Raw genomic sequence first — 441,854 nt, 5'->3', positions numbered from 1 at the left:
AAGCCAAGGCACGTAGGCGGGGGCAATTGTCAACACGCCCTAGTAGTTTAAAAAATTAACTAGTCATGATTGATAATCACTGGAGATCCCGGTTATAGAGATCTTCCTTGGGATAGACAGACTGCTTAAAATTTAAGTATGGACACTTCTGTCTCTTGCTTGCAAACACAGCAAAACATCATAAAAACTTAATTCACAAGCTTTTAAAAGCACTAATAAATGATAAATTAAATCAGCTGTTTCGTTGATAAGTTCTTCTTTATTGTTACTAACAGCAGCGATCACTGTTTCTACAGCCTCTTCTCCTAATTTTTGAGCGCATCTATCGGCTCCAGAATCCAAGAGTTGGGCTGTATAACTGTTTGGATTTTTTTCCTCAACACGTTCATTAATTAATTCAATCAAACCATCAAGAAAACCAAGAGTATAATTATTATGTGGTTGATAACAGGTTGAGTACCCTAAATGACAAGCAGGTCCTTTAGGAATGACCTGGATCAAAAGGCTGTCATTGTCGCAATCGGCACTAATATGTTGCAGAGCCATACTATTGCCAGAAGATTCCCCCTTACGCCATAATCTTTTTCGACTTCTGCTGTATAAGGTCAGTTGTCCTGTAGTTAATGTGGCAATTAATGCTTCCTGATTCATATAACCCAGCATCAATACCTTGCCATTTTCTGCATTTTGGATTATTGCTGGTAATAGTCCATTCATCTTTTGCCAATCAAGAGAGTTAATGTCCAAGTCACTCATAGTCTTACCTCAATATTCTCTGTTCGTAATGCTAATTTTATGTCACTGATTGCCAGTATTTTGTCATGAAAAACGCTTGCTGCCAAAGCCCCACTGACATGAGATTTCTTAAATACTTCAATAAAATCATCAATTTTTCCAGCACCGCCCGATGCGATGAGGGGAACCTGGCACAGGTTTATCATTTCAGACAGCTGCGAAATATCATATCCCATTCGTACGCCATCAGATTGCATGCAATTAAGGACTATCTCGCCAGCACCGCGGTCTTGAATTTCACGTATCCATTCTCGAGTTTTACGTTTTGAATTGATACTTTTATTTTCATTACCTGTATACTGATAGACAAAATAATCATCAACTATCCACTGACTATCAACCCCTACGACCACACATTGCTTTCCAAACTCTTTGCTCAATTCATTAATCAATGAAGGGTTTTCCAATGCAGGGCTGTTGATTGAGATTTTATCTGCTCCGGCATTTAATATTAATCTTGCTTGATGCAAGGTTCGGATGCCTCCAGCTACTGTAAATGGAATATTGATAGTAGCAGCTACTTTATTGACCCAATCAGGACAAACAGATCGGTCATCGCTACTTGCAGTAATATCATAAAATACTAATTCATCAGCCCCTGATGCTGAGTAGTGAGCAGCCAAAGGGAGTATCTCTCCAATTATTCTATGGTTGCGAAATTTTACTCCCTTGACAACCTGATTATCACGAACGTCAAGGCAGGGAATGATTCGCTTGGTTAACATAATAATTCCTCTAAATTCACATGATCTTGATAAAGCATTAAACCAAGGATTACGGCGGATATTCCTAATGAATCCAGGGTTGTAATGTCCTGCAAGTGGCGAATTCCCCCTGAGGCTTGCCAGGCAATCTGAGGAAAATATTCGACTGCTTGTTGGTACAAATCGAAATTAGGTCCATTCATCATGCCATCGCATGCGATATCAGTACAAAGTATGTGCTTAATCCCATAGTTTTCATAATAAGACACTACTTCCCAAAGATTGTTTGTACTATTATTTTGCCAGCCATTAATTGCAAGAAGCGGAACTTTTGTATCAACACGAACATCCAGAGCAAGAACAATATTTTCGGGTTTAATCTTTTCAATGATTTGTATTGTCAAATCAGGATTTGTAATAGCAATACTGCCAATGACCAATTGTGAAATTCCTGCGTTGCTGCATTCCAAAGCTTGTTCTATACTCCTGATTCCACCTCCGGCTTGAATTGCTATCCCTGTCTTTTGCATGGAACAAATGAGCTCCAACTGTTGCATTTTTCCGCTGCGAGCGCCATCCAAATCGACTACGTGAAGGCGTTTTGCGCCTAACCTTGCAAAATACAATGCCCTTTCTATAGGCAAAATATCAAATTGCGTAACTTGATCAAATCGCCCTTGTTTTAAGCGAACACACCGTCCAGATTGCAAATCAATAGCTGGAATAACTAACATGTAGACTCCAAAGATAAAAAATTATTTAGTAATACCATACCAACATCAGCTGATTTTTCTGGATGAAATTGCATGCCATAAAAATTGTCTTTTTTTACGACTGCAGTGAACTCTTCATGATACTGACATCGAGCCAATGCATAATCATCTGCTTTTAGAGCATAGCTATGCACAAAATAAACATAATCATTATTATTTAATCCTTGTTGTAATGAGGATGTTTTTTGCCAATGAAGATTGTTCCATCCCATATGAGGAACAGGATGATTTCTTTCAGCTTTTAATAACTCCGCAACCCCGGGAATCAAACCCAGGCAAGGTACGTCGTCTTCTTCACTGAATTCAAGCAATAATTGCATTCCAAGACAGATTCCAAGAAGCGGTTGGGTTAAAGTTCTTAAAACGTCTATTAGCCCATTTTGCTGCAAAGCCTTCATACCAGAACGAGCTGTTCCAACCCCAGGCAAAATGACATGACTTGCTTTTTGTATTTCTTCAGCATCATGGGTCAGCGCAAAATGACCTCCCAATCGAATCAAGGCATTCGTTAGAGAAGTTAAATTATTCCCACTGACATCGATCACAGCAATCATAATACACCTTTGGTTGAAGGTAGATAATCATTTGTTCTTGAGCATGCCTGTCGTAAGGCTCTGCCTAAAACTTTGAAGCAAGCTTCAATCATGTGGTGATGGTTGGTGCCTGTTACCTGGATGTGGATAGTTGCCCCCAACGCACTGGATAACGATTGGAAAAAGTGAGGAACCATTTCTGTTGCCATACCGCCAACAAATTCACGAGTAAACTGACCTTTGAAATCACAAAAACTTCTGCCACTGATATCGATTGCAATGGTAGCTAATGATTCATCCATAGGAAGGGTATAACCATAACGATTAATCCCCCATTTGTCACCAAGTGCTATTCTAATTGCTTCCCCCAACGCAATGGCTGTATCCTCAACCAAGTGGTGCTCATCCACCTCCAAATCCCCAGAAGCTTGCAATCGCAAATCAAAGCCCCCGTGTTTTGCTACTTGCTCCAACATGTGAGTAAAGAAGGGGATAGGGGTGTCTATAACACTGATTTGATCGCTATCCAGTTGAACTGACAAATCTATTGCTGTCTCTTTTGTTTTTCTCTGCACAGACGCTTTGCGAGCATTGTTGAGAATCGCAGAAACCACCATTTCCCAAGTATTTGTTTTTGAAACAGGCAAGAAATTAACGCCCAGATTATCAGCAAACTCTTTATCAGTATCTCGGTCGCCAATTACCCATGAATAATGTTTGGCAAATGCAGTGTTTTTTAAGTAAGGTTCGAGCAAGCCAGTTTTAGGTTTTCTACAAATACAATTGTCTTCTGGGGTGTGAGGGCATATAAAAATCTCATCAAACAGAATGCCTTGAGAGGAAAACAGATCCAGGATAAATTCATGGCAAACAGCAAAATCTTCCTCTGGAAAAGCTGCAGTTCCTATGCCGTTTTGATTGGATACCATAATGAAAGTAAAGCCTGCTTTTTGTAATTGCAATAGTGCTGGTATTACGCCAGAACTTAATTTAATTTTATCCAGAGAGTCGACTTGAAAATCAAAAGGTTCTTCAACTAAAGTGCCATCGCGGTCAATAAATAAAATCTTTTTCATAATTTAATCCTGCTACATCAGCGTTAAATGAGGATAAGGCATCAATCAATAATTGATTTTGTTCATCATGACCCACCGTAATGCGAAGGTGATCATGCAATAGAGAGGTCGAAGGAAAATCTCTTACTGCTATGCCATGATGGGCAAGCCAAGTGGTCAACTGTTTTGAAAATCGCGTTTGAATAAGAATGAAATTAGTTTCTGTAGGATAAATTTTTTCAATAATTGGATTCTCGGCGAATTTTTTTATAACCCAGGCACGAGATGATTTGATTTGCTCAATAGTTTTTGTGAACCAATCGCTATTATTCAAAGCTCTTTTAGCCAGCTCCATACTAGGAGTAGCAATGGAATAGGGGGCAATGATTTTATTAAAAGCTTGAATCATATGACTCTGGGCTATAATGCAGCCTAAACGTAATCCCGCCAGCCCACAGGCTTTTGACAGGGTTCTTAAGACAATCAGATTTTCAAATTGTCCAAGTAAGGTCGTAGCGCTTGGGGCGTTTGCAAACTCTATATACGCTTCGTCCACAACAATGATCGACTGATTCGTATACAGTTCGCATGTTTTGGCAATTAGATTTAAATCCACTAAATTACTAGTTGGGTTATTGGGGCTACAAAACATGATAACTTTGCAGTTCGGCTTCCAGCTATTTTCAATTTGATCCAGGCTGAGGCGAAAATTAGTCTTTATATCCAAAGGACATTCGATCAACTCAGCTTGTTGTAACCGAACATAAAAAGCATACATCGGAAAAGTAGGGGGAAATTGCATGAAAGCGTCCTTTCCGGCAGTTAGAAAAAGTCTGGTTGTCAAATCAATGCCATCATCACTTCCTCTGGTCAGTATTATTTGATCGGAGTTAATTTGGTAACGTTTTGCCAATTGCTTTTGCAGATCTATTTGTAAACCGATGTTTGGATAATAATTTAAATTATGTCCATCTATAGTAACTGGAGCCCAAGGCAGTTCATTGGCATGTGATCGATAGCGAGCATTCTCTCCACCTGGTATATAATTTTGGCCATTTAATAAATCTGGACGAACTAGATTAAGTATGGACATTTAAACCTCCAGAGTATTGAGTCTTATTTGAACGGCATTGGCATGAGCATCCAAACCCTCTATTTCCGCTAAAGTCATTGCCGCTGGACCTAAATTGCGGATACCCTCCTGATTTATGGCTTGCACGGTAAATCGTGTCATAAAATCAAGAGTAGAAAGCCCGCTATGGTTTCTGGCAAAACCACTGGTAGGTAAGACGTGATTGCTTCCTGTTACATAGTCCCCCATTGTTTCTGCGGCCCAAGAGCCAAGAAATACTGTTCCGGCAGCCATAATTTTCTCAACCCAAGTTTCGGGTGTTTTTCTGTTAATAATCAGGTGTTCCGGAGCGTAGGAGTTAATAATATCCAGCTGTTCCGATGGATTAGAACAGATAATAATCATGCTATTGACGAGTGATTGCTTAATAAATTCTGTTCTTGACAAATAACTCATCTGAATTTCCAGCTGTTGGTTAACCTGGTTTGCCAATTCACAATCATCGCAAATTAAAATAACTTGCGAATCCGGGCCATGTTCAGCCTGGGCTAATAAATCTGCAGCAATAAACTCGGGGTTTGCTTGATTGTCTGCGAGAATCATCACTTCAGATGGTCCAGCAGGAATGTCAACCGCAGCTCCGTCGGGGTCGATTGCAACTAAAGTTTTTGCCTGAGTGACATAGCTATTACCCGGTCCGAATATTTTATCCACTTTGATGATACTTTCAGTGCCATAGGCCATAGCTGCTATGGCTTGAACTCCACCTATAGCATAAATCGTGTCGATACCACATAATCTTGCAGCAACGAGTATATGTTCGTTAATTTTTCCTTCCGCATCAGGGGGAGTACAAAGTACTTTTATTGGGCAGCCCGCTACCTTTGCCGGTATTGCCTGCATGAGAAGTGAAGAAACTAAAGGTGTTTTATTTCCTCCAGGCACATACAAGCCAATTTTTTGGATTGGTCTGTAGACATTGCGGATTGTAATTCCTGATGCAGTAGAAATCTCGGTATTTTCAGGTAACAAAGACTGGTGATATGACGAGATTGTTCCAATGGCTTGTGTTATAGCAGTGAGGGCATTTTGCGGTATGTTTGCCTGTTCAATTTTTTCCTGAGGAACCTCTAAATATTGTAAATTGACTCTATCAAACTGTTTGGTTAAATCATAAAGTGCTTTATCTCCTGATAATTGAACCTGATTTATAATTTCCAGCACATTTTCTTTTATTGCAGAACTCTGTCGCGGTCTTGAAAGGCATAGCTTTTTATCGTTTTCAGAAAGTAATTGCCAGTTTTTAATTGTTAGCATATGAATTACTCCAGCATTTTTTCAATGGGTAATACCAGGATGGAGCTGGCACCTAAATATTGAATTGTCTCTAACGTATTCCAAAACACACCTTCACTGGAGACTACGTGCACGGCAACCTTTTCATTATTTCCGGGTAATGGGAGAATGGTTGGGGACTCAGCGCCTGGTAATTTCTGTGCAATTCGCTCAAGGGCAGATTTGGGCGCATGAAAAACTATGTATTTTCTTTCCTGAGCTTGCTGGACAGCCTGGATTCTTCTGGCAAGCATGGCAAACAACTCTTGCATATCAGGATCCAATTGTCTCTGAGTTTGAATAAAGACGGCCTGACTGTTGAGAACAGTATCGACTTCTTTGAGTTTGTTATCTTCGAGTGTTTGGCCAGTGGATACCAAATCGCATATGACGTCAGCCATTCCCATTCGTGGCGCTACCTCAACTGAGCCGGATAATGTCAGAATTTCCGCACTAATTTTTCGTTCAGCAAGATAATTGTTGAGTAAATTTGGATAGCTGGTTGCAATTCGCCTCCCATCCAAACTACCGGCGCCTTGATAGTCGAATGCTTCTGGTACTGCTATCGATAAACGACAAGTACAACTGCCTAATGCCAATATTTTTCTATAGGCTTTGTTTGGTCTGTTAAAAGAAGCTTCCAGCAGCACATTTTCTCCCACGATGCCACCATCACATAAACTGTCGAATACGAGAGTAGGGATGTCATCATCGCGAACAAATAGTAAATCGATTGGAAAATTATCAACATGAGTTAATAATGCGTTTGGTTTAATACGAAACTTTAAACCACAGCGTTGCAGGAGATTTAAAGATTCATCTGATAATCGGCCTTTTTTTTGTAAGGCCAGACGTAAACGATTTTTCACAACTTCTCCAATCTTTCAGCTATTAAACGATAACCGCCTGTACCAAAACTTAAACAACGCGCAACTCGCGTGATGGTTGTTACACTGACCCCTGTTTCTTCATGAATCGTTCTGTATGGGATGCCCTGGCGTAGCAAAGGAACTACTTGCCATCGATCAGCCATAGACTCTAGTTCGGCAGGAGTACATAAATCTGTAAAAAACCGCATGGCCTCGTCTTCGTTTTTAAGCAAACTGATGGCTTGCATTAAGTTCGGGAGTGCAGAATTCTTAAAAGAGCCATGTATTTTCATATTAATGTATTAATGTGTTGTAACATTTTATTGATGATAATGATTATCTTTAGCATTGTCAATAATTTAGTGAAAAAAAATTCTGGATGGGGTAGAGTATACAGGTCTCTTTCCGGGAAACTGGATTGACCGAAAATCAAAAGGCAGAAGTAAATATTTTTATCAGAGACTGTCGATATGATAAATCCTGAGGAAATGTCATGAAACCACTTACCAGAGATATTGTATTTACCCTTTCATTTAAAATGATATTGCTCGTTTTATTATGGTATTTCTGTGTCAGAGGAATGCATCCTGAGCTGTCTAGTAATAAAGAATGGTTGTTAGGAAAAGAAGAACAAACAGTACTTACCCCAAATAACAAGAGGTAGTTTTATGATTCCAGCTGCTGAAGTTGTTGATTTATCAAGGTTACAATTTGCATTAACTGCACTATATCATTTTCTATTTGTACCCCTTACGTTGGGGTTATCGGTTATGTTAGCTATCATGGAGACAGTTTATGTAATGACTGGCCGTGATCTCTGGAAGAAAATGGTCAAATACTGGGGTGTTTTGTTTGGGATTAATTTTGTTTTGGGAGTTGCAACCGGTCTGACTATGGAATTCCAGTTTGGTACTAACTGGGCTTACTATTCACATTATGTTGGAGATGTATTTGGTGCTCCATTGGCGATCGAAGGGCTAATGGCTTTTTTTCTGGAAGCTACCTTTGTGGGTTTATTTTTCTTTGGCTGGAACAGATTGTCAAAGTTGCAGCATCTGACCTCAACATGGTTATTAGCTTTAGGCACTAATCTTTCAGCATTGTGGATTTTAATCGCTAATGGTTGGATGCAACATCCTGTAGGCGCCTATTTTGATTACCAAACGATGAGAATGGAGGTCAGCAGTTTCTACGAAATGCTGTTTAATCCTGTTGCTCAGGCCAAGTTTGTGCATACCATCAGTGCGGGATATGTGACAGGAGCCATGTTTGTCTTATCCATAAGCGCCTATTTTCTTTTGCGGGGACGAAATAAAGCGTTTGCCAAACGCTCAATGACGGTCGCAGTTTCTTTTGGTTTGGCTTCGGCATTGTCTGTTGTGGTGCTGGGCGATGAGAGCGGTTATGTTGCCAATGAAAACCAAAAGATGAAGTTGGCTGCGATGGAAGCGATGTGGCATACCGAAAAAGCTCCCGCCAATTTGACTGTTTTCGGGTTACCAGATGAGAAAACTTTTTCAACAAAATATGCAATAGATATTCCTTATGCTCTGGGTATCATTGCTACTCGTTCGTTTAATACCCCTTTACAAGGCATTATTGAATTAATTGAGGAAGGAAAATTAAAAATCAAAGATGGAATGATCGCATACGATGCATTGAAGGTTTTACAGAAAGATCCAAAGAATGAACAAGCTAAGGCTGTTTTTACAAAACATAGCGAAAATCTTGGTTATGCTTTATTGCTCAAGAAGTATACTGAGAATGTGACGGATGCTACTGAGGAGCAAATAAATCAAGCAGCGCACGATCTCAAGCCTAAAGTCCTGCCGATGTTCTTTTCTTTCAGAATTATGGTCGCGTGTGGAATATATTTTATACTTCTTTTCGCAACCGGATTTTATTTATCGGTAAGGCATAGGTTGGAAAAGACAACCTGGTATCACAGAATTGCATTTTATTCTTTGCCTTTACCATGGGTAGCGGCTGAATTAGGTTGGATAGTAGCGGAATATGGTCGTCAACCCTGGGTTGTTGAGGGTATTCTGCCTACTTTTATGGGAGCCTCCTCTTTAACATCAGGACAAGTAATGACTTCAATCGCAGGTTTTGTATTATTTTATACTGTTCTTGCAATTGTTGAGATTTACTTGATGGTCAAATACATACGTCTTGGCCCAGATGGCATGAATCATCATTGATGAAAGGAGAATCAAATGCCTTTGGATTATGAAACACTCAGAATAATTTGGTGGTTGTTAATAGGTATTTTGCTTATTGGCTTTGCCATTATGGATGGATTTGACCTTGGTGTGGCAATGTGGCTTCCCTGGTTAGGCAGAACAGATATTGAGAGACGGATTTTAATTAACAGCATTGGCCCGACCTGGGAGGGTAACCAGGTTTGGTTTATATTAGGCGGAGGCGCTATTTTTGCAGCTTGGCCCACTCTCTATGCCTTATCTTTCTCGGGCTTTTACATGGCGATGCTGGTTGTTCTTTTAGCCTTGATTTTAAGACCCGTTGGTTTTAAATACAGGTCAAAGCTGGATAATCCCACATGGAGAGCATTTTGGGATTGGGCTTTATTTATCGGGGGATTTGTTCCGGCTTTAATCTTTGGGGTAGCGGTTGGAAATGTCATACAAGGTGTTCCATTTTATTTTGATGAGAGCTTAAGAGTATTCTATACGGGAAGTTTTTTTGAATTACTCAATCCGTTTGCTTTAGGATGTGGATTATTATCTGTGCTCATGCTTGCCATGCATGGCGCTTTTTTTATTCAAGTAAAAACGGTTGGGGCTTTGCAAAATAAAGCAAAAGATAGAGCTCGATGGAGTGCTATTTTAGTTATTCTGCTATTTATTGGATTAGGGATTTGGGCTTATTATGGTATTGATGGTTATGTTTTAAAAGGAATGGTTCCTCATGATGGGCCATCAAATCCTTCCTATAAGGATGTTAGTATTCAAGCTGGGGCATGGTTTAACAATTATAAAGAGTATCCTGTGTCACTGTTAGTACCTGTTTTATGTGTAGTATCTGCTTTTTTAGCGATTATCTTTGCGAATAAAAGTGTGTTTGCTTTTGTGCTGAGTGGATTGAGTGTTGGAACTTTGATTGCAACGGTAGGGGTTAGTATGTTTCCTTTCATATTGCCTTCTTCCTCAAATCCTAAATACAGTTTAATCGTTTGGGATAGCTCCTCCAGTCAGGTTACTTTGTTTATTATGCTGGTAGCAACGGTATTATTATTGCCTGTTGTGCTTGCGTACACAGCTTGGGTTTATCGAGTGTTACGAGGTAAGGTAACGGAAAGTTCTATTAAAGCAGAACAAGATTCTGCGTATTAGGAGGTTTTGCTATGTGGTATTTCTCCTGGATTTTAGGCACAGGGCTGGCTTGTGTATTTGCGGTGCTTAATGCAGTATGGTTGGAACTTAGAGAAGAAGATGTGAAGCAGTAGACGAAGACAATCTAAGTGTTAAGTTGCTGAGTTTCATGGATAGCTCAGCAACTTAACACACAATGAATATGGCTTTTTTTACTATTTTTTGAGGAAAATCAGTAATCCTCAGGACTTATGAAAAACTCCAAGGTCGAGGAAAAAAATGTTTTTAATGAGAGAGTTTAGATACACTAAATGACCGAATTAAAAACATTTTTTAACAAAGAGATTGGGGTTTTTCGTAAGTCCTGATCCTAATATGCGCCATAACGCTCGTGATAAGACTCCAGTTTTTGTACCTGTTCGTATTGATTGTCATTTTTCAGAAATTCTATTAGATCAAACAAATTGATAATTGAATAGACTTCAATTCCTTGCTCCCTGATTTCTGACAGGGTTGATTTCTCAGTTAATCCTCGTTCGCATCTGTCCAGAGCGATAATGACACCACGAAGAATTCCTCCATTCTCTTTAATCAGGGTTTGTGATTCTCTGAATGCTGTGCCCGCTGTAATCACATCGTCAATGATCACTGTCCTTCCTGTTAGCGGTGAACCAATTAATTGTCCGCCTTCTCCATGAGTTTTTACTTCTTTACGATTAAAAGTCACTGTGATGTCCCTCCCTAACTCAGCCAAGGCCACTGCAGTTGCAGTAGCGAGTGGGATACCTTTGTACGCTGGTCCAAACAAGTGCTCAAAAGAAATTTCTTGTTCTAAAAGTGTTTTTGCATAAAATTGACCTAACTGACGTATGGAATTACCATGATAAAATAAACCAGCGTTAAAGAAATAGGGACTTATTCGTCCTGATTTTAAAGTAAATTCACCAAATTTAAGTACTTGACACTCCAGAGCTAATTTTATAAAAGATGATTTGGTATGATTCATTCTGGTTTCCTAATACAAAATTTTATTGAAAACAATCACATATTTTAAAAAAATCCTTAACAATCAACAAAAAACTGATATGCTAATCATAGTGCAGGATTTATCCTTGCATGGAAAAGGGTTTATTATAGCGTAAATTACTAATTAGGGAGTGATTTATTTTTTCACTTTAAGTTGCGCTAAAGTGAACTTTTATTTATTTAAATAACAATTTTGATGTATCTGTGTAAGTCAAAGGGGAAATGCGAATGTCGCAAAGAGAAACAGGCCATGTTAAATGGTTTAATGAAAAAAAAGGATTTGGTTTTATTGTTAATCAAAAAGGCGAAGATATTTTCGTGCACTACAAAGACATTCAGGGAGTTGGTTTTAAAACGCTGCATGAAAATGATCCAGTTACCTTTGAACTTGATCGAGGACCTAAGGGCTTGAAAGCACAAAATGTAGTAGTGGCCAGCGAATCAGTACACACAGAAGAATAAGCCAGATGATTTTATCTGGTGAGGCTATGCTTTATTTTTTAAAGCCTCGTTAAAGTACTTAAGAGCATGTTTATAGTAAACCTGAGAGTTTGACATAAAATCTGGTAATTTTATAGTCTACTGCCGAGTCAAAAAGTACAGCTGCTCCAAATCTAAAAATGAATAGGGGAGGAGGCTGACTTGAGGACGAGTGTAAGTTAAAGAGAATGGTCTGGAGCGATCTTGCTTCGGAGTGCAGCGTCGAACTCTTAGGCTTATCAACGTATACAATCACCACCAAAAAAGTATCAGTAACCTGTTGTTATATGCTCATTAAATTTCAGACATTTTGTCAACTCATTTCATTTTTCATACCATTTTTAGTCCCAGTTTTAATAATTTTATTTTTATTGTTAATTCAAGTGCTTATCATTTTTCTATTGAAAGCAACATTTTTTTTGTCTATAGATTAGTAAATAAGATCTAAAATTATTCATAATCAAAACATAAGGGAGGTCAAAAATGTTGCTTCCTATTCAGGTGACATTCCGAAATATGGATCCATCAAAAGCTGTTGAAAGCAGAGCTATAAAACTCGCTAAAAAGCTTGATTGTCTTTATGACAAGATAATGGGTTGTCGAGTGGTTATTGAGTCCCCTCATCGCCATCATAACAAAGGAAAGCTTTATCATGTACGTATTGATCTTACAGTTCCGGATGCTGAGTTAGTTGTGAGTCGTGAATCATCAGACAAGCATGCGCATGAAGATGTTTATGTTTCTCTGAGAGATGCTTTTAATGCGATTGAGCGCCAGCTTAAGAGTTATGCAAATCAACGGCGAGGTCATATCAAGCGTCATGAGGATTCCATTCGTGGTGGGAGAGTTCTTGAAGTATGCCCGATAGCTGATTATGGCTACATAGAAACAATAGATGGGCGCTTGATACGATTTACAGGTCAAAGTGTCGTTGATTATGACATTAATAAATTAGAAGTTGGTGACCGAGTCCGATTTGTTGAAACGGTTAAAAACACACAGGAAGCTGCTGCAAGTACAGTTTACGTTGAGGGTAAACGTCATATTATGAATTAATAGGGATATCAGAGTCCTATTGATAATTTGCAGTTTACCTGGGGTAATTGTTTAAGTGAAGTGACTGCTTCCAAACAAATGATTCAAAATTTTAAATGAAAGTAATTGATAGAGATCATTTTGAAAGAATCAATTAGCATCGAAAAGGAGTTTGTTATGCCAGTTACAAAGCTTAAACAATTTCTAGACAGACATAAGATAAAATATTTGTCCATAGCTCATTTCCCGGCGTATACCGCACAAGAAATCGCTGCCTCTGCCCATGTTTCAGGAAAACAGCTGGCAAAAACGGTTATTATAAAAATGGATGGACGTTTAGCCATGGTAGTATTGCCTGCAAGTGACCATATTAAATTTATAAAACTTAAAGAAGCTATTGGTACTTCAGATCTTGAGCTTGCAACGGAATCAGAGTTTGAGGGGCAATTTGCGGAATGTGATGTTGGCGCCATGCCCCCATTCGGTAATTTGTATGGTTTACCCGTATTGGTATCTACTAAACTAAGTGCACAGGACAATATCTTATTCAATGCTGGTTCTCATTCCGAATTGATACAGATCTCTTTTCGTGATTTTGAAAAACTGGTAAAGCCCACATTGGTGACGCTATAGGCTATAGAATGAATTGATTTGAAGCATCATTATAAATTATTCAGTCGGATTTCTTAAATTATCAAGAACGCGATGGGTTAGTTCTTGTAATGTTGCTTTTTCATCTTCTGAAAAACCAGCCAAAATCTCATGATTAAGTATACTGGAACATTCATCTAGTTTTTTTTGCAGAAGTCTGGCTTTTTCTGTAAGAAAAATATGAACGACTCTTCTATCTATTGAGCTTGGTTTTCGTGTAATAAATCCATCTCTTTCCATTCGATCCAAAGTTCTTACAAGGGTAGGTTGTTCCACTTCAATCAATTGAACTAATTCTGATTGGGTCAACCCATTTTCATTATACAGTTCCATCAATATATAAGTGTAGGCATGATTTATAGCATAAGGTTTAATTAATTCATTGGCTCGCTTGATTAACAAACGATGTGTTTTTTTGAGTAGAGAGGAAAGATGCATAAATTTCTCATAATTAAATAGCTTGCTATATAATAACAAGCTATGTTAATATCTGCAAGTTGTTTTAGGAGAACTCTATGAAAAGTTTACCAATCTATCAAGTAGATGCATTTGCTTCAAATTTATTCAAAGGCAATCCTGCTGCTGTTTGTGCTTTAGATAAATGGTTAAGCGATGAGACTATGCAAGCCATTGCCGCTGAAAATAATTTATCTGAAACAGCTTTTTTTGTTCCAGAAGACGAGGGATACAGGATCCGGTGGTTTACCCCTAATGAAGAAGTAGCATTGTGCGGCCATGCTACTCTTGCCAGCGCTTATGTACTTTTTAATCAATTGGGATTTTCTGGAAAAGAAATTTTATTTAATAGCTTGAGCGGTAAACTATGGGTTAAAAACACAGAGCAAGGCTTGGTTATGGATTTTCCAGCTCTACCTTATGAAGAAATTGATTTCCGATCAGAACTACAGCATTTGAATTTAAAAAAGCCATTTAAGACACTGCAAAGCCAATTTGATTTGATGTTTGTGTACGAAAATGCAGAAGAAGTGAGTGAAGCAAAGCCTGATTTGAATGCAGTAGCTCATCTTGACTACAGGGGGTTGATTTTAACCGCCCCAGGAATATCAACAGATGTTTATTCCCGTTGTTTTTATCCTGGTTGTAATGTACCCGAGGATCCAGTAACAGGGTCAGCTCATTGCGTTATTGCACCTTATTGGTGTGAATGGTTAAGTAAGAACCATATAACTGCTTTACAAGGAGGTCTCAGACAAGGTGATCTTTGTTGTGAAGTGAAGGAAAACAGAGTGTTGCTCTATGGAAATTGCCATCTTTATTTAGAAGGAAGAATATATTTGCCATGAAATATTTGACAACCTCAAGGCTTTTGTTAAGGGCCTGGGATGAAGAAGATACTATGCCTTTCTACAGAATGTGTCAGGATCCTCAGGTCATGGAGTATTTTCCTGAATTGTGGTCTATGGATATGGTCAAAGATTTTATTATGAGAATGAATGAACAATTATCTCAAAAGGATTTTACTCTGTGGGCAGCGGAAGTGAAGGGCAGTAAGCGATTTATTGGTTTCATAGGATTAAATTCTCCGACGTGGAATGCTCACTTTACTCCTTGTGTAGAGATAGGGTGGCGTTTGGCAACTGAGTTTTGGGGGCAAGGCTATGCTACAGAAGGGGCAAAAGCAGCACTTGAATATGCTTTTCAGAATATGCGTATTCCCGAAATTGTTTCTTTTACTGTGCCTGATAATTTCCGTTCAAGGTGCGTTATGGAGCGGATTGGTATGACCAGAGACTGCACGGGAGATTTTTTACATCCTAAATTAGTCTCTGATCACAGGTTAGCGAAGCATGTTTTATACCGTATACAGAATCCTTTGCAAAAGGTTGATGGATTTTAAATACATTTCTGTCCGAATATTAGCTAAGTTGGCTCAACAACAATTTTAATGCCAATGCAATTAAAATGGCACCTGTAATACGCTCAATCCAATAGCTAATTCTTTGAAATTTCGCACGCGTATTTTTTCCAGAAAGGCTGTATGCAACAAAAGAAAACCATAATAATGTTTGCAGAAAGAGGATATTTGCCAGGAATAATTTGGTGGAGATTGAAATTTCTTTGGGCATAAGCACTGAAAACAAACTGATAAAAAAGAGCATGGCTTTGGGATTCAATAAATTCGTTATAAACCCATTGAAAAAAGCCTTGCTTGGTTTTAAATCATTATACGCTGAATAATCTCCCATTTTGTCTGCATTTGGCTGAGACCTTAAATTTTTAAGGCCGATATAAAAGAGATATCCAGCGCCTAGATATTGGATGATATGGAGTAATATAGGGGTTTTGGTAATAAGCAGGCCTAATCCAAGAAGAGTGTAACTGATATGAACCAAACTGCCTAAAGCTATTCCTAAAGCGGTTAATAATCCGCTCCTTCTGGAATAAACCAGACTGTTTTTAACTGTAATCGCAAAATCGGGCCCAGGACTGATCAATGAAATAAAAACTAAAATAATTAAGGGTAGGAGTAAAGTAAATTGATGCCATTGTTCCATAGAGACTCCGAATTTTTTGTTAAGTTTTTTCAGCTAATATCCTAACTAATTTTTATTTAAATGCACTTTTTAATTTTATATTTGGTTAATGTAACACCGCCTATATCACTTAAACTTTCTATATTTATTCCTCCACCGGTTTAGAATGAGGGTTATGCGAATTAAACGGATTTGCTCACTTTTCAATTAAAAGATTTAATAAAAATATATAAAATATGGAATTATTTTAATATTAATTTATAATTAATGCAATTATTAATGTAATTTATATAGTGAGAGAGCCAAGATGATTGATGATCCAATTGATTTGCTTAGACAATATTCAAGAAAATTGGTACGGGAATTAGGTATGTTGCAATTAAATAAGTTAGATGCAAAGGAGCAGCCTTCTTATTGGCATACTTTAATTGAAATAAATAAAGAACCAGATATTACGATTTCCAAATTAAGTCAATCGTTATTAATTTCATTACCTACTCTGTCGCGAATAGTAGCCTCTTTAATTAAAGATGAATTGATAACAGTAAACGAAGGGCTGGATAAGCGAGAGCGCTTTTTAAGAACTACTGACAAGGGTAAGGAAAAGGTAAATTATATTGATGAATATTCTAATACTAAAATTAAAAGAGCATTTCATTTTTTAACTGACGAAGAGAGGGAGCAAATAATTGCTGCAATAGGGAGATATGCTCAAGCTTTAGAGCAAAGTCGTTTAATTCGTGATCAGATTAAGATTTTACGCTTGTCGACCTCCAGAACTTTGCGTAAACAAATTGTTAATATGATTGAAAATATTCAAGTGAATGAATTTTACCTTTCGATTACTCCTGAAATCAATGCGTCAATTTTAAAAGCCGAAGAGGAGTATTGCTATGATAACAGTTGTAATTTTTGGTATGCGGTGGATGAACAAGGGAATATTATCGGTTGTATCGGCTTAAAGAAGTTAAATAATACTGAAGGGGAAGTAAAAAAATTTTTTATTGCGTCGAAATACCGAGGGTTAGGCTTGGCTCAAAAATTAATGCTGACTTTAGTTAAAAATGCGATGAAACATGGATTTAAAAAGCTGTTTCTGGGAACAGTGGCTCAGCTAAACGCAGCAAGACGTTTTTACGAAAAAAATGGGTTTGCTCTCGTTAATAAGGAATCTTTACCTAAAGAGTTTAAACTATGTCCTTTGGATACTCATTTTTATTATTGCGAAACGGATAAGCTGGATAAAAGCTTAAGAGAATTGATATGAATACACGACAAGATTTGTAATTTAATATACGAACAATTTTTAAAGGTATGATATGGAGTCAAAGTTATGCACTAATTTTTTTATATTTACAGGAGGTCCTGGCTCTGGCAAAACTGTGGTATTAAATGAATTAAATACCCGGGGCTATTTAACTGTCGCTGAAGCAGCACGCTCTATTATTCAAAAACAGCAGGCTGACGGTGGTGATGCAATACATACCAGGAATAGAAAAGCATTTCGTGACTTGATGCTCGAGCAATCGATTGCTGGTTATTGCAGGATGCAATCAGAGGAAAAAATTGTATTTTTCGACCGGGGAATCGCTGATTTGTATGGTTACACCAAAGCATTTTGTGGTGAGGCGAGTAAGGAAATAAATGATGCCGTTTTACGATTTCGCTATAATAAAACAGTCTTTATTTTTCCTCCCTGGCCTGAAATTTATGAAAATGACGTTGAACGTCAACAAGATTTTCACGAAGCATTGCAAACTTATTATGCTGTAAAAGAGGGATATGTTGATTGTGGGTATGCGTTAATAGAGGTGCCAAAACACCCTGTTAAAGATAGAGCTGATTTTATTTTTCAAACAATAAGTAAAATGAATTGGTTTTTACCTGATTGAATTATCATCAGATTATTTCCAAGTATTATCTGATAGCACTTTAATCTGATAAGGAGTAACAAATGTTTTAAATTCCATATAGCAGTTTGGAGTGTTCACAAACAATTTTTTCGTAAATTAAGAATATAATGAAAAATTTTCTATATAAAACAAAAAATCTAAGCTTACTTTTAGTTATCTGCGCCTTACCAAAGATAGCAATTGGAGATGCCTCGTCTACAGAGCTACAAAATGAACCTCCAGATATTGGTAATTTTGCTTTACCTGCATCCCAGCAGCCTGGTCCTTTTCTTTCGTTTGGCCAATCTCTGATTGATAAAAATCAGATACAATTTTACGTTTCACCGAACTATTTGCATTATAAAAATGAATACTATCTGACTATATCGCCTTCCGTCGTGTATGGTATATCTAATCAAGCCTCTTTTTTGGTTACAGAGCCAGTTGCAGCAAACTATGTTAATGAAACATCGCGTTCAAATGGCTTGGGGGATACCTACTTTCAGGGAGAATATGCTTTTTATGAAAATTCGAATTTCAAGTACGTTGATCAAATGACTTTTGTGGGAGGTTTGACAGCTCCAACCGGTTCAGCTAAGAAAGAGCCATCGACCGGCTTTGGTTCGGTCAGCTATTTTTTAGGAGGTACTTATAATCGAATGTTTGTCGATTGGTTTGGTCTTGTTTCTTCTGGATTAAATGTCATAACAAAGCATGATGGTATGAAATTAGGAAATCAATATTTGTATCAAGTCGGTTTGGGGCGAAATATTAAAAGTGAAACTGGAAAATATATTTTTTTTGGTTTAGTTGAAATGCATAGAGTCTATACTGAAAAAGATAAATTCATAGGAGAAGTTGACTTAAACTCTGGGGGGAACCTTGTAAATATTATTCCATCTTTATGGTTTTCGACTAAAAAATTATTTTTTCAGGTGGGTGTGTCTATTCCCATTTCTCAAACCCCCAATGGTGAGCAGAATAAAATTAAATATAATCCTGTTGCGGTTGCAGGAATAACATTTAATTAAATGCTCAGCTATTTTTAATGTTAAGCATTTAACAATTCAATGATAGAAGTATCAAACTCAGGGAATACTCCAATCACAACGGCAGCAAGCAGCATCATGACACCTAAATAACGAAATATAGATTTATTTAAATGTGAAATAAGGAGTCCCAGACCTACTCCAATGCTTAGTAAAACTAATGAAGAAATTAAGCAGCCTACTATAAAAAATGGTATATTAGATAAATTATGTTCGGTCACCATCGCATTTCCCTGGAAAATAGTGAAAAGGCCAATAAGTCCTACTGTCAACAATAAAGATACGCCAGGACGCCATGATAATAAGGCTGCGCAAATTATAAGAGAAGCTAAAATACCATATTGTAGTAGTGGGATTGCGATGCCAGAAACGTTTAATATACCACCTAACACCATAGCTACAGCAAAAACCAAAGGAACGCTCCATAAGGCGCGACCTCCTATTTGTGCGGCGATGAGTCCTACTGCCAAGGAGAACAGCATGTGATCTATCCCATGTATAGGCATGCTCAAACCTTGCAAAAAGGGATCATTTCTCATAAATTCAGCATGATGCGCAAATACAATAGACGGCATTAGAACAGTTGTTACTGCAACAAAAATTGTACGCAAGCACATTTTAAACATGAGCTTTCTCCCTTTAAGTGCCTGGTATTGAATCAACTGTCCAGTCAATTCTTGGAATGGCAACTCCTATCATTGTATCTCTGGTTACAATGGTTGCAAGTTTTTCTTCACTCCAATCTTCTGTCCCTTCAGGGCGCATAGGTAAAATCATAAACCGTGTGCGTTGATTGGAGTCGTGAACTCGCACTTCCACATCAGGAGGGATAATAGTTCCAAATTCAGCTAATACTTGGCGTGGCCACCTTACTAAACGACGTCTGTAATTAGGCCTTTCATACCAGGCTGGAGCTATGCCTAATAAAGGTCTTGGGTAGCATGAGCATAAAGTACATACCATAGTATTGTGTAGTTTGGGTGTATTTTCACAAACAATCAAATGCGTATAATCGCTGGGAGTACCTTCGCCTGTTGGTTTTAGCCAATCGATTCCAAGTTCTTTACAAGCTGCTACCCCATCAGCGAGCAAACGCTTCTTGAATTCAGGATCTACCCAGGCACGAGCGACAACTCGTGAACCGGAATAATATCCAAGGTTATCATACCATTCAGTAAAGCGACGGTGATCTTCCCGTGAAAATAAACCTTTTTCAATTGCGAGTTCACGAATAGCAGTTTCAAGAATAGTAAATTCTATCGCTTCATCATGTTCTTCTATAGGTTCGTGTAAATGATCCTCCTTCATTACTTTTTCTCCTTTTTCTCATTCTCTTTTGCTGGTTCAAGCCAGCGCTCTGAGAATTCTGTCTCTAAAGTATCAATTGGGCTGCCGCCATAATCCTCCCATAATTCGTTTAACTTAAAACGAACCAGGTAGAATCGCTCACGACGTCCTTCATATCGCCCCCATGCTTCATCTTCCGGAATAACCCATTCTGGTCGTAAAAGAACAATCTCTCCTGTATGTCCTCGTGTGTAACCTTGGGTTCTAGTATGAAATAAAGAAGGCAAATTATTGACCGTTACACGATCGCCTATTTTGTATTTATCCATCTAGATCTCCTCTCGCTTTCTAACTTCCGCCATTTTGTTCATTAATTCATCAGGAGTGATGTATCCTTTATCAAGCAACATTTTAGCCATTGCGAGTAACCATCTTGCATAGTAAGGTGTGCCAAAATAAATGGTTTCACCCAAATCGTTTTCTCGTCTTCGCCGCTCTTCTGCAACCCAATGACCGCGCCAAGCCAAGCATTCCGCTGTGCAATGAGTATTCTTTTCCCATAGAGTAGGCTTATGTGTTGATTTATCGAGAGGACCGTCTGGTTGGCCGCCAATGTCATGGACTACGTGTAATACAGCTTCCGCATGTTTTTGCGTAATAGTAAGCGGTATATTCAGTTCATTATATCTAACTGGTGTATGAGATCTGATTATGTCTAATAGAGCTGAGTAATCATTTGCGGAGTTCTTGGTCATGATTGTTCCTAAAGATGCATTGATTTGTATATACACAAAAAGTATCCATATCTATAAATATAGATTAATTGAATGAATTTTTCCGAATTAGATAACAAGACCCTTGGGGGTATTTACCTATAAGGCACTGGAATTAAGGGGCTGAGCAATCTCTTCACAAGTCAGTTTCTATTTACATTGAGTGATTACAATTGATTGTTGTATGGATAATATTTTCTGAATTTTCTCACGTTATTGTCATTTACTTTCAATCAATACAGCAATATCCTTGTTTACATTATTTTTAAAGCACAAATGGAACTTTAATGGCAGCAGGTTTTATAGGTCTTCTCAAACAAAGAAAATTTTTTCCCCTTTTCCTGACCCAATTTTTTGGTGCTTTTAACGATAATGCTTATAAGTTGGCGATGTTGACTATGATTAGCTATCATTTAAGCCATACACAAGAGCAGTCGGAATATTATCAGGCTATTGCAGGCGCTTTATTCATAATGCCCTTCTTTATCTTTTCCGCTACCTCTGGACAATTGGCAGATAAATATGACAAGGCTCTGTTGACCCGTCTGGTTAAGGTGCTCGAAGTATTATTAATGATTATTGGAGGTATTGGGTTATACAGTGGAAGTATTTTCTTGATGATGTGTACTTTGACCGGTATGGGGGCACATTCTGCCTTCTTTGGACCTATCAAATATGCAATTTTACCAGACCACTTACCCAGGAAAAATTTATTGGCTGCTACGGGGTTGATAGAGGCCAGTACTTTTATGGCTATTTTATTAGGCACTACATTGGGTACTTTAACTGTTGGAGGGAAGGGGGCTACTCCTTATATCGCGATTATTATGACCTTAAGTGCCGCTTTTTCTGGCTTGGTTTCCAGTTTATTTATACCTCCAGCCCCATCAGCACTTCCTGAGTTAAAAGTGGATTTTAATTTATGGCGCTCTACAGTGAAGATGCTAAAGGAAGCGAAAAAAGAATATGGAATTTTTCTATCCATATTAACGATTTCCTGGTTTTGGTTGATTGGCGCTGTCATGCTAACCAAATTGCCTGATTATACCCATTACGTTTTGGGAGCCAGTGCTCATGTTTTTGCTCTATTTCTTGCCTTATTTTCAATAGGTATTGCTCTGGGGTCGATTACAATAAATTGGTTATTGAAGGGACAAGTTAATCTTTCTGCAGTCCCAATGGCCATGCTCGCTTTTACTCTTTTTGCTTTTGATTTGTATTGGTCATCTCCTGCGGATCATGATTTAAAGACCCCATTATTCAACTTACTTAATTTTTTTACTTCTTTTACTCATTGGCGAATTGCTTTTGATTTATTTATGTTAGCATTTTGTGCGGGATTATTTGTAGTTCCCTTGTATACTTATTTACAAATTATAAGTGCGGTTGAGAACAGGGCTAGAACGATTGCGGCGAACAATATTTACAATGCCTTGTTTATGGTGATGGGAACTTTGTTAGTAATGCTGTTGTTGTTTTTTAATTTTTCAATCCCCCAGGTTTTTTTGGTACTTTGTCTTTTAAATTTGGTTGCCGCTTTGTTCTTGTTTCTTGGGTTAAGAACCTTGAGAAGAAGCTCAGAGGAGATGGCTTAATAATAGATCTCTTACATATTATTGCTATGCTGTAAACTTTTCATTGCGCTTATCCTGCCAAACAGAGGGGATAAGCATACCCTATATTCCTAAGTTTGGCGTTTTATTCCTGTTTCAACCAATTTTTTGCAGGTAAAAAATCCGTATATAATTTTTCTTCATCACTGCCTTTCTCAGGATGCCAATTGTATTCCCAATGGACAATGGGAGGTAGAGACATCAATATAGACTCTGTCCTTCCGCCGGATTGCAGGCCAAATAAAGTGCCGCGATCATAGACTAAATTGAACTCTGCATAACGGCCTCTTCGGTAATTCTGAAACGCTTTTTCTCTATTACCAAAAGGGATATCTTTACGACGAGTCACTATGGGTTCATAGGCAAGAATAAAATGATCACCTATGCTACGCATGAGATCAAAGCTGTGATCAAAGCTGATTTCATTATAATCATCAAAAAATAAGCCGCCAATACCACGTGCTTCATTCCTATGTTTAATAAAAAAATAATCATCACACCAACGCTTGAATTTTGGGTAAATAGTTTCTCCAAAGGGTAAACAGGCATTTAATGCCGTTTGATGCCAATGCTCACAGTCTTCAACAAACCCGTAATAAGGTGTTAAATCAAATCCTCCACCAAACCACCATACTGGTTCGGAATTCTCTTTTTCAGCAACAAAAAATCGAACATTGGCATGTGTTGTTGGCACATAGGGGTTCTCTGGATGAATGACCAGAGATACCCCTAATGCGCTGAAATGCCTTCCTGCCAATTCCGGTCTTTGTGCGCTGGCTGATGCAGGTAATTGCTCACCTGACACATGTGAAAAATTGACTCCAGCTTTTTCAAATACATTCCCATTAGCCATGACTCTGGTTTTTCCTCCACCTCCAGCAACTCGCTGCCATGAATCCTCATGAAATCTGGTTTTGCCATCCAGTGACTCCAGTGAGACACAAATTGTATTTTGGAGTTGAAGCAGATAAGATTTAATTTGTTCAATCGCATGAGAAGGAAGTGTCTTCGAGATCGACATGATGAGACTCCACATAGGTAATTACCACTTGGAGCCCTCATTTTCTCATTTTTTAGATATTGGCACAATGTTTGCTTTGTTTAAATAGGGTTTTTTATCATTTTTTATGTTTCTGCGAAGTTTGGAAACAAGTATGAAGCCATACATGGCTTTGGAAAATTGGCATAATGTCAAATGATGATTAGGACTTAAATAACAATAAGACAGGAGTAAATATGGCCATTAATCTTGATTCTTATTTTGGGATTCATGCCAAGGCTTTGATTGCAAGAGATCAGAGGGCATCCGTTCTTGCTAATAACATAGCCAATGTTAATACACCGAATTTTAAAGCCAGGGATGTTGATTTTAATGAAGTACTGACTGCGACTATGGCCGGTAACAGCCAGCAGTTAAGGGTAACTTCGGACCATCATATTAATACCAATGCCGATTTTATGACTCATTTGAAATACCGAATGACACATCATGACTCTTTGGATGGTAATACTGTTGATAAAGATATGGAAACTACCGAGTTTGCTCGAAATGCATTGAACTATCAGGCCAGCTTGAGTTTCTTAAATGGCAAAATCAAGTCCATGCTGACTGCATTGAAAGGGGAATAATCATGTCATTAAATGCAATTTTTGACATTGCAGCTTCTGCAATGACCGCAGAAACAGTGCGTTTGACTGCTAGTGCTGGCAATATGGGCAATGCGAATGTTGAAGCAAGCAGTCCAGAGGAAGTCTATCAAGCCAAATATCCTGTTTTCAAGTCAGTTCAGGAGGGTGAAAATCAATGGATGGGGGAGCAAATTAAGGCTGGCGTGAAACTGGATGGGATTTATGAGAGTGAAGCAGAACCGCACAGAAGATACGATCCAAATAATCCTATAGCCGATAAGGACGGGTTTGTCTATACATCAAATATCAATTATGTTGAGGAAATGGCAAATATTATTTCCGCTTCTCGTTCTTATCAAATGAATATTGAATTACTCAATACAACCAAACAACTTATGCAAAGGACGCTGCAATTAGGCGAATAAGGGGAAGGGAATGACTACCAATTCAGTAAATGGTTCCAATTCAGCAGGTGGTTTAGGTTTGAATCAAATTGATTCAGGAAAAAAACAAAATTTGGGGCAACAGGATTTTTTGCGTTTGATGGTGGCTCAAGTTCAAAATCAAGATCCTCTACAACCACAGGCAAACGGGGAATTTCTATCTCAACTGGCTCAATTTAGCACCAATGATGGAATCACAAAAATGCAAGAATCACTACAACAGCTGGCTTCTTCTCTACAATCTAATCAAGCGCTTCAAGCATCCGCTTTGGTTGGCCGTAAGGTGTTAGTAAACAGCAATACGCTGAGCCTGGGTCCAGAAGGAGATTTAAAGGCTGCCATTGATATGGCACCTGGTGTATCCAATCTTCGTGCTGCAATCTACACGGAATCTGGCGAGTTGATAAAAACGATTCCTTTGGGGCAACCAGAACCGGGGTTTTTCCAATTTAGTTGGGATGGTACTGACCAAAGTAACCAACGCGTGGCTGCAGGGAAATATACAATAAAGGTCAGCGGTACTTATGGCGGGCAAGAAGTGGCATTGAAAACTATGACGTCAGCTAATGTCGATAGTGTCAGCCTTGGTCAATATGGTGAGGATCTGAAGCTTAATTTAGCAGGCGTAGGATCAGTCTATTTAAATGAGGTAAGGCAAATATCAGTATAAATCAAGATTTCAGTCAGCGTGGTCTTATTGTAGCGATGACTTAAGTCATAAGTGCATTGCTTATAAAGCAGTCAAGAGCAAATGCTAAAAAATTATAAAGCAGGAGGCTATTATGGTTTTTAATACAGCATTAAGTGGAATCCAGGCATCAACCAAAGATTTGGAAGTAATAGGTAATAACATAGCGAACTCTGCCACAATAGGATTTAAAGGCTCAAGAGCTGAGTTTGCAGACATTTATTCATCCAGCGCTTATGGCTCTGGCGGCAACGCAGTAGGTGGAGGTGTTAAACTGTCGCGTGTACACCAATCATTTGCTACAGGAACATTGAGTACCTCAAACAATACTCTTGATCTGGCTGTGAATGGTTCAGGTTTTTTTATATTAAGTGATCAAGGAGCCAGGATTTATACTCGAGCCGGGCAATTTAAGTTGAATAATGAAAACTATATCGTCAATGCAAATAATCAACGTTTGACTGGTTTACTAACTGATTCTAACGGCGCCATTACAGGGGCATCGGGTGATTTAAGAATAAACACCGCGAATATTACTCCCAGAGCCAGTTCAAATGTCTCTGTAGGTGTTAATATGAACTCTCAAAGCAAAGCGCCGAATGTGGATTGGGTCGGAGGAGGTAGTCCGGCAACCGATACTTATAACAATGTCACCTCGTCAACTATCTATGACAGTTTAGGAAATTCACATGTATTGAGTATGTATTTTATTCATGCTGATTCTACAGCTTTAGCTGGTACACCTAATGCCGCATCACCTGCTGGAACAGAAAATCAATGGTATGTAGCATTCCAGATAGACAATCAAAACGTTCCTCCTAATGTGGGGGCTCAAAATACAAATAATTTATTCCGAGCTAATTTTAACTCTGATGGCTCGTTTGCGGGAGTATTCGATACCTCAAATGCCGCGTTACCCAATAATTTAATTCCTTTGTCATTCAACTTAAACAATGGTTCCAGTCCTTTAAATCTAAATATTGATTTATCGGATAGTACCCAATTTGGCAGCCCCTTTGCGGTTCAATCGACTTATAATAATGGCTATACAACAGGAAGTCTTGCTGGACTGGATATTGATGACTCAGGAATGATCTATGGCCGTTATACTAATGGTCAATCTTTGGCAATGGGCCAGATTCAGCTGGCCAATTTTGCAGATCCGGAAAGTTTACAAAATATAGGCAATACCAGCTGGGCTGAAACTACTTCTTCAGGACAGCCATTGGTTAGTGCTCCTGGGAGTGGTGGTTTGGGATTAATTAATTCAGGAAGACTTGAAGAATCCAATGTGGATTTGACTGGTGAATTGGTCAAGTTAATTAGCGCCCAGCGCAATTTTCAGGCGAATGCGCAAACCATTCGTACTGGCGATGCGATTACTCAAACGATCATCAATATTCGCTAGGAGGTAAGTCATGGAACCGATCCTGTATAATGCCATTTCTGGTGGGCGTTCAGATTTTAAAAGGCAGGAAATAATTGCCAATAATTTGGCGAATATTAATACCCCTGGATTTAAGGCCGATTTATATCAAGCACAAACCATGTACATGAATAATGCGAATGGAAATAACCAATTCAGTGTGCATTCATTTATCACTCAAAATGCTAATGGAGTCGACACTTCTCCTGGAGAGATTATTACGACAGGCAGAGATTTGGATGTAGCTATTGATGGAGATGGGTGGATGGCTGTTCAGGATAGCCAAGGTCGTGAAGCTTATACCAGAGGAGGCAGTTTGCGTTTGAATCCTAATGGGCAGTTAATTACTGCCTCGGGTAAGGTGGTGTTAGGCGATGGAGGACCAATTTCTATCCCGCCTGCTCAATCCATAGAGATAGGTTCGGATGGAACCATATCGATTGTGCCTTTAGAAGGTGATGCCAAATCCCTGGCGATATTAGACAGGATTAAATTGGTTACTCTGGATAGAAATAATATCTATAAAAATGATGAGGGTTTGATCCAGCTGAAATCAGGTGCTGCTATTGCTAATAGTAACATTAAATTGCAAAGTGGTGCCTTGGAGGGAAGTAACGTCAAAGCAATTGATCAAATGGTAGCTATGATCAGTGCTGGTCGGGAATTTGATGCCCATATGAAACTATTATCAACAGTTGATGATAATGGACAAAAATTGGCACAACTATTGCAAGAATAAACGTAATTAATTTAGTTATTGTTTCAGTCACTGTAAGCCGCTTTTCAGTTGTTAGGAGTCATAGATGATTGTAAAGCGGAAGATGTTTTTTATGCATTTGCAAATCTGAAATGATAATTAGGGCCGAAATAATAATTAGAAGAATAATAGCAGGAGGCCGTTATGGAACCAGCATTATGGGTCAGTAAATCAGGTTTGGAAGCCCAGGATAAGAATATTGCTACTATTGCCAATAATCTTGCTAACGTCAACACAACTGCTTTTAAAAAGGGGAGAGCTTTATTCGAGGATTTAATTTATCAAAATCTTCGTCAGGCTGGCGCTCAATCTTCACAAAATTCGCAAATTCCCACCGGTATAAACATGGGAACAGGAGTGCATCTGGTTGCTACAGAAAAAATCTTTAGCCAAGGCAGTCTTCAGAATACGCAAAATGCTTTGGATGTCGCAATCGAAGGCCGTGGTTTTTTTACTGTGTTAATGCCAGATGGCACACAAGCCTATACACGTGATGGAAGTTTTAAAACTGATAGTACCGGCCAGATCGTTAATAGTAATGGGTATCCTCTTCAGCCCAACATTACGATACCACCACAAACGACAAAAATTACTATTGGAACAGACGGCACAGTTAGTGCTTTAGTCGCGGGAAATAATGCGCCATCTGTTATAGGAAATATCCAATTAACCGATTTTATAAACCCTGCTGGATTGCAACCGATTGGACAGAATTTGTATACGGAAACCGTAGCAAGTGGTACACCAATTACAGATAATCCTGGTAATTCTGGATTGGGTACTTTATTGCAAGGTTCATTAGAAGCTTCTAATGTGAATGTGGTTGAAGAATTGGTTAATATGATTCAGGCTCAAAGAAGCTATGAAATAACAGCAAAAAGCATTCAGACCGTTGACAGTATGTTGCAATATTTAACCCAAACTCTGTAAGTGAGATAGGTTATGAATCGATTTAATATAGCTACCACTTGCTTGGCTACAGTCTTGTTGTTTGGGTGTGAAGCCTTACATCCACCTGCACCAGGCGATAATCCTGATTATGCTCCAACCTATCCTGTAACACCGGATCCCAAGGAGTTAAGAAAGGTAAGTGGTGCTATTTATAGTAGTGAAACGGCTCTCCCTTTATTTGAAACGCCGAGGGCAAGGCATCCAGGTGATATATTAACAGTATATTTGATAGAAAAAACGGATGCCCAGAAAAATGCGACTACCACTCAGAGAAAAAATGATACGGAAAAAATCACAAATAAACTCTTTTTAGGTAGGCCAATTTCTTTGGGAAGTGGTTACAGCATGGATTTTGATTTGGATAATCAAAGACAGTTTAACGGGGAAGGCAGATCAATACAAAACAATAAATTAGCCGGCAGTATTTCAGTAACGGTAGCTAAAGTGTTGGCGAATGGCAATATGGTTGTTCAAGGCGAGAAGTGGGTCAGAATTAATCAGGGCAATGAATTCGTTCGTCTTTCAGGGATAGTTCGTCCCCAGGATATAAAAGCAGATAATACCATTACCTCTGATAGAATTGCCAATGCAAGAATTTCTTATGGTGGAACTGGCCAAATTAATAATACGAACGCTCAAGGATGGTTATCAAGAATCTTATGGGGGCCTTTATTCCCGACGTAATTGATAATTATCGAGATTACAACTGACAAGGAATTAAGATGCGGCGAGTGCTGGTTATTGGGTGGTTATTGGCATTTCATTTAATTGCAACTCAAGTTTTTGCTGAACGAATCAAAGATATTGCTACTTTAGCTGGTGTTCGTGTTAACCAATTGGTTGGTTATGGGTTAGTAGTTGGCTTAAGTGGTACTGGGGATAAAACCGGCACTAAATTTACTGAAGACAGCTTTGCTAACATGCTGACTCAATTAGGAATTAACGTTCCTCCGGGAGTTAGACTCAATTCCAAAAATATTGCAGCAGTGATGGTCACTGCCAATTTGTCCAGTTTTATGAAAAAAGGACAGACAATGGATGTCAACATTTCATCCATAGGTGATTCTAAAAGTTTGTTAGGTGGAACTTTATTACTTACCCCTTTGAAAGGTGCGGATGGTCGTGTCTATGCCATGTCGCAAGGAAACGTTGTAGTATCTGGCATCAGTGCTTCCGGGAGCGATGGTTCAAGCGTCACTGTTAACGTACCCAGCGGGGGCAGGATTCCCAATGGCGCTACGATTGAAGCGGATATTCCTAATCCATTTTATTACTCAAACTCACTGACTTACAACCTGCATACCCCGGATTTCACTACTGCAAAACGAATGAGCGATGCTATCAATGAGTTAATGGGACCAGGCACAGCAAAAGCTATCGATGCTGGATCTGTTGTAGTAACAGCTCCTAAAAAATTATCCCAACGTGTAGATTATGTTTCAGTACTTGAGAATATTGAATTTAAACCAGGTGAAGCCATGGCAAAAATTATTATCAATGCCAGGACTGGAACAGTGGTTATTTCAAGCAATGTGATTGTTAAATCTGCTGCCGTTTCCCATGGTAATTTGGTCGTTAGCATTACAGAGACTCCAGTTATCAGTCAACCTAATGCCTTTGCTTCAGGGCGCACTGTGGCTACGCAACAATCGCAAGTCAATATTCAGCAAAAAAATAACCGAGCCTTTATCCTGCCCAAGGGTACCACTTTGAAAGATATAGTAAGAGGAATCAATGCTGTTGGTGCAACACCTGCTGATGTGATCTCCATACTGGAAGCGTTACAACAGGCAGGCGCGTTGAGTGCTACATTAATAGTCATATAAAGGTGATAGGTATGAGCATACAAAGTATTGCTACGAGTGATTTTCAAGGGTTAAATGAATTAAAAACTCAGGCAAAAAACAATGCAAAAGAGGCGTTGCCTGAAGTAGCTAAACAGTTTGAAGGGATATTCTTGCAATCCATGTTAAAAAGCATGAGGATGGGACAGCATTTCCTTGATGAATCCAGTCCTTTTAGTGGTAAAAATGAAGCGACTTTTCAAGAGATGCTGGATGCACAATATGCTAGTACTATTGCCGAGTCTAAAGGGATAGGATTGGCAGCTCTACTGGCTAAACAACTGGAAAATTCAGTTGGGGATAAAGCAAATAATCCGGTTAATTCCTCTAATGAGGTTAACAATACCAAAGGTATTAATTCAGAAAAATCGCTATCCGTTGATGATTTCGTAAAATCAATATGGCCCACAGCAAAACAAGCCGCGTCTTTAATTGGATTGGATCCCAAACTGTTAGTAGCCCAGGCCGCATTAGAAACGGGCTGGGGTAAATTTGTTACAAGAGATGCGGATGGCTCGAGCAGCAATAATTTATTTAATATAAAGACCGGGTCGAATAGCAAGGCAGACTCAATTCAAGTTAAAACAACAGAATACATTGCCGATACACCCATTAAGATAAATGCATCCTTTAGAAAATATCCGTCCATAGAGCATGGTTTTCATGATTATGTTTCGTTAATTAGAGGAAGTGAGCGTTACCAGATGGCCTTAGCCAATGCAGCAAATCCTGAGCTTTATGTCAGTGAGCTAAATAAAGCAGGGTATGCTACTGACCCAAATTATAGCAATAAGATTTTATCTATCTATCATGGTGATGAATTGAATCAGGCAATACAACGATGTGAGTTATCCGAACAAACTTGATAGTTATGCACGAGCCAAAGAATAAATTAGTTCAGGGAGTGAGCAAAACATGTCTATACTTAATATTGCCTATTCAGGATTGAATGCTTTTCAGCGTGCCTTGGACGTTACTGGCAATAATATTGCTAATTTTAAAACGAGAGGGTATAGCAGACAATCTATCCAATTTACTCCTATACCCTCGAATCGCTATGCTGGGTCATACATAGGAGCAGGAGTATCTGTTTCATCGATTTATCGAAATGTTGATCAATTCGCTAATGCTCAGGTTCGAAGTACCTTGAGTTATAGAACTCAGTATGATGCGTTTTATAATCAGGCAATTCAGATCGATAAACTGCTTTCACAAGATGGATCAAGTATTTCGGTTCCCTTGCAAACTTTTTTTGATTCAATAGGACAATTGAATAATACACCTGATAGTATAGCGACAAGAGGTGTTGTATTGAAACAGAGTCAGTTATTGGCTCAGCAATTTAATTCACTACAAATAAAACTCGAAGAGTATGAGCGTAATTCAACATTGCAAGTAACAGAGTCAGTAAAAATAATTAATCGAATAACAAAAGAGTTGGCGGAGGTTAATGGAAAATTATTAGGGAATAACAATATACCTGAATTACTTGATCATAGAGACGAGTTACTTAAACAATTATCAGGTTATACCGATCTGAGTATTTTTGATCAGGGTGATGGCACGATTAGTGTTGGGATTGCCAGTGGAGATATGTTAGTAGCTGGAACCCAGCAACGCGATTTGCTAGTGGGTTCAGGTAATGATTCTATTTTTGGAATAAAGATTTTTTTAAGTAACGGGGGAAATAATCAAGTCGATATCACAGACAGGCTGACCACCGGTATGTTAGGCGGCCTCATAGATTATGAGAAAAATGTTCTGGGACAGGCCAGTCAATTAATAGGTCAAATGGCTATTGGTTTGGCTCAGACATTTAATGCCCAACATAAGCTGGGTATGGATATGAATAGCCAAATTGGTAAGGATTTTTTCACTGACTTTAATTCCCCCGGGCAAATGCTCAAACGATCTACCGCTTCAGCTGATAATAGTGGAACTGCTGTCTTATCTGTCAATATCTCAGATATATCCCAAGTGAAATTAAGCGATTACGATCTAATAATTAGCGATACTGGAGCTAATGAATTACGATTGATACGGAAATCAGACGGTACTTCTACAACTTTAACCTGGTCAAGCTCGCCACCAACTCCACCAGCAGGGCAAGTAGTTATAGATGGAATGACAATTACAGTAAATGATTTATCGCAATTGGCAAATAATGACCGTTATACTCTGACCCCTACCAGGGGAGCCGCCAGAGATTTTGCTATACAAATTAAAGATGCCTATGAAATTGCACTGGCTTCTCCGGTGAAAACAACGGCTTCATTAAATAATACCGGACAAGGTCAAATTATTTTAGGTTCCGTATTGAATACGGCTGTTGTTAACAAACAATTCAGAATTGATTTTATTTCGGATACTCAATACAACCTGGTTAATGTAACGGACAGTACAACAACCGGTCCGTTTGCTTTTGTACCAAATACGAACAATATCATTCAAATTCCCGATGGAATAACTCCTTCTTATTCCGTTGTTTTATCAGGAATTCCTAAATCCGGAGACCAATTTACAACTGATTACAATTCGGGTGGATTCGGTGATAATCGCAATGGTTTAATCCTTAGCAACATACAACAAAACAAGATTTTTTCAAATGGCAGCGAAACCTTATTTGACAGATATGGTAATTTGCTTGCTGAAGTAGGAGGTAGAACTAATCAAGCTAAAACTAGTTTTGAATCTGCCGATATACTTCATAAGCAGGCATTGGATTTTCAGGATAGCAAAAGCGGAGTCAATCTGGATGAGGAGGGAGCCAATTTGCTTATCTTTCAACAGGCCTACCAGGCAGCGGGAAAATTGATGGAAATATCCAATCAAATTATGAACTTGTTGTTCGATATCATGAGGTGATGAATGCGTATTTCAACCAATCAGATATATCAGCGAGGTTTGGACAATTTGTTGACCCAACAAGAGAGATTGGCAAGGCTTCAAGATCAACAAGCTAGCGGTATAAGAGTACGGACTCCATCTGATGATCCAGTGGCATCAGCACAAATTGAGCTGATTAAACAGCGAATTAACAACATAGAGCTGTTCCAAAATAATCGTCAAGCAGCCGAGAGTGCGTTAAGTTTAGAGGAAGGGATATTATCCAATGCAGTTAATTCACTTCATCGCTTACGTGAAATACAAATTCAGGCTGGTAATCCCAGTCTTTCTGAAGAGGATAGAAAAACCCTCGCTGTTGAAGCCCAGGCTTTATTAAATCAATTACTTGATTATGCCAACACCAAGGACAATAATGGAAGTTATATGTTCAGTGGTAGCAAGTCATTAACACAGCCAGTTTCATTGAATTTATCAGGGGATTATGTTTATAACGGGGATAATACACAACGTTTTCAAGCGGTTACAACGAGTTTACTCGTGGCCGTTAATGACACAGGCGATAATGTGTTTATGCGTATCCCAAATGGAAATGGGAGTTTTACTATAAGAGAAACAGTAACTCCTAATACAGGAACAGCTTCAGTCAGTTCTGGTTCCGTGACTAATGAAGCAGCTTTTGTACCTGATAATTACACAATGACTTTTGCTTTAAATTCTCAGGGTAACTTGGTTGTTATGGTGAGTGGCACTCTCAGTGGTAATGTGATACCACCAAGCGGTTTACCGGATGATGCCCCATTATATCAGGAGGGTAGTGCCATTGGTTTTAATGGTATGGAAATGGTGGTATCTGGCTTGCCCAAAGCAGGGGATTCATTTTCAATTAGTCCCGCAAAAAATGAATCTATTTTCTCTACTGTGCAACGTATGATAAATAACTTGAATAAACCCTATACCTCCGCTGTAGAAAAAGCAGCTACTCAAACTGAAAATAATCAATTATTAGCTCAGATTGACAGTGCTTTGGTTCATATTTTGAGCGTACAATCTGATTTGGGGGCAAGGCTCAATCAATTGGAAACTGCTGAAAAAGCGAATAATGATTATCTGGACATCAGTACCGCGACATTAAAAAAACTTAGAGAAATTGATCCTGTCGCTGTTGCAACAGAATTGAATTTACAACTAGTCAATCTGCAGGCAGCCCAGTTAAGTTTTACAAGAATTCAAGGATTATCCTTATTTAATTTTTTGTAAAAGTATATCAAAAATAGAGTTTCTCATTATGCCCAGTAGTGTTGAATAATCTTATGCAGACTTAACCATTGCTGTAAATCAACCAATATAACTATAAGTTATAACTTATAGAAAGAACTCATAAGCATGTCACATCCTGTTCATATTCACTTGTTATGATGTATTTAAACCCAATGAGCAGGTGAAATTATGAAAACGTCAAATAGTCAAAATGGTACATCAAATGAGACGTCTGTAAACCTAGGAAAATTGAGTACTGCAAAAAATCTCGTATTTCGTGGAGGTGGCTCCAAAGGGGTGGCTTATGTTGGAGCGCTGCAATCCTTGTCTGAACAAGGAGTATTGGAAAACATTGAAAATGTTGCAGGAAGCTCTGCGGGTGCAATGACCGCAGCGATAGTCGCTTGCGGTGGTTCAGCCGAGTTAATGGAATATTTTTGTAGTGCGAATAGTTTAGCGGATTTTGTTGATAACCGATTGACTAAAAAATTGCTTCCTAAAAGCGATAAAAGTCCACAAGCTGACTCTTCTGCGGATTATTCTTCAATAAGTCATGAGCAAACGAGTGAACAGCGAAATACTGAATCCAGTCTTGCAGAAGCAAAACTGGTCACGAAACCCTCCAAGTTAACTGGTCTCATTGCTTCTAAAGGAACCAAGTTAGTTGAAGCGATGGAACATGTGATGAGGATGGCTATTTTCACGCATTTTCCTGAATCTCTGGATAATGAATTGAAAAGTCTTGATGAGAAACTGAATGCAATTGAGGATAAAGAGAGCGCTGAATATAGCAATCTTGCAAACAGAAAACAGATTGTGGAAGACACCCAAAAAATCATAAACGGATTGCATGATCCGAATTTTGATTTAACTTTTGGTCATTTACACACGCTACATCAATATGATCCTCAGCAATTCAAGGAATTGTACATTACCGGAACAGATGAAAATGGCAAGTTACGGATTTTTTCTCATGAGAAAGACGCTGATATGCCTGTTTCCATAGCAGTTCGTATCTCTGCATCATTACCTGGAGTGTTTGATCCGGTAATCTACCAAGGAAGAAAATACATTGATGGAGGTGCTGCCAATAATTTACCAGTCAATATCTTCTTTAATAAGGAAGAAGCTTATACTCCAGGTGTTATAACTACAATTGGAGTTTCTTGTGAGAATCAATTGGACATTACAGAAAAGGAATTTAAAAATCCATCCTTCATGGAAAGGATTATGGGGTATTTAGGAGATTTTGTTAAAAAAATATTATGTAAACTTGATGTTGAGGGTGCTGTAAAAGAACAGAAAAGAGAAATACTGAAATACATAGATAATGGAAATCTCTTTGTTATGGTGGCACCTCCCATTTCCATAACGACTGCTCAAATGCATATTGAGAAGGAAGAAAAAGAGGGAGTTATCAAGGTAGGTAAAGCATTTTGTGACATGCAACTGAAAAGTATGATTGATGCAGATTATAAACCACAGCCATTTGATGAAAAAACAGCAAGAGTATTAGCAAACAGTGGTGAGCAACAAGAGCAATCAATAAAAAAAACCATTGATTTTAAATCAAGATTGCAAAATTTTAAACAGCCAGACAGAACTTGGTCTCAGCACGTAGAAAAAACTATTGATAGACTAATGTTGATCAAAGGAGCAGCTACTCAAGATCAAATAGATCTGTGTTTGCAATGGCATGAAATAAAATCAGTACATACTAACCCTGCAGATAGATTGAGAGAATTTGCCTATGCTTTCCTTGCTTCTCCATTGGCAGAGCCAATCAGCAATCAGCAGGAGATTAATTTCAGTAAAGAAACAAGAAAAGAAATTAATCTGTTAAAAAGTCTGCCAGGATTATATGACACCACTCCTGATTTTACAGAAGAGTTTAATAACCAGAGAACGTCATCCCTACAAAGAGCGTAAAAACACTAATTCAATTAATTTGAGTTCGTTTCATTTTTTAGAAAGTGTCCAACAACTTGTTATGGTGGCAAATGAAACAATTTCTATTGATCAATGTACAAAAGCCTTTATGATTGATGCTGCTTCGATGTATGGATTCGACAAACAAATAGATATTATTGTAGATGGCAAAAAAGCAAACGTTGTCTTTCTACCTGAATGATCCATTAAATATGGAAAATAATCCTGATAATTTCATGCTAACTCTCATTCATTGAAAGTGCTTATATGGCCAAAAATAGAGAGAAAGTACTTACTATAATTGGCTCTAGCCAACAAACTTAATTTTCTCTACATAACTTGTTTATTCGAAATAAAAATGATCAAATTGAGATATGTATCGATTTAGTACTTGAAGGATCTACAGCATGGTCGAAAGCTATTTTTCGTTCAGTTAGTTTAGGGGGTAACTTACCACAAATATAATGACTATTATTTGGACAATTATGTCGAATCCTCATTAATCAGCACAATTATAGCATTCAAGGCTGACAACTAGGCAAAGTCCCTTAAGTTTTTTTACACACCCTTAATCTTAGATCATACCCAGAACTTTAGGCATGCATCGATCTGCCCCCTCTCCCGCGCAAGGAATTTGAATAGTATGATGATCTTCGCAGGAGAGGGTTTGAGAGGGGAATGTCACGAATGGTCATAGATGATGTGCTTTGGGATGGTTTTCAAAAACTATCACCCAAACCGAAAGGGCGACATGGGAACGATGCTCGCTTATTTATGGAAGCAATATGCTCGATGCTACGAACTGGAGCCACTTGGCGTGATTTATCCCGGTATATGGCAATTGGAAAAGCGTTTATAATCGATATAATTATTGGTCTAAAAAAGGCTATATTGCTGCCATACTGGCAGAATTGAAAAAAAGATTGCGATCACAAATGGCACATCCTTGATGGGTCAATCATAAAAGTACATTAAGATGCCATGAGAAGCAGCTATGATGAGGCTTTAGAAGCAATAGGCAGTAGCGTCAGCGGGTTAAGCACTTAAGACTCATGCAAAAGTTCATTCTTTTGGTCAATTGGTAAATATTCTCTTAACTCCAGGCCAAGTCCATGAGAGTCAGGTAGCTCAAAGGGTGTTTGCTCATGAGAATTGTGAATTTTTCTTGGCAGACAAAGCGTACGATATTGATGCTTTTCGACATAGTTTAAACAAAAAAGGTACAACAACTGTTATTCCCAGCAAGCGAAATCGTTTAAGTCCAACCACACATGATCATCATATTTATAAAGAACGAAACATTGTTGAGCGTTTTTCAAAAAATTAAGCGCTTTAGAAGGATTGCAACAAGATATGATAAAACGGCCAGGACGTATCCGGCCGGTGTGATGTTTCTAAGCATATTATTTGAATTAAAGTAGAATAATCCCTTTTGTGTCCAATCTATGTCTCACCTAAGGCTTGCATGATTATTTCGATAAGCGATGCGGTTTGTTGCAGTATATCATTATTCCAAAAGTGTAACACTTTAAACCCACATTCTTTTAACCAAACTGTACTTTCCATATCGTATTTTTGATTATCCAGATGCCGACCACCATTTAGTTCAACGATTAAGCGCTTTTCCAAGCATACGAAATCAATGATGTATGTTATCCGGACTTGTCACTTGAATTTAAATTTGCACGAAGGTAATACTAAAGATGCCTCTCAGCATTGGTGCTTTGTTTTCATAAATTTTTAGCACGCTGCTTCAAAATAGATTTATCCATTTCCCGCTCCCCAAACCCTCTCCCGCAAGGAGCATCATCATGCTATTCAAATTCCTTACGCGGGAGAGAGGCAGATCGGTGTATGTCTACAGTAAGGGTGTGTAAAAAAACTTCAGGCACGTTGCTTATTTGAATTCAAGTTTTTTAGTTATTTCTTCTTTATCACTAACAGATAGTACAAGGTCCGTTTCTTTACCTATTGGTTTTTGTATTCGAAACAGGGTGTTCTGATTTTTAACAGTAACCACGGTTTTATGCGGCTTACTCTCAAGGTAACCAAATTCACTATTTTGGGTGTGTTTTTTAATATGTGCATCCGCATCAGTTTCGTTTGTAAATAATGTCACCCTTTTTTCAAACGATTTGTTAATTTCTTTCGAGCCAGGTTCTTTCGGTTTACCGTAGAAATCAGAAATTCCATATTTTCTATGCATGACATTTTTACCTACAGCAATCAAATTCTGCAACCCTAAGTTTACTAACCCAGTTTTTTTTGCTACCTCGAGATCGCTTAAAAAATAATGAATTTTTTCTAGATGGTCTTTTGAAAGGGTTCGAACGTTAAGCACTGATTTTGAATCCAAATAGCTTACTATGATTTGCAATACTTCAGGAGGTAAAGTTGATAAGTCTCCATTGTTTTCAATTTTTGTAACATCATCAGATTCTTTAAATATATTAAACAGGTTTTTCAGTTTCATTTTTACTCACAATGGCTAGATGTAGATAATTATTTTAACATGTTTACATTAATTGAATATTAAGTGATGAAATTTTAATCAATTTGCCGAATTGCCTCAAATTACCTGTTGCCGAAAGGAGGAAAGCAAAAATGGGGGAAGTACGTACGGATTTATATTTAAAAACAGAGCGTTGACTTTACCACCGAGGTAATCGAGAGGTGAAGAAACGCATATTGGATGAGTTTTGCGAAACACATGGCTATTATTGTAAGGTGGCAGCAAGGTTGATCTAAGCGTATTATTGGAACCGCTGTTGTCAATCGAGTGCCGCAACATTTTTGGCTGGTTTAAAAAATTGTTGGATTTTCTCGCCGTTTTGCCATTAAGGAAACGTGGATTTAATTTTATTTCATTAGTCGATGCTATAGATTATGTATTGAGAGGATCAATTATATCAGTGCTGCCGTTAATATAGATAATGCACCACAAGATGCGGGGAGTTCAACTTTTTAAATATAGATTTTTTTACCTGTTTCTTTTAGATAGTAAGCTACCTATAATTGTGAGTTAGCAAGACAAATCACTAACAAATCCCCGCCAAAAGCGGGGATTTCAACACTTAACCTAACAAAGTCCAGGCTTGCGACCAGGCAAGACCTACACCGGGCTCATAGTAGGTTGGGGATTGCGAGCACCAACCAGAAAAAGGCCAGGGTTTGCATTGATAGCGTTTGTGGTCCAGGCGACCGAGGACAATCGTACCAGCTTTATAATTATTAATCCCATCAGGATAAATCAAATCTGTGGTATTGGAAGGCTCCGTGAAATCAATCATCACATGGTAATTGCTAATATCAGTATCGCTTAGGTAGATTTTATTGGCCTGATTGGCTGCCAGAATGACTTGGCCGCTTTCCGGATCAAGTTGACCAATACGCACTAGTGAGGAGGACATGTTAACCTTAGTCCCTAAAGCCAAAGGCCATTGCTCAGCCATTCGGTTGCTGTTGTTGACCGTAATGCTGTTGTTTTCCACTTCCACTTCGTGCTTGAAAACTCGCAAAGTGACTTTGGTATCGGCGGCGATATCGCCCGTGCCATAAAGATCCTGGAGTTCATACCAGGTTGGTGCTTGTGCAGTGCCGTCAATAAATACATCGCTGCATCCATAGAAAGCTTCAGGACTGTCTTCGCGCTGCCAGATCATGTAAAAAATGCGTTTACCTGTCATATTTGTAGGCATTGGGCAATCCATCTGATAACGCCCATTGGCTAAGGTAACACTGGTAATGGTACAAAATGGGCTTGCGTCCAGATCAGACCATTTTAAAGGGTTATTGAAATCATAGCTGTCTTTGGTGGCATAAAATTTGAAATATTTGGTTTTATGAGGCGCGGTAGCATGGAAAATAAATTGGAAATGACCATTAGCATCGGGATGTATAATCGTTGTTGTCCAATCTGTTCGAGCTAAGTTAAATCCTTTAAAAAAGTCTCTGCCGCCAGAACACAATTGACCATCGGCTATTAATTCACGATGCTGATCGTTGGCTGCACCCTGGTTCACTTCATGCCAATTGTACAAGGGTTGTGTGCCTCCTACCTGCACCGCCGCCTTACACGCGGCGGATTTTGGGGTTTCTGGCCCTTCTTTGTAGCATTGATACGTTCTGGAAATAGGAATTTCCAAAGCTCCATGGGCGAACAGAGAGAAACTGGCCATTGCAAGACCAATACTTCCTATTAATTTTTTCATTATTCATCCTGTTATGATATTAAAAAAAGAACAATGCGCCTCGGACGAGGCGCATACTTACATCAACTACATACACCGTTGATAACACAGTTTCTCAGGTCAGTAGCAAACCTGAAGTTGTTACTCTGATCAAAGGTAACTTCCCAGTTAAATACCCCCCCAATATTTCCATAGGCGCGAGGAGGAACATACGATCCGCAACTGTTACTACTAACCGTTGCTGTTTTCAGGCACTGGATGGCACGTTTAATGGTGCTTGTTGGAATTACAGGCGAGCCGTCACCGTTGCCACTGGCATTAGCTGCGAGATACCCGATGACTACCTGGGATGGGTTTAAGTGGCTGATATAGGGTTGGAAGCCTGTATTACTGCCATTGGGTAATTGAGCTGGCCAGTTTTCCAGCAGATCAGTGGCCATGGCGACACTGAAATCAGGATTGCTGGTTGGCGTTGGGCCGTAACACACCATATCAATGCCGAACATGCAGCCTGTATTGTAAAGTTGTATACCGACCCAGGCTAAGGCATCATGAGTTTGCATAATCAAAGAAGCATAGTTACCCCAGACCCCGTCAAAACCATTGGTTGCTGCCACATTAGCTGTCTGTGGTGCCATGGTAATCAGCAAATTAGTATTCTGGCTGTACATCGTGTTGATAATACTGGCTAAAACCGCGATGTCGCCTTGTGGGTTGACAAAGGTACCGCTGCCATTCAAACCATGCTCAATGTCGATGTCAAACCCATCAAACTCGTATTCATCCATTAAACTACGTAAGGAATTTATAAAGGTTTGCTTAAAGGCATCGGGTGATGTGGCAGCTGTCAATGCCTGATGAAAATCAACCGTGGTGTTCGGTAAGCTGGTCAATGCACCGCCTAATGATAAGATGACCTTAATGCCTTTCTGATGCAAGGACTGAATGTAGGGCTTGGTTATAGTATCAAACGCCGGTGTAATCTGTCCTGGTTTGCTGGTGCTAAATACGCCGAAAGCAACCATCATGTGGGTATAACCCGCATCAGCCAGTGCTTGTGGAGTCGGTGGTGTTTTCCAGCCAGGCAGGTAACCAATGATGCGACCATTACTGGCTGGATTAGCTGATAAAGTCACTGTTTCAATGGCATTAGCCGTTGCAGTCAGCGGTTGGGGTGAAAAATTTAAGGTGTAACCTGAAACAGCTTGGCCTGACACCGTGTAAATAACTCCATCAATCAAAGAAATAATCGCAGAGCCACTTCCATTCGCTAAATCGACAGTTTGCACAATCGGTGCTGTGTTATCATTAGGAGTGAAGGTAATATTAATTGTTGCTAATGAAGCAGGTGCCCCTTGCACTTTTACAGTGACTGAATCCTGGACGACCTGAACGCATTGGTAAGTGAGATTAGTGGTTGGCACATTGGTTTTATTGGCAATAACTGTAGTTGGTGTAAACAAAGGCTTGCACTGGTAGTTATTGAAATGGATAGGTGATGTTGAAAACTGATAAGACGCACCGTCTTTTAATTGGGTCACTGTGGTCGAATTGCCCCAGCTCACAGTTTGCAATTGGGAGGTGCCAGTTTGAGGAAGAGTTAACAATACCGAGGGGTTATCCGTATAGCCAGTTAATTCACTAGGCAGTGCTTGCAGATTGATACTAATCTTTCCAGTTTGGGGAACTGATGCATAGTTAATAGTCGCATTGCTTGTCTGGTTAGCATTCACAGTGACGGTACTAGGAACTGCGGTACCCTGATAAGTATTGCCGTCGGTGCTTGTAACCGTTTCGGCAGCAAGCCCATAAGTTCCTGCAGCAAGGCCGGTTATTAGTTGTGTACTATTCCAAGGCAATTGGACATCACTGACAGCTTGGCCATTTAATGTGATATGAACCAAGGCATAATTCTGAAGCACATTGGTGGGTTTTACTGTATTATTAGTCAGCTGGATGTTTCCGATATTAACGGGTGTTCCTAAATAAACATTAACTGTATTTTCAATATAGCTGTCAGTAAAATCACCGTATTTAAGAGTAATTGAACTTCCAGCTGGTAATTTGCTGTTGGCACCTGGGAAAGTGGGGAAATGCAAGGTCAATGTGGCCAGGTAATTTCCACCCGGTTGCGGTTGGGAACTAATGTTTAATGTATTATCAGGATAAGACAAAGGCCAGAAATCACCCCAAAACGACGTATTAAGCGACGCCTTTGTCTGAAACGTCACGGTCGAATTCTGAAAATCAACTGCTTGGCCACAACTGTTGGTTAATTTTAGATTGATGGATCTCCAATGTTGATTGCCGGTGGAAGTGAATTGAGAGGTAATGCAGGATACTGGCTGTATAATTGCCGAAGGAGGAGAGGAATAAACTGTTGTCGAAATGGTGGTAAGCGCTCCCAAACCTAATAATAAGTATTTCATTCTCAACTCCCTGTAATAATAAGATTTTTAATCTAACATAAATTTTCCCTATTTAACAAATAGTTAAATTTAAAAATATTTTCATAGAAATAGTTAGCTCTTGATTGTTGCAGAAGTTCTGGTTTAGTGGATATCTTTTGAATAATCGCACTAAGTATCAAAGCGTTAGCCCAATGATGGGGCTCTACCCCAAAAAAGCACATCATTACCCATAAGTATTAATTACGGTTATTCAAATTAGAAAGAGTAAATAGCAGGATGATTAAAAATTAGCCTAGACCCTGATTATCCTTATTGAGACATAGGTAAGAGCTGGCGTCCCGGGCAGGATTCGAACCTGCGACCTGCCCCTTAGGAGGGGGCTGCGCTATCCATCTGTGCCACCGGGACTTTGACTTTATTTATCAAACGCAAGTCTACCCTTATAGCCGGAAAATGACAACGGGAAAGCAAACTTCTTATATGAAAATGTAAAGATTATTGATAGAGCTGGTTGGATTGGAATGTGTTCAACTATCCTATCATTTCTCAATTCTGGATATTGATAAGTCAATTTTTATTAAACTTACTGAATGTTTTTTGGTTGGCCGTAAAGATGCTATAAGCTGATAGCAGCATGTTATGAAAGAATATCTATTGACCAAATATTAGTAATTAAGCTAACTTGCGCTAGTTGATATTGGATTGCAAAATTTGAGTCATTAAAGGAGATGTTACACAATGAGAATTTTTAAAGGATTAATGAAAAGTACTGGTCTTAAGAAGTATCCAAGTGATCAAATAATAAACAATCCATCTCTTCAATCATCCTCCGCTTCTTTATCTAGAGATGTCAGACAAGCTCGGTTTGATTTTTTTCCGATAAACAATACAGGCGAATCTATATTAAAAGACTCCTCGAGCAATCGTGTGAATTCAGAATTTCAGCCAATGATGCTCAAGAGAGATATAAACTCCGTTCTGATTAGATTACCGATTAAGCATAGTGTTTATCGAAATCATGGCAATAGTAATTTGTCGAGTGACTCAGCATTAATAATGGACTCGTCTAATCTACAAGATCATATTTCCTATTTACAGCTTTGCTTTACTCATAAAGAAGGGAAGTGGTATTTGTTTTTAAAATGTTTCACTGCTTTGGATGTTTTTAATTATGATTTTGCACCATTATTGAAAATATTGAATAAACCAGACATAAGAACTTATCCCATGAGTTTTGGTTACCCAGGTGTTATTGATAGGACAGAGCTCATTGACATGGATAGAAAAACTTATGCCAGGCAGTTTATTATACATGGCCCTGATGATGAGGCTAAAATCTTGCAAGATGTTCATGATTTCAATTTGAATTGTTTGAGGCGGTTTGAAGAGCTAACCTACGGTAGAGACCATAGTGCTTATAGAAACTCTCAAGCGTTAGGAAGAATTTTGCATAAAATTGTCACTGCTTATCAGGAGGTAACTGTAAATGAATATGATATAGCATTGAACAGGCTTAAGATTGTGTTTCAAGATCATGTATTTCAAAATGATCCACAAATTTGTTTGTCTTTGACTCACATAGTCAATGCATTGGTTGTTTTAAGTCAAAAAAAGGAACTTAATAACAAGGGAATGGAAATTGATGAACACCAATTACATCTCATTTTAAAAGAACTGGCAAAACATGAAGGTAAAAAATTTAAAAATAATCTATGGTTTCCAATAGGGACTGTTGAGGCAATTAGCCAAGAAGTAGAAGAACTGTTTGTTTTAAAGCAAACTACGCCTGCAGCATCTATAATGAATTAATAGTGATTTAAGCACTAACAGTTACAATTTAATTAAGGACGATAAAAATGAAACAAATTAGGGGAAGGGTATTATCAATAATCTCTTTATTATTCTTGCCGTTTCTAGTGTTTGCTTCTGATGCAGCGATTAGTCTGGTTGGCGTTCAAGGTTATGATTTGGTTTCTTATCATCAAAAAAATGGTCCTGTCCGTGGTAGTGGTAACCACACTGCCTATCATAATGGAGTAGCTTACCTATTTGCTACTGATGAAAACAAGAAGGTTTTTCAGGCTAATCCTGAAAAATATTTGCCAGCTTATGGTGGTTATTGTGCTTTTGCAGTTTCGGTAGGGCGGAAAGTAGTGAGTGATCCATTGGCGTGGAAAATTGTTGATGGCATTTTATATCTCAATCTTAATAAACAGGTACAAGAATTTTGGTCAAAAGATATTCCTGGGAACATAAAAAAGGGCAATATTCAATGGGAAAAAATTAAGGATATTGACCCGCAAAAAATTTAATGTGATTGGAATACAGAGTTTCTATCTATTCAAGATCCCTAGCCTGTACCATTTTGTTTTATTTGTTATGGTGCAGGCTTCTCCAAATTCGTTTCTATTTATATAAAGGCCACGTCCATAAAATGGTTGGGATAGAAACCACTATAACAATAAGTTCTAATGGTAATCCCAAACGAAAATAATCAGAAAATCGGTATCTGCCTGGCCCCATAACCATAGTATTGTTTTGATGGGCGATTGGAGTTAGGAATGAACACGAAGCACCAATAGCAACTGCCATTAAGAAAGAATCCACATTAACATGGGCTGACTGAGCAATCTTGATTGCAATGGGGGCCATAATTAATGCCGTTGCCGCATTGTTTAATAGATCAGACAAGGTCATAGTGATAACTAAAACCGCAAGCAAGGCAAAGACAGGGGAATATTGGCCGGCAATTTTCATAAATCCATTTGCAATCAAATCTGCTGCGCCGGTCGTTTGCAATGCTTCTCCAACAGGGATAAGAGCAGCGAGTAACAATAGCACTGACCAGTCAATAGTACGATAAAGATTGTGTGTTGGTATTGCTTTTAACACAACAAGCGCGAGTACTGCTATCATAAAAGAAAAATCGAGTGGCAGTATTTGCAGAGATGCCAAAATGATGGATAGTGTAAAACAAATAATTGGTAAAAATTTTTTTTGAGTCAAATGGACATTAATATCTCTTTCTGCAAGAGGCAAGAATCCCAGGTCGACAATTGTTTCGCGAAGTGTTGCAGCGTTTCCCTGAATTAGTACCACATCACCTGCTGCAAAACGAATATCAATTAATTTTTTTCTGAAAGATAATTCTTCTCTTGAAATGGCCAGCAAATTAATCTTATAACGTGAACGAAATCTCATCATGGACGCGGATTGTCCTTCAATACTGGAATCTGGTAATACAACGGCTTCCATTGTGATGATGTCACTGTCATAGAGCTCTTTTGAGGTTAATGGTTTGTTTCCAGCAAGGATAAGGCCATTTGAATCCAAAATGTTTTTCAAATCTTCGGGAGACGCTTCAATAATTAAAATATCGTTACAATGTATGATGGTATCATCGGTGTATGCAAATTTCTTTTTACCCTCATGAACCACTGCAATCAGTTCAAAATTAGCTTTAGTCATCTCAAGAAATTCTTTAACACTCTTCTCACATAAAGAGGAGGTTTCTGGAACTTTTACTTCCGTCATGTAATCAGAAATCTGGAATGAATCTCCTGATTTACTATACTTGGCTCGTACTGGAATTAATTTCCATCCAATCAATGAAATAAAGAGAACCCCCATTACTGCTACTGGAAGACCTACAGGGGTGAAATCAAACATATTGTACGGAGCACCCAGGACTTGAATGCGAAAGTTGGAAATTAACAAATTGGGGGGGGTACCTATAGCCGTAATGACTCCCCCCAGTACTGAGCAAAAGGCAATAGGCATCAAGATAATAGATGGTGATTTTTTAAGTTCTGTAAAAGAATGAATGGCGATAGGCATCATTACCCCTAACGCGCCTACATTATTCATAAAAGCGGACAGGAATGCGCTGATCCCGCTAAAAAGACCGACTTGAAATGCGGTTTTTTTTGAAAATTTTTTTAATTTTACAAAGGGGTTATTTAATATACCTGATTGGGTGATGGCATAAGTTAGGATCATGACACAGCCAACTGTGATTACTGCAGGGTTGCTGAATCCTGAAAATGCTTTGTCAAATGGAACAAGGCCTGTCAACACTGAGATGACTAGTGCAAACAGAGCAACGAAATCGTACCGCCAATAATTCCAAATAAATAAAACGAGAGAAAGAATTAAAATGCCAAATAAAAGATAAGGTTGGTACATGCAATAATCCTTATTTTCATGTTCAAGATATCATAATTCCTGCCAATAACTACAGGATTTTACCCAAAAATATTATTTGAGTTTGATTAGTTACATTCCTGAGTAATTTGGTCCACCCCCTCCTTCTGGTGCCTGCCAAATTATATTCTGACGAGGATCTTTAATATCGCAAGTTTTACAATGGATACAATTCTGGGCATTAATTTGTAATCGAGGTCCTTTTTCAACGTCTTCAATGATTTCATAAACAGCTGCCGGACAATATCGACTTTCTGGAGAAGCATATTGGTTGAAATTAACTTCAATGGCCAGCTTGGGTTGTTTTAATTTGAGATGGCAGGGTTGATTTTCTTCATGAAATGTATTTGATAAAAATACAGATGAGAGTTTGTCAAACGTGAGCAGGCCATCTGGCTTTGGGTAGTTAATTTTTTTAGCTTTTTCTACTGGAATTAAAGACTTATGGTCAGCATGATTTTTTAAGGTCCATGGAGAATATCCTCGAGTTACATAAGTTTCTAAAGCAGCATTAATTAGACCTGGAAATAAACCGTATTTGAATCCTGGTCGAATATTTCGCACTGCATAGAGTTCTTGCTTTAGCCAGGATTGATTGATTTTCTCAGGGTATGCACTTAGTTCAAATTGACCGCTCTTTTCTTCACTTAATGTTTCAAAGCAAGCTTGTGCAGCAAGCATTCCAGATTGCATTGCCGTGTGAATTCCTTTGATTTTAGGCACATTCAGAAAACCGGCAGCATCTCCAATCAAGGCGCCGCCAGGAAAGGTAAGTTTAGGGAGAGATTGCCATCCTCCCTCATTAAGTGCTCTGGCTCCATAACCAATGCGCTCTCCACCTGTTAGAACAGATTTAATAAGGGGATGCGTTTTAAATCTTTGAAACTCGCCAAAAGGATTGAGCCATGGGTTCTTGTAGTCAAGTCCAACAACAAAACCTATTGCAACACGTTGTTCTGAGAGATGATACAAAAAAGAGCCTCCATAAGTTGCGTGATCAAGAGGCCAACCAACAGTATGGATGACTTTGCCTGGTTCATGGCGCGATGCATCAATTTGCCAGATTTCTTTAATCCCTATACCGTAAGTTTGTGGCTGCGAATGGTCTCTTAAATGATAGCGACTCATTAATATTTGACTTAATTGCCCACGGCATCCCTCAGCAAATAAAGTTTGCCTAGCTAATAAATGCATGCCAGGTTGATAATTATCGGTTTTTTTCCCTTGTCTATCAATTCCTACATCCCCAGTGGCAACACCTATGACTTGATTTTTATCATTATAGAGAATTTCTGCTGCAGCAAAGCCAGGGTATATTTCACAGCCTAAAGCTTCAGCTTGTTCTGCAAGAAACTTACATAGTTCTCCTAAACTGATAATAAAATTTCCTTCATTATGCATAGGTTTTGGAGTAGGAAGCTTAAATGATTTATTTTGAGTCAAAAAATAAAACAGATCCTTGTTAACAGGAGTATCTAGTGGAGCCTGCTGCCAATTTTCAGGCAGTAATTCTTTTAAGCTTCTGGGCTCTAAAACTGCACCAGAAAGAATATGAGCCCCAACCTGAGCTCCTTTTTCCAGTATACAAATAGTAATTTCTTTTTGAGACGACAAAGCCAGTTGCTTTAATTTGATTGCAGCGGATAATCCAGAAGGCCCTGCACCGACTATGATAACATCAAATTCCATCGTTTCGTGTTCCACACGCACTCCTCTAACTTACAAATTAAAAAATGATCGCTTTTATAAGGTTTAAGATCAAGATTAAATTTTATATTTTCAATTTTTGAAAGACTATTTTTATTTCATGGCAAGGCAAATCTGAGAGAATGCCTGAATTGATAGAACATATAATTGTTTTTTAACAATAAATTCTCCAATTGACAAATATTAGGTTAGAATAATCAAACCTTGTCAAAATTCATTGAAGGTATGATTTATGAATAGCGATAATAAAAAATCTGAAGAATTACCAAAAACATTGGGTCGATTTTTCTGGCATTTTATAAAGAAACAGCCGTTGGCTTTCACGGTGTTTTTTGTAGCACCGATTGCAATGGTGCTTGAAAATAATGCTATTCCCTATTCTTTGAAAATGATCATTGATGCTCTTGGGATGCACTCCAGTGAAGAAAATATTTTTTCAGTGGTTGCTCCGGCTTTATGGTTAGGTGGAGGGGCCTGGTTTGCTTTAATTGTGATTTTACGTCTGCAAAATTGGTGGCAAGGTTATGTGATACCAAGATTTCAGGCTGATGTCAGAATGTCCGTCATAGAGCATTTGAGTCGCCAGTCTTATCATTATTTTTCCAATCAAATGGCAGGTGGTTTAGCTAACAAGGTCAACGATTTGCCCCGTGCTCTGGATTCCATATTCAACATCATAACCTGGTATGCAATCGCCGCATTCGCTTCCATTGTTGTGGCATTAATTTTGATGTGTACCATTAACTATTGGTTTGCAGTCATTTTGTTAAGCTGGATTATTTTTCAACTTTTTATCAGTTATAGATTGTCTAGAAAAGTTGATCAATATGCAAAAGAAAACGCAGAAGATAAAAGTCAATTAAGCGGTAAAATAGTTGACAGTTTGAGTAATTCCAGTGTTGTCAAGCTTTTCGCCCGTTCTCGGGATGAGCTGGCTTATATTTCTGCAAGTCAGAATATAGAAGTGCAAAGTAATAAAAAACTGACGATTTATATGAACATATTTCGTTTGTATCTGGATATTCCAGTTACAGTCATGCTGGTAGCCATGGTGTACTTCTTGTTGACCTTTTGGAATAAAAAACTCATCACAACAGGTGACTTGGTTTTTATATTCAATGTATCGTTTTCTATCATGACTCAGATTTGGTATTTGTGCCATGCTATTGCTGAATTCTTTCGAGAGATAGGTATAGCAAGACAAGCTATTGCTTTGCTTAGTGCACCAATCGAGGTTCAAGATATTCCTGATGCCAAGCCATTGATTGTTAAAGAAGGAAAAATAGAGTTTGATAACGTCACTTTTCATTATAATCAAGGTAAGAAAGTATTTGAAAATAAATCAGTGATCATTAAACCTAAACAACGTGTTGGCTTGGTAGGTTTTTCGGGAAGTGGTAAAACGACGTTTATCCATTTAATTTTACGTTTATTCAATGTGGAATCTGGAAAAATTTTGATTGATGGTCAGGATATCAGTCTGGTAACTCAAGATTCCTTGCGCTCAGCTATCAGCCTTATCCCTCAAGATACCACTTTGTTTCATAGGACTTTGATGGAAAACATTCGTTATGGTAATCCTGATGCTACTGATGATGAGGTTGTGATGGCATCAAAACAGGCATGCTGTGATGATTTTATTTCACTTTTACCCGATGGTTATAATACTTTGGTGGGTGAAAGAGGAATTAAATTATCAGGGGGACAAAGACAACGCGTTGCAATTGCTCGCGCTATTTTAAAAAATACGAAGATTTTGATATTAGATGAAGCCACTTCACAACTGGACTCCCTAACGGAAGAAGCCATACAAAATTCATTATGGCAACTCATGGAATCGAAGACTACAATTGTTATTGCCCATCGTTTATCAACTCTATTGCATATGGATAGAATTTTAGTTTTTGAAGCAGGAAAAATAATTGAAGATGGATCTCATGAAGAATTGTTAGCCAAGGATGGTTTATATAAATCCATGTGGGATGCTCAAGTAGGTGGATTCTTGCCTGAATCCGATCGAGACAGAGATAATTGGGATGAATAATCAGATACCAAGTGCTATGCTATAAAAATAGACTTTTTGAAAATTTTATTGCAAAGAGCAATGAGTTCTCAAGGGGCGAGGAATGATCGTACGGAATTATTTATTGGCTGTTATCTTTTTAATGATTGTATATCCCAATGCCTATGCAATGCGGTGTGGAGATAAATTGGTCTATGAAGGAGATAGTAAATACACTGTTCTATCCAAATGTGGTGAACCACTTGATAAATTGGTGTATGAGGAGAATGTGCCATTATATAATGCGGCTGGTTATCAGATAGGTTATGGTACTAATACAGTTGAAACTTGGATTTATCAAAAATCTCCTGTTGATTTTCAATATGAATTAATTTTTGATTATGGGAAATTAAAACAGATTAACGTAAATCGTAACCCATAATAGTAATAGCGTAAGAAGCTTCGTGAGGAAAAAATATGAAAAAATTATTAAGCGGATTACTTATGGGTTTCTCCATTTTGGCCTGCGCAAATAACGATGTTGTCATCAATGTCAGCTCAAAAGACCCCAGCTTTGTTGTGAGTCTTGCAGCTAACCCAACTACTGGGTATCAATGGTCTGTAGTAAAGTTTGACAAAAATTTGCTTACCTTAAGTAATAGTATTTATGAAAAGCCTAAAACTAATTTGATAGGTGCTGGCGGTAAAATGCTATTCATTTTTAACTTGAATAAAGGTAAAACCTATCCCGCACAAACCAAAATGGTCTTTAAGTACGCTCGTTCCTGGGAGCCGGAGAGTGGAACTATAAAAAATGTAACGATTAATTTTGCTAACCCCTCAGACTAAGAGTTAAGAAAATTTATTTTTCAATAATATAGTCATAGTGCTTTATTCTATTCACTACGTCCTTTTTTTTCTAAAAGGCAGATATCTAGGCTCCCAAAAGAGCTCATCAATTAATCGGGGTAGTTCCTTGTCTTGATTTTTTTGGGCATAACCTGAGTCGATTGCACACTGAGCTACTGCAATAGCTATTTCTTTAGCCACAATTTGTGCATTGTCTAATGAGGGTAAGAGGGGCAAAAAACTGTCTTTTTTACTTGGCGCAAATTTACTTAAAGTCTGGGCGGCAGCTAATATCATATCTTTGGTTAAACGAGAGGCACTTACCGCCAAAACACCTAATCCAATTCCAGGGAATACCAAGGCATTGTTGCATTGAGCTATTTGCACCATTCGGTTCTGATATTCAATGGGGGCAAAAGCAGTTCCAGTAGCAATTAATGCCCGTCCTTTACTCCATGCCAATATATCTGAAGGCTGTGCTTCACATTTTTCATCAGGATTTGATAAAGGGAAAATAATTGGTCGCTCACAGGCTGTCGACATAGTTTCCACAATGTCTTGTGAGAATGCGCCCGTTTGAGCTGAACAGCCAATTAAAATGGTAGGTTTGACATGCCTGATAGTGTCAGTAAAAGAAGGATGTTGTTTATTATTGATTTCCCAGGATTGAATATCTACAGGATTACGTGCATAGGGTTTTTGAGCATCAGTCAGTTCCTGGTCAGTTGCAAGTAATAAACCTTGTTTGTCTATTAACCAGAATCGGTCATAAGCATCAGTATAGCTCAATCCATTTTTTACCATCGCATCAACAATTTGATCGCTAATACCAGTACCTGCTGAGCCAGCTCCAAATACAACGATTCTGTGTTCATGTAAAGGCAATCCGGTCACATCACATGCTGCCAAAATTGCCGCTAGAGTTACAGCACCAGTTCCCTGGATATCATCATTAAAGGTACATAACTCATCTTGAAATTGATCCAGGATTCGTCGAGCATTGCCTCGGCCAAAATCTTCCCAATGTAAAAAAGCATTTGGAAATTGCTTATGAATTTCATTGACAAAAGTTTTGATAAAATCGTCATATTCAGAGCTTTTAATTCTCGTGTGACGGCAACCAAGATACATAGGGTCATTTAATAATTCTTGGTTGTTGGTTCCTACATCAAGAAATATGGGTAATGTGCGAGTTGGATCAATCCCACCACATAAGCTGTAAACCATTAGTTTGGCAACAGGTATATCCATTCCTCCTATCCCTTGATCGCCAATGCCTAGGACTCCTTCGCCATCGGTCACTACAACAAGGTCTATGTCTGGATTCGAACGGTTATTAATTATTTCCTCAAGCTGGTTTTTATCCGAATGAGCAATATACAATCCTCGTGGCTGTCTGTATTCATGACTAAACCTCTTGGCTGCAGCACCAACGATTGGTGTATAGATGATGGGAAGCATTTCCCCCAAATGACGACTTAGCAGTTTGTAAAATACTATTTGGTTTTTATCATGTAAATTATTTAAATAAATATGTTGCTGCAAACGTGTCGTGTAACTTGAATATTGAAGATAGGCACGTTTTACTTGTTCATCAAGAGTTTCTACGCGGTGTGGTAACTTGCCTAAAAGACCGAAATCTTTTCTTTCTTCCTGAGTAAATGCTGTTCCTTTGTTTAATTGCGGCGTAGTCAGTAAAGGCTTCCCACATAATGAGGTTTCTATGTATAACTCGCCCGTTTGGGGATCACGATTCAAACTAAAATCAAGCATATGGTATTCTCATAAGATAGCGTTACTTGCTGACTGGTGATAATATCGACTTTTTGTAGTTTACATCAAGAGGGTGAGTATGAATAAGTACTTAGTGATAATATTAATAACTTTGGGATTGGTTTCATGTCAGTTTAAAAAAGATGAATCCTATTATCGTTCCCACCCTTCTGAACTGCAAAATGCTTTAAAATTGTGCCCTAATACAAAACCCGATGGATTAAGCTGTCAGCAACTTGAGGTAATTGGCAGGAGGATGAATAGCCTTGCTTATCAACTACAATACAATCCACAAGAGTTTGGTAACAAAATTTTGGCTTTGCAGCAGGTTATTGCCAATCAACAAAGGGAAATGCAGAGTAAAAAGGATAACGCTGAATTACAAGATTCATTGAAAAGAAATCAAGATGATCTTGCTTACTATTTAGCAGTCGTAAAATGGTTAGAATCCCCTGAGAGTTAAATATGAAAATATTAGTAAGCAATGATGACGGAGTTTTGGCGCCCGGGATCAAAATTTTAGCTAATGAGCTGGCGACTTTAGGAGAAGTTAAAGTGGTTGCGCCTGATAGAAATAGAAGTGGCGCCAGTAATTCTTTGACTTTAACACAACCTTTAAGAGTTAAACAATTGGACAATGGTTATTATAGTGTGGATGGAACACCCACTGACTGCGTCCATCTGGCGTTAACTGGATTTTTAGAGCCTATAGCAGACATAGTCGTATCAGGGATTAATGAGGGGGCTAATTTAGGGGACGATGTACTTTACTCGGGTACGGTGGCAGCAGCTATGGAAGGTCGTTACTTGGGGTTGCCTGCTATTGCAGTCTCAATGGTAGGAGATAACATACAACATTATGAAACAGCCGCAATTATCGCCAAAGAATTGGTTATGAAATTAAGTGTTAACAAATTACCTTCTCAAACCATATTAAATGTAAATGTCCCTGATTTACCTTTGAATCAAATAAAGGGATTGCAGGTCACCCGATTAGGAACTCGCCATAGTGCTGAGCCTATTATTAAAGAATATGATCCCAGAGGAAGGCCAATTTATTGGGTTGGGCCACCGGGCATAGAAGCAGATGCTGGAGCTGGCACGGATTTCTTTGCAATTAAAACAGGCCATGTTTCCATAACACCGCTTCATTTAGACATGACTCATTATAAACTATTTGATCATTTATCTAACTTGCTTAACGAAATTTGCATGGAAAATTAATAAATTATAAATGAGATAATAATGCGCCTATTTCGCAAACAATTAATTTGTATTTTTTTTATCTTAAGTGTTGCTGGTTGTGGGACAAGAAGTGATTTGGCTCCTGTGACTGAGTTAAAGTGGCAGCCTTATTCGAAATATCAGAAATTCCATATGGTGCGATCAGGTGAGACTCTTTATGCTATAGCATTTCGCTATGATACTGATTATAGAAGGCTTGCGACTATCAATCATTTAAGACCACCTTATTCCTTGCGAGTAGGGCAAGTTTTAAGTTTAAAAGGCATTGCGCCAAAATCAAATCACTTTAATTCAGTCCCTAGGGCTAATTTTCATATTCCTCATAAGCCAAAACAAAAAATTATTTATTCTCCTGCTTATAATGTACGCTCTTCCTCTGGTTGGTTGTGGCCAGTTACTGGTCGAGTCGTTACAACATTTATACCTTCTCAGGGGAAAAAAGGCATAAACATTGCATGTAATAGAGGAGATAAAGTAAGAGCTTCAGCGAGTGGAGTTGTAGCTTATGCTGGCAGCGGTTTGGCTGGGTATGGTAATTTAATTATCATTAAACACAGTAATGAATATTTAACTGCATACGGTAACAATGCCAGAAATCTTGTAACAGAAGGACAGCGCGTTAATGCAGGACAGGTAATAGCAGAAGCTGGTTTAATAGATAGATCATATTGGGGCGTACATTTTGAAATTAGAAGGGCAGGAGTGCCAGTTAATCCATTGAATTATCTACAAAAAGGTTGACATATAACTTATAGTTATAGCAACAATAAGCTTGTTAAGAAGTAAAAAACTATTTCAAGGCATCGCTAAACATATAGGTGATACAATGCAAGATGAAGAAGAGCCAATTAAGGACAAAGAATTTAAAGAAGAGGAATGGTCTGAGCCAGATGATGATTCTTTGCTGTCAGAAGAAGATGTTGAACCAGATATCGAAAAAATGGAAGAAGAGCTTGATGAGTTTCCAGAGTTTATTGATGAGGAAGCTTTTCCTTCATTCCAACGCGGGAAAAATATTGCCAAGGCTTTAGATGCGACTCAACTTTACCTGGGTGAAATTGGTTTTTCTCCTTTGCTAACAGCTGAAGAAGAAATCCATTATGCGACTCTTGCTTTGAAAGGTGATATGGAAGCACGCAAGAAAATGATTGAGTCGAACTTGCGCCTGGTGGTTAAAATAGCCAGACGTTATCTTAATAGAGGATTACCTCTTCTTGATCTAATCGAAGAGGGAAATCTGGGTTTAATGAAATCTGTTGAGAAATTTGATCCCAAGCGAGGGTTCCGTTTTTCAACTTATGCGACCTGGTGGATTAGGCAAACCATAGAACGTGCCATTATGAATCAAACGAGAACTATCCGCTTGCCTATTCATGTGGTGAAAGAACTCAATGTTTATCTTAGAGCAGCAAGACAATTAACGCAAAAACTGGATCATGAACCATCTCCTGAAGAAATAGCAGAAATGGTTGATAAGCCTTTGGAGGATGTTCAAAAACTATTGGGCTTGAATGATAAAGTCGCTTCAGTTGATACCCCAATTGGATTTGATGAAACCAAATCTTTATTGGATACGATTGCTGATGAAAACAGTTTAAATCCTGCAGAACTATTAACCAATGAGAATTTAAGGCAACATATAGAATCTCTTTTGGATAAATTAACTGAGAATCAACAACAGGTTATCGCAAGACGCTTTGGGTTAAGAGGTTTTGAAAAAGCAACACTTGAGGATGTTGGTAAGGAAATTGATTTGACTCGTGAACGCGTTCGCCAGATTCAGGTTGAAGCTTTGAAGACGCTAAGAACCTTGTTGGAGCGGGTTGGATTAACGCAAGAGGATTTGTTTTAATTTATTATCAGGTCAAGTGTAGGTGAGCGACCAGGATTGTTTGCTTTACCAGGTTAATTAATCCTATGTAAGTTGGGTCAAAATTGACCCAACAAAAAATAAATTAATCATCGTCAATTTTACATCTTAAAAAGCAGTCAATTTATTGACTAAACTCTATTTTAAAGCCTTGCCAACAATTAAGATAATCCATTTGCCTACTGGGATGCCGATAGGCTTGCTCAGTTACTTGCCAGTAGTCTTTGGTTTCAAACATAAAGGCCAGAGAGTTGATGTAATTTGGTTTTAACTCCTGCGATGCAGCAATTTCGTAAGATTCATAATCAGGGCCGTGTGGAGTCATGCAGTTATGGATGCTGATACCACCCGGTGTGAATCCTTCCTTTTTGGCGTCATATTCACCGTAGACAAGCCCCATCAGTTCGTTCATGTAATTTCTGTGAAAATAAGGTGGCCTAAAAGTATGTTCGGCAACCATCCAGCGAGGCGGGAAAATGACAAAGTCCAGGTTAGATACTCCGGGTATTTCGCTTTCTGAAGTTAATACAGTGAATATGGAAGGATCGGGGTGATCAAAACTTACCGTGTTAATTGTATTGAACAAACCAAGATCATAACAATAAGGTGCATAATTGCCATGCCAAGCCACGACATTTAAAGGAGAGTGATTGCAAACTGCAAACCATAATTTTTTCTGGTTTTTACAAATTATCGTATGCTCGCCTTTTGATTCTTCAAATGCGGCCACTGGGTATTGAAAATGTCGGGGGTTTGCCAAACCATTGGCTCCAATGGGGCCTAATTGTGGTAAGGTTAGGGGATTTCCACTATTTTCACAAAGATAACCTTTTGCTTCCTTACTGATCACTTCCACTTTAAATTTAACGCCGCGCGGTATCACTGCAATTGAGCCGGAAGAGAGCATTAATTTGCCAAATTCAGTATGCAACTGGATCTCACCTGCATAGGGAACAAATAACAACTCGCCATCATTATCGGCAAAATATTTATCGCTCATGGAATGGTTGCAATAATAAGTATAGGCATTAACTAACGGGCTACCGGCAATATGAAACAGGCCTTCAACAAAATCACATTTGATTTGAGAACTATTATAAAGAGGTGACCAACGCATGGCATTGGGTGACAACTCATCAACAAAAGGTTGCGTTATATTAATCTCATAAGGGTAATAGGTTCCCTGAGTAACAGTAGGAAGTATTCTATATAGCCAGCTTCGAAGATTATTATGTCGGGGACGGGTGAATGAGGTTCCACTTAATTGTTCTGCGTAAAGTCCCAAGTTGCAGCGTTGGGGGGAATTTTGATTTGGAGGTAATGCTCCTTTAACAGCTTCGCTGTGGTGATAGTTACCAAATCCTTGCAAATACACTGTTCAATCTCCTTCAAGATTTTTTGATGGTGCTAGGATAGTCCAAAAAAGTTCAGATTGTCGAGAGCATCGATTACTTTAGTCATTCTTTTTGGTGATAGAGCGTTGTATAATCTCCAAATAAAATTCATTTAGAGGTGATGTAATGGCTGGTCATAGTAAATGGGCTAATATCAAGTTCCGTAAAGGTGTTCAGGATGCCAAAAGAGGAAAAATATTTACTAAGTTAATTCGTGAAATTACTGTAGCTGCGCGTATGGGTGGGGGAGACGAGTCAAGTAATCCACGCTTGAGAGATGCTGTTAAAAAAGCTCTGAACGCCAACATGAAGCGTGATACCATCGATAATGCTGTGAAGCGAGGGGTGGGAGGAGTTGATGGTGATGCTATGATCGCCATGCGTTATGAGGGTTACGGACCAGGAGGTGTTGCTATACTGGTAGATTGTTTGTCTGACAATAAAAATCGAACAGTTTCGGAGGTTCGACATGCTTTTTCAAAACATGGAGGTAATTTAGGTACCGATGGTTCAGTATCCTACCTTTTCACTAACCAAGGTGAAATTCTGATGGCTTCTAATCAGCCGGAAGATAAGGTGATGGAGATTGCAATTGATGCTGGTGCTTCTGATGTTGCTGCAGAGGATGGTCAGATAGAGATCATCACCCCAGTGGAAGCTTACCATGCTGTCTTAAATGCTTTGCAAGATGCTGGTTTAGAGGTTGAGCAGTCTCATTTAACTATGCGCGCACAAACTTTGGTCCCAATCAGTGATGAAACGGCTGAAAGTTTAATTAAACTGATTGATATGCTTGAAGACCTGGATGACGTGCAAGAAATTTACAGCAACGCTGAATTCTCTGAAAAAATAATAGAATCAATGAATTAATGACGATTATATTAGGGATAGATCCAGGCTCACGAGTTACAGGATATGGGTTAATTAAAGAATCTGGCCGTAAAATCGAGTACATCGATAGTGGCTGTATTCGCACATCAAATGATGCGGAATTAAGTCATAAATTATTGCAAATATATGATGGAATATGCGAGCTAATGGATCACTATTTGCCAACTGAGGTTGCTATTGAGCAGATATTTATGCATAACAACCCTAATTCAGCTTTGAAATTGGGGCATGCGCGTGGTGTTGCCATGGTAGCAGCGGCTTCACACCGTGTGAAAATCTGTGAGTATTCAGCGAGAGAAATAAAGCAAAGTGTGGTTGGTTATGGGGCAGCTGAAAAAGATCAGGTGAGTCATATGGTTGTAGAGCTTCTTCAGCTCAATCGAGCCCCTCAAAAAGACGCCGCCGATGCTTTGGCAATAGCAATATGTCATAGCCATATGAGAAATGGCTTGTCAAAATTAATCGGCTCAAGAGGAATGAAACGCAGGAGAATGAGACTATGATAGGTTGGCTCCATGGTCAAATTGTAGATAGGCATCAGCCAGGAAAATTGGTTCTTGATGTCAATGGAGTGGGGTATGATGTAGAAACCTCTTTGAATACTTTTTTTCAGATAGAAAATGATAATCAATCGGTTGGATTACATATTCACACGATAGTTCGAGAAGATGCCTTGTTATTGTATGGCTTCCTGGATAAAGAGGAGCGTTCTTTATTCAGAGCATTAATTAAAGTGAATGGGGTAGGCCCCAAACTGGCTATGGCTATTTTATCCAGTATTTCTCCTAAGGAATTTATTCAGTGCATTCACCAGGAAAACGCTGCTTTGTTAACCAAGCTACCTGGTATAGGTAAGAAAACTGCAGAACGATTAGTAATCGAGATGAGAGACAGTATAAAGCAATTTGATGGTTCGGTTTCTGATACTCTCCAAAAACAGGCAGGTAGTGCTCATAGTCAAGAAGAAGCGATTAGCGCGTTGGAAGCATTAGGTTATAAGCCACAAGAGGCTTGGAAAGTTGTGAATAAAATTGATAATGGTAATAAGAGTTGTGAGCAGTTGATTCGTGAGGCTTTGCAAATTCTTTCTTCGCGATGATATTGTAACTGCGAGCGATAAAAAGATATCAAATTCTCGATAATCAACAGGAGCATTTATGAAAAAAATGATCGGTTTTGTGGTAAGTGCTATACTAAGCTTTGTTGTCAATGCTGCTGATTCTCAAGTCAATACTCATAAATATCAAACGGATAAAGGTAAAGTGACTCCCGGTATGTCAATTCAGAGAAATGCAGAACAGTCTAAGGCTATTACAGCTGATACAGCCTCTTCAAATACCACACAAAAGGTTACTTCTCAACAGATGAAAGAGAATAAAAACAGTGTAAAGGAAGCGAAATATCATGCTCAAAAGAAGGAAGAAGAAGCAAAGACCTCTACCGACACCCAGAAGCATGAAGCAGACTCTCCAAGCTAAAGGCGGTATTAATTGAATTAGTTGAATTAGTCAGATTAAGTTGAAACTAATTCAGATGAACACTCTATAAGTGTTTTTTAAATAGGAAATCTTCTGCCATCTTTGCTTTGCTCTTCCTCAATTTTCTCATTTTTTTCAGTTTTCTCGCTAATTTGTGTCTTTATTTGAGGAGGATTTTTTTCTATTTCTGATGACAAACTTTGTGCTCTTTGTCTCTGAGGAGTAGGTTGTGGTGCTTTTTCACAGAGTTCATCCAAGATATGGGTGTAGGAACATGGATAACACTTGGTTTCATAAGCAATGCTCTTAAGTTTCTCTTTTACATGTCTATCATTTAAGTAATAGGTTAAAAACTCTTTAAAACTCTTATCGTCTTTAAACTGCATCCAACCTGCATTAGCATCAAAATAGTCGATGAGGAAACCCTGAGGTGTCGGTTTAGTTCGTTTGTGGATAGCAACAACATGTCCGGAATTACTATTAGTATAACTAACAAAGGTAACAGATTTACCATACTTGTTTAATTCAGACATTATTCGATCTGTGAATTTTTCAAACTGTTTTTCTGGTTCAGACTCCACTGTATCCTCATAATTCAGAGAGATATGTTCTTTTTGAGACTGTTGAGTTTCATAGATTTTAGGATTAAGACGGACAAAATCATTAAAACTTGGTATTGCCTGTAGTATTTTATCCGTTGCTTTGGTTGGCTGAATAGATACCTCTTGATTACCTCGAAAGCCCATAAATCTGTCTTTCTTTATCACGTCTTTTGCCCAATGCCTGGATAAGCCGTAACACATCCCACTTTTTAAACCCATGCCTGGAAGCATTGCCTGACTACAATGGAGAACAATCCGACCACCTAGTTCACGACATTTATCTTGATGCCGATAGGCCTGCAAATTTGTACCATGCTGAACTATGATTTTCTGTAACTCCTTCGTTTTCGCAGCCGTTGTAGTGCATCCAATCGATAAATATTTTAACGCGTGAGCTAAGGGCTCCTGTCCATCAATAATGGCTATCATTCGTTGCTTTTCAATTTCTCCTTCCAATTGAAGCAAGGATACGTCTTGTGACAAGTTTGGAGTAACCACTGGATTTGAAATATGTTCGACTTTTAATTTCATCAACAAAATCAATTGACTAAGTTTTTGATAATATTTATCTTTACAATACGAGTATTCCAATTCATATTCAATTAGATACAGGATTGATGGATTATCTTGTTCTAAAAGACTGCGAATTTTTTTAAGAAAGGAGTCTTCGCTACTAGCCTCGTCTAAAAATTGTAAAAAACCCTTCTTTAGATTTTGATAATTCTTTTCAAAATCCCCGTTTATACAACTCTCTATGAGTTTTAAATCACTCTCAATTTTTTGAATCATTTCATGCCGACGTTTATCTTTGTCTGGTGCCATCTCTAAATTTATTTTTTTCAATGAAGCAGATAATTGTTCGAGTTGCTCTTTCATGGTTTTTACCGCTAACTCAAATGTGCGTGGTTGATGAGCTTTATATTGAACATTTAAGAGTTTTTCAGAGTATTTATCAATAATCTTTTTCTGCTCTGGATTTAGCTTTACCAAGTCAGCTTCAATGACAGCCGCTATTGCATTTGGGATTTGAGGCATTTTGATTAAAAATTAGACTACATATTTATATTATGGACTATATGTATTAATTTGTATAGATAAAGGCTTACAGCAAGTTACCTCAAAAGAAATATTACCAAAAATAGGAAATTTTAGATTCATTGCCTCATAATTAGTATTACCGAAAAAGAAAAATAAGAAGGGACAATTTTTATGGGGAAGTTATCAATCTGAGTTATAGTAAAAATTGTGTATGTTATTAATTGAAAAAAAGAAAGGACGGTGTAGTTATTATTAACTGATGAGGGTTATGTTTGGTTATTGAGTTTATTTTGGTTTTGTTTTGATGGGCAAGTAAACTCTTACAATCAGGCCTGTGCCAATTTTAGGTGAATCAAGCACGACTCTTCCGCCGTGAAGTTCGCAAATTTGCTGTACGATAGCCAAACCCAGACCACTGCCCGGGCTTTTGTTTCCTAATACCCTAAAGAATCTTTCAAAAACTCGTTTTTGTAATTCAGGCGGGATCCCGGGGCCATTGTCACATACTTCGAGTATGATTTCGTTATTATGTTTTAATAATCGAACAATGACTCTTCCGTTTTCCATCGAATATCGAATGGAATTATCAACCAGATTGCGTATTAATATTCCTAAGGCGGTTGGATTTCCATAAATTTTAGGCATTTTCTCATCGGTTTCAAATTCCAGTTCAATTTGTTTTTCAACTGCAGACGGAGCTAACATGGCTAATATTTCACGAGTTAATTTACTTAGATTGACTTCATCTTGCTCATGTAGTTCTGTAGCCTCTGGTACAAGTTTACTCATGGTTAGTAACTGCTGCACTATATGTGTGCTTCGATTAACGCTGGCAATTAATTTTTGTAAAGCCTGATTTTTCTCTTCTATATCATTGGAGTTCAAAGCCACTTGAGCTTGGGCTTTAAGTGCTGCAAGGGGTGTCCTCAACTCATGCGCCGCATCGGCAGCAAATCGTTTTTCACGCTCAAAACCTTCCTTGAGCCGAAAAAATAATTTATTCAACTCATCAATTACAGGTTTAATTTCCTCAGGAACTTCTTGTAAATCAACGGGTTCCAGGTGACTGGGGGCACGGTTAGCAACCTCTTCTGCTACCCTGTCCAGGCTGTCCAATCCTCTTCCAATAATGATCCATATCAACAGTCCTGATAATGGAAAAGTGAGCAACATAATATAGAGATCATCTTGGGCAATTCTGTGCCCCAGTTCATTTCTGGTATCATAACGTTCAGCCAGTACAGTACGAATTCCTGCTTTGTCATTATAAGTTGTGAATACCCTCCAATCCTGGTGAGCGATTCTTTTATCGCTGAAGCCATCTGTCTCTGCTGTTAATGGTATTTTAGGAGCAGTAGGTGAATGTAATAGCAATTTGCCTCCATTCGTCCATACTTGAAAATTAAATTTATCCAAATAATTCTCTTGAGGCTCATCATTTAAATATCTTTTTTGGTAATAAGTATTAATTTTTTGGGGAATAGATTCCAGGGCGTTTTGAATTTTTGCAAGTGGTCTTTGATGAAGATCATCTCCTAATAAGGCTTGATAAGACAGTGCAGAAATAGCCATCAATGTATCAAGGTGGTCTTGAATATCTTTTTGGTCAAGATAATAGTTACCAATAGCAGTCAATGTTGTCGTAATAGTAATTGCAAGAAGCAGATTAATTAATAAAAATTTTCGAATAGACGATTTCACGATAGAAGTACACTGTCATTTTTTTCAGCCATATATCCTACACCACGAATAGTGCGGATAAAGTTTGCATTAAGTTTTTTACGTAAATTATGGATATGAACCTCAAGAGCATTGCTGTCCACGTCTTCTTCCCAACCATAAATACTCTGCATTAATTGTTCTCGAGATAAGACTTGACCACTGTTTTCAAGTAATTTCTGCAATAGAGCGAATTCTCTTCTTGGAACATTGACGAGAACATCATCCACGAATACAGAATGAGCGGCTGGATCAAGGGTAATATTTTTATATTGCAACACTGAATCAGCTCTACCCTGAGAGCGCCTTACCAAGGCTCTAATCCTTGCACTTAATTCGTTTAAATCAAAAGGTTTAATAAGATAATCGTCAGCGCCACTATCTAAACCTTTTACTCGATCTTCTATTGATTCTCGAGCTGTAAGAATAATGACAGGTGTGGAATTTCCATCATGTCTGATGTTTTGTAATAATGATAAACCGGATAATTTAGGTAATCCCAAGTCAAGAATAATTAATTCAAAAGACTCTGATTTGAGAGCTGCTCGCGCAGCTTCGCCATCTTTTAGCCAGTCAACAACATACCCAAATTGTGTCAATCCGGCTTTTACTGCATCACCAAGCAGTTCATCGTCTTCAACAAGTAATAATCTCATCGGTGCTCCTACTTTTTCTCTTACTACAGTTTATATTTTTCTGCAGATAAAAAGATATTACTATTGTTTTTCAAAGCCTTTTTCATCGGTGTGTTTTGTTAAATAAAAAGCTTGAATCAAAACAAAAAGTAAAGTAAACCCAACACCACCAAATAATTTAAAATTAACCCATACATCGGTATCATAATGATAGGCGACATATAGATTTAATGCTCCCATCACTATAAAAAATAATGTCCAAGCCAAATTAAGTCGATACCAGATTTTTGTTGTTAAATTGATGTTTGTTTCCATCATTTTTTGGATTAGTGGCTTAGATCCTATATAACTGGAACTAAAAAAGACAAGTGCGGATAACCAGTAGATACCTGTAGGCTTCCATTTGATAAACCAAGGGTTTTGAAAGAATAGCGTTGCTCCTCCCAAGATCATAATGATAGCCAGACTAAACAAATGCATTTTTTCATAATGCTGAAATTTTAACCTATAGAGCGCAACTTGACTTAATGAGGCTATCATAGCAACAGCAGTAGCTGTATAAATGCCAAAAAATTTATAGACTATAAAAAATAAAACGATAGGAAAAAAATCAAATAGTAATTTCATATATTGTTTAATTTATCAATTAATTATTTTCATTATAACACAAGTTTTTTAACTCACCTGCAAGCTTCATACCGTATTAACAAAATAATTTGCACAATTTACATACTTATCACAGATTTCTTATTAAATAATCTTTAAGCGTTTAGTGACATACCGGTAGCTCGGACATTTCCTCAAAAACACGTTTCTGTTTTAAACAGATACATTAGTATATGCAGTTTATATTATGATAATGCACAGAATCTAGCCAATTAATATCTTTTGTCCCAAGCGAAGGAACGTTGATTTTTTAAGCCGTGGATTTAAGCTGATAATAGTATTAACTTTTGTTTGGTGTTTTTTGGCAATAACGCTCAAGCTATCTCCTGATTTTACTGTATATTCAATAGGTTGTTTGACTCTTTTCCATATTACCAACCTCTGGCCTTTACGTAATGGCGCATTGATTGCCAATTTATTCCAGTTTTGTATATCTTTAGCTGCAACCCCATAAGTTTTTTGAATTTTCTGATAGCTATCATTATTTTGTACGATGTGAATAATACGGATATTTTTCATTGGTACTGGTTGTTTGACAGCAGGTTTTTTTTCTTGTGGGGGTATTTTAGCTACGGCCTGGGAATTTTTGCTGCTAGGAATAAGTAAAGATTGATTAGGTTTCACTTTATTGCTTGTTAGTTGATTGAGTTGTTTTATCAGGTTGGCTGTTGTGTGATATCTCTTAGCAATAGCATCCAAACTATCACCTCTTTTTACTTGATGTTTAGTCCAGTTTACGCGCTTATCTTCGGGTATATTCGATAGATTCAAGTTAAATCTTTCGACTTTTTCAGCAGGTATTAGTAATTTGAATGGCTTGTAAGGTGCAGTTGTCCATCGATTATAACCGGGATTTAGTTTAATCAATTCCTTATAACTGATGCCAGCAAGTTTAGCGGCATGATTTAAGTCAATTTGACTGCCAATATTAACTTCTTCGAAATAGGGAAGATAGGGAATATTTGGAAGTGTTATTTTATACCGTTTTGGATTGTTGATAATTTCTGCCAAGGCTAATAAACGCGGTACATAGACTTTGGTTTCTCTGGGAACCGGCAGATTCCAGAATTGAACATAACGCCCGTTACGTGCAGTTGATTTGATCGCTCGTGAAATTGTTCCTTCCCCTGAGTCATAAGCAGCGATGGCTAAAATCCAGTTACCGCTAAAATATTTATTTAGATAGATGAGGTAATTCAAAGCCGCATCGGTTGAAGGGCCAATGCTACGTCTTCCGTCAAACCACCAGTCTTGCTTTAATCCCAGATCGCTTCCGGTACGAGGCATGAGTTGCCATATACCAGCAGCTCCTGCTCCTGAATAGGCGAAGGGATCGTACGCGCTTTCTATCATGGGGAGTAGTGCCAACTCTCCAGGTAGTTTTCTTTTCTTTATTTCACCTAACACGTGGTAAATGTAAGGTTCGGATTGGCTACTTACTTTGTTAATATAGCTGGGGTGAGAAATTAGCCATCTGATTTGCTCTTGTACCTCTGGGCGGGTTACTTCATGGCTTAAGGTAAATTCACTACGTAATACATCCCATACATCTGGGGTTGTGCCAGAAATTGCACTGCTGGAAATACCAATAAAAATAAGGATGCAGAATAAAAATTTCTTTATAATCAATAAATTACAATTCAATGGTCTTACCTGTTATTATAATTGGCTAATCAGTTTACTAAAAATTAAAGAAGGATTAAACCCTTTTTGACTCAATTTAATACATATGGTAATTAATTTAATCTTTTTGTTTGTTATTTAAATAGATTTTTTTGATTTCTCAGTACCTTAAAAACATCCAGAGAGTCTGAAGAACGCGCACCATGTGAGAGGGCATATTGTTTCACTTGCTCTTCATCAGTGCGTAAAAAAGGATTGATTGATAATTCCAAATCTATAGTAGACGGGAGGGTACAAGGCGATGATTGTTTCATAATTTGTTGCATGTAATCGATGACTGATGAATTGCATGGTTCAACAGTATGAGCAAATCTTAAATTTTGTAAGGTGTATTCGTGCGCACAAAAAACTTTAGTATCTCGCGGGAGTTTTTTAAATAGGAGCAGGGATTCATGCAATTCCTCTATGGTTCCATCAAACACTCTACCACAACCAGCAGAAAATAAAGTATCTCCACAAAATAACCATCCTTGCTCTGGTTCATAATAGCTTATATGGGTAGAAGTATGTCCCGGATTAAATAAAACATGAAAGTTAAGACATCCTATTTGAACGGATTGACCTTGTTTAACCGGCTTGGTTATATGATTAATACGTTCATCCATGGGGCCATAGACTTTGCAAGATGGCCATTGTTTAACTAGCGAATCAACGCCGCCTGTATGATCATAGTGGTGGTGAGTTAATAATATCGTTCGTAGAGTCAGTTGGTTGGATTGGGCAAAACGTATTATTTGTGCCGCTTCTCCTGGATCGACACAATCGAATGCACCAGCTATTTTATCAATAAAGACCCAAATATAATTGTCTGAAAAAGCTGAAATTGGCAAGACTGTCATGATTTATAACTCGTGGCATAGTTTTGAACCTGATTCAATGATATAGGAAGATGAGCCAGGGTTAAAATAGGTTTTTAAAGTCTCTAAAACGGCTTTGATTTCTGACGGGAAAGTATAGGGAGGATTAATTATCCAAAGACCACAACCAGTCATCCCTTCCTTTATGAGTGGATTTAAGTGAAACTCAATCCTTACTGAATTAGTGCTAATCTCTTTCATTTTTCTTAGGAATTGTTCAGTCCATGTTGTTTTTACAACGGGATACCAAACGCAATATACACCGGTAGAAAATTTTGAGTAAGCGTTTTTTATAGCAGTTGGAATTTCTTTGTATTCTTCTTTTCTTTCATACGAGGGATCAACAAAAATTACCCCGCGCTTTTCTGGCGGCGGTAAAAGGGCTTTCAACATTGAAACGCCATCTGTGTGGCTAACATGAGCTTTCTTATTAAGATGAGGGAGCTTTAATAAGGCGTTATGTTCTGTTGGGTGTAATTCACATAAATATAATCGGTCTTGGGAGCGCAATTGACTGATTGCGAAATAGGGCGAACCCGGATAATAGCGCAATGTCGCACTAAGATTTATTTGCTTGATTACACTAATATATTCGAGAAATAGGGAGGGTAGATTCTCTCTATTGAGCCACACTGGATTAATTCCTTCCTTGTATTCCTCTGTTTTTAAAGACTGTTTGTCTTTTAAATCATATATCCCTCGTCCAGAGTGGGTTTCAAGATAGAATAAGGGCTTATCCTTGTGAGTCAGATAAACCAAAAGTCGAGTCAGGGTAATGTGCTTGATTACATCAGCAAAATTTCCGGCATGATAACCATGTTGATAACTAAGCATGAAATAAGGCTTCGAAAGGTATTTTCCAAATTATATCAAAATAATGGTTTATACAAGAGGTCTATTTTGCCTTTAGTTACTTTATTCCTTAATTTATGCACTATACTTTTTTTGAGGGGAGTAAATTGGGAGACTGAGATGGGTTTACATGAAGAATTTGAGGATCAATCATTTTCAGATTATAACTATGACGAGGAAATTGATGATCATATTGATGATTTAAATCAAAAAAAGAAAATCAGGCGTATGCTTGAAGATAGACTTGAACGCAAGCGTCTAAAAGAGGAATTTAAAGACGACTTTGATGAACTAAGTGGTGAATTTGACTGGGACGAACTGGATAAATAACTTTCATTCCCTTAATTTTGCTGCTGACATCATAGTATTTTCAAGCAAAGTGACTATAGTCATTGGTCCAACCCCTCCGGGAACTGGTGTGATCCAGGCCACCTTTTCGACTGCCTTCTTAAAATCAACATCGCCTCTGATGCTGCCATCGGGCAAACGATGCATTCCTACATCAATCACTACCTGGTGCTCTTTGAGCCAGTCTGTGGCTATAACATCCATTTTGCCAGTGGCAACTATTAGAAAATCAGCAATCTCAACAAATTTCTGCAATTGTTGGGTAAATTTGTGGCATATTGTTACAGTAGCGCCAGCTAATAATAATTCAAGGCTCATTGGCCTTCCAACAATATTGGATGCCCCAATCACAACAGCATGTTTTCTTTTTACATTGAGGTCATAGTGATGTAATAAATTCATAATCCCCAAAGGAGTACATGGCCTTAAAAAGGGATTTCGCTGAGCAAGTCGACCCAAGTTATAAGGATGAAATCCATCTACGTCTTTCTCAGGTTTTATGTGTTCTATTATGGTTCTTTCGTTAATATGTTTGGGCAAAGGTAATTGAATTAAAATACCGTCAATTTTATCTGATTGATTTAATTCATTGATCAGCTGAATTAATTCTTCTTGAGTTGTTTCAGCAGGTAAATCGTAAGAATGAGAGGTAATCCCTACATCTTCGCAGGCTTTTCGTTTATTACTGACATAAATCAATGAAGCGGGGTCATTGCCAATTAAAACAACTGCAAGCCCTGGTGCCCTTTGCCCTTGCTCCACATGATATTGTACTCTTTGTTTTAGTTCATTTCTGCGGAGGGCAGATATTTCTCTTCCATCAATTAGTGACGCAGACATTTTCTTCTCACAATTTTTATGGAGTACATTATGAATTACAGGTTGTTCTAATGCAATATGGTTCATGTGCAACAAGGAAAATACACTTATTCTTCCAGTTTTCTTAAGTAATTTTGAGCCAGTTGATAAGCTTGAGATAGATTGTGATGCACTTCAGGATGCATGTTCTGATCTTGAGCTTCCATTTCATTTTTACAATCCAGAAGAAAATCCTGTAACAATTTGCATTTTTCCTTTTTGCTGATATCCATTAGAAATATTTCGATAACTTCATTTTCTCTATTCATCGCTATGCCAAATTTAATTTTACTAATCCTCAATATAATTATAGTTGAAGGTCTATTGGAATTATGAATTTTGCCAGGTTGGGTTTTAAAAGGTCACAATTGATTTGCTTGTTAAATTTAGATGAAATATGTGATGCAATTTTATACATCATCTTATGATTTTTAGTGAATAATTTCGTGTTTTCTTGAATAGACTAACGGATAATGATACTTTTTACTTAGGCAATTAAATCATCAACATCTTGTATCACAGGTGCATGGAGCTCTGATTGAAAAAAACTGTTCTGCATGCGGCTATATTCTCATTGACTATGCCAATATCTCTTTATGCGCTTGGCTTAGGGGAAATGAAGGTACAGTCCTCATTGGATCAGCCTTTTTCAGCTGAAATCGAATTAATAGATGTAGGGGCAGATCCTCTTGCCAGTATCAAGGTGAATTTAGCTGATCCGGAGCAATTTGAACAAATTGGACTTGAGCGAGCTGCGGTCTTGTCTTTGCTACGGTTTCAGGTTGAGAGAAATCCAAAAGGTATTCCTGTTGTAAAAGTATCGTCTACAGAACGAATGACAGAACCTTATATGGAAATTGTAGTCGATCTAACCTGGCCAAAAGGTCAATTATACAAGGCTTATACCGTATTATTAGACCCGCCGGGATATCAATTGGGAATTACCACCGCTCAAAGCAGGCCAGTTTATTACAAGAAGAAATCTGCAAGTTACAGTAATGAGCCTGGCGTTATTGAAAAGACTGTGATTACTACAGTGGAGCATAGCCCTGTATCGAGAAATGATAGCAAAAAGAAAACAACTTATGGACCGACCGTAACTAGTGAAAACGTATGGCAAATTGCTCAAAGATATAAAACCTCAAAATTGATTTTGCCTCAGGTTGTATTAGCTATAGTTGGTGCGAATCCCGAAGCATTTAAAGATGGAAACCTGAATGGCTTAAAAGTTGGCGTTCGGCTAGTTATTCCATCAACAGAAAAAATTGCACAAGTGCCTTCTGATCTGGCTATTGAAGAGGTCATGGCTCATGACAAAGCCTGGAATGAACATACCTCTATTAATCATGTACTAGCTCCGCCTTACATTAATAGTCCAATAGTGGATGTAACTCCGCAACAGAATAAAGTTTCCTCAATCCCGGTAATTCCAAAATTTACTATTGGGGTGAATCCTAACATTCCGACACTTCAGCAATTAATCCCCGACAGCACCTCGGTTTCAATGGATACGTCTAGCCAACAGCAACCTGTACAAAACAACAATAAAATACAGATAATGGAGCAAAATGAAAAAATTAAGGCGGAGATTTCAATTACCACAGCAGCAGTTGAATCAGTTCGGGAATCAAATGCATTATTGATGGAACAATTACGTATTCTACAAGAGCAAAATAAAAAATTGCAGGAAAAGTTGGATAAGCGTGAGAAAGAAATAGAGTTAATGCGTACGCAGGTACAAACTATGCTGAAAGAGCGGCAAGCTGTTGCGTCACAGGCCAGCTCACTTCCCTCTAATGCACAAGCAATGAGCCTTTGGCCGTATATCATTTTATTGATACTTACTGCAGGGGGAGCGGGATTTGCTTATTGGTACTTCAGACAATGCCAACACAGAGAGGATATTTCTCCTTACAAAACAGATTCTGATTCAAGTCCGAAGCCATTTATGCCTTTAGTTGAGCCAGCGAAATACGAACCAGATACCCAGGCTGATGATAAGGAAACTTCCGTCCAGGAAAAAGTATCTGACAGTGAAAAAGAAACTGGAGTTGGTGTTTCTAAAGTGAATTGGACTGAGTATCAACCTAAAGAAATGGATAAAATCGAAAAAACTGATGCGGTAGAATCTGAAGCAGTTGAGGATGTGACATATCTTGGAGGTACAGAACAGTTAAGAGCAAAAGAATATACAGAATTAGAACCAGAAGTTCAGACTAAACCAGAAGTTCAGATTAAACCAGAAGTTCAGGCTGAGCCAGAAGTTCAGGCTAAATCAGAAGTTCAGACTAAACCAGAAGTTCAGGCTGAGCCAGAAGTTCAGGCTGAGCCAGAAGTTCAGGCTAAACCAGAAGTTCAGGCTAAACCAGAGGCCCAGGCTGAGCCAGAAGTTCAGGCTGGAGAAAATCAAATTATGTTTGAGCCCGTTATGGAACCTGAGCAATTAGATGTTAACAGGGATGATGAGGTTGATAATTCTCAGTTAAGTGCAGATGAAACTCAGCAAACTGAAGACCATCAAAGTTCTGAGATGATAGAGTTTGAGTCGGGTTTACATGAATTAATCAAAGATAAGTCCAAAACTAAAATAACAGAATCAACAGATGAAGGAGATGGTAATGGAATAGATTTCATTCCTTTAACTATAAATGATGCTGACAAAACATTAAAGCATGAACAAGAAATCGAGAAGTCAGACAAAAAGGAAGATAAAAAATCAGAAGAGTTTTCTACAAAGGAAAATAAGTTAGATTTAGATAATTCAGACTTTGATATGAAAAACCTCGAATCCGAACCTAAAACAAGCCAGAAGGAAAAAGAAGCCCACATTTCAGAAATAACTGAATCTGACCAGAAATCTACTCAGGAAGAAAAAACAGAAAAGGGTATTTCTATATCTCAAGCTGTTGATGAAGCCACAACAACCAAGTCATCCAGTGAAAGTAATGAAACCTCCAATCCATTGAAGAGTAAGAAGGCATTAGATACTTTGTTAGATTTGGCAAAAACCTATATTAGTATGGGCGATATAGAAACAGCAAGAAGTTCTCTTGAGGAAGTGATCGAGCATGGAAGTGCCAAACAAAAAGAACAAGCCAGGCAGTTACTGGATCAATTAAAGTGACACTTAACATTCATCTTTGTTATTTAAAAGGCAGGCTTATTAGTCATTAAATAAAATACTCCAATAAGACTTAAGAATGCTGGCCAACCCAGAATAAACCAATAGAGGAAATATTGGTGATATTCATTTGGTAGGGCTGTATTATTTTTTACCGACTCTATGGCTAAATCCCTTATTCTGATTTGCAGGTAGACCACGGGGAACCAACAACACGCTGCAATGACATATCCAAAAATTGATCCCAGTATCCAGAAAGAAGTCCAGGAAAATCCAGCGAGGTAAACCATGGCAAATCCTGTGAGCGGTTGCACTATTCCAGATGTACCAGTGAATATCCAATCAGCAAAAACCACATATTTTGAAATGGCAGCAATAACTATCGGATTTTTTGTTCTATGGCCATAAACCATCACACTGGCCGTTCCTATACCTGTACCAAAAAGTATTGTTGAACTGAGTATATGAATAAATTTTAAATAAAAATAGAGCATTATTTATCAGACTCCAAAACCAGACCTATTAAAATAGCTATTAATAAAGGAATATTCTTGGCTATGGGAGCAAATGGATCTAACCAAAGGTAAGGCAGTTTCATGGTAATAATAACCATATATACCGAAATCGTAATCAGTTGCAATATACTGGTCAATTTAAATCGATAATTAAACAACATGGTTATACCTAAAAGGCCGTCCCATAAAGCCGAAGTATAAAATAAGAATGATTGCCATAAGGATGAAAAGCCTATTTGAGCAAACAAAGACAATGAATTGCTTTTAGGATAAAAAAACAAACAACATAAGGCTGTCCAAATCCAGACAAAGGATATTCCAAGTCTTAGGGGGAGTTTAAGAAAATACAATTGCGCATGCCAATGGTCTTGTACTGAACTCGGTTGACTATAGAGGCCTTCTTCATAGTCTCTGGGGGTAAATTTCACATAATCAGCAAATCGCTGTGTTTCTTCCTGATTCGTAATATTGTCACTGGCAAGCATTTTATAAGAAACAGTATTAATAGTGGAATAGGGGAGCAAATCACCAAATCGGGTCAGTAAGCGAATAAATGACAAGGGAATAGGTATTATTCTGGTTTTGGTCAATCCAAGCCATGAACGCAGTTTTATTATTATTTCTTTTAATGTGATTATTTTTTTGCTTACCGCGTGCAAAATAATAGTTTCGGTTACTGGCATACTCACTAATCGCACTATTGCTTGGGATAAGTCATTTAGAGAGATAGGTTGAAATTTTTGAGTCCCCATCCCAGGTATGGCGGTAAAAAATGGTGTTCCGGCAATCCCTCTAAACAGAGAGGATCCTCCATAAGAGCCTTTTCCATACACATAAGAAGGTCTTACTATAACTGATGGAATAGAGAGAGTCAGTAGATAATCATCTATTGCTTTTTTACTGGCAGCATAACTCACATCCACTTTATCAATTCCCAAAGCAGATATTTGAATAATCTTTTTTACCCCAGAACTGAGACACGCATCAAAAAGTGCTTTTGGAGTTTCATAATGAACTTTCCATACGATTTTATCATTCGGGTGGTATAAAATCCCTACACAATTGATAACCACATCAATTTCCTGCAATCTTTTTGCCCAGATTTCAGGTTTGGTATCATTTATAAAATCACAAAAGATAACTTTTGCTCCAGGAAAAATCCTTTGCGTGTATTTGATATTACGTACACAGCAAATAACTTCATGTCCATCAATCATTAGATCGGTAACAAACTGTGAAGCGATAAAGCCAGATGCGCCTGTTACCAAAATTTTCATAAGGATCTCTAATTTTTGATTACATATTACAATAGAGATACTATAACGAATTTAACTCCTACTATTCAAATTTCCTCATCAGGGTTAATTTTCATCAATACCAGTTTGCCATATTTAGGTTGAATAAAATAATATCAGTTAAGAAATAGGATAAAACCCATACAGGCAAGGAGTTAATACTCTAAAAATTATAGACAAAACAAAGAGGGTGTTATAAATTGACCCTTTTATCAGGAAAATTGAATGCGTATTGCCTTAGTGGTTGAATACGATGGTAGCCAATATCACGGCTGGCAGGCTCAAACGGGTTTGCATACTATACAACAAGCTGTTGAATTTGCATTATCAAAAGTTGCAGACAGTTCTATTTCTGTTATCTGTGCAGGTAGAACGGATACTGGGGTCCATGCGACCAATCAGGTGATTCATTTTGATTGTGAGAAAGAGCGAAGTATACGAGCTTGGATACATGGCGCTAATACTTTTTTACCTAAAGACATCTGCGTCAAATGGGGTAAGGAAATGCCAGAAAATTTTCATGCCCGCTATTCTGCTATTAGTCGACGGTATCGCTATGTGATTTATAATGGAGCTATACGTCCAGGGTTATTACGCAGCAATGTGACATGGCAATATCGACAATTGGATCATCGTTTGATGCACCAGGGGGGGCAATGTCTTCTTGGGGAAAATGATTTTACTTCATTCCGTTCTGTCGAATGCCAATCTAATACACCAATGCGTAATATTCATCAATTGCAAGTTACAAGACACGGTGATTTGGTTGTTCTTGACATTACAGCAAATGCCTTTTTACATCATATGGTAAGAAATATAGTCGGTGTATTGATTGCTGTTGGCTCGGGAAAACATCCTGTGAGTTGGGTTAAAGACGTCTTGAATGCAAAGGACAGAAAGTTAGGTGCAGAAACCGCACCATCATATGGTCTATATTTGGTTCAGGTTAGTTATCCTAAGGAATTTGGATTGTTGCAAAATAGTCCCGGCCCTTTGTTTCTTTGGGAGAAATAATTGAATTCATCTCGTATAAGAATCAAAATGTGTGGAATGACGCGTTCAGAAGATATTGAATATGCCATTGATTTGGGAGTTGACGCCATTGGCTTGATATTCTATCCCAAAAGTGCGCGTAATATCTCACTGGAAAAAGCCAGGATAATAGTCAATAATATACCTCCATTTGTTGATATTGTTGCAGTTTTGGTAAATCCAGAACAATCTTTTGTTCAACAGATAATTAATGAAATTCCTGTACAGTTTTTGCAATTTCATGGTGAGGAATCTTCAGAATTTTGCAGACAATTTAACAAACCGTATATCAAAGCTATTCATCCTAAGACAACAATGCAAATCCACAATGCTGTTGATGAGTTTTTTGATGCAAGCGCTGTATTATTGGATACGCCATCAGACAAAGAGCGAGGGGGAACAGGAGTAACTTTTAACTGGAATATAATTCCTGAAAATTTATCCAAGCCTTATATTTTGGCAGGTGGTTTGAATGAATCTAACATTTTAGAGGCAATAACCACATGTCATCCTTATGCAGTGGATTTATGCAGTAGTATAGAAGCTTTACCTGGAGTAAAAGATCATTTGAAAATGAGCCGATTTATAAAGGCAATATGGGGATAGTATGAGTAAAAAAGAGCTTCCAGATGAGTTTGGCCATTTTGGCCCCTATGGCGGTATGTTTGTTGCCGATACATTAGTTCATGCTTTAAAGCAATTAGAGCATGCCTATACCAAATATCGTAACGATCCGGATTTTCTGGCTGAGTTACAGACGGAATTAAAAGATTATGTGGGGCGGCCTAATCCTCTGTACCATGCGGTACATTTAAGTAAAAAGATAGGTGGCGCTCAAATTTATCTCAAGCGTGAAGATTTAAATCATACGGGTGCTCATAAAATAAACAATACTGTTGGTCAAGCTTTACTCGCCAAACGCATGGGGAAAACTCGAGTGATCGCGGAAACGGGTGCAGGTCAACATGGTGTTGCCACTGCTACAGTTGCCGCTAAATTTGGGTTTCAATGCGTTGTGTACATGGGGTCTGAGGACATCAAGCGGCAATCCAGCAATGTGTATAGAATGAAATTGTTAGGCGCTGAAGTAGTGCCCGTCACCTCAGGATCAAAGACTTTGAAAGACGCTTTAAATGAGGCATTGAGAGATTGGGTGAGTCATGTCGATGACACATTCTATATCATTGGTACTGTTGCAGGCCCCCATCCTTATCCTCAAATGGTAAGAGATTTTCAAGCAATTATTGGTGTTGAAGCTCGAGCTCAACATCTCGAAAAAACAGGTCGTTTGCCAGATGCCCTGGTAGCTTGTGTCGGAGGTGGATCCAATGCGATAGGTTTATTTTATCCCTTTTTGAATGATCAATCTGTCATGATTTATGGTATTGAAGCTGGGGGTAAGGGTATAGAAACCGGGGAGCATTCTGCTTCTCTGATCGCTGGAAAACCTGGTGTATTGCACGGCAATAGAACCTACTTACTATGCGATGAGTATGGACAGGTGAAAGATACGCATTCAGTATCGGCCGGTCTGGATTATCCTGGGGTTGGGCCAGAACATGCTTATTTAAAAGATACTGGACGGGTCATTTATAAAGCAATAAACGATTTGGAGGCGCTGGATGCGTTTCGTCTCTTAACTCATACGGAGGGAATTATTCCAGCATTAGAATCTAGCCACGCAGTAGCCTATGCCATACAATTGGCTAAAACCATGTCAAGGGAACAGAGTATCATAGTCAATCTATCCGGGCGTGGTGACAAAGATATGCATACAGTAGCTGCTATTGACGGTATAACAATTTAATTTTGATAAATTATTCAGGTACAACATGAACCGAATTGATAAGACTCTGGAAAATTTAAAAGCCAATAGAAAAAAAATGTTAAGCCCTTATATTACTGCAGGCGATCCACATCCTGAGTTAACAGTAAGTTTGATGCATCAATTGGTTAAAGCAGGAGCAGATATATTGGAGCTGGGAATACCATTTTCTGACCCTATGGCAGAAGGCCCTGTGATACAAAGAGCAATGGAGCGAGCTTTAGCACATTCTATTCACTGTGATGATGTATTAAATATGGTTAGGCAATTTCGTAAAAATGATACCGACACGCCTGTGATTGTTATGGGATATTTGAATCCTATAGAACAGTATGGCTATGATCTTTTTGCCCAACAAGCAGTCGAGGCTGGGGTTGATGGAACAATATTAGTTGATTTGCCTCCTGAGGAAGCTGATGGAGTATCGCGAGTTTGGCAAAAACATGGTTTGTATAGTATTTATTTATGTTCACCAACCACCTCAGCTGAAAGAATGAACTTTATAAATCAACATGCCAATGGTTATCTATATTATGTTTCATTGAAGGGGGTGACTGGTTCTGATGCACTTAAGTTGCCTGAATTAAAAGCCCAATATCTACAACGAAAGGCACAATCAAAATTACCGCTCATGGTTGGGTTTGGAATAAAAACGCCGGAAATGGCTGCACAAGTTGCTGAATTTGCCGATGGAGTCATTGTTGGGGCGGCACTAATAAATGAAATCATTGAAGCTTATGAGGCGAAGAAAGATCCGCTGGACGCAAGCGCGGCTCTATTAGGCTCCATGAGACAGGCAATGGATAATATTGGAAGTAAGGTATGACAGAACAAACTGAAAAAAGAGCTCATTTTATCAGACAACTCATTATAGATGATTTGGCAAGTGGAAAACATCAAGACATCGTTACCCGTTTCCCTCCTGAACCCAATGGCTATCTCCATGTTGGACATGCCAAGTCTATTTGCCTTAATTTTGGTTTGGCAGAAGAGTTTAAGGGGAAGTGTTTTTTACGTTTTGATGACACCAATCCAATTAAAGAAGAGGAAGAATATGTAAACGCGATCATTGATGATGTTCGCTGGCTGGGATTTGAGTGGTGTGACATGACACATTCATCCGACTACTACCATGAGTTGTATGAGTTAGCCATTTATCTTATCAAGAAAGATATGGCTTATGTCGATAGCTTGAGCATGGATGAAATTCGTGCTTTTCGCGGTACTTTACAAGAACCAGGGCGTGAAAGTCCATATAGAAACAGAACAATCGAAGAGAATCTGGATTTATTTGCACGGATGAAAGCAGGTGAGTTTCCTGATGGCACTCATGTTTTAAGAGCAAAGATAGATATGAAATCAGGTAATCTGAATATGCGTGATCCGGTTTTATATCGTATACGGCATGCCCGGCATCAACGTACCGGAGATGAATGGTGCATTTATCCTATGTATGATTATGCTCATCCTATTTCTGATGCCTTGGAAAAAATTACGCATTCATTATGTACTTTGGAGTTTCAGGATCATAGACCTTTATATGATTGGCTGGTTGATAATTTACCTTTGCCTGCAAAACCGGTTCAAACTGAATTTGCCAGATTAAATTTATCCCATACTGTTACGAGCAAGCGAAAGTTACGTGAATTGGTTGAAAAAAAGATAGTTTCAGGATGGGATGACCCGCGATTGCCCACCTTACGAGGTATGCGCAAAAGAGGGTACCCGCCTGCTGCAATTCGACAATTTTGTGAAATGATTGGCATATCAAGAAGTGATTCAGTCATTGACATGACATTACTTGAGGAATGTGTTCGCTCTGAATTTAATAAAACTGCGAAACGGGCACTCTGTGTTATGGATCCCTTAAAAATAGTTATTGTAAATTATCCTGAAAATAGAGTAGAACAGCTTCAAGCGGCTTTCTACCCTCAAAATCCTGAATCAGCAAGCAGGAATTTGCCTTTTTCCCGTGAAATTTATATTGAAAAGTCTGATTTTATGGAAAATCCACCTAATAAATATTTCCGATTATCTCCAGGAGCAGAAGTACGTTTACGTCATGCCTATGTTATAAAGTGCCAGGACGTTATCCGTAATGACCAGGGTGAAATAACAGAATTGCATTGTACTTATGATGAAAATACTCTGGGTAAAAATCCGGAAGATCGTAAAGTGAAAGGGGTTATTCATTGGGTGTCCTGTGCACAGGCTTATCCCGTGACTATTTATCAATATGACAGGTTATTTACAGACCCCAATCCTGCCCGGGAAGAAGATTATTTTCAGTTTCTGAATCATGACTCTTTACAAACGATCCAGGGATTCTGTGAACCAGCCATGGCGGAACAGGCAGAGGGAGATGTCTTTCAATTTGAACGTTTGGGTTATTACTGTGTCAATTCGGTGGCTGAGGGGCGTGTTCAAGCCTTTCATCGGGTAGTGGATTTGAAGGACACTTGGGGTAAAGTGAGTTGAGAGGCAGATATGTTGCATTTATATAATTCTTTGACCAGAAAAAAAGAACCATTTGTTTCCTTAAGGCCCGGAAAGATAGGTATGTATGTATGCGGGATTACTGTATATGACCACTGTCATTTAGGACATGCCCGTTCAATGGTTGCTTTTGATGTCATGGTTCGCTACCTGCGCTCACAAGGTTTTGATGTAACTTATGTCAGAAATATTACGGATATAGATGATAAAATCATTGCCAGAGCCTCAGAGAGAGGTGTATCCATCAATGAGTTGACTGCACAATATATCGAGGCAATGAATAATGATACTCATGCATTAAATATTTTGCCCCCTGATCATGAGCCAAGGGCAACCGGACACATTGAAACGATCATTCGCTTGATTCAACGCTTACTTGATAATGGCAACGCGTATATCAGTGATAATGGTGATGTTTGCTATGAAGTAGATACCTTCCCTGAATATGGGAAATTATCGCATAAGGATATTGAAGGTTTGGTTTCGGGTTCTCGCGTAGAGATTGTAAAAGAGAAACGCTCACCACTTGATTTTGTGTTATGGAAAAAAGCAAAGCCAGGTGAACCCAGTTGGCCTTCACCTTGGGGGGAAGGGCGGCCTGGATGGCATATTGAGTGTTCAGCCATGGCTATGCATGAATTAGGTGAGCAATTTGATATTCATGGAGGTGGATTGGATTTGCAATTTCCACATCATGAAAATGAAATTGCTCAAAGTGAAGCGGCTACGGGTAAACCTTTTGCTAATTATTGGCTACATGTTGGCATGTTGCAGGTCAATGGCGAAAAAATGGCAAAATCAATAGGGAATTTTTACACTATTGCCGATGTTTTAAAAGAACATCACCCGGAAGTCATCCGCTATTTTCTATTAAGCAGTCATTATCGCAGTCCTTTGAATTATTCAGAAGATAATTTATTAAATGCCAAGAAAGCTCTTATCAGACTTTATCAGGCGGTTAAAGATGTTCCGCCACAAACTGCAGATAGCAAACTGGATGATTATTGGCAAGAACAATTTAATCAGGCTATGAATGATGATTTCAATACCCCTGTTGCTTTATCTGTTCTTTTCCAATTGGCTCATGAGGTCAATAAAAGTAATTCACCTGTATTGGCGAATACTCTAAAAAATCTTGCCGGTGTTCTTGGAGTTTTACAACAAGCTCCCGAATCATTTCTGCAATCTGGTTTGGCAGAGGAGGAAAAATTGGCTATAGAGCAACTCATTGCAGAGCGCCTTCAGGCGCGAGCAGAACGCAACTGGTCAAAGGCAGATCAGATTAGGGCTGATTTATTGAGCAAAGGTATAGAGTTAGAAGATGGTGCAACTGGAACAACCTGGCGCAGGATTGCCGAATAGTTGCTCTTTACTATGCAGTCTGTTGAATCAGGATTGAGCGGGATTGAATTGTACCGAATGCTAAAAAAATTGTGCTTATCCTGTTCAAAAATTTTCGAAAAGATCTATTAGTTAAATGAGCTGCTAATTATTGATTAGATCGATAATTAAGATCAATTCGGAATTAAATATGAATTCGCAATGAATATAAAAAATTTTCTAAAAAAAAATGATTTAATATTTCGATTTGTTGGATGGTTCTTTTTAATAAACGCATTCATATTCTGGCTTGTTGGTCTGGGGTATTTAAGATCCATTTTATTCAATGCTTCCCTATTTAAAAATTATATCGCTGATTATTCAAGTTTATCAGGAAAAATTCTCATTCTGATTTTCTCCTTTTTAAATTATCTGACTTACATGATGTTTTTAGCTTTTATTCCCGCAATACCAATTATAATAATGATATTTTTTTTACCCTATAAGCGAATAATTTGGATTATCAGTGTTATTGCAGCTACCACAAGTCTTATTTTTTTATTGGTTGATAGTCAAGTTTTTTCGATTTTTAAGTTTCATCTTAATAAAACAATATTATCGTTTGTTTTTAACTCAGAATGGAGCGTCATTTTCACTTTTTCCAGATATGAGCTGACTCTGTCTTTTTTTATAATTGTCTTTATACTCGTTCTTGAATCCGTTATTGCCTGGTTGGTATGGAAAAAAATTGTTTTAAAAGAATGTTTGAAAATTGGTAAAACTATATCACTATTTTGGCTTGGTGGGGCTTTAATAAGTTATTTTACATTGCTCTTATCGATAGCACAAAATAATAATCTGTTTGCCCAGCAAACACCTAATTTGCCACTATATAATCAACTCATCGCTTTCACTATCCCTGATAAAAACGCTGATGATATTTTACGCCGCTATAGTGAGCACTATTTTACACAGCCTCTTTTTCCCAATTATCCATTGCATTATCCCTTACATCCCTTGCAGTGCAAAATGCCTGAAAAACCGTATAACATTATTCTCATCATGGTGGATTCGCTTCGCTTTGATTCCCTAAAAGAAAAATATATGCCGAGCACCTCACAATTTGCAAAAAAAAATTGGCAATTTTTGCAGCATATGAGTGCTGGAAATGCTACACATCCGGGATTATTTTCTTTATTTTATTCAATACCCAGTAATTACTCGACAGCAGTGCTGAAGCAACAAAAATCACCGGTTTTAATCGATTTGTTATTACAATATGGTTATCAGACAAAGATTATTTGGTCTGGTTCTATGGCTCCTTTGCCATTAGATCAGACTATTTATAAAAAAATTGCCAACCTCAATGTCAATGGGGCACCAATAGATGATACTGGGGACAAAGACAGGTATTCCACTACAGAGGCTATTCAATTTTTAACGGATCCTAAAGCAAATAACCCTTTTTTTCTTCATATTTTTTACAATGCGCCCCATGACTATTGCAGATATCAAAGTTTTCCACAGTTATATAAACCCTCAATAGAAGAATGCGTACGAATCGGTATGACAAATCATATTGATCCAGTGCCTTATCATAATCGTTATTTGAATGCGGTCACGTTTATTGATCACGAAATTTCGAAAATATTAGAGGTTATCGAAAAAAAAGGGTATTTAAAAAACAGTATCATTATAATTACCTCTGATCATGGTCAAGAATTTAATGATAATCGTCAAAATTATTGGGGACATACCAGTAATTTTACCCCAATTCAGCTTCACGTTCCTTTAATTATTCATTGGCCCGAGGAGGTAGCTCGTCGTTTTGATTATCTCACTAGTAGCTATGATATTGTTCCTACACTATTACAACTTGTATTTACTTGTAAAAATCCAATTTCTGATTACAGCATCGGGTATAACTTGCTAATTGAAGGCAATCGAACCTCATTTCTATTGGTAGGAAGTTATATTAATATGGGAATTTTTGAATCAGATCGCGCCACAGCATTAGAAACTTCTGGAAGAATTACAATTACTGGTATGAAGGCAGAGCCTCTTGAGGATGCGGTACCCAGAATGGATGTTATTACTCAGGCATTGGATTTGATGCGCAAGTATTATAGGAAATAAAAGGTTGTCTTTAAAAATAAATTGGCAATTAACCTTTTTATTCTCAATTTAGGTCATACAGCGGATATCTCTAAATTTGTAGGCAAAAATATGGCTATAATTATATATAATTTGCTTGGGAATTAAGTAATGGCAAACCAAACACGTGAAAATTTAATTAATAAGGCAAAGAACGGATCCGAATCTATCGCTTTAATTTATTCTCCAATAGAACTTCATGAATATATTGTTGAAATTATTTCTAAAGATTCAGAGCACTTTATCCATAAAGGAAAGGAAATATGCCATTTTAATTCGATTGATGAAGCGGTGTCTCGTGCTACCGAATTAGGGGCAAAAGAGTTTTTTCTTTGTGCAGATAATACATATGATGAATGTGGTTCCGCAAATTCTGTGCAACACTTTGATTATATACCTATTTATTCGAAATTTAAGCGCACTTGAGAACATTATGATTTTTTGGAATTTTAAAGCCAGTATAGAATTTTGAATTTAAATAACGTGTGTAATAGCACTTAACATTGGCCTTTAGTACTGGGAAAGGATTAATTTTGGGATGTTACCCTTAAAATTTCTGCAAGTGAGGTGTCTCCACATAATACTCTTTTAAAACCATCTTCTCGTATACTTGGTGTAGATGGCCGTAAATAATTTTCCATGGTTTGAAGATTTTCATTACGATGGATCATTCCACGGAGAGTTTCATCTACGATAATTAATTCATAAATTCCGGTTCTGCCTTTATAACCCAAGTGGTTGCAATAGTCACATCCCTTAGGTTCAAAGACTTGTGAGACATCAGTATCCGGATTAAGACCCATTAGCTCTTTTTCTTCCTCTCTTAATTGATGAGGTGTTTTACAATGAGAACATAATTTTCTTACCAAGCGTTGCGCGATGAGGCCTACTATACTGGATGACAATAAAAAGGACTCAACCCCCATATCATGTAATCGGGTTAGCGCACCCAATGCAGTATTGGTATGAAGGGTTGATAGTACCAGATGTCCGGTTAGGCTGGCTTGAACTGCGATTTCAGCTGTTTCCAAATCACGGATCTCTCCTATCATTACAACATCCGGATCTTGACGTAATATAGCTCTTAATCCTTTGGCGAAAGTCATTTGAACTTTAGTATTAACTTGCGTCTGTCCTATACCAGGTAAGTCATATTCAATGGGATCTTCAATGGTTAAAATATTACGAGTCACCTGATTTAATTCAGTAAGCATGGCATAGAGAGAGGTTGTTTTGCCTGAACCTGTGGGGCCTGTGACTAAAATGATGCCATGAGGTTCTGCAATCATTTGTCGTACTGTTTTTAGTGTATGTTTAGGCATACCCAAAAGATTTAAATCCAATTGAGCGGCTTGCTTATCCAATATCCTTAAAACCACTCGTTCTCCATGATTTGATGGTAAAGTTGAGACCCTGACATCAATATTGTGCCCTCCTATGCGCAATGAAATTCGCCCATCTTGGGGAATTCGCTTTTCTGCTATATCCAACTTGGCCATCACCTTGACTCTGGAAATGACCAAAGGTGCGATAGCTCGTTGAATTTCAAGGACTTCTTGTAGAACTCCGTCAATTCGGTTACGCACTAATACTCTGTCTTCATAAGTTTCAATGTGTATATCAGATGCTTTTTGTTTAATGGCTTGAGTGAATAGAGCATTGAGTAATCGGATAATTGGGGCATCATCCTGATTTTCCAATAAATCCTCACTGACAGGTAGTTGACTGGCCAACAAGGACAAATCCATGTCTTCTTCCATGCCTTCTGCAGCATCTAGTATAGAGGATTTGGATTGGTAAATATTAGCCAAATGCTGCTGAAAAGTAGATTCATCGACTTTTCTTAAGTCAAGTTCACATTGCAATAATCGTTTTATCTCAGCGAAAGCTTGTAGAGATGTGTTAGGTAAATGATAGACAACAGCCAGATTTTCTTTGATTTCTCCCACAACAATTCCATTGCTTTTGGCAAAGCCGTAAGGAATTTTAAGTGATTTTTCTTCATTTTCCATGATTTATTTAGTCATTTTTGATGAGTATTGGGGAGGGTTACTAAAAGGTACTGGCAAATTACCTTGAGTTAATGGGGGTAACACCGTTTCATCATCTGTTTGTTCAAAAGCTTCCTGGGATCGAAGCCAATCCAGCTGATATTGACGGACATAATTGTATTTTTCACCAGTGACATGCAAGTTGTCTCTTTCATTGCGTAATATGATAGGTTTAATAAATACCATGAGCACTCGCTTGTCTCTGTTCCGGATGTTGCGTTGGAACAATCTGCCTATTCCAGGTATATCCCCTAAAATGGGTAATTTATTATTATCATTTCCAATACTGTCCTGAATTAATCCTCCAAGCACTACAATATCACCACTTTCAACATGAACTGATGTCACTATGCTGCTGATATTAAAAGTAGGGGTCGTTGTATTGTCTGTTGCGGCAGTCGCGGGATCCAAAGTATCATTCCCCTGATCAATTTGTAATTGAATTCCTTGTCCGCGAGTGATTTGCGGTCTTACATAGAGATGCAAGGCAACGTTAACCCTGTCAAAGGTTGTAAAAGGACTTGCTGTTGTAGTGCCGCCTGCATTATTGGGGTAGCTGGTTGTTGCTACTGAAACCTGTTTACCTATGAGTATTTTTGCCTGACGATTATCAAGGACTACTACGGAGGGGGTTGATAAAATATTTGCTCTTTGTTCTCTTGCCAAAGCATAAATTTGAGCCTGAAAGTCATCTATCCTGGTTTTGCTGTTGATAATGGCAAAGCCTGGTCTGAAATCCTTGGGATTGCCTGTTTGTTGATTGGAACCCCACTCTATTCCCAGATTGTTAACGTCTTTTTCATCCACTTCAGCAACGAGTGCCTCAATTAATAGTTGAGCTGGTTTTATATCTAATTGAGAAATGACTGTTTTTAGAATACGGATGATTGAAGCAGGTGCATTAAGAATAATAGAGTTGGTATTCGGTTCTCCTATTATCTGTACCGTAGGCTTGGTAGATCCTTCATTTTGAGTGCTTGCTGATGTCGTATTTGCTGTTGCTCCTGACGCATTCATAGGGGCAGAACTGGTCGAAGTTGAGCTTAATGAAGAGCTTTGTCCATCGGCAGATGTATTGGCAAGACTGGAAGCAGGGTTGGTGCTGTCTAATGCTGGTCTTGTAATGGTTCCAATGGTTGTTCCTACATTGCCACTGAAATTGGCTTGGGCTATACCTGCCAGTATGGGGACCAAATCTTCAGCCCTTAAGTAATTCAGGTAAACAACTTGTGTATTTGAATTGACTCCTGCTGAGCTTTCTTTATCCAGTTTCAAGATGAGCATTCGCAAACGAATTCTATCAGTCTTGCTCCCACTGACTAAAATTGAGTTGGAACGGTCATCTGCAGCAATAGTAATTTGTGTTCTGCTGCCAATACCAGGTTGAGTTTTAACTAAATCCTTTAAAGTATTTGCTACATCCATAGCCAAAGCATGATGTAAACGAACCATGTCTATGCCGTTCGCACTTGAGCTATCTACTTGTTTGATAATTTCTGCAAGACTTTTAATATTATTTGCTCTGCCAGAAAGGATCAGCATATTAGAAGGAGCATAAGCGGAAACGCTGCTCCACTGAGGCATTAATGGCCTTAGAACTGGTACCAGTTGTTCAGAGGGAACATAATGAACAGGTACTACTGCGACCATCATATCGTCACCTCGCGGAGGACTCTTCATCCCGCTGAGTAAATCAGGTGACTGTGTTTTTGCATCAATGTTGGGAATAATTTTGATAATTTCTCCATTTGGTATTGCGGCATAACCTGATACCTGCAGTACTGAGAGAAAGACTTGATAGAGTTCGCGGTTGGATAATGGCGTTGATGAAACAATCGATACTTTTCCCTGTACTCTGGGGTCAATAACAAAATTTTTACCTGTAATTCGAGAGACCTCTGCGATTACGGCTCTAATATCTGCATTGCGTAAGTTCCATAGTTTACTGCCTGGAGGGGACGTTTGCGATTGTTCCATATTTTTAGGCAGTTGGCTTACCCCAAGTGTAGATGTTTGATTTTTGTTAATTTGATTAAACTGTTTTTCTGTCTTTTGAGATAATTTCTCTTTGAGCTCTCTTGCTGTCTGATAATCATCAATTGGACCAATTTGCACAAGATAAAGATGTTTGTCAGCCAGGTTTTTAATTTCAACTGTTTGATCGACTAATTGGGCAAGTTCATTTTGACGTATTTTAGCGTCTTTTTCGAGATTATAGGCACCTGCTTGAAGATAAAAAATTGTATTGCCATCTTTAGTTACGGTTGAAATATTGACATCATTAGCACGTACTAATGTACAACAAACGAAGGCTAAAAGTATAATTACTATCGAGCGCATTTAAAAACCGTAAAATAATGGATAATGACATAATAACCAAATTTGACTGCTTACCATAGCTTTTTTGATAACTTAGAGCAGGAAATTTAAGAAGTTTTTATTGGTATGGATTTACTCATATCATGTATGCGGTTTAACATGCAGTAAACAATTTTTTTCTGGAAGAAATTTATGGATAATGCGTTGATAAAATGGGGAATTTTAGGAACAAGTTTTATCTCCGAAGTGATGGTTGATGCAATTCAGGAATCCAAAACAGGTGAGCTTATTGCTATTGGGAGCCGATCAATTGAGGTGGCCAAACGATTTTCTGAAAAATTCACTATCCCAAAATTTTATGACGATTATCAATCACTAATTCACGATAATGATATAGATGCTGTTTATATAGGATTGCCGAATCATCTGCATAAAGAATGGGTGATTCGTTGCGCCCGGGCTGGAAAAAATATTCTGTGTGAAAAACCTTTTGTTATTGGTATAGATGAAATCCATGAGGTGACTTCAGTTATTGAGAAAACAAATATTTTCTGTATGGAAGCTTTAATGTACCGATATCATCCCTTTATAAAAAAATTACAAGAGATCATTCAAAGCGACATAATAGGAAAGATAAAGTTGTATAATGCGACCTACACAGCAAATATTGCAGAAATAGCAAACCCTGTTGCAGGAGGAAGTATTCGTAATCTCGGATGTTACCCAATATCCTTGGTCAGGTTGCTTGCTAACGCAGAACCTGTTGAAATCCGTGGTATAGGAAGAATGAACTGCAAGAACAATACTGATAGCCAAGCCAGTGTTCTTTTAAAATTTGCAGATGATTCAATTGCCGCAGTTTCTACTGCCGATGATATTGAAATGCATTGGCAATTCGAGGTTTATGGAACAAAAGGCTATCTGAAAACAGGAACGAATCCTTGGTTGCCTGACAGTGAGGGTAACAAAATTTTTATCTACCTCAATAATGAATTAACACCCAAAGAGATAAATGTGAATGCAGAAAAGTCACTTTATACTTACCAAATAGATTTTATCAATGAGCAAATATTGAATGGAGACTCCAAACAATTTAACAAGACGTCCTTATTAGATAGTACGGGAAATGCAATCGTTCTGGAAACCTGGCTAAAACAAATAAACCTTTTAAACACGCGGCAGGAATTATCCGGATTAAAAGATAGGGTGTCTCATATATAAACAGCATTATCCTGGTGATACTAGTTAAGTTTTCCCAAAAGCAAGTAGTCTGTATTTCCTTCGCGCCAGATACCATCCCAATTGACAGGTGGATTAGATGCTAATACTTTACAGCGTTCGATGTAAACGGAAGCTAATTGATCACCAGGATAGGCGGGAGTAAGCCTCGCAAAAGCCTTTATACTTTCTTTCCAGAAACCTTTTTGATACAGAGAAAATGCCTTTTGAAATTCTTTTTTATGTTGCTCAAGATTTTCAAAATTTTGAGCTGTAATCAGTTCATAAATCTCGATACTTTCACGTTTACCCCGGACAGCCACTTCATCTAACAAACGGAAAGGAAATTTTTCAGATACTTGGGTGAAAGTAGCGTGACTGACAATGATTTGAGTATGATAATTTTTATTAATTGATTCCAGGCGACTTGCCAGATTGACTGAGTCGCCCAAGGCTGTGTAACTTAGTCTGTCTTCTGAGCCAACATTACCTACAATAGCATCTCCGGTGTGAATGCCAATTCTGATTTTAAATTTGGGAAATCCAAGATACTTATTCTTTCGATTTAACAGGCTAAGACGCTCAATCATGACTTTGGCAGTCAGGCATGAATGCAATGCATGATTGGTATCTTTTGAAGGGGCATTCCATAACGCCATAATCGCATCGCCAATGTATTTATCTAAAGTTCCTTCATGCTGTATTACAATCTCAGTCATGGACTGGAAATAATCGGATAAATAAGTCATTAATTTTTGTGGTGAGGTCGATTCTGAAATACTTGTAAAATCTTTTATATCTGAAAATAAAATAGTAATCGTTTGGCTTTGCCCCCCAACTTGAGCAATTTTTCCACTGTGCATTAATTTTTTGACTAGAGAGCCGGGAACATAACGTTGAAATGAGGCTAAACTTGAGCGCAGCGTTGATAGTGTTTTATCCATATAGCTGACTTCTTTAATCCTGGTCTTAAGAAGTGGTCTTGGTTTAAGGTTAAGCATAGTAATTTCTTTTGCTTCTTCTGTTAGTTGAATAATAGGATTTGATATTCTTTGTGAAACGATACGAACTAACAATGTTCCAATCAGCAAGACTAATATAGTTAACAAAATATAGCGCATGCTTAAATCTTTCAGGGGTTCTGTCACATCCGTTTCAGGAACAATAATAATAATATGCCACAGTGCTTTTTCATTCGTACTGGATATAGGTTGGTATGCTAAAAAATATTTTTGATTATTATGAGTATAAGATTTAATAATGGGGTTAAAACCATTAAAATCCAGTTTTTTAAGTGGAATGTTCAGCTTTTTTATCCATTCTGGAGTTAGTTTTTTTCCACGGATGTCCTCTTTATTTTGAGGGGTTCTGAAAGCAATGATATTAGATTCATTGTTGATCACGTAAACCATAGTATTTTTAGTTAATTCCAGTTCCCGGATAAAATGTTGTAAGCCATCAATAGTCAGGTCAAGCGCAATAACCCCCTTTAGTTGCTTATTTTTATTATAGATTGGTGCAGCACCAGTAATGCCAGGGATCAGAAAGTCACTTTTATCAAATACGTAAAATGTATATACGTTCGTCCATATCGGTTTTCCTGCTTTTATAGCTTGTTGATACCACGGCCGAACTCTGGGATCATAATGGCGGGTCAGCAATTTTTTTTGGATTATTTCTCCTTGTTCGTTTAATTGATAACGAACATTGACAGGAGGTGAGGCTGAATTAATCACATGAGTTAATCCTATTATTCCTTTTTGTTCTCTGTCTACTCCTATGAAATCACCATCTGTTGAACCATAGTAAACCATAAATATTTCTGGGTTGTATCGGATTGATTCAAAAAGGAATTTATCAAATTGTTTAGAATCATCAGGCTTAATAATGCCATTATTTATGGCATTTTTCATTTTAACTAAATCTTGATTTAAAGGATTTAAATAGATCTCAAATCTTTCCTTGACGAGCAAGGAGGTTTGTTGAATTGAATCTTTAGCGCTACTGTTCAGAACACTATTGAAAGCAATATAATTAATACCAATAATAGTGAACCCTACCAGGCTTAACAAAAGCACAAATAAGGTAATGATGCTGACACGTATACTGATTTTAAAATTACTATCCATATTTTTTCCTTCTGATTGAAGGAAGTACACAGGTTCTAAGCGAAATACAATTAAGAACTTATTTTAAATAAGCATAGTCTTCTTTAAGCAGAAATACACGCAAACTGTATGTTTTTCTTGCCAATACCGAAAATACTGAAAATCCTGTTTTTTCAGCAGGATTCCATTCGTTGGAGTTTGAGAAGGGCAAGAAAGCTCAAAATACTTACCAAACTTAATAAGAACATAAACGTTTCTACTTGCTGAATCCCTATCATACTGGTAATAAAACTAAAGAAAGCTGAACAGTTAAATTGACAAAATAAAGTGATAGATAATGCAAGAGCCATTTGCTGAGGAAAAGGGCGAACGGCTGATGATGTTGCTGATGCAACAATAAAGCCTGTTCCAAAATAATAAATCATCATGGGCACTATAAAAGTCAAATATATATTTTCAGCAGAAAAGACAAATAACCACATCAAGGAGGCTGCGAAAATAAAGAAACGAACTCCTAATTTTGTTAATTGGGTGTTGTGATAATATTTTGCTATTAAGCCACAACAAGCGGTACCTAATAAATGCATAATTGCCATAGTGGTTTTGATTGTACCATACTGAGCGCTGGTAAAATTTTCTCCTTTGATAAGAATAAAAGAAGCGCTGGTATTGAACGCAGATTCTCCAGCCATCATCAAGGCAGAAATAAGGAGGTATGAAACAAAAAGAGGGTGGTTGAAAACCAGCATAATACTATGACCTAGTCGTGGGAAACTGACATCATGAGGTTTGGTTTCTTTTAAACCTCGACATAAAGGTAATAAAAGTAGGCCATAGGCAGCAATGATAAGAGAGGCAATTTGCCAATTCCAATAACTGTTTATCAAACCTCCAAAAAATGGAAGGAAGCAAATAAACAGCCCAGCGAGGGTGAATAACCAGGCAAAGTATTTTGTAGCATTTTGTTCATTATGAGTATCGTTAATCATTGCTCTACCCATTAGAAGGGTGGCACCTACGCTAATTCCCTGGAGAAATCGGCACACTAAGAAGATAAGGATAGAGTGGTTTAGAACAATCAGAAAATTGCTCAGAATAAATAACAACAATCCTCCAATGAAGATTGGTTTTCTCCCATAACGCTCGGAAAGAAGACCCCATAAAATCATGCTGAGTGCTTTCCCCAAAAGAAAAAGACTGATAGTTAGCTGAGCTGTATTGGGAGTTACTGAGAAGCAATCAACTAATGATGGTAAGGCTGGTGCAAGGAAATGTATATCCATATTTCCAAGAAACCAGGTTAATAACACCATAAGCAGAGCATTTTTTTTCATGATTTCACGTTAAAATAAGGTTTAGAAAAATCTGTCATTTGTCTAACATTCACCCGATCACACCCGTAAACAAAAATTACAAAAAGGCCATAAATTCCGGCAATTATCATAAAAATTGCAGGGTATGGTAGATAAAATGCAAAAATACCACCTAATAATAATCCAATTAGATTTCCCAGTTTTGCAAATGAATTGGCTAATCCCAAGGCATAACCGGGTAACAAATTACGATCACTACACAAAGCAAATAATGCAGGCAATAGTGCTGCTAGTACGATTCCCCACAAAATGCGTATAAGACCAAACAAATAGAAATTGTCCACATTGGCTTGAATTACCATGAGGGCGATACCCAATACACTATAGCGTATTAAATATTGATTAACCAAAGAAGGTTGACTTCGACAGTGGTCGAATTGCTTGCCACACCAGACCGAACTACATAGCATCCCAATTGATGGTAAAGAATAAAGAAAGCCAATTAATATCAGATTATTGGAACAATACTTATTGACATACAGGGTAAAACCAGGATCGGGTAAAAATTTGGCAATTTGGGTTAACATGATTAATACGCAAAGGAAGAAGAAAATGCTTTTTGAGGTGGGGGGATGATTTGATGTTTGTGATCGGTTCTTTATCTGGCGTTTTGTTGAAGAGGGTAATTTGTAGTGCATCGCTACAGTAGTGCCCAGGCATATCAATGTTGCCAAACCAAATAATCCTTGATAGTTAGTGAAGCTTAAAGCTAATCCTCCGAGAAACCCGGCTGTAGAAGTGGCAATTGCCTTGGAGGATTGCAAGCGAGATAACTGTGTGCTTTTGTTTTGCCATTCAGTAATGCTTAGGGCATAGGTTTGCATTGCAACAAGAAAACCTGCAAAAGCTCCTTGCAGTAATCGGATGATTAAAATCCAGAATACAGAATTTACAACAATCATACTGGCCTGGGTCAACACCAAGGCCCAGGATGCCCTCATTAACATGGGTTTGTAGCCATATCGATCAGCTGCCAAGCCCCAGATTGGGGTTAATAGAATGTTAGCCAGCATCGGTAGAATTAGACTCAGCATGTTATAAATCACGACCGATGGTACTGGTGTGTTGCTTTGGTGCGCGATCAATAGTGGTAGAAAGGGATTCGTCATTTCTAAGGCCAATATCATCAAAAACTGACCTGAGAGCATCATTTTTTGAACTGGTTTATTCATTATCTTGGCTCAATGGGTTGTCAAGACTAAAAAATACCAGGTTATCCTGATTTTGATTGAGTCTCATGCTCAGCAAACTTTTATGTTGCCAGGGAAGAGAGAATAAATGTTGTTGGAATTTTTGGTATATCAATGGATTAATTTCCTTTTTGAAATTTTGTAATAATTGATTTGCAATTTGTTTTAGCAGGATCCAAAGGTTTTTTTTATTCAAGTTATAGTTATCATGTAAACAATTAATGCAAAAAGTTAAGTTACTCAGTAAATTTCCATAAATGAAGGTATTAAAGAGATCACTCAATTCGTGGCATGAAATGGTAGAGTCTGAATGAAGATTAGGTTTGGGTGTTGTCTCATATAGCGAATTAAAACAGACCCTGATGCCGCCAAGATCTCGAATAACTAATCCAACAGGCCGATGAGACTGAAAAATGACTAAAGTGTTTTGTTGTTGGGCTTCCAACGCAACGCCATAGCTTAGTAATAAATGAAGCTGGCATTCGAGAATACATCGGCTGTATTCAATAAAATATAATTCAGGCTCCATGCCACTTGCTTCAATAATTTCAATGAATAAAGCACGTTGACTGACTGGAGAAAGAGCATAGAGAGCAGCTACAGGTACTAATGTTTGTGACGCATCGATCAATTCCAGTGGATTTTCACGTACTATCATAGCCAAATGCTTTTTATTTTGTGGAGAAATGGATGTGTGTGTGGTGTTAATCCCTGCTAAATCCCTGGCTAGAAATAGTGGCTTTTCAAAACTTTGATACTGAGTCAGTAATTGCCTAAGCCAACTGGAAAGAGGAGACGAATTGCTTACTGATGCAGGAGATACAGTGCGTAAAGCAGAAGTAGTATGGATTGCTGTAGCTAATTTTAAGTGTGGGCCTTTGTTATCTAAAGGCATCATCGTTCGGAACGACATGGAGGGTTTGGTTTTTTGAAAAGCCTCTGTTATTAATAATTGCTTTGAATTGATTAATACTGAGGCCAGTGTTTGTAATTTGTTATTCCATTGCCAGGGATGAACTGGAAGAGGCAAATACTGTTCGGGATCTAATTGTTGTTTTTGGACAGAATAATTCCACAATTGATATTCTTTAGCAAAATGTTGGGCAAACAATAAAGAATAGCTAGTCGCATCAATTGAAGTAAATGCCACGGAACGATGAATTGCCAGCCAGGGAATATCGACCTGCGCGTTAAATTCAGGAGAATATCGAATCACTTCTTCAGGAATAAACCCCATTTTTGCGCGGAAATTAGGATGATACGGGTGCCCTATGCAACCCCATTGCTCTAAAAAAGTCAGAATTTGTTGTTTATTATGCTGTTCTGATAACCATGACCATAAGCTGGAATAGTTTTTCGCTTGTTGTTTTAGTGATTGTTGCCAGCAATGATAGTAAGCAAGAGCTAAGGCCTGATTGTTAATACTTTCATCAAGTTCTTCTTTTAGAAGAAGCCAGCGATCAAATGTTTTTTCCAGTTTTTGCTTTTTCTGTTGATGATAAAGTAAATCAAGATAATCATGTATATGAAGGCTATTTATTTCCTTGTCTATTAATCCTTCACAAAGTGCCGCATGTCGCAATCGATCTAAACATTGCTGATGTGCAATGGATATGAAATGTTCCATTTCTGATTGTGAAATAAGAAGATCTTTTTCAAGTAATAAACTATGCAATGAATTATTTATTTTATAAGAATTATTTAAAACTGCTGCCATGATTATTTCCATGAATAAGTAAGAAACGACAACACTATAACTATAAATGATAATGATTATCATTTGCAATAATATATTGTGATTTATTTGCTTAAATAATAGAAAGATAGTTTTTATTTTTGATTGAGAGCCTGAATTTAAAAATTCAGTATGGTTTGTAATGCCAAATTATTCGTTTTTATATTACGGCCATTTACAAAATGGTTGATTCCTGAGGCTATGGCACTATTTCCATAACTATAGTCTCTGGAATACTGAAATTGAATACCAATATAAGGAAAAGGGGTCGCTGACAATCCCAGTCCCAGTCTTTGTTCCGGTATTCCAAGTGCCAGAGCTTGAAAAGTGTAGTCATAAAAACCAATGATTTTAAAAGAAAATTTTTTAATATTCACATCATAACTATTTTGTATACTTAATGCTTTTGGTATAGCTCTTCTATTGTTATAACTCATGTCTTCTAATGCAAAGGGGTTGATTGCAGTAACATAGGTAAGATAAGTGCTTATTTTTTGGTATTTTAAATTAAAATAGGTTGCAAATCCCGGAACCCTTGCTTTTAATGAGTATGATAAAAATCCGCCAAAACCTTTGTTGTATTGAAATAATTGACTTTCTGCTAATGAGTATAAATAACTGACTCCTGCATCAATTGTTTGATTATGTACTCCTGTATTCAGATTATAATAAAGCGGAAGTGATGATGTACTTATGCGAGAATAGGGTTTAAAAAAAGAAGCGTTAGCATAATACAAGGAATCGTATCCAATAATAGCGGTCACTTCGTTGGTTTGTCCCAAGGCTTTTGTAAGTGGTTTATAAATTAAATCACTTTTATAATTTCCAAATGTGAGCCATTTTTTTCCAAATGCAAGGAAAATATTTGAAGACTCTATTTGGAGTTCGTCATAAAATTGCTCAAAATAAAATTGAGGAGCCACTGGGGTAGGCAAGGTGTTATAAATTAGCAAGCCTTTCATTTTGTTCCAATCAGTCACCTGTAATTCAGACCCCATTTTGATATTGGATAGCTGCTGATTCAGCAAATATTTTTCACCTTGTATTGTTGAGTTGGCGGCATTAAAAAACAGATGTCCATCGTAGGTCAATTTTTCATTTTTAAATAAAGAGTCTCCAGCGTCTGCAAAAGCTAACCCGGTAACATTCAACATTAATATTCCTAAAATAATTCTTGTCCTAATGTAATTTCTTATATACAGCATTTGGTTTTATTTTAAATAAAAATGATAATCATTATCATTTAAAATAAAATAATATGGAACTTTTTTTAATAAAGATTTGCTGGGAATATTGCGTTATTAATATTGTTATCTGATTTTTGAATGTCTTGCCAAATAGTCTACATTTTTTGATTTGTTCAAGGTATGCTGAGTATGCTTTATGGATACTATTGTAAATCAGCGGCAAACAGATAATCGGTCATTTAAAATTCAAGTAACTATGGTAGATCGTATCCAATCATGGCATGACTCATTATTCTAAAAATAAATCCAGTTGTTGTGTGCAATTGGTGAATTCAAATCATGGGAATTTGGGAAGATAAATTATGGTGATTTATGAAGTAAACCTAACGATTGATCCGGAGATATTTTTACAATTTCAAGCATGGCTCAAAAAACATGTTGCGGAAATAATCCAATTTCCAGGATTTATGCAAGCCTACATTCTAAAGCAGGAAAAAGAAACAAAATCGGGTAAGGAAAAATTGACTGTTCAATACCAGCTGGACAATAGAGATAACCTGGCAAGGTATCTGGCTGAATTGGCGCCTAAGATGCGTGAGGAAGGTATTCATTTGTTTCAAGATAAGTTTTCTGCTGACAGACGAATCTTTGAGGTTCAGGATGTTATATTAAAGTAATTGTTGTTAAATTGTGCCAGTATTAACGCTTCACTTCCTGTAACTATAAAGTACCAAGCGTTAATACTAGCTATGTATTTTATGTACGCCCCTCTTGTACTCCTGCTGGAAGCCCTGTGATGCCTCCTGGACAGAACCTGATGGTATAGCTTGTGGAGTTAGGTTGCCCTGAAAGGTTATTAGTACAAGTAAATCCACTGGTTTTATCATCAAAAGGATAAATATAGGCAGAAGGGCATGCTTGTTTCATCCATTGTATCATTGGTTGTACAAAGGAATTCCACTGGGCATTGGTTTGTGGTTGCAACGCGCCAGGCTGAGTACAACTTTCTGTATTTGGGTTAGCTTGAATCGCTACATTGTTGGTTTGAGCAGGATTCCACCAGTCTGCGCACCCACAACATTGAGCAATGTCTGTAGAGGAATATGATGGGTAAGAATTATAACAGGTATTGTATCTTGGACCAGTAAATCCTGTGGGAACAGAGCAAAGCATCAAATTCGATAAGACAGCGCCGGAAGGATAAAAAGGCGTTGTAGAAGTAGGGAGGGGTTGATTGCATTTAAAATAACTTTGTACTGCAGCTGGGACATTACTTGAACCGCAAACTTGATCGGCTGACCAATATCCTAAGAAATTTCCACAAACCTGATTAAAATTGTTGTCTAATCCGCATAATGTCATCGCAGGGCAACCCGGATTCGCAGAGGTGATGGAACAGCTTTGACCAGCACCACCAGTTACCCAGTAAAATCCATTCCCTGGCACTTGATTAATGACTGGTACTGTGGCTGTATTCCAATTGCAAGCTCCAAAGCCATTGCCAGCAGTGTGCTGACCGGGTACTCCGCAATTATAATTATTTGGAGTAGCAACAATAGTCGTGACTCCTGATTGATAATAAATCGGTTGCATGGAAATCGGTATGTGAAAACCATTGATGACTTCTACATCATAACTGTCAGAGGTGGTTAAATTCATCGTAATTTCAGCCTGGGTGGCTGGCTGTGTGAAGCCAATACCTGGTGCGCAAGAGGTAGTACCACCATTATTACCGCAAGCTGCTTGTTGGCAGGTTACACCATTGCACAGAGTACTTGCTGAAATATTGCCACTCCATTGAATACTTGGATCAGCAGTGGTAACAGGAATAGTTACACTATTAGTATTAGCGCCAGGAGGGGCTGCTAATAAATATATACCATTAATTGGCGTTGGATTGGTCCAAAAGCATTTGTTCGTACTGGTGTTACAGCTTGTGCCAATTGGGCATGGTGTGCTTGGGCAGTTGGGTGAGCTACCTAATTGGCTTCCATTCAACGAAAACCACACATCAAAATCGCACTCATTGATTAAAGTCACAGTTCTTTCTGTCGGTAATGCAGCAAGTACTGTCCCGGAAGTGATGGCAGTCGCTGGTGCTTGAGGATTTCCTCCAAAAGAGTAGGGAACTGTTGCGGTTAGAACGTAAGTAAGTGGGGCAGCGGGGGGGATTGTTGCAGGGGGTGCCGTGAACGTAGCAGTCATTTGGCAGGCTGCATTGGTCAATGTTTGGGGGGTACAGCTATTGCTGACAGGAGTTACATTTGCCGAGCAATCATTACCACCCTCATCACAGGCTATTGAGCCAGGAGCTGTAATATCCACACTTCCACTGGCGGTGAATAAAAACTGGACTGTATACTGGTTGCCAGCAATCATCAATGGGGGAAGATAATTCGGAGGTACTAAAGTGCCCACGAGCGGAGCCGCTGGATTGACTATATTTGTGCTCGTTCTAGCTGTCACCGGGCTTCCCGATGGGCCTGCATAGGACAGACTTGCTATAACTTGTTGAACCGATGGACTTCCAGAGGTTACCGTGTATGTACCATCGACTTCACAAACTCCTCCGTTAGGAGGAAGTGTGTTATTGCACGTCGTAGTAAAATTCAGTGTACCTAATGATTGCGAGACATTAACTGATAAATTGGTAGCTGAAATAGCCCCGTTATTAGTAAATGTAAATTTATAACTGGAAGTGGAGCCTGGCGTTAATTGAGAGGGAAAGCCATCCATGACGAAGCTAACGATTGGACTCAAGGACTGTCCTGTACTTAAGGTGCTCGTTTGAGGTAAAGGAACTCTATCCTTGCTATATCCTGCAATAGTCAATTGAAGTGTTTTAAGACCGATTACAAGTGGGTTTAACGCCACAACGACAGTACAGGATTCTCCGGAATTTAATAACCGACCGGTACACTGATCATTAAAATTGAATTCCATGTTGGGGCTTGCCGATCGTTCTATAATCAAGGCCTTGGCTAATCGAAAAGGCAGCTGATTGGTAAAGGTATAAGTCACAGTATAAGTCTGACCAACGCTGCTTTGAGCAGGAAACACCCCGCTGACTCGCCAGCTTATGGGATCTTTTCCTGCGTAAGCCAACAAGGCAGATAACATAAGAATTGTGGTGATTATGATGCGAGTTGAGTATTTCATGATGGTCCTTTCACCCATTATTTTTATGAAGATTAAATCAGTCATCTTGGATAAATTACCGCTGGAAAGCCAAAGGTAATTTCTGGTTTCTCAATATTTGGAGTTTTAGCTTGTGCCTCATATTTGATTAACCATGAAACAAATAGGTAAAGCCTAATGTTCCTGCATTGCTTGTCAAATTTTTCGAGGACAATGTCTCTCTACTCCAGCTATCAGTACCATAACCAGAACGTATTTTTCCTAAATCGGAATATTCGTATCCCAAGGAAAGCAGCCATTGAGGCTTTATTTCCCAATCCAGACCAGCTCCCAGTTGGTAAGCAATCACAGTAGTCGTATGATTGGCAAAATTGGGGCTGATGCGCGGTGTGACATCGGGCAAGGCGCTTTCATAATATTGACTTCCTTTATTGGAGCTCACTCCAACGCCTCCTTGCACAAACGGCATTATGTTTTTCCAACTAATGACATTGGCTTTTGCGGAAGCTAAAACCAAATCAGATTTTACTTTCCATTGATAATTATAATTGCTGAATTCGGGTAAACTGTACTGAATTACCTGTCCATTAATGTCCATATTAAAGAAATGGGAATAGTATATTCCAACCGAAATCGCAGGGAGAATCATATTTGTAAATCGATAGCCTCCGCCAATACCTAAGACTAAGGAGGAATCGGAACTGTTTGTATAAATATCTTTATCAAAAGGGCTGGCAAAACCACTGTCATTATTTACGGTAAACTGATCATCCGGTGTTGTTTCTTGTCCTCCAATTTTAGCAGCTACATACCAACTTCCTTTCTTATCCACCATTTCTTTAGCTACTGAATGAGTTGAAAGAGGGCGAGAAGTTTCCTTAACAAGGATTTGCGGTTTTGACTTAATATTAAGTGCCTGCTTTGGTGATGAGTGATGGTTTATCAGAGCAAGATTTGAATTTTGTGAAAGTTTTATGCTGAGTAGATGCAGTTCTTGTGCATTGAGAGGTCCCACACGAACTGAGAAGGCATTACCTGAATGACTAATTATTACAGGGTATTGTGTTTTCGTTTGAGTTTTTTTTGCCAACTGCTGAGCATTGTTTTTATTGCTAAAAGCGCCTAACTGAAGAAAATAAATTCTTTTCGTACTTTTTCCGGTAATATATGCAGCGTTTTGTGTTCCATAAATTATCTGAGATGAAAAAGCATCGCTAATACAATGTAAATTCCATGTGATTATAAACAGAGGTGCCACATATCGTTTTATGTTAATCCTGAACAAAATAAAATCCGTATTATGAAATGTGATGGGTAACGATGCTACTATAATTTCTTTTTATGATGCAAGATGATTATCAAATATTATTTCTGAGTAGAGCCTGATTCGATTACAGTGCTTATTAAATTGTTTGAAGTGATAAAGGAAAAGCAGAATGGGAATTAGGATGGATTGTGGACTGCAAGTGTTTGCCCAATCAGAATGAAAATGGTGGCTATGGGTGGACTCGAACCACCGACCTCAGCATTATGAGTGCCGCGCTCTAACCGGCTGAGCTACATAGCCACAAGAGGTCGTGATTTTGTCTTTTTCATGTGTTTATGTCAAGACTGTTTCCTGAGTTTTTTATAATTAATTTATATTAAATTGAATTTTGATTATTTTTCAAAGTAGAGCAAGGTGTTTGGAGTGCAGTTGATTGCCATATCAAGAAAAAGGTGCTCCCAAGCAAAGGATAGTTTTGGAGAATAGTTGATAATCCGCACTAGCAAAATCAGGGGTTAAGCCCATCTCTGAGAGATGGGCTTAAAGAAAGAAGATTCGTTATTTCGTTATTAGGATAAGAGATTTAAATGATCAGCAGGTAGAGTGCTCCAGCTCCTCTCAATACCTGGACTAATAACTGTTTCTTTTTCTCGTGTGCAACGGTTTGTAACGATTTAATGTCTTTAATCGGTGTTTTATTAGCAGAAATGATAATATCCCCCGGTCTTAAGCCAGCTCGCCATCCTGCGCTGGTTTCCGAAGCTCCTACAACTTGAACGCCAACAACATTACCATGAGGCGGTGATTCTTGTTCAAAATTACGTAAGGCTAATCCGTAGAGAAATGGATTATTGGATTGTAATTTTTGTTCATGTTTTTTGATGTCAGTGACTTCTACATCTAATGTAAGCGGTTTATTATCCCGTAAGATTTTAATTTTAGCAGTAGAGCCGGCTCGCAGTAGGCTAATTGTTGTTTTTACCTGCGTTGCCTGGGTTATTTTTGTATCATTAATTTGTACAATGATGTCGCCTGACTTTAGACCAGCCAATTGGGCAGGTGAATTTTCATTGACCTGCGATACTAAAGCTCCTTGAAAATCTTCGGCGTATCCCATTGATTGGGCAAGTTCTGGTGTTAAATGCTGAACAAATATACCCATTAAACCGCGGTGAATAGAACCAAATTTAATGATTTGTTGCGCTACATCTTTTGCCATATTAATTGGGATAGCAAAACCAATACCTACATTCCCCCCATAGGGTGAAATAATGGCTGTATTAATGCCAATTAATTCGCCTTTTGCATTAACCAAGGCACCTCCTGAATTACCAGGGTTAATTGCTGCATCAGTTTGGATAAAGTTTTCAACGCCTTCAATATTTAAATCACTGCGTTTTAAGGCGCTAACTATTCCAAACGTAGCAGATTGACTATTTCCAAAGCTGTTTAATCCAAAGGGGTTTCCAATAGCAACAACATAATCTCCGACTTCCAGTTTATCAGAATCGCCAATTACCAAGGATTTCAAATTTTTAGCATCAATTTTTAAAACAGCTAAGTCCGTTTCGCTATCACCCCCAATCAGACGAGCTTTCAATCTCCTGCCATCTTGAAGGGTTACAGTAATTAAATTGGCGTTACGTATAACATGGTCATTCGTTATAATGATACCATTTTTAGGATCAATGATAACACCCGACCCAATGCTTTCAAATTTTCTGCCTTTTTCAGGTATTCTCGAAGGTTGTTTGTTGTTTTCCCCGTCATCATCGTCTGAGTTTCCAGATGATGCCACATTATTAGGCAAGTACCCTTGAACGGCCACATTAACAATCGCTGGCATCGCATTTTTTAGAACAGGGGCCAAACTTGGCATATTTGCAACATCCTGTGCCGCATCGGCTATAGGGATGAAAAATACAAGCAGACTTGCTATGAATAATCTTATACGTGTAATCATATTATTAATCCTGATTTTACTCATTAATCCAGATGAAAGTGCCTATTCTACCTGTTTGTGATTCTCTGCGATAGGAATAGAACTCATTTTTTAACTCAAAAGTACACAAATTTGACTGAAACACCGATTTTACCCCTTCCAAATTAAGAATTATTTCAGCAATTTGGGGTAAATCAGCTAACCATTTGCTATGAACAGGCTCAAACGCATTCCTGGTTAAGGAGTATTTATTGGTAAAAGACAGGTAAACTTCTTCACCCACTTCATAACATTTTTTACAGATAGCAGGGCCTATCCAGGCAATTATATCTGTCCTACTGCTATTCAGCTTCTTTAGCGTATTTTCAATAATACCATTATACAGTCCTTTCCATCCAGCATGAATGGCGGCAATTTCAGTTCCATGTCGATTGCATAGCAATATGGGTAGACAATCTGCTGTCATAATGACTAAAGGGAGCTTAGGTAAACGAGTAATTGCAGCATCAGCATCTCTGGTTTTTTCAATCTCTGCCGTGATGCATTTTGTGCTATGCGTTTGTTCCAGCCATACAGGTTCTGCAGGCAGATCAATAAGTTCAATGAGTTGTTGTCTGTTTTTAAGTACATGCTGTTCATTATCACCAACATGCAACCCAAGATTATTGCTTGCATAGGGATCTTCACTGAAGCCATACATGCGTGTAGTGCTCAAAGCGGTAATATTTTTAGGGGCTGGCCAATTGGCAAATCTATTTTTCATCATGTTGATCCAGAGTGTTTAACAAGAGTTTGAAGTCATCGGGTAATAATGCATTCAGTGTTATCTCTGTATTTTTTACAGGATGACAAAATGAAATGGAACAGGCATGAAGCGCTTGTCTTTTAAATTGTTTTAATACCGAGAGCATTGCCTCATCAGCATTAGGAGGAAACTTCATTCTTCCTCCATACAGTTGATCGCCTACAACCGGGTGGTTAATATGGTTCATATGCACTCTGATCTGATGAGTGCGCCCTGTCATTAAGCTGACATTCAGTAAAGTAAAGCCATTGTAACGTTTATTGATATGATAATGGGTAATAGCTTGACGCCCGAAGTCAGTTACAGCCATTTTTAATCTATTTTTGGGATGCCTGCCAAATCCCGTATCTATTGTTCCACCGGAAATGACATAACCATGAACTAATGTCAGATAGTGACGTTTAATTTCGCGATTTTGCATTTGCCTGATGAGAGAAGTATGGCTAATCAGGTTTTTAGCTACAATCAGCAGGCCAGTAGTATCTTTATCCAATCTATGAATAATTCCCGCACGAGGAAGTAGTTGCAGTTCGGGACAATGATGAAGCAGCGCATTAACCAGTGTATGTGCCTTATTTCCAGCACCCGGGTGTACTACTAGACCGGCTGGTTTGTTAACAACAATGACTTCACTGTCTTCATAGATTATCTGAATTGGAATGTTCTCAGGTTTACAAAAGTTAAAATCTGTATTAACTATGGTATGGTTAACATTAATCGTAATTAAATCACCGCCCAGCGCTTTATCTTTGGGTTTGCAAGGCAGATTATTAAGGGTAACAGCACCTGTTTTAATCCAGTTACTGATAAGAGAGCGCGAATACTCAGGAAGTAGCCTAGCAATCACACTATCTACTCGTTGGTTATGTAATTCGCGAGGTACTGATAATTGTTGTTGGATATGCTCAATCATTAGGCTGGCTGCATCTCCTTTTCAAGCAGTCTTCCTCGCAATGAATTAGGTAGTGCATCACTAATTTGGACATCTATAAATTGTCCAATTAAATGAGATGGGCCGTCAAAGTTAACCACACGGTTGCATTCAGTACGGCCGGATAATTGCTGTGAACTTTTCTTGGAAAATCCTGTAACCAGAATTTTTTGTGTACTACCTATCATTGATTCACTATAACGAGCGGCATTCATTAATAATCTGTTTTGCAAAATCTGTAAACGTTGCTTTTTTACCTCCATAGGCGTGTCATCAGGCAAATTTGCTGCAGGAGTTCCTGGCCTTGGGCTGTATATAAAACTGAAAGAGGTATCAAACCCTATTTCGTGTACCAGATCCATGGTGTCTTGGAAGTCTTTATCTGTTTCTCCAGGGAAACCCACAATAATGTCAGTAGATAAGCGAATGTCTGGTCGAATTTTCCTTAGTTTACGAATTTTGGATTTAAATTCCAAGGCAGTATAACCACGCTTCATTAAAGATAAAATGCGATCAGAGCCACTTTGCACCGGAAGATGTAGATGATTGGCAAGCTCAGGAACCTCGGCATAGGCATTGATGAGATTTTCTGAAAATGCCAAAGGATGTGAGGTTGTGAAACGTATTCTGCCTATTCCATCGATAGCAGCAATATAATGAATTAACAAGGCGAGATCGGCTATATCCCCGTTATCCATAGTGCCTCTATAATCGTTCACATTTTGACCTAGTAAATTAATCTCTCTGACGCCTTGAGTAGCCAATTGATAGCATTCTGCCAATACATCATCAAATGGTCTGCTGATTTCTTCGCCGCGCGTGTAAGGCACTACACAGAAGCTGCAATATTTACTACAGCCTTCCATTATAGATACAAAAGCTGTAGGGCCTTCTGCTCTTGGTGCGGGTAAATGATCAAATTTCTCTATTTCAGGGAAGCTGATATCAACAACGGACTTATTTTTTTCAAGTCTTTCATCGAGCAGGGCAGGGAGTCTGTGCAATGTTTGTGGTCCAAATACGATATCAACAAACGGTGCTCTTTTTATGATATCTGAACCTTCCTGACTTGCTACACATCCTCCCACTCCAATGAGTACATGAGGATTTTTAGCTTTATATTCCCGCCATTGACCCAGTTGAGAAAAAACTTTTTCTTGAGCTTTTTCTCGAATTGAGCATGTGTTTAATAAAATAACATCGGCATCTTCGACTTGATCAGTTTTGACCAAACCGTGGGAAGCATAAAGTACTTCTGCCATTTTAGAAGAATCGTATTCATTCATTTGGCAGCCATTTGTTTTAATGTATAATTTCTTAACCATTTTCGTTCTACAAGTTGAAATTGCGGTATTATTTCATTAATTGACGCTTTGGCAATAGGTTTCTTTGATTTTTGGCAATATCAGCAGCGCAACTAACATACCTATTGGAAGAATTGACAAAGCTGTGTAGTAAGCCTCTAAAGGATAAACTCTTACAGTCCCCATCATTTGGCCTTGCCACATTTTATCGAGAATATAGCCAATCAGGGGTTGCGCCAATGCTATTCCAACCATATTCATCATATTCATGAAACTAAGTCCTGTGGCCACATATTTTTTATTACATAATTCTTTGGCTACTGAGAAAGCTGGCAAAAAGCCCGCAGAAAAGATACCAAAGGCAAACAGCAGAAGTTCCATAGTAATTGAAGAAGTGATGGGGGCAAAAATAAAGAGTAAAGAACAAATCATTGCCCCTACACATCCAATATACATAGGCGGCTTACGTAATCCAATACGGTTTGAAAATAGACCCCATAAAGGACTGGCTATTGCCCAACCCACAAATACCAATGAGATAAAATTAGCTGCTGTAGATTTTGCTATTAGCATTTTATTCATCAGGAAAGGAACCCCCCAAAGCCCGCAAAATACGGGTGTTGCCATGTACATTAGCCCACCATAGGTAGCAACCAGCCAAAGTTGTTTATTCTTTATCAGTGTGAGTAGACTGGGGATTAAACGTTCTTCCTCGACAGGATGTTGATGGATAGCGGGAGAAAAATTCTTGGGAGTATCTCTGGCAATTAGGATGAGCAAAGTTGCTAAAAGAAGCCCTACACTGCCCATGATAATCATGCTTTCACGCCAGCCAAAATTATCAATTAGAAGAGCCAAAGGTGTTTCTCCGCCTATTGCACCCATCATCCCTATGGTGACCATTAAACCTGTCAATAATGCGAATTTTTGGGCTGGAAACCAGTTGGCTGCCAATTTCATGGTGCCAACCGCAGCAAATGCAGAACCAAATCCAATCATCAGCCTTGCGACACAGGCCATGAAGAAATTATCAGTCATGCCAAAGGCAATAGTACTCACGGCACAAACTACTGTGGCAAGAGTTAATAAACGTTGTGGGCCAAAATAATCCATTAGAACGCCACCAGGAAGCTGCATGGCAGCATAAGAGTAGAAATAAATGCCCGACAGAATACCTAAAGTATGACTGGTTACCGAGAAATCTCTCATGAGTTCATTACTCATTACGCTTGGGGATACCTGCAATAAACATTCATAAAAATAGAATAAGCAACCCAAGCCCCACACCATCCAGGGCATAATTAAGCTGACACTTGCTTTATTGAGCGATTCGGATTGTACATTGTAATGAGCCATTATTTAAAAGTTCTCCAAATTTATCCAATCATTAGATTCTATGAAAGTTATTAGTCAAAAAAGAGGATATAGATGGTATTTCCATATATTCTAATCTTTGATTAAAAATGTACTTATTTTATTCACAAAGTGAATTTATACGTTAACACACCTCATGGCAAAATTCACTAAATAAAATATTATAAAATATTATCAGGTTGGCCACTATTTGTCTATCAGGATGGAGTTTTTTGATTGTGTTTTCAATATATTATTGCAGATTATCTGGATTGTCTTGAGTATCTGGCGCATCAAGGATTACTCGTGTTCCTCTCATTCCCCCACCTGGGAGGTCGATGAATTCTTCATTTAACCAACGTGCGTCTTCAATAAACATGCGAACACAACCGTGGCTAGCCCTATATCCTGGAACTTCATAACTTCCATGCAAGGCATAACCTCTGAAAAAATGCATACAATAAGGCATCAGAGCACCACCATGTTCACCATTTGCTCTTCTTGGGAAAACAGTAGAAACACAATCAATATCTTGCTTGCGAATAATGCGAAATGAGCCTGTAGGTGTAGAACAGCCTCCTATTACTTTGCATTTGCCAACGCCTGATGATATTGGTCCCCACCAAAGCAATTCACCATCTTCATCATAGGCACCCCATGCCAATTTTTTTTGACTGACATAGATTGTTTTTTCACCACTTGGTTCAATATATCTTGGAAAGGGTGAGACGTCATAGATAGTTAAGCGCTCTATATTTTTGGGAACAGCAATAATCATACCGGGTTTGAGCCGAATATTCATACGATTAATTCGTCTCACAATATCTTGCTCTTCGATGTTAGGGAAAAGTCTATCCCAAGTATCACCGTTTTTTATTTTCATGCAAAAATATTCAGGCAAATTGCAAAGAGTCTCTCCATATCGTTTTTGTGCCTGTACTGATTGCATGCTAAACAAGAGACAAATTATAAATGCCAGTGATGATTTAAATGTATTCATAATGAAATTAATTTATTCATCCTAACCTGTTTGGCGGCATTTAATGGAAAAACTTTATATTCCAACTCGATAAATCTTTACAAATTTGCCAAGATTATAATCCTGTTTTTTGTTCCTAAAGTGTACAAAATTTCATACAGGAATTCTAAATAGCTCCTCATATCTTATTGATATTTAGAAGTCTAAAACTATTTAAATTGGGAGGATGAGAATAGATGTCACAGGGGCAATCATTTTCTTATTATCAGCCAAGTCAAGAAAGCTCTTATTTTTGTTGCTATCAAGTTGTAAAAAGCAAACGCTAAATTATGAAGGCGCATTTCAAATATTAAAGTTCTTTATCAGTATTGGAATTAATTGATTGCCAGGCTTGATGCACTTCAGCTAATAACATATTAGACTGAGCTAATAAATCTTCATCATTTTTTAAATTGGCTTTTAAAAGGATTTGTTGAATATAATCATATAACTGAAGTAAATTTTCGGCAATCTCACCACCTTTATCATGATTGAGACTCATTTTTAAACCTTCAATGATACTAATGGCCTTGCCAATGTGTTCTCCTTTTTCTTTAATTTGGTTACGCTGTATATTACCCTGAGCAGTGGCAATGTGTGATCTGGCTCCTTGAAGTAACAAATCTATAAGCTCATGTGGGGAGGCCGTTTCTATTCGAGTTTGTAGCTCTATGGCTTTGTATTGGCTGGAAATTTGTGAATATAGGTTTTTCATTCTCATTACCTCCTATTATTTCAATTTTAATTGGGGTAAATTGGCTAATTGTTGGGATAGAAAAACACTAGTGTTTTGTAGCTGGCTTAGCAAAGTGTCCAGAGCAGTGAATTGTTTTAAGTAGCGAGTTTCAATTGATTTACGTCTGATATCGATTTCATTCTGTATTTTAGTCAGCTGTTTAATCTGATTGTTGAGTTGGTCTTTTCTTTGGTTCAAGTCGCCTTTCGTTTCAATATAAGTATCTAGCAAAGAACTCAACTGGACTGCAATACCATCTGTAACAGTTATTTGTCCACGGGCTCCGGCAGATCCTGAAAATACGTTAATAGACAGGCCACTCAAATAGCCACTTCCTGTCAATGTAATACCATCAGATGATGTGGCCGGTAAACCTCCTATTGTTCCAGACATACTGACTCCAGGAGTGAATTCAGTTAATATCACATCATAGGTACCTGATTTTACAGTTGAATTAATCGATTTGATGTTTATGCCAGTATCATTAACTTTCGCAGTTTTTGCGAATAATGCGCCTATTTCTTTATAGTGATTATCGAGTACAGATTTAAACTTGTCTTGCTTGATTTCAAGTAACCCTTGCTTATTGGTGATTATTCCCAAATCGGCCAATGAGCGGATTGGGCCGTCTTGTTTAGCTAAAGGGGTAGTTGCCCACTTGTTTAAATTGAGTTTTAAATTGCGGAACTGCGGGTCGCCCTGAAATACTCCTCCTTGTTTGGTTTCACTGTTATAACCAGTTAAGTTAGTTAAAAACGTCATGGTATCATTGTATTGCTTTATGAATTCGTTGATTAAGCCTGTGAGTTGATCTTTGTTATCATCAATAGTTAAGGTAACAACTTTCCCAATCTCTGCTTTTTTTAAATCAATGGTGACTCCCGTTATTGCCTCATTCAATTGATTGGAACTTTGAACCAAAGTTAATCCATTAATTTTAACAGTACTGTTTTGTGCCGCTACTGTTTCAGTTAATGAATTCACTCCCATGGTAGGATCATAATTTAATGAGGCAACTCCGCCACTAATTCTCATGGCATAGTTTTCACCAGTTTGTGAAGAAGTAATGGTTAGTCTGGAACCAAGGCTATCTTGAACTATGCTGGCTGTTATTCCTGAGTTAGTATTATTAATGGCATCTCGTACCGCAACAAGGCTATCATTTCCAGGAGCAATGGTTATGTTGACTGAAGTAGCTGAAGGGTTAGGTGTAAAAGTGGTTTTGTCGCTGTTATAGGTTCCAAAATCTATTGTTATTGTTCCGCTTCCGGTATTCGTCATGTAAGAACTTGCCAGGCTGTGTTGCTGTGCCAGTTTTTGTGTTTCAATTTGATAAGTACTTTTAGTTGCGCCAGCCCCCAGAGTAACGGAAAAATAATTCGGATCACTAATGGTCGATTTCATAGTGTAAAGTTGACTGAGATTAGAAAGCTTGGTTAACGAAGCTTGTAAGTTAGTTAAATAATTTTTTAATTGACCGAGTGCTGACAACTCTGTATTGACACTATTTAACTGTTTATCATGACGCACTTGCGATGGAGTTATTTCTGCGGTAACTATCGCATCGACCAGGGTTTTTACATCAAGCCCTGACCCTACGCCTGGTGAAGAGAGTTCCATAGAGTATCCCTTTTCTATGTTGTTATTATTCTAGTGAAATTTTAATAAATATTTCAAATTATTAAACGTGCTTATCTATAGAACCACTAATAATATCATCAAGCAAGCTTAGTAATTGCAAATACTCATCAGAAGGCATTTTACGCAATACTTTATCTGATATTTTCTCCGTTATTATAGTTTGAAGCAAACCCGTTGCCTTATCCAGTGCCTGTTTTGTTTCGGCATCCAAAGCGGAATCATAAACCATACTTTTGATTTCTGGCTTAGAGGCTTCCTCAACTATCTTTATCTGATCTGTTTGAGCCGCCTTATTGACTGATGGTACAGGTTCAATACTCATTTTTCATACTCCTTCTTATACCCATCAACCGGGGTATAAAGAAATCGAAGTGCAGTTGTTGCTGCACTTCGATTGCGACATCCTATCGACCTAACAACGATAATACAGATTGTGGTAAGCTATTAGCTTGTGCCAACATTGCTGTACCTGCTTGTTGCAGGATTTGGTTTTTGGTTAAACTAGCCATTTCAGCAGCGTAATCAGCATCTTGAATACGGCTTCTTGCAGCTGATAAGTTGTCTGAAACGTTTTGCAGGTTGGCTATAGTAGATTCAAAACGGTTTTGCAAAGCACCCATATTAGCCCGATTAGAGTTTACGCTATTGAGTGCTGCATCAATTCTCTTAATCGCTGTTTGAGCGCCAGCCACTGTACTTACATCCAGTGAATCTACACCTACTGTATCTTTAGAGATATTGGCACTTAAGCCAACGTTGGCGACAGTACCACCGATCGCGATAGTATCAACGGCACTGATTGATAAAGTACCGCGCAGCGCGCCATCAAATGCACCGCCAGTTACGGTTAAACCGTCAGTACCAGCGGTAAAACCTGTACCGCTTTCTGTGACTGTAATGTTTCTACCGTCGGCAGCAGTGAGTGTCATATTACCACCGTTAAGTGACGCAATGACCCCAGTTTGGTTACTGACGCCATTGATGGCATCTCGAAGATCGGAGTTAGTCAATGCTGTTGCTACGTTAAGGTTAGTGTATATAGCAACACCGTTAATGGTTAAGTTATAAGTATCACCCGCAGTTCCGCCGATTGCGCCAACTGCTTGTGTGCCACTGGTAGATGCCGTAACTGATAGTCCTCCGATTCCAGCATCGTTGATAGCGGCTGCTTTGGCATAGGCAGATGTAGCATCTTGCCCGTTTAGCGCCCCGGTAAAATTGGCAGAAGAGTTAATACTGGTGGCTGCACCTCCTCCAATTGCAATAGTAATATCTGTTGCTGCTGCACCAGCAACTTCTGTTCCTGTAGCTGTGGCAATACCTCCAATAGAAGAAGCTTTTATGCTGCCGATACTGAAGTTGATTGTTTGGTTTGAATTTGCTCCAACCTGGAAGCTTGCGCCAGAGAAAGAACCGTCAAGAATTCTTTGGCCATTGAATTCAGTATTTTGGGCAATACGTTCTAACTCACTTTTTAATTGTGAAATTTCGCTTTGGATTGAAGTGCGATCAGACGAGTTATTGGTTGAGTTGGCAGCTTGAACGGAAAGCTCACGCATACGTTGTAAAATATTGGTTGTTTCCTGCATCGCTCCTTCAGCAACCTGAGCCAGAGAGATACCATCGTTGGCATTTCTAACTGCTTGATTCATCCCGCGAATTTGTGCAGTCATTCGTTGAGAAATGGCGAGTCCCGCAGCATCATCTTTGGCACTGTTAATTCTTAATCCCGATGACAAACGTTGGATTGATGTTTGCATCATGTTGCCCGAAACACCCAAATTGCGTTGGGCTGTAAGCGAAGCCACATTCGTATTGATTACTTGAGCCATAATTTTAGTCTCCTCAGACCTGAATCCCTGGTATGGGACATTTGTAATTCAGTAAATTCGATTTATTATTGTGAATTTACTGTACCCGATTTAGTTATCGGAAATAGTAAGAAAAACTTTAGAGCCGAATGTGTTTTTTTGAAAAATTGCAAAAAATTATTGAATAAAATGATGGTGTTAAATAAATAGAAAGATCGATAGCACTATAAACAATGTCTCTAAAATCATTCAGATAAACCGGAGTATTTTTAAAGAGTAATAAGGGTTTTCAGTGAGATTGCGTTCTAATTGTCGGGCCAATTTAGTAAAATATATTATTTTCTTATGTGGAACTCACGTCTAACATAGGCATTTCAGATTATTTTTTTCTGTGTATAATAATCCGATTTGATAATATCTAGGTTCTAATTTATGAGCTGGCTTAAAAAACTGTTACCATCAAGAATAAGGACAGAGACCTCTCAAAAGAAGGGGGTTCCAGAAGGTTTATGGGTTAAATGTTCTGGTTGTAATGAGGTACTTTACAGTACCGAGTTGGCAAAAAATTTTATGGTTTGCCCATCTTGTAATTTTCATCATCGCATTTCCGCGCGTTTGAGAATTGCCCAATTTCTAGATGAGTCAGGGCAGGAGGAAGTGGCTGCTGGGCTGGAGCCCCAGGACAGATTAAAATTCAGGGATTCCAAAAAATATAAGGATAGAATTTCTCAGGCGCAAAAAGCGACAGGAGAGAAAGAAGCATTAATTGTTGTTAAAGGGTTTTTAATGCAACAACCGGTGGTTGTCAGTGCCTTTGAGTTTAATTTTATGGGCGGCTCCATGGGCGCGACGGTTGGAGAAAAATTTGTAAGGGCAGTGAATGTTGCTGCAACAGAAAAGCGGCCATACATTTGTTTTACTGCCAGCGGTGGTGCTCGTATGCAGGAGGGATTATTTTCTTTAATGCAGATGGCCAAAACATCAGCAGCATTAGCAAAATTTGCTGAAACTGGCTTGCCTTTTATTGTCGTATTAACTGATCCAACGATGGGTGGCGTATCAGCAAGTTTTGGCAGTCTTGGTGATATAATCATTGCTGAACCCAATGCGTTAATTGGTTTTGCTGGGCCAAGAGTCATTGAGCAAACGGTTAGACAAACCTTACCAGAAGGCTTTCAGCGAAGTGAGTTTTTGCTGGAACATGGGCATATTGATATGATAGTTGAGCGTAAACATCTCAGAGCAACTATATCCGAATTGGTTTCCAAATTGACTCATAATGGAGCGGAGAGTTTTTTTGCACACACCATGGAGTGAATGGGACTTAAATCACTGGTTAACTCATCTGGAAACCAGAAATACCCAGGAAATACAGCTTGGTTTGAGCAGGGTTTTGACTGTAGCACAGAAATTAAATTTGCAGCGACCAAATTGCAAGGTAATAACAGTCGCAGGAACAAATGGTAAAGGTTCTACAGTCACGGCACTTGAAACCATCTATCACCAATCAGGTTTTAAAGTTGGCTCCTACACGTCGCCCCATCTTCTGGTGTTTAATGAGCGAATTCGAATTAATCTAACACCAATTCAAGATAAGGATTTATGTAAGGCTTTTTCTGTTATTGAAGAAGCACGTCATCCTACCAATTTAACCTATTTTGAAATGGCAACACTTGCCGCCTTATGGTATTTCAAACAACATGATCTGGATATCATAATTCTTGAAGTAGGCCTTGGCGGGCGACTGGATGCTACAAACATTGTTGATACTGATTTAGCGATTATCACTACTATTGATTTTGATCATCAGAACTTTCTGGGTGACACACTTGAGTTGATAGGGTATCAGAAAGCCGGGATACTAAGGAAAAATAAACCTTTTATCTACGCAGATCTCTCTCCACCAAAAAGTATCGTTGAGGTTGCGACTCAACTGGGAGCATTATCCTATTTATATGGTAAAGACTATTTTTATCAGGAAGAAGCCAACCATTGGGGGGTTACTTGTCTGGGCGAACAATTTGATCAATTGGCCAAGCCAAAAATTCAACTTCGGTCTGCAGCAGCAGCTATAATGGCTTGTCATTTATTGCGAAATGATTTGCCTGTATCCTATGATAGCCTGGAGAAGGCGATGGCGCTCATTTATATCCCAGGGCGATTGCAATTACAAAAAGGAAAGACTAATATTTTGTACGATGTATCTCATAATCCGCAGTCAGTTCGATTACTTGCAGATACGGTAAAAAAAATCAATGCCAAAGGGCAAGTTCATGCGGTTTTCTCTGCTTTAAAGGACAAAGATCTTTATGGATTGCTTATGCCTTTAAAGGATTGTGTTAATCGATGGTATCCTGCACAATTACATAATAAGCGTGCGGTAAGTCAAGAGAAATTGCTTTCTGTATTCAGGGAAGCGGAAATTTTTGCAGAAGTTTGTTATAATGACCCACTTACAGCATTTGAAATGGCATTAAAGCAGGCATCAGAGGAAGATTTAATTATTGTTTATGGTTCATTTTTTACGGTTAGTCATGTAATGGCTGCCCAACATAATCTTTTGGAGCAGAAGGAGAATCAATGAAACTGATAATGGATGAGAAAGTTAAACATCGTTTGGTAGGCTTAGCCGTTATTATTTCATTGGGGGCGATTTTTGCTCCTGCATTAATAAAAAAATCTAACCAAAGCCCTGAAAGTAATTTTAGTGTCAATGTGAAATTACCACCAAAGCCATTGCCTCCTGATGTAGTGATTACCGATGAAAAAGAGGTATTTAAAACTATAAAAGTAGCGAAGGCAGAAATACCACCAATTCCTGTTGAAAAACAATCAAACAGCCTGGTAAAAGCCGAATCCATCACCACTGAAGAAGATAACCTCAGCAGAACATCTAAAATCGCGAAACTGGAAGCGGGAAGAGAAAATCCGATTAAATCAGAGCCAATTAAATTAGCAGTAAATAAAGCGGCGAATGCTACGGCAAAGAAAGTGATAACGCTAGCCGCAGCAAAACCACCTGTAAAAGTATCCCCAGTTGTTACGGCAAAGGTTAATACTAACAAAAAGGGCGGCCAAGTTGTTGCTGCCAGAAAACCGGTACTTAAACGAGATATTTATGCTGTTCAGTTAGCTTCATTTACACAAATAGCCAATGCTCAGGCTTTAGTTAATCGATTACGCAGCAAAGGCTATAAGGCCAACTATCTTAAGTCTAATAGCAGGAATGGGGTGGTTTATAAAGTAGTTGTTGGTCATTCACCTGTCAAGAAAGATATAATTAAATTAAAAACTCAATTAGCTAGCGCCATGCAATTAAATGGCTTTGTTGTGAATACCGGAGTTAGTTAGTTATGCAACTACAATGGGTTGATATAGCAATTGTCGCAATTATCGCTTTATCAGTATTGACTGGCTTGTTTCGTGGTTTTGTAAAGGAACTTGTTGCATTATGCGTATGGGTATTAGCTATTTGGTTAGGTTTTAATTATTCACAAAGCCTCGATCCTTGGTTAAGTTCTTATATACAGGAACAATCAGTACGAACAGTTATTGGATTTATTATTATTCTTTTTGCTACCCTCTTTGTTGGGGGAGTGGTGAATGCAATACTTAGCTTTATCTTAAAACGAGCTGGGTTAAGTGGAACTGATCGAACTTTAGGAATGGGTTTTGGCTTTTTACGTGGAGTTTTTATCGTTGCCCTGATTATGGTTGCAGTCAAAATGACTTCTTTGCCTTATCAGGAGTACTCACAAAAATCTAAACTTTACGCACGATTTGATCCTGTTGTAGCTTTATTATATAGCCATTTGCCTGAATTTATAAAGCAGGTTAAATCTGTTGATAAAACGGAAAACATCATTGATACAGTTCCTGCTTCTTAATGTAATTGTACACCGATTCTGGTAAGTCATTCTTCACATCTTTATGCTGCTTTAATTGTTCTCTGATTCTGGTTGAAGCTATATCATAGCGCCCTGCATTATATAAGCAAATAACACCGGAATGATGATTTAGCAATATATTTTTATCATCATTTCTATACTGGTTAAGAAGAGCTTGCACTGATTCTGCTAAAGGTTGCTGTGAGAACTCTTCTCTGTTAATAACCAGCAAATTGGCCAGAGATATTATTTTTTCCCATTGGTACCACTGCGGTAAATTTAAAAATGCATCGTATCCAATAATCAGAGTTAAGGATGAGTCGGGATATTCCAGTCTGAAACTTTGCAAAGTGTATATCATATAGGAGGGGGTATCTCGCTCTAGTTCTCGGGTATCTATTTTAAAATCCGGGTAAGGTTTGAGCGCCAGTTTTAGCATTTCAACTCTTTGTTCACTGTTGGCACAGGAAGGAGCTTTGATTGTTGGGTTTTTACAAGGTAGAAAATAATAGTAATTAAAGCCAAAATTAGCTTGAATTGCCAAGCTGGTCTTGATATGACCATTATGTACAGGGTCAAATGTTCCACCAAATATTGCTATACTAAGCATGCATCACCCAATAATTGCCCTAAACATAAGGAAAGAGAAACGTTCTCTAAAGCATTCCATACTTGATTATTTGAATTGGATTTGATTCTATCATCAATAGATTGGCAATAGTGATGTAGTTGTTGTAAAAGCAGGATATTTAATCGTTTAATGGCGGATTGATAATAATGAACTCTTTGATTCCAAATTTTTAATTGGCTGGATGCTGTCTTGATATCTATCTTTTGTTGCATTAGAAATAATAATTGTAATAGCGTTCTTATTTCTTGAGTAAGCATCCACAATACTAATGTAATTTCTGTTTTATTATTGGCTGCTTGCCTTAAAATATGAATTGCTTTATCACTATGACCAAGAAGACATGAATCAATCAGTTCAAAAAGAGAGAAATCACATTGATCTGATAAATGTTCAAGAGCCAGGTAAGGGGTAATCAGGCTGCCAGGTGTATTGCTCAAAGCAATTTTTTCAATTACCTGAGCAGTAGCTAGCATATTTCCTTTAGTGTATTGATAAATTAATTCAGGAACATATGGATCAAAAGAGATAGTATTTAATTTTAATTGTTCATGAATCCATCTCTTTATTGCGTCAGAGGTTAGTGGTTGTGCAATGACAACAAGTGTTTGTTCATCATTTGTTAGCCATTGAAGTTGCTTGGCAGTGAGATTAGGGGCTCTGATGATAATATAATTATGAGAATTTGCTGATTTGAGATATTCACCAAGAATTTTTTTCCCCATTGCATCTATCGTTTTTTTATCATAGAAAATGGTTAAAATAACTGTTGGATAAAACAGAGAGTAATTATTTGCCTCCTCCAGAACGACATGCCATTCTTCTGGTGATTGAATAGATAGAATTTTCTCATCACACTCAGATGATTTTTTAAGCATTGATTTTATGTTATTGAGTGCTTCATCAATAAGATAATGATCTTGCCCAATCAGTATGTTAAGATGATGTATTTTTTTTTGTAAAAGCTGAGTAAGAGCTTGTTGATTTATTTGCATATTATGGTCGGTTTAAACGATTAATGATTTGAATAGCGGCATCTCGCCTCATTTCGCTGACTAAAAGAGCTTGTTCTTCATTTGACCCTAATATCCTGTCATTATTGACGGTGAGTTGACGACTCACATTGACTTTTCTGGGGGTTTTAATAATTTGCCCCTTGGGGGTCTGCAACATAAACTCAATGGTTAAGATTAATTGATATTGTCTAGGGTTGGTACTTGCTCCAATGCTGACAATTTGCTGTTGTAAACTAGAGCTATTAATAATTAACCAGTATTTTGCGAGGGATGGATCAGAATTGACATCAATTTTATAGCCTTCCAGCTGAGATTTGAGTATAGAAACCAGTTCTTTATTTCCATCCCTGGAAATGATAGCTACATTGTCAAGCCATTCAGGGACATCAATTGCCCCACGCAAATGAAAACCGCAACCAGTTAGTAGCCAAATCAGTATAAGAGATGTTAAATATTTGTAGATCTGAGTCATTCTTCTTTTAACCTCTCATATTCGCAATTATAGGTAAGGCCACCTATGATTTGAGAAATTTTGTAAAATATTTAGAGATTGCTGGAACGATCCATACATTTTTAACCAATAACCAAGTTGATTAGTTGTCTATGTGGGACAATAATTGCTTTTTTAATGGTATGGTTTACTATAAAGTTGTGAGCATGTTCCTTAGCCGCAGCAATTAACTCTTCTTCGGTAGCATCAGTACTTGCAGTAAATTGAGCTCTGAGCTTTCCATTAACCTGTACAACATAATCTACTTCATCAGTTTTTAGAGCACTTTTATCTACTTTTGGCCAAGGTGCATCGATTATTGCTTTATCAAACCCTAATTGCTGCCAAAGACAATGACAAATATGTGGGGTGATTGGAGCGAGTAGCCTCAGCAATATACTAATGCTTGAGTGTATAAAAAATTTATCATTTTCAGTTTCAATGGAATAATCAGATATTTCATTAAATAACTTCATACAGCCAGAAACAACCGTGTTAAATTGATTCCGGTCATAGTCATGAGTTGCCTGAGCAAGTATTTGATGCACAATATGGCGTGATTTTTTTAAGCGAGATTCTGCTTCCTTCCAATCGACATGGCCATTTCCACTTAAAATACTATCATTGATGTCAATGAGCATGTCTCTATGCTGATGGGAAAAAGCCCAAACTCGTTTTAGAAAACGATGTGCACCTTCGACGCCAGAATCTGACCATTCCAGTGATTGCTCGGGAGGGGATGCAAACATGACAAATAAGCGAGCAGTATCGGCTCCGTAGGTATTGATAAGGTGGTTTGGATCAACCACATTACCTAATGATTTTGACATTTTATGCCCATCTTTTAAAACCATACCCTGAGTTAATAAAGCTTTAAAAGGTTCATCGGAATTGACTAATCCTTCATCGCGCATCAATTTATGAAAAAAGCGAGCATATAGCAGATGCATCACAGCATGTTCAATTCCACCTATGTATTGGTCCACTGGTGTCCAATATTTAGCTCGGTCATCAAGCATGGCATTTTCTTGACCTTTGCAAGCAAAGCGAGCATAGTACCATGAGGATTCAATAAAGGTGTCAAACGTATCCGTTTCTCGGGCTGCATCCTGGCCACATTTTGGACATGTTACGTTAACAAATTCTTTGCATTGTGCAAGTGGTGAGCCGGTACCGGTAAAATCAACATTTTCTGGTAGAACAACAGGTAATTCTTCATCAGGGACTGGAACAATACCGCATTGTTCACAGATTATCATGGGGATAGGAGTTCCCCAGTATCTTTGTCTGGAAACGCCCCAATCTCTTAGGCGATAATTAATAGTAGCTTTGCCAGCATCATTTTCTTCCAGAAAATTTGTGATAATTTGAACAGCTTTATTAGAGGGTAGATCATCAAACTGATTCGAGTTAATCAGGATTCCCTCTTCAGTATAAGCTGATTGATTAAAGTCATGCTCAATATCTACAGGTTTGATTACTTGTTTAACGGGTAATTGGTATTTTTGTGCAAATTCCCAATCGCGCTGATCATGCGCAGGAACTGCCATGACTGCACCAGAACCATATTGCATTAAAACAAAATTAGCTACCCATATGGGTAATTCTTTACCTGTTACAGGATGGATTGCAGTCATTCCAGTGTCAATCCCTCTTTTTTCCATAGTTGCTAGCTCTGCTTCAGCTATCTTAATTCCTTGACAACTATCGAGGAATTCTTGAACTCTTTTATTGTTAGAAGCTGCTTCTTTTGCTAATGGATGATCCGTTGCTACAGCAAGATAGGTTGCTCCCATCAGCGTATCTGGGCGAGTAGTGTAAATTTTCAATCGTTTAGGATAATTATTTACATTGAAATAAATTTCTGTGCCTATGGATTTCCCAATCCAATTGCGTTGCATTTGTTTTACTTGCGCAGGCCATTCATCCAAATCGTCTAAAGAGCTTAAAAGCTCATCAGCATAGGAGGTAATTTTAATAAACCATTGAGAAATTTCCTTGCGCTCAACCAACGCACCTGAACGCCACCCACGACCGTCAACTACCTGTTCATTAGCCAGTACTGTTTGATCAACAGGATCCCAGTTTACAACGGCGTTCTTCTTATAAACCAACCCTTTTTCAAATAAACGAATAAAAAACCATTGCTCCCAGCGATAATATTCGGGGTCGCAGGTAGTAATTTCTCTTTTCCAGTCATAAGCATTTCCCAGACGTAGAAATTGTTCTTTCATGGCGGCAATGTTTTTCCTGGTCCATTCTGCCGGAGGAATTTTATTCTTGATGGCGGCATTTTCGGCAGGCAATCCAAAAGCATCCCAGCCTATAGGTTGCAAGACATTTTTCCCCAATGCCCTCTGATATCGGGCTATGACGTCACCGAGAGTATAGTTTCTCACATGCCCCATATGCAAGGTGCCACTGGGATAGGGAAACATGGATAAGCAATAAAACTTTTCTTTGTTTAAATCTTCAGTAACATTAAATGATTGCTTCTTATGCCAATATTGTTGTGCTTGTTCTTCAACTTCTTGGGGGTTATAGGTATTATCCATAGGCCAATAAATTTAATAACACGGAACTGCTAAGGATAACCCCTCTTGCCTTTGCCAGCAATAGATTATTTTTCTGTAAATCGCTTAATATTTAAAAATGCAACAAAAAGAGCAAATATTGAGCAAAAAATAAAGGCAGGATAGTCACTCCAAATTATCCAGGGGGTGATACCATTTGCAGGAAAAATATCCGTTTGTAGTATTCCTGAATTAAAAGCGGGCAGCCCTTCAACGATGGCTCCATGATCGTTAATTACTGACGAGAGTCCATCATTATTCACAAGGATTTGGTATCGTCCTGTAAGTAATGACAGCATTTGAGCCATTTGTAATTGCTGGTAGCTTGCCAGAGAATGGCCAAACCAGCCATTGTCACTTATAGAGACTATCCATTGAGCTGCAGGCATTTGTGACCTCAAGATATTGGGGTAAGCTATTTCATAGCAAATTAGGCTGGCAATGGGATGATTGGCAATATTAATTAATGGCTGATTTGATCTGCCGGGAATAACATTAGGCTCTGGAAGATTGAGCCAACGATTAATGGGGATAAAAGGTTTCGGTATATATTCTCCAAATGGCACCAATTGGCGTTTTATATAGGCACCGGTTGCTTCTCCCAAACTAATGATGGAATTGTAAAAATTGGTTTCATCATGATTTGTAGGTTGCAAGATTCCCAGAATTAAACTGCTTTTGGCTTTCAATGCTTTTTCATGCAGTTTCTGTAGGTAATCTTCAACATAACTTGCTGGCAATGGTATAGCAGATTCAGGTAGAACAATTAAATTTTTTCCTAGCAGCTTATCCGTTTTATTTTCATAGTATTTTAATAAATTCCAAAAGAGAGTTTCGTCCCACTTGTCTCTCATTGAAAGATTGGGCTGGATTGCGCCAACGGAAATAGGTTCTTTCTTAATTTCTGTCCAATGTACACTTTTCCCGAGGGATGGTGTAATAAGTATCAATATAAAAATGCTAAGGTAGTAATAGCGTTTAATTGTATTATCTTTGATTATCAGAACCAGTAGAGTGCTCAAAAAAGAACATAGTAATCCAAGTCCATAAACACCAACTACTGGTGCGATATATCTCAATGGTGTATCGATTTGGGTTACACCAATTAATAACCAGGGGAATCCTGTAAAAAGCTTGGAACGTATGAATTCACTCAGGCACCAAAGGGTACTAAACAAAAGCATCCGTGTTAATAAATTGCACTTGGGTGAAAGTAATTTAAATAAATAACCGACTATTCCAGGAAATAGAGAAAGATACATGATAAACAATAAAGTGATAATGCCAGCAAGAAGGTAATCAAGCTGCCCATAGTCGTGGATACTGATAATTACCCATGATACTCCAAAGCCAAAATATCCTAGCCCATAAAAGAAACCAAGAGTGAATCCTTGCTTAACAGTGCATTGAAGAACTTCAGAAAATAAAATGGCCAGACTCACAATCGTTAATCCTGGCAGATGGAAAGGTGCAAACCCCAAAGGGGCTAATAAACCCGCTAAAAATACAGCAACGAACTTTGAATATTGGTTTAATGTTGATGTGTGTATTATTGTGGAATGTGTCAAAGCAGCTTGCTTCATATTGCAACTAAACTGATTAAAGTGGTCAAGATAAATGAGTAAGGCAAATAGGTCAAGTGATATCAAGAATTGCTGCATTGATCATGCTATGGGTCTATCTAATCGCTGATAATTTGTGTAGGATTATCAAGTTTTACAAAGGAGAAGGATTGTATGTACAACGTAATGATTACTGGTGCTGGAAAAATAGGCAGCCTAATTGCTTGTCTACTGGCCGATAGTGGGTCTTATCAGGTTCATTTGGCCGATCTGGAATTTAATGGTTCTGATGTGACAAGATTATTAACCGCACTGCCTGAGATTAAAACGGTTGCATTGGATGTTAAAGATGAACAATCGACTCAAGCCTATTTGCAAAAGCATAATATTATCGCAGTGATTTCGAGTCTTCCTTATTTTTTAAATACTCATGTTGCCAGAGCCGCAAAGGCTGCCAAAGCTCATTATTTTGACTTGACGGAAGATACCTCTGTAACAGAGGCTGTGAAAGCTATTGCTGAAAATGCCGAGACCGCTTTTGTTCCTCAATGTGGATTGGCCCCGGGTTTTATCAGTATTGCGGCCAATAGTTTAATGCAGGAATTTGAGCAGTGCCATCATGCCAGATTAAGGGTTGGAGCATTGCCTCAGCGTGCTAATAATGCGCTTCATTATTCATTAACCTGGTCCACCGATGGGGTTATTAATGAATATGGCAATCCTTGTTATGGCATAGAAGGCGGAAAAGATGTGGTTATGGCTCCACTGGAAGGGTTGGAATCAATTCAAATTGATGGTTGTGAATATGAAGCGTTCAACACTTCTGGCGGTTTGGGAAGTTTGGCTGAACTTTATGCTGGAAAAGTGCAGTCCATGAATTACAAAACCATGCGTTATCCAGGCCATTGTAAAAAAATGCGTTTTTTAATGAATGACTTACGATTAAATGAAGATCGAGGGACATTAAAAAGAATACTGGAAAATGCAATTCCAAAAACATACCAGGATATCGTGATAGTTTATGTTACGGTTGAGGGTATTAAGCAAGGCGAATTAACTGAAAAAAGTTATGTTAAGAAAATTTACCCTGAAGTAATTCGAGATTTGGAGTGGTCAGCTATTCAGGTCAGTACAGCCTCAGGTGTATGCGCTGTTGTTGATTTGGTATTGGGACAGGGGAATGAATATAAAGGGCTTATTTTGCAAGAAAAATTTAAATTGTCTCATGTGCTGGAAAATCGCTTCGGCAAATATTATGCCTAGGAGAATCTTATGGATTTATTGCAACGTTTAAATATTAAATCAGTAAACCCCGGAGCTTTTAGTGGACATGGCTGGCACAGTGACAACCATGCCCATACTCTGGAGTCCTTCAATCCCAGTACTGGAAATAAACTTGCTGAAATAGCTACTTGTACTATGGATGATTATGAGCAGGTTATGCGACGAGCGGAGCAAGCAGCACAAGCCTGGAAAAAAGTGCCAGCTCCAAAGCGGGGTGAAATCATCAGGCAAATAGGACAGGCGCTAAGAGAAAAAAAAGACAGTCTGGGAAGTCTTGTATCATTGGAAATGGGTAAGTCTAAACAGGAAGGTGATGGTGAAGTTCAGGAAATGATTGATATCGCTGATTTTGCAGTGGGGCAATCTCGTATGTTGTATGGCAATTCCATGCATTCGGAACGACCTAATCACCGGATGTATGAGCAATGGCATCCATACGGAATTGTAGGGGTGATTTCAGCATTTAATTTTCCTGTTGCTGTATGGTCCTGGAATGCTTTTTTATCAGCTATTTGTGGCAATGTTACCATATGGAAGCCGTCAGCAAAAACCCCACTCTGTGCTGTGGCAGTGCAACATATTTGTAACCAGGTGTTGAAAGAAAATAATTGTCCTGAAATATTTGGCTTGGTAATCCCCAAAACTCATGATGTGGTTGAAGCCATGGTAGATGATAAGCGAATACAGCTTATATCTTTTACAGGCTCCACCGCGGTTGGAAAGCAAGTAGCAGCAAAAGTTGCTGCCAGACTTGGCAAAAGTATTCTGGAGTTGGGAGGTAATAACGGCATCATCCTCGATGAGTCTGCTGATTTGAACTTGGCTATTCCTGCCATAGTATTCGGTGCTGTCGGTACTGCGGGTCAACGTTGCACTACTACGAGACGCCTGTTTGTCCATGAATCAAAATACCAGGATGTTATCAAAAGGTTAAGGCATGCTTATGAGCAGATAACTATTGGAGACCCACTTGATACACGAAATTTAATGGGGCCTTTGATTGACCAGCAAGCTGTTGAACAGTTTAAAAAAGCAATAAATAGAATTAAAGCAGCAGGAGGTCAAATTGTTTATGGTGGAGAAGTATTAAAACAAGCCGGCTCCTTTGTTCAGCCTACTTTAGTTTGTGATGTAAAAAACGATTGGGATATTGTGCAGGAAGAAACTTTTGCTCCTATTCTATATGTTATGTCTTATAGGACACTGGATGAGGCTATTGCTTTACACAATGGTGTTCCCCAGGGGCTTTCGTCGGCCTTATTCACCCAAAATTTAAAAAATGCAGAGCTTTTTCTCAGTGCCTGTGGAAGTGATTGCGGTATTGCCAATATTAATATTGGTACGTCAGGGGCTGAAATTGGAGGTGCTTTCGGAGGCGAAAAAGAAACTGGTGGTGGACGTGAATCAGGTTCAGATAGCTGGAAAGCGTATATGAGGCGACAAACCAATACAATTAATTGGGGAGATGAATTGCCCTTGGCTCAGGGTATTCGTTTTAATTTAAGTTAAGATGTAGAAAGGAGCAAGAGCATTAGGTTATTGCTCCTTTTAGCCAATGGTAAATGCCTGTTACCTATAAATCTCACTCATAGAGGCATCAATCGATTATTAACAAGAGGATAATAACAATGCAGGAGCCTTTTTTCATTAAAAAAGTTGCGGTTTTAGGGGCTGGCGTTATGGGTGCTCAAATTGCAGCACACTGCGTTAATGCCGGAATAGAGACTTTACTTTTTGATTTAGCTGGCAAAGAAGAGCCTAAAAATAGTTTGGTCGACAAAGCCATTGCCAACTTAGGTAAACTAAAACCAACTCCTCTTGCAACCCCGCAAACCAGTGAGTTATTACAAGCAAAAAATTATGCAGAAAATCTGGAGGAGTTATCTTCTTGTGATTTAGTCATAGAGGCAATAGCGGAGCGTTTGGATTGGAAAGAGGACTTATACAAGCAAATTTCACCTCATTTGTCTGATAAAACAATTTTAGTTAGTAATACATCAGGGCTAAGTATCAATAAGTTATGTGACGTATTGCCCGCTCAGCATAGATCCAATTTTTGTGGGGTCCATTTTTTTAATCCACCGCGTTACATGCATTTGGCAGAACTAATACCTGCCAATAGCACAGCATCTAATTTGCTCGATTATTTGGAAACATGGTTAACCGAGTACTTGGGCAAAGGGGTTGTAAGGGCAAAAGACACTCCCAATTTTATCGCAAATCGAATAGGAGTCTTTTCATTATTAACCACCTTGCATCACACTTTGGCCATGAATATGGGTATTGATGAAGTGGATGCCTTGACTGGGCCTTTATTAGGAAGACCCAAATCCGCAACTTTTCGTACTATGGATGTGGTTGGTTTGGATACTATGCAACACGTTATCAACACCATGCAGTCTCAATTAACTGACGATCCATGGCATAAAATGTTTAGTCTTCCAGACTGGTTGAGTGGTTTAATTAAAGAAGGTCATTTAGGACAAAAATCCGGCCAAGGAATTTATCGAAAAATTGGTAAAGTAATAGAAGTTTATGATATCCAAACGGGTCAATACAGACCTTCTCGAGCAGAAGTGAGTGATGAACTGCAAGCTATAATGCGTATTATGGATCCTGAAGCTCGAATGAAGAGTTTAATGACATCAAGTAATAAACAAGCCCAATTTTTGGCAGCCTGCTTTAGAGATTTATTCCATTACTGTGCGTATCATTTAGAAGAGATTGCTGACAACGTAAGAGATGTCGATCTGGCAATTCGTTGGGGCTTCGGATGGTCACAAGGGCCATTTGAAACCTGGCAGCTTTCTGAGTTACACAGTGTGACTCGACAAATTGATCAATCAATACTGGATAATACGGCACTATCAAGTGCAAAACTACCTGAGTGGTTATATGAAATAAAGGAATTTTACACACGAGAAGGTGCTTTTTCGCCCAGTAAAAACAATTACCAGGCCAGAAGTCAGCTGCCTGTTTACCATAAACAATTTTTTCATGACAGGGTATTAAAGGAATCACATCATCCTGTCCATGTTATTTATGAAAATGAGGGTGTTTGTTTATGGTACTTAAAAGATGATGTGGCTGTGATTAGTTTTAAAAGCAAAGCCAATACCATTGGTCAATCTGTTCTCGATGGCATAGAGGCTGCTTTGGATATCGCAGAAAGGGATTACAAGGGATTAATTATTTATCAACAAGATGCGTCTAATTTTAGTTCAGGAGCCGATTTACGTGGCGTTTCCAAATTATTAGCAGATGGAACAATTCAAGCTCTTGAGCATATGGTAGAGCAATTTCAACGGGTAGCAATGCGCTTGAAATATTGCTTAATTCCAACAGTAGCTGCTTTAAGAGGTCGTGCATTAGGAGGTGGTTGTGAATTAATGATGCATTGTGATTCTATTGTTGCTGCTTTTGAATCTTATCCTGGTTTAGTTGAGGCTGGAGTAGGTGTTATACCTGCTGGTGGTGGTTGTAAAGAGCTGGCTATGCGTTCAGCGCAGCAAGCCCAACAAGCTGATCTATTGACTTTTATATTGCCAGTTTTTCAACAAATAGCAACTGGAAAAGTAGCCGCAAGTGCGGTGGAAGCCAGAAATATGGGGTATCTGCGTCCGTCTGATACTATCGTGATGCATGCCGATGAGGTTTTGTACGCATCTTTAGAGAAAATCAAAGCACTGCGAGCAGCTAATTATCTTCCTCCTATGAAAATACAACGACTTAAAGTGGCAGGTATTGAGGTGCATGCCCGATTGCAATCCGGTTTAGTGAATTGGTTAGAAGGTGGATTTATATCACAACATGATTATTTTATAGCCAATGAGTTGGCGAAAGTGTTGTGTGGTGGAGATGTCAATCATGGAACCTTGGTTGATGAACAATGGATGCTAAAGTTGGAAAGAGAAGCATTCATAAAACTTGCCAATACTCCATTAACCCAAGCCAGAATCAGCCATCTGTTAGAGACTGGTAAACCACTGCGCAATTAAGCAAGGAGAAATAGGATGACTGACGTATATATAGTTGACGTATTACGTACACCAGTAGGCAAAGCGCCAAGGGGTGTTTTTAAAAACACATTACCTGATGATTTATTGGCTCATACTATAAAATGTTTAATTCATAGGCATCAAACCCTCGATTGGCAAGAGATAGCCGATGTAGTAATAGGTTGTGCAATGCCAGAAGCGGAACAAGGTATGAATGTTGCTAGAATTGCTTCTTTATTGGCTGATCTTCCGAAGTCTGTTCCAGCAATGACTATTAATCGTTTTTGCTCATCTGGTGTACAAAGTATAGTTACTGCAGCAGATACTATCCGTAATCAAGAGGCTCATTTAGCATTAGGTGGCGGTGTTGAAAGTATGTCCATGGTACCTATGGGTGGAAACAAGTACACCGCAAATCCATCCATTTTTAATGATGAGCACGTTGCTATAGCTTATGGTATGGGCATTACAGCAGAAAACGTTGCCAAACGTTGGGAAATTACTCGAGAGCAACAGGATGAATTCGCCATAGAAAGCCATAAAAAAGCAATTGCAGCGCAGGAGAGGCTGGATTTCAACGCTGAAATAAGTCCTATCGAAATATCAGTTAGATGTCCTGATCTGAATACTTCAAAGGTTGAAATAAAGAAAAAATTGATCAACAAGGACGAAGGGCCTAGAGCAGATACCTCTTATGAAGCTATTTCTAAATTAAAACCCGTATTTTCTTTAAAAGGGACAGTGACCGCAGGAAATAGTTCTCAGATGAGTGACGGAGCCGGAATTGCATTATTAGCCAGTGAGAAGGCTTTAAAACAGTATAATTTAAAACCTTTGGGACGTTTAATGAGCTATGCTGTTGCGGGAGTGCCGCCTGAAATTATGGGCATTGGACCTGTGATGGCAATTCCTATCGCATTAAAGCGCGCTGGTATTACTTTGGATCAATTGGATTGGATTGAATTGAATGAAGCTTTTGCTGCACAAGCTTTAGCTGTTATTAAAGACCTTGATTTGCCCAGAGACAAAGTTAACCCGCTAGGTGGAGCTATTGCCCTGGGACATCCTTTGGGAGCAACAGGAACAATAAGAACAGCTACTTTACTTCATGGATTAAGGAGAACAAAAGGACGCTACGGTATGGTAACCATGTGTATTGGAACCGGAATGGGGGCTGCTGCGATATTTGAAGCGCTATAATTTAATTCAATCTATAATGTTAGCGGGCACCAAGTTTTGCTTGGCGCCCCGAACTGGTTAGTATCATCGGATTTGAACTACTATACATAATTCAATTTTTTAATAGCCTTACTATCCCACTTTCTTCTTTTATATTTCCTTGTTCCGTCAGCCAGCCTAGATCTTGCATAACTTTCAATGTGCGATACCCTGTTTTTTTAGTTGAATGGTTTTGCGCATATTCTATGAGTTTTTCTAAAGTTGCGTGTTCAAAATCTACATTACTGCGAGAAAAAAAACCATATAGACCTAAATAAGATTGTCTATCTTTGTTCAGCTGTAACAAATAAGCTTGTTTGAAAGCACTTATTGCTTGTTCTTGAGTTACATATATTTGTCGAGGAAACCAATCTTTTTTTAGTTTGCTTAAAGGGACTGCCAGTATTTTCGGATTAGGCTGTAAAGGTGGTTTGGCATAGAGCATGGATTCGTTTTGAAAGTCGTGATGTGTAATCGTATGTGTAATTAAAGAGGCAATCAATTCACCTCCTTCATCACTAGGTTCAATTTGAGCTTTATATAATTTGCTATTTCGATAATCAAAACTACTAGCAAGATCAATAATGGCCAAAGAGTTGTCACCAAGTTCATTGAAAATGTTTCGATATACTTTTGCCATTAGTTTATGGAGAAGGTTTAACGCCTGTTATTCATATTTAGAATTTAAACCAAATACAGAATAGTACATTATTTGTAAATAGGATAAAAAACCATGAGAAACCGTTCCGTGATGAAAAAGTTTATCCATTAAAAAATAAATTAGATAAAGGTCGTTTTCTACATAGGGTGTGTATTGCAATACTATACTTAATTTTGCATTAGGTTGAACTTTTCTGATTTCTTTCACAACTTGAATATAGTTCTTTATTATGTGATTTATCAATTGCTCAATAGCTTTTGGTCTCTCTTCTGGAGCCATAAAAATTAGCTTACTTAACTGAATGCGAAAATCATTACCCAAAACACTCAAAACTATATGTTCAACATCCTGTTCATTTTCTAATGCCTTAAGCGGTTCAAAATATTTGTGGATATGCTGGGATGAAGTCACGGCACAGTCTTTATATTCTCCATATAAGATTGAGTCAGTTGTAAATCCGTCAACAGCGAAATTAAGAATTTCCATTTTTGGTAATTGACGTCTTAAGTGATCAGTTACAGTGGCTTTATTTGGCACCCAATTAAAATTATCAAGAGTGGAGTCTCCTAATAAAATTAATTTTGGCATAACTTATTACCTCCCACTATTATTAAATAGATGTGTTTTTCTTTGAGAAGCTATGGATTCCACTTGTTTTAACAAAATAATTTTTTCTAGAACACTCTCAAACATGAAACCCCCGAGTAGTTAAATCACATGAAAAGAATAATTAGATAATTATTTTGCTTTATATACGTACCACACGTTCATTTTCTCCTTCTATTTCATGTGTTGAGTCCATGTTTTCTTCATCTTCAATAGAGGAACTCATGGATGGTTCTTGCATGGGGGCAGTAGTTAATTCTGTTTTATCAGTAGATGTAACTTCTTCTACCAACTCATCAATTTCGCCCCTTGTCTTAGGCGCGAATTTCTGACTACGTGCTACCGATTGGTTACAGCAATCATAAAATTTCTGTTTTAGTGCTTCATCATCACTTTGTGATACAAATTTCAGGACGGCATTATGTGCTTTTTCACTCAATACAACAATTTTCCCAGGATTTTCCTTTAATTGTGATTCAAATTCTTCTATCATTTTTTGAGGTGATTTTTGAAATTCCACTGTAATCGTATTTTCATCAATTTTTGATTTTATTTTACTATTAACCAATCCAGCTAATGCGGTATTAGAATAACTACCTTCCTTTTCAGCTACTTTTTTACTACCTACGGAAACAGTAATCTCATCAGTGCTTTCAGGCTTTTGTTTAAATAAATTTGCTATAAATTTAAATGGCTTGGCTATCGTTTCAGCAATGACTTCCACGCCTTTTTGTATTGCTGCTAAAGGAGCTAATACTATCATTGCAGGCAGGGCCATGAGAGTTAATCCGACTTTTAATCCAGTAGAATTGAGACTATAGACGAGATTTAAAGTATTTAAAATATCATTAAAACCTTGTTTGGGATTCAGCAAAGAGCCAATAATAATGCCTGGTGTTTTGGCTAAACCAACCAGTACACCAAGAGCTAGGCCGGCATTTTGCTTTTGAGGCTTCAGGATCCATGTATATTGACATGGCATATCCTAATGCTCTGTCTAATGGACTTGCAGTAACTAATGGTGTAAAAATGTTACTTTTTTTCCCTTCATTAATGGTTTTACTTGTTAGTTTGGCATTTTCTAATACCTGCTGTGGTGTTCCAAAAAAACCTAAGGCACGTGTTCCCATTATTGAATGCAATAATGGATCATGTTGTGCTCCTGCAGATAATACTTCTATTGAAGTAAGTGAGCAGTTATTAGTGTGTAAATTGAATTCCTTTTTTTCTGGACCGGCTACAAGCTCATGCATTTTTTTTAACATGGCTTCTGGATGTAACCCTCTCTTACCATTTACGGCTAAAGGTAAAGATACTTGATGATGAGGTGGTAAACCAACTACCATATAAGCACTGGAATTTTCACTGTAAAATTGAGAAAATTCCTGTATTTTTATTAACTCTTCTTGTGCCTTTTTTGCTTCTTTACTTAGAGATTCTTCTTGTTCTGGCAACTGTTCCTTTTCTTTTACAAGCTCGGGACGAGTTGAATTTATTTTACTTACGAGTGCTTTTACTGAGGATTCTGATATAACTTGACATGGAGAGTCAAGTTTGGTTTTCCACATTTTTACAGAAGAATTGAGAGTTTCTTCAAGTTCAGATGATAATTTTACTCCTGATTCTTTATGACTTCTCAATTGTTCTTGAAGATCGGTTAACTTTTGGATTTCTGGATCAGGTTTGGATATATCTTTCTTGGCAGAATTAACCTCTTCAACATCAATGCCTTCTTCCCATAGAGCTTCTTCCAGTCCTTCTTCATCATCTTTATATTGCTCACATAATTCTTCGTATTTTTTAATTAAATTAAGATTTCTCTCATTTTTTTCTCTTGTTTGCTAGCAAGCTCATTTTTTAATTCATCAATATGATCGATCAAATTTTCAATGGACTTAGGTGACAATGTACCATTTTCTAGTTCTAAGTCCTCTTTTAAAAAAGGTAAGGCAGACATCAGTTCGTCAATTTCAGCTGTATAAGGCATGGGTTCAGATGTATTTCCCTCCAGCTTATGAAGTAAATTATCCATTTTTTCAAGTTGAGTGTTTACTTCTTCCATTTTTTTACGTACTTGATTTAACTTATATTCAAAATCGTAATAAACATCTTCAACTTTACTTTTAACTTGTGTTGAATCTATCTCTTTTTTAGCTTCAGAGAGTTCAGTTTCTAATTCCAATTTCCGTTCTGTCAGGCGGTTTGTTAAATATTCTCGCATTGCTTCTAAGTTTGTTGGATCTACTCCATTGTCTTTGGTTTCATCAAGCAATTTTTCTACATTAATGCCTAAGTTTTTAAACATTAGCTCCATTGAAGGGCTCATTTTTGTATGAGGCATATCATCAATTTTGCTTTGTAATAGTTTTACTACATTTAGTTTTTCTTCAATTGCATGAATTTTATGATCACGTGTAATCCTTTCCAGTTCACTGGTAGGGATATCCCTTTGATGTATAATTAACGTAGGAGCATAGTCCATTTTTCTGGATCCTAATTTACCCCTATGCACCCTTTGCTCAGGTTGCAAATATTCTTTCCATTCCTTGTTGTATTCAACATGTTTTCCCTCTCTTTCCCAAACCATATCATCATCTCTATTCTGTAATCTTCCTGGCCACCAACTCCAATCTATGTCAAAATAAACTTGTTCATAAGCCTTCTCGTTGGTAGTTACAAGGTTCCCATTTGAATCGTATTGGGCTTTCCTCGTAACTTGTGTTTTTATTTGGGGTGCTATGTTTTAATTTAAATTAATAACTTCGAGTCTAATTAAGTTTGATATTTATAAGATGTGCTTAAAAATTTATCAGGAAGATCCAGGTAAAGAATTATGTCAGAAATAGTGTTTATTCGATGACTGGGGGATTGTTAGTTTTTTCTATAGTTTTAAGAAAATCTCCATCTTATATATTTCATTGCCATAAAATATGTTTAACTTTAATCGATGGAATATAGTATTTATTAAGATTAAGATATTTTGTTTTCGATTATGTGTCTGGCTTGTTTTATATCTTAAATTGATGGATTACTTGCTTTGTTGTTTCTTTATTCTACGCTTAAATTAAAAGGAAATAAAATGGAGCAAGTATGCGCGGTTTTTTGTTAGCTCTATTACTGGTGATTAATACTGTTCTTTGGGCTGATGAGTTAGTTGGTTTTGCAGCATTTGAAAATGGCGACTATACCACAGCCTACCCACATTTAATGCAGGCTGCCAAAGAGGGCAATGAGGAAGCTATGTATTTATTGGGACGCATGTATCAATATGGATATGGGGTGACAACTAACTATGAAGAAGCCAGAAATTGGTATCAAAAAGCAGCTGATAAAAATAATGCATTGGCTCAATTAAGCTTGGGATTTATGTACGATACAGGTAAGGGTGTATCACAGGATTTTGCAGAAGCTTTCAAATGGTACATGAAGGCAGCAGAGCAAGGGAATCCCATTGCACAAAGAAATATAGGATTAATGTATGCTACAGGAGATGGTGTAGCTGCCAGCGATGACAAAGCATTTATCTGGTTTAAAAAGGCGGCAGAACAGGGCTATAGCAAGGCACAAGTGAATTTGGGCTATCAGTACATGATGGGTAAAGGAACTCCAAAAGATGTAAAAAAGGCATTTGAATGGTACCAAAAAGCCGCAGAGCAGGGAGATGAAAAGGGTGAGTACAGTCTGGGTTTACTGTATACAGGACAGGAGGGTGGAATTAGTGCGGATGATAAAGCTGCCTTTTACTGGTTTTCTCAAGCAGCCAATCATGGGCATGTCAATGCACAAACTTATTTGGCTTACTACTACCTTAAAGGGTATGGCGTAGATGCTGATCCTGTGAAAGCAGCTTATTGGTATCAATCCGCAGCAGAAAAAGGACAACCAGAAGCACAAGCCCAATTAGGACAATTGTTATTGACGGGTACAGGTGTTGATAAAGATTATCAACAGGCAGCTTATTGGTTTGGAAAGTCAGCACATCAGGGAAATCCTGTAGGTCAAGCCAAGCTGGGGTATATGTATTTAGCAGGATTAGGAGTCAACAAGAGTTTGGTTAAAGCTTATGCCTGGTTAAAAATTGCTGCTGAAAATAAAAATGAGGAAGCTGCAAAGCAACTTAAATCTTTGGAAGCCAAGTTGACTGAACAAGAAAAATTGGAAGCAGAGAAAATGATCAAGGATTTGGGACCGTTGGAAAGTAAAGAGAACTATGAGGATTAGTCCCTAGTGTTTCTCTTTATAGTTAATAAAATAAGTAACAATTTTATGTTTTATTAATAAATTTTGAATGGTGGATTTTAGTTTTTTGCATTAGTTTCACAAATTTATCAGCTTTAACAGGTAAGCCATAGAGAAAACCTTGTACTTCATCACAACCATGTTGATGCATAAAAAATGCTTTATCAATCGTGTCAACTCCTTCTGCCAATACTTTGAGTTCGAGGCTATGGGCCATGGCAATAATTGCTTCAACTATAGACGCATCATTTGGATTAGTGGTGCAGTTTTGGATAAAGGAACGATCAATTTTAAGTTTATTGACAGGGAAAGTCTTTAAATAACTTAAGTTAGAGTAGCCTGTACCAAAATCGTCAATGGCCATTTTAATGCCTAATTTGGAAATTTTTATTAAAGTCGAATCAATGGGTGTTGATTTTTGCATCATAGTGCTTTCTGTGAATTCAATTTCTAAATACTGAGGATCTAATCTGGATTCTTTTAATACAGATTCTGCAATCTCGATAAAATTGCCATTTTTTAACTGTCTCCATGAGACATTAACAGAAATACTAATATGCGGTAAGCCCATAAGTTGCCAGGTTTTATTTTGAATGCAGGCATGTCTTAACACCCACTCCCCAACCTGGCTAATTACCCCGGTTTCTTCAGCAATAGGAATAAATTCATCCGGAGTGAGGAGTCCTATCGCAGGATGTCCCCAGCGTATCAGAGCTTCAGCACCCACTAATTCACCGCTGCGTAAATTATAGATGGGTTGATATAGAATAAAAAATTCATTATTTTTAAGTGCATTGTGTATCTGTGTTTGTAATTCCAGGCGTTTGAGCGATTGTTGATTGATCGAATTATTATAAAATTGGAAATTATTGCGTCCTTCCTTTTTAGCCAAGTACATTGCAGTGTCGGAATTTTTGAGTAAGGTGTTTGCATCAAGTCCATCTTTCGGGAAAAGGCTAATCCCGATACTTGTCGTAACTATGACTTCCTGGGTAGGCAATTTGATAGGTTGCGCAACAGATTTTAAAATGTTTTGCGCTACTAAAACAACGTCTTTAGGTTCGGTGGTCATCAATAACAAGACAAACTCATCACCACCAAATCGAGCGACTGTATCGCTATGACGTATACATCCTTTAAGACGCATGGAAAATTCATACAATAATATATCACCGGCATCATGGCCTAAACTGTCATTAATTAACTTAAAATTATCAATATCCAAAAATAATACCGATAATGTGGTATTTAATCGTTTACAGTAATTAATCGCATGATCCAGACGATCGTAAAGGGCTGTACGATTAGGTAAACCAGTTAGAAAATCATGATTGGCTTGATAGGCTAATCTGGTTCTTAAGGTCACATCTCTAAAACTCCAAACACGCCCTATAATTTTATTATCTAACCAATGGGGTTGTGAGTACCTTTCAAAAATTTTACCGTCTTTGAAGTGTAACTCATCAAAGCTTTCTTGATTTAGATTATTATATAGTTCTTTGATTTGATTTATAAAATTTTCCGGATTTTTAAGCTGATTCAATACATATTGAATTGTTTCTGAATCATTATGGCTGTCAACAAAACCTGGGGGAATGCCCCACATCTTGAGAAATTGCTGATTACAGTATTCTATATTACCTTTGAGATCAACAACCAAAATGCCATCAGCAGTTGACTCTAAAGTAGATTTGGTTAAAGCCAGTATCTTTTCTAATTCTTTGGTTCTATCTGTTACTTTTTTTTCTAAAATATTTTTAGTTGAATTTAAGTTAGAGATTTTAAAGCGCATTTTTAAGGTATTAACCAAAACCTTGTTTGAATAATATGAAATAAACAGCATAATCCCCATATAAATAATAGCGCAAAAACCCAGTAATAAATAAACTTGACCTTGTGCAAACAACCATAAAGTGAAAGGAGCAAAAGAGGTAATCAGAAATAAGAAATAGGATAATCTCACTGGTGAATAAAGTGAGTTGGCTGCTGCTGTAACTCCTGTAATAAGAAAAACAACAAAAATTTGATGTAATGTACTTGAGGTGGGAATCATTATTGAACTGGCAAACCCCCAGGCTAACCCAGAACTTACAACACCTAAGTTAAAAAGGAATAACCATTTTTTGGTTGAAAACAATATTGGTTGTTTATTGTAATAGAAGAGAAGCATACCCTTATAAAGATCTGAAAAAACATAAGTGAAAATCATCCAAAAAATAAGTAATCCATGATTTGTAACAGACCATAATGCAATAGGTAATATAGTTACTGCTAAAGCCTCACCTGATATAGCCATAGTAACTTGCTCAAAAAGCAGTTTAACCTGCTCCTTCTCAATTTCTGATTTTAATTTATAAGAAGTAGTATGGTTTTTCTTATTTCTACTTTGAATAATATTAATCATAAAAAGACAAGTAGTTAGCAAAATATTTACACATTGGTATATTAAAAGGTGATACGGCTATTAATGCAGATTCTTTTCCTCTTAGACAGATAGAAAATAAAATTAAGTTCATTGTGAAAACCTAATGAATTTGATGATATCTATTAGTATAGTAAATAATCTTATTGTATCAAAATATATCTATATAATAGAAGATGAAATCTTAGCAAGAGCTACATTTCCCAGAAACTAAAGGCGTATATTCCTGATAAAAATCAAAATTTGATGCCAATCCATTAATTAAAATGGAGATTATCATGTATTCATATGGTTTGGAGGTATTTGAGCTAAAGTCAAAAATTATTAATACTCTCCCTGATGACGCTTGTAATTAACTTACCTTTTCGGTCTCGGCTGCGTTTTAACAAAGAATAAACAACCAAACTAAACTCATCATTCTTTGCATAGGCAACGCTGAGATAATATTGACTTTGAATGGTTATTTGATCACTGGGAATATTGAATTTTTTTAATAGCTCATTGATCTCTTTCAGATCAGTGATGCCATGTTCCCCTCGGGCGGTTATTAATTCATTTGCTTGAGAGTCACTTAATCCATCGCCTAATGACATCAATATTTGTTTTGGGGCAGTATTAATATTGATGCTCGTTGATTCGGGCAAAGCGGTGATAAAAGGATCAAGGGCCAGATAGACAGGCGCACTCACATCTTGTATCAATCGAAATTCAGATTTACTTTTTATAAGTTGATGGCTGGGATAATAGGGAGGTTTCTGCGAGAGATAATAAGAGGTATAAAGATCTTCTCCACGGCCCAGATCATAAGCAAGCAACCAATGCTTTACCCCCAGAGCTATATTAGCACGTTCCCGGCTTGTTGCTTTTGAGTAGACGTGGCTTATTAGATGCATTAATGTTGGAATAGATTTTTTTTCAACCAGGTTATTGAGATTGAATCGCGCTTGTAAATCAAAAAGACCGCCACTTAATTGGACTTGATTATATATGGATTCCATGTTCTTAGGATATTGGGCTACCATCCCTAACTGATTGGTTTTTGAAAAGCGGTTGTTTTTATCAAGTAATTCGTTGAGAGCCCAGAAAGTGACTGCCTGAGAGGCGAGATATAGTTTATCCTGAGTAATCACTAGTCTTGTTCTATAAATATCCTGTTGTAATCGCGTACTCATGGCAGTAGCGACTATAGCGACCAATGTCATAATAAATAGGGCTGTTAAAAGGGCGCTTCCTTGTATTTTTAGAGTGGCGACAGATTTTGGGCGAGAGCTACTCATAGACATAGAGTGCTCCTGGTATGACAAAAAGCATGTTCATATCTCCCCAGTCCTTTAAGGTGAGATTCATTTGGATTGCTTTAGGGAGAGGTTCTCTTTGCTGATTTTGATTGACTGCCTGTTCTCGCCACTCGGAGAGAAGCTGTAAATTTTGATTTAAATAGTTGAAATGACATTCAGACAAATTATCCAGAAGTACTTTATCCTGATAAATATTTCTGTCAACAGGATCTAAAGTATTCCATGTGCGACGCAATAATTTGCTATCCTGGCAAACAAGTGCAATTCGTGCCAGGGTACTGCGTTTTTCAATGCTGTTTGGGTTTACTACGCCATCTCTGGTTAGTTCAAGATATTGAGACTGACCAACAAATATTGGAAACAGGCGCATTTCATTACCTCTTATAGCACGCTCCACTGTTTGGGAAGTATCTTGCTGAATGATACTTATTGCCAGTTGGAGTGCGTTTAAACGTTCAGCCTGCTCGCTAACTCGAGCTCGAGTATTGAATGCATAGTATAGGATTGAAGAGGTAATAGTAGCCAATATGGCAAAAACAGTAAGAGCAATTAATATCTCAATCAGTGTAAATCCTCTCTTTTTAATCATGGTAAATACCTGAATGCAATGAGTTCTTCTCGAAAGGGACCTATTTGTTTGGAACTGACTGAAATGGTTATCTGTTGCATTCGTTTTATAGGAGTCGCGCTAATTTTAGCTCTCCAGTACCACTTTTGACCTAGCATGGTGGTTACTTGCGTTGATTCCTGGCTTTGAGAAGTGCGGAGCAGATTTAACTGGATCATTGCAATACCTTGCATTGCTATCCAATGGCTGATCGTTTTTTCTTTGATTCTATGAGTGTTATCTGTATTTTGAGCAGTTGCTTTTAAAAGCGCTGTTAAAGCAATTGCAATAACGGTAAGAGCCAATAGGACTTCTATCAAAGTAAATCCGTAGCTTAATTTAGTTTTTGGTATCATTGAGATTTTGCCATGGTAAAATCCAAATCACCATTATGGTTGCCTGTGAGTTTGGCTATCCATTTTTCCTTATCTGTACCAAATTCTATCGTAAAAGGCGTCATGTCACCAGATGGTGCTATAATGATTGCAGGGTTCCCCCGGATACGTTTTTGATTCGTTTTAAGGTTAATCACAACGTTTTTGGGAAAATAACAGGGTTTAAAAATTCCTTTATTGGATATAGGATTCCATCCTGTCTTATCCTGAAACTTTAGAATTTGGTAACTGGTATTATCGATTTTTAACCCAAGGGTACTGGTTTCTAAAATGGCCTGTTGTTGAGCCAGACTTAAAGTATTTGCTAATTGTTCAGCTGAAAATTGTATACGTCTGCTTTCCCCGAAATCACCAAAAGCGATTAAGGCAAACCCCAAGGTTATACCTATAATCACTAGGACAATAAGAATTTCTATCAGGGTAAAACCCTTATGAGTGGTCATCCCAGTTACCAATCTCCGCATTAATCCCTGTTCCACCAGGTTGTCCTGCTGCTCCATAAGTAAATACATCGACGTCAGTATGTTGTCCTGGGTTTAAATAAAGATATTCTCTGCCCCATGGGTCTTTTGGCAATGATTTCAGATATTGTTTCCAATTATTTGGAACAGGATTGCTTGTTGGCTTTTCTACGAGGGCCATTAGACCTTGATCGGTTGACGGGTAAGAACCATTATCAAGTTTGTATAAATCGAGTGCATTTTGAATGGCTAAAACATCTTGTTTTGCTTTGACTTTGCGGGCTTCATCTGGTCTCCCCATGATTTTGGGAACAACGATAGATGCCAATATGCCTAAAATCACGACAACAACCATAATTTCGATCAAAGAAAAGCCTTTTTGTCGATTCACTTTGTGTACCTCTTAAAACTAAATGTTAAATTATAACACAAATAATGAGGCCTATGAATAGATTTAAACTGTAAATACACGCTGATAATCCTTAACTTTTTTAATCAAGCAACTAATTGTTCCATTGAAAAAATAGGCAATAAGGTCGCAAGTACAATAAATAAAACAACGGCACCCATTAAAAGAATAACCATGGGTTCTAATAAAGTTAAGGATGTTTCAATCAGTCGATTTACCTCATTATCTAAATGAGAGGCAGAACGTTCCATCATGTCTGAAAGTTGGCCACTCTTTTCACCGCTGGCTATCAGATGGATGGCCATAGGGCTAATAAATTTTGTTTCTTTGAGCGCCTCACTGATTCCACTTCCTTCTCGGACTCGCAGAGTAGCTAAATCGAAAGCTTGTCTCATGACGACATTGGTTACCAGACTTGAAGAAACACGCATGGTTTCAAGTACACTGACTCCTGCCGCAAATAGAATTCCAAAGGTGTGAATATATCGGGCAACATTAATTGTTTTAACCAGATAAGAAACGATAGGTAGTTTGAGCATGACTTGATGCCATGCTGTTTTAATTTTTATATTACTGAGGCTTTTTTTAAATCCAATCAGAGCCAGAATTATGGCCGCCAGAGTATATAAACCATAAGATTTGATAAATTGGCTTAAGTTAATAAGCAATTGCGTCATTGGTGGTAGTGTTTGCCCACTTTCGGTGAACACATCAATAATTTTAGGAACGACAAAAGTAAGTAAAAAACTGATAATGGCAGTAGAAACGATGATCATGAGTAATGGGTAAATCAAGGCTTGCTGGACTTTTTGTCGAGTTTTCTGTTGCTTTTCAGTATAATCGGCTAATTTTTCTAAAACGACATCAAGACGCCCTGTCTGCTCGCCTGAGCCTACTGTTGCCCGGTATAGTTCTGGGAAGGCATTGGGATATTGAGCCATTGCCTGAGCTAAACCATATCCTTCCAATACCTTAGATCGAACCCCGATGATAAGCTCTCTGACTTTGTCTTTTTCTGTTTGTTCACTGACTCCACGTAATGATTCTTCAACGGGGATACCTGCAGCTAAAAGTGTTGCCAGTTGTCTGGTCAGTAGAGCCAAATCAGCGGCAGAAACTTTACTTTTGCTGCTGGCGGCACGTTGCTGAGTTAAGGTTTGGACTTGAGTGGGAATTAGTCCTTGCTCTCGCAATAATTGACGCGCATGGCGTTCAGAATCAGCTTCTATCACGCCTTTACTGACATTGCCATTGACTTTTAGCGCTTGATATTGGTAGGCGCCCATATTATTTTTGTTAAAATTAAAACTATAGAGTGTAATCTATTGGGATTAATAAGTCACTTAAGGTAAACTATACGCGGACTATCCTGGAGACAAAAGATGACAAAAAATGTAGTGCTTGATGCAATCAAAGAACATGACGCCAAATTTGTGGATTTAAGATTTACAGATATCCGTGGAAAAGAGCAACACATTACCATACCTGTTTCAGCAGTTGATGATGATTTCCTTGAGAATGGAAAAATGATCGATGGCTCATCTTTTAAAGGTTGGCAGAAAATTCATCAATCAGATTTGGCTTTAGTGCCAGATTTATCTTCAATTCAGCTGGATCCATTTTTTCAAGATAATACTTTGTTTATACGATGTAATGTAGTTGATCCACAGACTATGATGGGTTACGACAGATGTCCGCGCTCAATTGCTCAACGTGCAGAAAATTATTTACAATCTACAGGGATTGCAGATGGTGTAAATTTTGGCCCGGAACCCGAGTTTTTTCTCTTTGATAACGTGCAATGGGAAACTACTATCAGCGGTTCATTTTATAAAATAGATTCGGATGAAGCACATTGGAACTCCGGTAAAGAAATGGAAGGCGGAAATATTGGACATAGACCACCATTGAAAGGCGGTTATTTCCCTGTTCCTCCGGTTGATTCATCTCATGATATTCGTTCAGCGATTTGTATTACATTGGAATCTTTAGGGATGGTCGTGGAAGCGCATCATCATGAAGTGGCTACAGCTAACCAGTGTGAAGTGGCTACCCGGTTTAATACCCTCACCAAAAAGGCGGACGAACTGCAAATTCTAAAATACGTGATACACAATGTTGCTCATAACTATGGAAAAACCGCTACCTTTATGCCAAAACCTTTGGTAGGAGATAATGGAAGCGGGATGCACTGTCATCAATCACTTTATAAAGATGGGTACAATCTGTTTTCTGGTGATCAATATTCTGGACTTTCTGAAACAGCTTTATACTACATAGGTGGGATAATTAAGCATGCCAGGGCTTTGAATGCTTTTACCAATCCATCGACTAACAGTTATAAAAGATTAGTTCCCGGATTTGAAGCGCCAGTATTGTTGGCTTATTCAGCAAGGAACCGTTCTGCTGCAATTCGCATTCCACATGTTAGTAATCCCAAGGCACGTCGAATCGAAGTACGTTTCCCTGATCCAACAGCTAACCCTTATCTTGCATTCTCTGCAATGATGATGGCGGGTATAGACGGCATTCAGAAGAAAATCTATCCTGGCCAGCCAATGGATAAAGACCTTTACGATTTACCACCTGAAGAGCTTGTTGATGTGCCTACTGTGTGTTCTTCATTAGAGATGGCAATGGATCATTTGCGGGCTGATCATGAGTTTTTGTTACAGGGAGATGTATTCAGTAGAGACTTTATTAATAACTATATTCAAATGAAAGAAGAGGAAATTACTAAAATCAGGAGCTTGACCCATCCTTATGAATTTGAGTTATATTATAGTCTCTAAGGAACTATATTCATGAATAAACTGGTACTATTCGTCTTTTTGATAATGACAGTTTGCCTTTCCAGTGCGCAAATTTACAAATGGACGGATAGCCAGGGTGTTGTGCATTTTAGTGACAAACCTCATGAAGGTGCTGAAAAAATAAAAATTCCTGAAGCTCAAAGCTATACACCACCTGCAAATGAAACAGGTGGTTCTTCTGACCAAGAACAAGAAAATGTGAAACAGGAAGATCAGGAAAAATATACCAGGTTAGAAATTATTCAGCCACAAAATGAAGCAACAATTCGTAATAATCAGGGTTATGTTGTTGTTGCAGTTCAAATAGAACCTGATTTGTCTCCAGGGGATAATTTGCAGCTTGTTTTTGATGGAGCACCTTTAGGGGATCCACAGCCCAATTTGGTTTTTCAATTGAATGGTATTTATCGAGGATCTCATACTATTGCTGTTCAAGTTCTTAACGAAAAAGGGGATGTGCTTAAAGTCAGCGACAGTATTACAATCTTCATGCACAATCCTCGTGTAGGTATGGGCAAGGGTAGAAAGAAAAACATCAATTCTAATTAATAGAGCAGGTTATGTATGCTAACTTTGTTATCGCCAGCCAAGAAATTATTATCCATATCAAAACCTTATCCTAAAGAAACGAGTAATCCTTTATTACTCGATAAAGCGCTGCAATTGGTTAAAATAATGAAGTCAAAATCTGTAGAGCAAATTGCAGATTTAATGGATTTATCAAGACAACTTGCTGAATTAAACTATGAAAGATATCAAGATTTTAATCTTAAAAATAACCCAATGAACCACTCTTATCCCGCTTTATTTTTATTTCAGGGTGATGTGTATCAGGGACTGAATGCTAGTTCATGGAAAGACGAAGAAATCGAATACGCTCAACCCCATTTGGGAATTTTGTCAGGGTTGTACGGATTTTTAAGGCCTTTGGACAGGATCCAACCTTACAGGCTGGAGATGGGCGTTAATTTAGAAAATCCGGCAGGCAGGACTCTCTATGCTTTTTGGAGCGAAACTGTTACTAATACTTTAAATCAAATACTGGCAAAGCAAAATAATCCTGTCCTTATTAACCTGGCTTCAACTGAGTATTTCAAGGTGGTGGATGAGAAAAAATTGAGTTATCCCATTGTAACCATCAATTTTTATGAACAAAAAAATAGTGAATTAAAAATGATTGGTATCCTTGCTAAAAAAGCAAGAGGAATGATGGCAAAGTATATAATGCAGAATAGAATAGACTCCCTGGAACAAATTAAAGAGTTTTCTGAGTCAGGTTATTTATTTGATAAAGAAACTTCCAATCCAAATTGTTTGAATTTTATTCGAGTCCATTAAATTATTAAAAAGGTATTTGATGTGGAATTTGTCCAGTCGGGTGCATACTCTTAATCATTTTCCCACGCAAGGTGTAGAGTGCTATGTTAAGCGAGATGATGAATTAGGTTGTGGCATAAGTGGAACAAAGATAAGAAAATACAGCAGCTTAATCCCATTTCTAAAAATTAAGGGAATTCGACATCTCATTATTATTGCGGGTGCTCAATCCAATAATTTATTAGCTGCTCTTCAGGTGGCAAGAGAATGTCAATTGAAAGTGACTGCCTTTCTAATAAAACCCAAACATTTAAAAATCCAAGGTAATTTTAAATTAAGCCTTCTTTTTCTTCATGAGAATGAAATTATCTGGGTAAATCGGGAAGAATGGCATCGAGTCAATGAATTCGCTGAGCAGTATCTTAAGGGACTCAGGGAAACCGCTTATATTTTATATGAAGGTGCCAATGTTCCCGAATCCATGAAGGGGGCAATGTCGCTTGCCAACGATATCAAGGAAAATGAAAGGGTTTTGGGATTTGCTTTTGATCATATCTTTGTTGATGCAGGTACAGGTTTTTCAGCAATTGCTCTCATTAAAGGTTTTAATGAATTACAGCATAAAGGGATTATTCATGTGCTATTGTTGGCGGATAGTGAGGGGGTTTTTAAGAAAAAACTCGTGCATTGGTCAGAGGTAAATCCTGATAACTATACTTGTTTTTACCCAACCACAGCGAAATCGTTTGGATCTGTAAATCAAACAATTAAAAAGGAAATCAAACGATTGGCTTACGAAGAAGGTATTTTGACTGATCCAATTTACTCTGCAAAATTATTCTATGAAGCCAGAAAATACATAGAAAAATACCAATTAAAAGGAAAGATATTAATTGTACATTCTGGTGGAGTTTTAACTGTGCCTGGTTTTGATTTTTAGAAATAATCCTGTTTCTTGGCAAAGATGTAATTTCTGAACGATCACTTTTTCCTGACTGTAAAATAAAGTTAATCAAGAGTTTTCAGAATATTTAGAGACAGAGTGTTTATAAATATTCCTATATCGATTATCTACTATACTTATTCAATACGAAAATATAAATCATTATTTTTAAGAACGGTCAACTTGCATGGGAGACAGATATTATGAAAGCAAGAAGGAGTGACGAACTTTCCAAATTGCGAATGAGATTTTTTTCAGCGCTTAATCATACATCTGAAATTGACTTGCATACACTCTTTGATAACCTGAAATCAAATCTTACACTTGGAAGCATCGAGCATCTCCAGGAAGGCTCTGTTACGTATGCAATCATTCAAGAACTCTTGAAAGGGGAGGATGCTCAAAAAAAGATTGAATCTTTTTTAAAAGGGGCAATCAAGAATGTTATTCACCCAGGTGTTATTAAAGGGCTTACCCCTGATGAAATCAATTGGAATGTTGCCAAAAAGCATACCCCCGGAATATTACGAGCATGAGAAACTGCCTGATGTGACTTTTGGTGGCTTTAAAGTACGTGATAGTAATGAATTTAAATTTAAGACGAACGTACAAACCTCAATATGGTTCAGCATCAAACCTGAACTTTTTATGCCTTCTAAACAACAGGAAGCGTTAAAAAGAAGGAGGGAACAATACCCCGTTTGTGAAATTAGATTAATTTATTCCAGTTCATTACTAAATCCAGAAGCAAGCCGACAAATGAAGGTATTTGCCAAGAAACAAAATATTTCATTAATTGATATCGATAGTGTTAAAACCGATTCACCACTCTATCCATTGATAAAAGCTGAACTTGCTAACCTGGGAATGGGAGGAAATCCCGCTGCCGCCTCCGATTTGTGTCGCTAGATCCCTGAGTTATTCAATGAAGGATTTTATGTAGATATTGATCTCCCTGTTGATAGTTCAAAAATAGTAGAAGGACATCAAATTACAGGAGGAGTTCCAATCATGCTCAATATGGGCTCCATTATCAGTGAACACATAGCACCACATCATCGAAGGCAAGAAGCAGTTTGTATGAATACGGACATTATTGCTTATTCCAATGATAAAAGAACTCAAAAAATGATGGATACGGTTGCCCTCCATTTAAAAAATATATACGATGAGCCTTATACTGCATTAAAAGACACACCACTCGCACAAACGGCTTTTTTTAATAGATGCAAAGAGGAAGGGAAAAATATATTTGAATTAAGAAAAGGATTACAAGATGCTTTTCGATCCGATTCTTTATTGGAGTTATATGATTTTTTAGGGGCTACAAAATTTAAAGAAGTATTTAAATTAAAAGAAACTCAAATCAAATATATTGACGATCACATTAGTGAATTTAATGAGCATGATCTCTTGTTACACTTAATATCTGATAATCCTTCTGAAATTAATCAACATACTCTTGATTTTGGCCGAGCTAAAGTGATGTATATGGATATTGCTAAAGAGCACTATTCTGCATTCTACAAACCATTGGTTGAAGAGATTTCAGGTTCAGGTGCCATTTATAATGCTTTAGGCGGAGTGAGCAACTTCACTACCACTCATAGGCGGTCAACGGGACCTATGTTGCCAACAACCCCACCACGTGTTTTATAGGTATTTTGTGATGCGCATGACAAGGGTCCTTTTGTTTCAGATAATATTGCGCGTTGGCAAACCAATGTCCGAGAGCTGGGCGTGTTGAATCGAGAGGGTTTGAGTTGGTTGCCTTCAGTAGGGTAGCTTAATTTCAACACACAAATTTTGAATATTGTCTCAAGCATTAGCAATATGGATAATCACCAATAGATAAAAGACTTTATTGGTGATTGGTGTTTTTTTGCTGGTTTTCTCCTTTTTTAGCACTATCCCCTTGAAATTCAATAGATCAACCCTATATGAGAAGGTAATTATTACGAACACAACTATTAACGGGGAGATTGTTTAATGGTTAGCAAGCAGCAAACTATGGGATTTCAAACAGAAGTAAAGCAAATGCTTCATTTGGTTGTGCATTCTCTATATAGTAACAAAGAGATTTTTCTTAGAGAATTAATTTCTAATGCTTCTGATGCCTTGGACAAGTTACGATTTTTAGCTTTATCAAACGGTTCATTGTTTGAAAATGATTCTGATTTGAAAATTAGCATCCAGATTAATGAAAAGCTTCAAACCATTACCATCAGCGATAATGGGATTGGTCTGAGTTGGGAAGAGGCAGTAGAAAATTTGGGGACAATTGCAAAATCCGGAACAAAAGAATTTATTAGCCAATTAACTGGTGAACAGGCAAAAGATTCTCAACTAATAGGACAATTTGGAGTGGGTTTTTATTCCGCGTTTATCGTTGCTGATAAAGTAACAGTTAAAAGTCGCCGCGCCGGATTACAACCTGAGGATGGAATTATATGGGAGTCTAAGGGTGATGGTGAATTTACTATAGGATATGAAAAAAAATCGACCCGTGGTACAGAAATTACTTTGCACTTAAAACCTGAAAACGACGAGTTTTTAAGTGATTGGCGTATTCGCGGTATTATTAGTAAATACTCTGATCATATCTGTTGGCCCATTGTGATGAAAAAACCTTCAGAGGAAGGCAAGGAATCCAAAGAGTTTGAAACAGTAAATAAAGCGACAGCACTTTGGACACTACAGAAATCTGAAATTAGCGAAGAAGATTATAAGCAATTATATAAACATATTTCTCATGATTACATGGATCCCTTAACCTGGTCTCACAACCATGTTGAAGGAAAGCATGAGTACATTACTTTGCTTTACATACCAGCCCATGCCCCATTTGATTTATGGCAGCATGAAGTCAAACATGGACTTAAGCTTTATGTAAAGCGTGTATTTATTATGGATGAAGCGACACAATTTTTACCCCGATATTTACGATTTGTAAAAGGGATTGTGGATGCCAGCGACTTGCCACTTAATATTTCTCGCGAAATTTTACAGGATAACAAGCAAGTCGAATCTATCCGTTCGGCATGCACCAAGCGCGTTTTATCAATGCTTGAAAAAATGGCTTCCAATGATAAAGAAACCTACCAGAAGTTTTGGAATGAATTCGGACTTGTGTTGAAAGAGGGACCTATTGAGGATTTCGCTAATAAGGACGCGATAGCCAAGTTGCTTCGTTTTTCTACTACAGCAAGCGGTAGTGAGAAACAAGAAGTATCGCTTGAGGAATATATTAGTCGTATGAAAGAAGGGCAGGATAAAATTTATTATATTACCGCATCGAGCTACAATGCTGCTAAAAATAGCCCTCATTTGGAAATATTCAGGAAAAAAGGAATAGAGGTATTATTGCTCAGTGATAAAGTCGATGAATGGCTTGTTGGTTATATGAATGAATTCGCAGGCAAAAAACTGCAATCTATTTCAAAAGGCAAGATTGAATTGGGGGATGATGAAACTTCCGAACAAATTAAAGAACAGGAAAAAACCTTGGAGCCATTGATTAAGCACATTAAATCAGTTCTCAATGATCGGGTTAAAGATGTATTGCTGACTAATCGTCTTACTGATTCTCCTGCTTGTGTCGTTGCTGATGAGCAAGACATGGGATTGGAAATGCAAAGAATTTTGCAAGCTGCGGGTCAACAGATTCCAGTGAGCAAACCTATTTTTGAAATTAATCCAGATCATGCCTTGATTAAGCGTTTACACGATATTCAGGATGACAACCAATTTGAATTATGGGTCACTATGTTGTTTGAACAAGCTGTGTTGGCAGAAGGAGGCCAATTGGATAATCCCGCTGATTTTGTGAATCGGGTTAACAGACTCCTGGTTTCATCCTAGATTTCTATAGGGCTTGCAAGCAATCCCGGATTAGGTAAAGTCATTATCCGGGATGAGTTGAACATAAAATAAAAAGGCTCAAAATGAGCCTTTTTATTTTTAAATTTCCCTTACTCTTCAGTTAAGCGAAAATATTTGGTACCGAAATATCTTTGTAATTTCTTTCTGATTGTACCACGACTAATACCCAACATCTTGGCTGCTTGTAATTGATTTCCACGACGTTTTTCCATTACAGCTTGTAATAGAGGTGGCTCAACTTCTGACAGGATCATATCATAGAGATCATTAATTGATTTGGATTTATTTTCAGCAAGAAAGCGGGTAACCAAACTGTAAACTAAATCCTGTAAACCTTGTTCTTGTTTAGTGGATTGAGTTGTAGCTTGTGTATCAATGACATTCATCTTAACTTCCTTATTATTTAATTAAATCATACAGTCCAATTGCTTACACATGTAAATGAAAGCAAAATTAATTGTACATGAAGGCTAAATGATAATCTAGATTTTCATATCAAAACTATGCATTTTTTTCAGGCAATTCTGCCACTACAAGATCAAAGACAGAGCAGTCAGCCTGGCTGGAAGACAGAGATTCCTTTAACTTTGCCAGTTGATTAATCATCAACTTGGGTTGGTTAGGATCATTATGAAAATTGGAAATATATCTTGATAATTCAATTGCATTACAATCATATTGCAAAAATTCAGGTACCATCATTTTATTGGCTAATAGATTACATAAGCCCAAAAATTTAACTTTAATAAAATACATGGCAGCAACATAAGTCAGAAAGGACGATTTGTAAATAATGCACATTGGTTTTTCCAATAAGGCACATTCTAATGAGGCAGTTCCAGAAGCTACTATGACAAAGTCAGCAGCAGACATGCATTCTATTGCCTGTCCCTGAATAAAAGTAACAGTAAGATTCTGATTGCTGAAATAAGCTTTTACTTTATCAGGACTGATAGTTCCAGCGATAGGGACTACAAATCGAAGTTTGGGGCTGTCTAGGGTCAGCAATTTTGCTGTATTCACCAATATCGGTATATGGCGTTCAATTTCAGAATGGCGACTCCCTGGAAGCAATGCAATAATTGGCTCGTTTAAAGGTAACCCCAGCGAAGTTCTACTCGAATGTTTATTCTTGGCAGATGCTATTTTTTTTACTAAAGGATGCCCTACAAAACTGACGGGAACACCTGCATTTTCGTAGATGGTTTTTTCAAACGGGAAGATGACAGCCATTCTGTCGATGCACTCTTTAATAAGATGGATACGTTTACCTTTCCATGCCCATATTTGAGGGCTGATATAATAGATAATTTTGAGCCCCAGCTTTTTTTTTGCATATTTCGCCAATCTCAAATTGAAAGCAGGGTAATCAACCAAAATCAGCAAATCAGGTTTTTGTGTGCTTAGATGCTGTTTGATATCCTGAAAGGCTTTTCGGAATATTTTCAGAAAAGGAATTATTTCAGTCAAACCAGTTACAGCATAACGCGTTAAATCTGAAATTAAATGAACTCCGGCGGCCCTTAAGTGTTTTCCGCCAATGCCACTGATTTCCAGATTCGGATAAACTGCTTTTAATTGTTTTACCAGTTCGGCAGCATGGTGGTCGCCAGATTCTTCACCTGCCACTATGACAACACGACTAGCATTCGGCATAGCGTTCTACAAGGTTATTATTAATTAAAGCGGTGATTTGTTCGGCTGTTTTCAAAGCATCCCTTCCTTCTTCACCTGTAACAAGCGGCGCGCTATCATTTTCTATGCAATTTAAGAAAGCTGTGATTTCCTCCAGTAACGCATCTCCTTTTTCAAACTCCCTTTGATCCCTGGTGATATCAGGTATTCCAGGGAACATTTCTCCCGTGCCTTTTTTAAATACAGCAAGCTGTTTGTTTTGGTAATCAATTGAAATATAAGAATTCTCCTGAAAGATTCTTGTTTTTCGTTCTGTTTTAAAACTGATTCTACTGGCTGTTACGTTCGCCACGCAGTGATTAGCAAAGCTTATGCGTGCATTAGCTATATCAATTGCTTTTGTTAATACCGGTGCCCCTTGAGCCGTAATGGATTTAATAGGGCTCTGAACGATATTTTGAATGATGTCTATGTCGTGAATCATCAAATCAAGTATCACGTTTACATCAGTTCCGCGGGGGTTAAAAGGTGCGAGTCTCTGCGACTCTATAAATAATGGTAATTCCAGATATTCATCCAGGGCAAGGCGAGCAGAATTGAAGCGTTCTAAATGGCCTACTTGTAACTTCACCTGATGTTGTTTTGCCAGTCGAATCAGTTCCTCAGCCTGGGACACTGTTTCAGTAATCGGTTTTTCAATCAGAACATGTATCCCATGTTGTAAACAGAATTTTGCAATTTCAAAATGCTTGTTGGTAGTCGCTGCGATACTGACAGCGTCTACTTTGCCAAACAGGTCATGGTAATTGATGTATGCCGGAACATTTAACTCACTGGAAACCGCTTCGCAGACTGTAGAGTTTACATCACAAACTGCAACTAACTCTGCATTAGGAATTAGTTGGTATTTTTGGGCATGAAACCTGCCAAGATAACCAACACCAATAACTGCACAACGAATTTTATTCATCTGATCATCAATTGATAATTATTTGTACTTATGATCGCATTTCCTTAGTGATAAATCAATTGTATTTCCTATGGTTATCATGCCAGGCAAGTAGTAATTGAGACATTTTAAACTCTAATCAAACTCTATCAGATTGGTTTAAATCCAAGAAATCGATTCTTGTCTTGCACTTGCATTCAATAGCTATTATCTTACGCCTAATTTTTCGCAGGGAGGAGTTAAATGAATACTGAGCTAAAAATATTGATGGCTGGGGTCGATGAAGTGGGGAGAGGACCACTTGCAGGTGCCGTTGTAACCGCAGCCGTTATTTTAAAAAAACCAATAGATGGGCTTACCGACTCAAAAAAATTAAGTCCAAAACAAAGAAATTTATTAGCAATTAGAATAAAGGAAGAAGCGTTGGCTTTTGCCTATGGGCGAGCAGAGGTTGAGGAAATAGATCAATTAAATATTCATCATGCTACTTTATTAGCTATGCGAAGGGCAGTTGAGGCTTTACCCATTCAGCCAGATAATGTCGTTGTCGATGGAGCTTTTACTCCTCAATTGAACATACCATGCAAGGCTATTGTCCAAGGAGATAGCTTGATACCTGAAATTAGTGCGGCATCCATCCTCGCCAAGGTATTGCGTGATGAAGAAATGGTAGCTCTTGATAAAATATATCCAGGATATGGTTTTGCAGAACATAAAGGTTATGCAACCCCTGTTCATAAAGAAGCGCTAATGCGTTTGGGTCCTTGTAAAATACATAGAAGAAGTTACTCGCCTGTTGTGGATTTGATTTCAAAGTGAAATTCTGGTCGGTATTAATTTGTAAAAATACCGCTCAAATAAATAGTCTTATAAACAGAAAAATTTGCATACCCTGCGAACAGTTATAATATGATTTGTGCAAGTCAGGGCATAAAAAAATTAAATCAATTCAAGCTATTAAATAATATTCTGTGTGAGCTTATCGACATTAAAATTCCAAAACTTGCCAGGAAAGTTACCATAGCTGTTCCACCGTAACTGACGAGAGGAAGAGGTATACCTACAACTGGAATAATGCCCATCACCATACCAATATTGACAAATGCAGACAGAAAAAAGGTCATGGCAAGACTGGCTGAAAGCAGGCGAGTGTAAGTGGTTTGTGCATTATTGGCGATATTTAAACTGCGTAAGGAAATTAAGACTATCAGTGCAATAATAGCAAAGCCGCCTGCAAATCCAAATTCTTCCCCACTTACTGCAAAAATGAAATCAGTAGCATGTTCTGGTAAGAAATTAAGGTGTGATTGACTACCCTTTAACCACCCTTTGCCCATTAGTCCTCCCGAGCCAATGGCAATTTTAGATTGAATAATATGATAGCCGGCTCCTAGTGGATCCTGTTCAGGATCAATTAAGGTATATACCCTTTGTTTTTGATAGTCATGCATCAAATTCCAGACTACAGGAATTGCTGAGCACATCAGCAATGCAATTAATAATATGATTTTAAAACGTATTCCTGCCAAAAATACGACACATAAACCGGCAACAGTAACCATAATTGCAGTACCTAAATCAGGTTGTTTTGCAATAAGAAGAGCCGGAATAAAAATAATCAGGGAAGCAATACCAATTGAGCGTAGACTGCTTGGATGGGATTGTCGGTCGAAAAACCAGGCGGCCATCATAGGTACAGCCAGCTTCATAATCTCGGAAGGTTGAAAACGAAATAATCCTAGTTCTAACCAACGTTGAGCTCCTTTACCAATTTTACCCATTAGCATGACTGCAATTAACAGGCTTAACCCAACCCCATAAATCCATGGGGTCCAGATTTTATATTTATGGGGCGGGATAAATCCCAGTACAAACATGATTAGAAAAGCAAAGAGCAGCCTCATGGATTGGCGCATGATCATGCCCATATTGGCATTTGAAGCGCTGTATAGTATCAAGAGTCCGAAGGCAATAAGAGTAAGTATTAATCCCAGTAATGGAAAATCCAGGTGAAGGGACTTTGCTGTAAAACGATATACGGGCTTAGTCGTTTGTCTACTCATGGTGTTTTCTTAATAGGATAAAGTTGATAATAAGTGTCAAGCACCTTACGTGCTACAGTGGAAGCGATGGTATCATTTTCAACTACCACGGCAATGGCAATTTCCGGTTTTTCTACTGGAGTAAATGCAATAAATAAAGAATTATCTCTCAAATGCTCAGGTATGTCTTCGTACTTTGCTTTTTCATATTGTCTTCCACTGTATACTTGTGCTGTACCTGTTTTTCCTGCTACCGGGTAGGGAGGATTTCTGCCAAAACGATATCCTGTTCCTTCATTGCTGGTGAGTACGCTATGCATCGCATCAATAACAATATCCCAGTTCGCTTCATCCCTCAGGGAAACTGGATATTCTTCAAATGGTTTGTATTCTTCTGTTTCATTTGTGTCACTGTTAACTGTTTTTATCAGCAGGTGAGGCCTAAATCGTTGTCCATGCTGACTTAAGGAAGCTGTGGCATTAGCCATTTGCAAAGGCGTTGCCAGCATAAATCCTTGTCCTATTGCAGAAATGAGAGTATCTCCTGGATACCAGGATACACCTTTAGCTTGTCTTTTCCAGCGAGCGCTAGGTATGACTCCATTGGCTTCTTCATGAAGGTCAACATGTGTTAGTTGCCCTAAGCCAAATTTTACAAGCATGTCTTCAATGTTGGAAATTCCCATTTTATTACCTAACTGGTAAAAGAAAGTGTCACAAGAGACGGTAATAGCTCGTTTGAAATTAATGACTCCGTGACCTGTTTTTTTCCAGTCCCGGTAAATATGGCTGGAAGTAGGGAGCTTATATTTGCCAGGGTCATATATTTCAGTGGTCGTGGTAATGAAACCTTTATCCAAACCAGCCAGTCCAACAAACGGTTTGATTGTTGATGCAGGGGGGTAAACACCTCGAACTGCTCGATTAAAAAGAGGGCGCTGGAGAGCATTGGATAACACTTTATAATCTGTTTTACTGACGCCGCTGACAAAAATATTGGGATCAAAACTTGGAGAACTCACCATCGTGAGTATTTCACCATTCCGGGAGTTTATGACTACTACTGCACCGCGTTTATCTTTCAATGCATTATAAGCTGCCTCTTGAAGTCTGGCGTCAATGCTTAAATACAGTTTTGCTCCTGAATGAGGATTAACTTTATTTATTATTCTTAAAGTGCGGCCACTAACATCAGTTTCTACCATTTGATAACCCACTTTACCATGGAGAATATCTTCATAGTATTTTTCAACACCAGCCTTGCCAATAAAATTGGTAGCGCGATAATTAGTGGGGTTCACCTGCTTTAGTTCCTGAATATTAATGCGGCCAACATACCCCAAGGCGTGGGCAGTAATCTCTCCAAGAGGGTAATGACGCATCAATCTCGCTTTAATGCTTACTCCCGGGAAATGATACTGATTGCTGGCAAAGGTAGCTACTTCTTCCTGGCTTAATTTTAATTTGATAGGAATGGGAACAAAAGAACGATTTTGTAATCTGGTTTTATTGAAGCTATCAATATCTTCGTCTGTAATCGAAGGAATTAACTCTCGAAGTTTAGTCAAAGTCTGTTTCATGTCTTTAACACGTTCCGGAGTGATTTCAAGTACATACACAGGTATGTTTTCAGCGAGTAATACTCCATTTCTATCCAAAATAACTCCTCTTGGAGGAGCAATGGGTATCACACTCATTTGATTTTTTAAAGACAAGGTCTGATATCGTTTAAACTCCGATATTTGGAGGAAGGCCAATCTTAAAATCAGTATTAAAGATAAAATAATCAGAATGGCAATTAATAGATTCAGTCTAAATCGTTGATGTTGGGATTCAGCACGATAGTTTTTAAATGATTGATTCCGATACATCGCAGAAAATGTTGTCTGACAAAACAAAAGTAGAGATAGTAACTGAAATTACAGATTTTTACCAATTATAAAATGCTTATTAAACATGTCATTTGGGCGATATCTTGAATTAATGTACCATTGTCTCGCCCACCCGCCATGTAATTTGCTCTATATTGTCTCAAATGGTTCTTGATATGATTAATCAGTTATAGTATAATTTATTATCAATTTGATTTAAATTAATGTAAAAAGATGCCATATACTCAAGATAAATTTGAGACGTTTGACCAATTAACCAAAGATCTCCAAATCGAAATAGCACAAAATTTATTAAATGGTGGTTTATTAAACTTGGCTCAGACATCTAAATATCATTTAGCTTTGTTTAAACCTGTGGTTGATGTTCGTAAGCTACTGTACTGTGTAGTGCGCGGTGAACATACTAAAGTGCAATCAATGTTACAGACAGACTGGAGTTTAATTTTCAAAAGAGGCAAAGTCACGGATTGCTCTGGACGAGAATTTGACAACATTAGTGCTTTTGAATATGCACTCTGGGCACTGGATAAACACATGTGGTCGGCAATGATTGCGTGTATTCCGCAAAGTGAAGAAAGCCGGAAGTTATTCGTACAATTGCTTGCTCAATATAATAAAATCAACACAGAAGGAGTTATTTATAAACTTAATGAGAACACCATAACTGAACAGCATTTTGATTTCGAAAATACCATCATTAAAGAGCTTACAACTCAAGTGAAAGAGATGAAAACGCAAGTGGATTCGATAAACGCCCCCAATCTGACTGGGGATAACATTGATAATTGGGATGCCATTGATAATCAGTGGCGAGAAGGTGTTGGTGGTTCGCAAAAACTCCTACCTATGCATATTGTTGATGAATACTGCTCTAATGAACCTTTTTATCCTGTGCCTCAATTTACCTCACAGCCAAAATCATCGAAACAATTCTACAATTGGACTACTAAAAAGTATGAAGATTGGTTTAACCTGAATTCTAAGGTAGGAACTGATTTAGCTATATATAAAGGTCGCGGTAGTAGTAGCCTTGGGTGCGGGCATGCAGGCATTGCGGCGTCGCGTGATGATTTGGGAGCTATAACAGCATTATGTCAAGTAAGATCAATGGACTTTATTAATCTCAAATCGCTACTTGAAGAACGTGCTACCTTGGATAATCATCACCTAGCTGCTCCAATTTTATCGGGTTGATCGCATGTTGGCGGTGTAAGCTGACACACTTTATATCTTTGGATTAGTAAACAAAGTCTTATCAGGCCGTTGTTGCTTTTCATTTTTAAAGAAATTACTTATTCCGCCAATGATCGTATTACTGACAGAAACGAGTTTATCAAGAAAATTAACATCTAATTCCATTTGATGACAACTTATGTCGTTGATGTCTTTAAAATCATTAAAAATCATTTGAGAAAAACATAAGAGCATGTAATTTAACACGGCTTCATCTTGTTCTTTTTGGCTCATTTTTTTAAACTCAGTATCATTTTGTAGTGTTTTCCATTCATAAAAATTGATGCTACGCCCATGATTCGGATCGTAGAAATAAGCGGTTTTTTTCTTTGGATCATATCGAAAATAGACGGCATGGCCCCACATTGAACTTTTTGAGTCTAGAGTTCCATCTTTTTTCATTACATTATGTCCAATCGATATTTTAACCATGCCACCATGTTTTAATTTAGATTTTTGTTGTTGTTGGACCGCCTCAGTAAATACTTTATAGATCGAATCTGAATTAAACGCAGTCTCATCGGCAAAACGCAAATCCTCATTCAGTGTTTGAATTTTCTTAATCTGAAGACGCTTTAATACGGCTTGAGATAGGCCATCATTAACTGTTCCCTTTTCCACTGCTTTATATACACCTACTTTATATAAAGCGTGATTGTATCGATCTTGTGATGATATTTTTACTTCGTCTTTCCATTGTGAATCAGAAATTACTTGATTTCTACTTAAGCTAGTCATTTCTCGCGTAATTAATCGATAAGTGTTTGCTTGACAAACTCCTGTTCCTAATACTTCCCCATCACCACCAACAAATCCTTGAATATTTTCATACTGAATTGGATTTCCCCATTTATTAAAAAAATCAATTTCATCATGAGCATCATGCAACATTTTTGCTCGCATTTGATCAGGAGGCAGACCATCCAGGGGGTTAAGCATAGCTCTTATTTTTTCATCGGTTAAATTTAACAGATATTCTTTGTTATCCTTAATTTTTTTATTCAAAGAAATACGAATAGAGCGTAATAATTTGCTTTTTGCTGCTTCTAGAGCGCTCTCTATGTGCTGTGCAATATTTTCTTGAGATTGGGTCAATTCTTTTTTACATTTATTATATTCTTCTTCTATCAAGTTAGTTGCTGTTGAGAGGATTTCTTGTCTTACTTTAGTTATGTTGTGAATCAAAGGTGCTAAAGAAGGATCACCATCAGCAGTAATAATTTTTTCTTTTAAAGCCATAAGTTCAATCTGATATTGCAGCTCTTTTAATGTAGGGAATTGATCTTCTGATTGACCATTAAGAACAGCATTTTGTATCACATGTTTGATTTTTTGCTGAACGAGTTCTTTATTTACTTTAATTTTGCTAGGATCTATACCAAATGCACTGAAAACGGCTGCCTCATGAGGGTTTTGGAGGAATTTTTCAGGATGAGTAAGTTGCTGATGCACAAAGGCACGCTTTAACACGAGGGAAAAATCCTTTAAATATTCTTTAGGCAACCGTGTTAAGGCCAGTTTCAGTTTAGGAAACATTTTAACTACAACTTCTTCTTGAGCAATGACCTCTCCTCGCTCAAGCTTTACTCGTAGCTTTGACATTTCATCTTCATACTGTTGTTTTGTCATATTCCCTTGAGCGTAAGCAATAATTCGGAGTTTATCCGACTCTGACATCATACGTTCACTATCGCGAATATCCGTTCCAATCACATCCCAATCACCGATGATTTTTTCTGCTATTTGTTTATTTGTACTATGTTCTAAACGATCATATAGATCGATAAGCGCTGCACGATTGCAAGCTGAACGAATACTTACTACAAACTGGTCAAGAGCCTGAAGGTTTTTAGCGTGGTCATCTGATTTAGGTTTATCTTCCATACGTTCGATAACATGCTGAATATCACGAACAATTACCGGAGCTAATTTGGCTGCATTATCAATCCGCTCGTCACGAAGCACCTTTGTAACTAACTGAATTACGTTTGTATTAGCCATTGAGAGTGAATCTATAACGTTGTTTTCAGATTCAATCTTTTGCAACTGATCAGACAGCAGTTGTATGAATTGTTCATCACTTACATTCTTGGCTCCTAATAGAGACTGAGTTCTCTCAACTGCGACATCAAAGCTTGTTGGTGAACCCTTCCATTTTTTCTTTTTATCTTCAATAATTCGGTTTCGTTGTTCCACTTCGGATACAATTTTTTCCATAAACATATTAATTTCAGATATTGAGCGTATGGGAGGAGTATTGTCATCAATGCTTTTGGATGTAGGCCAGTACATTTTATACAGTTGTTCAAATGGCATATTAGGGTAATGTTCTGCACATTTTATTTTCAGTTCTTCAAGAATAAAGTGATTCATTATTACTATTAATTCATTAGCTAATCCTCGATGTATTTGCTGCCAAAAGATAAAACTGTCAGGATAAATACGAAATATAATATTATCCGGAAATAAGCCTCTTTTCTCAACCATCTTTTTAACAGTAGAACTATTAAAAAGATGGAATTTGTCGGTTTGATTTGAGTTAAAGCTATCCCAAAGGCTAACAAGGTATATATCAAGGTTTGATTTCATCAAATTAATAGCATCTAAAGCTAAAACTTCTTGTTTTAATTTGTCAAGATTAGTATGTAATTGTTTCTTATATTCATTCGGACTCGGAAGCACTTCTGGGTTTTTATCATAAAAATCTCGAGAAGTTTTCTGAAAAAGCCAAGTTCTAATAACTTCGATATTAAACGCTCTTAATTCCTCCTCATTTAAATCTTTGGGCCATTTATCATCCTTTTTCCAAAAATCACTGGTATTAAAATAGTCACATAATTGTAGTAAAGAAATCACATCTTCTAATGACTCAAGTGTGGAAGGCAATGCACTCATCAACCAAGCCATTTTATCGTCACATTGGACTTTAATTTTTTTTTGATATTCTGAGAACCTATTCAATTCAATAGTATAACTGTCATCTTCTGAAGTAACTATAGGAAACTTATTTTCAGGTGGACTGAAATCGATATTAGCTTCTGATGGGAAATCATAATGAAAAAGTAACGAACCTCCGGTAATATAAGGCATAATCAGATCGTCAATAAATATACACTAAGTTAATTATATGCACTAATCAAGGATCGCACAAGGACGATCTCTATTCTCGAGTTGCCTTATAACTAATGTTATCGAAAGAAACAAATGATAAGAGACTATCCGAAAAATGGGTGGTATAGCCCGATCCATCGCGAGACTGGATTATATTTGAGCACTCATGTCGTTCGCACAAGACTTAAAATTACCAGATTTAGAATATTTCATGAAAAAATGAAGACAAATTCCGTAGCGAGACATACCTATCCATTGGATGACTGAATTTTCTCCACTAATCTCTCTTTATTTCTAACAGGACTTACGCAAAACTCTAAGAATTGAGAAATAGAACAAATAATAATAAGAGAAAGATCAAAGTTGTTTTGAGTATGATGTGATAAGGTTTTGTCAATTTGTTCGATATGTTATAGTTATGTCTCGCCCGAAAACAATAAAAGTGACGAGTTTGGATTATTGCCAATACTTAATTTAGGAGTCAGATAAATTACACGTTAACAAATTTTACTGACCAAGTAGCTGATTTGTCCTATGATATGATCAATAGGTACTTACGAGACGAGCATCTGACTCCGGGGAGCATACAAAGCTTATTATACATCAAAGTGAGAATGGCTTTCTTGTTTTTGATGACAGCATTTTAACTCCAGAAAAATTGAATCAGTACGATGGCAATACAGCGGCAATGCGCATCGTATTGTCCGTGGAATAGGCTTGGTAAGTTGTATCTATATTAATCCAGAGAGCGAACAGTTTTGGTTGGTTGATTGATTATCGAGTTTTTTATCCTGAACGAGATGGAAAAAGTAAAGTGGACCATGTACAGGATATGTTAAAGAATGCTTTATATTCAAAGTAATTAAATTTTAAAACTGTATTGGTTGATACCTCTGGGGTATGCTAGTAATAAATTCATGTTATAGGTTCATGATTTAGGTAAGTATTTTTATTGCCCAATCAAGCGAAATCGCCTTGTAAGGTATGCAGGTACTTCAGAACATTACCAACCAGTGACAGAACTAACTTGGAGCGAAGAAGAGCTCAAATGGGGAAAACAGATTCGTCTTAGGGGTGCCAAGTGATTTTTATATGAAATTGTTTCGCGTGTCTTTTTCTACAAACAGAACCGATTATGTGGCCACTAATGACCCATCTCATCATTGTCGTAATGATACACAATAAGTGTGTGCCTTTCGATGGTTTATTGAGCAGTTTCATCATGAAATAAAGCAACTCACTGGAATTGATAAGTGTGAGTGTCGTAAACAACGTATTCAGAGAAATCATATCACTTGTGCTTTATTAGTCTGGGTAAAAATCAAGGATTTAGCCTGTAATTCTCAACAGACTGTATATTAGCTTAAGAAAAATCTATTGAAAAATTATTTGACACAAGAGCTTAAAAATCCATCAACTACTATGGCTTTTGCGTAAGTCCTCGTTGTCTTTTGAGATTCGGGGATGGAAGTAAATATGGACACATTTCTTTAAACCAGCTCTTGCAAAAATCATCAATATCACAGAATATTTCAACTATCGATGTTAACATCTTGTTTCCTTATACAATTCAGGCGTGAATTTTAAAGAAACAAAATCTATATGGCACCGATATTTTTTTGAATAATTCAATGACATAACCTTATTCTTATATCGAGCTGAGGTTTATTTATGATAGGGATGGTTGTTAATGATAGACCATGCTCTATAGAGAGCTTCCAGTAAAATAATGCGAACAAGGGGATGAGGAAGGGTTAGTTTGGATAATGACCAGCGTTCATCGCAAAGAGTCAGTATTTCATTGGATAATCCTTCCGGACCACCTATTATAAAACAAAGATGACTTGAAATTTGTTGTAATTGAGTCAATTTAAGTGCTAAATCCTCACTACTAAAGGATTTTCCCAGCATATCCATGGCGATAAGGCGAGCATTAGCAGGAAGGGCGTCTTTAATTAAAGCACTTTCCTTTTCCAGTATTCTTGCTAAATCCGAGGATTTGTTACGACGCAGTAAAGGGATTTCAGTGAGCTTTATCTGAATTCCATCATGAAATCTCTTTGCGTATTCATTAACTCCTGAACTAACCCAGTCGGGCATTTTATTGCCGAGAGTGACAATGGTAATTTTTAGCATAGTCAATATCAGGGATTACTTGGGTGTTCTTCCCATAATCCTTCAAGGTTATAAAAATGTCTGTATTCTGGTTGCATGACATGCAATATGATGTCTCCAAAATCAATTAAGGCCCAATCACCATTTTCTATTCCAGTAGAACTCAAGCAAGGCAGGCCAGCAACCTTCATATCTTCCAGAACTTTTTGAGCTATGGATTTGACATGTCTGGATGAGCGGCCTGAGGTGATGACCATAAAATCAGTGATTGTTGTTTGTTTATGCACATCAATGATTTTGATGTCTATCGCCTGGATGTCTTCAAGAGATTTCAACAGTTTTTCTAGCGTAGGATTCTTTTCAAGCATAACTAAGATATATTCCGTCAAAAGGGTTGAATGATATCAACAATTGATTTGTATAAAAAGAGTTTTAGTTTCCCGAACCTGGAAAATTAAAACGTAAAAATCTAATTATTGTTTTCACATATCTGAATGTGAGTTAGTAAAAATTTAATCACAGCAAACAATACCAGGCAGCCTAATGTAGCGATGAACAATATACTGAGTTGTTGAGTAAATGCTGTAGCGTAGAGTGTTTTTAGGACAGTTATATTGGTCTCTCCAGTAGGAATGGCGGTTAGGTCGGCTAATTTTCCCGAAAGGAATCCTCCTATTCCTAATGAAACGAAAAAGATACCCATCATGGTGCTTACCTTATTTTTGTCAGCGAGTACAGTTATTGCTGACAACCCTACCGGGGAAAGCAGTAATTCAGCCAAAGAGATCATCAGATAAGCTGGGATGATAAGAAGAGGTGAAATCAAAATGGATTTATCAACCGCACTACTTACAAATGCAATAATTGAGTAGGCGAGGGTCATGAATACCATGGCAAGCACAAATTTTTTCCCGGTACTTAAACCTCTTTCAATCATTGTAAGATTATTATGTCTTTTAGCAAGAAAATAACCGATAATCAACATGCCAATACTTTGTACAGTGATGTAATAGGGGGGTGGGAAATCGATACCTAAAAAGCTTGGCTCAACCACTCGCGCGATGAATAATGTTAAAGACATGAACATCTGAAAATAAAATGCCCAGAAAATAACGGAGATGATGCACAATAAACCGATAACTAATGTTTGTCTGGATTGATTTGCACTTTCACGATTTACTGAATATAAAATGTAACTGGCTGAAAAAAGTACCACAAGTCCAAACATAATATTCGCCAGCTGAGGTGAACTTAAAATATAAAATGATAAAGCCCATAGCAGAACCAATAACACAAAAGCTGAAATGATTTTACCTGGTTGGAAAATAAATGGGTTATAATCCTTAATTTTGTACTGATGTATCCCGAATAAAAATACTATAAACGCGATAATTAGTCCGATTGATGCACTGGTGAAGGAAGCAGACCAGCCAAAATACTCATTAAATTTGCTTGGCAGTGTTGTTCCAAGGATTATTCCTGTTGTAATCCCCATATAAAAAATAGTAAAACCGCTTTCTCTTTTTGTTGAGCCTACTGGATATTCATTACCGAGTAATGAAGAAATGTTAGGTTTTAATAAACCTGTTCCTACAGCTACTCCTGCAAGTGAAGATGTTAATGCCAGAGAATTATCTATCAACGACAACAAGCAGTAACTTAAAAACAGGACAATAGCACCCAGTAATATAGCGCGTTTTTGACCTATTAACTTATCAGCAATCCAGCCACCTACTAATGGTGAGAGATAGGTGAGCGCTGTGAATGATCCTACTAAAGAATAGATTTCTTTGTCAGGCCATTTAAAATGTAAAGCCAAATAAAGTGCTAATAAGGATTGAACTGCGTAAAAACCATAACGTTCCCACATTTCAGTTGTAAAGTAGATGCGCAGAGATTTTGGATGTTTTTCCATATTTTTAAGTGACTACGATCAAATTAATTCATTAAATAAAAATTATATCATATAAAAAACACTGTGAATATTAATTGGTCATTTTATCGGGTTTTTCTCAACTCATTAGATTATCTCATTCCAGCAAGTAGTTGACTGGTGTATGATGCTAAAAATTTTTTAATCGCTATTTGAAGAGAAATAATAACTGAGGTTTTCATAGCAATAAGGAGTATTCTTGATGAACAAGGACAAGAATAAACGTGTTATTTCTGCCCCTAAAGGTACCGAAATTCAAGCTAAAAGTTGGTTAACTGAAGCGGCATTAAGGATGATTTGCAATAATTTGGATCCTCATGTTGCAGAAGATCCAGATTCTTTGATTGTTTATGGTGGTTTGGGCAAGGCTGCCAGAAACTGGGAATGTTTTGATGAAATTGTTCATGTATTGAAATTACTAAATAATGATCAGACTTTGCTCATTCAGTCTGGAAAACCTGTTGGTGTATTTACTACCCATGAAGAGGCCCCCAGAATACTAATTGCCAATTCTAATTTGGTACCACGCTGGGCTACCTGGGAGCATTTTAATGAACTGGATAAGAAAGGCTTGATGATGTATGGTCAGATGACCGCCGGCAGCTGGATTTACATCGGTTCTCAAGGCATTGTACAAGGGACTTATGAGACATTCGTTGCGGCAGCTAAAAAACATTATCAGGGCGATTTGTCCGGGCGTTGGATTTTAACAGCGGGTTTAGGGGGAATGGGCGGAGCTCAACCCTTGGCTGGAACTATGGCTGGTGCCAGTGTTCTGGCTGTAGAATGTGACAGGCAAAGGATTGAGAAACGTTTACAGACAAAGTATCTGGATCGGTACACTGATAATTTAAGTGAGGCATTAGACTGGATTAACGAATCCTGTCGCCGTAAAAAGCCAGTTTCAGTAGCTGTATTGGGAAATGCTGCTGAAATATTTCCTCAACTGGTTAAGTTGGGAGCTCAGCCTTCCCTGGTTACCGATCAAACCAGCGCTCATGATCCACTCAATGGCTATTTGCCATTAGGATGGACATTGGAACAAGCTATTGAAATGAGAAAAAAATCACCAGAAGAGGTTGTTGATGCGGCCAAGAAATCGATGGCTGTTCAGGTGCATGCAATGCTTGAGTTTCATAATAGAGGTATTCCTGTCTTTGATTATGGCAATAACATTAGACAAATGGCATTTGAAGCAGGAGAAAAAGAGGCTTTTTCCTTTGAGGGATTTGTACCTGCTTATATCAGGCCATTATTTTGCGAAGGGATTGGACCGTTTCGATGGGTTGCATTGTCAGGTGATCCAGAAGATATTTATGCAACAGATGAGAGAGTAAAGCAGTTAATTCCTGATAATCCTCATTTGCATCATTGGCTGGATATGGCTAAGGAAAAAATTTCATTTCAAGGATTACCAGCAAGAATATGTTGGGTGGGGTTAAAAGACAGAGCACGGCTTGCCCTGGCCTTCAATGAGATGGTTAAAAATAAACAAGTTAAAGCACCTATTGTCATTGGGCGTGACCATTTGGATTCTGGTTCTGTGGCCAGTCCCAATCGCGAAACAGAAGGTATGTTGGATGGCAGTGATGCTGTTTCCGATTGGCCTTTGCTTAATGCACTGTTAAATTGTGCCAGTGGAGCTACCTGGGTCAGCATTCATCATGGAGGAGGGGTAGGTATGGGCTTTTCACAACATGCCGGCGTTGTGATTGTTGCTGATGGGACAGAAAAGGCGGCTAAACGATTGGCTCGTGTGCTACACAATGATCCTGCGACAGGGGTAATGAGACATGCGGATGCAGGTTATCAACTTGCCAAGCAATGTGCCAAAGAGAATTCGCTTTGGTTACCCATGGAATCTTAAAAGGAGCCTGTTTATGTCAGAACATTTTATATTGCAGCCCGGGCAATTATCGCTACTTTCTATTAAGCAAATTTTAGATGAGGGTCAATCGTGCGTTCTCGCTAAGAGCGCTTTTGAATTAATAAATGCTTCTCATCAAACTGTTAAAAAAGTAATTGATGAAAAGAAAACAGTATATGGAATCAATACAGGTTTTGGTTCTCTGGCGAATCAGACCATTTCTGCAGATTGTTTGAAGGAGCTGCAGCGTAATATTGTACTTTCTCATGCTTGTGGAACAGGTAAATTGTTGCCGGATGAAGTGGTTGCTTTGATTTTGCTTTTGAAAATTAATAACTTGGCTCAGGGGTATTCCGGGGTTAGGTTGGAATTAATCAATGCCTTGATTGCTTTGTTTAATCATAAAGTATATCCATGCATCCCTTCTAAGGGTTCGGTAGGCGCGTCTGGAGATTTAGTTCCGCTTGCACATTTGTCTTTACCTTTGTTAGGGGAGGGTGAAGTAAGGCACCAAGGACAAGTTATCAGTGCTGAGGAAGGATTAAAACGGGCTAGATTGAAGCCGCTTGAATTGGAAGCAAAAGAAGGATTAGCACTTCTTAATGGGTTGCAGGTATCTACCGCTTTAGCATTGTCTGCCCTGTTTATTAGTGAGACATTGTTTGAAACAGCTATTATTTCCGGTAGCTTATCAGTAGATGCTGCCAGTGGAAGCGATGTGCCCTTTGATGACAGAATACATCAAATTCGTGGACATCAAACTCAAATTTCTACTGCTGGTATGTACAGAAATTTATTAGCTGGCAGTCAAATTAGAGAGTCACACAGGCATTGTCATCGAGTCCAGGATCCTTATTCTTTAAGATGTCAACCCCAAATTATGGGTGCAGTTCTTCATCAGATGGAGTTTGTTGGACAAACTCTTCAAGTAGAGGCCAATGCAATTTCTGATAATCCTCTCGTTTTTGCAGAGCAGGGGGATATTTTATCTGGGGGAAATTTTCATGGTGAAATCATTGCTATGGCTGCTGACAATTTGGCATTGGCATTGTCCGAGATAGGTGGTAGCGCAGAACGCCGAATTGCTTTATTAATTGATAAAAATTTTAGTGGATTACCCGCTTTCCTGGTTAGAGAAAGCGGCTTAAATTCAGGTTTTATGATTGCCCATGTAACTGCCGCTTCTTGTGCCAGCGATAACAAAGCGCTTGCTCATCCACACTCGGTTGATAGTTTGCCTACCTCGGCAAATCAGGAAGATCATGTTTCTATGGCAACTAGCGCCGCACGTCGATTACATGAGATGATTGATAATACTTCAACTATTCTTGCTATTGAATTATTGGCAGCTTGCCAAGGGTTAGAGTTCCACAAGCCTTTAAAGACATCGCCGCAATTGGATAAAATTTATCAAGGCGTAAGAAGTGTGGTTAAAGAATATGATAAAGATCGCTATTTTGCGCCTGATATAGAAAAAATAAAACAGAAGATTTTAAATAAGGAATTTTCGTTACTCACGTTAACGAGCGAATAGCAGGAAAATACAATGGAATTGATGGCAGAATATCAATCTTTGCATCAACAACTTAAAAGTAATCCTTATCCTTCTTTGTCTGAAAGAAAAGCACAGTTGATTACAATAAAAAAAATTTTGCAGACAGAAGCTTACGCTTTGGCAGAAGCAATCAATAAGGATTTTACTCACCGTCCTGTTGAGGAAACCTTATTCTTGGAAATTTTTCCAACGATAAAAGCCATTAATTTTTGTTTAAAAAAAATGAAAAAATGGATGAAGAAAAGGCGCAGAAATGTGTCTTGGTTGTTTATTCCTGCAAAAGCCTATGTTATTCCGCAACCACTTGGGGTGGTTGGTATCATGGTTCCCTGGAATTATCCTGTTTATCTGGCTTTAGTCCCTGCTATTTATGCCTTGGCAGCTGGAAACAGGGTGATGATAAAAATGTCTGAGTTATCTCCGCATATTGGCGATACTTTACTAAAATTGATGCACGCGGCTGGATTAAACCATTCTGTTAGAGTCATTAACGGTGATATTGAGCTATCAAAGCAGTTTGCTTCGCTTCCTTTTGGCCATCTTATGTTCACTGGCTCGACTAATGTAGGAAAACTGGTGATGAAGGCTGCCAGTGATAACCTGACTCCAGTGACACTGGAGCTAGGTGGCAAATCTCCGGCAATATTATCTCCTACCATGAACCCAGCTTATTTTAAGCGCTTGTTTATGGGCAAATTATTCAATGCTGCTCAAACTTGTATCGCGCCTGATTATTTATTGATTCCTAAAGGATGGGAAGACAGAGTCGAAAGAGAGTTTAGGAGGTTTATTAATACCTTTTACCCGGATTTAATGAGTAATAAGCAGTATTCCAATATTATTTCAGAGAGACATAAAAAGCGATTACTCGATCTGGTCGAAGATGCGCGAAGCAAAGGGGCTCGTATAGTTAAGTTTGGTCATTCAATTCCGAATAGCTCAAAGTTACCTGTATTTCTATTATTTGATATAACAAATGATATGCTTGTTATGAAGGAAGAAATTTTTGGTCCTATACTGCCTGTATTGACTTATAACTCAATAAATGATGCAGTCGATTATATTAATTCATCTCCCAACCCACTTGCCTTGTATTATTTTGGAGAAGATAAGAGTGAAATAAAAATCATACAAACAAAAACATTATCTGGTGCTTTGACTATCAATGAAACCTTAATGCATATTGCAATTGATGATTTACCATTTGGTGGTGTTGGTCATAGTGGCATGGGGCATTATCATGGAAAGGAAGGATTTGATACCTTTTCAAAATTAAAACCGGTGTTAGTGCAACGATTTATATCTACAGTTAGCTGGCTATATCCACCCTATGGTGCTTTAATGCGTATGTTTTTAGCTTGGGTTGGTGGTATCAAGTTGAAGGAGAAATCATGAGTAAAGTCATTTTTATTACAGGTGGCAGTAGAGGAATCGGTAGAGAAATCGCTTTAAAATTTGCTGCAAAGGACAAAGCAAATATCGTTATTGCAGCCAAAACAGCAGAACCTCACCCTAAACTGGAAGGAACTATTTATTCTGTTGCAAACGAAATTGAAGAACTGGGAGGAAAGGCCCTGCCTTTAATGGTTGATGTCAGAGATGAGCAACAGATCCAAAATGCGATAACTAAAACCATAGAAACTTTTGGTCGATTGGATGTATTAGTCAATAACGCGAGCGCAATTAATTTGACTGATACGTTAAATACTCCAATGAAGCGTTATGATCTGATGCAGAGTGTTAATGCCAGAGCAACATTTGCATGTTCTCAAGCAGCTATTCCCTATCTTTTAAATAGTGAGAACCCGCATATTCTGACTTTATCTCCACCATTAAATATGGATAAAACCTGGTTTGCGCCACATCTGGCCTATACCATCAGTAAATACGGTATGAGTATGTGTACATTAGGCCTTGCTGAAGAATTCAAAGAAGCAGGAATTGCTGTAAATTCTTTATGGCCGAAAACTACCATAGCTACTGATGCCATACGAGTCCATTTTCCCAGTGCAATGTATATGGCAAGCCGCAAGCCACAAATTATGGCTGATGCCGCTTATTGGATTATCAACCAATCACCAAAATCAACTACTGGAAATTTTTTTATTGATGAAGACGTATTAAGAAATAGTGGTGTCACTGATTTTTCTTGTTATGCTATGAATCCTAAAGCCCAACTTTGTCCTGATTTATTTTTATGAAGGTAGAAATCTATACTGACGGTGCATGTAAGGGAAACCCCGGACCTGGTGGCTGGGGCGTATTACTTCGATATAATGGCAGAGAAAAAACACTTCATGGAGGAGAAGCTCATACGACCAATAACCGCATGGAATTAATGGCTGCAATTAAGGGGCTGGAAGCATTAAAGCGTCCCTGTGAGGTGGATTTGTATACCGATTCCCAATACTTACAGCAAGGAATGAAAGAATGGATCAAGACATGGAAAAAGAACGGTTGGCGTAACTCCAAGAAAGAATTGGTTAAAAATGCTGAATTATGGCAATCACTGGATAATCTTGCTTCTATTCATAATATTCATTGGCACTGGGTGAAAGGACACTCAGGCCATTTGGAAAATGATTTGGTTGATGCTTTGGCAAATTTAGGTATTGAGGAGTTATCATAGAGCTATGAGGCAAATTATATTAGATACCGAAACGACTGGTATAGGGCCTGAACAAGGCCATAGAGTAATAGAAATAGGTTGTATCGAGCTCATCGATAGAAAATTAACTGGGAACCACTTCCATGTCTATCTTAATCCCCAGCGTGAAGTGGATGAGGGCGCATTTAGAGTTCACGGCATTAGCACTGAATTTTTACAAGATAAACCTTTGTTCCAGGATATCGTGACTGAATTTTTACAATTTGTAGAAGGTTCAGAATTAATTATTCACAATGCGCCATTTGATGTTGGATTTCTAAATTCTGAATTAAACCATCTGAAATGGAATAAGACATTAGAAGATTATTGCCAAATTCTTGATACCTTGGTTTTAGCCAGAGAAAAACATCCTGGACAACGTAACAGTTTGGATGCTTTATGTAAACGTTATGAAATAGATCATTTTAATCGTGAACTGCACGGTGCATTGCTAGACGCCGAAATATTGGCTTATGTGTATTTGGCGATGACAGGTGGCCAAAGCAGTTTATTTACTGAAGTTGAATCCAGTTTGAACCATTCAAAAATAAAAACCCAAGAAATTAAGCCATTAAGTTTAAAAAATCCTGTAATAATGAACGCAAATGAAGCGGAGTTAATTCAGCACCAAAGTTTCATTGAATTTATATCTAAAAAATCCGGTATCAATCATTGGGAAGAAGTGTAGTTATCATAATTATAAATAATTATTCGGTTTCGCGTCTGCCAATTCTTAACTTTATAAAATAACAAGATTTCTCAGGTAGCTTATTCCTGTCAGTAGCTGTTCTCAAGATACAATCCAGTTTGATTGGCTATGGCAGAGGCGAAGCCTAATAATCATATCAACCAGGTAATTTTTTTATTATCTATTTTGGAATTAGATGCTTTTCAGCAAAATCTTTTCCGATACACTCTCCTAATGATCTTCCCCATGTACCAGCTGTTTCACTATTGATTTTATCTGGCATGCTGGCATACAGTTGATCTTGGCATTTTTTAGTACTTTCAGGAATTAAAGTCACACATTGCTCATATGTCATTTTTATTTCATCAAATCGTTTTTTAAGATCAGGATCTTGAATAAATCCTTTGCAGATAAGATCTGGTAATAAGGGAGTCATAGAATTTAACCAGGCATCCTTAGTCATCTCATTAGGATTTGCTGTGTCTTCAGCATTGGATATTAATGGAAATAATGAAGTGCTTAGCACGAGTGTGGTAGCAATAAGTAATTTCCTTGACATGATTTATTGTCCTTATTTTAGAGTCTCATATATATAGTAGGACAAAAAATATAATTTTTCCTTCATTAAGCAATTTAAAGCACTTTAGTTCTCAATGACAGATTCATGGAGTTACGACAATCATCTGATTAACATTTGAATTGTTCAAAAATTAAACTAAAATAATAAAGTGACGGGAAAAAATAGGTTAAATCATGGAAAAGTCCAATTTTCGCTTAAATTTTTTGTCTCAAATTGTATTCTTCACTTTAGGAGCATTTCTATTCTGTAATGGGTACGCGGCTGGTAATACCTTTATTTTTAATCCTAATACATTAACCTGGAAAGCTATCAGCTCTAATGGCAAGGTGATACGGACAGGGCGCGGATCAGGTGGAAAACACTATTGTTCTGATGTTCGCCGATCATGCAAAACACCGTCTGGTGTTTTTAGAGTGATTAGCAAAGGCGGTCCAGGATGCCGTTCCAGTCGTTATCCGTTGGGTAAAGGTGGGGCACCAATGCCGTATTGCATGTTTTTTAGCAAATTGTATGCAATACATGGTTCTCCGGATGTACCAAATTATAACGCGAGTCATGGCTGTGTCAGAGTGAATCCTCATGATGCAAGATGGTTAAGCCAAAATTTTATTAAAATTGGAACGAAAGTAATTATTAAGTCTTATTAATAATAAAGTAAATGTATTTTAATTAATCTAAATGTGATAAAATTAGTTAAAGTGAAAAATAGTAAGCATATTGTAATTTTATTTAATTAACTAGAGAAGTAGTATTGCTATGATTGAAGTAAATGTTTGGGTATCAACAGCCTCCTTATTCAAAAAACGTGTTAAGCACAAATTTTTTGGACCGCTTTTAGCATCTCACGAAAAAGGAGAAAATGTGGGGCATGTCAATTTCACCATAGAAATTGATGAGCGTGTTCAGGAAAGTTTTGATTTTATTGAGCAGCATGCATCAGAGCTGAAAGCTAAAAAAACGTTGCGTGCTATTCCGACTCAAGTAACTACTCCTTCTTCTGCCAACATAGAATCATCTCGTTTAAAGCCAACCTTTGTTAAGAGTGATGTGGTTTCTCATAGTTTCTGGCCAGAAAATAGACCAACTAAATCAGAGACAATAATAGGCAAAAGAGTGAAACCTGAATTTAATACCCATGAAGATGATATGATTGCTGAAGATTCGCTGACTGCAATGTCAATTACCCATCGCAAATCAGCTTTAGAGCAAGTTAATTCTGAAAAGAAAAAGAATCTTGACTTACTTGTTGAAATTTCAGATTTGGAAGTCAACTTGGAGCAAAGAGTACTTTTTGTGGATGATCTTAAAAAATTGCAGTTGGAAAAAGATGAGTTGATTAAGCAACAGAAGCAATTAACCAATTCTCATCAAACCCAATTAAAAGATTTTAAGGGGCAATTAGCCAAGCTGGAGCTTCATTTGAATAAAACAAACGGCCAAATCACAGCTACAGAGAGAACTTTAAGCTACTTGAATAAATTGGAAAAGCCTGACCCTAAAACTAAAGCACAATTGATTGAGCTTAGTGAAAAATTAATTAAATTAAAAAAAGAGCGTGAGACTACAATAAGTTCTCAACACGAGATAAACGAATTAATATCAAAATCTGAACTGAAATATCGTGATGATATGCAACAAGTTGAAAAGAAACTGCAACAGGTTGAACTTGCAATGAACCATCGTGTAGAAGATTTAAAAAAATTGGATATTACAATCAATGGCAGGGATGAGAATGATTTAAAAGAGTTGCAAGAAGAGGCGCATCGTCGCAAAGAATATACTTCTCGCAAAGAACAATTCATCAAAAGCCGAGACTTTACTGAAGGAAGGCATCCTGATTACAGCGTGACATTACCAACTGCGGAAAGTGGTCTAACTTATTATGTCGACGAAGTCAAAATACTAAAAGCTATGCAAGAAGAGCGTGGGCAAAACTATTCGATTGTTTTTAATAATTGTGCTACCAGTGCTAAACGTTGTTTATTAGCGGGAATAGACGAAAAATTGCGTGCCAAACTAAAAGAAACCGGATTGGATAGCAAGTTTTTTGAAATTAGCAAAGTGGAAACATGCCAATCATTACGCAACTGGGCAAGAACTCTTGATAGTAAATTAACGGAACTTAATTTTCCATCACCGGCTCCTACCCGCGGTGCTTAAGAATAATAAGCAGTTCGTCCGTAAAAAAGCTAAGATCACTGCCTTGAGTTTCAGGCAGTGTTTTTTTATAAATCATCCTCATCACCAATACTAAACGAAGAGCCACAACCACAAGTCGTTTTTGCATTAGGATTGCGTATGACAAATTGCTCTCCTTGAATTCCTTTAATGTAATCAATTTCTGCATCATGTAAATATTGATAACTCATTGAATCAACTAGCAATTTAACAGAGGATTTTCCATCAGAACATTGTTGTATCACAATAGTGTCGTCATCATTGATTTGTTCATCAAAGCTAAATCCGTATTGAAATCCAGAACAACCACCGCCTGTAATTGAAACTCGTAAATTCAAATTGGAATTATCTTCTTCTTTGATTAGTTCTGCGACTTTATCTGCTGCACTGACAGAAAAATATATATCTGAAGTATTTTGGGATACGTCAACACTGGCCATACTAAGCTCCAAAATAATTACTACCATTATTATTCATTATATCAATAATGCGAGTTATTTCGTAGCCTTAATCCATAAATTGGCATGAGGAACCAGATAAAACATACAATATCCATAAAAAGTTTAATTTCCTGCCTCCTAGCGGATAATCTGTTCTATGGTAGCTCCACCCAGGCATTGATTTTTTTCATAAAAGACGATGAATTGCCCCGGAGTAATCGCACGTTGGGGGCTTGAAAACATCACATAGTGCTGATTATTATCGGAAGGAGAAATCATGCAGGCTTGATCGGTTTGCCTATATCTGGTTTTGGCAAAGCAGGTTAGTGGTAAATGATTCTGATAGTCTGCCAGCCAATGAATAGGACCACATATTAAACCTTGAGAATAGAGCATTGGATGCTGACTGCCCTGTGCCACATAAAGGGTGTTACTGGTTATGTCTTTATCTACGACATACCATGGCTCATCTGTCGAATTTTGTAATCCTCCAATCCCCAAACCCTGGCGCTGTCCTAATGTATAAAACATTAAACCATCATGTTGACCAAGTGTTTTTCCTCCAGTGCTTTTTATTTCTCCCGGCTTGGCAAGGATGAATTCATTAAGGAAGGTTTTGAATCTTTTTTCACCTATAAAGCAAATTCCTGTAGAATCCTTTTTGGCATGAGTGACAAGGCCAAGTTCTTTAGCGAATTCTCTGATTTGTGGTTTGGTAAAATCTCCTATTGGAAAAATGGTTTTGGCCAATGCTTCTGGTTCAACAGCGTGAAGGAAATACGTTTGATCCTTTTCCCTGTCTTTGGCCTTAAATAAATAGCCAATGGATCCTTCTATTGTATTTTTGGCATAGTGACCAGTGGCTATATAATCTGCGCCCAGGGTTAAAGCATGATTTAGAAAGGCATTGAATTTGATTTCTTTATTACATAACACGTCAGGGTTTGGCGTTCTGCCTTTTTCATATTCATTCAGAAAATAAGCAAATACTCTATCCCAGTATTCTTTTGAAAAATTTACAGTGTGCAGTGGTATACGCAATTGATTACAGACGGCTTGAGCATCGGCCAAATCTTTTGCGGCAGGGCAATAATCATTGTGATCGTCCTGTTCCCAGTTTTTCATGAATAGACCTTCCACCTGGTATCCTTGTTCTTTCAATAGCCAGGCGGCTACAGAAGAGTCTACCCCTCCGGACATACCAACAATAACTTTAGCTTTCATAAATGGTTTATACCGCTCTCTTTTGAATCACAATCAAATTGGAATGTGCGATTTTAACAAATTAACTGCACTGTAGAAAAGTATAATTTAGACACAAGCAAGATTTGAATCAGAATAAAAATAATAGTTGACCATGCAATAGAGACGATATAAGGCCCTAGGTTCTGTGAGCTATCGGATTATATTAAAGAAAAAAATTGTTTATTTATTTTCATCCTGAAATTCCAGAATATCGCCTGGTTCACATCTCAAGTGCTTGCATATAGCACTTAAAGTAGAAAAACGAATGGCTTTTGCTTTACCTGTTTTTAGTAAAGACAGGTTTTGCTCAGTAATACCAATAGCCTCCGCAAGATCCTTAGAACGAATTTTTCTCTTAGCTAGCATGACATCTAAGTTTACAATAATGGACATTATTTTATCTCATACAGTGAGTTGATGTTCCTCTTCAATTTACTCCTGATAGTATCTAAAGTATATCAGAGTAATTGAAGTATAATATAATAAAAATTACTGTTTAATAATAATTTTTATTATTTATTTTTAATTAATCATAATTTTTATTGAAAAAGTTAGAAGTATTAACTATGAGTTATGTGATTTCATTATCATACTTGATAGAATTGTTTTTAAAACTTCGCTGATAAACACGAAGCATATGTTGTCCATAGAGAACAGCAGTGTCTGGTGCAATCTGCGGCCTGTTCATTTGAGTATACCATTGTGAATTAATAGGTAGTGGTTGAACAAGAGTATCAAGGTTGGGCTCAAGAAAAAAGGGAATCGAATGTCTGATTTTTGATGAGCGATTAATAACGCGATGCGGTGTAGCTTGAAAATAGTTATTCGACCAGATTTGTAACATCTCTCCAATATTAACTACCAGAGTATCTTCGATTGGCGGTACATCCAGCCAATTACCATCGCTAGTCTGTACTTGTAACCCACCAATATCATCCTGTAATAATAATACCAGACAACCCACATCAATATGAGGGCCGACACCAAGCTCAGGCTCTCCATTTTGATTAATTAACCGACCTGGAGGATAACGAAGAAGTCTTAGCATCACAAAAGCGTCTTCCGTGTTCGATGAGAATTGGCGGCCAAAATAATTTTCAGGCAAATCAAGGGTAAGAGAAATGGCCGCAAGTAGACACTCCCCTGTCTTTTGCATCCTATCCATATACTCAAGCATCGTTTCTTTCCATTGCATTTGAGTAAGTGTATCGGCAGAAGGCCACTGATTTTTCCCATGCAAAATAAGGTAAGGTTGTTCTGCTGTTACCTGCCGTTCTACCTGTTCCAATCCTAAGTCATAGCTTTCTTTATAATCAGGGATGCCCAGAGTTGTTTCTGCCCGCAGCCTGCCATAACCACGATACCGAGGAGAATAATCAATACTGATTTTGTCTTTTTCAGCTTGCGGCAGATCAAAAAACGCCCTAGTCAATGCCAACATTTTTTTCAACATGGAGGAGGGAAGGCCATGATTTTTTAGATAGAAAAAACCTAGTCGATGGCAAATATTACGGAGATAATAAACAAACTCATCTCTCTCCTTGGCTGAGCCATCAATAAATTGCTGTAAGTCAATGACAGGAATTGAATCAAAATTGGGGCTTCTATCGGCAGGCATTATTTTCCTTCAATCATTAGTGCCAATTTCTAATAGTTCCTCACGATAATCATAGAGTCAAGAGAGATTTTTCTGACGTGGTTATTTTGAATGGTCGAGAGGGAATTGAATGCTGCAACCAATATAAAACCACAGATCGATAGTTAAAAAGCAAAAACTTATCTTTTTAGTTATGGAGAAAAATTTTTATTATTTCATTGTTAACAAAGCAAGTCGTACATTCAACTGTCTTGTAATAGTTGATAAAATTAGACATCCTATTTGAATACAATGTCTTATATTTTATCCAATAAGTTGATATTTTTTACATATAATTGGATAATGCCAGGTTTTTAGGAGTTCGTTATCATTTTAGATTGATTATGTTAGTAATTCATAGATCGTCTGTAAGTGCTTATCAATAACTCGAAAGACTCAAAGAGCTAACTCATTCTATATTTTGGACAATTATTTATGATTCATTTACAAGAATTGGCAAAGCATGGCCAGCAAGAAAAGGAAGTGATTTTAAACGAGCGTTTGCCCGCATTTGTTAGTCCTGGATGCCATTTGCATGCGTCTTATCATATAGAGGCAAAAGATGATTTTTATCTTATTCATCTTAGAGTGCAAGGCAACTTAAACAATGTATGTCAACGATGTATGGAAAACTTCACTGTATGTTATAATAATTCGACCGTTATTGCTGTTTGCCGAAATGATGAGAGGGCTGAGCAACTTTTGAGTCAATATGAATGCTTGGTTTCTTCAAACTGGCAAGTTGATTTAAATGATTTAATTATTGATGAACTGCATTTGTATGCACCACAAGTTCATCCTGATATTAATGAATGTGCTAACGAAATCAATGAAATTTTAACTGGGAAAAAAGAAACTTCTTGATATTTTGATAATTAATACTTGGATTGAAGTTAAAATATCGGTAATATTCCCGCTTTATGAATGCAATTTGTTTAGGAGTAATACAATGGCCGTACAACAAAATAAAAAGTCACGCTCACGACGTGATATGAGGCGTTCTCATGATGCATTAACCAAGCCTACTCTATCAGTAGATCCAACAACTGGTGAAACCCATCTTCGTCATCACATGACTCCGGATGGATATTACAGAGGCAAAAAAATTATTGACGCTGAAACCGCTTACGAACAAGAGTAACTTTCTTGAAGAATATCACCATTGCAATTGACGCGATGGGTGGGGATCACGGCTTGGATATTGTGATTCCTGCCTGTATTCGTGCTATTAAAAACAACTCTGATTTGAAATTATTGCTTGTAGGAGTTCAAGACAAGATCAGTGCTTCTTTGAAAAAATATGGCATGTTGTCCTGTCAGCAATTTACTATCGTCCATGCATCAGAAGTGGTTACGATGGATGAATTGCCATCTCATGCATTACGAAATAAAAAAGATTCCTCCATGCGAATAGCAATTAACCTGGTTAAGGAAGGCAGAGCGCAGGCTTGTGTCAGTGCAGGCAATACAGGTGCTTTAATGGCTACCGCTCGATATGTCTTAAAGACTTTACCGGGGATTGATCGCCCAGCAATAGTGTCTGAGTTGCCTACCATGGGTGGAAAAACAAGAGTTATTGATTTGGGAGCTAATGTTGATTCTTGTGCGGAGCATTTGTTTCAGTTCGCTGTGATGGGTTCTGCATTAATACAGGCAATAGAAAATAAACCCAAACCTAAAATTGGTTTACTTAATATTGGCGTTGAAGAAATTAAGGGTAATGATCAGGTTAAGCGTACCGCACATATGTTAGCAGAATGTTCTGTTATGAATTATGTAGGATACGTTGAGGGTGATTATTTTTACAGTGGTGATGTTGATTTAGTGGTCTGTGACGGATTTGTTGGAAATGTGGCATTAAAAGCTAGTGAAGGCCTGGCAAAACTTTTATTAACTGTCCTTAAAGAATCATTTAGCAGAAACTGGTTAACAAAAATTGCTGGTTTTATTGCTTTACCGGCTTTAAAACATTTAAAAAATCGTCTGGATCCATCGCGATATAATGGTGCTAGTCTGCTTGGATTGAATGGTATTGTTGTTAAAAGTCATGGTGGGGCCAATGAAGTAGGTTTTCAACATGCTATCGAACAGGCTGTTCTCGAAGTAAAAAATAATGTTGTTGATTTAGTGCGTGATCAAATAAATGATTTTATAAATCAAGGATTGTTGTTATGAAGAATGCTGTTATTAATGGCACTGGAAGTTACTCTCCAGCGCGACAAATGACTAATGCCGAGCTGGAAACCATGCTCGATACGAGCGATGAATGGATAGTTACCAGGACTGGTATTAGTAGTCGTAGTGTTGCTCAAGAACACGAAACAACATCTTATATGGCCTCCAAAGCAGCAGAACAAGCTCTGGCGGCATCAGGCCTTGATGCTGAAGAAATTGATTTGATATTAGTAGCAACATGTACCCCAGATTATTTTTTCCCAAGTGTTGCCTGTCATGTACAACATGCTTTAGGAATCAAAAGACCTATTCCAGCTTTTGACATTGGTGCTGCGTGCAGTGGTTTTGTGTATGCGATGGATGTAGCAAAACAATATATTGCTACAGGGGCTGCCAAACATGTTCTTGTCGTAGGCAGCGAAAGTATGTCAAGAGCGGTAGATTGGACTGATCGTTCGATTTGTGTCTTATTCGGAGATGGGGCAGGTGCTGTCGTTTTAAGTGCTAGTGATCGCCAGGGGATTATGGGGAGTGTTTTACATTCTGCCTATGACTCTGATAAGTTATTAGTTCTTCGTAATTCAACTTTTGAACAAGATCGCGCAACGATTGGAATGCGAGGTAACGAGGTATTTAAAATTGCTGTTAATATTATGGGTAATATTGTTGATGAAGTGTTAGAAGCAAGTCATTTAAAAAAATCTGATATTGATTGGCTGATACCCCATCAAGCCAATATACGCATCATACAAGCCATAGCTAAGAAATTATCTCTTCCAATGTCACATGTTATTGTTACAATTGGCAACCAAGGTAACACGTCAGCTGCTTCTATTCCTTTAGCACTTGATTATTCTATTAAAAATAATCAAATTAAAAGGGATGAAATATTATTAATTGAATCCTTTGGTGGTGGAATGACCTGGGGCGCTATGGTTATTCGTTACTAAATTAATTAATAAGGATTAATTCTATTATGGTAAAAACAGCATTTGTATTCCCTGGACAGGGATCACAGTCTATAGGGATGTTGTCTGACTTTATGCCACAGTATACTGTCATCACCGATGTTTTTGCAGAGGCTTCAGATGCCTTGGGTTATGATTTGTGGGGTTTGGTTCAAAATGGTCCTGAAACAAAACTAAACCAGACTGAATACACGCAGGCAGCCATGTTAACTGCTGATGTTGCAATTTATCGTCTATTAATGCAATTAGGTGTACCCCAGCCTCAAGTAATGGCTGGTCATAGTTTGGGAGAATACGCTGCTTTGGTTTGCGCTAATTCTTTATCTTTAAAGGATGCCGCACAATTAGTTGCTCGCAGAGGGCAGGTGATGCAAAATGCCATCCCTCTGGGAGAGGGGGCTATGGCTGCGATAGTAGGCTTATCTGATGAGCAGGTTCGTTCGTTGTGTGAGCAGGCCAGCACAGCCAATCATCTTGTTACCCCAGCGAATTATAATGCTCTGGGTCAAATTGTTGTTGCCGGACATCGAACAGCCGTTGATAAACTAATCCAATTGGCTGAAGATGCAGGTGCCAGATTAGCGATGATAATTCCTGTCAGTGTGCCTTGTCATTGCCCTTTATTAAAAGATGCTGCAGAACTGTTTGCTGAAAATTTGGCTCAAATAGAATTCCAAGTTCCTTCAGTCGATGTAGTAAGCAATGTTGATTTAAGTATTTATTATTCCACTCAACATATAAGAGATAAACTTAAAGAGCAGTTATACAGCCCTGTACGTTGGGTTGAAACGGTTCAGTTAATTCAACAGCGTGGAATTGAACTCGTTGTGGAATGTGGGCCAGGAAAGGTTCTCAATGGTTTGATAAAAAGAATTGAAAGAAATTTAACTACGATTAGCGTTTATGACACCATTAGTCTTGATCAAGTCATAGAGCGTTTACATATCCCAGTTTGAGAGGAAACTAAATGATCAATTTAGAAGGTAAAATTGCATTAGTTACTGGTGCCAGCCGTGGTATCGGTCGTGCTGTTGCCGAGAAATTGGCAAGAAATGGTGCCTTTGTTTTTGGAACAGCTACCACTGAACAGGGTGCTGCTTCTATTAATTCTTTTTTTGAGAAAGAAAAATTGGCTGGTAAAGGAATCGTTTTGGATGTAACCAGCACTGAGCAAGTAGAAAATTTGATGTCTACCTTGTCCGATAATGATCAGTGTCCTTCCATTCTTGTTAATAATGCCGGCATTACCGCGGATAACCTGTTATTACGTATGGATGATGAGGAATGGTACAAAGTAATAGAAACAAATTTAAATTCTATATATAGGATGACTAAAGCTTGCTTAAAACCTATGTTCAGAGCACGTTGGGGAAGAATAATTTCTATAGGTTCTGTTGTAGGCGCTAGTGGCAATTCTGGACAGGTAAACTATACTGCGGCCAAGGCTGGAGTTATTGGTTTTTCCAAGTCTTTGGCACAGGAAATTGGCAGTAGAGGAATAACTGTAAATGTGGTGGCTCCCGGGTTTATCGACACAGATATGACTACTGCATTGCCTGATATGGTGAAAGAAGAAATGTTAAAAAGAATTCCCATGCGTAAGCTGGGCCAGCCAGAAGATGTTGCTGATGCTGTAGCTTTTCTTGCATCAGACAGCGCAAAATATATCACAGGTGAAACAATTCATGTCAATGGCGGTATGTATATGAGTTAAATGCACTTGCGTTATCTGTATAATTGAATAAACTAGCCGTCAGTATTTAATAATTTCTATCAACCGAAAGAGGAAAATTACGTTATGAGTACAGTTGAAGAGCGTGTTCGCAAAATTGTTGTTGAACAATTGGGTGTTAAAGAAGAAGAATTAAAGAATGATGCATCCTTTGTTGATGATTTAGGTGCTGATTCCCTGGATACAGTGGAATTGGTTATGGCTCTTGAAGAAGAATTTGAAACAGAAATTCCTGATGAAAAAGCTGAGAAAATTACTACAATTCAAGAAGCAATTGATTATATTGAATCTAACTTAAATAAAGAAGAAGCTTAATTTTTTTAAGGAGCTCTCATTGAATAGTCGGCGTGTGGTTGTAACCGGCATGGGTATGCTTACTCCTGTCGGACTTAATGTAGAAGAAACTTGGCGAAATATTTTAGCTGGGGTTAGCGGGGTAGGTTTGGTAGAAGATTTTGATACTACTGAATACCCAACTAAGATTTGGGCTAAAGTCAAGAATTTTAATGTTGAGAATCACATGCCAATTAAAGATGCCCGTAAAATGGATGTCTTCACACAATATGGTATGGCTGCAGCTGATGAAGCGATGCTTGACTCTGGTTTAAAAATAGATGAGGCCTTATCTCGTCGAATTGGAGTCGCAGTGGGGGCAGGCATTGGTGGTATTCAAACAATTACAAATAACCAGGATAAACTGGTTGCAGGTGGACCGCGTAAGGTGTCACCATTTTTTATTCCGGCAGGTATTATTAATATGGTTGCCGGTCAGATTTCTATTAAACATAATTTAAAAGGACCTAATATTTCAGTTGTGACCGCCTGTACTACTGGAACGCATAATATCGGGCTAGCCGGGCGTATCATTGCTTATGGCGATGCCGATGTCATGATTTGTGGTGGAGCGGAAATGACCACAACACCATTATGTCTCGCCGGGTTTTCAGCAGTAAGATCTTTATCTAAGCGGAATGATGAGCCTGAGAAAGCCTCAAGGCCTTGGGATAAGGATAGAGACGGCTTTGTTATGGGTGAAGGTGCTGGTATCTTGGTGTTAGAAGAATATGAACATGCTAAAGCCCGTGGAGCTAAAATTTATGCTGAACTGGTAGGTTTTGGTATGTCAGGAGATGCTTATCATATTACAGCACCCGATGAAGATGCCGATGGAGCTTCACGAGCTATGGAAGCAGCTATCCAGGATGCTGGTATCGATCCTAGGCAGGTTGATTATATTAATGCTCATGGTACATCGACTTATTTAAACGATTTAAATGAAACAAAAGCTATTAAGCGAGTTTTCCAGAATCATGCTTACGATTTGGCAGTTAGCTCAACCAAATCCATGACAGGCCATTTGCTTGGAGCCGCAGGTGCAGTAGAGGCAATTATCAGTATTTTAGCTATAAGAGATCAGGTTGCTCCACCTACAATTAATTTAGATAATCCTGATGAAGGTTGTGATTTGAATTATGTAGCACATGTACCACAAAGCAGAACAATTAATTATGTTCTAAGTAATTCACTTGGTTTTGGTGGGACAAACGGTAGCTTATTGTTCAAGCGAATCTAAATGCAATTTTCTAGACATAAAAAACTGGTTATTTTTGCTTTATCTTTGTTTTTTATGTCTTTTTTATTTTTATTTTGGAATGTATATCGTTTATTGTATACGCCAATAATTCCGAAAAATGCTGCTCCAATGATCATAACCTTCGATAGGGCAGCGTCTGCTTATCAATTTGCCCATATCTTGCAAGATAAAAAATTAATAAATTCTGCAAAATTTTTTCTATTGATTATTCGTTTTGAAGGATTATCACATCAATTAAAGGCAGGTGTGTACCAAATTGCTCCTGGTGAAACCGCAATGAAACTGCTACAGCGAGTAGTTGCAGGTGATGTAATCACACAAAATTTCACAATTATCGAGGGGTCTACTCAACAGAAAGTAGATTATGACTTAAGACAAGCTAATTATTTGAAATACAATCCAAACGATTGGTCAATAGTAAAAGAAAATTATCCAAGTGCAGAAGGGTTACTGCTTGCAGACACTTATCAATATCAGGGTGGGAGTAGTAGTAAGGCATTATTAGAACAAGCTCATCGTAATTTATTAAATTATCTGAATACCAGCTGGATAAACCGAGCACCAAATTTGCCTTATAAGACTCCTTATGAGCTGTTGATTGCTGCGTCAATTATTGAAAAAGAAACTGCAATTGCCCAAGAAAGAAAGTTGATCTCTGGTGTAATGGTAAACAGGTTAAAGAAAAAAATGCCATTACAAATGGATCCTACTGTTATTTATGGCCTTGGAAGTCAATATACAGGAAAATTAACACATAATGATTTGCTAATTGAATCACCATATAATTCTTATTTGAACAGGGGATTGCCTCCTACCCCAATAGCAATGGTTGGTAAAGAAGCAATAGATGCTGCTGCACATCCGCAATTATCCAATTATTTGTATTTTGTTGCAAAAGGGGATGGTACTCATCAATTCTCCGAAACTTATGAGCAACAAAGACAAGCAATTAACCAATACAGACGCAAGGATTATTAATGTCATCGTTAACCGGGAAGTTGATAGTTATTGAAGGTTTGGAAGGAGCAGGGAAATCTACAGCTGTCAATTTAGTTGTTGAACTGTTATCCCAAAAAAAAATCAGTACTATAACAACCAGAGAACCCGGAGGAACAACAATAGGTGAAATGTTAAGAAGTATTATCAAAAATCCAGAGTACAATAATGTTCTGGACGATAGAAGTGAATTATTACTCCTGTACGCTGCAAGAATACAATTGATTGAGCAAGTGATAAAACCCGCTTTAAGTCGGGGACAGTGGGTTATTGCTGATCGATTTGAGCTTTCTACTTTAGCTTATCAGGGTGGTGGTCGCAAAATGGATATGCGGATTATTAATGAGCTATCGAATTTCTGTTTAAAGGGATTCAAACCTGATCTCACTTTATACTTAGACATTAATCCTGAGCTTGGTATGGAAAGAGCCAAATCAAGGGGAAAATTTGACAGGATTGAGCAGGAATCTATTGAATTTTTTCATAGAATACATAATACATATCATATTCTTGTCAAACAAAATCCTGAAATTATCATGATTGATGCTAACAGGCCTTTAGAGGAGGTTCAATACTCCATTCAATCAGTAATCGAGGAGTTTATAGAGCATAACATATGATTACTTATGAAGAACAATGGCAGAAAATGCAAATGGCATTGGCGATAGGGCGAATTCCTCAAGCCATGCTCTTTCTCGGTTCTTTACATGGTGACCTTATAGAATTTACTACTCAAGCAATCAAATTACTCTTGTGTAAAATAAAGCAGAATGAACCTTGTTTGACTTGCATGGATTGCCAAATGATAGGGCGTTTTGAGCATCCGGATGTAGAATGGATTAAGCCTGAAAGAAGTGGTGGAATTATTAAAATTGATCAAATTAGGGGATTGCAGAACACGGCGTTTCTAACACCACAAAGGACTAATCATAAACTAATCATTATCGAATCTGCTGAATCAATGAATATTGCCTCATCAAATGCCCTATTGAAAATTCTGGAAGAGCCAGCGAAACATACAATCTTTATTTTGTTAGCACAGCAAATTGGCAATATACCCCCTACTGTATTAAGCCGATGTCAAATGACACAATTTTCTGTTTTTGATGAGTTGTCTTATAATAATTTATTGGCTTTAGGAGAGTACTATACACAGGAATCCAATAGTTCAATGCTCCTGAAGCATTCAGAATCCATTTTAGAAGGCTTGATTGCAATCATTGAATTAAGAGAACATCCATGTGCTTTGGCTGCGCAATGGATTCAATATGAATTAAGTGCTTTTTTGTGGTTTTTATATTTGGTCTATTCTCAAATACAATATATGCATTTGTTTCAAGTAGCTTATTCTGGTACGTTAACAAAACAATTACATAAGCTATCCTCATTACTGAATCCGGTTATGATTTTTGCTCAAATAGATAAAATCAACACTTTGTTAAGAAAATTAAGCCATAATATGAATATAAATCATACATTGGTCTTAGAAGATTTATTATTTTCTTTGGTTGTTGATTATTAATTGAGTTTAAAGGAATTAAACCATTGCTTGTAAACTGAGTTTTTTATTAAGTAGACTGAAGTAAGCAAGATGATGAGTTAAAATAGGACCATTCAAGGAGGATGCCTGTTGATTAAACGGAGGAGTTATGACCGAAAAACCACAGCTTATAAACTGCTCATTTCCCAATGAAGCATCTTTGTATATAGCTTATATGCCTTTTGTGAAAGGTGGCGGTCTTTTTATAAGAACTCAACACGTTTATCCTTTAGGACAATCACTTGAATTATCGGTTAAGTTACTCAATGAAAATGAACCTTATTTGGTCGCTGGTAAAGTAGTCTGGATTACTCCTAAAGGCGCGCAAGGTAATAAGCCTCCGGGAGTTGGTATTCAATTTACTGGTGAAAATAGTCGTTATTTATGTAACAAGATAGAAACCTACTTGGCGGGAATGTTAAAATCATGTCAAGTTACAGATACTATCTAGAATTATAATTTATTAATTAACAACCTGTTTATTGATATTCTTTTGGGGTATAAATGTGCTAGTAGACTCTCATTGTCATTTAAATTTTATTGATTTAACCCATTTTAATCATGATCTTGCTCAAGTAATCAATCAGGCTCGCGAGAATGGGGTAGAGCATTTCTTATCTGTTTGTGTTGAGTTGAGCGATTATCCTCAATTAGAGCGTTTGGCTAAAGATCATCCTGATATTAGCATTTCTGTTGGAGTACATCCGAATAGTGAAATGAATGATCCTCTTACTGCGCAGATCTTATGTGAATTGGCTCAAAATCCTGCCTGTATTGCCATAGGAGAAACAGGACTTGATTATTATCGTAATCCAAGTGAAGAAGCACAATCTTTACAACGGGATCGCTTCAGAGAACATATTAAGGCCGCACTTATAACCGCCAAGCCGTTAATTATTCATACCCGACAGGCAGCTGAAGATACTTTGCTGATGATGGCTGATGAGGAGGCCAATCAGATTGGTGGCGTCATGCATTGTTTTGCTGAAAACCTGGATATTGCACAAAGAGCAATTGATTTGAATTTTTATATATCATTCTCCGGAATAGTTACTTTTAAAAATGCTGTTTCCTTGCAAGAAGTAGCCAGACAGATACCCTTGGAGAGAATATTGATAGAGACAGACTCACCTTATTTGGCTCCAGTTCCATACAGGGGAAAACAAAATCATCCCGCTTTAGTGAAGCATGTTGCAGAAACTATCGCACAACTCAGAGGAATGGACTTCCAAGAGATAGCAGAAATCACTACAAACAATTTTTATAATTGTTTTAATATCAAACGACAAGCATAAATAGCTGGCAAAGGGTGGTTCTCAGCTTAACTTATCATTTTTTAAACTAGAAATAGAGAACGTTCCTAAAGTTTATTTGCAGTTTTCTTAGCCTTAATTAATACACAAATTTTTCAGTTTACTTCGATCTGCCCCCTCTCCCGCACTAGGAATTTGAATAGTATCGGGGGACTAAGGTTGGGGAGAGGGAATGACAATGATGGTCATTGACGAAGAAGTGCATCTGTGATTGCATACTGCAAACTTGAATTGTTTACAGTAAAAACCTCAATGAATCACTTTGGTATTAAACAAGAATTACTGCTGAAGGCTAATCAAATCATGTTCAATGAACTGCAGTTTCTTAAAGCTGCTGCATAAGGTGAGTTTTTATTCAAAAAGGTATGATCTGCGCTGTCCGTTACTAAAGTTATTGGTTAAATAATAAATAAATTATATTATTTTAATTTATTTTGTATTATAATTGACACTATTTTATTTTTATAGGTTAGCATAGACTATGCCAAAATTTAAACCGACTATTAAAGAATTAAGACTGATTGCTTTGGCTTCCAGAGGGCTTGTCCAAACTATAAATAAGGAATTCATAAAATCAGCATCAGCGAGCAATGATATTCGACTTGAAGCAATTAACGAAGCTATAAAGATAGCAATTAGCTCAGCATCTGATGTGTCAAATGAAGGGGCTGATAAGCGATTGAAAATTGTTGTGATGTTATGCAACTTAAAATGGGAAGATCATCATCGAAATCAACATATTGTAAACAATGCATTTAAGCAAGCAGTAGAAACTAATAACAGGGAGCTTGTTATAGCTCTTTGCAACTTGGTTGCTCCAGCAAGTCAACCAAGTCAAAAAATGGTAAACGAGGCCTTATTACGAGAAGCAGAAAAAGCAATTAAAACCAATAATTGGAAATTTGTTATAGCTTTTTGCAACTTAACTGCTCCAGCACGTCAACCAAGTCAAAAAATAATTAATACAATCCTAGACGCAGCATTATCAAATGCGGAGAGCTATGAAAATAAAGGTGCCATACAATCATCTTCTAAAGCATGGGAGGCTGTAAAAGCCATTGCGAGCTTACAACCGCCTGCTATTGTACCTGATAAAAATCTATCAGATAATGCATTAAGGCAATTAGCAAAAGTTCCACAGGTACGAGCTGATAAGAAGTTAATTAACTTCGCCAAAAACGGGGAGTGGGTAAAGGTATTAAATTATTTTATTCAACAACAAGGGGATAAACCTTCTCATACCGCAATGAATAATGTATTAACATCGGCAGTATCAGACCCCGACAATCAATGGGAGGTTTTTAAGGCACTTTGTTCTCTGCACCAACCTGACTCAAAGACAGCTGGTAATTTGCTACAAATTGTAGCAGGAAAAGGGAGACTTGAGGTTGTCCAAATGCTTTGTAATTTAGATGACAAAAATGTACCTAATATATATTACGTTAAAAATGCGTTACAAGTTGCAAAAAATGCAGGATACCCAGAAATAACCAGATATCTTTCTTTTGAAATGATTCGTCAATCTCTCGCAACAAAAGATAATTTAGCTCTTACACAGGCCATATTTCAAGACTATGTTAATCATGCTTTCGTTGGAAGTAGTTTGTTTAGTAGCCAAGTTAGATCGGTAAAAACTCTTCTTTCACAGTTAAAACGTACTGCAGCACAAGAAAATGGAGAAGATGCTAGAAATCAAGTGTTTATTGAAACCATAGAAAGGTTAAAAGCCATTATGGGGGACAATCAGGACTTGATCAGTCGTGTTGATTACATTGATAGCCATTGCAGCAAAAAGGCCCACGGTCTTGATTCATCACTTGTGGCTAAACTTTGATAACATACAAATAAACTTTAGGAAGGTTGCCTAGTAATTTTTTGCTTGTGAATAAAGGTTTTAGTAGTATTTATCAATTCTATTTTAAATTTAGAGTAATTAATGAGTTTATATATAGGTTTGATGTCAGGTACCAGTATGGATGGCATTGATGCTGCTTTGCTGGATCTTCCGTCCAATCAATTGATTCACGGAATTACTAAACAATATAGTAATGACGTCAGGAAAAACCTTGATGATTTAATTGTGGGTAAGCATTTAACTCTGGGTTCGATTTGCCAACTGAACACTTTAATTGGCAGGGAGTTCGCAGAAGCAGTTCGTCAACTCTTGATTGAAATACAAGTACACCCAAAAGAAATTCAGGCTATTGGTAGTCATGGTCAAACAGTCTGTCATGACACAAGTGGAAATATTCCATATACTTTGCAGCTGGGTTGTGGACATACTATTTCTTCTTTAACTGGTATTACCGTTGTAGCCGACTTTAGAACAAGGGATTTGGTTAATGGTGGTCAAGGTGCGCCTTTCGCACCTCTTTATCATCAACAGATATTTTCCAGAGTAAATGAGCCTGTTGCAATTGTTAATATTGGTGGTATTGCTAATGTTACTTTCATTGCAAAGAACCAATTGACTACAGGTTGGGATATAGGACCAGGCAATTGCCTCATGGATGCCTGGATTTATAAGAACAAAGGAGCTCTCTTTGATAAAAGTGGTGCTTGGGCCAGCCAGGGTGAAGTGATTCGTCCTCTACTTGAACATTTGTTACAAGATCCATTTTTCCATTTGGATTCGCCTAAAAGTATAGGAAAAGAATATTTTTCTTTATCCTGGCTACAAAAACATTTAAAACCGGATTATACACCAGCAAATATTCAGGCTACCTTATTGGCGCTTACAGCCCATACTATAGCTGAAACGATATTGAATACATCAAATGAAGTGAAACAATTATATCTCTGCGGAGGAGGGGCCCATAATACGCATTTGAAAGAGACTTTAGCCAGTCTATTGCCTGGGATGACAGTGAAAAGTATAGCAGAGTTAGGGTTTAGTCCTGATTATCTCGAAGCAATGATGTTTGCATGGTTAGCAGCACAGACTATTAACCAAATCCCTGTCGACTTAACATCAATAACAGGAGCTAAAGGTATTGCAATTTTGGGTGCAGTGTACCCTATAATAAAATCATATTGACAAACTAAAGAAGCATAAGGTTTAATTTGATAAAAATTAACAGAGTGATTTTAAATTGACCGCACATTACAACGTCGCTTCAGCTAGTGGAGCAAGAAATACACTTGCAACGTCTTATTTTATTTTTTTTCTGGCCGCTTCATTCTATTTGTATGAATTCATATTACAAGTAGCACCAAGCGTTATGGCAGAGTCGATGATGAAAACTTTTGGGGTGACTGGTCAAGGCTTTGGTGTCATTTCAGCTTTTTATTTTTATGCTTATGCCCCTACACAATTGCCAGCAGGAGTATTATATGATCGTTATGGTCCTCGCAAGCTAATGACTTTTGCAATCGTATTGTGCGCATTCGGTTCTGCCTTTTTTGCTTCCACAGACAGTGTATTTACGGCTTGCATAGGCAGGTTTTTGATAGGAATAGGCTCTGCATTTTCTTTTATTGGTGTTTTGGTACTTATTTCACGATGGTTCCCCCCTTATTATTTTGCAATTCTCGCAGGAGTAGCGCAGTTGATGAGTTCAGTAGGGGCTATGTTCGGGGAAATGCCTTTGGCAGCTTTGATTGATTTGGTTGGATGGAGAAGTGCGAGTTTTATTTTAGCAGGTGTTGGATTTCTCTTGGCTATTTTATTTTGGATATTTATTCGTGATTATCCTCATCAGCAAAATCAGACAATACCCGATCATTATTTAAGGGATGAATGGAAGCGCTTAGTTGCTGTATGTAAACATGCTTATACCTGGATCATTGGCGGTTATGCTTTTGCAATTTGGACTCCTATTGCTGTATTTGCCGCACTTTGGGGGGTTCCTTTTTTGCAGGAAAAATTTCAAGTGAGTGTGGTAGCTGCTTCAGGCTTATGCAGTATGATTTGGTTAGGCATTGGTATTGGTAGTCCATTATTAGGTTGGTTGAGTGATAAATTGGAAAGTCGTCGTATTGCATTGATTATCAGTGCGATTTTGGGGTTGATTGCAACTCTGATTATCCTTTATTGGTCTGAATTATCTTATAACTGGGCTTATGTTGTCTTGTTCGTTTTAGGATTAGGTGCTGGAGGACAGACGGTAAGTTTTGCAGTAGTTAAAGAAAATAATACACCTGAATTGGTTGGCACAGCATCTGGTTTTAATAATTTATCTGTATTAATTGGAGGAGCCATTTTCCAGCCTCTCGTTGGTTATAGCTTGCAACAGACGGGATCCTGGCGAATTGTCAATGGTGCTCATGTATACAGCATATCGAGTTATCAGACTGCGTTGTTAGTTATGCCTGTATGTTTCCTTGCCAGTTTACTTATTGCCATTTTTTTTCTTAAGGAATCGCATCCTGCGCGCAGAATTTAATAGTAGTATTAATCAATACCTTACTCACGTTATCTCCTGCTAAGGCTTTAATAGTATAACGTGAGTTATGAATAAGATCAGTCGTTATCTCAAGCCGCGCGGGGTGAGGAGGCATTTATGCCATCACGAAGTCTTGTGTGGGACTTCAGCTTTCTTTCCAAGGCTTCGAGACGATGCTTACGCATCTTCTCAGTCTGAACGGATGCTGGATATCGGTGGGTTTCTATATAATCTTTCTCTATAACCCACGTTAATAAAAATGAAGTCGATATCGTAGCGATCAGATAAAGTGAGTTGAGAAAATGTCCAACTAAAACCTACTGTAATTTGTTGGTAATTCAGAGACGTAAATTCTTATATTAGATTTTTTGCAAGAGCGGCCTCTTTAGTTTTGGTGTAGCATTGTAAATGTTTTAGTATTGTTCAATTTAATGCGCATTAACTCTATCCCCTTGTCAATGTTTGCGTCATTTCCCTAAAATAAAGTAATCGGGTTATGCAAATGAGGGCTGCTCTTAAGGGTTAGATATATTACTACTTGCTTCATCATGAATGTCAGACTTTTTTGGAGTACCTGTAAAAAAGGTTAGACCTATAAAAATTAAAAATAATAATCCAACAACATTACAATAGAGGGCGAAATGCAGATTATTGTGATGTTGATAAAACAGGTTAGCTATTTCTATTCCAATAGCCCCGATGATCATAATGCTTAGGCTGATTAATGCAGATGCTGTTCCCTTGCTTACTGAAGTCACAAATAAACAATACCTGTTCAAGGGGGCATTAATCACACTTAATGAGAAAAAGTAAACTATGATTCCAGGTATCAAATACAAATAATTATTGCCATAAAAATAAGGGAGGAGAGCCGTTAGAACAAGCCCCACAACCATTATGATACAACCCATAAAAATAATTCTTTCGATTTTATATTTGTAAGTTAGATGATGTAAGCACCAGTTTCCCAAAATTGTTGCTCCAAAGATGGGTAGTTGCCAAAGACCATATTGGATTACAGTCAATTTTGCTTCAGCAATTAATATGATTGGCGCTAGAGCAATCCAGGCGATACAGGGGATCCCTACAAGGCCTTCTGCTATTGCACTAAAACAAAAGGCAGGATTAGATAATAATGCTTTATAATTTTGAGTTATGGAGTTCAGTGAGAACGGTGTTTTCGGTATAATCTGACCGTCTTTTTTTATCTCTCCTATCGGTTCTGGCATAAATCGCCATAATCCCCAGTAGGCCAAAAGTGCCCCCAAAGCGATAATAACAAAAATTAAACGCCAGGATGCATAATGAATGATTATGGCTCCCAATAGTGGCCCCAACAATGGAGCTAATATTGCGGCATTAGCCATGATTGCAATTAATCGAATAGCGTCCATTTCCTCAAATATTTCTTGAATGGTTGCATAACCTATTACACCGATGAAGCACAACCCCATCCCTTGGAAAAATCGGGCGATTAAAAATTGATTCATGGAGTGCGAGCTTGCGATTAAAAGAGTGAACAGAAAAAACAAGCATGATCCTATTAACATCATAGGTCTTCTGCCATAAGCATCTGATAGTGGGCCAAGTATGAGTTGCAGACTGGCTCCTCCCAAGACATAGACAGTTAGAGAAGTGGCAACAATACTTTCGGGCGCGTTGAAAGACTTTACAACATTAATCATGCCGGGCATGATCATGTCATTGGCAATATAAGTCAGAAACTCATATAAGACTAAAAAGCAAGCAAAGATAATGGCTTGTCTGTGTGAAATTCTAATTAGTGGTTCAGACATAGCATTAACCCTGAGTCAACTGTTTTAAAAAGGCGGTCTAACAGTATATATGTTTATTTCATAATTTGGTAGAAAATCTGATAAATGTTTCGGTAAGTGACATAAAACGTGCCATGTATAGAGAATAAATCTTTACAATAGTAACTGCCACTTAAAGTTTGTTTACGGCAAGTCTACCATTTGATAAGATTTGCTTACTTCTATAATCTGCTTCTTATGATCTGATCAGTATGCCCAACAAAGAAAAAGTCGTTATTATTATTCCTACCTACAATGAAGAAGATAATATTTCTAATACGATTGATTTGATTCTTAAGGAGACTTGTTCATTAGCAGATTATCAGGTTGATATTCTTGTATTTGATAGTCACTCCACAGATTCAACAGCCCATATAGTTCAAGAGCTAGCCTATACTTCTCAACGTGTGCATTTTGTACAAGAACCACAGAAAACTGGTCTTGGTTCCGCTTACCTGCAAGCCATGCGAATTGCAATAGACAAGTTAAATGCAGATGTTGTATTTGAGTTTGATGCAGACGGTTCTCATCAACCTTGTTATATTGCTCCGATGTTAGAGTTACTTAAACAACATGATGTAGTAGTGGGGAGCCGATATATTTCAGGAGGAAATATTCCTTCAAACTGGGCATTCCATCGTAAATTATTATCTGTGGGAGGTAATTGGATTGCTCGTATGTTATTAACTGGAAAATATAAAGATCTTACTTCTGGTTTAAGGGCAACGCGTACTAATCTGTTAAAGAAACTATTGCCTTCAAACTTTCTATCCAATAATTATGCGTATAAACTTGAGTTATACTGGCTTTTACATAAGGCAAAAGCCAGGATCATTGAGTTTCCTATTCAATTTATTGATAGAGAAAAAGGGAAAAGCAAATTACCTAAGAACAGTATGATTGATACCTTGCATGTTCTTTTTACCCTTCGCTTGAGAGAATTGCGCCAGTACCTTACCATGTGCTGTGTGGGATCCCTTGGAGCATTGATTCAATTTAGCCTATACAATTGGTTGCGGAGTTCGAACCATTCCGCTCTGGTGTCTAGTCAAGTAGCTATCAGTGCTGCTATTGTATCTAATTTTATATTTCACCATTCCATTACTTTCAAACAAAAAACAGATTTTCGTATAGCTAGAACAACGATTCTTAGCCGTTTTACACAATTTATTATTTATTCCACCTTTATGGTTTATTTTCAAAGCCTATGGGTTCATATTTTTGTCCATTACTTTGGGCAAGGTGTTTTGAAAGAAAATATCATTGTAGCCTCGGGCTTGGGCATTGGATCTATTATCAATTACCTGTTTTATTCAAATATTATTTGGTCATCAAAAGGCACTCACACTCTCAATTCAAACTCGTCTAAAGAAACTCAAATTTGAAAGAAAAAGTGTAAAAAATTTGAATACCCTAAAGACTAATTTCACAGGACGTAATCCGTCCGGTGAGTTAATTATGGAGATGTGTTAATATTAGATGTGCTGGGCTCACTGTCTTCGATATATTGAATGCTGCATTTACCTATCTGTTCGAACGGTATTGCTTCCGTAGTATATCCAATTGTGTCTTTATCTAGCTTCGCAAATAATACATCTTCTAGTAAATCCACTTTAGCTAAATAGGGTTTAGAATAAACTTTCTGATTTTCACCAAAAAAAGTTTGGCTTTTGATTTTTTCTTTTGCAGCTTTTTCAGATTTGAATAGAGTTACTTTTGATGAGAATGAATTACTTATATGAAGAGGAGTGATATTAATATCTTGAAAGCCATCATTAAAGATAGCATCCCATATGCTATCGGATATAACCCTATGCGCCACACTTTCGCCAATCGCATAAAATTTACTGCCTTTAGATAAAGCGATTAATCCAATTCTTTTTGCATAGACTTCGTTTTTTAAGAATAAATTAACTAAATCATATAGTTCTTTAGATGCAGATCGTAACTTCATCAGCGCTTTTAAATCAAGAAATGGCAATAATTCATGAACAAGAATATCTTTTGGAATTACGCATAAAGAACCATTTTCATCGCAACGAGTAATAATCTTTTTACTACCACTGATTTGATTTTTAATCATACTAAACATTTTTTTCAGCATAACAGTTCCTATTTTTAAATGGCTTCATAAGTTTTCAGCGCGAGTTTGGGGTTGTAAATTCTGCCAAAAATGAAAACCAACTATTTTCACCGATTACAAATGAATTAATTTTAAACCATTTGATTTTTATTTGTCAATATTGGGCGTTTCTACATGGATATCCCTTTTAAATTTAATCGAAGCATTATGAACAAGCACATCCCGAATAACGTAAGCTCGACAATTAAAATTAAATTAAGTAATTGAAAAAAAGTTTTTTATAAAACTTATCTTAATGTATCAAATTTATTCATAAGTGATTTAAAAAGATTATGAAGGATAATTTAGTAGAGTTATTTTACGTTCTCGATAATTTTGTCAAAAAATTTTTTTCCTGAGTGTGAAAAGGTTTAACTTAAATTTAGCTCAAAGGGCCAGCGAGAGAACTATGCTTTAGAAACAAAACAACGTTACCTAAATCGCTCACTATGCCATTAATAGAGAATTAAAATAATGTCGAAATCAGGCTAATTTGCGAATAGGGAATTAAGCGTCAGTCAATGCATAGAATATAGCACCGATATTTTTTTAATAATTCAATAGCATAACCTTATTCTTATATCGAGCTGAGGTTATATTTAGATAAAATAAATTACCAAATTAAAGGCATTTTTAACGAAGAGATTGGTATTTTTCATAAATCCTGTTTCATTTAAGTATCTAGCTTATTACTGCACCAATAGGCGTAAATGATTGGCTTCCTTTTTTCATCAAAAGTTGCTGGTAAATTCAATGATTGACACCTGGTAAAGTATTTTTTAATGCATGATAATCTATCAAATGTATCAATATATAGTACTTCGCCAAGGGTATTCAAATTAGGTGACCAATACTTGTATTGATTTTGCATTGAACCGCAGTCGAAGGTAAAAATTGTCGGTTTATTTTTAAGAAAGAACAGCATGCGTGCCTCGAACCATCCTGGGGTTATGACTATGCTCGGGAGCTTATCGTTAGACTGATTAATTTGTTGTATCGATTGATAATAAGCCAGTTTTTTTGAATACCCAAAACTGAAAAGCGTGGTATTGTTCATCAAAATGATTCCACTGGTAAGAACGTAGAATACAATTAATAAATAAGTAGAATTACGATAAGCCCACTCTTGATAGCAATAACCAGCTAATAAGCTGGCAGTAATTAGGTATTGGCTCAGCCAATATCCTCTTATCGTGGCTTTGCCGGCAACAAATAAATAGAAAAGAACAAATGTTATGCAAATAATCAGGCACAAATAAAATATAGGGGATTTTCTAGGGGCGCCTTTAGATAGATATAACGTAGGGGGAATGAATAAAAAGTTAATTGCAGGGAGGAATATATTAAAAAAGGTATGCAAGATACTCCCTATCGTATTATGGGCATTTTGCGTTTGGTGTGTACTTAACTGGTAGCGAATGGATACCCAATCATGCTGAGCATTCCATAGAATAACCGGGCTGAAGACAATGATTGCCAGGGTTAATGCCAAATAAAAATGCCTGGATTTAAAAAGTCGTCTATAAGGTGTTGCAACCAAAAAAATAAGTAAGGCCAGAACGAGAACAATACCAGAGTATTTGGATAACAGCATAAGGCCTATACTCAAACCAGTGTAATACAAATCCTGATTACGATTAAACTGGATATACCTTATTGTAAAATAAAGAGTTAAAGCCCAAAAAAGAGTTAACGGTGTGTCATAGGTAGTTTGATTGATTAAATCCAAAGTGACTAATGGTGAAAATAGCCAAACCAGAACCGCAACATAACTGGCTTCCTTGTTAAGGCATAGTCTCGCTGTTTTATAAATTATAAAACTGGTCAAGGCAGTGGAAACTATAGTAACCAGGTTTAAAGCAAAGAGAGTATCTCCTAATAAAAGTGTGGCTATTCGGATAAAGTAGGCAATCATGGGAGAACCATCATAGTAGGATAGAGCCAGATGCCTGCTCCAATCCCAGTAATAATAACTATCTAATCCCAGGAGATGAATTGGTGCAATTAATAGAATGATTAGAAAATAGAGGCTAATGTAGCGATGCATGTGCAAAAACATTCAGTATTCCCAGGAAAGTAATGATGAATTATATGTTATTTTATTATCAGTTTTTATATAATGCATTCAGTTTTATCATTAATTAATAAATGACGTTTATGAAATTATATTTTTTTGGCGATGATAATAATAAACCCAAATTAAGCGAACATTTAATCATTTACATACTCAGTTTGCTAGATCCCAAGTCTCAGTCTGTTGCTTCTTTAGTGAATAAAGACTGGTCTAGGCTGGTTCAATTGACACAGCAATACCTATCTATGCTACCAGTGATTCATCGAATACCACTATTTGCGAATCTGGGTCTTGACGTTTTGAAATTAAAATTAATGACAGGTGGTATGACGAATTCCACATTTAGGCTAAGAATTAAAAATGCCCCTGAGAAATGGGTTATGCGGATTCCTGGAAAAGGTTCTTCAACATTTATAACCAGAAGAGATGAAGCTCATAATGCTAAACAAGCCGAAAAACTTGGACTGAATGTTCCGATAGCTTTCTTTGATCCAGAAGATGGGTTGCAGGTAACTCGCTTTATAGAAGGAGTGCATTCACTGGATGATAAAGCCTTGGCCCGGAAGGAAATTCTGCATGAGGTAGCCACTATGATGAGAAAACTGCATAAGTCTACTTCTTTTGATAATGACACTCATTTTTTTGAACGAAATGAAGAGCTGTTGGATTTATTAAAACGAAAGCCCTTTAATTTCCCTGGAGAAATAGATTTTATTGAACAACGGATGAAGAAGCTGCAGGAGATTTTTTCTTCTTATCATATTCAGCAATTTCCTTGTCATAATGATACAACGCCACTTAATTTTATCTTATCAGAAAATCCAGAAATCAAGGGTTCAGAAAAGATTCATCAGATTGATTGGGAATATTCCAGTAATAATGATTTTATTTGGGATTTAGTTTATTTTATGGTTGAAGCTAAGTTAAACCGAGAACAACAACTTATTCTGTTGAAAGCTTACTTTAATACAGAGGAACTGAGTGACTCTCTTTTGGCATGGATAGAGGTTTATAAACCCATCATTGAATGGTGGATAACGATTTGGTCATGGACTCAATTGGCAAATGGAGCCAATGCAGTTGATTTGAGCTCTTACGAGCAGCTAGGGCTTGAACGGTATCATAGCACCTTAAGTCACTTGAAAAGTGATGACTTCGTCAAAGCCTTGGAGGTTATTGAAGCAGATAGTCATAGCCTGGCTTTTACGGAGAAGAGACCTTTTTAGAGGCAGGTAGTGTGAGGATAAGGCAGTTGGTTTACAGAGATCATTTAGATATTCAGGTCATTTTTTTGAGAAATTCCTGTAGATGCATCTTATCTTGCTCAGTATTTAAATAGTTTTTGAGTTGTTGCATGCTTCTGTCATAACCTTCCTGGCTAATTGTGCCGCGCATCAGCTCAAATCTTAAATACACACAATAGGTGTTGAGTACGTCTGTTTCACAATAATCTCGTATTTCTTTTAATTGGCCTGCCTTGTATTGTTCCCAAACTTTTGAGCCACTCATTCCCATTTTTCCAGGGAAACCTAACATGGTTGAAATATCATCAAGGGGGGCAAATGCTTTGTTCTGATATCCTGCAAGAACATCCATTAGATCAATGTGTCGATAGTGAAAGCGACTTAGATAATTGTTCCATTTAAAGGTTTGTTGATTTTCCCCTGTCTCCCAATAAGTGGGGGCGCTAATACTATAGTATAACGATCGGTAATGCAGTACGGGAAGATCAAATCCACTGCCATTCCAGCTCACCAAGGTGGGGGTGTGTTTGTCAATTCCAGCAAAAAAACGGGTTATTAATTCTTTTTCATCAGAATGTTCATCGCCAAGAGACCATACTTTTATTTGAGTTCCATGACTGATTACCACAGATATAGCGCAGATCTTTTGTAAGTAATGAGGCAAAAAATCATTGCCAGTTTTCTCGCGCCTTAAGGCAAACATAGCGCATGCCGTATCTTCATCGGATAAGCCATCAAGTGCAAAAAGCCTTCGCCCTGACTCAATATCTGGAATTGTTTCAATATCAAAAACAAGTATTGTCATAATTTATTAATCCAGTTCGGCCTTAATTCTTATTTTCCAAATTTGTTTGAAACTATCGACAAATCTCTAGATTTATAAAATATTCCAGAGCTGTCAATCTCATAATTTAGATACTGGATTGATTCTATCATGTGAGAGAATAGAAGTAACTGTAAATGACATAGATTGTATGCAGTATATTTGATACAATATTTTTTAAATTGATACCTTATATCGTAGCATTGATATTCAATACTGCAGGATGGATTTTTTTATCATTAAATCATGAAGATTAGATTTACTTTACTTTGTTTTAGCGTTTTTCTTACGGGCTGTGTCAGCAAACCTCCAGCAGACATTAATAATATTTGTAATATATTTAAACAATACCCGAAGTGGTATGTGGATTCGAAAGATGTTGAGCGGCGCTGGAAGGTTCCGGTTCCGGTTCAAATGGCCATTATTCATCAAGAATCAAAATTTAATGCCAGAGCCAGGCCACCAAGAACCAAACTGTTATGGATAATTCCATGGACAAGACCCTCAACTGCTTACGGATATACACAAGCGTTGCGTTCGACTTGGGACAATTATAAACGCACTAATGGATGGTTTTGGTCATCACGCGACGATTTTGGAGATGGTGTTGATTTTATAGGATGGTATGCTAACCAGGCGAATATTAAGGCAGGTATTCCCCGAACAGATGCTTACTCACTTTATTTGGCTTATCATGAAGGGATAGGCGGTTATCAAAGGAAAACCTATTTGAAAAAACCATGGTTGATTTCTGTAGCGCGCAAAGTGAAGGCTAAATCACAACTTTATGCAATGCAGCTCAATTCTTGTCAAGGTTCGTTGAAGTCACGTTCCTGGTGGTAATTAAGATGGCCTAATTATGTTCTTGCCAGTGGAAATAAAGTCAGATTTGGAACATATATGATTTTGTGTGTTTATAATAATCGCCATAACACGAAGTCAATCTTAAGTAAGGTATACATTTCTATTTTTAAATAGAAAATCGGGTAAAATCCTGTTTATTTAACAGAATAAAGCTTGAAAAGAAAAGGTGAATGATGGTCTGCTTAGGGTGTGCTAACTCAATCCTTATAGTCTTAAAAAACCTGTTTTTTGAGCTGCTCATTTAGTTTTTTAAGACTATGCATGATCAAAATTATTTGTCAATGTGCACTAAATAATTATAAAATTTTATAGTGCTACTATGTTACTATATTTGAAAGTATATAATGATTACGAATTATTTAAGGAGTTTTGGATGCGATTAATGCTTTTAGGTGGACCGGGAGCCGGCAAAGGAACCCAAGCTTCACTTTTAATTAACCGTTATAAAATTCCTCAAATTTCTACCGGTGATATGCTGCGTGCTGCCATAGCAAAAGGTACGCCCTTAGGATTAAGTGCCCAAAAAATCATGGAATCAGGTGGCTTGGTGTCTGATGATATTATTATCGGGCTAGTGAAAGAAAGACTAAAAAATTCTGATTGTGACAGAGGGTTCCTGTTCGATGGTTTTCCAAGAACTTTAGTTCAAGCTGAAGCTTTAAAAGATGCAGGAATCCACTTGGATCATGTGATAGAAATAGCCGTCGATGATGAAGAAATAATTGAACGCATCAGTGGACGCCGTATTCACCAGCCGTCCGGGAGAGTTTATCATGTTGTGAATCAACCGCCGAAAAACCCGGGCGTAGATGACATCACAGGCGAACCCCTGATTCAACGTGATGATGATAAAGAAGAAACAATACGTAAGCGTTTACAGGTTTACCATAGCCAAACAGCACCATTGGTGCAATATTATAAGGAGTGGGCTGAATCTGGTTCTAAAGAAGCTCCAAAATTTCATACTATTAGTGGTGCAGGTACAGTAGATCAAATATTTGATAACATCGTAACGATACTCGAAACTTAGGAGTTAACATGCCGACCCAGACTATTAACAGCGCTGAATTTGAATCATTAATTAATGACAATGAGATAGTTTTTATTGATTTCTGGGCTGAGTGGTGTGCTCCCTGTAAGCAATTTTCAAAAGTATATGAGCAAGTTTCAGATCAGTTTCCAGCTATTAAATTTGTAAAAGTTAATATTGAAGAGCAACAAGAGTTGGCAGATTTTTTTGAGATTCGTTCCATACCTCATCTTATGGTTTTCAAAGACAGTATTGTGATTTATTCTGATGCTGGAAGCATACCCGAGTCCACTTTAAAAGAGTTGGCGCAACAAGCGCTTGATGCGGATGTTAGTGAAATACGAGCTCAGCTTGAGCAGAAGGATAATTAGAAATGCTGGCTAGATAATCAGCAAGTTCTTTTTTACTGGCATTATCCATAGTAAGGCCAAGCTTAGTGCGACGGTTTAGTATGTCATCACAATAATTCGCCCATTCTTCTAAAATAAGATAATCTACTTCCACCTGATAGAGTGAAGGGCCATATTTTTTCCCCATTGCTTCCATATTGCTACATTGAGAAAGAAAAATTTCAGTATAACAACCATACGTATTGAGATAACGATTTAACAATGCGTCATCCAGCCAATGATATTTTGTCCTGGCGTAATTAACATATTGTGCAAAACTCATATCTGCTAAAGTAGCTCCCGGCAAAGGAGTATGCTTTGTTTTCGATGGCTTCATTCGTGGGAATATAGAGGTCAGTTGATTTATGACTTCTTCGGCCAACTGCCTGTATGTTGTTATTTTCCCACCAAAAATTGTAATAATGGGTGCAGGGGAGTTATAGAATTCATAGGAATAATCGCGACTTAATGACTTTGTTTCCTTACTATCATCAGCTAATAGAGGTCTTATACCACTCCATGAATGGACTATGTCTCCTTTTGTTATTTTAAATTTAAAGTAAGCATTCACTAGTTCAATTAAATAATCTATTTCTTCTTCACCAATCTCTATGTGGTTAAGATCCCCAGTATAGTGGATATCGGTGGTTCCAATCATGCTAAAGCCATGATAGGGGATAACAAAAATAACCCGCTGGTCATTATGTTGTAAGAAATAGGCATGATTTCCCTCAAAAAGTTTAGGCACGATAATGTGACTGCCTTTAACAAGGGTAATATCTTTCTGGATAGGTGTTTGAGTTAATTGAGCAATTGATTGAACCCATGGCCCAGCAGCATTAATGATAGTTTTAGCATATGCTTTGTAACATTGTCCTTTGGTAGGCTGAATAGTTAAATGCCATATGTTATTGATTACCTCAGCGTGGGTTACTTTGGCATGAGGTCTTATGCTTGCGCCATGATTTTTGGCTTGTATGGCATTGAGAATGGTTAATCGAGCATCATCTGTGGTGGCATCGTAGAAAAGAAAACCACGATTTAACTCCTCTTTTAAGGGAGTAAAATAATTATTCTTATTATTTCTGTGAATCGATTTGGATTTGGGTAAATGATTTTTTCGGCTGAGATGATCATAAAAAAATAAACCTAATCTCAGTAACCATGAAGGGCGCATATGCTTTAAGTAGGGTAATACAAAAGATTGGGAGTGGACTAAATGGGGAGCCAAATTGAGAAGTGTTTGACGTTCCTGGAGTGCTTTTTTAACCAAACCAAATTCATAATGTTCTAAATATCTTAAACCACCATGAATTAATTTGGTGCTGCTTGATGAAGTTTTGGAAGCCAGATCGTCTTGCTCGAAGAGTACCACAGACAGTCCTCTTAATGCTGCATCCGCAGCGCAGCCGCAGCCATTGATGCCTCCACCAATAATTGCAACATCAAAAACCTGATCCATGTTTTTATCTCCGAAAAAAGATTACACTCAATATAATAAATAGAGAGGGACTTTATAATAATGAACTATATACTAGCCATTGACCAGGGAACAAGTAGTACTCGTGCCATGATCTACACCCTTAAGGGTGACTTAATTGCAAACAGCCAGTATCCTCTTACTCAATATTACCCCAATTTGGGTTGGGTAGAACACGATCCCGAGGAAATATGGCAAAAAACTCTGAATGCGATGAGGGATGTCGTATCTCAAGTTCAGGGAAAAACAATTTTATGCTGTGGTCTTACCAATCAACGAGAAACCACTCTTATTTGGAACAAAAAAACAGGAGAATGTCTCTCACCAGCTATTGTATGGCAGGATAGACGGACAGAAGAATTTTGTTTTTCCCTGTCTGAATGCTCCTCAATGATACAAGAGAAAACCGGACTACTTCCTGATCCCTATTTTTCAGCAAGCAAATTAAACTGGTTACTAAAGAATAATTCTCAAGCACAATCACTAGTTCAACAGGGAGATTTGGCATTTGGGACAATAGACAGTTTTTTAATATGGCGAATGACTAAAGGTGCCAGGCATGTGACCGATATCACCAACGCATCCAGGACTATGCTATTTAATATTCATCATGAAAAATGGGATAAGCAGTTACTCGAACTGTTTTCCATTCCTGAATCAACATTGCCAGAGGTTCACTCCAGTGATAGTCATTTTGGAGTGATAGATAAAGAATGGCTGGGAGTAGAAATTCCAATTACAGGTACGGCTGGTGATCAACAAGCTGCCTTAATTGGTCAAGGCTGTTTCGATAGAGGAATGGTTAAGGCTACTTTTGGTACTGGAGGATTTTTATTGCTCAACACAGGGGATAAACCTGTTTTCTCAAAGCATAAATTATTAACTACTATTGCTTATAAAATTAAAGAAAAAACAATATATGGTTTGGAGGGCAGTATTTATCATGCCGGAACAACTGTTAAATGGTTACGGGATGAAATGAAATTGATATCCCATTCTGGTGAAACCGAAACATTGGCACAAAGTCTCGATAGCAATAACGGTGTATATCTTGTTTCATCTTTTACTGGTCTTGGAGCACCTCATTGGTTATCAATATCAGGCTCGGCTATTGTAGGGGTATCTCGTTCAACGAATAGGGCGCATTTTGCCAGAGCAGCTTTGGAAGGGGTTTGTTATCAAACACGTGATGTATTGACGTGCATGAGAGAGGATGGTCAACAGGATTTGACTTTATTAAGAGCCGATGGGGGTATGGCAGTAAACCAATGGTTTCTACAATTTCTGGCGGATCAGTGTCAACTAACAATTCAAAAGCCCAAAGACATTGAAACGACCGCCAAAGGGGCAGCAGTATTAGCTGCAGTAGGTTACGGACTATTTGATTCAATTTCTTCAGTAAACAAGATATGGGATGTTGAGCGCGAATTTCAGCCTTCCAGAGAAAAAGCGGTGGTTGAAAAAGATTTTCGTGGTTGGCTAGAGGCGTTGGCAATGGTTAAAGCAAGGCATGCATAGGCTGGTCTTATATTTAAATTGGTGCGATTAAATTAGATTGCAGTAGCTCGTATTATAGTTTAATACAAGCTACTGATTAACACGTTGGATTTTTTATTTTACGTCACGAATTTTTTCACCGGTATACAATTGGCGAGGTCTGCCAATGCGTGACTTGGTGGCTACCATTTCCATCCAGTGACTCATCCATCCAACAGTGCGGGCTAGAGCAAATATCACTGTGAACATATTGGTTGGTATTCCAATAGCGCTTAAAGTCAATCCTGAGTAAAAGTCTACATTCGGGTAGAGTTTTTTCTCAATGAAATATTCATCTTCAAGAGCAATACGTTCAAGTTCCATTGCTAATTTAAATAAAGGTGCGTCTTTTGCTCCAACGGCTTCTAATACATCATAACAGGTTTTACGCATTACTTTTGCTCTTGGATCATAGCTTTTATAGACCCTGTGCCCAAATCCCATCAAGCGGAATGGATCATTTTTATCTTTAGCTCGTTTAATATAGTGATCGATACGACTCACATCGCCTATTTCCTTTAGCATATTTAAGCAGGCTTCATTCGCTCCACCGTGAGCGGGTCCCCATAAAGCCCCTATACCGGCTGAAATGCATGCAAAGGGATTAGCCCCGGTAGAGCCGGCCAGACGTACCGTCGATGTAGATGCATTTTGTTCATGATCGGCATGGAGAATAAAAATAGTATCCATAGCCCTTACCAGTACAGGATCTGGCGTAGTATCTTCAGATGGAACACCAAACATCATATGGAGAAAGTTCTCTGCATAAGACATTTTATTTTTAGGATACATATAAGGCATGCCAATGGAGTATTTATAGCTCATCGCAGCTAAAGTAGGCATTTTAGCAACCAGTCTGATTGCGGAAATAAAACGGTCTTGCGCATTGTTCAGATCCATGGATTCATGATAAAAAGCAGACAAGGCACCAACTATCCCAACCATAATAGCCATTGGGTGAGCATCACGCCGGAATCCATTCAAAAACTGGTACATTTGCTGATGAACCATAGTATGATTGTTAATTAGACTGACAAAAGCTTTCTTTTCTTCCTTGTTGGGTAACTCTCCATTGAGTAATAAATAACTTACATCAAGGAAGTCTTTTTTCTCTGCCAATTGTTCTATAGGATAACCCCTATACAACAAAATGCCTTTATCCCCGTCAATATAAGTGATTTTTGATTCACAGGAGGCAGTTGATAAAAAACCTTGATCAAAGGTAAAGACGCCATGTGAACCAAGCTGGGTAATATCAATCACATCATTACCTAGGGTGGGAGTATAGATTGGTAAATCAATCGTCTCTTGCCCATCGATGCTGAGTTTCGCTGTCTTTTGAGTCATTGCTTCTCCTGATTATTTACATGCTTAAAGCATTCATACTTGCGTTAGTGCGCGGAACTATATAAAAATGACAACATACAGTCAAATTAAACATAATTTTGGTCATTAAAAATGCTAGTCCCATATCCAATATTAATTAAATATTCAAATAATTTAGATCATTTGCAACCGTATACATTGATTATATATTATGGTTTACAAATTTGAGGAATAATAGAAAAAAAAATGATAACTCCAGCCGAATTACCTATCAATCATCGTGGTGCGGTATATCATCTTGATTTAAGAACAGAAGAAATAGCTGATCTCATCATTACAGTGGGAGACCCTGGGCGGGTGAGCCTGGTCAGTCAACATTTTGATAAAATTGAAGTACAACGGTCCCATCGAGAGTTTGTTACCCATACTGGTTATCTTGGAAGCAATAGAATTACAGTCCTCTCCACTGGCATTGGTATGCCAAATATAGATATCGTGATGAATGAACTGGATGCTTTGGCAAACATCGATTTATCTACACGAACAGTGAATACCACCAAAAAAAGTTTAACAATAATTCGATTAGGCACGACAGGAGCTCTGACTGAGAATTGTTTGCCCGGAGATATAGCCATTAGTCGATATGCAATTGGTTTTGATAGTTTGATTGATTATTATCAATATCAGCCACTGGGAGTGCTTGAAACAATCAAGGAGGAGTTATCTCAATATTTAAAGGGAGAGAGTGGCCCGTTTTATATTTCTGAATCTTGCTCTCAATTAGCTGAACAGTTCAGCTCCTTGGGACATACAGGAATTACTGCTACTTGTGGTGGTTTTTATGGGCCGCAAGGTCGCCAGTTAAGATTGCCGCTTCATTACCCCAACCTTATTAGCCAGTTAGGAACATTTTGCACTCAGAATTATTCCGTAATTAATCTTGAGATGGAAACTGCTGCTATCTATGCTCTTGGCAGTATGCTTGGACATAAATGCCTATCCTTAAGTGTGGTGATTAATAACAGGATACATGGAAGTTTTGCAGCAGATGTGAAATCTTGCCTGGATTCCCTGATCACAAAATCACTCGCGAACATTAAAAATATCCTTGAGCTATCTGAAGCTTAAGGTCATTTAATTAAGACGCCCAGTGTGGTATCCTTTTGCATTAAATTAATCTTAATTTACTGTCTAAAGGATACATCCAAATCATGGTATACCTAGCCAAAGAAGTCTTACCAGTCAACATAGAAGACGAATTGAAGCAATCCTATTTGGATTATGCGATGAGTGTCATTGTGGGTCGAGCATTACCTGATGTACGTGATGGTTTAAAGCCAGTACACAGGCGAGTTCTTTTTGCGATGAGTGAATTAGGTAATGATTGGAATAAGCCGTATAAAAAATCTGCTCGTGTAGTAGGGGATGTCATTGGTAAATATCATCCTCATGGGGATACAGCTGTTTATGACACTATTGTTCGTATGGCTCAGCCCTTTTCCATGCGTTATATGCTGATTGATGGGCAGGGTAATTTTGGTTCTGTAGACGGAGATGCTCCAGCTGCCATGCGTTACACTGAAGTACGAATGTCCAAGGTGGCGCATGCTTTACTAGCTGATTTGGATAAGGAAACAGTTGACTTTAGTCCCAACTATGATGAAACAGAATTTGCCCCAGTGGTATTGCCATCAAGAATTCCCAATTTATTAGTTAATGGTTCTTCCGGTATCGCAGTAGGAATGGCTACCAATATACCACCACATAATCTTACTGAAGTAATCAATGCTTGTATTGCTTTGGTGGATGAGCCTGACACGAGTCTTGAAGATTTAATGGAGATTATTCCTGGCCCTGATTTTCCCACAGCAGCAATTATTAATGGCCGTGCTGGAATTATTGAAGGTTATCGTACTGGGAAAGGGCGGGTTGTTATCAGGGCGCGCACAGAAATTGAAACGGATGAAAATTCAGGACGTCAGTCAATTATTATTCAGGAATTACCTTATCAGGTGAATAAAGCGCGTTTGATCGAGCGTATCGCTGAATTGGTAAGGGACAAGAAAATCGAGGGAATTTCCGGTTTGAGGGATGAGTCAGACAAGCAGGGAATGAGAGTAGTCATTGAATTAAAACGCAATGAAGTAGCAGATGTGGTATTGAATAACCTGTTCGCTCATACTCAAATGCAAAATGTATTCGGGATTAATATGGTTGCCCTGGTGGATGGCCAACCGCGTACTTTGAATTTGAAGCAAATACTGGAATATTTTATAAAACATCGAAGAGAGGTTGTTACCAGACGCACAATATTTGAATTGAAAAAAGCCAGAAGTCGAGCCCATTTATTGGAGGGCTTGGGAATTGCCTTGGCTAATATCGATGAAATGATCGCGTTAATTAAGCAATCGCCTACCCCTCAAGACGCAAAAAATGCTTTATTAAGCAAAATATGGCAACCCGGCTTGGTAAAGGCCATGTTGGAAAAGGCTGGCTCAAACGCGTCAAGGCCTGATGATTTAACTGATGAGTATGGTTTGCATGAGAACGGATATAAATTGTCTGAAGCACAGGCACAAGCAATACTTGAATTAAGATTACATAGGCTAACAGCTCTTGAACAAGATAAAATAATTAATGAATTTGAAGAGTTATTGAGTTTAATTAAAGAATTACTTGACATATTGGCTTCACCTGAAAGGCTTATGCAAGTTATTCGTGATGAATTGATAGAGATTAAGTCCCAATTTGGTGATGAGAGGCGAACGGAAATAACAGCCTCACAAGAAGATTTGACTATTGAAGATTTAATTACCGAAGAAGACGTTGTGGTCACTTTATCTCATCAAGGTTATGTAAAATATCAGCCCATTACAGCCTATCAGGCTCAGCGTCGAGGTGGCAAAGGCAAATCAGCAACTCATGTCAAAGATGAGGATTTTGTTGAACGTTTAGTGATTGCAAGTACTCATGATACCTTATTATGTTTCTCCAATCATGGCAAATTATATTGGTTAAAAGCGTATCAATTGCCTCAGGCAAGCCGCACTTCCAGAGGAAGGCCGATAATTAATATTCTTCCTTTGGCGGAAGGTGAAGAGATTAATGCTATGCTCCCTGTTCGTGAGTATAAAGATGGCAGCTATGTGTTTATGGCAACCAAGAAGGGAACAGTTAAAAAAGTACCTTTAAACGCGTTTAGCAGGCCGCGATCCAATGGGATTATTGCAGTGGATCTGGAAGAAGATGACAGTCTCGTAGGAGTTGATATTACTGACGGTACCCGCGATATTATGTTGTTTACCGATGCAGGCAAAGTGATCCGCTTTGATGAAAATAAGGTGCGGCCTATGGGGCGCACGGCTCGAGGGGTTCGTGGAATTCGGGTAGAAAAAGATCAGGCGGTTAAATCTCTTGTGGTAGTCGACCCAAATGGAGGAACCATTTTGACGGCAACTGAAAACGGCTACGGTAAGAGAACCCATATCGATGAGTATCGAGTTTCAGGAAGAGGAGGACAAGGTGTTATTTCTATTCAGGTTACTGAACGAAATGGTAAAGTTGTCCGCTCCTTGCAGGTTACCGATAATGACGAAGCCATGTTAATTACAGATAAAGGGACTTTGGTTCGTTTTAAAGTCAATGAATTATCTGTGATAGGCCGAAATACACAAGGAGTTCGTCTGATTAATGTCAGTTCTGGTGAGACAGTTGTTGGAATGCAAAAAATTGTAGATCTTGGAGAAGAATTAGAAGAGGCAGAAGATTCATCCCGTAATGCTGAAGACAGCAGTGATGAATAGCAGGGTTTTCAATTTTGGAGCTGGCCCTGCCATGCTGCCTGAGGAGATATTAAAAGAGGCTCAAGAGGAATTTCTTAATTGGCGTAATACCGGAATGTCTATACTTGAAATAGGGCATAGAACACCGGAAATCGTTAATCTTTTAAGTACCGCAGAGCAATCGTTAAGAGAGCTGTTAAATATCCCCAAAAATTATCATGTATTGTTTTTGGGAGGGGCAGCTCGGACACAATTTGCCATGATTCCTATGAATTTATTACGGCCAGGAGATGATGCGGCTTATTTTATTACGGGAATCTGGTCCAAGATGGCTTATCATGAAGCGAATCTTCTAAAAAAAGCATATTACCTTAGTAGTGAAGAGAAAGAAGGATTTGTATCAATTCCTGACTATCAAAAGTGGGAGTTAAAAAGTAATACTGCCTATGTCTATTATACCCCAAATGAAACAATTAATGGAGTCAGATTTCCTTATGTCCCTAAAACAGAAGGGGTTCCTCTAGTTGCGGATATGACTTCTTGCTTGCTGAGCGAGCCGATAAATATTAAGCAATATGGTTTGATTTTTGCTGGTGCGCAGAAGAACATTGCCAATGCAGGTTTAACTGTAGTTATCATTCATGAGGAATTACTACAAAATCAACCTGAGCCAGTGATCCCTACCATGTTGAATTATAAAAATCATGCGGATCATCGCTCCTTATATGCTACACCCCCAGTATTTAATTGTTATTTGGCAAGTAAAATGTTTGAATGGATAAAAAACCAAGGGGGTATAGAAGGATTATTTCAGAGGAATTGTTTGAAAGCTGCGAAGCTGTATCAATATCTCGATTCAACTGATTTTTATTTAACTCCAGTATCTAAAGAAGCTCGCTCTATAATGAATGTTTGTTTTTCCCTGTACTATCCGGATTTGGAACAAAAATTTCTTGATATGGCTAATGAGCGTGGGTTAAAGGCCTTAAAAGGTCATCGTGTCACTGGAGGATTGCGTGCCAGTTTATACAATGCCATGCCTATGGCTGGAGTCGATGCGCTCATTGAATTTATGTCTGAATTTGCAAAAGAAAATGGTTAATAAGTATGTTGAATTTTATAAGTAAACCAGTTGACTATCTTAAGGGTGAAATCACAGTACCTGGAGATAAATCCATTTCACATCGTTCTATTATTTTTGGTGCGATTGCCATTGGAACTTCAGTAATTGATGGCTTTTTGGATGGTGAAGATTGTATAGCCACTCTTAAAGCATTTCAAGCGATGGGAGTTAAAATAGAAGGGCCCGAGAAGCAACGCGTTATTATTCACGGAGTTGGGAAATATGGTTTAAAACAACCAAAAAATATTGTTGATTGCGGCAACTCAGGCACCAGTATGCGCTTGTTGGCTGGATTGCTGGCAGCACAACAATTTGATAGCCAGTTAACGGGGGACGAAAGTTTACTTAAGCGCCCGATGCTAAGAATCAGCAGGCCTTTAAGTCAAATGGGGGCAGATGTTACAACTCAGGATGGGAAGCCACCTATTGTAATCAAAGGTGGAAAAAAATTAAATGGAATACATTATGTTATGCCAGAAGCCAGTGCTCAGGTGAAGTCGTGCTTGTTATTAGCGGGTATGTACGCTGAAGGACAAACAAAAATAACTGAAAATGCAGTCAGTCGGGATCATACCGAAAGAATGTTAAAAACATTTTCTTATCCAGTTCAGATACAAGATGGTACTATCGTTATTGATAGTAACGGTGAGTGTCATGGAACTCGTCTGAATATCCCGGGAGACATTTCGTCTGCTGCATTTTTTATTGTTGCAGCTTCTATTACTCCTGGCTCTGATGTTTTAATTCGCAATGTAGGTATTAATCCAACAAGGACTGGCGTTATTCATATTTTAACTGAAATGGGAGCTGATATTACAGTTTTGAATCAACGTGCCTATGGAGAGGAGCCAGTTGCTGATTTGCATATTAGATATTCCCAATTAAAAGGAATCAATATTCCTGCCTCTATGGTGCCTTTGGCAATTGATGAATTTCCGGTTATTTTTATTGCAGCCGCTTGTGCACAAGGGAAAACAACTCTTCATGGCGCTAAAGAGCTGCGTTTGAAGGAAAGTGATCGTATTGGTGCTATGGTGGATGGCTTAAATCAATTGGGGGTTCATGCTGAGGGTTTTGATGATGGAATATTGATAGAGGGTGGAAGTATACACGGCGGTGAGGTGAATAGCCGAGGAGATCACCGAATTGCCATGTCATTTGCCATTGCTGGTGCCGTCGCTGGTGCTCCTGTAACGATTAAAAACTGTGCCAATGTTGCCACTTCATTTCCATCTTTTGTTACTACCGCTAACATGCTTCGTTTTCAGATAGAGGAATATAGCTGATGGTTTTTAATAATGAGGTCCCTGTCATTACGTTGGATGGTCCAAGTGGAACAGGAAAGGGGACAATTTGTCATTTGCTAGCAAAGAGACTGCATTGGAATATGCTTGATAGTGGTGCTATTTATCGTGTTCTAGCTTATGCTGCTCGGAAAAATAGTATCGAAACGAATGAAATCAAAAAATTGACTGATTTAGCCCGTTCCTTAAATTTACGTTTTGAATCGTCTGCAGATAATGAAACAAAAGTAATACTTGATGATGAAAATGTCAGTCAGCAAATCCGTAGTGAACAATGTGGTCAGGATGCCTCACAAATTGCCGTGATTCCTGAAGTAAGAGCGGCACTGCTTGAACGCCAGAGAAACTTTGCTCAATTTCCTGGATTGGTGACTGATGGGCGAGATATGGGTACGGTGGTCTTCCCAAATGCTATTTTGAAGGTTTATTTATATGCAAGTGCAGAAGAAAGAGCAAATAGACGATATTTACAGTTGCAAGATAATGGAATTAATGTTAGCCTCGCCCAGGTTGTTGAAGAACTGGCTAAACGGGATGCAAGGGATACAGCTCGTACGCATGCGCCATTGAAACCAGCTGAAGATGCTGTCTTGATCGATACAACAGGACTAACAATTGTACAAGTGTTCAATATTGTATTAAAATTAATTGATGAACGTTTGAATAATTTGTAGTTTTGAATTGGGGGGAAGGTGAGTGGAACTCATTCTTCCATTTTTTTACTAAAGAGTTTATTAACATGTCTGAAAGTTTCAAAGAATTATTTGAGCAAAGTATTGCCGGAGCTCAATTTTATCCTGGTGCCATTATTACTGCTAAAGTCATTGATATTGATGATGATTTTGTTACCTTAAATGCGGGACTAAAGTCAGAAGGTATTGTTGCTGTAGAAGAATTCTACGATAAAAATGGCGAACTGGAAGTTAAAGTAGGCGATACTGTCGAAGTGGCCCTGGATTCAGTAGAAGATGGTCACGGCGAAACGCTCCTTTCAAGAGAAAAAGCAAAACGCCAGGAAGCATGGCGCAAGTTATCAAAATGTCACGAAAATAATGAAACAGTCACTGGTTTGATTTCTGGAAAAGTCAAAGGCGGTTTTACTGTGGAAATTGGCTCAATCAGAGCATTTTTACCAGGCTCTCTTGTTGATGTGAGACCGGTAAGAGATCCATCTTACCTCGAAGGCAAAGAACTTGAATTTAAAGTCATCAAGATGGATTTGAAACGCAACAATATTGTTGTTTCTCGCCGAGCTGTAGTTGAAGAAGAAAGCAGTGCCGACAGACAAGCACTTCTGGAGTCTTTACATGATGGTCAAGAGCTTCATGGTATCGTTAAAAACCTTACCGACTATGGTGCTTTCATTGATCTTGGCGGCATAGATGGTTTGTTACATATCACTGATATTTCCTGGAAGCGAGTCAAGCATCCAAGCGAAGTGTTATCAGTAGGTCAGGATGTTAAAGTTAAAGTACTCAGCTTTGACAGTGAAAGAAACCGTGTTTCCTTGGGTATGAAGCAGTTAGGAAATGATCCTTGGGTTGATTTGGTTGAACGTTACCCAATAGGCAAGAGATTACAAGGTAAAGTAACCAACATCACTGATTATGGTTGCTTTGTTGAAATTGAAGAGGGTGTAGAAGGCTTGGTTCACATGTCAGAAATGGATTGGACTAATAAAAATGTTCACCCAAGCAAAGTAGTGTCTCTAGGAGATGTAGTCGACGTTATGGTTCTTGAAATTGATGAAGAACGACGACGTATTTCTTTAGGTATGAAACAGTGTGTGGGTAATCCATGGCAGCAATTCGCATCTACTCATAATAAAGGCGAAAAGGTAAAAGGCAAGATTCGCTCTATTACTGATTTTGGAATCTTTATAGGTCTTGATGGTGATATTGATGGACTGGTTCATTTATCTGATATTTCCTGGACTGTTCCTGGCGAAGAAGCAGTAAAACAATTTAAGAAAGGCCAAGAGTTAGAAGCTGTTATTTTAGCAATCGATCCCGAGAGAGAGCGTATTTCTTTAGGATTGAAACAATTGGAAGGTGACAGTTTTGCCAGCTTTGCTGAAACTTACACAAAAGGCTCTATTGTTAAAGGTACAGTTACAGCGGTAGAACCTAAAACTGTAACCGTTGCATTAGCAGAAGATGTTTCTGGTACAATTCGTGTCAGTGAATTATCCGATGAACGTGTTGATGATGCTACCACTATTGTAAAAGTTGGTGATGAAGTTGAAGCAAAAATCACTAATATTGATAGAAAAAATCGCACCATTTCACTTTCTGTCAAGGCAAAAGATGCCCAGGATGAAGCGGATGCAATTAAGAAATACTCCAGAACAGAGGCTGCATCAACTACTCTCGGAGATTTATTGAAAGAAAAAATGGCTAGCAAAGAAGGTGAATAACCTTTTTAAGTCAAAACTGAAAAAGCGTAGAACTATCTACGCTTTTTTTTTATTTTGAGAAAAAGATTATGGTATGATGGACGTTTTAGCTTAAGGATAAAAGGAAATATTCAATGCGCATATTAATGCTGGTAACTTATCTACTGCTTATTATTATTGGTGTTAGTTTTGCGGCTCTAAATGCCTCGTCGGTTCAAGTTAATTTCTATTTTAAAACAGTATCTATGCCTATCTCTGTTCTTATGACTATCATGCTTGGAGTCGGCGTTTTTATTGGTTTTATTCTCTTTATTACACGATATTGGCGTTTAAAAATTGAATGTCGTAAAATGAAAAACCAATTAAAATTAACTGAAAAGGAAATAAAGAATTTGCGTTCAATACCTTTACAAGATCAGCATTAATTTTATTATTTGGGGAAACTCGATATACAGAGAGGAAAATTAATAGATGATTAATTTATGGCCACTGTTGTTACCTGCTGCCGCATGGTCTGGCTGGTGGCTGGCAAATCGTAGTAATTCCAATAAAGATGCTCATGTTCATAATCGATTATCGAGAGAATATGTAGTTGGACTTAATTATTTATTAAATGAACAATCTGATAAAGCAGTTGACGTATTTATCAAGCTTCTGGAAGTTGATAGTGATACAGTAGAAACCCATCTTGCATTAGGCAGCTTATTTAGGCGTAGAGGGGAAGTAGATAGGGCTATTCGTATTCATCAAAATTTAATAGCCAGACCTCAATTAAGTATTCAGCAACGCAAAGAAGCCCTAATGGCTTTAGGGCAAGATTATATGAGTGCCGGTGTGTTTGACCGAGCGGAACGCATCTTCCTTGAAGTTGTTGAGTTAGGTGGAAGCAGGGATACGAGCAGTCTTCAAGGGTTATTGGCAATTTACCAACAAGAAAAAGCCTGGGAAAAAGCTTTAGATATTATTAAGAAGTTGGAAATTTCTACCGGAGCCAGTTTCCACAATCAAGCAGCTCATTATTATTGTGAAATGGCTAGTCAAGCACTTAAAATCAATGCAATGGATAGAGCCATTTACTGTATTAAACAAGCAATGAATGTTGATCCGGAATCAGTACGAGCCAGTTTGATGAATGCTACAATTGAAATGAAAGAGGGTCGTTACAAGCAGGCGATTCGATCTTTAAAGCGAGTGCCACAACAGGACGCTGAGTTTTTAACTGAAATTATAGAACCATTAGTTTTTTGTCATAAAGAGCTGGATTCCATGCCAGATTGCATTCACTATCTTGAGCAAACTTTGGAAAAGCATCCGCGAGCCTCTGTGATTTTTGTTATTGCTGATTATTTGCGACAAAATAAAGGTATGGATATTGCAATTGACTTTGTAGCTGATAATTTAAGCAAACACCCATCAATAAGAGGTTTAAATCGTTTGATATATTGGCATTTGGAATCAGCGCATGGGAAAGTACGTGAAAAACTGCAAATGCTTTATGATATTACTAGTAAATTTTTAGATAATAAGCCCATATATCGATGTGGTCATTGTGGTTTTGGTGGTAAACATTTACATTGGCATTGCCCAAGTTGTAAACAGTGGGGTAGAATGAAGCCTATTCATGGGTTGGAAGGGGATTAACCTGAGACATACTCTCAGAAAGTTAATGAAGAGTTGTATGCTAGCTTAGTATAGCAATTGGAATTTTCCATTGCGAATTAAGTAAAACAATTCGGATGGAAAATTTAATCTGATTCGTATCAGCGTTTGCCAAGGCAGTTTGCGTTCAAATCAGTTTATTGCAACTTTATATTTTTATTAAGATTATTCCTTAACTTCATGGTATTGGTCTTAGGTATAGCTAAACAATTTATATACTAATTATGAGATTATATAATGCAATTTATCGACTTAAAAACACAATATTCTTTAATTGAGAATGATATTTTAAACAGCATTAAAAGGGTATTAAATCACGGCCAATATATTATGGGGCCTGAAATTGCAGAACTTGAAAAACAATTAGCCACTTTTGTTGGAGTGAAGCATGCGATTGTGAATTCAAGTGGGACAGATGCTTTATTAATGGCCTTGATGGCTCTGGATATTCAGCCAGGGGATGAAGTGATTACAAGCCCATTCAGTTTTTTTGCAACAGCTGAAGTAATTAGCCTTTGTCATGCAACGCCGGTTTTTGTTGATATAGACCCTTTAACTTATAATTTGGATCCTGAACAGTTAGAACGAGCGATTACTAAGAAAACCAAGGCTATTATGCCAGTTGATTTATATGGGCAATGTGCGGATTATGATACGATTAATGCTATTGCAAGTAAATACGGCATTCCTGTTATTGAAGATGCAGCTCAGAGTTTTGGAGCTACTTACAAAGGCAAGTATTCTTGTTCTCTGGCAACTATTGGATGTACCAGCTTTTTTCCATCAAAGCCCTTAGGCGGTTATGGTGATTCGGGAGCTTGTTTTACTAATGATGATATCTTAGCCAGGAAATTAACTGAAATTAGAGTTCATGGTCAAAATGCTCGCTATTGCCATCATCGGGTAGGGATTAATGGTCGAATGGATACTATCCAGGCAGCAATACTACTTGAGAAACTGAAAATATTTTCTAATGAGATTTTATTGAGACAAAGAGTAGCAAAACGTTATGATCAAATGCTTTCCAAGTTAGTGAAAATTCCTTATATCCCTCAATACAATGCGAGTGTATATGCTCAGTATACTATTGAGGTCGAGAATAGAGATGCATTTGCCAAGTCAATGCAAGCTTCAGGGATTCCTACAGCTGTTCATTATCCAATAGCTATGCATCAACAGCAGGCGCTTGGTTATTTAAATTACAAACTTGGAGATTTTCCAAACTCCGAAAAAGCAAGTCAACATGTTATTAGTTTGCCTATGCACCCTTACTTACAAGAAGATGAGCAATTGAAAATAGTTGCAGCAGTTAGAAATGCTTTACTTGTGATGAATGAAGAGGCCATGGCATAAATGACATCTAAATTAATCGTCGCGTTGGATTTTGATAATCAGGATAACGCTTTACAGTTGGTTGACAAACTTGACCCTGGTCATTGTGCGCTTAAGGTTGGGAGTGAGCTTTTTACTCTGTTAGGACCTCAGTTTGTAAAAGAATTAGTAAGAAGAGAGTTTAAAGTATTTTTGGATTTAAAATTTCACGATATCCCTAATACAGTTGCTAAAGCTTGCCATTCAGCCGCAGAATTAGGGGTATGGATGATAAATGTTCATGCCATCGGTGGCTTAAAAATGCTGCAAGCTGCGAAGGAATCTTTAAAAAACTATGGTCAAGACAGGCCTTTGTTGATTGCAGTCACTGTGCTAACCAGTTTTGAAGAAGGAGAATTGGCCAGTGTTGGTATTAGCAATTCATTGCCTGAGCAAGCAACTCATCTTGCTATGCTTGCCAGAGAGGCTGGGCTTGATGGTGTGGTAAGCTCCGCACATGAAGTTAAAATTATAAAACAGAAATGTGGCGAGAATTTTATTACCGTCACTCCTGGCATAAGACTGCCAAATAATTTAAAAAATGATCAATCGCGAATAATGACTCCACAACAAGCCATCAGAGAAGGAAGTGATTTTCTGGTTATTGGAAGACCAATTACGCAAGCAAGCAATCCCTATGAGGTTGTTTCCGCCCTATTACGTGATCTTTGATGAGACATACTTTTAAAAAATTATACATATGGTATAATTTTGTTCATTTTTGAATTAGTTGTACCATTCCTATTTTATTCTATAGAAAATTATGATAATTGTTATAAAGATGATTAATAAATATTTAAAAATAACTCAAATTATTTCAGATATTTATTCTATGGACTACCCAGACGTAAGGATCTACTGATGACCCCACAGCACGTCATAAGTCAGCTGCTGGAATCTGACACCAAATATCCTCAGAATTTAGATTTATTAAAAAAAATAATCATATCAGCTTACTTGGGACGCCTCAGAATCAATGGGTTGGCTCCAGATAACAAGATCGCACTAGGGAATTACTTATTTGATGATGAACGTATGATTTTTGATTTCACTCGATTGAGTGATTCGAAAAGAGCTTTATTTATTGAATGGTTGCTTGAGCCTCATCAAAAAGATAAAGAGCATGGTTTTTTAAGTGGCGTTTATGTGAATGAATATCGAGGTTTCACTGCGGAGGTCGCTTTAAGCTGGTGGGGTATCTTAAAAAACTGGTTATTTAATAATAAATCTGAACATTGGAAGATAACGGATTTGGGACTTTCTGTCAATTATCAGCTGACTGGTATTGAGATGTGTCATGGAAAGCAGGGTATCTTAATTGGATTTAACCAATTTTTAGTACCCCCTTCAGGTACCAAATATAGAGATCCCAATGATAGCCAAAGTGAACCATTGGGTAATGTTAAAAGAGTATTTATTACTGATAAACTGGTTGATGAACTTGTTGGGCTCAATTATAAAAATCTTAATTATGAGTCTGTCTGTAAAAGCCCCCACCCTCAATCTATTGATGTAACTGATCCAGAGGCTCGTCATAAAGACATGTATGACTACAGAAAAATGCAACGCTTTAATGGTGTGAAACCTTGGTATATCAGACTTTGGAGATGGATATCTAAACTATTTTTCGGTAATGCAAACGAAACTAAAAAAATAAGCTCTTCAGACGACAATCTGGAATTACTTTATAAAACGAAAACTGTCAAAATTTATCAGCGTTCCAAATCAAAGGAGATCCTGGTCACAGAGACACGGCCAGATATTACTAATCTGGTTTTTTGTGGAGGTGGGGCAAAAATTTTTGCTCATGTTGGAGTTTGGAAGGCTCTCAATGAAGCAGGGATGAGGCCAACCAAATTTGCCGGAAGCTCTGCTGGCGCAATCATGTCTTTGATGTGCTATCTAGGTTATACTGCTGATGAAATTACTGAACTTTTCAAACATTTTAAACAAGAGCATTTAGTTCAATTTGATATAGACAGAAATGGGTTATCTGACACACATTCTTTAAAAACCGCTTTGGATTATGCTATCGTAAATAAAGTAAGGCAAATAGTAAACAAATATAAAATTCCATATCCAAAGGGGAAAATAACTTTTAGTACTTTAGCGTCTTTAAGAGAGCAATTCCCTGATTGTGGAATAGGTAAAGAATTAATTGTTACCGCAACCAATAAACGCTCAGGAAAAACTATTTATTTGTCAGCAAATCATTATCCATTATTGGAAGTCAGTGAAGCAGTTAAAATTTCTGCGAGCTTTCCGATCCTATATAGAGATACCCTACTGGATGGTGAGGAGCATAATGACGGAGGAATATTAAGTAATTTTCCAACTGAGGTTTTTTTTGATGACCATTCAACGCTGCTGGAGTCTGAGTTTGGTAATAATTTAAAAGTATTGGCAGTTCAATTTGATAATGGGATTGAAAGAAATGTTATTGATAGAATAATGGACAAGGTTTATCGAGAGAATTTTATACTCAACTGGATTTATAGCTTACTGACTGGAGTCAGTGATCCTGCAAGTGGATGGGAAAGAGATCGCCTTAAATTAAGACAATATGCTCTGCAAACGATAATCCCTGAAACAGGGAAAGTATCTACAACAGGGTTTAACGTAGAAAGACAGAGTCAGGAGGAATTGATCCAAAATGGTTATCGGTCAACTCTGGATTATCTTAATGTAAGATATACTAAAAAAAACAACAGCTATGTTAATAAGGAAATGATGTACTCCACTTTCAGTTCTTTGGGAGATTTGCTAGCTTACTGTTGTTACAGGGGAGATGAGCAATGGTTTAATGTTGTTAATAATCTAATCGTGCAATCTACCTTGCCTAACCGCACTGCTTTAATGAAACAATCTCTGGAGCTTAGAAAACTATATTTTAATACGTCTCTACCCTCTAATCCTGAAAAGGATAAAACAATTTCTAATGAAAGCAACACGTTAACTTTTTTTGGTAATGCAGTCTGCCAGCATCATAATCACAGTCCAGAATTTGAAAATGGAAACCATGATGTCTTATTGGCGCTCTACCCAATTTTTTTAAAACTATCTACTGATTTATTAACAAGTAAAATTGATAAGAATCTATTAGATCGTGCGCGTCACTCACTGAATATACATTCTCCTTTTGATTGTCTTGAGCACTTTAACAAAATTTCAGGTGATGCTCATGTCATTATTCATATTATTGTTAAATTGATAAAAGAGCTTAAAGAAGGATCATGTCAACAAATTTATGATCTATTAAAAGAGGTTAGGCACTTATTGTATAGTGACATTAATCTTTTAAAAGCAAACTATTTTGGTAAATGGGATTTAAGTCTTCCTCAATGTATACGGATCTTGAGTTTGTTTAAGCAGGAAAAGCATGCTGATGCATCTAAATTATTGGATGGTTTACGTAACAAAATGGAGCCTGTGCAAACAGCAAAAGGAGGAGTGCATCATGATGACCTTAGTAACGGGGGCCTCGAGAGGTATAGGTTTGGCCTTGGCACATGAGTTTGCATCACATGGCCATGATTTAATACTTGTTGGTAGAGATTCTGAACAGCTGGAACAAATTTCAAAGCAATTAAATGCACAATATCAAGTTAAAGCTGAATATAAAGTACATGACTTAAGTAAACCAGGAAGCGCACTAAAGTTGTATACTGATTTAAAGGAGCAGGGCGTAGAAGTCAATTGTCTGGTGAATAATGCAGGCATAGGCTATATGGGCTCATTTGTTGAGATGGACATGAACAAGCTCGATGATTTAATGCACATAAACATGGTTTCCTTAAGTGAGTTAACACTATGTTACCTTCATGATTTTGTAGCTCGAAATGAAGGCAGTATTTTACAGGTGTCTTCAACAGCAGCATTTCAACCGGGCCCTTTTATGGCAGCCTACTATGCAAGTAAAGCGTATGTGGCTACGCTCTCTCATGCTATTGCCTATGAGCTTAAAGGCACTAAGGTATCTATGTCTATTCTTTGTCCCGGAGCAACAAAAACCAATTTTTTTCATGCGTCTGGTATGGAAAGCTCTATGTTGGAGAGGGGATACATTGGAATGATGACCCCGGAAAAGGTCGCTAAAATTGCCTATAAAGGGTTAAAAAAAGGAAAGTTGTATATTATTCCGGGACTAAGAAATAAAATTTTAGCTTATGCCGCAGCCATATCACCAAAAGTGATTGCTATTAGAATTGCATCTTATCTTCATCATAAAATCTTATAGATGGCATGCGATCTCAATTCATGAAAATAAGAGGATTTACTCTACTTGAAGTGATGTTTGCATTAGCCTTGCTTGTGGGATTATTGCTTTTAAGTTCATGGTCATTTTTTTCACTAATACAAAAAAATGAGAAAGAAACCCTAATCAATAATATAAAAACTGCCGTTCAATACTCTAAAATACAGGCTATTCATTTGGGGCATCCGATTTATCTTATTCCTTTAGGCTCTAATGAAAATTGGGCCAAGGGGATGGTGCTTGCTCAATTCGACCAAAAATCCAATAAAATTGAGCTGATTCACCAATGGCAATGGAATTCTAATTCCTGGAACATTAATTGGAAGGGTGTGGATTCTAACAATAGAATTATTATATCCAATATCCCTTATCGTGCGATGAGTAATGGTAAATTTATTTTGGATAATAGGCGAACTAATGAAAGAGTTGTGGTTACTTTAAATAGACTTGGCAGGGTTAAGGTGGGGAATTTAATTAATACAAAATCAAAAATAAAATGATTTTGTTTTCATCTTAAATATAAGCAATGGTTGTTCATAAAGAGGTAATTTTGTAATATCTTATGAAATTTTTTCCCAAATTATTATGTATGTCTATTAATTATCAATCCTTTCTGATTGCCGATACCAAGGGGCCAGGGTTACTCAAAGATTGGCTGGAATACCAAGATTCTTTAACAGATAAATTAAAAGCAATGACCGGGAATGCAGAGTTGGAACGTTTATCTCAAAACTGGGCTATTCCAAATTGGTGGGATAGGTATCTTCTAGGTATACAAGACAATAGTATTTTTCAACGAGAAATTGTTATGAAAAATCAAGGAATTGTCTATTGGTACGCACGATCGGTTATTCCACAATCATGTTATGCTCTTAAACCAGAATTTTTCAACCGTTTGGAAAATGAATCAATACGGAATTTAATTTTTGATGAAAGCAGTGTGAGACGGTTACCAATACTTTATTATCCAGTAGATCAATTAAATCTTGAGTTTCATTGGGTAAATAAATACATTCGTTCTGAATACTCGCAGATGTGGGTTAGGCTTACGGAGCTAGTATTTCAGGAAAAAAGTTCTTTTTATTTGGTTGAAATCTTGTTACCGGAGTTGGAAAACTTATTATGATTCCCTGGAATGCCTATGTCAGATTATTACGCTTAAATAAACCAATAGGAATTTTATTACTTTGGTATCCCACCGCATGCGCACTCTGGATGGCAAATCAGGGCTTTCCTTCGATTGATTTATTTATGATTTTTTTATTAGGTACAGTATTCATGCGTTCCGCAGGTTGTGTTATTAACGATATTGCTGACAGGCATATTGACAAGCACGTAGCCCGAACCCAATTTCGCCCTTTGACTTCTGGAGAGGTTAGTTTGTCTGAGGCATTTATTTTATTGTTTATATTACTTTGTGCCTCATTGCTTTTATTATTAAAACTTCCAATCAATTGTTTTTATTTTGCGGTTATTTCCGTGCTAATTACTTTTTTATACCCATTTTGTAAACGATTTTTGAATGCTCCACAACTGATATTAGGTTTGGCTTTTTCCATGGGTATTCCTATGGCATTCATTGCCTCAGGAAAAAATTTAAATAGCGATTTTATTGTATTGTTTTTAATTAATTTCTCCTGGATTATCGCTTATGACACAATGTATGCGATGACTGACAAAGCGGATGATCTAAAAATAGGCGTCAAATCGACGGCAATTTATTTTGCAAATTATGATAGATTAATTATTGCCTTGTTACTGATTTTTCTGCATTCTTTATGGTTGATATGGGCAATAAATAAGAACGCAGAATGGTTTTTTTATTTGTTATGGTGTATCGCCTCTGGAATATTGACTTATCAACAAAAATTAATTTATGCAAGAATACCTAAAAAGTGTTTTAAAGCATTTTTAGTGAGTGGTTATTATGGATTAGTGATGTGGTTTGCCGTTGGATTAGCATTGATTTAAATAATATATCCTCTCAATCCCAATAGAAAATTTGTTATGTTAAGAGATTATGGGTGTCGGAAAATTCCTTCATAAGACAGGCTTTAGAAGAAAAAATCCAACACCAACCTATATTTTGAAGCAGACAGGCTAATTAATATACATCGCTTCCATTATCAGCTACAACTCGAGTGTGTCTTCCATAAATTACCAGAATTTTTTGCTTGTTCTTTAATTTCAAGTCTTCTGCTTGTACCACTGAAATAATGGTGCCAGAGTTTAACTTGATGACGTATTCGACACCATGTGTTCTATTATAACCACCATCTATCAAATTAGAATCAGCACCACCTTTTACATGCAGATTGGCATCAGCGTTTTGACGATGTAAATTCACTGGTCGTTTGGAAATAATCACACCCGGAATAACCTTTTTAATTTTGCCTATCTCATTTGCATCATATTCGCCGGGAGGAAGTTCATTGCTACAACTAACAAGTAGCAAACCCAATAGTAATGATGAAATGGATTTAAATATGATTTTAGTCTTCATGATAATTTAAACTCCAATGCTAATTAATTCACTATGACTCGTTATTCTAACTGAGATTCTCAAAATTATTAATTAATTTTTATTCACTTCCAATACAATGGTGGCAATTAAACAGGTTTTCAGGATCATAATGATGTTTAATTTGTAATAATTTCTCATAATTGGATCCCCATAAAGCCCTTTGCCAATTTTTTAAATTGTAATCGGCCTCATTTCCATAAGTGCCTGAATCGGGATTCAGATCAGATATTAGCTTCATTGCTTTTTTTGCCTGTTTAGCTGAAAACATTGCTTTATCTAAATCAGGTTTGTGCCCAGGTAACTTGGGAAAGACATATTGTTGCCCCCCAATTATTGTTATCAAGGCTGCTGCATCCAATACGGAAGGGTTCATTGATGTTTTTCTTTGTCTTTCGATGGCTTGCTGAGAAGCTCCTGACAAGCCTTTGTTGAAATGCAAAGACAGTTTGGTCAGGCGAGATGCTTCAAACAAGGCGTTAGATAGTGTATTCGAAAATTTTTCTTGAAAGAGGGTATAGGGCAAATAACCGGATTGGTAGTGAGTTAAATAGATAGAAACTTCTGACTGATTACCAGCCCACCAAAACTCTGGATAAGGGATATTTTTTCGCTTATCAATTACAATATGATCAGGTAGATTTTTGCTTAGATAATCGTAATCCCAGAATTTTCTTGCAGGTAGTACCAGACTGTTTATTGTAAATTGATAATGTTCAGGTTTTTGGGATAACCAAGTTTTAAATGGTTGCCATAATCTATCAACCTGAGTTTTGCTCATCCCTTGAAAAACCAATGCCAGCTCCATTTTGTTATCAGAGCCTAATATGACTTGTTCTCCCCAATGCTCATTATGAAGTTTTTCCCTGTAAAAAGTAATAAAATAATTTATGAGATTTTTAAAATCCTGATCTGTTTTTGCTGTAATGGTTCCTGTTAATGCCCCAAATGTTGCGGGCAATTCATGCGTTTCCAAAGTGATTTTACTTACGATACCATAGGTTCCACCGCCACCTCCTTTCAATGCCCAATACAAGTCCTGGTTTTGGCATTCATTAGCGATCAAAATCGAACCATCAGCGGTAATAACTTCTGCTTCTAAAACTCCTCCTGCACCAGTTCCATATTTTTTAGAAAAACTCCCAAACCCGCCACCTTGAATAAACCCACCAGCAACCCCGACGGAAGTACAACCTCCACCCTGAACATAGCGTCCCTGATTTACACTAACCTCTTTATAAGCCTCTATCCACCTTGTACCTGCTTCAGCAGTTACAGCGGGAACACTTTTGTGGTTTGCAGGACAACCCTGTGGGACAAAATGATTTTGGAACTGTATTCCTCTCATATGATGCGTCCAAATCAATAAAGAATCAGGAGCATTGGATCTTCCAAGATAGTCGTGACCGGTGCCTTTGACAACTAGTTTAATATGATGTTTTCTAGCAAATTTTACTGCATGAGCGATTTCCTGCGCTGTTTTTGCTGCAACTATGTATGGGCTTATTTCTGAATCCCATGCCTCAAACCAGCCGGTAGACTGGGTTGCGGTAGGTTGTGTTTCCAAATAAAAGGGATTTTTTATTTCCTCTAGGGTATTTTTACAACCATCACTTTGGGGATCTTCAATGCAAGGTGATAGATAGTTCCTGGCTTTTATTAAATGGCCATTTATTTTTTTGTTTAGTTGCTCCCATTCTTTGGAGGTTGGCCAGCATGATTGGTTAGGGAGGCAATAAGATGATTTATTGTTATTTACTGGCGCTTTTGCGTGAGAGAATGTTATTAAAAAGGTAACAATAAAGCAGTTAAATAGCATTATCCATAATCTCATTGCAAGACCTCTCCCTGTTTGCATACTGACATATTAACACATTGGTTTTGCGTTCATGACAATAATTTCTCAAGCAGAGTACTGGCTCCAATACGAAACCAATCTTTATGAATTGCTTTATCCATGAGTAACTCAGCCAATTGAGCATATTGTTGAGCTTGAAGAGGCGTTTTAATACCTCCGGAAACCTTGATGCCACATGAAGAGGCATAAGATGAATCCTTAACCGCGCATGCCATAGCAAATACTGCTGCCAGACTGGCGCCTTGGGGGATTTTTCCAGTTGAGGTTTTGAGAAAATGCCCACCAAGAGCAATGATTTCTGAACTAAGCTGATAAATGCTCTCCATATCTGGAAAAGCGCCAGTTTCTAAAATTATTTTTAAGGTTAGTTGATGTTTTTTGCAGGTTTGAATAATAACATCACAGTGATTTAACGCTTTTTGTTTATTTCCTCTTAAATAATGCTGATAGGGTATTACATAATCTATCTCATTAGCACCTAGCTGAATGGCATTATCTATATCTGCCAGGGAAGCCAGTAAATCATCATTTCCTTGAGGAAAATTGATTACAGTTGCTAATTTAATTTTAGCGTCAGGCTTAAAGGCATGTAGATGTTTGGGTAGGACACAAATAGCTGCAACATCATTTTGACTGGCTTGGTTCTGTAATTGATACAATGCTTCAGAGGAAGCGTCTGTCTCCAAAAAAGTCAAATCAATACAATGTATCAACTGAGTATTCGAAATAGGTATGATATCCTGGTTTGACAGGAGCTTGCCCAGGATATCATTAAAATGTTTATCCAAACTCACGATAATTCCAGAATATACTGTTTAATCAAAGTATTAAGTTTTTCAGCGGCAATAGATGCCATTTTGACAACAGAGTCATGGCTATGGCTGGTTTTTGCGAGACCGGTTGCATAATTTGTTATAGTAGCAATGACAGCTACATGTAAACCACAATGATTGGCGACTAGAACCTCAGGAACTGTAGACATCCCTACCGCATCGGCTCCCAGCAATTTAAAGGCACGAATTTCAGCTGCTGTTTCATAGTTTGGCCCCAAGACAGAGATGTAAACCCCTTGGTGTAGATTAATCGAGTTTCTTTTGGCAATATCCAGTAATGCATTACGCATGGTAATGTCGTAAGCATTATCTAAAGGATAAAATCTAGGGCCAAACTCATCATCATTTGGACCAACCAGGGGATTTCCAGGTTGAAAGTTGATGTGATCGGTAATTAGCATTAATTCACCTGGTCCAACGTCTTCTCTAAGTGAGCCAGAAGCATTTGTTGCAATAAAATACTGGCAACCTAATAGTTTTAAAGTTCTTACATAGGTTTTTACAGCGTCATGATTTTCCATGCTTTCGTAAGTATGAGCTCTGCCTTGCAAGCAAATAACAGCAGTAGATCCATGATATCCTAAAATTAATTTCCCTCCATGTCCCTGTACTGTAATTTTGGGGAAGCCAGGGAGTTTTTCGTATTCAATAGATACAGCATCCTCTAACTCTTCGGCAAATTGACCTAGACCTGAACCTAATACTACACCCACTTTTGGTTTAAATGATGGATATAATTTTTGAATATATTCTGCTGCTAAATGTGGGTAACTGATAGTAGATGTTGAAGTCGTCATAAAATCATCCGATTAAGGGTTAAAATCAAAAGCTAAGGGTAGTAATTCATTAATTGTAATACTATGAAATATTGTGTCTTTATTACAGAGATGTACCATGGTATCAGAGGAAGAAAATTCATGAATCCTTTGTCGGCATGCACCACAGGGAGAGCACAGCAAATTATTTGCGGCTAATACCACAACGCTTTTAATTTTTCGCTCACCTGCAGTAACCATATTACAAATCGCTGAAACTTCAGCACAAGTTGTTAACCCATAAGAAATATTTTCTACATTCACCCCTGTATAAAAGTTATTTTTATCAGTGCATATACAGGCTGCTACTGAAAATTTGGAATAGGGAGCATAAGCATTGACTAATGCCCTATGTGCTTCGCTAATCATTTTCGAAGTTAATTTATCCATTATCACCCTCATCATTGGCGTGCAGAATATACTAAATTAATGCTGTGATTTACAAGTATGAGAGGATAAATCCATTTGAGGATCTGAGAACGGTTCTTTTATTTTTACATCATGCGGCGCTGAGTGTAGCGGCTTGGTTCCATGATAAGGTTCTGGGGTAGGATTGGGCTCCAAATGAATTTTTTTCCCCAAATTATTGCTCATTTGTTTATAGCTTTCATCCATAGAGATATCAGGTTGATAGTCCCCAAATTTCGATTCGAGCCAATATTCCAGTGCTAATGATCCTACCCCAATACATATAATAGTTGTAATGATAAGTAAGGGTATAGTTATTACTGGAATAAAAAAAGCTGCAGTAGTTGAGGCAGCTGTAATGAATCCTATTACACTCATGGATAAAGCATAAGAAACGTAGGCATTTTGACGGTCTTTGGAAAAATTTTCTTCAGAGATGGGCGGATTATTTAATTTGTTGTATTCACCAATAGTCCAAATAATATTACTGCCAAAGTACAGCCATCCTGAAAGGACAAGCATTATCGGAGAAAAGATTGCCATCATACTGATAGTTGTGGCTATGAGTCCTAGCGCGGCAGCATAAAGATACTGTTCTTTAAATTGAGCAAACTCGTACCATTCTTGGTTCTTTTTAGCTTGACCGGGATAAAAGTGACTTGCAATAAACCATAGACTATAGCCAATCAGATAAAATAAAAGTGATATCAGATTCAAAGCGGAAGAAACCAAGGCAATGGGAATGTATTGGATTTTTGAAATTATAAATCCAGATATAAAGAAATAACTACTTGCGTTATTTAATGTTGTATCATTGCTCACAAAATGGTATTCCAATTATTTTTTAGGTTCATTCTACTTAAAAATATAGGTTTCATCCAGTAAACCGGGATTATGAACAAAATGTATAATTATGTGCATGTAAACGGGATTACATAATTTAAAATACAAGTCAAAATTCTATTGGTAGTTAAAAGGAGGAAACTGGATTATAGAGATCTTATATAACATCAGCAGGTAAAATGATACGAACGAGCAAACCACCTTGTTCTCTATTTTTAGCAATAATTTCGCCTTGGTGTAAAGCTACAGCTCTGGCTGCAATTGCCAATCCCAACCCATAACCACCTGTTTTTTTGGTTCTGGAGGTATCCACTCGGTAGAAAGGATTAAATATTTTTTCCAGTTGATCTTCAGGAACTCCGGGTCCTTTATCACTAATATCAATATAAAATTGATCTTTGCCTTCATTATAGCTTGACGAAATAATGACTTTTTCATCTGGAGGGGAATAGTGTGATGCATTACGGACAATATTTTCAATGGCCCTGTGCATTAAGCGTTGATCAATGTTTAATACACAAGGTGTAATTATTCCAGCTTGTATTCTTATAGAATGATGACTGAATTCATAATTTGCATCACTTATAACTTGCGCAAGCAAATCAGCAATATTTGTTTGAGATAAATGAAGCTCAGTTGTCGATTTCTCTAAACGAGCAAAGTCGAGAATTTCACCTATCAAATCATTAAGTCTGGATGTTTCGATTTCCATGCGGGCAAATTCATTATCAGCCAAATGCCCGGTTTTCTTTTTCCCTAATTCTATGGCGATTTTCAGTCGGGCTAATGGAGAACGTAATTCATGCGAAATATCCTGTATTAATCGCTCCTTGGAATGAACAAGTGCTTCTAATTGCTCAGCCATACGATCGAATTCATTGCTTAACTCGGCAATCTCATCTTTACTATGACCTCTGAAGCGACCAACACGAGTATTTAAATTGCCTTTAGCGATGGATTTTGCTGCCATGCCTAATGAGCGTAAAGGCTGAGTTAAATATCGTGAGAGTAAATAGCAGATAAGTCCACTAATGAATATGGCCAGAGTTAAACGTATAGTCAGGCCAGCCCAAGGGATTTGCACAAAATAAGAGATTGGTTTTTCACTGACAGCTGCTAGTCGGTAATATTTTCCAGAAGTTGATATGATCTCATGACTGACAACCAATTTTCCTGTCTTAAATATGCCATCGCTGGGAAGCTCATCATTTATTAAATTTTCTGAAATCTTTTTAACATTTTCAGGTGGTTTCTGAGCCCCAATGATTTCGCCAGTACTGGTTAGTAAATAAAGTGTCATATGACGAGAAAGTCCTATTTTATCAAGCCATTTTAAAAGTGCTGATTGTTGGCCTGATTCATAAGTTGCAACAGCTGCGTTCGCATAGCTGTCCATGAACATTTCTTCTCGAGCTGGTTGTGATGATTTTTGTGCGATTTGGCTGGTAACCCACGCCGTGGTAAAAATAATTAAAATGGTGGCAAGCCAGAAAGAAACAAATATTTTCCAGTACAAGCTACGCATTAAACATGTATCCAAAACCCCGGACAGTTTTGACTAAAGGTTCTCCCTGAGGATTATCGCCTAATTTATTTCGTAAATTGCTGATGTGAACATCGATACTGCGGTCATAAGCAGTGTATTTTCTTCCCAGAGCATATTCGGTGAGTTCCTCTTTGGAAAATGCTTGTCCTGGTGATTTGATTAACATTTCCAAAATATTAAACTCAGCATTAGTTAATTCAAGAAATTTCCCTCCCATAGTTACGTGCCGTTTGGAGCAATCCACGATGATATTGTGCTGTTCAATAATTGGTTTGGGAGTTGGGATTTTTTGAGTGCGTCTTAAAATAGCTCGCAGACGTGCGACTAATTCTCGTGGATTGCAGGGTTTTGGCAAATAATCATCTGCACCAATTTCTAATCCAACGATGCGATCGATATCATCGCCACGAGCAGTTAACATCAATACAGGTGTTTCCAAATGCTCTCTTATTGCTTTTAATACTTCAAAACCATTAAGTTTAGGCAGCATGACATCCAGTATGATGGCATCAAATACTTGGTTCAAAGCTTTTTTAACACCATTTTCTCCATCATGTACGCATACCACATTGAAACCTTCAGGTTCCAAATATTGGGTTAATAAGTCTGTTAGTTCTGTGTCATCATCAATAATGAGAATAGAGCTGCTCATGAATTACTTATCCTTCAACAGTAGAATTTGGTTTCTCGGAAATTCTTTTATCGAGACATTCTAATAACTTTATTCTTCTCGAATCGGCATTAAGAACTTTGAATTCAAAATCATCTATGGTTATTACTTCACCTCGTTGAGGTAAATAACCGAATTTGTTTAATACTATGCCCCCAATTGTATCATAGGTTTCATCACTAAAATCAGCGTTGAGCTGTTCGTTAAATTCTTCTATTGGAGTGTGAGCTTTAATTATATAGCAGTGGCCTTCATGGGCTTTGATATAGGCGTCTTCATCAATATCAAACTCATCTTCTATATCGCCGATTATTTGTTCAATGATATCTTCAATGGTAACGAAGCCTGACACCTCTCCATATTCATCGACAACAATAGCCATGTGGTTTCTATTACTTCGAAACTCGCTAAGCAGACTATCAAGGCGCCTGCTTTCAGGTACAAACGTTACTTGGCGGCAGATATCCAATAGATCAAACGATTCCATGTTTTCTGGCTGATATCTTAATAAATCTTTCGCATGCAAAATACCAACAATTTCATCAGGATTTTCACCAGTTACGGGAAAGCGTGAATGTCCTGTTTGAGTTACAATGGATATAATATGTTTAAAATCATCGCCTTTATTAATACAGACCATTTGATTTTTAGGCAGCATGATATCTCGAACACGCATTTTTGAGAAAAGCATAGCTCCTTCAACCATTGCAAGGGTCTCTGAACTAATCAAGGAGCGTATTTGCGCATCTCTTAATAAACTGACTAATTCTTCCTGATTTTGTGGCTCTCCTTGTAAGAACTGTTTTAAACGAGAAAACCACGACCCACCATCTTCCAATTTATTCAAGTTCATTTTCCTCGACTTCATATGGATTAGCATAACCTAATTCAGCCAGTAACTTGGCTTCGAGCATTTGCATAATAGAGGCTTCTTCATCTTTTATATGATCATACCCTAATAAATGCAACACCCCATGAATCAGGATTAAAGACCAATGTTCATGTAGCGATTTATTGAATTGAGTGCTTTCTGCAAGTAACACTTCAGGGCAAATAACGACATCACCCAAAAGAGGACATTCCAGTTCAATGTTTGCAGGTAGGGAGGATGGAAATGCAAGAACATTGGTTGGTTTGTTCTTCTTTCTATAGGTGTGGTTAAGATAAGTCATTTCTTCAATATCAACCAGACGAACTGTTAGCTCAGCATCTTGCTTATGATCTCTTAGAGCCAGTGATGCCAGCTTGGTGATTTCATCTTCATTCAAAGGCAATAATTTCCCTGTAGCATTTTGTATGTCAATGTGATGGGTCATTTTTTATTCCTTTCTATCTCATTATCATAGCAATCTACGATTTTTGAAACCAAAGGATGTCTGACGACTTCACGACTGGTAAATGTATGAATGCTGATATCAGGAAAATGTCTGAATAATTGAATGGCATGCGTAAGGCCAGAGTCAATGCCTTTAGGTAAGTCCACTTGAGTAATGTCACCTGTAATGACTGTTTTAGAGCCAAAACCCATGCGTGTCAGAAACATTTTCATTTGCATAATGGTGGTATTTTGAGCCTCATCCAGGATAATAAAAGATTCATTTAAAGTCCTGCCCCTCATGAAAGCTAATGGAAGAATTTCAATGATGTCAGTTTGAATTAGCTTTTGAGTTTCTTTAAAGCCTATCATTTCATACAATGCATCATAAATAGGCCTTAAGTAAGGTAAGACTTTTTCTACTAGATCACCTGGAAGAAAACCGAGTTTTTCCCCCGCTTCTACAGCAGGCCTTACAAAAATAAGTCTTTGCACTTCGCCTTTTTCAAAATATTCTATTGCTTTGGAAACAGCCAGGTAAGTTTTACCAGTCCCAGCTGGCCCTACGGCAAAAGTAATATCATGTTTATTAATAGAGTCCAGATATGCGGCTTGCTTGCTATTACGTGCAGAAATTGATTTTCGGGATAATCTGATATGGTGAGTCATTGCTGTTTGATAATCCTCATTGATTAAGACTCGTAGTGTTTTAGCATCTATAGGTTCGGCAGTTAAAGGATACAATAATTTTAATACTTTTTTTATCTCTTCAAAATGGTCACCTGATTGGCCACATATTATCATATTATGGTTTTTGAGCTTTATTGAAACCTTGAAGTGCTGTTCTAAAATTTTTAAGTTACTATGCAAAACCCCACACAGGTTTGCGATTTCCCTGGTATTAAGAGGTGGTAATTTGATTATTTCACTGTTTAATGTACTACTCAAAGTTTTTATAAAGATTAATGACCATACTTAAAGAATAGTGCAAAAGTACTATGTTGTGCAAGTTGTTCAAAGAAAAGGATAGTTTAGTCTTTACAACCTCATATTTTTACCTGATTTGATAACAATTAACGTGCGTTTAGCGACATAAAAGTCATAAAAGCCTTTTATGTCGAACTCACGTTAATTATGCTATACTTCGATTTTTTTAAATTAGCTGCAATTTATGATCGATCTTCATTGTCATAGTTCTTTTTCAGACGGCGCACTAACTCCTGAAGAATTAATAAAAAAAGCGAATACTTTACAAGTTCAATGCTTATCTCTTACTGATCATGATACTGTTGCAGGATATGACGCTTTATATGGTGCTGCAATCCATACAAATATTGAAATAGTCAGGGGGATAGAACTCAGTACTCGTTGGAAGAAATATGACATTCATATACTTGGTTACCAAATTAACCACACAGCGGAATTACAAGAGTTAATTGCGCATCAAAATAAAAATCGAATAGAGCGTGCCGAGAAAATTGGAGAATCCTTGCATTTGATTGGTATTGACAGTGCTTATGAAAAAGCATGTCATTTGGCTGGCCACAAACGGGTTGGACGACCTCATTTTGCCCAAGTACTGATTAATGAAGGAAAGGCAAAAGATATGAAGTCGGCTTTTAAAAATTACCTCGGGCGAGGCAAGTGTGCCTATATACCTACCTTATGGATTAGCATGCACGATGCGGTCAAATGTATATCACATTCTGGTGGGCAGGCTGTAATTGCTCATCCACTTAAATATGGTTTGACGCGTTCAAAATTGCGTGAGTTAATCATGGAATTTAAAGCAGCTGGAGGTGTTGGTATGGAAGTCGTTTCTGGAGAAATGACCACTGTACAAATTCAAGAAATGGCCGGCATGTGTGAGCGATTTCATTTGCTTGCCTCATCAGGTTCAGATTACCATAGTGACGCTCAATCTTGTATAAATCTGGGGCATCAGAGACAATTACCAATAATATGCACGCCTATTTGGCAAGAATGGAACATTAAACAGGGGACTTTATGAGTCAGTTTTTTGCTTTACATCCGGATAACCCTCAAGCACGCTTGTTGAGAAAAGCAGTTTCAATCATTGAAGAAGGGGGGCTTATCGTTTACCCGACGGATTCAGGCTATGCATTGGGCTGTAGTTTAGGCAATAAGTCGGCCTTGGAGCGGATCCGTCGCTTACGTCAATTAGATAAGAATCATAATATGACTCTGGTTTGTCGTGACCTATCCCAGTTAGGCACTTATGCCAAGGTCTCTAATCCAATTTTTAGATTATTGAAGGCTTTCACTCCAGGCTCTTATACCTTTATTCTTAATGCTACACATGAAGTGCCTCGCTTGATGCTTCATCCAAAACGAAGAACCTTGGGCTTAAGAGTGCCCGATAACACGATTACTTTGTCTTTATTGGAGTGTCTGGAAGCTCCTTTAATGAGTACTACCTTAATTTTACCGGGAGCTGAAGCTCCATTAAGTGAACCTGAAGCAATTAAGGATTTATTAGGTAACCAAATTGATTTAATTATTGATGGTGGAAATTGTGGTCATGAGCCCACTACAGTTGTTGATTTAACCGGAGATTATCCGGTAATTATAAGGGAAGGAAAAGGAGACCCTGAACCCTTCAGGTAATGGAATATAACCAAGGCTTTGTTAGTATTTAGTGAAAGAGAATTTTGTGTTACCCCTACCAGGCTTCAATTGACACAATTGAAGGTCATTTTGCCCGGTTAGCTCTTGATATGAATCTCATGTCTCTAATCTTGATAAAATTTAGATAAAATGTGTTTCACACAAGCATGCGATGAGAAAGTCAAGAGATAAAGAGATTTTTGTATTTGAAATAGTGGATTAATTTATAACAAGAAGAGGAAATTGATGTCAGCATTGTTTACTTCCAATAAGCGAGTCGTTTCTGGAATGCGGGTCAGTGGAAGATTGCATTTAGGTCATTATCATGGTGTTTTAAAAAATTGGATAAAATTACAACATCAATACGATTGCTTCTTTTTTGCAGCGGATTGGCATGGCCTGACAACACAATATGAAGAACCTAATTTTATTGAAAAACACCTATGGGATATGATCATTGATTGGTTAGCTTGTGGGGTTAATCCTGGCTTATGCAAGATATTTATTCAATCCTGGGTTCCAGAGCATGCTGAATTACATTTGCTTTTATCCATGATAACTCCTTTAGGATGGCTGGAGCGCGTTCCCAGTTACAAAGATCAACAGGAGAAATTAAAAGAAAAAGATTTATCGACCTATGGTTTTTTGGGATATCCTTTACTTCAAAGTGCCGATGTACTTTTATACCATGCTGATTATGTTCCAGTAGGTGAAGACCAGGTAGCTCATATTGAGTTAACTCGAGAAATAGCTCGTCGATTTAACTACCTTTATGGCAGAGAGCCCAATTTTGAGGAATTGGCTGCTGCAGCCATCAAAAAAATGGGTAAAAAGAATGGGAAAATTTATACCGAATTACGCAGACAATTTCAGGAGCATGGCATCCACGAATCCATTCAAACAGCGCAGGCACTTTTAGAGGATCAACCTAATTTATCGATTGGAGACAAAGAGCGATTATTGGGATATTTGGAAGGAAGTGGCAAAATTATATTAAGCGAACCACACCCTTTGCTGACAGAGACTGCAAAAATGCCTGGCCTTGATGGGCAAAAAATGTCCAAATCTTACCATAATACGATCATGCTAAGAGATGAGCCGGCTTTAGTTGAAAAGAAAATTCTGACTATGCCTACGGATCCGGCACGAGTTAAACGTACAGATCCAGGAGAGCCGGAAAAATGTCCTGTTTGGCAATTCCACAAAATATATTCTAATGAGGAAATAAAGGATTGGGTGCAAAAAGGTTGTCGAACCGCTGGGATAGGCTGTATCGACTGTAAAAGACCAGTGATCGATGCTATCCAACAAGAAATTAAACCAATACAGGAAGCAATTACAGATTATGAGGCTGATTTAGGATCAGTAAAGCGTATTGTAGCAGAAGGAAGTGAGGCAGCCAGAGAAGAAGGAAACAAGACTTTAAATACGGTCAGAGAAGTCATGGGGCTTGATTATTAATGAATGTGGATTTGCAGCCTGAGCCTGTAGTGAAAGCGGTGATAGATGGTAAGGAAATTACTCAGTTTCCAGATGATTTGTATATTCCTCCTGATGCATTAGAGGTATTACTGGATTCTTTTACCGGACCATTAGATTTATTGCTGTATTTAATCCGCAAGCAAAATATTGATATTCTTGATATTCCCATGACGAGTATAACCAACCAGTATTTACAGTATATCCAACTTATGGAAAATCGAAGAATGGAATTGGCTGCTGAATATTTATTAATGGCAGCCATGTTAGCTGAAATTAAGTCTCGTTTATTATTGCCGGTTACATCAGATGCAGAGGAGGAAGAAGAAGATCCTCGTATGGCTCTGGTTAGACAGTTGCAGGCTTATGAGCAAATAAAACAAGCGGCTGAATTATTGGATGGATTGCCAAGACAAGACAGGGATAATTTCACAATTCAGGTTAATCCCAATGAGGTTGAAACAATTAAAGTTTATCCTGAAGTTGAATTGTCTGATTTAGTTGAGGCTATGAAAGTTTTGCTGAAACGTGAAGAGCATTATTCTAAACATCAAGTATCCCGAGAGTTGATGTCTGTTCGTGAGCGAATGAGTCGCATTTTGTTTCAATTACAACATCAAAAAATTTTGGAATTTAGTCAATTATATACCCTGGAAGAGGGCAGGATGGGTTTGGTTGTGAGTTTTTTAGCTATTCTTGAATTGGCCAAGCAGTCTTTATTGATCATTACACAAACTCAGCCATTTTCACCTATACATTTGCAGGCTGCATGAAATGATTGACAATGAATTGAAAAATATTGTTGAAGCTTTGGTATTATCCAGTAATGAACCTGTTGCTTTAGAAAAAATCCAAGAGACCTTTGATGAGTGGCAAAGACCAACATTAGAAGATTTGCAGACTATAATAGAGAGCTTAAAAGCGGATTATTCTTCTCGTGCTTTTGAGCTTGTCCAGGTTGCAAGTGGTTTTAAGGTACAAACGAAATCGAAATATGCTGCCTGGGTCGCTCGTCTCCAAATCGAGAAGCCAGCAAAGTATTCGCGGGCACTGCTTGAAACTTTGGCAATAATTGCTTATAAGCAACCTGTTACGCGCGCTGATATTGAAGAAATTAGAGGAGTTGCTGTTAACAGTCAGATCATGAAAATGTTAATGGAGAGAGAGTGGATTCGTATAGCAGGCTATAAGGATGTAGTGGGAAAACCAGCTGTTTATACGACGACAAAAGAATTTTTAAATTACTTTAACTTAAATTACCTAAGTGAACTTCCTCCCTTACCTGAAATAATGGATACATTAACCCTGCACGAGGCAACCCAATCTATAGAAGAGTGTACGCAAAATGAGCAGTGAAAGATTACAGAAAATATTAAGTCAGGCCGGACTCGGATCTCGTCGTGAAATGGAGCGGTGGATTGATAATGGTTGGGTGCAGGTTAATGGCAAACCAGCTAAACTGGGAGATTCCGCTGGCCCTAGTGATAAAATTAGCGTCAAAGGAAAGTTGATTCCCAACCCTTTAAAAGGCAAACAAAACATCCGGGTTCTTCTTTACCATAAACCCGTCGGTGAAGTATCCAGTCGACATGATCCAAAATTTGAAAAAACAGTATTTGATAACTTACCGCATCTTAGACAGGGGCGTTGGGTGCAAGTGGGGCGTCTGGATTTAAATACTTCCGGCTTACTCATTTTTACTAATAATGGCGAATTGGCCAATCAACTCATGCATCCAAAATATGGTTTGGAAAGAGAGTATGCCGTACGAGTTCATGGTCAAGTCAGCCAGGAAGCTTTAAATAACTTATTGAAAGGGTTTATGTTGGATGACGGTTTGGCAAAATTTACCAAAATCCAGTTTCGTGGAGGAGAAGGAACTAATTCCTGGTATCATGTGACCCTTAATGAAGGAAGAAATAGAGAAGTACGTCGTTTGTGGGAGTCTCAAGGCGTTGAGGTTAGTCGATTAATAAGAATCCGTTACGGCATGCTTGCTATGCCCAGGTTTTTATCCAGAGGGCAGTTTTATGAACTTACCCCAAAAGAAGTGACTGAATTTCTTGATTCATTACCCAATGAATTGTCTTAAATGATTTAAAATCAGACGTTGGATTTCGTTGTGTTCACTATGTCAACTGTCTTGAAAAGAATTATGACTTTCTGGACAGTTATTTTTGATTAATCCTATCCTCACATGTATAAACATATTCAAAGTTGAAGAAGTTTTAGGGAACGAAAATTTAACATCTGAAGAAGCAATGGAGCAATTTACATGGCTTTCCCAAAAATGCTGAATCCAGATCTGAAAATCTACGCAAGATTATTTGCCCATGAGTTTGAAGAGAGAGCTAATGCCTAATTCATCAAATGTTTTAAGGCATATGGAAAATCACCTTGCCTTGACTACGTGTGAAGATATAAAAAACATCATGCAACCTTTGCTCGCAAAACATGGTATGACAGTCTTTAATTATTATCGAATCTATTTTGATAGCACTGTCATTAGACTCTCTACAGACCAAAAATGGACTGAGCATTATTTTAAAATGAACTATCTGGAAACGCTGACTGCTCCAGAATCCTATTTAAAAAAACCGCTGAATTATTATTTATGGCTACTAGATGACTGTCCTTTGATGCTCCAGGATGCCGCAATAAATTTCGACATGGCCAATGGAATATCTATTGCTAAAATAAACCATGATTCTATAGAGTATTTTTGTTTTGCAAGCAGACGTGATAATACAAGTATTGTCAATAACTTTTATCTCAATAACTTGGATGTACTGGAGCAATATAGTCTTTATTTTAAAGATCAATTTAATTCAATAATAAGTCAATTCGAAAAAAATAAAATAATACTCCCCTATAATGCCAGTTGTTGTCACCGCAACAAAATCAATAAAGAACTAAAAAAATCCCTTCTTTCTCCTCGGCAAAAGGATTGTGCAAAACTCTTGTTGCAAGGAATGAGTTATAAAGAAATTGGGAAAATACTCCAATTATCAACAAGAACTGTTGAAACCCATGTTAATCAATTAAAAACAAAATTGGAATGTGATAATAAAGCTGAGTTGATTATTCAATTGAACGGCATCATTACAAGATAAATAACCATTTTATCCGTGATTTTACGGATATTCTCTGAATGTTGCTTTAAGTATTCTTTATGTTTTTAAACAAGAGAGTATTTAAATGCAGAATAAGGCCGAACTCCAAATTCTTTTCCCAGATTGGATAGCACAATCGCTTCTAGTCTCAACGTAAAGCATTACGAACAAGTAGGGAATAATCCTCAAATAAAAATAGCTTAATCACATTTGTCTATAAATGCGGTTTGAGAGATATCCGAATACAACAAGGCCTGATTTTTTTTGCTATGAGCATAATTTATAAAATTTTAGAGTATTAGTTTCAAATTGAACAAAATATGCAAGAACAATCAAGGGTGAAATGAAATTACGATAATGCATTAAAAAAGAGAATGTTGTAAATGAAAGAAAAAATGATATTAGATAAGTCAAATATTGCAAATGCTATTTTTAGAAATCTTTCGGCAGATGAAATCAGGAGAGTCAAAGGTGTATCGCATATTTTTTATGAGCGCGCCACTGAGTATCTGATAGGTAATCTTAAGAATGAAAATTTTCACCTTAGTCGAGTTGTTCCACCTTCTGATGCGATACAAAGAGAGCAAAAAGTTGAATTTTGTGCCAAATCCTTGCAAGCACTTATTTGTAGTATATCTAAAGGAGAAGAGGGAAAGTCTGAGAAATTGCATAAATTTAATAATATGATGGAAAAAATACGCCGTGCTGTACAATCTAACCTGGGTCTAAGTCGTGTTCAAAGAGAAACATATGAAACTTTCCATCCCATTTATGTCAAACTCGGAGCGCCCGTTTTCCCAATTAATGATGGGGGGCAACTTGATCCAGACAACATTGTTTATCGAACTGCGCCTGTTAAAGGCAGCGATGAACGAAAATCATCATGGGTTATATTATTAAAAGATGACTCAAAAGAAGACGGGCTTTCCATTTGTTTTGATACAAAGTTTCGCAAATATCTTCTGCACATAGATGGTTCAGGCCACGTTACTTCTCAATTAATACTTAGATGGACTGCTATTTATGACGATTTATTGCCGGATAAGGCCGCACAGCAACCGCTTAGAGCCTTTACTCCTTGGCAGAGGCATGCTGAGGCAAATTTTTTTAATGGACGTTCAACCAATAAAATATTGGGATTATTAACAAAAAATTATCCCGAAATATTCAACTATGATCCTACCTCTTACTTTAAAGAAGAACCTGTCTTTAGTGTTGAATTAAATAGAAATGCTCCACAGAAGCTGTCAACAGATAAAAAAAATATTTATTTAACTTTAGATGAATCTTTTTTTAAAAAGCCAGATGGTTTTGAAGCTGGTTTAAACAGGCAGCCAATATTGGCTGTGATAAAAACAAGTTCCCCATTGAGAGGAGATTGTTTTTCTGTGGTGCCAGCTATTTACGAAAAGCAGCAGCTTCATATTCTAATTAAAGGACATCAACAACACACTCAAGTTGTTGATGTTTTTCATGCAAATTTTAAAACGGCAGAACTTCAATCTTGGGCGTTGCTTGACGATGTTTCGATTTTCGGAAAACCCTCAAGAGAATACAAACCTGAATTAATTGATTTAAATCTTTTATCCAATCAACAATCGGAGTTAATGTCTCATGTTTCAACAGCGCCGATGGTAAGAGGAAGCGGGCCTGGCGCCCGTCAATATTGGTTGAATGGGTTTTTCAAAAGCACAGTTTATAGTGAAATGATTGTAATCGCAGAAATTTTCAATAGCCGGTTTATGAGCACTCCGTTAGCATCTTTGGAACAAACACTTCATCATTCAGACGCAACAAAAAGCTTTTATCGTTTGCAATTTAGTCGTCAGGAATTAGAGAAAGCTAAAGAGTTTGTTTTTCAGTTGGCTATCCCTAATGAATTTTCCAAGCAAGAAGATTTCGACTTTTTTTATGGTGAAAATGGCAATAAATTAGAAGAAACAACAAAGCTTGCTATTCTCATGTTAAAAAGAATGGTGCCCAAAGAGTTTCATCATAAAATTCGTATTGGTATTAATATGTGTTGTCCTGCTGCATCAGTGGAAAATATTGGTTCAGGATTTGGTTTACGCAATAAGCCTGATTTTATAAAGCGCATTGTTAAAGCGATAAAGGACACTGATTCAAACCTGAAAGTTGAATTTAAAACTTTAATGTTATCGCATGAAGATAGCTATGGTGATGGTAATCAAACATCTGGTAGCACAAAAAATATCTCGGAAGTTCAAAATGAACGTCTCACACGAATAGTTTCCAAAACGAAAGCCGATAGATTAGTGTATCAAGGAAAGCCACGCAATATTGAAGCTTATAACGGTGATGCTGTGTCAAGCATTATTAGAGAGGTTAAGACACCAAAGGAATTCCAGTTTGGGTATAGCGGGATGGTGGCTACTATTACAAATCATGATATACACCAATTAGGTTATAAGGTTGTCGGTGAGCCACATTACAGTGTACAAAGTATTCTTGAAAAAATAAAAAAACAATTAGGGGAAGTTCCAATTGAATTTGAAGTGATGCTGGGTCGAGTTTTGCTGGGCTCAGCATGGGTATTACAAGGACGATATGCCAGTGACGCAGAAATCCTTTTGCATACTTTGCTTCAGGCAGCGATTGAGCAAGAATGGGCTGAAGGAATGGGACGATATGGTGTGGATATATATCAAATTCAAATTCTCTATAATATTAGGCATATAACTAATGATAATTATAGGAATTATCTAATTAATAAAATACTTAATGCTCAATCTACGGAGGAAATAATTGATAAGGTATTTGAACAATACCTAAGCATTAAGAAAAAAGGGGAATGCAATATTTTACAGCTTCATAGACTTGAGCAAGCGGTGTTTGCTGCAATACCTGATAACAAGGTTCTGTAACAATACAAATTAATTACAGAGCCTAAATCAAAATTGAGGACGGGTCTTCAATTTTTCTCAAATCAAGATGACAAGCAAACATTTGAGGAAAAATCTGTCTTTGTTCCTTAAGACAGTATTGTGCATTAATAGCTACTCATAGTTTAAAAATTAAATATAAACTTATAGTTCTTTATAGGAAATAACGAGAAAGATGAAAAATAATAAGCCTGTAATCACTGTTGACTTAAATGATCCGGTTAAGTGCTTGGAAAATCTTGAAAAGGCTTTCCAGACTGGTACTTTTATTCTAAAAAATTCGCCGGTGAATTTCAGAAGATTAGAGAAGGTTTTATCTAATCTGGATACATTTTACAATTTGGATTTTAAAACCAAAATAGATATTTCCGGACAAATTTCCGGCGGTGGTGCAACCAGAGGCTATTTTCCCCTGGGTGTAGAAAGTGGTCTTGTTGATGTGTTTGAAAAAAAAGAATCTTATTCGTTTGGGTGGCCTGATAATGAAATCCCGGATTCAGATGCCTCAAATTTATCATTAGTTGCTCCCAATATCTATCCTGATCATGGTTATATCAACCCAGATGATATTAATGGATTGATAAAAGATTTTGCCAATACAGCAAAAAAATTATCCAGGTTAATTGAAATCATCCTCTTCAATGGAAAAACTGTTTTACCGATTGATGAATCTTCAGATTTTCAATCGTTGTTACGAAGCTTCAGGTATTACAAAAAGACAGAATTTGATCCTCCTAATACAGGAGCAAATTCGCTTCACACAGATTGGAACCTGATTACTTTGGTATATGCAGATGCAGATGGATACCAATATAGAGATAATGAGGGCAACTTTCAAAACATAATCCCTGAAACGGATGATTGCCTTATAGTTAATTTTGGAGATTTTTTATCAGCTTGGACTGATGGAAAAATTGTTAGTCCTTGGCATCAGGTAGTTGAGGCAAAGAAAAAAGATGTAAGAAATTCTCTGGTCTTCTTCTATTATCCAGCAGCCTCTAGCTCAGCCGTTAAAAATCCTATATATAATCAAGGTGAACCTCTAAGTTTGTTTGTTGATCAGTCTGATCCTTTAAACAGGTTATGGGACTTTTCTAAGATAAGAACTATGAATGAAATGTATGCAGAAAAATGGAAACAAGTGAATAGAAGATAGGGTTCTGTTTAAGACATTAAGCAATGATTATCATAACAAAAAATAAAAAAATACCCTTGGCTGGTATATTTTTTGTTCCCCAAAAAATAGGGTTATGCTGTATATTAGGAATCATTGTTCTCTTCTAATCTCAAGAGGGATTAGATTTTAGTATATTTACAAATGAGCTCACTTGTCTCAAGAATATGGCCTTGCATAGCATATTCAACGTCTTTCTTTGTTGCTTTTTCATCCAGAGATAAAAAAGTATCCAAAGCATATAACCTAAAATAATATCGATGTGTTCCGCTTGGTGGACATGGTCCGCCGTAACCTGTTTTGCCCCAACTATTCTTAATGCTTATCGCTGAGTCGGGTACATCTATAGCTGCATCCAGTTCGTTATAACTTGCCGGTATGTTGAATAAAACCCAGTGAAACCATAATCCTCCTAACGCATCCGGATCATCCATAATTAATACATAGGATTGGGTATTTGGCGGGGCGTTTTCCCACTCAAGCGGTGGAGGGCGATCCAATCCATGGCAAGTAAATTCATCAGGAATAAAATCGTTATGTTCAAATGCCGGGCTTGTTAGCAATAAACTCAAAATACTCTCCTTGTCTCTCTCGGATACAGCATTGTGAATCTTAATCTTTTGTTATTTTTCCTTACTACACTTAAATTATATTAGCATGGTAATTTTGGATCTGCCATTCATCAAAGTCATCAAGAAATTTAAAATATTATTCTCTTCATTGACTCTTACTCCTCCTACTCATTAGTATATAAATCTCTTAAATATTTGCCACAACTGAAGAGTTTTAAGAAGGTATCTATCTTGACATCTTACCAAGAAAGACAAGTTAAAATCCCGGGTTTTACTATTGCTCTTAAAATTTGGAATTCAGAAAACCCCAATCCAGTATTGTGTTTGCATGGTAAAATGGATAACGCGGCCAGTTTTGATTTGCTAGCGCCTTTATTACCAGACAGGCAACTGGTTGCAGTAGATTATCCTGGAACTGGACTGTCAAGTCACTATCCTGAGGGTGTTGTTCCTCATTGGAAAAATGATGCTTTTCTCATGTGCCATGTTATTAAGGCATTGGGATGGAAGAGTTTTGATATTATTGCTCATTCATTAGGTTCTTTTTTGGCAACTGTTCTAGCCATTGCTCAGCCTAAACAAGTCAATAAACTGGTATTTTTAGATATTTTAGGGCCAACGGTCCATATTATTGAGAACAGTATGGCTTATTTACCCTTAAATATCGAGAGCTATTTAATATCTGGGAAACAACCAAGAACTGTATTTGCAAGTCGGGATGCTGCGATAAAAGACCGTATGAATATTGGTAATATAAGCTATCAAGCAGCTCAAGCTTTAGTTCAAAGAGGCACAAAACAAGATAAAGAAGGTTGGGTTTGGACATTTGATCCCCGATTACGTTGTATTAGCTCGACTATTCCCCATGAAGATGAAATTCGAGCTATGTTTCGTGCTATTGACGTGCCAGTTTGTCTTATTCTCGCTAGCCAAGGTGTATCTTATCCGGACTCTGTTTTTAAAGGTCGTTCCCAAGCAATAAAAAATTTAACTATTCATAGAGTACAGGGAGGGCATCATGTGCACATGGATGAGCCTGCCCCTGTCGCAGAAATTATTTCTCAATATTTAAGTTCTAAATAAAATGGGTTTATTAAAAAATAACTCGTATAAATGAGCACTTGTTCTTAATTTGATGTGGAAATGATTGATAATGAATGATTTTATGCTGTATAATTGTTCAATTTATTTAATTGTGGAGCATTAATATGCCTAGATGGTTTAGAAAAATAGTAGATGAGGGAGAAAGGCTGTTTGTTGAAGTAACTGATGAATTGCGAGATGAAAGTGAAGTGCATAAAGCAGTAAGTCAGTTACACTTACGTGTTGGACAAATTTTAAATGCCAATCGATCAAGACTTGAAAAACCGGTTATTGAAGCAGCTGAAGGTTTTCTTCATGATCTAGGAGTCATCCTGGAAGAAGATTCCAGGTTGAGATTTCCTCATGCACCAATAAACCAATATCTACTCGCTGATAAGTGTACTGATATTATATACAGCTATAAACCTTCTTTGGAGTCAGCCCCAGGAATTTGGAATCAGATCAAGGCTCATATCAATAACTTTATTGAAATAATCTTTGGTTTAGAGAATGTTTTACCAACGGCTCAGACTATGTTTGCAAAAGATGTGAATTTCACCATGTGCAAAAGAAATCTTTCCAGGTTAAAGGAGTCACTTGAAAGTGATGCACCTGGTTTGTTGTCTGTGCTGGTTAGTTGTTAAATCGTCTTTGGATTTAATTAATTTCCTTAAGCATTAATTTTTCCTTGAATGACCAGATACTGTATTGACATGCATTGTCTTGGTCATCAAGGTGTCTGGCTTACAAGATACAACTGAGATGGACCTAGGTGGGTGACTCAATCAGCTCTTTTCCATCCTCTTTTTTTAAGCTGGTAAATATCAATCCTGAAAGAATCGTAAGTATCCCTAAAGCAAAAAAGGTTAGATGAAAAATCTTGACTGTTAAAACAAAATGCTGCGAAACCTGAAAAGTGAATAAACTGACCAGTAGGGCAGAAATTGCTACTCCAAAACTTTGGGATAACTGTTGAACTGTGCTCATAATACTTGTCGCATAACTCATATCATTATCGTCAATATTCGCATACGCAAGGGAATTCATCCCTGTGTATTGCAGAGCAATGAAAAATCCATAAAGAAATGTTAAAAAACCAATGTAGATGACAGAAGTGCTTTGATTTATTGTGGCAAAGGACCAGAGAGAAAAACAGACTAAAACTGTATTTAAAATGAGTAATTTTTTATAGCCTAATTTTCGTAAGATAGAGAATGATAATGGCTTCACCAGGAACACACCCAATGCTACTGGTGTTAGTAACAATCCTGACAACTGGGGAGAATATTCTAAAATAATTTGGAAGAGTAATGGCAATAAAAAGGGGATTCCCCCGAAACTTAAACGAGTTAATAAATTTCCAAATACCGCAATACGAAATGTTCTTATATTTAATAAAGTAACTTTTATTATAGGATTACTCTTGTTACGAGAATGTCTGGTATATCCAATTAACAGTAAGGCAGATAAAAGGATAATTGAAACAGAGTAGCTGATATCCGTTTTAGTCTCACTAAACAGAGACAAACCTAAAGTTAAGAAGGCCAGGCCGGCTCCAAACATTATAAATCCTGATTTATCCAAAGGTGGGACGGATCTGGGCAGGATAGTTGGAAGCAGTTTATGAGATAAAAGCATAGCGATTATACCAACAGGGATATTAACCCAAAATATCCAGCGCCATGAAAAATAATCGGTAATAATACCGCCCAGTAAGGGACCAAGTAGCATGCCTAGAGAGGCAATCATGACGACTATACTCATCTTTGTGATTAATTCGTGGCGTTCACAAGTTCTCAGAATAATTAAACGTCCAACAGGCACAGTTAGTGAGCCGCCTAAACCTTGTATAATTCTAGCCAATACTAACTCCCAAAGACTTTGAGTGAATCCACACCATAACGAACTTAAGGTAAAGACACCGATAGCTGCTATAAATACTTTTTTTACACCATATTTATCAGCAATCCATCCACTTATAGGAATAAAGATTGCCAAGCTTAAAAGATAGCTAATGAGCGCGAGTTTGAGATCAATGGGATTGACCTCTAAACTATGAGCCATCACAGGGATTGCGGTGTTGAGAATAGTTGTATCAATAGCCTCCATAAACATGGCGCATGATACAATGAACATAATAATATTTTTCTTCATAATGCCTGTTTTATGGAAGTTAGAACGTTTAAATTTTATTAACCTGAAACTCTATTAAAGTCACAAGCCCGCTCCAGTATTTTGTCCAATGATGATCATAGTGATCCTTATTATTAACTCGTTTAAGCAAAACGCCGTTTTCAACTTTAAATAATGGAGCTGTATCATTTATCTGTTCAATTTTTGAGTAGTCGGGAAATACATCCATCTCTGGGTAGTATTCAGGAATTACTCCATTCATAAAAGTACTATGGATGCTGTCTGCGGAACGTTGCATGGCATCCAGAATGACCATTCTTTGTAATTCAGCTTCAGGCTTATATAAATAGCCATCTCCATAAGCAAGCCAACTTATTCCTTCATGGTTCACTACATTTAACCCATGTTGATTGTCTTCATTATGCATCAAATTGGCGATAAGAAGATTTAAAACAGAAGGCAGTAATATATCATGTCCTATGGCTCTTCTTGGAGTACGCATGTGTCCTGCAGAAAAAGAATCAGTTAAGTAATGATTTGCAAAGGCATTTTGAGCATAGGCTAATTCAAGGAGTTTGTGAGCTTCATCGATAAGTCCCTGCTGCTTCTTCTCATAAGCTTTTAATGCTGTTTCCAAAGCAAATCTATGGCCTGTTTTATAGGCTACAAGTGAATCGGGAACAAAGTGATCATAGTTGACTTCAGCTAATTTAATATAATTGCCAAAGGGTATAAAACCACTGATTATACTTCCACCGCAAGTCAGTTTGTTTAATTCCTTGCTAATAGCCGAGTCGTGCTGCTTATAATAATCCCAATCATTTGTTCCGTTTTGTTTTGATTTTTCGATCTCTTCAGCCAAATTGGTAAAAAACCGATCAAGATGGGTTATCTGATTAAGAGGGTTAGAGCAACGTTTGTCTTGCTTGTTACCCAAAGTCCCCATAGCGTCAAACTGCGCCTGGAAACAAGCTAACCTGTTTTTCTCAGAGCAATTGGATATGGGTTTTGCTGGATTTCCAAACATATCACCACCATACATTACGATCTCGCCATAGCTTAGTTTACTCCCGTTGGGTAATGTCAGTTTTACAATCCCAGTCTTGCTGTCATGTCCTGGCAAATAAAGTTGAACCCTATCCCCCAGATTTTTATGTTCCAGATTGGCAAAGCCTGCGCCAAATTTTTCTAAAAATTGAATGGTTGTTGGTTGAGATATTGTCTTGATAGAAGATGGTTCATTGGCACAGATGTTATGGGTTATTAACAATGACAAAGACAAAGCTGGTGTGATATTCTTCAACATTATGCATTCCCTTGATTATTTGGCCCTTTATTCGGGCATTTTTTGTTTTTTATATCCATACAACATTTTAAAAATGTAGCATGAGATTTTTATAATTGATAATTATTTGAGAATCATTTCATGAGAAAAGTTAAGCCAAAATTAAATCTTACCCCACAAACCGCACAGATTGTGAATTTAAGCCATGATGGGAAGGGGATAGCACGAATTGATGGCAAGGCGACTTTTATTCAGGGAGCGCTACCCGGTGAAGTGGTTGAATTTCAGTATACACGGGTAAAAAAGGATTTTGATGAAGGTAAATTATTATCGATTGTCGAACCCTCAACTCTAAGAGTTGAACCAAAATGCCCTCATTATCAGATGTGCGGAGGTTGTTCTTTGCAACATATGAGTGCCGAGGAACAAATTCGTTTTAAACAATCCCATCTTTTCGACTTACTATCACGGTATGGCCATACTGAACCTCAAACAGTACTGTCGCCTTTAACAAGCCATCATTGGAACTATAGAAATAAAGCTCGTTTAAGTACCCGCTTTGTAGAAAAAAAACAAACCGCCCTGATTGGATTTAGAGAGAGGAATAATCCAAGGTTTATCACAGAGATAAATCAATGTCCCATTCTTAATTCAAAAATAGATGCTGATATTGTTCATTTGAGGAAATTAATCGATACAATGGAGGATAAGCATTGTATCGCACAAATTGAAGTGGCTGCAGGTGATAATGAAGTAGCACTGATTTTCCGAAATCTATCTCCATTAACAGAACAAGATGAATTAAACATTCAGGAGTTTGCTCAACAATTCCAATACAAGGTATTCCTGCAGCCAGGTGGACCTGATTCAGTTTTTTGTTTTTATCCTTCAAATACGCATGATTATTTGAGTTATGAGCTGCCAGATTATCAAATTACCTTTCAATTTCATCCTAACGACTTTACTCAGGTAAATGCCGAGTTAAACAGAAAGATGGTAACGCAGGCAATCCAGTTAATGGAATTAAAAAATTCTGATATCGTGCTAGACTTATTTTGTGGACTGGGTAATTTTTCGCTTCCCATGGCTAAACATTGCTCTCGAGTTATCGGTATCGAAGGCAATAAGAACATGGTTGAAAGAGCCTATATGAATGCCAAGTCTAATCATATTACAAATGTGGATTTTTATGCTGCTAATCTTGATGATGTGATGGAAGTTAGGAATCTGGTTAATACGTCTTTTAGCAAGGTTTTAATCGATCCTCCCCGGTCTGGTGCGCTTGAAATTGTAAAACAAATTGATGCAATTGATCCCGAGCGCATAGTATATGTATCCTGTAACCCGATAACATTAGCTCGAGATACAGATATATTGGTTAATCAAAAAGGTTACGTTTTGATAACGGCTGGGGTAATGGATATGTTTCCTCATACAGCGCATGTCGAGTCTATAGCCTTGTTTCAAAAAGGATAATAAGTATGGTAAGAGTAAAAGATACGACTCCGTTGACGCCGGATGGCAGTATTGACGTAGAGATGTGGTTACATCATCTCGGTTCAAAAGGATATTTGGATAATCTCGAGCTCGTAAGAAATGCCTGTACTTTAAGTCAATTGGCCGGTCAGGATCATGCTACTGAAACAGGACAAACCTGTTTACAACAAGGTTTATCAATGGCTGATTTGCTTGCTGACCTGGAAGTAGATCAGGAAACTCTGGCCGCAGCTATTATTTTTGAAAATGTTCATTATGCGGATTTATCCATTGACGATGTTGAAGAGCAATTGGGGCACAATATTGCCAAATTGGTCAAAGGCATAGAAAAAATGAGTGCCATGAACAATTTCCAGGCTTTAAATAAATACCCGCAAAACAAAAATCAAATCGATAATATTCGTAAAATGCTCCTTGCGATGGTTGATGATGTGCGAGTTGTTTTAATCAAACTGGCGGAGTGCTTATGTATTTTAAGAACGGCAGGGCATCTGTCTGAAACGGTACGTAAGCAATTGGCAACCGAAGCCATGGAAATTTACGCACCTCTAGCTAACCGCTTGGGAATAGGGGCAATCAAATGGGAAATGGAAGACTTGGCTTTCCGGTATTTGCACCCAGAAGAATATAAGGCGATTGCCAAGGGATTGAAGGCTAAACGATTGGAAAGAGACAGCTTTGTCAATCGCATTGTCGAACAGATTGAGCATCAGATTCGAGCAACAGGAGCTCGTCACTTTGCCGTTTATGGTCGCTCAAAACATATCCATAGTATTTATAAAAAGATGAAGCGCAAAAATGTATCATTAGACGAGATATATGATGCAACAGCAGTTCGTATTCTGGTAGATACTGAAGCACAATGTTACGAAGTGTTAGGCATGGTTCATACTTTGTGGAAGCAAATTCCAGCAGAGTTTGATGATTACATTATTAACCCAAAATCTAATGGTTATCAGTCGCTCCATACTGCAGTAGAGGGTCCAGAAGGAAGAGTTTTTGAAGTACAAATCAGAACTTTCCATATGCATGATTTGGCAGAAATGGGGGTGGCAGCCCATTGGAAATACAAAGAAGGTGCTGTATCACAAAAAGAAAGCCATGAGCGTAAAATAGAGTGGCTAAGAGATGTTTTGGCATGGCATCAGGAAATGGCAGCTAATAAAGGCGTTGCAGAAAATGTCACGACTGAATTTCTTGAAGACAGAGTGTATGTCTTTACTCCCGATGGGGACGTATTGGATTTACCTCATGGAGTGACTCCTTTGGATTTCGCTTATCATGTTCATAGTAATTTGGGACATCGTTGCCGGGGTGCCAAAGTTAATGGCCATATTGTGCCTTTGACTTATCAATTAAAAACGGGAGACCGGGTTGAAGTATTGACTGGAAAAGAAATCAAACCATCAAGGGATTGGATTAATCCTCATCTGAATTATTTAAAGACTGCAAGAGCCAAGGCTAAAGTGTTGCATTGGTTTAAAATGCAAGATTATGAAGATAATGTGAGAGATGGTCGTGAGCTACTGGAGAAGGAATTAAAATCTTTAGGTATTAAATCGGATAAACTGAACGAAGTTCTTACGGCATTGAATTATAAAAAAGCGGATGATCTTTATGCCAGTTTAGGACGCGGTGATATTAAAATAGGACAGATTATTAATCGATTGGCACCGCCAGATACTTCAGAGCAGAATTTACAGAAATTTATAAGACAACAGCAAAAACCAGAAGTTACAGGCAGTGATCTTCGCATTGAAGGAGTTGGAAATTTATTAACATTTATGGCCAGATGCTGCCAACCTGTCCCTGGTGATGAAATAGTGGGATATATTACCATTGGAAGAGGGGTATCGGTTCATCGTAAAGATTGTCCTAATATTATTCATGCCAGTGAGAAACAAAAGCGTAGGTTTATCCAGGTGAATTGGGGTACAGCAACACGGGAAAATTATGTCGTTGATGTTTTGATTAAAGCCTTTGATCGTTCCGAGTTGTTGAAGGATGTTACTTCACTGCTTTCAAATGAAAAAGCGCATGTTTATGCTTTACAGACCCATAGCAATAAACATGAAAATATGGCTTATATCACTTTAACAGTTGAGATCGATGGCTTAAACAGTTTGTCGCGCTTATTAACTAAATTGGAGCAAATTCCTAATGTGCTGGAAGCAAGAAGGCAGTTATAGCTTTGGTATGTTCAAAGCAAACCCCTCAAAAAATTGATAGGGCTCATGCGATAAGTAATGCTATGAGATTGATATTAGAAGATAAATCCTGCAACAACTGCTCGGTGTTCGCTCAATAAGACGTTATAAGTTCTACAAGCGGCACCTATGGACATGCATTCGATACCAATTCTTTTTTGCGATAATTGACTGATTAGAGTGACAGGTAACATTTTGCCTTTTTGCAGATGGCCAATAATAATTAATTCAGGATTGCTTCCCAATAATAAATCAATGTATGAATCATTTATATCCTGGATATCTTTAATTACAAAATCAGTAATGATTTCTTTCTTGGAAACAATTAAACTACTTTCATAAATTATGGAATTAATCTGAATCTTTTTATCGCTGTAAGCTTGTACTGCATGTTGCTCTGCAGTTTCTAGATTGATATTCATGATTTTAAAAAGTTCATTAGTTTATAATGGCTAACAGTATATCACAGAGGTCAATATTATGAGTCAATTTCCACGCATTAAACGCTTGCCCCCTTATGTATTCAATACAATAAACCAGCTTAAGATGGAAGCGCGGGCGCGAGGAGAGGACATTATAGACTTTGGTATGGGAAATCCTGATCAGCCAACCCCGCCTCATATTGTTAATAAGCTTATAGAGGTTGCTCAAAGACCTGATACGCATCGATATTCAATGTCGAAAGGAATCCCGAGATTACGTCGAGCGATGGCAACGTGGTACCTGCGCCATTATGATGTTCATCTGGACAGTGAAACACAAATATTAGCTACAATAGGGTCTAAAGAGGGACTTGCTCATTTGGCTTTGGCAATTTCAGGCCCTGGTGATACGGTGCTTGTTCCTGACCCCGCTTATCCTATCCATACCTATGGGTTTATCATTGCTGGCGCTAATGTAAAGCAAATACCTTTAATCGATGAGGTTCAATTTTTGGCTGCTGTTGAAGATGCTATTAACAGAACCTGGCCAAAACCCAAAGCCTTGGTTTTAAATTTTCCGGCAAATCCAAGTACTCACTGTGTTGAATATGAATTTTTTGAAAAGGTGGTTGATCTTGCCAAGCGTAATAATATTTGGATTATTCATGATTTGGCCTACGCCGATATAGTTTTTGATGGGTATAAAGCCCCTTCAATTTTACAAGTTCCTGGTGCCATAGACATTGCAATCGAAACTTACTCGATGTCCAAGTCTTATAATATGCCTGGCTGGCGTGTTGGGTTTGCATGTGGTAATGAAGAGTTGGTTGCTGCCTTAACACGTATAAAATCTTATTTGGATTATGGTACTTTTACTCCCATCCAGGTTGCTGCTATTACAGCACTGGAAGGCCCTGATGACTGTGTGTTGGAAATAAGAAATCTTTATGAAAAACGGCGCAATCTTTTGTGTGATGGACTGAATGACATTGGTTGGGAAGTTAGCAAGCCTAAAGGAACAATGTTTGTTTGGGCGCCTATTCCTCTCAATTACCGCGCCATGGGATCGCTTGAATTCAGTAAATATTTATTAAAGGAAGCTCAAGTTGCTGTTTCACCCGGCATAGGTTTTGGACAGCAGGGCGACGGTTATGTCCGATTCGGCTTAATTGAAAATAAAGACAGAATAAGACAGGCCTTAAGAAATTTAAAAGCCCTGTTTAAAAGAGATGGTTTGCTAAAGGCTATTTAAACAATGGATGTCATTATAAACACAGAAGGCAGCTGTGATAGCAAAGAGGGCAGATTGTTGAAATCGCAAGGCTTGGCAGTGCTTAATTTGTTAGCATGTGGCGGTTATGACCTTGCAAATCCACCAGTAGGCAACCTATTGAAATCCAGCCGTAATCTTGAGGGGGATTGGGTAATTTTAACTCCCATGCATTGGCAGGCATCGCATAATGATGCTGTCATTGTCGCTATTGATAACGATTTACGAGTAACAGATGAAGAGGTGAAATATTGGTTCGATTTATATTCTGCCTATTTAGCGGAAGAAGGGATGAGCCTGTATTTTTATGACAAATATACTTGGCTATTGCGAGTTGATGATAAACCACCTCTTAATGCCAAGCCCATTTACCAGGTGTTAAACAAGTCTTTGATGCCGGAATTATCGCACCTGGATGAGACTATGTATTGGCAAAAATTTTTTACTGAAAGCCAAATGTTTTTCTCCTCCAACCCTCGGAAATCGTTAATTAATGGCATCTGGGCATGGGGTAGTGGCCAGCTTAAAGATAAAAACACAATCTCAATTTGCACAGACAAGCATTTTTTGGATATAGCTCAAGTTTACTCTTCGAGTGTGACTTTATATGACCCATCAGTGAATCTGAGTAAATTCGAAGTTGTTTTATTACATAGCATTGATTCTCTAAGCGAATCACATCAAGTTGAAATAAAAAAAACACCTGCACATTGGTACTGGAACAATTGTGTTTTAGTTAAGGCAAAATCTCATTGGTTTACTCGATTATGGAGAAGTCTGACGCATGCTGATTAAACAACGACAACAACCTGAGCATACAGTAAACTTACCTAATGTACCGGATGTATTAAAACGTATTTATATAACACGGGGCATTAGTGATGAATCTCAACTTGATAAGCAATTACAAACACTGCTTCCTTTCCATTCTTTAAAAGGCATTAATGAGGCTTGCTTAAGACTAGAGAGTGCTTTGCGTTCTGAGCAACGTATTCTGATTATCGGTGATTTTGATGCTGATGGAGCAACTTCTACTGCATTAGCCATTACTGCTTTGCGTGCTATGGGTGCCAAGTTTGTTGAGTATTTGGTACCTAATCGATTTGAGTTTGGTTATGGCCTTACTCCTGCCATTGTCGAAGTGGCAAGCAAATGGCAACCTCATTTAATTATTACTGTTGATAATGGTATAGCCAGTTTTGAAGGAGTCGATGCAGCAAATAAAATGGGGATAGACGTATTAATTACTGATCATCATTTACCAGCAGAATCATTGCCCGATGCCTGCGCTATTGTTAATCCTAATCAGCCTGGTTGTTTATTTCCAAGCAAGTCAATTGCGGGGGTCGGTGTTATTTTTTACGTTATGCTCGCATTGCGCAGACATCTTTCCAAGAGCAACTGGTTTAGTGAAATCAACCTGCCTGAGCCTAATATGGCGAGTTTTCTGGATTTGGTTGCATTAGGGACTGTAGCCGACGTTGTGGGGCTTGACCAAAATAACAGGATCATGGTTAATCAAGGCATGATGCGTATTCGTCAAGGACAATGCAGAGAAGGAATAAAAGCCTTGATTGAAATTGCTGGTAGGGATTACTCCAGGCTAAGAGAGTCTGACCTTGGTTTTGCCATAGCGCCAAGATTAAACGCCGCAGGCCGTTTGGATGATATGTCGCTTGGTATTGAATGTTTGATTACGACGGATCCAAAAATGGCAAGAAGTTTCTGTCAACAGTTGGATGAGTTGAATTTGGAAAGAAGACAGATAGAATCTGAAATGAAAGAGCAAGCCATGCTTGCTCTGGAGAAATTGTCAATTAACGACGAAGAGAATAAACACTTACCTGTTGCTCTGTGTCTTCATGATAAAACCTGGCATCAAGGGGTGATAGGAATTTTAGCCGGAAGAATGAAGGAGAGATATCATCGACCTGTTATTGCATTTGCCTCCGTCAGTGAGCAGGAGTTAAAGGGTTCAGCACGTTCTGTCCCCGATTTAAACATTAGAGATGTACTGGCTGCTGTTAACAAGGATAATCCAGGACTAATTCTTAAATTCGGAGGACATGCTATGGCTGCCGGATTAAGTATTAACCCCGAATTATTGAATGATTTTCGATCAGCTTTTGTGTCAGAGGTTCTGAAGCATCTTGACTTATCTCAGTGTGAAGGAGAAATACTGACGGACGGGCCATTGCAACCCCATGAACTGAATTTGGAAACAGCACAATTAATACAACAAGCGGGTCCTTGGGGGCAAGCGTTTGCAGAACCTGTATTTGATAATGTATTTGAAATTCTGGATCAACGAATTGTCGGTAAAAATCATTTAAAAATGACATTAATTTCCTCACAAGGAGGGGAGCCACTGGATGCCATTGCTTTTAATGTGGATTTAAAATCCTGGCCTAATCATAGGATTAAGTACATTCATGCTGCCTATAAATTGGATATCAATTTTTATCAGGGGAGAACAAGGCTCCAATTGCTCATCCAGGCAATGAATCCTGTTCAGCAAGCATAAACTCTTAAATTGATGCTATTTTTGTGTATTTCTCAAACAACAATGTATAATGTTATATTTGCTTTAAATTGATTAAACGTGGTTAATAGTATTTTTTCCAAATTATCTATAGCGCCAATGATTGATTGGACTAACAGTCCATTTCGAACTCTGATGAGGTTATTGGCTCCTAACGCCCTTTTGTATACTGAAATGCAAACAACAGGGGCTGTGCAAAATAATCCTGACAGAGCTTTGTATTTTAATTCTGTTGAACATCCTATCGCTATTCAATTAGGCGGGGCAGATAAATCCGCATTAGTTAAGTGCGCCATTATTGCTGAACAGAAAGGTTTTAATGAGATTAATTTGAATTTGGGATGTCCTAGTGACAAAGTACAGGCAGGACGATTTGGAGCCTGCTTGATGAAGGAGCCAGAACATGTTGCTGATTGTATTCGTGCAATAAAACAGGTAGTAGGAATACCAGTCACAGCGAAAACGAGGATCGGTATTGATAACCAGGATAGTTATGAGTTTTTCAGATCTTTTTCTCTTCACCTGGTTGAAGCAGGCTGTGATAAGCTTATTATTCATGCTCGCAAGGCTTGGTTAAATGGGTTAAATCCAAAGCAAAATAGAACGATTCCTCCCGTAAATTATGATTATGTATATGAACTAAAAAAAGAAATTCCCCATATCTTTATTACAATCAATGGGAATATATTAACTGTTGAAGAAATAAACAGTCATTTAAAACATGTCGATGGAGTAATGTTAGGACGGCTTGCTTGCGATAACCCCTATCAAATTGCTGAAATTCATCAAGCCTTATACCCAGAATTCATCAAAATGAAACGCAGCCAGTTGTTAATAAATTATCTGGATTATTGGTTTGATCAATCTCGAGCCAATCTCTCGTTAAGCATTTTGGTTAAGCCACTTTTTAATTTAGCTTTTGGATTACCGGGAGCCAAACATTGGAAAAAGAAATTGATGAATATTATTCAGGAGAAAAATACTTCCGGTTTTAGTGAGTTAATCCAGTATTTATTAAATTTGGAAGCAATAAATCAAGTCGAGTTTGTATAAGAAATAATAGAGCAGATGTCAACATTTCGTGGAATTTTATCAAGATTTCTAGTACATTAACGAGTTTATTAATTGGAACATCCTGAGGGTTATTGAGGCCATGCTGAGTACGTTAATTAAGAAAATGTTTGGAAGCCGAAATGAACGGACATTACGGCGAATGGAAAAGTCGGTAATGGCTATTAATGCGTTTGAGCCGAAAATGCAAGCTTTATCAAACGAAGAGCTGGCTGGAAAAACTCAAGAATTTAAAGAGCGTTTCAATAATGGTGAAAGTCTTGATGAGTTACTTGCGGAAGCTTTCGCTACGGTTAGAGAAGTATCATTGCGAACTCTCGGCCTTAGACACTTTGACGTACAATTAATAGGCGGGATGGTATTGCATGAGGGAAATATTGCTGAAATGCGTACTGGGGAAGGTAAAACACTGGTTGCAACCTTGCCAGCCTATCTTAATGCCATTAGCGGACGTGGTGTACATATAGTTACTGTTAATGATTATCTTGCGAAAAGGGATAGTCAATGGATGAAACCCATATATGAATTTTTAGGGCTTACAGTGGGCGTTATCTACCCTGATATGTCGCATAAGGAAAAACAAGAGGCTTACAAAGCGGATATTGTTTACGGAACTAATAACGAATATGGTTTTGATTATTTGCGTGACAATATGGCTTTTAGCCTGACTGATAAGGTACAAAGAGAGCTTAATTTTGCCATTGTTGACGAAGTAGACTCCATTTTGATCGATGAAGCGAGAACTCCATTGATCATATCTGGTGCGGCAGAAGATAGTTCAGAGTTGTATATTAAAATTAATTCCTTGATTCCTCAGTTAAAAAAGCAGGAAGAAGAAGGAGGCGAAGGCGATTATACTGTAGATGAGAAGCAAAAACAGGCTCATCTGACTGATGCAGGCCATCTGCATATTGAAGAACTGCTGACCAAGGCCAAATTATTAGATCCTGGCGAGAGTCTTTATCATGCCAGTAATATTATGTTGATGCATCATGTGAATGCGGCACTCAAGGCTCATGCGATGTTTCACAAGGATATTGACTATATTGTGAAAGACAATCAAGTGGTTATAGTGGATGAGCATACTGGACGCACAATGCCAGGAAGGCGTTGGTCAGAAGGCTTGCACCAGGCAGTCGAAGCTAAGGAAGGAGTTCCAATTCAAAATGAAAATCAGACTCTGGCTTCCATAACTTTCCAGAATTTTTTCCGCATGTATAATAAATTGTCAGGAATGACAGGTACTGCTGACACAGAAGCCTATGAATTTCAGCAAATATATAATCTTGAAGTAGTTGTAATACCTACCAATAAGCCAATGGTTAGAAAAGATGAGGCTGATTTGGTTTACCTAACACAGGCAGATAAATTCCAGGCGATAATCGAAGATATCCGAGAATGTGGTGTTCGTAGACAACCCGTCCTGGTTGGAACGGTTTCAATCGAAGCTTCTGAGTTTTTAAGTCAGCTCTTAAAAAAGGCGAACATAAAGCATCAAGTATTGAATGCAAAATTTCATGAAAAAGAAGCGCAAATTATTGCTGAAGCTGGACGCCCTGGTGCTGTAACCATTGCGACTAACATGGCGGGACGAGGAACAGATATTGTTTTAGGTGGAAGTTTGGCAGCTGATCTGGCCAATTTACCGGCTGATGCGAGTGAACAAGAAAAAGAGGCGGTTAAAAAAGAATGGCAAAAACGTCACGATGAAGTGATTGCAGCAGGTGGACTTCGAATTATTGGTTCTGAGCGTCATGAATCAAGACGTATCGATAATCAATTAAGAGGGCGATCTGGTCGTCAGGGTGATCCTGGCAGCAGTCGTTTTTATTTGTCACTTGAAGACAATTTAATGAGAATATTTGCTTCTGACCGTGTGGCCTCTATGATGCGTCGCCTGGGAATGCAGCCTGGTGAGCCGATTGAGCATAGTTTGGTTACCAGGGCGATTGAAAATGCTCAACGTAAGCTGGAAGGACATCATTTTGACGTAAGAAAGCAACTGTTGGATTATGATAATGTAGCGAATGATCAACGTCAGGTCATTTATACTCAGCGTTCTTCTATCATGGAAATGACAGATACACAGGAAGTTGTAGAAATGATGAGAGAAGAGGTAATGAATAGCCTGGTTGATACTTATATCCCCCCTCAAAGTCTGGAGGATCAGTGGGATCCACAGGCCTTATCTGATGTTTTGTCAGATGAATTTAAAATCAAAGCCCCTGTGACTGACTGGATTAATGAAGATCATAGTATACAGCCTGAGCAAATTAAAGAAAAAATTCTTGCTTTAGCCATAGAGCATTATGATGAAAAAGTAAGAAAAGTTGGAAGGCCAGTCATTTCACAATTTGAAAAATCAATTATTTTACAAACTTTAGATAATCATTGGCGTGAACACTTGGCTGCAATGGATCAATTACGCCAAGGAATCCATTTAAGAGGTTATGCTCAGAAGGATCCAAAACAGGAGTATAAAAAAGAAGCTTTCAGCTTGTTTACAATGATGCTGGATAATCTTAAGTATGAGGTAATCAGGATACTATCATCCGTTGAAATTCAAACGGAGGAGGATGCTCACGTTGTTGAAGAGCAACGTAGAGCAGATCAAATTAAAAAAATGAATCTCATGCACGAAAATTTATCAGAGAATGATGAGGCGAGCGAAACGCAAACTTTTAGACGACAAGAAAAGAAAGTTGGTCGGAATGATCCTTGTCCCTGTGGATCAGGTAAAAAATATAAAGCTTGTCATGGAAGCCTGGTGTGAAAGTAGCAGTTGCTATCATTATTGATGAAAAACAACGTATACTGATTACCCAACGTCCTCTTCATGCCGCACATGGAGGATTTTGGGAGTTTCCTGGAGGAAAACTGGAGCCTCAGGAATCCGGAGAGGATGCTTTGGTTCGAGAGATCAGGGAGGAGCTAGGTATAGTTGTGAATGAATATCGGTTTCTGGGGTATGTAGATTATGACTATCCAGACAAACATATACAATTAATTATTTTTATGGTGACTCGTTTTACTGGCAACCCGTTATGTCTGGAAGGACAGCTCAATATGAAGTGGGTAAAAAAAGAGGAGTTAAATATCAATGATTTCCCTAAGGCAAATCATGCTGTTTTTGATTTAATTAATGCCCCGGAATTTCAATATCAAGCATAATGAATGTGAGAATAATCTAAAGTATTGACGCTATTACACAATATCCAATTGCTGAGTATAAAATAAATCACCTGTTTAGATGACGTTATATCAGGTTAGTTGATGAGGGAAAATTAATCAGGATTGCCAAGGTATATGCAATATCAAAGATTGCATGAATAGCAGTCTTTTGTAAATGATTAAGTTTTGTATTTCAGTTAATTGTTAATCAATTGGACAGTAAAATGATTACTAAGCAAAATGGAATTTATATTCTAGCTGTTTCCTTATTACTATCCTCATTTCAAATCAAAGCAGCTACTGATTATCAAGCATACGAAGCGGTTTGTGGCGAACCAACAGATATGCTTTCTTTTTTGGAGAGAGGCGGTATTGCAACTAATCCTTGTGTGGTCCCTCCCAGGAGCGTGTTAATTAGTTCTGGATACCAATATCAGCAATTAATTGGTGAAGGTATACAGCACAACTTTCCTGCTGCTGCTATCCAGCTAGGCTTGCCAGGTTATTTTGAGGTAGATTTGTTATTACCCAATTATATTAATCAGACGGTTGATCCTCGTATAGGTTTTAGTCAAACTCAGCTCATTGTCAATCATGTTCTTTGGTTTAATGATAAGTGGGTGGTTACCGCTAGCGGGACATTTATTTTCCCATCAGGCAGCGCTTCTTTTGGCAGTCCAAATCCAGGAGGTGGTGTCATAGGAATTTTAAGTTACAACTTTAATTCCCAATTAAATCTTACAGGCAATTTGGGTATCACCTCTCAATCAGAGCCTAGTTACGATGGTGGGCAAAGTTATACGAGTGTTAATCCGGATCTTATTTTATCATGGACTAAAAATAAAATATCATTATTTGCTGAGATTTATGGACAAAGTAAAACAGCGCCTGATGAAGGAAGCGGTTATAGTACTGATGCAGGAGTTCTTTACCAAGTTAAAAAGAATATTGTAATTGATTTGGAGGTTGATCAACGCATCAGTGGCCTTCTGAATGGTGTTGAGCGTTATTATGGAGGAGGGATTACCATACAATTTAATTAATGCAGACTCGCTTTGATGCAAAACTGGTTTGGCTTATAGGGCGTCTATATTTGGCAAAATGCAATTTCCAGATCTATTGTTTTATCTCTAATTTCTTGGCCAGTGACAAGCTCATAAAGTCTGATGGTTAAACTATGATGTCCTAACTGTATTTTGGGTATCATTTTCAATGTTTTATCCATTCTTAATAAGATCAGATGGTTAAGTGATTTAGGTGAAAGGCTATGCTGATAAAATCCATTATTTGCTCTAATGGGAGTATACTGAGTAATACCTCGTAACAAGGATAAATAAACTTTTACAGTATCTTCCAGATCTTTTAGGCAGGATACCCATTGACTAATTGTTTTTTGCCTTAATAGTGGATCTGAATCAAACCACAATACCAAATGGGGGGAATTAAATTCGCATTCTTTAGTATTGGGGTGGTGTATTTGTCTTAAAGTTTTTAAAAATTCATCATCATGGATTCTGTTGCTAAATCGACCTGGCACATGATTTAATACATGGATTTGCGTTTCCAGATCATCAAACAATTCACTATGATTCAATAAATTAGGTTTTTTAAGTACATGTTCAATTCTAATTAACTCTTTGATAAATCTGCTTTTTAATTCCGGTTTTTCAATTATTTCAACAATTTCAATTATATTTTTTAATGCAAATCGATGTATAACCTCATGAGACTCACTGCAAGCTTCATTTATGGTTTTAAAAAGATACTCCAGGCGTAAGGCAATTCTTGATAAAAAATGAGTTGCCAGTTGAAAAGTTATCATATGGTCATGCATAGATTAAGGCCATCCTTAGCTTTATCCTATAATAATGGCAATTTAAATTTTTATAGATGCACATTGAATAAAAATGAGCTCCCATGTTTATTTTAAAAACGATATTGTTTTTTTATAAACGAATCTAAAAAAATCAAGCTATTAAGGTTTAATTTTGCGTTAAGAGTAACATAAAAGTCGTTGAAAATAAAAAAATCTTTAAAATCCATACATTAACTGGTGTTTTTCTGAAAATTTATTGTTTTTGTTTGATTTTTGCTTCCTTAAGGTATTTTTTATGTAGCTTATTCACTTTTTCTTTCAATTCACTTAATCCCGATTCATTAACCAGGACATCATCTGCAGTTTCTAGGCGTTGTTCCAAATTAGGTTGTGTGGCCAAAATGGCTAATGCTTGCTCATTCGTGCAATGATCTCTTTTAACAATTCTGTCTAATTGACATTCTAATGGGGCAATAACCAATAGAATTTTTTGAAGATAAGGATAGTGATGTTTATTATACAATAAAGGAATTTCAATAAGGCAATAGGGTGATGAGCAGACAATAAGTTGCTCTTCAATTTTTTTACGAATAGCTGGATGTAGTAGATTTTCAAGCCATAAACGCTCATTTGAATTGGAAAATATAATATCTCTTATCCGTTTCCGATCAAGATCACCATTTTTAAGAACCACTGAAGAACCAAAATGTGAAACAATATTCTGGTAACAGGGGGTATTTTTAGAAGTTAATTCTTTAGAAATTATATCTGCATAAATAACATCTATACCTAGTTCGGAAAAAAATTCTGCGACTGTACTTTTGCCACTGGCAATATTACCAGTTAGTCCCACTGAATAAACCATGTGAGTGGGCTCCTTCATTTTTGTTGGCACAAGTTACCATATTAATATAACAAGTAGCAGGTAATGTACTGTTTTCTTTACAAAAGGCCTGGGCAGCCAAAGCAGCATCATCCCGATTTGAATAAAAATTACTTTCCCAAGGTTGGGCATTGATGTCTATGGCTGTACAACGCCACATTGGTCTAGTACTTACTCCGTCTATAAACCCTTCGCAATTTGATAAGGATGTCTTACAACTTGCAGGAAATTGACTTTCTTTTTTGCAGGCAGCAAATGCAACATTAATTGCTACTTTTCGGTACGAGCTTTGTGCAGTCCATGCTTTGTTGGCTTTATCATAAGTTATGCATTTCCAAAAGTTGCCTTTTTTCACCATTGGCGCAGTAAATCCCTCATTTGATAAACCAATTAATAGTAGTAATCCATAAAAAATATAATTCCTCATATTTTTTCTCCTTTAAGCAAGGCAGTTAATTCAGCAATAGATAGCCCTTTGGAATAATACCAGCCTTGTTGTAAACGAACACCATTATTTGCCAGGTAATTAGCTTGATCTTTTGTTTCTACGCCTTCTGCTATAGTAACCAAGTTTAATCCTTTTGCCATCTGGATAATGGCGTCATTTAAAGATTCAATAATATCATTAGAACCAATTGCTTGGACAAATAATTTGTCAATTTTTAAATAATTGAATGGAAAATGTTGCAAATAACTAATGCTGGCGTGGCCTGTCCCATAATCATCAACGGCAAGTGAAAAACCTGTTTGCCTAAGCTCTTGCATTTTATTGATAAAAACAGTGTCATTTTTATCGAGGAGTTCTCTTTCGGTGATTTCAAAGATTATTTGATGCGGTGAAATATTATATTTTTCTATTAGCTTATAGAAATGATTGAAAAACACTGAATCAGTGAAGTGTAGTGCAGAAATGTTAAATGCAAGATGAAAGTAGGATCGTTCTTCTAATAAGGATTTAAATTCTTTGAAGGCAATTTCTATGATTTGAAGTGTAATTGGCACAATTAATCCGGTTGCTTCTGCTTCAACAATAAAAAAATCGGGCATAATGATTTGACTGTCTTCATTTTCCCATCGCAATAACACTTCAGCCCCAGAGAATCGTTCCTTATCACAATCAAACAAAGGTTGGTATACGGGATAAAATTCCTCATTTTTAATAGCCAGTTTTATTGCTCCTTGCAATGAATAACGTTTAGTCATCATATTTTGTATAAGGACATGTAAAATAAAGGAACAAATTAAAATGATAAAAATAGTTATTATTTGAGTATACCAAAAGTTATAAAGGATGGTTTTACTGTTTTCAGAAACAACAACAGAAATACCATTTATGCTTTGTAGTTTTTCTATAGCAAATAGACTTAATGGAGAATTTTGTGTTTTAGTTTCTTGAGTTTTACTTAATATCCAGTTTTTATTTTGCTCAGCATATTGAATACGAAGGATATTTTTTTTCTCGTCTTCATTGTATAGAGCTATAGCGGTGGATTGTTTTTTCTCTGTTTGTAATTCATTTTTTAAGACAGAAGCAATAACAAAAATACCTATAAGGTAATTGCCCATTTTTTGTTGGATCAGATAAACGGGCTGGTCAAATAATGGCAACTCATAGGGTCCTGAAATGGAACGTGAACGAGTCGATGTTGCAATAAGATCTTTATTATTATTGGGTAAGGTTGAACAAAATAGTTTGTGCTTGTTGTCACTAATAATAACACCAGAGATTTTAGGATTATTCAGAATTATATGTTCCAGGAATGGATATAAGTCTGATTTACAATCAACAATTTTTTTTCCATATACAGGCAAGGTATAGATTTCTTGAAGTAGATCTTCGATAAAACCATCTATGTTGTTACTGAGATTGATTGCAACTTCTTTTAAATCCTTATAAGCTCTTTTTTGGTTAAGATTCCAGTTAGTATAAAAAGCTGAAATCAGGATAGCAATAGTAAAAAAAATCCATATGATTTTAAACTTTTTATAAAGAAATAAAGATAATTTGTGAATAACCTTACTCATATCCTTGAGCTTTGTTATAGGCTTCTTCTATAGAGTTTAATGTTATTTCTGCTAATTTCCCAATGATTTTTTTATCTGTGTTAAGAGGTGGCAACCAATAAAGCGTATTGCCAATCGGGCGAATCAGTGCGCCTTGCCTTATTGCTTCCTGATAAATTTTAAATCCAATTCTTGTATGACTACTCTCTATAAGATCAGCTGCGACAACAGCCCCAATTCCACGAACATTTACAAGCTTTTTACTGTCTCTGGCTATATCCTGCAGATAGGAAAACATGATTTCACCAAGTTCCTGGCTATGCATTAGCAGATTGTCTTGCTCTATTGTTTTAATGGTTGCCAAAGCGGCACTTATAGCAAGCGGATTACCACTGTAGGTATGGGAATGCAAAAAAGACTTCCCGGCATGGTAATCATCATAAAAAAGATCAAATAAGGCGCTATCAATCATCACGCAGCTAAATGGTATTGAGCCGGAAGTTAATCCTTTAGATAGGCAAATTAGGTCAGGTTTTATATGTGCGTGATCACAGGCTAGCCATTCTCCAGTTCTTCCTATACCAGTCATAATCTCATCGGCAATTAAATAAATGCCTTTTTCCTTCGCCCATAAGGAGATTTTTGCAAGAAAATCTGCACTGTAACACAGCATTCCTCCGGCACCCTGAATGATAGGCTCCAAAAGTACGGCGCAAACTCTATCACAAATTTTATTTAATTGTTGTACTACCTTATTCCAATAAGTATCGCAGTTTTTCCATAATGGATCTTGGGAGCCTGTGACATAGGGAATATCATCAATGTAGTGGCATTGTACACCAAACGAGGCATAAGGGGCTTTATAGATTCCCAAATCACTGACGCTCATGGTTCCAATAGTTTCACCATGGTATCCATTTTTTAAGGCAATAAATTGATTTTTATTTTTATTCCCCTTAATTTGTGAGGCATGAATGGCTAATTTCATGGCAATTTCAACAGCGCTAGAACCATCACTGGCAAAAAATACATGCTGTTTCCCAGTAATTTCGCTTAATTTTTCAGCTAATTCCACTGCAGCCGGATGAGTTGTATTGGCACTAATCACATGCTCAAAACAATCCAGTTGGTTTTTGATAGCAGCTATCACTGCTGGATGACCATGCCCTAAAGATTTGCACCACCAACTGGATATGGCATCGATCAAGGGACCTTCATTGGTATAGAGATAGCTGCCTTGTGCTTTATTGATAACGATAGGTGGACACGTTTCGAAATCCTTCATTTGTGAGCAAGGATGCCAAATGTGTTTTAAGTCTTTTGCAATAAGTTGATCTATGTTTACCATTTTAAAAATTTTGGTTGACAAGTATAGGCGCGACTTTATCATGTTCACTATTCTGAATTAAAGGGGGTAGTCGTGTCTGAAGAAAAGAAACAGTGGTCAATTTCTGATATTGAAGCAATTTATGAACAGCCATTTAATGATTTACTTTATCAAGCACATACCATTCATAGGACATTTCATAATCCTAATTCCTTGCAATTTGCAACTTTGTTAAGCATTAAAACAGGCGCATGCCCAGAAGATTGTGGTTATTGCTCTCAAAGTGGCCACTATAAGACGCATGTAGAAAAAGAAAAATTGATGTCAGTTGACGAGGTATTGCAATGTGCCAAAGAGGCAAAGGAGGGGGGGGCCAAACGTTTTTGTATGGGGGCTGCGTGGCGTTGCCCGCCTGATAAGGCAATGCCGCAACTAAAAGAAATGATAGAAGGAGTAAAGTCATTGGGACTTGAAACCTGCATGACTTTAGGCATGCTTACCAAGGAGCAGGCCTCTCATTTAAAGGAGGCTGGGTTGGATTATTATAACCATAATATTGATACCTCTCCATCTTATTACGATAAAGTGGTCACTACTCGAAAATTCAGTGATCGATTGGATACTCTAAATAATGTTCGCTCAGCAGGAATTAATGTCTGTTGTGGTGGTATTTTAGGATTGGGGGAAACCAGAGCAGATCGAATCGAATTTTTATTGACATTAGTTAATATGGAAACTCCTCCAGAAAGTGTGCCAATTAATCGTTTAATTCCAGTAGAAGGAACACCTTTAGCTCAAGCTGAGCGAGTAGAAGGGATTGAATTGGTAAGAACTATTGCTACAGCAAGAATTTTAATGCCTAAAAGTGCTATCAGATTGACAGCTGGTCGGACAGAAATGAGTGATGAATTACAAGCCCTTTGCTATTTTGCTGGAGCCAATTCAGTGTTTATTGGCGATAAATTATTGACCGAAGATAATCCTCAGCGCGCCAAAGACAAAGTTCTTTTTAACAAACTGGGTTTGACTGAGATGGTGTAAATGGCTCTTAATATAAAAATTAAAGAGTATACAACGCAGCTACAAGAACAAGGATTATTGCGTACAAGACAAATTTCAGAAACGAACAATTCAGATTCTATTCGGTTCGATTCGAATGATTATTTGTCGCTAACGGAGGATAGACGTATTGCAAAAGCCTATCAAAAAGGGTATGAATTGTATCCTTGCGGAAGTGGCGCTTCCATGGTTTTAAGCGGATACCATATCGGTCACCAAGCTCTTGAGAGAACCTTTGCCGAAATACTGGGAGTTGATGATTGTCTTTTATTTTCCTCGGGGTACTGCGCAAACTTAGCCATTACAGCCTTACTTGGGCGTCTGAGAACACATTGTTTCATAGATAAAAGTGTTCATGCCTCTATTTATGATGGATTGGTTTTGTCTCAAGTAACCTACTCACGTTACATACATAATGATATGAGAGCCTTGTCTACCTTGTTAAAATCACATTTGGATGACTCTGTTTTGATTACCGAAGGTATTTTTAGTATGAGTGGTCAGATAGCCCCTCTATCAACAATCAGCTCTTTATGCAAAGAGCATGGTACTGAGCTTTTTGTAGATGAAGCGCATGCTTTTGGTGTGATTGGCCCACAAGGAATGGGTTCTGTACCAGGACATGGATTGACTCAGAATGAAGTTCCACTACGAGTTATTCCTTTTGGTAAGGCATTTGCTTCCCAGGGAGCTGTGGTTGCTGGGCGGAAAGATTGGATAGATGCTTTGTTGCAAGCAGCGCGTTCTTTCATTTATTCAACTGCTATTAGTCCTGCTTTATGCTATGGTTTGCTCAAAACATTGGAGGTAATAGTAGCGGCAGATTACAGAAGAATAAAACTAACACACTTAGTTGCTCAGTTTAAAGAATTAATAAAGTCTTCACCCTTAAATTGGCTGGATTCAGATACTCCAATTCAACAATTAAGGTTAGGATGCCCTCATAAGGCACTGCATTATGCCAGTGAACTGAAAAAAGCAGGGTTCTATTGCTCTGCTATCAGATCCCCAACTGTAAATAGCTCCTCCTCTGGTTTACGAATTATTATTAATTATAAGCATACTGCTGAGCAAATCATTGGGTTATTTAACAAATTGCACTTAATACATGAATATTCATCTTGATAAATATGGGCAGGGCATGCCTTTAGTTCTATTTCATGGCTGGGGATTTGACGGCCAAATCTGGCTGCCTATAATTCCCTATCTTCAGCCTGATTATCAGATCATTTTGGTTGATTTGCCAGGTTTTGGATTGACCCCAATGATGGATTGGGAGAGTTTTAAAAAGAATTTACTTAAGCAATTACCTGAGAAATTTGCCTTGGCGGGATGGTCAATGGGCGGGCTTTATGCGACACGGTTAGCAATTGAAGAGCCTTCCAGAGTACAGTATTTGATAAATATAACATCTTCACCACGTTTTATTTCTGATGTTGATTGGCCGGGAGTGGCTGAGGAGGTATTTGTTAATTTCTATAACAACTTATCAAAAAACATTAATAAGACATTAAAAGAATTTATATCTTTGCAACTCAATAAGATAAAATTTGATTTTAAGCCGGGTAATCCTCCATCTCCAGAAGGTTTGGCGTTTGGTCTTGAAATTTTGGCTAAATGGGATCTTAGAGAACAATTGGAACAAATATCTATACCTACTGTTTACTTGTTTGGTCGACTTGATCCTATTACTCCTGTTAAAACCATGACAATCATGGAGAAAAATTACCCGCATTTTAAGTACGTACTCTTTAGCAGGGCAGCTCATATGCCTTTCCTGTCTCATACTGATTTATTTATTAAAATGATGGATGAATTTATAAAATGAAACGATATTTTGTTACCGGTACTGACACGGATTGCGGTAAGACATTTGTAACCAATCAATTGGTTAGTCATTTTTCTAATGCAGCGGCGATAAAACCTATAGCAAGCGGATGTGAGTACAGTGACAATCAATTAGTAAATTCTGATGCGCTTTTACATCAGCAACAGAATCATTTGCCTTTGGATATTATTAATCCTTGGCGATTTAGATTACCAGTTTCACCTCACATATCAGCAAGGGAAGATGGTGCAAGCATTGATGTTCATAAAGTGGCGGATTATTGTCTTAATTTGCGACTGAATGACATTAAGAAATTGTTTATCGAAGGAGCTGGTGGATTGATGGTTCCTCTGAATGAGCAGGAAACTTGGCTTGATTTTTTAAAATTAACCAATATTCCTGTTATTTTAGTTGTGGGTATGAAGCTGGGTTGTATCAATCACACATTGCTTACTCAGGAAGTATTAGCAATAAATAAAATTAGGTGTCAAGGGTGGATTGCCAATTGTATAGATCAAGACATGCTAATGCTTGAAGACAATATAAGTACCCTTGAAGTTAAATTAAAATATCCTTTGTTAGCTACGACAAGCTATGGCGGCAAGATTTCTGATATATGTTTAAGCTCCTTGTAATTGCAGTGAGATTTTATATCAAAACAGCAGAATAGACCTGATGTTATTACTTGTTCTGCTTGCGCTAAACCTATAGCAGCAATTATAATGAAAAGTTAAATTACAGATACTTCGAATTTATGGAGTGATTCCAGATGCCAATTTACGAATATCAGTGCACAAACTGTCATCATCAATTTGATTTGATGCAAAAAGTTACAGATGCGCCTGTAAAGCAATGTCCAAAGTGTTACGAAAACACGGTAACAAAACTTATTTCTCCAGCCGGATTCCAGCTGAAGGGGACTGGATGGTATGCCACAGATTTTAAAAACAAAGGCAATGGACCAAAGGAATCAACTGAGAATAAATCAGGAGAATCCGGTATTAATAAAGAGAGTTCCTCTAAAGAAACTCCCGCATCAAGCTCTGCTGATAGTGCAAAATCGACAAAAGGTGATAACGAGTGAAATTAATCTCCCTCAGAGCCTATTTAATTACCGGGTTAATAGTATGGTTACCAATATTCGTAACCATTGTAGTATTGCGATTTATTATCGATATGCTTGATAGCACATTGGCTTTATTTCCAAAAGCCTATCAACCTGAGCAGTTATTCGGTTTCTATATACCAGGCTTTGGAGTTATATTTTCATTGGTTTTATTACTCGTGACCGGAATTATTGCAACCAATTTTTTTGGACAGAGACTTGTCAGTAAGGGTGAATCCTTATTGGCTAAAATACCTCTGGTGCGGTCAATTTATAATGCTGTAAAGCAAGTCATCCATGCTGTACTATCAACAAACAGTCAAGCCTTTCGCAAAGTTGTTTTAGTTGAGTATCCTCGTAAAGGACTTTGGACCATAGCATTTCAGACTGGCTCCGTTAATCCTGAAATTAAAGAGAAAACCAAGGAAGACATGATGTCTGTATTTGTTCCAACTACACCTAACCCTACTTCGGGTTTTATGTTGATGATACCCAGGCAAGATGCCATCGAGTTGAATATGAGCATTGATGAAGCATTAAAATTAGTAATATCGTTAGGTGTAATGCAGTCTGATCCTGCATTGGCACAAGTAAAAACTCAATAAACTTTAATAGGTGGTTTTATGCGTACACACTACTGTTCGGCCGTGAATGAATTAAGCTTGGATAAGCAAATCACAGTTTGTGGGTGGGTGCATAATAGACGAGATCATGGCGGAGTTATTTTTTTAGATATTCGTGATCGTTCCGGGTTATTGCAAGTTGTGTATGAGCCTGAAAACAAGGAAATTTTTGCAATTGCTGAAAAACTCAGATCGGAATTTGTTGTTCGTGTTACTGGCATTGTACGTAAAAGACCAGAAGGAATGATCAATGATAAAATGGAGACTGGTAAGGTTGAGGTAATTGGTACACAACTTGAAATTCTTAACCAATCTCCAACCCCACCGTTTTTGCCAGATGATCATCAAATTATCAATGAAGATTTACGTTATAAATACCGCTATATTGATTTGCGGCGTGCTGTTATGCAAAAGAAACTGACTTTAAGACACAAGTTAAACAGTTGTATACGTAATTACTTGAATGAGCAGAACTTTTTAGATATAGAAACGCCTATGTTGACTAAGGCAACTCCCGAGGGTGCTCGTGATTATCTAGTGCCTTCAAGGGTGCATCCAGGGCAATTCTATGCGTTACCGCAATCACCACAATTATTTAAGCAATTGCTGATGATGTCGGGATTTGATAAATATTATCAAATTGTACGTTGTTTCAGAGACGAAGATTTACGAGCTGACAGACAACCTGAGTTCACTCAGCTTGATATAGAAATGGCCTTTATTAATGAAGAAGATATACTGCAACTCATTGAGGGATTGCTCAAGGTTGTATTTAAGGAAATCCTTAACATTACCTTACCTGATAAATTGCGAAGAATGTCATATCAAGAGGCTATGACACGTTATGGAAGTGATAAGCCCGATCTGCGTAATCCACTGGAGTTGATTGATATTGCAGATTTGGTAAAGGATTGTGACTTTAATGTATTTGCTTCTGCAGCGAATGATGATTCAGGAAGAGTAGTTGCTTTAAAATTACCGAGTGGATGTGATCTTAGTCGAAAAGATCTGGATAATTATGGACAATTTGTAACTATCTATGGCGCTAAAGGACTTGCATATATAAAAGTCAACGATTTAAGTGCTGGTATGGCGGGTTTGCAGTCACCCATTCTAAAGTTTTTATCTGAAACGGCCGTGCAATCTATTCTTAATCGAGTTGAGGCGCAGACTGGCGACGTTATTTTTTTCGGAGCTGACAAAGCTCATGTTGTCAATGAATCTATGGGAGCCTTAAGGAATAAACTGGGGCATGATAGAAATCTGATTAATTCTGGATGGCAATTATTGTGGGTAGTTGATTGGCCAATGTTTGAACTGGATCCTCAAAGTAATAAGTTACAGCCTATGCATCATCCCTTTACATCCCCGCAGGAACTATCTGCCGAAGCACTTCGCTCAAAGCCAACGCAAACATTAGCCAAGGCATATGATATAGTTATTAATGGTTATGAAATTGGCGGTGGGTCTATTCGTATCCATCAACCTGAGCTACAAAAAACTGTATTTGACTTGATAGGAATTGATGAACAAGAGGCACATGAGAAATTTGGCTTTTTGCTGGATGCCTTACAATATGGTGCTCCACCTCATGGAGGAATTGCATTGGGAATTGATAGATTAGCTATGCTGTTGACGGACTCAACTTCCATAAGGGATGTGATTGCGTTTCCCAAAACTCAAACAGCATCCTGTCCATTAACAAGTGCACCATCGCCTGCGGGCAATGCACAATTAACTGAACTGGGTATAAGATTTGCGCCAACTATTACGACAAAGTAATTCAAATTTAAGCACCACAAGTTTTAAATACTTGTGGTGCTTTTTCCTGCCTCTATTTTTTTTATTGTTTAGTTGTTCACTCTTTTCAGCATCGGTTAAAGAAAACAATGCCACGCTAGTGGAATATCTAGCCCATGAAAAAACTCATTTGACCATTGCTATTAATGAAATTAAACAAAAGAGTGCGCCTAAGGATGAGCAGGAGTACACCGAGAAATTGAGACAAATTAAAACTATTCTTTCAATGAATAAAGCAAAAATTGAGAGTTTGAATAGTTTTAGTGAAAATCAAAAGAAAGAAGAGGTCAATTTGAATGACCAACTAAAGCGTTTGCAACAAATGCCGCTTGCCAATGCTGAAGTAACTATTCAAGAAAAAGTAGGTAAAATTGAGACCTTGCTTACTGTTAATAAAAAAACTACTGAGTTAATTGCCGAAACTTTGGATTTAGCCAAACAATATCAATTGCTTTTAAATGATGCTTTGAATGAATTAAGACTTTGGAAAGCCAATTTCGATTTGGAAGAAAAGCTTAAGTCAATTAAAGCCATTAGAGATAAATTGAATAAAGAGCTGAATATCCTTTATGAGAATGCAGTGTCCAGCCAAGCTCAAAAGCAACCTGAGCTGACGATTGGCGAACAGATTCAATATGAGGCCAATTTATATATTAATAATCAAAGAATTGCAGTTATCCATCAAAAGTTGAATGCACTGGAATTACAGAAAAAGATAATTAAAACGAATATCCTGTTGTTAAATAACCTGGATACTAAAGCCTTGCAATCAGCAATTGATATTTACAGAGAGGTAATTAATCAATATTCAGGTATAGAGAATTCGTTGCAAACAATTCTGAATTCTCTTACAAATCAGGCTAATCTTTTTGTTGAGCCAGGGTTACGAAAATCCCTTAGTTTATTGCAGAATGATGTTAAAGCAGAACTAAAGGAGACCTCTGATCAAAAACTTATCTTATCCAAAAATTTAGAGGATTATCAAAACCAGTTAAAGAAACAGATCTCAACAAGACAAAGCTTGAGCGAATACAATCTTGACAGCTGGACAGTAATTCTCAAGAAGCTAATTGATATCCCCAATTTGTTTTATAAATACATCAAAACACTGACCATAAAGGTTTATGATAGCTACACCTGGTTAGATACTTTCCCAGCTATTATTTTATGGACTGTTTTGGTTTTTATCCTTAGCCTGTTTTATATTTTAAATCATGTGTTGAAAACTTTAGTCAGGGATAAAGAGCGATCAAGATTTACCGGCTATCTTTATGATGGAATACTCGTTTTACTGCAAAGAAACATTCCACATCTTTGTTTCTTTGCTATGTTATCTTTCATTTTATACTTTACCAGTATTTCTTTTGCTAACTCTCAATTATTAATCAAACTCATTATCGTGTGGTTTACCTTTAGAGTTTTAATTTTAATAGCCCGTTTGATTTTGTTAGAAAGCATCTCTGATTCTTCCGGTAAGGACGTGAAATTATATTATCGATTAAAATGGTTGTTGCTTTTTGGTGGATGGACAACCGCGTTGATGACATTTAGTCATTTATTACCTTTATCAATTCTACTACAAGATATATTTAATCGATTATTTATGCTTTTTATGCTAACGGTATCCCTGGTAGCATGGAAAAGTAAAGATGTAATCCCTTATCTCATTAGACCATTACTGAAGTCAAAGAAAAGGTATTTTAAAAATGCAATTTCCTTACTGGTCATTTTAGTTCCGATTACTTTATTTACAACAGCAATCATTGGTTTGATTGGTTTTGTGAATCTGGCATGGACTATGAGTCGTTATCAAGCTTATATTTTGTTAGTTTTAGTAGGATATATTCTCGTGAGAGGTTTGATATTTGACGCATTAGAGCTTTTTTCCGAGTGGATGATCTCTTCATTGAAAAATGGTTGGTTATGGATAGAGGTTTTCCTTAAACCAATCGATAAAATCTTGCGTATTGCTTTGTTCTTAACAAGTGTATTAATTTTATTTCAGTTGTTTGGTTGGTACTCTGATTCACTGGTTGTGACTAGCCTGGAAAAAGTGGTTCAATACAGTATTCTTAATATTACAGGCATACATATTACAGTTGCCAGTATCATTGAGTTTCTCATTCTACTCGCTGTTTTAGTATGGGCAGCAAAGTGGACAAGGGAGTTTTGCTTTCGATGGTTATATAAGAATACCAAAGATGTTGGCATACGCCATAGTTTATCCGTATTTACGCAGTATGCGATCATATTACTGGGTACTTTCATAACTCTTCATGTTCTGGGACTGGATTTTAGCGGTATGTCGATGATACTTGGAGGACTCGCTGTTGGTATGGGTTTCGGTTTAAGAGATTTTGCTTCAAATATTGTAGGAGGCATTATGCTTTTAATTGAAAGACCAGTAAGAGAGGGCGATTTGATCACCATAGGTGAATACGAAGGGCAAGTAGCTCATATAGGCATTCGTTCCATGCGCGTCTCCTCATGGGATAATACTCAGGTTTTGATTCCTAATGCTGAAACATTCAATAAACCTTTTACTAACTGGACTCATCAAGATGGAATTATTCGCACGGTCATACCGATAAAGGTAAGCAGAGCTGATGATCCAGTGATGATCCAACAGTTAATACTTGATGTATTGGCAATTATTCCGGAAATCGTTCCAGATCCTCCCGCTCAGGTGTTTTTAAAGAAAATTGATACAGCTTTAATAGAATTTGAAGCACGGTATTTTATTAACATCCAGAATCATAACCGTGTTGAAGTAAGGTCAAAAGTTTTGTTTGCGATAACTGCACAATTTAAAGCGGCAGGAATACAGCCGCCAATTGAGCCTATTACTGTTGAACTAAAAGAGAGCTCCTGTGATTTTAGCCTTAAAAAGCAAACCACCGAAGAATGAAAAAGAACTGTTGGAGCAATGCCAGCGAATTGAAGGTTTAAGTTTTGCTCAGTTAGCTCTTGAATTGGGTTTATTCACCCCTTTAAACCCTGTTCATCGAAAAGGATGGGTAGGACAAGCTCTTGAGTTAGCCTTAGGTGCAGATGCAAAAAATGAGTCGCTACCTGATTTTAAACAATTGAGTATCGAATTAAAAACCATACCCATTAATAAATCAGGGAAACCGGCTGAATCCACATTTATTGTTTCCATTCCACTACTTACCATACATCAGCAAAGTTGGAAGTCCTCTCAATGTTACGCTAAATTAAAAAGAGTATTATGGATTCCTATAGAGGGAGACACGGATATTCCATTTCCCCATAGAAGAATTGGACGTGGATTTTTATGGTCTCCAAATAAAGAGCAGGAATCTGTTCTTGAAGAAGATTGGAGTTATTTAACAAATCAAATCGTTATGGGACAATTAGAAACATTAAGCTCTTCTTCGGGAGAATATCTTCAAGTGAGGCCTAAGGCAGCCAATGGAAAATCTTTATGTTATGGTTATGACGTAGAGGGTAATCGTATAAAAACGTTACCAAGAGGATTTTATTTACGCTCCTGTTTTACATCCTTAATTTTAAGCCAATCATAATTTTAAGGATTAACTAGACATTATATGTTTATCTACTTTAAAGTTTTTGTTGATTAGTAGGCATGGATGATATTTGTTCAGATATTGCTGAAGGAGTAACTATCGATTCTCTTGCTGCATATAGCTTTCTATTAAATAATGACCATTTGAGATCATGGTAGGGCAAGGGCTCTTCTGGTTTGTTCTCACTAGAATACATTTTATCCTTGCGAATATTATGAGAGTGATAAGATTCTGCTGGTATTCTGCTCTCCGGATGTTCTCTTGTACCGTCATCTATCGCTTTGGCAGTGGAAAAATAAAGAGAGGCTATACCAAGTATTAGCGTGGTTCCTGCTAATAATGCAATCATTATTCCTAACGATACAGGATTGGAAATAGCAGCCAAACCAACTGCTGAGCTTGTGGAAAATAAAAAGAGACTTACGCCTATTGCTAAAATAGCGGCACCGGCAATACAAACAAGAATCGTATTACGGGTGACATTGGATATTGCTACTTGTGCTTCACTAGTTTTGGGCAACCAGAGCGCAAAGACTTGATCATTAAGCTTAATAGATGATTTATTTAATTGGAAGAGCTGTATGTTTTTATTCGCAGGAAATTGTAAATCTTTAAAGACACGATTTTTATTTGATTTAATCGAGTTTGCAATGATTGCTGTTGTTGGTAGTGGACCTAAATGGGCATGGGCTTGAATTTCCTTTTGCCATGCTTTATCAATTTCCATTTCATTTTCGTGATATTCTTTATGCAGCTGCATTAATAAACTGCTAGTGATATAAAAATGAATACTATCAAGAATAAAGCGATCTAAAACGCTAATTTGGTTGTCACGTGGATCAAAATTATCAAAATTACCGAAGAAATATCGGATTCTATTTTGATTATGTGTCCCTATGAAATCGTAAATTTTTTTATGATTATTAGTCAACAACTTGAAAAATATTTCGTCAGGAAGATCTTTTATATCATACCTTGCTTTAACACATTCTTTTAATTTGCTGATGTCAGATATCTGCTCTAGAAACAGTTTTTTGTATTCGTTGTAAAGCAATTCCTTATTTGCAAAAACAGTTTTCATCTTGAGAAACCTTGGGTGTGAAAAATGGCATTATTTCCTGTTAATCATCCTTATATTTGTCTTAATGATGATTATGCACATTATTTAATGCCAACCATTAACAAGGGTTAAGGTTGGCAAAATAGCACTATTTTGAATTAGAGCCGGCTAACATTCCTGGTATGGTTGTTTGCAACATGTTTTTAACAGAGTTGACTGGTTGAGTTAGCTTGGCTTTCAATAGATCTCTAAAATCAGAATTCGTAGCAAAATACTTTATTGCCTGCTCGAAGCCAGCAAAAACTCCTAAATCAAGACCTCTTGTTTCTACCTGTACTTTTAAATCTTTAATACGTTGCACTTGATCCTGACTCGGTTTACTGGCTGTTGAGAACAGTGAGAATGGCGCTGATACTATAGAATAGCCTATGGACAATGTATTGGATAGGATTCCACTTTGAGTTTCTGCGGTTTTGACTTCTTTAGGCCAGGCAACCATAAAATCAGTAGTGCATAAAGGAGCCATTAATTTAATCATGCGCTGGATATCAGGATACAAAAGATTATTGGTATTATCGATATCTGTACTATAGCTTTCTTTGTTATTTTTTAAACACCAATTATAAAGTACCTTCATCTCTTCCAATTGTTCATAAAAGTCTGTCATGCTAAATGATTCAAGAATGTAACCAGTAGCGCCTAAATAGAGACAGGCCGCAAGAAGGTGATTGGCAAATTCAGGAATTGGCAAAAACATTCCCACTATCCACGACCCCCCCCAAGCTGTTAATGCCGTGCCCATTGCTTGATAGAGGTACATTTGATTGACACTTAATTCAAATTGTTTAATGTATTTTTCCAGTGCCTGTGTGTGTTCGTTATTATCCAGGTTGAAGGGAGATGACGTCAGAACTCTTAGGGTTTCTTTCCTTTTGGCTCTTTCAACTCCAACTTCAGCTATTCCAACTGCGTTTACCTTACCCACAATTCTCTCCTTGAAATCAAAATTTCATTTTATACTATAAATTTAAAAAATAATGAATTAGATTTTAGCTAAGAGTTCAATTAATTTAACTTAATAAAAAAGGCGAGGTATAATAAAACTGATTAATCAAATTGAAGTCAATATCATGTCTCGTACAATGTTTTTTTCCGTTGATGCGGCTAATCTCCAAAATTTACAAATTAATAATCAAAAAGCTTTTGCAGCGTTGGAGAGTTATCTGAATGATAATGACTCACCAGGTGCCTGGAACAATAATCAAGGATACAAATATATCCATAAGGATATCACTTATTGCTTCTCATTTAATCAATCCTTAGTAAGACGCCCAAGAAAATCGGATCAAAAAAAACATGCATTTGAAATTTTTGACCCTAACAAGAACCCTTTAGGCAAAGGAGGGTATGGGATTGTATACCCTATTTTAGGTACAATTCAGTTTGAGTTTGGGAATGTCATTAAAAGACCACCAAAGAATAAATTAGTTAAAATTCAAAATCATAGTTATCGCGATCAAAGTCATTCTGTACTACGTGAATATCAAGGGCTTCTGCAATCAGGGCATATAGCGGTTAAACCGCCAATATTTGTAGAAAACAAAGAGAGTAAATTCAGTTATTTGATTATGGAAAAAGCGGAGGGTGTCGTTTTAGAGAAGTTTCTAAACCCCGTTAAGCGGCTTGATTTGTCTGAAGAGGTACCTGAGCTTAATCTTATTAATCGGATTGAGATTACTTTTGCCATTTTAAAAGCAATTAAAGAGCAGGTGACGGATAAGCATTTAATTCACCGAGATATAAAACCAGGAAATATTATAATAGATTTTAGCAAATCTCCTCCAATAGCTAAAGTAATCGATTTTGGTTTTGTGCTTAGAGTGTCAGAGCAGGATTATCGTCGTTGTGGAACCAGAGCGTACAGAGCACCGGAATCTTTTAATCCCCAGGCACTCTACACAGCAAAAGCTGATGTTTGGTCTACAGGCAGGATATTAAGTTATTTGTGGGGAGATAAGTATACTAATTATTATATCTCTCGTGATAAGGGTTTGGACTATGTGCTTGAGAAGTCCAGAAACGAGTTACTCTTCTCTGAGCCGGAGTTGGAGCTCTATTTAACTAATGAAGATAAAAGTAAAATCAGAGCGTGCCTAAACGCAATGCTTGTCGTCAATCCTGAGGCAAGAGTATCAATTGATGAGGCTATCAAGCAATTTTCCCAAATTGATTTTGAAAAATATAAAAGATTAAAGCAGTTTACAAATTCTGAACTTGATTTAACAGATTACGATATTAAATTAAGAAAACAGATCAATTTAATTCACTTTCATTTGATTACCCTACAGAGGAAAGAACAAGATTTACGTGATAGGGAATGTTTTGATGCAGCAAATGCGATGAGTCGATTGGTTAGTAAGCTCACCATCTATACCAATTATCTTGAAAAAAATCCAGATCTCTTTTTAATAAAGCGCTATCAGGATTGCAGCATCAAAGAAGTTAATTTAGCCAATTTGACTTTAAAAAACCACCGAGATGCCTTGTGGCTAGTGGCTGAGTTATCAACAGCGATCCTTTTGCTTGGTGTAGGGTATTTATTTGCTTTTGGGATAAATTATTACTACACCGGTCGTCTGGGTTTATTTTCTCAAACCAGATCTGAGAAAATGGTGGAGGAAATGAAAAGCTCGGTTTTGGGTATTATGGCTGGAAATTAAAAATCTGTATTTCCCGGATTATAACAGAAGCGTCTAATCCGGGTGATTGGTATTTAGACTCTTAGTACTTGAGATTGAGCCGAATTCAGATTTTCTAGTTTTTGCAAGGAATCTGTTTCAAAATGAAAGAAAAAGTGACGACCTTCTGTTTTATAGTAGTTAATAGAAGCTGCAAGCAAATAAAGAATACCAAGGCCTATTATTGCCGCTCCTACATTAACTAATAAAGGTTTCCACCCTCTATGTTGTTCCAGTACAGGTCGAGCCCTATCAATTTCTCTTTGGCATGTTTCTTTGAAGTTTTCGTATGCCTCTGGGGTTTTATGGTAAAAATACAATTGAGAGGCTATTAATAATTCTTGATATAGTCTGTTAGCCGCTTTCGATGCAGACTCGTAATGATAAGGATCAACCTCTGCTTTTCTGCTTAATTCTTCAGCTTTTTTTCTGATGTTTTCCAATTCGGTATTAAATTGGGTAGTGAATGACGTTTTAGTGTGCTCAAGCTCATTCAAAAATAGTTCTTTTTCATCTTGAGAGATTAATTCAGAATTGACAAAAGAAAGTAGGGTATTTTTGAGCTTGGTATCCGTTATTTGCTGTGAATACTTAATATTAATTTGAATTTGATCCATATCATCATAGGTGATGTTAGGAATACCTCCTATAAAATAAAGAATGTACAGATTATTGAAAAGAGTGGTAATTTTTTGCAGAGACTCTCTATTTTTAGGACAAATAGTTAGAACATTATGAGCTAGACTGATATCAATTTTTTCACAAGAAAGTTTAAACGATGACATACTAAACCTCATATAATTCAGAGATTTCCTTATGCAATAATTCATTTCCATTGAAGGGCATGTGCAGTATAAATAGACAAGCTTAAGATTTTATTAAGAAAGGCTTTAAATTTAACAATATTTCAAAAAATCTTTACGATTTTTTGAAATGAAAAAAACTATTACCTACATTAACTATTATAGATTTTTTTATAAAAAACCTACACCCTTCATCCCACTGATGGTTACCTTGCTTTGCTGAAAGCAGAGTTGCCTATGAAAACAGGTAAAATCAATGGGAAAACAGGTAAAATCCATGGGTTATTAGCAGAATCCCAATAATTAATACCACTATTGAAATCACATAATAACCTGTCCCTGTATAGGCTTTTTGACTACATTTCACCATAAACTCGGGAAATCCAAGCCACAATATTGATTTAATCAAAATAAGCCAGGCTACCAGGGTGACTAATACCTCTGATTCAGGAACCCAAATGTTATGGACAAGCACAAGGCAAATACCAATAATTAACCCCAAGCTTCCAGCCGTCACGATTGTGGCACTGCCTTCTTTGAGATGAGTCAACAATTCACGATAATATGAAGCTCTTGAAAGCATTATAATCCCCACAATAAGAAGATAGAGACCTATTGCTTGTGCCAAAAATAAAGAGTGAATTGATTCTTGCATGGTTGGCTCCTTGTGATTCCGCTCCTAAATTAATTATAGTACATGCAGGGTTGGGTTTGTTAATTAGTTGGACATTTGCAATAGTTACTACTCATCTAAAACAACCTGTGTATTATATTTGGTTCTATTAAGACAAAAGCTGCTTCTGAATTTTCTAATATTGGGTTCATTTGCGAATACTCGTCTGGCAAATTCATTGTAATGATTCATATCTTTGACATGAATAATAAGCAGGTAATCTGTGTCTCCCGAGACAAAATAGCACTGCATAACTTCAGGTTCCTCAGACATTTTCCTTTCAAAATGAGTTAAAAGATCTTCTCTTTGTTTTTCAAGAGTAATATTTACGAACACAATTAATGGCCTACCTACTTTAAATGGATCAACCAAAGCAACATCACTAACGATAATCTTTTCCTCTCTCAGGCGTTTGACTCTTCGAAAGCAAGGTGGAGCAGAGATTCCAATTATATCGGCCAATGCCTGGTTAGTAATTTGATTATTTTTTTGAAGTATGTTTAGAATTTTTCTATCAATTTTATCAAGTATTTCAACTGGATATCCTGTATTTTTTTCATTTGGATAAGATTTCGTTGGTTTGCTTTTCATATATTACCTTTTTTTATAAAAATACATTATAAAAGGTAATTTTTATAAATAAAATAAGAAATTTATTTATATTTGCTTTATGTTAACTTACCTCCACACAAACTTGCAGGAGGTTATCAATGATTACAATCAGATTAGCTGAAATGAACGAAATTCAATTTTTAAATCAATTAATTTCTTATTCAGCAAGAGAGCTTAGCCGCGAAGATTATACAAAGGAAGAAATTGAAGGGGCCATTCAATATGTATTTGGTGTCGATTTAGAGTTAATTTTAGACAAAACGTATTTTGTCGTAGAAAGGGATGGGCAAATTGCCGGTTGTGGTGGATGGAGTCGTAGAAGAAGATTATTTGGCGGCAGTCAATATGCAGGTAGAGGACAGGGGATATATCTGGATCCTCAACAAGATTTTGCAAAAATAAGAGCTTTTTTTATTCATCCCAAATTTGCAAGACAAGGATTGGGAAGTATTCTGTTGAAGCATTGTGAACAAGAGGCTCTTTTACAAAAATTTACTCGGCTTGAGATGATGGCTACTTTACCTGGGGTTAAGCTCTACAGCGCTTTTGGCTATAAGCCTATTTCAAATGAAGTGATTACTCTTCCCAATAATGTTCCGTTAAGATTCGTTCGGATGACGAAAGGCTAGATCGTAATTCATTTTATACTATCTGGAGTCATTATTGAGTCATGGTTATTGAAACTTAATTTATCATCATAATGTTAGGAACGGTTATCTTAATGAATACAATCTGATTAGATTAATAACGTAATTTAAGTTTTACTTAAGTTATTTATGATATATTCATGACCACTTTGTAAATATTTAGTTTATTTTTGGTGTTTTCTCTAATGAAAACAGCAGTCAAAAGTTTGGATTATAACCAAGTGGGATAAATATATGAAAGAGCAACAAAAGGCAATTTTTATTGAGAGTATCAAATCAATATGCGTTGTTGATGAGCATATGGCTAAAGAATTGGCTGATTCATTACTTGAAATTCACCAGTTAAATACTGATATTAATGAACAAACACTGGTTAGTAAGGTGTTTTTAACTAAATTTGCTCTCTACCTTAAAATTGGGAAAGAAATTGCTTTAGATTGGGTTCGAAAAAATAAGGACCTGGATACTCCGTTTCCTTCTAATGCTGTCGAAAGTCAGCCTGTTCAGGATGCGAAAAAGCCCGTTGAGAACAATGTTCAAGTATATGGGCCTATGACAATTGGTAAATCTCCTGTTAAAACGACTTTAAATCAATTGACTGGCACGTTATTGAGCGAGCTGGTTGAGGTCGGAAAAAAAGAGAAAGCTCAAAAATTACGAGCTTACATATTCGACCAATTGGCAAGGCGATTAGAAGCAGAACTTAGTCAAGAGCAGATTAACGACTTATATAACAGGATCAGGGGTAATGGTGACTATGCCAAGAGCGTATCATTTTCTGAAGAACAACTTAAAATTTTAAATGAAAAAGTTATTCCAGAATTAAAGAGAGAGTTCAGTGACCTCCCTAACGGGAGTGTTAATATCCTGGGGTTGGACGTTAGCCTTGAAGATAAATACGCATTTGATACATCGGATATATTTTCTGTCTGGTTTAGCAATAATCCGGCAGTTTGCATGCCAAAACATGTTAAGGCAGAAGTAGAAAAAACTGCAAAACTTAATCAGCCAGGCAAAACCCGAATTGTTTTTAGCTCATTATGCTTAAATGAGACAGCCAGACTTGAATTTCAACAATGGGCAAAGGAAAATAACATTGAATTAGTTGATATTGATTCAATAGATTTAAAATCAGTCAGTGAAACTGATGCTAAATTGCTAAATCTGGCCAAATATGAGCTTGAAGCAATGAGAAAGGGCAAGGGAGGAAATCCTGCGGCAGCATCCGATCTGGTGCGTTGGGTTGATGTAATCATTGGAGAAAGTAGCACTTATATTGATATTGATTTGCCAATGAATGATAAAAAAGTTGCGGTTGAGGTTCGTTCCGGCTTCCCGGTTCTACTTAATATGGGATCAGCGCTCACAAAGGATGGTTCACAACCTGCCTTGGAAAACCCGGCTTTCAATACCGATATGATTGCTTACAGCAAAGATAAAGACGCACGTCGTCAAATAATCGAAGGAGTTGCCAAAAATATTATCGCACGTTATGAAAACTGTGCGAAATATATTGCAGAAAGTAAAAACGAAGAGTTAGTACGTTTAAAAAATTCGCCAGGTTATCAATTACTTGTTGAAAAAACAAATGGCAAATTTGATTTATGTACTTTAAGGGCGGCGGTTTCAGGAGCTCACCAGGATGCTTTCTCGTTTGCAACTTTTTTTGGTGCCGAATATTTCGCTAAAATTTTTGCTACACAAGAACTTGTACCTGTAATTAAAGAAGCAATTCAGCATCAAAATCAAGACTTGCTTACATCTATTATTGAAAATTATATAGAAAAACAACAGAGCAATGACTATCCTAAGACTCGCGATGGTATCCAAAAACTGTTGAAATCATTTCAAGGGATTGTATATAAACCATTGGTTATGGAATTCTCAGGCCCAAGTGCTGTGTCATCGTCTTGGGTGGAAGCTCTGCCCGGCGGATCCATGCCGAGGAATTTTGAATATTTGGTTGAACCTATGTCTCAACCATTAAGAGTTTTACAGCATCATGCTTGTATATCTGGAAAAGCTAATTTTTCTTCTGATAATATTCCTAAATGGTGTGAACTTCAGTCTGACGTAGAAAAACGACAACAACAAAGAGAAGATGGACTTTCATGGCTTCCTGATGCTCAAGAGAAGCTTAAGAAGGAAGGACAGCAAGCCAAGCTTGAGGAAGAGCAACGAGTCAAACTCGAGGAGGAGCAAAAAAGCAAAAAATACGTTGCTCAGTTTGATGCTATTGATCTCATTTTGAATAATTTTGAAAATGAAATTAACTCTATTGGTGATTATCATGCTCCTGCGAAGCAAAGAGCTATAGAATTGTTAGATACTTTGAGAAAATATAAAGAGGAAGCATTTAATGAACCAAGCAGAGAAACATTAATCACTTTTGCGCAAAATGCAAAAAGAGCGATTCAGGAAGCTACACCAATACTGCAAAAAGATTTAGGTTGGGGAGATTATTTAACCAATTTAGCGAAACAATTGGTTAATGCAGTGACCTTTGCTGTGGCTTATGCTGTAACTTTTGGGACCACCGGGCATCAAGGCTTTTTTGCTTTGAAATCTTCTCTGGCGGTTAGTCAATCTCAAAATCTTGAAGAGGCACTCAATAGCGAATTGAGTCAAAAAAACTGTTAGGGAATAGACCAGACATAGAATGCTAATGGGCAAGACATTATTTTTGCTGCCCAAGCATTCTTCTTAAATCTAATGTATTTCGATTCGGTAATTTTGATTTAGAAATGAAAGATTGCAATCCATTTTATTTTGCTGATAATGTGCAAAATAGATTGTGTAAGAATAATATAAGAACATATTGTATATAGTAACGATGTTAGGAGAGTTAGATGCGTAGAAGTAAAGCAATGCAAATACCTAAAAAAATAACACAAATTTCAACTATTTCAGAATCAAGTAAAGAAGATTTGGATGTTGTACCCGAACATTCTGAGGAACTGGATGTATCTCCCAGCAAAGAACACAAGAAATCTAACAGTAAAAAACTGGAGAGTGCTGCCCGTAAAGAACAAATTAAGAAATTAGAAGGAGAGCTTCACAGTCACATTCAAGATGCTATGGAGTTAGAAGAGGAATCTTTTGCAGAATTCAGTATTAACACTGAAAGACCAAGCAATTATTTATTTCGCTTTGTTAGTGAAAAAGAATATTTGGCAATTCTTGAAAATTTAAATAAAGGAAAGAGGATATTTGGTAACAAAACAAAAGTATGTGAAGAGGAAGACGATAAGATATCGACTAAAGCAAAAGGGGAAACTTTTTTTGCTTTTGATCTTAAATATGCTCAAAAATATTTCAATAAAGGTACGCGACGTGCTGGAGTGATGCTTGCTATAGAGTTGCAGGAAGATGCTGATACCAAGCTGTTATCTAATAGCGAAATTATTAGAAGAATCGGAGATGATCCTGGAATGGCCGGGGGCCGATGGACGAAGTGTAAGAAAGTAAAACCTGGCGAAAGAGGGGTAGTGGTAGTTAAGTGCGAAGGTGTTGGCTCATGCAAATATCCATATACCTTAGGTTTTAGAGAAGGGGAAGAAGGTGTCAGTCCTTTCGACATATTATTTGAGTTAACGCGTTCTGTAAAGGTACTGGGCAAGAATGGCTCTTGCAAAACTATTTATCATTATTCGGCTGCGCCAAAGGAAACAGAGCTTACAAACATTGTGAAAAATGTTGAAAGTGGTATGGACGAGATTCGTAGTGATGAAATTTTATCAGTTGTTTCAAGTTCTCCTTCATCGCACTTTGGCTTCTTTACAAAAAATGGGTCTCCAAGTATTTCAGGATTAGTAAATAAGGTACCTGAACATGAAATACCAATTTCTGATGATAATACATGCTCACATTATTAATCAGATTAAATTCTTAAGATTTTAAACGGGTAAATAATATTATTTACCCGTTTCTGCATATGTTCTTATAAAATTAAGATAACGACATCCGATTAATTCATCAACTTTGTTTCTATTGCTGAATACAATTTACTTATTTGTTGGTTTAGGCTGATTGATGCGAGAGCATTGTACTATAATCTTATTAATCACTATATCTCTCATTTTATTTACTCACTTGAGATAGAGCCAATCGTGATAACAATCCTGAGAAAATTATGAAGAAACCTTTGGATACTACTGAGCAGAATCGTATTGCTGCATTATACGAATTAAAAATTCTGGATACACCACCAGATGAAAGATTTGATCGGATTATCCGACTCACTTCGGGCTACTTATCGGTTCCTATTGCCTTTATTTCTTTTATTGATTCCAAACACCAATGGTTCAAATCCAGTTGTGGAATAGGTCTTAACAAGATATCCCGTAATGATTCATTTTGCCACTATACTATTCAACAAAATAAACCAATGATAATCTCAGACGCCTTGTTGGATGAGCGATTTTGCAATAACCCCTATGTGACTAGTGAACCCAATATTCGTTTTTATGCAGGATTTCCGTTGTCAACAGTTGATGGTTTTAATGTAGGAACATTATGCGCAATAGATAAAAAACCACGCAATTTAGATGAGACTGAAATTCAAATTTTAAAAGATTTGGCAACTTTGGCAGAAGATCAACTCAACCTATTGGATATTTCGCTTCTCGAAAAATCTGTTCGAGAAAAAAATATCTCTCTGATAAAAGCTAAAAAAGAACTTGAAATACGTAATAATTTTATTCGTAAAGTATTTGGTAGTTTTATGTCTGACGAAATTGTTGCAGCGCTTCTTGAATCAAAATCCGAATTAAAATTAGGAGGGGAGGAGCGGAAAATTACAATTCTGTTTAGTGATTTACGAAATTTTACCACTCTGTCGGAGCACTTTCCTGCTGAGAAAATTGTCGCTGCGCTTAACAATCATTATGGAAAAATGGTTGATGTCATTGAAAAATACAATGGTACTGTCGATTCCTTTATTGGTGACGCTATTATGGTGGTATTTGGAGCGCCACATTCTGGAGGTGATGACGCATACCGAGCGATAGCCTGTGCATTAGAGATGCAAGCGACCATGCAAGAGGTGAACACAATGAATCGCAACTGCAGTTTACCCGAATTAGCAATGGGCATAGGGATTAATACAGGTTATGCTATTGTAGGCAATATTGGTTCTCAGAAACGTATGCAATACAGTGCAATTGGTTCTCCGGTTAATCTGGCATCACGCATTCAGGATCTGACTTTGGGAGGGCAAATTTTAATTTCTGAGGCAACTTACCAGGAAGTTAACCAGTCGCTTGAATTAAATGGTCATCTCAGGGTGAAAGTTAAGGGAATTGCTTCTCCTATCACTATTTATGATGTAATCGGTCTGGATAAAAAATCAGATGTATAGAAGTAATAATATCACTCTTTAAAATCATGGGCTCAAGAAGTTGTTTGAATTACCAATCTCGATGATATTATGATTGAAATAAAGGCAGCCTCCAGGGGATAGATATGACCAAAAATAAGTTCAAGGCAACCCATCCACTTTTAAGTCTTATGAATGTGGGAGAGGCAACTTATAAAGACTTGCAATTACTTGAGATTAATTCAATTCCTCAACTTGCTAATGCATGTGCTGATGAACTGTACATACGCCTGCAACAAATTACTGGCCAAGCTCATGATCCATGTGTTTGGGATGTCTTTGCCGCTGCTATAAACGAAGCACGTACAGGTCAAAAACAACCTTGGTGGGAATGGACAAAAATACGAAAAAAAAGGCAACTGGAAGGAACATTTTGTATTTAAAGTATTTAATGTCATTATCATAATATATAATATGCATTTTATTCTTTATCCATAATTCTAATATGAATATTTTTATCAAAGTAATTACTGCGTTAATTGGGGTATTTTTTTTACCATCTGTCATGGCTTCAGGAACTACAACAACTGATATTGGTGTAAGTAAGGATGTTTCATCGCTGGTATTTCAAGTTATTCAAAATCAGATGGTTTTGGACAGATCAACAGTTGAATCGGCATCAATAGTATTACCTGAAAATTCAGCTGACAGTTATGGTGTCCATATTAAATTAAAAACTATTGCCGCCACCAAATTTGGGCAAATGACTGAAAACGGTATAGGAAAACAAGGAAGCTTCATCTTAAATGGTATAGTGATATCAAATCCAATAATTCGAAGCAGGATAGGGGATGAGTTCATTGTAACAGGGTTTACCAAGAAACAGGCCAACCAATTTATTGAAAGCATGACGTCAAAAAATGATTAAAATTAATCCGGTGAAATCATGCTTATCTAATTCACATTAGATCTGAAGATAAGGCTATTTCAACAACATTGTTTGGATCAAACATCGATTTAAAATGTTTAAAACTTTCAAGTCTGGACTCGTCGTTTTGATCACTTGAAAGTAAGTCTTGTCCATATACAGCTATATCTTCGACAATTCGTTCATGTCTGTAATAAGACAAAATTATTTTATCAACGTTTATTTTACCATAACCTTCATAAAAATAATTGATTTCATGGTGTTTATTCCATACATTACCAATGCCACCGCCAATGAACATCAAATCACGCTCTTTTGGCGCTAACATGGGCTCATCCCAATCAATAATGTAAATAGATTCCTCATTAACGACCAACACATTGCCCGCATGTACATCAGAATGACACAGCACATATTTATCTAAATCAGGTTGAATTTTTTTATATAATTCTTCTGATGAATCGACTAATCGATGAATTGAATCGATATTTTGATTAAAAAAAGATTTGAAGTCAGCGGTAATTTGATCATCTGAATCATCAAATCCAATTTTACTATAAAAGGACCGAACTATTTCACGCCATTTAGGCGAGTAAGTTTCTTTCCTTAATCGTTGCTGAATAGCGGCGGGAACAGAAGTTTCATGAATTTGTCTTAACACTTTTCCAAGCTGTTGCCACTGTTTTTCTGTTAAATTTTGGGTGAAACCATTGGGCGCATCAATAAATGGATACACTATTATTTTAAAATGATCTATTTGTTGAAATAATTTCGCATCACGCGTGTAGATAGGAAAAATAATTTCTTTTATTCCAGAATCATGCAAGAGGCGAATGATTGATAAATTAATTTCATCATGATGGCCGTATTTCAGTTTTACGAAATAAGAATTGGATTCTGAATCCGCTTTATATCCAAAGGCATTCATATCAGCACCACCCACGATGAGTTGTACTGCATGAATATCAATTCCATAATAGACTTTCAAAAGCTCAATGAGTTGTTGATCTGGAATATTATTTCTTAGCATAAGAGTCAGTTATTGTTTGGAAATTAGTATAATGGTAAAGCAAACAATATAATCGGAATACTATTATTACCTGGATTCAACGCATAAAAAAGTGTTTGCAACTGGAGTTTAACATGGTGGAAAAGAATAAAGATAAAGTTTATCAAGTATATGACGAGATCGTTGACTGGTTTGATGATAACCGCACTAAAGATTTGACTATGGAGAAACTTTATTTAGATTTCATTCAAAAATGTCTCAAACCTAAAAGCAAAATATTAGATGTAGGTTGTGGTACTGGAGAACCTATAGCCCAATTTTTAATCAATGAAGGCTACGATGTAACCGGAATAGATGCCAGTAGAAAAATGATTAGCTTGTGTAAGCAACGATTTCCAAAAAACAAATGGATTTTAGCAGATATGCGTACTTTAGATTTGAATGAAAAATTCCATGCGGTTATTGCGTGGCATAGCTTTTTTCATTTACCTCACGATGATCAAAGAATGACTTTAAAGTTACTAGCTTCCTATGTTGATCAAAATGGTTTATTAATCTTTACATCAGGACCTGAATACGATGAAGTTTGGAGTAATAATGGAGGATACGATTTATACCATGCATCTCTTTCTACCGAAGAATATGAACAGATACTTATAGGTAATAATTTTAAGGTACTGGCGCATAAAATTAGAGATCCAGATTGTGGAGACGCGACGGTTTGGGTTGCCAAAAAAAACTAGTCGCACTTATTAGTTGAATTCACGGTACTATAATCGACATTAAGTCTGATTATCAAAATAATCAGACTTAATGTGGGTGTGTATGGTGAACACCGTTAGATAATACTGCAGTATTGGTAAGCAGTTAATGAACCCTACTTGTTCTGGGCATAATATCGATTGCTTTACATTTAATTTACTCTCTAACCGATTGTGCTGATAAACAAAACTTCGCTAGCTGATACCTTCGTGAGGCCATGATGGCCGTGCACAAGAGAGCAGCGGAATTGCTAAGTGAAATGCCATTAAATAATAGTAATCCATCCATATGTTAAGGTTTAAAATCTTTTAATTCATTATCTAGATCCCTTCCAAGTTCAAAGGCTTGCTTTGCTGCATGCGATGACTTAACAGCAAAAAAACCGCTCTGATTTGAGGAACCCAAGTTTGATATACTTTTTATAAATATATTTATACTGTTTAGAAGTTGCTTTGAGAGATTCTGTAAATAACCTTCCGATTCTAAGTCTTTCTGTAAAAATGGAATGGTACTTTCTATCATTCGTTTCGCTGTATCGGCAAAGTCATAGATTGACTCTAGAGAAGGATTTGAAAATGCTTCATTTTTATTTTTCCTCAGCGACTCCAGTAATTCATTGGCTTTAATTTTTGTATCAGGATAATGAAGACCTATATCTTTTATTTTTTCTCCAAATTCATTTAAAATTTTATCAATATTGGTACTAAGATTATAGAGTTTTTTTGTAAAAATTATTTCATCTCTCCAGGCATTATAATCCTTTTGTGTCTTGAAAAACTCCCCTCTTACACCTGCTTTTGCAAGTCGTCGCTCAATTGATATACCACTACTATGTATCAAGGTTTCTGGAGATTTAAAATAATAATCAAACTCATCATTTTTCATTTTCAAAAATTGTTCTTTAAGCTTTCCAAGTTCTATGGTTGGGTCTAGTATTTTTTTATCTTGAGATGCTGGAGTATTGGGTAATATAACGGTATTTTTTTTTGTTGTATCAGTTACTTTACGTTGTTGTTCTTCTTCTTCTTTAAGTTTTGCTAATTCTGCTTTTGCTTTAGAAGTTCTTTCATCTCTCAAGGGAGCATCATCAGATTCAAGAGTACTTGGAGATAAATCAGTATTTTTTCTTGCAGAAATTACTTCTTCTATCCAGGAAAAACAATCTTCATCTGTCTTAAAAAACTCCACTTTGAGGCCTATCCCTAAGAGGCGAGCCAATATCAAAGAGACACTACTAGGTGAGATATCTCCTTTGTTAAAGAAAAAATTAAAATCGTTATTTGTCATCTTCACACATGTTTCTGTAAACTTTATTAGTTCAGCTGAAGGTTTCATAATTTAGTCTCCGTATAGGGTGTGCTATCTTTGATTATTTAAGTACATTTTGTTTAATAATTGTATTATAAATTTATAAAACAATCAATGTGACTTGCTGTCACCGAGTTGGCTTATAAGGTTTAATTCTTGTAGAGTTATATAAACAACGGCTTCTCTAATTAAAGTTTCATTTGACTTTCGTTTCCATGATCATGAGTATGTTCAGGCTCAGAGGATATATTTTTTTCTTGTGGAAGAGAATTCAGTTTTTTATTTAAATCACTAATTTCAGAAAGTACTTTAATTTGTTGGTCATAACGCTTCTCATCAGCATTTTGTAATAATTTTTCGTTGCCGGTAATAAACCTTAGAAATTTTTTAAACCAGCTGACCTCCTCAGGTTTGGGAGGTTCAGTTTTCAAGGTCTCTTGTACTCCACTAATAAAACTTTCAACAGCTTTATCATAGTTTTCTATCGCTTTCTGAATTTTTGTTTCCTCTGGAAGCATATTATAATCTTCATTGTTTGGGTTCATAAGATCAGATACAGTTTGCAGTTTGTCACGCATTGTACTGCTGTTAGGTATCGTTATTCCTGCTGTATTCGCTTCATCGATTAATTTCAAGAGATCTTGTGACATTTTTAGAATATCGAGTGGGTTTATTTCTTTAGCTTGTTTAGGCAAACCGTTCAAAGTCACTTCACTGGCAAGTTTTTCCAGGGCAGGCATAATTGAAATAAACGCTGTATTTTTCAGATTACTATCATCAGTATTATCCAGCATCCTTTGCCCATAGCTTATTATTGCAGCCTTCAGGAATTGCAGAGCAATTTCTTGTTCATCACCCTGAGCAGTTTTTAAAATTGCCTCATAATTATCCCGCCCTATCGCTTCAATAACCTTTGGATGAAGTGCAGTCCTATCTTCATTAAGTAAAACAGGGATAATCCCATTTAAATTTTCCTGTATGTGTTCTCTCAATCCATTAGGTTTTTGATGTATGGCTTTTAACTCTTCATAGTTCGGAGCTGGGAAATGATACGCATCAAATATTCTTGATAATTTTCCTGTTGTACTTCGACTGGCTTCTATTATTTTACCAGGTTGATTTGTTTCACCGTTAGGGTCATGTTCTTTGGTTAGATGTTCGATTAAATGTTCTTTAAAGTACTCAACATAAGAATCTCTTTTTTTCTGATGATGAGAATGATGAAGATCTTTCCACTTTTGTCTTGTCATAATAATTTCTTTGAGAGTTATAATATATTAACCTTATACTTATTATTATATTACAAATGCTCAAATAATGATTTTTTAGATCAAAAAATTTTCATTTTGATATGTATTTTTTAGTTTTTAAATTGTATAACGTATGGGCATTACATGCGTTTTATAACTCGGCAATAAAGCATTTGCTACAAATTAAAAATGGAACCACCCATTTGAGTCTTTATAAATCCGTTCTAAACTAATATCTCTTGATAGCTAGCTTTTTGCTTGGTTATTCCCATGGAGATCTTGAGCATTTATATAAACCCATGCATTAACTCCTGAGTTCAATTTCACATTCACACGCTTATATTCAGAGACTTCATATTTATCTGCTTGTGCTAACTCTTCTTTACTAATAGTAAATACAATACCTGTAACTCTGTCTAAGGGATTTCCGGTATATGAAATAATGGGATGGAAATTATCACCACTTGTCGCTACAACGTCTGAGTTTTTAATTTCAACTTGAGATAGTTTGAATCCGTGTAATGTATCTTCCCGGCCCTCCAGTTTTCTACCGAAATTGGCAATTTGCACTTTTTCATAACGTAAGGTGCCGTATGAAAATAACTTCTCTGTGTGTGCCTGATTCATAAAATCTACCTCTTTAAATAAAAAATAGTGAATTTTAATCATTTTCTTATTATTATCAAAGTGAGATTTATAAAACCAATAGGAGCAAATGATGTCAAAGTTTTTTAATTTAAAGACAGGTACCTTACATTCTGTAGAATCCTATGCCGGAGCAGTCAAATTGCCTAAACAAGTAAGTCAGGAATCAACAAGAATAAATGAAGAGATTCTCGATAATAATGGTTATCCTTTGATGGCGCCTAAGTTAAGACGCCAAAATGCTAATCAGTTAAGAATGTTTTTTTCCAGTGAAAATAATACTCTTTTAAAGGGATCATATGATCTCGGTGATCGTTCAAACAGAGATCTGACAGAAGTTACAAGTATAATCACTTATCGTTAATTATTATTAGGTATTTGCCAAAATAATAATTAGGCAAGTGCCTAACAAACCAGTTTTTCACTGAACCCCACCTACAAATACAACCTCATTAAAATAGGCAAAGTTGTTAAATCTTCTGACCTGATTTTGTGCCTCAATTAAATACTCCCTAATAAATTCTTAATTATTCTGTACTATAATTTCACAAAAACCCAAGTATAGAAGAGGTAGATTATGGTAAAGAAAATAATTTGGATTTCTAATAATGGTAAACCTAATTTAAAAATGGAATTTGTAAGTGAGGAAGAAAAAAATAAATTTTTCAAGGAAGTAAAGACAAAAGCAAGCGAATTAGGACTAAATTTTCCATTAGTGCAAGGCTCTGGAAATTCTCTTCTGATAGAAGCTTCAAATTACCCAGCTAATCCTTGCGGTTGTTATATATCTCCAGGGGGAAAGTTAGCTATTAATTTTGGAAAAGTGGAATTGAGTCATTTTATATTACCTAAAGTAGGTGTGAAAACGGAGCATGCTGAGATTTTCAAAGACCACAATACTATTTTTTTCCATAAAAATAAGCTTCCAAGTGTGAATTCAGAATTAACGTTTGTACCAATTGGTACACCTGTTATTGTTCCCGTGCCAAAACCGGCGACTACTTCTCCAACATTTTTTAATCCTTCAAAGTCAGGGGATTCTTCGATTTCTATTACTGCGACAGGAAACGTTGATAGTCCGATGATAAGAATTACCTTTCAAAATCAAACAGAGAGAGAGTTTTTTTTAAATAAAATAACAGATAAAGCAAAAAGTTTAGGGGTTAATATTTCAACTCACCCTTTTGAAATCAAAGACCCTAATATGATACTTATTAAACCTTCGAAATACCCCGATAATAAATTAGGTTGTTATATTTCCAAGAATAAGGAGATTGCAATTAATTTTGGGAGGACAGAATTTAGAGACTTTGTGTTGTCTAATCTCGGAGTAAGTTCTCATTTAGGGACCTGCCCAACAAAAAATGAAACAGGTAACGACACTTTCTATTTTCATCAGGAAAATCTTTCTTTAAATGGCCCTTCATTATTGGTAAATACCAAAATAACCAAAGAAATAGAGAAAAATGATTATCTACTCTCTGCTAATGGATCCAAGGCTATTGACTTTGTTTGGAGTAATTTTTTAAAACATCCTTATAATCCTAAACTGAAACAACCAGATGCTAATGTAAAGGCAGCATGGGAGAAGCATGTTGATTGGGAACATTGGTCCAATATGGGGCAGGATTGGTCATTAAATACTCCCTCGGGTTTAGTTCCCAGACCAAATCATGGAATTGCTCATACATTACGAGTTGCACAGCTTGTACCAGTCATTGCTGAATTTTTGAAAGCATATTCAGGTGATCCAAAATTTCAAAAATTAACGCAAAAAGAAATACAAAAAGCGCAATACATGATGTTATTTTCAGTAATTGGGCGTGAAAACGATATGAGCTGGACAGATGCCAATCATTATCAACAGGCATTTAAGGAAGCATACAATGGACAGCACTCCAAACACATCTACGCTACTTTCAAAGAAAATGCTCAAAAAGGCTTTTTAAACCATGTGGTTGCCAATAAATCTTCATTAATTCCTTCGCTATTTTCCGATGAAAGTGAGCTTCAATATTGGGCTGAAGCTTTGGACACCGGTAAGCCCGGAATTTCTTCTGCTTCGGGTATACTTATGGCTCTGGCTCATGATTTGGATCTCATGAGATGCTATGACAAAGGAAAATTTAATAGTTTGAAGATGAAAGATTTAGTTACCAGGCTTGGAGGAAATGAAGAGGCAGCAAAGAAACTGGCTGATTATGCTCATGATCTGATTGTAGCGACTGGGGATCGATGCATGGGTTATGGGGTAACTCAGGATTATAATTATTCTCTTTTTGGCAAATGTAGCCTTGATCCCAATGAGTGTCTAAAGCAGCTTCAAAGTATTCCTAAACCAGAGACAACCTTGGCAAATCAATATGGTATTTGAGATTAAATCTTTTATACTATGGCTGTAGCCAGTTTAAATCGTACGGTTATTTAATTAGCATCCTTTGAATGCAAAGGGTCCTATCTATTGTCCTAAAAAATAAACACTAGCTCGATTGAAATTACTGTCTTGATCTTATATTGTGACTTCACTGAACTGAAAGCGGATAACATGGTTTTTGATCAGTTGAAATAAGGAATATTAATTTTTAGTTTTTTGGTAAAACAGGGAGTATTTATGAAAACAGATCAACCCAAGGTAAAAAAGTTAAGTGATTATAAGAGCCTTGATTATTTTGTAATCCATGTTGATTTGCAAATCGATCTCAGCAAAAAGCCAGTAGAATCCAAAGCACGCCTTACAGTAGTGCCCAACCCAAGTGTTGATTCACATCCAAATGATTTGATATTGGATGGTGAGAATATGACATTAGTATCGTTACAAATGAACGATAACTTATTGAAAGAAAATGAATATGAGCTAACTAAAAATTCTTTAATAATCAAAAACATACCTCAAAATACTCCCTTTACTATAGAAACGACCTCTTTGCTAGGTGAAAATACAGATTTGTTTGGATTGTATGAAACAGAGGGCATGGCCTTAGTCAAGGCAGAGTCTGAAGGATTACGCCGAGTATTTTATTTGCCGGACAGACCTGATAATCTCGCGACTTATAAAGCCACTATCATCGCAAATCAGGAAGATTATCCTGTTTTACTTTCAAATGGTGTGCTAATTGAGAAAAAAGAACTTCCTTTGGGTCTGCATTCTGTAACCTGGCTGGATGATGTCCCAAAGCCAAGTTATTTATTCGCTCTGGTAGCAGGCAATTTACAGCGATCAGTCACTTATTATCAAACAAAATCTGGCCGTCAATTACCGATCGAATTCTATGTACCACCATCAGCTACAGCAAAATGTGATTTTGCAAAGGAAGTATTGAAAGAAGCAATGGCATGGGATGAGCGTACTTTTAATTTAGAATGTGCCTTGAGACAACACATGGTAGCCGGAGTTGATAAATACGCCTCAGGTGCTTCTGAACCAACAGGCTTGAATTTATTTAATACAGAAAATTTGTTCGCAACTCCCGAGACTAAAACCGACTTGGGTATTTTGCGTGTGTTGGAGGTGGTTGCTCATGAATTTTTTCATTATTGGTCAGGAGATCGAGTCACAATAAGAGATTGGTTCAATTTACCATTAAAGGAAGGTCTTACTACTTTTAGAGCAGCTATGTTCAGAGAGGAACTATTCGGTACTGATTTGATAAGATTACTTGATGGCAAGAATTTGGACGAAAGAGCACCTCGGCAAAGTGCCTACACAGCAGTAAGAAGCTTATATACTGCCGCAGCCTATGAAAAAAGTGCTGATATTTTTCGAATGATGATGTTATTCGTAGGAAAAGAATCATTTTTCCAAGGAGTAGCCAAGTTTTTTAAGGATAATGATGGGGGTGCAGTTACTCTGGAGGATTTTATCGATTCACTTAGTCATTCATCTGGTAAAGATCTTCATTCCTTTTTGTCCTGGTTTACTGAATCTGGAATTCCTGAATTGATAGTAACAGATGAGTTTAATCCAGATACAAAGCAATATTTTTTAAAAATTAAAACAGTCAATGGAAAAAATCGCCCCGTTCCTTTCCTGATGGGTTTGCTCGATAGTACGGGAAAAGAAATTGTAGCTGATAAATTATTAATCCTTGATCAAGAGGAAATTGAGTTTCAATTTGAAAATATCCAGGCACGCCCTATTCCATCATTATTACGCAGTTTTTCTGCACCTGTGCACTTGAAATATGACTATTCTTATAAAAATTTATTATTATTGATGCAATACGATACTAATTTGTACAATCGTTGTGAGGCAGCAAAGAAACTTATTTCGGCTTTGCTTAACGATTTTTGTAAAGGCAAAAAAATAGAATTATCTCCCCAGTTCTTTGCTGTTTACAAGGCATTACTTTCTGATAGCTCTTTAAGTGAATGGATGCTAGCTGAGTTAATTACCCTACCCATTTTAGAAGAGTTGATTGAAAATCAGGAAAAACCTGATTTTGAAAAATTAAATGAGGGGCGTCAGTTGATACAAAATGCCCTTGCAAAAGAATTGAAAACGGATTTTTATAATCTCCTTTTTAGAATACAAATAGCTGGAGATGATGATAAACGAAAATTAGAAGGTTTTGATTTGAAACAGGCGGGATTAAGGCGTTTAAAATCAGTATGTTTTTCTTATCTGTTGCATGTTGATTTTGAAAAAACAAAAGAAAAACTGATTCTTCAATTTGAGGATGCTTTAGGCAAAAATATGACCGAGACTGTTTTGGCGTTAAGTATGTTATGTGAAATAAATTGTGAGGAAGCTGATGTCGCATTAGAGGATTATTATCATTACTGGAAAAATGACCCGGGTGCTGTAAATAACTGGTTTAGTATTCAAGCATCAGCGCACTCCCCTCATGTCATAGAACGGGTAAAAAAATTAATGCATCATGGTGATTTTGATTTATCTAACCCTAACAAGGTCTATGCATTGCTGGGCTCATTTATTAAAAACCCATTTGGATTTCATTCTGTTACAGGTGAGGGTTACCAACTGGTTTCTGGTGCCATTCTTGGCTTGGATAAAATTAACCCAACTTTGGCTGCCAATTTGACTGAAAAATTTACTTATTGGGATAAATATGATGTAAATAGGCAAGCTATGATGATTAGCAGTTTAAAATTAATCTATTCTAATGCCACTTCATCCGATGTGAGAACTATGGCAAAAAAGGGATTGGATAAGGTAAAAGAAGATCTCCGATTACCTATCCATTTGACTTTTCATGGGGGATCAATCAACCAGAATAAAATCACTCAATTAATCGCTGATGGAGATAAGGAAAATACCTATTTCTTGCATTGATTTTTATTTTATTATCTGACATGAAACAGCCGAGATGTTGTTCAAAAAGCAGGGGGTGCATACTCCCCTTCTTTATTTTTATAAACTCTTCTCTGCGCCTGGTTTTAAACCAAATACTGCAAGCCCTTGGGTTTTAAACCAAATACTGTCTTCTGTAATGGCATAAGGTTTTAACTCAGGAATTGCTTGTATATTAGAATAACCTGTCGTACAAAAATAACTTTGTCCGACCAGGTGGAATTCTTTAGTGCTTCTTGCAGGGGTTACTAAAATATGGCCTGAGGGTACAAGCTGTATTAATTGTTTAATAAAACTAACAATATCTTTCTCTTTCTCTATTCCATTTTGTACGCCTAAAAGATAAGGAACAAATACTGTATCAAATGTTTTTAATGGATGATTTTTTATCAGATTCTTTAATTCACCCGCATAAAACTCTATATGATGATCTAATTCAAATTCATTTTGAATTCTTAATTGTACAGCTTGTTGAGTGAGTCTCAGCATATAATAAATATATGATTTTCTTAATAATTTAGGGTTAATTACCCAAAATACAGAGTTTTTAATTACTCCAGAGGGTAATTTAAGTAGAGGGGGATACCATTTGGTGAGGGCTGCCAGAAGTTCGCCAATTGAAGGGTATGGTTTTCCATTATTATTGTATTCTCTGTAATGGTAATATTTTTTAAATGCTTTTACCCATGCTATAGTCACAGGGTCTTTGTCATAAACAAGAATAGATTTAGCCCCTGCATGAGCAAATAAAAAAGCGCTATTACCATATCCTGGGATAATTAGGACATTTTTTTCTTTGATTTCATTATGTAAATTATATCGGTCTTCTTCATGACCAGATAAAACAGATGATAAATAACGTTCTGCTCCCATTGGATAAATTAAAACTTCTTTATTATCTGTAAGTCTTGTAACACGCTGCTCTAAAATCCAGTTTATTTCTTGCTTATTGAGAACAGTGCTATAGGTGTTTTTACTTGACATGAATGGGCCTTATATAAAGCGTTTGAACTGGTTGGTGCTTTGTTTAAATAATTTTTGATTATAGTGCACTATGCTATTGATTTAAATTTTCAGAGCAAATCGTATTAATATCATTAATGGCTTCATTGTATTCCTTGTTTGATATTTTTTCTATTTGCTCTATAAAACTCAATAATTTTGTTTTGACACAAGCGCAATAAGCTTGGATAGTTCTTTTATCGTCATCACTTTGGTTTGGATAAATGAGGCTCCATCTGTTAAGACAATATTGTTCAATTGTTTCTGTTGTTACTTCTGATAAAGTTACCTCTTCCTCCAACTCATCCATGGCATCATGTAATATTGTTTGTGGCAGACAATTTCTAATCGCTTTTTGAACTCCTGTTTTATTATCGAGATTTTTAGTTGAAATGCATCGACAATATTTATCTCCAAATTGTTTATATGTTTCTTTGTCAATTGACGGATCCATTTTATTCATCCAGGTCTCAAAGCAATGTGATTGAAGTGTTTCTTGATCCTGAATATTGGGCTCCGAATAAGACAGGGTTGGAGTTATTCCTATAAGACCTGCAACCCATATTGATTTTATAAAATTGAAATTCATCTTTGTCACTCCTTTGATGCTCTATTTTATAGTTTCAGAATAACTTAAATTTAATTAGCTACCAATCCCTTGGTTTTCCGTTAAACCAAAAATAGCCACTTTTCTTTTTCATATTAATCAGGTCATAGATTTCTTGTGCTGTTTCACCAGGAAGTTTTTTTGCATTTTGTGTTCCCATGTTTGTTTTTACCCAGCCGGGGTCAAAACTGGATACAGTCATTTGGGGGAATCTTTCTGCAAGCAATTTAGTATACATATTCAAACTGGCTTTTGACATTTTATAATGTGGTTGAAAGGGGGAATTATTGGAGCTGAATGCTCCCCATCCTGAAGAAATATTAATGATTTGTGCACCATCATTAAATTTGGGGATACATTTTTCAGTTAACTCAATGGTACCAAACAAGTTAATGGCAAAGGTTTCTTTCAATAAGGACATATTAATTTTTTCATCATTCCATGTTTCAAGTAACACGGCAGCATTATTAATCAGCACATCAATTTTAGGTAATTCTTTTACGAATGCATCGATTTGCTCTGGAATGGTCAGGTCTAGCTTATATATTCGCAGGTTTTTATGTTTTATGGGGGATGAGCCAGTGGTGGATGTGCCAATAACAGTCCAATTTTTGCTAAGGAAGATTTTAGCAATTTCCAGCCCTATACCTCTACTGATTCCTGTTATGACGAGAGTCTGCAAATTTAAATCCTCAATCCGTGTCTTATGAAATCAAAATAATTGATTTTTTAACTTTTTGCAAAAACCGGGCTTGCAAAAAAACACAATCTCCGTTTTTAAAAATATCTTTAATTCAGTAAGTTAATGTGTATCCCCTCTTATTGATAACATTTTTTGCCTTGACCTTGCTTTTTCAATTGAAATGAAACATCTAAAATGGGCAAAGAATTAGTAGCTCACGTTATTTTAAAATCCCTGGTTAATACTAGCACAACTTCTCTTTATACTTTTGATTCAAGGAATTCACACTACTATGCACAAGTTTATCCACAGATTTTGTGGATAAATATTTTTGTGATAAAAAATAAATTACATAAGATAACTGTGATGAAATAAGGGAGATTAAGCATAAATCAAGTAACCAGGAAAATATAATTAAAGGATATTAAAAAGAGTTATACACAGGTTGATAAGGCACATAGAAATTTAGAGATCATCTCTATCATAACAAAGAAAAAAGGAAAAAACAGTCTTGACTTAAATTTTTTTCATAAATTTTTTATGGTAAGAATATTATTTTAGTGATGAAGTATTTTTTTTAAGAGGATCGCGTCTTCTACACTATTTTTATCTTTATAATAGTCTTTTTTGATTTCTATTTTTTCAAATCCCATGGTTTCATAAAGATGTAATGCGGCACTGTTACTTGGCCTTACTTCTAAAATAACTGACTCTGTTTGAGTATATTTTGATAAAGAATAAAGAACTGTTTGTAATAGTTTTCGCCCCAAACCCTTGGATTGTAATGGTTTGGCAATGCACAGATTTAATATGTGACAACTGTTATTACTTATTCTGGATATGATATATCCAGCAAGGATCGGGCTATCTCCATTGTTGATTTCCAAAACTCTGCAATCATAGCCAACAAGTACACAATCTCTTAGTATGTCTTTACTCCATGGGGCAATATGAACATTTGTTTCGATAGAATAAACATTCTCAATATCACTATCTTTCATTTTACGAATGTTTAATATCATTCACTACTCCTGGGAATAATCATACTTAATTTATGATGAATTAAATATTAGCAAATATGTTATCAAACATTACTAATGCAAAGTACAGTGTTTAATAATTCTTTAGCTTTTCATTAGACCACTTGTATTACTTGTCACTTTTATTGCCGTGTTGCAAATTTTTCTGTGCCACTCATTTACTGCAACTCCGCTCCTCAAAACGTTTGCACCGCGCCTAAAACAAGATAATCAGCTTATGCAAAGGTTTATTTCATAATTATATACATAATATACATATAACAAGCATCCCTTTGCTCGCCATGAAACAAAGGGAGTGCAGTGAGTTATAATTGGCTACCTGTAATTATTATTTTTTCTTCTTTTTAGGCAAATAAAGATCTGTTATAGTGCCCTCAAATGCCTCTGCTGACTGGGCTATAGTTTCTGAAAGAGTTGGATGAGGGTGAATAGTAAGAGCGATGTCTTCAACATCACAACACATTTCAATGGCTAAGGCAGTTTCTGCAATTAAATCACCGGCATTAATCCCAACAATACCTGCTCCCAGGATACGGTTAGTTTCAGGGCAGAATAGTAATTTGGTCATTCCCTCTTCTCGCCCCATGCTGAGCGCACGACCACTAGCAGCCCATGGAAAGGAGGCTTTCTCATAGTTTATTCCTTTTTCTTTTGCCTCTTTTTCTGTTAAACCAGCCCAAGCTAATTCTGGATCGGTATAAGCAACACTAGGAATACATTTTGGTTCAAAATAATGCTTTTTCCCTGCAATGACTTCTGCCGCAACTTTCCCTTCAGGGATTGCTTTATGTGCGAGCATTGGTTGTCCATTGACATCGCCAATAGCAAAAATATGAGGAACATTCGTTCTTAATTGATTATCAACGGGAATAAAGCCACGCTCATCCACTTTGACTCCGGCTTTTTCAGCGTTGATTGCTCCACCGTTAGGTTTCCTGCCTACTGCAACAAGTACTTGCTGGAAGCAAAGTGGTTTATCGGTTGCATGTTCTCCTTCCATTGAAACATAAATACCATCTTTTTTGGCTTCAACAGCAGTCACTTTAGTTTTTAATAGAAATTTGACTCCTTTTTTAATCATTCGCTTTTGTAGTATGTTGACCAGGTCAGTGTCAGCATTCGGAATTAATTGATCCATAAATTCAACGACTGTCACATTGACTCCCAGCGAAGAATAGACAGTTGCCATTTCCAAACCAATAATACCACCGCCTAATACAAGCAAGTCACCTTTGATATCGGCGAGCTCTAATGCTCCTGTAGAGCTAAATATTCGTTTATCTTCTGGTATAAATGGTAATTTAATGGATTCCGAGCCTACAGCAATGATGGCATTATCAAATTCAATTTCTACAGTCCCTTCTTTTGTTTCAACAATAATTTGATGGGTTCCTGAAAACTTACCTATTCCGGTAATTACTTCTACTTTTCTTTGTTTGGCAAGAGCTTTTAGTCCTCCGGTTAACTTTGCAACGACAGAGTTTTTCCAGGCAACCAATTTTTTATTATCAAATTTAGGTTTACCAAATGCCACACCTTGCTCTGACATTTCATGGGCTTCATCCACTACTTTAGCAATATGCAATAATGCTTTTGAGGGAATACAACCAACATTTAAACAAACCCCACCTAATGAGTCAAAACGTTCTACCAAGACTACCTTTTTATCTAAATCAGCAGCTCTGAAAGCCGCTGTGTACCCTCCTGGTCCACTACCTAGTACTACTACATCTGTCTTAATTTTATTAGCCATAAGAAGCCTCATTAAAAAATATGTTTTCCGGGGTTATTGATATTTCATTCGGAAGCAGGAAATACCAATAGCTCTATTTCTCTATATGTCAGAGTAAAACTCTTCTGATATCACCTAAACAATCACAAAGAAAGCGAGTAAACCGGGCTGCCTCAGCACCATCAATTACCCTATGATCGTAAGAAAGTGAAACAGGTAACATCAATCTGGGCTTAAACTCTTTGTTGTCGTATACGGGTTTTATTACTGATCTGGATAAACCTAAAATTGCAACTTCCGGGCTATTTACAATAGGAGTAAATGCCGTTCCACCTATACCGCCAAGGCTGGAAATTGTAAAACAACCGCCTGACATATCAATAGGTGTTAATCCCTTTTCTCTAGCTTTCGTACTGAGTCTGGACATTTCCTTCGCAATATCAATCACACTTAATTTATCTACATTCTTTATTACGGGTACTACCAGACCATTAGGTGTATCAACAGCAATACCTATATTATAATATTTTTTATAAATTAAATTTTCACCACTGGCATCCAATGATGCGTTAAATTGGGGGTAAGCATGGAGAGCTTTACAAACTACGCTACAAACAAATGCTAAGAGGGTTAATTTGTAATCTTGATTTTTGGCACTCTCTGACTCTGATTTTCTAAACGCTTCCAAGTCTGTAATGTCTGCTTCATCAAATTGAGTGACATGTGGAATGCTTATCCAGGAGCGATGTACGTTTATGCCAGTAAGCTTTTTAATTTTGTTTAAAGGCTTTGTTTCTATTGAACCAAATTTACTAAAATCTATAACTGGATTTGATGGTAAATTGAAGCTTCCCGACGTAGTTTTTTCACTTAAACGTGCTTTGATATAATTTTGAAGATCTTCTTTTGTAATACGAGATTTTCTTCCACTCCCCTGAACCAGAGATAAATCGACTCCAAATTCTCTTGCCAATCTTCTTACAGATGGGCCTGCAGATATTAAGAGATTCTTTGATTCAGCTATCTCCAGATTGCTAATTGATGTTGGTTCAGATTTTAGTTCTTCATTTGATTTCTCAGTTTCTTTGATAGGTTGTTCCGATATATTTTTAATCTGATTTTTTTCGATTTCAGATGCCTCAGGCATTGCAGAAGTCTTTAAAATTAGAATAGGAATACCTTGTGATACTTTATCTCCTAATTTAATTTTCATTTCCATGACTTTACCAGCATAGGGTGAAGGAATATCCATCGTTGCTTTATCACCCTCTAATGTAATTAATGCCTGGTCTTTTTCTATTTCCATCCCCGGTTTGACTAAAATATCAATGACATCAACATCGGTTGCGCCACCAATATCCGGAATGGATACTTCAATGTCTTTGGAGCCAGGTGTAGATGCGGTTGTTTTTATATCGACGGGTTGTTCTTCTGATTTGGTTTGCAAATTCTGTTTTTCTGATTCGGCCTTTTGCTCCAGAGAGCTGGAAACATTTATGGTTGAATCTGACTTTGCTTTGATAATGAGATCGCCTTCTGAGACCTTGTCACCTACGTTAACAAGGATTTGCGTTACCGTTCCAGAAATTGGAGAAGGGATGTCCATGCTTGCTTTTTCCGATTCAAGCGTAATCAAGGGTGTATCCACTTCAATTGAATCACCTTCCTTAACTAAAATCTCAATGACATCAACTTGAGTAGCGCCACCGATATCAGGAATTTTAATTTCACTTTCTTTTGTCATATTTTCCTCAGCATTCAGTTAAACCGGAACTGTGTTATGTTCTGATTAATTGTTTAACTAATGGGTCATTGGGTCCAATTTATCCGGATTAATATTGTAACGTTTCATGGCATCGACAACTTTTGTTTTGTCAAGCGTTCCTTCAGCTACCAGTGCATTTAATGCTGTCAAGACTACAAATTTTGCATCAACTTCAAAGAAATGACGGAGTTGTGTTCGAGTATCACTTCTGCCATAGCCGTCTGTACCTAAAGTAATATAACGATTAGGAACAAAAGGTCTGATTTGATCTGCGTAAATGCGCATGTAGTCAGTGGTAGCAATAACAGGTCCACGACGTCCCTTTAATTGAGATGTAACATAGCTTTCCTGAGGTTTATTTTTGGGGTGCATGTTATTGTATCGTTCAACAGTCAAGCCTTCTTTACGCAGCTCATTGAAGCTGGTTACACTCCAGATATCCGATGTGATTGAAAAATCTTCTTCCAACATCTCTGCAGCTTTGATAACTTCACGCAAAATAGTACCGCATCCCATTAGTTGGACATGGTTTTTTGACTTTTTCTTATTCTCTTTTAAAAGATACATTCCTTTGATAATACCTTCCTCTACTCCTTCAGGCATATCGGGGTGAGAGTAGTTTTCATTCATAATAGTAATGTAATAAAACACGTTTTCTTGTTTTTCATACATACGATGTAAGCCATTTTGGATGATAACTGCTAATTCATAAGCGTATGTGGGATCATAAGAAATACAATTGGGTATGGTTGATGCTAAAACATGACTATGTCCGTCCTGGTGTTGCAATCCTTCTCCTGCCAATGTCGTTCGTCCAGCGGTTCCACCGAGCAAAAATCCCCTCGCTTGCATATCTCCTGCAGCCCATGCCAGATCACCAATACGTTGGAAACCAAACATAGAGTAATAAATGTAAAACGGGATCATTGCCAATTTGTTTGAGCTGTAAGACGTTGCGGCAGCAATCCAGGAACAAAATGCCCCTGCTTCATTAATACCTTCCTCAAGAATCTGCCCGTCAACTGCTTCTCGATAATACATCACTTGTTCATGATCTACGGGGGTATAAAGTTGCCCTACGGGAGAATAAATTCCTATTTGTCTGAATAATCCCTCCATACCAAATGTTCTGCATTCGTCGGGCACTATGGGAACTATTCTGGAGCTAATGTCTTTATTTTTGAGTAGAGCTGAAAGAATTCTCACAAAAGCCATAGTAGTCGAGATTTCTCTGTCCCCTAATCCCTTTGTAATACCGGAAAACTCTTCCAAATCAGGTATTTTTAACTGTTCTACTTCAGTTGAACGATGGGGCAAATAACCACCCAAAGCTTCCCTTTGTTTTTTTAAATACTTGATTTCAGGACTGTCATCATCAGGCTTATAAAAAGGAATATCAGCAATTTTGTCATCGCTGACTGGAATATTAAATCGATCTCTGAATGCTTTTAGTTGATCGATAGTCATTTTCTTTTGTTGATGAGTAATGTTTTGGCCTTCACCAGCAGCTCCCATCCCGTATCCTTTGATGGTTTTTGCAAGGATAACGGTTGGACTTCCCTTGTGTTCAACTGCTCTGGCATAAGCTGCATATACTTTTTGAGGATCATGACCACCACGATTTAAACGCCAAATTTCCTCATCAGTCATATTTTCAACCATTTTCTTTAGCTCTGGATATTGATTAAAGAAATGCTGTCTTACGTAAGATCCATCGTTCGCTTTATAGGATTGATAATCTCCATCCAGACATTCTTCCATTCTTTTCTGTAGCCAACCCTGATTATCACGGGCAAATAATGGATCCCAACGGCCTCCCCATATGACTTTAATAACGTTCCATCCAGCCCCACGAAATAGACCTTCTAGTTCTTGAATGATTTTACCGTTACCGCGTACAGGCCCATCAAGTCTTTGTAAATTGCAGTTCACTACAAAAATGAGATTGTCCAGCTTTTCTCTTGCTGCAATACTGAGCGCACCGACTGATTCAGGCTCATCCATTTCACCATCGCCTAAAAACGCCCACACTTTACGGCCTTCAGCTTTTATTAAGCCTCGGTTCTCGAGATATTTTAGAAAGCGGGCTTGATAAATGGCCTGCAGAGGACCTAAACCCATAGATACAGTGGGAAATTGCCAAAAATCGTTCATTAACCAGGGATGAGGATAGGAAGATAAACCATCCACCTCTACTTCTTGTCGAAATTTTTCGAGTTGCTTCTCAGTTAATCGGCCTTCAAGAAATGCTCTGGCATAAATGCCTGGAGCCGAGTGGCCTTGGATATAAAGTAAATCCCCGCCGTTTTCTCCTTTTGGTCCCTTAAAAAAGTAATTAAATCCAGTTTCATATAATGTTGATGCCGAAGCGTAAGAGGCGATATGACCACCAAGCTCTGGTGCGTATTTACCTGCTCTAAGTACCATAGCAACAGCGTTCCATCGAATTAATGCATTGATGCGCTTTCCAATTCCCTCATCGGGAGGCATTTGTTTTTCTTCGTGAGGTTTTATAGTGTTTCTGTAGGGAGTATTAATTGAGCTGGTTAGTTTAACCCCCTCTGCATTTGCTTTATTAAGAAGCTGTTGTAAAAGAAATGCAGCACGCTCAGGACCATCATTAAAGAGTACAGCTTGTAGGGCATCCAGCCATTCACGCGTTTCTATTGGATCCAGATCTAAATTTGTTTCATTGGTCATGAAATAGTTCCCCAACAATCAATAATTTTAAGAACAGTATGGTACAGGTTGTAATCTTTTTTGAATTACACCAGAACAGCCTTGATTACATGCATTAAAATCTGCAGCGCAATTACAAGTTACTTTGCGGCATTGTAGTGGATCACGGTAAGATTGCAACCCGCGAGTAATATATCCACCCTGGACTTTAACTTCGTGAAGGTATTCCAGATAATTTTCTCTGGCAGAATAGTTTGCTTTATTAGAGCAGTCTCGACAGTTGTTTGTGCAATTTTGCTTGCAGTAATCAAGCTGTTGAAAACAAGTTTGTTGGCATTGGCTTAAGGTTTTATGCTGTACAATTTTATTTTTAAGTGTGGCACAAGCTGAAAGCTCCAATATTATAAGGCAAAAAAGTAAACGGAATGCAGTGTTCATGATCCAGGTCCCACATTAATTTATTGTGAAATAAAACATTATAGCCAAGCTACTAATGTAAATAATGCAATAAAAACCAATAACACTATAGTGGCATGCTCTACAAGATTTTCAGCAACAGCCATTGGCACTTCTTCAGCATCATTGATACGAACTGCTTGCAAACCACACTCGCTCAGTATTTTATCATTTGAATCAGGAGAAGTTAGAACATGTTGAACGAATAGATGAAAACCTCGTTGAAAATTTCCAACTAATAAAAACAGTAATGCAGTGATTCTGGCTGGTATCCATTCGAGAATGTTAGCAATCTGACTTGCCTGAATACTTATAAAATTAATTTCTTTACATAAAGCGATTAATCTGTAGGTTAAAGCTGCAATTGGCCCTGCGATGATGTACCAGAATACAACAGCAAATAATTGGCTGTTTACCTCTGCGAAATATTCTCCAATTGAATCGGTTTCAGTTTGATTGGTACGCTTTTCCATAATTGGGTAAAAAGCATTTTGTGGACCCAGACAGTAGTAAAAAATAAAGAGGCTAAGAATTAGGCCAAATAACCCAAACAAAATGTTATGGAGAGAAAAATAAACGAGAGATGTTAGAAGAATAATGGGTAGTATGATAGCTATTAAGGTTGCCCAAGGATTAGAAAAAGCTTCATTTTTATCAATGAATTTTTTTAGAAATAGAGAGTAGTTATTAAACCAGGAAAATCGCTGATAGGAAATTGAATGGATTAAAAACCGTTCACTGAGCAAGCATATTACTATTACCAGTAATTTCATTTGATTAATCCTTACGCATTTTTTCAGATAAAGCTATAGGTGTTGGATATTTTAAGACAACAAGATACGATGAAACGATAAAAGTTAAAATAGTCGTTGCCTGAATTAAATTGGAGGCGACTTCTGAAATCAGGTTTGTACTCAAGGCGATGCTTGCAACCAACAAAGAAAACTCACTCCCTTGCCCCAGACGAATTCCCACTTCTTTTGCCACTTGTTTTTTCTCACCAGAGCGGACAAGCAACATATAAAATAACAATGGTTTGATAATCAGTATCAATGTCGCTAATATCACTGCTGGGATAACTACTTGTGCTCCAAATCCAAAATTGAAAGTGGCTCCTATCGAAAAAAAGAACATGACGAGGAAAAAATCTCTTAATGGTTTTAAACTTTCAGCAATAAATAATGAAATTGGGCTGGATGCCAAAGCTACTCCTGCTATAAAAGCGCCAATATCTTCTGATAATCCTATTTTTTGTGCCAAAACGGATATCCCCAAACACCATCCTATTGAGAGTAAAAAAACATATTCCTGGGTTCTATCAAAACGTGCCAGTAGTTTTATCAAAATGTATCTTTCAAATAAAAAGGAGAACAGGCACAAGGCAGGTAGTGAGATAATGACAAGGATAAAATCATTGATTGACAGGTTTCCATCCTGATGAGCACTATTAATTAATATCAAGAGAACTATAGCTATAACGTCCTGCATTAAAAGTACACTAATCATGACTTCACCAGTATGCTGGTGATGCAAAATGGTTGTAGGTAATAATTTCAAGCCAATAATTGTACTTGAAAACATCATGGCGCTGCCCAATATCATGGACTCAGTGACTGAGAGGCCAAACCATCTGCCAATTCCATAGGCTAGCGCAGCAAACAAGATTGAACTAACGATTGCAATCCAGGTTACTTTTCTTAACATATGAATCAAATTCTGGGGCTGTAAATGCAATCCTAATAAGAAAAGCAAGAATACTATTCCGATATCACCTATCTGTTTAACAACCGTCACGTCGGATACAAGCTTTAATCCCCAAGGACCAAAGCTAGCTCCGAGTATTATATAAGCAACCAATAGTGATTGCTTGGTATATAATACCAGAGTAGAAAAAAACGCAGCTCCGGCAAATATCAAAAATATAGTGTAAAATACAGAGCCATCATGCATTGATTGAATGCCTCTTAGTAAAAGGTAGTTAAAATTGAATTATAAAATCAATTTTATCCATTAATCCATTAATTAGCTATTAATTATTGTTTATTAATGAGAAATCGTTGGCTTTAACTGGAACCAGATGGCATCTAAGGTGAGAATGCCATCAATAAAGACATGGGTTGACCAGTCGCTGTTTCTATAAAACAAATTAAATTAACACAGAAAAGGAACCTTTTATTCCGTTATTTGATAGTTTCGTCTTAAGGTTGTCAGCCATTAATTTATTACCAAAAGGCCCGACTCGGACAATATAGTGTTGCTTATAGTGTTCAATAAACACTGGAGATGGAGTGATATGAATCAGTTTTTCCTTCAAACGCTTTGCCAGTGCCTCTGAGGAAAAAGCTCCTGCCTGCAAATAATAATGACCTTGTCCAGCTGGCCCCATGAGTGTTTCAATTTCAACATGAGCTGTTCCTTTGGGAAAAACTCCCAGTTTTAATGCGGCGGCATAAGAGAGATCTATGACGCGATCTGCGTGAAATGGTCCTCTGTCATTGACCTTAACTATTGCGACTTTACCGTTTTCCAGGTTTCTTACTTTGACATAAGTCGGCAGAGGTAATGTTTTGTGAGCAGCAGTCATGACATACATGTTATAAGGTTCACCACTGGATGTACGCTGTTTATGAAATTTTGTTCCATACCATGAGGCAATACCACGAGTTTTATACCCCGTTGAGCTTTTCATGACTTCATAAGTACGCCCATCAACATAATACTCAGAAGGATTGCCATATCTGCTTAATGGTTCTTTGGTCGGTACAGGTTCTTTAAAGCTTACTTGTTTGGCTTGTTTGGGGGCAGCATCCTGTTGAATTGTATAACGGTTGGTTTTGTATTTATATCGATCGTAGACAGAGTTTTTAGTGTGAGTGTTTGGATGTTTATTATTTGCCAGGTTAGGTTTATCATGAGTGGTTTGGCATCCTGCCAGACAAATTGAAAAAATAATAAGTAATTTGCGCATATTTCTTTGATATTTCTTATTGTTATGACTTATTGCCAATATTACCAAAAAATAATAATTTTCGAAGTGTGATTAAATTAACTTCGTAATTTATTTCGCTTTATAAAAAAAATATCAATATTTTTCATATGCCATTTGGCCGCCTGTAAAAGGCTGTGATAATATACGGATATTTTGCAACTACATCAGGTAATATCATGACCAGAGCAACGTCTTTTCTTTTGACGCTATTATTTTTTATTACTTTATTTGTACAATCTACTAATTCAATGGCTGATGAGGCGCTCCCCTCCTCTGATTTACAGAAGCCTTCTCCTACAGTCACAATCAAACCTTTTACAACTCCAGCTGCTCCATTGCTTAATGCCAAAGCTTATATTTTAATTGATGTGAATAGCGGGAAAGTAATTGCCGAAAAAAATAGTGAGGAAAAATTACCACCTGCCAGTTTGACCAAAATGATGACATTGTACGTCATTTCCAATGCATTGAAGAGTGGACAAATCCATTTGACTGATATGGTAAGAGTAAGCCGTGATGCATGGCAGACCGGTGGCTCTCGTATGTTTATAAAAGAGGGCGATCAGGTCTCTGTTGAAGATCTGTTAAAAGGCATCATAGTAGATTCTGGTAACGACGCTTGTGTTGCGATGGCAGAACACCTTGGTGGTTCGGAAAATGCTTTTACCGATATTATGAATCAGCAAGCTCAAAATTTGGGTATGAAAAATAGTCATTTTACAGACAGTACTGGATTACCTGACCCTAATCTATATACGACAGCTAAAGATTTGGCGATTTTAGGTCGAGCCTTAATACTCGATTTCCCAGAATATTACGACTGGTATAAACAAAAATGGTTTACATATAATGGTATACGCCAACCTAATCGAAATCGTTTGTTGTGGAGAGACAGCCAGGTTGATGGTATAAAAACAGGCCACACCAATGACGCTGGATATTGTTTGGTATCTTCCGCAAAGCGTAATAACATGCGTTTATTGGCTGTAGTTTTAGGTGAACCCAGTGATTCTGTGCGTGCTGATGATAGTGAAAAATTACTAAATTACGGTTTTAGATTTTTTGAAACTCATCAATTATATAAATCAGGACAATCAATTGCCGAAATACCTCTTTATAAAGGAAGCTCTGATAAAATTACAGTGGGTTTAACAGAGGATCAATTTATTACGATACCTGCCGGTCAATATGAAAGGTTAAATATTTCAACTAAAGTTCCTAATGATTTACAAGCTCCCATAAAGAAAGGCGATAAAGTGGGTGATATTATTGTTCAATTTAATAACAATATCGTGTCAAGCAAACCGCTTTATGCTTTGCAAACAGTGGAGTCAGGTGGATTTTATACAAGAACAAAAGATTCAATACGGTTAGCATTTAAGCGATGGTTCGGTTCCTAGGATTTTCATAATGAATATCGTTTTTGTTGACGGAAAATATTGCTGTCAATCTGAAGCAAAGATTTCAATATTTGATCGAGGCTTTCTTTTTGGTGATTCTGTCTATGAAGTGCTGCCTGTTTACCATGGGAAGCCTTGTTTTGTTGAGAAGCATCTTGACCGATTATTCTCAAATATGAAAAAAATTAAAATGACCATACCAAATTATGACTGGCATGGTTTAATTCATAGACTGATATCAGAAAATACTGGTGGTAATTTACAAGTTTATATTCAAGTTACACGAGGGAATCAAGGCATACGTAAACATGATATACCTGCTTCCATCACACCTTCGGTTATCGCATTCACTATGCACAATCCTTATCCTACAGCGGAAGATAAAGAAAAAGGAATGTCAGCAAAGCTGATTGAAGACATTCGATGGACGAGATGCGATATAAAAACCACTTCTTTGCTTGCGAATATATTGCTGAATGATGAGGCTGTATCCGAAGGATTCCATACCTCAATTCTTGCCCGGAATGGTCTTATTACAGAAGGAAGTAGCACTAATGTATTTATTGTAACCCAGAATGGTGTTATTAAGACTCCACCCCTGAATTATCTCTGTTTGCCAGGAATTACGCGACAAGTTGTCATTGAAATAATTAAAAAATTAGGTTTAAAGTTTATGGAAGTAGACATTAGCATTTCAGAACTTTTTTCTGCTCAAGAAATTTGGGCAACAAGCACGACAAAAGAAGTATTTCCTATTACAAAAATTAATGACTCCTTGATTAATAGCGGAACAGTGGGCAAATATTGGCGGATAATTAATGATTCCTACCAACAATTAGTAAACTAAATTAATTATGACAAAAACGACATTAATAGAATTCCCCTGCTATTTTCCTATAAAAATTATCGGTATTAACTCAGAGTTATTACTCAACGAAATCAAACAAATTGTTATTAATCACTTCCCTACTTTTGAAAATGAACATTTAACTCATAAAATGAGTGAGAAAAACAAGTACCTGGCTATTACTGTGACAGTATACGCAGAAAGTCAAATATCACTGGATGGATTATATCAGGATTTAAGTCAACATCCGGATGTGAAAATGGTTTTATAATGATAATTCATAATTTAGGCATAAAAGATTATACTGAAGTATGGGAGAAGATGAAGGAGTTCACTGAAGCTCGTGATAGCCATTCCTGCGATGAGCTTTGGTTATTAGAGCATTATCCTGTATACACTCAGGGACAGGCAGGGAAACCAGAGCATGTTCTTAATGCCAACTCTATAAAAATTGTGCAATCAGATCGTGGAGGACAAGTTACATATCATGGCCCCGGCCAATTAGTTGCCTATCTTTTAATGGATATTCGTCGCAGGAATCTGGGTATAAGAACTTTAGTAACAAAGCTGGAAGAAATCTTAATTTCAGTTTTGGATCATTATAAAATTGCAGCAAGCACTCGTAGTGGAGCACCAGGGGTTTACATCGGTGAAAAAAAAATTGCATCGATAGGGCTTAGGGTGAAAAATGGGTGTACCTATCATGGTATAGCATTAAATGTGAATATGGATTTGAGCCCATTCTCAGGTATAAACCCGTGTGGTTTTGCTAAAATGGAAATGACACAGATGAGCCATTTCCATCCTAATATTCAGTTAGAGGAAGTAAGCCAACATTTTGTACAGTATTTTTTGAATCAATTTAAATAAATAATAGGATATTATGAATTTGTTAGCAGATTATGTGCAACCAATGACTTACTGGCTACAGGCAAACCCACATTGGTCTCTGTTTATCACTTTCTTAATCGCTTTAAGCGAATCTTTAGCTGTGATTGGAAGTATTATACCTGGCTCGGTCACCATGACTGCAATAGGGATATTAGCAGGTTCTGGAATCATGCGTATTGATTTGACATTACTTGCTGCAACGCTGGGGGCTGTTTGTGGAGATAGCCTTAGTTATTTTTTGGGATACTTTTATAGCGATCGTTTAATCGAAATTTGGCCCTTTAGAAAATATCCAGGCTTATTGAAGTATGGTAAAGAGTTTTTTGCAAGCCATGGCGGTAAAAGTGTATTAATAGGTCGGTTTGTTGGCCCATTACGTTCAATCATTCCGGTAATCGCTGGAATAATGCATATGAAACAATGGAGATTCCTGATTGCAAATGTAGTTTCTGCTATCGGTTGGTCTATTTTATATGTTATGCCAGGAGTTTTGATCGGTGCAGCAGGACATGAATTATCAGCAGAAGGAGCTACAAGATTTTTTATCTTGATCTTGGTGATTCTTGCTGTTATTTGGCTGACTAGCCTTGTTCTCAAATGGTTATTTATTAAGTTAAACTCATTTTTGAGAAGTAACTTACACCGTTTTTGGTTAGGAATTAAGACGAGCCCCAGATTATCTAAAGTATATTATGCTATCACTCCTGCTCAGGAGGAAAATCATTACAATACAGTTGGTTTAATACTGATTACCCTTGTGATTTTTTTTCTCTTTTTAACTTTGGCTATTTTTACCATTGAAGGTCAACTGTTAGACTATATTAATGTGCCTGTGCATTTTTTTATGCAAAGCGTCCACAGTTCCTTACTGGAAGCATTTTTTATTGTATGTGCTCAGTTAACAAGCAAATCAACATTAATTGGGTTATTCATCGTTTCTTGCGTATGGTTTATTTATCATAAAAATTATCGAGCTACAGTTTATCTAAGCAGCATAACCCTATTTAGCTGTTTTATTGCTTTATTTTTAACTAAAATGATTGATAGCCCTAGGCCCCAAGGATTATTGGTTACTTTACCTGGCTCTTCTTTTCCATCAATTAGTATTTCCATTGCTACAGCGCTTTATGGTTTTATTTTGTTTTATATAAATAGCAAGTACTCCTTAATAACCAGCAGTTTTAAAACGATTATATTAATTGTGCTCGGGTTAAGCGGGTTTGCTAACATCTATTTAGGTGATTTTTGGTTTTCTGATGTTTTAGCTGCTTATTTGTTGGGAGCTGAAATTTGTTTGATTCATTGTTTAGTATATAGAAGGTTTCGTACTTCTATTATAAAGAATGAGCATCCATTAATGATGCTCATGTCGCTGTTTATGGTTATTGTATTGACCACAGCAATTTCAACGGCTGTGAATTTTAAAGAGCTGGTTCATGACCATATGCCCTATCACAAAGAGTTTACTCTTACAGAAAAACAATGGTGGGATCAGAAAAGGCCTCTTTTACCTTTGTATAGACTAAGTAGAATTGGAAAACGAATAAGCCTCTTAAACATTCAATACGTAGGTGATCTGGATACATTGCAAAATAAGCTTGAACAATTTGGATGGGAGCCGCAGAGTGATAAAACTTTTTTTACCAGATTACTGATGCGAATGAATAATACACCATCAAATGTTAAATTGCCTTTACTCACCCAGTTATTTGAAAACAAAAAGCCGGGCTTGATTATGACATATCAAGATAAAAAATCCAGATTGATTCTTGATTTGACTATTTGGCAATCAAATTATTATCTGTCCGATCCTAAAAGAATTGTGTGGATAGGCTCTATTCATCAAAATATCTTTAACTTAAAGCAAAAAAAATCCAAACATGATTTATCACCAGTATTAAATCCATTGTCTTATGTAATCCCTGCCCTTGATGACTTTACCCTTAGACGGATTGTGTTGTCTGATAATTTAATAAAAACATCGGTTTTTCCTACTGCCCCGTTTATTCTTTTGATAAAAACCAAATAATAGAAAACAGTTGGTAGCAGGAAACATACTCTGATTTATTTATATCAGGTTTGGCTAGTAACCCATGTAAATTACTGATATAACTATATATATTCTTATAATTTATAATAATAAGGGATGGAATCAATGCATATCTTGGCTAAAGTTATTCACTGTCTCTTTCCATTAATTGCCCTAACTCTTTTAATTATTGGAATCAAACGAAACGCAATTTATTATATTATTTCTTCACTATGGATAAGCCTTATTTCATTAGTCATTCATTATCAGACTTCCGGTGGAGAGATTTTAGGTACCTATTTTAATTATCTTAACGCAGCAATATATACCATCAATTTGTTAGTTTTATGTTTATCCTTAATTTACGTTTTATGGCACCTAAGTAATGATAATGTAGCATTTAAAATTGTTAGCAGTTTGTTTCAATCGTTTATAGTCATTGGATCTTTATTGGTTGTAATTAATCTTTGGATTAATGCCTATTTTATCGAAAACAGGTTGACAGGCACTCCTGTGATGCAGGTAGCCCTTTTAGAGAAACCAGATTATTGCAATTACAGATATATATTTTATAAGGTGGCGTTGGATGGCACAGTAAATTATCTTTGCCCGAATCATTACGGTTTAATCCCCTCAATTGGTCGATTGTCCATAAGCCCGGATTTTATTGCATCACAGTTATCAATACCAAGCAAAAAACAAATGCTCTTATTGCAACAAAAAAGGAGTTAAACTAGCGATTTTCTATATTTTAACAAATTGTTCTGATATTTATTATTTGATAGTATGTGTGTAACTTACCAGTATAGTGCGTCTATGAAACGATTTTTTCCGATATTGTTTATTCTTTACTGCTGTAATTTATTTGCAATGGCACCCAAGCTTAACTGGGATAAAGCGATTGACAAAGCAATAAAACGTTATGGACTCAGAGTAGAACCGCAATTAATTTCTTATTTTTCCAAAGCTGGAGTTAGCTATCCGCCTAAAGAAATTGCCTTGCTTGCCTTCAAGTCAGAACGTAAAGTTGAGTTATGGGCAAAAAATCCAGATCAAGAATGGACCCATATTCACGATTACCCATTAACTGGTTTTAGCGGACGTTTAGGACCTAAATTACGTGAAAATGACAAGCAAATTCCTGAAGGGATCTATAAATTAGTAAATTTTAATCCTTTTAGTAGTATGCACTTATCCATGATGATTAACTATCCGAATAGTTTTGACCGACAAAAAGGTTACATGGATGGCAGAAAAGAGTTAGGTAATAATATTTTTATTCATGGAAAAAATTTATCTGTTGGTTGTTTGGCTGTCGGTGATCTTGCTATTGATCAATTATTTATTTTAGCCAGAAGAGTTGGTCTTAAAAACATACAGGTTATTATTGCCCCTAATGATTTACGATATCAAAAGCCATCAACCTCTACATTTGCCCAACCCAGATGGTTACCCGAACTTTATAAACAAATTTCAGAGTCACTTAAACCCTTTAAAAAAACCAAATTTACTGCTTAATATAAAGATTAATCTTTTTATTTTATTTGAGTATATACTTAAATAAAATAATTAATAAAAGAATAATCATAAAAATCATATGAATACTCCCAGAAGACAATCATGGTCTCATATTGATTTGGGCGACATAGCAAAAAATGACTCACTGCTAGCCTGCTTGGTATTATTAACCCGATATTACCAAAATCCTTTTTCGCCTCCATCGCTTATAGCTCGCTTGCCATTGGTCAATAGTAAATTGAGTGTGGATATGTTTTCACGTGCTGCTGCCAGAGCTTCTTTAGATTCTGAAGTGAAAACTTTAAAATTAGAACAAATTAGTGATGCGGATATCCCATTAGTATTAATTAAAAGAAATGGCGAAGCTGTGCTTCTAATACTGGAGGATGATGGTAAAAGAGTGATCCTTGATCCCAAGCAACCTGATTCCCGGATTGATTTAAATCAAATTGCTGATGAGTTAAGCGGGCAAGTCATCTTTGTTGAACAACAATACAAACCTAGTACCAGAGCACATGAAACTCTTTCCAAAGAACAAAAAAACTGGTTTTGGAAAGTTGTTATTAAATCTTGGCCATTGTATTCCGAAGTGCTTGTTGCCTCCTTACTCGTGAATGTGTTTGCACTGGTTGTTCCCTTATTTAGCATGAATGTGTATGACCGCGTGGTTCCCAACCATGCTATTGATACCATGTGGGTACTTGCCAGTGGCGTAGCATTAGTATTTCTTTTTGATATGTTGCTCAAGAGTTTACGTTCCTATTTTATTGATGTGGCCAATAAACACAGTGATAAAGAATTGTCTGCTTTAATATTTCAGCAAGTTCTTGGATTAAGTATGGCTAACAGGCCGAAATCTGTTGGTTCTTTAGCAAATACTGTGCAGTCATTTGAGGTATTCAGGGATTTTATTACTTCGACTACTATGACAGTTCTTGTTGATCTTCCTTTTGTATTTATTTTTCTTTTTGTTATTTATTTAATTGGTGGCGTGTTGTTTTGGATACCTTTTTTAGTGCTCCCTACCATTTTTATAATAGGTTTATTGCTGCAATGGCCTTTAATTCGACTTACGAGAAAATCCTATCAATATGGTGCTGAAAAACAAGCTACTTTGTTTGAGTCTTTGGCTACTATAGAAACTGTAAAGACAACTGGAGCAGAATCAGTACTGCAATCGCGATGGGAAAAAATAATAAATGAAGCTTCTAAAAACTCTATGCAATTGCGTTTTGTAGCTAATACAAGTATTAGTATCACCAATCTGGCCCAACAAATTGCAACTATCGCTATTATCATTGCAGGTGTTTATATGATTTCTGAAGGTGAGTTAACCACAGGGGGACTGATTGCCTGTACCATCTTGACGGGACGAGCACTGGCGCCCATGGCGCAGGTATCCACCCTATTTACTCGTTACTTCCAATCAGTTAATGCCCTGGATTCGTTAAACAAGATTATGCAACTTGAGACAGATACCACAGAAGAAACTCGTTATCTCCATAGGCCTTCTCTGAAAGGTGCAGTTGAATTTAAACAGGTATCTTTTCATTACAAGGAAGATGAGACTAAGGTACTGCAAAATCTTAATTTTAAAATTAATACAGGTGAACGTGTAGCCATTATAGGGCGAGTTGGTTCAGGTAAATCGACTTTGGGAAAGTTAATATTAAAGCTGTATGTTCCTACCGAAGGAACTATTCTACTGGATGGCACCGATTATAAACAAATTAATCCTGACGATTTACGTCAGCAAATAGGTTATATTCCTCAGGATATTGTTTTATTTTATGGAAGCATAAGAGATAATATTTGCGTGGGGGCTCCCTTTGTAAATGATTCCGCGCTTTTAAAGGCAGCTGAAATAGCTGGAGTAACAAGTTTTACCAATAATCATCCTAAAGGCTTTGACAGACAAGTTGGAGAAAAAGGAGCGGAATTATCTGGAGGGCAAAGACAAGCTGTGGCACTTGCCCGTGCGTTGATTATGAGCCCTAATATTTTATTATTGGATGAGCCGACTTCGGCAATGGATGATAATAACGAAAAACAAATCAAAAAAAATCTTAATGAATATTTATCAGATAATCGTACTTTGATTTTAATAACTCATAAGATTTCCATGCTGGAGCTGGTCAATCGCATTATCGTTTTGGAAAATGGCAAAATTATTGCTGATGGTAATAAAGAAGCTGTTCTAAGCGCCCTTAGGACTGGAGTAACGGTGAGGAAATAGTCTATGAAAAAAACTCACAGTTCAAAAATATTCACCCATATTATTTTATGGGCTTCTTTGCTTTTTTTTATTGCAGCGATTGTCTGGGCTAATTATGCCATTCTTGATGAAGTAACTACAGGACAAGGAAAAGTCATTCCCTCCAGTGAGGTGCAGGTCATACAGAATCTTGAAGGTGGGATCATTCAGAATATTTTTGTCAAAGAGGGACAAATAGTTAAAAAAGATCAAATTTTAATGCAAATTGATAATACTCGATTTATGTCAAGCTATGCCGAAGCAGAGAAAAAAATTGATGCGCTGGAAATAGAAATTATACGGCTTAATGCTGAAATCAGTAATACAAAACCTGTGTTTCCAGAAAAACTTACCAAAACCTATCCTCATCTTGTGCAGGATCAATTGTCTCTATATGAATCACGTATGAGAGAGTTGAATCAATTGGAAAAGTCTCTGGAGTTGGCGCAAAAAGAATTGAATTTAACTCGCCCACTATTAAAAGGAGGCTCTGTTTCAGAGGTGGAAGTCATTCGTCTGGAAAGAACAGTAAGTGAAATTAAAGGGAGCATTGAGAAATTCAAATCAGAAGAATTGGATAGATTGAATAAAGCCAGAACAGAGTTATTTGCGCTGATTGAAGCCAATAAGGCAGACAAAGATCGTTTAACTCGAACCACAGTTCGTTCTCCAGTTTATGGTATTGTAAAACAAATTAAAACGAAAACAATTGGCGGTGTAGTTCAGCCTGGTAATGATTTGCTTGAAATTGTACCGCTTGATGATACTTTATTAATTGAAGCAAAGATACGCCCTTCTGACATTGGTTTCATCCATCCAGGTCAAAAAGCTATGGTTAAAATTACAGCATATGATTTTTCTATTTATGGTGGATTGGAGGGTATTGTAGAGCATATTAGCGCCGATACTATTATCGATGAGCAAACAGATAAAAAAGAGGAAAGTTATTATATAGTTAAAGTGCGTACAGAAAAAAATTATCTAGGTACTGAGAAAAATCCATTGCCTATTATTCCTGGCATGCAAGCTACTGTAGATATACTTACTGGTCAAAAATCTGTTCTCCAATACCTCTTGAAGCCTATAATTAAAGCTAAGCAATCCGCACTGAGAGAACGTTGATTATTAGAAGTCATTAGCTTGTCATATTATGCGATAATTAGTTAATTGGTCTATCATAATATTAATATTATTTTCTGTCAGGTTATCCGTACAAAGGATATAATATTATGCAATCGATGGTACTCCATAAATCATCCAATTCTTACTACAATGCATATTATCTAACTGTAGCTTTCACCACTCTGACATTTATCTTTGGGCTGTCTGTTTTAATTGGTTGGCATTTTAATATTGAGTTTTTAATTCAATACCAACCAAATAAGGTAGCAATCGTTTACAATACATCTTTATGCTTTATTATTTTATCCTTTTCTATTTTTTTATTCCTAAATTGCTATTACAAGTCAGCCATTACTTTAAATACTATTGTTTTTATTTTATCTGGGTTAGCGCTTGCACAGCATATTTTTAGCATTAACCTTGGGATCGACGAAGTATTCTTTCATCACTATCAATCTATTGAAAATGCTTATCCTGGCAGAATGGCCGCGAATACAGCATTTTGCTTTTTATTAATCACTACAGCACTTATTTTGATGAATATAAGATGTTATCAATCCTTTAATAATTCTCTGGCAGGTGCACTTGGTTTATTAGTATTTTGTTTGGCTTTGTTGTTCATAAGTGGTTATTTTTCAGAAATTCAACAGGCTTACAAATGGGGTGACAAAACACCCATGTCAATCAACACAGGAATTGGTTTTTTGTTGCTTTCTTTAGCAGTGATGGGTTTATATTGGCACAATAATACCCTTTATCAATTAAAATCCGGTATTGCAATGCCTTACTTAAGTGCATTTTGCATTATGTTTACTTTTGCCTTGTTATCATTTGAAATTTTTAAAAAGGAAAAAGAACTAAATTTAAGCACCAATTTATCACTCAGCGCACTTGCTTTAGGAGTTTTTTTTTCCATCCTGTTTGGATTAATCATTAGATTATGGCAATTGGCAAAAATATCAGCTGTAACTGCCAAATATGCATTGTCAGAAATCAAGGCTACTCTGGAATCTACAGCAGACGGTATTTTGGTAGTGGATAGAACAGGCAATGTGATGAATTACAATAAACGCTTTTTAAATATGTGGTATCAAGAAGAGAGACCTCTGAAAACGATAAATTATCATGATATAAAATTGATAATTAATAAACAATTAATCAATCGAAGGGAAACAATTCAAAGAATCAATAAGATCTTGAAAAGTCCAGATTATCAACACGCATTCGAGTTAAAACTTAAAGGTGAAATATACTACGATTGCTATACCCAACCATTAAAGCTGGATGATGAAATCATTGGGCGTGTTTGGAGTTTTAGAGACATTACTGCTACCAAAAGGCTTGAAATGGAGCTATCTCACCAATCTACACATGATATGCTCACCAATTTACCTAATAAAGTATTGACTATCAATATACTGGAATATGCAATGAAAGCAGCAGTTATCAGTAAAAAAATAGTCGGAGTTTATTTATTGGATTTAGATCGATTCACCCAAATTAATGACGTATTTGGCCACAGCAAGGGAGATGAAATAATAAAAGCTATTTCCAAGCGGCTAATTGATTGTGTGCCGATTAACCATGTGATTGGACGACTAAGTGGTGATCAGTTTATTGTCATTGCCAGTATTAACAATAGCAAAGAGGCTGTTACTGGAGTCATGAGATTATTAAGTGCCTTTAATGAAGCTGTTAAAATGAACGGCCATTGTATTAAAATGAGTTGCAGTGTGGGGATTTCGTTTTACCCTAAAGATGGCAATACAGTTGATACACTATTATCCAAGGCTGATATTGCCTTGTCTCGAACAAAAACTGAAGGTCATAATAGTTTTCAATTTTATACTCAAGAAATGCATACCTATACTTTAGAACACATTGTATTGGAAAGTGAGTTAAGAAATGCGGTGGAAAAAAACGAGTTTGTTTTGTATTACCAACCTATTCTAAAATTAAGTTCTATGAGTGTCATTGGTTTTGAAGCACTAATTCGCTGGAATCATCCCCGAAAAGGATTAATTCTTCCTGACAAATTCATTTCTCTTGCAGAAGAAATTGGGGCCATTGGTGAAATTGGTGATTGGGTGTTCGTCACAGTATGCAAACAGATACAGGCATGGCAACTAAAAGGATTTAAAAATTTAAAAATTTCAGTCAACCTTTCACCAAGGCAGTTTAAGTTTCAACATATTCCCAAGAGAATCAATGAACTATTATCCGAATTTCAAGTGAAATCAGAATCTATTGAATTAGAATTAACTGAAAATATATTAATAGACAAGTCGGCTGATATTATCGATACTTTAAATGAATTAAAGGAATTGGGTATCCAAATCTCAATTGATGACTTTGGTACTGGCTATTCTTGCTTAAGTTACTTAAAAGACTTACCAATTGATACTTTAAAAATTGATCAGATCTTTGTGAAAGATCTAAAAAATAATCAATCCAATCAAACTCTAATAAAAGCCATAATTGCGATGGCAAAAACATTTAACTTGAGTTTGATTGCAGAGGGAATTCAAAACAAACACGAACTTGTCTTTTTACAAAAGTTAGGTTGTCATTATGGACAAGGATACTATTTTTCTCATCCCATGCCGCCTGAAAAATGTACGCTCCTTTTGCAATAGTTTATTTACTTGCCTCATGATCCGGATGAACGATAAAAATCCCTGGGGCATTACGTAAATATTCGTGATAGTCCATACCATAACCAAAAATATAATGATCTTCTACCTGTAAGCCCACAAAATCCGCTTTTTGCAGACCATTGGGAACACGTTTGCGATATTTATCAACTAATACGGCACTATAAACTTCTGCAGCCCCCATTCCTTTGATTTCATTAATTATGGCAGCCAGAGTTATACCACCATCAAGAATATCATCTACGACCAACACAGTGCGTCCTGCAAGATTACTTGATGGTTTCACTTTCCAATGAATATCTCCTCCTGTTAAATCACCTCGATAACGTGTAGCATGAACATAATCTACTTCTAAAGGAAAATCCAAACGATGCAATAGATTGCCTAATGGAACGAGGCCTCCGACCATCACGCAAATAATTACAGGATTTTTATCCTGTAATTTTTCATGAATTTTTATTGCCATTCTATCCAGTGCTGCTTCAACTTCATTAGATGTGTATAAACAGGTTGATTTTTCATATACAGCTTTAATTTTATCAGGAATAGTCATTTATTTATTTCCTTAGAAGTTGTTTATACAGGTTAAATAAAGTTAATCTTTTACCTTCCCTGCTCCAGGGAAAGGCCTTACTTTATTGCTATGGCCCAAGTTATCTTTGACTTTGGATGTTCCTTGTTTTGAAACTTCATCAATTCGAAATATGGAATGTATAGGGATAAAAATGCGCTTAACATCACAAAATTCCATTTTAAGTTTTTCTTCAGACGGATCGACTACCAGAGCCGTTTGCTCTCCAAAAACCAACTCTTCAACTTCCAGAAAACCAAACATATCGCTTTCTTTTATTGAACGAGCATAAATTTCATAAATTTCGTCCTGATTAGCAAAACTGATTTTGAATAGCGATTTTTTTGTCATGTATCTAACCTTATCTTAAAGCAGGATAGAGTATACAAAAAGTAAGGGTTAATCTTCAAATATTTAGAGTGGTTTAGTTGCATAGAACTTATTGTTAGCTCTAAATTTGTTCATTTAGACTTGGCGATGACAATAATTTAGTATCTTTTCATATATGATTATTAATAGGCTATGAATTTTTTCTAATTTGTTGCAGGTTGTAAGGGTGAATCATATTCTTTTTTTACCGATTCTATGACGGGTTCTATTGCAAGTGATGGACTAATGTATTCATATTTTTGAGTGATATAACAATAAAATCCAGAGGGAAAAGGCCATATCATTTTTCCAATCTCATCAAAAAAAGTTAATTTTTTAATTAAAGATTGGCTATTTACTGGTGGTATATAGCAAAAATTAGTTAAAGAGCACTGTTTGTAGCCCCTTTGAAGAAAAATTCTGTTAAGATTGAAAGCTGAGCGCATTTTTACTGCTCGATTACCATAACAGTTAAGTAATCCCCATTTCATGGCGCTTCCCCATAAACTCCATGGGTTAATGCATAAGAATATGAGAAATCCCATAGGTTTCAATATTCGGTCAATTTCATCGATTAAACTAAAATTGTTTCCAAATGGCTCTAATGTTAAAGGTACTAGAATACAATCCAAGGTATCTCTATTCAATGGCAACTGGTTTAAGGAGCATTCAAGATGGATTTTATTTACAGATGAGCATGGTGATGCTACCCATTTATGTTTAAAATCAAGAAGTTTTAACCAGGGGTTTGTACCACAATCTCCAAGTTGTAGCAACGTCTCTCCTTTTAAGAACTTCTTTACTGGTTCTAGTTGATCTGTAAATTCTTTAGCAACAAATACACCTAAAGGTGATTGGAACCATTCGTATAAAGTGCGATAATGTTTTATTTGCTGTTCAATCAACAAAATGTGACCTTTAATTTAATATCTTTTATTAACTACAATACAACGAGTTTTACATGCAAACAATTCATTTTTAATTTTAAATTTTCAAATTTTTTCTTAATTTCCAATAGTTGCGTTATAGTTTGCGTTTGCAAAAATTCATGTGGCGAAATAATCAGAAATATTATTTAGATACAGGTCTAGTTAAGATAATTTATAAAACAATGAAATACTTAACATCATGACTTAAATATGAGGTTGTGTTCAAAAAACCGTGAAATTATAAATTTTTTTAACTATATTTAAAACTAAGATATACTTTAAATAAATAAAATGGCTCTAGCTACAGATGAATATAGACTACAGGGAATTGGCCAGCTTCTAGTACTGGAAAAGTTGCTAGATAAAACCAAAGCAATTGAGTTGCATAAATTGGCCGCAGCAGAAAAGATATCTTTAGTGCAATATCTTGTAAAAAATAAAATACTATCTGCTGAACAAATTGCACTGACGGCTGCTCAAAATTTTGGCGTACCAATGATGGATATTAATTGCATTGAGGTGGACTCTATTCCTGCGAGTCTGGTTAATGAGAAATTGATTAAACGTCATGCCATGGTCCCCCTGTTTAGTCGCGGCACTAACTTGTACCTTGCAACAGATGATCCCAGTAAGCAAGCTTCATTAAAGGAAATTCAATTTCATACCGGACTGAATACTCATGCTATAGTTGTAGAAACAGATAAACTGAGTTCTTTGATTGATAACTTATTAACAGCAAAGGAAAGTCAAGGCTTATCGGACTATGTCGAAGACTCTGGTGATCTGGAAGGTTTGGAAATAAGTACCGAAGATGAAGATCAAGATGTTGATACAGCAACATCTGCAACAGATGATGCACCGATTGTAAAGTTCGTTAATAAAATTTTATTGGATGCGATAAGGCAAGGCGCTTCTGATATACATTTTGAGCCTTATGAACGAGAATACCGGATCAGGTACAGGCAAGATGGTATTTTACATGAGGTAGCTACCCCACCGGCAAGCCTGGCATCCCGTATTACAGCGCGTATCAAGGTAATGTCTAATTTGGATATATCAGAGAGGCGTATACCCCAGGATGGCGGCTTTAAAATGAAAATATCCAAAGCACGAGCGATTGATTTCAGAGTGAGCACCTGTCCAACCTCAGCCGGGGAAAAAGTGGTGATGCGAGTACTTGATTCTGGTGCTGCTAAATTAGGTATTGAAGCATTAGGATTTAATCCTGTTCAGAGGTCCAATTTCATTAAAGCAATCCAGCGCCCACAGGGAATGATTTTAGTGACAGGCCCAACAGGTAGTGGAAAAACAGTTACCTTATATACGGCTTTGAATATATTAAATACAATTGAAGTGAACATTTCGACTGCAGAGGATCCTGTTGAAATCAAGGTACCTGGCATCAATCAGGTTAATATTAATCCTAAAGCCGGCCTAACCTTTTCCGGTGCATTGCGCTCGTTTCTAAGGCAAGACCCTGATATTATCATGGTTGGTGAGATACGAGATCTTGAAACAGCTGAAATTGCTGTAAAAGCTGCGCAGACAGGGCATTTGGTTCTTTCTACACTGCATACCAACAGTGCTGCTGAAACATTAAATCGTTTAGTGAACATGGGGATACCTACTTTTAACATTGCGAGTTCAGTTACATTAATTATTGCACAAAGGCTGGCAAGAAAATTATGTAATCAATGTAAGGCAGTGCGCGATGACTTTACCAATCAAGGTTTGATTGAATTAGGCTTCAAGGAAGCTGATCTGGTTAATCTTAAATTATACAAAGCAGTAGGTTGTGATCAATGCACAAGTGGCTATCGCGGGCGGGTTGGTCTGTTTGAGGTTTTACCAATGACGAAAGAGCTAGGCCAGTTGATTATGTCAGGTGGTAACTCCCTGGATATCTTAAAATTAGCCCAATCTGAAGGTATGCTGACTATCTTTCAATCGGGCATAGAAAAAGTCAAGGAAGGGATCACAACCATAGAGGAGGTCAATCGGGTAACCGTTGATTAATGTGAATGGATAAAAATGCCCCACCTTTATTAACCTTTCATTATCAAGGCATCAATAAAGCTGGTCAAAAAATGGAAGGTGATATTCAAGCCAGAAGCTTGGCAATAGCTAAAGCTGATTTGCGTAAACAAGGAATAGTCACTAATAAAGTAGTTAAAAAAAGAAAACCCTTGTTGGATAGAAAAAATAAAAAAATCACGCAAGCGGATATTACAGTGTTTAGCCGCCAATTAGCTACGATGATAGAGTCAGGGATACCATTAGTACAAGCGTTTGATATTGTTGCCAAAGGACAAAGTAATAAAAGGCTTAAAGACTTGATAGAAACAATTAAGCACGATATTGAAACGGGGCTAACGCTAGCAGAATCGTTAATTAAACATCCACTCTATTTTAATGAATTATTCTGTAATCTTGTCGATGCAGGTGAAAAATCAGGTTCATTAGATATTATGCTTGACAAGGTTGCAACGTATAAAGAAAAAATTGAAATCATAAAAAAGAAAATAAAGAAAGCTTTAACTTACCCAATTGCAGTTATGGTTGTCGCGCTTTTGGTTACTGCAGGATTGTTAATCTACGTGGTTCCTCAATTTGAATCGCTGTTCAAAGGATTTGGCGCTGATTTGCCAGCGATGACCAGAGCTGTAATTACTATGTCTGAATTTATGCAGGCCTATTGGTATATTATTTTTGGTGCTTTGGGTGGAGTTGTCTATAGCTTTTTTTATGCCAAAAATCATTCTTTAGATTTCGCGCAAACCATTGACCGAGTAATGCTAAAGTTTCCTGTGATAGGACCTATTTTAGAGAAAGCTGCTATTGCTCGATTTGCGAGGACACTATCTATTACTTTTGCTGCTGGATTACCTTTAGTTGAAGCTTTGAAATCTGTAGCTGGAGCGACTGGAAATATTATTTATGCCAAGGCAACTGATAAAATAAGAGAGGAAGTTGCCACAGGGCAGCAAATGTTTATTGCTATGGAAAATACCCATTTATTCCCAAATATGGTAATTCAAATGGTAGCAATTGGTGAGGAATCAGGTGCCCTTGAGAAAATGTTAAGCAAGGTTGCTGATTTTTATGAGGAAGAAGTAAATAATGCTGTAGATGCTCTGAGTAGTTTATTGGAGCCTATAATTATGTCAATATTAGGCATCCTTGTTGGGGGATTGGTCGTGGCTATGTATTTGCCTATCTTCAAACTGGGCTCTGCTGTTTAAACAAATCCTGTTTAATTTAACGATACTATATAGGCAAATGAGTCAATGATAAATACGCTAATAATCAATTATACCTGGTTTATGTATTTAGTCATCGGACTCTTTTCTTTGGCCGTTGGAAGTTTACTTAATGTTATCATCTATCGCTTACCAATTATTTTGCAGGAAGAATGGCGAGAACAATGCTGTGAGTTACTTAATCTTGAACAGCGAAAAGAAAAAATAAAACTTAATCTATTTTTACCACGTTCATTTTGCCCTCATTGTAAAGCGATGGTTAAAGCGTGGCAGAATATTCCCCTATTAAGCTATATCTTGTTAAGAGGTCGCTGTTACCAATGCAAAAGTCCCATTTCAATTCGCTATCCCCTTATTGAGTTATTGACCACAGTGTTATCATTATACGCCAGTTGGCACTTTGGATTTACAGTACAATTATTATTTGTTTTATTAGCCATCTGGATATTGATACCTCTTACTTTTATTGATCTTGATCATCAATTACTCCCTGATAGTCTCACTTTAGGACTATTATGGCTTGGTCTTATTGCAAATACATGGAGTATATTTGTTAGTCTTGATATTGCTGTGTTAAGTTGTGCCGGTGCCTACTTAGCCTTATGGTTATTCATTAATCTATTTTATCTGATTACAGGTAAGGTAGGCATGGGGCATGGTGATTTCAAATTATTTGCAGCATTTGGCGCATGGTTTGGCTGGATGTATTTACCATTAATTCTTCTGATGTCTTCAATAACCGGAGCTATCATTGGTTTGATTTATTTAAGGATAAATGGTAAATCAAGAGATACTGCAATACCATTTGGTCCTTTTCTTTGCATTTCCGGGTTAATAGCTATGTTTTTGGGGGACTCCATTATCAATTGGTATATAGGTTATTGGATGTAAAATATTGACTCGTTTAACGCAAACCAACAATAAATAGAGACCACACACCTAAAATAACATGTGAAGCAGATACACCAAAAAGAGATTTCTGCCTATGAAATAACCATCCCCAAAAAAGTCCGGCTATAAAAGTTAATGAAGTAAAGGTTAATCCTAAGTGAGTATGCATAGTTGCAAAAAATAAATTGGATAGAAAAATTGCATTCCATTTGCGAAATAATTTTTCTCCAGGTAAAAAGTGGAAAAAAGTTGATTGCAGCGCACTTCTTGCAATTAGCTCTTGGATAGGTGCAAAAAGGCCATACAAAAACATTGTAGTAAAGTAATATCTCCAGTCCATTTCATGATTTACAAAGAAAATCTTTGTTCCTGAAAATATAGGAGTTTTATCCAGATTATTGATGCCTATTATGAAAAAAACCTTGATTATTAATACGAAAAGCATAACAGGAATTGTAAAGGCGAAAGCTTCCAGAATGGTTTTTCGCCAATCTTTGGAGGTAATACCAAATCGGGAATATGGTAGTCCAGTAAAGTGCATGGCAACGAGAGTCGCCACAGCAAAGATTGATATTAGGCAAACTGACAGTATCGTAGTGATAGCTACTTTATGTATTAACACGACCAGGAAGTGTAAGGATAAAGTATAAAGACAAATAATCCAAAGCAGAGCGATAATAAATACACCGAGAGTGTTACGTCCAGAGGACTCTTTAAGTGCTTGTTGCATATTTTTAACAGTTACTTCATTGGTAAAACGAAGTCTTCTGGAAAGTATCTGAGCCATATTTTTAGTTAATATCAAATTTATCTTTGGTTTAGCTTTTACCATTTCTAGCTGGTATTCTATAACAGTAAGGTCAGTTTTAGCCCTAACCGACGCCGAACGCTGATTATTTTCTATGAGAGCCATTTCTCCTACAACATCATCTTTTGATAAGGTGGCAATAATATGGATACTATGCTCATCAAACTCATTGATAGTTTTTTTAAATATTTCTGCAACACCATCGATTATAATAAAGAATGAGTCAGCGAGATCCCCTTCATTATAAACAATGCTTCCAGCAGTATAGCGCTTATGCTTACCAATTTTCGAAAAACTGGCAAGTTCATCTTTTGAGAAACCGATCTTTATCGATTGGTAACTTCCTATTAATTCGGTATCCAATTGATTACAGTTTTCATTATCTTTTTTAGAAACATCACTTTGGTTCATTGTCATTCCAATCCTAAATAAGGAAGTTTGGATTTACTATCAATACAACGACAATATATACCTCATAAAGAATTTTTGATTTGATCGGTAATCTAATAATGAACTGAATTTAAGATGCACCTTTTCTTCTTTGCATAATAGCAGAGAAAAACTCGGGTTTATTTAATCCCATTGATGCGAATATTTGAGGTATTTTATCCCAACTTCCCTCTTGTTCAATGCTGTCTACAACCAGCTCAAATCCAGTATTTTTATCGCTTTCAACCCCCCAGCCATTGATAATACATAAACCTCTTAATCTCTTGGCTCCTACATGTCCCAATTTTTCAGCTGCAAGTAAATGCGCATGGGCCTCATCAAAAAGCTGCTGCGCTCTTTTTAAGTTGGCTTGACTATTGAATATACCCTCATCGTCCAGTTTTTGCCTGTATTTTGCTTCGTCCAGAAAAATTTGACCTAGTTGAAAATTAGCTGCTGAGTCGTCGAGATTAGCCGCTGCTCTATAGCACTCAATCATCATGATTTCTGCGTAGGGGAATTTTTTATGGTTCTTCAATTTTTTAAAAATTGTAGCCAATTCAAAATAATAGAGTATTTCCTTCTTCAGTATTTCATCCCCTGGCTGGTTACTTACTCTATTGGCTTGCATTGCCTTTATTTTTTTTGTAATTCTTCTTATTTTCCATCGTTTAAAGGTAAACATGCCTTACTCCCTTACCTAAGCTGTTAGGTCAAATAATATTTGTAGTAAAAAAATTATCGCAATAATTAAAACCATCAAGAGAACGATTTTGAATCCTAATATAGCGGAATCTTTTCCAAGACCAGCAGGTTTGGAAGGCGATTTTTCTTGCATGCTTTTTAAAGACTCGTCTTGAAGTTTTAACTGATTTTTATCAATATAGTTGGAGATATAATAAGAAAGATAGCCCATAATCAAGCTTGGTGTAAAAAAAATAAGCCAAACCAGCGTTTTGCTAGTAGCAGGGCTGTAATAGTATTCATCCTCTCCATAAGCTATCATGTCACTAACAAAATCAGGAATATCATAATCCAATTGCCAAATTAAGAAAGGTACAATATAAAGGCTAAAGAAGAATAGACCTAAGGAAATTACCAGGCAAATAATTCCTAGAATATGTAGTTTACTATTCTCGTATATATTATGTTGCATAGTATTCCCATGATTCGATTTGTTTAAAATAGTATAATATTATTATTTTTAAGATAGCAGATGGCTATTAATAAGTACAATCGCTATTTCCATTTATAATTTAAATATTATTTGTTTATTAATCAATGCATTAAAAGAAGGCCACTTATGAAACGTTATGTTTTTATGCTGTCCGATGGTACAGGAATTACGGCTGAGACATTAGGTAATAGTCTGATTACTCAATTTGAGAATATACAATTTGAAAAAATAACAATACCTTACATAGATTCAACAGACAGAGCAGAGAGTGTTGTACTGCGAATTAATCAATGTTTTTCAGAACAAGGAACCAAACCTTTAGTATTTATGACTTTAGTTGATCCTGAAATTAGGCAGGCTATTAAAAAAGCGCATGCCTGTGTTTTTGATTTGTTTAGTATTTTTATTGGTCCATTGGAAAATGAGCTTGAAGAGAAATCATCTTATACAGTAGGTAGAACTCATGGGGTTGCGAACGTGAAGTCCTATTCCCATCGTATCGAAGCAATTGATTTTGCTCTTTCACATGACGATGGAATAAAAACACGAGGTTATGATAAAGCGGATATTATTCTTATAGGGGTTTCTCGTTGTGGTAAAACTCCCAGTTGTTTATATATGGCACTGCAATATGGCATTTTAGCTGCCAATTATCCTTTTACAGAAGAGGATTTGGTGGGTTTTCGCTTACCAGAAGTATTAAGACCTTATAAACAAAAATTATTTGGATTAACAATTGACGCACATCGTTTGCAACAAATCCGCTCTGAACGTAGGCCAAATAGTAAATATGCCTCCGTAGAGCAGTGCAGATTAGAAGTAACAGAAGTGGAAGCCATGTACCAGAGAGAAAATATTCCTTATATCAATTCAACAAAATATTCCATAGAAGAAATATCAACAAAGGTTCTTGCTATTGCTGGTTTACAAAGGAAAATATAAAGCTATTTTTTAATGCCACAACTCAGTATAGGAGGGCTGGTTTTGCTATTCGCTTAAGCCCCTCCCCGTCTATCGTAGAAGTTAGTCTTTATTTGCTATCCACATAGCCATAAAATCACTTACTTTCATAGATGATAATGTGTTGGTGTCGCTCATGGTATGAATAATTCTTTCAACCATTTCAGTAGAGAACCTTGTACTCAGATTACGCTTGAATTTAGACATTAAAACAGGAATCCCCTCCTCTCGTCGACGTTTATGACCAATCGGGTATTCTATAGTTATTAGTTCACTTTCTGAGCCATCTTTAAAGATAATTCTCATGCTATTGGCTATAGAACGCTTTTCAGGATCATGATAATCGCGTGAAAACTGCTCATTCTCTGTTACATGCATTTTAGCTCGTAATGCATCAATTCTTGGATCTGCGGCAACATCGTCTTCATAATGTTCAGCTTTTAAATCACCAAAGAGAAGTCCTACTGCAACCATATATTGCAAACAGTGATCTCTGTCAGCAGGATTATATAAAGCGCCTTGTTTACTTATTATTCTTATTGCCGACTCGTGAGTAATTAATTCAATTCGAGAGATATCTTCTAATCTGTTTTTTACTATAGGATGTAATTTTACTGCACATTCGACAGCGGTTTGTGCATGAAATTCAGCAGGATAAGATAGCTTGAATAATACATTTTCCATCACATAGCTGCCATAGGGGCGTTGAAACTTGAAATGCTTTTTCCCAAATAACACGTCATAAAATCCCCATGTTTGTGCGGTCAAGGCACTTGGATATCCCATTTCTCCCGCTTTGGCAATTAAAGCCAAACGAACCGCTCGGGAAGTAGCATCTCCTGCTGCCCATGATTTCCTTGAACCTGCATTGGGAGCATGTCGATAAGTTCTCAAGCTTTGCCCATCCACAAAAACCTGTGAGAGAGTTCTTAGCATCATATCACGATCTGCTCCAAACAAATGAGCAGCAACCGCAGCGCTCGCTACTTTAACTAATATGACGTGATCAAGACCGACGCGATTGAAACTGTTTTCCAGTGCCAGGCAGCCTTGGATTTCATGCGCTTTAATCATTGCTGTAAGTACATCATGCATTAAAACAGGAGCACGTCCATGCTTACAATTTTCTCGGCACAAATAATCAGCGACAGCCAAAATAGCGCCCAAATTATCGGAGGGGTGCCCCCATTCCGCAGCAAGCCATGTATCATTAAAGTCTAGCCAACGTATCATCGTACCGATGTTAAAGGCAGCTTGGACAGGATCCAGTTCGTAATTAGTGCCAGGTACTCTTGCGCCTCCAGGAAGCATTGCCCCCGGTACTATAGGTCCCATTAATTTGGTGCATTCCTGAAAGTTAAGAGCCAATATGCCACATCCGAGTGTATCCATTAAGCATAATCGTGCAGTCTCGTAGGCCTGGGCACTATCAATTTCTTTATTTAATACATAATCTGCTATGTCTGTTATAACTTGATCATAGTCTGGCTTGACATTATCCTCTACGTAATTGTGCATATTAACCTCGTGTTTCAATAGCGGGAAATGGCCTGGAATCTGGACCTATATATTCGGAAGTAGGTCTTATTAGTTTATTATTTGCTCTTTGCTCAAATACATGCGCAGACCACCCTGTGATGCGTGACATCACAAAAATTGGGGTAAATAAGTGTGTTGGTATATCGCAGTAATGATAGGCTGATGCACTATAAAAATCCAGATTGGGGAATAATTTTTTCTCTTGCCACATGATTTGTTCAATACGTTCTGAAATGTGGTATAAAAGGAGGTTTCCTTTTTCTTCACCTAATCTAAACGACCACTTCTTAATAATATCTGAACGAGGGTCACAAGTGGTATATACCCTATGTCCAAATCCCATGATTAAATCTTTGTTGGCAAGCATTCGCTTTATGCCTATTGCTGCTTCGTCAGGGGTTTTAAAACGCTCGATTAATTCCATAGCTGCTTCGTTAGCACCACCATGCAGAGGACCCCGCAATGTTCCTATAGCACTCGTGATCGCCGAATAAAAATCTGCCAGTGTTGCAGCTGTCACTCTTGCAGCAAAGGTAGAAGCATTAAATTCGTGCTCAGCATACAAGATCAATGAGGCGTTCATCATATCGGTTTCAATTTTACTGGGCTTGCGTTCATGTAATAAAGCGAGAAAGTGTCCGCCTGTTGTATTTTCTTCACTTAAGCCAGTGATTTCTTTATTTTTGAAATGATAAGCATACCAATAACACATTATTCCTGGGAAAAGAGCTAACAAACGATCAGCTATTTCATATTGCTGTTTGAAGTTTTCTTCAGGTTCGATAGTACCCAAAAAAGAACATGCGGTTCTCAGTACATCCATTGGATGAGTACTTTTAGGTATAAGTTTCAAAACTGTTTTAAGCACATCAGGTATATGTCTTAGATTTACCAATTTTTTTATGTATTCATCAAGTTTTTTTTGGGTGGGGAGTTCACCATAATGAAGCAGATAAGCAACTTCCTCAAAACTTGCATACTCAGCCAGATCATTTATTGAATAGCCTCTGTAATTTAATCCCTTGCCTGCCAGTCCAACTGTGGCAATTGCTGATTGACCAGCAACTACACCGGCTAAACCTCCACTTTTGCTACTCATTTTCTTCCTCCATCAGTTGGTCTAGTTTTTATTTCTAGTACAGTCGAAATTACTGCAAATGTTTTTATTATCAAAAACTCTGAAGCGGTTGATTCTTTCACCTTATTCTTTTAGAGGAATAGGTATTGTTATCATGCTCCATTGGCGCCCAAACGGGTTTATATTATGCTTCAATGATGGATGTATCTCAATTGATTTTATTAAATTACCAAATGCCCACGTAGATACCATCGACAATGGCCAGAAATTAATACCCTATTCCGCTGAAGCTCACAGTATAACTCTCCTTTTCTATGTAATCCCTGGATAGCATATAAAGTCGCTTTTTTGAGTTTTTCCGCCCAGAAAGGAGCTAATATGCAGTGTGCCGAACCGGTAACAGGATCTTCTGCAATGCTGTGTTTAGGATAAAAGCAACGAGAATAGAAATCGGCTTCTGGTGTTGTGGAGGTTACAATGATTCCTCTTTTGGGGAGTTTAGCTAAAGAAAACAAGTCAATTTGCAAATTTCGAATTTGTGATTCGTTTTCAAGTAAAACGAGATAATCAAGATCTGTCTCAAATACTTCTATAGCTGGTTGATCCAATAGTGATAGAATTGGCTCTGGCGAAAGAGATTTTTTATAAGCTATTGTTGGAAAGTTCAGAATAAATTTCTCTTTTCTTTTTTCTACTGAAATCTGTCCACTGGAGTGATGAAAAATAATAGAATCACCCCGTCCTTTATTTGACTCAAGTAAAGCAAATCCTGCTGCTAAAGTTGCATGTCCTGATAGACTAATTTCTCCATTTGGAGTAAACCACCGAATATGAAAATCTTGGTCATCTTTTATAATAAAAGCAGTTTCTGCCAAAGTATTTTGCGCAGCAATGGCCTTTAATAGCTCATCATTTAACCAATCATCGAGAATACAAACCGCAGCCGGATTACCATGGAATACTTTATCCGTAAAAGCATCTATTTGATAAAACTCAATATTATGCACAATCAACTCACATAAAAATTAAGATTATAACTGATAACGAAAGTCTAAGTTAAGTTGAATTAGCAACATATCTTATTGTCCCTGTATAATTTTTTTTCTTAAAAATCGAGCGGGTGATATAGCTTGTATCAGTTTTCTGGGTAGTATTGAAATTTCCTTATTAATTAAACCAGATAACCATTCAGCTGCGAGAGGTATTGTTGTCAATCCCCTTGACCCGAAAGCTGCGCATACATACAGATTTGGATAACAGGGGGCTGCTTCGGCTATCCATCGTTTGGAGTTGGATTGTAATTCCGAATAAATTTTTTTAAATTCAAATGCATTGGGGAGAGGCCCTACTATAGGTAAGTAATCTGGTGATGCGGCACGTATACCTGCCCAGTGATCTAATACATTCTCGGACCACATTACTTCAGGTGCTATCCGTTTCAATCGGTCAAGGTTTAACTGATCGTCTGAAGCATTAAGTTCAGGTTCAAATGTGCCAATATCATAAGTTGCCCCAACTCTATGATTATTATTTAATGCCGGTAAAACATGCCCTTCAGCACATAAAGGAATCTTCAATCTGGAACTGTCTTGCGTTGATTTAATCGTAGTCATTTGTCCTCTAATTGCTTTTACAGGCAAATGATTGGCTTCGTGAAAATAATTTACTTGCTGTCCATTTGCCAAAATTAACACAGGAGCTTCAATGTTATTAACCACCCAGTTTTTTTGATTATAATCAATAGATTGAACTCTATTGCCAGTGATTAGAGAAATCCTCTTATTGTCAATTAGTATGTTGCATAGTTCAGGGGAGTTAATCCATCCAGAAGATGGAATAAATAATCCACCACATTGCAAGGGTAGTCCTGATAGTTCAGTAGATTGTTTTTCATCCACTAATTGCCCCAATTCAGGGTATCTTTCTAACCAATTAACCAGACTTTGCTGGTTTGCTTTTTCTTTATCATTATGTGCTAACAATAAAGAGCCCTTTAACTCACCAATATTATAGTTTTGCAAAAGTTCCTTATAGACGAAATTAGCATAAAGAAACGAATAAAGCATAAATTGAGTAAATGGTGATTTATAGCTGGATAATTTAGGGAATAATACAGCCTGTTGATTTGCTGATCCGCCGCAGCCAACACTCTCTTTTTCTTCTAATAAGGTTACTTCCCATCCACGTTTAGCGAGACTATTTGCAATAAAGCAACCTGCAAGGCCTCCTCCAACAATTAGCGCTGATTGTTCATCCTTTGTAACAGGATAGCTTATGTGCCAAGGGGTATGACGATTCTTTTTTAAATTTGAATGAGCTTTTCCATAATATGCGCATATCATGTGTCGTTTGGGTCCAAAACCTTTCTTCTTTTCAACAACAAATCCCGCATTAGTTAAAGCAGTTTTGACAACACCGGAAGCGGAATAGGTAGCTAATGTAGAGCCTTCCCTAGACAACATGGCAATGACAGTAAATAAATCGTCAGACCACATGGATTGGTTTTTTGATGGTGAAAAGCCATCAAGGTACCAAGCATTAACATAGGATTCTCTCAATCGTTGTTCAAGATTTATGTCCCCACAGATTAGTAATTGCTCATAGCATTCCAGGACATCTCCCAGCATTAATGTTAAAGTAATCTGATTGTTATTAAATGTTAGATGATGATAACCAGGCGTTAAAACAGGATAGTGTTCTATTAGTTTTTCAGCTTGCACACTCAGTTCTGGCCATTTTTGTAGACATTTGATTAAGTCATTTTTTTTTAATGGATGTTTGTCACAGGAAACATAATGTAAGCGAGCGTTTGGGGGGGCAAATTTTTCCCATAGTTTCCAGGTTAATAAGAAGTTCATACCAGTACCAAAACCAGTTTCTGCGATTGTAAAGACGTTTGAGCTATCAGTTGGTAATTGTTGCCAACGATTAATCAAATTATTACCCTCGACAAAAACATACAGGCTTTGCTTAATACCACTTTCGGCAGAATAATAAATATCATCAAATTGTATGGAATACGGCAGATCATCATGCCAATCAATATCTGCCGTTATAATTGGGACAAAGGGACTACTCACATAAAACTACTCTTTCAGTTACCTCTATGCCAGACTCTTTAAAGTTATTCAAATTTTTTTCTTTGATTAATTTTCTTAGTTTGGGCACTAAAATGAAAAGTATAACGGATGATCCTATTGCAAACAAACCAAGCATCAAAAAGACATGACTGTAACCCTCGTTGGTTAATAAAGGAGAGGTACTTTCCTGACCAATAATCATTAAATTTGAGCTATAACTTGATAGGGTAGCGCCTACCCCAGTATTTAGCATCCACATTCCCATCATGACCCCTTGGAGAGACGTTGGGGCCAGAGCTCCTATCATGGCATAACCAATTGGTGATATTAGAAGCTCGCCAATACTCTGTAATATAAAGCTTGTTACAACCCAACCAGGATTAACCATACCATGGTGATTAGCATAAGTAATACCTATTGGCAAGATAGCAAAAGCAATCCCTATAAAAAATAATGCGAAAGCGAATTGAGTAGGAATATTTACCTGAGATCCATTTTGACGCATTCTATTTAACATGAGTCCTAATAGTGGTCCTCCGAATACTATGACTACGGTATTAATATTTTGAAACCACTGTGGTGGAATAATCCAATTGCCATATTGTCGTTGCACATTGTGATCAATAAATACTGTTAATCCCATTGGACCAATTTGGTATAACATCCAAAATACAGTACCAACCAACATTAATACTGCAAACCCATAAATCTTGTCTCTTGCTTCTTTTGTGGATTGTTGTTGAGCTAATACCAAGATTAATATGAGCATAACAATCCCAGTGACAATGACCAGTTTATTGGCCCAATCAGCATATTGGAGTAATTGTCTTAAAATAAAAGGAAGTACAAAAATTAACCCGATTCCTAGTGTTGTTGCTTTTCTTTGCGCTGGTTTGTCTTTTCTTGAGTATGCAGTGTTTTTATCATTTAATTGTTGCCAGAAATAGAGGCATATGAGCAAAGCAACAAGATTACCTAAACTGCTTAAAAGAAAAAGCCGTTGATAGTTTTGAGAAATCTGGAAAGCTCCACTGAGGCTAAATCCAATAAAAAAACCAATATTCATTCCTGCATAATTCCACAGAAATGCAGTTTCTCTTCTAGAGTCTTCAGGTGCAAATTGCTGAGTCAACATACAATTTACACAGGTCACATTTAACCCTGAGCCTGTTAAGAACGCAGCTAATCCATAATATAAGAAAGTCGTATTTCCTATAGAGAGCAAAATACATCCAACAATTTGTGCGATCATCCCAATACAAAACAAGGAACGATTAGAGAGCAGTCTGCCACCCCAAAACCCACCTAATAGATGCAGAGCAAAATTGTAGGCTATAAATACCCCCATGATGCTGTTTGCTGTGGCTATTGGTAAACCAAGTTTACCTTTCATGTACAAAACAAGAGTTGAATAAAGAACACTAAAACTTAAAGTAGAAACTACTTGTATAAAAAATAATGCAAATGTACCTTGGGGCATGGAACTCCATAGTCCTCTTTTTCTACTCAAAATCGACATTTATGCTTTCCCTTGCTAGTTAAGATCTTCTTGAATATTAACACTAACCCTTGTGAATAAATCAGAGAAAAATCATATTGAGCCAGTTTAGTGAAAAAAGTATCTAAAAAAGAGTTAAATGTATTTTTAATAATTAAACTGCAGTTGTCTTATTTTAAGCTCAATTAGAAACTTTTTACTTGTTCTGTACAAATCTGATTTTTCACCAAGATTCCATACTTGCGACCTAGAGACAGGAATATGACATAGGGAAAAACTGCTGTCTAGTATTTTGTTAATTATTTAAAATTGCAGTTAAACAGTCTAAAAAGCTGTTCTAAAATCTCATCTATAGGCTTTAATTTAACACCATGACCCAAGCTCTGGTTTCAATAATTGTATTTACAGTAACTCAAGGCAATGGTGTACAATTTTTCTATTATGTATATTTTAATTGATTAAGTACTAATTCAGCAGTATCGTATGTTTTTTCTATTTCTAAATCACCATGCGCGCTGGAGACAAATCCAGCTTCATACATAGATGGTGCAAAATATACCCCTCGAGTAAGCATGGCATGAAAAAATTTCTTAAATAAAACTTCATCCGAAGAAGCAACATCCAAATAATTTTCAACATTATTCTTATCTGTAAAACAAAATCCAAACATTCCGCCCAATGATGCAGTAAAAAATGGAATGTTTGCATTTTCAGCAGCTGCTGCTAATGCCTTAGTTAATTTATTAGTTGTATTGCTTAAATTTTCAAAAAAGTTAACTTTTTCAATCTCATTTAAAGTAGCCAAACCAGCAGCCATGGCCAATGGATTTCCTGAAAGAGTACCAGCCTGATACACAGGGCCTTCTGGTGCCAGAAAGGACATGATTTCACGTTTACCACCTAATGCACCTACAGGCATGCCTCCACCTATAATTTTTCCAAGCGTTGTGATATCAGGTTTAATCCCAAATAAGCCTTGTGCTCCATGCAAACCAACTCTAAATCCAGTCATTACTTCATCAAAAATTAACAAAGCATTATATTGATCACAAAGCTCGCGTAATCCTTTTAAAAACTCTATTTTAGGTAAAATAAATCCCATATTACCGGGAACAGGCTCTAGAATTACAGTGGCGATGTCCTTTGGATATTTTTCAAAGAGCTGCGCAACTTGCTCAAGATTATTAAAATCTGCAGTTAAAGTATGTTCGGTAATGCTTTGCGGGATGCCTGGGGTTGAAGGAATTCCAAGAGTAAGTAAACCAGATCCGGCTTTAACTAACAAGCTATCGCTATGTCCATGATAACAACCATTAAATTTAATAAATTTATTTTTATTGGTGAATCCTCGAGCCAGGCGAATTGCTGTCATAGTTGCCTCAGTTCCTGAATTCACCATGCGAATTTTTTCTATTGAAGGCATGAGAGAAGCAATTTTTTCAGCCAATTGGATTTCCAGTTCTGTTGGAGCACCAAAACTCATGCCGCTATGTAATACATTATCTACAGCTGCTATCACATTGGGATGGCAATGCCCGAGGATCAACGGCCCCCATGATCCAACATAATCAATGTATTGTTTATCATCTACATCCACCAGGTAGGCACCTTTACCCGATTTGAAAAAAATAGGTTCACCTCCAACACTTTTGAAAGCTCGAACCGGTGAGTTAACGCCTCCGGGAATGATTGTTTGTGCTTTATGAAATAAATCTGAAGAACGGCTCATAGAAAATCCTAAAAATGATAAACTTTAGACAAGCATCAGTTATTATTTCTAATATTCAAGATGTTTCAGAAAGTTACCTATACAAAAAGTGTTGAAATATTTTCCTGCTGTACACTCTTCCTGATTGACGAAATAATAATAGTGTCACTAAAAACTATATAATAAAATTAAACTGATAGCCCCGAGGCAAGGAAATATTACAATCATTTCTTGAATATTGCAAAAATAATGACAGTACACGTGGTGAAAACAGTTTCAGATTGATTGGACTTAATGTTTAATTTTAGCAAATCCATGTCAATTCTTGATGAGGTTATAACGTTCATTATATGGTTTAATTTAAAATTTGTTGTGATATTAAATAAGGTTTAACTTTACATAATCATCAACAGTAGATAAATTAACACTTTTTTATTGAGTTTAGACTATGCAAGAGTACAAAAGATACATTTGTGTTATTTGTGGTTTTATTTATGATGAGGCTGAGGGTTGGCCAGAAGATGGTATTGAACCAGGTACACGATGGGAAGATGTTCCTGAAAACTGGTTTTGTCCTGATTGTGGCGCTGGAAAAGAAGATTTCGAAATGGTTGAAATGGATTAAAACGGTTTTACAACCACCAACAAAACAATGCCTACCAGCAGCAATGTAGGCATTTCATTAAAAAATCGATAAAAACGAGAGCTTTTTGTATTATTTCCAAGGGCAAAAGCTTTAAGGTAGTGACCGCAAGTTAAGTGATATATCCATAAGAGCAAAATCAGTGCAAGCTTCATATGCATCCACCCTGCTTTAAGATAATAAGATAAATTGTAAGTTAATAGCCACAACCCAAGAAGTGAGGTTGCAATGGCTGCAGGCCATGTAATCCCGTAATATAATCTTCTTTCCATTATTTTAAACCGATCCACACTAATTCTATCTTGTGATTCAGCGTGATATACATAGAGCCGTGGTAAATAAAACAACCCTGCGAACCAGGCTACCATGGTGATAATATGAAAGGCTTTAATAAATAACATACTTATTCTCTTTTTAATTTTTTACGCTTTACACGTTCATTTTTAATCAAGTTGAGAGATTCAACTGCTAATGAAAAACCCATAGCAAAATACAAGTATCCCCTGGGCACATGGAATTCAAAACCATCAGCTACCAAAACTGTTCCTATTAAAATTAAATAACTAAGCGCCAGCATTTTAATGGTAGGATGTTCGCTAATAAATTTACTTACAGGCTCACTCGCCCAAATCATAATGATAATTGCGATGGTAATTGCCACTGCCATGACTATAAAATGAGATGTTAGTCCTACGGCTGTGAGAACACTATCCAATGAAAATATAATGTCAAGCAATGCGATTTGAATAACAACCCCCCTGAATGTTGCGGATGAAGAAATATTTTTTGAAACAGGTTCCATTAATGGTTCATGCATAACGTCCTGATGAATTTCATCGGTTGATTTCCAAATTAAAAAAGCACCTCCTAATATCAGGAACAGATCACGCGCAGAAAAAACCAGACTGCCTATTGTCAGAATTGGTTTTACCAATTTAACTAAAAATACTGCTGAGCCTAATAAGAGAAGTCGTGTCATCCAGGCAAATGTTAAGCCCCATCTTCTCGCTTTTTTTCTCTTTTCACGTGGTAATTTTTCTGTAAGGATTGATAGAATAACCAGATTATCTATTCCAAGAACAACTTCAAGAATAATCAAAGCAGTTAAACTAAGGCCTATATCAATAAAATCCATTTATTATCCTAATAAAATGCAAGATATATTATTTTCTCTAAAATATTTGTAAAGGTAAATGATTCACTTTGATCATTTGCTTAGTTATAATTGCTTGGTGTTAACAATTTAGATTTTATAGCCATTTGAAAAATTTACGTGTTAAGATTTAAATAGAATTGAATGTTTCTGTAGAGTAAATCTTAAGCTTGCAGGATAATTGAAAACACAACCGAATTACTGTTTAATCAATTAAGAGAGAAACAACAATCATCAAGTTTATTAAAAAACTGTTAAGAAGAAACAGGTCGCATGGACATGCAATTGACTTGGCTTATATCATCCCGAGAAATAAACATAACATATCGAAGGCAGATATAAGTACTAATGCGCTTAAGGTTCTTAACCGTTTAATCAGCCATGGTTTTCAGGCCTATATCGTTGGAGGCAGTGTCAGAGATTTATTGCTCCATAAAGCGCCTAAAGATTTTGACATCGCCACAAGTGCCACTCCCAATGAGGTAAAAAATCTTTTCAAAAATGCTCGTATCATTGGTCGTCGATTTAAATTGGTGCATATTTTATTTCATCGTGAAATTATTGAGGTAGCAACTTTTCGTGGTCATGATTCAAGCGATGCAAGCCATCAATTTAATGAACGTGGAATGCTTGTAAGAGATAATGTTTATGGCTCCCTGGACGAAGATGCATGGCGACGCGATTTCACAATAAACTCTCTTTACTATAATATTTCTGATTCTTCAATCATTGATTTTACTGGTGGTGTAGAAGATGTTAAGCAAAAGCTGATTCGAATAATAGGTGATCCCGCTACGCGCTATCAAGAAGACCCTGTTCGTATGTTACGTGCTGTCAGGTTTAGTGCCAAGCTGCAATTTAATTTATCTCCGGAAACCAAAGCCCCTTTCCCTAAAATAAGCCATCTCATAACTCATGTTTCCAGTTCGCGATTATTTGATGAAATAACCAAACTTTATCAATGTGGAGAAGCTGAATCAGTTCAAAAATTATTGGTTGAGTATGGTTTATTTAATTATTTATTTCCGCAAACAGCAGCGCTGTTTGATAGTAATTATCCAGTTAATCCTCTCTTGGGCATAGCCCTTGAAAATACTGATACAAGAATACGTGATGGAAAGCCCGTTACTCCGGCATTTCTTATTGCTATTTTATTATGGTTTCCAATGATAGAGTGCTCTAGGAAACTGCAAGAATCTGGACTTCCTCCTTTACCCGCCATTGAAAAAGCCATGTCTATAGTGCTTAGTGAACAGAATACAATTATTTCGATACCTAAAAGGTATAGCCTGGTTATAAGGGAAATTTGGCTTTTGCAATATCGCTTCGAAAAAAGATTTGGTGGCAGAGCGTTTAATTTACTTCTTCATCCTCGATTCAGAGCAGCGTATGACTTTATGGCTCTTAGAGCGTTATCTGGCGATGAGTCAATGGAGCTGGCGCAGTGGTGGGCCACATTTCAAGAAGTAGATGATGTTGAAAAAAATAATATGGTAGCCCAATTAGCTGCAACAATACCCGGGCGGCAAAAAAAACGTCGTAAACGGAAAGTAGCAAAATGAATGTTTGCTATCTGAGCCTGGGGTCAAATCAAAAAAATCCCGAGCGTCAAATAAGACAAGCCATTAAAGAAATAAAAGAAATTCCATCAACATACCTTATCAAGGTATCTCGCTTATATTGGAATAAAGCCTGGGGCTTTGAAAATCAACAGGAATTTTGTAATGTCGTTATAGAGATACGAACCACTCTGTTGCCTCATAAGCTTCTTAAGTGGTGCCAGAGAATAGAAAATAAGCATAAACGAACCAGGAGAAAATTTTGGGGTCCAAGAACATTAGATATTGATATTATTTTATATGGTTATAGAATAATTCGTACAAAAAACTTAATCATACCCCATCCTTGTTTTCATTTACGAGATTTTGTTCTTGTTCCTCTAATGGAGCTAAATCCTAATTTAAAAATACCAAATTACACATAGATATCATAATCTACTACACTATAACTTAATGATTCTATTTAAAATGAGGTTAACATGTATACAAATATTTTATTTGCAACCGATTTGTTAAATGAGCATAGTCATCTTACAGAAAAGGCCGCTAATATTGCCAAACAGTTTAATGCAAAATTATATCTATTACATGTGATTGAGTTGCCAACCAGTATATTAATAGCTCAAGGATTGGGGTTTACTGAGCTAGCCAACCCATCAAAAGAGGATGCACAAACTGTATTATCTTTAATTGGAGAAAACTTACAAATACCTCAAGAGCAACAATTTGTAGAAATCGGATCAGTAAAAGAACATATATTAAACAAAGCAAAAGATTTGAATTGCCAATTGATTATAATCGGCTCACATTCTGCTACAGGATTACCGTCTATTCTGGGAAGTACAGCGCATGTTGTAGTAAATCATTCAGTTTGTGACGTATTAACACTCAAAGTGGATTAACATGAGGGGGCTAGCGCCTATTTGATACATTGGTTTTCCCATGAGATCAATTGGAGCCAAACCAAATCGCTATTTCTTACTTTTTGCCCATCGCATTAATCGTTTCTTCTTGTTCACTTGCCTTTGCGATAATTTATTTTTTTTATTGGCAAATGGATTTTGTCCTCCCTTAAACTCAATTTTTAAAGGAGTACCTACTAATCCTAAATGTTTAATAAACTCATTGTTTAAATAACGTTTATAACTTTCTGGTAAGGCATCGAGTTGATTTCCATGAATAACAATAACTGGAGGATTATGTCCCCCAAGGTGAGCGTAACGTAATTTTATTCGTCGACCATTGACGCATGGTGGAGTATGTTTTGTACTGATATCCTGTAATAATCTGGTCAGTTTAGGAGTAGAAAAGGATTGTATGGCTGAATGATAAGCTTCATTGATATCTTTAAATAATCCACCTACACCGCTTCCATGTAATGCTGAAATAAATCTGATTTTTGCAAAATTTGCAAAATTCAGCCTTCTTGATAGTTCAGATTTTATTTTTTCTTTATGATCTTCTTCCAGTCCATCCCATTTATTCACAGCAATAACTAGTGCCTTGCCAGACTCAATAATAAATCCCAGCAAATTCATATCTTGATCAGTAATGCCTTCATTTGCATCAAGTAGTAACAAACAAACATGAGCTTCCTTTATAGCTTGCAAAGTTTTGATGACAGAAAATTTCTCTATTTTTTCATCAATTCGAGACTTACGTCTCACTCCTGCAGTATCAATAAGGACATACTGCGTATCTTCTCTTGTAAAGGGTATTGAAATACTATCCCTCGTTGTACCGGGCATGTCATAAACTACTACTCTTTCCTCACCCAATATCCTATTTATCAAAGTTGATTTTCCAACATTAGGGCGCCCTGCAAAAGCAATCTTTATTGCTTTCTCTTGGGTTGTTTCATGCGTTTCTGTTGTAAATGGTTCCAGAATTTCTTCGAGTAATGAACTGATCCCTCCTCCATGAGAGGCGGATATAGCATGGACATCAGTAATTCCTAAAGATTGAAAATCAGCGCAAGCAATATCTTCGTTCATCCCATCCGTCTTATTGACAACAAGATGTACTTTTTTATTAAGTTTTCTCAGTGCTTGCGCAATTTGCTGGTCAATACCTGTTAATCCTGAGCGGCCATCGACCAGGAAAAGAATTACATTCGCCTCATTTAAAGCAACCTGAGACTGTCTTGACATCAAATTATCTACTTCAATGTCATCAACACCTATGCCTCCGGTATCAACAATGATAAAGGACTTGTTCTCATATTGAGCGTGCCCATATTGTCTATCTCTTGTCAAGCCAGGAAAATCAGCGACAAGAGCATCCTGTGTTTTAGTAATTCTATTAAACAAAGTAGACTTGCCAACATTGGGACGCCCAACTAAAGCGATGACAGGAATCATTTTATTAGCTCACTGTAAGTTGATTGAGCGTTCCATTATTGGTTAATACATACATATTTTTACCAGAAACACTCGGTGATACTGTTACTCCACCAGAAAGCTGAGATCGTCCAAGTAATTCACCTGTTTGAGTTGATAAGATATGTAAATATCCTGTTTTATCACCAACAACTAAATTTCCCCCGACCAATGCCGGTGCAGTAAGTCCTCTTGCTTTTAAGGACGTTTGCTTCCAGTTCACCTGTCCTGTATTACTGTTTAAAGACCATAAGACATCATTGCTGTCCGTAAAATACAGATTATTATGACTTAAGAGCATATTTTTATAAACGGATGCTGGTTTTCTCCAGATGAATTGGCCATTGGATAGTGATAGTGCTCCAACATATCCTTGATATGTTGCCAGATAGGCAACGTTATTGCTTATTATTGGATCAGAGTCAATATCGACTAAGCGTTCAACATCACTTGCCCCCATCCCATAAGCGATGCTTCTTTGCCAGATCAATCGCCCAGTTTGTAATTCTAAAGCATCTAATTTACCATCAGAAAATCCGACAAGTACCAGATTATCGACGATGATAGGAGAAGAGCTGGCTTTTAATACCAGACTTGGAGCGCCGTGATCCGCAACCCACAGTTGTTTACCGTTTACCGCATCAATCGCATATACTTTCCCATCAATAGTTTTTGCAATGACTTTCTGATGCGATAACGCAGGAGGAGCTAATACTTCAGCAGATACTTTATTCTGCCATATCTCTTTTCCGTCAGATTGATTAAGTAGTACTAATGTGGAGGCATTAGTTCCTACAACGAGGTAACCATCAGCTACAGTTGGTCCACTAACTATATTATTTTTTAATGAGGTAGACCACTTTATCTGACCATCTTTCTTACTAACTGCCTGAACCAATCCACTTGCATCTGCAGTATAAATTATATCACCACGAATAGCTGGTTTGATGTTTAAGTACTCATTTGTTTTGCGAGTTTTTCCAACTGGAGCCGTCCAATTTTGTGCCATTTTAACCTTGGGTTGAATTTCTTTTAGCTCTTTAGGTTGGGGGGTATTATCCTTGCCGAGCATATAATCATCCACATAGGTACATCCTTGAGTCAATGCACATAGTATTAAAACTAATATTCTAATATTCATAAAACAGAAACCTTTATAATAATAAAATTAAGCCGCTTTTACCTTTTTATCATCAGTAATCATAGATTGAGTCTTAATTGCTAATTCATTTGTTTTCATTTCTAAAAATAAATTACCCATTCCATTTGTTCTTACTTCATCTATTGCTAGTCGGTAGGCATTCATAGCATCCTGATATTGCCCTTTGGCGCTATAAATATCCCCTTTCAGCTCGTTAATCACTGGCAGGTAGGCTTCGTCTTCAACGACACTTAATTCATTTAATGCATTAGTATAAGCTTTATCTGCTGCCAGTAAACGCGCAATACGAATTTTGGCAATTTGTCTTAACGGTGTCATTTTGCTTTCAGAGGCAACTGTCTTTAATTCATTTCTTGCTTGTTCAAGTTTGTTTTTACTCACATAGATTTTTGCGAGCGTCATATGAGCTATATCAGCATAAACGGTATGGTTATAATTCTTAATTAATTCATTGGCATAGGAACGAACTGACTTTATATTTTGATTGGAAAATGCAATCATCATATTTTCGTAGGCAATAGATGCTTGTTGTTTTATCTTGTCATTGTGCCAATTCATATACCTGTATCCTGCAATAATCAGGAGCACTATTGATAAAAAAATAGTTATCATATTGCCATATCGTTTCCACCATTTTTTTATAATTTCTAATTGTTCTTCTTCCGTCATGTAAACAGACATAATCTTCTCCTGCCCTCAAGCTAGATAATCTTGCAAAAATTGATTTATTTTGGTGATGGGTATTGATGCTTGTTCTACTTCAGTTCTCAAATCTTTAATGCTTACATATTCCCCGGCTATTTCGTCTTCCCCAAGAATCAAAGCCAAGCGAGCCCTGCTTTTATCGGCTTTTTTAAATTGGCTTTTAAAACCACCTCCTGCAGTATTGGTAATGACATCAAAAGATGGGTGAGCATTTCGAATTGACTCTGCCATGACAAGCGCTTTCAATATGGCCTCTTCATTAGTAGCAATGATAAATATTGATTGCTTGTTGTCACTTAAATTCAACAAGTTTAAAGTTTCCATTAAAAGAAATATTCTTTCCAATCCTAAAGCAAAACCAACTGCAGGTGTGGGTGCCCCACCCAGGAATTCCACCAACATATCATACCTGCCTCCTGCACATATTGTAGCTTGACTTCCTAATTGGTCTGTTACCCATTCAAACACCGTTTGGCCATAATAATCCAATCCTCTTACCAATACAGGGTTAATGGAATAAGGAATACCAAGTGTTTCCAATCCGTTACAGAACGATTGAAAATGTTCTTTGCTATTATCACCAAGAACATCGATTAATTTAGGAGCATTTTGAATGAGTTGTTGAAGATCAGGATTTTTACTATCAAGAACTCTCAAGGGGTTTTTATCCAATCGTCTCTTACTGTCTTCATCAAGTAGATTAAAATGATCGCGTAGATATTCTACCAGGATAGAACGATATTTTTGACGCTCATTTATTTCGCCTAATGAATTAATTTGTAATTGAACTGACTGAGAAAAACCCAGGTCAGTCCATAACCTGCGGCAAATTGATATCAGCTCAAGCTCGATGGCAGTACCAGTAATTCCTAGGGCCTCAACCCCAAATTGGTTGAATTGACGGTATCTACCCTTCTGAGGACGTTCATGACGAAACATTGGGCCTAAGTACCATAATTTTTGTTGTTGATTATGTAATAAACCATGTTCTATACAGGCACGAACACAGCCTGCTGTTCCTTCTGGCCTGAGTGTTATGCTATCACCGTTCAAGTCGTTGAATGTGTACATTTCTTTTTCAACAATATCAGTTATCTCGCCAATGGTACGTTTAAATAGCTGTGTACTCTCAACAATTGGAAATCGTATTTCCTTATAACCATATCGTATTAGGCAATTTATAAAAGTCTGTTCTATAAAGCGCCACACCGAGGCATTATCGGGCAGTATATCATTCATTCCCCGGATAGCTTGGATTTTATCAACCACCATTTTTCTCCAAAGGCGTCATTTGTGTATTATTGGGCGTTAATAACGATTCCATTTTTGATAAATCAGTCAATTTAATTTCCGTGCTGGTTTCACTGATTGATAATCCAGATGAGTTTTCTTTAGGTGTCTCTATAGTCTGGCTATCTTTGTTTTTTTGCCACCATATCCCAACTGCAACTAAAACTCCAATCGCAAATAAAATGGTGAACCATTTTATAAAATGCTCTGCTTTATGAGATTCTTTTTTACTTTGCCATAGAGCCGCTCTTTCTGGTTTTTTTTCAAAGCAATATTGCGCATTAAAAACAGTCAAAAAAGGTTCAGGTGAAACCCCTAGTAATTTTGAATAGGCACGCAAGTATCCTTTTACAAAAACTGGCTGAGGTAATAAATCAAAATCTCCTGCTTCAATCAGCTCTATAATACGAGCTCGTAGATGAAGTTTGCTCGCAACATACTCGATTGAATACCCCCTTTGCTGGCGAAGAGCCGCCAGCTCGTAGCCGGGGTTAGTAATTTCATTATTTCTTGTCTCATCCATTGCTGCTATTGTATTCATCATTTACTCCACTAATATTATTAGTTGGCTCCATTTTATTGAAGCTATTTTCATATTCTGCTGCAAGAGTATATTGGCCTGTTTTATTTGCTATGTCTTTTGCTAATCCAAGCATTACTTTGTCATTTAATACTAAATCAGCATATTTTTGAAGCAGATCGAGGGCTTCTTTGTCATGTCCTATTTTACTTTGTAATTTTACTAATTCATATAGTGATTCTTTTTTTGATGGATCCTGATTTAAAGCCTTTGTAAAATATATAATAGCTTTATCATGATCTGGTATAGCCATAGCACACAAACCAGCATTTTCATAAGCACCTGATGTATTTACATAGTTTTGATCTTTAACTGCCTTTAAAAAGTATATTTCTGCATTTTTATAATCCCCCTGTCGACATAGAAAAGCACCATAGTTATTCATTTGTGCCCCACTATTTTGCGATAAGGTCATTGCTTTGTGATAGAAATTCCTGGCTTGATCCAATTCTTTGGTTTGTTCAAAATAATAGGCTAATGCGGCATTAACATCTGCAGAATCAGGCTGTTGTTCCAAGGCAGTTAGCAGCTTCTTCTTTGCCCGCGGCCTATCTCCCTGCTTCAAATATCCCAACCCCAATTGCACATTAAAAGAAGCCGCTTTACTAAGGTTTACTTTTCTTATGGTATTGGGCTCTTCGTTATCTTGTGCATGCTGACAAGCTTCTAAAAATAAGCATGTTATTATAATTAATAAGTACCTTATGCTCTTTAGCACGATTAACCACTTTACGTTAGAAATGATTTTGCATTATAACCACTTAAGTCCAAATTAAAAATGATTTGTCACTATTTAATGTGAGTCTATATGCTAAAATTGCTTTATTACGCTTAATCTTCTGCCCGAATTACTGATAAGAGTCTCAATTAGTTCTCAGTTATTATGCAGAGTGTGTTATGCCATTTCTTCTGAAGCAATGGCCAATTCATTTGATTTGTCTGTTTTGCTCATGAAACGAAGCTTTTGCCATCGCTGTGATCTGCTCGTTTTATCTTTTACTTCACCAGCAAGTTGACCACAGGCCGCATCGATATCATCTCCACGAGTTTTACGTGTAATAGTATTAATACCGTGTTTCATTAATTTCTCTCGAAATGCATCAATAGTTTCCTGGGATGATCTCTGATATTGAGTTAAAGGGAATGGATTAAACGGGATTAAATTAACTTTTGCAGGCACATTATGCAAAAGTTTAATTAACTGGCTGGCATGTTCAGGTTGATCATTGACCCCTTTTAGCATAACGTATTCAAAAGTCACTTTTCTTCTTGGTTCATCTTTAAAATATCGTTTACATAAAGATATTAATTGGGAGAGTGGATATTTTTTATTAATTGGCACCAGTTCGTTGCGTAATTCATCTGTTGGTGCATGCAAGGATACCGCCAACGCGACAGGACTGACTTCTCTGAGTCGTTCCATTTCTGGTAAAACACCTGAAGTACTTAGTGTAACGCGTCTTTTGGATAATCCATAGGCTAAATCATCCATCATGATGTTCATAGCAGAAACAACATTATCGAAATTAAGCAATGGTTCACCCATTCCCATCATAACAACGTTAGTTATTTTTTTATCGTGAATACCATGATTATCTGATAATTCGCGTGCTGCCAGCCATACCTGACCAATAATTTCAGCAGTTGACAAGTTTCTATTAAATCCTTGCTTTGCTGTAGAACAAAAAGAACAATTTAAAGCGCAACCAACTTGTGATGAAACGCAGAGTGTTCCCCGATTGGCTTCAGGAATAAATACTGTTTCAATACAATTTCCGCATTCCAGTTTTAATAACCATTTGTGTGTACCGTCAGCTGATTTTTGGCACGCAACGATTTCTGGTAAATCTACGCAAGCTAATTGGGAAAGTTTGGACCTTAAAACTTTCCCTAAATTAGTCATTTGAGCGAAGTCACATATACCAACTTGATGAATCCATTGAAATAGCTGTTGAGCTCTGAAAGGTTTTTCATCCCAAGCCATCAATAATTCTCGTAATTGCGAGTAATTATAATTTAATAGATTCACTTTTTGTTGGCTCATGACTGCTCCCAAACCAGCTTTTATCTATCGCATAACTCATGTGGCTCAAAGAAAAATGCTATTTCACGAGCAGCATTCTCCAGACTGTCTGAGCCATGCACAGCATTTGCATCGATGCTATCAGCAAAATCGGCACGTATAGTGCCAGGTGCTGCTTCCTTGGGATTGGTCGCACCCATAATTTCTCTGTTTTTAGCTACGGCATTCTCACCTTTTAATACCTGGATCATTACAGGACCAGAAATCATAAAATTTACAAGATCCTTAAAAAATGGTCGTGCACGATGGATATCATAAAAGTTTTCAGCTTGTTCGCGAGAAAGTTGTGCCATTTTAGCGGCAACAATATCTAGGCCTGCTTTTTCAAAGCGAGTGTATATTTCACCTATCACAGATTTTGCTACAGCATCAGGTTTAATAATAGATAATGTTAATTCTTTTGCCATCATGCACTCCAATGAGATTAAATTAAAGTGCACCATTATACATGAATTTATAGTAGTCTGGCTAATAAAAATTCATGTACTTATCCATTCAGTTAGTACCGATGACATGATTTGAGAGAAATGTAGCTTGATTTTAATGTAAAGCTGTTAGTGTTCTCCAATCGTTCTATCAAAATATAATGGTTCTCGATTAATAGCATCTTGTTCGGGGTCAATTTTATATTCAGGTAATAATTTAATTAACTCAATGAGGCGCAGTATTACTTCGTAGAATTGGCTTCTAAATGATTTAGCTTGTTGGCTTAGATGATTAGTCCGGTCAGTAAATTCGTCGAGTTTTGTATTTAAAGCTTCGAGGACTTGAAAGAGTTCACTCAGATTGGTCAGGATGGTTTCTTTTAATTCAGCACTTACAGAAATAGCTAATGTTTGATTTAATTTATCAATTAGCTGATATTTGTTATTTTGTGATTGATCCTTGACAAGATCACAATGAATAAAGGCCTTGATTAGAGCTTTTCTAATTGCATTTTTTTTAATTTTAGAATTTGTATTTTTGTATAAGCCATTTAATTTGGAAAGAGTTGTTTCCAGTTTTGCATTCCAATCAAGGCTTATTTTCATTAAACTGGCTTGGCTTGAGGCAATGAGATTATCCTGCTCTAACTCCAATTTATGAAATTCATCCCCTAATTGAACTAATCGTTGTCTTTCCTCTTCTAGTGATTCGCGAGTTCCAGCTCCTTGTGAATCAGGCTCTTTGTTGCTTTCACCAGATAACAAATAATCAATTAATAGTTTCTGGGCGTAGACATGGTAATCACTTGCCTGTTGAATTACAATTCCATTAAGTACATTCTTTAATGGAATCTGTAACAAATGACGGTAAAAACTAGACGGAATGTTAATAGCTTCTAATAATTCATCTGTTGGCAGTGATATGTTATATCTACCTAATATTCGTTCAGCTGTTATTGTTCCATAAGTGGAAAGCCATTGGCTCAGTTCATCATCTTTTTGTTTTTCGTCCATTTTTTATCCAATTTAAATTCTTTAAAGTATGTGATATAAGGGCTATTTATTTGAAATTATAGTGTATTTTATCATGTTAAAACGATTAGATAGTGATTTACAAACGTTAAATGATTTTTTAAAAGTTAAAACGCCGGAAACGTGGTTGCATTATGCTGCTGCTAATATACCTCTTTTATTGCTCGATCATGCTCATTGTGAACGTAAGGCAGCTGGAACAGCAATTAATTTCATAAGCAAATATCCAGAAAAAGCAGAGTTAATAGCAATTATGGCACCATTGGCAAGAGAAGAGTTGCTACACTTTGAAAAAGTCATTGATATCATGAAGCAAAAAGGAATTTTTTATGCTCCTTTGCAGCCGTCAGATTATGCATCCAATTTGCATAAACATGTCACAAATAAAGATGGAATTGAGCGGTTGTGTGATCAGTTGGTTATAGGCGCTATCATTGAGGCTAGGTCTTGCGAGCGTTTTAATTCGATAATTCCGTATATAGAAGATCAGGACTTAGCCAAATTTTATAAAACATTGGTTAAATCAGAATGCAGACATTTTGAAGAATATTTGCATTTGGCCAAGCTCTATGGCGGTCCTATTGATGATCGTATTTCTGAATTTTTAACTATAGAAAATGCATTTATTTTATCAGATGATGTGGTATTTCGCTTTCATAGTGGGTTGCCCCCTGCTTGAACCTGAATCTTAAAGCGGAGCCTCACACTAGCCTACATAACTTATAGGCTAGTGCCCACTATTCCTCTCACTTATACTAAGGAGTGCGTGGTCTGTATTGCAAATCCGGATCATATTCAGTTAAAAAATGATTAAGCCCATGCTGATCATCTTTTTTTAATTTGTCAAACGTTACTTTGTCTAATGTTTCACCGTGTGAATTGACAAATTGACCAGGATTGTTGGGATCAGGTGTGTAATCATTATTTTTTAGCCACATGTGAACCATGCCTTCAAATAGTTGATCGAGTTTACCCTTTTCTTCACCTTTATCTGAGCGAGTTAGAGGTTCAATTTTCAATTTGTTATCATCGGTATAACTCACTTCATGTTGCAAAATTGGTAAATCAATTTCAGGATCTCCCGTGAGCTTTTTCCCGATATAATCTTTAATGGGGAAGATACCCCAATCCATGATCTTGTTACCAATCCCTGCGCGCAATTCTTTCATAGTCTGAGCATTTGCCTTGACCATTTCATAATACATTTTTAATAAACTCATGATTGCAGCTCGAGCATCCATATAAGCATTTAAATCAGCATTCAGAACCTCATCTGCTTTTTGAATCGCATTTTCCCAAAGAGTTGTTGTTTGGCCTGTACGAGGATCTTTGATATATCGGCCTTTTTTTAGATTGTCTTCTGCTTCAGCTCGCTCTCTGTTTCTTTTAGCAAGCAATTCTTCACGCTCTCTGGCCATAGCATTTTCTATTTCAGTCTTTCGAATTTGTTCGAGTTCCTCTTTCATTTTATTTGGTGGTTTAGGCATTGGGCAACTCCTCAATTTATATCATATTGGGTGAAATAGAATCCTTTTGTATTATCATAACACAATAGCTTGGGTATGTCATCCCAATCACTTAGAACATACCTTGTAAGTATTTTTCCTTCATAAGAATAATTTGTTAAGCTGGGTTTATGTGTGTGTCCATGAATCAGTATTTCTGTGTTGTTTTCAGACATATGCCGAATTGCAGCCTCTTTAACAATATCCATCTGTTCGATTGATTTATGGTGATTATTTAAACTAATTTTGCGTACACCGTTAACCAATCGTTTACGAATTGATAAAGGAAGTCTTAAAAAGAGAAATGAGAAACACCTGTTTCTCGTTAATAGCCGGAATCGTTGGTGAGATCGGTCACTAGTACAATAACGATCGCCATGAGCCAGCAAAATCCTGTTATTTCTAAGTGTGATAACAGTTGGCTCTGTTAATATTTTCCAACCGGCTCGTTTGGCAAATGATGAACCAAGTAAAAAATCACGATTTCCGGTCATAAAATAAATTTCAATGCCACTTTGAGTCAGCGATTTTATTTGCTTTGCAATATCATCACTCCAGGCATTAATTGAGTCATCACCTGACCAGGCATGGAAAAAATCACCCAGGATATAAATTTTTCTTACAGAGTTCCGAGCCCAATTTATAAAACGATGAAATCTTGCTTGGATTTCACTGTCCTCTGGATGCAGATGTAAATCGGATATAAAAACGGAGTCAATCATAATGGCTCAACAACGATATGTTCATTTGATAAGTAGATCTGACAAGGTCCATTAACAGGTTCAATAGCATCACTTATACGATAGAAACCAGCTATGGATACTAACTCTGCATCCAAAGATTGACAAAAAATTCTCGCCTCGACATCTCCGGATATTCCTGCTAAAGCTCGACCGCGTAATGTGCCATATACATGAATATTTCCATCAGCTAATAACTCTGCTCCATGGCTAACTGAAGAAGCCACTATTAAATCAGCTCCCTTGGCAACAACTTGTTGGCCTGATCGTACTGGTGTCGTTAGCAACTTTGTCTTGATGTTCTCGATATTTTGGAATTCAGAGGATTCATCAATTATTGGTTTATCATGTGCCGTTGAAGCATTGAGTATACCTAAACCTTGGCATTGGGCCAAAGTGTCGTGTAATGGACCACCGCCTTGAATTGCCAAGGGAATCATACCATGACTACGCGCAATTTGACATAATTCCTGTAAATCAAACTCAAGATGATTGACAGAAGACAAGTCAAAAACCACGGGTGTTCTTTCAAATAATTTAGGTGCTTTGAGAACAGTTTCAGCAAATTGTTGAGAAAAGGCTTCTTTGTTAATGTTCAAAACTTGCAAAACGGTTAAAGTATACAACCTCCCTTTAAGCTTAAATGCTTGTGTATTAGTTATATTTTCACCCATTAGCATGATATCCATTAGAGATTTTTTTGTTTATACTATCATGAGGAAAACAATAACAGAAGGATATCAAAGTGGATAAACGATGGTTTGAACAATACCAAAATGGAGTCCCACATGAAATTGACACAAGTCAATATTTATCCCTCATATCTTTATTTAATGAATCATGTAACTCTTATGCGAGCAGAGCTGCCTACTCCAATTTAGGGACTGAAATTACTTACGCTGATTTGGATAGTCTAAGCAGAAATTTTGCTGCTTATTTGCAACAATTGAATTTGGAAAAAGGGGCAAGAGTAGCAATAATGCTGCCTAACGTTTTACAATATCCTGTAGCCATCTTTGGTGTTTTGCGAGCGGGTTATGTCGTGGTAAACACTAACCCCTTATACACAGCTGATGAAGTAATACATCAAATGAATGACTCTGGAGCAGAAGTCATCATCGTGCTGGCTAATTTTGCAAAAACAATTGAAAAAGCATTGCCATCAATGCCTTCCGTTAAGCATGTGATTGTAACTCAATTGGGTGATTTATTTCCTTCATTCAAGAGATTCATTGTTAATTTTGTAGTGAATCATATAAAAAAATTGGTTCCTGCCTTCTCAATTCCTCACGCAGTGGCTTTTAACTATGCTTTGTCTGAAGGAAAACAAGCAACGCTTCATCGAGTTGAACTGAATCATGATGACATTGCGTTTCTACAATATACTGGTGGTACAACTGGTGTTGCAAAAGGTGCTATATTGACCCATGGCAATCTTATAGCCAATGTGATGCAAGCATACACATGGATATCTCCTCTAGGAGTCAGTGATCAAGACATTATAGTAACTGCACTTCCCCTGTACCATATTTTTTCCTTGACAGCCAATTGTCTCACTTTTATGAAAATTGGCGCGAAAAATATTCTGATCACTAATCCACGTGATATGGGACATTTTATAGATCAAATCAAAAATTCGGGTTTTACAGCAATAACTGGAGTAAATACTCTGTTCAATGCATTGCTGAACCATCCTAAATTTAAAGAAATTGATTTCAGCAAGTTAAAACTGGCATTATCTGGTGGTATGGCATTGCAAAAGAGTGTGTCTTTAAAATGGTCTGAAATGACCAAAACACGGGTTTTGGAGGCCTATGGATTAACTGAAACCAGCCCTGCAGTGACTATAAACCCAATGTACCTTGAAGGCTATAATGGCAGTATTGGTTTACCCCTTCCCTCAACTGATGTGTCTATTCGTGATGAATCTGGAAAAGATGTGCCTATTGGTACTAGTGGTGAGTTGTGTATTAAAGGGCCGCAAGTGATGCCAGGTTATTGGAAAAGGCCTGATGAAACAGCCTTGGTGTTTACTAAAGACGGGTTCTTAAAAACCGGCGATATTGCCCGTATGGATGAAGAAGGCTTTATCTATCTGGTCGATAGAAAAAAAGACATGATCGTTGTTTCAGGATTCAACGTTTATCCTAATGAGGTAGAGCAAATAATAGGAATGCATCACGGTGTATTAGAAGTAGGCGTTGTAGGTATTGTTGATGAAGAATCTGGTGAACGGGTTAAAGCATGTATTGTAAGAAAAGATAGTACATTGACGGCTGAACAAATTATCAATCATTGCAAGGAGCATTTGACCGCTTATAAAATCCCCAAAGTTGTCGAATTCTTTGACGAACTTCCTAAAACAAATGTGGGCAAGATTTTACGTCGTGCTTTAAAAAACCAAGAAAAGGAACAAAAAAGCTCGACCAATAAAAAAACAATGGAGCCTGTTTAGGTATAATTGGAGTATTTTGGGTGCTATTTGTCCTTAATACTCCTCTTCTAAAAGTACTCTGAATATAGTCTCAGATAAGTTCCATCAGCTTCCATTTCAAGAAGAATTTTATTTATTTTTTTAATTAATACAAATTGATCAGGGTTTGCCATAATAGAATACCCTTCTCCAATAGAAATTTTCTTACCAATTAATTTATAAGCATAGGGTTCAGATGCCATCCAATATTTTGCTGCTTCATAATCCATTAAACTGGCATCAACTTCATTATTGCTTAAGCCAAGAAGCATATCTTGTATGAGCTCATAAAAAATTACCTGATTGTTGCGGTTTTCTGACAAAACTTGCCTTGCGTAAGGAGTTCCTTTTCTTACTCCAATTTTTTTGCCGTGCAAATCATCAAATGTGCTGATTTTAGAATCGACGGTAGTTATATATTGTGAGTTACTTTCCATATAGGGAAGACTAAAAATAAAGTGTTTCTTTCTTTCATCTGTAATAATCATTGAGGCAATAACCAGATCGACTTCGCGGTTTTTTAACGCGGGAAATAAATCATCGAATATATAGGCTTCAAAAGTACAGGTCGCATGTAATCTTCTACATATTTCTTGCATAAGGTCAATATCAAAGCCATACAATGAACTGTTGTTACCAGACCAAACTTCAAAAGGTGGATTAAATTTTGAAGTACCAATTGTTAAATTTAATGAATAAGAATTAGAGGAAATAATAATAAATAAGAGAAGTTGTAGTAACTTCATAAACTATATCCTGTAATTTAGGAAGTTTGTTTAAACATAATCATGGTACAAAAAATTTGATTTGTACAATTTGTAGCATACGATTTCTTTAATTTGGTTTAATAATCAGGTAAAGGCATTTAAAGAAATGCCTTTTATCATTCTGGTATCATACTTAATATTGAGAAGCTAATTGCCTCATAATTCTTGCTGTGGCACCCCATATTAATTCTTCATTAGCAATAAATTGGCAGGTGACAATGTGTTTTCCCTCTTTCTCAATTCTAATTTCTTTATAATTTTTCTGATTTTTTACTAAAGGCATAGGCACAAGAATTAATTCACTAACCTCTTGTGGATTCATAGTGTAAGGAAATATAGAATCAATACTGGCGTACCAAGGGTGAATGACTAAACCCAGTAAAGTCTTTTCAATGTTTAATTTTCTGATCAGAGTTATTCTGTCTGATGTAACACCTAACTCTTCATTCAGTTCTCTCAATGCAGTGCTATATAGATCTTGATCATTTATTTCTTGAAAACCACCAGGAAAGCACACTTCTCCTGGATGTTTTTTAAGCATCTGACTTCGCCTGGTGAGAATTAACGAGTCTTTGGAAAGATCATGTAAAACGATAACTGATGAATGTGTTTTGATTGACTGTTGGGTATTATTTGATTCCATTGATAATTGCAGTAATTTTTGTGAAACATTCACAATATTCATCTTCCCAATCGGAGTCAATAACTATTCCCCCTCCTGCTGCCAAATACAAAACATTATCCTTGGCTGTCACCGTACGTATCGCGATATTGGCATCGAAACGGCCATGTTGTGAAAAATAGGCGATACAACCACAATAGACCCCTCTTTTATAGGTTTCCTGTTCACTGATAATTTTCATCGTTTCTAATTTAGGCGCCCCTGTAATTGAACCACCTGGAAAACAGGAGAAAAATGCTTCAATTGGATGAATATCCTCTTTGCAAAGAGCTCTTATGTCGGAAACCAAATGATGTACTGCATTGAAGCTCTGGATGTGGCAAAGATTCATTACCTTTACGCTGCCAGCCTTGGCAAGTTTCCCTAGATCGTTTCTTAGCAAATCGACAATCATGACATTTTCAGCCTTGTTTTTAGGACATTTCAATAACTGTTCTTTTAATTTTTTATCTACAACAGGATCTTTCGATCGGTGGATAGTGCCTTTTATGGGCGAAGTTAACATCTCACCGTTGTCATAAAGTAAAAATCGCTCAGGAGAAAAGCTTAATATGTCAGCCTCATCTGTCCTGATAAAAGCGGCATATGGAACCGGATTATTTTTATTAACCCTTTGGTACATTTCCCAGGGATCCCCAGTGAATTTTGTCTGAAACGGTTGAGTGAAATTGACTTGATAAGAACGCCCTGCTCTCAGGGCTTGTTGAATAGCATTGAATGAGTTTCTGTAATTCTCTTTTGATATTAAAGGTAAAAATTCCGCTTGAATTGAAAACTGTACCGGCATTTTTGGTTGGCTGTTTAATATATTTTTTATTTCATTTAAAATATTTTTTGTTGAAGAATGACTGTTTCTTGCAAATAAAGTGGCTTTTTTTAAATGATGATCTACGATGATAGCCCAATCATAAAACCCTAAATTTAAAAATGGTATGTTCGTCAGTTCTTTTTGGGGATATTGTTCAAGATTATGCAACAGTGCACCAAAATCGTAAGAAATATAGCCTATAGCCCCGCCCTGAAAAGGGAGATCAAGTTCTGACTGTTCTATTTTTAGTTTATTTTTTAATTCGGTTAATACTAAATCTTTATCATGTGTATGGCTCTTAATAACCATCCTCTCATATGGATAAGCACTTAAAATATCATAACGACCTATTGATTTGTTCGTACTCTGAAGCAGAACAAATCCAGGTAAATGACTGAGTTTTTCATAGGATTCAGATGTAAAATCATGGTAATCAAGCGTAATAAGAGTACTATCAATCAAATTATCACCTCAAGATAAGGATATGGTGTAAAAAAATGCACTGTTTTTGATTTGGTCATTTTAACCTAACTTATCAATAAAAAGCGTATATTTTTATCTTGGGTTCCTATTAATTTACTGGTTTTTAAATTAATTTATGAGTATCCTATGCCAACGCGTTGTTGACAAGGAGCCATGTAATGACAACTGTTGCTCAATTTGAAATAACATACACACAATACCTGAATGAACAAGGTAAGTTGGTCGCCGAATTACCTCCATTTGCAGATAATCAATCCATACTTAAAGAATTGTATAAAATCATGGTACTCACCCGTACTTTTGATAAAAAAGCAATTGCATTGCAAAGAACAGGAAAAATGGGAACGTACGCACCAATTAATGGCCAGGAAGCTATTTCGACTGCAATCGGCCATGCTATGAAACCTGAGGATGTACTTGTCCCCTATTACAGAGATTATGCAGCTCAATTTCAGAGGGGCGTTAAAATGTCAGAGATTCTCGCCTTTTGGGGAGGAGATGAGAGAGGAAGTCATTATTCTAGTAATGCAGAAGATTTACCTATCTGTGTTCCGATCGCATCTCAATGTTTGCATGCCGCAGGAGTTGCATTTGCCTTCAAATATAGAAATCAACCACGAGTAGCAGTGGTTTGTATAGGAGAAGGAGGTACTTCAGAAGGTGATTTTTATGAAGCCATGAATGTGGCAGGGGCATGGAAATTACCCGTAGTCTTCGTGGTAAACAATAACAAATGGGCGATTTCTGTGCCTATAGAGAAGCAAACCGGATCACAAACGATAGCACAGAAAGCCATTGCTGCTGGTTTTTCTGGCGTGCAAATAGATGGCAATGATATCTTTGCTGCAAGACAGGTTATAGGTGATGCTATTAAAAAGGCTCGTCAAGGCGGTGGCCCCACTCTAGTCGAAGCCTTAACCTATCGCTTGTGTGACCACACAACAGCTGATGATGCAACACGCTATCAACCTTCTCAGGAAGTAGAGGAAGCTAAAGCAAAAGAGCCTATTACTCGTTTTAAACATTATTTAATGCAACAAAATATTTGGACATCTCAGGACGAAGAAAAGCTGGTAATAGAATGTAGTGAAAAGGTAGAAAAAGCTGTAGAGGAATATTTGAATACCAAACCTCAGCCCGTTAGCAGCATTTTTGATTATCATTATGCTGAATTACCAGAATATTTAATTGAACAACGTGCAATAGCCATGGAGGAGTATTCTCATGCCTGATATTACTTTAGTTGAAGCCGTTACTCAGGCTCTGGCGTATGAGTTAGCTCATGATGAAAATGTAGTAGTCTTTGGCGAGGATGTTGGTAAAAATGGTGGAGTATTTCGAGCTACTGTAGGTTTACAAGACAGATTTGGAGAAAATAGAGTTTTTGATACTCCTTTAGCAGAATCAATGATAGCAGGACTTGCTATTGGAATGTCTATTCAAGGCTTAAAGCCTGTTGCTGAGTTTCAATTCATGGGTTTTATTTATCCCGCCATGAATCAGATCATATCTCATGCGGCGCGTATGCGTAACAGAACCAGAGGCCGGTTACATTGCCCTTTGGTTTATCGTGCTCCGTTTGGTGGCGGAATAAGAGCACCAGAGCATCATTCTGAAAGTACAGAGGCATTATTTGCTCATATTCCGGGTTTGCAAGTGGTTATCCCCTCTTCTCCCAAGCGTGCTTATGGGCTGTTGTTGGCGGCTATACGTAACCCTGATCCAGTTATCTTTCTTGAACCAAAACGAATTTATCGCTTGGTTAAACAACCTGTTCCTGATGATGGACAAGCCTTACCGTTAGGTAAATGTTTTACCCTGCAACAGGGAGATGATCTGACATTAATTAGCTGGGGGGCCAGTATGCATGAAACCTTACAGGCGGCCAAACAATTAACTGATGAGGGTATCTCCTGTGAAGTTATTGATATAGCGACAATCAAGCCTCTGGACATGGAAACCATTTTAAGTTCTGTAGAAAAAACAGGACGTTGCGTCATAGTGCATGAGGGTGCAAAAACTTGTGGTGTGGGTGCTGAAATATCAGCTCAAATTATGGAGCATTGTATGGCAGATTTGTTGGCTCCTGTGCAAAGAGTTACGGGATATGATACGGTTATGCCTTATTTCCAACTTGAAAAACAGTACATACCTAGCGTTGCACGTATTAAGAACACTGTTATGAGTATAATGGAGTAATAATGAATATTTTTAATCTACCTGATTTAGGTGAAGGGTTACCTGACGCTGAAATTCATGAATGGTTTGTTAAGGAAGGCGATACAGTTAAAGCAGATCAACCTTTAGTTTCTATGGAAACGGCAAAAGCAGTTGTTGACGTACCCTGCCCTCAATCAGGCACTATCGCAAAACTTTATGGCAAACCTGGTGACGTTATCAAAACTGGAGAGCCCCTCGTAGCATTCGTTTCAACTACAGAAAAACCTGCAGACAAAGGCACAGTGGTTGGTAATCTGGAGGAAAGTACTGATGTGGTAGAAGATAATTTTATTATTGGAAGTCAGCGTTCTTCCCAGCGCGTTAAGACAACGCCTGCTGTAAGAATGCTAGCAAAAAAATTAGGGGTTGATTTAAGCTCTTTAAAAGGTAGTGGTGATAATGGCGTTATTACTCGAGAGGATGTTCAAAATCAAGCCAACATCAATTCGCAACCCCCCGCCGGGTTTGAGCCTTTGCGAGGTGTTAGACGAGCCATGCTTAATAGCATGGTACAATCTCATGCAGAAATAGTTCCGGTTAGTATTTTTGATGAAGCAGATATCCATAATTGGAAACCCAACACAGATATTACTGTTCGTTTAATACGAGCTATTATTCATGCGTCCAAAAAGGAACCGGCCCTTAATGCCTGGTTTGATACCAAACATGCTGCACGTAGATGTTTTAATGAAGTGCATCTTGGTATTGCCATGGACAATGAGGAAGGTTTATTTGTTCCTGTTATTCATGATGCAGAAAAATACTCCGACAGTGAGTTAAGAAAAATAATTGATGAATTCAAAGAATCAGTGCGTAATCGAGCAGTCAGTGCGGACAAGCTAAAAGGGGCAACAATTACGTTATCTAATTTTGGTAAATTTTCAGGGCGTTTTGCCAGTCCAATAATTGTTCCTCCAATGGTAGCTATTTTAGCGGTTGGAAGGCTTTATAAAGCCGCTGTAATTAATGATGAGGATAAAATTGAAGCACACAAAATGCTTCCTTTATCTTTGAGCTTTGATCATAGGGCTATTACCGGAGGCGAAGCCACTCGATTTTTAGGTGCCGTTATTGAATCTTTACAACAAGCATGATTTTAGTCTCTGTTGGGCTTCGTAGATAGCGAGGCCTAACAACAAATATTTTACTACAACTATCTACCTATTCTATATAAAATTAAACGCAAAAAACTCCATTCAAGGGATATTTTAAATTTCCTTCTTGAGATTCAATCCATAAGCAAGTAGAGTTAATAATTTCTTAATTGGCAAGGAAGAGAGTGGCCATGAGAATTTTTGTCATGATTTTGCTTTTCTTTTTTAGCATTTCCCCCACTTTGGGAGATACTACTTTGCCTGCAGTTTTTGATGTAAAAAATGCAAACAAGCAATTTGATCACATCAATCTTCAGTTGTCAGTACAAAATCTTAATTTAAATAACCTGAATAAGGCGGTAGAAACTCTCAGTGAACTCTCTGCACAATCCGATGAATGTATTGCTGATTTACAGAAAAAAATAAATGGTGTGGATGTATTAATCAAACAAGCTGCCTCTACAGGGAATGATAAGGGAGCGGATTTAGTCTATCTGAACAATCAAAAGCATCAGTTAGCTGAGTTACAATCTCAATGTCGATTGTTTTCAATTCGAGCTCAAGAAGCAATAGAAGCGTATAAAAGTGCTATTTTACAATTAAGGCAAGAAAAGACTTTGGCTCGTACCTCGCCATTATGGCAATTAGTAAATAAAATTATTAACTCTCCTGATAATACCAAATGGATAAATCACGCTAAAGAGAAATTTTTGCTTCAAGACTTACCAGTTTATCTATGGATTTGCATTGTTATTGTGAGTTTTTTTATCTCTATTCTGGTCTTGTCAAAATTACGCCAATCCAATGTTGTACGCCGATATGTGAAATTTAAAAAAATTCGCTGGGCTCATATAACGCTTTTAGCTATGTTCATGATGGCGGGCTCATTTTATGGCTACATTTCCCTATTCAATGGTGAAGAACAGCCCATCAACTCTCAATTTCTCTTAATAAAAGAGCTCTTTTGGTTTCTTACCGGAACATTATTAATTATTTGTTTCTTCAAAGTAAAAAAAATCAAGGCTTTTTTTGACTGGTATGCGATGGATAGCGAATTTTTTGAAATACTAAGCATTGTGATTGTTGCATTTTATTTCCTCGCATTGTCAGAGCAGAGATTATTTGATATCTGGGAAGTCAATAAGGTTATTGTGGAGTTAACTCGATCCATCTTTCTTATTTTATTGCTTGCTACTACGGCTTATTTTACTCACTATTTCTGCCGTTCTCATCTTCATATTTCTTTTGTAAAAAGACATTATAATTTTATTCGGTACTTTATTTTTGCACTGCTTTTAGGGTGCGCAATTCTTAACATCAGCGGCTTTTATACTTTAGCCATGCAGCTTACTTTATCTGGTATTTTTACCTTTTTTATCCTGTATATCACTATTTTAATAGGACAGAGTATTAATAAATTTTATGCTTCATTAAGCTACTCACAAGGCAAATTGAATGTTATACGATTATTTGGATACAAAAAGGATCAGATGCTCACCGAGTTTTATATTCTTAAAATTATCTTAAAACTCGTTATTGTTCTCTTAAGCATTTATCTAATAGGGAAATCCTGGGGCTTTGCTACAGATTTTATTGATATAATTTATAAGAAATTATTGTATGGCTTTACACTGGCAAATATTACAATTTATCCAACACGAATCCTTTTTGGTATCATAATTTTTTGTTTTTTATATCTGGTATCACGGGCAATTTCAACTTCAATCAGTCGTCACCAACAGTTCGAAAACGAAGAAGAGACTCAGGTCGCCATTGCCTCTATTTTGACTTATGTTGGATTCAGTATCGCAGTTATTTCAGGCTTACTTGTCGCGGGTTTTAATTTTACTGGTCTTGCCATTATCGCAGGAGCACTTTCTGTGGGAATAGGCCTTGGACTCCAAAGCATAGTTAATAATTTTGTATCAGGTATTATTTTGCTTATTGAGAAGCCGATAAGGCCTGGGGATCGAATTAACATCGATGGTGTTGAAGGATTTGTGAAAAAAATCAGAGTTAGATCAACACAAATTATCACTCCAGTAAATGAAGATATTATTATTCCAAACTCTGATTTAATTACCCGCCGTGTTGTCAACTATATGCTGACCGATAATTATTGGCGAGTGAATTGTGAAGTTAGCGTAGCTTTCGGGACTAACTTGAATCTTGTTAAAGACATCCTTTTGGAGATCGCTAATAAGCATGATGATGTTGTAAAAAGTGGTAGAAACAAACCTGTGGTGTTATTTACCAGTTTTGCCGACAGTGCATTAACTTTTCAACTCTGGTGTATGATTAAAGATGTTAATAAGAAATCGACAGTCAAAAGTGAATTAAATTTTTCCATTGAGGAGGCTTTTCGTAAACATGACATTTCAATAACATAGCCTTAATTTGATTTTCATAAGAGTTGAAGATTGAGCACTTCCATAACTTGTAAAATAATCCTTGGTATTATTATGCCTTATCGATAATGAAGGTATGATCTCAAGGTCAATTACCGTTAGGATCCGTAGTCTTATCGGGTTAAAGGAATAACGTGAATGATTAAAAAAATACATCGTTGGTTGCCTTTGCTTGTGTTAATCGGGCTATTGGTACTTTTCTTCAGCCTACACCTTGATAAATACTTAAGTTTTAATGCGTTAAAAGAAAATCATGCGTTACTCATTGCGTGGACTCGAACTCATTATTTTGTTGCGCCACTGATTTTTATTGTTTTTTATACAATTGCTGTGGCCATCTCTATTCCAGGGGCAGTACTTTTTACTTTAACCGGGGGATTTTTATTTGGGATATTCTGGGGTGTTTTATTTGTGGTTATCAGCGCGACACTCGGGGCCACCATACTTTTTTTTGCGGTTCGCACTGCTTTGGGCGACTGGTTTGCCCAAAAGGCATCTGGATGGATAGAGCGTATGCGTCAGGGATTTCAACATAACGCTTTTTCTTATTTAGTGACACTACGATTAATTCCATTATTTCCCTTTTGGGTAGTTAATATTGTACCTGCTCTTTTAAATATTCGAGCAAAAACATTCATTATAGCGACTTCTATTGGGATTCTTCCAGGAACAATAGTCTATGTTATGGTTGGTAATGGTCTAAGCCAAATATTTGCAGCCAATCAGACGCCCAATCTTGGGATCATATTAGAACTACAAATATTAGGTCCTTTGCTCGCATTGGCTGTTTTGTCTCTAATGCCAGTAGTTTATCAATTCTCAACTCGCAAGCATCAGAATCATCAAAATTTCTCAGATATTAGCCAAGTAATAAATTGTGATTTAGCCATTATAGGTGGTGGGGCTGGAGGTTTGAGTTTAGCTTCTGGTTGTTCACAATTAGGGCTTAAAGTCGTTTTGGTTGAGTCAGGGAAAATGGGGGGTGACTGTTTAAATTACGGTTGCATCCCATCCAAATCATTACTTGCGGCAGCCAAGACGTTTTATTATGCAAAACATGCAACTCATTTTGGAGTACATACAGAGGCGATAAAAATTGATTTTCAACAAGTAATGCAACATGTGCATCAAGTCATAGACAATATTTCAGAGCACGACTCTATCCAACGTTTTGAATCGCTAGGTGTGCAGGTTATTAAGCAGGTTGGAAAATTTTTAAACTCAAATGCTTTGCAAGCTGGTGATAGTATTATTAAAGCGAAACGTTTCGTGATTGCAACAGGTTCATCACCATTTATCCCCCCAATTCCTGGATTGGATACAGTCTCTTACCTCACCAATGAAACGATTTTTGATTTAAAGGAACAGCCTAAGCACTTGATTGTCATCGGTGGAGGACCTATTGGTTGTGAACTGGCTCAAGCATTTGCTATGCTGGGCTCTCAAGTTACTCTGCTGGAGGGATTGAGTCTTCTTCCCAAGGATGATCCTGACTGTGTTGCTGTCCTACGTACACAAATGAAATCGATGAATATTCTCATTTATGAACAAATTAAGATTACACAAATAAATTCTCACCCTGATACGGGTATCTCTATATGTTTTGAATTTCAGAACACGCAATTCACGATTACAGCCAGTCACCTGCTCATTGCAACCGGACGTCGGGCCAATGTAAATCTCCTTGATTTGGAAAAAGCGGGTGTTAAATTCACCAGCAAAGGTGTTGAAGTAAATAAATATTTACAAACCAGTAACAAAAAAATCTATGCTCTGGGTGATGTAACAGGGTTTTATCAGTTTACTCATATGGCTAGTTATCAGGCTGGTATCGTGCTTCGTAATATTGTTTTTAAATTACCGGCGAAAATGGATTATAAGGCGATTCCATGGGTCACTTATACTGATCCCGAATTAGCTCATGTTGGGCTAAGAGCCAGTGATGCCTTGAAGTATCCTGATACCCAAATAACTGAGTGGCCATTTATTGATAACGATCGAGCACAAACCGAGCGTACGTTAAATGGAAAAATAATAATCATCACGAACAAGAAAGCAAGGATCCTGGGAGTTACCATAGTTGGTCCACATGCTGGAGAACTCATTTTACCTTGGATTATGGCGATTCGTGAGAAAAAAACGCTTCGAAGTTTTACAGATGCTATTGTTCCTTACCCTACCCTGAGTGAAATTAGCAAACGTGTTGCGGGTGAGTTTTATGCTCCTAAATTATTTTCCAATAAAACCCGTACATTTGTTCGCTGGTTGCAAAAAATTGGATAAAGCGGCAAGCTGCTTAATTTAACCTTAAATGGCGTTTGACTTCCTTTTCATCGGATAAAATTTCAATAACTCGAGCAATCCATTTTTTGTTATCTGCCCTAACAAGCACATTGGTGCGGCCAAATAATTTTTTATTTAATTTGCAATGGATTAGAGAAGCCAGCATTTTGTTGCAAGCAACAGAGAAATAGGTGCGGTCTTTACTGAGAACTTTCAGATGATGTTGAGTTAATAATTTTCCAAAAGGGATATTAGTATGAATTATATCAGTAATAAGTTTCTCTGGCAGTTCTGCAAAATTAATGTTAATAGCTGCTAACTCAACGGGAATGACTTCATTTTTCTTTTGGGCAAGATCTACATTATTTCTCTTCTTATTTATGTCTACATACAGGATGATAATTCGAGAACAGGTATTATTATCCGGGTTTGTAAAGGCAGTAATTACTTTAATCCTGGAGGTGCGCTGATAGTATCTTTCCAAAGTGGTTGTCATTAATGGTTGTGTGAGTAAGTAATTATAGGGAGACATTAGACTATTTTTGCTTAATATAGTGCTCATTTTAACAATATTGAACAGACTATCTGCCTGATTTGTATTTATTGATTTAGCCGCATGAGATAGACTCCCCAGTACTGCTAAAAAAAGAAACAATATGATATTGAGATTGATTGCTCGGATGGAGAGTTTTAAACTCATGCAATTGATTAATAAATGAATCATTTTTGGTATTACCTTATTTTTAAGTCAGAAAATAATGTAAAAACAGTCCAAGGCCATAAGATAAAGAGGCCGTAACAGCACCAATGACCAGTGTCTCAAAACCAGAATATAGCCAGGATTTGGTCGACCAGTGGCTTTTGATCGAACCGATGACAAAAAATGTAATTGCAGTGAAAAAACAAGACCAGATAAATGGATTGCTCATGACCAGCACGTAAGGGATTAATGGAATAATTCCAAAAAGCAGAAATGCGCTAAAAGTATAAAGCGCCGATTTAAACGGGAGTCGAAGCGAAGCAGGTAATCCATATTCCTCTTGTAACATAGTCTTTATCCATAAGGCTCTGTTGGCTGTAATTTCATCAACAACCTGTTCTAATGCTTGACCATGCAAACCTTTATTTTGAAAAATCTGTTTTATTTCATTTTTTTCACCCTCTGGAATAAACTCAATATGTTTTTCCTCAATCGCTTTATAACGCTGATATTGATCCACTTCAGATTTGGTACCCAGATAATTACTTGCAGCCATTGAAAAACCATCGGCAAGCAAGTTGGCAAAACCTAAAATTAGAATAACTAAAGAAGATAATTGCCCGCCGACAACACCGGAAACAATGGCAAAAGTAGTTACAACGCCATCAATTCCGCCATATATCCAATCTCGTAAATAATTTTGCGAAGGAGTCTGCGTTAATCGCTCTCTGATTTCTTTTTGCGAATGTCCATGCTCTAAATTTCCCATAGCAGATCCTTTTTCCACGTTTGTTATTTATTAATTATCAATACTGCCAATATTATCGCTAGTTTGACAAAGCATGTAATTAAATTTAGTATATTTGAGTTTATTAGATGGCGCGGGGTGTCGGGAAATCCGGCTGAGAGTTACCCGTTGAACTTGATCTGAATCATATCAGCGTAAGGACGCCTTCAAAAAAACCATGGCCTTTTTAAGGCATGGTTCCCTTTTGCCATCTCCATAATATTTAAAAATAATAACATAAGGAGTTATGGCGATGTCATCACTAAAATCCAGGGTTACCCTACTGCTTAATTGGTACACCAACCCTTATCATACCCCCATACTTGTGGCACAACAATTGGGATTTTATTCAGAAGAAGATATCAAGCTCGCCATTCTGGAGCCTGCAGATCCCAGTGATGTGACCGAAATTGTTGGGCTGGGAACAGTAGATTTTGGTGTAAAAGCCATGATTCATACCGTTGCAGCCAAAGCAAAAGGTTATCCAGTGACTTCCATAGGAACGCTTCTTGATGAGCCACCAACAGGACTCATTGCTTTAAAATCAAGCGGCATCAATTCTTTCCAGGATATTGTTGGTAAACGAGTAGGTTATATTGGAGAATTCGGCAAAAAAATTATTGATGATTTGGCTAGCCTCGCAGGCATTGATCCGACAAGCTATAAAACAGTACGTATTGGTATGAATGTCACAGATGCCATTTATCGGGACGTTATCGACACCGGTATTGGGTTTATTAATTTTCAAAAAGTTGAACTGGAGCATCTTTGCGGAGAAACAGTATTTTTACGAATTGATCAATTAGCTGGTTTAGGTTGTTGTTGTTTTTGCTCAATACAATTTATTGTTCCTGAAACAACATTACAACAACCCGAATTAGTTAAGGGATTTCTCAGAGCAACACAGCGCGGCGCGGCTTACACAACAGAAAAGCCTGAAGAAGCCTATGAGTTATTATGTCAGGCTAAACCTCAGTTGCGTACTCCCTTATACCAAAAGATTTTTACAAGAACATTACCATTTTTTTCGCGTACATTAATTAATGTTGACAGAGATTGGGATAAGGTTGGACGCTATACCAAGCATCTAAAAATTATTGATGAACATTTTGATATCTCGCAATGCTATACGAATCGTTTTTTGCCCGATACACCTTATTCTGATTTGAAACCAATCGCTTGTTGCCTTGAGAATTAATTATGCGAGCAGGCATTGCAGGCGCAGGGATCATGGGACGTCTGTTGGCTTTTGCATTACATAATGCGGGCTGGCAGGTATCCCTTTTTGATCATTCTAATGAAAACATGAATTGCAGCACTGCAGCTGCAGGTCTATTATCGCCATTTTCTGAATTGGATAAATCAATCTTATTGATTTCCAGCCTGGGCCAAGAATCTATTACGAATTGTTGGCCGCGTATTATTGGGCACTTACCTGAATCCGTGTATTTTCAACAATCAGGTAGTCTAGTTCTATGTCATCCTGGCGATCAGGCGGAATGGATTCACTTTAGCCGGCGTATCTTGAATCAACTCAATCAGAATAATTGTGTTTTTCAAAAATTATCTCATGAAAATCTCATTACGCTTGAGCCTGAACTGACGAAGTTTGAAACCGCTTATTATTTTCCAAATGAAGCGCATATCGATTGTCAAACACTAATGGTGTCTTTAAAAAAATATCTCGACTCTATTGGCATACCTTACATTGCCAACACTCCAGTCCTGTCGATTAAACCAGGTGAGATCAATACAAAAGAGCAGAGATATCATTTTGATGTCGTTTTCGATTGTCGTGGTTTGGGAGCACAAACTATATTTCCTGATTTACGTGGCATTAGAGGTGAGCTCATTTGGCTTCATGCACCAGGAGTTCAATTACATCGCCCTATTCGTCTTCTGCATCCAAGGTACAGTCTATATCTTGTACCCAGACCTGGAAATCTTTACCTCATAGGCGCTAGCGAAATTGAGGCAGAAGATTTTAGTCCTGTTTCAGTACGTACGACTTTGGAGTTATTGACCGCTGTGTATTATTTACATGGGAACTTTGATGAAGCACGCATCATAAAAACGGTGACCCATTGCCGTCCAACTTTAGCAAATCATTTACCACGCATTAAATTTGCCGACGGGCTTATAGCAGTCAATGGGCTTTATCGTCATGGTTATTTAATAGCCCCAGCCTTGGCAGCAGAAATTTTACGCGGCGTGACATCCAATTATCAGCATCTGAATTATCCAGAGCTTTGGGAGAGTTATTGTGATTAATATTTATTTAAACGATAAAATCTATACCATTCAATCCTCATTATCCTTGAGTGCTTTTTTAAAGCAGCTTAATTATACTCAACAGCATTTTGCTGTCGCTATAAATAATCATCATGTACCACATAAAGCTTATGAAACTACAATTTTGCAAGCCAATGACTGCATTGATATCCTCTTTCCCATGCAAGGAGGTTAATAATGTGGAATTTGGCAGGAAAAAAATTAAGTAGCCGTTTGCTCTTAGGTACTGCGTGTTATCCTTCGTTAGAGCATATGCAGCAGGCAATTCATAATTCGGGTACAGAAGTTATTACGATATCAATAAAACGCCAGACTTCTGCAGGATTGGATGGAGAGTCCTTTTGGCAAGCGGTAAAAAAACTAGATTGTCATCTTTTGCCCAATACGGCTGGTTGCCGTAATGCGGAGGCAGCGATCAATACAGCTGAAATTGCGAGGGAGTTATTTAGTACACCCTGGATAAAACTGGAAGTGATAGGTGATGACTATAATTTGCAGCCCGAACCTTTTGAGCTAATCAAGGCAGCCAGGGCTTTGATTGACAGAGGATTTGAAGTTTTTCCTTATTGCACAGATGACTTGGTTTTATGTCAAAAATTGGTTGATGCAGGTTGTAAAATTTTAATGCCCTGGGGAGCTCCTATAGGCTCAGGTAAGGGTTTAATTAACCCCTATGCCTTGGAAACTTTGCGTTATCGATTTCCTGACATCACATTAATCATTGATGCCGGGATTGGTAAGCCATCTCATGCTGTCCAGGTGATGGAATTAGGTTTTGATGGTGTGCTTTTAAATACTGCTGTCGCTCTTGCCAGTCATCCTGCAATCATGGCAACCGCATTCCGCCATGCCGTTATTGCAGGCCATCAGGCTTTTATTGGAGGAATGATGACTGCTAGAAATATAGCACACCCTAGTACTCCATTAATTGATACTCCATTTTGGCATCAGGTGAGCAGTTTATGAAAAAACCGATTGTTTGGACAATTGCCGGCGTTGACTCATCCGGATTAGCTGGTATCCATGCTGACATGGAAACTTTTAGTCACTTAAATGTCAGGGCTTGCTCTGTCATTACCGCGGTAACTGCACAAAACGCTCACTCAATTGTTGCAGTAGAAGCGATATCCGGTGACCAGGTTGAGGCTCAATGTAATGCTCTGAAATTAAATTTTAAACCCGATGCTATTAAAATTGGTATGTTAGGCTCTACTTCAACCTGCGAGAAAGTTGTTTCCTTTTTAAAGGATTACGAAGGGTTTGCCGTTCTTGACCCAATCATTACCTCCTCCTCTGGAACTGATTTGTTTTTTTCAGATTTACAGGAGCACAAAAAAAATCTCATTAAATTGCTTCCATACGTTACTATTATTACTCCTAATAAGATAGAAGCAGAAACCATTTTAAATCGGAGCATTTCTTCTTATCAGGATGTAATAAATGCAGCCACTGATCTGCTATCAATGGGAGCTAAGCAGGTATTACTGAAAGGCGGACATCTAAAAGATAATTTATTCAGTCAAGATTACTGGACCGATGGAAAAGAGTCGTTTTGGATTGCGAATCCCCGCTTTCCTGAAACAAATTACCGTGGTACAGGTTGTGTTCTATCTGCGGCACTCACAGCTTGTCTTGCGCTTGGCTATTCAATGAAAGACGCTATAGTTATTTCTAAAATGTATGTCAATCGAGGAATACGTCAATCGATACAGATTGATAAGGAGGCTTCTCAACTGTTTCATGATGGTTGGCCGGAAGACGAGGCCGATCTCCCCTATTTATCGCCGAGGCCTTTGATTAAACCAGTTCCATCATTTAAAAAGTATTCTATGGGGTTTTACCCCATTGTAGATAGTAGCTATTGGCTAGAAATATTATTGCCATTGGGGATTAAGTGCATACAGCTACGAATAAAGGAAGCTCTTCAAGACCAGTTGGAAGAAGAAATAAAACGGAGTGTCCCTTTGGCAAATCAGCATAATGCCGCATTATTCATTAATGATTACTGGGAGCTTGCCATTCATTATGGTGCTGCAGGAGTTCATCTGGGGCAAGAGGATCTGGAAAATGCTGATATCGATAGAATTAATCAATCAGGATTGTTTTTGGGTGTAAGCACGCATTGCTATTATGAAGTTGCTCGAGCTCATGCTCTTAATCCTTCCTATGTCGCTTGCGGCCCAATCTATGAAACAACTAGTAAAATCATGCCTTTTCAAGCACAAGGAGTCGCACGACTTGAACGTTGGAGAAAAACACTTCACTATCCCTTGGTCGCAATTGGCGGCATAACTTTGAAAAATCTTTCTGATGTCTTAAAAACAAAAGTTGATGGTGTTTCAGTGATATCCGCCATTACAAAAGCATCAGCACCCTTAGTTGCAGCCAAACAATTCTTAACTCAAATTAATGAGTTTCATAATGAATAAATCAAATTTGGTAATTGACGAATTAATCCGTTATTCGCAACAAATCAAAATGGATGAAATTGGTTTGGTAGGACAAGAAAAACTTAAAAATTCTCGTGTGTTATGTATTGGGCTTGGCGGATTGGGTTCGCCTCTCTTACTTTATCTTGCGGCAGCAGGTGTCGGAGTTTTAGGCATTGTTGATGATGACATCATTGAATTAAGTAATTTACACAGGCAGATTCTTTATAATCATACTCATATTAATAAAGAAAAGGTTGCTGCAGCAAAAGAGCAACTTCTGGCTATTAATCCACTAATTCAAATTGAATCTTACTCTAGAAGATTAACGGAAGAAAATGCGGCTGAGTTAATTAGCCAGTATGACATCATTGCAGATGGATCCGATAATTTTTATACGCGATATTTGATTCACAGTATTTGCTTTGAGTTGGAAAAGCCTTATGTTTATGCTAGTGCATCACATTTTCAAGGGTATTGCTCTATATTCCACGGCAAACAAGATCCCTGTTTCCATTGCGTATTCCCAGTTTCCATAAACGATACCAATATGCCCAGTTGTGAAGGAAGCGGGGTCATTGGTACTTTACCTGGGATGCTAGGCATTATTCAGGCAACAGAAGTAATCAAATGGATACTACAAATAGGCAATCCATTAAAAAAACGCTTGCTTGCTATTAACATGCTAACCATGACCTTTAAGGACATCATTATTTCAAAAAATCCTGATTGTGAGTTTTGTATTCAAAATCAGCCAATTAAGCAACTAATTAATCCCATCAATTGTCCAACTCAAAATGATCCAAACCATCATAGAATAACTCTTGATGAATTTTATAAATTATTTACGGGCAGGAACAATATTCAGCTAATTGATGTTCGCAGTACAAAGGAACATCAAATACAAAATATAGGAGGCTTAGTGCTTCCTTTGGATGAATTGCCTCAGCGCTTACATGAACTAAACCCTAATCAGGCTGTTATTCTGTACTGCCAGTCAGGAAGACGAAGCAAGATGGCATTAGATATACTTCTCAAGTCTGGCTTTGCTTCTGTAAAATATTTAGAAAATGGTTTAAAGGGAATAACTGCAGATTGATAATAAAAAAGATGAAATTTAGACTAGCTTGTTTTTACCTTCAGCAATATTATTTAGCAGATAAGCGAGCCGACACCCAGCCAGAAGTATCTGTTTTTCTGTGATGTTTTGAGTATTTAATTGATATTGCTTGGGGGGCACTTGATAAGCTGAAACCTTATAAACTTTAGTCAATGCCAATTGGTGTGATGCATTAATCCATTGTTGTGGAATTTTTACCTTACTGGCTGATTGGCAAGACCATTTCTTCTCTAATTGCTTCGCCTTGTTTTTAATCTGAAAAAACTTGTCTTGACCAATCAGAATACCGCCACCATTATCCCAATATTGATGCAAATTATTTCCAATAGGATTTTTACCTAACTGAAATAAATTTCCACCCAAATCACCATTAGGTAATTTTTTACTTATCTTTGTAACGGTATGCAAAGGCTGATGTATATCTCCGACCAGATGTACCAATATACGTAAGCTCAATTTTTTATCAGCATTGTTGGCTTTATTGGAAGATAGTACAGCAATTGCCTGTTTAATTCCCCAGAGCGCATTGATTTCTGGCAAGTCTGGTAATGGCGTTTCATCCCTGGAGAAAGGAATATCGATGTAATGTAACGCATCAAACCAATGAACATCATGTGCTCTTATGGAGTCCAGCCATGAAGCTGATTTTACAAAATTGACATTAGCCGATGTTTTCGATTTTGAATGGGAATATAAATCACACATTCGCTTGGCTTGAGGTGTCAAATTATCGTATGCGATCTGGGCTACCAGTTGGTGCCCGACCGCATTCCATGAATAACCAGCATTAGCTATAAATAAAAAAAACAATACCAGTAAGTTTCTTATCATTTTTAACTCAGGTAAGGGGACCAAGCCGGCTCTTGAACATCTCCTTCACGAGCAGGAAGTCTCATTCTAATTCTTCCATCAATCGACACAATGCCTAAAACCCCTCTGTCCTGATAACGAGTAGCATACAGCACTAAACGACTATTTGGAGAGACTGATGGCGATTCATCAAGGCCAGAAAAGGTTAGATTGGAAATCGGACCGCCACCTGTATTTTGTACACCAATATTAAATTGTCTGTCTTCCCTGTGCAGCATGACGATATGCTTCATATCTGGAGTGTAAGAGGCACGGGCATTATAATTCCCTTCGAAAGTGACCCGACTTATTTGGCCATCAGCCAATGATAAGCGATACACTTGCGGTGAGCCTCCCCTCCCTGAAGTGAACAACAAACTGCGACCATCAGGAGAATAACGTGGTTCCGTATCGATAGAATTACCAAAAGTCAGCTGTTTCATAGTGCCACTGCTCAAATCAACATCGTAAATTTTGGGTGTACCGCTTTTCGATAGTACAACTGCCAGATGACGACCGTCAGGTGACCACGCGGGAGCTCCATTAATTCCTGGGAAACTCGTAATTAAGCGACGCTGCCCTGTTTCAACTGAGACGGTAAAAATTTCAGCTTTTTTCTTTTCAAAAGAAACATAGGATATCGATTTTCCATTGGGTGACCAGGAAGGTGACATAATAGGTTCTGAAGAAACGAGTAAGCTTTGGGGATTGTGTCCATCCGCATCTGCAACCTCCAGGGAGTAGCGAGACCTTCCACCACTTCTTTGCACTGAAATATAAGCTATCCTGGTGGAGAATATCCCTCTTTCTCCAGTCAGTTTTTGGTATACCTCATCACTAATATGATGAGCTAAAGCTCTTACCTGATTGGCATTGATCTGAAAGGTTTTTGTCAACAGAATATTGCCATTGGCTACGGCATCAGCCAAAGTAAAACTCACTTCAATCCGGTTGCCAACTTGATTAACTCGGCCAGTGACTACACTGTCAGCGCCAAGTTGACGTAATGTGCTCACGGAAGATTGAGCGTTCGCGCCTTGTGGTCCAGAGATAATTTTAAATTGTCCTGATATAGTCAAATCATTCTCTATGACATTCCCTATTTCTTTAGCCGCCGTGTCTGAGCCAAAAGAATTGATGGCTATTGGCAGGGCTGAATTAATTCCTTGAGTTAGTTCCAAATCAAGAGCAATCACTTGACCAGTAAATAACAGCAAGAAAAGTGAAATAATTCGATTCAACACGAGCTTTACCCCCTAACTTGTTCTGGACGAACGGTTAAACTGATATCGCGAAACAAATTAAATGTTTCAACGTCTTTAGGCACGGGAAGCGGCGAGGCCTTGTATATTGCTGTTTGTGCTGACCTATCTAACAAAGGATCACCACTGCTTCGGGTTAAAGACACTTCCAGTACCGTTCCATCTGGAGCAAGGCGTATCCTGAATTGGCTCGACAGAGAACTGTCAACATTTTCAGGTAAAATCCAGTTGCGTCCGATCGCATTGACAATAAGTGCCTTGTATTTATCAACCTCACCAGCTATTCGTGCTTGTCTTTCAGCATTTTGGGCTGCCTGTTGGGCAGCTGCCGCCTCTGCTTGTCTTTTTCTTTCCATCTCTGCTTTTTCTTGTTCAGCACGAGCTTTCTCCGCTTTCAGCTTTTCAGCCTTTGCTTGTTCTGCTTTAAGTTTCTCAGCTTTCTCTTTTTCTTCTTGTTTTTTCTTATTGAGCTCAGCAAGTTTTTTAGCTTCCAACTCCCGTTGTTTAGCCAATTTTTCATTTTGTTTTTTTAACTCTTCGATGCGTTTAGCTTCCAACGCTTTTTGCTCAGCCAATTCTTTTAACCGTTTTTTTTCTTCTTCAACTTGTTTTTTTCTGGCAATTGCAATTTTATTAGCTTCTTCTTTCAATCTTGCAATTTCTTGTTGTTCTTTGATTCTCTGCTGTTTTGCCGCCTCAGCTTGTCTTAATAATTCCTTTTGCCGGTTGAGCTCCGCTTTCTTTTGTTGTTCACGCTCTTGCTTTAAACGATTGACGGTTTTCATTATTTCTTTATTGTCGACACTGACCGCTTTTACTACTTCCTGCTGAGAAACAGTGGGTTGTATCATGCCAGGAGAATTTTTGGATTCCATGGTTAACACAGGCCTTTTGCTGCTATTATCCGTAAAAAGCAATACAAGTAAAAAAAGATGAAGCATGACAGCAAAAAGAAAAGCTTTTCTGTAGGTAAGATCACTTATCATGCTTGCCCCTCTTCACCAGACTGGGAGTCAGTAAGCAATCCTACTTGCTCTGCGCCTGCCTGCTTTAAGAGCGCCATGGCTTGAACAACTTTCCCATAAGCCACACCTTGATCCCCCTTAACAAGCACATTAAGTTTTTGGCCAGACTGTTTGGCTAACTCCAGTTCTGCCGCAACTCGTACTAACAAAGCCTGAGCTTCAATAGGTTCTGCTGGTGTACTGCTAATATTCAAAAAATAGCTGCCTAATTGATTCACTGATACAATGATTGGCTCCCTGTCTGCAGCCTGTAAAGTTTGACTGGCTGCTTTGGGCAGATCTACTATAACACCTTGGGTCAGCATAGGAGCTGTAATCATAAAAATAACCAGTAAAACCAACATAACATCAATGTATGGCACTACATTAATTTCTGAGATTGGACGTTCACGATTGGCTTTAGATCGATTCATTTTAAGTCTTATCCTCTAGGTGAACCAGAAGTTTGTTGTTCAATTAAAGAAATTAATTCTTCTTGAAATAAATCATATTTATTCAGCAAAGTATTGGCGCGTGTCGTATATCGGTTATAGGCAATAACCGCTGGAATCGCGGTAAATAGCCCTAAAGCTGTAGCAACCAAAGCCTCTGAAATACCAGGCGCCACCATTGCAATAGTCGCTTGTTGGGCATGTCCCAAAGCCTGAAATGATGTCATTATACCCCAAACTGTGCCAAATAAACCCACATAGGGAGAAATAGAGCCCACAGATGCAAAAAATGGTAAATGTTGCTCCAGTTTTTCTGCTTCTTTGGCATGGCTTATCTGCATGACTCTTTGTATAGGCTCAATAGCCACTGTGCCTTGTTTTCTACAACGGACAAATTCTTTAAAACCAGCGTGAAAAATAGCGGCCACCCCTTGTCTTTCATCACTATTACTGTCTACATCAGCATAGAGTTTGCTCAAATCTCCACAATCCCAGAACCTTCTGGTAAAAGTTTCAGTCATTTGTTTTCTACGATTAAAGAACCATGCTCTTTGAAAGATTAATGTCCATGAAATTACCGAAGCAATTAATAATATCAGCATAACGAACTTTACTACCAAACCCGCTTGCATAAAATACATGAGTACATTTGCTTGATTAGCCACCATTAATCTCCATACTGAAAGGTTTCGTTATTCATTTCTCATAATATTAGGTAGTCGCTTGGGTTTTAAATTTCTACCAACGCAAACTACTTGAACACTAGCCCTACAAATTAATTGTTTATGTTGATTAGATATCTCTTGATTAAATAGAAAACTACACGCTCTCAATTCTTTAATTTCTGTTTTAATTGTTAATTGATCATCTAACCTGGCCGGAAATACATAATTAATTGTGAGTTCGTGAATCGCAAATAAAATATCGGACTTTTCGAATTCACTTAGAATTAAATTGTTTTGCCTTAATAATTCAGTTCGAGCTCTTTCCAAATAACAAAGGTAGTTAGCATGATAAACAATTCCCATATAATCAACATCTTCTGCATAGACTCTAATGTTATGCTGATGATTTGATATAAGATTCATGTGTTATTCCTGTTCGATCGCACTAAAACCAAAATGTTGATAAGCTTTCGAAGTAGCTATTCTACCGCGAGGAGTGCGCATTAGAAAGCCTTGTTGTATTAAAAATGGCTCTAAAACGTCCTCTATAGTTCCTTTTTCTTCACCAATAGCAGCTGCAATGCTATCTATACCAACTGGACCGCCATTGAAATGCTCTATCACTGCTAACAATAATTTTCTATCCATTAAATCGAATCCATGTTGATCCACTTCAAGCATTTCCAATGCTTGTTGAGCCATATCAACAGTAATGATGCCATTTCCTTTCACTTCAGAATAATCCCTTACTCTTCTTAACAGGCGATTGGCGATGCGTGGTGTTCCTCTGGAACGTAATGCAATTTCTCTGGCTCCTTCAGGTTTTGTAGGGACACCAAGCAAATGAGCAGAGCGTGCTACAATCCGGGTAAGCGAATCAACAGAATAATACTCCAATCGTTGCACTATACCAAATCTATCCCTTAATGGCGAGGTAAGTAATCCTGCTCTTGTTGTAGCTCCAATTAATGTAAAAGGAGGTAACTCTAATTTAATAGATCGTGCTGCGGGCCCCTCTCCTATCATGATATCCAACTTATAATCTTCCATAGCTGGATAAAGAATTTCTTCTATAACAGGACTTAATCTGTGAATTTCGTCAATAAATAGTACATCATTTTGTTGTAAATTCGTCAATATAGCTGCAATATCACCGGCTCGCTCAATCACTGGCCCAGAAGTTTGTCTGATATTAACTCCCATTTCGTGAGCTATGATATTCGCTAAAGTAGTTTTGCCAAGTCCAGGTGGGCCAAAAATAAGAACATGGTCTAAAGGATCATTTCGCTTTTTTGCCGCATTGATAAATATCTGCATCTGTGAACTTACAGAGTCTTGTCCTACGTACTCACTCAAACTAAGCGGCCTGATAGCTCTATCTATGGCTTCTTCCGAGACAATACTTTGACTACTGATTAGGCGATCACTTTCGAGCATAAGAGGTTTTGTCGGGTTCATTCGAATGAAAGCATTTTAACATATGTTTATCTAATAGCAGATCTTTGCAAGCTTATTTATTTAATAATTAAATGGAATTGAGGATTTATAGTTTTATAGGATAGTAAAATGAGATCACAAAGCATAGTTCTCATTCACAATATCCATAAGCTGTTTCCGAGCTCTAAATATACGAGACCGCACAGTTCCGATGGGACAATGCATTTCTTTTGCGATATCCTGATAGGTTTGTCCATCAAATATATGCCGACCATAACATAATCGCAGCTCTTCAGATAAACATAACATTGCCGCTTCTAGTTGTTTCTCAAACTCTAGCCCCATTATCTCTGATTCCGGAGAATTATAGGGTGTAGAAAATTGCTCATCCATATATTGTATTTCTGAATCAGTATGAAAATTATTGGTGCGAAAATAATTTTTAATAGTGTTTTGAGTAATTTTATATAACCAGGTTGAAAACTGACTGCGCTCATTAAATAAGGGTAAATGTCTAAATACTTTGATAAGAACTTCCTGAGTCAAGTCATTGACATTTGTCCAATCGTGAGTATAAAAATAAATCATTTGTCGAATTTTATCTTGATAGCGCTCAAATAGTTTATCATAGGCCAGCCCATTACCTTTTTGAGCCAATTCAATCAGTGATTCATCGCTTAAAGAGGTTTCAATATTCATAACTTCCTCATTATTCCTTTATTTGTTATTACGTTCGAATATGACAAAGCCTAATCAACGCCTGAGTGGATTTATTTTAATCATTATGTATTATTATATACTATTTTTGTTGCTGTTTAGGTGTAATAATCGTAATTGATAGCTAGGTATCTGATCATTAAATAGAATTAACAACTGATTTTTTTTATCTGAAGATAATCGGATCACCTGGAATAGCATATTATGAGCAAGAACTCTTAGCTCGTCATAATGATGGACAGTACCATCAATTGTTTCTAGTAACCACGTATGATTTTGTAAATATTTAATTTCTTTAATGCTTTGGCAAACACTTTGGTTAGTTACATCATTTTTAAATTGAATGATAATAAGAAAAATTAAGGCGCCTTCTATTAACACGGGTAAGGAAGAGTATAAAATTAATGCAATGGTGCACAAATAAAGAATCGTAATTAATCGAAGATATACTTGGGATTTACCTGGATTAATCACTGTTTCTGATGAATGATACAATTTCAAGCAACTCTTTTTCGGGTTTCTCATGCCCCATTAGCCAGGCATATAAGTTAGGGTCATTATGAGTTAGTAAATTATCAAATGCTTTTAACTGACTTTCTGTAAGTCGATCAATCTCATTGGTTATAAATTTCTGCAAGACAAGATCAAGCTCTAGCATTCCTCGCCTGCATTTCCATAATAACCGCGACTTTTCTCTGTTGTCCACAATGGATTTCCTCTGTTATCTCACGATAAATTCAACATAATCCTGATTATTTAATAATAATATCTGATTTTGAGAGACCAAATGATACACTACTCTGTATTATAAACAACATCACTGATCTTGATATGAATACTATTTTAGAACATTTAGTGAATAATAGGTCTTTCACAACATTCCACTCTATAGAGTCTGAATTATTATTAAATCAGCAGAAAAACTATCTTTTTGACTTATCTTATTTGGGAGCCATCGATTTATTTGGAGACAAATCAATCGATTTTCTGCAAGGGCAACTCACTTGTGATTTACGATTGGTATCGGATGCCTCAATGATTCAGGGGGCCCAATGTAACCTTAAAGGGCGAATCCTTTCTTTGTTGGATATTATCAATTGGCAAGGAATAAAATTAGTTCTGCCCCAAGATTTAATTGAAGTCACTCAAAATTCACTAAACAAAGCGGCACTGCTTTCTCGTGTTAAAATCACTACAAATAATAGCTATAAAGTTTTAGGTTTTTATTTACAGCATGATAATGATCAAATACCCCGATTATTACCTTTGCCCAACGAATTATATGCTCTATCTTATACGAGTCATGGTTGTGTTTATCACTTAGGTAAAGGATTCTATATCTATTTAATTCATTCAGACTATTATGACAGTTTTTGCAAGCCTTTTATTGAAAATAATCAATTACTTGGTTCATTAACCTGGCATACCCTTAGACTGTTTAATAATCAAATTGATATTTACCCTAACTCAAGAGGACTTTTTTTACCACATAGAATCGGCTTGCATCAGACTTCATATGTCAGTTTTGATAAAGGATGTTATAAGGGCCAGGAGATCATCGCAAGAACTCACTATAGAGCGACTCTTAAACACGAATTAAAGAAATTTATTATTCAGACAAGTAATGAATTGCATGCTGGGCAAAAGTTATTTAAATCGGATGAAGATACAGAGATTGGCGAGTTAATTGATTATTCTATGCTTGGTCAAAATCAATATTTGGTTGCTGCAAGCATACTAAAGGAGAGTTTTTCATCTGTCCGCCTGGAAGGTGACCAATTTCCAATCCAATTGGAAGAAAAAATTGAGCTTGAGCCTTGAAATTCAAGCTCAATTTTTCAAAAGTACAGAGCTATTTTCTTTTTCCAGGCAACATACTCCTTAGGACATTGTCTTTATCAATAAAATGATGCTTAATAGCCCCCAAGATATGTAATGTAATGAAGGCAACCAAAATCCAGGCGATAGTTTCATGGCATTCAGCCATTAATTCGGCCAAAGATTTATTAGGTTCTATCCAGGGTAATGGTGCTTGAAACAGGCCAAAGTAACTTGGAGTTCTGTCTGCCGCAACCGACATGATCCATCCACTCAATGGCATAATGATCAAGAGTATATAAAATCCATATTGTACAAATCTCGATAAAAACTTCTCCCAATTCCTAACAGAGGCTGGTAAAGCAGGTTTTCCCTTGGCATGGATCCAAATAAACCTCAAAATCATCAAAAAAAGAATAGTAATTCCTGTTGATTTATGAAGCATATAAGCAACTCCCTGAAATTGCTCAGGTATTTCATCAAGAAAAAAACCTGCAATTAGCATGACAATAACTGCTAATGCAATGATCCAATGAAATAATTTGCTCAGTGGTGAATAATCTGAAGCAGTCTTAGTCCCCATTTCATTTAACTCCTTTCATATCAAAAAGCTTCTTCCATTTTTAAATTGGATTGTAAAGTCGTTTGGGTTAAATCAAGCAGCTCTCTTGTAGCAACTAAAAACATAGTATAGTTCAAAGCCGTACTTGATTTCAGAGCCGTCAGAATATGATTCCACCGATCAATTAAAGAAACGTGTGTTTCCCCCCATCTTGTTAATCTTGCTTGAAAATCCTTATTATTAGGTTCAAAACCCATTATGGCTGCTGTTAACTGACGTTGTTGCCAATCCAAATCATCCCGCAGTGCCTCTCGAGATAAAGACTCCCAATGATTTTCTGTAGTGTGAACAATAATTTGGGTTCTAAGCCAGGCTACATCAAGAAATTCGCCAATACCAAAATATATTTCAGCTACTTTTGGTATTTTTATATTTTCCTCATAAGCAATTTCTATAATATCTGTAGCAGCAAACAAACCTCGAGTCACTGTTAATTCATGAGCAAGTTGAGGTGGGATCCCTTCTTTTATCCGTTCTTGATAATGTTCCTCATATTGAATCCGACCTGTTTCGCCAAAGACCGCTGGCATGGATTTTTTCAGTTCATCAACCCCTTTTGCATACAACTCTATTGCTTGAGTAATACTCATCGCCCTTCTGTGGGTTCTTAAAAACCACCTTGTCACCCTTCTGGATAGTCTGACATACAGCATCATCATATCAACTTGAGCTTGTGCACTGATTCTTGTACCAAGTTCCTCAATTTGTTTCCATATCGCTTCCAAATTTAAGACACTTCTGGCAATCATATACGCCCTGACAATTGCCGAAACAGAGGCTCCAGTTTCATCTTGTAATCTGTAAACGTAGGTGAAGCCCATTTCATTGACAATAATGTTACTTAAGCGAGTAGCAATTATCTCCCTTCTTAACGGATGATCTTGCATTTGTTTACTGAAACGCTCTTGCAGAGGCTTGGGAAATGAACCAATAAGTATCTGATTCATATAATCTTCCTCAGGAACTTCAGAAGCCAGAATTTGCTCTTTTAATATGGTTTTGCTGTAACACATAAGAACAGCAATTCCAGGTTGAGTTAATCCTTTCCCCATTAATTTATGTTCCATAAGAACTTTTTCATCAGGTAAAAATTCTAAAGTTCTATCAATTTTGCCTGCTTTTTCTAATTCGTTAATATACCTTCCATGTAATTCAATTGCTCTTAAGGCTTGAGAAGCAGTTAAGCTAATAGCTCGGGTTTGTAGGAAATTATCTCTGAGCACTAATTTGGCTACTTCATCAGTCATATTACTTAAGAGCTCATTCCTTTGTTTGGGAGTAAGATCTCCGGCAGCTACAACATTATTCAATAAAATCTTAATATTAACTTCCTTATCTGAACAATTAACCCCTCCAGAATTATCTATGAAATCTGTGTAAACTTTGCCGCCGTGTAAACTATACTCCACTCGCGCCAACTGGGTTAATCCCAAATTACCTCCTTCACCTATAACCTTACATCTTAACTGATTGGCATTAACACGAGTTGCATCATTTGTTCGATCACCTACGCTGATATTACTTTCAGTGCTTGATTTAACATAGGTTCCAATTCCAGCGCTCCACAGTAAATCCACATCGGCTTTTAATATTGCTTTAATCAGATCATTAGGCTCAATCGAAGTTTGTTTTATTCCAAATACTTTTTGCATTTCCGGGCTAACAGGGATTGATTTTGCGCTGCGGGAAAAAACGCCGCCTCCTTTGGAAATGAGTTTTTTGTCATAATCCGTCCAGTTAGATCTGGGAAGATTGAATAATCGCTCTCGCTCCTTAAAACTGGTTTCAGCGTCAGGATTAGGGTCTACAAATATATGAATATGATTAAAAGCACCTACAAGCTTGATACGCCTGGACAATAACATTCCATTTCCAAAGACGTCCCCAGCCATATCTCCTATACCAACTACTGTGAAATCATTATTTTGGATATCCCTATTCAACTCATAGAAATGACGTTTAACAGATTCCCATGCCCCTTTAGCTGTAATCCCCATTTTTTTATGGTCATAACCAACAGAGCCTCCTGAGGCAAAAGCATCTCCAAGCCAAAAACCATATTCCTGAGAAATTGAATTGGCAATATCAGAAAATGTTGCAGTGCCTTTGTCTGCGGCCACTACAAGATAAGGATCGTCTTCGTCATAAAAAACAACATTTTGGGGTTTTACAATTTGTCCTTCTTTATAATTGTCTGTTATATCCAGTAAACCCCTTATAAAGAGTTTGTAACAGCTGATTCCCTCCTCCATGATTTCTTCACGAGTAGCATTAGCAGGTATCTGTTTGGGGACAAAACCACCCTTCGCCCCACTAGGAACAATCACGGAGTTCTTTACCTGTTGTGCTTTCATCAAGCCAAGGATTTCAGTCCGGAAATCTTCACGTCTGTCTGACCAACGTAAACCTCCTCGAGCTACTTTGCCACAACGTAAATGCACCCCTTCAAATCGTGGTGAGTAAACAAAAATTTCAAACATGGGGTATGGCTTTGGAACACCAGGAATGAGTTTACTGGACAATTTTATAGAAATATAATTCTTAGGGTTACCCTGAGCATCTACTTGATAAAAATTGGTACGAAGAGTGGCACCAATTGCATGCACGTATTGTCTTATAATCCTGTCTTCATCGAGATTGGCTACATTATCAAGATCAGATAAGATTTCAGCGACAAGTGCAACGTATCTATCCTCTCTCTTTTTGGAGTCATGAGGATTGCAGCGAATTTCGAACAACCTGACTAATTTCTTGGCGATCCTTACATTATTATTTAGCGCTGTTTCCATGTAATCCTGGCTAAATGTAAATCCTATTTGCCTGAAATATTTTGCATAGGTTCTTAATACAGCGACTTCCCTCCAATTTAATCCGGCAGCCAATACCAATAAATTAAAACCGTCATTTTCTGCATCACCAAACCATACTCTGGCAAATGCATTTTGAAATAACTCTTTTATTTCATCGATATTAAATTCGCTTTCTTTGTTGTATTGCATGGCAAAATCATTAATCCATGCTACTTTGCCATCTTCAAACTTCAAAACATAAGGACGTTCACTGATTGCTCTTAAACCAAGTTTTTCCAGGATAGGTAATACATCAGACAAGGGAATAGTCATGTCGTGCTGATAAACCTTTAACCTGAAACTTTTCTCAGATTCATCCAATGGCTTATAAAAATTAATGCCGAGCGGGTTTTCCGAGCTTAGCATTTCAATATGCTTAATATCATAAACAGCCGTTCTTGGTGAAAAAGTATCAGAATAAGAAATTGGAAATGCGTTTTTATACCGAGAGTAAAGGGCATTGGCTTGTTCTTCCCCATAGACTTCATGTAAATGATGTTGCAAATCATCAATCCACGATCGCCCCACTTCAATCAGTTTTTGCTCTATTGCTTTTAGATCAAAGTCAGGCAAGTTTTTGGGATTAACTCTTACTATAAAGTGAATTCTGGCCAATACGGATTCAGAAAATTGAGTGGAGAAGGTAATATCTTCAGCATTAAAACTGTCTGCCAAAATTTTTTGCATGGCATATCTTAATTCGGTATTGAACCGATCTTTGGGAACATACACCAGACATGAAATAAATCGCTTATAAACATCGACTCTGGCAAACAGACGGATACGTTTTCTATCTTGCATATAGAAAATACCCATAGCTATTTCAAGTAACTCATCCTCAGTGCCTTGAATTAAATCATCTCTTGGAAGAGTTTCAAGTATATTTAATAACACTTTACCCGCATGGCTATAGGGATTTAAGTTAGAGTTTTTCATAATTAATGCAACTTTATGTCGCAAAAATGGAATATGCTTGGGATTTGTATGATAAGCAGCGGAAGTGTACAGTCCTATAATGCGTCTTTCACCAATCACTTCTCCTTTTTTATTGAAGCGCTTAACGCCAATATAATCGGTATAAGCATCCCTATGTACCGAAGCTAAAGTATTTGTTTTAGACATTACAAGAATGCGAGGTGATGAAATTAACCCCTGTGCTTCTGGCCCCATTGCTGTAATACTTCTTGCACTTGATTTGCTTAGACTTTGACGTAAAACGCCCAATCCTGTTTCAGGAATAGGTTGTAAAATAGTTTCCTTTCCTTTTTTAACCAAATCATAATCTCGCAATCCTAAAAAAGTAAAATGATGATCTTCCATCCAATTTAAAAAGGCTTTAGTTTCTTCAATTTCGCTGATATCAATTGTCTTTGGTACAGTATCAAGTTCCTTAATAATTTCTCGTACCTTGGTACGCATTTTATCCCAATCTTCAAATACTGCTCGATTATCCTCAAGAGCACGTTCAAAATTTTTGTGCAACTCGGATAAGACAGCCGGGTCTGTTTGTCGATCAATTTCTATAAAAATAGGGGCTTCATGTAAAACATCATCATCTATAGAACCACCATTTCTTGGAAGAATTTCGGTAACTCGGTTATGACTGTCTCTCTTAACCTTTATTCCTCCCATATGAATAGTTAGATGCGATGTTAATCCCATTCTATTAATTACTATTCTCAGAGTATCTACAATAAAGGGCATGTCTTCGCAGATAACTTCTACAACAGTATGTGTGGTTTGCCAACCATGGCGTTCATAGTCAGGATTGTAAATCCTGATTTTTGTCTCATGTGGAGCTCGTTCAGAAATCAAGGACCAAAAATTGACTGCTGCGCCATAAAGATCGTCAATTTCCCACTCTCGAAGATCTTCAAGAGCCACGGTCCCATAAAATTGCTTGGCGAATTCAGCGCAAAACTCTGTTTGTTCGCCAGTCATTGTTTGCTTAATTTTTTCAACAACGCTTTCTACTATTACGTCTTTACCTTCTTCAAATTTATAGGACATTCATTTACCCCTTCAGATTCACTTATGCTCCGAGGCATTAATTGTTATTAATCATTGTATGTATACTAAAGTATTCTTTGTTGCCCAAGCTGCCAGCTCAATAATTGCATCATTATTCAGGCGAATACATCCGTGTGAGCCAGGTATGCCTAGTTGAGTTGTATCTGGTGTGCCGTGAATATAAATGTAACGCTGTAAAGTATCTACCTCTCCACCCTTATTTCGACCAGGCTCTAATCCATCCAATTGTAAAATTCGGGTTAATATCCAATCTCTTTCTGGAAATTGAGTTGCCAATGACTCCGAATAAATCTCACCAGTCCATTTTCTGGCAACCATAACACTATTAATTGGCAGATCAAGTCCAAGTATAGAATGGATTTTGTGCCAACCTCTCGGGGTGCATCCACTATTCATTTTTTCACCCACCCCATTTTTCCCAGATGAAATAGCATAATTTGTAATTAAATGATCCTTTTCAAAACAACTTATCTTCTGTTTTTTAATTGAAATAAAAATGAATTTACTATTTTTTACCATGTTTTGAATCACTAATCGCAATTGTTTTGGTATTTACAAACTCTAATATACCTTCTCTTGATAACTCTCTACCATATCCTGAGCGCTTTATTCCTCCAAAAGGAAGTCTTGGATCAGAGGCTACAAAAGCATTAACAAAACAGGTTCCTGCTTCAATTTCATAAGTAGCAATGTGCTCTCCTTTGTTAAGATCTTTTGTAAATACAGCAGCACCCAAACCATACTGACTCATATTGGCCAGTGAAATTGCTTCACTCTCATTTTTAGCAGAAACGATAACAATAACGGGTCCAAATAGTTCCTCATCAAATGCCGTCATTCCAGGTTTAACATCAGTTAACAATGTCGGTGGGTAGAAGTACCCTTTACCTTCCGGAATTATACCACCAAGCAATAATTTCGCACCTTGTTTAACAGATTTTTCTACTTGTAAATGCAAATTTTCTCGTAAATCTTTTCTGGCCATAGGGCCCAAATTAATATTAGGATCCAGGGGATTCCCCATTTTATATTTATTGATGAGTGCTCTGATTTTCGAAATTAATTCTTTTTCAATCGATTGAAGTGCTATGACTCGTTTGGCCGCAATGCAGACCTGTCCAGTATTATTTAAGCGTGAAGCCACAACGCATTGAGCAGCAAGATCTAAATCCGCATCTTCCAAGATCAAATAAGGATCTGAACCCCCTAATTCCAGAACCGATTTTTTTAAATTTTTACCCGCATTCGCTGCAACGCTTTGACCAGCACGTTCACTTCCAGTTAAAGTAACTGCGGTAATAAATTGATTTTCAATGATATGAGATGCCCCATCATTATCTACAATTAAATGTTGAAATAATGAAGAAGGAAATCCAGCATCCCTGAATAATTCCTCAATTTTATTCCCTGTTCCACTCGATATTGGAGCATGTTTTAAAATAGCACCATTACCCGCCATGATGGTTGGAGCTGAAAATCTAAAAACCTGCCAAAATGGAAAATTCCAGGGCATTATGGCAAATACAATTCCCAGTGGCCTGTAACAAACCTTAGCTGTTTTCATTTCAGTCTGAATGGTTCTTGATATTAAATATTGTTCTGCATTTTCAGCATAATGCTCACATACCCAAGCGCACTTCTCAATTTCAGCATAACCAGCCGTAATGGGTTTACCCATCTCCAAAGCCATTAAATGCGCCAGTTCTTGCTTCTTATCTTTTAATATCTGAGCAAGATTAAGCATTAAAGAGCGCCTGATATCGAATTTAGAGTTTTTCCAATTTAAATAGGCTTCATACCCTGATGCTATTTTCTTGTCTATTGAATCAAAATCCAGACATGTATAGTTATTTAGAACTTCTTCAGTTGCCGGGTTGATAGTTTGAATATTCATTTAATTACTCGATATAATTAATGTTGCCTATAGTTTAGACTAAATCGGGGCAATTTTTTTATTTTAAATAATTAACCTAACTTGCACTTTGCTTTTGAATATTGATACTATTTTTATTTTAAACGACATTGTTTTAAAGAACAGTAATAAAAATCAATATGTTAAATTAAATAGGCTTTAACTGGTTTAAAAAAGCGGAAATACATCGTCTTTATGAATGAAGTCATGCAGATTTAATCATTGCACTGGATATTTTCTCTAATGCATATTTTAAAGATAATTTATTTTTTGCTTTTATAAAAAAAGACCGAAGTCTAAGTTATTAGTAGTAGAATGACATTGATTAACTCTTAGGATAAGTAATGAATCCAATAAAGCCTCCCTTTACTCTTAATCAGTATTTTGCTGCCTGGTTTGTACATGTATTTACTGCCAGCGCTGCCTGTCTCGGTGTCTTTAGCCTATATAAAATTTACCAGCATGATTATGTATTTGCTTTGTGGCTAATGGCAATTACTGTATTTATTGACGCAGTAGATGGTAGCCTTGCTCGATTGGTTCATGTAAAAAGCGTGCTGCCTAAAATTGATGGTGCTTTATTAGATAATATTGTTGACTATTTAAACTATGTCATTACTCCATGTTTTTTCTTGCTTGTAAAACCAGGCATGCTCCCAGCAGATTATGTGGTGCCAATTATATCCGCAATTACAATTACTTCGGCCTATCAATTCTGCCAGGATGACGCCAAAACCCCTGATCACTTTTTTAAAGGTTTCCCTTGCTATTGGAATATTGCTGTCTTTTATATGTATATCTTTAATACCACTATGATTGTGAATACCCTTCTCTTATCTCTTTTTTGTATACTGATTTTTATTCCAGTAAAATATGTTTATCCATCAAGGTTAGATTATTTAACTGAGTCCAAAACCTTGAAAATATTAATGCACTGCTGCTCTGCTCTTTATGGTATCAGTTCATTTTGCCTGCTAGTTAATTACCCTGAAACAAATAAATTGTGGGTAAGCTTATCATTAGGTTATGTGGGTATGTATTTATTTTTAAGTTTCTACAGGACCTATTATCCGATGATCAAAGCTAAGATTGCGGCAAATAATAAAGATTGAGCTTATATGTAATTTATGTTTTCCATGCCGATCGATATTTAATAACTGCTTACTGTAGAATAGAGAGCTAATGCGAGTAACTGATATAGTCTCTGCGCCTCTATGCAAGCCAACAACTTATGAATACCTAATAACAAAGGCGGATTAATATATTCTATGCGTTTGATTTTTTATTACATGATAGACTTTGTCTATTTAATGATTAAAATAGCATCTTAATTTTGTTTTCTGAGGAAATTATGTCATTAATTAATTATTTTACTAAAACAATGTTAGTCACAGCTTTTGTGACCAACACAGTCCAAGCTGCTTCGATTTTTCCCCGTGGCTGTGAAGTCACTGGTTTTGGTTATAGTGAAAATTATTTAATTTTAAATGAAACGGGTAACCAAACCTATTATCTCATTCAAAACCGTTCAGATTCAAAAATTGAACTTGAGCGTTTTGATAATTCAGATGCGTTTATGATTCCTCCCTTACAAGCATCGCTAGACCCAATGAGTTGGGCGGCATTTGCATCAGATGTAAAAAATTTAAACTTCAAATGTTATAAGCATGTTGATGAAAATACTTCTTTAGTTGATTGTCGAGATGTTCTGGAAGTTTGCCAATATCCTCGCGTTAAATTCGCACTTAGTAATATGGGGAACTATTGGATTTCTACTAATAAATCACAAAATGAAGTCATTCAGGAGTCTGTTGCTAAAGGAATTTACCTAAAATGGTGATCAGTGAATAAAACAAAGTATGACATTATATCCCTGGTACTAGGTATTATTGGCGCTTTGTTACTTATTTATGGGCTGAGCCAGAATATTCCTCAAGTATATTATATTTCTGGCTCACTTGCTCTCATGATTACAGCAATTCACTATAAATTGATTTTTTTTATTGCTCTGGAATTAATTTTGGGAGCTGGCCATACCTCTATCCTTCTTGGTATGGGGAAATATATCGGGTCAGCTTTACCTTCTCTGTTGTGTTTACAACTACTGATTTTTTATTTAATGTTTGGCAAGAAAAACAGTATCTTTTTATTAATTGGCATTATAGGAATAGCGCTGCTCTCGGTGGGACTTGCGTATAATAATCAAATCATATTTTTTTCTGGAAGTTCAGGTGTAGCCGCTTATGCATACTATAGTGCTTATAGAGGTCAACACATCTGTTACCTCTGGGGTATTCTTAATACCATATTTGCGTCATACGCTCTTTATCAATTGATGTTTTAAGATTTTTTTGAGGGATTTAATAAAATGGCTAGAACTCTATCAAATATGCTTCCATTAGGTACAGTGGCTCCTCATTTTGAACTGGTGGATGTAATTAGTGGAAGTAAAGTTAAGCTAAGAGAAACTCCACGTTATGTGGCTACTGTAATTATGTTTATATGCAACCATTGCCCTTTTGTGAAACATATAAACAACGAATTAACACGGCTTGCTAATGATTATATTCCAAAAGGAATTCGATTTTTGGCCATCAACTCCAATGATATAAAGAGTTATCCTGATGACTCACCTGAAAATATGATTCTAACCGCAAAAGTACATCAATATCCGTTTCCGTACCTTTATGATGAAACTCAAGAAGTAGCTAAAGCATATAATGCAGCTTGTACACCTGATTTTTTTGTTTTTGATTCCGATTTGTCTTTAGCTTATAGAGGGCAACTGGATGATTCAAGACCCGGAAATGATCTTCCTGTTACTGGCAGTTCAATTCGCCAGGCATTGGATTGTTTATTAAATAATAAGCCATTAGATTTTGAACAAAAACCAAGTATTGGATGTAATATCAAGTGGAAAATATAGGATGTAACCATCTTTAATACAAAAAAGCAACATCGGTTTCCATTATTCATTGATATGGATAACAAAAACCGTATGTTGCTCTCACAGCAGATTAGTTAACCTTTTGGTGATGAATTGATTTGATTTAGCTCCAAAGCGCTCTCTGCTTCATCCACTGCCAAGGCAGATTTTGCACGTGTCGTAGCAAAAAAGCCTTGACTTGCTCCAAAAGTTACACAAAACGCGATAGTGTTAACCATCACTTTTAACAAATTCTTGAGATATTCTCCCCAACCTAAATCCTTTTCCAGGATGGGCTTGGCATCTTGAATCGCCAATTTACAAGCTTCTTTAAATTTAAGCCCCGCTTCATTGAAACTAGTTTGAGGATTTGTCAAATCAACAACATATTGATCGCGTGTTTCTTGCAGTTGTCTTAGAAGAGTTTTCGCTGCTTCATAAGCTTTATCATATTTATGCTGATTGATACCCCCTATTTTATCTTTCAACTCTTCTAATGCTTGATCGACCGTTTCCAAAGTAATCTGGATTTTCTTATCAAGCATCTCCTCTTCTTTTCTTTTGGCAGCAGGTTGATCGGTATCTGACAATGTAACTGTTGGTTTCTTCACCAACTCAGGGAGGAATCTTACACGCTTAGATTGGGTTCCTTTGTTCTCAACGATGGCGGGAGTTTTCCCTGCGCCCAATAAAAACTCCTCAGTTTTTTCCTTCAAATGAACTGGAGCAGCTATCCAATTAATTAAAATATTTCGAGTTTCAAATATTACTGCAATAACCTGGAATAACTTCATTATTTCAGCTGGCTCTATACCATTTTGTTCTTTTGAGCGATTGAGATCTCTGATTATTTCTACAATTTTCTGATCCATTACAACATCATGCCCCACTATGCGAGCCAATGCTCTTGAATCACTCGCATTTTCTAATAGTAGCGCAGTCAACTCTTGTAAATTACCGTCTTTGGTTAACGCTTTAACATTTTCACCATTAACTAACATCAATGAGGCTGCTTGTTCTGGACTAGCAAAAGCCATGACAACCCTACTGTTTTGGTCTACACCTCGTTTATACATTTCATGTATAAGTTTGGAAATTGCTTGGTGCTGATTCTGCAACAATTCATGAATGTTAAAATAAAACCCTCCGATTTCACCCTCTTTTGTTTCATAAAGCAGAGTAAAGTGAGTTTTTTTACCACTTATTAAATCTTTTGCATTTTCTTGAACAGCCTGCAGGTATTTAGCCAGAGAACCAGTCTGAGCTCCATTGAGTGCTAACTCCTTGAGCATTACAGAAATTAGAGCAGACTGTTTTTCTAATGGTTGTTCCCTTACGACTATTTTATCTAAATTTGCCTCATGTTCAGTGACTGTTGCTTCTTGTAAGGAAAGTATTCCAGCTTTTTGAGCAATTTTTAATATATCTGCTTCTTTCAATTCGGGCAGCATGAGTCGAACCATTTGCAGCAGTGACATATTGTTTACATTCTTTTGAGCTTGAGTCACTGCGGCTTCGATTACCTTCCTTGCTCGATTAATTTCTTCATATAATTTGCTTTCATGTATATTAACAAGCCGAGATAACTCAGCCATCTCTTGATTTTTTTGCTTTCTTTCCTGAATGGGAAGATTGAGTACATGATTATATAACTCACTTCTTAATTCTTTATATTTTTTTAATAGCTCATCCATGTTTGCTATTCCAGAATTTATAAATTTTTTAGCTACCTCTTGCAGTTGTGGCCACAAAATTTTAACGGCTTCTCTTGCCTTAACTTGTTGGTTTTCTATTCTCGTATATTCTTCTTTTATTCTCTTTTCTCTATTTTTTATTCCATTTTCGATACTTGTAACACTTTTTCTGATTTCTCTTCGCTCTTCTCGAGAAATAATTAGTCTAATTTGGTTTAACTCACCTGTCTGTTTCCCATTTAACACATTTCGGTTTTGATCAAAGAAGGATGCTAACTCTTGATATCGATTTAATAAGGCTTGGATTTTTTTATAGTTACTTTCAGTAACAATAAGCCCCTCATTATTTAACAGTGTTGCAACTTGCCTAAATTCACTTAAAGTTCTGGCGATAGGATTTTGTTCTCTTTTGGAATGAGACATAGCATGATTCCCCAATGGTTAGTGTGCTCGCATTATAATCAAAGAATGCTATTTTGTCACACTTAATTGGGCAATTTTTTGCAATATTACAATGACTTAATACAATTAAGGCAATAAAAAAACAAGTTGCGCGATATGCCGCACAACTTGAAATAAGAACTTGGATAAATATTGTTGATTTGAAATAATTAATAGATCGACATCAAACAAATTACTTGGCAGGGATAATTTCAACTTGAAGGTTAGCTACCACATCACTATGCACATGTACTTCTACAACATAATGACCTATAGAGTGCAGAGGACCTTCAGGCATAACAATTTCACGCTTGCTAATTTCAATTTGCTTTTCTATCAACGCGTCTTTAATTTCATTAACACCAACAGAACCATACAACTTACCTTCGTCACTGGCCATAGCACTAATAACTACCGTTGTATCGTTCAATTTGGCAGCACGTTGTTCTGCATTAGCCAAAGCTTGTTGAGCTTTTTTCTCTAGTTCAGAACGACGCTTTTGAAATAACTCAATATTTTGTTCTGTTGCAAAGACGGCTTTATTTTGTGGTATCAAATAATTACGTCCATAACCTGATTTAACGTGTACTTTATCACCCAGATTTCCCAGATTACGTACTTTTTCTAATAAGATTACTTCCATCTTAATAACCCCTTACGTTGATTCTCTCACCCTTGCAGGGAGATATAATCGAAAATTAAATAAACTATCTAGCGAGCCAAATACAATATAGGCAAATAAGACAAAAAATGGTTTTAGCAAGATCAATAGAGATAATAAAATCACCACTCTAATTTGCCATTTTCTGGCTAAAATATAATAGGCCAAAGAAAAACCCGATAAAAAGAAATAAGCAAGAAGTAGTGGCAAAGTGCTAATAGCCGCCGGTACCTCAAAATAAGAGGCAACAGACACAATAATTAGCATCAAAAATGAAAATCTCCCACTACGAAATTCCAATATTTCCTGTTTAAAGCCACCGGGCATGAACAGTTTAGCTTGTATAGTTCGGGCAAACATTAGCGAGATTAAGGCTGAAGCAATCACACTTAATATCTGGACACCAAAAAATAACTGAGCCAAACTTAAGTTATTTAATCCATCTGTACTGCTTTCTACCAATTGTTTGTAATTCTGAAATTGAGACAATAGCATTTTAAAATGATTAAATTGGCCACTGACAAAATCAGGAATCCATATCTGAATGGACAGAAATACAATGAATGCTTGAATTAGAAAAACTCCAAATACATTTGGCCAGCTGGCTGTTTTACGTAAAGTCAAAGCAGCCAGATAGCAAGGCAAATAAGCAACCAATGTATTAATCAATGCCCCTTCCAGAGGTAGCAACATCATTAAAGGTACAGAATGAACAATCATCGCAGGTAACATGACTTCAAATCCAGGTTTTTCACCTTTCCTCAAAGTAATTAAACTCATTAAAGCCACCGATAGCCAAGAGGCGAATGGGACTATTGAAAGAACAACTGCACAAACAATAGCGTATTGTTTATTTTCAAGAATTGCTCTACTTTGTTTAAGTATAAAATTACCTGCAAGATTCATTTTATCTATGGCTGTCGCAATAAGGCAATAAACCAATAAATCTGGCATGTTTGATTGCCTTGGCTAATTGTCTTTGGAAACGAGTTTGGGTACCAGTAATACGACTTGGTACAATTTTACCAGTTTCAGTAATGTAATTTTTTAATAGGTTGATATCTTTATAATCTATTTCATTACCACCTTCTGCGCTAAAGCGGCACATTTTTTTTCTACGAAAATAAGCTGACATAGACATTCTCCTCTTAAGCGACTTTAGTTTCTTTTTCTTTCTTCATTAAGACAGATTCTGTAGTAATCGCTTGTTTTTGAACAGTGATTAGGTGTCTTAAAATGGCATCATTAAACTTGAATGCGTTTTTAATTTCATTAAGTGCATCAAGATTACATTCAACATTCATTAAAATATAATGTGCTTTATGAACATTGTTAATGGAATATGCCAACTGGCGTCGACCCAAATCTTCTTTACGATGTATTTTGCCATTATGCTTGGTGATAATCCCTTCATAGCGCTCTACCATGCCAGGTACTTGCTCGCTTTGATCAGGGTGTACTAGAAACATAATTTCATAATGTCTCATGGATTCTCCTTATGGATAAAGCCTTCCAGCATTGAGTACTGGTAAGGCAAGGGTTTTAAAAAGCTCCCAATTATAACTTTTTTATTTAATCCTTACAATCTCATTGCGATTTAAAATTAGGTAATTGATAAAACTTTACTCCCTTAAATCTTGTCAATTTTATAGGCACTTAACGTACCTGGTTGCTTTAAATAAATTTTTTTATAAATTTTACAGCAATTTATAGTGACAACTGTCACCAAAGTAAGGTACCGTTCAGCAGTGAATGACTATAGTCATCAATAGCCCTTAGGAATAATTTATGAAAAAAGAGGTTTTTTTTAAATGGATATAATAACTCTTCAATTTGAAGAACCACTTATCATTCGTATCTCGAATACTGTTGTTAAAATATTAGCTTTTAAAACTCAGGAAAATGGAAATATAAAATTTGGAGTGGAAGCGCCAAGGTCAATCAATATTCACAGAGAAGAAGTTTTCCATGCAATCAAACAAAAAGAATCTCTTAGTACAGTTGACTGACAACAAATAAATGCACGTTATACCTTTCAGATATTTTATTTTATTGGCAGGGACTATTGTGTCTCTATCGTCAATTGCTTTAATTATCAATTATACTATCTATCAATTCCCTGGAAACAATTATTTTCCACCCAATACACCAGTCATGGCCTGTATTATTTTGTTAAATTATATTGGAATGATTTTAGTTTTTGGTAAGAACAATAGAGTGACTTGCTCTGGATTAGAGCTGATTAATTTTTTTGTTGTAATGTCTATCATCGCTTTAGCGACAAACGCTGTTCAATTAACGCCCTTTTCTCCTATAGACAAACAAATTATTAAGCTGGAAGCGCAATGGGGCATTAACATGGTATCTATTCTGGAGTGGACAAATAAGTATCAATATTTTAAATACTTATTGGCGATTATCTATGATACCCTACCCTATCAGATGAGTATATTACCCTTATGTGTTATTGTATCAGGGCGATTTTATATCCTTAAAGATTATTATTTCCTATTGCTCTCCACTACATTACTGGGATTTACTTTTTACTATTTTTTTCCAACTACAGCCCCCGCAAGTGAAATACAGAATAGTTTATTTGCCCCTGAACAAATAGCAACGGGACTTAAATTTCATCAAATTCATCATTATATACAGCCCACAACCATTGAAGGTGGTTTAATAGCTCTTCCCTCATTTCATGCAATCTGGGCAATTTTGTGTGTTTACTTAATCAAAGATTGGTTTATACCCTGCCTACTATTATCAATCATTAATGTTCTATTAATTCTTTCATGTGTACTATTGGGATGGCATTATCCAGTTGACATTTTGGCAGCCATCATTCTTGTTGGATTATCTTATTATCTGTTAACTTTAGTTAAAGTTAAATCTAGATAATTGGGTTTATAGCCTGTAAATTGAAACTCCCTACATGAAAAGGATTATTGATTAAGAGCAGCTGGTCTTTGTAGAGAATCATTTATAATTCTTACAGGTGTCCCTATGGCTACTAAACCATATAGGTGCTCAATATCCTCAGGAAGCATACGAATACATCCTGCGCTTACTTTAGCCCCAATCCCATCAACTCGATTAGAACCATGAATTAATATAGTTGGCCATCCTAAACGTAATACATATTGTCCTAAAGGATTATAAGGTCCAGGGGGAAACTCACTGGGAATAGGAGCACCTATGCTTTCAGCTGCCTTTTGTAATTTTACTGTAGGCCGCCAGGTAGGATTAATTTCTTTGGAGGTGATTTTGCTTAATCCCAAAGGAGTTTCCCACCCTTTTTTACCAATCCCAACAGGATAAGTAATGACAACATTGTCATCTGGAGGAAAATAATATAATCGATACGCTGCTAAATTAATCACTATACCTTTTCTAGGCACGTTGGGCAGAACAAAACGAGATGGAATAATTAACTTTGTGTTAGCAGCTAGTGGATATCTGGCATTGACACCTGGATTAGCGCGTACCATTTCATAATAGCCGACATTAAAACGCCGACCGACTTCATCTATAGTTTCTCCAAACTCTGAAAATGCGACCTGAATTTCACCGACAGTATTTCCAGATTCAGGCAATACATAAACATTAGCAAAAGAATATTGACTAAGTAAAAGAATTAAATACCAAACCCTTATTATAGATTTTGATTTTTGCTCCATAAGATGCTTGTCTCTCTAAAAAGCAAGGCAAAACTATTATGCTTTTACCTTGCAGAGAAATTATAAGCTGGTATCTACCTTAAAACGCTCGCCGTATTTGGATTCAAATGTTTTAAATAAAGTTTCCAGCTTATCTTTACCAAAATCCTTTGCGTAATTCATAGGTCCTCCTCGGAATGGAGCAAAACCTGTAGCAAAGATCATTCCAGCATCCAACAAGTCAGAATCTTCAACAACTCTTTCACGTATACAAGCTGCAGATTCATTCACCATACGTAAAATTAATCTATCCGCAATGGTCTTATCGACATATGCTGGGGCTTTTTTCTTAATTGCTTTGCCATTTTTATATTTATAAAAACCTTCTCCGGTTTTACGGCCCAGTTTACCTTCTTTTACTAAATCACGTAATCTTTGTGGTATGGTACCACCAAAATGACTGGTCAGATTTTCAGCCACAGCAAGGCAAACATCCATTCCTACAGTATCAGCGAGTTCTACAGGCCCCATAAACATACCAAACTGCAATGCTGCTTCATCTATTGTCTCTGCACTATATCCCTCATCCAATAACTGTACACATTCCATCAGATAAGGCATGAGTACCCTGTTTATTAAAAAACCAGGACTTGATTTGACGGGCAAGGGTAATTTGCCAATTTGATTGACAAACGCACAAGAATTCTGCTGAATCTTTTTTGCAGTAGATGAGCTGCTTACTATTTCTACCAAATCCATTTTAGCTACAGGATTAAAGAAATGAATGCCTACCAAACGTTCTGGTTTACTCATTACACTACTGATTTCATCAAGTGGGATACTAGAGGTGTTTGTCGCTATGATCGCATCTTTTTTGGCATTTTTTTCCACAGTTTTCATTATTTCCTGTTTAACGGCCAAATTCTCGAAAACAGCCTCAATAATGACATCTGCTCGTTTTACACCATGCCCTTCGGGATCTGCGATTAATCTATCCATTGCTGCCTGGATCAATCTCGGCTTACGCAATTTTTTACTATAAAGTTTATGTGCTCTCCCTATTGCAGGGGCAATTTGTTCATAAGATTTATCCTGTAATGTGACCTGAAGACCTCGCAAAGCACACCAGGCAGCGATATCCCCTCCCATAACCCCTGCTCCAATCACATGAACATGAACAGCTTTGAACTGACTGTCTTTGGCAAACCCTTTTAATCGCTCACGCAATAAAAATGCTCTGATAAGATTCTTGGCAGTATCGCTTTGGGATACAAGTTTTTCTATAGAATCCGCTTCTTTAAGATAAGCTCTCTCACCCACTCCTCCCTCTTTTTCCCACAGATCAATCACAGCATATGGTGCAGGATAATGTTCTTTGCGAACTCGCTTGGCTACATTATAACGCAACAGGTAAGCGATAGGTTTTCTAAGCAGGGAACTATTCGTTAAACTTTCAATAAACGATGGTCTGTGTCGTGGTGGTTTATTTTTTATAAAATAAACAGCCGCTCTTCTTAGCTGACGAACAGGTACTACCTCATCAATCATACCGAGGCTTTTAGCTTTTACAGAAGGTATTGCACTGCCAGTCAATATGACTTGTGATAATGCTTTGAAACCACCAATTAGCTGCGGCAAACGCACGGTACCACCCCATCCTGGATGAATGCCCAACATCACTTCAGGCAAACCAATACGGGTGTCTTTGTCATCTGTTGCAATTCGATAAGTACAGGCTAAGGCTAACTCATAACCACCGCCCATGCAAAAACCATCGATCATCGCAACACTTGGAATTGATAAGGCTTGCAAACGGGCAAATACAGCTTGTCCCTTCTGTAAAAAATCAACTGCTTGTGAAGAGCTCTCAAATTGTGAAAAAGCATTAACATCAGCGCCAGCAATAAATCCTTTTTCCTTGAGTGAATAAATAATTAATCCCATCGCTTTTTTATCATGTGATATTTCATGTAACAAGCTGTTTAACTCATCCAATACCTCTTCGTTAATGCTATTAACCGCAGCATCCCTTCTATTTAATCCAAGCCACAGAATGGCATCTTTATCTCGCTGCAAATCCCAATGTTTATAATTATTCATGTCCTTTCACCTCAGTTACTCGTTCAAGATACATAGCTCCTCCCTGACCACCTCCGATACAAATTGCTGCCATACCTCGTGACTCATTTCTTTGCTCTAAAGATTTAAGAACATGCAATACAATACGAGCCCCACTGGCACCAATAGGATGACCTAAAGCAATTGCTCCACCATCCCGATTGAGTCGCTCCAGCGATGGCGCCCCAATTGCTTCCTTAAGACCAAGCTGTGTTTTGCAATATTCTTCATCATCCCATGCAGCCAAACACCCTAAGACTTGAGCGGCAAAGGCCTCATTGATTTCCCAACAATCCAAATCTTGTGGCTTTAAATTATGTCTTTCTAATATAGGGGTTGCCGCGTGAACAGGACCCAAACCCATTTGAGAGGGATCTAGAGCAGCCCATTGTGAATCAACTATTCGACCTAATACCGGTAAAGCATATTTTTTTACAGCCTCAGCGCTGGCTAATAGCAACAAACAGGCACCATCAGTTATCTGTGAACTGTTACCTGGGGTGACCATGCCATATTTTTTGTCAAAAAAAGGTTTTAGTTTTGACAACTTTTCCACAGTAGAATCTGCCCTAATCCCATCATCTTGAGGATATATACATCCTTTATAATCTATGATTGGGGCTACTTCTGACATTCTATTTTCAGCGTAAGCTTTAGCTATTCTTAAATGGCTTTGAGTAGCGAACTCATCCATTTGCTCTCTTGTAATACCAAATCGATAAGCCACTTTCTCAGCTGTCTGCCCCATATTCAATCCGACTATCGGGTCAGTCAGGCCTCTGAGCAAAGCGATTACCGGAGCCAGATAAGAAGGTTTAAACTTTGTAATTAAAGCCAGCTTTTGCCCCATACTTTTAGCCGCAAACCAGTTTGCCAGCCAGGAAGCCATTTTTTCATTAAATAATAACGGTGCGTGACTCATAGCATCTGTTCCGCCAGCGAGAACCAAATTGCTGCGCCCTGTAGCAATTTGAATTGCGGCATTATCCAATGCTTGCATGCCTGAAGCACAATTTCTCATTACGGTAAATGCGGGTACCTTATCGCCACATCCCAAACGCAGAGCAATCACTCGGGCTATATTGGCCTCATCTGGTCCAGGCATAGCGCTACCAATAATGACCTCATCAAGTTCGTCCGGGGAAAACGGTTGGCGATTTAACAAAGTTGTTCCTGCAGCTACTGCCAAATCTGAGCCAGAAAATGGACCTACTCCTTTTGCCTTAAGAAACGGCGTTCGACTTCCATCGACGACATAAACGTTACGACCACTTAAATTCGACTGGTGTTTCATTAGTCCTCCTTGTTAGGGCCTCTGCATAAGAATCTATACTAAAATCAATAGCTTCAAAGATTAGCAGTATTCTTGATATTTTGGAAATCTTAAGATGATTTTTTGATGAAATTTAATTACTTAAATCATTCCTGGAAATATGTGTTCTTTGAACTTTATCCTATTAAAGTTTTCTTATACAGCCCCTTTCATTTTGTAACTCTTTTATAAGTAAAATCAACTCATCTTTGCGATTCTCTATATTAATTTTAGCTAATTCATCAAGAATTGCTTCTATTGTTAAAAGGTCTCCCTTCAATATTTTTTGCACTATCTCATTTACTTCTTTGGTATGATTACAATAATTTTTTGCTGAAAAAAATGAACCCTTCTTACTGGACCCTTTGAAGACATAGTTTTCCAATTTTTCACAAATATTCACTATTTCTGGATTGTGCCTAGGCAGTTGGTCAATTTTTAAACTTGGAACAAGCACGAGATTTATCTTTGATATGCTGGAAGGCTGTGTTTTAGGAGAGAAATTATTATGACTTAATTTTTTTAATTCTCTTTTGAGTGAAAATATCAAGGCATCGAACAAATCATCCTTGCCTTTATAAGGTAGAAGATATTGGTACAGTTCAGAGACTATAACTTGCTGATTTTGTACACGATTTAATAAATCATTTAGCATGTCGGCTATTTTTTCTGTCTGGATTTTTACTGAGAAATTCAGATAGGCAAGTGTACGGTTTTCCAAATCCTTCAGTAGATCTATCTTGGCTAATTCACCTATCTTTTTGTATATTTCGAAAGGATTTGCTACATCTTTTTGATCAACAAATGGAGTGACCTCCGGGTTTGTTCTTTTTTTCTTTAAATAATCTTTTCTAATCGTAGCTAATTCCCCTTCAATTTTTAATTCTTGTAAAATGGTCTTATCTGATAAGATATATGTAAAATCAGAACAATAAATGGATAGATCGTCTGATATTTTGGAAAATACCATAATTAGTCCTATGCAATATTTACCAAACTCATCTAAAGATACGTTTTGATTTCCATGATTTGTTGAATAGTCATAAAGCGCAACCATCACACCAAAAATAAATTCTGGCTCAAAATTTTCTCCGAAATCAGGATCTTCTTTTAATAATTTTAATAACTGACTTATCAATAACCTGGCTTTTTCCTTATTTGATGGGCAAATTTTTTCACCTAAATATTCCAATAAAATGTCATACCACATAACAATCCTTTAAACCCCTTTAATAGATAGTGTCATAACACAAATACATTTAAAAAAAATCTGCTGATATTTTTATATCCATTGATGATATTTATTATGCTCAATTTTGAATTTCATCACTTTATACAATAAGAATTATTGACGCATGTTAAATACCTGTTATACTCCGCTACCATTGATTGGAGAGATGGCCGAGTGGTCGAAGGCGCTCCCCTGCTAAGGGAGTATGGGAGAAATCCCATCGAGGGTTCGAATCCCTCTCTCTCCGCCAATCAACGCGCCCGTAGCTCAGTTGGATAGAGTATCTGGCTACGAACCAGGGGGTCGGAGGTTCGAATCCTTCCGGGCGCGCCATTTTTAATGCTCTTTGGCTCTTTCCCAATTACCTGAATCTTCTACACATCTTGCCTAAACGAAAGAAACATGATCAAATTCACCTTTTCGGCGGTGATGGATGGAACTTACGATTGAAGATGCAACGGCCTGGTCTGAAGCGATTTTTGGTTCAGTTGATTTAGGTGATAAGCGGCTAACAAAACGCTTAATCCAAATGGGCAAACAATTATCCTCATTGCCGGGCAGTTCCTTATCTGCAAGTTGTGAAGGACAAGATGCGCTATTAGAAGGTAGTTATCGCTTTTTGCGCAATAAACGCGTTAGTGCTGCCCACATTGCAAATGGGGGTTATCAGGTGACAAGCTGGCTATCGCAGTCAGTTTCTACCTTGTTAGCTATTGAAGATACCACTACTTTATCTTATACCCATCAAGTGAAAGAAGCGCTAGGTGATTTAGGTGGACCTAAAGAAAAAAGTAATCGCGGATTTCATGTGCATACCACCCTATTAATGGATGCTGAAAAAGAGAAAACGATTGGTTTAATCGCTCAAAATCGTTGGTGCAGGGCAGTCGAAGAAAGAGGTAAAAAAGCCCATCGACGTGTCAGGCAATACAGTGAGAAAGAAAGCTATAAATGGGAAAAGAATACGCAAGAACTAGAAAGTCGTCTAGGCACAAAAATTACTGATGTTATTTCAGTGTGTGATAGAGAGGCTGACATTTTTGAATACATTCAATATAAACTAGAGCACCATCAACGTTTTATTGTTAGAGCAAGCCATAATCGAAAACTTGAGCAAGGTCAGGGTTATTTGTTTGACCATTTATCAAAAGCTATCGTCTTAGGTCATTACACAATTGAAGTCGCCCAAAAAGCAGGAAGAAAAAAACGCCAAGTTATACTTGAACTAAAAACTCTTCAGGTAACTTTTTCTCCGTCTATGAGAAGAGCTAAAGACCGTCAATTAAAACCCATAACAGTAAATGTTGTTATTGCTAAAGAACAAGATTGTATCGAAAATGAAGGACTTGAATGGATTTTATTAACCACAGAACCCATAACAAGCTTTTCTTGCGCTCGTAAAATAACGCGTTATTATGAAATGAGATGGCGCATTGAGGATTTTCACAAAGCCTGGAAATCGGGTGCAGGAGTTGAAGAGCAGCGTATGCAATCCATTGATCATTTAGAAAAGATGATTGTTATTCTCTCTTTTATAGCCATTCGTTTACTTCAATTAAAAGAGTATTTTGAATATCCAACTATTTTAGATATCGATGAGAAGAATAGTTCTTGCGATGAATTACTGACTGATACGGAATGGAAGGTATTATGGAACAGTGTTGAAAGAAAATCATTACCTGAAATAATACCTACCGCTGGCTGGGCTTATAAAGCAATAGCGCGTTTAGGCGGCTGGACTGACTCTAAAGGGACTGGAAAGGCTGCTTGGTCTACTATCTGGAAAGGATGGTTCCGCTTGAAGGAGCGAATAGAAGGATTTAGGATGGCTGCCGAATTGATGAAGATGTGATCAAGAGACAGCCCAATTACGGGGGCACTCACCATTTAACAACACAACACCCTAACACGAGTTCTATAATTATTGGCTCTTCCCCAAATCCGGGGGCACTTCAATCAACCACAAAGCACTCTAACTCTTAATCTATAATTTTCAAAACTTCTAAGCCGCATAAGAGGTCGTTGAATCAACTAGAAATTTTGTATAAGTCATATATAAACAATCGATTTCCTTTCAGTTAATTAATTAGAATAAAATTGATGAAAAGTATTTCAAAAAGATATCATTCAAGCTTATAGAGCTCTTGTCTTTTAACAGTAGGCAAAATATTCATTAAAAGGCTGCTTATTTTTTAACACTGAAAATTCTGTAGCCATAATTAAAAACTTGAGGATTGAGTATAAAATAATCTAATATCATCAAGTTACTCAACAATGTCTTGTTGTGAGCCAACGATTCAAGGAGCGTTATGATTGTTATCTTCGTCCATGGCTGGAGTGTCACGCATACCAATACTTATGGGGAACTTCCTCAATGGCTTGAAAATCAGAGCAAACAGGGAAAGCTGGATATTCAAGTCGGCAATGTTTATCTTGGGCGTTACATCAGTTTTGATGATACGGTGACGGTTGACGATATAGCACGTGCATTTGATCAAGCGCTACGTGATGAAATTGCTGATAAGCTTCGAGATGGGGAGCGTTTTGCCTGTATTACGCACTCTACTGGCGGCCCAATTGTCCGCAAATGGATGGATTTATACTTTAAGAATAATCTTGCAAAATGTCCGTTGAGTCATTTTATCATGCTGGCCCCCGCAAACCATGGTTCTGCTCTTGCTCAACTTGGTAAATCCCGGCTAGCTCGTATAAAAAGTTTTTTTGAAGGTGTCGAACCGGGAAAATATGTACTTGATTGGCTTGAACTTGGAAGTAACATGAGCTGGCAACTTAATGAAAGCTGGCTTGATTACGATTGCACTGCTAATGGCATCTATTGCTTTGTACTTACTGGCCAGAAAATTGATCGCCAACTTTATGATGCACTAAACTCTTACACGGGAGAAGCAGGATCTGATGGTGTGGTACGTGTCGCTGCAACAAATATGAATTATAGTCTATTGAAATTACATCAGGAAGGGGATAACGGTGAAAGTCTTGTTGTCGCCAAAATGACACGAACACAGCCAATGGCATTTGGGGTTCTGCCAGGACTATCGCATTCTGGTAAAAATATCGGGATCATCCGTAGTATTACAATAGCCAATGCAGCAACTCACCCCACAGCAATATGGGTCTTGAGATGCCTGCAAGTAAAAAGTCGTGACTCGTATAATACGTTAGTACAAGAGCTGGATAAGATTACTAAAGAAACTCAGAAAAATGAGCATACGGAATTTGTGAAAACACTTGTCTTTAAACGCGAGTATATAACCAATCGCTACTCTATGATTATTTTCCGGCTTATTGATGACCGAGGCAATCACCTTGTCGATTATGATCTTTATCTAACTGCTGGCCCCCAATACAGCGAGCAGGCACTTCCTGCAGGTTTCTTCATAGATCGTCAGCGAAACCTGAATAATCGAGGGAAACTGACTTATTTTCTTGACTACGATATCATGGAAGGTGGAATTAATACCCCAAAAATGCAGGGTAACCTTGGGTTCCGTGTTAAAGCATATCCTGAATCAAGTGACCAAGCTCTTGCCTATTACAGGTTACTTGATTTTCATTCATCGCTTGCTGACATTCACAAAATACTTCATCCGAATGAAACCGTAATGGTTGAAATCATGCTTCAAAGACGAGTAGATAGAACGGTCTTCCGTATTACTAACAACCTTGCTCCAGCAAAAATCAGTGTGAAAACAACTGGCAAAAAAGTAGATTGACCTCACTTCTGTTTGATGTATTTATGCATTAAAAGAGAAAGACACAAAGTGAAAAAATAAATAAGAAAATCTATTGATAATAGAATTACCTTCTTTTAATAGACTATATTTTAAACATTTGCAATTTTACTCTCCTTATAAACATCTGAAATTTTTTCACCATCCCAAATATATCTTAAATGACATCCCTGTCTTGGTAGGGTAAGTGCTGGAGGCCTTAATACAGCCATACATAAGCCGTTTAAATTTCTTACACTTGGGTACAGCAACCCCCATTCTTTTTTCTCATGAACTTTTTTTCCAAACTCCTGGCTTTTACCATAATAAGCTGGATCAGGATTAAATAACTCTTTATACCTTTTATCTCTAATATCTATTAAAGGTTTTTTTATAGTAGCCACATATTCTCTCATTGAGATCGAGCAAGGTTTTTCATTTGACGCACTATAAAACCTTGCTCGATGAAAGCAAGTTTCCTTTATTGCTGTTTCAAGTGATGAAGCCGCATAATAAACACCAAAACTGCCATCACTAAATCTTGACTCAAATCCAGTATGTGTAAAAGCAGCCATAATCGGAGTAGATCCGGGACCACCGATCCAATCCTCTTTATCTATCAAATTTATTTTACCGAGCTCTGCAAGTATTCTTTCATTGGTTAGACCTTCAAGTAGAGCTATTTGTTCGAGCTCTTCCGCAGAATCTGCCCAATCGAATAAAGTTACAGGAGGAAATTTAGAGGGTATTAATCTATGCACTTTTTCACTAAAATCTATATAGGAGTACATCCTAATAACCTCTCCAGAAATCCAGAAATTTCCTCACATCTGCAAGACGAACTATCCCTCCTTCCAGCATATATTCTTTTGGAGTTAAACCGTTAAATGGAGGTAAGTTATTTTTACGATTAATCCAGGTTCTGGCTTGCTCTCCGTCTTCAAACAATATGCGTAAAGACTTATAAATCCCCAGAAGATAAGAAACTCGCTCTTTTTGATCTCTGTTTAATTTTGCTTTATGGGAAGTGTATGTGGAGCGAGGCATATCTCCCATTAAAATACGGGCTTCACTTTCTTTTAGATCAAAACGCTCTACAAGATTAGTTAAAGATTTCCACACCACGTCATCCGGTATGTTTTGTAAAGAGCTTGTATTCGTTTGCATAGTAAAACTCCAGGGTACTTTCAACTATATTATAGTCTCTGAAAAGACAATTGTCCATAAAAGGACATATTGATAAGTATATGAATAAGATATTTAAATGAAATATATTTGAAAAATTAATTAAAAGTGCAACATACAAAGGAATAAGGTATTTTAAGGCGATGATAAAGAGAAAATAATTTCAAAATGATTGATGCCGTGCAGAACGAACCAAATATCCATTTTACATACAATTACAAACAACCTGACGAATATCATTTCAGTCTTGATTCAATTCACCTGGCGAAATTTGTCGCCAAACAATTAAAACCCTATAGAGATCTTGGCTCATTAAGAGTATTAGATCTCTGCGCAGGCTGTGGAGTTATTGGAATTGAACTATCATGGCATCTTCAAGCAATCCGGCAGATTGATTTTATTGAGATCCAGGATATTTATACTGAATATTTTTATCAAAACATAGCTAACGTTAATCGACCTGAATTGCAACTTCGCTGGCACCTTTTAAATTATGATGAACTACATGAAAAAAAATGGGAAGGCACATTTGATTTGATTATCAGTAATCCACCCTATTTCCAACCAGGCCATGGAATGCTTTCTCCTTCCAAATTTAAAAATCGTTGCAGATTTTATTTAGACAGCTCCTTTCAACATTATATTCGAGCGCTGGAAAATTCGCTTGCAAACAAAGGTAGGGCTTATTTTTTATTACGACCGTTACAACAGCATGGTCTGGATTTATTTTCTGATATACAAAAAGTCCTGCAGGAAACATCAGTAACAGCAAAAAAAATATCGCATATCCGTGGTTCGGATATTATTTTATTAGAAAAGCGGTAGTATTTTTCATAGAACATTGATTATGGGCTGCCTTAATAAATAAAAGTATTTTCCAGGGTAAATTAAGTATATTACAATCGCAGATGAAGGTATTCTTGAATAGTTGCGCCAGAATTCGTTGAGAACCAACTTAAGAAGTACACAAAGAGGTGTCTACTGCGATAACGAAAAGAGGGCACTCTTCCACAAAATAAACCTTTCAAATAAATTGGAGTTTTGGATGAAACAAGATGTTTCGCATTTGCCAAGAGAGCTCAGCCGCATGGTTTTCTGGTCTCTTACCCGCTTAAAGAAAGCCATTGCAGAAGTCTATGGAAAAGAAACATACGAAAGAATTGAGCAAATTCGACTATCCATGCAAGACACAATCGGGAGTGAGTCGTTTGCACTTGGAAAAGTTCTTCATAACCTTCAAATGGAGCTTTCCAAGCTCGATAAAAAGCAGCTTTATCAAATAGCTCATGGTTTTTCTCTCATGATGGAGCTGATTAATACCTGTGAAAATGCCTATCGCATTTTTCGTATCAACCAAAGAAAAGAACAAATTTATTCTGACTTTCCTCAAGGCATTCATTATGTGTTGACAGCGCATCCAACAGAAGCTCGTACCAATGAATTTTTAAAGCTTTTTAAAGAAATTCGTGACTATCTTGTCGAAGTTCTTAAATCCCCCTATCTGATGAATGAATCTCATCTTGATCAAATGCTTAAAATCTCGCTTCAAATTAATATTTCCTATCATGAAAAACCAAGCGTAGAAGACGAGGCTCAATACATCTATCAATACGCGCTCCATCCACTCAACATCAAACTGTATCATTCCTTTTTAGAAAAAGGTGTTCCTATTCAATTACGCACCTGGGTAGGAGGAGATAAGGATGGGCACTCAGGTGTTAATGAAAAAATCATGCTTAAAAGTCTCGAACTTTCCCGTTCTTTTTTTATTGCCTATATTCAGGAATGCTTGAAAGAAGTACTGGGAATCATCAAGCTTTCAACTGCATTAAATAAAAACAAATTCTTGGCAGATCAGATTGATCAGCTTGTTAAAAAAGCAAATGGTCTCAAAAAAATACAACCAAAAGATCATGAAAAGGTATCAGCATTCAAAAAGGAATTAACTGCTATACAATCAAATACACTAAAATTTTTAAATTTCGAACCCGAACAATTCTCCATCATCTCTAGTATTTTTCATCTGTATCCCGCCCTGGTCATGCCTATAGAACTTAGAGAAGACTCAGCCATTGTAAAAGAGAGTTTAACCAGCATAAAAAAAACAACCATCACCAAAATGCTTGAACAAGTCCACTCTATAACTCATGGGACTGATCCTAAAAACTATATACGAGGTTTTATCCTCAGTATGGTTGAATCCGCTGAGGATATAAAAAATGGAATTAACCTGGTTAAACAAGTTTTTAAAAGCTACGCCCTGCCGGTTGTTCCCTTGTTTGAAAATCAACTTGCTCTCACTAACGCGGATACAATTTTAAATGATTCAATCACTGAAGATATTAGACAGAAGCATCTCAGGCAGTGGGATGGAAACTATGAAGTCATGTTGGGCTATTCCGACTCGTCTAAAGAAAATGGGGTACTGCCCTCTAGACTCATGATTGCGAAAAGCTTAAAAAATATTCAGTCTACACTGGAAAATAAAAACCTTCGTCCCATCTTTTTTCATGGTTCAGGTGGCAGTATTGAACGAGGAGGCGGGGATATCAAAGAACAAACCGCTTCCTGGTCGAAGGAAATGATGTCTAATTATAAAGTAACTGTCCAGGGAGAAATGGTAGCAAGACTCTTTGGTTCCAGTTCCATACTCAAAAGTCAGATTGACAAATTTCTTGATATCTATTCGCAGAAAGGCAAAAGCAATGACAATGATTATCCGGAAGAGTTGTCCTTGTTTTCGACAAGAGTTAGCCAGAAATATAAAACACTTATCCAAAGTGACTGGTTTTGGCAAATAGTAGAACAAGCTTCCCCTTATCATTTTCTGAAAGAATTGAAAATTGGCTCTCGTCCAACCAAACGAAAATCAGGCCCTGATCAACGAAAGCTTCGCGCCATCCCATGGATTCTGTGCTGGACTCAAACACGGCTTCTTTTCCCAACCTGGTGGGGTATAGGTTCCACTTGGTCAGAGCTAAATGGCATTGAAAAAAACAGACTTAAGGCTCTTTATAAAGAAAATGCTCTTTTTGCTGCTTTTGTAAAGCAATTAGGTGTAACACTCTCCAAGGTTTATCTCCCTATCTGGGAACAGTATTTATATCAATTGACTGGCTCCAATGAATATCTCAAGCCTTTTCAATCGGAACTGGAGTCAACCGTCCTATTCTTCTATCAAATAACGGGTGAGAAAGATTTTTGTTTTCATCAACCCTGGCTTGGAGAAAGCATCCAATTAAGATCAACCCTGATTCACCCTTTGAATCTTATTCAGATTGAAGCTATGAAAAGGAAAGACTTACCTCTTTTAAGAAAAACAGTCACAGGCATTTCTTGTGGTATGTTGACAACAGGATGATGGGGGTAAACAGGGCGATTAATGGATACTCTAGCAGAAAATTCTGTATACGTGGCTTTTGTCGCAGTTGAATTGAAGCAAGCTGGTCTTGCGTGGTGTCGGCTTTTTTTAACAACGGCAATTTTGTCGGATATATGAGCTTTGTTCAACGCTCCCAATAGCACCAAGTGGGTCATTGATTATGAATCTAATAATCAAAGCCAACCCCATGCACAAAAGACCAAATACAACTCTATATGATTTACAATAAATCATTTGTTGATATAATACAATACTATTATTAACACAACGCGTTGTTGTATCATGAAAACTCTTTGGCAAACCAATGCCTTTGGTGCTTTTTATACTCAGGCTCGCTTCCCGAGTCACAAGCTCATTCCTGACGCTTACCTTCCCTAAACCTTTGGTTGTACATCAACAACCCATTATTTTTTAACCCCAAATGCAAACGCTTTTCTGCATGACTTGTCGCATAAGGCAATCTCTTTTTGTGCATCAGTCGTTGAGCCAAGTCCTGCAGATCATGAGTGTCAAGGCATAGTAATAAGGTAAACATCATGATTACAACAGAAATTCTATATATAAAAAATGAGTTGATTAAACGAATTAACGCTTGTTCTACTCAAAGCGACTCAAGGCTTGATTTATCATCCCTGGATCTCGATCGACTAAGTATTGATGGCCTAATAGAGACGATGCAGAAAATCCCAAAAAGCGTTACCACGCTTAATTTGAGCGACAATGGTCTTTATCAACTAAGCACTGAACACCTGGCAGCAGCGCTGATCAGCATTCCAAAAAGCGTCACCACGCTTAACTTGAGCGACAATGGCTTTTATCAACTAAGCGCTGATCGCCTGGCAGCAGCGCTGACCAGCATTCCAAAAAGCATCACCACGCTTAATTTGAGCGACAATTACCTTTATTATCTGGGCGCTGACGACATGGCAAAGGCACTGAAAGGTATTCCAGAGAACGTCACCACACTTAATTTAAGCTGGAATCACCTTAATAAACTAAGCACTGATGGCCTGGTAATCGCACTAACTGGACTTCCAAAGAGTATCATAATGCTTGATTTGAGATGTAATGACCTTTGTGAGTTAGGTGCTGATGGTCTGACAACCATGCTAACTGTACTTCCAAAGAGCATCGTCATACTTGATTTGAGATGTAATGACCTTTATGAGCTAGGTGCTGACGGCCTGGGTAAGGTTCTAAAAAATATTCCAAACAATGTCACTGAGCTTGATTTAAGCAGTAATGGGCTTTTTATTCTCAATGCTGTTGACCTGGCGAAAACTCTGGCGCAAATCCCTAATCATGTAAAAACGGTTCGTCTTGGCAATAATGGTCTTTTTATCAATAAAACCTACAAACAAATAGATGCCTTTCTTGAGAATTTGGGTGAACAGAGACATCGCTTTATTTTGTCAGGCCATGGAGAGTCTCAGCTGGCAAGAGCCTTGGGATCAGTTGCCCAATTGACGCAAGGCAATTACCCAACAGACAATCCTGCATTACCCGCACTACCCGTATTACAAAGGGATGTGGCTGCTCATATTCTTTCCTTCTTGGAAACCAATCAGAAGCCTAAAAATCCAATTGGGTTTTTCGGGTCTCAACTGAAAACCACAATTGAAACGATTGAATGCATCCAGAGCAATAAAAGGACTCAAGCTGAGCCTGATGTGTCTAAAATTCCGTCTCTAAAATAAAAAGAGGCCGTGCAACACCTTAAATCATAGGCATGCACGGCTTTTGTCGAAACTAATTCAGATTATTGTTGTTATCATTATTGGGGGCGGCGTTGAAAAAAATGGTTGTACCTAATTTCTAATTTGTCCTGTCCCTCTTATCACCCATTTGTAGCTTGTTAAAGCGTCTAATCCCATGGGCCCTCGCGCATGAACTTTTTGCGTACTAATTCCAATTTCAGCCCCTAATCCAAACTCCCCACCATCTGTAAATGCAGTAGAGGCGTTGGCATAGACCGCTGCAGCATCCACTTCAATTAGAAATTTATCAATTGCAGACTCCTCTTCTGCAATAATAGCCTCACTATGATGGGAACTGAATTGTTGAATATGATCAATAGCTGCTTGTATATTGGGTACCGTTTTTATTGCTAATTTATAGTCTAGAAATTCATGACCAAAATCTTGTGGTTTTGCCCTCATTAAAAGTTGTTCAGGGTAACTCTTATCTAAAGCCTGATAGGCTTCCTTGTCGGCATATATAATCACATTATTTTTAGATAATGCCTCCACAAGCTCTGGCAAGTCCTTTAAACGATCAGTATGTATAATCAAAGTATCTAATGCATTGCAAACACTTACTCTTCTGGTTTTAGCGTTGTTAATAATTTTTTTACCTTTTTCCAAATCTCCACTTTTGTCAAAATAGGTATGCACGATGCCTGCCCCCGTTTCAATAACAGGTATTTTGGCATTGTCTCTAACAAAATTTATTAGATTCTGACTCCCTCTTGGAATACATAAATCAACAAAACCCGTGGCATTTAATAATTGAGTCATCAAGGCTCTTTCTGGTGGTAATAAACAAACAAGATCTGTGTTTATATTAAAATTTTTTAATGTATTTTTAATTAATAAAACCAGATAACTATTAGTAAAATATGCTTCCTTTCCACCTTTTAAAATAGAAACGTTCCCAGATTTAAAACATAGGCTGAAGATATCGATAGTTACATTAGGCCTTGACTCATAAATGACTGCGATGACACCTAAAGGTACTGTGATTTTCTTAATACTCAAACCACTTGGCATGGACTTTTCAAGGAGGTTAACTCCTAATGGGTTAGGTAAATCAGCTACTTTTCTCACATCATTAGCCAATGACAAAATTCTCTCTTTACTTAATAATAAACGATCATATCTAGGATCTTGCTCAGGCATTAAACTTAAATCTTTTTGATTTTCTTGTATTATATTTTCAAGGTGCTTCTCTAAATTAGCCGCTAATGTCTTTAAAACTTCTGTTCGGGTATCACTTTGTATTAAGCTAAGATCAGTAGTGGCTTTTTTAGCGGCTCTTAATTGGTTAACAACATGAGTATTCATTTTGATACCTATAGAATATGCAAATGATCGTAATGTATAAAAGCTGGCTTATTTTGAAGTCTAAGATAGTCCTTTAATCTTAAAAAATCATACCTTGCGATTCCAACTCCTATCTTTTCATTGTTAGAATTAAGAATATCAATTAAATCCCCTTTTTTGCATTCTCCACGAAAATCTTCTATCCCTATTGGTAAAATGCTCATCACACGATTACCATTTCGTAATAAAGCAATTAAATTATCATTAATTACTATAGATGGTAAGCAAGTTCTATGGCTAAAAGCAATCCACCTTTTTATGCTGGATTTTCTTTTGCTCGCAAGAATTATGGTACCAACCGCTTCCCTATCCAGAATTTTTAGAACAATGGATTCTACATTTACGTTTGCGATTGCTGTATTGATACCTAAACCAGCCATTTTTCTAGCAGTATCCAGTTTGGATACCATACCACCTCGCCCTAATTTTGATTTTACAGCAGAGACATTGGGCCAAGCTAAATTGGGATCAATTCTATTAATTAGTTTTGCCCCGGGATCATTGGGATGGGATGTAAAAACACCATCCACATTGGTTAAGAGTATTAAATAATCAGCATTAATTTGAGCTGCAATAAGTCCTGCCAGTTCATCATTATCAGTAAACATTAATTCTTCAATGGCTACTGAATCATTTTCATTAACAATAGGTATAATATTTTGATGTTTTAGTAACTCCGTTAATAACCGGGCAATATTTAAATAATGCTGTCTAGTATGGAAGTCTTGCTTGGTAAGTAATAACTGAGATACTAAAATGTTTTCATTTTTAAACAAATTCGAATAGAGATTCATCAGTTCGGGTTGGCCTATGGAAGCCAAGAGTTGCTTTTCTCCTACTGTATCGCCATATGTTTTTCCCAAAGAATTTTTAGCTATTTTTCGACCAGAACCAACAGCACCAGAGCTTACTAAAATGACCTGATGCCCCAGGTTCTTTAAATAGATAATTTGATTTACAAGATTATTTAGTACAGAATAGATTGGACTACCATCGGCAGATAAAATACTTTGTGTTCCGACCTTTATAATAATTTTCATTTCATTGATAAACAAGTTTTTCTTAATATTAAGAATATCAGTATACTTGAAATTTGTCTTTCAAGTCATCACAAAGTTCTCCTAATGCTTATCCTGGTCAAAAACCATCTCTATGGATATATACCATTTTAGCTCACCTTCAAACGTGACTGCGCCAGATTAAACTACAACCAAGCAGTACAATTACTTCAATTTTTTGCGCAAATAAATCCGATCATGCCCTTCTAAATAGTTTTTAATAGTCCCTAAATGCTTATAGCCTTGTTTTAAATAAAAGCCTTCAGCCTGGAAAGAAAAAGTATCTAATGTTGACTCAAGAATTCCTCTTTTAACTGCTTCGGTTTCAACGCTTCGTAAAAGTTCAGCGCCGATACCCTGCCCACGATATTTTTCGCTAACCCAGAGGACATCAACGTATATCGAACTTTTATGAGCATACACAATTGCCCCACCAACAATATTATTCTCGTTATCTTTCACATAGATTGAATAACGCTCTGGCTTGGATCCTGTAAAAGGAGCATTAAAATTCACTATTCCATCACGAATCATTTTATCTTGTTGTTCTAAAAGCTTTGTATCTACAACAAGCTCAAATTGATAATTCATTTATAATTATTCCTTAAGATATTAACAGTAAATAAAAGTTTGAAAATTCATGTTATTGTGTCAAAAAACAATAAAAATATTCATTCAATTATGCTCAAAGGAGAGATGCTTTATATAGTCTGAAAATGTGAGATAGCTATTCCTGATGCAGTAGAGTAATCCGTGAGGTTTCTGCAAATTTGCAGAAACCTCATAATAAAATGACTTCATTGGGGATGCCTGAAGCTATAGATCCACCTAAATTTTAGAAAAGGTAACCATGCAGAGGGTTAAGAAACAAAGACGATTTTTATGGTGAATTAGTATTCCGTACAAGACACGCTGAAGCGTCTAAAATTTCATTGTCTGTTGTTCGCTCATTTTTGTATATACCATTAGCAAATAACCCAACACCTCCAAAAATAGAAGCTACTCCCAAACCTGTTACAACCAGTCCTACAGTACCAAAAGATGCATTATTTAGAAGAAACGCAAGGGCTACCGCAGCGTAACCAACTACTGCCAAAAAACCACCTAATACCTGCATGTTAATATTCATTGGCTCAACATTAGTTTGATTTAAAAAAGTTAAAGACTGCTTTGATACTAACGCTTCTGCTAAAGAGGGGTATTTAGCTTCTAAGGTACGATAAAAATTTGCAAACTCTCCCTGTTTAATAGTTTTTCCAAATAATTTAAATGAATTTTCATAATCAACTTCAATATCCATGGGTAAATTAAGGGTTTTCTTGTAGACTTCATCCATTAAAATTATAGTTTTTGTTACGGTTAGAACCTCAACTACTGATTTAAATCGAGCATATTGACCTTTTAAAATTCCCGGAGTCATTTCTTCTACATGCATTAACTCGTGTAAAGCACAGATATATGCCGGCCGATACATTTGTCCTTCTATATGAGATTTGTCATTTGGTGTTGCTACAAGAGGATCTACGGACCATGTATTCCATTCGTTCTCCAAGTCAGATAGATAAGTTCTTGTAAAGCCAACATTATTCCAATCTACTGAATTTTCGATGGTTAACCCATGATCAGAATACTTTTTAATATATGCTGCATATATTTCTTTTGAAATTTCATCCGCTTTTTCTTTAAACGCAAGAGGTATAACGTTTAATTTCTGCTGGTCGTATACCACTTTTTGGTAATTAGCAAATATTTCCTTATGGGTATAAATCAGCTCAAGTTCTTTTACTCTAGCACCTACTACGGGTGACGATTTAGAGTATTTTCCATGAAAAGTACTCTTTGTTTCTGACTTTAATTGCATTCTACGTGCATTACATAAAACAATAGATTACGCAATTATAAATTTTGAATATTAAGGTTTTATTAAGGCAGCTTGTCCTGTGCAAAGGCCCCTAAATTCACAATCAACAAAGGTCTCTGTGAATTCTATCGATTACATCGATTTTTTGAAGATTGTCGTTATTCTCTTGAACAGATGCTATTAGGGAAAAATACAATGGCAATGCAGTTTGAAGAGGATAAAAATTCATTTTTAAAACATTGGGGATGGTCAGTCTGCTTAAAATGATAAATAATTTTGCAAGACCATAAATAATTAGTGGTTTTTTGGATCGGTAAAGCAATACCGATCCAGTAATATTGTTGATATTTTTAGGAATTTAAAATATTTCTAAGCCATGCTTTTGCCTCAGGGCTAACCTTATCGTCATTTAAAGCGATTTCATATATGGCATTTTTACGTGACGTTTCCTCGCCATACATATCAACCAGCATTTCATTCCAAAGATTTAATACAATTGAAGAGGAAGTTTTCCCGACTTGCTCAAGAATCCCGTAGATTCGGTCTCTCCAGTAAGCATCCATCGCTTTATCCATCCATGATACGATTTCTGGTGTTAATCCAACCTCATCAAGACCTTTCCCTTCCCCAAAGCCCTGTTCAAATTTTTTGGTTCTTAAATGGGCGTATTTTTTACCGTATACCCCATTAACCCAATCCATTATCTTCTTCCCTAGATAAACCCCTGTTTTTGAGTCAGGATCTTGCTTAAGATTATTTTTTACCTCATTGACTAACTGAGACCAATTGTTTTCCATAGCCGCTTTTTGCTCAGGCGTTGCATTGGCTTTCATTTCTTTTTCAAACTCAACGTATTGTTTTAATTCATCCGGCGTGAATATTTCTTTCACCCAGCCGTGCTCAAGATGTTCTGTCATTTTATATACCTCTATCAGTTGAATAATGGTTTCCCAAGGGATAGATTGATTTTTGTCAACAGTGTCAATAATGCGCCTCAAAGTTTTAGCCCCCTCGAGTAAAGTGGATGCCTTTTGCTCTAACAGCCGAGCCTGGCTATTAAAATGGCTGAGCGCATTACTTTCTTCAGCAAGCAAGGTTTTGATTTGCGACAACTCAAAACCAAAAAACTTCAAAGCAATAATCTGTTGCAATTTCAATAAATCCTTCTCAGAGTAAACACGGTACCCATTGGCAAGTCGTAATGAAGGTTTAAGCAATCCTATGCGGTCATAGTGGTGTAATGTTTGCACCGATACACCTGTTAATTGGCTTAAGTCTTTTACGAACCATTGAGTCATTGTGTTTCCCCCTTCAATACAAAGGTAAGGTATATAGCAACAATAGGGTCAAGCAGTTTTTCAAAATTTCTTGAGTAATTATTTTCCCAACTTACTAAGAGATGAATTATTAAGCAAGAAAACTTCAAAAAAGCTCCTTCTTTAAAATTTGACAAGCAATGCCGGTATAATGCTTTTTAAATTGTACAAGTGAAATGGATTTCAAATAATCATCTTCTCTTACATACCATGGATCAAGATATGTAAATCGCTTGCCTTGATATGAGATAAGAACAATCCAATGTCATTTAGAGCTGATAAGGCCAGCCCTTCTATCATCTCAATCAAAGGTTTTTATTTGCATAAAATAGCATTCCTTCAATAATAAACTCGAGTAGAGCAGGATGCTGCTGCTCATAAAATTTCCTAAACTCTGGAGTCAAATATCTTTGACTTAGCCCAATATATCCTTCCTTGGTTGGATTCCACCCTACCCAGGCATGGTGCCTGTGGATAATGGCTTGCACCTCTGGAGAAGAGGGCTTCAGTTGATTATTAATAGCCGAAATCAGCAATTGATTAATCTCTTTGCCTTCCTGAATAAATCGGTCTTTGTCAGCCTGAGCCCATTGATTTATTTTTTTCTTGTACTTATCCATCCAATCCTGGCTGACCACCCCTTCTTTCACTAGTTCCCTTTCGTATTGTTTCTGTCGTTGTGAATCAAAGCCATAATATAATTCTTCGTTAGACATCTTATGCTTACCTCTTAAATGTTGAATGGTTTTATCAATCGTTGCAATCAGTTGATTTTTTCGATTGATATCTCTTTCCAAAATCTGTTTATGCGCTCTCAATGCTTTGATGTGGTCAAAATCATTTTGCATAAGCAGCTTTTGAATATCATTCAAGGGGAATCCCAGCTCTCTGAAGAATAAAATTTGCTGTAATTTTAAGCACTGCTTTTCTTCATAATAACGATAGCCATTAGCACCTTGATAGGCTGGTTTTAATAAGCCTATTTCATCATACCAATGTAAAGTGCGCACACTTACATTCGATATTTTTGCTAATTGTTTTACCGTATAAGCCATTAAACTGTCCTCTCAAATGATTCCATTTAAAGATAAGTACTCACGTAACGTAAGGGTCAAGCATTTCATCTTAATTTTTTTGTAAACCATAAAATGAGATCATCATCTAAAGGATAGGTCTGCCCTGGGACAGTTGGCTTATAACCATAAGTTACACCTAAACCATCAGGGATATAACCCCGATTGACATAAAGCCGTTGAGCTTGCCCATATCCTCCATCATGGCCGCCATATAAACCAACGCCAATCCCCACAACATCACTTTCGCCTGCTGCTTTTTCTTCAGCGGCTTGCATTAAAGCAGTCCCCACTCCCTGTTTACGAAAAGAGGGCAATACATTTAAATCCATAATTTCCGGAATTTGTTGATGAGCGAACGGCTGATATTGCGATATCCATTTTAGAGTAGCGTAACCAGCAATTTGGTCTCGAGAATAAGCCAACCATACTATCCGAAGAGACTTTCGCTGTTCCTGGTAATAGGCTTCAAACAATGAAGCGGGTTTTTGCCAATTTGCTTTCTGAAATGCATCAACCAGAACAGGGATGTCGGATAACTCCTGTGTTTTAATGACAATTTCTATTTGAGTCATAATATTTTTCCTACTGCAGTATCCCGTGGATCACCTTCATAGCCATCGGGATCATCAAAAGACATATCGATATAACCATTATTTCGATAAAATCTTAGAGCATCTGGTGACGACTCAACATGCAAACTTTGATAGCCCTGACTTTTGAGCCATTTTTCACATAATGTCAAAAAACGGTTACCGTATTGATGGTTTCTTTTAAGCTCATCGATAACGATAATACGTAGTGCTGCTCTGTTATGAGGCCATAATTGCAAATGAGTATAGCCAATGATTTCGCTTCCTTGAAATAAAACAAAATGAACATGCGCATCATGCTCAAAAGTCCAGGTATAAGGATCAGAAAGACCGGCCTTGTCAAAAAAATAAAATTGTCTGAAATGGCGTACTTTATCCCATTCACGAGGTGTTAATGCCTTAACCATTCTTAATCCATTAAACCCTGCTTTTTTATCAATGATTGCAATAAAATCTTCTTTACCCAAGCAATAGGCGGTAATGTCATCAGAATATTGGCGTGCCAACTCTTGTTTTAAACGCGCATAAGCTTCTCTATCTTCCGGATGAGATCTCATCCAATCCCTAAACTTTAAGTGGCGCTCAATTTCGGAGTTTCCAAGCTCAAAAACATGAGCATGATGTGTTCGTTGATTATCTCCCTTTTGGAAATAGCGGCGAAAGGGAATACCGTATTCTCCTTTTGCTTCATAACCAAGTGTTCGCATGGCAGTATTGGCACTATCTACTTTGCTTAGGTCTAAAATAACTGGAATCATATCGATGACTGGTTTTGCAGCCAAACCAGGTACTGAGGTGGAACCGATATGATGAATATCAATGCAATTATTACCTAACGCTTTTTTTATCTGTTCTGCTTCCTGTTCAAATTGCATAGACCAACTCGAATCATAAGGTACTACTTTGATGAGATGCTGCTCTTGCTTGACTGACATAACTTACTCTCCTTTCTCATTCTGTTGATCTGGCAAAAAGCCACCAACCTGCGCATTCCACAAGGTTTTGTACAAACCACCACGCTTCAATAGTTCGTCATGATTCCCATCTTCAACAATATGGCCTTTATCAAAGACTAAAATTCTGTCCATATGCAGAAGAGTAGACAAGCGATGCGCAATAACCAGGGTTGTCTTTCCTTGCATTAACTCCCAGAGACTCTCTTGAATATTGGATTCTGTAATGGAGTCAAGCTGGGACGTGGCTTCATCCAGCATTAAAATCGGGGCATTTTTCAAGATAGCCCGTGCAATCGCAATACGCTGACGCTGACCACCTGAAAGTTTAACCCCACGTTCTCCTACCAGGGTTTTATAGCCTTCTGGCAAAAGACTTATGAATTCATGAGCATGTGCTTTCCTGGAGGCTAATATAACTTCTTCATCCGTTGCATCCGTCCTGCCATAGCGTATATTGTCCATTAAGCTTCGATGAAAAAGTGTTGGATCTTGAGGAATCATGGCAATGGCTTGCCTTAAACTCTCTTGAGTGACTTCAGATAGGTTTTGACCATCAATAAGAATCTGCCCCTCCACAACCTCATAAAGTCGTAAAATCAGATTCACAAAAGTCGATTTACCACTGCCTGAATAACCTACTAAACCCACTTTTTGACCTGCTTTAATTGTTACAGATTTATTCTGGAACAGAGAATAACCGCCTTGGTAATGAAATTTCACCCTGGAAAATTCAATTTGTCCTTGAGTAACGACTAATTGAGATGCATTGCCTTTATCCTTAATCTCGTGGGGTATCACCAATGCATTTAAACTTTGTTTTGCTTTGCCTAAGGCTTGGTTAAATTGATCCACTTGGTACATGGTGTACCACATCATATGGCCCAACTCCATGGAAAGTCCAAGAATTAAGGCAAAATCACCTATGCTTACAAGACCCTTGCCATATAAATGGATTAAAGTAATCGATGCAAAACCCATCATCACTGCAATCATTCCACCTTGTGCGCAACATAACAAAACAATAAACAGCTCTTTTCTTTGAAAAGCCCGTTGTACCATACGAAAGAAAGCGTTCATACGTTCCACTTCGTAGATTTTTCGTGAAAAGATACGAATGTTGGATTGATTCGCCAGACTATCTACCAATTGCCCGGAAAGCTGTGATTCAGAGCTTGCATGATTATCAGACAATTGGACTAATCGTGCTGACATCCAAATACTAAATGAGGCAAAGGCAATGAACCAGAGAAATAAAATATAGAAAAACAAAACATTAACAAAATAGGCTGTAATAAATGAAACCACCAATAATGAAGCACCACGAAGAAAATCTACAGACACGCGATGTAAAATAATCTCAAGATTATCTGCAAGTGTCGTAATTTGATCGGCAATCCGTCCGGAGAGATTATCCTGAAAAAATTGCGTGCTACCCCCTAATACATACTCAAACGTTTGGCTAATAATCTGGTTTTTAATCACAGCTTCATATTTATAGTTCAAGTACCCAAGGGTGCGCCAGGTAATATTGTCAAAAACAATAAAGTTCAATACCAATAATCCAGCAATCCAATACAAAGAAGACAGATCCTTACTTGCCTTTGCAGCTAAAGTATTAATGAAAGATTTAACCAATAAACTATTAAACGGTCCCCAAAACCCAGCCAATAGAGCAAACAGGATAAATAACATCACTATGTTTCGATATGGTTTTAAAAAATGCCACACAAAAGAACCCAAGTGATTGGGCAAACGATTAGTCATGATGGATTACCTCTAAATAGGCATCATTGAAACCATATAATTTTCCTTGATGAATCTGATACTTGGTTTCAATGTGAATGGATTCTAAAAAGTCATGGTCGTGAGAAATAACCAGCATTGCGCCTGGAAATTCACTTAGTACCTCAATGATATGAGTGCGTGTTTCCAAATCTACATTGTTAGTGATCTCATCTAAAATAAGTAGTTTAGGTGGTTGAGCCGCAATCAATGCTAAAGAAAGCCTTGCCTTTTCACCACCAGAAAGACTTTTGACCTTAATTTCTACTTCTTCGTTTTTGCGAAATAAAAAATCATTTAAATGAGCACGAATTTCTGCATAAGTTGCATGAGGCATCTTAGAACTCATTAAATCCAGGACTGTTTCATTAAGGTTCAAATGTTGATAATGCTGATCAAGATAGCCTATTGTATTGCAATTAGGCACAGCCCACTCTCCCGTCCGCTTAATTTGACTATCCCCCAAGATCGCTTTGACAAAGGTCGACTTACCTGAAGCATTGTTTCCGTGTAATGCCACTCGTTCGCAACCACTCAAGTGAAAATAAATATCTTTAAGAATCACGCCAGACTCGTAGGCAATAGAAGCGTCTTGAATTCTGATTAAGAGTTTATGATGCTCAAGTCCCTTTAATTTAAATTTGGGCTGAATCACCTCCGTAAGATTTAGAGAGGAAAGCTCCTCGATCAATTGTTGTTTTTTATAGTTAATGTGACTTAATCGTTTATTGCCTGTTGTAATTGCTGAACCGAGCTTTGTATGAGATCGAATCGTTGGCCATTTGCGTTGAGCTATCTTCTTTTCACCTTGAACACGCGCACGTTTATTACGCTCCTGCTCTTTCATCAAAGCAAGATGTGATTCTTTTTTCTGTTGTGCAATCCTTGATAACCCCTGCTTAATCGATGCTTTTTTGTCCTCAAGCATTTGTTGATAATCAAAATAAGCTCCTCTAAATACAGTCACTTGACCTAAATCAATATGCCATAGAATATCTGTGACTGTATTGATAAATTCTGTATCATGAGAGGCGATGATCAATGTCCCAGGATAATACTTAAGCATGCGCATTAAAGAACGACGATTACGGCTGTCCAGATGATTCGTAGGTTCATCTAACAATAAAACATTAGGCTTATCGGACAGTATCTTGCTCAATACCTGGTTTAATCGTTGACCCCCACTTAAATCAGGATAATCCTCAATCACTTGAGGTAAATGACCAAAACGAACATCACGGGGTACTTTAATTTCGCCTGCAGGAGCCAAAGAAAGCCCACAAAGCATTTTGAGTAGCATCGATTTTCCTGATCCATTGCGACCAATTAGTGCAATGCGATCGCCAAAATGGATTTCACCACTAAAGTTTTGAAAACAGGATTTATGCGAAAAGTTAAGACTGATGTCTTTAAATTGAATCGGTTTATGGTTCATGATTTACTCTTAAGCATGTCTGCCAGGACAGTAAAAAACAAAAAGTCACAAATGACTTTGTTCACTTTGCCCTATAGTTGGGCGTACTTAAGATGTAATTTTCATGACTCTTTAAACCTACCTTTTATGTGATAAAATAAAAACTCTTTCAACTTTAAATTAAAATAGTTGAAGATGTCAATATTATATTCAAAATTATTTTTTCCTGGATTATCTTTTCCTTTTATACTCTATATATAAATGACTTTACCTACCGGGAAACATCACTTGGAAGTGCTTCTATTATAAACCATAATAACTAGTGACAGGATAGAAAAAATCTGAATTGTTTTCAAAAAAAACAAGAAGGGCTTATGGATAAAAACCTAAAATTAATGTTTCTACTGGTTTATGCAATTAACCTTGTATTACTTTCAGCATGTTGTTTTGGGGAACCCAATTCAATAGAAAAACAACTTAAAATAATTATTGCCGATAAGGCATATACGCTGTCAGATCTTAAAAAACAGTTTAAAACCATACGTGTTAGCATCCCCTTTAATCCTGCTTATAATAATGTGAAAAAAGTATATTATGCTTTTGATATGAATCAGATTTTAACAAAATTGTTGGCAGTAGATTTACAAAAGAACAATGTAGACCAGGTATTATTAGCTCAAACAGCTGATAACTATATGTCTCAAACCCCCTTGTTGTATTTTACGACAAAAGGTCAAGCCTATCTTGCTTATCAAGAAGCGCCCGAAACAATTTCTGACAAGGACATCACCAAAGATGGTCGTTGGAGTTATATTAATCAACACGGTAAAAAAGATAATCCCGGCCCTTTCTATATTGTATGGGATAATACAAGCACCTACCCTGCCAGTTGGCCATATCAGGTTATTTCGATGCAAATAGTGAATAAAAAAGACCTGGCTTTTTCTCGTTTCTTAAATCCTTTGCATGAATCAGAGTCTATAAAAAATGGTCATCATATTTTTAATAATATATGCTCCACTTGCCACTCTCTATTTTACAAGGGTGCTCAAGGACGCGCACCGGACTTAGGCATGGTGACGAGCTACTTAACACCTTCTGATATCAGTAAGCTTGTAAAGGATGGGCGAGGATACATGCCGCCGATAGGCAAAAACCTTTCCCCGGAAGAAATTAATGATCTCATTGAATTTTTAAACTGGGTTAGCGGACAATCATCCAAGCTAAAATGCGAAATTAATGACTAAGGATATAGTTCAGGACTTTGTAGCTACCATTGACAAGCAGCAACAATTCCTGAAATGTGCGTACATATAGTTCGCAGATTTAGGTAAACGGATCAGAAGAGCCCTGATCCGATAATTTTTTAGATTATTTCTCCAACTCATTAATGAGGTTAAACAATTGAATCAGAGCATCATTTTTCGCTCTAAAACTGGCAAAAGTATTATTCTCTTTACTATCTGCAATATGCTTTGCAAAAGTAATTACACGATCATCCTTTTCAATCCAACCCACGAACCATCCATGTTGCAAAGGCAATTTTTGGCTTTTATCTTTTGTTAACTGCCGACCCGTTCCCGTTTTTCCATAAAGCTTCCACCCGCCAGGCAACTCCTGGATGTACATGATGTTTTTAGTCATGGTATAAGCCTTTTGACTCACGGGTAGTTTTTTATGGATTATTTTTTGTAGAAATTGAATTTGCTCTATTGGAGAGATAGCAAGTGAACTTGAAAGCCAGGCATGGGTTAAGCCGTTATTTTGACCTTTATCTCCCGAAGCATCCTGATTACCGTAGTGAAATGCATCAATATAACCCTTAAATCGCTTCATACCCAATTGTCGAGTTAATGCCTGTGAATACCAAACACAGGAGTCTCTAATCCAGGTGCGCGGGTTATGAGGGTATTTCCATACATTCAAATAAAGTTCGTATTCCTTTTTGTATGGCCATTCAGGATGAAGCTCATCCTTTAGTATACCAGAATCAAAACCCATAAGGCTCAGTGCAATTTTAAAAGTTGATGCTGGCGAATAGCGTTGATTACAATCATTGCCTTCGCGTTTTAAAACAGTTTGTTTTTCCGTTGCCAAAAAACAGGTACGTTGAGCCCAAGCAGAGACACAAAATAATAATCCCATACACAAAAACATAATTATTTTCTTCATAACAACCCCAACATTCTTGAATATCCGGGTGTGAAAAAAGATACCACACCCATAAGCTACTTATCGATTTGTACTACCAAGAGCATCCATCGCGACATTTCGGAATACTGGAGCAGCCAATTCCCCTCCCGAAGTTAATGTCTCTCCATTTTTTCTTGAATAACCTTCTTCAATCACGACTAATACAACATAACGCGGATTACCCGCTGGCACATATCCGGCAAACAAAGCAAGATACTGATTATTATTTTCAATAACAGTTCCTGTCTTGCCAGCTACAGAGACACCAGGAATAACTGCGAGTTTTCCAGTGCCATTTGTAACAGCATTCTCTAGCATATGATTTATTGAGTTACTGCTTGTTTCTGAAATAATAGCTCTATTTCCTCTATCAAATGGATGTCCTTTGTTAGCAAGGATGGCATAAGACCTTATTAAGGATTCGATTGTGACAGGAATATTCTCTCCAAGTGACGCCATTGCCAGTTGTAAATCGTCACTTTGATCCGCTTGCCACCAACTGTTCATGTCAAAACCAAATTCAGAGAGTTTTTTACGGATTACTGGTGCTCCAGCCTCTTGAGAAACCTTGATTAGGCACACATTGATAGATTTTGCGATAGCTTCTGCTAAAGAAGCCGATCCAACATTGGAATTATAGTTAGTAAATGTTTTGTCTTCTATGTAATAAGGTGAGTGACAATCATAGCTCTTTGTTTCATAGCTATTCCCTGAATCGATTGCGGCAGCTGCAATAAAAGGTTTAATGGTAGACCCAGGTGAAAAAACACGTGACTTCCAACTGTTTTGTTCTTTATTCTGGCTTGATTCAGCAAATGCAATAATATTGCCAGTATTAGGATTAGCTATCGCAATAACCCCTGATTTTGCGTGATAGCGCTTGACCGCAGCTGCAATTTCTCTCTCGGCAATGTTTTGCATTCCAGGATCCAAGTGAGAAGTATCGACAACCTTTGCCTTAGTACCGCTCAAGGTTCCAGCTGCTGAATAGGCAACACATATTGGCATTAAAATAGAAAACCCTGTAAATGCTATCCTTAATAACAAGGATTTAGGGGAGTTGGGTGGATAAGTTGATAACATTGAAATTCTCCTGATGATAAAAGTACAGTCTTCGTTTTGTTTGCCCAAAGCCATACCTACCGTGCATGCAAATTTTCGGTTAGATGACAGAGAACATTGAGATACTGTCTTTACAACATTAAGCAGACAGCGGCCATAGTCATGTGCCGAAATTTTGTGGTGGCCAACCAATACTTCATCACATGAAAGTTCTTGTAAGTCTCTTAAAACACGAAACCATTGAGTTACACCCGGGTTTCCAAAGAAGATAATGCGTATGATTTCGATAAAATAGGCCCATGAACAATCTCCATTACGATGGTGTTGCCCTTCATGAGCAATAGCAATCCTCACATTCATGGAAGAAGAAAATATGGATACTGGCAATACGATGTAGGCTTTATTAAATAGCAATATTGAGAAAGGAACATGGCAGTGGTGAGAAACCTTAATAACTAATTTTCCGGAAGTTCGATATGGGATTACTTCAGTCAACATCAATTTCAAGCGACCTAAACCTGATAACAAGTGATAACTACGAAACAAGACGATTAAAAAAAACATCATGCTTAAGAGTTGACAGTAGTTCACATTCATTGATGTAAAGGCAGAAGGCGATCCATGATTAAATTTTGAAGATTCTGTCTTAAATATGGGTTGTTTTGCATACTGTTGCAAAGCATCAAATGATACATAGTTTTTTCGTTCAGGCTTTTGATCAGAGTCTACACAATGAACTATTATTGGTGAAATAATGCAACTGGCCAATAAAAAACGGAGTAACTTCAATTTAAAAGATGGTTTATTTGCTAGCCAGGCACGCCCTATAAATAGTGAACTGAGAAAAAGCAGGCAATGAATAGTCAATATAATTTCTATTAATAACATTACATCACCTCTGGCTGTTTTTCACCAGCGTTTAATTGTTTAAGTGCTTCTTCAATGGCTTGAATGTCATCATGCTGTAACTTTCTGGCTAACAAAAGTCTTTGGACAAGTGCTCGGGGCTCCCCATCAAAAAGATTGGCAACCATATGATCAATACAAGTGCTTTCATAATCTGACTTTGTAACTCTGGGTGTAAAAACATGAGCATAGGAATTTTTTTGACACTCAAGAAATCCCTTTTGTTCCAGTACTTTTAGCACTGTTGCCACGGTTGTATAAGCCAAAGGCCTTTCCTTAGGCAGATGTGAAACAACCTCCTTAATAGTTACCTTATCAAGGCTCCAGATAATATTCATTAATTCAAGCTCGACTTCTGTAAGAAGTCGAGCTTGAGCTATCGAATTTTTTTTTGCCGACATGTTTCTCTCCAATAACCACATACACTACTACTATTTTTATAGTAGGATTCTACTATAAAAATAGTAGAGTTAGAATAGTCATGGGAAAAATACTTCTATACAGGTGAGAACAGTTTGCTCAAAGGTGCAATCGTGTTGATATCTAATATCAACACGATCAGCTTACAGACAATATTTGCTAATTCAGGAGGTTAGTTCATTTTAAGTTTTTGCGATAATCCATTGGTAGAATCACGCTCTGATACCTTGGGGCTAGAACTAAAGAAGCTATAAAGCCCATAACCTAAACCCACAATACTGGATACAACAGTAGTAGCTAATGCCTCTTCAGCCAGACTATTTCCGGGATCATATTGGCCAGATAATATGGCTATTCCCATTAAAGTTATTAGCGCAGAAGAGGTACCAACTACAGAAGCACCTACCTTTAAAAGGAAGTTGCAATTGGAGATATCTGTATTCTCGTTTTTCAAATTAGTATCAATTTGGCTAAGGCTGTTTATTTCGGAAAGGCTTTCAATTAATGCAATAAAAGGATCTTCATCCAAATGACCTTTGGGGCAAGTAGCTCGAACCAATAAGGAAGAAACAGGTTTATCGGAGTGTGCAAGGATTTCACTTCTATCTCTTTTATATTGAGCATAACTTCTTTCATATTCTTCTAACTCTTTTTCCGTATCCTCAGTTTTTAAAAGAAAATAATGCCCTTGAAGAGCATCAATAGCTACTTCAAAATCAGGTAAATTGACCTTTGGGTTGACATACTCGGCTACAACTGAGGAAGTAGAACGATCATATATTGTAAGTGGCTGATTGATGACCTTCATCATGGTCATAATTTCAATATAAGATAATTTAACCTGAGGTTTCGCCAAATGTTGACAATATAATGTATACCCTTCTGCGTCCCAATAATTTTTAATTGCCTCTTCATCTGAGGACGAGCCAACAAAATATTTTTCAAAAGGTGAATCCTTATTTATTAAAGTACTTTCAGAGCGATTATAAAAATACTCTAAAAAAGCCTCGTTCGCTTCATATAACGCACCAAATTCCGTTGATTTTAATTCTTCCTTCGACATAAATGAGCGATACTCTTTATAATTTTTAAAAGCACTGAATACCCCTTTCTCACCTTCCAGCATTTCCGCTTTAACTGCTGAATTATTAACAAGTTGAGTTGGGAACCATTCCCTAAGCAGAAATCCTAAAATCAAGCTCTTTTCAAAGAGATAATCAGAGGGTTCAGAAACATCATTTTCCTTATTTAATATAGAAAATAAATTCAATGATTCCGGGTTATGAAAAAATTCAAATAATTGTTCTGCCTTACTATTTCTATTAATGATTGATTTGAAGTGAAATAAATCATCAGGAAGTGGTAAATTATTCGTTAACAGGTAAAGTGCGAAATTATGGAAAAAGCAGTTATCAAAAGCCCCCGAAACATCCACTGCATTTTCTACTCTTTCTTGAAGTGATACTACTTTTTTATCCTTTTTTGTGTGCATAATTTAGTCTATCTCTTTGTTATTTGAAACAATTACATTGATTTTTGATTATAAAGAATCATTATTAAGCAAATATTAAGAGATAAAATATAATAATAGATTAAATTGGATGCATCTTATCATCTGGAATAGACTTTTTTATACCCGATAATGATCAATAAAAGTGCCAGGATAAATGGTGTCACAAATAACATCATCAAAGGCCATAAATTAGAACCAGCATATAACGCATAAAGCGTATACAACAGCAAAGGTACGCTAAATAATAAAGGGAAACACGCCAATTTTTTCCATCCTCCCGTCCAATTAAAAAGAATAAAAATTTGCAAAAACCAATACAAAAGAATTAGTAAAAAAAGGAGTTGAACAAACAGGGCATTACCAGAGGAGACAGGAGTTTGTGACTGAGTAAACACACTGGATTGCTGTTGTTGATTCAGTCTTTGAACCCAGGGAGCTGCTGCTTGATTGTTTCTGCTATTCTCATTTTGCCAGACTGCAGACACAGGAATTGATTTGGTTTGCAAAGCCCTCCAATTGGCATCATAGATTGTGACAGTAATGGAATCAATTTCTGTGGTATTATCGTAAGCTACCCAGGCAATAGCCTCACCTTCTCCGGCTGGGTACGCTTGTGATGGGTTAAACCTAGCGCTATCCATTATTTTTTGCTGCAGATTTTCCCCAATAGCCTGGAATCGCAAAGGTTGATCACTCTTATATCGAATAAGCACATACAAAGCCTCATCCTGGTTTAATGTAACAGGAGATTTAGGACTGGTTTCGATAAGCTCCACACTCAATGCCATGGATGGAGTTGAATAAATAGCCAGGATCAATAGCCAAAAAAAAGGGTTCATCCTTTGAACCAGATTCATGAATGTGTCCTTCAATTAAATAAATATTTCTCTTTATTATGGCATAACATCAAATATAGTGATTAATTCATCAGTTCAATTAAAAAATAATTACTCCACATTGACTAAAGTGCTATTCAAGTGCAAACAAAGCTTAATATTGAACCAATTCACGTAATACCACTGTCGCGTAAGCACCAGCCGGCAAGACAAACGAAAGCTCAACTGTACCTTGGTTTATCCTATATTCAATCTGTTCTGCATAAAGGATATTTGCACGCCAGGCTTCTTCCAAACCATTTTTTTCCAATCCATCCAACCAGGCAGACCATTCCGCATAAACCTCATTTATTATTTGCAAAGCTGTCCCTTTTACAAGATTCTTACTCCTGCCAGGCAGAGGGCTTGCTGGAGAAACATCTTTCTCACCGATTCGTTGCAACAATTGCTCATCCAGGCTTTTATCATTAACAAATACACTGTTTGATCCAACAAGCTGTATGACATCCCCCAATAAGGGCAAATTCCATGATGATTCCTTTACACGGCGAGACAGGATCAAATTATATAGCCATGATCGGGCTGCGGAAAAATACATTCCTTTTAAAAATCTATCCTTTACTTTGCGTCCCTGTACTAGTATTTCCTCTGCTTTAATTAAATTTCCACCATCTCGACCAAAACGCTGCTCACCAAAATAATTTGGAACACCTTTTAATTTAATTTGTTCAATACGGTGTATTAAATCCGTCTCATTAGAAACATTTCTTAACGTGATTGTGAAGTGATTTCCTGATAAAAAACCTGGCCTCAGTTTTTTATTATGACGCGTGCATTCAAGTATTTTCCATCCTGGTGCTTCTAGTGTTTCTATACCCTCAATTACCTCTCCAGGTGCATGAATAATGAGCCATTGCGTTGTTAATGCCTGTTTGTCTTTTAATCCCGCGTAACTTATAAGTTTTATCGGTTTGTTAATTAGACTAGCCAATGATTTGATAACTTGTTCAGTGGTTAGTCCTTTTTTTTCAATTTTAAGAACTATGTGTTCTCCTTCACCGCTAAACTGTCCTTCAAACAATTCATTCACTTGAAAATCTTCCGGACATAACTTAAAAGTAGCTGTAGAATTTGGAATACCGTAGGCACGTGGCCAATTTAAAGAGTACATCAAGATCTCCTTCAAGAAAAAGGGTTCTAAACTAAATCTACAAATTCACTATGATATCAAGAGATACAGAACTTATTGGTTTAGCTGATACATAATTTATCTTAACATCGTTTGATATGGCGACTATAAAACATTATGATGCAAGATTACCAACAATGATTGGTTGACTATAATTTAAGTAAGTATTTTTTCGCTAGCTCTAATCTTGGTCTACTTTATCCGGTTAGAATTCGATTTTTTATTTTCAGGCTATCAGTATGATTGTAAATAGTTCATTTAGACCCGTGTGGTGGCTAAGTAACAGGCATGCACAAACTTTATATCCTACTTTAGTAAAAAAGCGGCTAAAACCACCAATTGATTTTCATGAGCGCCTGGAATTACCTGACGGTGATTTTATTGATCTGGCCTGGTCTATCAATGATTTAAATAAAAATACACCTTTGGTCATATTACTCCATGGTTTGGGTGGAGGTATTAACTCCATTTATGTCAGTGGATTGATGCAAGCATTTGCCAATGCGGGGTTTCGTTGCGTTTTAATGCATTTTCGCGGAGCCAGTGAAGAACCCAATCGGATTTTGCGTACCTATCATTCCGGTGATACGGCGGATTTTGCTTATTTTCTTGAAATTTTGGTAAAGAGAGAACCTGCTACAAAAAAAGCGGTCGTCGGCATATCGTTGGGGGGCAATGTTCTGCTGAAATGGTTGGGTGAAACATCACCATCTTTATGGATAGATGCAGCTGTTGCTGTTTCAGTTCCATTTCAATTAAATTCAGTGGCTGACCAGATGAATCAGGGCTTTTCTCGCCTCTATCAAGCTTACTTATTAAGTCGACTACGTCGTATTTTTCTAAAAAAATTAAATCACTTAAATAGTTCGCCATTTTCAAAAAATGACTTACTTTCCTTAAAAACCTTCTGGGATTTTGATGAGCGAATTACAGCACCGATCAACGGATTTAAAAATGCCCACGAATACTATCAAAAAGCAAGCTCCAGACAGTACCTTAAGAATATCACCACGCCAACTTTGATTATTCATGCCCAAGATGATCCGTTCATGACACCAGATGCCATCCCAACATCGAAAGAACTATCGTCTCAAACCACTCTGGAATTAAGTAAGTATGGTGGGCATGTAGGTTTTATTGCTGGTACAGGAAAAAGCTCAAGCCAACCTGTGTATTGGCTTGAACAGCGAATCCCTGAGTTTTTGTTAGATTATTTATCTTAAAAAATTAATAGGAATGCAATACGTTTAGCTGTTTTTTGATACAACCAGTCCTACTGTTGCAGCAGCAGCTGCTAAAGCCACTACACCTAATCCAATATTTTTTATTGAGAAAAAGCTATAACGATTCGCTTTTTCTGTATCTATGCTTTCTTTTGATTTATAAAAAATTGGATTATTCAACATAAGCGTACCACTTGGAGTTAGAGGTTTGCCAACAATTGATGTAGCTTCGATTTCTGAATAACCTTCTTTGATAAGCTGGGCAATCTCCTCATCCAATTTGTTTTTATACGGAGTTGAACCAGTGCCAATTCTAAGAAATTTTTCGTCAATCTGCCCTTTAGTCTGATTATCATTCCATGTGACTCTTTTTTTCTTATCCGATTGAATGAGTTCTTTTACTTCTTTCTCATTTTGCATGCAAACCTCTCTGTTAATAACCAAAATTTGAACAATTTTAACAATAAATACTTAAGAAAATATGAACTCAAAAGATAATTTAAAAATTTCGGGTAATTAAAAACCCAGGTGAAATCGAGTCGATTGATGGAATTCTATATCGCAGTGTAACTTTCTGTTTATTATCAATTTATTTCTGACTAGCATAACCAGAAGTCATTACAGAAAATTTAAAACACATTACCAAAGTGTTATACTTACCGATTTACAGTGTGATTCGTCGCAGTCTTAGGGCATTAACGATGACTGACACAGAAGAAAGTGCCATAGCTGCCGCAGCAATGACCGGATTTAAAAGCAGACCTGTTAGTGGGTAGAA

The 441,854-nt window shown here is 37.2% G+C and carries 400 protein-coding genes, 4 tRNA genes, 8 pseudogenes and 1 riboswitch (1 of these 413 cut by a window edge); of the genes and pseudogenes, 204 read left to right on the top strand and 208 right to left on the bottom strand.

Annotation, left to right across the window (positions count from 1 at the left end; all coding sequences use genetic code 11):
* Nucleotides 1-132: 132 nt before the first annotated feature.
* Genes hisIE through CC34_RS0102495 form a run of 9 tightly spaced genes read right to left on the bottom strand, consistent with a single transcriptional unit; the run spans nt 133 to nt 7,429 of the window.
* Nucleotides 133-756 (bottom strand): bifunctional phosphoribosyl-AMP cyclohydrolase/phosphoribosyl-ATP diphosphatase HisIE, encoded by a 624-nt coding sequence (gene hisIE / locus CC34_RS0102535; protein WP_027226754.1) that lies wholly within the window; start codon nt 754-756, stop codon nt 133-135.
* On the bottom strand, nt 753-1,520 hold the full coding sequence (hisF, locus tag CC34_RS0102530; protein ID WP_028379089.1) for an imidazole glycerol phosphate synthase subunit HisF: 768 nt from the start codon (nt 1,518-1,520) through the stop codon (nt 753-755). Before hisF ends, hisIE begins: the two co-directional genes overlap by 4 nt.
* Nucleotides 1,514-2,233: a 1-(5-phosphoribosyl)-5-[(5-phosphoribosylamino)methylideneamino] imidazole-4-carboxamide isomerase gene (locus CC34_RS0102525; protein WP_028379088.1), complete on the bottom strand. Its 720-nt coding sequence runs from the start codon at nt 2,231-2,233 to the stop codon at nt 1,514-1,516. The genes hisF and CC34_RS0102525 overlap by 7 nt, the downstream gene beginning before the upstream one ends.
* Nucleotides 2,227-2,826, bottom strand: a complete 600-nt coding sequence (gene hisH, locus CC34_RS0102520; RefSeq protein ID WP_027226757.1) for an imidazole glycerol phosphate synthase subunit HisH — start codon at nt 2,824-2,826, stop codon at nt 2,227-2,229. The genes CC34_RS0102525 and hisH overlap by 7 nt, the downstream gene beginning before the upstream one ends.
* The gene (gene hisB, locus CC34_RS0102515; protein ID WP_028379087.1) at nt 2,823-3,881 is read right to left on the bottom strand and encodes a bifunctional histidinol-phosphatase/imidazoleglycerol-phosphate dehydratase HisB; all 1,059 of its coding nucleotides are present in this window, start codon (nt 3,879-3,881) and stop codon (nt 2,823-2,825) included. The genes hisH and hisB overlap by 4 nt, the downstream gene beginning before the upstream one ends.
* Nucleotides 3,859-4,953: a histidinol-phosphate transaminase gene (gene hisC, locus CC34_RS0102510; RefSeq protein ID WP_027226759.1), complete on the bottom strand. Its 1,095-nt coding sequence runs from the start codon at nt 4,951-4,953 to the stop codon at nt 3,859-3,861. The genes hisB and hisC overlap by 23 nt, the downstream gene beginning before the upstream one ends.
* On the bottom strand, nt 4,954-6,249 hold the full coding sequence (gene hisD, locus CC34_RS0102505) for a histidinol dehydrogenase (protein ID WP_027226760.1): 1,296 nt from the start codon (nt 6,247-6,249) through the stop codon (nt 4,954-4,956).
* 5 nt (nt 6,250-6,254) lie between these two features.
* Entirely contained in the window at nt 6,255-7,136 is an 882-nt protein-coding gene (gene hisG, locus CC34_RS0102500; protein WP_027226761.1) for an ATP phosphoribosyltransferase, read from the bottom strand.
* Nucleotides 7,133-7,429 carry a YerC/YecD family TrpR-related protein gene (locus CC34_RS0102495; RefSeq protein WP_027226762.1) on the bottom strand — a complete coding sequence of 99 codons (297 nt, stop codon included), beginning with the start codon at nt 7,427-7,429 and terminating at the stop codon, nt 7,133-7,135. Before CC34_RS0102495 ends, hisG begins: the two co-directional genes overlap by 4 nt.
* Nucleotides 7,430-7,629: 200 nt before the next feature.
* Between CC34_RS0102495 and cydP the strand changes: the two genes are divergently transcribed.
* From cydP to cydX, 4 genes are read left to right on the top strand one after another with little or no spacing between them, the layout of a single operon-like run.
* The gene (gene cydP, locus CC34_RS1000000117305; protein WP_015444582.1) at nt 7,630-7,800 is read left to right on the top strand and encodes a cytochrome oxidase putative small subunit CydP; all 171 of its coding nucleotides are present in this window, start codon (nt 7,630-7,632) and stop codon (nt 7,798-7,800) included.
* A gap of 4 nt (nt 7,801-7,804) precedes the next feature.
* Complete coding sequence (locus tag CC34_RS0102485) at nt 7,805-9,337, top strand: cytochrome ubiquinol oxidase subunit I (protein ID WP_027226763.1); 1,533 nt, start codon at nt 7,805-7,807, stop codon at nt 9,335-9,337.
* Nucleotides 9,338-9,352: 15 nt separating this feature from the next.
* Nucleotides 9,353-10,489: a cytochrome d ubiquinol oxidase subunit II gene (gene cydB, locus CC34_RS0102480; RefSeq protein WP_011215303.1), complete on the top strand. Its 1,137-nt coding sequence runs from the start codon at nt 9,353-9,355 to the stop codon at nt 10,487-10,489.
* An 11-nt stretch (nt 10,490-10,500) separates the two neighbouring features.
* Complete coding sequence (gene cydX / locus CC34_RS1000000116835; RefSeq protein ID WP_016356871.1) at nt 10,501-10,602, top strand: cytochrome bd-I oxidase subunit CydX; 102 nt, start codon at nt 10,501-10,503, stop codon at nt 10,600-10,602.
* Between the two features lie 236 nt (nt 10,603-10,838).
* On the opposite strand, the gene pyrE is transcribed toward cydX, so the two are convergent.
* Nucleotides 10,839-11,474 carry an orotate phosphoribosyltransferase gene (pyrE, locus tag CC34_RS0102470; RefSeq protein ID WP_027226764.1) on the bottom strand — a complete coding sequence of 212 codons (636 nt, stop codon included), beginning with the start codon at nt 11,472-11,474 and terminating at the stop codon, nt 10,839-10,841.
* A 248-nt stretch (nt 11,475-11,722) separates the two neighbouring features.
* On the opposite strand from pyrE, the gene CC34_RS0102465 reads away from it, so the two are divergent.
* The 3 genes from CC34_RS0102465 to CC34_RS0102455 all read left to right on the top strand — a co-directional run bounded on the left by CC34_RS0102465 (nt 11,723) and on the right by CC34_RS0102455 (nt 13,642).
* Nucleotides 11,723-11,956 carry a cold-shock protein gene (locus CC34_RS0102465; RefSeq protein WP_011213557.1) on the top strand — a complete coding sequence of 78 codons (234 nt, stop codon included), beginning with the start codon at nt 11,723-11,725 and terminating at the stop codon, nt 11,954-11,956.
* Nucleotides 11,957-12,457: 501 nt separating this feature from the next.
* On the top strand, nt 12,458-13,030 hold the full coding sequence (locus CC34_RS0102460) for an HPF/RaiA family ribosome-associated protein (protein WP_027221445.1): 573 nt from the start codon (nt 12,458-12,460) through the stop codon (nt 13,028-13,030).
* 156 nt (nt 13,031-13,186) lie between these two features.
* Nucleotides 13,187-13,642, top strand: coding sequence for an aminoacyl-tRNA deacylase (locus tag CC34_RS0102455; protein ID WP_027226765.1), 456 nt, complete (start codon nt 13,187-13,189; stop codon nt 13,640-13,642).
* A 36-nt stretch (nt 13,643-13,678) separates the two neighbouring features.
* Here CC34_RS0102455 and CC34_RS0102450 read toward each other — a convergent pair whose 3' ends face one another.
* Complete coding sequence (locus tag CC34_RS0102450) at nt 13,679-14,098, bottom strand: MarR family winged helix-turn-helix transcriptional regulator (RefSeq protein WP_027226766.1); 420 nt, start codon at nt 14,096-14,098, stop codon at nt 13,679-13,681.
* A gap of 77 nt (nt 14,099-14,175) precedes the next feature.
* On the opposite strand from CC34_RS0102450, the gene CC34_RS0102445 reads away from it, so the two are divergent.
* The gene (locus CC34_RS0102445; protein ID WP_027226767.1) at nt 14,176-14,964 is read left to right on the top strand and encodes a PhzF family phenazine biosynthesis protein; all 789 of its coding nucleotides are present in this window, start codon (nt 14,176-14,178) and stop codon (nt 14,962-14,964) included.
* Complete coding sequence (locus CC34_RS0102440; protein ID WP_027226768.1) at nt 14,961-15,518, top strand: GNAT family N-acetyltransferase; 558 nt, start codon at nt 14,961-14,963, stop codon at nt 15,516-15,518. The genes CC34_RS0102445 and CC34_RS0102440 overlap by 4 nt, the downstream gene beginning before the upstream one ends.
* 19 nt (nt 15,519-15,537) lie before the next feature.
* Here the strand turns inward: CC34_RS0102440 and CC34_RS0102435 are convergent, their stop codons facing one another.
* Nucleotides 15,538-16,176 carry a LysE family translocator gene (locus tag CC34_RS0102435; RefSeq protein ID WP_028379086.1) on the bottom strand — a complete coding sequence of 213 codons (639 nt, stop codon included), beginning with the start codon at nt 16,174-16,176 and terminating at the stop codon, nt 15,538-15,540.
* Nucleotides 16,177-16,462: 286 nt separating this feature from the next.
* Here CC34_RS0102435 and CC34_RS0102430 point away from each other — a divergent pair, with 286 nt between their 5' ends.
* The 3 genes from CC34_RS0102430 to CC34_RS0102420 all read left to right on the top strand — a co-directional run bounded on the left by CC34_RS0102430 (nt 16,463) and on the right by CC34_RS0102420 (nt 19,078).
* On the top strand, nt 16,463-17,422 hold the full coding sequence (locus CC34_RS0102430; protein WP_028379085.1) for a bifunctional helix-turn-helix transcriptional regulator/GNAT family N-acetyltransferase: 960 nt from the start codon (nt 16,463-16,465) through the stop codon (nt 17,420-17,422).
* A gap of 52 nt (nt 17,423-17,474) precedes the next feature.
* Nucleotides 17,475-18,047 carry an AAA family ATPase gene (locus tag CC34_RS0102425; RefSeq protein WP_028378297.1) on the top strand — a complete coding sequence of 191 codons (573 nt, stop codon included), beginning with the start codon at nt 17,475-17,477 and terminating at the stop codon, nt 18,045-18,047.
* 128 nt (nt 18,048-18,175) lie between these two features.
* Nucleotides 18,176-19,078, top strand: coding sequence for a hypothetical protein (locus CC34_RS0102420; RefSeq protein ID WP_032831954.1), 903 nt, complete (start codon nt 18,176-18,178; stop codon nt 19,076-19,078).
* A 20-nt stretch (nt 19,079-19,098) separates the two neighbouring features.
* Here the strand turns inward: CC34_RS0102420 and CC34_RS0102415 are convergent, their stop codons facing one another.
* Genes CC34_RS0102415 through CC34_RS1000000117750 form a run of 4 tightly spaced genes read right to left on the bottom strand, consistent with a single transcriptional unit; the run spans nt 19,099 to nt 21,138 of the window.
* Nucleotides 19,099-19,722 (bottom strand): HupE/UreJ family protein, encoded by a 624-nt coding sequence (locus CC34_RS0102415; RefSeq protein WP_028378299.1) that lies wholly within the window; start codon nt 19,720-19,722, stop codon nt 19,099-19,101.
* Nucleotides 19,723-19,735: 13 nt separating this feature from the next.
* Nucleotides 19,736-20,404, bottom strand: a complete 669-nt coding sequence (scnC, locus tag CC34_RS0102410; RefSeq protein ID WP_028378300.1) for a thiocyanate hydrolase subunit gamma — start codon at nt 20,402-20,404, stop codon at nt 19,736-19,738.
* A complete protein-coding gene (locus CC34_RS1000000117755) occupies nt 20,404-20,712 on the bottom strand; it encodes an SH3-like domain-containing protein (protein ID WP_028378301.1) in 309 nt (102 codons plus the stop codon). The genes scnC and CC34_RS1000000117755 overlap by 1 nt, the downstream gene beginning before the upstream one ends.
* Nucleotides 20,713-21,138, bottom strand: coding sequence for an SH3-like domain-containing protein (locus tag CC34_RS1000000117750; protein WP_028378302.1), 426 nt, complete (start codon nt 21,136-21,138; stop codon nt 20,713-20,715).
* Nucleotides 21,139-21,443: 305 nt separating this feature from the next.
* Here CC34_RS1000000117750 and CC34_RS0102395 point away from each other — a divergent pair, with 305 nt between their 5' ends.
* Nucleotides 21,444-22,751 (top strand): MFS transporter, encoded by a 1,308-nt coding sequence (locus CC34_RS0102395; RefSeq protein WP_028378303.1) that lies wholly within the window; start codon nt 21,444-21,446, stop codon nt 22,749-22,751.
* A gap of 103 nt (nt 22,752-22,854) precedes the next feature.
* Here the strand turns inward: CC34_RS0102395 and hemF are convergent, their stop codons facing one another.
* Nucleotides 22,855-23,790, bottom strand: a complete 936-nt coding sequence (hemF, locus tag CC34_RS0102390; protein ID WP_028378304.1) for an oxygen-dependent coproporphyrinogen oxidase — start codon at nt 23,788-23,790, stop codon at nt 22,855-22,857.
* 215 nt (nt 23,791-24,005) lie between these two features.
* Here hemF and flgB point away from each other — a divergent pair, with 215 nt between their 5' ends.
* From flgB to CC34_RS01000000116105, 14 genes and pseudogenes are all read left to right on the top strand, one after another.
* On the top strand, nt 24,006-24,398 hold the full coding sequence (gene flgB, locus CC34_RS0102385) for a flagellar basal body rod protein FlgB (RefSeq protein ID WP_028378305.1): 393 nt from the start codon (nt 24,006-24,008) through the stop codon (nt 24,396-24,398).
* 2 nt (nt 24,399-24,400) lie between these two features.
* Nucleotides 24,401-24,823, top strand: coding sequence for a flagellar basal body rod protein FlgC (gene flgC, locus CC34_RS0102380; RefSeq protein WP_028379083.1), 423 nt, complete (start codon nt 24,401-24,403; stop codon nt 24,821-24,823).
* 10 nt (nt 24,824-24,833) lie between these two features.
* On the top strand, nt 24,834-25,511 hold the full coding sequence (gene flgD / locus CC34_RS0102375) for a flagellar hook assembly protein FlgD (RefSeq protein ID WP_028378307.1): 678 nt from the start codon (nt 24,834-24,836) through the stop codon (nt 25,509-25,511).
* A gap of 112 nt (nt 25,512-25,623) precedes the next feature.
* Nucleotides 25,624-26,937 carry a flagellar hook protein FlgE gene (gene flgE, locus CC34_RS0102370; RefSeq protein ID WP_028378308.1) on the top strand — a complete coding sequence of 438 codons (1,314 nt, stop codon included), beginning with the start codon at nt 25,624-25,626 and terminating at the stop codon, nt 26,935-26,937.
* Between the two features lie 10 nt (nt 26,938-26,947).
* Nucleotides 26,948-27,694, top strand: coding sequence for a flagellar basal-body rod protein FlgF (gene flgF / locus CC34_RS0102365; RefSeq protein WP_028378309.1), 747 nt, complete (start codon nt 26,948-26,950; stop codon nt 27,692-27,694).
* Between the two features lie 162 nt (nt 27,695-27,856).
* Entirely contained in the window at nt 27,857-28,642 is a 786-nt protein-coding gene (gene flgG / locus CC34_RS0102360) for a flagellar basal-body rod protein FlgG (RefSeq protein ID WP_011213579.1), read from the top strand.
* Between the two features lie 12 nt (nt 28,643-28,654).
* Complete coding sequence (locus CC34_RS0102355; RefSeq protein WP_027226779.1) at nt 28,655-29,347, top strand: flagellar basal body L-ring protein FlgH; 693 nt, start codon at nt 28,655-28,657, stop codon at nt 29,345-29,347.
* A gap of 38 nt (nt 29,348-29,385) precedes the next feature.
* A complete protein-coding gene (locus CC34_RS0102350; RefSeq protein ID WP_032830128.1) occupies nt 29,386-30,489 on the top strand; it encodes a flagellar basal body P-ring protein FlgI in 1,104 nt (367 codons plus the stop codon).
* 11 nt (nt 30,490-30,500) lie between these two features.
* Entirely contained in the window at nt 30,501-31,373 is an 873-nt protein-coding gene (locus tag CC34_RS0102345) for a glucosaminidase domain-containing protein (protein ID WP_028378311.1), read from the top strand.
* A gap of 49 nt (nt 31,374-31,422) precedes the next feature.
* Entirely contained in the window at nt 31,423-33,372 is a 1,950-nt protein-coding gene (gene flgK / locus CC34_RS0102340) for a flagellar hook-associated protein FlgK (protein ID WP_028378312.1), read from the top strand.
* Nucleotides 33,373-33,375: 3 nt separating this feature from the next.
* Entirely contained in the window at nt 33,376-34,611 is a 1,236-nt protein-coding gene (gene flgL, locus CC34_RS0102335) for a flagellar hook-associated protein FlgL (protein ID WP_028378313.1), read from the top strand.
* Between the two features lie 189 nt (nt 34,612-34,800).
* Nucleotides 34,801-36,540 (top strand): patatin-like phospholipase family protein, encoded by a 1,740-nt coding sequence (locus CC34_RS0102330; RefSeq protein WP_028378314.1) that lies wholly within the window; start codon nt 34,801-34,803, stop codon nt 36,538-36,540.
* Between the two features lie 678 nt (nt 36,541-37,218).
* The gene (locus CC34_RS1000000117785) at nt 37,219-37,455 is read left to right on the top strand and encodes a transposase (protein WP_071974635.1); all 237 of its coding nucleotides are present in this window, start codon (nt 37,219-37,221) and stop codon (nt 37,453-37,455) included.
* A 139-nt stretch (nt 37,456-37,594) separates the two neighbouring features.
* Nucleotides 37,595-37,867, top strand: a pseudogene (locus CC34_RS01000000116105) (transposase); the annotation flags it as partial.
* A gap of 116 nt (nt 37,868-37,983) precedes the next feature.
* On the opposite strand, the gene CC34_RS1000000117290 reads toward CC34_RS01000000116105, so the two are convergent.
* The 5 genes from CC34_RS1000000117290 to CC34_RS0102285 all read right to left on the bottom strand — a co-directional run bounded on the left by CC34_RS1000000117290 (nt 37,984) and on the right by CC34_RS0102285 (nt 43,549).
* On the bottom strand, nt 37,984-38,169 hold the full coding sequence (locus CC34_RS1000000117290; RefSeq protein WP_229309736.1) for a DUF559 domain-containing protein: 186 nt from the start codon (nt 38,167-38,169) through the stop codon (nt 37,984-37,986).
* Nucleotides 38,170-38,437: 268 nt separating this feature from the next.
* Nucleotides 38,438-39,013, bottom strand: a complete 576-nt coding sequence (locus tag CC34_RS0102305) for an F-box protein (protein WP_027226786.1) — start codon at nt 39,011-39,013, stop codon at nt 38,438-38,440.
* Nucleotides 39,014-39,614: 601 nt separating this feature from the next.
* Complete coding sequence (locus CC34_RS0102300; protein WP_027226787.1) at nt 39,615-40,751, bottom strand: lytic polysaccharide monooxygenase; 1,137 nt, start codon at nt 40,749-40,751, stop codon at nt 39,615-39,617.
* A gap of 62 nt (nt 40,752-40,813) precedes the next feature.
* Nucleotides 40,814-43,159 (bottom strand): glycosyl hydrolase family 18 protein, encoded by a 2,346-nt coding sequence (locus CC34_RS0102295; protein WP_027226788.1) that lies wholly within the window; start codon nt 43,157-43,159, stop codon nt 40,814-40,816.
* A 313-nt stretch (nt 43,160-43,472) separates the two neighbouring features.
* Nucleotides 43,473-43,549: transfer RNA gene (locus CC34_RS0102285), tRNA-Arg, on the bottom strand.
* Between the two features lie 330 nt (nt 43,550-43,879).
* Between CC34_RS0102285 and CC34_RS0102280 the strand changes: the two genes are divergently transcribed.
* A complete protein-coding gene (locus CC34_RS0102280) occupies nt 43,880-44,950 on the top strand; it encodes a hypothetical protein (RefSeq protein WP_027226800.1) in 1,071 nt (356 codons plus the stop codon).
* A gap of 47 nt (nt 44,951-44,997) precedes the next feature.
* Nucleotides 44,998-45,453 (top strand): YHS domain-containing (seleno)protein, encoded by a 456-nt coding sequence (locus CC34_RS0102275; RefSeq protein WP_027226801.1) that lies wholly within the window; start codon nt 44,998-45,000, stop codon nt 45,451-45,453.
* 94 nt (nt 45,454-45,547) lie between these two features.
* On the opposite strand, the gene CC34_RS0102270 is transcribed toward CC34_RS0102275, so the two are convergent.
* On the bottom strand, nt 45,548-47,326 hold the full coding sequence (locus tag CC34_RS0102270; protein ID WP_027226802.1) for an SLC13 family permease: 1,779 nt from the start codon (nt 47,324-47,326) through the stop codon (nt 45,548-45,550).
* Nucleotides 47,327-47,416: 90 nt separating this feature from the next.
* Nucleotides 47,417-49,048 (bottom strand): electron transfer flavoprotein-ubiquinone oxidoreductase, encoded by a 1,632-nt coding sequence (locus CC34_RS0102265; RefSeq protein WP_027226803.1) that lies wholly within the window; start codon nt 49,046-49,048, stop codon nt 47,417-47,419.
* A 235-nt stretch (nt 49,049-49,283) separates the two neighbouring features.
* Between CC34_RS0102265 and CC34_RS0102260 the strand changes: the two genes are divergently transcribed.
* From CC34_RS0102260 to CC34_RS0102250, 3 genes are all read left to right on the top strand, one after another.
* Nucleotides 49,284-51,095: an ABC transporter ATP-binding protein gene (locus tag CC34_RS0102260; protein ID WP_027226804.1), complete on the top strand. Its 1,812-nt coding sequence runs from the start codon at nt 49,284-49,286 to the stop codon at nt 51,093-51,095.
* An 82-nt stretch (nt 51,096-51,177) separates the two neighbouring features.
* Complete coding sequence (locus CC34_RS0102255; protein ID WP_027226805.1) at nt 51,178-51,495, top strand: DUF2845 domain-containing protein; 318 nt, start codon at nt 51,178-51,180, stop codon at nt 51,493-51,495.
* 35 nt (nt 51,496-51,530) lie between these two features.
* Nucleotides 51,531-51,902, top strand: coding sequence for a protease inhibitor I42 family protein (locus tag CC34_RS0102250; RefSeq protein ID WP_027226806.1), 372 nt, complete (start codon nt 51,531-51,533; stop codon nt 51,900-51,902).
* A gap of 54 nt (nt 51,903-51,956) precedes the next feature.
* Here CC34_RS0102250 and CC34_RS0102245 read toward each other — a convergent pair whose 3' ends face one another.
* Nucleotides 51,957-53,675: an NAD-dependent malic enzyme gene (locus tag CC34_RS0102245; RefSeq protein WP_027226807.1), complete on the bottom strand. Its 1,719-nt coding sequence runs from the start codon at nt 53,673-53,675 to the stop codon at nt 51,957-51,959.
* Nucleotides 53,676-53,754: 79 nt separating this feature from the next.
* Here CC34_RS0102245 and CC34_RS0102240 point away from each other — a divergent pair, with 79 nt between their 5' ends.
* The 4 genes from CC34_RS0102240 to rpoS all read left to right on the top strand — a co-directional run bounded on the left by CC34_RS0102240 (nt 53,755) and on the right by rpoS (nt 56,772).
* Nucleotides 53,755-54,138, top strand: a complete 384-nt coding sequence (locus CC34_RS0102240) for a hypothetical protein (RefSeq protein WP_027226808.1) — start codon at nt 53,755-53,757, stop codon at nt 54,136-54,138.
* A 2-nt stretch (nt 54,139-54,140) separates the two neighbouring features.
* Nucleotides 54,141-54,899, top strand: coding sequence for a 5'/3'-nucleotidase SurE (surE, locus tag CC34_RS0102235; protein WP_027226809.1), 759 nt, complete (start codon nt 54,141-54,143; stop codon nt 54,897-54,899).
* Between the two features lie 21 nt (nt 54,900-54,920).
* Nucleotides 54,921-55,661, top strand: a complete 741-nt coding sequence (locus CC34_RS0102230) for a peptidoglycan DD-metalloendopeptidase family protein (RefSeq protein ID WP_032830130.1) — start codon at nt 54,921-54,923, stop codon at nt 55,659-55,661.
* Between the two features lie 85 nt (nt 55,662-55,746).
* On the top strand, nt 55,747-56,772 hold the full coding sequence (gene rpoS, locus CC34_RS0102225; RefSeq protein ID WP_027226811.1) for an RNA polymerase sigma factor RpoS: 1,026 nt from the start codon (nt 55,747-55,749) through the stop codon (nt 56,770-56,772).
* Between the two features lie 142 nt (nt 56,773-56,914).
* Here the strand turns inward: rpoS and hmgA are convergent, their stop codons facing one another.
* On the bottom strand, nt 56,915-58,165 hold the full coding sequence (gene hmgA, locus CC34_RS0102220) for a homogentisate 1,2-dioxygenase (RefSeq protein WP_027226812.1): 1,251 nt from the start codon (nt 58,163-58,165) through the stop codon (nt 56,915-56,917).
* A gap of 145 nt (nt 58,166-58,310) precedes the next feature.
* Here hmgA and CC34_RS0102215 point away from each other — a divergent pair, with 145 nt between their 5' ends.
* Genes CC34_RS0102215 through CC34_RS0102200 form a run of 4 tightly spaced genes read left to right on the top strand, consistent with a single transcriptional unit; the run spans nt 58,311 to nt 60,553 of the window.
* Nucleotides 58,311-59,054, top strand: a complete 744-nt coding sequence (locus CC34_RS0102215) for a YebC/PmpR family DNA-binding transcriptional regulator (RefSeq protein ID WP_028379081.1) — start codon at nt 58,311-58,313, stop codon at nt 59,052-59,054.
* On the top strand, nt 59,054-59,578 hold the full coding sequence (gene ruvC / locus CC34_RS0102210; RefSeq protein ID WP_027226814.1) for a crossover junction endodeoxyribonuclease RuvC: 525 nt from the start codon (nt 59,054-59,056) through the stop codon (nt 59,576-59,578). The genes CC34_RS0102215 and ruvC overlap by 1 nt, the downstream gene beginning before the upstream one ends.
* A complete protein-coding gene (gene ruvA, locus CC34_RS0102205) occupies nt 59,575-60,174 on the top strand; it encodes a Holliday junction branch migration protein RuvA (protein WP_027226815.1) in 600 nt (199 codons plus the stop codon). The genes ruvC and ruvA overlap by 4 nt, the downstream gene beginning before the upstream one ends.
* A 58-nt stretch (nt 60,175-60,232) precedes the next feature.
* Entirely contained in the window at nt 60,233-60,553 is a 321-nt protein-coding gene (locus CC34_RS0102200; RefSeq protein WP_027226816.1) for a hypothetical protein, read from the top strand.
* Between the two features lie 77 nt (nt 60,554-60,630).
* Here the strand turns inward: CC34_RS0102200 and lem8 are convergent, their stop codons facing one another.
* The 7 genes from lem8 to CC34_RS0102165 form a co-directional block, all read right to left on the bottom strand.
* Nucleotides 60,631-62,190 carry a Dot/Icm T4SS effector Lem8 gene (lem8, locus tag CC34_RS0102195; protein WP_027226817.1) on the bottom strand — a complete coding sequence of 520 codons (1,560 nt, stop codon included), beginning with the start codon at nt 62,188-62,190 and terminating at the stop codon, nt 60,631-60,633.
* 288 nt (nt 62,191-62,478) lie between these two features.
* Nucleotides 62,479-63,894 carry an ATP-binding protein gene (locus CC34_RS0102190; protein WP_027226818.1) on the bottom strand — a complete coding sequence of 472 codons (1,416 nt, stop codon included), beginning with the start codon at nt 63,892-63,894 and terminating at the stop codon, nt 62,479-62,481.
* Nucleotides 63,891-64,568 carry a response regulator gene (locus tag CC34_RS0102185; RefSeq protein WP_011213604.1) on the bottom strand — a complete coding sequence of 226 codons (678 nt, stop codon included), beginning with the start codon at nt 64,566-64,568 and terminating at the stop codon, nt 63,891-63,893. Before CC34_RS0102185 ends, CC34_RS0102190 begins: the two co-directional genes overlap by 4 nt.
* Nucleotides 64,569-64,628: 60 nt before the next feature.
* Nucleotides 64,629-65,174 carry a septation protein A gene (locus CC34_RS0102180; protein ID WP_027221489.1) on the bottom strand — a complete coding sequence of 182 codons (546 nt, stop codon included), beginning with the start codon at nt 65,172-65,174 and terminating at the stop codon, nt 64,629-64,631.
* Between the two features lie 243 nt (nt 65,175-65,417).
* Nucleotides 65,418-66,857, bottom strand: a complete 1,440-nt coding sequence (locus CC34_RS0102175) for a lytic transglycosylase (protein ID WP_027226819.1) — start codon at nt 66,855-66,857, stop codon at nt 65,418-65,420.
* 113 nt (nt 66,858-66,970) lie between these two features.
* A complete protein-coding gene (gene gloB, locus CC34_RS0102170; protein WP_027226820.1) occupies nt 66,971-67,735 on the bottom strand; it encodes a hydroxyacylglutathione hydrolase in 765 nt (254 codons plus the stop codon).
* A 3-nt stretch (nt 67,736-67,738) separates the two neighbouring features.
* Nucleotides 67,739-68,587 (bottom strand): 23S rRNA (adenine(2030)-N(6))-methyltransferase RlmJ, encoded by an 849-nt coding sequence (locus CC34_RS0102165; protein WP_027226821.1) that lies wholly within the window; start codon nt 68,585-68,587, stop codon nt 67,739-67,741.
* A 138-nt stretch (nt 68,588-68,725) separates the two neighbouring features.
* On the opposite strand from CC34_RS0102165, the gene CC34_RS0102160 reads away from it, so the two are divergent.
* Nucleotides 68,726-68,935 carry a hypothetical protein gene (locus CC34_RS0102160; RefSeq protein WP_011213609.1) on the top strand — a complete coding sequence of 70 codons (210 nt, stop codon included), beginning with the start codon at nt 68,726-68,728 and terminating at the stop codon, nt 68,933-68,935.
* Between the two features lie 3 nt (nt 68,936-68,938).
* On the opposite strand, the gene folD is transcribed toward CC34_RS0102160, so the two are convergent.
* Together folD and CC34_RS0102150 are read right to left on the bottom strand one after the other, a co-directional pair.
* Entirely contained in the window at nt 68,939-69,793 is an 855-nt protein-coding gene (folD, locus tag CC34_RS0102155; RefSeq protein WP_027226822.1) for a bifunctional methylenetetrahydrofolate dehydrogenase/methenyltetrahydrofolate cyclohydrolase FolD, read from the bottom strand.
* 86 nt (nt 69,794-69,879) lie between these two features.
* The gene (locus tag CC34_RS0102150) at nt 69,880-70,080 is read right to left on the bottom strand and encodes a hypothetical protein (protein WP_027221494.1); all 201 of its coding nucleotides are present in this window, start codon (nt 70,078-70,080) and stop codon (nt 69,880-69,882) included.
* A 269-nt stretch (nt 70,081-70,349) separates the two neighbouring features.
* Between CC34_RS0102150 and CC34_RS0102145 the strand changes: the two genes are divergently transcribed.
* Complete coding sequence (locus CC34_RS0102145) at nt 70,350-72,935, top strand: motility hub landmark protein FimV (protein WP_028379080.1); 2,586 nt, start codon at nt 70,350-70,352, stop codon at nt 72,933-72,935.
* Nucleotides 72,936-72,958: 23 nt separating this feature from the next.
* Here CC34_RS0102145 and CC34_RS0102140 read toward each other — a convergent pair whose 3' ends face one another.
* Nucleotides 72,959-73,426, bottom strand: a complete 468-nt coding sequence (locus tag CC34_RS0102140; RefSeq protein ID WP_027226824.1) for a DUF2269 family protein — start codon at nt 73,424-73,426, stop codon at nt 72,959-72,961.
* Nucleotides 73,426-74,724, bottom strand: coding sequence for an NAD(P)H-binding protein (locus CC34_RS0102135; protein WP_027226825.1), 1,299 nt, complete (start codon nt 74,722-74,724; stop codon nt 73,426-73,428). Before CC34_RS0102135 ends, CC34_RS0102140 begins: the two co-directional genes overlap by 1 nt.
* Nucleotides 74,725-74,967: 243 nt before the next feature.
* On the opposite strand from CC34_RS0102135, the gene truA reads away from it, so the two are divergent.
* The 8 genes from truA to CC34_RS0102095 all read left to right on the top strand — a co-directional run bounded on the left by truA (nt 74,968) and on the right by CC34_RS0102095 (nt 83,995).
* Entirely contained in the window at nt 74,968-75,756 is a 789-nt protein-coding gene (gene truA / locus CC34_RS0102130; RefSeq protein ID WP_027226826.1) for a tRNA pseudouridine(38-40) synthase TruA, read from the top strand.
* Nucleotides 75,757-76,380 (top strand): phosphoribosylanthranilate isomerase, encoded by a 624-nt coding sequence (locus CC34_RS0102125; RefSeq protein WP_027226827.1) that lies wholly within the window; start codon nt 75,757-75,759, stop codon nt 76,378-76,380.
* Between the two features lies 1 nt (nt 76,381).
* On the top strand, nt 76,382-77,581 hold the full coding sequence (trpB, locus tag CC34_RS0102120; protein WP_027226828.1) for a tryptophan synthase subunit beta: 1,200 nt from the start codon (nt 76,382-76,384) through the stop codon (nt 77,579-77,581).
* Between the two features lie 25 nt (nt 77,582-77,606).
* Nucleotides 77,607-78,425 carry a tryptophan synthase subunit alpha gene (gene trpA / locus CC34_RS0102115; RefSeq protein WP_028378317.1) on the top strand — a complete coding sequence of 273 codons (819 nt, stop codon included), beginning with the start codon at nt 77,607-77,609 and terminating at the stop codon, nt 78,423-78,425.
* Nucleotides 78,422-80,077, top strand: coding sequence for a glutamine--tRNA ligase/YqeY domain fusion protein (locus CC34_RS0102110; protein ID WP_027226830.1), 1,656 nt, complete (start codon nt 78,422-78,424; stop codon nt 80,075-80,077). The genes trpA and CC34_RS0102110 overlap by 4 nt, the downstream gene beginning before the upstream one ends.
* Nucleotides 80,078-80,086: 9 nt before the next feature.
* The gene (gene cysS, locus CC34_RS0102105; RefSeq protein ID WP_027226831.1) at nt 80,087-81,457 is read left to right on the top strand and encodes a cysteine--tRNA ligase; all 1,371 of its coding nucleotides are present in this window, start codon (nt 80,087-80,089) and stop codon (nt 81,455-81,457) included.
* A gap of 180 nt (nt 81,458-81,637) precedes the next feature.
* Entirely contained in the window at nt 81,638-83,551 is a 1,914-nt protein-coding gene (locus tag CC34_RS0102100) for a DUF3413 domain-containing protein (protein WP_027226832.1), read from the top strand.
* Nucleotides 83,552-83,680: 129 nt separating this feature from the next.
* On the top strand, nt 83,681-83,995 hold the full coding sequence (locus tag CC34_RS0102095; protein ID WP_027226833.1) for a DUF6482 family protein: 315 nt from the start codon (nt 83,681-83,683) through the stop codon (nt 83,993-83,995).
* Between the two features lie 101 nt (nt 83,996-84,096).
* Here the strand turns inward: CC34_RS0102095 and lspE are convergent, their stop codons facing one another.
* Together lspE and lspD are read right to left on the bottom strand one after the other, a co-directional pair.
* A complete protein-coding gene (gene lspE / locus CC34_RS0102090; RefSeq protein ID WP_027226834.1) occupies nt 84,097-85,581 on the bottom strand; it encodes a GspE family T2SS ATPase variant LspE in 1,485 nt (494 codons plus the stop codon).
* Nucleotides 85,582-85,584: 3 nt separating this feature from the next.
* Nucleotides 85,585-87,960: a GspD family T2SS secretin variant LspD gene (gene lspD, locus CC34_RS0102085; RefSeq protein ID WP_027226835.1), complete on the bottom strand. Its 2,376-nt coding sequence runs from the start codon at nt 87,958-87,960 to the stop codon at nt 85,585-85,587.
* 171 nt (nt 87,961-88,131) lie between these two features.
* On the opposite strand from lspD, the gene CC34_RS0102080 reads away from it, so the two are divergent.
* Nucleotides 88,132-89,160, top strand: a complete 1,029-nt coding sequence (locus tag CC34_RS0102080) for a Gfo/Idh/MocA family protein (RefSeq protein WP_027226836.1) — start codon at nt 88,132-88,134, stop codon at nt 89,158-89,160.
* A gap of 20 nt (nt 89,161-89,180) precedes the next feature.
* On the opposite strand, the gene CC34_RS0102075 is transcribed toward CC34_RS0102080, so the two are convergent.
* The 5 genes from CC34_RS0102075 to lbtU form a co-directional block, all read right to left on the bottom strand.
* Complete coding sequence (locus CC34_RS0102075; protein ID WP_028379079.1) at nt 89,181-91,286, bottom strand: adenylate/guanylate cyclase domain-containing protein; 2,106 nt, start codon at nt 91,284-91,286, stop codon at nt 89,181-89,183.
* Between the two features lie 152 nt (nt 91,287-91,438).
* Nucleotides 91,439-92,599: a legiobactin import MFS transporter LbtC gene (gene lbtC / locus CC34_RS0102070; protein ID WP_028378319.1), complete on the bottom strand. Its 1,161-nt coding sequence runs from the start codon at nt 92,597-92,599 to the stop codon at nt 91,439-91,441.
* A complete protein-coding gene (locus tag CC34_RS0102065) occupies nt 92,596-93,810 on the bottom strand; it encodes an MFS transporter (RefSeq protein ID WP_027226839.1) in 1,215 nt (404 codons plus the stop codon). The genes lbtC and CC34_RS0102065 overlap by 4 nt, the downstream gene beginning before the upstream one ends.
* Nucleotides 93,803-95,545 carry a siderophore legiobactin biosynthesis protein LbtA gene (lbtA, locus tag CC34_RS0102060; RefSeq protein WP_028378320.1) on the bottom strand — a complete coding sequence of 581 codons (1,743 nt, stop codon included), beginning with the start codon at nt 95,543-95,545 and terminating at the stop codon, nt 93,803-93,805. Before lbtA ends, CC34_RS0102065 begins: the two co-directional genes overlap by 8 nt.
* Before the next feature lie 137 nt (nt 95,546-95,682).
* On the bottom strand, nt 95,683-96,768 hold the full coding sequence (lbtU, locus tag CC34_RS0102055) for a siderophore legiobactin import outer membrane protein LbtU (RefSeq protein WP_080271957.1): 1,086 nt from the start codon (nt 96,766-96,768) through the stop codon (nt 95,683-95,685).
* Between the two features lie 344 nt (nt 96,769-97,112).
* Between lbtU and CC34_RS0102050 the strand changes: the two genes are divergently transcribed.
* The gene (locus CC34_RS0102050; RefSeq protein WP_027226842.1) at nt 97,113-97,427 is read left to right on the top strand and encodes a DUF4286 family protein; all 315 of its coding nucleotides are present in this window, start codon (nt 97,113-97,115) and stop codon (nt 97,425-97,427) included.
* A gap of 79 nt (nt 97,428-97,506) precedes the next feature.
* Here the strand turns inward: CC34_RS0102050 and legT are convergent, their stop codons facing one another.
* From legT to CC34_RS0101985, 13 genes are all read right to left on the bottom strand, one after another.
* A complete protein-coding gene (gene legT, locus CC34_RS0102045) occupies nt 97,507-99,954 on the bottom strand; it encodes a Dot/Icm T4SS effector LegT (protein ID WP_080274058.1) in 2,448 nt (815 codons plus the stop codon).
* Between the two features lie 82 nt (nt 99,955-100,036).
* Nucleotides 100,037-101,173: an SPOR domain-containing protein gene (locus tag CC34_RS0102040; RefSeq protein ID WP_028378523.1), complete on the bottom strand. Its 1,137-nt coding sequence runs from the start codon at nt 101,171-101,173 to the stop codon at nt 100,037-100,039.
* Nucleotides 101,174-101,378: 205 nt separating this feature from the next.
* Nucleotides 101,379-101,455, bottom strand: a tRNA-Met gene (locus tag CC34_RS0102035).
* Between the two features lie 283 nt (nt 101,456-101,738).
* Nucleotides 101,739-103,118, bottom strand: coding sequence for a Do family serine endopeptidase (locus CC34_RS0102030; protein WP_028378524.1), 1,380 nt, complete (start codon nt 103,116-103,118; stop codon nt 101,739-101,741).
* Between the two features lie 16 nt (nt 103,119-103,134).
* Complete coding sequence (gene pgeF, locus CC34_RS0102025) at nt 103,135-103,860, bottom strand: peptidoglycan editing factor PgeF (protein WP_027226845.1); 726 nt, start codon at nt 103,858-103,860, stop codon at nt 103,135-103,137.
* Nucleotides 103,850-104,815: a 23S rRNA pseudouridine(1911/1915/1917) synthase RluD gene (gene rluD / locus CC34_RS0102020; RefSeq protein WP_027226846.1), complete on the bottom strand. Its 966-nt coding sequence runs from the start codon at nt 104,813-104,815 to the stop codon at nt 103,850-103,852. Before rluD ends, pgeF begins: the two co-directional genes overlap by 11 nt.
* A complete protein-coding gene (gene miaB, locus CC34_RS0102015) occupies nt 104,815-106,158 on the bottom strand; it encodes a tRNA (N6-isopentenyl adenosine(37)-C2)-methylthiotransferase MiaB (protein WP_027226847.1) in 1,344 nt (447 codons plus the stop codon). Before miaB ends, rluD begins: the two co-directional genes overlap by 1 nt.
* Before the next feature lie 36 nt (nt 106,159-106,194).
* Nucleotides 106,195-107,493 (bottom strand): MFS transporter, encoded by a 1,299-nt coding sequence (locus tag CC34_RS0102010; RefSeq protein WP_027226848.1) that lies wholly within the window; start codon nt 107,491-107,493, stop codon nt 106,195-106,197.
* Nucleotides 107,494-107,743: 250 nt separating this feature from the next.
* The gene (locus CC34_RS0102005) at nt 107,744-108,490 is read right to left on the bottom strand and encodes a L,D-transpeptidase (protein WP_027226849.1); all 747 of its coding nucleotides are present in this window, start codon (nt 108,488-108,490) and stop codon (nt 107,744-107,746) included.
* 328 nt (nt 108,491-108,818) lie between these two features.
* The gene (gene fliS, locus CC34_RS0102000) at nt 108,819-109,229 is read right to left on the bottom strand and encodes a flagellar export chaperone FliS (RefSeq protein WP_027226850.1); all 411 of its coding nucleotides are present in this window, start codon (nt 109,227-109,229) and stop codon (nt 108,819-108,821) included.
* A gap of 9 nt (nt 109,230-109,238) precedes the next feature.
* The gene (fliD, locus tag CC34_RS0101995) at nt 109,239-110,864 is read right to left on the bottom strand and encodes a flagellar filament capping protein FliD (RefSeq protein WP_028378525.1); all 1,626 of its coding nucleotides are present in this window, start codon (nt 110,862-110,864) and stop codon (nt 109,239-109,241) included.
* A gap of 61 nt (nt 110,865-110,925) precedes the next feature.
* Nucleotides 110,926-111,207: a hypothetical protein gene (locus CC34_RS0101990; protein ID WP_027226852.1), complete on the bottom strand. Its 282-nt coding sequence runs from the start codon at nt 111,205-111,207 to the stop codon at nt 110,926-110,928.
* A gap of 82 nt (nt 111,208-111,289) precedes the next feature.
* Nucleotides 111,290-112,717 carry a flagellin N-terminal helical domain-containing protein gene (locus tag CC34_RS0101985; protein ID WP_027226853.1) on the bottom strand — a complete coding sequence of 476 codons (1,428 nt, stop codon included), beginning with the start codon at nt 112,715-112,717 and terminating at the stop codon, nt 111,290-111,292.
* 411 nt (nt 112,718-113,128) lie between these two features.
* Here CC34_RS0101985 and accD point away from each other — a divergent pair, with 411 nt between their 5' ends.
* The 4 genes from accD to CC34_RS0101965 are packed head-to-tail and all read left to right on the top strand — an operon-like array spanning nt 113,129 to nt 116,583.
* The gene (gene accD / locus CC34_RS0101980) at nt 113,129-114,013 is read left to right on the top strand and encodes an acetyl-CoA carboxylase, carboxyltransferase subunit beta (protein WP_027226854.1); all 885 of its coding nucleotides are present in this window, start codon (nt 113,129-113,131) and stop codon (nt 114,011-114,013) included.
* Nucleotides 113,994-115,280, top strand: coding sequence for a bifunctional tetrahydrofolate synthase/dihydrofolate synthase (gene folC, locus CC34_RS0101975; RefSeq protein ID WP_028378526.1), 1,287 nt, complete (start codon nt 113,994-113,996; stop codon nt 115,278-115,280). Before accD ends, folC begins: the two co-directional genes overlap by 20 nt.
* Nucleotides 115,277-116,047, top strand: a complete 771-nt coding sequence (locus CC34_RS0101970) for an SPOR domain-containing protein (RefSeq protein WP_028378527.1) — start codon at nt 115,277-115,279, stop codon at nt 116,045-116,047. Before folC ends, CC34_RS0101970 begins: the two co-directional genes overlap by 4 nt.
* Before the next feature lie 2 nt (nt 116,048-116,049).
* Complete coding sequence (locus tag CC34_RS0101965; protein ID WP_027221530.1) at nt 116,050-116,583, top strand: CvpA family protein; 534 nt, start codon at nt 116,050-116,052, stop codon at nt 116,581-116,583.
* On the opposite strand, the gene nadD is transcribed toward CC34_RS0101965, so the two are convergent.
* The 5 genes from nadD to lnt form a co-directional block, all read right to left on the bottom strand.
* Complete coding sequence (gene nadD / locus CC34_RS0101960; RefSeq protein WP_028378528.1) at nt 116,558-117,193, bottom strand: nicotinate-nucleotide adenylyltransferase; 636 nt, start codon at nt 117,191-117,193, stop codon at nt 116,558-116,560. The genes CC34_RS0101965 and nadD overlap by 26 nt on opposite strands.
* Nucleotides 117,181-118,206 carry a DNA polymerase III subunit delta gene (holA, locus tag CC34_RS0101955; RefSeq protein ID WP_028378529.1) on the bottom strand — a complete coding sequence of 342 codons (1,026 nt, stop codon included), beginning with the start codon at nt 118,204-118,206 and terminating at the stop codon, nt 117,181-117,183. Before holA ends, nadD begins: the two co-directional genes overlap by 13 nt.
* Before the next feature lies 1 nt (nt 118,207).
* The gene (locus tag CC34_RS0101950) at nt 118,208-118,699 is read right to left on the bottom strand and encodes an LPS-assembly lipoprotein LptE (protein WP_027226859.1); all 492 of its coding nucleotides are present in this window, start codon (nt 118,697-118,699) and stop codon (nt 118,208-118,210) included.
* A gap of 101 nt (nt 118,700-118,800) precedes the next feature.
* On the bottom strand, nt 118,801-121,272 hold the full coding sequence (leuS, locus tag CC34_RS0101945) for a leucine--tRNA ligase (protein WP_027226860.1): 2,472 nt from the start codon (nt 121,270-121,272) through the stop codon (nt 118,801-118,803).
* Nucleotides 121,273-121,337: 65 nt separating this feature from the next.
* Nucleotides 121,338-122,873 carry an apolipoprotein N-acyltransferase gene (gene lnt, locus CC34_RS0101940; RefSeq protein ID WP_028378530.1) on the bottom strand — a complete coding sequence of 512 codons (1,536 nt, stop codon included), beginning with the start codon at nt 122,871-122,873 and terminating at the stop codon, nt 121,338-121,340.
* Nucleotides 122,874-123,026: 153 nt separating this feature from the next.
* Between lnt and CC34_RS0101935 the strand changes: the two genes are divergently transcribed.
* From CC34_RS0101935 to CC34_RS0101920, 4 genes are all read left to right on the top strand, one after another.
* Nucleotides 123,027-124,115: a saccharopine dehydrogenase family protein gene (locus CC34_RS0101935; protein ID WP_028378531.1), complete on the top strand. Its 1,089-nt coding sequence runs from the start codon at nt 123,027-123,029 to the stop codon at nt 124,113-124,115.
* Between the two features lie 9 nt (nt 124,116-124,124).
* A complete protein-coding gene (gene amaB, locus CC34_RS0101930; RefSeq protein ID WP_027226863.1) occupies nt 124,125-125,645 on the top strand; it encodes an L-piperidine-6-carboxylate dehydrogenase in 1,521 nt (506 codons plus the stop codon).
* Between the two features lie 119 nt (nt 125,646-125,764).
* On the top strand, nt 125,765-128,134 hold the full coding sequence (locus CC34_RS0101925) for a 3-hydroxyacyl-CoA dehydrogenase/enoyl-CoA hydratase family protein (protein WP_028378532.1): 2,370 nt from the start codon (nt 125,765-125,767) through the stop codon (nt 128,132-128,134).
* Between the two features lie 15 nt (nt 128,135-128,149).
* On the top strand, nt 128,150-129,334 hold the full coding sequence (locus CC34_RS0101920) for an acetyl-CoA C-acyltransferase (protein WP_027226865.1): 1,185 nt from the start codon (nt 128,150-128,152) through the stop codon (nt 129,332-129,334).
* 91 nt (nt 129,335-129,425) lie between these two features.
* On the opposite strand, the gene CC34_RS1000000117285 is transcribed toward CC34_RS0101920, so the two are convergent.
* From CC34_RS1000000117285 to CC34_RS01000000116090, 3 genes and pseudogenes are all read right to left on the bottom strand, one after another.
* A complete protein-coding gene (locus CC34_RS1000000117285; protein WP_229309751.1) occupies nt 129,426-129,992 on the bottom strand; it encodes a hypothetical protein in 567 nt (188 codons plus the stop codon).
* Nucleotides 129,993-130,019: 27 nt separating this feature from the next.
* The gene (locus CC34_RS1000000117280) at nt 130,020-130,601 is read right to left on the bottom strand and encodes an SGNH/GDSL hydrolase family protein (RefSeq protein ID WP_229309753.1); all 582 of its coding nucleotides are present in this window, start codon (nt 130,599-130,601) and stop codon (nt 130,020-130,022) included.
* A gap of 160 nt (nt 130,602-130,761) precedes the next feature.
* A pseudogene (locus CC34_RS01000000116090) lies at nt 130,762-133,359 on the bottom strand (Dot/Icm T4SS effector SidG); the annotation flags it as partial.
* 350 nt (nt 133,360-133,709) lie between these two features.
* On the opposite strand from CC34_RS01000000116090, the gene CC34_RS0101895 reads away from it, so the two are divergent.
* On the top strand, nt 133,710-134,840 hold the full coding sequence (locus CC34_RS0101895) for a tetratricopeptide repeat protein (RefSeq protein ID WP_027226869.1): 1,131 nt from the start codon (nt 133,710-133,712) through the stop codon (nt 134,838-134,840).
* Between the two features lie 43 nt (nt 134,841-134,883).
* On the opposite strand, the gene CC34_RS0101890 is transcribed toward CC34_RS0101895, so the two are convergent.
* The 7 genes from CC34_RS0101890 to lspF all read right to left on the bottom strand — a co-directional run bounded on the left by CC34_RS0101890 (nt 134,884) and on the right by lspF (nt 141,736).
* Entirely contained in the window at nt 134,884-137,262 is a 2,379-nt protein-coding gene (locus CC34_RS0101890; protein WP_028378534.1) for a sensor domain-containing protein, read from the bottom strand.
* Nucleotides 137,263-137,594: 332 nt separating this feature from the next.
* Nucleotides 137,595-138,563, bottom strand: a complete 969-nt coding sequence (gene lspK, locus CC34_RS0101885; RefSeq protein WP_028378535.1) for a GspK family T2SS minor pseudopilin variant LspK — start codon at nt 138,561-138,563, stop codon at nt 137,595-137,597.
* Complete coding sequence (gene lspJ / locus CC34_RS0101880; protein WP_027226872.1) at nt 138,550-139,167, bottom strand: GspJ family T2SS minor pseudopilin variant LspJ; 618 nt, start codon at nt 139,165-139,167, stop codon at nt 138,550-138,552. Before lspJ ends, lspK begins: the two co-directional genes overlap by 14 nt.
* Nucleotides 139,164-139,541 (bottom strand): GspI family T2SS minor pseudopilin variant LspI, encoded by a 378-nt coding sequence (gene lspI, locus CC34_RS0101875; RefSeq protein ID WP_027226873.1) that lies wholly within the window; start codon nt 139,539-139,541, stop codon nt 139,164-139,166. Before lspI ends, lspJ begins: the two co-directional genes overlap by 4 nt.
* Nucleotides 139,538-140,023 carry a GspH family T2SS minor pseudopilin variant LspH gene (gene lspH / locus CC34_RS0101870; protein ID WP_027226874.1) on the bottom strand — a complete coding sequence of 162 codons (486 nt, stop codon included), beginning with the start codon at nt 140,021-140,023 and terminating at the stop codon, nt 139,538-139,540. Before lspH ends, lspI begins: the two co-directional genes overlap by 4 nt.
* Complete coding sequence (gene lspG / locus CC34_RS0101865; RefSeq protein WP_027226875.1) at nt 140,010-140,432, bottom strand: GspG family T2SS major pseudopilin variant LspG; 423 nt, start codon at nt 140,430-140,432, stop codon at nt 140,010-140,012. The genes lspH and lspG overlap by 14 nt, the downstream gene beginning before the upstream one ends.
* A 104-nt stretch (nt 140,433-140,536) precedes the next feature.
* A complete protein-coding gene (lspF, locus tag CC34_RS0101860; RefSeq protein ID WP_027226876.1) occupies nt 140,537-141,736 on the bottom strand; it encodes a GspF family T2SS innner membrane protein variant LspF in 1,200 nt (399 codons plus the stop codon).
* 96 nt (nt 141,737-141,832) lie between these two features.
* Here lspF and glnA point away from each other — a divergent pair, with 96 nt between their 5' ends.
* The 7 genes and pseudogenes from glnA to htpG all read left to right on the top strand — a co-directional run bounded on the left by glnA (nt 141,833) and on the right by htpG (nt 149,384).
* On the top strand, nt 141,833-143,242 hold the full coding sequence (glnA, locus tag CC34_RS0101855) for a type I glutamate--ammonia ligase (RefSeq protein ID WP_027226877.1): 1,410 nt from the start codon (nt 141,833-141,835) through the stop codon (nt 143,240-143,242).
* Between the two features lie 12 nt (nt 143,243-143,254).
* A complete protein-coding gene (locus CC34_RS0101850; protein ID WP_027226878.1) occupies nt 143,255-143,812 on the top strand; it encodes a DUF4124 domain-containing protein in 558 nt (185 codons plus the stop codon).
* Between the two features lie 15 nt (nt 143,813-143,827).
* Nucleotides 143,828-144,601 carry a peroxide stress protein YaaA gene (gene yaaA, locus CC34_RS0101845; protein ID WP_027226879.1) on the top strand — a complete coding sequence of 258 codons (774 nt, stop codon included), beginning with the start codon at nt 143,828-143,830 and terminating at the stop codon, nt 144,599-144,601.
* Nucleotides 144,602-144,620: 19 nt separating this feature from the next.
* On the top strand, nt 144,621-145,520 hold the full coding sequence (locus tag CC34_RS0101840) for a pyridoxal-phosphate dependent enzyme (RefSeq protein WP_028378536.1): 900 nt from the start codon (nt 144,621-144,623) through the stop codon (nt 145,518-145,520).
* A 206-nt stretch (nt 145,521-145,726) separates the two neighbouring features.
* Nucleotides 145,727-146,059, top strand: coding sequence for a hypothetical protein (locus CC34_RS1000000117275; protein ID WP_229309754.1), 333 nt, complete (start codon nt 145,727-145,729; stop codon nt 146,057-146,059).
* Nucleotides 145,965-147,308 (top strand): annotated as a pseudogene (locus CC34_RS01000000116085) (glycosyltransferase family 88 protein). The gene CC34_RS1000000117275 and the pseudogene CC34_RS01000000116085 overlap by 95 nt, the downstream one beginning before the upstream one ends.
* Nucleotides 147,309-147,512: 204 nt before the next feature.
* Nucleotides 147,513-149,384, top strand: coding sequence for a molecular chaperone HtpG (gene htpG / locus CC34_RS0101830; protein ID WP_028378537.1), 1,872 nt, complete (start codon nt 147,513-147,515; stop codon nt 149,382-149,384).
* Nucleotides 149,385-149,494: 110 nt separating this feature from the next.
* On the opposite strand, the gene CC34_RS0101825 is transcribed toward htpG, so the two are convergent.
* From CC34_RS0101825 to CC34_RS0101815, 3 genes are all read right to left on the bottom strand, one after another.
* Entirely contained in the window at nt 149,495-149,791 is a 297-nt protein-coding gene (locus CC34_RS0101825) for a helix-turn-helix domain-containing protein (protein ID WP_010947100.1), read from the bottom strand.
* A 115-nt stretch (nt 149,792-149,906) separates the two neighbouring features.
* Nucleotides 149,907-151,061, bottom strand: coding sequence for a lipid-A-disaccharide synthase (gene lpxB / locus CC34_RS0101820; RefSeq protein WP_028378538.1), 1,155 nt, complete (start codon nt 151,059-151,061; stop codon nt 149,907-149,909).
* Complete coding sequence (locus tag CC34_RS0101815) at nt 151,048-152,010, bottom strand: Gfo/Idh/MocA family protein (RefSeq protein ID WP_027226883.1); 963 nt, start codon at nt 152,008-152,010, stop codon at nt 151,048-151,050. The genes lpxB and CC34_RS0101815 overlap by 14 nt, the downstream gene beginning before the upstream one ends.
* A 222-nt stretch (nt 152,011-152,232) precedes the next feature.
* Here CC34_RS0101815 and rnhB point away from each other — a divergent pair, with 222 nt between their 5' ends.
* Complete coding sequence (rnhB, locus tag CC34_RS0101810; protein ID WP_028378539.1) at nt 152,233-152,808, top strand: ribonuclease HII; 576 nt, start codon at nt 152,233-152,235, stop codon at nt 152,806-152,808.
* A gap of 125 nt (nt 152,809-152,933) precedes the next feature.
* Here rnhB and rodA read toward each other — a convergent pair whose 3' ends face one another.
* Nucleotides 152,934-154,052, bottom strand: coding sequence for a rod shape-determining protein RodA (gene rodA / locus CC34_RS0101805; RefSeq protein WP_027221557.1), 1,119 nt, complete (start codon nt 154,050-154,052; stop codon nt 152,934-152,936).
* The gene (mrdA, locus tag CC34_RS0101800; protein ID WP_028378540.1) at nt 154,049-155,902 is read right to left on the bottom strand and encodes a penicillin-binding protein 2; all 1,854 of its coding nucleotides are present in this window, start codon (nt 155,900-155,902) and stop codon (nt 154,049-154,051) included. The genes rodA and mrdA overlap by 4 nt, the downstream gene beginning before the upstream one ends.
* A gap of 234 nt (nt 155,903-156,136) precedes the next feature.
* On the opposite strand from mrdA, the gene CC34_RS0101795 reads away from it, so the two are divergent.
* Entirely contained in the window at nt 156,137-157,117 is a 981-nt protein-coding gene (locus CC34_RS0101795) for a hypothetical protein (RefSeq protein WP_027226886.1), read from the top strand.
* A gap of 30 nt (nt 157,118-157,147) precedes the next feature.
* On the opposite strand, the gene CC34_RS01000000116080 is transcribed toward CC34_RS0101795, so the two are convergent.
* Complete coding sequence (locus tag CC34_RS01000000116080) at nt 157,148-160,246, bottom strand: hypothetical protein (protein ID WP_050598186.1); 3,099 nt, start codon at nt 160,244-160,246, stop codon at nt 157,148-157,150.
* Between the two features lie 457 nt (nt 160,247-160,703).
* On the opposite strand from CC34_RS01000000116080, the pseudogene CC34_RS1000000116820 reads away from it, so the two are divergent.
* A pseudogene (locus tag CC34_RS1000000116820) lies at nt 160,704-161,704 on the top strand (IS701 family transposase).
* Nucleotides 161,705-161,708: 4 nt separating this feature from the next.
* On the opposite strand, the pseudogene CC34_RS1000000117835 reads toward CC34_RS1000000116820, so the two are convergent.
* From CC34_RS1000000117835 to CC34_RS0101775, 4 genes and pseudogenes are all read right to left on the bottom strand, one after another.
* A pseudogene (locus tag CC34_RS1000000117835) lies at nt 161,709-161,819 on the bottom strand (IS982 family transposase); the annotation flags it as partial.
* 113 nt (nt 161,820-161,932) lie between these two features.
* A complete protein-coding gene (rlmH, locus tag CC34_RS0101785; RefSeq protein WP_027226887.1) occupies nt 161,933-162,403 on the bottom strand; it encodes a 23S rRNA (pseudouridine(1915)-N(3))-methyltransferase RlmH in 471 nt (156 codons plus the stop codon).
* Between the two features lie 8 nt (nt 162,404-162,411).
* The gene (rsfS, locus tag CC34_RS0101780) at nt 162,412-162,750 is read right to left on the bottom strand and encodes a ribosome silencing factor (protein ID WP_027226888.1); all 339 of its coding nucleotides are present in this window, start codon (nt 162,748-162,750) and stop codon (nt 162,412-162,414) included.
* Between the two features lie 101 nt (nt 162,751-162,851).
* On the bottom strand, nt 162,852-164,297 hold the full coding sequence (locus CC34_RS0101775) for a peptide MFS transporter (RefSeq protein ID WP_028379077.1): 1,446 nt from the start codon (nt 164,295-164,297) through the stop codon (nt 162,852-162,854).
* Nucleotides 164,298-164,517: 220 nt separating this feature from the next.
* Here CC34_RS0101775 and hutU point away from each other — a divergent pair, with 220 nt between their 5' ends.
* Genes hutU through dnaQ form a run of 6 tightly spaced genes read left to right on the top strand, consistent with a single transcriptional unit; the run spans nt 164,518 to nt 171,072 of the window.
* On the top strand, nt 164,518-166,182 hold the full coding sequence (gene hutU, locus CC34_RS0101770; protein WP_027226890.1) for a urocanate hydratase: 1,665 nt from the start codon (nt 164,518-164,520) through the stop codon (nt 166,180-166,182).
* A gap of 13 nt (nt 166,183-166,195) precedes the next feature.
* Nucleotides 166,196-167,716, top strand: coding sequence for a histidine ammonia-lyase (hutH, locus tag CC34_RS0101765; protein WP_028379076.1), 1,521 nt, complete (start codon nt 166,196-166,198; stop codon nt 167,714-167,716).
* Between the two features lie 12 nt (nt 167,717-167,728).
* Nucleotides 167,729-169,132, top strand: a complete 1,404-nt coding sequence (locus CC34_RS0101760) for a coniferyl aldehyde dehydrogenase (protein WP_027226892.1) — start codon at nt 167,729-167,731, stop codon at nt 169,130-169,132.
* A complete protein-coding gene (locus tag CC34_RS0101755) occupies nt 169,129-169,938 on the top strand; it encodes an SDR family oxidoreductase (protein WP_027226893.1) in 810 nt (269 codons plus the stop codon). Before CC34_RS0101760 ends, CC34_RS0101755 begins: the two co-directional genes overlap by 4 nt.
* On the top strand, nt 169,935-170,366 hold the full coding sequence (gene rnhA / locus CC34_RS0101750; protein ID WP_027221566.1) for a ribonuclease HI: 432 nt from the start codon (nt 169,935-169,937) through the stop codon (nt 170,364-170,366). The genes CC34_RS0101755 and rnhA overlap by 4 nt, the downstream gene beginning before the upstream one ends.
* A gap of 4 nt (nt 170,367-170,370) precedes the next feature.
* Nucleotides 170,371-171,072, top strand: a complete 702-nt coding sequence (gene dnaQ / locus CC34_RS0101745; RefSeq protein ID WP_027226894.1) for a DNA polymerase III subunit epsilon — start codon at nt 170,371-170,373, stop codon at nt 171,070-171,072.
* 181 nt (nt 171,073-171,253) lie between these two features.
* Here the strand turns inward: dnaQ and CC34_RS0101740 are convergent, their stop codons facing one another.
* A complete protein-coding gene (locus CC34_RS0101740) occupies nt 171,254-171,631 on the bottom strand; it encodes a hypothetical protein (protein ID WP_028379075.1) in 378 nt (125 codons plus the stop codon).
* Nucleotides 171,632-171,825: 194 nt separating this feature from the next.
* On the opposite strand from CC34_RS0101740, the gene CC34_RS0101735 reads away from it, so the two are divergent.
* On the top strand, nt 171,826-172,299 hold the full coding sequence (locus tag CC34_RS0101735; RefSeq protein ID WP_028379074.1) for a L,D-transpeptidase: 474 nt from the start codon (nt 171,826-171,828) through the stop codon (nt 172,297-172,299).
* Between the two features lie 109 nt (nt 172,300-172,408).
* Nucleotides 172,409-173,812: a coiled-coil domain-containing protein gene (locus tag CC34_RS0101730; RefSeq protein ID WP_027226897.1), complete on the top strand. Its 1,404-nt coding sequence runs from the start codon at nt 172,409-172,411 to the stop codon at nt 173,810-173,812.
* Nucleotides 173,813-173,877: 65 nt separating this feature from the next.
* Here the strand turns inward: CC34_RS0101730 and erpA are convergent, their stop codons facing one another.
* From erpA to CC34_RS01000000116075, 4 genes are all read right to left on the bottom strand, one after another.
* Nucleotides 173,878-174,270: an iron-sulfur cluster insertion protein ErpA gene (erpA, locus tag CC34_RS0101725; RefSeq protein ID WP_027226898.1), complete on the bottom strand. Its 393-nt coding sequence runs from the start codon at nt 174,268-174,270 to the stop codon at nt 173,878-173,880.
* A gap of 138 nt (nt 174,271-174,408) precedes the next feature.
* Nucleotides 174,409-175,494, bottom strand: coding sequence for a tRNA 2-thiouridine(34) synthase MnmA (gene mnmA / locus CC34_RS0101720; RefSeq protein ID WP_027226899.1), 1,086 nt, complete (start codon nt 175,492-175,494; stop codon nt 174,409-174,411).
* Between the two features lie 201 nt (nt 175,495-175,695).
* Nucleotides 175,696-175,908, bottom strand: coding sequence for a helix-turn-helix domain-containing protein (locus CC34_RS0101715; protein ID WP_028378870.1), 213 nt, complete (start codon nt 175,906-175,908; stop codon nt 175,696-175,698).
* A gap of 178 nt (nt 175,909-176,086) precedes the next feature.
* Entirely contained in the window at nt 176,087-177,133 is a 1,047-nt protein-coding gene (locus tag CC34_RS01000000116075) for an isopenicillin N synthase family dioxygenase (RefSeq protein ID WP_050598185.1), read from the bottom strand.
* A 453-nt stretch (nt 177,134-177,586) separates the two neighbouring features.
* Between CC34_RS01000000116075 and CC34_RS0101705 the strand changes: the two genes are divergently transcribed.
* The 17 genes and pseudogenes from CC34_RS0101705 (at nt 177,587) to CC34_RS0101625 (ending at nt 191,854) form a co-directional block, all read left to right on the top strand.
* Complete coding sequence (locus tag CC34_RS0101705; protein ID WP_027226901.1) at nt 177,587-178,015, top strand: YceD family protein; 429 nt, start codon at nt 177,587-177,589, stop codon at nt 178,013-178,015.
* An 85-nt stretch (nt 178,016-178,100) separates the two neighbouring features.
* The gene (gene rpmF, locus CC34_RS0101700; RefSeq protein ID WP_010947121.1) at nt 178,101-178,292 is read left to right on the top strand and encodes a 50S ribosomal protein L32; all 192 of its coding nucleotides are present in this window, start codon (nt 178,101-178,103) and stop codon (nt 178,290-178,292) included.
* A gap of 5 nt (nt 178,293-178,297) precedes the next feature.
* Nucleotides 178,298-179,326, top strand: a complete 1,029-nt coding sequence (gene plsX, locus CC34_RS0101695) for a phosphate acyltransferase PlsX (RefSeq protein ID WP_027226902.1) — start codon at nt 178,298-178,300, stop codon at nt 179,324-179,326.
* Nucleotides 179,323-180,276 carry a beta-ketoacyl-ACP synthase III gene (locus tag CC34_RS0101690; RefSeq protein ID WP_028378871.1) on the top strand — a complete coding sequence of 318 codons (954 nt, stop codon included), beginning with the start codon at nt 179,323-179,325 and terminating at the stop codon, nt 180,274-180,276. Before plsX ends, CC34_RS0101690 begins: the two co-directional genes overlap by 4 nt.
* Nucleotides 180,277-180,302: 26 nt before the next feature.
* Nucleotides 180,303-181,250, top strand: coding sequence for an ACP S-malonyltransferase (gene fabD / locus CC34_RS0101685; protein WP_028379073.1), 948 nt, complete (start codon nt 180,303-180,305; stop codon nt 181,248-181,250).
* 11 nt (nt 181,251-181,261) lie between these two features.
* Complete coding sequence (fabG, locus tag CC34_RS0101680; RefSeq protein ID WP_011213688.1) at nt 181,262-182,008, top strand: 3-oxoacyl-ACP reductase FabG; 747 nt, start codon at nt 181,262-181,264, stop codon at nt 182,006-182,008.
* 84 nt (nt 182,009-182,092) lie between these two features.
* On the top strand, nt 182,093-182,341 hold the full coding sequence (gene acpP, locus CC34_RS0101675) for an acyl carrier protein (RefSeq protein WP_003631752.1): 249 nt from the start codon (nt 182,093-182,095) through the stop codon (nt 182,339-182,341).
* 19 nt (nt 182,342-182,360) lie between these two features.
* Nucleotides 182,361-183,599: a beta-ketoacyl-ACP synthase II gene (gene fabF / locus CC34_RS0101670; protein ID WP_027226905.1), complete on the top strand. Its 1,239-nt coding sequence runs from the start codon at nt 182,361-182,363 to the stop codon at nt 183,597-183,599.
* Nucleotides 183,600-184,598: an endolytic transglycosylase MltG gene (gene mltG, locus CC34_RS0101665; protein ID WP_027226906.1), complete on the top strand. Its 999-nt coding sequence runs from the start codon at nt 183,600-183,602 to the stop codon at nt 184,596-184,598. It begins immediately after the preceding gene.
* Complete coding sequence (tmk, locus tag CC34_RS0101660; protein ID WP_027226907.1) at nt 184,598-185,236, top strand: dTMP kinase; 639 nt, start codon at nt 184,598-184,600, stop codon at nt 185,234-185,236. The genes mltG and tmk overlap by 1 nt, the downstream gene beginning before the upstream one ends.
* The gene (locus tag CC34_RS0101655) at nt 185,233-186,138 is read left to right on the top strand and encodes a DNA polymerase III delta subunit-related protein (RefSeq protein WP_027226908.1); all 906 of its coding nucleotides are present in this window, start codon (nt 185,233-185,235) and stop codon (nt 186,136-186,138) included. The genes tmk and CC34_RS0101655 overlap by 4 nt, the downstream gene beginning before the upstream one ends.
* A 127-nt stretch (nt 186,139-186,265) precedes the next feature.
* Entirely contained in the window at nt 186,266-186,607 is a 342-nt protein-coding gene (locus CC34_RS0101650) for a PilZ domain-containing protein (RefSeq protein WP_027226909.1), read from the top strand.
* Between the two features lie 55 nt (nt 186,608-186,662).
* Nucleotides 186,663-187,451 (top strand): TatD family hydrolase, encoded by a 789-nt coding sequence (locus CC34_RS0101645; RefSeq protein WP_027226910.1) that lies wholly within the window; start codon nt 186,663-186,665, stop codon nt 187,449-187,451.
* A gap of 219 nt (nt 187,452-187,670) precedes the next feature.
* Nucleotides 187,671-187,811 (top strand): annotated as a pseudogene (locus CC34_RS1000000117830) (IS701 family transposase); the annotation flags it as partial.
* Between the two features lie 139 nt (nt 187,812-187,950).
* Complete coding sequence (locus CC34_RS0101635) at nt 187,951-189,303, top strand: hypothetical protein (RefSeq protein ID WP_027226911.1); 1,353 nt, start codon at nt 187,951-187,953, stop codon at nt 189,301-189,303.
* Between the two features lie 102 nt (nt 189,304-189,405).
* On the top strand, nt 189,406-190,506 hold the full coding sequence (locus tag CC34_RS0101630) for an anhydro-N-acetylmuramic acid kinase (RefSeq protein ID WP_027226912.1): 1,101 nt from the start codon (nt 189,406-189,408) through the stop codon (nt 190,504-190,506).
* A gap of 55 nt (nt 190,507-190,561) precedes the next feature.
* Complete coding sequence (locus CC34_RS0101625) at nt 190,562-191,854, top strand: MFS transporter (RefSeq protein WP_028379072.1); 1,293 nt, start codon at nt 190,562-190,564, stop codon at nt 191,852-191,854.
* A gap of 515 nt (nt 191,855-192,369) precedes the next feature.
* On the opposite strand, the gene CC34_RS0101620 is transcribed toward CC34_RS0101625, so the two are convergent.
* Entirely contained in the window at nt 192,370-193,650 is a 1,281-nt protein-coding gene (locus tag CC34_RS0101620; protein WP_027226914.1) for an MFS transporter, read from the bottom strand.
* A gap of 230 nt (nt 193,651-193,880) precedes the next feature.
* Between CC34_RS0101620 and CC34_RS0101615 the strand changes: the two genes are divergently transcribed.
* Nucleotides 193,881-195,053, top strand: a complete 1,173-nt coding sequence (locus CC34_RS0101615) for a glycosyltransferase family 2 protein (RefSeq protein ID WP_028379071.1) — start codon at nt 193,881-193,883, stop codon at nt 195,051-195,053.
* 71 nt (nt 195,054-195,124) lie between these two features.
* Here CC34_RS0101615 and CC34_RS0101610 read toward each other — a convergent pair whose 3' ends face one another.
* Both CC34_RS0101610 and CC34_RS0101605 read right to left on the bottom strand, forming a co-directional pair.
* The gene (locus tag CC34_RS0101610; protein WP_027226916.1) at nt 195,125-195,772 is read right to left on the bottom strand and encodes an F-box protein; all 648 of its coding nucleotides are present in this window, start codon (nt 195,770-195,772) and stop codon (nt 195,125-195,127) included.
* A 691-nt stretch (nt 195,773-196,463) separates the two neighbouring features.
* Nucleotides 196,464-197,849 (bottom strand): glycosyltransferase family 39 protein, encoded by a 1,386-nt coding sequence (locus CC34_RS0101605; RefSeq protein ID WP_027226917.1) that lies wholly within the window; start codon nt 197,847-197,849, stop codon nt 196,464-196,466.
* 98 nt (nt 197,850-197,947) lie between these two features.
* Between CC34_RS0101605 and CC34_RS0101600 the strand changes: the two genes are divergently transcribed.
* Nucleotides 197,948-199,090 carry a phosphotransferase family protein gene (locus CC34_RS0101600; RefSeq protein ID WP_027226918.1) on the top strand — a complete coding sequence of 381 codons (1,143 nt, stop codon included), beginning with the start codon at nt 197,948-197,950 and terminating at the stop codon, nt 199,088-199,090.
* A 52-nt stretch (nt 199,091-199,142) separates the two neighbouring features.
* Here CC34_RS0101600 and CC34_RS0101595 read toward each other — a convergent pair whose 3' ends face one another.
* On the bottom strand, nt 199,143-199,913 hold the full coding sequence (locus tag CC34_RS0101595; protein WP_027226919.1) for a 3'-5' exonuclease: 771 nt from the start codon (nt 199,911-199,913) through the stop codon (nt 199,143-199,145).
* A 264-nt stretch (nt 199,914-200,177) separates the two neighbouring features.
* Between CC34_RS0101595 and CC34_RS0101590 the strand changes: the two genes are divergently transcribed.
* The 3 genes from CC34_RS0101590 to CC34_RS0101580 all read left to right on the top strand — a co-directional run bounded on the left by CC34_RS0101590 (nt 200,178) and on the right by CC34_RS0101580 (nt 202,196).
* Complete coding sequence (locus CC34_RS0101590) at nt 200,178-200,774, top strand: transglycosylase SLT domain-containing protein (protein WP_027226920.1); 597 nt, start codon at nt 200,178-200,180, stop codon at nt 200,772-200,774.
* A 394-nt stretch (nt 200,775-201,168) separates the two neighbouring features.
* On the top strand, nt 201,169-201,825 hold the full coding sequence (adk, locus tag CC34_RS0101585; protein ID WP_028378874.1) for an adenylate kinase: 657 nt from the start codon (nt 201,169-201,171) through the stop codon (nt 201,823-201,825).
* Between the two features lie 8 nt (nt 201,826-201,833).
* On the top strand, nt 201,834-202,196 hold the full coding sequence (locus CC34_RS0101580) for a thioredoxin family protein (protein ID WP_027226922.1): 363 nt from the start codon (nt 201,834-201,836) through the stop codon (nt 202,194-202,196).
* Here CC34_RS0101580 and glpD read toward each other — a convergent pair.
* Nucleotides 202,156-203,676 (bottom strand): glycerol-3-phosphate dehydrogenase, encoded by a 1,521-nt coding sequence (glpD, locus tag CC34_RS0101575; RefSeq protein WP_027226923.1) that lies wholly within the window; start codon nt 203,674-203,676, stop codon nt 202,156-202,158. The two genes, CC34_RS0101580 and glpD, sit on opposite strands and share 41 nt — an antisense overlap.
* A gap of 60 nt (nt 203,677-203,736) precedes the next feature.
* Between glpD and glpK the strand changes: the two genes are divergently transcribed.
* Complete coding sequence (gene glpK / locus CC34_RS0101570) at nt 203,737-205,212, top strand: glycerol kinase GlpK (RefSeq protein ID WP_027226924.1); 1,476 nt, start codon at nt 203,737-203,739, stop codon at nt 205,210-205,212.
* Between the two features lie 93 nt (nt 205,213-205,305).
* On the opposite strand, the gene gltA is transcribed toward glpK, so the two are convergent.
* The gene (gene gltA, locus CC34_RS0101565) at nt 205,306-206,577 is read right to left on the bottom strand and encodes a citrate synthase (protein WP_010947144.1); all 1,272 of its coding nucleotides are present in this window, start codon (nt 206,575-206,577) and stop codon (nt 205,306-205,308) included.
* 225 nt (nt 206,578-206,802) lie between these two features.
* Between gltA and CC34_RS0101560 the strand changes: the two genes are divergently transcribed.
* The 15 genes from CC34_RS0101560 (at nt 206,803) to ubiA (ending at nt 224,416) form a co-directional block, all read left to right on the top strand.
* Entirely contained in the window at nt 206,803-207,684 is an 882-nt protein-coding gene (locus CC34_RS0101560; protein ID WP_027226925.1) for a nucleoside phosphorylase, read from the top strand.
* A gap of 83 nt (nt 207,685-207,767) precedes the next feature.
* Entirely contained in the window at nt 207,768-210,359 is a 2,592-nt protein-coding gene (gyrA, locus tag CC34_RS0101555) for a DNA gyrase subunit A (RefSeq protein ID WP_027226926.1), read from the top strand.
* The gene (gene serC, locus CC34_RS0101550) at nt 210,352-211,440 is read left to right on the top strand and encodes a 3-phosphoserine/phosphohydroxythreonine transaminase (protein WP_027226927.1); all 1,089 of its coding nucleotides are present in this window, start codon (nt 210,352-210,354) and stop codon (nt 211,438-211,440) included. The genes gyrA and serC overlap by 8 nt, the downstream gene beginning before the upstream one ends.
* A gap of 5 nt (nt 211,441-211,445) precedes the next feature.
* Entirely contained in the window at nt 211,446-212,747 is a 1,302-nt protein-coding gene (aroA, locus tag CC34_RS0101545) for a 3-phosphoshikimate 1-carboxyvinyltransferase (protein WP_027226928.1), read from the top strand.
* Nucleotides 212,747-213,439: a (d)CMP kinase gene (cmk, locus tag CC34_RS0101540; RefSeq protein WP_027226929.1), complete on the top strand. Its 693-nt coding sequence runs from the start codon at nt 212,747-212,749 to the stop codon at nt 213,437-213,439. The genes aroA and cmk overlap by 1 nt, the downstream gene beginning before the upstream one ends.
* 65 nt (nt 213,440-213,504) lie before the next feature.
* A complete protein-coding gene (gene rpsA, locus CC34_RS0101535; protein WP_010947150.1) occupies nt 213,505-215,181 on the top strand; it encodes a 30S ribosomal protein S1 in 1,677 nt (558 codons plus the stop codon).
* A 113-nt stretch (nt 215,182-215,294) separates the two neighbouring features.
* Nucleotides 215,295-215,585 (top strand): LapA family protein, encoded by a 291-nt coding sequence (locus CC34_RS0101530; RefSeq protein WP_027221602.1) that lies wholly within the window; start codon nt 215,295-215,297, stop codon nt 215,583-215,585.
* 46 nt (nt 215,586-215,631) lie between these two features.
* Nucleotides 215,632-216,801 (top strand): lipopolysaccharide assembly protein LapB, encoded by a 1,170-nt coding sequence (gene lapB / locus CC34_RS0101525; RefSeq protein ID WP_027221603.1) that lies wholly within the window; start codon nt 215,632-215,634, stop codon nt 216,799-216,801.
* A 255-nt stretch (nt 216,802-217,056) separates the two neighbouring features.
* Complete coding sequence (locus CC34_RS0101520; RefSeq protein WP_027226930.1) at nt 217,057-218,172, top strand: DegT/DnrJ/EryC1/StrS family aminotransferase; 1,116 nt, start codon at nt 217,057-217,059, stop codon at nt 218,170-218,172.
* Entirely contained in the window at nt 218,173-218,862 is a 690-nt protein-coding gene (pyrF, locus tag CC34_RS0101515; RefSeq protein ID WP_027226931.1) for an orotidine-5'-phosphate decarboxylase, read from the top strand.
* A 186-nt stretch (nt 218,863-219,048) separates the two neighbouring features.
* Nucleotides 219,049-221,703, top strand: coding sequence for a Dot/Icm T4SS effector VpdC (gene vpdC, locus CC34_RS0101510; RefSeq protein ID WP_080271973.1), 2,655 nt, complete (start codon nt 219,049-219,051; stop codon nt 221,701-221,703).
* Nucleotides 221,648-222,427: an SDR family NAD(P)-dependent oxidoreductase gene (locus CC34_RS0101505; protein WP_027226933.1), complete on the top strand. Its 780-nt coding sequence runs from the start codon at nt 221,648-221,650 to the stop codon at nt 222,425-222,427. The genes vpdC and CC34_RS0101505 overlap by 56 nt, the downstream gene beginning before the upstream one ends.
* 5 nt (nt 222,428-222,432) lie before the next feature.
* The gene (locus CC34_RS0101500; protein ID WP_027226934.1) at nt 222,433-222,945 is read left to right on the top strand and encodes a GspH/FimT family protein; all 513 of its coding nucleotides are present in this window, start codon (nt 222,433-222,435) and stop codon (nt 222,943-222,945) included.
* Nucleotides 222,946-223,034: 89 nt separating this feature from the next.
* On the top strand, nt 223,035-223,571 hold the full coding sequence (locus CC34_RS0101495) for a chorismate--pyruvate lyase family protein (RefSeq protein ID WP_027226935.1): 537 nt from the start codon (nt 223,035-223,037) through the stop codon (nt 223,569-223,571).
* Nucleotides 223,568-224,416, top strand: coding sequence for a 4-hydroxybenzoate octaprenyltransferase (ubiA, locus tag CC34_RS0101490; RefSeq protein ID WP_027226936.1), 849 nt, complete (start codon nt 223,568-223,570; stop codon nt 224,414-224,416). The genes CC34_RS0101495 and ubiA overlap by 4 nt, the downstream gene beginning before the upstream one ends.
* A 133-nt stretch (nt 224,417-224,549) precedes the next feature.
* Here the strand turns inward: ubiA and CC34_RS0101485 are convergent, their stop codons facing one another.
* The 11 genes from CC34_RS0101485 to CC34_RS0101435 all read right to left on the bottom strand — a co-directional run bounded on the left by CC34_RS0101485 (nt 224,550) and on the right by CC34_RS0101435 (nt 234,058).
* Entirely contained in the window at nt 224,550-224,948 is a 399-nt protein-coding gene (locus tag CC34_RS0101485) for a hypothetical protein (protein WP_010947160.1), read from the bottom strand.
* A 79-nt stretch (nt 224,949-225,027) separates the two neighbouring features.
* The gene (locus CC34_RS0101480) at nt 225,028-226,800 is read right to left on the bottom strand and encodes an FAD-dependent oxidoreductase (protein ID WP_027226937.1); all 1,773 of its coding nucleotides are present in this window, start codon (nt 226,798-226,800) and stop codon (nt 225,028-225,030) included.
* A gap of 53 nt (nt 226,801-226,853) precedes the next feature.
* Nucleotides 226,854-227,618 (bottom strand): deoxyribose-phosphate aldolase, encoded by a 765-nt coding sequence (deoC, locus tag CC34_RS0101475; protein ID WP_027226938.1) that lies wholly within the window; start codon nt 227,616-227,618, stop codon nt 226,854-226,856.
* Nucleotides 227,615-228,454 (bottom strand): purine-nucleoside phosphorylase, encoded by an 840-nt coding sequence (locus CC34_RS0101470; protein WP_027226939.1) that lies wholly within the window; start codon nt 228,452-228,454, stop codon nt 227,615-227,617. Before CC34_RS0101470 ends, deoC begins: the two co-directional genes overlap by 4 nt.
* Before the next feature lie 12 nt (nt 228,455-228,466).
* Nucleotides 228,467-228,862: a cytidine deaminase gene (cdd, locus tag CC34_RS0101465; protein ID WP_027226940.1), complete on the bottom strand. Its 396-nt coding sequence runs from the start codon at nt 228,860-228,862 to the stop codon at nt 228,467-228,469.
* Nucleotides 228,863-228,898: 36 nt separating this feature from the next.
* Nucleotides 228,899-229,702: a hypothetical protein gene (locus CC34_RS0101460; protein ID WP_028379070.1), complete on the bottom strand. Its 804-nt coding sequence runs from the start codon at nt 229,700-229,702 to the stop codon at nt 228,899-228,901.
* 178 nt (nt 229,703-229,880) lie between these two features.
* Entirely contained in the window at nt 229,881-231,248 is a 1,368-nt protein-coding gene (gene cpxA / locus CC34_RS0101455) for a two-component system sensor histidine kinase CpxA (protein WP_028379069.1), read from the bottom strand.
* Nucleotides 231,241-231,921 (bottom strand): two-component system response regulator CpxR, encoded by a 681-nt coding sequence (cpxR, locus tag CC34_RS0101450; RefSeq protein ID WP_011213724.1) that lies wholly within the window; start codon nt 231,919-231,921, stop codon nt 231,241-231,243. The genes cpxA and cpxR overlap by 8 nt, the downstream gene beginning before the upstream one ends.
* A 7-nt stretch (nt 231,922-231,928) precedes the next feature.
* Nucleotides 231,929-232,819 carry a CorC family transporter gene (locus CC34_RS0101445; protein ID WP_032832149.1) on the bottom strand — a complete coding sequence of 297 codons (891 nt, stop codon included), beginning with the start codon at nt 232,817-232,819 and terminating at the stop codon, nt 231,929-231,931.
* Nucleotides 232,779-233,255: an rRNA maturation RNase YbeY gene (gene ybeY / locus CC34_RS0101440; RefSeq protein WP_027226944.1), complete on the bottom strand. Its 477-nt coding sequence runs from the start codon at nt 233,253-233,255 to the stop codon at nt 232,779-232,781. Before ybeY ends, CC34_RS0101445 begins: the two co-directional genes overlap by 41 nt.
* Nucleotides 233,252-234,058 carry a PhoH family protein gene (locus CC34_RS0101435; protein WP_028378885.1) on the bottom strand — a complete coding sequence of 269 codons (807 nt, stop codon included), beginning with the start codon at nt 234,056-234,058 and terminating at the stop codon, nt 233,252-233,254. Before CC34_RS0101435 ends, ybeY begins: the two co-directional genes overlap by 4 nt.
* A 367-nt stretch (nt 234,059-234,425) precedes the next feature.
* On the opposite strand from CC34_RS0101435, the gene CC34_RS0101430 reads away from it, so the two are divergent.
* The 9 genes and pseudogenes from CC34_RS0101430 (at nt 234,426) to CC34_RS0101385 (ending at nt 244,533) form a co-directional block, all read left to right on the top strand.
* Complete coding sequence (locus CC34_RS0101430; RefSeq protein ID WP_027226946.1) at nt 234,426-235,265, top strand: PHP domain-containing protein; 840 nt, start codon at nt 234,426-234,428, stop codon at nt 235,263-235,265.
* The gene (locus CC34_RS0101425) at nt 235,262-235,882 is read left to right on the top strand and encodes an L-threonylcarbamoyladenylate synthase (protein ID WP_027221621.1); all 621 of its coding nucleotides are present in this window, start codon (nt 235,262-235,264) and stop codon (nt 235,880-235,882) included. Before CC34_RS0101430 ends, CC34_RS0101425 begins: the two co-directional genes overlap by 4 nt.
* 246 nt (nt 235,883-236,128) lie before the next feature.
* Nucleotides 236,129-237,343: a tryptophan--tRNA ligase gene (locus CC34_RS0101420; RefSeq protein ID WP_027226947.1), complete on the top strand. Its 1,215-nt coding sequence runs from the start codon at nt 236,129-236,131 to the stop codon at nt 237,341-237,343.
* A complete protein-coding gene (locus CC34_RS0101415) occupies nt 237,343-238,134 on the top strand; it encodes a segregation and condensation protein A (protein WP_027226948.1) in 792 nt (263 codons plus the stop codon). Before CC34_RS0101420 ends, CC34_RS0101415 begins: the two co-directional genes overlap by 1 nt.
* A gap of 1 nt (nt 238,135) precedes the next feature.
* Entirely contained in the window at nt 238,136-238,717 is a 582-nt protein-coding gene (gene scpB, locus CC34_RS0101410; RefSeq protein WP_027226949.1) for an SMC-Scp complex subunit ScpB, read from the top strand.
* Complete coding sequence (rluB, locus tag CC34_RS0101405) at nt 238,707-239,453, top strand: 23S rRNA pseudouridine(2605) synthase RluB (RefSeq protein WP_028379068.1); 747 nt, start codon at nt 238,707-238,709, stop codon at nt 239,451-239,453. The genes scpB and rluB overlap by 11 nt, the downstream gene beginning before the upstream one ends.
* A 262-nt stretch (nt 239,454-239,715) precedes the next feature.
* Nucleotides 239,716-240,474: a LuxR family transcriptional regulator gene (locus CC34_RS0101395; RefSeq protein ID WP_027226950.1), complete on the top strand. Its 759-nt coding sequence runs from the start codon at nt 239,716-239,718 to the stop codon at nt 240,472-240,474.
* Nucleotides 240,475-240,857: 383 nt separating this feature from the next.
* Nucleotides 240,858-243,470, top strand: a pseudogene (locus CC34_RS01000000116070) (lpg1449 family Dot/Icm T4SS effector).
* 82 nt (nt 243,471-243,552) lie between these two features.
* Nucleotides 243,553-244,533, top strand: coding sequence for a 2OG-Fe(II) oxygenase family protein (locus CC34_RS0101385; RefSeq protein WP_027226952.1), 981 nt, complete (start codon nt 243,553-243,555; stop codon nt 244,531-244,533).
* A gap of 140 nt (nt 244,534-244,673) precedes the next feature.
* Here CC34_RS0101385 and CC34_RS0101380 read toward each other — a convergent pair whose 3' ends face one another.
* Complete coding sequence (locus tag CC34_RS0101380) at nt 244,674-245,123, bottom strand: YbhB/YbcL family Raf kinase inhibitor-like protein (RefSeq protein WP_027226953.1); 450 nt, start codon at nt 245,121-245,123, stop codon at nt 244,674-244,676.
* 231 nt (nt 245,124-245,354) lie between these two features.
* Here CC34_RS0101380 and CC34_RS0101375 point away from each other — a divergent pair, with 231 nt between their 5' ends.
* Nucleotides 245,355-246,206, top strand: coding sequence for an alpha/beta fold hydrolase (locus tag CC34_RS0101375; protein WP_027226954.1), 852 nt, complete (start codon nt 245,355-245,357; stop codon nt 246,204-246,206).
* Nucleotides 246,207-246,331: 125 nt separating this feature from the next.
* On the top strand, nt 246,332-246,850 hold the full coding sequence (locus tag CC34_RS0101370) for a hypothetical protein (RefSeq protein ID WP_027226955.1): 519 nt from the start codon (nt 246,332-246,334) through the stop codon (nt 246,848-246,850).
* Nucleotides 246,851-246,974: 124 nt separating this feature from the next.
* On the opposite strand, the gene CC34_RS0101365 is transcribed toward CC34_RS0101370, so the two are convergent.
* Nucleotides 246,975-248,360 carry an MFS transporter gene (locus CC34_RS0101365; protein WP_028379067.1) on the bottom strand — a complete coding sequence of 462 codons (1,386 nt, stop codon included), beginning with the start codon at nt 248,358-248,360 and terminating at the stop codon, nt 246,975-246,977.
* 28 nt (nt 248,361-248,388) lie between these two features.
* Nucleotides 248,389-249,645: a hypothetical protein gene (locus tag CC34_RS0101360; protein ID WP_027226956.1), complete on the bottom strand. Its 1,257-nt coding sequence runs from the start codon at nt 249,643-249,645 to the stop codon at nt 248,389-248,391.
* Between the two features lie 120 nt (nt 249,646-249,765).
* Here CC34_RS0101360 and rlmD point away from each other — a divergent pair, with 120 nt between their 5' ends.
* Both rlmD and relA read left to right on the top strand, forming a co-directional pair.
* Complete coding sequence (gene rlmD, locus CC34_RS0101355; protein WP_028379066.1) at nt 249,766-251,100, top strand: 23S rRNA (uracil(1939)-C(5))-methyltransferase RlmD; 1,335 nt, start codon at nt 249,766-249,768, stop codon at nt 251,098-251,100.
* A 5-nt stretch (nt 251,101-251,105) separates the two neighbouring features.
* Complete coding sequence (relA, locus tag CC34_RS0101350) at nt 251,106-253,310, top strand: GTP diphosphokinase (RefSeq protein WP_027226958.1); 2,205 nt, start codon at nt 251,106-251,108, stop codon at nt 253,308-253,310.
* 74 nt (nt 253,311-253,384) lie between these two features.
* Here the strand turns inward: relA and CC34_RS0101345 are convergent, their stop codons facing one another.
* Nucleotides 253,385-253,750: an Mth938-like domain-containing protein gene (locus tag CC34_RS0101345; protein WP_027226959.1), complete on the bottom strand. Its 366-nt coding sequence runs from the start codon at nt 253,748-253,750 to the stop codon at nt 253,385-253,387.
* A 58-nt stretch (nt 253,751-253,808) separates the two neighbouring features.
* Between CC34_RS0101345 and alaC the strand changes: the two genes are divergently transcribed.
* From alaC to CC34_RS0101310, 7 genes are all read left to right on the top strand, one after another.
* Nucleotides 253,809-255,002, top strand: a complete 1,194-nt coding sequence (alaC, locus tag CC34_RS0101340) for an alanine transaminase (RefSeq protein WP_011213745.1) — start codon at nt 253,809-253,811, stop codon at nt 255,000-255,002.
* A gap of 3 nt (nt 255,003-255,005) precedes the next feature.
* The gene (locus CC34_RS0101335; protein WP_028379065.1) at nt 255,006-255,815 is read left to right on the top strand and encodes a hypothetical protein; all 810 of its coding nucleotides are present in this window, start codon (nt 255,006-255,008) and stop codon (nt 255,813-255,815) included.
* Nucleotides 255,805-257,544 carry a single-stranded-DNA-specific exonuclease RecJ gene (gene recJ, locus CC34_RS0101330; RefSeq protein ID WP_027226962.1) on the top strand — a complete coding sequence of 580 codons (1,740 nt, stop codon included), beginning with the start codon at nt 255,805-255,807 and terminating at the stop codon, nt 257,542-257,544. The genes CC34_RS0101335 and recJ overlap by 11 nt, the downstream gene beginning before the upstream one ends.
* Before the next feature lie 78 nt (nt 257,545-257,622).
* Complete coding sequence (gene dusA / locus CC34_RS0101325) at nt 257,623-258,615, top strand: tRNA dihydrouridine(20/20a) synthase DusA (RefSeq protein ID WP_028378891.1); 993 nt, start codon at nt 257,623-257,625, stop codon at nt 258,613-258,615.
* 100 nt (nt 258,616-258,715) lie between these two features.
* Complete coding sequence (gene secA / locus CC34_RS0101320; protein WP_027226964.1) at nt 258,716-261,406, top strand: preprotein translocase subunit SecA; 2,691 nt, start codon at nt 258,716-258,718, stop codon at nt 261,404-261,406.
* Complete coding sequence (mutT, locus tag CC34_RS0101315; protein WP_027226965.1) at nt 261,403-261,804, top strand: 8-oxo-dGTP diphosphatase MutT; 402 nt, start codon at nt 261,403-261,405, stop codon at nt 261,802-261,804. Before secA ends, mutT begins: the two co-directional genes overlap by 4 nt.
* 224 nt (nt 261,805-262,028) lie before the next feature.
* Nucleotides 262,029-262,847 carry a transporter gene (locus tag CC34_RS0101310; protein ID WP_027226966.1) on the top strand — a complete coding sequence of 273 codons (819 nt, stop codon included), beginning with the start codon at nt 262,029-262,031 and terminating at the stop codon, nt 262,845-262,847.
* Between the two features lie 44 nt (nt 262,848-262,891).
* On the opposite strand, the gene zapD is transcribed toward CC34_RS0101310, so the two are convergent.
* The 5 genes from zapD to bioA form a co-directional block, all read right to left on the bottom strand.
* The gene (gene zapD / locus CC34_RS0101305) at nt 262,892-263,638 is read right to left on the bottom strand and encodes a cell division protein ZapD (protein WP_027226967.1); all 747 of its coding nucleotides are present in this window, start codon (nt 263,636-263,638) and stop codon (nt 262,892-262,894) included.
* A gap of 235 nt (nt 263,639-263,873) precedes the next feature.
* Nucleotides 263,874-264,485, bottom strand: coding sequence for a dephospho-CoA kinase (gene coaE, locus CC34_RS0101300; protein WP_027226968.1), 612 nt, complete (start codon nt 264,483-264,485; stop codon nt 263,874-263,876).
* Nucleotides 264,457-264,930, bottom strand: a complete 474-nt coding sequence (locus tag CC34_RS0101295) for a hypothetical protein (RefSeq protein WP_027226969.1) — start codon at nt 264,928-264,930, stop codon at nt 264,457-264,459. Before CC34_RS0101295 ends, coaE begins: the two co-directional genes overlap by 29 nt.
* Nucleotides 264,927-266,528 (bottom strand): EAL domain-containing protein, encoded by a 1,602-nt coding sequence (locus CC34_RS0101290; protein ID WP_027226970.1) that lies wholly within the window; start codon nt 266,526-266,528, stop codon nt 264,927-264,929. The genes CC34_RS0101295 and CC34_RS0101290 overlap by 4 nt, the downstream gene beginning before the upstream one ends.
* A complete protein-coding gene (gene bioA, locus CC34_RS0101285; RefSeq protein ID WP_027226971.1) occupies nt 266,521-267,855 on the bottom strand; it encodes an adenosylmethionine--8-amino-7-oxononanoate transaminase in 1,335 nt (444 codons plus the stop codon). The genes CC34_RS0101290 and bioA overlap by 8 nt, the downstream gene beginning before the upstream one ends.
* A 72-nt stretch (nt 267,856-267,927) precedes the next feature.
* On the opposite strand from bioA, the gene bioB reads away from it, so the two are divergent.
* The 9 genes from bioB to mutH all read left to right on the top strand — a co-directional run bounded on the left by bioB (nt 267,928) and on the right by mutH (nt 277,794).
* Nucleotides 267,928-268,875 carry a biotin synthase BioB gene (gene bioB / locus CC34_RS0101280; RefSeq protein ID WP_027226972.1) on the top strand — a complete coding sequence of 316 codons (948 nt, stop codon included), beginning with the start codon at nt 267,928-267,930 and terminating at the stop codon, nt 268,873-268,875.
* Nucleotides 268,876-270,018 carry an aminotransferase class I/II-fold pyridoxal phosphate-dependent enzyme gene (locus tag CC34_RS0101275; protein WP_027226973.1) on the top strand — a complete coding sequence of 381 codons (1,143 nt, stop codon included), beginning with the start codon at nt 268,876-268,878 and terminating at the stop codon, nt 270,016-270,018. It begins immediately after the preceding gene.
* Nucleotides 270,002-270,721, top strand: a complete 720-nt coding sequence (locus tag CC34_RS0101270; RefSeq protein ID WP_027226974.1) for an alpha/beta fold hydrolase — start codon at nt 270,002-270,004, stop codon at nt 270,719-270,721. Before CC34_RS0101275 ends, CC34_RS0101270 begins: the two co-directional genes overlap by 17 nt.
* Nucleotides 270,718-271,356 carry a dethiobiotin synthase gene (bioD, locus tag CC34_RS0101265; protein WP_028379064.1) on the top strand — a complete coding sequence of 213 codons (639 nt, stop codon included), beginning with the start codon at nt 270,718-270,720 and terminating at the stop codon, nt 271,354-271,356. The genes CC34_RS0101270 and bioD overlap by 4 nt, the downstream gene beginning before the upstream one ends.
* Before the next feature lie 134 nt (nt 271,357-271,490).
* A complete protein-coding gene (locus tag CC34_RS0101260) occupies nt 271,491-271,805 on the top strand; it encodes an FmdB family zinc ribbon protein (protein WP_027226976.1) in 315 nt (104 codons plus the stop codon).
* Complete coding sequence (locus CC34_RS0101255) at nt 271,802-272,431, top strand: DUF502 domain-containing protein (RefSeq protein ID WP_027226977.1); 630 nt, start codon at nt 271,802-271,804, stop codon at nt 272,429-272,431. The genes CC34_RS0101260 and CC34_RS0101255 overlap by 4 nt, the downstream gene beginning before the upstream one ends.
* Before the next feature lie 18 nt (nt 272,432-272,449).
* Nucleotides 272,450-274,231, top strand: coding sequence for an aspartate--tRNA ligase (aspS, locus tag CC34_RS0101250; protein WP_027226978.1), 1,782 nt, complete (start codon nt 272,450-272,452; stop codon nt 274,229-274,231).
* Nucleotides 274,206-277,157 (top strand): mechanosensitive ion channel domain-containing protein, encoded by a 2,952-nt coding sequence (locus CC34_RS0101245; RefSeq protein ID WP_027226979.1) that lies wholly within the window; start codon nt 274,206-274,208, stop codon nt 277,155-277,157. Before aspS ends, CC34_RS0101245 begins: the two co-directional genes overlap by 26 nt.
* A complete protein-coding gene (mutH, locus tag CC34_RS0101240; RefSeq protein WP_028379063.1) occupies nt 277,120-277,794 on the top strand; it encodes a DNA mismatch repair endonuclease MutH in 675 nt (224 codons plus the stop codon). Before CC34_RS0101245 ends, mutH begins: the two co-directional genes overlap by 38 nt.
* Before the next feature lie 37 nt (nt 277,795-277,831).
* Here the strand turns inward: mutH and CC34_RS0101235 are convergent, their stop codons facing one another.
* Nucleotides 277,832-278,878, bottom strand: coding sequence for a membrane protein (locus CC34_RS0101235; RefSeq protein WP_027226981.1), 1,047 nt, complete (start codon nt 278,876-278,878; stop codon nt 277,832-277,834).
* A gap of 127 nt (nt 278,879-279,005) precedes the next feature.
* The gene (locus CC34_RS0101230) at nt 279,006-279,842 is read right to left on the bottom strand and encodes a hypothetical protein (RefSeq protein WP_027226982.1); all 837 of its coding nucleotides are present in this window, start codon (nt 279,840-279,842) and stop codon (nt 279,006-279,008) included.
* 145 nt (nt 279,843-279,987) lie between these two features.
* Here CC34_RS0101230 and legK1 point away from each other — a divergent pair, with 145 nt between their 5' ends.
* Nucleotides 279,988-281,577: a Dot/Icm T4SS effector kinase LegK1 gene (gene legK1, locus CC34_RS0101225; RefSeq protein ID WP_027226983.1), complete on the top strand. Its 1,590-nt coding sequence runs from the start codon at nt 279,988-279,990 to the stop codon at nt 281,575-281,577.
* 53 nt (nt 281,578-281,630) lie between these two features.
* Here legK1 and CC34_RS0101220 read toward each other — a convergent pair whose 3' ends face one another.
* The 3 genes from CC34_RS0101220 to CC34_RS0101210 form a co-directional block, all read right to left on the bottom strand.
* Nucleotides 281,631-282,380 (bottom strand): hypothetical protein, encoded by a 750-nt coding sequence (locus CC34_RS0101220; protein WP_027226984.1) that lies wholly within the window; start codon nt 282,378-282,380, stop codon nt 281,631-281,633.
* A gap of 271 nt (nt 282,381-282,651) precedes the next feature.
* Nucleotides 282,652-283,053 carry a hypothetical protein gene (locus CC34_RS0101215; protein WP_010947214.1) on the bottom strand — a complete coding sequence of 134 codons (402 nt, stop codon included), beginning with the start codon at nt 283,051-283,053 and terminating at the stop codon, nt 282,652-282,654.
* An 87-nt stretch (nt 283,054-283,140) separates the two neighbouring features.
* On the bottom strand, nt 283,141-283,662 hold the full coding sequence (locus CC34_RS0101210; RefSeq protein WP_027226985.1) for an Lrp/AsnC family transcriptional regulator: 522 nt from the start codon (nt 283,660-283,662) through the stop codon (nt 283,141-283,143).
* A 119-nt stretch (nt 283,663-283,781) separates the two neighbouring features.
* Between CC34_RS0101210 and CC34_RS0101205 the strand changes: the two genes are divergently transcribed.
* The 6 genes and pseudogenes from CC34_RS0101205 (at nt 283,782) to CC34_RS0101180 (ending at nt 290,575) form a co-directional block, all read left to right on the top strand.
* Nucleotides 283,782-284,312 (top strand): GNAT family N-acetyltransferase, encoded by a 531-nt coding sequence (locus CC34_RS0101205; protein WP_027226986.1) that lies wholly within the window; start codon nt 283,782-283,784, stop codon nt 284,310-284,312.
* A 252-nt stretch (nt 284,313-284,564) separates the two neighbouring features.
* Nucleotides 284,565-286,970: a glycosyltransferase family 88 protein gene (locus CC34_RS0101200; RefSeq protein WP_027226987.1), complete on the top strand. Its 2,406-nt coding sequence runs from the start codon at nt 284,565-284,567 to the stop codon at nt 286,968-286,970.
* A 209-nt stretch (nt 286,971-287,179) separates the two neighbouring features.
* Nucleotides 287,180-288,205, top strand: a complete 1,026-nt coding sequence (locus tag CC34_RS0101195) for a hypothetical protein (RefSeq protein ID WP_027226988.1) — start codon at nt 287,180-287,182, stop codon at nt 288,203-288,205.
* A gap of 153 nt (nt 288,206-288,358) precedes the next feature.
* Nucleotides 288,359-289,689 (top strand): annotated as a pseudogene (locus CC34_RS0101190) (adenylate/guanylate cyclase domain-containing protein).
* Between the two features lie 104 nt (nt 289,690-289,793).
* Nucleotides 289,794-290,090, top strand: a complete 297-nt coding sequence (locus CC34_RS0101185) for a helix-hairpin-helix domain-containing protein (protein WP_028378892.1) — start codon at nt 289,794-289,796, stop codon at nt 290,088-290,090.
* 62 nt (nt 290,091-290,152) lie between these two features.
* On the top strand, nt 290,153-290,575 hold the full coding sequence (locus CC34_RS0101180; protein WP_028378893.1) for a SecDF P1 head subdomain-containing protein: 423 nt from the start codon (nt 290,153-290,155) through the stop codon (nt 290,573-290,575).
* Nucleotides 290,576-290,606: 31 nt separating this feature from the next.
* Here CC34_RS0101180 and aph(9)-Ia read toward each other — a convergent pair whose 3' ends face one another.
* Entirely contained in the window at nt 290,607-291,605 is a 999-nt protein-coding gene (aph(9)-Ia, locus tag CC34_RS0101175) for an aminoglycoside O-phosphotransferase APH(9)-Ia (RefSeq protein ID WP_028378894.1), read from the bottom strand.
* A 113-nt stretch (nt 291,606-291,718) separates the two neighbouring features.
* Here aph(9)-Ia and CC34_RS0101170 point away from each other — a divergent pair, with 113 nt between their 5' ends.
* Nucleotides 291,719-292,327, top strand: coding sequence for a class I SAM-dependent DNA methyltransferase (locus CC34_RS0101170; protein ID WP_028378895.1), 609 nt, complete (start codon nt 291,719-291,721; stop codon nt 292,325-292,327).
* A gap of 310 nt (nt 292,328-292,637) precedes the next feature.
* On the opposite strand, the gene CC34_RS01000000116065 is transcribed toward CC34_RS0101170, so the two are convergent.
* From CC34_RS01000000116065 to CC34_RS0101155, 3 genes are all read right to left on the bottom strand, one after another.
* A complete protein-coding gene (locus tag CC34_RS01000000116065) occupies nt 292,638-293,681 on the bottom strand; it encodes a hypothetical protein (RefSeq protein WP_050598184.1) in 1,044 nt (347 codons plus the stop codon).
* A 161-nt stretch (nt 293,682-293,842) separates the two neighbouring features.
* Nucleotides 293,843-294,904 carry a hypothetical protein gene (locus CC34_RS0101160; protein ID WP_028378896.1) on the bottom strand — a complete coding sequence of 354 codons (1,062 nt, stop codon included), beginning with the start codon at nt 294,902-294,904 and terminating at the stop codon, nt 293,843-293,845.
* A 246-nt stretch (nt 294,905-295,150) separates the two neighbouring features.
* Nucleotides 295,151-295,531 (bottom strand): gamma-glutamylcyclotransferase family protein, encoded by a 381-nt coding sequence (locus CC34_RS0101155; RefSeq protein ID WP_028378897.1) that lies wholly within the window; start codon nt 295,529-295,531, stop codon nt 295,151-295,153.
* 88 nt (nt 295,532-295,619) lie between these two features.
* Here CC34_RS0101155 and CC34_RS0101150 point away from each other — a divergent pair, with 88 nt between their 5' ends.
* The 3 genes from CC34_RS0101150 (at nt 295,620) to pepN (ending at nt 300,842) form a co-directional block, all read left to right on the top strand.
* Nucleotides 295,620-295,913, top strand: a complete 294-nt coding sequence (locus CC34_RS0101150; RefSeq protein WP_027221682.1) for a hypothetical protein — start codon at nt 295,620-295,622, stop codon at nt 295,911-295,913.
* Between the two features lie 213 nt (nt 295,914-296,126).
* Nucleotides 296,127-297,923, top strand: a complete 1,797-nt coding sequence (gene lem10, locus CC34_RS0101145; protein WP_028378898.1) for a Dot/Icm T4SS effector Lem10 — start codon at nt 296,127-296,129, stop codon at nt 297,921-297,923.
* A 237-nt stretch (nt 297,924-298,160) separates the two neighbouring features.
* Complete coding sequence (gene pepN, locus CC34_RS0101140) at nt 298,161-300,842, top strand: aminopeptidase N (protein WP_028378899.1); 2,682 nt, start codon at nt 298,161-298,163, stop codon at nt 300,840-300,842.
* A gap of 78 nt (nt 300,843-300,920) precedes the next feature.
* Here pepN and CC34_RS0101135 read toward each other — a convergent pair whose 3' ends face one another.
* The 11 genes from CC34_RS0101135 to CC34_RS0101085 all read right to left on the bottom strand — a co-directional run bounded on the left by CC34_RS0101135 (nt 300,921) and on the right by CC34_RS0101085 (nt 313,791).
* Nucleotides 300,921-301,844: a hypothetical protein gene (locus CC34_RS0101135; RefSeq protein WP_028378900.1), complete on the bottom strand. Its 924-nt coding sequence runs from the start codon at nt 301,842-301,844 to the stop codon at nt 300,921-300,923.
* A gap of 73 nt (nt 301,845-301,917) precedes the next feature.
* The gene (locus tag CC34_RS0101130; protein WP_028379062.1) at nt 301,918-302,451 is read right to left on the bottom strand and encodes a hypothetical protein; all 534 of its coding nucleotides are present in this window, start codon (nt 302,449-302,451) and stop codon (nt 301,918-301,920) included.
* A 58-nt stretch (nt 302,452-302,509) separates the two neighbouring features.
* Nucleotides 302,510-303,151, bottom strand: a complete 642-nt coding sequence (locus CC34_RS0101125) for an SDR family NAD(P)-dependent oxidoreductase (RefSeq protein WP_028378902.1) — start codon at nt 303,149-303,151, stop codon at nt 302,510-302,512.
* A 557-nt stretch (nt 303,152-303,708) separates the two neighbouring features.
* The gene (rimI, locus tag CC34_RS0101120; protein ID WP_028378903.1) at nt 303,709-304,173 is read right to left on the bottom strand and encodes a ribosomal protein S18-alanine N-acetyltransferase; all 465 of its coding nucleotides are present in this window, start codon (nt 304,171-304,173) and stop codon (nt 303,709-303,711) included.
* Between the two features lie 346 nt (nt 304,174-304,519).
* Nucleotides 304,520-305,944, bottom strand: coding sequence for a dihydrolipoyl dehydrogenase (gene lpdA, locus CC34_RS0101115; protein WP_028378904.1), 1,425 nt, complete (start codon nt 305,942-305,944; stop codon nt 304,520-304,522).
* Nucleotides 305,945-306,032: 88 nt separating this feature from the next.
* Nucleotides 306,033-307,667: a dihydrolipoyllysine-residue acetyltransferase gene (gene aceF / locus CC34_RS0101110; protein WP_028378905.1), complete on the bottom strand. Its 1,635-nt coding sequence runs from the start codon at nt 307,665-307,667 to the stop codon at nt 306,033-306,035.
* A 57-nt stretch (nt 307,668-307,724) separates the two neighbouring features.
* Entirely contained in the window at nt 307,725-310,388 is a 2,664-nt protein-coding gene (gene aceE / locus CC34_RS0101105) for a pyruvate dehydrogenase (acetyl-transferring), homodimeric type (protein ID WP_027227005.1), read from the bottom strand.
* Between the two features lie 27 nt (nt 310,389-310,415).
* Complete coding sequence (locus tag CC34_RS0101100) at nt 310,416-310,805, bottom strand: hypothetical protein (protein ID WP_027227006.1); 390 nt, start codon at nt 310,803-310,805, stop codon at nt 310,416-310,418.
* A gap of 38 nt (nt 310,806-310,843) precedes the next feature.
* Nucleotides 310,844-311,596, bottom strand: a complete 753-nt coding sequence (locus CC34_RS0101095; protein WP_027227007.1) for a membrane protein — start codon at nt 311,594-311,596, stop codon at nt 310,844-310,846.
* Nucleotides 311,597-311,600: 4 nt separating this feature from the next.
* Nucleotides 311,601-312,773, bottom strand: coding sequence for a cation:proton antiporter (locus CC34_RS0101090; RefSeq protein ID WP_027227008.1), 1,173 nt, complete (start codon nt 312,771-312,773; stop codon nt 311,601-311,603).
* A 196-nt stretch (nt 312,774-312,969) separates the two neighbouring features.
* Nucleotides 312,970-313,791 carry a septal ring lytic transglycosylase RlpA family protein gene (locus tag CC34_RS0101085; RefSeq protein ID WP_027227009.1) on the bottom strand — a complete coding sequence of 274 codons (822 nt, stop codon included), beginning with the start codon at nt 313,789-313,791 and terminating at the stop codon, nt 312,970-312,972.
* Nucleotides 313,792-313,988: 197 nt separating this feature from the next.
* Here CC34_RS0101085 and CC34_RS0101080 point away from each other — a divergent pair, with 197 nt between their 5' ends.
* The 10 genes from CC34_RS0101080 to CC34_RS0101035 all read left to right on the top strand — a co-directional run bounded on the left by CC34_RS0101080 (nt 313,989) and on the right by CC34_RS0101035 (nt 326,509).
* Nucleotides 313,989-315,212: a D-alanyl-D-alanine carboxypeptidase family protein gene (locus tag CC34_RS0101080; RefSeq protein ID WP_027227010.1), complete on the top strand. Its 1,224-nt coding sequence runs from the start codon at nt 313,989-313,991 to the stop codon at nt 315,210-315,212.
* A 10-nt stretch (nt 315,213-315,222) separates the two neighbouring features.
* Nucleotides 315,223-316,059, top strand: coding sequence for a D-amino acid aminotransferase (locus tag CC34_RS0101075; protein WP_027227011.1), 837 nt, complete (start codon nt 315,223-315,225; stop codon nt 316,057-316,059).
* A 7-nt stretch (nt 316,060-316,066) separates the two neighbouring features.
* The gene (locus tag CC34_RS0101070) at nt 316,067-316,330 is read left to right on the top strand and encodes an HP0495 family protein (RefSeq protein WP_027227012.1); all 264 of its coding nucleotides are present in this window, start codon (nt 316,067-316,069) and stop codon (nt 316,328-316,330) included.
* Nucleotides 316,330-316,929: a lipoyl(octanoyl) transferase LipB gene (lipB, locus tag CC34_RS0101065; RefSeq protein ID WP_027227013.1), complete on the top strand. Its 600-nt coding sequence runs from the start codon at nt 316,330-316,332 to the stop codon at nt 316,927-316,929. Before CC34_RS0101070 ends, lipB begins: the two co-directional genes overlap by 1 nt.
* 13 nt (nt 316,930-316,942) lie before the next feature.
* Nucleotides 316,943-318,979 carry a VTT domain-containing protein gene (locus CC34_RS0101060; protein WP_027227014.1) on the top strand — a complete coding sequence of 679 codons (2,037 nt, stop codon included), beginning with the start codon at nt 316,943-316,945 and terminating at the stop codon, nt 318,977-318,979.
* A 126-nt stretch (nt 318,980-319,105) separates the two neighbouring features.
* Nucleotides 319,106-319,711 carry a hypothetical protein gene (locus tag CC34_RS0101055; protein ID WP_027227015.1) on the top strand — a complete coding sequence of 202 codons (606 nt, stop codon included), beginning with the start codon at nt 319,106-319,108 and terminating at the stop codon, nt 319,709-319,711.
* A gap of 84 nt (nt 319,712-319,795) precedes the next feature.
* Nucleotides 319,796-320,497: a L,D-transpeptidase family protein gene (locus CC34_RS0101050; RefSeq protein WP_181049470.1), complete on the top strand. Its 702-nt coding sequence runs from the start codon at nt 319,796-319,798 to the stop codon at nt 320,495-320,497.
* A gap of 79 nt (nt 320,498-320,576) precedes the next feature.
* On the top strand, nt 320,577-322,733 hold the full coding sequence (locus CC34_RS0101045; protein ID WP_027227017.1) for a type I secretion system permease/ATPase: 2,157 nt from the start codon (nt 320,577-320,579) through the stop codon (nt 322,731-322,733).
* Nucleotides 322,734-322,736: 3 nt separating this feature from the next.
* Nucleotides 322,737-323,873, top strand: a complete 1,137-nt coding sequence (locus CC34_RS0101040) for an HlyD family type I secretion periplasmic adaptor subunit (RefSeq protein ID WP_028378906.1) — start codon at nt 322,737-322,739, stop codon at nt 323,871-323,873.
* Between the two features lie 107 nt (nt 323,874-323,980).
* Complete coding sequence (locus tag CC34_RS0101035) at nt 323,981-326,509, top strand: putative bifunctional diguanylate cyclase/phosphodiesterase (RefSeq protein WP_027227019.1); 2,529 nt, start codon at nt 323,981-323,983, stop codon at nt 326,507-326,509.
* A 1-nt stretch (nt 326,510) separates the two neighbouring features.
* Here the strand turns inward: CC34_RS0101035 and CC34_RS0101030 are convergent, their stop codons facing one another.
* The 3 genes from CC34_RS0101030 to CC34_RS0101020 all read right to left on the bottom strand — a co-directional run bounded on the left by CC34_RS0101030 (nt 326,511) and on the right by CC34_RS0101020 (nt 328,375).
* Nucleotides 326,511-327,080 carry a hypoxanthine-guanine phosphoribosyltransferase gene (locus tag CC34_RS0101030; RefSeq protein ID WP_027221706.1) on the bottom strand — a complete coding sequence of 190 codons (570 nt, stop codon included), beginning with the start codon at nt 327,078-327,080 and terminating at the stop codon, nt 326,511-326,513.
* Between the two features lie 42 nt (nt 327,081-327,122).
* The gene (locus CC34_RS0101025; protein ID WP_028378907.1) at nt 327,123-327,449 is read right to left on the bottom strand and encodes a DUF1820 family protein; all 327 of its coding nucleotides are present in this window, start codon (nt 327,447-327,449) and stop codon (nt 327,123-327,125) included.
* A gap of 182 nt (nt 327,450-327,631) precedes the next feature.
* Nucleotides 327,632-328,375: a methyltransferase domain-containing protein gene (locus CC34_RS0101020; RefSeq protein WP_027227021.1), complete on the bottom strand. Its 744-nt coding sequence runs from the start codon at nt 328,373-328,375 to the stop codon at nt 327,632-327,634.
* Nucleotides 328,376-328,687: 312 nt separating this feature from the next.
* On the opposite strand from CC34_RS0101020, the gene pilB reads away from it, so the two are divergent.
* From pilB to CC34_RS0101005, 3 genes are read left to right on the top strand one after another with little or no spacing between them, the layout of a single operon-like run.
* Complete coding sequence (pilB, locus tag CC34_RS0101015) at nt 328,688-330,412, top strand: type IV-A pilus assembly ATPase PilB (protein ID WP_027227022.1); 1,725 nt, start codon at nt 328,688-328,690, stop codon at nt 330,410-330,412.
* A gap of 5 nt (nt 330,413-330,417) precedes the next feature.
* Nucleotides 330,418-331,638, top strand: a complete 1,221-nt coding sequence (locus CC34_RS0101010; protein ID WP_027221710.1) for a type II secretion system F family protein — start codon at nt 330,418-330,420, stop codon at nt 331,636-331,638.
* Nucleotides 331,639-331,683: 45 nt separating this feature from the next.
* Nucleotides 331,684-332,547, top strand: a complete 864-nt coding sequence (locus CC34_RS0101005) for a prepilin peptidase (protein ID WP_027227023.1) — start codon at nt 331,684-331,686, stop codon at nt 332,545-332,547.
* Nucleotides 332,548-332,560: 13 nt separating this feature from the next.
* On the opposite strand, the gene CC34_RS0101000 is transcribed toward CC34_RS0101005, so the two are convergent.
* The 3 genes from CC34_RS0101000 to CC34_RS0100990 form a co-directional block, all read right to left on the bottom strand.
* The gene (locus tag CC34_RS0101000) at nt 332,561-333,766 is read right to left on the bottom strand and encodes a cyclic nucleotide-binding domain-containing protein (protein WP_028379061.1); all 1,206 of its coding nucleotides are present in this window, start codon (nt 333,764-333,766) and stop codon (nt 332,561-332,563) included.
* A gap of 109 nt (nt 333,767-333,875) precedes the next feature.
* The gene (locus CC34_RS0100995; RefSeq protein ID WP_027227025.1) at nt 333,876-334,469 is read right to left on the bottom strand and encodes an SEL1-like repeat protein; all 594 of its coding nucleotides are present in this window, start codon (nt 334,467-334,469) and stop codon (nt 333,876-333,878) included.
* A gap of 15 nt (nt 334,470-334,484) precedes the next feature.
* Nucleotides 334,485-334,940, bottom strand: coding sequence for a hypothetical protein (locus CC34_RS0100990; RefSeq protein ID WP_027227026.1), 456 nt, complete (start codon nt 334,938-334,940; stop codon nt 334,485-334,487).
* A 147-nt stretch (nt 334,941-335,087) separates the two neighbouring features.
* Between CC34_RS0100990 and ppsR the strand changes: the two genes are divergently transcribed.
* Nucleotides 335,088-335,903, top strand: a complete 816-nt coding sequence (ppsR, locus tag CC34_RS0100985; protein WP_028378911.1) for a posphoenolpyruvate synthetase regulatory kinase/phosphorylase PpsR — start codon at nt 335,088-335,090, stop codon at nt 335,901-335,903.
* A gap of 81 nt (nt 335,904-335,984) precedes the next feature.
* Here the strand turns inward: ppsR and CC34_RS0100980 are convergent, their stop codons facing one another.
* The 6 genes from CC34_RS0100980 to hemL all read right to left on the bottom strand — a co-directional run bounded on the left by CC34_RS0100980 (nt 335,985) and on the right by hemL (nt 344,845).
* The gene (locus tag CC34_RS0100980) at nt 335,985-337,439 is read right to left on the bottom strand and encodes a bifunctional 2-methylcitrate dehydratase/aconitate hydratase (protein WP_028379060.1); all 1,455 of its coding nucleotides are present in this window, start codon (nt 337,437-337,439) and stop codon (nt 335,985-335,987) included.
* A gap of 1 nt (nt 337,440) precedes the next feature.
* Nucleotides 337,441-338,559 (bottom strand): bifunctional 2-methylcitrate synthase/citrate synthase, encoded by a 1,119-nt coding sequence (gene prpC / locus CC34_RS0100975; RefSeq protein WP_027227029.1) that lies wholly within the window; start codon nt 338,557-338,559, stop codon nt 337,441-337,443.
* 200 nt (nt 338,560-338,759) lie between these two features.
* Nucleotides 338,760-339,545 carry a PhzF family phenazine biosynthesis protein gene (locus CC34_RS0100970; RefSeq protein WP_027227030.1) on the bottom strand — a complete coding sequence of 262 codons (786 nt, stop codon included), beginning with the start codon at nt 339,543-339,545 and terminating at the stop codon, nt 338,760-338,762.
* Nucleotides 339,546-339,617: 72 nt separating this feature from the next.
* Entirely contained in the window at nt 339,618-341,618 is a 2,001-nt protein-coding gene (gene mnmC, locus CC34_RS0100965; protein WP_027227031.1) for a bifunctional tRNA (5-methylaminomethyl-2-thiouridine)(34)-methyltransferase MnmC2/FAD-dependent 5-carboxymethylaminomethyl-2-thiouridine(34) oxidoreductase MnmC1, read from the bottom strand.
* Nucleotides 341,611-343,137 (bottom strand): peptide MFS transporter, encoded by a 1,527-nt coding sequence (locus tag CC34_RS0100960; protein WP_027227032.1) that lies wholly within the window; start codon nt 343,135-343,137, stop codon nt 341,611-341,613. The genes mnmC and CC34_RS0100960 overlap by 8 nt, the downstream gene beginning before the upstream one ends.
* A gap of 418 nt (nt 343,138-343,555) precedes the next feature.
* Complete coding sequence (hemL, locus tag CC34_RS0100955; protein WP_028379059.1) at nt 343,556-344,845, bottom strand: glutamate-1-semialdehyde 2,1-aminomutase; 1,290 nt, start codon at nt 344,843-344,845, stop codon at nt 343,556-343,558.
* A gap of 427 nt (nt 344,846-345,272) precedes the next feature.
* Between hemL and CC34_RS0100950 the strand changes: the two genes are divergently transcribed.
* Complete coding sequence (locus CC34_RS0100950) at nt 345,273-345,449, top strand: rubredoxin (RefSeq protein ID WP_010947264.1); 177 nt, start codon at nt 345,273-345,275, stop codon at nt 345,447-345,449.
* On the opposite strand, the gene hemJ is transcribed toward CC34_RS0100950, so the two are convergent.
* Together hemJ and CC34_RS0100940 are read right to left on the bottom strand one after the other, a co-directional pair.
* Nucleotides 345,446-345,868, bottom strand: coding sequence for a protoporphyrinogen oxidase HemJ (gene hemJ, locus CC34_RS0100945; protein WP_027227034.1), 423 nt, complete (start codon nt 345,866-345,868; stop codon nt 345,446-345,448). The two genes, CC34_RS0100950 and hemJ, sit on opposite strands and share 4 nt — an antisense overlap.
* Nucleotides 345,869-345,870: 2 nt before the next feature.
* Complete coding sequence (locus CC34_RS0100940) at nt 345,871-346,602, bottom strand: TerC family protein (RefSeq protein WP_027227035.1); 732 nt, start codon at nt 346,600-346,602, stop codon at nt 345,871-345,873.
* Nucleotides 346,603-346,910: 308 nt separating this feature from the next.
* On the opposite strand from CC34_RS0100940, the gene pcnB reads away from it, so the two are divergent.
* From pcnB to CC34_RS0100925, 3 genes are read left to right on the top strand one after another with little or no spacing between them, the layout of a single operon-like run.
* Nucleotides 346,911-348,182: a polynucleotide adenylyltransferase PcnB gene (gene pcnB / locus CC34_RS0100935; protein WP_028379058.1), complete on the top strand. Its 1,272-nt coding sequence runs from the start codon at nt 346,911-346,913 to the stop codon at nt 348,180-348,182.
* Nucleotides 348,179-348,604: a 2-amino-4-hydroxy-6-hydroxymethyldihydropteridine diphosphokinase gene (gene folK, locus CC34_RS0100930; protein ID WP_027227037.1), complete on the top strand. Its 426-nt coding sequence runs from the start codon at nt 348,179-348,181 to the stop codon at nt 348,602-348,604. Before pcnB ends, folK begins: the two co-directional genes overlap by 4 nt.
* 54 nt (nt 348,605-348,658) lie before the next feature.
* The gene (locus CC34_RS0100925) at nt 348,659-349,081 is read left to right on the top strand and encodes a universal stress protein (RefSeq protein WP_027227038.1); all 423 of its coding nucleotides are present in this window, start codon (nt 348,659-348,661) and stop codon (nt 349,079-349,081) included.
* Nucleotides 349,082-349,150: 69 nt separating this feature from the next.
* Here the strand turns inward: CC34_RS0100925 and der are convergent, their stop codons facing one another.
* The 9 genes from der to dotZ all read right to left on the bottom strand — a co-directional run bounded on the left by der (nt 349,151) and on the right by dotZ (nt 357,816).
* Entirely contained in the window at nt 349,151-350,539 is a 1,389-nt protein-coding gene (der, locus tag CC34_RS0100920; RefSeq protein WP_028378916.1) for a ribosome biogenesis GTPase Der, read from the bottom strand.
* A gap of 4 nt (nt 350,540-350,543) precedes the next feature.
* Nucleotides 350,544-351,698 (bottom strand): outer membrane protein assembly factor BamB, encoded by a 1,155-nt coding sequence (bamB, locus tag CC34_RS0100915; RefSeq protein WP_027227040.1) that lies wholly within the window; start codon nt 351,696-351,698, stop codon nt 350,544-350,546.
* A 27-nt stretch (nt 351,699-351,725) separates the two neighbouring features.
* A complete protein-coding gene (locus CC34_RS0100910) occupies nt 351,726-352,400 on the bottom strand; it encodes a YfgM family protein (protein WP_027227041.1) in 675 nt (224 codons plus the stop codon).
* A gap of 15 nt (nt 352,401-352,415) precedes the next feature.
* The gene (gene hisS, locus CC34_RS0100905) at nt 352,416-353,696 is read right to left on the bottom strand and encodes a histidine--tRNA ligase (RefSeq protein ID WP_028378917.1); all 1,281 of its coding nucleotides are present in this window, start codon (nt 353,694-353,696) and stop codon (nt 352,416-352,418) included.
* Entirely contained in the window at nt 353,686-354,255 is a 570-nt protein-coding gene (locus CC34_RS0100900; RefSeq protein ID WP_027227043.1) for a helix-turn-helix domain-containing protein, read from the bottom strand. The genes hisS and CC34_RS0100900 overlap by 11 nt, the downstream gene beginning before the upstream one ends.
* Nucleotides 354,230-355,012: a type IV pilus biogenesis/stability protein PilW gene (pilW, locus tag CC34_RS0100895; protein WP_028379057.1), complete on the bottom strand. Its 783-nt coding sequence runs from the start codon at nt 355,010-355,012 to the stop codon at nt 354,230-354,232. The genes CC34_RS0100900 and pilW overlap by 26 nt, the downstream gene beginning before the upstream one ends.
* Before the next feature lie 177 nt (nt 355,013-355,189).
* A complete protein-coding gene (gene rlmN / locus CC34_RS0100890) occupies nt 355,190-356,338 on the bottom strand; it encodes a dual-specificity RNA methyltransferase RlmN (RefSeq protein ID WP_027227045.1) in 1,149 nt (382 codons plus the stop codon).
* A 20-nt stretch (nt 356,339-356,358) separates the two neighbouring features.
* Entirely contained in the window at nt 356,359-356,784 is a 426-nt protein-coding gene (gene ndk, locus CC34_RS0100885) for a nucleoside-diphosphate kinase (protein ID WP_027227046.1), read from the bottom strand.
* Nucleotides 356,785-356,931: 147 nt separating this feature from the next.
* Nucleotides 356,932-357,816, bottom strand: coding sequence for a type 4 secretion system coupling complex assembly protein DotZ (dotZ, locus tag CC34_RS0100880; protein WP_027227047.1), 885 nt, complete (start codon nt 357,814-357,816; stop codon nt 356,932-356,934).
* A 73-nt stretch (nt 357,817-357,889) separates the two neighbouring features.
* Here dotZ and CC34_RS0100875 point away from each other — a divergent pair, with 73 nt between their 5' ends.
* Nucleotides 357,890-358,513, top strand: coding sequence for a MiaE family protein (locus tag CC34_RS0100875; protein WP_028378918.1), 624 nt, complete (start codon nt 357,890-357,892; stop codon nt 358,511-358,513).
* 76 nt (nt 358,514-358,589) lie between these two features.
* On the opposite strand, the gene CC34_RS0100870 is transcribed toward CC34_RS0100875, so the two are convergent.
* Genes CC34_RS0100870 through minC form a run of 3 tightly spaced genes read right to left on the bottom strand, consistent with a single transcriptional unit; the run spans nt 358,590 to nt 360,753 of the window.
* Nucleotides 358,590-359,336, bottom strand: coding sequence for a hydrolase (locus CC34_RS0100870; protein ID WP_080274042.1), 747 nt, complete (start codon nt 359,334-359,336; stop codon nt 358,590-358,592).
* Nucleotides 359,333-360,061 carry a UDP-2,3-diacylglucosamine diphosphatase gene (locus CC34_RS0100865; protein ID WP_028378920.1) on the bottom strand — a complete coding sequence of 243 codons (729 nt, stop codon included), beginning with the start codon at nt 360,059-360,061 and terminating at the stop codon, nt 359,333-359,335. Before CC34_RS0100865 ends, CC34_RS0100870 begins: the two co-directional genes overlap by 4 nt.
* Nucleotides 360,058-360,753 (bottom strand): septum site-determining protein MinC, encoded by a 696-nt coding sequence (minC, locus tag CC34_RS0100860; RefSeq protein ID WP_027227051.1) that lies wholly within the window; start codon nt 360,751-360,753, stop codon nt 360,058-360,060. Before minC ends, CC34_RS0100865 begins: the two co-directional genes overlap by 4 nt.
* A gap of 71 nt (nt 360,754-360,824) precedes the next feature.
* On the opposite strand from minC, the gene CC34_RS0100855 reads away from it, so the two are divergent.
* Nucleotides 360,825-362,534 (top strand): AMP-binding protein, encoded by a 1,710-nt coding sequence (locus CC34_RS0100855; protein ID WP_028378921.1) that lies wholly within the window; start codon nt 360,825-360,827, stop codon nt 362,532-362,534.
* A 47-nt stretch (nt 362,535-362,581) separates the two neighbouring features.
* Here CC34_RS0100855 and CC34_RS0100850 read toward each other — a convergent pair whose 3' ends face one another.
* From CC34_RS0100850 to pabB, 3 genes are all read right to left on the bottom strand, one after another.
* Entirely contained in the window at nt 362,582-363,298 is a 717-nt protein-coding gene (locus CC34_RS0100850; RefSeq protein WP_028378922.1) for a transporter substrate-binding domain-containing protein, read from the bottom strand.
* A gap of 154 nt (nt 363,299-363,452) precedes the next feature.
* Nucleotides 363,453-363,962: an NUDIX hydrolase gene (locus CC34_RS0100845; protein ID WP_028378923.1), complete on the bottom strand. Its 510-nt coding sequence runs from the start codon at nt 363,960-363,962 to the stop codon at nt 363,453-363,455.
* Nucleotides 363,949-365,271: an aminodeoxychorismate synthase component I gene (pabB, locus tag CC34_RS0100840; RefSeq protein WP_028378924.1), complete on the bottom strand. Its 1,323-nt coding sequence runs from the start codon at nt 365,269-365,271 to the stop codon at nt 363,949-363,951. The genes CC34_RS0100845 and pabB overlap by 14 nt, the downstream gene beginning before the upstream one ends.
* A gap of 179 nt (nt 365,272-365,450) precedes the next feature.
* Between pabB and pdhA the strand changes: the two genes are divergently transcribed.
* The 5 genes from pdhA to CC34_RS0100815 all read left to right on the top strand — a co-directional run bounded on the left by pdhA (nt 365,451) and on the right by CC34_RS0100815 (nt 373,297).
* On the top strand, nt 365,451-366,524 hold the full coding sequence (gene pdhA / locus CC34_RS0100835) for a pyruvate dehydrogenase (acetyl-transferring) E1 component subunit alpha (RefSeq protein WP_028378925.1): 1,074 nt from the start codon (nt 365,451-365,453) through the stop codon (nt 366,522-366,524).
* Nucleotides 366,517-367,491, top strand: a complete 975-nt coding sequence (locus tag CC34_RS0100830; protein ID WP_027227057.1) for an alpha-ketoacid dehydrogenase subunit beta — start codon at nt 366,517-366,519, stop codon at nt 367,489-367,491. The genes pdhA and CC34_RS0100830 overlap by 8 nt, the downstream gene beginning before the upstream one ends.
* A gap of 2 nt (nt 367,492-367,493) precedes the next feature.
* A complete protein-coding gene (locus CC34_RS0100825) occupies nt 367,494-368,606 on the top strand; it encodes a dihydrolipoamide acetyltransferase family protein (protein ID WP_027227058.1) in 1,113 nt (370 codons plus the stop codon).
* A 191-nt stretch (nt 368,607-368,797) separates the two neighbouring features.
* Nucleotides 368,798-370,996: a mechanosensitive ion channel family protein gene (locus CC34_RS0100820; protein WP_032832151.1), complete on the top strand. Its 2,199-nt coding sequence runs from the start codon at nt 368,798-368,800 to the stop codon at nt 370,994-370,996.
* Between the two features lie 156 nt (nt 370,997-371,152).
* On the top strand, nt 371,153-373,297 hold the full coding sequence (locus tag CC34_RS0100815) for a dihydrolipoyl dehydrogenase family protein (RefSeq protein ID WP_028378927.1): 2,145 nt from the start codon (nt 371,153-371,155) through the stop codon (nt 373,295-373,297).
* A gap of 13 nt (nt 373,298-373,310) precedes the next feature.
* On the opposite strand, the gene CC34_RS0100810 is transcribed toward CC34_RS0100815, so the two are convergent.
* Nucleotides 373,311-374,021, bottom strand: a complete 711-nt coding sequence (locus tag CC34_RS0100810; protein ID WP_028378928.1) for a hypothetical protein — start codon at nt 374,019-374,021, stop codon at nt 373,311-373,313.
* A gap of 19 nt (nt 374,022-374,040) precedes the next feature.
* Nucleotides 374,041-374,766 carry a VIT1/CCC1 transporter family protein gene (locus CC34_RS0100805; RefSeq protein WP_028378929.1) on the bottom strand — a complete coding sequence of 242 codons (726 nt, stop codon included), beginning with the start codon at nt 374,764-374,766 and terminating at the stop codon, nt 374,041-374,043.
* Between the two features lie 103 nt (nt 374,767-374,869).
* Nucleotides 374,870-374,963, top strand: a riboswitch (TPP riboswitch).
* Nucleotides 374,964-375,037: 74 nt separating this feature from the next.
* Here CC34_RS0100805 and CC34_RS0100800 point away from each other — a divergent pair.
* Genes CC34_RS0100800 through CC34_RS0100775 form a run of 6 tightly spaced genes read left to right on the top strand, consistent with a single transcriptional unit; the run spans nt 375,038 to nt 380,604 of the window.
* The gene (locus CC34_RS0100800; RefSeq protein ID WP_027227063.1) at nt 375,038-375,982 is read left to right on the top strand and encodes a 4-amino-5-hydroxymethyl-2-methylpyrimidine phosphate synthase; all 945 of its coding nucleotides are present in this window, start codon (nt 375,038-375,040) and stop codon (nt 375,980-375,982) included.
* 2 nt (nt 375,983-375,984) lie between these two features.
* Nucleotides 375,985-377,055, top strand: a complete 1,071-nt coding sequence (locus CC34_RS0100795; protein WP_028378930.1) for an FAD-dependent oxidoreductase — start codon at nt 375,985-375,987, stop codon at nt 377,053-377,055.
* Complete coding sequence (gene thiS, locus CC34_RS0100790) at nt 377,048-377,251, top strand: sulfur carrier protein ThiS (protein ID WP_028378931.1); 204 nt, start codon at nt 377,048-377,050, stop codon at nt 377,249-377,251. The genes CC34_RS0100795 and thiS overlap by 8 nt, the downstream gene beginning before the upstream one ends.
* Nucleotides 377,252-377,253: 2 nt before the next feature.
* Nucleotides 377,254-378,042 carry a thiazole synthase gene (locus tag CC34_RS0100785; protein WP_027227066.1) on the top strand — a complete coding sequence of 263 codons (789 nt, stop codon included), beginning with the start codon at nt 377,254-377,256 and terminating at the stop codon, nt 378,040-378,042.
* The gene (gene thiD, locus CC34_RS0100780; protein WP_028378932.1) at nt 378,039-379,505 is read left to right on the top strand and encodes a bifunctional hydroxymethylpyrimidine kinase/phosphomethylpyrimidine kinase; all 1,467 of its coding nucleotides are present in this window, start codon (nt 378,039-378,041) and stop codon (nt 379,503-379,505) included. Before CC34_RS0100785 ends, thiD begins: the two co-directional genes overlap by 4 nt.
* The gene (locus CC34_RS0100775) at nt 379,498-380,604 is read left to right on the top strand and encodes a HesA/MoeB/ThiF family protein (RefSeq protein ID WP_028378933.1); all 1,107 of its coding nucleotides are present in this window, start codon (nt 379,498-379,500) and stop codon (nt 380,602-380,604) included. The genes thiD and CC34_RS0100775 overlap by 8 nt, the downstream gene beginning before the upstream one ends.
* An 18-nt stretch (nt 380,605-380,622) precedes the next feature.
* Here the strand turns inward: CC34_RS0100775 and CC34_RS0100770 are convergent, their stop codons facing one another.
* From CC34_RS0100770 to CC34_RS0100725, 10 genes are all read right to left on the bottom strand, one after another.
* Nucleotides 380,623-381,456, bottom strand: coding sequence for a S1/P1 nuclease (locus tag CC34_RS0100770; RefSeq protein WP_028378934.1), 834 nt, complete (start codon nt 381,454-381,456; stop codon nt 380,623-380,625).
* A gap of 2 nt (nt 381,457-381,458) precedes the next feature.
* A complete protein-coding gene (tolB, locus tag CC34_RS0100765; RefSeq protein WP_028378935.1) occupies nt 381,459-382,718 on the bottom strand; it encodes a Tol-Pal system beta propeller repeat protein TolB in 1,260 nt (419 codons plus the stop codon).
* 5 nt (nt 382,719-382,723) lie between these two features.
* A complete protein-coding gene (gene tolA / locus CC34_RS0100760; RefSeq protein WP_027227071.1) occupies nt 382,724-383,722 on the bottom strand; it encodes a cell envelope integrity protein TolA in 999 nt (332 codons plus the stop codon).
* The gene (gene tolR, locus CC34_RS0100755; protein WP_028379056.1) at nt 383,719-384,174 is read right to left on the bottom strand and encodes a protein TolR; all 456 of its coding nucleotides are present in this window, start codon (nt 384,172-384,174) and stop codon (nt 383,719-383,721) included. The genes tolA and tolR overlap by 4 nt, the downstream gene beginning before the upstream one ends.
* 8 nt (nt 384,175-384,182) lie before the next feature.
* Nucleotides 384,183-384,860, bottom strand: a complete 678-nt coding sequence (gene tolQ / locus CC34_RS0100750) for a protein TolQ (RefSeq protein WP_080272004.1) — start codon at nt 384,858-384,860, stop codon at nt 384,183-384,185.
* A 24-nt stretch (nt 384,861-384,884) separates the two neighbouring features.
* Nucleotides 384,885-385,280, bottom strand: coding sequence for a tol-pal system-associated acyl-CoA thioesterase (gene ybgC, locus CC34_RS0100745; RefSeq protein WP_027227074.1), 396 nt, complete (start codon nt 385,278-385,280; stop codon nt 384,885-384,887).
* 3 nt (nt 385,281-385,283) lie between these two features.
* A complete protein-coding gene (gene ruvB, locus CC34_RS0100740) occupies nt 385,284-386,294 on the bottom strand; it encodes a Holliday junction branch migration DNA helicase RuvB (protein ID WP_027227075.1) in 1,011 nt (336 codons plus the stop codon).
* Nucleotides 386,295-386,429: 135 nt separating this feature from the next.
* On the bottom strand, nt 386,430-386,993 hold the full coding sequence (locus tag CC34_RS0100735) for a sigma-70 family RNA polymerase sigma factor (protein ID WP_028378937.1): 564 nt from the start codon (nt 386,991-386,993) through the stop codon (nt 386,430-386,432).
* A gap of 93 nt (nt 386,994-387,086) precedes the next feature.
* Nucleotides 387,087-387,512, bottom strand: a complete 426-nt coding sequence (locus tag CC34_RS0100730; protein WP_269456699.1) for a hypothetical protein — start codon at nt 387,510-387,512, stop codon at nt 387,087-387,089.
* Complete coding sequence (locus tag CC34_RS0100725) at nt 387,478-387,717, bottom strand: FAD assembly factor SdhE (protein ID WP_027221767.1); 240 nt, start codon at nt 387,715-387,717, stop codon at nt 387,478-387,480. Before CC34_RS0100725 ends, CC34_RS0100730 begins: the two co-directional genes overlap by 35 nt.
* A gap of 125 nt (nt 387,718-387,842) precedes the next feature.
* On the opposite strand from CC34_RS0100725, the gene ygfZ reads away from it, so the two are divergent.
* A complete protein-coding gene (gene ygfZ / locus CC34_RS0100720; RefSeq protein WP_027227078.1) occupies nt 387,843-388,832 on the top strand; it encodes a CAF17-like 4Fe-4S cluster assembly/insertion protein YgfZ in 990 nt (329 codons plus the stop codon).
* A gap of 31 nt (nt 388,833-388,863) precedes the next feature.
* On the opposite strand, the gene CC34_RS0100715 is transcribed toward ygfZ, so the two are convergent.
* From CC34_RS0100715 to CC34_RS0100700, 4 genes are read right to left on the bottom strand one after another with little or no spacing between them, the layout of a single operon-like run.
* On the bottom strand, nt 388,864-389,412 hold the full coding sequence (locus tag CC34_RS0100715) for a cytochrome b (protein ID WP_028378938.1): 549 nt from the start codon (nt 389,410-389,412) through the stop codon (nt 388,864-388,866).
* A 20-nt stretch (nt 389,413-389,432) separates the two neighbouring features.
* Entirely contained in the window at nt 389,433-394,310 is a 4,878-nt protein-coding gene (locus tag CC34_RS0100710; RefSeq protein WP_028378939.1) for an NAD-glutamate dehydrogenase, read from the bottom strand.
* Nucleotides 394,311-394,361: 51 nt separating this feature from the next.
* Nucleotides 394,362-394,850 (bottom strand): L,D-transpeptidase, encoded by a 489-nt coding sequence (locus CC34_RS0100705; protein WP_027227081.1) that lies wholly within the window; start codon nt 394,848-394,850, stop codon nt 394,362-394,364.
* Complete coding sequence (locus CC34_RS0100700) at nt 394,837-396,225, bottom strand: NAD-dependent succinate-semialdehyde dehydrogenase (RefSeq protein WP_027227082.1); 1,389 nt, start codon at nt 396,223-396,225, stop codon at nt 394,837-394,839. The genes CC34_RS0100705 and CC34_RS0100700 overlap by 14 nt, the downstream gene beginning before the upstream one ends.
* Before the next feature lie 362 nt (nt 396,226-396,587).
* On the opposite strand from CC34_RS0100700, the gene pcsA reads away from it, so the two are divergent.
* The 4 genes from pcsA (at nt 396,588) to CC34_RS0100680 (ending at nt 399,169) form a co-directional block, all read left to right on the top strand.
* Nucleotides 396,588-397,355 (top strand): phosphatidylcholine synthase, encoded by a 768-nt coding sequence (gene pcsA, locus CC34_RS0100695; RefSeq protein ID WP_027227083.1) that lies wholly within the window; start codon nt 396,588-396,590, stop codon nt 397,353-397,355.
* Between the two features lie 239 nt (nt 397,356-397,594).
* On the top strand, nt 397,595-398,083 hold the full coding sequence (locus tag CC34_RS0100690) for a hypothetical protein (protein ID WP_027227084.1): 489 nt from the start codon (nt 397,595-397,597) through the stop codon (nt 398,081-398,083).
* A gap of 3 nt (nt 398,084-398,086) precedes the next feature.
* Nucleotides 398,087-398,587: a hypothetical protein gene (locus tag CC34_RS0100685; RefSeq protein WP_027227085.1), complete on the top strand. Its 501-nt coding sequence runs from the start codon at nt 398,087-398,089 to the stop codon at nt 398,585-398,587.
* Between the two features lie 24 nt (nt 398,588-398,611).
* Nucleotides 398,612-399,169 carry a thioredoxin family protein gene (locus tag CC34_RS0100680; RefSeq protein WP_027227086.1) on the top strand — a complete coding sequence of 186 codons (558 nt, stop codon included), beginning with the start codon at nt 398,612-398,614 and terminating at the stop codon, nt 399,167-399,169.
* 95 nt (nt 399,170-399,264) lie between these two features.
* On the opposite strand, the gene CC34_RS0100675 is transcribed toward CC34_RS0100680, so the two are convergent.
* From CC34_RS0100675 to rpsF, 5 genes are all read right to left on the bottom strand, one after another.
* Entirely contained in the window at nt 399,265-401,286 is a 2,022-nt protein-coding gene (locus CC34_RS0100675) for a hypothetical protein (protein ID WP_027227087.1), read from the bottom strand.
* A gap of 211 nt (nt 401,287-401,497) precedes the next feature.
* The gene (rplI, locus tag CC34_RS0100670) at nt 401,498-401,947 is read right to left on the bottom strand and encodes a 50S ribosomal protein L9 (protein WP_027227088.1); all 450 of its coding nucleotides are present in this window, start codon (nt 401,945-401,947) and stop codon (nt 401,498-401,500) included.
* Nucleotides 401,948-401,959: 12 nt separating this feature from the next.
* Nucleotides 401,960-402,919: a hypothetical protein gene (locus tag CC34_RS0100665; RefSeq protein ID WP_028378940.1), complete on the bottom strand. Its 960-nt coding sequence runs from the start codon at nt 402,917-402,919 to the stop codon at nt 401,960-401,962.
* Nucleotides 402,873-403,100 (bottom strand): 30S ribosomal protein S18, encoded by a 228-nt coding sequence (gene rpsR / locus CC34_RS0100660; RefSeq protein ID WP_010947320.1) that lies wholly within the window; start codon nt 403,098-403,100, stop codon nt 402,873-402,875. The genes CC34_RS0100665 and rpsR overlap by 47 nt, the downstream gene beginning before the upstream one ends.
* Nucleotides 403,101-403,113: 13 nt before the next feature.
* Complete coding sequence (rpsF, locus tag CC34_RS0100655; RefSeq protein WP_027221780.1) at nt 403,114-403,452, bottom strand: 30S ribosomal protein S6; 339 nt, start codon at nt 403,450-403,452, stop codon at nt 403,114-403,116.
* Nucleotides 403,453-403,776: 324 nt separating this feature from the next.
* Here rpsF and CC34_RS0100650 point away from each other — a divergent pair, with 324 nt between their 5' ends.
* Together CC34_RS0100650 and CC34_RS0100645 are read left to right on the top strand one after the other, a co-directional pair.
* Nucleotides 403,777-403,974: a carbon storage regulator gene (locus CC34_RS0100650; RefSeq protein WP_027227090.1), complete on the top strand. Its 198-nt coding sequence runs from the start codon at nt 403,777-403,779 to the stop codon at nt 403,972-403,974.
* A gap of 10 nt (nt 403,975-403,984) precedes the next feature.
* Nucleotides 403,985-404,863: a phosphatase PAP2 family protein gene (locus CC34_RS0100645; protein ID WP_027227091.1), complete on the top strand. Its 879-nt coding sequence runs from the start codon at nt 403,985-403,987 to the stop codon at nt 404,861-404,863.
* 44 nt (nt 404,864-404,907) lie between these two features.
* Here CC34_RS0100645 and CC34_RS0100640 read toward each other — a convergent pair whose 3' ends face one another.
* The 4 genes from CC34_RS0100640 to CC34_RS0100625 all read right to left on the bottom strand — a co-directional run bounded on the left by CC34_RS0100640 (nt 404,908) and on the right by CC34_RS0100625 (nt 410,261).
* The gene (locus CC34_RS0100640; RefSeq protein ID WP_027227092.1) at nt 404,908-405,642 is read right to left on the bottom strand and encodes a L,D-transpeptidase family protein; all 735 of its coding nucleotides are present in this window, start codon (nt 405,640-405,642) and stop codon (nt 404,908-404,910) included.
* A 60-nt stretch (nt 405,643-405,702) separates the two neighbouring features.
* Entirely contained in the window at nt 405,703-407,721 is a 2,019-nt protein-coding gene (locus CC34_RS0100635; protein WP_028378941.1) for a 3-hydroxyacyl-CoA dehydrogenase NAD-binding domain-containing protein, read from the bottom strand.
* Nucleotides 407,714-409,033, bottom strand: a complete 1,320-nt coding sequence (locus tag CC34_RS0100630; protein ID WP_027227094.1) for an acetyl-CoA C-acetyltransferase — start codon at nt 409,031-409,033, stop codon at nt 407,714-407,716. The genes CC34_RS0100635 and CC34_RS0100630 overlap by 8 nt, the downstream gene beginning before the upstream one ends.
* 163 nt (nt 409,034-409,196) lie before the next feature.
* Nucleotides 409,197-410,261, bottom strand: coding sequence for a hypothetical protein (locus CC34_RS0100625; protein WP_027227095.1), 1,065 nt, complete (start codon nt 410,259-410,261; stop codon nt 409,197-409,199).
* A 181-nt stretch (nt 410,262-410,442) separates the two neighbouring features.
* Here CC34_RS0100625 and CC34_RS0100620 point away from each other — a divergent pair.
* The 4 genes from CC34_RS0100620 to plaB all read left to right on the top strand — a co-directional run bounded on the left by CC34_RS0100620 (nt 410,443) and on the right by plaB (nt 414,016).
* Nucleotides 410,443-410,532, top strand: a tRNA-Ser gene (locus CC34_RS0100620).
* A gap of 6 nt (nt 410,533-410,538) precedes the next feature.
* Nucleotides 410,539-410,615 (top strand) — tRNA-Arg (locus CC34_RS0100615).
* 100 nt (nt 410,616-410,715) lie between these two features.
* Nucleotides 410,716-412,134: an IS4 family transposase gene (locus CC34_RS0100610; protein WP_028379055.1), complete on the top strand. Its 1,419-nt coding sequence runs from the start codon at nt 410,716-410,718 to the stop codon at nt 412,132-412,134.
* Between the two features lie 457 nt (nt 412,135-412,591).
* Complete coding sequence (plaB, locus tag CC34_RS0100605) at nt 412,592-414,016, top strand: phospholipase PlaB (RefSeq protein ID WP_027227096.1); 1,425 nt, start codon at nt 412,592-412,594, stop codon at nt 414,014-414,016.
* Between the two features lie 110 nt (nt 414,017-414,126).
* Here plaB and CC34_RS0100600 read toward each other — a convergent pair whose 3' ends face one another.
* Together CC34_RS0100600 and CC34_RS0100595 are read right to left on the bottom strand one after the other, a co-directional pair.
* Nucleotides 414,127-414,804 (bottom strand): RES family NAD+ phosphorylase, encoded by a 678-nt coding sequence (locus tag CC34_RS0100600; RefSeq protein ID WP_027227097.1) that lies wholly within the window; start codon nt 414,802-414,804, stop codon nt 414,127-414,129.
* A gap of 1 nt (nt 414,805) precedes the next feature.
* Nucleotides 414,806-415,180, bottom strand: a complete 375-nt coding sequence (locus tag CC34_RS0100595) for an antitoxin Xre-like helix-turn-helix domain-containing protein (protein WP_027221790.1) — start codon at nt 415,178-415,180, stop codon at nt 414,806-414,808.
* Between the two features lie 186 nt (nt 415,181-415,366).
* On the opposite strand from CC34_RS0100595, the gene CC34_RS0100590 reads away from it, so the two are divergent.
* Together CC34_RS0100590 and CC34_RS0100585 are read left to right on the top strand one after the other, a co-directional pair.
* Nucleotides 415,367-416,023 carry a methyltransferase gene (locus CC34_RS0100590; protein WP_027227098.1) on the top strand — a complete coding sequence of 219 codons (657 nt, stop codon included), beginning with the start codon at nt 415,367-415,369 and terminating at the stop codon, nt 416,021-416,023.
* Nucleotides 416,024-416,243: 220 nt separating this feature from the next.
* Nucleotides 416,244-418,559: a phosphoenolpyruvate carboxylase gene (locus CC34_RS0100585; protein WP_027227099.1), complete on the top strand. Its 2,316-nt coding sequence runs from the start codon at nt 416,244-416,246 to the stop codon at nt 418,557-418,559.
* A 373-nt stretch (nt 418,560-418,932) separates the two neighbouring features.
* Here the strand turns inward: CC34_RS0100585 and CC34_RS0100575 are convergent, their stop codons facing one another.
* Nucleotides 418,933-419,118, bottom strand: coding sequence for a hypothetical protein (locus CC34_RS0100575; protein WP_027227101.1), 186 nt, complete (start codon nt 419,116-419,118; stop codon nt 418,933-418,935).
* Here CC34_RS0100575 and CC34_RS1000000116730 point away from each other — a divergent pair.
* On the top strand, nt 419,117-420,277 hold the full coding sequence (locus CC34_RS1000000116730) for a leucine-rich repeat domain-containing protein (RefSeq protein WP_050598181.1): 1,161 nt from the start codon (nt 419,117-419,119) through the stop codon (nt 420,275-420,277). The two genes, CC34_RS0100575 and CC34_RS1000000116730, sit on opposite strands and share 2 nt — an antisense overlap.
* A gap of 111 nt (nt 420,278-420,388) precedes the next feature.
* Here CC34_RS1000000116730 and CC34_RS0100565 read toward each other — a convergent pair whose 3' ends face one another.
* From CC34_RS0100565 to CC34_RS0100515, 10 genes are all read right to left on the bottom strand, one after another.
* Nucleotides 420,389-421,642: a glutamate-5-semialdehyde dehydrogenase gene (locus tag CC34_RS0100565; protein ID WP_027227102.1), complete on the bottom strand. Its 1,254-nt coding sequence runs from the start codon at nt 421,640-421,642 to the stop codon at nt 420,389-420,391.
* An 8-nt stretch (nt 421,643-421,650) separates the two neighbouring features.
* Nucleotides 421,651-422,721, bottom strand: coding sequence for a glutamate 5-kinase (gene proB, locus CC34_RS0100560; protein WP_027227103.1), 1,071 nt, complete (start codon nt 422,719-422,721; stop codon nt 421,651-421,653).
* A 183-nt stretch (nt 422,722-422,904) separates the two neighbouring features.
* Nucleotides 422,905-423,330 (bottom strand): GNAT family N-acetyltransferase, encoded by a 426-nt coding sequence (locus CC34_RS0100555; RefSeq protein ID WP_027227104.1) that lies wholly within the window; start codon nt 423,328-423,330, stop codon nt 422,905-422,907.
* A gap of 289 nt (nt 423,331-423,619) precedes the next feature.
* The gene (locus CC34_RS0100550; protein WP_027227105.1) at nt 423,620-424,600 is read right to left on the bottom strand and encodes a hypothetical protein; all 981 of its coding nucleotides are present in this window, start codon (nt 424,598-424,600) and stop codon (nt 423,620-423,622) included.
* A gap of 350 nt (nt 424,601-424,950) precedes the next feature.
* A complete protein-coding gene (locus CC34_RS0100540) occupies nt 424,951-425,898 on the bottom strand; it encodes a MerR family transcriptional regulator (RefSeq protein WP_027221798.1) in 948 nt (315 codons plus the stop codon).
* A gap of 323 nt (nt 425,899-426,221) precedes the next feature.
* Nucleotides 426,222-426,971 carry a MerR family transcriptional regulator gene (locus CC34_RS0100535; protein WP_027227107.1) on the bottom strand — a complete coding sequence of 250 codons (750 nt, stop codon included), beginning with the start codon at nt 426,969-426,971 and terminating at the stop codon, nt 426,222-426,224.
* 65 nt (nt 426,972-427,036) lie between these two features.
* Nucleotides 427,037-427,564: a GNAT family N-acetyltransferase gene (locus CC34_RS0100530; protein ID WP_027227108.1), complete on the bottom strand. Its 528-nt coding sequence runs from the start codon at nt 427,562-427,564 to the stop codon at nt 427,037-427,039.
* Entirely contained in the window at nt 427,561-428,517 is a 957-nt protein-coding gene (locus CC34_RS0100525; RefSeq protein WP_027227109.1) for a GNAT family N-acetyltransferase, read from the bottom strand. Before CC34_RS0100525 ends, CC34_RS0100530 begins: the two co-directional genes overlap by 4 nt.
* Before the next feature lie 3 nt (nt 428,518-428,520).
* On the bottom strand, nt 428,521-430,302 hold the full coding sequence (locus CC34_RS0100520) for an ABC transporter ATP-binding protein (protein WP_027227110.1): 1,782 nt from the start codon (nt 430,300-430,302) through the stop codon (nt 428,521-428,523).
* Nucleotides 430,295-431,755, bottom strand: coding sequence for an ATP-binding cassette domain-containing protein (locus CC34_RS0100515; protein WP_027227111.1), 1,461 nt, complete (start codon nt 431,753-431,755; stop codon nt 430,295-430,297). The genes CC34_RS0100520 and CC34_RS0100515 overlap by 8 nt, the downstream gene beginning before the upstream one ends.
* A 353-nt stretch (nt 431,756-432,108) precedes the next feature.
* Here CC34_RS0100515 and CC34_RS0100510 point away from each other — a divergent pair, with 353 nt between their 5' ends.
* Nucleotides 432,109-432,981: a c-type cytochrome gene (locus CC34_RS0100510; protein WP_027227112.1), complete on the top strand. Its 873-nt coding sequence runs from the start codon at nt 432,109-432,111 to the stop codon at nt 432,979-432,981.
* Nucleotides 432,982-433,105: 124 nt separating this feature from the next.
* On the opposite strand, the gene blaOXA is transcribed toward CC34_RS0100510, so the two are convergent.
* The 6 genes from blaOXA to truD all read right to left on the bottom strand — a co-directional run bounded on the left by blaOXA (nt 433,106) and on the right by truD (nt 439,835).
* Nucleotides 433,106-433,906, bottom strand: a complete 801-nt coding sequence (blaOXA, locus tag CC34_RS0100505) for a class D beta-lactamase (RefSeq protein ID WP_027227113.1) — start codon at nt 433,904-433,906, stop codon at nt 433,106-433,108.
* 60 nt (nt 433,907-433,966) lie between these two features.
* A complete protein-coding gene (locus CC34_RS0100500; RefSeq protein ID WP_027227114.1) occupies nt 433,967-435,877 on the bottom strand; it encodes a M56 family metallopeptidase in 1,911 nt (636 codons plus the stop codon).
* On the bottom strand, nt 435,877-436,296 hold the full coding sequence (locus CC34_RS0100495; protein WP_027227115.1) for a BlaI/MecI/CopY family transcriptional regulator: 420 nt from the start codon (nt 436,294-436,296) through the stop codon (nt 435,877-435,879). The genes CC34_RS0100500 and CC34_RS0100495 overlap by 1 nt, the downstream gene beginning before the upstream one ends.
* 191 nt (nt 436,297-436,487) lie before the next feature.
* Complete coding sequence (ceg23, locus tag CC34_RS0100490) at nt 436,488-437,807, bottom strand: Dot/Icm T4SS effector Ceg23 (protein ID WP_028378127.1); 1,320 nt, start codon at nt 437,805-437,807, stop codon at nt 436,488-436,490.
* A 119-nt stretch (nt 437,808-437,926) separates the two neighbouring features.
* Complete coding sequence (locus CC34_RS0100485; RefSeq protein WP_027227117.1) at nt 437,927-438,685, bottom strand: hypothetical protein; 759 nt, start codon at nt 438,683-438,685, stop codon at nt 437,927-437,929.
* Between the two features lie 133 nt (nt 438,686-438,818).
* Nucleotides 438,819-439,835 (bottom strand): tRNA pseudouridine(13) synthase TruD, encoded by a 1,017-nt coding sequence (gene truD, locus CC34_RS0100480; protein WP_028379054.1) that lies wholly within the window; start codon nt 439,833-439,835, stop codon nt 438,819-438,821.
* A gap of 257 nt (nt 439,836-440,092) precedes the next feature.
* Here truD and CC34_RS0100475 point away from each other — a divergent pair, with 257 nt between their 5' ends.
* Nucleotides 440,093-441,076 (top strand): hydrolase, encoded by a 984-nt coding sequence (locus tag CC34_RS0100475; protein WP_027227119.1) that lies wholly within the window; start codon nt 440,093-440,095, stop codon nt 441,074-441,076.
* Nucleotides 441,077-441,100: 24 nt separating this feature from the next.
* Here the strand turns inward: CC34_RS0100475 and CC34_RS0100470 are convergent, their stop codons facing one another.
* Entirely contained in the window at nt 441,101-441,496 is a 396-nt protein-coding gene (locus tag CC34_RS0100470; protein WP_027227120.1) for a hypothetical protein, read from the bottom strand.
* Nucleotides 441,497-441,740: 244 nt separating this feature from the next.
* Nucleotides 441,741-441,854: the 3' portion of a copper-transporting P-type ATPase gene (locus CC34_RS0100465; protein ID WP_027227121.1), read on the bottom strand. The gene runs 2,094 nt beyond the window's last position; only the last 114 of its 2,208 coding nucleotides appear in the window; its start codon lies beyond the right edge, outside the window; the stop codon is at nt 441,741-441,743.

Source organism: Legionella pneumophila subsp. fraseri (assembly GCF_000586315.1).
GTDB classification, from domain to species: Bacteria; Pseudomonadota; Gammaproteobacteria; order Legionellales; family Legionellaceae; genus Legionella; species Legionella pneumophila_B.
The sequence above is the reverse complement of the archived record's forward strand: the minus strand, read 5'-3'. Positions and strand labels throughout refer to the sequence as shown.

Excerpts from the sequence above, each read along its gene's own strand:
- hisIE (WP_027226754.1), bottom strand. The coding sequence starts at position 756 with ATGAGTGACTTGGACATTAACTCTCTTGATTGGCAAAAGATGAATGGA.
- hisF (WP_028379089.1), bottom strand. The coding sequence starts at position 1,520 with ATGTTAACCAAGCGAATCATTCCCTGCCTTGACGTTCGTGATAATCAG.
- CC34_RS0102525 (WP_028379088.1), bottom strand. The coding sequence starts at position 2,233 with ATGTTAGTTATTCCAGCTATTGATTTGCAATCTGGACGGTGTGTTCGC.
- hisH (WP_027226757.1), bottom strand. The coding sequence starts at position 2,826 with ATGATTGCTGTGATCGATGTCAGTGGGAATAATTTAACTTCTCTAACG.
- hisB (WP_028379087.1), bottom strand. The coding sequence starts at position 3,881 with ATGAAAAAGATTTTATTTATTGACCGCGATGGCACTTTAGTTGAAGAA.
- hisC (WP_027226759.1), bottom strand. The coding sequence starts at position 4,953 with ATGTCCATACTTAATCTAGTTCGTCCAGATTTATTAAATGGCCAAAAT.
- hisD (WP_027226760.1), bottom strand. The coding sequence starts at position 6,249 with ATGCTAACAATTAAAAACTGGCAATTACTTTCTGAAAACGATAAAAAG.
- CC34_RS0102495 (WP_027226762.1), bottom strand. The coding sequence starts at position 7,429 with ATGAAAATACATGGCTCTTTTAAGAATTCTGCACTCCCGAACTTAATG.
- cydP (WP_015444582.1), top strand. The coding sequence starts at position 7,630 with ATGAAACCACTTACCAGAGATATTGTATTTACCCTTTCATTTAAAATG.
- CC34_RS0102485 (WP_027226763.1), top strand. The coding sequence starts at position 7,805 with ATGATTCCAGCTGCTGAAGTTGTTGATTTATCAAGGTTACAATTTGCA.
- cydB (WP_011215303.1), top strand. The coding sequence starts at position 9,353 with ATGCCTTTGGATTATGAAACACTCAGAATAATTTGGTGGTTGTTAATA.
- cydX (WP_016356871.1), top strand. The coding sequence starts at position 10,501 with ATGTGGTATTTCTCCTGGATTTTAGGCACAGGGCTGGCTTGTGTATTT.
- pyrE (WP_027226764.1), bottom strand. The coding sequence starts at position 11,474 with ATGAATCATACCAAATCATCTTTTATAAAATTAGCTCTGGAGTGTCAA.
- CC34_RS0102465 (WP_011213557.1), top strand. The coding sequence starts at position 11,723 with ATGTCGCAAAGAGAAACAGGCCATGTTAAATGGTTTAATGAAAAAAAA.
- CC34_RS0102460 (WP_027221445.1), top strand. The coding sequence starts at position 12,458 with ATGTTGCTTCCTATTCAGGTGACATTCCGAAATATGGATCCATCAAAA.
- CC34_RS0102455 (WP_027226765.1), top strand. The coding sequence starts at position 13,187 with ATGCCAGTTACAAAGCTTAAACAATTTCTAGACAGACATAAGATAAAA.
- CC34_RS0102450 (WP_027226766.1), bottom strand. The coding sequence starts at position 14,098 with ATGCATCTTTCCTCTCTACTCAAAAAAACACATCGTTTGTTAATCAAG.
- CC34_RS0102445 (WP_027226767.1), top strand. The coding sequence starts at position 14,176 with ATGAAAAGTTTACCAATCTATCAAGTAGATGCATTTGCTTCAAATTTA.
- CC34_RS0102440 (WP_027226768.1), top strand. The coding sequence starts at position 14,961 with ATGAAATATTTGACAACCTCAAGGCTTTTGTTAAGGGCCTGGGATGAA.
- CC34_RS0102435 (WP_028379086.1), bottom strand. The coding sequence starts at position 16,176 with ATGGAACAATGGCATCAATTTACTTTACTCCTACCCTTAATTATTTTA.
- CC34_RS0102430 (WP_028379085.1), top strand. The coding sequence starts at position 16,463 with ATGATTGATGATCCAATTGATTTGCTTAGACAATATTCAAGAAAATTG.
- CC34_RS0102425 (WP_028378297.1), top strand. The coding sequence starts at position 17,475 with ATGGAGTCAAAGTTATGCACTAATTTTTTTATATTTACAGGAGGTCCT.
- CC34_RS0102420 (WP_032831954.1), top strand. The coding sequence starts at position 18,176 with ATGAAAAATTTTCTATATAAAACAAAAAATCTAAGCTTACTTTTAGTT.
- CC34_RS0102415 (WP_028378299.1), bottom strand. The coding sequence starts at position 19,722 with ATGTTTAAAATGTGCTTGCGTACAATTTTTGTTGCAGTAACAACTGTT.
- scnC (WP_028378300.1), bottom strand. The coding sequence starts at position 20,404 with ATGAAGGAGGATCATTTACACGAACCTATAGAAGAACATGATGAAGCG.
- CC34_RS1000000117755 (WP_028378301.1), bottom strand. The coding sequence starts at position 20,712 with ATGGATAAATACAAAATAGGCGATCGTGTAACGGTCAATAATTTGCCT.
- CC34_RS1000000117750 (WP_028378302.1), bottom strand. The coding sequence starts at position 21,138 with ATGACCAAGAACTCCGCAAATGATTACTCAGCTCTATTAGACATAATC.
- CC34_RS0102395 (WP_028378303.1), top strand. The coding sequence starts at position 21,444 with ATGGCAGCAGGTTTTATAGGTCTTCTCAAACAAAGAAAATTTTTTCCC.
- hemF (WP_028378304.1), bottom strand. The coding sequence starts at position 23,790 with ATGTCGATCTCGAAGACACTTCCTTCTCATGCGATTGAACAAATTAAA.
- flgB (WP_028378305.1), top strand. The coding sequence starts at position 24,006 with ATGGCCATTAATCTTGATTCTTATTTTGGGATTCATGCCAAGGCTTTG.
- flgC (WP_028379083.1), top strand. The coding sequence starts at position 24,401 with ATGTCATTAAATGCAATTTTTGACATTGCAGCTTCTGCAATGACCGCA.
- flgD (WP_028378307.1), top strand. The coding sequence starts at position 24,834 with ATGACTACCAATTCAGTAAATGGTTCCAATTCAGCAGGTGGTTTAGGT.
- flgE (WP_028378308.1), top strand. The coding sequence starts at position 25,624 with ATGGTTTTTAATACAGCATTAAGTGGAATCCAGGCATCAACCAAAGAT.
- flgF (WP_028378309.1), top strand. The coding sequence starts at position 26,948 with ATGGAACCGATCCTGTATAATGCCATTTCTGGTGGGCGTTCAGATTTT.
- flgG (WP_011213579.1), top strand. The coding sequence starts at position 27,857 with ATGGAACCAGCATTATGGGTCAGTAAATCAGGTTTGGAAGCCCAGGAT.
- CC34_RS0102355 (WP_027226779.1), top strand. The coding sequence starts at position 28,655 with ATGAATCGATTTAATATAGCTACCACTTGCTTGGCTACAGTCTTGTTG.
- CC34_RS0102350 (WP_032830128.1), top strand. The coding sequence starts at position 29,386 with ATGCGGCGAGTGCTGGTTATTGGGTGGTTATTGGCATTTCATTTAATT.
- CC34_RS0102345 (WP_028378311.1), top strand. The coding sequence starts at position 30,501 with ATGAGCATACAAAGTATTGCTACGAGTGATTTTCAAGGGTTAAATGAA.
- flgK (WP_028378312.1), top strand. The coding sequence starts at position 31,423 with ATGTCTATACTTAATATTGCCTATTCAGGATTGAATGCTTTTCAGCGT.
- flgL (WP_028378313.1), top strand. The coding sequence starts at position 33,376 with ATGCGTATTTCAACCAATCAGATATATCAGCGAGGTTTGGACAATTTG.
- CC34_RS0102330 (WP_028378314.1), top strand. The coding sequence starts at position 34,801 with ATGAAAACGTCAAATAGTCAAAATGGTACATCAAATGAGACGTCTGTA.
- CC34_RS1000000117785 (WP_071974635.1), top strand. The coding sequence starts at position 37,219 with ATGTCACGAATGGTCATAGATGATGTGCTTTGGGATGGTTTTCAAAAA.
- CC34_RS0102305 (WP_027226786.1), bottom strand. The coding sequence starts at position 39,013 with ATGAAACTGAAAAACCTGTTTAATATATTTAAAGAATCTGATGATGTT.
- CC34_RS0102300 (WP_027226787.1), bottom strand. The coding sequence starts at position 40,751 with ATGAAAAAATTAATAGGAAGTATTGGTCTTGCAATGGCCAGTTTCTCT.
- CC34_RS0102295 (WP_027226788.1), bottom strand. The coding sequence starts at position 43,159 with ATGAAATACTTATTATTAGGTTTGGGAGCGCTTACCACCATTTCGACA.
- CC34_RS0102280 (WP_027226800.1), top strand. The coding sequence starts at position 43,880 with ATGAGAATTTTTAAAGGATTAATGAAAAGTACTGGTCTTAAGAAGTAT.
- CC34_RS0102275 (WP_027226801.1), top strand. The coding sequence starts at position 44,998 with ATGAAACAAATTAGGGGAAGGGTATTATCAATAATCTCTTTATTATTC.
- CC34_RS0102270 (WP_027226802.1), bottom strand. The coding sequence starts at position 47,326 with ATGTACCAACCTTATCTTTTATTTGGCATTTTAATTCTTTCTCTCGTT.
- CC34_RS0102260 (WP_027226804.1), top strand. The coding sequence starts at position 49,284 with ATGAATAGCGATAATAAAAAATCTGAAGAATTACCAAAAACATTGGGT.
- CC34_RS0102255 (WP_027226805.1), top strand. The coding sequence starts at position 51,178 with ATGATCGTACGGAATTATTTATTGGCTGTTATCTTTTTAATGATTGTA.
- CC34_RS0102250 (WP_027226806.1), top strand. The coding sequence starts at position 51,531 with ATGAAAAAATTATTAAGCGGATTACTTATGGGTTTCTCCATTTTGGCC.
- CC34_RS0102245 (WP_027226807.1), bottom strand. The coding sequence starts at position 53,675 with ATGCTTGATTTTAGTTTGAATCGTGATCCCCAAACGGGCGAGTTATAC.
- CC34_RS0102240 (WP_027226808.1), top strand. The coding sequence starts at position 53,755 with ATGAATAAGTACTTAGTGATAATATTAATAACTTTGGGATTGGTTTCA.
- surE (WP_027226809.1), top strand. The coding sequence starts at position 54,141 with ATGAAAATATTAGTAAGCAATGATGACGGAGTTTTGGCGCCCGGGATC.
- CC34_RS0102230 (WP_032830130.1), top strand. The coding sequence starts at position 54,921 with ATGCGCCTATTTCGCAAACAATTAATTTGTATTTTTTTTATCTTAAGT.
- rpoS (WP_027226811.1), top strand. The coding sequence starts at position 55,747 with ATGCAAGATGAAGAAGAGCCAATTAAGGACAAAGAATTTAAAGAAGAG.
- CC34_RS0102215 (WP_028379081.1), top strand. The coding sequence starts at position 58,311 with ATGGCTGGTCATAGTAAATGGGCTAATATCAAGTTCCGTAAAGGTGTT.
- ruvC (WP_027226814.1), top strand. The coding sequence starts at position 59,054 with ATGACGATTATATTAGGGATAGATCCAGGCTCACGAGTTACAGGATAT.
- ruvA (WP_027226815.1), top strand. The coding sequence starts at position 59,575 with ATGATAGGTTGGCTCCATGGTCAAATTGTAGATAGGCATCAGCCAGGA.
- CC34_RS0102200 (WP_027226816.1), top strand. The coding sequence starts at position 60,233 with ATGAAAAAAATGATCGGTTTTGTGGTAAGTGCTATACTAAGCTTTGTT.
- lem8 (WP_027226817.1), bottom strand. The coding sequence starts at position 62,190 with ATGCCTCAAATCCCAAATGCAATAGCGGCTGTCATTGAAGCTGACTTG.
- CC34_RS0102185 (WP_011213604.1), bottom strand. The coding sequence starts at position 64,568 with ATGAGATTATTACTTGTTGAAGACGATGAACTGCTTGGTGATGCAGTA.
- CC34_RS0102180 (WP_027221489.1), bottom strand. The coding sequence starts at position 65,174 with ATGAAATTACTATTTGATTTTTTTCCTATCGTTTTATTTTTTATAGTC.
- gloB (WP_027226820.1), bottom strand. The coding sequence starts at position 67,735 with ATGACAGTCTTGCCAATTTCAGCTTTTTCAGACAATTATATTTGGGTC.
- CC34_RS0102165 (WP_027226821.1), bottom strand. The coding sequence starts at position 68,587 with ATGCTTAGTTATCAACATGGTTATCATGCCGGAAATTTTGCTGATGTA.
- CC34_RS0102160 (WP_011213609.1), top strand. The coding sequence starts at position 68,726 with ATGGGTTTACATGAAGAATTTGAGGATCAATCATTTTCAGATTATAAC.
- folD (WP_027226822.1), bottom strand. The coding sequence starts at position 69,793 with ATGTCTGCGTCACTAATTGATGGAAGAGAAATATCTGCCCTCCGCAGA.
- CC34_RS0102150 (WP_027221494.1), bottom strand. The coding sequence starts at position 70,080 with ATGAATAGAGAAAATGAAGTTATCGAAATATTTCTAATGGATATCAGC.
- CC34_RS0102140 (WP_027226824.1), bottom strand. The coding sequence starts at position 73,426 with ATGCTCTATTTTTATTTAAAATTTATTCATATACTCAGTTCAACAATA.
- CC34_RS0102135 (WP_027226825.1), bottom strand. The coding sequence starts at position 74,724 with ATGAAAATTTTGGTAACAGGCGCATCTGGCTTTATCGCTTCACAGTTT.
- truA (WP_027226826.1), top strand. The coding sequence starts at position 74,968 with ATGCGTATTGCCTTAGTGGTTGAATACGATGGTAGCCAATATCACGGC.
- trpB (WP_027226828.1), top strand. The coding sequence starts at position 76,382 with ATGAGTAAAAAAGAGCTTCCAGATGAGTTTGGCCATTTTGGCCCCTAT.
- trpA (WP_028378317.1), top strand. The coding sequence starts at position 77,607 with ATGAACCGAATTGATAAGACTCTGGAAAATTTAAAAGCCAATAGAAAA.
- CC34_RS0102110 (WP_027226830.1), top strand. The coding sequence starts at position 78,422 with ATGACAGAACAAACTGAAAAAAGAGCTCATTTTATCAGACAACTCATT.
- cysS (WP_027226831.1), top strand. The coding sequence starts at position 80,087 with ATGTTGCATTTATATAATTCTTTGACCAGAAAAAAAGAACCATTTGTT.
- CC34_RS0102100 (WP_027226832.1), top strand. The coding sequence starts at position 81,638 with ATGAATATAAAAAATTTTCTAAAAAAAAATGATTTAATATTTCGATTT.
- CC34_RS0102095 (WP_027226833.1), top strand. The coding sequence starts at position 83,681 with ATGGCAAACCAAACACGTGAAAATTTAATTAATAAGGCAAAGAACGGA.
- lspE (WP_027226834.1), bottom strand. The coding sequence starts at position 85,581 with ATGGAAAATGAAGAAAAATCACTTAAAATTCCTTACGGCTTTGCCAAA.
- lspD (WP_027226835.1), bottom strand. The coding sequence starts at position 87,960 with ATGCGCTCGATAGTAATTATACTTTTAGCCTTCGTTTGTTGTACATTA.
- CC34_RS0102080 (WP_027226836.1), top strand. The coding sequence starts at position 88,132 with ATGGATAATGCGTTGATAAAATGGGGAATTTTAGGAACAAGTTTTATC.
- CC34_RS0102075 (WP_028379079.1), bottom strand. The coding sequence starts at position 91,286 with ATGGATAGTAATTTTAAAATCAGTATACGTGTCAGCATCATTACCTTA.
- lbtC (WP_028378319.1), bottom strand. The coding sequence starts at position 92,599 with ATGAAAAAAAATGCTCTGCTTATGGTGTTATTAACCTGGTTTCTTGGA.
- CC34_RS0102065 (WP_027226839.1), bottom strand. The coding sequence starts at position 93,810 with ATGAATAAACCAGTTCAAAAAATGATGCTCTCAGGTCAGTTTTTGATG.
- lbtA (WP_028378320.1), bottom strand. The coding sequence starts at position 95,545 with ATGGCAGCAGTTTTAAATAATTCTTATAAAATAAATAATTCATTGCAT.
- lbtU (WP_080271957.1), bottom strand. The coding sequence starts at position 96,768 with ATGCTGTATATAAGAAATTACATTAGGACAAGAATTATTTTAGGAATA.
- CC34_RS0102050 (WP_027226842.1), top strand. The coding sequence starts at position 97,113 with ATGGTGATTTATGAAGTAAACCTAACGATTGATCCGGAGATATTTTTA.
- legT (WP_080274058.1), bottom strand. The coding sequence starts at position 99,954 with ATGACTGATTTAATCTTCATAAAAATAATGGGTGAAAGGACCATCATG.
- CC34_RS0102030 (WP_028378524.1), bottom strand. The coding sequence starts at position 103,118 with ATGATTACACGTATAAGATTATTCATAGCAAGTCTGCTTGTATTTTTC.
- pgeF (WP_027226845.1), bottom strand. The coding sequence starts at position 103,860 with ATGAAAAATAGATTTGCCAATTGGCCAGCCCCTAAAAATATTACCGCT.
- rluD (WP_027226846.1), bottom strand. The coding sequence starts at position 104,815 with ATGATTGAGCATATCCAACAACAATTATCAGTACCTCGCGAATTACAT.
- miaB (WP_027226847.1), bottom strand. The coding sequence starts at position 106,158 with ATGGTTAAGAAATTATACATTAAAACAAATGGCTGCCAAATGAATGAA.
- CC34_RS0102010 (WP_027226848.1), bottom strand. The coding sequence starts at position 107,493 with ATGGCTCATTACAATGTACAATCCGAATCGCTCAATAAAGCAAGTGTC.
- CC34_RS0102005 (WP_027226849.1), bottom strand. The coding sequence starts at position 108,490 with ATGAATACATTTAAATCATCACTGGCATTTATAATTTGTCTCTTGTTT.
- fliS (WP_027226850.1), bottom strand. The coding sequence starts at position 109,229 with ATGAGAATGAAAAACCTATATTCACAAATTTCCAGCCAATACAAAGCC.
- fliD (WP_028378525.1), bottom strand. The coding sequence starts at position 110,864 with ATGGAACTCTCTTCACCAGGCGTAGGGTCAGGGCTTGATGTAAAAACC.
- CC34_RS0101990 (WP_027226852.1), bottom strand. The coding sequence starts at position 111,207 with ATGAGTATTGAACCTGTACCATCAGTCAATAAGGCGGCTCAAACAGAT.
- CC34_RS0101985 (WP_027226853.1), bottom strand. The coding sequence starts at position 112,717 with ATGGCTCAAGTAATCAATACGAATGTGGCTTCGCTTACAGCCCAACGC.
- accD (WP_027226854.1), top strand. The coding sequence starts at position 113,129 with ATGAGCTGGCTTAAAAAACTGTTACCATCAAGAATAAGGACAGAGACC.
- CC34_RS0101970 (WP_028378527.1), top strand. The coding sequence starts at position 115,277 with ATGAAACTGATAATGGATGAGAAAGTTAAACATCGTTTGGTAGGCTTA.
- CC34_RS0101965 (WP_027221530.1), top strand. The coding sequence starts at position 116,050 with ATGCAACTACAATGGGTTGATATAGCAATTGTCGCAATTATCGCTTTA.
- nadD (WP_028378528.1), bottom strand. The coding sequence starts at position 117,193 with ATGCTTAGTATAGCAATATTTGGTGGAACATTTGACCCTGTACATAAT.
- holA (WP_028378529.1), bottom strand. The coding sequence starts at position 118,206 with ATGCAAATAAATCAACAAGCTCTTACTCAGCTTTTACAAAAAAAAATA.
- CC34_RS0101950 (WP_027226859.1), bottom strand. The coding sequence starts at position 118,699 with ATGACTCAGATCTACAAATATTTAACATCTCTTATACTGATTTGGCTA.
- leuS (WP_027226860.1), bottom strand. The coding sequence starts at position 121,272 with ATGGATAATACCTATAACCCCCAAGAAGTTGAAGAACAAGCACAACAA.
- lnt (WP_028378530.1), bottom strand. The coding sequence starts at position 122,873 with ATGAAGCAAGCTGCTTTGACACATTCCACAATAATACACACATCAACA.
- CC34_RS0101935 (WP_028378531.1), top strand. The coding sequence starts at position 123,027 with ATGTACAACGTAATGATTACTGGTGCTGGAAAAATAGGCAGCCTAATT.
- amaB (WP_027226863.1), top strand. The coding sequence starts at position 124,125 with ATGGATTTATTGCAACGTTTAAATATTAAATCAGTAAACCCCGGAGCT.
- CC34_RS0101925 (WP_028378532.1), top strand. The coding sequence starts at position 125,765 with ATGCAGGAGCCTTTTTTCATTAAAAAAGTTGCGGTTTTAGGGGCTGGC.
- CC34_RS0101920 (WP_027226865.1), top strand. The coding sequence starts at position 128,150 with ATGACTGACGTATATATAGTTGACGTATTACGTACACCAGTAGGCAAA.
- CC34_RS1000000117285 (WP_229309751.1), bottom strand. The coding sequence starts at position 129,992 with ATGGCAAAAGTATATCGAAACATTTTCAATGAACTTGGTGACAACTCT.
- CC34_RS1000000117280 (WP_229309753.1), bottom strand. The coding sequence starts at position 130,601 with ATGCCAAAATTAATTTTATTAGGAGACTCCACTCTTGATAATTTTAAT.
- CC34_RS0101895 (WP_027226869.1), top strand. The coding sequence starts at position 133,710 with ATGCGCGGTTTTTTGTTAGCTCTATTACTGGTGATTAATACTGTTCTT.
- CC34_RS0101890 (WP_028378534.1), bottom strand. The coding sequence starts at position 137,262 with ATGATTAATATTATTCAAAGTAGAAATAAGAAAAACCATACTACTTCT.
- lspK (WP_028378535.1), bottom strand. The coding sequence starts at position 138,563 with ATGTCTATGAGTAGCTCTCGCCCAAAATCTGTCGCCACTCTAAAAATA.
- lspJ (WP_027226872.1), bottom strand. The coding sequence starts at position 139,167 with ATGATTAAAAAGAGAGGATTTACACTGATTGAGATATTAATTGCTCTT.
- lspI (WP_027226873.1), bottom strand. The coding sequence starts at position 139,541 with ATGATACCAAAAACTAAATTAAGCTACGGATTTACTTTGATAGAAGTC.
- lspH (WP_027226874.1), bottom strand. The coding sequence starts at position 140,023 with ATGACCACTCATAAGGGTTTTACCCTGATAGAAATTCTTATTGTCCTA.
- lspF (WP_027226876.1), bottom strand. The coding sequence starts at position 141,736 with ATGGGCGCCTACCAATATCAAGCGCTAAAAGTCAATGGCAATGTCAGT.
- glnA (WP_027226877.1), top strand. The coding sequence starts at position 141,833 with ATGACAAAAAATGTAGTGCTTGATGCAATCAAAGAACATGACGCCAAA.
- CC34_RS0101850 (WP_027226878.1), top strand. The coding sequence starts at position 143,255 with ATGAATAAACTGGTACTATTCGTCTTTTTGATAATGACAGTTTGCCTT.
- yaaA (WP_027226879.1), top strand. The coding sequence starts at position 143,828 with ATGCTAACTTTGTTATCGCCAGCCAAGAAATTATTATCCATATCAAAA.
- CC34_RS0101840 (WP_028378536.1), top strand. The coding sequence starts at position 144,621 with ATGTGGAATTTGTCCAGTCGGGTGCATACTCTTAATCATTTTCCCACG.
- CC34_RS1000000117275 (WP_229309754.1), top strand. The coding sequence starts at position 145,727 with ATGAAAGCAAGAAGGAGTGACGAACTTTCCAAATTGCGAATGAGATTT.
- htpG (WP_028378537.1), top strand. The coding sequence starts at position 147,513 with ATGGTTAGCAAGCAGCAAACTATGGGATTTCAAACAGAAGTAAAGCAA.
- CC34_RS0101825 (WP_010947100.1), bottom strand. The coding sequence starts at position 149,791 with ATGAATGTCATTGATACACAAGCTACAACTCAATCCACTAAACAAGAA.
- lpxB (WP_028378538.1), bottom strand. The coding sequence starts at position 151,061 with ATGCCGAATGCTAGTCGTGTTGTCATAGTGGCAGGTGAAGAATCTGGC.
- CC34_RS0101815 (WP_027226883.1), bottom strand. The coding sequence starts at position 152,010 with ATGAATAAAATTCGTTGTGCAGTTATTGGTGTTGGTTATCTTGGCAGG.
- rnhB (WP_028378539.1), top strand. The coding sequence starts at position 152,233 with ATGAATACTGAGCTAAAAATATTGATGGCTGGGGTCGATGAAGTGGGG.
- rodA (WP_027221557.1), bottom strand. The coding sequence starts at position 154,052 with ATGAGTAGACAAACGACTAAGCCCGTATATCGTTTTACAGCAAAGTCC.
- mrdA (WP_028378540.1), bottom strand. The coding sequence starts at position 155,902 with ATGTATCGGAATCAATCATTTAAAAACTATCGTGCTGAATCCCAACAT.
- CC34_RS0101795 (WP_027226886.1), top strand. The coding sequence starts at position 156,137 with ATGCCATATACTCAAGATAAATTTGAGACGTTTGACCAATTAACCAAA.
- CC34_RS01000000116080 (WP_050598186.1), bottom strand. The coding sequence starts at position 160,246 with ATGCCTTATATTACCGGAGGTTCGTTACTTTTTCATTATGATTTCCCA.
- rlmH (WP_027226887.1), bottom strand. The coding sequence starts at position 162,403 with ATGCTAAAAATTACCATTGTCACTCTCGGCAATAAAATGCCCGACTGG.
- rsfS (WP_027226888.1), bottom strand. The coding sequence starts at position 162,750 with ATGCTTGAAAAGAATCCTACGCTAGAAAAACTGTTGAAATCTCTTGAA.
- CC34_RS0101775 (WP_028379077.1), bottom strand. The coding sequence starts at position 164,297 with ATGGAAAAACATCCAAAATCTCTGCGCATCTACTTTACAACTGAAATG.
- hutU (WP_027226890.1), top strand. The coding sequence starts at position 164,518 with ATGAACAAGGACAAGAATAAACGTGTTATTTCTGCCCCTAAAGGTACC.
- hutH (WP_028379076.1), top strand. The coding sequence starts at position 166,196 with ATGTCAGAACATTTTATATTGCAGCCCGGGCAATTATCGCTACTTTCT.
- CC34_RS0101760 (WP_027226892.1), top strand. The coding sequence starts at position 167,729 with ATGGAATTGATGGCAGAATATCAATCTTTGCATCAACAACTTAAAAGT.
- CC34_RS0101755 (WP_027226893.1), top strand. The coding sequence starts at position 169,129 with ATGAGTAAAGTCATTTTTATTACAGGTGGCAGTAGAGGAATCGGTAGA.
- rnhA (WP_027221566.1), top strand. The coding sequence starts at position 169,935 with ATGAAGGTAGAAATCTATACTGACGGTGCATGTAAGGGAAACCCCGGA.
- dnaQ (WP_027226894.1), top strand. The coding sequence starts at position 170,371 with ATGAGGCAAATTATATTAGATACCGAAACGACTGGTATAGGGCCTGAA.
- CC34_RS0101740 (WP_028379075.1), bottom strand. The coding sequence starts at position 171,631 with ATGTCAAGGAAATTACTTATTGCTACCACACTCGTGCTAAGCACTTCA.
- CC34_RS0101735 (WP_028379074.1), top strand. The coding sequence starts at position 171,826 with ATGGAAAAGTCCAATTTTCGCTTAAATTTTTTGTCTCAAATTGTATTC.
- CC34_RS0101730 (WP_027226897.1), top strand. The coding sequence starts at position 172,409 with ATGATTGAAGTAAATGTTTGGGTATCAACAGCCTCCTTATTCAAAAAA.
- erpA (WP_027226898.1), bottom strand. The coding sequence starts at position 174,270 with ATGGCCAGTGTTGACGTATCCCAAAATACTTCAGATATATATTTTTCT.
- mnmA (WP_027226899.1), bottom strand. The coding sequence starts at position 175,494 with ATGAAAGCTAAAGTTATTGTTGGTATGTCCGGAGGGGTAGACTCTTCT.
- CC34_RS0101715 (WP_028378870.1), bottom strand. The coding sequence starts at position 175,908 with ATGTCCATTATTGTAAACTTAGATGTCATGCTAGCTAAGAGAAAAATT.
- CC34_RS01000000116075 (WP_050598185.1), bottom strand. The coding sequence starts at position 177,133 with ATGCCTGCCGATAGAAGCCCCAATTTTGATTCAATTCCTGTCATTGAC.
- CC34_RS0101705 (WP_027226901.1), top strand. The coding sequence starts at position 177,587 with ATGATTCATTTACAAGAATTGGCAAAGCATGGCCAGCAAGAAAAGGAA.
- rpmF (WP_010947121.1), top strand. The coding sequence starts at position 178,101 with ATGGCCGTACAACAAAATAAAAAGTCACGCTCACGACGTGATATGAGG.
- CC34_RS0101690 (WP_028378871.1), top strand. The coding sequence starts at position 179,323 with ATGAAGAATGCTGTTATTAATGGCACTGGAAGTTACTCTCCAGCGCGA.
- fabD (WP_028379073.1), top strand. The coding sequence starts at position 180,303 with ATGGTAAAAACAGCATTTGTATTCCCTGGACAGGGATCACAGTCTATA.
- fabG (WP_011213688.1), top strand. The coding sequence starts at position 181,262 with ATGATCAATTTAGAAGGTAAAATTGCATTAGTTACTGGTGCCAGCCGT.
- acpP (WP_003631752.1), top strand. The coding sequence starts at position 182,093 with ATGAGTACAGTTGAAGAGCGTGTTCGCAAAATTGTTGTTGAACAATTG.
- mltG (WP_027226906.1), top strand. The coding sequence starts at position 183,600 with ATGCAATTTTCTAGACATAAAAAACTGGTTATTTTTGCTTTATCTTTG.
- tmk (WP_027226907.1), top strand. The coding sequence starts at position 184,598 with ATGTCATCGTTAACCGGGAAGTTGATAGTTATTGAAGGTTTGGAAGGA.
- CC34_RS0101655 (WP_027226908.1), top strand. The coding sequence starts at position 185,233 with ATGATTACTTATGAAGAACAATGGCAGAAAATGCAAATGGCATTGGCG.
- CC34_RS0101650 (WP_027226909.1), top strand. The coding sequence starts at position 186,266 with ATGACCGAAAAACCACAGCTTATAAACTGCTCATTTCCCAATGAAGCA.
- CC34_RS0101635 (WP_027226911.1), top strand. The coding sequence starts at position 187,951 with ATGCCAAAATTTAAACCGACTATTAAAGAATTAAGACTGATTGCTTTG.
- CC34_RS0101630 (WP_027226912.1), top strand. The coding sequence starts at position 189,406 with ATGAGTTTATATATAGGTTTGATGTCAGGTACCAGTATGGATGGCATT.
- CC34_RS0101620 (WP_027226914.1), bottom strand. The coding sequence starts at position 193,650 with ATGTCTGAACCACTAATTAGAATTTCACACAGACAAGCCATTATCTTT.
- CC34_RS0101615 (WP_028379071.1), top strand. The coding sequence starts at position 193,881 with ATGCCCAACAAAGAAAAAGTCGTTATTATTATTCCTACCTACAATGAA.
- CC34_RS0101610 (WP_027226916.1), bottom strand. The coding sequence starts at position 195,772 with ATGCTGAAAAAAATGTTTAGTATGATTAAAAATCAAATCAGTGGTAGT.
- CC34_RS0101605 (WP_027226917.1), bottom strand. The coding sequence starts at position 197,849 with ATGTTTTTGCACATGCATCGCTACATTAGCCTCTATTTTCTAATCATT.
- CC34_RS0101600 (WP_027226918.1), top strand. The coding sequence starts at position 197,948 with ATGAAATTATATTTTTTTGGCGATGATAATAATAAACCCAAATTAAGC.
- CC34_RS0101595 (WP_027226919.1), bottom strand. The coding sequence starts at position 199,913 with ATGACAATACTTGTTTTTGATATTGAAACAATTCCAGATATTGAGTCA.
- CC34_RS0101590 (WP_027226920.1), top strand. The coding sequence starts at position 200,178 with ATGAAGATTAGATTTACTTTACTTTGTTTTAGCGTTTTTCTTACGGGC.
- adk (WP_028378874.1), top strand. The coding sequence starts at position 201,169 with ATGCGATTAATGCTTTTAGGTGGACCGGGAGCCGGCAAAGGAACCCAA.
- CC34_RS0101580 (WP_027226922.1), top strand. The coding sequence starts at position 201,834 with ATGCCGACCCAGACTATTAACAGCGCTGAATTTGAATCATTAATTAAT.
- glpD (WP_027226923.1), bottom strand. The coding sequence starts at position 203,676 with ATGGATCAGGTTTTTGATGTTGCAATTATTGGTGGAGGCATCAATGGC.
- glpK (WP_027226924.1), top strand. The coding sequence starts at position 203,737 with ATGAACTATATACTAGCCATTGACCAGGGAACAAGTAGTACTCGTGCC.
- gltA (WP_010947144.1), bottom strand. The coding sequence starts at position 206,577 with ATGACTCAAAAGACAGCGAAACTCAGCATCGATGGGCAAGAGACGATT.
- CC34_RS0101560 (WP_027226925.1), top strand. The coding sequence starts at position 206,803 with ATGATAACTCCAGCCGAATTACCTATCAATCATCGTGGTGCGGTATAT.
- gyrA (WP_027226926.1), top strand. The coding sequence starts at position 207,768 with ATGGTATACCTAGCCAAAGAAGTCTTACCAGTCAACATAGAAGACGAA.
- serC (WP_027226927.1), top strand. The coding sequence starts at position 210,352 with ATGAATAGCAGGGTTTTCAATTTTGGAGCTGGCCCTGCCATGCTGCCT.
- aroA (WP_027226928.1), top strand. The coding sequence starts at position 211,446 with ATGTTGAATTTTATAAGTAAACCAGTTGACTATCTTAAGGGTGAAATC.
- cmk (WP_027226929.1), top strand. The coding sequence starts at position 212,747 with ATGGTTTTTAATAATGAGGTCCCTGTCATTACGTTGGATGGTCCAAGT.
- rpsA (WP_010947150.1), top strand. The coding sequence starts at position 213,505 with ATGTCTGAAAGTTTCAAAGAATTATTTGAGCAAAGTATTGCCGGAGCT.
- CC34_RS0101530 (WP_027221602.1), top strand. The coding sequence starts at position 215,295 with ATGCGCATATTAATGCTGGTAACTTATCTACTGCTTATTATTATTGGT.
- lapB (WP_027221603.1), top strand. The coding sequence starts at position 215,632 with ATGATTAATTTATGGCCACTGTTGTTACCTGCTGCCGCATGGTCTGGC.
- CC34_RS0101520 (WP_027226930.1), top strand. The coding sequence starts at position 217,057 with ATGCAATTTATCGACTTAAAAACACAATATTCTTTAATTGAGAATGAT.
- pyrF (WP_027226931.1), top strand. The coding sequence starts at position 218,173 with ATGACATCTAAATTAATCGTCGCGTTGGATTTTGATAATCAGGATAAC.
- CC34_RS0101505 (WP_027226933.1), top strand. The coding sequence starts at position 221,648 with ATGATGACCTTAGTAACGGGGGCCTCGAGAGGTATAGGTTTGGCCTTG.
- CC34_RS0101500 (WP_027226934.1), top strand. The coding sequence starts at position 222,433 with ATGCGATCTCAATTCATGAAAATAAGAGGATTTACTCTACTTGAAGTG.
- CC34_RS0101495 (WP_027226935.1), top strand. The coding sequence starts at position 223,035 with ATGTCTATTAATTATCAATCCTTTCTGATTGCCGATACCAAGGGGCCA.
- ubiA (WP_027226936.1), top strand. The coding sequence starts at position 223,568 with ATGATTCCCTGGAATGCCTATGTCAGATTATTACGCTTAAATAAACCA.
- CC34_RS0101485 (WP_010947160.1), bottom strand. The coding sequence starts at position 224,948 with ATGAAGACTAAAATCATATTTAAATCCATTTCATCATTACTATTGGGT.
- CC34_RS0101480 (WP_027226937.1), bottom strand. The coding sequence starts at position 226,800 with ATGAGATTATGGATAATGCTATTTAACTGCTTTATTGTTACCTTTTTA.
- CC34_RS0101470 (WP_027226939.1), bottom strand. The coding sequence starts at position 228,454 with ATGACGACTTCAACATCTACTATCAGTTACCCACATTTAGCAGCAGAA.
- cdd (WP_027226940.1), bottom strand. The coding sequence starts at position 228,862 with ATGGATAAATTAACTTCGAAAATGATTAGCGAAGCACATAGGGCATTA.
- cpxA (WP_028379069.1), bottom strand. The coding sequence starts at position 231,248 with ATGCGTAGCTTGTACTGGAAAATATTTGTTTCTTTCTGGCTTGCCACC.
- cpxR (WP_011213724.1), bottom strand. The coding sequence starts at position 231,921 with ATGAGCAGCTCTATTCTCATTATTGATGATGACACAGAACTAACAGAC.
- CC34_RS0101445 (WP_032832149.1), bottom strand. The coding sequence starts at position 232,819 with ATGCTAATCCATATGAAGTCGAGGAAAATGAACTTGAATAAATTGGAA.
- ybeY (WP_027226944.1), bottom strand. The coding sequence starts at position 233,255 with ATGACCCATCACATTGACATACAAAATGCTACAGGGAAATTATTGCCT.
- CC34_RS0101435 (WP_028378885.1), bottom strand. The coding sequence starts at position 234,058 with ATGATAATATGTGGCCAATCAGGTGACCATTTTGAAGAGATAAAAAAA.
- CC34_RS0101430 (WP_027226946.1), top strand. The coding sequence starts at position 234,426 with ATGATCGATCTTCATTGTCATAGTTCTTTTTCAGACGGCGCACTAACT.
- CC34_RS0101425 (WP_027221621.1), top strand. The coding sequence starts at position 235,262 with ATGAGTCAGTTTTTTGCTTTACATCCGGATAACCCTCAAGCACGCTTG.
- CC34_RS0101420 (WP_027226947.1), top strand. The coding sequence starts at position 236,129 with ATGTCAGCATTGTTTACTTCCAATAAGCGAGTCGTTTCTGGAATGCGG.
- CC34_RS0101415 (WP_027226948.1), top strand. The coding sequence starts at position 237,343 with ATGAATGTGGATTTGCAGCCTGAGCCTGTAGTGAAAGCGGTGATAGAT.
- scpB (WP_027226949.1), top strand. The coding sequence starts at position 238,136 with ATGATTGACAATGAATTGAAAAATATTGTTGAAGCTTTGGTATTATCC.
- rluB (WP_028379068.1), top strand. The coding sequence starts at position 238,707 with ATGAGCAGTGAAAGATTACAGAAAATATTAAGTCAGGCCGGACTCGGA.
- CC34_RS0101395 (WP_027226950.1), top strand. The coding sequence starts at position 239,716 with ATGCCTAATTCATCAAATGTTTTAAGGCATATGGAAAATCACCTTGCC.
- CC34_RS0101385 (WP_027226952.1), top strand. The coding sequence starts at position 243,553 with ATGAAAAATAATAAGCCTGTAATCACTGTTGACTTAAATGATCCGGTT.
- CC34_RS0101370 (WP_027226955.1), top strand. The coding sequence starts at position 246,332 with ATGCCTAGATGGTTTAGAAAAATAGTAGATGAGGGAGAAAGGCTGTTT.
- CC34_RS0101365 (WP_028379067.1), bottom strand. The coding sequence starts at position 248,360 with ATGAAGAAAAATATTATTATGTTCATTGTATCATGCGCCATGTTTATG.
- CC34_RS0101360 (WP_027226956.1), bottom strand. The coding sequence starts at position 249,645 with ATGTTGAAGAATATCACACCAGCTTTGTCTTTGTCATTGTTAATAACC.
- rlmD (WP_028379066.1), top strand. The coding sequence starts at position 249,766 with ATGAGAAAAGTTAAGCCAAAATTAAATCTTACCCCACAAACCGCACAG.
- relA (WP_027226958.1), top strand. The coding sequence starts at position 251,106 with ATGGTAAGAGTAAAAGATACGACTCCGTTGACGCCGGATGGCAGTATT.
- CC34_RS0101345 (WP_027226959.1), bottom strand. The coding sequence starts at position 253,750 with ATGAATATCAATCTAGAAACTGCAGAGCAACATGCAGTACAAGCTTAC.
- alaC (WP_011213745.1), top strand. The coding sequence starts at position 253,809 with ATGAGTCAATTTCCACGCATTAAACGCTTGCCCCCTTATGTATTCAAT.
- CC34_RS0101335 (WP_028379065.1), top strand. The coding sequence starts at position 255,006 with ATGGATGTCATTATAAACACAGAAGGCAGCTGTGATAGCAAAGAGGGC.
- recJ (WP_027226962.1), top strand. The coding sequence starts at position 255,805 with ATGCTGATTAAACAACGACAACAACCTGAGCATACAGTAAACTTACCT.
- secA (WP_027226964.1), top strand. The coding sequence starts at position 258,716 with ATGCTGAGTACGTTAATTAAGAAAATGTTTGGAAGCCGAAATGAACGG.
- CC34_RS0101310 (WP_027226966.1), top strand. The coding sequence starts at position 262,029 with ATGATTACTAAGCAAAATGGAATTTATATTCTAGCTGTTTCCTTATTA.
- zapD (WP_027226967.1), bottom strand. The coding sequence starts at position 263,638 with ATGCATGACCATATGATAACTTTTCAACTGGCAACTCATTTTTTATCA.
- coaE (WP_027226968.1), bottom strand. The coding sequence starts at position 264,485 with ATGGTTTATTCAGTGGGACTAACTGGTAATATTGCCAGTGGCAAAAGT.
- CC34_RS0101295 (WP_027226969.1), bottom strand. The coding sequence starts at position 264,930 with ATGAGGAATTATATTTTTTATGGATTACTACTATTAATTGGTTTATCA.
- CC34_RS0101290 (WP_027226970.1), bottom strand. The coding sequence starts at position 266,528 with ATGAGTAAGGTTATTCACAAATTATCTTTATTTCTTTATAAAAAGTTT.
- bioA (WP_027226971.1), bottom strand. The coding sequence starts at position 267,855 with ATGGTAAACATAGATCAACTTATTGCAAAAGACTTAAAACACATTTGG.
- CC34_RS0101275 (WP_027226973.1), top strand. The coding sequence starts at position 268,876 with ATGGCTCTTAATATAAAAATTAAAGAGTATACAACGCAGCTACAAGAA.
- CC34_RS0101270 (WP_027226974.1), top strand. The coding sequence starts at position 270,002 with ATGAATATTCATCTTGATAAATATGGGCAGGGCATGCCTTTAGTTCTA.
- bioD (WP_028379064.1), top strand. The coding sequence starts at position 270,718 with ATGAAACGATATTTTGTTACCGGTACTGACACGGATTGCGGTAAGACA.
- CC34_RS0101260 (WP_027226976.1), top strand. The coding sequence starts at position 271,491 with ATGCCAATTTACGAATATCAGTGCACAAACTGTCATCATCAATTTGAT.
- aspS (WP_027226978.1), top strand. The coding sequence starts at position 272,450 with ATGCGTACACACTACTGTTCGGCCGTGAATGAATTAAGCTTGGATAAG.
- CC34_RS0101235 (WP_027226981.1), bottom strand. The coding sequence starts at position 278,878 with ATGAAAACTGTTTTTGCAAATAAGGAATTGCTTTACAACGAATACAAA.
- legK1 (WP_027226983.1), top strand. The coding sequence starts at position 279,988 with ATGTCTCGTACAATGTTTTTTTCCGTTGATGCGGCTAATCTCCAAAAT.
- CC34_RS0101220 (WP_027226984.1), bottom strand. The coding sequence starts at position 282,380 with ATGTCATCGTTTAAACTTTCTTGTGAAAAAATTGATATCAGTCTAGCT.
- CC34_RS0101215 (WP_010947214.1), bottom strand. The coding sequence starts at position 283,053 with ATGCAAGAATCAATTCACTCTTTATTTTTGGCACAAGCAATAGGTCTC.
- CC34_RS0101210 (WP_027226985.1), bottom strand. The coding sequence starts at position 283,662 with ATGAAAAGCAAACCAACGAAATCTTATCCAAATGAAAAAAATACAGGA.
- CC34_RS0101205 (WP_027226986.1), top strand. The coding sequence starts at position 283,782 with ATGATTACAATCAGATTAGCTGAAATGAACGAAATTCAATTTTTAAAT.
- CC34_RS0101200 (WP_027226987.1), top strand. The coding sequence starts at position 284,565 with ATGAAAGAGCAACAAAAGGCAATTTTTATTGAGAGTATCAAATCAATA.
- CC34_RS0101195 (WP_027226988.1), top strand. The coding sequence starts at position 287,180 with ATGCGTAGAAGTAAAGCAATGCAAATACCTAAAAAAATAACACAAATT.
- CC34_RS0101185 (WP_028378892.1), top strand. The coding sequence starts at position 289,794 with ATGACCAAAAATAAGTTCAAGGCAACCCATCCACTTTTAAGTCTTATG.
- CC34_RS0101180 (WP_028378893.1), top strand. The coding sequence starts at position 290,153 with ATGAATATTTTTATCAAAGTAATTACTGCGTTAATTGGGGTATTTTTT.
- CC34_RS0101170 (WP_028378895.1), top strand. The coding sequence starts at position 291,719 with ATGGTGGAAAAGAATAAAGATAAAGTTTATCAAGTATATGACGAGATC.
- CC34_RS01000000116065 (WP_050598184.1), bottom strand. The coding sequence starts at position 293,681 with ATGAAACCTTCAGCTGAACTAATAAAGTTTACAGAAACATGTGTGAAG.
- CC34_RS0101160 (WP_028378896.1), bottom strand. The coding sequence starts at position 294,904 with ATGACAAGACAAAAGTGGAAAGATCTTCATCATTCTCATCATCAGAAA.
- CC34_RS0101155 (WP_028378897.1), bottom strand. The coding sequence starts at position 295,531 with ATGAATCAGGCACACACAGAGAAGTTATTTTCATACGGCACCTTACGT.
- CC34_RS0101150 (WP_027221682.1), top strand. The coding sequence starts at position 295,620 with ATGATGTCAAAGTTTTTTAATTTAAAGACAGGTACCTTACATTCTGTA.
- lem10 (WP_028378898.1), top strand. The coding sequence starts at position 296,127 with ATGGTAAAGAAAATAATTTGGATTTCTAATAATGGTAAACCTAATTTA.
- pepN (WP_028378899.1), top strand. The coding sequence starts at position 298,161 with ATGAAAACAGATCAACCCAAGGTAAAAAAGTTAAGTGATTATAAGAGC.
- CC34_RS0101135 (WP_028378900.1), bottom strand. The coding sequence starts at position 301,844 with ATGTCAAGTAAAAACACCTATAGCACTGTTCTCAATAAGCAAGAAATA.
- CC34_RS0101130 (WP_028379062.1), bottom strand. The coding sequence starts at position 302,451 with ATGAATTTCAATTTTATAAAATCAATATGGGTTGCAGGTCTTATAGGA.
- rimI (WP_028378903.1), bottom strand. The coding sequence starts at position 304,173 with ATGATATTAAACATTCGTAAAATGAAAGATAGTGATATTGAGAATGTT.
- lpdA (WP_028378904.1), bottom strand. The coding sequence starts at position 305,944 with ATGGCTAATAAAATTAAGACAGATGTAGTAGTACTAGGTAGTGGACCA.
- aceF (WP_028378905.1), bottom strand. The coding sequence starts at position 307,667 with ATGACAAAAGAAAGTGAAATTAAAATTCCTGATATCGGTGGCGCTACT.
- aceE (WP_027227005.1), bottom strand. The coding sequence starts at position 310,388 with ATGACCAATGAAACAAATTTAGATCTGGATCCAATAGAAACGCGTGAA.
- CC34_RS0101100 (WP_027227006.1), bottom strand. The coding sequence starts at position 310,805 with ATGAACACTGCATTCCGTTTACTTTTTTGCCTTATAATATTGGAGCTT.
- CC34_RS0101095 (WP_027227007.1), bottom strand. The coding sequence starts at position 311,596 with ATGAAATTACTGGTAATAGTAATATGCTTGCTCAGTGAACGGTTTTTA.
- CC34_RS0101090 (WP_027227008.1), bottom strand. The coding sequence starts at position 312,773 with ATGCATGATGGCTCTGTATTTTACACTATATTTTTGATATTTGCCGGA.
- CC34_RS0101085 (WP_027227009.1), bottom strand. The coding sequence starts at position 313,791 with ATGCGCAAATTACTTATTATTTTTTCAATTTGTCTGGCAGGATGCCAA.
- CC34_RS0101080 (WP_027227010.1), top strand. The coding sequence starts at position 313,989 with ATGACCAGAGCAACGTCTTTTCTTTTGACGCTATTATTTTTTATTACT.
- CC34_RS0101075 (WP_027227011.1), top strand. The coding sequence starts at position 315,223 with ATGAATATCGTTTTTGTTGACGGAAAATATTGCTGTCAATCTGAAGCA.
- CC34_RS0101070 (WP_027227012.1), top strand. The coding sequence starts at position 316,067 with ATGACAAAAACGACATTAATAGAATTCCCCTGCTATTTTCCTATAAAA.
- lipB (WP_027227013.1), top strand. The coding sequence starts at position 316,330 with ATGATAATTCATAATTTAGGCATAAAAGATTATACTGAAGTATGGGAG.
- CC34_RS0101060 (WP_027227014.1), top strand. The coding sequence starts at position 316,943 with ATGAATTTGTTAGCAGATTATGTGCAACCAATGACTTACTGGCTACAG.
- CC34_RS0101055 (WP_027227015.1), top strand. The coding sequence starts at position 319,106 with ATGCATATCTTGGCTAAAGTTATTCACTGTCTCTTTCCATTAATTGCC.
- CC34_RS0101050 (WP_181049470.1), top strand. The coding sequence starts at position 319,796 with ATGAAACGATTTTTTCCGATATTGTTTATTCTTTACTGCTGTAATTTA.
- CC34_RS0101045 (WP_027227017.1), top strand. The coding sequence starts at position 320,577 with ATGAATACTCCCAGAAGACAATCATGGTCTCATATTGATTTGGGCGAC.
- CC34_RS0101040 (WP_028378906.1), top strand. The coding sequence starts at position 322,737 with ATGAAAAAAACTCACAGTTCAAAAATATTCACCCATATTATTTTATGG.
- CC34_RS0101035 (WP_027227019.1), top strand. The coding sequence starts at position 323,981 with ATGCAATCGATGGTACTCCATAAATCATCCAATTCTTACTACAATGCA.
- CC34_RS0101030 (WP_027221706.1), bottom strand. The coding sequence starts at position 327,080 with ATGACTATTCCTGATAAAATTAAAGCTGTATATGAAAAATCAACCTGT.
- CC34_RS0101025 (WP_028378907.1), bottom strand. The coding sequence starts at position 327,449 with ATGACAAAAAAATCGCTATTCAAAATCAGTTTTGCTAATCAGGACGAA.
- pilB (WP_027227022.1), top strand. The coding sequence starts at position 328,688 with ATGGCTCTAGCTACAGATGAATATAGACTACAGGGAATTGGCCAGCTT.
- CC34_RS0101010 (WP_027221710.1), top strand. The coding sequence starts at position 330,418 with ATGGATAAAAATGCCCCACCTTTATTAACCTTTCATTATCAAGGCATC.
- CC34_RS0101005 (WP_027227023.1), top strand. The coding sequence starts at position 331,684 with ATGATAAATACGCTAATAATCAATTATACCTGGTTTATGTATTTAGTC.
- CC34_RS0101000 (WP_028379061.1), bottom strand. The coding sequence starts at position 333,766 with ATGAACCAAAGTGATGTTTCTAAAAAAGATAATGAAAACTGTAATCAA.
- CC34_RS0100995 (WP_027227025.1), bottom strand. The coding sequence starts at position 334,469 with ATGTTTACCTTTAAACGATGGAAAATAAGAAGAATTACAAAAAAAATA.
- CC34_RS0100990 (WP_027227026.1), bottom strand. The coding sequence starts at position 334,940 with ATGCAACATAATATATACGAGAATAGTAAACTACATATTCTAGGAATT.
- ppsR (WP_028378911.1), top strand. The coding sequence starts at position 335,088 with ATGAAACGTTATGTTTTTATGCTGTCCGATGGTACAGGAATTACGGCT.
- CC34_RS0100980 (WP_028379060.1), bottom strand. The coding sequence starts at position 337,439 with ATGCACAATTACGTAGAGGATAATGTCAAGCCAGACTATGATCAAGTT.
- prpC (WP_027227029.1), bottom strand. The coding sequence starts at position 338,559 with ATGAGTAGCAAAAGTGGAGGTTTAGCCGGTGTAGTTGCTGGTCAATCA.
- CC34_RS0100960 (WP_027227032.1), bottom strand. The coding sequence starts at position 343,137 with ATGTCGATTTTGAGTAGAAAAAGAGGACTATGGAGTTCCATGCCCCAA.
- hemL (WP_028379059.1), bottom strand. The coding sequence starts at position 344,845 with ATGAGCCGTTCTTCAGATTTATTTCATAAAGCACAAACAATCATTCCC.
- CC34_RS0100950 (WP_010947264.1), top strand. The coding sequence starts at position 345,273 with ATGCAAGAGTACAAAAGATACATTTGTGTTATTTGTGGTTTTATTTAT.
- hemJ (WP_027227034.1), bottom strand. The coding sequence starts at position 345,868 with ATGTTATTTATTAAAGCCTTTCATATTATCACCATGGTAGCCTGGTTC.
- CC34_RS0100940 (WP_027227035.1), bottom strand. The coding sequence starts at position 346,602 with ATGGATTTTATTGATATAGGCCTTAGTTTAACTGCTTTGATTATTCTT.
- folK (WP_027227037.1), top strand. The coding sequence starts at position 348,179 with ATGAATGTTTGCTATCTGAGCCTGGGGTCAAATCAAAAAAATCCCGAG.
- CC34_RS0100925 (WP_027227038.1), top strand. The coding sequence starts at position 348,659 with ATGTATACAAATATTTTATTTGCAACCGATTTGTTAAATGAGCATAGT.
- der (WP_028378916.1), bottom strand. The coding sequence starts at position 350,539 with ATGATTCCTGTCATCGCTTTAGTTGGGCGTCCCAATGTTGGCAAGTCT.
- bamB (WP_027227040.1), bottom strand. The coding sequence starts at position 351,698 with ATGAATATTAGAATATTAGTTTTAATACTATGTGCATTGACTCAAGGA.
- CC34_RS0100910 (WP_027227041.1), bottom strand. The coding sequence starts at position 352,400 with ATGTCTGTTTACATGACGGAAGAAGAACAATTAGAAATTATAAAAAAA.
- hisS (WP_028378917.1), bottom strand. The coding sequence starts at position 353,696 with ATGGTGGTTGATAAAATCCAAGCTATCCGGGGAATGAATGATATACTG.
- CC34_RS0100900 (WP_027227043.1), bottom strand. The coding sequence starts at position 354,255 with ATGAATACAATAGCAGCAATGGATGAGACAAGAAATAATGAAATTACT.
- rlmN (WP_027227045.1), bottom strand. The coding sequence starts at position 356,338 with ATGAGCCAACAAAAAGTGAATCTATTAAATTATAATTACTCGCAATTA.
- ndk (WP_027227046.1), bottom strand. The coding sequence starts at position 356,784 with ATGGCAAAAGAATTAACATTATCTATTATTAAACCTGATGCTGTAGCA.
- dotZ (WP_027227047.1), bottom strand. The coding sequence starts at position 357,816 with ATGGACGAAAAACAAAAAGATGATGAACTGAGCCAATGGCTTTCCACT.
- CC34_RS0100875 (WP_028378918.1), top strand. The coding sequence starts at position 357,890 with ATGTTAAAACGATTAGATAGTGATTTACAAACGTTAAATGATTTTTTA.
- CC34_RS0100865 (WP_028378920.1), bottom strand. The coding sequence starts at position 360,061 with ATGATTGACTCCGTTTTTATATCCGATTTACATCTGCATCCAGAGGAC.
- minC (WP_027227051.1), bottom strand. The coding sequence starts at position 360,753 with ATGGGTGAAAATATAACTAATACACAAGCATTTAAGCTTAAAGGGAGG.
- CC34_RS0100850 (WP_028378922.1), bottom strand. The coding sequence starts at position 363,298 with ATGAAGTTACTACAACTTCTCTTATTTATTATTATTTCCTCTAATTCT.
- CC34_RS0100845 (WP_028378923.1), bottom strand. The coding sequence starts at position 363,962 with ATGGAATCAAATAATACCCAACAGTCAATCAAAACACATTCATCAGTT.
- pdhA (WP_028378925.1), top strand. The coding sequence starts at position 365,451 with ATGACAACTGTTGCTCAATTTGAAATAACATACACACAATACCTGAAT.
- CC34_RS0100830 (WP_027227057.1), top strand. The coding sequence starts at position 366,517 with ATGCCTGATATTACTTTAGTTGAAGCCGTTACTCAGGCTCTGGCGTAT.
- CC34_RS0100825 (WP_027227058.1), top strand. The coding sequence starts at position 367,494 with ATGAATATTTTTAATCTACCTGATTTAGGTGAAGGGTTACCTGACGCT.
- CC34_RS0100820 (WP_032832151.1), top strand. The coding sequence starts at position 368,798 with ATGAGAATTTTTGTCATGATTTTGCTTTTCTTTTTTAGCATTTCCCCC.
- CC34_RS0100815 (WP_028378927.1), top strand. The coding sequence starts at position 371,153 with ATGATTAAAAAAATACATCGTTGGTTGCCTTTGCTTGTGTTAATCGGG.
- CC34_RS0100810 (WP_028378928.1), bottom strand. The coding sequence starts at position 374,021 with ATGATTCATTTATTAATCAATTGCATGAGTTTAAAACTCTCCATCCGA.
- CC34_RS0100805 (WP_028378929.1), bottom strand. The coding sequence starts at position 374,766 with ATGGGAAATTTAGAGCATGGACATTCGCAAAAAGAAATCAGAGAGCGA.
- CC34_RS0100800 (WP_027227063.1), top strand. The coding sequence starts at position 375,038 with ATGTCATCACTAAAATCCAGGGTTACCCTACTGCTTAATTGGTACACC.
- CC34_RS0100795 (WP_028378930.1), top strand. The coding sequence starts at position 375,985 with ATGCGAGCAGGCATTGCAGGCGCAGGGATCATGGGACGTCTGTTGGCT.
- CC34_RS0100785 (WP_027227066.1), top strand. The coding sequence starts at position 377,254 with ATGTGGAATTTGGCAGGAAAAAAATTAAGTAGCCGTTTGCTCTTAGGT.
- thiD (WP_028378932.1), top strand. The coding sequence starts at position 378,039 with ATGAAAAAACCGATTGTTTGGACAATTGCCGGCGTTGACTCATCCGGA.
- CC34_RS0100775 (WP_028378933.1), top strand. The coding sequence starts at position 379,498 with ATGAATAAATCAAATTTGGTAATTGACGAATTAATCCGTTATTCGCAA.
- CC34_RS0100770 (WP_028378934.1), bottom strand. The coding sequence starts at position 381,456 with ATGATAAGAAACTTACTGGTATTGTTTTTTTTATTTATAGCTAATGCT.
- tolA (WP_027227071.1), bottom strand. The coding sequence starts at position 383,722 with ATGATAAGTGATCTTACCTACAGAAAAGCTTTTCTTTTTGCTGTCATG.
- tolR (WP_028379056.1), bottom strand. The coding sequence starts at position 384,174 with ATGAATCGATCTAAAGCCAATCGTGAACGTCCAATCTCAGAAATTAAT.
- tolQ (WP_080272004.1), bottom strand. The coding sequence starts at position 384,860 with ATGGTGGCTAATCAAGCAAATGTACTCATGTATTTTATGCAAGCGGGT.
- ybgC (WP_027227074.1), bottom strand. The coding sequence starts at position 385,280 with ATGAATCTTATATCAAATCATCAGCATAACATTAGAGTCTATGCAGAA.
- ruvB (WP_027227075.1), bottom strand. The coding sequence starts at position 386,294 with ATGCTCGAAAGTGATCGCCTAATCAGTAGTCAAAGTATTGTCTCGGAA.
- CC34_RS0100735 (WP_028378937.1), bottom strand. The coding sequence starts at position 386,993 with ATGAATATTGAAACCTCTTTAAGCGATGAATCACTGATTGAATTGGCT.
- ygfZ (WP_027227078.1), top strand. The coding sequence starts at position 387,843 with ATGAATACTATTTTAGAACATTTAGTGAATAATAGGTCTTTCACAACA.
- CC34_RS0100715 (WP_028378938.1), bottom strand. The coding sequence starts at position 389,412 with ATGGGGACTAAGACTGCTTCAGATTATTCACCACTGAGCAAATTATTT.
- CC34_RS0100710 (WP_028378939.1), bottom strand. The coding sequence starts at position 394,310 with ATGTCCTATAAATTTGAAGAAGGTAAAGACGTAATAGTAGAAAGCGTT.
- CC34_RS0100705 (WP_027227081.1), bottom strand. The coding sequence starts at position 394,850 with ATGGTAAAAAATAGTAAATTCATTTTTATTTCAATTAAAAAACAGAAG.
- CC34_RS0100700 (WP_027227082.1), bottom strand. The coding sequence starts at position 396,225 with ATGAATATTCAAACTATCAACCCGGCAACTGAAGAAGTTCTAAATAAC.
- pcsA (WP_027227083.1), top strand. The coding sequence starts at position 396,588 with ATGAATCCAATAAAGCCTCCCTTTACTCTTAATCAGTATTTTGCTGCC.
- CC34_RS0100690 (WP_027227084.1), top strand. The coding sequence starts at position 397,595 with ATGTCATTAATTAATTATTTTACTAAAACAATGTTAGTCACAGCTTTT.
- CC34_RS0100680 (WP_027227086.1), top strand. The coding sequence starts at position 398,612 with ATGGCTAGAACTCTATCAAATATGCTTCCATTAGGTACAGTGGCTCCT.
- CC34_RS0100675 (WP_027227087.1), bottom strand. The coding sequence starts at position 401,286 with ATGTCTCATTCCAAAAGAGAACAAAATCCTATCGCCAGAACTTTAAGT.
- rplI (WP_027227088.1), bottom strand. The coding sequence starts at position 401,947 with ATGGAAGTAATCTTATTAGAAAAAGTACGTAATCTGGGAAATCTGGGT.
- CC34_RS0100665 (WP_028378940.1), bottom strand. The coding sequence starts at position 402,919 with ATGCCAGATTTATTGGTTTATTGCCTTATTGCGACAGCCATAGATAAA.
- rpsR (WP_010947320.1), bottom strand. The coding sequence starts at position 403,100 with ATGTCAGCTTATTTTCGTAGAAAAAAAATGTGCCGCTTTAGCGCAGAA.
- rpsF (WP_027221780.1), bottom strand. The coding sequence starts at position 403,452 with ATGAGACATTATGAAATTATGTTTCTAGTACACCCTGATCAAAGCGAG.
- CC34_RS0100650 (WP_027227090.1), top strand. The coding sequence starts at position 403,777 with ATGGATATAATAACTCTTCAATTTGAAGAACCACTTATCATTCGTATC.
- CC34_RS0100645 (WP_027227091.1), top strand. The coding sequence starts at position 403,985 with ATGCACGTTATACCTTTCAGATATTTTATTTTATTGGCAGGGACTATT.
- CC34_RS0100640 (WP_027227092.1), bottom strand. The coding sequence starts at position 405,642 with ATGGAGCAAAAATCAAAATCTATAATAAGGGTTTGGTATTTAATTCTT.
- CC34_RS0100635 (WP_028378941.1), bottom strand. The coding sequence starts at position 407,721 with ATGAATAATTATAAACATTGGGATTTGCAGCGAGATAAAGATGCCATT.
- CC34_RS0100630 (WP_027227094.1), bottom strand. The coding sequence starts at position 409,033 with ATGAAACACCAGTCGAATTTAAGTGGTCGTAACGTTTATGTCGTCGAT.
- CC34_RS0100625 (WP_027227095.1), bottom strand. The coding sequence starts at position 410,261 with ATGTGGTATGACATTTTATTGGAATATTTAGGTGAAAAAATTTGCCCA.
- CC34_RS0100610 (WP_028379055.1), top strand. The coding sequence starts at position 410,716 with ATGGAACTTACGATTGAAGATGCAACGGCCTGGTCTGAAGCGATTTTT.
- plaB (WP_027227096.1), top strand. The coding sequence starts at position 412,592 with ATGATTGTTATCTTCGTCCATGGCTGGAGTGTCACGCATACCAATACT.
- CC34_RS0100600 (WP_027227097.1), bottom strand. The coding sequence starts at position 414,804 with ATGTACTCCTATATAGATTTTAGTGAAAAAGTGCATAGATTAATACCC.
- CC34_RS0100595 (WP_027221790.1), bottom strand. The coding sequence starts at position 415,180 with ATGCAAACGAATACAAGCTCTTTACAAAACATACCGGATGACGTGGTG.
- CC34_RS0100590 (WP_027227098.1), top strand. The coding sequence starts at position 415,367 with ATGATTGATGCCGTGCAGAACGAACCAAATATCCATTTTACATACAAT.
- CC34_RS0100585 (WP_027227099.1), top strand. The coding sequence starts at position 416,244 with ATGAAACAAGATGTTTCGCATTTGCCAAGAGAGCTCAGCCGCATGGTT.
- CC34_RS1000000116730 (WP_050598181.1), top strand. The coding sequence starts at position 419,117 with ATGATTACAACAGAAATTCTATATATAAAAAATGAGTTGATTAAACGA.
- CC34_RS0100575 (WP_027227101.1), bottom strand. The coding sequence starts at position 419,118 with ATGATGTTTACCTTATTACTATGCCTTGACACTCATGATCTGCAGGAC.
- CC34_RS0100565 (WP_027227102.1), bottom strand. The coding sequence starts at position 421,642 with ATGAATACTCATGTTGTTAACCAATTAAGAGCCGCTAAAAAAGCCACT.
- proB (WP_027227103.1), bottom strand. The coding sequence starts at position 422,721 with ATGAAAATTATTATAAAGGTCGGAACACAAAGTATTTTATCTGCCGAT.
- CC34_RS0100555 (WP_027227104.1), bottom strand. The coding sequence starts at position 423,330 with ATGAATTATCAATTTGAGCTTGTTGTAGATACAAAGCTTTTAGAACAA.
- CC34_RS0100550 (WP_027227105.1), bottom strand. The coding sequence starts at position 424,600 with ATGCAATTAAAGTCAGAAACAAAGAGTACTTTTCATGGAAAATACTCT.
- CC34_RS0100540 (WP_027221798.1), bottom strand. The coding sequence starts at position 425,898 with ATGACTCAATGGTTCGTAAAAGACTTAAGCCAATTAACAGGTGTATCG.
- CC34_RS0100535 (WP_027227107.1), bottom strand. The coding sequence starts at position 426,971 with ATGGCTTATACGGTAAAACAATTAGCAAAAATATCGAATGTAAGTGTG.
- CC34_RS0100530 (WP_027227108.1), bottom strand. The coding sequence starts at position 427,564 with ATGACTCAAATAGAAATTGTCATTAAAACACAGGAGTTATCCGACATC.
- CC34_RS0100525 (WP_027227109.1), bottom strand. The coding sequence starts at position 428,517 with ATGTCAGTCAAGCAAGAGCAGCATCTCATCAAAGTAGTACCTTATGAT.
- CC34_RS0100520 (WP_027227110.1), bottom strand. The coding sequence starts at position 430,302 with ATGACTAATCGTTTGCCCAATCACTTGGGTTCTTTTGTGTGGCATTTT.
- CC34_RS0100515 (WP_027227111.1), bottom strand. The coding sequence starts at position 431,755 with ATGAACCATAAACCGATTCAATTTAAAGACATCAGTCTTAACTTTTCG.
- CC34_RS0100510 (WP_027227112.1), top strand. The coding sequence starts at position 432,109 with ATGGATAAAAACCTAAAATTAATGTTTCTACTGGTTTATGCAATTAAC.
- blaOXA (WP_027227113.1), bottom strand. The coding sequence starts at position 433,906 with ATGAAGAAAATAATTATGTTTTTGTGTATGGGATTATTATTTTGTGTC.
- CC34_RS0100500 (WP_027227114.1), bottom strand. The coding sequence starts at position 435,877 with ATGTTATTAATAGAAATTATATTGACTATTCATTGCCTGCTTTTTCTC.
- CC34_RS0100495 (WP_027227115.1), bottom strand. The coding sequence starts at position 436,296 with ATGTCGGCAAAAAAAAATTCGATAGCTCAAGCTCGACTTCTTACAGAA.
- ceg23 (WP_028378127.1), bottom strand. The coding sequence starts at position 437,807 with ATGCACACAAAAAAGGATAAAAAAGTAGTATCACTTCAAGAAAGAGTA.
- CC34_RS0100485 (WP_027227117.1), bottom strand. The coding sequence starts at position 438,685 with ATGAATCTGGTTCAAAGGATGAACCCTTTTTTTTGGCTATTGATCCTG.
- truD (WP_028379054.1), bottom strand. The coding sequence starts at position 439,835 with ATGTACTCTTTAAATTGGCCACGTGCCTACGGTATTCCAAATTCTACA.
- CC34_RS0100475 (WP_027227119.1), top strand. The coding sequence starts at position 440,093 with ATGATTGTAAATAGTTCATTTAGACCCGTGTGGTGGCTAAGTAACAGG.
- CC34_RS0100470 (WP_027227120.1), bottom strand. The coding sequence starts at position 441,496 with ATGCAAAATGAGAAAGAAGTAAAAGAACTCATTCAATCGGATAAGAAA.